The 461,373-nt window shown below is 56.4% G+C and carries 397 protein-coding genes, 4 tRNA genes, 1 pseudogene and 1 riboswitch (1 of these 403 only partly in view); of the genes and pseudogenes, 193 read left to right on the top strand and 209 right to left on the bottom strand.

The features are described 5' to 3' along the window. Window positions 1-208: 208 nt before the first annotated feature. A complete protein-coding gene (mfd, locus tag CHB83_RS09910; protein WP_089332514.1) occupies window positions 209-3,745 on the top strand; it encodes a transcription-repair coupling factor in 3,537 nt (1,178 codons plus the stop codon). Window positions 3,746-3,866: 121 nt separating this feature from the next. Here mfd and CHB83_RS09905 read toward each other — a convergent pair whose 3' ends face one another. Together CHB83_RS09905 and CHB83_RS23525 are read right to left on the bottom strand one after the other, a co-directional pair. Continuing rightward, window positions 3,867-6,992 carry a metallophosphoesterase gene (locus CHB83_RS09905; protein WP_089332513.1) on the bottom strand — a complete coding sequence of 1,042 codons (3,126 nt, stop codon included), beginning with the start codon at window positions 6,990-6,992 and terminating at the stop codon, window positions 3,867-3,869. 189 nt (window positions 6,993-7,181) lie between these two features. Continuing rightward, the gene (locus CHB83_RS23525; protein ID WP_143437095.1) at window positions 7,182-7,331 is read right to left on the bottom strand and encodes a GNAT family N-acetyltransferase; all 150 of its coding nucleotides are present in this window, start codon (window positions 7,329-7,331) and stop codon (window positions 7,182-7,184) included. Window positions 7,332-7,810: 479 nt separating this feature from the next. On the opposite strand from CHB83_RS23525, the gene CHB83_RS09900 reads away from it, so the two are divergent. Further along, window positions 7,811-8,179, top strand: a complete 369-nt coding sequence (locus CHB83_RS09900) for an SPW repeat domain-containing protein (protein WP_143437093.1) — start codon at window positions 7,811-7,813, stop codon at window positions 8,177-8,179. On the opposite strand, the gene CHB83_RS09895 is transcribed toward CHB83_RS09900, so the two are convergent. After that, window positions 8,176-8,532 carry a DUF4352 domain-containing protein gene (locus tag CHB83_RS09895; RefSeq protein ID WP_089332511.1) on the bottom strand — a complete coding sequence of 119 codons (357 nt, stop codon included), beginning with the start codon at window positions 8,530-8,532 and terminating at the stop codon, window positions 8,176-8,178. The two genes, CHB83_RS09900 and CHB83_RS09895, sit on opposite strands and share 4 nt — an antisense overlap. A gap of 49 nt (window positions 8,533-8,581) precedes the next feature. Next, the gene (locus CHB83_RS09890; protein WP_089332510.1) at window positions 8,582-9,091 is read right to left on the bottom strand and encodes a GNAT family N-acetyltransferase; all 510 of its coding nucleotides are present in this window, start codon (window positions 9,089-9,091) and stop codon (window positions 8,582-8,584) included. A gap of 191 nt (window positions 9,092-9,282) precedes the next feature. Here CHB83_RS09890 and CHB83_RS09885 point away from each other — a divergent pair, with 191 nt between their 5' ends. After that, window positions 9,283-10,827, top strand: coding sequence for a DUF4394 domain-containing protein (locus tag CHB83_RS09885; RefSeq protein WP_089332509.1), 1,545 nt, complete (start codon window positions 9,283-9,285; stop codon window positions 10,825-10,827). Between the two features lie 200 nt (window positions 10,828-11,027). Here CHB83_RS09885 and CHB83_RS09880 read toward each other — a convergent pair whose 3' ends face one another. After that, entirely contained in the window at window positions 11,028-11,507 is a 480-nt protein-coding gene (locus CHB83_RS09880; RefSeq protein WP_179225504.1) for an META domain-containing protein, read from the bottom strand. 266 nt (window positions 11,508-11,773) lie between these two features. Then, window positions 11,774-12,196, bottom strand: a complete 423-nt coding sequence (locus CHB83_RS23520) for a hypothetical protein (RefSeq protein WP_143437091.1) — start codon at window positions 12,194-12,196, stop codon at window positions 11,774-11,776. Between the two features lie 438 nt (window positions 12,197-12,634). On the opposite strand from CHB83_RS23520, the gene CHB83_RS09870 reads away from it, so the two are divergent. Beyond that, window positions 12,635-13,696 (top strand): serine hydrolase domain-containing protein, encoded by a 1,062-nt coding sequence (locus CHB83_RS09870; RefSeq protein ID WP_089332506.1) that lies wholly within the window; start codon window positions 12,635-12,637, stop codon window positions 13,694-13,696. A 189-nt stretch (window positions 13,697-13,885) separates the two neighbouring features. On the opposite strand, the gene CHB83_RS09865 is transcribed toward CHB83_RS09870, so the two are convergent. After that, on the bottom strand, window positions 13,886-15,289 hold the full coding sequence (locus CHB83_RS09865; RefSeq protein ID WP_089332552.1) for a S8 family peptidase: 1,404 nt from the start codon (window positions 15,287-15,289) through the stop codon (window positions 13,886-13,888). Window positions 15,290-15,614: 325 nt separating this feature from the next. On the opposite strand from CHB83_RS09865, the gene CHB83_RS09860 reads away from it, so the two are divergent. Continuing rightward, window positions 15,615-16,043 carry a hypothetical protein gene (locus tag CHB83_RS09860; RefSeq protein WP_089332505.1) on the top strand — a complete coding sequence of 143 codons (429 nt, stop codon included), beginning with the start codon at window positions 15,615-15,617 and terminating at the stop codon, window positions 16,041-16,043. Between the two features lie 212 nt (window positions 16,044-16,255). On the opposite strand, the gene CHB83_RS09855 is transcribed toward CHB83_RS09860, so the two are convergent. The 4 genes from CHB83_RS09855 to CHB83_RS09840 all read right to left on the bottom strand — a co-directional run bounded on the left by CHB83_RS09855 (window position 16,256) and on the right by CHB83_RS09840 (window position 20,202). Further along, window positions 16,256-16,633: a hypothetical protein gene (locus CHB83_RS09855; protein ID WP_089332504.1), complete on the bottom strand. Its 378-nt coding sequence runs from the start codon at window positions 16,631-16,633 to the stop codon at window positions 16,256-16,258. Window positions 16,634-16,676: 43 nt separating this feature from the next. Then, the gene (locus tag CHB83_RS09850) at window positions 16,677-17,807 is read right to left on the bottom strand and encodes an SDR family NAD(P)-dependent oxidoreductase (protein ID WP_089332503.1); all 1,131 of its coding nucleotides are present in this window, start codon (window positions 17,805-17,807) and stop codon (window positions 16,677-16,679) included. A gap of 325 nt (window positions 17,808-18,132) precedes the next feature. Next, the gene (locus tag CHB83_RS09845) at window positions 18,133-19,023 is read right to left on the bottom strand and encodes an energy transducer TonB (protein WP_179225503.1); all 891 of its coding nucleotides are present in this window, start codon (window positions 19,021-19,023) and stop codon (window positions 18,133-18,135) included. 195 nt (window positions 19,024-19,218) lie between these two features. Continuing rightward, window positions 19,219-20,202 (bottom strand): ABC transporter ATP-binding protein, encoded by a 984-nt coding sequence (locus CHB83_RS09840; RefSeq protein ID WP_089332501.1) that lies wholly within the window; start codon window positions 20,200-20,202, stop codon window positions 19,219-19,221. 281 nt (window positions 20,203-20,483) lie between these two features. Here CHB83_RS09840 and CHB83_RS09835 point away from each other — a divergent pair, with 281 nt between their 5' ends. The 3 genes from CHB83_RS09835 to CHB83_RS09825 all read left to right on the top strand — a co-directional run bounded on the left by CHB83_RS09835 (window position 20,484) and on the right by CHB83_RS09825 (window position 22,694). After that, window positions 20,484-21,506, top strand: coding sequence for a N(4)-(beta-N-acetylglucosaminyl)-L-asparaginase (locus CHB83_RS09835; protein WP_089332500.1), 1,023 nt, complete (start codon window positions 20,484-20,486; stop codon window positions 21,504-21,506). Next, window positions 21,503-22,222: a copper homeostasis protein CutC gene (locus CHB83_RS09830; RefSeq protein ID WP_089332499.1), complete on the top strand. Its 720-nt coding sequence runs from the start codon at window positions 21,503-21,505 to the stop codon at window positions 22,220-22,222. The genes CHB83_RS09835 and CHB83_RS09830 overlap by 4 nt, the downstream gene beginning before the upstream one ends. A 157-nt stretch (window positions 22,223-22,379) precedes the next feature. Beyond that, window positions 22,380-22,694: a hypothetical protein gene (locus tag CHB83_RS09825; RefSeq protein ID WP_045687037.1), complete on the top strand. Its 315-nt coding sequence runs from the start codon at window positions 22,380-22,382 to the stop codon at window positions 22,692-22,694. A gap of 113 nt (window positions 22,695-22,807) precedes the next feature. Here the strand turns inward: CHB83_RS09825 and CHB83_RS09820 are convergent, their stop codons facing one another. The 3 genes from CHB83_RS09820 to CHB83_RS09810 all read right to left on the bottom strand — a co-directional run bounded on the left by CHB83_RS09820 (window position 22,808) and on the right by CHB83_RS09810 (window position 26,784). Continuing rightward, window positions 22,808-23,272: a hypothetical protein gene (locus CHB83_RS09820; protein ID WP_143437089.1), complete on the bottom strand. Its 465-nt coding sequence runs from the start codon at window positions 23,270-23,272 to the stop codon at window positions 22,808-22,810. A 158-nt stretch (window positions 23,273-23,430) separates the two neighbouring features. Further along, window positions 23,431-24,036, bottom strand: coding sequence for a DUF4136 domain-containing protein (locus CHB83_RS09815; protein ID WP_045687035.1), 606 nt, complete (start codon window positions 24,034-24,036; stop codon window positions 23,431-23,433). A gap of 252 nt (window positions 24,037-24,288) precedes the next feature. Next, window positions 24,289-26,784, bottom strand: a complete 2,496-nt coding sequence (locus tag CHB83_RS09810) for a TonB-dependent receptor plug domain-containing protein (RefSeq protein WP_179225502.1) — start codon at window positions 26,782-26,784, stop codon at window positions 24,289-24,291. Window positions 26,785-27,091: 307 nt separating this feature from the next. On the opposite strand from CHB83_RS09810, the gene CHB83_RS09805 reads away from it, so the two are divergent. After that, window positions 27,092-28,087: an aldo/keto reductase gene (locus tag CHB83_RS09805; RefSeq protein ID WP_089332496.1), complete on the top strand. Its 996-nt coding sequence runs from the start codon at window positions 27,092-27,094 to the stop codon at window positions 28,085-28,087. Between the two features lie 142 nt (window positions 28,088-28,229). Further along, window positions 28,230-28,661, top strand: a complete 432-nt coding sequence (locus tag CHB83_RS09800) for an META domain-containing protein (protein WP_082455496.1) — start codon at window positions 28,230-28,232, stop codon at window positions 28,659-28,661. Between the two features lie 81 nt (window positions 28,662-28,742). On the opposite strand, the gene CHB83_RS09795 is transcribed toward CHB83_RS09800, so the two are convergent. After that, window positions 28,743-29,441, bottom strand: coding sequence for a DsbA family oxidoreductase (locus CHB83_RS09795; RefSeq protein WP_089332495.1), 699 nt, complete (start codon window positions 29,439-29,441; stop codon window positions 28,743-28,745). 335 nt (window positions 29,442-29,776) lie between these two features. On the opposite strand from CHB83_RS09795, the gene CHB83_RS09790 reads away from it, so the two are divergent. Both CHB83_RS09790 and CHB83_RS09785 read left to right on the top strand, forming a co-directional pair. Next, on the top strand, window positions 29,777-30,031 hold the full coding sequence (locus tag CHB83_RS09790; protein ID WP_143437087.1) for a hypothetical protein: 255 nt from the start codon (window positions 29,777-29,779) through the stop codon (window positions 30,029-30,031). Between the two features lie 14 nt (window positions 30,032-30,045). Continuing rightward, a complete protein-coding gene (locus CHB83_RS09785) occupies window positions 30,046-30,534 on the top strand; it encodes a YdeI/OmpD-associated family protein (RefSeq protein ID WP_089332494.1) in 489 nt (162 codons plus the stop codon). Between the two features lie 4 nt (window positions 30,535-30,538). Here CHB83_RS09785 and CHB83_RS09780 read toward each other — a convergent pair whose 3' ends face one another. Continuing rightward, entirely contained in the window at window positions 30,539-31,000 is a 462-nt protein-coding gene (locus CHB83_RS09780; protein ID WP_089332493.1) for a DUF2141 domain-containing protein, read from the bottom strand. A 179-nt stretch (window positions 31,001-31,179) separates the two neighbouring features. Beyond that, complete coding sequence (locus CHB83_RS09775; RefSeq protein WP_089332492.1) at window positions 31,180-33,714, bottom strand: TonB-dependent receptor plug domain-containing protein; 2,535 nt, start codon at window positions 33,712-33,714, stop codon at window positions 31,180-31,182. A 170-nt stretch (window positions 33,715-33,884) separates the two neighbouring features. Here CHB83_RS09775 and CHB83_RS09770 point away from each other — a divergent pair, with 170 nt between their 5' ends. Beyond that, the gene (locus CHB83_RS09770) at window positions 33,885-34,316 is read left to right on the top strand and encodes an META domain-containing protein (protein WP_089332491.1); all 432 of its coding nucleotides are present in this window, start codon (window positions 33,885-33,887) and stop codon (window positions 34,314-34,316) included. Between the two features lie 93 nt (window positions 34,317-34,409). Here the strand turns inward: CHB83_RS09770 and CHB83_RS09765 are convergent, their stop codons facing one another. Then, a complete protein-coding gene (locus CHB83_RS09765) occupies window positions 34,410-37,316 on the bottom strand; it encodes a hypothetical protein (protein WP_245855315.1) in 2,907 nt (968 codons plus the stop codon). 194 nt (window positions 37,317-37,510) lie between these two features. On the opposite strand from CHB83_RS09765, the gene msrA reads away from it, so the two are divergent. The 4 genes from msrA to CHB83_RS09745 all read left to right on the top strand — a co-directional run bounded on the left by msrA (window position 37,511) and on the right by CHB83_RS09745 (window position 43,831). Beyond that, on the top strand, window positions 37,511-38,179 hold the full coding sequence (gene msrA / locus CHB83_RS09760; protein WP_089332489.1) for a peptide-methionine (S)-S-oxide reductase MsrA: 669 nt from the start codon (window positions 37,511-37,513) through the stop codon (window positions 38,177-38,179). Window positions 38,180-38,434: 255 nt separating this feature from the next. Further along, complete coding sequence (locus tag CHB83_RS09755; protein WP_089332488.1) at window positions 38,435-41,482, top strand: PAS domain-containing protein; 3,048 nt, start codon at window positions 38,435-38,437, stop codon at window positions 41,480-41,482. Between the two features lie 170 nt (window positions 41,483-41,652). Continuing rightward, the gene (locus CHB83_RS09750) at window positions 41,653-42,819 is read left to right on the top strand and encodes a methionine aminotransferase (RefSeq protein ID WP_089332487.1); all 1,167 of its coding nucleotides are present in this window, start codon (window positions 41,653-41,655) and stop codon (window positions 42,817-42,819) included. Window positions 42,820-43,033: 214 nt separating this feature from the next. Next, window positions 43,034-43,831, top strand: coding sequence for an amidohydrolase (locus CHB83_RS09745; RefSeq protein WP_045689980.1), 798 nt, complete (start codon window positions 43,034-43,036; stop codon window positions 43,829-43,831). Window positions 43,832-43,926: 95 nt separating this feature from the next. On the opposite strand, the gene CHB83_RS09740 is transcribed toward CHB83_RS09745, so the two are convergent. Further along, window positions 43,927-46,209 carry an FG-GAP-like repeat-containing protein gene (locus CHB83_RS09740; RefSeq protein ID WP_179225501.1) on the bottom strand — a complete coding sequence of 761 codons (2,283 nt, stop codon included), beginning with the start codon at window positions 46,207-46,209 and terminating at the stop codon, window positions 43,927-43,929. A 58-nt stretch (window positions 46,210-46,267) separates the two neighbouring features. Between CHB83_RS09740 and CHB83_RS09735 the strand changes: the two genes are divergently transcribed. After that, a complete protein-coding gene (locus tag CHB83_RS09735; protein WP_089332485.1) occupies window positions 46,268-47,566 on the top strand; it encodes a UDP-N-acetylmuramoyl-tripeptide--D-alanyl-D-alanine ligase in 1,299 nt (432 codons plus the stop codon). Window positions 47,567-47,695: 129 nt separating this feature from the next. Here CHB83_RS09735 and rfbC read toward each other — a convergent pair whose 3' ends face one another. Together rfbC and CHB83_RS09725 are read right to left on the bottom strand one after the other, a co-directional pair. Continuing rightward, window positions 47,696-48,238, bottom strand: a complete 543-nt coding sequence (gene rfbC / locus CHB83_RS09730) for a dTDP-4-dehydrorhamnose 3,5-epimerase (RefSeq protein ID WP_045689978.1) — start codon at window positions 48,236-48,238, stop codon at window positions 47,696-47,698. Window positions 48,239-48,279: 41 nt separating this feature from the next. After that, window positions 48,280-49,419, bottom strand: coding sequence for a glycosyltransferase family 4 protein (locus CHB83_RS09725; RefSeq protein WP_089332484.1), 1,140 nt, complete (start codon window positions 49,417-49,419; stop codon window positions 48,280-48,282). A gap of 144 nt (window positions 49,420-49,563) precedes the next feature. Here CHB83_RS09725 and CHB83_RS09720 point away from each other — a divergent pair, with 144 nt between their 5' ends. From CHB83_RS09720 to ppk1, 5 genes are all read left to right on the top strand, one after another. Next, window positions 49,564-50,361: a c-type cytochrome gene (locus CHB83_RS09720; protein ID WP_089332483.1), complete on the top strand. Its 798-nt coding sequence runs from the start codon at window positions 49,564-49,566 to the stop codon at window positions 50,359-50,361. A 71-nt stretch (window positions 50,362-50,432) separates the two neighbouring features. Further along, complete coding sequence (hflX, locus tag CHB83_RS09715) at window positions 50,433-51,782, top strand: GTPase HflX (RefSeq protein ID WP_089332482.1); 1,350 nt, start codon at window positions 50,433-50,435, stop codon at window positions 51,780-51,782. 280 nt (window positions 51,783-52,062) lie between these two features. Next, window positions 52,063-53,352, top strand: coding sequence for a M43 family zinc metalloprotease (locus CHB83_RS09710; protein WP_089332481.1), 1,290 nt, complete (start codon window positions 52,063-52,065; stop codon window positions 53,350-53,352). Between the two features lie 702 nt (window positions 53,353-54,054). Next, the gene (locus CHB83_RS09705) at window positions 54,055-54,549 is read left to right on the top strand and encodes a SixA phosphatase family protein (RefSeq protein ID WP_089332480.1); all 495 of its coding nucleotides are present in this window, start codon (window positions 54,055-54,057) and stop codon (window positions 54,547-54,549) included. Between the two features lie 72 nt (window positions 54,550-54,621). Next, window positions 54,622-56,712, top strand: a complete 2,091-nt coding sequence (ppk1, locus tag CHB83_RS09700; RefSeq protein ID WP_089332551.1) for a polyphosphate kinase 1 — start codon at window positions 54,622-54,624, stop codon at window positions 56,710-56,712. Window positions 56,713-56,796: 84 nt separating this feature from the next. Here the strand turns inward: ppk1 and CHB83_RS09695 are convergent, their stop codons facing one another. Further along, window positions 56,797-57,927, bottom strand: a complete 1,131-nt coding sequence (locus CHB83_RS09695) for a DUF6268 family outer membrane beta-barrel protein (protein WP_089332479.1) — start codon at window positions 57,925-57,927, stop codon at window positions 56,797-56,799. A 142-nt stretch (window positions 57,928-58,069) separates the two neighbouring features. Continuing rightward, on the bottom strand, window positions 58,070-61,975 hold the full coding sequence (locus CHB83_RS09690) for a BamA/TamA family outer membrane protein (RefSeq protein ID WP_245855314.1): 3,906 nt from the start codon (window positions 61,973-61,975) through the stop codon (window positions 58,070-58,072). A gap of 247 nt (window positions 61,976-62,222) precedes the next feature. Between CHB83_RS09690 and CHB83_RS09685 the strand changes: the two genes are divergently transcribed. Then, a complete protein-coding gene (locus CHB83_RS09685; RefSeq protein ID WP_045690155.1) occupies window positions 62,223-63,470 on the top strand; it encodes a Pycsar system effector family protein in 1,248 nt (415 codons plus the stop codon). A 79-nt stretch (window positions 63,471-63,549) separates the two neighbouring features. Here the strand turns inward: CHB83_RS09685 and CHB83_RS09680 are convergent, their stop codons facing one another. Continuing rightward, a complete protein-coding gene (locus tag CHB83_RS09680) occupies window positions 63,550-64,713 on the bottom strand; it encodes a DUF2652 domain-containing protein (RefSeq protein ID WP_089332477.1) in 1,164 nt (387 codons plus the stop codon). A gap of 135 nt (window positions 64,714-64,848) precedes the next feature. Here CHB83_RS09680 and CHB83_RS09675 point away from each other — a divergent pair. Beyond that, window positions 64,849-64,920, top strand: a tRNA-Arg gene (locus tag CHB83_RS09675). 104 nt (window positions 64,921-65,024) lie between these two features. On the opposite strand, the gene CHB83_RS09670 is transcribed toward CHB83_RS09675, so the two are convergent. Continuing rightward, window positions 65,025-65,678, bottom strand: coding sequence for a response regulator (locus CHB83_RS09670; protein WP_045690156.1), 654 nt, complete (start codon window positions 65,676-65,678; stop codon window positions 65,025-65,027). Between the two features lie 430 nt (window positions 65,679-66,108). On the opposite strand from CHB83_RS09670, the gene CHB83_RS09665 reads away from it, so the two are divergent. Then, entirely contained in the window at window positions 66,109-66,483 is a 375-nt protein-coding gene (locus CHB83_RS09665; protein ID WP_089332476.1) for an STAS domain-containing protein, read from the top strand. Window positions 66,484-66,494: 11 nt separating this feature from the next. Here the strand turns inward: CHB83_RS09665 and CHB83_RS09660 are convergent, their stop codons facing one another. After that, a complete protein-coding gene (locus CHB83_RS09660; protein WP_245855313.1) occupies window positions 66,495-67,184 on the bottom strand; it encodes a DUF1345 domain-containing protein in 690 nt (229 codons plus the stop codon). A 341-nt stretch (window positions 67,185-67,525) separates the two neighbouring features. On the opposite strand from CHB83_RS09660, the gene CHB83_RS09655 reads away from it, so the two are divergent. Then, window positions 67,526-69,013, top strand: a complete 1,488-nt coding sequence (locus CHB83_RS09655; protein WP_089332474.1) for a nicotinate phosphoribosyltransferase — start codon at window positions 67,526-67,528, stop codon at window positions 69,011-69,013. A gap of 54 nt (window positions 69,014-69,067) precedes the next feature. Here the strand turns inward: CHB83_RS09655 and CHB83_RS09650 are convergent, their stop codons facing one another. Further along, entirely contained in the window at window positions 69,068-69,739 is a 672-nt protein-coding gene (locus CHB83_RS09650) for a hypothetical protein (protein ID WP_143437085.1), read from the bottom strand. 7 nt (window positions 69,740-69,746) lie between these two features. Next, complete coding sequence (locus CHB83_RS09645; RefSeq protein WP_089332472.1) at window positions 69,747-70,280, bottom strand: DUF4240 domain-containing protein; 534 nt, start codon at window positions 70,278-70,280, stop codon at window positions 69,747-69,749. 176 nt (window positions 70,281-70,456) lie between these two features. On the opposite strand from CHB83_RS09645, the gene CHB83_RS09640 reads away from it, so the two are divergent. Further along, entirely contained in the window at window positions 70,457-70,666 is a 210-nt protein-coding gene (locus CHB83_RS09640) for a heavy-metal-associated domain-containing protein (protein WP_045690407.1), read from the top strand. 59 nt (window positions 70,667-70,725) lie between these two features. Here CHB83_RS09640 and CHB83_RS09635 read toward each other — a convergent pair whose 3' ends face one another. The 12 genes from CHB83_RS09635 to CHB83_RS09580 all read right to left on the bottom strand — a co-directional run bounded on the left by CHB83_RS09635 (window position 70,726) and on the right by CHB83_RS09580 (window position 84,065). After that, window positions 70,726-71,037 (bottom strand): hypothetical protein, encoded by a 312-nt coding sequence (locus tag CHB83_RS09635; RefSeq protein ID WP_089332471.1) that lies wholly within the window; start codon window positions 71,035-71,037, stop codon window positions 70,726-70,728. 16 nt (window positions 71,038-71,053) lie between these two features. Continuing rightward, window positions 71,054-72,160 (bottom strand): AIR synthase-related protein, encoded by a 1,107-nt coding sequence (locus tag CHB83_RS09630; protein ID WP_089332470.1) that lies wholly within the window; start codon window positions 72,158-72,160, stop codon window positions 71,054-71,056. A 202-nt stretch (window positions 72,161-72,362) separates the two neighbouring features. Beyond that, complete coding sequence (gene purF, locus CHB83_RS09625; protein WP_045688882.1) at window positions 72,363-73,871, bottom strand: amidophosphoribosyltransferase; 1,509 nt, start codon at window positions 73,869-73,871, stop codon at window positions 72,363-72,365. Window positions 73,872-73,977: 106 nt separating this feature from the next. After that, the gene (purN, locus tag CHB83_RS09620; RefSeq protein ID WP_089332469.1) at window positions 73,978-74,739 is read right to left on the bottom strand and encodes a phosphoribosylglycinamide formyltransferase; all 762 of its coding nucleotides are present in this window, start codon (window positions 74,737-74,739) and stop codon (window positions 73,978-73,980) included. After that, window positions 74,678-75,961, bottom strand: a complete 1,284-nt coding sequence (gene purD / locus CHB83_RS09615; protein ID WP_218823167.1) for a phosphoribosylamine--glycine ligase — start codon at window positions 75,959-75,961, stop codon at window positions 74,678-74,680. Before purD ends, purN begins: the two co-directional genes overlap by 62 nt. 29 nt (window positions 75,962-75,990) lie before the next feature. Then, window positions 75,991-76,374, bottom strand: a complete 384-nt coding sequence (locus CHB83_RS09610) for a nuclear transport factor 2 family protein (RefSeq protein WP_089332467.1) — start codon at window positions 76,372-76,374, stop codon at window positions 75,991-75,993. 90 nt (window positions 76,375-76,464) lie between these two features. Further along, window positions 76,465-77,397: a phosphoribosylaminoimidazolesuccinocarboxamide synthase gene (locus CHB83_RS09605; protein ID WP_089332466.1), complete on the bottom strand. Its 933-nt coding sequence runs from the start codon at window positions 77,395-77,397 to the stop codon at window positions 76,465-76,467. Window positions 77,398-77,443: 46 nt separating this feature from the next. Continuing rightward, entirely contained in the window at window positions 77,444-78,481 is a 1,038-nt protein-coding gene (locus CHB83_RS09600) for a phosphoribosylformylglycinamidine synthase subunit PurQ (protein WP_089332465.1), read from the bottom strand. A 2-nt stretch (window positions 78,482-78,483) separates the two neighbouring features. Continuing rightward, on the bottom strand, window positions 78,484-81,513 hold the full coding sequence (locus CHB83_RS09595) for a phosphoribosylformylglycinamidine synthase subunit PurL (protein ID WP_089332464.1): 3,030 nt from the start codon (window positions 81,511-81,513) through the stop codon (window positions 78,484-78,486). A gap of 125 nt (window positions 81,514-81,638) precedes the next feature. Then, on the bottom strand, window positions 81,639-82,262 hold the full coding sequence (gene pyrE / locus CHB83_RS09590; RefSeq protein WP_394340142.1) for an orotate phosphoribosyltransferase: 624 nt from the start codon (window positions 82,260-82,262) through the stop codon (window positions 81,639-81,641). Between the two features lie 190 nt (window positions 82,263-82,452). Next, window positions 82,453-83,214, bottom strand: coding sequence for an orotidine-5'-phosphate decarboxylase (pyrF, locus tag CHB83_RS09585; protein ID WP_045688887.1), 762 nt, complete (start codon window positions 83,212-83,214; stop codon window positions 82,453-82,455). Beyond that, on the bottom strand, window positions 83,202-84,065 hold the full coding sequence (locus CHB83_RS09580) for a dihydroorotate dehydrogenase (protein WP_179225500.1): 864 nt from the start codon (window positions 84,063-84,065) through the stop codon (window positions 83,202-83,204). Before CHB83_RS09580 ends, pyrF begins: the two co-directional genes overlap by 13 nt. Before the next feature lie 1,056 nt (window positions 84,066-85,121). On the opposite strand from CHB83_RS09580, the gene CHB83_RS09575 reads away from it, so the two are divergent. Beyond that, window positions 85,122-85,685 (top strand): DUF4468 domain-containing protein, encoded by a 564-nt coding sequence (locus tag CHB83_RS09575; RefSeq protein ID WP_045688889.1) that lies wholly within the window; start codon window positions 85,122-85,124, stop codon window positions 85,683-85,685. An 86-nt stretch (window positions 85,686-85,771) separates the two neighbouring features. Here the strand turns inward: CHB83_RS09575 and CHB83_RS09570 are convergent, their stop codons facing one another. The 4 genes and pseudogenes from CHB83_RS09570 to CHB83_RS09560 all read right to left on the bottom strand — a co-directional run bounded on the left by CHB83_RS09570 (window position 85,772) and on the right by CHB83_RS09560 (window position 91,470). Beyond that, window positions 85,772-87,484 carry a lysophospholipid acyltransferase family protein gene (locus tag CHB83_RS09570; protein WP_089332461.1) on the bottom strand — a complete coding sequence of 571 codons (1,713 nt, stop codon included), beginning with the start codon at window positions 87,482-87,484 and terminating at the stop codon, window positions 85,772-85,774. A 381-nt stretch (window positions 87,485-87,865) separates the two neighbouring features. Next, window positions 87,866-88,510, bottom strand: a pseudogene (locus CHB83_RS09565) (DNA/RNA non-specific endonuclease); the annotation flags it as partial. Window positions 88,511-88,522: 12 nt separating this feature from the next. Further along, a complete protein-coding gene (locus CHB83_RS24100; RefSeq protein ID WP_245855311.1) occupies window positions 88,523-88,753 on the bottom strand; it encodes a hypothetical protein in 231 nt (76 codons plus the stop codon). A gap of 506 nt (window positions 88,754-89,259) precedes the next feature. Next, window positions 89,260-91,470 carry a hypothetical protein gene (locus CHB83_RS09560; RefSeq protein ID WP_143437082.1) on the bottom strand — a complete coding sequence of 737 codons (2,211 nt, stop codon included), beginning with the start codon at window positions 91,468-91,470 and terminating at the stop codon, window positions 89,260-89,262. A 360-nt stretch (window positions 91,471-91,830) separates the two neighbouring features. On the opposite strand from CHB83_RS09560, the gene CHB83_RS09555 reads away from it, so the two are divergent. Genes CHB83_RS09555 through CHB83_RS09545 form a run of 3 tightly spaced genes read left to right on the top strand, consistent with a single transcriptional unit; the run spans window position 91,831 to window position 97,920 of the window. Next, complete coding sequence (locus CHB83_RS09555) at window positions 91,831-93,201, top strand: sigma-54-dependent transcriptional regulator (RefSeq protein ID WP_089332459.1); 1,371 nt, start codon at window positions 91,831-91,833, stop codon at window positions 93,199-93,201. A 23-nt stretch (window positions 93,202-93,224) separates the two neighbouring features. After that, a complete protein-coding gene (locus tag CHB83_RS09550; RefSeq protein ID WP_089332458.1) occupies window positions 93,225-96,833 on the top strand; it encodes a PAS domain-containing hybrid sensor histidine kinase/response regulator in 3,609 nt (1,202 codons plus the stop codon). Window positions 96,834-96,849: 16 nt separating this feature from the next. Beyond that, window positions 96,850-97,920, top strand: coding sequence for a flavin-containing monooxygenase (locus tag CHB83_RS09545; RefSeq protein ID WP_089332457.1), 1,071 nt, complete (start codon window positions 96,850-96,852; stop codon window positions 97,918-97,920). A gap of 408 nt (window positions 97,921-98,328) precedes the next feature. On the opposite strand, the gene CHB83_RS09540 is transcribed toward CHB83_RS09545, so the two are convergent. Further along, the gene (locus tag CHB83_RS09540) at window positions 98,329-98,700 is read right to left on the bottom strand and encodes a T9SS type A sorting domain-containing protein (RefSeq protein WP_045688894.1); all 372 of its coding nucleotides are present in this window, start codon (window positions 98,698-98,700) and stop codon (window positions 98,329-98,331) included. 179 nt (window positions 98,701-98,879) lie between these two features. Between CHB83_RS09540 and CHB83_RS09535 the strand changes: the two genes are divergently transcribed. The 3 genes from CHB83_RS09535 to CHB83_RS09525 all read left to right on the top strand — a co-directional run bounded on the left by CHB83_RS09535 (window position 98,880) and on the right by CHB83_RS09525 (window position 102,142). Then, window positions 98,880-99,995 carry an NAD(P)/FAD-dependent oxidoreductase gene (locus CHB83_RS09535; RefSeq protein ID WP_089332456.1) on the top strand — a complete coding sequence of 372 codons (1,116 nt, stop codon included), beginning with the start codon at window positions 98,880-98,882 and terminating at the stop codon, window positions 99,993-99,995. 194 nt (window positions 99,996-100,189) lie between these two features. Continuing rightward, on the top strand, window positions 100,190-101,362 hold the full coding sequence (locus tag CHB83_RS09530; RefSeq protein WP_089332455.1) for a type III polyketide synthase: 1,173 nt from the start codon (window positions 100,190-100,192) through the stop codon (window positions 101,360-101,362). A gap of 57 nt (window positions 101,363-101,419) precedes the next feature. Beyond that, a complete protein-coding gene (locus tag CHB83_RS09525; protein WP_089332454.1) occupies window positions 101,420-102,142 on the top strand; it encodes a methyltransferase domain-containing protein in 723 nt (240 codons plus the stop codon). 40 nt (window positions 102,143-102,182) lie between these two features. Here CHB83_RS09525 and CHB83_RS09520 read toward each other — a convergent pair whose 3' ends face one another. Then, on the bottom strand, window positions 102,183-103,091 hold the full coding sequence (locus CHB83_RS09520) for a histone deacetylase family protein (RefSeq protein WP_089332453.1): 909 nt from the start codon (window positions 103,089-103,091) through the stop codon (window positions 102,183-102,185). Window positions 103,092-103,202: 111 nt separating this feature from the next. Then, a tRNA-Val gene (locus CHB83_RS09515) sits at window positions 103,203-103,277 on the bottom strand. A gap of 204 nt (window positions 103,278-103,481) precedes the next feature. On the opposite strand from CHB83_RS09515, the gene CHB83_RS09510 reads away from it, so the two are divergent. Both CHB83_RS09510 and CHB83_RS09505 read left to right on the top strand, forming a co-directional pair. Beyond that, a complete protein-coding gene (locus tag CHB83_RS09510; protein WP_052695266.1) occupies window positions 103,482-104,183 on the top strand; it encodes a porin family protein in 702 nt (233 codons plus the stop codon). A gap of 104 nt (window positions 104,184-104,287) precedes the next feature. Beyond that, window positions 104,288-104,791 carry a DUF6992 family protein gene (locus CHB83_RS09505; RefSeq protein WP_052695267.1) on the top strand — a complete coding sequence of 168 codons (504 nt, stop codon included), beginning with the start codon at window positions 104,288-104,290 and terminating at the stop codon, window positions 104,789-104,791. A gap of 58 nt (window positions 104,792-104,849) precedes the next feature. Here CHB83_RS09505 and CHB83_RS09500 read toward each other — a convergent pair whose 3' ends face one another. From CHB83_RS09500 to CHB83_RS09445, 12 genes are all read right to left on the bottom strand, one after another. Further along, window positions 104,850-105,416, bottom strand: a complete 567-nt coding sequence (locus CHB83_RS09500) for a type 1 glutamine amidotransferase domain-containing protein (protein WP_045688897.1) — start codon at window positions 105,414-105,416, stop codon at window positions 104,850-104,852. A gap of 145 nt (window positions 105,417-105,561) precedes the next feature. Then, window positions 105,562-106,086, bottom strand: coding sequence for an acyl-CoA thioesterase (locus CHB83_RS09495; RefSeq protein ID WP_089332452.1), 525 nt, complete (start codon window positions 106,084-106,086; stop codon window positions 105,562-105,564). A gap of 59 nt (window positions 106,087-106,145) precedes the next feature. Continuing rightward, window positions 106,146-107,276: a DUF3616 domain-containing protein gene (locus CHB83_RS09490; protein WP_089332451.1), complete on the bottom strand. Its 1,131-nt coding sequence runs from the start codon at window positions 107,274-107,276 to the stop codon at window positions 106,146-106,148. A 67-nt stretch (window positions 107,277-107,343) separates the two neighbouring features. Beyond that, window positions 107,344-107,841 (bottom strand): hypothetical protein, encoded by a 498-nt coding sequence (locus tag CHB83_RS09485; protein ID WP_089332450.1) that lies wholly within the window; start codon window positions 107,839-107,841, stop codon window positions 107,344-107,346. Between the two features lie 137 nt (window positions 107,842-107,978). After that, window positions 107,979-108,392 (bottom strand): hypothetical protein, encoded by a 414-nt coding sequence (locus CHB83_RS09480; RefSeq protein ID WP_045688901.1) that lies wholly within the window; start codon window positions 108,390-108,392, stop codon window positions 107,979-107,981. A 97-nt stretch (window positions 108,393-108,489) separates the two neighbouring features. Then, the gene (locus CHB83_RS09475; RefSeq protein WP_179225499.1) at window positions 108,490-110,523 is read right to left on the bottom strand and encodes an FAD-dependent oxidoreductase; all 2,034 of its coding nucleotides are present in this window, start codon (window positions 110,521-110,523) and stop codon (window positions 108,490-108,492) included. A gap of 278 nt (window positions 110,524-110,801) precedes the next feature. Further along, window positions 110,802-111,251 (bottom strand): hypothetical protein, encoded by a 450-nt coding sequence (locus CHB83_RS09470; RefSeq protein ID WP_236705010.1) that lies wholly within the window; start codon window positions 111,249-111,251, stop codon window positions 110,802-110,804. 36 nt (window positions 111,252-111,287) lie between these two features. Further along, a complete protein-coding gene (locus CHB83_RS09465) occupies window positions 111,288-111,968 on the bottom strand; it encodes a carboxypeptidase-like regulatory domain-containing protein (RefSeq protein WP_045688902.1) in 681 nt (226 codons plus the stop codon). Window positions 111,969-112,044: 76 nt separating this feature from the next. After that, window positions 112,045-112,488 carry a hypothetical protein gene (locus CHB83_RS09460; protein WP_089332448.1) on the bottom strand — a complete coding sequence of 148 codons (444 nt, stop codon included), beginning with the start codon at window positions 112,486-112,488 and terminating at the stop codon, window positions 112,045-112,047. Window positions 112,489-112,645: 157 nt separating this feature from the next. After that, entirely contained in the window at window positions 112,646-113,029 is a 384-nt protein-coding gene (locus tag CHB83_RS09455) for a roadblock/LC7 domain-containing protein (protein WP_045688903.1), read from the bottom strand. 461 nt (window positions 113,030-113,490) lie between these two features. Then, window positions 113,491-114,177, bottom strand: a complete 687-nt coding sequence (locus CHB83_RS09450) for a Crp/Fnr family transcriptional regulator (protein ID WP_179225498.1) — start codon at window positions 114,175-114,177, stop codon at window positions 113,491-113,493. Window positions 114,178-114,735: 558 nt separating this feature from the next. Continuing rightward, window positions 114,736-116,532: a M1 family metallopeptidase gene (locus tag CHB83_RS09445; RefSeq protein ID WP_245855310.1), complete on the bottom strand. Its 1,797-nt coding sequence runs from the start codon at window positions 116,530-116,532 to the stop codon at window positions 114,736-114,738. 50 nt (window positions 116,533-116,582) lie between these two features. Between CHB83_RS09445 and yedA the strand changes: the two genes are divergently transcribed. The 3 genes from yedA (at window position 116,583) to CHB83_RS09430 (ending at window position 118,555) form a co-directional block, all read left to right on the top strand. After that, window positions 116,583-117,518, top strand: a complete 936-nt coding sequence (gene yedA, locus CHB83_RS09440; protein ID WP_089332446.1) for a drug/metabolite exporter YedA — start codon at window positions 116,583-116,585, stop codon at window positions 117,516-117,518. A 128-nt stretch (window positions 117,519-117,646) separates the two neighbouring features. Next, window positions 117,647-118,039 (top strand): group III truncated hemoglobin, encoded by a 393-nt coding sequence (locus CHB83_RS09435; RefSeq protein ID WP_089332445.1) that lies wholly within the window; start codon window positions 117,647-117,649, stop codon window positions 118,037-118,039. A 126-nt stretch (window positions 118,040-118,165) separates the two neighbouring features. Then, window positions 118,166-118,555: a group III truncated hemoglobin gene (locus CHB83_RS09430; RefSeq protein ID WP_052695653.1), complete on the top strand. Its 390-nt coding sequence runs from the start codon at window positions 118,166-118,168 to the stop codon at window positions 118,553-118,555. 233 nt (window positions 118,556-118,788) lie between these two features. Here the strand turns inward: CHB83_RS09430 and odhB are convergent, their stop codons facing one another. From odhB to CHB83_RS09415, 3 genes are all read right to left on the bottom strand, one after another. Further along, window positions 118,789-120,441, bottom strand: coding sequence for a 2-oxoglutarate dehydrogenase complex dihydrolipoyllysine-residue succinyltransferase (odhB, locus tag CHB83_RS09425; RefSeq protein ID WP_089332444.1), 1,653 nt, complete (start codon window positions 120,439-120,441; stop codon window positions 118,789-118,791). Between the two features lie 135 nt (window positions 120,442-120,576). Further along, complete coding sequence (locus CHB83_RS09420) at window positions 120,577-123,423, bottom strand: 2-oxoglutarate dehydrogenase E1 component (protein ID WP_089332443.1); 2,847 nt, start codon at window positions 123,421-123,423, stop codon at window positions 120,577-120,579. Window positions 123,424-123,627: 204 nt separating this feature from the next. Beyond that, on the bottom strand, window positions 123,628-124,830 hold the full coding sequence (locus CHB83_RS09415; protein ID WP_089332442.1) for an SMP-30/gluconolactonase/LRE family protein: 1,203 nt from the start codon (window positions 124,828-124,830) through the stop codon (window positions 123,628-123,630). 473 nt (window positions 124,831-125,303) lie between these two features. On the opposite strand from CHB83_RS09415, the gene CHB83_RS23515 reads away from it, so the two are divergent. Continuing rightward, complete coding sequence (locus CHB83_RS23515; RefSeq protein ID WP_143437080.1) at window positions 125,304-125,843, top strand: RlpA-like double-psi beta-barrel domain-containing protein; 540 nt, start codon at window positions 125,304-125,306, stop codon at window positions 125,841-125,843. 22 nt (window positions 125,844-125,865) lie between these two features. Here the strand turns inward: CHB83_RS23515 and CHB83_RS09405 are convergent, their stop codons facing one another. Together CHB83_RS09405 and CHB83_RS09400 are read right to left on the bottom strand one after the other, a co-directional pair. After that, a complete protein-coding gene (locus CHB83_RS09405; protein ID WP_089332440.1) occupies window positions 125,866-126,882 on the bottom strand; it encodes a hypothetical protein in 1,017 nt (338 codons plus the stop codon). A gap of 180 nt (window positions 126,883-127,062) precedes the next feature. Further along, complete coding sequence (locus CHB83_RS09400) at window positions 127,063-127,464, bottom strand: hypothetical protein (protein WP_045689319.1); 402 nt, start codon at window positions 127,462-127,464, stop codon at window positions 127,063-127,065. Between the two features lie 147 nt (window positions 127,465-127,611). Here CHB83_RS09400 and CHB83_RS09395 point away from each other — a divergent pair, with 147 nt between their 5' ends. Further along, the gene (locus CHB83_RS09395) at window positions 127,612-129,609 is read left to right on the top strand and encodes a WG repeat-containing protein (protein ID WP_089332439.1); all 1,998 of its coding nucleotides are present in this window, start codon (window positions 127,612-127,614) and stop codon (window positions 129,607-129,609) included. A 24-nt stretch (window positions 129,610-129,633) separates the two neighbouring features. Here the strand turns inward: CHB83_RS09395 and CHB83_RS09390 are convergent, their stop codons facing one another. Continuing rightward, the gene (locus CHB83_RS09390; protein WP_143437078.1) at window positions 129,634-130,101 is read right to left on the bottom strand and encodes a DUF6799 domain-containing protein; all 468 of its coding nucleotides are present in this window, start codon (window positions 130,099-130,101) and stop codon (window positions 129,634-129,636) included. Window positions 130,102-130,324: 223 nt separating this feature from the next. Between CHB83_RS09390 and CHB83_RS09385 the strand changes: the two genes are divergently transcribed. Further along, complete coding sequence (locus CHB83_RS09385; RefSeq protein ID WP_089332549.1) at window positions 130,325-130,651, top strand: hypothetical protein; 327 nt, start codon at window positions 130,325-130,327, stop codon at window positions 130,649-130,651. 162 nt (window positions 130,652-130,813) lie between these two features. On the opposite strand, the gene CHB83_RS09380 is transcribed toward CHB83_RS09385, so the two are convergent. Then, a complete protein-coding gene (locus CHB83_RS09380) occupies window positions 130,814-132,355 on the bottom strand; it encodes a tetratricopeptide repeat protein (RefSeq protein ID WP_089332437.1) in 1,542 nt (513 codons plus the stop codon). Between the two features lie 789 nt (window positions 132,356-133,144). On the opposite strand from CHB83_RS09380, the gene CHB83_RS09370 reads away from it, so the two are divergent. The 3 genes from CHB83_RS09370 (at window position 133,145) to CHB83_RS09360 (ending at window position 135,147) form a co-directional block, all read left to right on the top strand. Further along, window positions 133,145-133,363, top strand: coding sequence for a CsbD family protein (locus tag CHB83_RS09370; RefSeq protein ID WP_045689324.1), 219 nt, complete (start codon window positions 133,145-133,147; stop codon window positions 133,361-133,363). A 135-nt stretch (window positions 133,364-133,498) separates the two neighbouring features. Continuing rightward, window positions 133,499-134,107, top strand: a complete 609-nt coding sequence (locus tag CHB83_RS09365) for a hypothetical protein (RefSeq protein WP_089332435.1) — start codon at window positions 133,499-133,501, stop codon at window positions 134,105-134,107. Between the two features lie 212 nt (window positions 134,108-134,319). Then, a complete protein-coding gene (locus CHB83_RS09360) occupies window positions 134,320-135,147 on the top strand; it encodes a DUF1206 domain-containing protein (RefSeq protein ID WP_072144838.1) in 828 nt (275 codons plus the stop codon). 86 nt (window positions 135,148-135,233) lie between these two features. Here the strand turns inward: CHB83_RS09360 and CHB83_RS09355 are convergent, their stop codons facing one another. Continuing rightward, entirely contained in the window at window positions 135,234-136,451 is a 1,218-nt protein-coding gene (locus tag CHB83_RS09355; protein WP_089332434.1) for an NAD(P)-dependent oxidoreductase, read from the bottom strand. Window positions 136,452-136,777: 326 nt separating this feature from the next. Here CHB83_RS09355 and gcvP point away from each other — a divergent pair, with 326 nt between their 5' ends. Next, entirely contained in the window at window positions 136,778-139,693 is a 2,916-nt protein-coding gene (gene gcvP / locus CHB83_RS09350) for an aminomethyl-transferring glycine dehydrogenase (protein WP_045689331.1), read from the top strand. A 122-nt stretch (window positions 139,694-139,815) separates the two neighbouring features. Here gcvP and CHB83_RS23800 read toward each other — a convergent pair whose 3' ends face one another. Next, on the bottom strand, window positions 139,816-140,106 hold the full coding sequence (locus tag CHB83_RS23800) for an SH3 domain-containing protein (protein WP_045690634.1): 291 nt from the start codon (window positions 140,104-140,106) through the stop codon (window positions 139,816-139,818). A gap of 211 nt (window positions 140,107-140,317) precedes the next feature. Here CHB83_RS23800 and CHB83_RS23795 point away from each other — a divergent pair, with 211 nt between their 5' ends. Together CHB83_RS23795 and CHB83_RS09340 are read left to right on the top strand one after the other, a co-directional pair. Further along, window positions 140,318-140,920, top strand: a complete 603-nt coding sequence (locus tag CHB83_RS23795; RefSeq protein ID WP_045690635.1) for a DUF4136 domain-containing protein — start codon at window positions 140,318-140,320, stop codon at window positions 140,918-140,920. Between the two features lie 106 nt (window positions 140,921-141,026). Further along, entirely contained in the window at window positions 141,027-141,653 is a 627-nt protein-coding gene (locus tag CHB83_RS09340) for a hypothetical protein (protein ID WP_143437076.1), read from the top strand. A gap of 97 nt (window positions 141,654-141,750) precedes the next feature. Here CHB83_RS09340 and lipA read toward each other — a convergent pair whose 3' ends face one another. Next, window positions 141,751-142,644: a lipoyl synthase gene (lipA, locus tag CHB83_RS09335; protein ID WP_045687306.1), complete on the bottom strand. Its 894-nt coding sequence runs from the start codon at window positions 142,642-142,644 to the stop codon at window positions 141,751-141,753. Window positions 142,645-142,833: 189 nt separating this feature from the next. Further along, window positions 142,834-143,640 (bottom strand): hypothetical protein, encoded by an 807-nt coding sequence (locus CHB83_RS09330; RefSeq protein WP_143437074.1) that lies wholly within the window; start codon window positions 143,638-143,640, stop codon window positions 142,834-142,836. A gap of 114 nt (window positions 143,641-143,754) precedes the next feature. Here CHB83_RS09330 and CHB83_RS09325 point away from each other — a divergent pair, with 114 nt between their 5' ends. Then, window positions 143,755-144,159 carry an OsmC family protein gene (locus CHB83_RS09325; RefSeq protein WP_045687304.1) on the top strand — a complete coding sequence of 135 codons (405 nt, stop codon included), beginning with the start codon at window positions 143,755-143,757 and terminating at the stop codon, window positions 144,157-144,159. A gap of 96 nt (window positions 144,160-144,255) precedes the next feature. On the opposite strand, the gene ytxJ is transcribed toward CHB83_RS09325, so the two are convergent. The 4 genes from ytxJ to CHB83_RS09305 all read right to left on the bottom strand — a co-directional run bounded on the left by ytxJ (window position 144,256) and on the right by CHB83_RS09305 (window position 147,474). After that, a complete protein-coding gene (gene ytxJ / locus CHB83_RS09320) occupies window positions 144,256-144,597 on the bottom strand; it encodes a bacillithiol system redox-active protein YtxJ (RefSeq protein ID WP_045687303.1) in 342 nt (113 codons plus the stop codon). A gap of 16 nt (window positions 144,598-144,613) precedes the next feature. Then, complete coding sequence (locus tag CHB83_RS09315; RefSeq protein ID WP_089332432.1) at window positions 144,614-144,946, bottom strand: hypothetical protein; 333 nt, start codon at window positions 144,944-144,946, stop codon at window positions 144,614-144,616. 67 nt (window positions 144,947-145,013) lie between these two features. Beyond that, a complete protein-coding gene (locus tag CHB83_RS09310; protein WP_089332431.1) occupies window positions 145,014-145,331 on the bottom strand; it encodes a hypothetical protein in 318 nt (105 codons plus the stop codon). Between the two features lie 163 nt (window positions 145,332-145,494). Beyond that, complete coding sequence (locus CHB83_RS09305; RefSeq protein ID WP_089332430.1) at window positions 145,495-147,474, bottom strand: alpha-ketoacid dehydrogenase subunit alpha/beta; 1,980 nt, start codon at window positions 147,472-147,474, stop codon at window positions 145,495-145,497. Between the two features lie 523 nt (window positions 147,475-147,997). Here CHB83_RS09305 and CHB83_RS09300 point away from each other — a divergent pair. Then, window positions 147,998-149,281: a M16 family metallopeptidase gene (locus CHB83_RS09300; RefSeq protein WP_089332429.1), complete on the top strand. Its 1,284-nt coding sequence runs from the start codon at window positions 147,998-148,000 to the stop codon at window positions 149,279-149,281. Window positions 149,282-149,393: 112 nt separating this feature from the next. Here the strand turns inward: CHB83_RS09300 and CHB83_RS09295 are convergent, their stop codons facing one another. The 3 genes from CHB83_RS09295 to CHB83_RS09285 form a co-directional block, all read right to left on the bottom strand. Beyond that, window positions 149,394-150,032 (bottom strand): hypothetical protein, encoded by a 639-nt coding sequence (locus tag CHB83_RS09295; RefSeq protein WP_089332428.1) that lies wholly within the window; start codon window positions 150,030-150,032, stop codon window positions 149,394-149,396. Between the two features lie 313 nt (window positions 150,033-150,345). After that, window positions 150,346-150,666: a hypothetical protein gene (locus CHB83_RS09290; RefSeq protein ID WP_045688800.1), complete on the bottom strand. Its 321-nt coding sequence runs from the start codon at window positions 150,664-150,666 to the stop codon at window positions 150,346-150,348. 117 nt (window positions 150,667-150,783) lie between these two features. Then, window positions 150,784-151,329 (bottom strand): hypothetical protein, encoded by a 546-nt coding sequence (locus CHB83_RS09285; RefSeq protein WP_089332426.1) that lies wholly within the window; start codon window positions 151,327-151,329, stop codon window positions 150,784-150,786. Between the two features lie 219 nt (window positions 151,330-151,548). On the opposite strand from CHB83_RS09285, the gene pheS reads away from it, so the two are divergent. The 4 genes from pheS to CHB83_RS09265 all read left to right on the top strand — a co-directional run bounded on the left by pheS (window position 151,549) and on the right by CHB83_RS09265 (window position 154,882). Beyond that, complete coding sequence (gene pheS / locus CHB83_RS09280; RefSeq protein WP_045688802.1) at window positions 151,549-152,646, top strand: phenylalanine--tRNA ligase subunit alpha; 1,098 nt, start codon at window positions 151,549-151,551, stop codon at window positions 152,644-152,646. A gap of 135 nt (window positions 152,647-152,781) precedes the next feature. Continuing rightward, window positions 152,782-153,222, top strand: a complete 441-nt coding sequence (locus tag CHB83_RS09275; RefSeq protein WP_143437072.1) for a Rieske (2Fe-2S) protein — start codon at window positions 152,782-152,784, stop codon at window positions 153,220-153,222. Window positions 153,223-153,319: 97 nt separating this feature from the next. Then, window positions 153,320-153,396 (top strand) — tRNA-Asn (locus tag CHB83_RS09270). Window positions 153,397-153,553: 157 nt separating this feature from the next. Continuing rightward, a complete protein-coding gene (locus CHB83_RS09265; protein ID WP_089332424.1) occupies window positions 153,554-154,882 on the top strand; it encodes a phage integrase SAM-like domain-containing protein in 1,329 nt (442 codons plus the stop codon). Between the two features lie 7 nt (window positions 154,883-154,889). Here CHB83_RS09265 and CHB83_RS09260 read toward each other — a convergent pair whose 3' ends face one another. After that, window positions 154,890-155,597: a restriction endonuclease gene (locus CHB83_RS09260; RefSeq protein ID WP_089332423.1), complete on the bottom strand. Its 708-nt coding sequence runs from the start codon at window positions 155,595-155,597 to the stop codon at window positions 154,890-154,892. 51 nt (window positions 155,598-155,648) lie between these two features. On the opposite strand from CHB83_RS09260, the gene CHB83_RS24095 reads away from it, so the two are divergent. The 5 genes from CHB83_RS24095 (at window position 155,649) to CHB83_RS09230 (ending at window position 160,113) form a co-directional block, all read left to right on the top strand. Beyond that, complete coding sequence (locus tag CHB83_RS24095) at window positions 155,649-156,527, top strand: thermonuclease family protein (RefSeq protein ID WP_245855309.1); 879 nt, start codon at window positions 155,649-155,651, stop codon at window positions 156,525-156,527. A 69-nt stretch (window positions 156,528-156,596) separates the two neighbouring features. After that, window positions 156,597-157,340 carry a hypothetical protein gene (locus tag CHB83_RS09245; RefSeq protein WP_089332420.1) on the top strand — a complete coding sequence of 248 codons (744 nt, stop codon included), beginning with the start codon at window positions 156,597-156,599 and terminating at the stop codon, window positions 157,338-157,340. Between the two features lie 87 nt (window positions 157,341-157,427). Further along, complete coding sequence (locus tag CHB83_RS09240; RefSeq protein WP_089332419.1) at window positions 157,428-157,889, top strand: hypothetical protein; 462 nt, start codon at window positions 157,428-157,430, stop codon at window positions 157,887-157,889. Window positions 157,890-157,918: 29 nt separating this feature from the next. Next, on the top strand, window positions 157,919-159,625 hold the full coding sequence (locus tag CHB83_RS09235; RefSeq protein WP_089332418.1) for a DUF262 domain-containing protein: 1,707 nt from the start codon (window positions 157,919-157,921) through the stop codon (window positions 159,623-159,625). Continuing rightward, complete coding sequence (locus CHB83_RS09230) at window positions 159,622-160,113, top strand: HEPN domain-containing protein (protein WP_089332417.1); 492 nt, start codon at window positions 159,622-159,624, stop codon at window positions 160,111-160,113. Before CHB83_RS09235 ends, CHB83_RS09230 begins: the two co-directional genes overlap by 4 nt. A 5-nt stretch (window positions 160,114-160,118) precedes the next feature. Here the strand turns inward: CHB83_RS09230 and CHB83_RS09225 are convergent, their stop codons facing one another. The 12 genes from CHB83_RS09225 to CHB83_RS23510 form a co-directional block, all read right to left on the bottom strand. Then, entirely contained in the window at window positions 160,119-160,991 is an 873-nt protein-coding gene (locus CHB83_RS09225; RefSeq protein ID WP_089332416.1) for an HNH endonuclease, read from the bottom strand. 10 nt (window positions 160,992-161,001) lie between these two features. Further along, window positions 161,002-163,026, bottom strand: coding sequence for a Z1 domain-containing protein (locus tag CHB83_RS09220; protein ID WP_179225497.1), 2,025 nt, complete (start codon window positions 163,024-163,026; stop codon window positions 161,002-161,004). Between the two features lie 259 nt (window positions 163,027-163,285). After that, window positions 163,286-164,941 (bottom strand): ATP-binding protein, encoded by a 1,656-nt coding sequence (locus tag CHB83_RS09215; protein WP_089332414.1) that lies wholly within the window; start codon window positions 164,939-164,941, stop codon window positions 163,286-163,288. Beyond that, the gene (locus CHB83_RS09210) at window positions 164,938-166,299 is read right to left on the bottom strand and encodes a DNA cytosine methyltransferase (protein WP_089332413.1); all 1,362 of its coding nucleotides are present in this window, start codon (window positions 166,297-166,299) and stop codon (window positions 164,938-164,940) included. Before CHB83_RS09210 ends, CHB83_RS09215 begins: the two co-directional genes overlap by 4 nt. 9 nt (window positions 166,300-166,308) lie before the next feature. Continuing rightward, window positions 166,309-166,689: a very short patch repair endonuclease gene (locus CHB83_RS24370; protein ID WP_394340143.1), complete on the bottom strand. Its 381-nt coding sequence runs from the start codon at window positions 166,687-166,689 to the stop codon at window positions 166,309-166,311. 522 nt (window positions 166,690-167,211) lie between these two features. Next, a complete protein-coding gene (locus tag CHB83_RS09200) occupies window positions 167,212-168,069 on the bottom strand; it encodes a PD-(D/E)XK nuclease-like domain-containing protein (RefSeq protein ID WP_245855308.1) in 858 nt (285 codons plus the stop codon). A 48-nt stretch (window positions 168,070-168,117) separates the two neighbouring features. After that, window positions 168,118-168,381: a hypothetical protein gene (locus tag CHB83_RS09195; RefSeq protein WP_089332548.1), complete on the bottom strand. Its 264-nt coding sequence runs from the start codon at window positions 168,379-168,381 to the stop codon at window positions 168,118-168,120. 59 nt (window positions 168,382-168,440) lie between these two features. Beyond that, the gene (locus CHB83_RS09190) at window positions 168,441-169,136 is read right to left on the bottom strand and encodes a hypothetical protein (RefSeq protein WP_089332411.1); all 696 of its coding nucleotides are present in this window, start codon (window positions 169,134-169,136) and stop codon (window positions 168,441-168,443) included. A gap of 66 nt (window positions 169,137-169,202) precedes the next feature. Further along, window positions 169,203-169,517, bottom strand: coding sequence for a DUF3846 domain-containing protein (locus CHB83_RS09185; RefSeq protein ID WP_089332410.1), 315 nt, complete (start codon window positions 169,515-169,517; stop codon window positions 169,203-169,205). Then, the gene (locus CHB83_RS09180; RefSeq protein WP_089332409.1) at window positions 169,510-169,824 is read right to left on the bottom strand and encodes a hypothetical protein; all 315 of its coding nucleotides are present in this window, start codon (window positions 169,822-169,824) and stop codon (window positions 169,510-169,512) included. The genes CHB83_RS09185 and CHB83_RS09180 overlap by 8 nt, the downstream gene beginning before the upstream one ends. Then, the gene (locus CHB83_RS09175) at window positions 169,811-170,104 is read right to left on the bottom strand and encodes a hypothetical protein (protein ID WP_089332408.1); all 294 of its coding nucleotides are present in this window, start codon (window positions 170,102-170,104) and stop codon (window positions 169,811-169,813) included. Before CHB83_RS09175 ends, CHB83_RS09180 begins: the two co-directional genes overlap by 14 nt. Further along, a complete protein-coding gene (locus CHB83_RS23510; protein WP_143437070.1) occupies window positions 170,097-170,471 on the bottom strand; it encodes a hypothetical protein in 375 nt (124 codons plus the stop codon). The genes CHB83_RS09175 and CHB83_RS23510 overlap by 8 nt, the downstream gene beginning before the upstream one ends. A 180-nt stretch (window positions 170,472-170,651) precedes the next feature. Between CHB83_RS23510 and CHB83_RS09165 the strand changes: the two genes are divergently transcribed. After that, complete coding sequence (locus CHB83_RS09165) at window positions 170,652-171,008, top strand: SLOG family protein (protein WP_089332406.1); 357 nt, start codon at window positions 170,652-170,654, stop codon at window positions 171,006-171,008. Between the two features lie 426 nt (window positions 171,009-171,434). Here CHB83_RS09165 and CHB83_RS23505 read toward each other — a convergent pair whose 3' ends face one another. After that, complete coding sequence (locus tag CHB83_RS23505; protein WP_143437068.1) at window positions 171,435-171,659, bottom strand: hypothetical protein; 225 nt, start codon at window positions 171,657-171,659, stop codon at window positions 171,435-171,437. Window positions 171,660-171,758: 99 nt separating this feature from the next. Between CHB83_RS23505 and CHB83_RS09160 the strand changes: the two genes are divergently transcribed. After that, a complete protein-coding gene (locus CHB83_RS09160) occupies window positions 171,759-172,031 on the top strand; it encodes a hypothetical protein (RefSeq protein ID WP_089332405.1) in 273 nt (90 codons plus the stop codon). Further along, window positions 172,006-172,437 carry a M15 family metallopeptidase gene (locus CHB83_RS09155; RefSeq protein WP_089332404.1) on the top strand — a complete coding sequence of 144 codons (432 nt, stop codon included), beginning with the start codon at window positions 172,006-172,008 and terminating at the stop codon, window positions 172,435-172,437. Before CHB83_RS09160 ends, CHB83_RS09155 begins: the two co-directional genes overlap by 26 nt. Window positions 172,438-172,591: 154 nt before the next feature. Here CHB83_RS09155 and CHB83_RS09150 read toward each other — a convergent pair whose 3' ends face one another. The 3 genes from CHB83_RS09150 to CHB83_RS09140 form a co-directional block, all read right to left on the bottom strand. Continuing rightward, window positions 172,592-173,104: a PD-(D/E)XK motif protein gene (locus tag CHB83_RS09150; protein WP_089332403.1), complete on the bottom strand. Its 513-nt coding sequence runs from the start codon at window positions 173,102-173,104 to the stop codon at window positions 172,592-172,594. Window positions 173,105-173,178: 74 nt separating this feature from the next. Continuing rightward, entirely contained in the window at window positions 173,179-175,083 is a 1,905-nt protein-coding gene (locus CHB83_RS09145) for a DEAD/DEAH box helicase (protein ID WP_089332402.1), read from the bottom strand. A 20-nt stretch (window positions 175,084-175,103) separates the two neighbouring features. Continuing rightward, window positions 175,104-176,702 (bottom strand): PDDEXK family nuclease, encoded by a 1,599-nt coding sequence (locus tag CHB83_RS09140; protein WP_143437066.1) that lies wholly within the window; start codon window positions 176,700-176,702, stop codon window positions 175,104-175,106. A 454-nt stretch (window positions 176,703-177,156) separates the two neighbouring features. On the opposite strand from CHB83_RS09140, the gene CHB83_RS23790 reads away from it, so the two are divergent. The 3 genes from CHB83_RS23790 to CHB83_RS09135 are packed head-to-tail and all read left to right on the top strand — an operon-like array spanning window position 177,157 to window position 178,253. Beyond that, window positions 177,157-177,324 carry a hypothetical protein gene (locus tag CHB83_RS23790; RefSeq protein WP_179225495.1) on the top strand — a complete coding sequence of 56 codons (168 nt, stop codon included), beginning with the start codon at window positions 177,157-177,159 and terminating at the stop codon, window positions 177,322-177,324. A 12-nt stretch (window positions 177,325-177,336) separates the two neighbouring features. Continuing rightward, a complete protein-coding gene (locus CHB83_RS24210) occupies window positions 177,337-177,465 on the top strand; it encodes a hypothetical protein (protein ID WP_262490729.1) in 129 nt (42 codons plus the stop codon). A 38-nt stretch (window positions 177,466-177,503) separates the two neighbouring features. Beyond that, window positions 177,504-178,253: a hypothetical protein gene (locus CHB83_RS09135; RefSeq protein ID WP_089332400.1), complete on the top strand. Its 750-nt coding sequence runs from the start codon at window positions 177,504-177,506 to the stop codon at window positions 178,251-178,253. Window positions 178,254-178,304: 51 nt separating this feature from the next. Here CHB83_RS09135 and CHB83_RS09130 read toward each other — a convergent pair whose 3' ends face one another. The 4 genes from CHB83_RS09130 to CHB83_RS09115 form a co-directional block, all read right to left on the bottom strand. Beyond that, window positions 178,305-179,570: a PDDEXK-like family protein gene (locus CHB83_RS09130; protein ID WP_089332399.1), complete on the bottom strand. Its 1,266-nt coding sequence runs from the start codon at window positions 179,568-179,570 to the stop codon at window positions 178,305-178,307. A 101-nt stretch (window positions 179,571-179,671) separates the two neighbouring features. Next, on the bottom strand, window positions 179,672-180,091 hold the full coding sequence (locus CHB83_RS09125; protein WP_089332398.1) for a hypothetical protein: 420 nt from the start codon (window positions 180,089-180,091) through the stop codon (window positions 179,672-179,674). Window positions 180,092-180,148: 57 nt separating this feature from the next. After that, window positions 180,149-180,916: a hypothetical protein gene (locus CHB83_RS09120; protein WP_089332397.1), complete on the bottom strand. Its 768-nt coding sequence runs from the start codon at window positions 180,914-180,916 to the stop codon at window positions 180,149-180,151. Continuing rightward, window positions 180,885-181,784, bottom strand: coding sequence for a hypothetical protein (locus CHB83_RS09115; protein WP_089332396.1), 900 nt, complete (start codon window positions 181,782-181,784; stop codon window positions 180,885-180,887). The genes CHB83_RS09120 and CHB83_RS09115 overlap by 32 nt, the downstream gene beginning before the upstream one ends. Before the next feature lie 98 nt (window positions 181,785-181,882). Here CHB83_RS09115 and CHB83_RS09110 point away from each other — a divergent pair, with 98 nt between their 5' ends. Then, entirely contained in the window at window positions 181,883-182,677 is a 795-nt protein-coding gene (locus CHB83_RS09110) for a LexA family transcriptional regulator (RefSeq protein ID WP_089332395.1), read from the top strand. On the opposite strand, the gene CHB83_RS09105 is transcribed toward CHB83_RS09110, so the two are convergent. The 3 genes from CHB83_RS09105 to CHB83_RS09095 are packed head-to-tail and all read right to left on the bottom strand — an operon-like array spanning window position 182,643 to window position 183,634. Beyond that, entirely contained in the window at window positions 182,643-183,029 is a 387-nt protein-coding gene (locus CHB83_RS09105) for a MerR family transcriptional regulator (protein WP_089332394.1), read from the bottom strand. The genes CHB83_RS09110 and CHB83_RS09105 overlap by 35 nt on opposite strands. Window positions 183,030-183,041: 12 nt before the next feature. Continuing rightward, entirely contained in the window at window positions 183,042-183,386 is a 345-nt protein-coding gene (locus tag CHB83_RS09100) for a hypothetical protein (protein ID WP_089332393.1), read from the bottom strand. Beyond that, window positions 183,383-183,634, bottom strand: a complete 252-nt coding sequence (locus tag CHB83_RS09095) for a hypothetical protein (RefSeq protein ID WP_143437064.1) — start codon at window positions 183,632-183,634, stop codon at window positions 183,383-183,385. The genes CHB83_RS09100 and CHB83_RS09095 overlap by 4 nt, the downstream gene beginning before the upstream one ends. Window positions 183,635-183,718: 84 nt before the next feature. Between CHB83_RS09095 and CHB83_RS09090 the strand changes: the two genes are divergently transcribed. The 5 genes from CHB83_RS09090 (at window position 183,719) to CHB83_RS23785 (ending at window position 191,336) form a co-directional block, all read left to right on the top strand. After that, window positions 183,719-184,471, top strand: a complete 753-nt coding sequence (locus CHB83_RS09090; RefSeq protein ID WP_089332391.1) for an XRE family transcriptional regulator — start codon at window positions 183,719-183,721, stop codon at window positions 184,469-184,471. 53 nt (window positions 184,472-184,524) lie between these two features. Further along, window positions 184,525-188,871, top strand: a complete 4,347-nt coding sequence (locus CHB83_RS09085) for an NACHT domain-containing protein (RefSeq protein WP_143437062.1) — start codon at window positions 184,525-184,527, stop codon at window positions 188,869-188,871. Between the two features lie 22 nt (window positions 188,872-188,893). Further along, window positions 188,894-189,652: a hypothetical protein gene (locus CHB83_RS09080; protein WP_089332389.1), complete on the top strand. Its 759-nt coding sequence runs from the start codon at window positions 188,894-188,896 to the stop codon at window positions 189,650-189,652. Between the two features lie 45 nt (window positions 189,653-189,697). Further along, complete coding sequence (locus CHB83_RS09075) at window positions 189,698-190,381, top strand: hypothetical protein (RefSeq protein WP_089332388.1); 684 nt, start codon at window positions 189,698-189,700, stop codon at window positions 190,379-190,381. Between the two features lie 778 nt (window positions 190,382-191,159). Further along, window positions 191,160-191,336 (top strand): hypothetical protein, encoded by a 177-nt coding sequence (locus CHB83_RS23785; RefSeq protein WP_173664797.1) that lies wholly within the window; start codon window positions 191,160-191,162, stop codon window positions 191,334-191,336. A gap of 146 nt (window positions 191,337-191,482) precedes the next feature. Here CHB83_RS23785 and CHB83_RS09070 read toward each other — a convergent pair whose 3' ends face one another. The 5 genes from CHB83_RS09070 to CHB83_RS09050 all read right to left on the bottom strand — a co-directional run bounded on the left by CHB83_RS09070 (window position 191,483) and on the right by CHB83_RS09050 (window position 195,880). After that, entirely contained in the window at window positions 191,483-192,163 is a 681-nt protein-coding gene (locus CHB83_RS09070; RefSeq protein WP_082455592.1) for a sterol desaturase family protein, read from the bottom strand. Window positions 192,164-192,235: 72 nt separating this feature from the next. Further along, window positions 192,236-192,757 carry a shikimate kinase gene (locus tag CHB83_RS09065; protein WP_089332387.1) on the bottom strand — a complete coding sequence of 174 codons (522 nt, stop codon included), beginning with the start codon at window positions 192,755-192,757 and terminating at the stop codon, window positions 192,236-192,238. Window positions 192,758-192,885: 128 nt separating this feature from the next. After that, window positions 192,886-193,941 carry an ABC transporter permease gene (locus tag CHB83_RS09060; protein ID WP_089332386.1) on the bottom strand — a complete coding sequence of 352 codons (1,056 nt, stop codon included), beginning with the start codon at window positions 193,939-193,941 and terminating at the stop codon, window positions 192,886-192,888. 92 nt (window positions 193,942-194,033) lie between these two features. Continuing rightward, the gene (locus tag CHB83_RS09055) at window positions 194,034-195,140 is read right to left on the bottom strand and encodes a BT_3928 family protein (RefSeq protein WP_089332385.1); all 1,107 of its coding nucleotides are present in this window, start codon (window positions 195,138-195,140) and stop codon (window positions 194,034-194,036) included. A gap of 185 nt (window positions 195,141-195,325) precedes the next feature. Further along, window positions 195,326-195,880, bottom strand: coding sequence for a DUF1599 domain-containing protein (locus tag CHB83_RS09050; RefSeq protein ID WP_089332384.1), 555 nt, complete (start codon window positions 195,878-195,880; stop codon window positions 195,326-195,328). A gap of 156 nt (window positions 195,881-196,036) precedes the next feature. Between CHB83_RS09050 and folP the strand changes: the two genes are divergently transcribed. Beyond that, window positions 196,037-196,918: a dihydropteroate synthase gene (gene folP, locus CHB83_RS09045; protein ID WP_089332383.1), complete on the top strand. Its 882-nt coding sequence runs from the start codon at window positions 196,037-196,039 to the stop codon at window positions 196,916-196,918. Beyond that, on the top strand, window positions 196,912-197,751 hold the full coding sequence (gene cdaA / locus CHB83_RS09040) for a diadenylate cyclase CdaA (RefSeq protein ID WP_045688808.1): 840 nt from the start codon (window positions 196,912-196,914) through the stop codon (window positions 197,749-197,751). Before folP ends, cdaA begins: the two co-directional genes overlap by 7 nt. Before the next feature lie 86 nt (window positions 197,752-197,837). On the opposite strand, the gene kbl is transcribed toward cdaA, so the two are convergent. The 3 genes from kbl to CHB83_RS09025 all read right to left on the bottom strand — a co-directional run bounded on the left by kbl (window position 197,838) and on the right by CHB83_RS09025 (window position 201,555). Further along, the gene (gene kbl, locus CHB83_RS09035) at window positions 197,838-199,085 is read right to left on the bottom strand and encodes a glycine C-acetyltransferase (protein WP_089332382.1); all 1,248 of its coding nucleotides are present in this window, start codon (window positions 199,083-199,085) and stop codon (window positions 197,838-197,840) included. A 126-nt stretch (window positions 199,086-199,211) separates the two neighbouring features. Next, a complete protein-coding gene (locus CHB83_RS09030; RefSeq protein ID WP_089332381.1) occupies window positions 199,212-200,429 on the bottom strand; it encodes an alpha/beta hydrolase family protein in 1,218 nt (405 codons plus the stop codon). 148 nt (window positions 200,430-200,577) lie between these two features. After that, window positions 200,578-201,555, bottom strand: coding sequence for a fasciclin domain-containing protein (locus CHB83_RS09025; RefSeq protein WP_089332380.1), 978 nt, complete (start codon window positions 201,553-201,555; stop codon window positions 200,578-200,580). A gap of 220 nt (window positions 201,556-201,775) precedes the next feature. On the opposite strand from CHB83_RS09025, the gene CHB83_RS09020 reads away from it, so the two are divergent. Next, window positions 201,776-202,666, top strand: coding sequence for a hypothetical protein (locus CHB83_RS09020; protein WP_089332379.1), 891 nt, complete (start codon window positions 201,776-201,778; stop codon window positions 202,664-202,666). Window positions 202,667-202,710: 44 nt separating this feature from the next. On the opposite strand, the gene CHB83_RS09015 is transcribed toward CHB83_RS09020, so the two are convergent. Continuing rightward, on the bottom strand, window positions 202,711-203,724 hold the full coding sequence (locus CHB83_RS09015; RefSeq protein ID WP_179225494.1) for a patatin-like phospholipase family protein: 1,014 nt from the start codon (window positions 203,722-203,724) through the stop codon (window positions 202,711-202,713). A gap of 198 nt (window positions 203,725-203,922) precedes the next feature. On the opposite strand from CHB83_RS09015, the gene CHB83_RS09010 reads away from it, so the two are divergent. Continuing rightward, on the top strand, window positions 203,923-204,912 hold the full coding sequence (locus CHB83_RS09010; protein WP_045689001.1) for an NAD-dependent epimerase/dehydratase family protein: 990 nt from the start codon (window positions 203,923-203,925) through the stop codon (window positions 204,910-204,912). Between the two features lie 623 nt (window positions 204,913-205,535). After that, window positions 205,536-206,267: a DUF3891 family protein gene (locus CHB83_RS09005; RefSeq protein WP_089332377.1), complete on the top strand. Its 732-nt coding sequence runs from the start codon at window positions 205,536-205,538 to the stop codon at window positions 206,265-206,267. Window positions 206,268-206,377: 110 nt separating this feature from the next. Here the strand turns inward: CHB83_RS09005 and CHB83_RS09000 are convergent, their stop codons facing one another. After that, window positions 206,378-207,220, bottom strand: a complete 843-nt coding sequence (locus tag CHB83_RS09000) for a hypothetical protein (RefSeq protein WP_089332376.1) — start codon at window positions 207,218-207,220, stop codon at window positions 206,378-206,380. A gap of 146 nt (window positions 207,221-207,366) precedes the next feature. Here CHB83_RS09000 and CHB83_RS08995 point away from each other — a divergent pair, with 146 nt between their 5' ends. The 3 genes from CHB83_RS08995 (at window position 207,367) to CHB83_RS08985 (ending at window position 210,468) form a co-directional block, all read left to right on the top strand. After that, window positions 207,367-208,335 carry a YihY/virulence factor BrkB family protein gene (locus tag CHB83_RS08995; protein WP_045689003.1) on the top strand — a complete coding sequence of 323 codons (969 nt, stop codon included), beginning with the start codon at window positions 207,367-207,369 and terminating at the stop codon, window positions 208,333-208,335. A 192-nt stretch (window positions 208,336-208,527) separates the two neighbouring features. Then, the gene (locus CHB83_RS08990; protein WP_089332375.1) at window positions 208,528-209,739 is read left to right on the top strand and encodes a hypothetical protein; all 1,212 of its coding nucleotides are present in this window, start codon (window positions 208,528-208,530) and stop codon (window positions 209,737-209,739) included. A 24-nt stretch (window positions 209,740-209,763) separates the two neighbouring features. Next, complete coding sequence (locus CHB83_RS08985; RefSeq protein WP_089332374.1) at window positions 209,764-210,468, top strand: hypothetical protein; 705 nt, start codon at window positions 209,764-209,766, stop codon at window positions 210,466-210,468. A gap of 76 nt (window positions 210,469-210,544) precedes the next feature. Here the strand turns inward: CHB83_RS08985 and rlmN are convergent, their stop codons facing one another. Both rlmN and CHB83_RS08975 read right to left on the bottom strand, forming a co-directional pair. Then, window positions 210,545-211,612 (bottom strand): 23S rRNA (adenine(2503)-C(2))-methyltransferase RlmN, encoded by a 1,068-nt coding sequence (gene rlmN / locus CHB83_RS08980; protein WP_045689598.1) that lies wholly within the window; start codon window positions 211,610-211,612, stop codon window positions 210,545-210,547. Window positions 211,613-211,689: 77 nt separating this feature from the next. After that, entirely contained in the window at window positions 211,690-212,118 is a 429-nt protein-coding gene (locus CHB83_RS08975) for a thioesterase family protein (RefSeq protein WP_089332547.1), read from the bottom strand. 138 nt (window positions 212,119-212,256) lie between these two features. Here CHB83_RS08975 and mnmD point away from each other — a divergent pair, with 138 nt between their 5' ends. The 3 genes from mnmD (at window position 212,257) to CHB83_RS08960 (ending at window position 215,194) form a co-directional block, all read left to right on the top strand. Beyond that, window positions 212,257-212,961 carry a tRNA (5-methylaminomethyl-2-thiouridine)(34)-methyltransferase MnmD gene (gene mnmD, locus CHB83_RS08970; RefSeq protein WP_089332372.1) on the top strand — a complete coding sequence of 235 codons (705 nt, stop codon included), beginning with the start codon at window positions 212,257-212,259 and terminating at the stop codon, window positions 212,959-212,961. Window positions 212,962-213,365: 404 nt separating this feature from the next. Continuing rightward, window positions 213,366-214,586: a DUF2157 domain-containing protein gene (locus CHB83_RS08965; RefSeq protein ID WP_089332371.1), complete on the top strand. Its 1,221-nt coding sequence runs from the start codon at window positions 213,366-213,368 to the stop codon at window positions 214,584-214,586. After that, the gene (locus CHB83_RS08960) at window positions 214,583-215,194 is read left to right on the top strand and encodes a GDYXXLXY domain-containing protein (protein WP_089332370.1); all 612 of its coding nucleotides are present in this window, start codon (window positions 214,583-214,585) and stop codon (window positions 215,192-215,194) included. The genes CHB83_RS08965 and CHB83_RS08960 overlap by 4 nt, the downstream gene beginning before the upstream one ends. Window positions 215,195-215,771: 577 nt before the next feature. On the opposite strand, the gene CHB83_RS08955 is transcribed toward CHB83_RS08960, so the two are convergent. Both CHB83_RS08955 and bshC read right to left on the bottom strand, forming a co-directional pair. Further along, window positions 215,772-216,347 (bottom strand): 5-formyltetrahydrofolate cyclo-ligase, encoded by a 576-nt coding sequence (locus CHB83_RS08955; protein ID WP_089332369.1) that lies wholly within the window; start codon window positions 216,345-216,347, stop codon window positions 215,772-215,774. 125 nt (window positions 216,348-216,472) lie between these two features. Further along, the gene (gene bshC, locus CHB83_RS08950) at window positions 216,473-218,065 is read right to left on the bottom strand and encodes a bacillithiol biosynthesis cysteine-adding enzyme BshC (RefSeq protein WP_089332368.1); all 1,593 of its coding nucleotides are present in this window, start codon (window positions 218,063-218,065) and stop codon (window positions 216,473-216,475) included. A 567-nt stretch (window positions 218,066-218,632) separates the two neighbouring features. On the opposite strand from bshC, the gene CHB83_RS08945 reads away from it, so the two are divergent. The 5 genes from CHB83_RS08945 to CHB83_RS08925 all read left to right on the top strand — a co-directional run bounded on the left by CHB83_RS08945 (window position 218,633) and on the right by CHB83_RS08925 (window position 224,434). Then, the gene (locus CHB83_RS08945) at window positions 218,633-219,463 is read left to right on the top strand and encodes a prephenate dehydratase (protein ID WP_045689647.1); all 831 of its coding nucleotides are present in this window, start codon (window positions 218,633-218,635) and stop codon (window positions 219,461-219,463) included. Window positions 219,464-219,561: 98 nt separating this feature from the next. Next, window positions 219,562-220,743, top strand: a complete 1,182-nt coding sequence (locus CHB83_RS08940; RefSeq protein ID WP_045689646.1) for a pyridoxal phosphate-dependent aminotransferase — start codon at window positions 219,562-219,564, stop codon at window positions 220,741-220,743. Window positions 220,744-220,858: 115 nt separating this feature from the next. After that, window positions 220,859-221,704, top strand: coding sequence for a prephenate dehydrogenase (locus CHB83_RS08935; RefSeq protein ID WP_045689645.1), 846 nt, complete (start codon window positions 220,859-220,861; stop codon window positions 221,702-221,704). A 190-nt stretch (window positions 221,705-221,894) separates the two neighbouring features. Continuing rightward, on the top strand, window positions 221,895-222,998 hold the full coding sequence (locus tag CHB83_RS08930; protein WP_045689644.1) for a chorismate mutase: 1,104 nt from the start codon (window positions 221,895-221,897) through the stop codon (window positions 222,996-222,998). Between the two features lie 362 nt (window positions 222,999-223,360). Beyond that, complete coding sequence (locus CHB83_RS08925) at window positions 223,361-224,434, top strand: proline iminopeptidase-family hydrolase (protein ID WP_089332367.1); 1,074 nt, start codon at window positions 223,361-223,363, stop codon at window positions 224,432-224,434. A gap of 25 nt (window positions 224,435-224,459) precedes the next feature. On the opposite strand, the gene CHB83_RS08920 is transcribed toward CHB83_RS08925, so the two are convergent. Both CHB83_RS08920 and CHB83_RS08915 read right to left on the bottom strand, forming a co-directional pair. Next, complete coding sequence (locus CHB83_RS08920) at window positions 224,460-225,284, bottom strand: tetratricopeptide repeat protein (RefSeq protein ID WP_143437060.1); 825 nt, start codon at window positions 225,282-225,284, stop codon at window positions 224,460-224,462. 72 nt (window positions 225,285-225,356) lie between these two features. Next, window positions 225,357-226,772, bottom strand: a complete 1,416-nt coding sequence (locus tag CHB83_RS08915) for an APC family permease (protein ID WP_045689641.1) — start codon at window positions 226,770-226,772, stop codon at window positions 225,357-225,359. 176 nt (window positions 226,773-226,948) lie between these two features. Here CHB83_RS08915 and CHB83_RS08910 point away from each other — a divergent pair, with 176 nt between their 5' ends. From CHB83_RS08910 to CHB83_RS08900, 3 genes are all read left to right on the top strand, one after another. Then, window positions 226,949-227,911 (top strand): cation diffusion facilitator family transporter, encoded by a 963-nt coding sequence (locus CHB83_RS08910; protein ID WP_045689640.1) that lies wholly within the window; start codon window positions 226,949-226,951, stop codon window positions 227,909-227,911. Window positions 227,912-228,132: 221 nt separating this feature from the next. Continuing rightward, entirely contained in the window at window positions 228,133-229,335 is a 1,203-nt protein-coding gene (locus CHB83_RS08905; protein WP_089332365.1) for a glycoside hydrolase family 1 protein, read from the top strand. Window positions 229,336-229,340: 5 nt separating this feature from the next. Then, window positions 229,341-230,078 carry a phospholipase D-like domain-containing protein gene (locus CHB83_RS08900; RefSeq protein WP_089332364.1) on the top strand — a complete coding sequence of 246 codons (738 nt, stop codon included), beginning with the start codon at window positions 229,341-229,343 and terminating at the stop codon, window positions 230,076-230,078. Window positions 230,079-230,164: 86 nt separating this feature from the next. On the opposite strand, the gene CHB83_RS08895 is transcribed toward CHB83_RS08900, so the two are convergent. Further along, a complete protein-coding gene (locus tag CHB83_RS08895; RefSeq protein WP_143437058.1) occupies window positions 230,165-231,745 on the bottom strand; it encodes an RICIN domain-containing protein in 1,581 nt (526 codons plus the stop codon). A 261-nt stretch (window positions 231,746-232,006) separates the two neighbouring features. Here CHB83_RS08895 and CHB83_RS08890 point away from each other — a divergent pair, with 261 nt between their 5' ends. Next, on the top strand, window positions 232,007-232,501 hold the full coding sequence (locus tag CHB83_RS08890; protein WP_089332362.1) for a methylated-DNA--[protein]-cysteine S-methyltransferase: 495 nt from the start codon (window positions 232,007-232,009) through the stop codon (window positions 232,499-232,501). A gap of 96 nt (window positions 232,502-232,597) precedes the next feature. Here the strand turns inward: CHB83_RS08890 and CHB83_RS08885 are convergent, their stop codons facing one another. After that, window positions 232,598-233,476, bottom strand: coding sequence for an alpha/beta hydrolase (locus tag CHB83_RS08885; protein ID WP_089332361.1), 879 nt, complete (start codon window positions 233,474-233,476; stop codon window positions 232,598-232,600). 176 nt (window positions 233,477-233,652) lie between these two features. Between CHB83_RS08885 and CHB83_RS08880 the strand changes: the two genes are divergently transcribed. Together CHB83_RS08880 and CHB83_RS08875 are read left to right on the top strand one after the other, a co-directional pair. Next, window positions 233,653-234,384, top strand: coding sequence for a tetratricopeptide repeat protein (locus CHB83_RS08880; protein ID WP_089332360.1), 732 nt, complete (start codon window positions 233,653-233,655; stop codon window positions 234,382-234,384). An 86-nt stretch (window positions 234,385-234,470) separates the two neighbouring features. After that, the gene (locus CHB83_RS08875) at window positions 234,471-235,214 is read left to right on the top strand and encodes a hypothetical protein (RefSeq protein ID WP_045689625.1); all 744 of its coding nucleotides are present in this window, start codon (window positions 234,471-234,473) and stop codon (window positions 235,212-235,214) included. A gap of 155 nt (window positions 235,215-235,369) precedes the next feature. Here CHB83_RS08875 and CHB83_RS08870 read toward each other — a convergent pair whose 3' ends face one another. Next, on the bottom strand, window positions 235,370-237,853 hold the full coding sequence (locus CHB83_RS08870) for a M4 family metallopeptidase (protein ID WP_089332359.1): 2,484 nt from the start codon (window positions 237,851-237,853) through the stop codon (window positions 235,370-235,372). 300 nt (window positions 237,854-238,153) lie between these two features. Between CHB83_RS08870 and CHB83_RS08865 the strand changes: the two genes are divergently transcribed. Continuing rightward, window positions 238,154-238,942 (top strand): SDR family oxidoreductase, encoded by a 789-nt coding sequence (locus CHB83_RS08865; RefSeq protein ID WP_089332358.1) that lies wholly within the window; start codon window positions 238,154-238,156, stop codon window positions 238,940-238,942. 124 nt (window positions 238,943-239,066) lie between these two features. On the opposite strand, the gene CHB83_RS08860 is transcribed toward CHB83_RS08865, so the two are convergent. Continuing rightward, window positions 239,067-239,939: an ATP-grasp domain-containing protein gene (locus CHB83_RS08860; protein ID WP_089332357.1), complete on the bottom strand. Its 873-nt coding sequence runs from the start codon at window positions 239,937-239,939 to the stop codon at window positions 239,067-239,069. Window positions 239,940-240,126: 187 nt separating this feature from the next. Then, window positions 240,127-241,431: an amidohydrolase gene (locus CHB83_RS08855; protein WP_089332356.1), complete on the bottom strand. Its 1,305-nt coding sequence runs from the start codon at window positions 241,429-241,431 to the stop codon at window positions 240,127-240,129. 99 nt (window positions 241,432-241,530) lie between these two features. On the opposite strand from CHB83_RS08855, the gene CHB83_RS08850 reads away from it, so the two are divergent. Beyond that, complete coding sequence (locus tag CHB83_RS08850) at window positions 241,531-242,196, top strand: phosphatase PAP2-related protein (RefSeq protein ID WP_089332355.1); 666 nt, start codon at window positions 241,531-241,533, stop codon at window positions 242,194-242,196. Window positions 242,197-242,209: 13 nt separating this feature from the next. On the opposite strand, the gene CHB83_RS08845 is transcribed toward CHB83_RS08850, so the two are convergent. Next, a complete protein-coding gene (locus CHB83_RS08845; RefSeq protein WP_089332354.1) occupies window positions 242,210-242,995 on the bottom strand; it encodes an SDR family NAD(P)-dependent oxidoreductase in 786 nt (261 codons plus the stop codon). Window positions 242,996-243,100: 105 nt separating this feature from the next. Continuing rightward, window positions 243,101-243,919: a phytanoyl-CoA dioxygenase family protein gene (locus tag CHB83_RS08840; protein ID WP_045689621.1), complete on the bottom strand. Its 819-nt coding sequence runs from the start codon at window positions 243,917-243,919 to the stop codon at window positions 243,101-243,103. Window positions 243,920-244,168: 249 nt separating this feature from the next. Here CHB83_RS08840 and CHB83_RS08835 point away from each other — a divergent pair, with 249 nt between their 5' ends. From CHB83_RS08835 to CHB83_RS08820, 4 genes are all read left to right on the top strand, one after another. Next, the gene (locus CHB83_RS08835; protein WP_089332353.1) at window positions 244,169-244,951 is read left to right on the top strand and encodes a WG repeat-containing protein; all 783 of its coding nucleotides are present in this window, start codon (window positions 244,169-244,171) and stop codon (window positions 244,949-244,951) included. A 71-nt stretch (window positions 244,952-245,022) separates the two neighbouring features. Then, window positions 245,023-245,712: an energy transducer TonB gene (locus tag CHB83_RS08830; protein ID WP_089332352.1), complete on the top strand. Its 690-nt coding sequence runs from the start codon at window positions 245,023-245,025 to the stop codon at window positions 245,710-245,712. A gap of 180 nt (window positions 245,713-245,892) precedes the next feature. Then, entirely contained in the window at window positions 245,893-247,449 is a 1,557-nt protein-coding gene (locus tag CHB83_RS08825) for a hydroxymethylglutaryl-CoA reductase (RefSeq protein ID WP_089332351.1), read from the top strand. Between the two features lie 41 nt (window positions 247,450-247,490). Further along, on the top strand, window positions 247,491-247,952 hold the full coding sequence (locus CHB83_RS08820; RefSeq protein WP_089332350.1) for an energy transducer TonB: 462 nt from the start codon (window positions 247,491-247,493) through the stop codon (window positions 247,950-247,952). A 190-nt stretch (window positions 247,953-248,142) separates the two neighbouring features. Here the strand turns inward: CHB83_RS08820 and argH are convergent, their stop codons facing one another. The 3 genes from argH to argB form a co-directional block, all read right to left on the bottom strand. After that, a complete protein-coding gene (argH, locus tag CHB83_RS08815) occupies window positions 248,143-249,450 on the bottom strand; it encodes an argininosuccinate lyase (protein ID WP_089332349.1) in 1,308 nt (435 codons plus the stop codon). A 183-nt stretch (window positions 249,451-249,633) separates the two neighbouring features. Next, the gene (locus CHB83_RS08810; protein WP_089332348.1) at window positions 249,634-250,704 is read right to left on the bottom strand and encodes a M20 family metallo-hydrolase; all 1,071 of its coding nucleotides are present in this window, start codon (window positions 250,702-250,704) and stop codon (window positions 249,634-249,636) included. After that, window positions 250,692-251,474: an acetylglutamate kinase gene (argB, locus tag CHB83_RS08805; protein ID WP_089332347.1), complete on the bottom strand. Its 783-nt coding sequence runs from the start codon at window positions 251,472-251,474 to the stop codon at window positions 250,692-250,694. The genes CHB83_RS08810 and argB overlap by 13 nt, the downstream gene beginning before the upstream one ends. A gap of 610 nt (window positions 251,475-252,084) precedes the next feature. Here argB and CHB83_RS08800 point away from each other — a divergent pair. From CHB83_RS08800 to CHB83_RS08750, 11 genes are all read left to right on the top strand, one after another. Continuing rightward, window positions 252,085-252,666: a GNAT family N-acetyltransferase gene (locus CHB83_RS08800; RefSeq protein ID WP_089332346.1), complete on the top strand. Its 582-nt coding sequence runs from the start codon at window positions 252,085-252,087 to the stop codon at window positions 252,664-252,666. After that, entirely contained in the window at window positions 252,663-253,853 is a 1,191-nt protein-coding gene (gene argG, locus CHB83_RS08795; protein ID WP_218823169.1) for an argininosuccinate synthase, read from the top strand. The genes CHB83_RS08800 and argG overlap by 4 nt, the downstream gene beginning before the upstream one ends. Further along, window positions 253,843-254,823 carry an N-acetyl-gamma-glutamyl-phosphate reductase gene (argC, locus tag CHB83_RS08790; RefSeq protein ID WP_089332344.1) on the top strand — a complete coding sequence of 327 codons (981 nt, stop codon included), beginning with the start codon at window positions 253,843-253,845 and terminating at the stop codon, window positions 254,821-254,823. The genes argG and argC overlap by 11 nt, the downstream gene beginning before the upstream one ends. Then, window positions 254,823-255,962, top strand: a complete 1,140-nt coding sequence (locus tag CHB83_RS08785) for an aspartate aminotransferase family protein (RefSeq protein WP_089332343.1) — start codon at window positions 254,823-254,825, stop codon at window positions 255,960-255,962. Before argC ends, CHB83_RS08785 begins: the two co-directional genes overlap by 1 nt. 522 nt (window positions 255,963-256,484) lie before the next feature. After that, a complete protein-coding gene (gene carA / locus CHB83_RS08780; protein WP_089332342.1) occupies window positions 256,485-257,570 on the top strand; it encodes a glutamine-hydrolyzing carbamoyl-phosphate synthase small subunit in 1,086 nt (361 codons plus the stop codon). Between the two features lie 38 nt (window positions 257,571-257,608). Further along, window positions 257,609-257,950, top strand: coding sequence for a hypothetical protein (locus tag CHB83_RS08775; RefSeq protein ID WP_089332341.1), 342 nt, complete (start codon window positions 257,609-257,611; stop codon window positions 257,948-257,950). 160 nt (window positions 257,951-258,110) lie between these two features. Next, entirely contained in the window at window positions 258,111-258,485 is a 375-nt protein-coding gene (locus tag CHB83_RS08770) for a hypothetical protein (RefSeq protein WP_179225493.1), read from the top strand. A gap of 14 nt (window positions 258,486-258,499) precedes the next feature. Beyond that, on the top strand, window positions 258,500-258,868 hold the full coding sequence (locus CHB83_RS08765) for a hypothetical protein (RefSeq protein WP_089332339.1): 369 nt from the start codon (window positions 258,500-258,502) through the stop codon (window positions 258,866-258,868). 97 nt (window positions 258,869-258,965) lie between these two features. Beyond that, complete coding sequence (gene carB, locus CHB83_RS08760; RefSeq protein WP_089332338.1) at window positions 258,966-262,196, top strand: carbamoyl-phosphate synthase (glutamine-hydrolyzing) large subunit; 3,231 nt, start codon at window positions 258,966-258,968, stop codon at window positions 262,194-262,196. Window positions 262,197-262,351: 155 nt separating this feature from the next. Next, window positions 262,352-262,642: a GIY-YIG nuclease family protein gene (locus CHB83_RS08755; protein ID WP_089332337.1), complete on the top strand. Its 291-nt coding sequence runs from the start codon at window positions 262,352-262,354 to the stop codon at window positions 262,640-262,642. A 76-nt stretch (window positions 262,643-262,718) separates the two neighbouring features. After that, on the top strand, window positions 262,719-263,663 hold the full coding sequence (locus tag CHB83_RS08750; protein ID WP_089332336.1) for an N-acetylornithine carbamoyltransferase: 945 nt from the start codon (window positions 262,719-262,721) through the stop codon (window positions 263,661-263,663). A 71-nt stretch (window positions 263,664-263,734) separates the two neighbouring features. On the opposite strand, the gene CHB83_RS08745 is transcribed toward CHB83_RS08750, so the two are convergent. From CHB83_RS08745 to CHB83_RS08735, 3 genes are all read right to left on the bottom strand, one after another. Beyond that, window positions 263,735-264,265, bottom strand: coding sequence for a hypothetical protein (locus tag CHB83_RS08745; protein ID WP_045689964.1), 531 nt, complete (start codon window positions 264,263-264,265; stop codon window positions 263,735-263,737). Window positions 264,266-264,398: 133 nt separating this feature from the next. Then, on the bottom strand, window positions 264,399-264,923 hold the full coding sequence (locus tag CHB83_RS08740) for a hypothetical protein (RefSeq protein ID WP_143437057.1): 525 nt from the start codon (window positions 264,921-264,923) through the stop codon (window positions 264,399-264,401). Window positions 264,924-265,021: 98 nt separating this feature from the next. After that, window positions 265,022-266,230, bottom strand: coding sequence for a homogentisate 1,2-dioxygenase (locus CHB83_RS08735; protein ID WP_089332335.1), 1,209 nt, complete (start codon window positions 266,228-266,230; stop codon window positions 265,022-265,024). Between the two features lie 198 nt (window positions 266,231-266,428). On the opposite strand from CHB83_RS08735, the gene CHB83_RS08730 reads away from it, so the two are divergent. Next, window positions 266,429-267,442: a transglutaminase-like domain-containing protein gene (locus CHB83_RS08730; RefSeq protein ID WP_236705140.1), complete on the top strand. Its 1,014-nt coding sequence runs from the start codon at window positions 266,429-266,431 to the stop codon at window positions 267,440-267,442. Window positions 267,443-267,527: 85 nt separating this feature from the next. Here the strand turns inward: CHB83_RS08730 and CHB83_RS08725 are convergent, their stop codons facing one another. After that, entirely contained in the window at window positions 267,528-269,210 is a 1,683-nt protein-coding gene (locus CHB83_RS08725; protein ID WP_089332334.1) for a S41 family peptidase, read from the bottom strand. 424 nt (window positions 269,211-269,634) lie between these two features. Here CHB83_RS08725 and ruvX point away from each other — a divergent pair, with 424 nt between their 5' ends. Both ruvX and def read left to right on the top strand, forming a co-directional pair. After that, window positions 269,635-270,045 (top strand): Holliday junction resolvase RuvX, encoded by a 411-nt coding sequence (gene ruvX / locus CHB83_RS08720; protein WP_045689960.1) that lies wholly within the window; start codon window positions 269,635-269,637, stop codon window positions 270,043-270,045. Then, window positions 270,042-270,641 (top strand): peptide deformylase, encoded by a 600-nt coding sequence (gene def, locus CHB83_RS08715; RefSeq protein ID WP_089332333.1) that lies wholly within the window; start codon window positions 270,042-270,044, stop codon window positions 270,639-270,641. The genes ruvX and def overlap by 4 nt, the downstream gene beginning before the upstream one ends. Window positions 270,642-270,729: 88 nt before the next feature. On the opposite strand, the gene CHB83_RS08710 is transcribed toward def, so the two are convergent. Further along, window positions 270,730-271,827, bottom strand: coding sequence for a DUF5700 domain-containing putative Zn-dependent protease (locus CHB83_RS08710; RefSeq protein ID WP_089332332.1), 1,098 nt, complete (start codon window positions 271,825-271,827; stop codon window positions 270,730-270,732). A gap of 217 nt (window positions 271,828-272,044) precedes the next feature. On the opposite strand from CHB83_RS08710, the gene CHB83_RS08705 reads away from it, so the two are divergent. The 5 genes from CHB83_RS08705 (at window position 272,045) to CHB83_RS08685 (ending at window position 278,096) form a co-directional block, all read left to right on the top strand. Beyond that, entirely contained in the window at window positions 272,045-273,067 is a 1,023-nt protein-coding gene (locus tag CHB83_RS08705; protein WP_089332331.1) for a sensor histidine kinase, read from the top strand. An 86-nt stretch (window positions 273,068-273,153) separates the two neighbouring features. Continuing rightward, entirely contained in the window at window positions 273,154-273,885 is a 732-nt protein-coding gene (locus CHB83_RS08700) for a LytR/AlgR family response regulator transcription factor (RefSeq protein ID WP_089332545.1), read from the top strand. Between the two features lie 223 nt (window positions 273,886-274,108). Further along, entirely contained in the window at window positions 274,109-275,086 is a 978-nt protein-coding gene (locus CHB83_RS08695; RefSeq protein ID WP_089332330.1) for a zinc dependent phospholipase C family protein, read from the top strand. A gap of 119 nt (window positions 275,087-275,205) precedes the next feature. Continuing rightward, complete coding sequence (locus CHB83_RS08690) at window positions 275,206-275,577, top strand: DMT family protein (protein WP_089332329.1); 372 nt, start codon at window positions 275,206-275,208, stop codon at window positions 275,575-275,577. A gap of 182 nt (window positions 275,578-275,759) precedes the next feature. Next, window positions 275,760-278,096 (top strand): patatin-like phospholipase family protein, encoded by a 2,337-nt coding sequence (locus CHB83_RS08685; RefSeq protein ID WP_089332328.1) that lies wholly within the window; start codon window positions 275,760-275,762, stop codon window positions 278,094-278,096. Window positions 278,097-278,194: 98 nt separating this feature from the next. Here the strand turns inward: CHB83_RS08685 and CHB83_RS08680 are convergent, their stop codons facing one another. The 5 genes from CHB83_RS08680 to CHB83_RS08660 all read right to left on the bottom strand — a co-directional run bounded on the left by CHB83_RS08680 (window position 278,195) and on the right by CHB83_RS08660 (window position 283,593). Further along, on the bottom strand, window positions 278,195-279,025 hold the full coding sequence (locus CHB83_RS08680) for an MIP/aquaporin family protein (RefSeq protein WP_089332327.1): 831 nt from the start codon (window positions 279,023-279,025) through the stop codon (window positions 278,195-278,197). 74 nt (window positions 279,026-279,099) lie between these two features. After that, a complete protein-coding gene (gene pulA / locus CHB83_RS08675) occupies window positions 279,100-281,109 on the bottom strand; it encodes a type I pullulanase (protein WP_089332326.1) in 2,010 nt (669 codons plus the stop codon). 61 nt (window positions 281,110-281,170) lie between these two features. Beyond that, window positions 281,171-281,911: an alpha/beta fold hydrolase gene (locus CHB83_RS08670; protein ID WP_179225492.1), complete on the bottom strand. Its 741-nt coding sequence runs from the start codon at window positions 281,909-281,911 to the stop codon at window positions 281,171-281,173. Between the two features lie 76 nt (window positions 281,912-281,987). Continuing rightward, complete coding sequence (locus CHB83_RS08665; protein WP_089332324.1) at window positions 281,988-282,602, bottom strand: TlpA family protein disulfide reductase; 615 nt, start codon at window positions 282,600-282,602, stop codon at window positions 281,988-281,990. Between the two features lie 61 nt (window positions 282,603-282,663). Next, entirely contained in the window at window positions 282,664-283,593 is a 930-nt protein-coding gene (locus CHB83_RS08660; protein WP_089332323.1) for a LysR substrate-binding domain-containing protein, read from the bottom strand. Window positions 283,594-283,751: 158 nt separating this feature from the next. Between CHB83_RS08660 and CHB83_RS08655 the strand changes: the two genes are divergently transcribed. From CHB83_RS08655 to CHB83_RS08635, 5 genes are all read left to right on the top strand, one after another. After that, window positions 283,752-284,429: a response regulator gene (locus tag CHB83_RS08655; RefSeq protein WP_089332322.1), complete on the top strand. Its 678-nt coding sequence runs from the start codon at window positions 283,752-283,754 to the stop codon at window positions 284,427-284,429. Then, on the top strand, window positions 284,429-285,805 hold the full coding sequence (locus CHB83_RS08650) for a HAMP domain-containing sensor histidine kinase (protein WP_045688768.1): 1,377 nt from the start codon (window positions 284,429-284,431) through the stop codon (window positions 285,803-285,805). Before CHB83_RS08655 ends, CHB83_RS08650 begins: the two co-directional genes overlap by 1 nt. Before the next feature lie 95 nt (window positions 285,806-285,900). Beyond that, a complete protein-coding gene (locus tag CHB83_RS08645) occupies window positions 285,901-286,194 on the top strand; it encodes a hypothetical protein (protein WP_089332321.1) in 294 nt (97 codons plus the stop codon). 64 nt (window positions 286,195-286,258) lie between these two features. Then, the gene (locus CHB83_RS08640; RefSeq protein WP_045688770.1) at window positions 286,259-287,203 is read left to right on the top strand and encodes an SdiA-regulated domain-containing protein; all 945 of its coding nucleotides are present in this window, start codon (window positions 286,259-286,261) and stop codon (window positions 287,201-287,203) included. 272 nt (window positions 287,204-287,475) lie between these two features. Next, window positions 287,476-288,993, top strand: coding sequence for a catalase (locus CHB83_RS08635; RefSeq protein ID WP_089332320.1), 1,518 nt, complete (start codon window positions 287,476-287,478; stop codon window positions 288,991-288,993). Between the two features lie 146 nt (window positions 288,994-289,139). Here CHB83_RS08635 and CHB83_RS08630 read toward each other — a convergent pair whose 3' ends face one another. The 8 genes from CHB83_RS08630 to CHB83_RS08595 all read right to left on the bottom strand — a co-directional run bounded on the left by CHB83_RS08630 (window position 289,140) and on the right by CHB83_RS08595 (window position 301,770). Next, on the bottom strand, window positions 289,140-290,477 hold the full coding sequence (locus CHB83_RS08630; RefSeq protein WP_045688772.1) for a family 1 glycosylhydrolase: 1,338 nt from the start codon (window positions 290,475-290,477) through the stop codon (window positions 289,140-289,142). A 132-nt stretch (window positions 290,478-290,609) separates the two neighbouring features. Then, a complete protein-coding gene (locus tag CHB83_RS08625) occupies window positions 290,610-292,301 on the bottom strand; it encodes a GMC family oxidoreductase (protein WP_089332319.1) in 1,692 nt (563 codons plus the stop codon). Window positions 292,302-292,375: 74 nt separating this feature from the next. Continuing rightward, window positions 292,376-292,972, bottom strand: a complete 597-nt coding sequence (locus CHB83_RS08620) for a gluconate 2-dehydrogenase subunit 3 family protein (protein WP_089332318.1) — start codon at window positions 292,970-292,972, stop codon at window positions 292,376-292,378. Between the two features lie 219 nt (window positions 292,973-293,191). After that, entirely contained in the window at window positions 293,192-294,679 is a 1,488-nt protein-coding gene (locus CHB83_RS08615) for a RagB/SusD family nutrient uptake outer membrane protein (protein ID WP_089332317.1), read from the bottom strand. 23 nt (window positions 294,680-294,702) lie between these two features. Then, a complete protein-coding gene (locus tag CHB83_RS08610) occupies window positions 294,703-297,870 on the bottom strand; it encodes a SusC/RagA family TonB-linked outer membrane protein (protein ID WP_236705100.1) in 3,168 nt (1,055 codons plus the stop codon). 328 nt (window positions 297,871-298,198) lie between these two features. Beyond that, entirely contained in the window at window positions 298,199-299,182 is a 984-nt protein-coding gene (locus CHB83_RS08605) for an SDR family oxidoreductase (protein WP_089332316.1), read from the bottom strand. A gap of 171 nt (window positions 299,183-299,353) precedes the next feature. Beyond that, window positions 299,354-300,490, bottom strand: coding sequence for an alkene reductase (locus CHB83_RS08600; RefSeq protein WP_089332315.1), 1,137 nt, complete (start codon window positions 300,488-300,490; stop codon window positions 299,354-299,356). A 146-nt stretch (window positions 300,491-300,636) separates the two neighbouring features. Beyond that, window positions 300,637-301,770 (bottom strand): OmpA family protein, encoded by a 1,134-nt coding sequence (locus tag CHB83_RS08595; protein WP_089332314.1) that lies wholly within the window; start codon window positions 301,768-301,770, stop codon window positions 300,637-300,639. A 345-nt stretch (window positions 301,771-302,115) separates the two neighbouring features. Beyond that, a riboswitch (SAM riboswitch) is annotated at window positions 302,116-302,219 on the top strand. Between the two features lie 70 nt (window positions 302,220-302,289). Between CHB83_RS08595 and metH the strand changes: the two genes are divergently transcribed. From metH to CHB83_RS08555, 9 genes are all read left to right on the top strand, one after another. After that, window positions 302,290-306,000 carry a methionine synthase gene (metH, locus tag CHB83_RS08590; RefSeq protein WP_089332313.1) on the top strand — a complete coding sequence of 1,237 codons (3,711 nt, stop codon included), beginning with the start codon at window positions 302,290-302,292 and terminating at the stop codon, window positions 305,998-306,000. 88 nt (window positions 306,001-306,088) lie between these two features. Next, window positions 306,089-307,045, top strand: a complete 957-nt coding sequence (gene metF / locus CHB83_RS08585) for a methylenetetrahydrofolate reductase [NAD(P)H] (RefSeq protein ID WP_045688795.1) — start codon at window positions 306,089-306,091, stop codon at window positions 307,043-307,045. Window positions 307,046-307,151: 106 nt separating this feature from the next. After that, on the top strand, window positions 307,152-307,634 hold the full coding sequence (locus CHB83_RS08580; RefSeq protein ID WP_089332312.1) for a tetratricopeptide repeat protein: 483 nt from the start codon (window positions 307,152-307,154) through the stop codon (window positions 307,632-307,634). Window positions 307,635-307,897: 263 nt separating this feature from the next. Continuing rightward, window positions 307,898-308,470, top strand: a complete 573-nt coding sequence (locus tag CHB83_RS08575; protein WP_089332311.1) for an energy transducer TonB — start codon at window positions 307,898-307,900, stop codon at window positions 308,468-308,470. Window positions 308,471-308,544: 74 nt separating this feature from the next. Beyond that, window positions 308,545-309,078 carry a hypothetical protein gene (locus tag CHB83_RS08570; RefSeq protein WP_052695246.1) on the top strand — a complete coding sequence of 178 codons (534 nt, stop codon included), beginning with the start codon at window positions 308,545-308,547 and terminating at the stop codon, window positions 309,076-309,078. A gap of 62 nt (window positions 309,079-309,140) precedes the next feature. Then, window positions 309,141-310,682 carry an N-acetylmuramoyl-L-alanine amidase gene (locus CHB83_RS08565; RefSeq protein WP_089332310.1) on the top strand — a complete coding sequence of 514 codons (1,542 nt, stop codon included), beginning with the start codon at window positions 309,141-309,143 and terminating at the stop codon, window positions 310,680-310,682. A gap of 257 nt (window positions 310,683-310,939) precedes the next feature. Then, a complete protein-coding gene (locus CHB83_RS08560) occupies window positions 310,940-312,343 on the top strand; it encodes an L-lactate MFS transporter (RefSeq protein ID WP_179225491.1) in 1,404 nt (467 codons plus the stop codon). 33 nt (window positions 312,344-312,376) lie between these two features. Next, on the top strand, window positions 312,377-312,523 hold the full coding sequence (locus tag CHB83_RS23780; protein WP_179225490.1) for an MFS transporter small subunit: 147 nt from the start codon (window positions 312,377-312,379) through the stop codon (window positions 312,521-312,523). A gap of 91 nt (window positions 312,524-312,614) precedes the next feature. Then, window positions 312,615-313,040 (top strand): putative signal transducing protein, encoded by a 426-nt coding sequence (locus CHB83_RS08555; RefSeq protein ID WP_089332309.1) that lies wholly within the window; start codon window positions 312,615-312,617, stop codon window positions 313,038-313,040. 16 nt (window positions 313,041-313,056) lie between these two features. Here the strand turns inward: CHB83_RS08555 and CHB83_RS08550 are convergent, their stop codons facing one another. Further along, a complete protein-coding gene (locus tag CHB83_RS08550) occupies window positions 313,057-314,301 on the bottom strand; it encodes a molybdopterin molybdotransferase MoeA (protein WP_089332544.1) in 1,245 nt (414 codons plus the stop codon). A 214-nt stretch (window positions 314,302-314,515) separates the two neighbouring features. Between CHB83_RS08550 and moaC the strand changes: the two genes are divergently transcribed. Both moaC and CHB83_RS08540 read left to right on the top strand, forming a co-directional pair. Continuing rightward, on the top strand, window positions 314,516-315,004 hold the full coding sequence (gene moaC, locus CHB83_RS08545) for a cyclic pyranopterin monophosphate synthase MoaC (RefSeq protein ID WP_045688779.1): 489 nt from the start codon (window positions 314,516-314,518) through the stop codon (window positions 315,002-315,004). After that, window positions 314,994-316,181, top strand: coding sequence for an NTP transferase domain-containing protein (locus tag CHB83_RS08540; protein WP_089332308.1), 1,188 nt, complete (start codon window positions 314,994-314,996; stop codon window positions 316,179-316,181). Before moaC ends, CHB83_RS08540 begins: the two co-directional genes overlap by 11 nt. A 62-nt stretch (window positions 316,182-316,243) precedes the next feature. On the opposite strand, the gene CHB83_RS08535 is transcribed toward CHB83_RS08540, so the two are convergent. Then, window positions 316,244-316,663, bottom strand: coding sequence for a molybdenum cofactor biosynthesis protein MoaE (locus tag CHB83_RS08535; protein ID WP_089332307.1), 420 nt, complete (start codon window positions 316,661-316,663; stop codon window positions 316,244-316,246). Between the two features lie 182 nt (window positions 316,664-316,845). Continuing rightward, complete coding sequence (locus CHB83_RS08530; RefSeq protein WP_045688783.1) at window positions 316,846-317,088, bottom strand: MoaD/ThiS family protein; 243 nt, start codon at window positions 317,086-317,088, stop codon at window positions 316,846-316,848. Window positions 317,089-317,252: 164 nt separating this feature from the next. Between CHB83_RS08530 and moaA the strand changes: the two genes are divergently transcribed. The 7 genes from moaA (at window position 317,253) to CHB83_RS08495 (ending at window position 323,950) form a co-directional block, all read left to right on the top strand. Continuing rightward, window positions 317,253-318,260: a GTP 3',8-cyclase MoaA gene (moaA, locus tag CHB83_RS08525; RefSeq protein WP_089332306.1), complete on the top strand. Its 1,008-nt coding sequence runs from the start codon at window positions 317,253-317,255 to the stop codon at window positions 318,258-318,260. A 27-nt stretch (window positions 318,261-318,287) separates the two neighbouring features. Beyond that, entirely contained in the window at window positions 318,288-319,091 is an 804-nt protein-coding gene (locus CHB83_RS08520) for an alpha/beta hydrolase (protein ID WP_089332305.1), read from the top strand. 179 nt (window positions 319,092-319,270) lie between these two features. Continuing rightward, window positions 319,271-319,570 (top strand): hypothetical protein, encoded by a 300-nt coding sequence (locus CHB83_RS08515; protein WP_089332304.1) that lies wholly within the window; start codon window positions 319,271-319,273, stop codon window positions 319,568-319,570. Window positions 319,571-319,693: 123 nt separating this feature from the next. Next, on the top strand, window positions 319,694-321,073 hold the full coding sequence (locus CHB83_RS08510; protein ID WP_089332303.1) for an ATP-binding protein: 1,380 nt from the start codon (window positions 319,694-319,696) through the stop codon (window positions 321,071-321,073). Window positions 321,074-321,112: 39 nt separating this feature from the next. Then, window positions 321,113-321,511: a response regulator gene (locus CHB83_RS08505; protein ID WP_045688788.1), complete on the top strand. Its 399-nt coding sequence runs from the start codon at window positions 321,113-321,115 to the stop codon at window positions 321,509-321,511. Then, window positions 321,501-322,547, top strand: coding sequence for an adenylate/guanylate cyclase domain-containing protein (locus tag CHB83_RS08500; protein ID WP_045688789.1), 1,047 nt, complete (start codon window positions 321,501-321,503; stop codon window positions 322,545-322,547). The genes CHB83_RS08505 and CHB83_RS08500 overlap by 11 nt, the downstream gene beginning before the upstream one ends. A 158-nt stretch (window positions 322,548-322,705) precedes the next feature. Continuing rightward, the gene (locus CHB83_RS08495) at window positions 322,706-323,950 is read left to right on the top strand and encodes a transglutaminase-like domain-containing protein (protein WP_089332302.1); all 1,245 of its coding nucleotides are present in this window, start codon (window positions 322,706-322,708) and stop codon (window positions 323,948-323,950) included. A gap of 76 nt (window positions 323,951-324,026) precedes the next feature. Here CHB83_RS08495 and CHB83_RS08490 read toward each other — a convergent pair whose 3' ends face one another. Then, complete coding sequence (locus tag CHB83_RS08490; protein WP_089332301.1) at window positions 324,027-326,750, bottom strand: cyclic nucleotide-binding domain-containing protein; 2,724 nt, start codon at window positions 326,748-326,750, stop codon at window positions 324,027-324,029. A 118-nt stretch (window positions 326,751-326,868) separates the two neighbouring features. On the opposite strand from CHB83_RS08490, the gene CHB83_RS08485 reads away from it, so the two are divergent. Further along, entirely contained in the window at window positions 326,869-327,462 is a 594-nt protein-coding gene (locus tag CHB83_RS08485; protein WP_045689132.1) for an HD domain-containing protein, read from the top strand. A gap of 48 nt (window positions 327,463-327,510) precedes the next feature. Here the strand turns inward: CHB83_RS08485 and uvrA are convergent, their stop codons facing one another. Continuing rightward, window positions 327,511-330,048, bottom strand: a complete 2,538-nt coding sequence (uvrA, locus tag CHB83_RS08480; RefSeq protein WP_089332300.1) for an excinuclease ABC subunit UvrA — start codon at window positions 330,046-330,048, stop codon at window positions 327,511-327,513. A gap of 79 nt (window positions 330,049-330,127) precedes the next feature. Beyond that, window positions 330,128-330,718, bottom strand: a complete 591-nt coding sequence (locus CHB83_RS08475) for a GNAT family N-acetyltransferase (RefSeq protein ID WP_089332299.1) — start codon at window positions 330,716-330,718, stop codon at window positions 330,128-330,130. A 132-nt stretch (window positions 330,719-330,850) separates the two neighbouring features. On the opposite strand from CHB83_RS08475, the gene CHB83_RS08470 reads away from it, so the two are divergent. From CHB83_RS08470 to CHB83_RS08460, 4 genes are all read left to right on the top strand, one after another. Beyond that, on the top strand, window positions 330,851-331,279 hold the full coding sequence (locus CHB83_RS08470; protein WP_045689131.1) for a DUF983 domain-containing protein: 429 nt from the start codon (window positions 330,851-330,853) through the stop codon (window positions 331,277-331,279). Between the two features lie 59 nt (window positions 331,280-331,338). Beyond that, the gene (locus tag CHB83_RS08465; protein WP_055562686.1) at window positions 331,339-332,208 is read left to right on the top strand and encodes an AraC family transcriptional regulator; all 870 of its coding nucleotides are present in this window, start codon (window positions 331,339-331,341) and stop codon (window positions 332,206-332,208) included. A gap of 191 nt (window positions 332,209-332,399) precedes the next feature. Next, window positions 332,400-332,537 carry a hypothetical protein gene (locus CHB83_RS23775; RefSeq protein ID WP_179225489.1) on the top strand — a complete coding sequence of 46 codons (138 nt, stop codon included), beginning with the start codon at window positions 332,400-332,402 and terminating at the stop codon, window positions 332,535-332,537. A 1-nt stretch (window position 332,538) separates the two neighbouring features. Further along, window positions 332,539-333,903, top strand: coding sequence for a M28 family metallopeptidase (locus tag CHB83_RS08460; protein ID WP_089332298.1), 1,365 nt, complete (start codon window positions 332,539-332,541; stop codon window positions 333,901-333,903). A gap of 78 nt (window positions 333,904-333,981) precedes the next feature. Here the strand turns inward: CHB83_RS08460 and CHB83_RS08455 are convergent, their stop codons facing one another. The 5 genes from CHB83_RS08455 to CHB83_RS08435 all read right to left on the bottom strand — a co-directional run bounded on the left by CHB83_RS08455 (window position 333,982) and on the right by CHB83_RS08435 (window position 349,782). After that, window positions 333,982-334,257, bottom strand: coding sequence for a hypothetical protein (locus tag CHB83_RS08455; protein ID WP_045689127.1), 276 nt, complete (start codon window positions 334,255-334,257; stop codon window positions 333,982-333,984). A gap of 82 nt (window positions 334,258-334,339) precedes the next feature. After that, a complete protein-coding gene (locus CHB83_RS08450; RefSeq protein WP_089332297.1) occupies window positions 334,340-336,853 on the bottom strand; it encodes a DUF5686 and carboxypeptidase-like regulatory domain-containing protein in 2,514 nt (837 codons plus the stop codon). A gap of 170 nt (window positions 336,854-337,023) precedes the next feature. After that, window positions 337,024-337,986, bottom strand: coding sequence for an NAD(P)/FAD-dependent oxidoreductase (locus CHB83_RS08445; RefSeq protein ID WP_089332296.1), 963 nt, complete (start codon window positions 337,984-337,986; stop codon window positions 337,024-337,026). A gap of 192 nt (window positions 337,987-338,178) precedes the next feature. Continuing rightward, window positions 338,179-346,737, bottom strand: a complete 8,559-nt coding sequence (locus CHB83_RS08440) for an Ig-like domain-containing protein (protein WP_089332295.1) — start codon at window positions 346,735-346,737, stop codon at window positions 338,179-338,181. A gap of 297 nt (window positions 346,738-347,034) precedes the next feature. Then, window positions 347,035-349,782 (bottom strand): 4-alpha-glucanotransferase, encoded by a 2,748-nt coding sequence (locus CHB83_RS08435; RefSeq protein WP_089332294.1) that lies wholly within the window; start codon window positions 349,780-349,782, stop codon window positions 347,035-347,037. 315 nt (window positions 349,783-350,097) lie between these two features. Between CHB83_RS08435 and CHB83_RS08430 the strand changes: the two genes are divergently transcribed. Beyond that, window positions 350,098-355,485, top strand: a complete 5,388-nt coding sequence (locus CHB83_RS08430; RefSeq protein ID WP_179225488.1) for a translocation/assembly module TamB domain-containing protein — start codon at window positions 350,098-350,100, stop codon at window positions 355,483-355,485. Between the two features lie 43 nt (window positions 355,486-355,528). Continuing rightward, window positions 355,529-357,955 carry a translocation and assembly module lipoprotein TamL gene (tamL, locus tag CHB83_RS08425; RefSeq protein ID WP_143437053.1) on the top strand — a complete coding sequence of 809 codons (2,427 nt, stop codon included), beginning with the start codon at window positions 355,529-355,531 and terminating at the stop codon, window positions 357,953-357,955. 91 nt (window positions 357,956-358,046) lie between these two features. On the opposite strand, the gene CHB83_RS08420 is transcribed toward tamL, so the two are convergent. From CHB83_RS08420 to CHB83_RS08410, 3 genes are all read right to left on the bottom strand, one after another. Continuing rightward, on the bottom strand, window positions 358,047-360,596 hold the full coding sequence (locus CHB83_RS08420) for an FdhF/YdeP family oxidoreductase (protein ID WP_089332291.1): 2,550 nt from the start codon (window positions 360,594-360,596) through the stop codon (window positions 358,047-358,049). Between the two features lie 459 nt (window positions 360,597-361,055). Continuing rightward, window positions 361,056-363,614, bottom strand: a complete 2,559-nt coding sequence (locus CHB83_RS08415) for an FdhF/YdeP family oxidoreductase (RefSeq protein ID WP_089332290.1) — start codon at window positions 363,612-363,614, stop codon at window positions 361,056-361,058. A gap of 42 nt (window positions 363,615-363,656) precedes the next feature. Next, window positions 363,657-363,980, bottom strand: a complete 324-nt coding sequence (locus CHB83_RS08410) for a DUF7009 family protein (protein WP_045687461.1) — start codon at window positions 363,978-363,980, stop codon at window positions 363,657-363,659. Window positions 363,981-364,301: 321 nt separating this feature from the next. On the opposite strand from CHB83_RS08410, the gene CHB83_RS08405 reads away from it, so the two are divergent. Beyond that, window positions 364,302-364,511, top strand: a complete 210-nt coding sequence (locus CHB83_RS08405; RefSeq protein WP_089332289.1) for a hypothetical protein — start codon at window positions 364,302-364,304, stop codon at window positions 364,509-364,511. 81 nt (window positions 364,512-364,592) lie between these two features. Here CHB83_RS08405 and fdhD read toward each other — a convergent pair whose 3' ends face one another. Further along, the gene (gene fdhD, locus CHB83_RS08400) at window positions 364,593-365,477 is read right to left on the bottom strand and encodes a formate dehydrogenase accessory sulfurtransferase FdhD (protein ID WP_089332288.1); all 885 of its coding nucleotides are present in this window, start codon (window positions 365,475-365,477) and stop codon (window positions 364,593-364,595) included. 270 nt (window positions 365,478-365,747) lie between these two features. Between fdhD and moeB the strand changes: the two genes are divergently transcribed. Both moeB and CHB83_RS08390 read left to right on the top strand, forming a co-directional pair. Next, on the top strand, window positions 365,748-366,866 hold the full coding sequence (moeB, locus tag CHB83_RS08395; protein ID WP_045687463.1) for a molybdopterin-synthase adenylyltransferase MoeB: 1,119 nt from the start codon (window positions 365,748-365,750) through the stop codon (window positions 366,864-366,866). A gap of 47 nt (window positions 366,867-366,913) precedes the next feature. Further along, window positions 366,914-368,080, top strand: a complete 1,167-nt coding sequence (locus CHB83_RS08390) for a putative sulfate/molybdate transporter (RefSeq protein WP_089332287.1) — start codon at window positions 366,914-366,916, stop codon at window positions 368,078-368,080. Between the two features lie 37 nt (window positions 368,081-368,117). On the opposite strand, the gene CHB83_RS08385 is transcribed toward CHB83_RS08390, so the two are convergent. Together CHB83_RS08385 and CHB83_RS08380 are read right to left on the bottom strand one after the other, a co-directional pair. Next, window positions 368,118-368,936: a DUF2490 domain-containing protein gene (locus tag CHB83_RS08385; RefSeq protein ID WP_089332286.1), complete on the bottom strand. Its 819-nt coding sequence runs from the start codon at window positions 368,934-368,936 to the stop codon at window positions 368,118-368,120. A gap of 144 nt (window positions 368,937-369,080) precedes the next feature. Further along, window positions 369,081-369,153 (bottom strand) — tRNA-Met (locus tag CHB83_RS08380). A gap of 219 nt (window positions 369,154-369,372) precedes the next feature. Here CHB83_RS08380 and CHB83_RS08375 point away from each other — a divergent pair. Then, entirely contained in the window at window positions 369,373-370,530 is a 1,158-nt protein-coding gene (locus CHB83_RS08375) for an alpha/beta hydrolase (RefSeq protein WP_089332285.1), read from the top strand. A gap of 156 nt (window positions 370,531-370,686) precedes the next feature. Here the strand turns inward: CHB83_RS08375 and CHB83_RS08370 are convergent, their stop codons facing one another. After that, complete coding sequence (locus tag CHB83_RS08370) at window positions 370,687-372,525, bottom strand: BamA/TamA family outer membrane protein (protein WP_179225487.1); 1,839 nt, start codon at window positions 372,523-372,525, stop codon at window positions 370,687-370,689. Between the two features lie 341 nt (window positions 372,526-372,866). Between CHB83_RS08370 and hemW the strand changes: the two genes are divergently transcribed. The 4 genes from hemW to CHB83_RS08350 all read left to right on the top strand — a co-directional run bounded on the left by hemW (window position 372,867) and on the right by CHB83_RS08350 (window position 376,188). Then, window positions 372,867-374,042, top strand: a complete 1,176-nt coding sequence (gene hemW / locus CHB83_RS08365; RefSeq protein WP_089332543.1) for a radical SAM family heme chaperone HemW — start codon at window positions 372,867-372,869, stop codon at window positions 374,040-374,042. 81 nt (window positions 374,043-374,123) lie between these two features. After that, window positions 374,124-374,615 carry a hypothetical protein gene (locus tag CHB83_RS08360; protein WP_143437051.1) on the top strand — a complete coding sequence of 164 codons (492 nt, stop codon included), beginning with the start codon at window positions 374,124-374,126 and terminating at the stop codon, window positions 374,613-374,615. 71 nt (window positions 374,616-374,686) lie between these two features. Continuing rightward, window positions 374,687-375,370, top strand: coding sequence for an alpha/beta fold hydrolase (locus tag CHB83_RS08355; RefSeq protein ID WP_089332283.1), 684 nt, complete (start codon window positions 374,687-374,689; stop codon window positions 375,368-375,370). A gap of 47 nt (window positions 375,371-375,417) precedes the next feature. Next, window positions 375,418-376,188 carry a cyclase family protein gene (locus tag CHB83_RS08350; RefSeq protein WP_045687468.1) on the top strand — a complete coding sequence of 257 codons (771 nt, stop codon included), beginning with the start codon at window positions 375,418-375,420 and terminating at the stop codon, window positions 376,186-376,188. A gap of 139 nt (window positions 376,189-376,327) precedes the next feature. Here CHB83_RS08350 and rpmA read toward each other — a convergent pair whose 3' ends face one another. Then, window positions 376,328-376,621, bottom strand: a complete 294-nt coding sequence (gene rpmA / locus CHB83_RS08345) for a 50S ribosomal protein L27 (protein ID WP_045687469.1) — start codon at window positions 376,619-376,621, stop codon at window positions 376,328-376,330. A gap of 99 nt (window positions 376,622-376,720) precedes the next feature. Beyond that, window positions 376,721-377,026, bottom strand: coding sequence for a 50S ribosomal protein L21 (gene rplU / locus CHB83_RS08340; RefSeq protein WP_045687470.1), 306 nt, complete (start codon window positions 377,024-377,026; stop codon window positions 376,721-376,723). A gap of 478 nt (window positions 377,027-377,504) precedes the next feature. Here rplU and CHB83_RS08335 point away from each other — a divergent pair, with 478 nt between their 5' ends. The 7 genes from CHB83_RS08335 to CHB83_RS08305 all read left to right on the top strand — a co-directional run bounded on the left by CHB83_RS08335 (window position 377,505) and on the right by CHB83_RS08305 (window position 388,853). Beyond that, on the top strand, window positions 377,505-378,467 hold the full coding sequence (locus tag CHB83_RS08335; protein WP_072144860.1) for a ribonucleoside-diphosphate reductase small subunit: 963 nt from the start codon (window positions 377,505-377,507) through the stop codon (window positions 378,465-378,467). Window positions 378,468-378,686: 219 nt separating this feature from the next. Further along, window positions 378,687-379,616 (top strand): DUF6624 domain-containing protein, encoded by a 930-nt coding sequence (locus CHB83_RS08330; RefSeq protein ID WP_245855307.1) that lies wholly within the window; start codon window positions 378,687-378,689, stop codon window positions 379,614-379,616. A 332-nt stretch (window positions 379,617-379,948) separates the two neighbouring features. Then, window positions 379,949-381,415, top strand: coding sequence for a Gfo/Idh/MocA family protein (locus CHB83_RS08325; RefSeq protein WP_045687471.1), 1,467 nt, complete (start codon window positions 379,949-379,951; stop codon window positions 381,413-381,415). A gap of 388 nt (window positions 381,416-381,803) precedes the next feature. Beyond that, a complete protein-coding gene (locus tag CHB83_RS08320; RefSeq protein WP_089332282.1) occupies window positions 381,804-384,185 on the top strand; it encodes a ribonucleoside-diphosphate reductase subunit alpha in 2,382 nt (793 codons plus the stop codon). Between the two features lie 1,189 nt (window positions 384,186-385,374). Next, entirely contained in the window at window positions 385,375-385,953 is a 579-nt protein-coding gene (locus CHB83_RS08315) for a glycosyl-4,4'-diaponeurosporenoate acyltransferase CrtO family protein (RefSeq protein ID WP_089332281.1), read from the top strand. A gap of 102 nt (window positions 385,954-386,055) precedes the next feature. Then, window positions 386,056-387,993: an acyl-CoA synthetase gene (locus CHB83_RS08310; RefSeq protein WP_089332280.1), complete on the top strand. Its 1,938-nt coding sequence runs from the start codon at window positions 386,056-386,058 to the stop codon at window positions 387,991-387,993. A 260-nt stretch (window positions 387,994-388,253) separates the two neighbouring features. After that, window positions 388,254-388,853 (top strand): hypothetical protein, encoded by a 600-nt coding sequence (locus tag CHB83_RS08305; RefSeq protein ID WP_089332279.1) that lies wholly within the window; start codon window positions 388,254-388,256, stop codon window positions 388,851-388,853. Window positions 388,854-389,240: 387 nt separating this feature from the next. On the opposite strand, the gene CHB83_RS08295 is transcribed toward CHB83_RS08305, so the two are convergent. Together CHB83_RS08295 and CHB83_RS08290 are read right to left on the bottom strand one after the other, a co-directional pair. Continuing rightward, a complete protein-coding gene (locus CHB83_RS08295; protein WP_089332277.1) occupies window positions 389,241-389,582 on the bottom strand; it encodes a hypothetical protein in 342 nt (113 codons plus the stop codon). 247 nt (window positions 389,583-389,829) lie between these two features. Beyond that, on the bottom strand, window positions 389,830-390,231 hold the full coding sequence (locus tag CHB83_RS08290) for a nuclear transport factor 2 family protein (protein ID WP_045688235.1): 402 nt from the start codon (window positions 390,229-390,231) through the stop codon (window positions 389,830-389,832). 183 nt (window positions 390,232-390,414) lie between these two features. On the opposite strand from CHB83_RS08290, the gene CHB83_RS08285 reads away from it, so the two are divergent. The 3 genes from CHB83_RS08285 (at window position 390,415) to CHB83_RS08275 (ending at window position 393,334) form a co-directional block, all read left to right on the top strand. Next, entirely contained in the window at window positions 390,415-391,116 is a 702-nt protein-coding gene (locus CHB83_RS08285; protein ID WP_045688234.1) for a haloacid dehalogenase type II, read from the top strand. Window positions 391,117-391,228: 112 nt separating this feature from the next. Next, on the top strand, window positions 391,229-391,840 hold the full coding sequence (locus tag CHB83_RS08280; protein ID WP_089332276.1) for an Hsp20/alpha crystallin family protein: 612 nt from the start codon (window positions 391,229-391,231) through the stop codon (window positions 391,838-391,840). 159 nt (window positions 391,841-391,999) lie between these two features. Then, window positions 392,000-393,334 (top strand): TPM domain-containing protein, encoded by a 1,335-nt coding sequence (locus CHB83_RS08275; RefSeq protein ID WP_089332275.1) that lies wholly within the window; start codon window positions 392,000-392,002, stop codon window positions 393,332-393,334. 99 nt (window positions 393,335-393,433) lie between these two features. Here the strand turns inward: CHB83_RS08275 and CHB83_RS08270 are convergent, their stop codons facing one another. Together CHB83_RS08270 and CHB83_RS08265 are read right to left on the bottom strand one after the other, a co-directional pair. Next, on the bottom strand, window positions 393,434-395,098 hold the full coding sequence (locus CHB83_RS08270) for an MFS transporter (protein WP_089332274.1): 1,665 nt from the start codon (window positions 395,096-395,098) through the stop codon (window positions 393,434-393,436). Between the two features lie 290 nt (window positions 395,099-395,388). Beyond that, window positions 395,389-395,667: a hypothetical protein gene (locus tag CHB83_RS08265; RefSeq protein WP_045688232.1), complete on the bottom strand. Its 279-nt coding sequence runs from the start codon at window positions 395,665-395,667 to the stop codon at window positions 395,389-395,391. Window positions 395,668-395,967: 300 nt separating this feature from the next. Between CHB83_RS08265 and CHB83_RS08260 the strand changes: the two genes are divergently transcribed. Further along, a complete protein-coding gene (locus tag CHB83_RS08260) occupies window positions 395,968-396,603 on the top strand; it encodes an HAD family hydrolase (protein ID WP_089332273.1) in 636 nt (211 codons plus the stop codon). Here CHB83_RS08260 and CHB83_RS08255 read toward each other — a convergent pair whose 3' ends face one another. Continuing rightward, window positions 396,604-397,044: a hypothetical protein gene (locus CHB83_RS08255; protein WP_089332272.1), complete on the bottom strand. Its 441-nt coding sequence runs from the start codon at window positions 397,042-397,044 to the stop codon at window positions 396,604-396,606. It lies immediately after the preceding gene. Window positions 397,045-397,318: 274 nt separating this feature from the next. On the opposite strand from CHB83_RS08255, the gene CHB83_RS08250 reads away from it, so the two are divergent. Beyond that, a complete protein-coding gene (locus tag CHB83_RS08250) occupies window positions 397,319-397,678 on the top strand; it encodes a DUF3140 domain-containing protein (RefSeq protein WP_045688229.1) in 360 nt (119 codons plus the stop codon). Between the two features lie 116 nt (window positions 397,679-397,794). On the opposite strand, the gene CHB83_RS08245 is transcribed toward CHB83_RS08250, so the two are convergent. The 4 genes from CHB83_RS08245 to CHB83_RS08230 all read right to left on the bottom strand — a co-directional run bounded on the left by CHB83_RS08245 (window position 397,795) and on the right by CHB83_RS08230 (window position 400,960). Beyond that, window positions 397,795-399,201: a M56 family metallopeptidase gene (locus CHB83_RS08245; protein ID WP_089332271.1), complete on the bottom strand. Its 1,407-nt coding sequence runs from the start codon at window positions 399,199-399,201 to the stop codon at window positions 397,795-397,797. Then, window positions 399,198-399,563: a BlaI/MecI/CopY family transcriptional regulator gene (locus tag CHB83_RS08240; RefSeq protein ID WP_089332270.1), complete on the bottom strand. Its 366-nt coding sequence runs from the start codon at window positions 399,561-399,563 to the stop codon at window positions 399,198-399,200. The genes CHB83_RS08245 and CHB83_RS08240 overlap by 4 nt, the downstream gene beginning before the upstream one ends. 146 nt (window positions 399,564-399,709) lie before the next feature. Further along, on the bottom strand, window positions 399,710-400,135 hold the full coding sequence (locus CHB83_RS08235; protein WP_045688226.1) for a hypothetical protein: 426 nt from the start codon (window positions 400,133-400,135) through the stop codon (window positions 399,710-399,712). 168 nt (window positions 400,136-400,303) lie between these two features. Further along, the gene (locus CHB83_RS08230) at window positions 400,304-400,960 is read right to left on the bottom strand and encodes an NAD(P)-dependent oxidoreductase (protein ID WP_089332269.1); all 657 of its coding nucleotides are present in this window, start codon (window positions 400,958-400,960) and stop codon (window positions 400,304-400,306) included. Between the two features lie 187 nt (window positions 400,961-401,147). Between CHB83_RS08230 and CHB83_RS08225 the strand changes: the two genes are divergently transcribed. Then, complete coding sequence (locus tag CHB83_RS08225; protein WP_089332268.1) at window positions 401,148-401,531, top strand: winged helix-turn-helix transcriptional regulator; 384 nt, start codon at window positions 401,148-401,150, stop codon at window positions 401,529-401,531. A gap of 261 nt (window positions 401,532-401,792) precedes the next feature. Here the strand turns inward: CHB83_RS08225 and CHB83_RS08220 are convergent, their stop codons facing one another. From CHB83_RS08220 to CHB83_RS23500, 5 genes are all read right to left on the bottom strand, one after another. Continuing rightward, on the bottom strand, window positions 401,793-403,907 hold the full coding sequence (locus CHB83_RS08220) for a M13 family metallopeptidase (protein ID WP_089332267.1): 2,115 nt from the start codon (window positions 403,905-403,907) through the stop codon (window positions 401,793-401,795). A 148-nt stretch (window positions 403,908-404,055) separates the two neighbouring features. Next, on the bottom strand, window positions 404,056-406,203 hold the full coding sequence (locus tag CHB83_RS08215) for a M13 family metallopeptidase (protein ID WP_245855306.1): 2,148 nt from the start codon (window positions 406,201-406,203) through the stop codon (window positions 404,056-404,058). 105 nt (window positions 406,204-406,308) lie between these two features. Further along, complete coding sequence (locus tag CHB83_RS08210; RefSeq protein ID WP_089332266.1) at window positions 406,309-408,420, bottom strand: M13 family metallopeptidase; 2,112 nt, start codon at window positions 408,418-408,420, stop codon at window positions 406,309-406,311. A 177-nt stretch (window positions 408,421-408,597) separates the two neighbouring features. Next, window positions 408,598-409,674, bottom strand: a complete 1,077-nt coding sequence (namA, locus tag CHB83_RS08205; RefSeq protein WP_089332265.1) for an NADPH dehydrogenase NamA — start codon at window positions 409,672-409,674, stop codon at window positions 408,598-408,600. Window positions 409,675-409,743: 69 nt separating this feature from the next. Further along, on the bottom strand, window positions 409,744-410,016 hold the full coding sequence (locus CHB83_RS23500; RefSeq protein ID WP_143437049.1) for a hypothetical protein: 273 nt from the start codon (window positions 410,014-410,016) through the stop codon (window positions 409,744-409,746). A 151-nt stretch (window positions 410,017-410,167) separates the two neighbouring features. Here CHB83_RS23500 and CHB83_RS08200 point away from each other — a divergent pair, with 151 nt between their 5' ends. The 4 genes from CHB83_RS08200 to CHB83_RS08185 all read left to right on the top strand — a co-directional run bounded on the left by CHB83_RS08200 (window position 410,168) and on the right by CHB83_RS08185 (window position 412,629). Then, entirely contained in the window at window positions 410,168-411,022 is an 855-nt protein-coding gene (locus CHB83_RS08200) for a pirin family protein (protein WP_045689971.1), read from the top strand. Between the two features lie 137 nt (window positions 411,023-411,159). After that, on the top strand, window positions 411,160-411,609 hold the full coding sequence (locus CHB83_RS08195; protein ID WP_045689972.1) for an RrF2 family transcriptional regulator: 450 nt from the start codon (window positions 411,160-411,162) through the stop codon (window positions 411,607-411,609). Window positions 411,610-411,753: 144 nt separating this feature from the next. Further along, a complete protein-coding gene (locus CHB83_RS08190) occupies window positions 411,754-412,326 on the top strand; it encodes an efflux RND transporter periplasmic adaptor subunit (protein WP_089332264.1) in 573 nt (190 codons plus the stop codon). Window positions 412,327-412,377: 51 nt separating this feature from the next. Next, entirely contained in the window at window positions 412,378-412,629 is a 252-nt protein-coding gene (locus CHB83_RS08185) for an acyl carrier protein (RefSeq protein WP_052695482.1), read from the top strand. Window positions 412,630-412,734: 105 nt separating this feature from the next. Here the strand turns inward: CHB83_RS08185 and CHB83_RS08180 are convergent, their stop codons facing one another. The 3 genes from CHB83_RS08180 to CHB83_RS08170 form a co-directional block, all read right to left on the bottom strand. Then, a complete protein-coding gene (locus CHB83_RS08180) occupies window positions 412,735-414,630 on the bottom strand; it encodes a chloride channel protein (RefSeq protein WP_089332263.1) in 1,896 nt (631 codons plus the stop codon). 180 nt (window positions 414,631-414,810) lie between these two features. Continuing rightward, window positions 414,811-415,224 carry a hypothetical protein gene (locus CHB83_RS08175; RefSeq protein ID WP_045687675.1) on the bottom strand — a complete coding sequence of 138 codons (414 nt, stop codon included), beginning with the start codon at window positions 415,222-415,224 and terminating at the stop codon, window positions 414,811-414,813. A 121-nt stretch (window positions 415,225-415,345) separates the two neighbouring features. Beyond that, a complete protein-coding gene (locus CHB83_RS08170; RefSeq protein WP_045687676.1) occupies window positions 415,346-415,852 on the bottom strand; it encodes a cupin domain-containing protein in 507 nt (168 codons plus the stop codon). A gap of 220 nt (window positions 415,853-416,072) precedes the next feature. On the opposite strand from CHB83_RS08170, the gene CHB83_RS08160 reads away from it, so the two are divergent. Beyond that, window positions 416,073-416,624, top strand: coding sequence for a GNAT family N-acetyltransferase (locus CHB83_RS08160; RefSeq protein WP_089332261.1), 552 nt, complete (start codon window positions 416,073-416,075; stop codon window positions 416,622-416,624). Between the two features lie 3 nt (window positions 416,625-416,627). Here the strand turns inward: CHB83_RS08160 and CHB83_RS08155 are convergent, their stop codons facing one another. After that, window positions 416,628-417,395, bottom strand: coding sequence for a PPK2 family polyphosphate kinase (locus tag CHB83_RS08155; RefSeq protein WP_089332260.1), 768 nt, complete (start codon window positions 417,393-417,395; stop codon window positions 416,628-416,630). Window positions 417,396-417,530: 135 nt separating this feature from the next. Then, a complete protein-coding gene (locus CHB83_RS08150; protein WP_143437047.1) occupies window positions 417,531-418,229 on the bottom strand; it encodes a hypothetical protein in 699 nt (232 codons plus the stop codon). 219 nt (window positions 418,230-418,448) lie between these two features. Here CHB83_RS08150 and CHB83_RS08145 point away from each other — a divergent pair, with 219 nt between their 5' ends. Further along, window positions 418,449-418,832, top strand: coding sequence for an Hsp20/alpha crystallin family protein (locus tag CHB83_RS08145; protein ID WP_089332258.1), 384 nt, complete (start codon window positions 418,449-418,451; stop codon window positions 418,830-418,832). 105 nt (window positions 418,833-418,937) lie between these two features. On the opposite strand, the gene CHB83_RS08140 is transcribed toward CHB83_RS08145, so the two are convergent. Next, window positions 418,938-419,261, bottom strand: a complete 324-nt coding sequence (locus CHB83_RS08140; RefSeq protein ID WP_045687680.1) for a hypothetical protein — start codon at window positions 419,259-419,261, stop codon at window positions 418,938-418,940. A gap of 48 nt (window positions 419,262-419,309) precedes the next feature. After that, complete coding sequence (locus CHB83_RS08135) at window positions 419,310-419,582, bottom strand: VF530 family protein (RefSeq protein WP_045687681.1); 273 nt, start codon at window positions 419,580-419,582, stop codon at window positions 419,310-419,312. Window positions 419,583-419,702: 120 nt separating this feature from the next. Here CHB83_RS08135 and CHB83_RS08130 point away from each other — a divergent pair, with 120 nt between their 5' ends. From CHB83_RS08130 to CHB83_RS08120, 3 genes are read left to right on the top strand one after another with little or no spacing between them, the layout of a single operon-like run. Next, on the top strand, window positions 419,703-420,530 hold the full coding sequence (locus CHB83_RS08130) for a glycoside hydrolase family 25 protein (RefSeq protein ID WP_179225486.1): 828 nt from the start codon (window positions 419,703-419,705) through the stop codon (window positions 420,528-420,530). 12 nt (window positions 420,531-420,542) lie between these two features. Next, entirely contained in the window at window positions 420,543-420,938 is a 396-nt protein-coding gene (locus tag CHB83_RS08125) for a septal ring lytic transglycosylase RlpA family protein (protein WP_045687682.1), read from the top strand. 44 nt (window positions 420,939-420,982) lie between these two features. After that, the gene (locus CHB83_RS08120; RefSeq protein WP_045687683.1) at window positions 420,983-421,183 is read left to right on the top strand and encodes a hypothetical protein; all 201 of its coding nucleotides are present in this window, start codon (window positions 420,983-420,985) and stop codon (window positions 421,181-421,183) included. A gap of 93 nt (window positions 421,184-421,276) precedes the next feature. Here the strand turns inward: CHB83_RS08120 and CHB83_RS08115 are convergent, their stop codons facing one another. Beyond that, complete coding sequence (locus CHB83_RS08115; protein WP_089332256.1) at window positions 421,277-421,693, bottom strand: DUF6799 domain-containing protein; 417 nt, start codon at window positions 421,691-421,693, stop codon at window positions 421,277-421,279. A gap of 238 nt (window positions 421,694-421,931) precedes the next feature. On the opposite strand from CHB83_RS08115, the gene CHB83_RS08110 reads away from it, so the two are divergent. The 4 genes from CHB83_RS08110 (at window position 421,932) to CHB83_RS08095 (ending at window position 426,647) form a co-directional block, all read left to right on the top strand. Then, window positions 421,932-422,867: a DnaJ C-terminal domain-containing protein gene (locus tag CHB83_RS08110; RefSeq protein WP_089332255.1), complete on the top strand. Its 936-nt coding sequence runs from the start codon at window positions 421,932-421,934 to the stop codon at window positions 422,865-422,867. 80 nt (window positions 422,868-422,947) lie between these two features. Beyond that, window positions 422,948-423,280 (top strand): chaperone modulator CbpM, encoded by a 333-nt coding sequence (locus CHB83_RS08105; protein ID WP_045687686.1) that lies wholly within the window; start codon window positions 422,948-422,950, stop codon window positions 423,278-423,280. Window positions 423,281-423,464: 184 nt separating this feature from the next. Next, a complete protein-coding gene (locus CHB83_RS24295; RefSeq protein WP_089332254.1) occupies window positions 423,465-425,045 on the top strand; it encodes an OmpA family protein in 1,581 nt (526 codons plus the stop codon). 138 nt (window positions 425,046-425,183) lie between these two features. After that, on the top strand, window positions 425,184-426,647 hold the full coding sequence (locus CHB83_RS08095) for a hypothetical protein (RefSeq protein WP_089332253.1): 1,464 nt from the start codon (window positions 425,184-425,186) through the stop codon (window positions 426,645-426,647). Window positions 426,648-426,666: 19 nt separating this feature from the next. On the opposite strand, the gene CHB83_RS08090 is transcribed toward CHB83_RS08095, so the two are convergent. The 6 genes from CHB83_RS08090 to CHB83_RS08065 all read right to left on the bottom strand — a co-directional run bounded on the left by CHB83_RS08090 (window position 426,667) and on the right by CHB83_RS08065 (window position 430,511). Next, window positions 426,667-427,398 (bottom strand): ZIP family metal transporter, encoded by a 732-nt coding sequence (locus CHB83_RS08090; RefSeq protein ID WP_045687688.1) that lies wholly within the window; start codon window positions 427,396-427,398, stop codon window positions 426,667-426,669. A gap of 197 nt (window positions 427,399-427,595) precedes the next feature. Beyond that, window positions 427,596-427,862: a heavy metal-binding domain-containing protein gene (locus tag CHB83_RS08085; protein WP_089332252.1), complete on the bottom strand. Its 267-nt coding sequence runs from the start codon at window positions 427,860-427,862 to the stop codon at window positions 427,596-427,598. Window positions 427,863-427,865: 3 nt separating this feature from the next. Then, window positions 427,866-428,225 (bottom strand): hypothetical protein, encoded by a 360-nt coding sequence (locus CHB83_RS08080; protein WP_045687690.1) that lies wholly within the window; start codon window positions 428,223-428,225, stop codon window positions 427,866-427,868. A gap of 62 nt (window positions 428,226-428,287) precedes the next feature. Then, window positions 428,288-428,914 carry a hypothetical protein gene (locus CHB83_RS08075; RefSeq protein ID WP_089332251.1) on the bottom strand — a complete coding sequence of 209 codons (627 nt, stop codon included), beginning with the start codon at window positions 428,912-428,914 and terminating at the stop codon, window positions 428,288-428,290. Window positions 428,915-429,029: 115 nt separating this feature from the next. Then, window positions 429,030-429,890 (bottom strand): carboxylating nicotinate-nucleotide diphosphorylase, encoded by an 861-nt coding sequence (nadC, locus tag CHB83_RS08070; protein ID WP_089332250.1) that lies wholly within the window; start codon window positions 429,888-429,890, stop codon window positions 429,030-429,032. Between the two features lie 222 nt (window positions 429,891-430,112). Next, the gene (locus CHB83_RS08065; protein ID WP_045687692.1) at window positions 430,113-430,511 is read right to left on the bottom strand and encodes a DUF4783 domain-containing protein; all 399 of its coding nucleotides are present in this window, start codon (window positions 430,509-430,511) and stop codon (window positions 430,113-430,115) included. A 144-nt stretch (window positions 430,512-430,655) separates the two neighbouring features. Here CHB83_RS08065 and gpmI point away from each other — a divergent pair, with 144 nt between their 5' ends. Both gpmI and CHB83_RS08055 read left to right on the top strand, forming a co-directional pair. Continuing rightward, window positions 430,656-432,203: a 2,3-bisphosphoglycerate-independent phosphoglycerate mutase gene (gene gpmI / locus CHB83_RS08060; protein WP_089332249.1), complete on the top strand. Its 1,548-nt coding sequence runs from the start codon at window positions 430,656-430,658 to the stop codon at window positions 432,201-432,203. Then, window positions 432,196-432,774 (top strand): hypothetical protein, encoded by a 579-nt coding sequence (locus tag CHB83_RS08055; RefSeq protein WP_089332248.1) that lies wholly within the window; start codon window positions 432,196-432,198, stop codon window positions 432,772-432,774. Before gpmI ends, CHB83_RS08055 begins: the two co-directional genes overlap by 8 nt. Window positions 432,775-432,862: 88 nt before the next feature. Here CHB83_RS08055 and CHB83_RS08050 read toward each other — a convergent pair whose 3' ends face one another. The 4 genes from CHB83_RS08050 to prfA all read right to left on the bottom strand — a co-directional run bounded on the left by CHB83_RS08050 (window position 432,863) and on the right by prfA (window position 436,726). Beyond that, window positions 432,863-433,450, bottom strand: a complete 588-nt coding sequence (locus CHB83_RS08050) for a hypothetical protein (RefSeq protein WP_089332247.1) — start codon at window positions 433,448-433,450, stop codon at window positions 432,863-432,865. A gap of 107 nt (window positions 433,451-433,557) precedes the next feature. Beyond that, complete coding sequence (locus tag CHB83_RS08045; protein WP_045687696.1) at window positions 433,558-433,980, bottom strand: secondary thiamine-phosphate synthase enzyme YjbQ; 423 nt, start codon at window positions 433,978-433,980, stop codon at window positions 433,558-433,560. Between the two features lie 4 nt (window positions 433,981-433,984). Beyond that, window positions 433,985-435,496 (bottom strand): hypothetical protein, encoded by a 1,512-nt coding sequence (locus tag CHB83_RS08040; protein WP_089332246.1) that lies wholly within the window; start codon window positions 435,494-435,496, stop codon window positions 433,985-433,987. Between the two features lie 159 nt (window positions 435,497-435,655). Continuing rightward, window positions 435,656-436,726: a peptide chain release factor 1 gene (gene prfA, locus CHB83_RS08035; protein WP_045687698.1), complete on the bottom strand. Its 1,071-nt coding sequence runs from the start codon at window positions 436,724-436,726 to the stop codon at window positions 435,656-435,658. Window positions 436,727-437,210: 484 nt separating this feature from the next. Here prfA and thrA point away from each other — a divergent pair, with 484 nt between their 5' ends. The 5 genes from thrA to CHB83_RS08010 all read left to right on the top strand — a co-directional run bounded on the left by thrA (window position 437,211) and on the right by CHB83_RS08010 (window position 444,155). Next, the gene (gene thrA, locus CHB83_RS08030; protein WP_089332245.1) at window positions 437,211-439,655 is read left to right on the top strand and encodes a bifunctional aspartate kinase/homoserine dehydrogenase I; all 2,445 of its coding nucleotides are present in this window, start codon (window positions 437,211-437,213) and stop codon (window positions 439,653-439,655) included. Between the two features lie 19 nt (window positions 439,656-439,674). Beyond that, on the top strand, window positions 439,675-440,619 hold the full coding sequence (locus CHB83_RS08025; protein ID WP_089332540.1) for a homoserine kinase: 945 nt from the start codon (window positions 439,675-439,677) through the stop codon (window positions 440,617-440,619). A 72-nt stretch (window positions 440,620-440,691) separates the two neighbouring features. Further along, a complete protein-coding gene (gene thrC, locus CHB83_RS08020) occupies window positions 440,692-441,993 on the top strand; it encodes a threonine synthase (protein ID WP_089332244.1) in 1,302 nt (433 codons plus the stop codon). A 162-nt stretch (window positions 441,994-442,155) separates the two neighbouring features. Then, a complete protein-coding gene (locus CHB83_RS08015; RefSeq protein ID WP_089332243.1) occupies window positions 442,156-442,833 on the top strand; it encodes a c-type heme family protein in 678 nt (225 codons plus the stop codon). A gap of 44 nt (window positions 442,834-442,877) precedes the next feature. Further along, window positions 442,878-444,155: a protoporphyrinogen/coproporphyrinogen oxidase gene (locus tag CHB83_RS08010; RefSeq protein WP_143437045.1), complete on the top strand. Its 1,278-nt coding sequence runs from the start codon at window positions 442,878-442,880 to the stop codon at window positions 444,153-444,155. 75 nt (window positions 444,156-444,230) lie between these two features. Here CHB83_RS08010 and CHB83_RS08005 read toward each other — a convergent pair whose 3' ends face one another. From CHB83_RS08005 to CHB83_RS07995, 3 genes are read right to left on the bottom strand one after another with little or no spacing between them, the layout of a single operon-like run. After that, window positions 444,231-445,001: an exodeoxyribonuclease III gene (locus tag CHB83_RS08005; RefSeq protein ID WP_045689249.1), complete on the bottom strand. Its 771-nt coding sequence runs from the start codon at window positions 444,999-445,001 to the stop codon at window positions 444,231-444,233. 51 nt (window positions 445,002-445,052) lie between these two features. Next, a complete protein-coding gene (locus CHB83_RS08000) occupies window positions 445,053-445,415 on the bottom strand; it encodes a hypothetical protein (RefSeq protein ID WP_089332242.1) in 363 nt (120 codons plus the stop codon). A 3-nt stretch (window positions 445,416-445,418) separates the two neighbouring features. Then, entirely contained in the window at window positions 445,419-445,799 is a 381-nt protein-coding gene (locus CHB83_RS07995) for a carboxymuconolactone decarboxylase family protein (RefSeq protein ID WP_045689247.1), read from the bottom strand. A gap of 236 nt (window positions 445,800-446,035) precedes the next feature. Here CHB83_RS07995 and CHB83_RS07990 point away from each other — a divergent pair, with 236 nt between their 5' ends. Next, complete coding sequence (locus CHB83_RS07990) at window positions 446,036-446,743, top strand: ComF family protein (protein WP_089332241.1); 708 nt, start codon at window positions 446,036-446,038, stop codon at window positions 446,741-446,743. Between the two features lie 116 nt (window positions 446,744-446,859). On the opposite strand, the gene CHB83_RS07985 is transcribed toward CHB83_RS07990, so the two are convergent. Then, window positions 446,860-448,110: an SUMF1/EgtB/PvdO family nonheme iron enzyme gene (locus CHB83_RS07985; RefSeq protein WP_045689245.1), complete on the bottom strand. Its 1,251-nt coding sequence runs from the start codon at window positions 448,108-448,110 to the stop codon at window positions 446,860-446,862. A 68-nt stretch (window positions 448,111-448,178) separates the two neighbouring features. After that, a complete protein-coding gene (locus CHB83_RS07980; protein WP_089332240.1) occupies window positions 448,179-449,234 on the bottom strand; it encodes a PorP/SprF family type IX secretion system membrane protein in 1,056 nt (351 codons plus the stop codon). Window positions 449,235-449,549: 315 nt separating this feature from the next. Between CHB83_RS07980 and CHB83_RS07975 the strand changes: the two genes are divergently transcribed. Both CHB83_RS07975 and CHB83_RS07970 read left to right on the top strand, forming a co-directional pair. Next, a complete protein-coding gene (locus CHB83_RS07975) occupies window positions 449,550-452,639 on the top strand; it encodes an AsmA family protein (protein WP_089332239.1) in 3,090 nt (1,029 codons plus the stop codon). 212 nt (window positions 452,640-452,851) lie between these two features. Then, window positions 452,852-453,688: a DUF4382 domain-containing protein gene (locus CHB83_RS07970; RefSeq protein WP_089332238.1), complete on the top strand. Its 837-nt coding sequence runs from the start codon at window positions 452,852-452,854 to the stop codon at window positions 453,686-453,688. 104 nt (window positions 453,689-453,792) lie between these two features. On the opposite strand, the gene CHB83_RS07965 is transcribed toward CHB83_RS07970, so the two are convergent. The 7 genes from CHB83_RS07965 to CHB83_RS07935 form a co-directional block, all read right to left on the bottom strand. After that, window positions 453,793-456,756 carry an Ig-like domain-containing protein gene (locus tag CHB83_RS07965; protein ID WP_179225484.1) on the bottom strand — a complete coding sequence of 988 codons (2,964 nt, stop codon included), beginning with the start codon at window positions 456,754-456,756 and terminating at the stop codon, window positions 453,793-453,795. Window positions 456,757-457,655: 899 nt separating this feature from the next. Beyond that, window positions 457,656-458,276, bottom strand: coding sequence for a thioredoxin family protein (locus CHB83_RS07960; protein WP_089332236.1), 621 nt, complete (start codon window positions 458,274-458,276; stop codon window positions 457,656-457,658). A gap of 103 nt (window positions 458,277-458,379) precedes the next feature. Continuing rightward, window positions 458,380-458,883 (bottom strand): DinB family protein, encoded by a 504-nt coding sequence (locus CHB83_RS07955; RefSeq protein ID WP_089332235.1) that lies wholly within the window; start codon window positions 458,881-458,883, stop codon window positions 458,380-458,382. Window positions 458,884-458,958: 75 nt separating this feature from the next. After that, window positions 458,959-459,435, bottom strand: a complete 477-nt coding sequence (locus tag CHB83_RS24075) for a DUF6970 domain-containing protein (RefSeq protein WP_245855305.1) — start codon at window positions 459,433-459,435, stop codon at window positions 458,959-458,961. A 123-nt stretch (window positions 459,436-459,558) separates the two neighbouring features. Then, the gene (locus CHB83_RS07945) at window positions 459,559-459,960 is read right to left on the bottom strand and encodes a diacylglycerol kinase family protein (RefSeq protein ID WP_245855304.1); all 402 of its coding nucleotides are present in this window, start codon (window positions 459,958-459,960) and stop codon (window positions 459,559-459,561) included. Beyond that, window positions 459,953-460,552 (bottom strand): GNAT family N-acetyltransferase, encoded by a 600-nt coding sequence (locus CHB83_RS07940; protein ID WP_179225483.1) that lies wholly within the window; start codon window positions 460,550-460,552, stop codon window positions 459,953-459,955. Before CHB83_RS07940 ends, CHB83_RS07945 begins: the two co-directional genes overlap by 8 nt. A gap of 70 nt (window positions 460,553-460,622) precedes the next feature. Further along, window positions 460,623-461,373, bottom strand: the 3' portion of a protein-coding gene (locus CHB83_RS07935) for a DHH family phosphoesterase (RefSeq protein ID WP_089332232.1). It continues 332 nt past the right edge of the window; 751 of the gene's 1,083 nt are visible here — the last part of the coding sequence; its start codon lies off the right edge, out of view — the gene reads right to left on this strand; it ends in the stop codon at window positions 460,623-460,625.

Raw genomic sequence — 461,373 nt, 5'->3', positions numbered from 1 at the left:
GTGGTTCAAACGGCCAGAACAGCGGTAGTACCTCCCCCGCGAGCAGGTACGTCCCCTCTGTTATCTGCTTTCCCACGGGGCAGTGGCCGCTATTGTACCTTTGAGAACTACGCTTGTGCGCCGGTGGCGTACGTTGCTTACTGCGTGCCCGACCGGAGTTGCCTTCGGCCGGGCTTCTACCTTTGCCTCCCCCTAGCCGATACTTGTTTTGAAGGTTTCCGATTTTCTCAAGCTCTACTCCCTGGACCCTACCGCCCTGGCTGTGGGCGCCCGCCTGAATCCGGCCACGGCAAATACCCTGCGCGGCACGGCCGACAAGGCCGATGCCAGCGCCGTACGCCTGCATCTGCGCGGGTTAGTAGGTAGCCAGGATGCGGTGCTGGCCGCGGCCCTGCACCAGGAGTTCCCGGATCAGCATCACTTGTTTATTTTGCACGACCGGGATGAGGCAGCCTACTTCCTGGCCGACCTGCAGCACTTGGTGCCCGAGGAAGAGCCGCTGCTGTTTCCTACCTCCTACAAGCGGCCCTACAGCTTCGATGAGACGGAAAATGCCAATGTGCTCATGCGGGCCGAGGTGCTGAACAAGCTCAACTCCCACCGCGGCCCCAAGACTACTGCCGAGCAGGCGGCCGACGATGCCGAAGAAGTAACGGCGCCGGAAAACCAGCCCAAGGGCAAGAAGCGTGTGAAAGCCACGGCCAAGGAAACCGCCGGGGCCCTCATCGTAACCTACCCCGAGGCCCTGTTCGAGAAGGTAATCAACAAGAAAAGTTTGGTAGCCAACACCTTCCTGGTGAAGGTAGGCGATAAGCTGGATGTGAACTTCGTGAGTGATATGCTGGCGGAGTACGACTTCGAGCGGAGCGACTTTGTGTATGAGGCGGGCCAATTTGCGGTGCGCGGGGGCATTGTAGACATTTTCAGCTACGCCAACGAGCTGCCCTACCGCATTGAATTGTTCGGGGACGAGGTAGAGACGATTCGCACGTTTGACCCCGAAAGTCAACTGTCGGTGGAGAAGCGCCAGCAGGTAAGCATCATCCCGAACGTACAAACCAAGCTGCTCCAGGAAACACGGGAAGCCTTCCTAGACTTCATCCCGAAGAATACCGTGCTCTGGGCCAAGGACGTACGCCAGACCTTGGACGTGGTAGACGAATACTTCGATAAGGCCGAGCACGGTTTTAAGGAGTTGCTGGCCGCTTCAGGTGGCACGCAGGTAGTAAGCAAGCCCGACGACCTGTTTGAGTCCGGGAAGTCGTTGAAGAAACTGCTGGATGGGTTTGCGGTGGTGGAGTTCGGCAAGCGGTTTCACTTCAAAGCCGGGGCCGAGGAGTTCCAGTTCAGCAGCAAGCCCCAGCCCAGCTTTGGCAAGGACTTCAACCGCATTGTAAAGAACCTGCACGACAACCAGAAGAAGGGCTACACCAACATCATTGCGGCCGAGCAGGTACGCCAGGCCGACCGCCTACGCACCATCTTCGACGAGCTGGACAACAACGTGCAATTTCAGCACTTGCTGCTGGGCTTGCGCGAGGGCTTCATTGATGAAACCCTCAAGCTCATCGTTTACACCGACCACCAGCTTTTTGAGCGGTATTACCGGGCTCAGGAAACCCGCAAGTTTAGCAAGAAGAAGGCGCTGACTTTGAAAGAGCTGCGCACCCTGGTACCCGGCGACTACGTGGTGCACCAGGACTACGGTATTGCGCGCTTTGCGGGCCTCACGCAGGTAGAAATTAACGACCGGGTGCAGGAGGCCATCCGGCTGGTGTACCGCGACGACGATGTGCTGACCGTGAGCATTCACGCCCTGCACAAGATTGCCAAGTACAGCGGGGCCGAGGGCACGCCGCCCACCATGAGCAAGCTGGGCTCGCCGGAGTGGGAAAACAAGAAGAAGTCCGTCAAGAAGAAGGTGAAGGACATTGCGGCTGAGCTGATTCGGCTGTACGCCAAGCGCAAAACCGCGCCCGGCCACGCCTTCGCCCACGATTCCTTTATGCAGGCCGAGCTGGAATCAAGCTTCATCTATGAGGATACCCCCGACCAGGCCAAAGCCACCGAGGACGTGAAGCGCGACATGGAGGTACCCCACCCCATGGACCGCCTGGTGTGCGGCGACGTGGGTTTCGGCAAGACGGAAGTAGCCATTCGGGCGGCGTTCAAGGCCGTGGCCGACGGGAAGCAGGTAGCCATTCTGGTGCCAACCACCATCCTGGCTATGCAGCACTACAAAACCTTCCGGGAGCGGCTCGCCGACCTGCCCGTGACGGTGGAGTACGTCAACCGCTTCAAGACGACCAAGCAGATCAAGGACACGCTGGGCCGGGTGGCAGAGGGCAAAACCGACATTCTCATTGGTACCCACCGCCTCACCAACAAGGACGTGCAGTTCAAAGACCTGGGCTTGCTGGTGATTGACGAAGAGCAGAAGTTCGGGGTGAAAACCAAGGACAAGCTAAAGGAGCTGAAGGTGAACGTGGACACGCTCACGCTCTCGGCCACGCCCATTCCGCGCACCCTGCACTTTTCCCTTATGGGCGCCCGCGACCTGAGCGTGATTGCCACGCCCCCACCCAACCGCCAGCCGGTGCAAACTGAGCTGCACGTGTTTGATGAGCTCTTGATTCGGGATGCTATTTCGCGGGAGCTGAAGCGGGGCGGGCAGGTGTTTTTCGTGCACAACCGCATTAAGGATATTGAGGAGCAGGCCAGCATGATTCTGCGCCTCGTGCCCGACGCCCGCGTAACCTACGTGCACGGGCAGATGGACGGCGACCTGCTGGAAAAGCGCATGATGAAGTTCGTGGATGGCGACTTCGATGTACTGGTGAGTACTACCCTCATCGAGTCGGGTTTGGACATTGCCAACGCCAACACCATCATCATCAACCGCGCCCACATGCACGGCCTCTCCGACCTGCACCAGATGCGCGGGCGGGTAGGCCGCTCCAACAAGAAGGCCTACTGCTATCTGCTCACGCCTCCGGTAGCCGGCCTACCTTCCGATGCCCGCAAGCGCCTGAGCACCCTGGAGGAATTCTCAGACCTGGGCGCGGGCTTCAACGTAGCCATGCGCGACCTCGACATTCGGGGGGCGGGCAACCTGCTGGGCGGCGAGCAGTCGGGCTTTATCAACGACTTGGGTTTCGAGACCTACCACCAGATTCTGGATGAGGCCGTGCAGGAGCTGAAGGAAACCGAGTTCCGCGACCTGTTCCTCGGCGACCCTACCCAGCGCCTGCAAGAAGCCGCCGGCACCGGCCGCCCCAAGGAGTGCAACATCGAAACCGACCTGCAAATCCTTATCCCCGATGCCTACGTGAGCAGCGTGTCGGAACGCTTACAGCTCTACAGCAAGCTAGACCGCGCCAAAGGCCCCGAGGAGCTGCGCAAGGTGCTCACCGGCATGGTGGACCGCTTCGGGCCGCTGCCCGCCGAGGTAGAGCAGCTAGCCGACATTGTGCGCCTGCGCTGGCAGGCCTGCCACGCCGGCTTCGAGAAGCTGACGCTGAAGAAGAACCTGCTGAAAGGCTTCATCCCGGCCACCAACAACGAGCCCTACTTCCAGGGCCCCACCTTCGGCAACATTCTCAGCTACGTGCAAACCCACCCCCGCTCGGCCTCCATGAAGGAGCGCAAGGAGCAGCTTATCATCAGCATCGAGGACGTGAAAAACGTGCAAGCCGCCCAACGAATTTTGAGTGAGTTGGGAAGTGAGGAGAAGGTGGGGGTGTAGCTGCTAATAAAACAGTTGTATTAAACAGGCAAGTAAGTATTCTTATGCTTAAAAAATTACGCCACCTCTACGAGACTTTAAGAGTCTTGTAGAGGTGGCGTAATTTTTTAAGCATATTTAACTATTTAAGAAGCTTCTGTCTCTTATCAGCCCCTATAATTGCGTTGTATCTTATACCAAGTTGTTCACATGCCTGTTGTTTTATTTTATACGGTATATTAAACAAGTAAAATTGATTTAAAGTCAAACTTTTTAGCACTTCTAGCGCCAATACATTGCCCTTTAAAATTTCACTTGACTGCACCATATTTTTTATTGGGAATGCAGCACTATGATCAAAAAGCAAAGATGTATATATAAGCCTCACTGCTGGGGATGTATCGGTTTCTATCATTTTATCATAAACTTGATTAAGTGCTGGTGAACCGATTGCATTGGAAATAGATCTTATAATAGCATAAGTATTAAAATGCAAAGTCCCAAAAATTGATTGAATGGCTCTGCTATGAGCGTCACTATCTGCAATACCCGGATTATCGTTTTTAATAATTTCAGTCATACCTTCAACAAAATCTTTTTTATTTTCCTCTAATAAAGTAAACATATACCCTAGTGTTCGCAACCCAATACCAACACATTCTTTAACTAACGTATTCTTAGATTGAGCTTCCATTGTACCTACATAATTTTTCAATAACTGCCCTAATATTTGCATTGTTTTTAACGCTGTACTCACAGTCCTTACACTCTGCTCATATTCTTCTGGTATAGCTTCTACTTCTTCTTGAATATCCAATTCTTCATTCTCTTCAACGGCCTCATATTCTTCTATTTCATCTGTTTGCCCTTTATCAGCTACCACATCATCAATCTGTTTATTACGAGCATCCCTTGATTCTTTAACGTCCTTTTCCTCAAATACAGTAATCGGATTAAAATTTACATCTGCTAATATGTTGCTATCCTTAACAATTTTAGCTGGAGCCACTTGAGGAAAAACTGTACTAGCAGCATTCACCATTTTTTCCACTATAAATCTATTCTTTGTTAAATGAGTTAAAAACAATAGTATATTTGCACTTTTTTCTTCATATAACGAAGTAGTAAGCTCTTCAATTTTATTCCTAGTTTCTAAATCAGAGACATTGTCTCTTAAGCTTGTCGCAGCAAAATAATAGAAGATATAGGGGTATTTAAATTTAAATGAGTCATCATTTATTTCCAATATATGTGTTTCTGAAAGGGACGCAACAATACCAGAATAACTAACTTTAATTCCATAAGTATCTTCATAGTATCCATGAAACTCTCTACTCATTCTATCATTTAACTCCTCAATGTCATGATCTAGCATATATTTAGCTAGAAATGTTAGATAGCCAGTTTTAATATCAGCATTTACTTGACCCCAGTTCTTTTCAACTAACGAGCGCTTTATCAATAATTCATAGAAATACCCATAAGTACTTGCACTAGTATTCACCCGCTCTGAATGGTGTTGCTCCTGCAAAATTGGAAGTAACACAACTGGATATGGCGGAATGTAATTGTTACCAATTACCGTATCCAAGAGTTTTTTAACCTGATCTACTTTTCTATAAAAGTCAGATTCGTTATCCGCCACTTTATCATCTAAAGAAAACCATCTGTTTATTAATTTCTCCCTTCTATAATGACCAAAGGGCAAAATTCTATATTCACGGAAATAATCATCACCTTCCGTAAGAAATACTAAACTATCACTAATAAGTTCTGATGCTTGAAGAGCTATATCGTTCGAAAATAGAATAACACATCCAGAAAATTCAAGCAATCTATCAACAATTTCCTTAGCAGATCTTTTGCCTTTTTTGAATTTAATCTTGTCAAAATTATCAATAATTACAAGATGTTTATCTTTACTCAACTGTTTATACTTATTTAAATCAATTCCAGTGTATAGTTTTTCACACTCAGCACCAAGTGTATCAATCAAAGATTCATCTGATGATATTGCTCTACCACTGCCACCATCTAAGTATACAGGCACAAAACCGACATCCCAAGCATCTTGAAAACACTGTTTTGCTAACGCCGTTTTACCAGAATCATCTGTTCCACTAATTATAATCCTATTAAATTCCTTTAATTTATTAATCAAATCCTCTCCTTTTACATTTTTAGAAACCCCTTTACTTCTGTTATTTATGTCTAACAAATCAGGATAAACATAAATATCATTTCTAATCAACAAACCCCTACTAGGATGATTAACTTGTAATCCTAGCTCATGGAGCCAATTACTCCCTGTTTCGCTGAGCGCGAATTCATTTTTACTCCTTAACTTATTAGGCACATATTGCTGCCAAACTGGGGATGAAGGTGTTGGAGCATAACGATCTGTAAACCACTTAAAATTATATAATTTATACTTATTTTCGGTTGAATCAATTAAAATACCATTAAACTCACTTGTGGATGAATCATAGGAATCTTGTAAAGCACCGCCTTCTATATAGGAGTTATTCTGGCCATCATTTGACTTAACTATTCTATGAGTAACATCATGCTCATGACCAGTTAATATAAAATCAGAAACCTGCTCAATACGCTTTCTAAAGGAACGTCCATTATCAGGAGTTAACCAGTTGTAGGGGTGATGAAATATAGACACCACAACATCTGAATGTTGCTCCTGTTCAGGTATATAATCAACAGGATAATACATTTGGCCTGGCTTTTCTTTTAACTCTGATAGCCATGCAGTATTGCAACATCTAAATAGAATAGTCTCTCCATCGATATTGAAAAAGTACTCCCAATATAAATTATTATGAATATTTATATTTTCCTGAAAATAACCCTTTAAAAGAACGTTGAATTTCTCCTGGACTTGCACACATGCATTGATCATAAAATCATCTAATCCAACTCCACCTCTTATTACAGGGATAATATTATCGCGCAACAAATTGACTGGACCAAAATCACAATCATGATTACCAGGAATTGCAATCATAAATACAGGAATATTATTATTAAACTCCTGTTTAAGACCTATTTTGATTGTTTCGAAAATATCTAACGAATCAGCATACTCCTCCTCCTTTCCGGCATAAGCAATGTCACCTGTTACGACAACGAAGCATGCTTGATAATCTCGTGGGATAACACGGGTTGCTTCAACTATAAGATCTTTACGAGCAAAAATTTTGTCTTTAGAACCTTTTACATGTATGTCACTGATTTGCAATAACAATGCTTTCATTTTGAAAAGTTTAGTGTTAATAAATGCTTTACAAGTTAGTGTATTAACCTACTTGAAAAGCTATTTTTTTTCATGCTACTACCCTCTTCTAACAAATACATATTAGCTTCAAAATAACTTGGCCTACTGAGTAAACCCTAGTGCAGCATGGCCCCACCTAGGCGGCGGGGGTGGCCTAGAGCCGGGCGCCTACCACTCGGCTTTCAGTACCGACATGATGAGTTTATCATGGAACTGGCCGTTGCGCAGGCAGGCCTCGCGTAGGCGGCCTTCCAGCTTGAAGCCGCCCTTGGCGTAGGCTTTTACCCCGCCTACGTTTGGCTCCGAGACGGTGAGCATAATGCAGTGCAGGAAGTGGGGAGCTGCAACAGCGCGACGATGCTTGGCTGATGGCCGTAGATGCACAGTGGTTCTGGGCGTTGCGTATCTCCTGCCGGGTTTTGGCTTTGCCGTGAATCGAGAGGTGCTTATCGGACGATGTCGAAGACTACACGGCCTTCTCGGCCATGTCTAGGGCGGAACCCTTAGAGCGTGTTTGGGAAATGAAGAGGGCGTAAAAGAAGCGAGTCAGTGAGTTGCGGCGGGAGTTGCTAGGCTTCCGTTCGCATGATGGTTGACGGCTATCAACCCCTTACTGACGCGCAGTGGCAAGTTATGGCGATAGAAGAATACACCTGACCACGTTCAACTGGGTCGCCTTGCTTCTATAGCCGCCGCCGGCAGTTGTGCTGAACGCCAAGCGCAACCATATCCTTTGGCTGACGGCTGCCGTTAATCCTGCATCCATCTTCCTCTTTATCTACTCGTTAATCGCCCTTATGAGCAAGCCCATTTCCCGCCGTATGCACGGCGCCCTCGACTATTCCGCCGCCCCCCTCGTCGCCGCCGCCCCGGCGCTCATCGGCTTTCGCGAAGACAAGACCCCCGCTACCTTAGGCTACGTGTTGGGCAGCAGCATCTTGGCCCTCACCGCCTTCACGCGCGCCGAGTGGGGCCTGGTAAAATCGGTTCCCTACAAAACCCACCTGGCCATCGATGTGGTGACGGCCCTCACCAGTTTAGGTGCGCCGTGGCTCCTAGGTTTTTCCAACAACAAAAAAGCACGCAACACCTTCTTGGCCATCGGCGCCACGCTGCTGACCACCGGCTTGCTCTCCGAGCGAGAGGAGATGCCGAAATACCGCTAATCGTCCGTTACTTGTTTTGGGAAAAGCCTTTCTGCGCAAACAGAAAGGCTTTTTTTACGCGAAGAGGCTGTTTGGTTTTGGTAAAAGGCCCCTGGCACGCTATGCTTCGATAAGTTCAGCATGACCAATTTTAATAGCCCAAACACGCTCTTACTGTTGCGGAATACCCATTTCAGGCCTTTGGCCTTGGCTGGCACTTCATAGAAGATGGGACCGGAGCCGGATTTGCCGGCGGCGCGGCTACGGTCCAGCTGCATGGTGCCTTCAGAGCTGGCAGCAGGTTTCGCTGGAGGGTTTGCGGTAGCCAGGTTCCTAGGGTACCGAGATAATGAATAGTTGACCTGCTCCAGCATTCGACTACGGGCGAGGCAATCTGATCAGCGAAACGCAAGCTACTGGCAGCTACCACTCGGCTTTCAGCACCGACATGATGAGCTTATCATGGAACTGCCCATGGCGCAGGCAGGCTTCGCGCAGGCGGCCTTCCAGTTTAAACCCGGCCTTCTGGTAGGCCCGCACCCCGCCCACATTTGGCTCCGAGACGGTGAGCATGATGCGGTTGAGGAGGAGCTCGGTAAAGCCCAGAGCCAGCACTTGCTTCGTGACTTCGGTGCCCACGCCCCGGCCCCAGTAGGCTTTCTCCCCGATGAAGATGAAATACTCGCCCGAGTGGTTGAGCCGAGAAATGCCGGAGATGCCCGCATAGCCGAGTAGCTCCTGGGTATCGGTGGTGAAGATGCCCCGGTTGAGGCTGCTGTCGTCGTGGAGGGTGCGGGCAAACCAGGCGTCAATCTGGGCCTCCGTGGTCATGGTCTGGAACGCCGACAGGGAATACTCGATGACTTCCGGGTCTCTGATCCACTTATAGAAGTGGCCTACGTGTTCGGGTTGCAGGGGAGCTAGCGTAATCATGGGGCCGTTTTGGGCGAAGGTAAGGTGATGCGCCTCTCCGCTAGTGGTCTTAGAACCTACGAGTAGTCTCGGAACTCCTTCCTCAGGATTCAACTACCTAAATTTCAGCTTTTTCTTCTACCCGCAATCCGCTCCTATATCCACTGCGTAGCTTTTCTCATCACGGATTTATCTCACCTAAACTCCTACAAATGAAAACCAAGTTCTACTTCGGCCAGCTATTGGCTACTGCTGGGCTTTTCTGCGCGTTGGTTGGTTGCGAAAAGGCCACGGATGATGCGGTGGCCCCGGCGGGCAGCACGGGCATCAGCGACGTAAAACGGGCAGATCTGCCTTTTCGCTTCTACGCTCTGGCGGGTGGCCTACAGCTGGATGCATTTGAAGGCTCAAACCCTGACCGGGTAGTTAACTCAGTTTCTATTACGGGTTTGCAGAGTGGTGAGAGAGTTCTGGCTATTGATTTCCGGCCGGCTACGGGGCAGCTCTACGGGCTGGGCAGCAGCAGCCGGCTCTACGTGATTAACCCACAAACTGGTGCCGCCCGCGCCATCGGCACCCAGGCCTTCACCCCGGCGCTTACCGGCTCAGTAGCGGGCTTCGACTTCAACCCCACTGTAGACCGTATTCGGGTAGTGACGGACGCCGGGCAGAACCTACGCCTGAACCCCGAAACCGGTACGGTAGCTGCCGTAGATGGCACTATTAACGGAGTGAGCGGAGCTATGCTGGCCGGAGCCGCGTATACCAACAACGTAGCCGGGGCCGCCTCCACTACCCTGTATGATATTGATATAGCCACCCAGAAGCTCTACAAACAAACGCCCCCCAACGATGGTACGCTGGTGGAAGTAGGCGACCTGAAGATTAAGGTCACCGGCAATGGCGGCTTCGACATTGTACCCGGCACCGATCTGGCTCTGGGCCTGTTTGAGGTTAACAAGAAACCTACGCTCTTCCAGGTAGACCTGACCACGGGGGCGGCGCGCATTTTGGCCAAGTACGACAAGGACGAGCAGTATACCGGCCTTGCCATTCCAACCCAGCCCGTGGCCTACGCCGTGAGTGCCAGTAGCCAGCTTCTTATCTTCAACCCCACCACTCCTGGCACATCCGTTGCCAAGCCCATCATTGGCCTAAGCAGCGGGGAGACGATAGTTGGACTTGATTTCCGACCCGTGAATGGGCAGTTCTATGCCGTGAGCAGTGCCAGCCGTTTGTTTACACTGAATGCTTCTTCGGGCGCGGCCACGCTGGTAGCTACGCTCAGCGTGCCCCTTCAGGGCACTTCTTTCGGGGTTGACTTTAACCCCGTGGTAGACCGCATTCGGGTGGTGAGCAACACGGGCCAGAATCTACGCATTAACCCCGCCGATGGGGCGACTATTAAGGATGGCAACCTGAATCCCGGTACGCCCGTCGTTACGGGTGCCGCCTATGCCAACAACGTAGCAGGTACCACTACTACTACCCTCTTCGATATAGATGTAGCCAGCGACAAGCTGTTCCGGCAGATGCCGCCCAACGATGGTACCCTGGTAGAAGTAGGCGCACTCGGCGTGAATGCTGAAGCCTCTACCGGCTTTGACATTGGGGGCACCAGCAACGTGGCGTATGCTCTGCTGGAAGTATCGGGCCGCACGGGTCTCTACCGCCTCAGTACCACTACGGGTAGCGCCCAACGCCTCGGCGACTTCTCCGACCGCGTTTCCGGGTTCACTATTGGCCTGGGCTTTTAGCGGTTAGCTTACCACATTTTCAACCGCTCCTGGTGCCAGCCTGTGCGCCAGGAGCGGTTCTGTTTTAGTAGCAACGATAAGCGAAGCAACATACCGGATTCCGCAGCAGGGTACGAGCACGGCCTAGGGGTTAGGCAATGAGCACGCCGTAGGCTGCCTGTACCCAGAAGAACGTCATTCCGCGCGTAAGAGTGATTGAGTTACTGCGCGGCGCGCGTGAGTACGGCTACCGGCGTAGCACCAGAAAGCAGGGTCAACTGGTTATCGGCACTGATTTGATAGGTAAGGCTTGGGGTATTGAGCACGGCTAGCAGTTGCTGCTCCACGTTCGGGCCCAGGCAAGCCATGCGGGTAGAACCTACTTGCCCAAAGCTGAGCGTATTGCTGGTGGCGGTATAGCTTCCCATGAGGCGGTTGCAGCTAGTAAAGCCCGAGAGGCGGCCCGTGGCCGAATCGAAAATCAGGTGGGCCGCCCGCGTAGAGTCGGTGGCGGGCACGGGGGTACCGTTGAGGGTGCTTACCTGCCAGCGGCCGTTGAGGAGAGCGGGGTTTGGGGCTACGGCAGACATAGCAACGCTGGAGGGAATGGTGCCGGTAGCTTCGGTGGCTTTCTGGCTACAGCTACTCAGGGCCAGGCCAAGGAAGAGCAGGCAAGATGGTAGACTAGGCAAATGGTTCATAGGACTGGCGGCGGACAGAGCGTGGTGGAGTGTACGGCCCTCACAAGGAGACGCAAGCATAAGAAGTCAAGTTTCGGGCCATTGTAGCAGCCAGGATATTCCTCAGCCCACCTTCAACGGCTGCTAGCTCGACGCTACACCTAGTATAATCATTCATGGTCTGCGGGTTCCGGGGCCGTCCCTTGGCTCTACTACCCAGCCTCTTGATGAAACAACAACGGGTCAGGATTTCAGGGAGTAACTGAGGAACTCAGCGGCTACTCAACTCAGTACTTAGAAAAGGTGATGAGGGCGGCCAACCCCAGGCCGAAAAGAATAACTCCGCCAATGATGGCTCCTACCCCCACGCTACTAGCCGTGGCTCCGGCCACGAGCAAGCCCAGACCCAGCAACAGCACCACCACCGACAGAAAACAAGCTATTGCCGCAAATGCCTTGGCACCTCCTTCCCTGGGTGCGCGGTGCTGCTGGGCTACGTGCTGCGTCGTATGTGGGCGGGGCACTAGCTGCCGAGCGGCCACCACAGGCATCTTGCTTAGCTGAACGGGTAGAGCGTGCCTGGCAAATACAGCCGCTTTGTGCTCCTGCGGGCCAGCAGTATGGTCGGCTGCTGGCGTATCCCTACTGGGTAGCGCTGCCCCTACCTGCCCCGCCGTCGGGGAGCCGGGTGCAGTTGGGGCCGCAGCCACCGGCGGCCGGGAAGAGAAGGAAAACACCGCCTTTTCACTTTGGCAACTCCCGAGCAATACCGCACTTGTCAACCACCAACACGCACGAGCATACTTCATTAGAAATTTATAGGAATAAGGAAAAGATAGAAAGCAGCAAAGATAAAGGAAGGTGTAGCGGGCTGGTACTACCCGTGCGGGGCGCTTTATGTACCAGTAATTGCCAACCTAGCAACCGGCCGTAGGTAGGGTTATAAAGTCCGCTTATCTTGGGCGTCTGCCTTGCCGCATCCTTGAGGAAGTAGGCAGAAGAAATGCACGTTCTGCGAGCTGCCACCCACACCTATTCTCTTTCGGCCAGCCCTCTGGGGCGTATAAGCCCCGCACAGCGCAGGTTACGTGAGTTGATACAAGCCGATTTTATCTACTGTTCCTACCTCTTACTTAGTACTATATTCCATGAGCCGATTACTGCTGATTTTCTTACTGTGCGCGTTGGCTGGCGGGGCACTTGCCCAAAGCACGGTTGAGGGGGTGCTGGAGGCTGCCTACCAAGCAGGACACTTCAACGGGTCGGCGCTGGTAGTGCAGGAGGGCAAGGTAGTAGGCCGCGTCAGCAAGGGCTATGCAAATCTGCAGTTCGCGGTGCCCATTACGGCCAGCACGCGCTTCCCTATTGCCTCCATGACCAAAACCTTCACAACCATTCTGGTTTTACAGCTCATGGAGAAGTCCTTGCTCCAACTCGATGACAAAGCCGCGCAGTACGTCCCCGACCTGCCGGCCAGTTGCCAGAACATTACCATTCGGGAGCTGCTGACCCACCACTCCGGCCTACAAAACGAGCCTCTGCTGGCGTACAAGGCCCGCTACTCCACTGCGGAGTACGTCAAGAAGTTTGTGAACAGGCCCGAGCAGACGAAGGCGCCGGGCTTCAACTACAATAATGTAGACTACGTGCTGCTTACCCGCGTTCTGGAGGTAATCACGCACAAGTCGTACGCCGCGCTGCTGCAGGAGCGCATTTTCACACCCCTCGAGTTGCACGATTCGGGCGTTGTTCGGGAGGCTACCATCACGCCTAACTTGGCTTATGGCTACCACAACTATACGTTTGGGGCGGGCCACAAGACCGACACGCTTTTCAACGATTCGCCCGTCTACCTCTCCAATTACGCGGGAGCCGGCGCCATGTACTCTACCCCAGAGGATGTGTACAAGCTGGTGCAGGGGCTGAAATCACATCGACTGCTCTCCCGCAAAACTACCGCAGCCTACCTGGTCAAGCCGCAGGACCCTACTTACATAGACGGCATCCGGGGCTACCCTACCCTGGGGTTTTACTTCAACGACCGGACCTTTCCCAATACGCCCCTCTTGGAGCGTCGAGGTAGCATTAACGGGTTCAACTCCGCCCTGCTGATGGACTCCAGCTTCCGCAAAGTCGTGATCCTACTGACCAACACCGACACGGGCGACATGGAAGTGCTCGGCGACCAGCTCTACCGGCAGCTACAATAAACAGGCCGCCTCGCTGAATCAAGGAGAGTTCTCCTCTCTGGATTGGAGTAAGCTAGCCAGATGGCTGGGCAAGTCCGCCAGCTAGCGCTGCACCTGCCCCAATGTGGGGCTTCCTAGCTACCAACAAAAAGCCCTGCCAGCATGGCAGGGCTTTTATGTTGGTAGAAGGGCCTGGGCCGCTAGCGCTAGTTAGAAGGTGCTCACGTTCAGGCGGCCACCCGTTACGCACTTACCCGACAACGAGGCGGTAGGCGTGGCGCTGCTCAGGATGGCTTGCTTGATGGCAGCAGCCGTGGAGCCGGGGTGCAAAGAAGCGTACAGAGCCACCGCGCCCGTTACGTGTGGCGTAGCCATGGATGTACCGTTGTACGACTCGTAGATGTTGTAGGCTGTGCTCGACCAGATGCCCGAGCCTGGGGCGCCAATGTCAACGGTGGTAGCGCCATAATTAGAGAAGCTAGACTTGGCCCCGGCCGAGGTAATGGCAGCTACGGCAATTACGTTGGGCAAATCCATGTTGGAAGGGTAGCTGGCTACGGCATCGTTGTTGTCGCCTACGCCGTCGCTGCCGCCATTGCCGGCTGCGGCCACAAACAGAATGTTTTGGGTGTTGGCCCGGTTTACGGCATCGTAGAGCGCCTGCGAGAAGCCGCCACCTCCCCAGGAGTTGTTGCTAGCCACGATGTTCATGCCGTGTCGGGTTTTCAGGTCGTTGAGGTAGTCTACGGCTTTCACGGCGTTGGCCGTGGTGCCGCCCCGGCGCCCCAGAAACTTCGTGGAGATGATGGTAATATTCCAGTTCATGCCGGCCACGCCCTGGCCGTTGTTGGCCTTAGCCCCAATGGTGCCCGCTACGTGAGTGCCGTGGTCGTCGGAGCTACCGCGGGTAGTACCGTCGTATACGCTGTTGTTGTTGCCGTCGAAGTCCCAACCGTGAATGTCATCAATGTAGCCGTTACCGTCATTGTCCACGCCATCGGCGGGGTCGTAGGGGTTCGTCCAGATCTGGCCGGCCAAGTCGGGGTGGTCAAATTGTAATCCTTCATCAATAATGCCTACTACTACGCTGGAAGAACCGGTTTTGCCCGCCGCCCAAGCTGTGGAAGCCTGGCTGCCGTACTGGTTGGCGGCGTCCATGCCCCAGAGTGAGCCATTGGCCACGTACGTATCGTTGGTGGCGGCGCTGTGGGTATAGATGTAGTTGGGCTCGGCAAATTCTACCTCTAGGCCACCCTTCATCTTGGTAATGGCCTCAATGGCTGCTAGCGGCGTGTGCACTACTAGCAGGCCCTCCTTGTCGCCTTTGCGCTCCATGGCTTTGGTGAGAATTTTCTCCGACACCTTGCCGCCGATGCGGGCCAGCGCCGTAGTCTTGGCCGTTTCCGACAAGCCAGCCTTGAACTTGACCAGCAGTTCGTTGGCAACGTAGTCTTTCCCCGATTCGCCATAGGCGTTGGCCGTCTGGCTTTGCGATAAGCTACCGGCTGTATCAGGGGCGTCGAAGTTCTTTTCGCAGCTACCGAGACTTAGGGCCGATACTAGGCCAACGGCCAACCAGGACTTGCGCGAAAAGGAGGAGGGATTGGACTTCATGAGCGTGTGTAGAATGTGGTTGTGGGGAAAGGAGGCGTATTGCAGCAAGACCCGAGTAGCATGCTTTTGTGACGTTTATACCAAGCACAGCAGCCCGTTTCTATACTAGCAGGAAGTGTAAGTTTAGCGGGTTATCGGCGGGAAGTACAGGAAACAATCTTACTATTTGTGACATATACCTTTGCTTATAATTGCACGGCTCCCGGCCGCTATATTACCTCGGCACCATCCTCTACTACCAGGCCTCTAGTAAGCCCCTCGCGCCAATTGTAGGGGGTAGCAGATTCCTCAAAAAGCCTATCTTACTCCCATAACGCGTGCTACTATGAACTTCCTGACGGTAAAAGCGCTAATTGCCTTTGCGGGTGTTGCCCTCACCCTGGGCGGCTGGTATTTCGATGCCATTAAAAAGCCCTATACCCACCTGTTCAGCCCCGATTGGCTGCCTCACGCCCGCTACCACAGCGCCCTCTGGCTATTTGCCATCACCGTTGCCTGCCTAGGCTCGTTGGGCTTATTGTGGGGCCACTACCCGGGGCAAGACAGCCAACTGGCAATTTGGGTTGCAGCTTTCCTGCCTGGCTTGTTCTACCTGTCCTTTTTCCCGTCCCTGCTGTTCCGCCACGCCTCCTCCTGGGACGACGGAGAAGCTCCTTTTATGCCCATAGCCCCTCAGGTGCTGGTAGCTACCGTGATGCTGCTGGTGCTAGTAGGCGCCCTCTGGCTCGATACCCAACTGCGTCTGCCGGCCTAGAGCACGCACATGCCCTGCCCACCACCTCGGTTGCAGGGCATTTTAGAGGTTACATTGTGACTTTTACACCAGGTGAACGTGGCAACCGAGGAAAAGTAAAACACCTGCCAGCAACGGTAGAAGCAAGCTGCCCGGTGCCGAAGCGTATCCATACGCTTCGGCACCGGGCATTCACTATATATAAAAGCAGGCTGGGACAGTTGTGCTGCTTGCTACTTTTTCTGGCCGTTTGGTCTTTCGTTGGCCTTGTAGTCGGTGAGCAGGTAGTTGGCCAGCGCTACGACAAAGAAGGACACAAAGTAGCGGCGGGCCTTGCGCTGGCGCAGAGCGCCCGTAGCCCAGGGCAGCAGCAGCAGGCTAGGCACAAAGGGCGTTTCTAGCTGTCCGTGCACTCGAAACGACACCAAACGTTTCAGGGCGAAAGGCTGGTCGGTGAAGGCGTTGAGAAGACCTTGCGCGCCAGCGAAGGCATAGCATAGGGTTTTGGCGCTGCCTTTCAGGCCAAACAAGTGCGGCGCTAGCGCCTGCAGCGTTACAAAGCCGTAGTCGATGGCACCGTGAGCTTTTGGCCCGATGGGTTGCGTGTCCATAGTAGGTAGCTAGTACTATTGAATAGGATGACAAGCCAGGGCGCTACTGAGCCAACCCAGTGGTAGCAGCTTTCTTTTGCTTGCGCTGCCGCTTTTCCTCTTTCATGCGCTGGCGCACGCCATCGTCCACGCCGCGGCCGGTGGGCATAGCTTGGTGCACGGAGCCCGGAGTAGCCGGGGCCGGCGGGGCCGTCTTGATTTGGTACCGGTGAGCAATATTGGCCGACACCCGCTCGGTGAAGTGGGGCATGAGGCCATGTGAGAAGAAGGCGCCGCGGGCTTTCCAACCTACGGGCAGCTCCTGCCGGGGCCGCACCGAAGAGCGCACCATGGCATTTACTACTTTGGAAGGGGGGGCCATGGCGGCCATGCGCGGCGTGCCCCCGCTGTAGTTGGCGGCGTGGCCCCAGAAGGGGGTATCCACGGCCCAGGGCTCAATGGTCACCACTTTGATAGCAGAGTAGCCGTTTAGGCGAAGCTCGTTGTTGAGGGCTTGATCGAGGTTGCGGATAGCGCCCTTCGTGGAGGCGTACACGGCATGGTAGGCCAAGGGCACCTCGCTTTCTACCGAGCCCAGGTTCATGAGCACGCCCTTGCCTTGTTTCTGAAATAGCTTAATGGCCACCTGGCTCCCGTAGACGATGCCTTTCAGGTTTACATCTATCAGGCGGGAGTAGTCAGTGAGCGGAATTTCCCAAAATCGACCAATGCCGCCCACTCCCACGTCATTTACCCACACGTCTACCCGGCCGTATTGCTGCACGGCGGCATCGGCCAGGCGCTGCACTTGGTCGGGTTGACTGATGTCGGTAGGTACTACCAAGGCCGTACCGCCCGCCGCCCTGATTTTGGTAGCTACTTCTTCCAGCAACTCAGTACGGCGGGCTGCTAGCACCACGTTGGCCTTAAACGAGCCCAGCTGTTCGGCCATGCCCCGCCCAAAGCCGCTAGAGGCCCCAATGATGACGTACGTTTTGCCTTGTACTTTCTGCTGACCACTAGCGCCCAGCTTGGTAGTGGTGCAGCTGCTAGTCCCCAGCAGTAGTACACCGAGTAGGAGCAAAAGCCAGGTAGCGCCGGCTCTTCTTTTGTGGCTACTAGTTGGTGCCGGCGGGTGGCTCAGGCCGGCTTTAAATAAGGATTGAAGGAACGATTGAGGTAGCGCAGGTTTCATAGACTGAAAGCAGGTTAGAAGCAGATTACTTCTTGACCTACGGCAAGCCCCGCAGCCTGGATATAGCCCAGCTTACTCAAAAACAAGCTTTTAGCCACCGCCTATACCCTCTTCCCTTGCTCCTGCTACCTGGCTTATCATCTGGTCAATAAGCTAGTGCTGCCGATGAATTCAACTTAGCAGACTATTGTTCCTATGCCCCCACAACGCAAATCCGCGTCAGGAAAGGTGGCCGGCGGCTCCTGCTTTCCTGGCGCGGATAAGGCTTGCTAGCTGCCTGGGCCACCGGCACCAGGCCGGTGGCCGGTGGGCAAACCGCCCTTCTCTACCGTTTGCGAGTGTTACTCCCGTACTTCCGGCGAGTAGCCTTTTGGGGGGCCTTCTTAGGTGCAGCTGGCGCGGGAGGCAGGGTAAACGTGATGGGGATTTCGCACACCACTGCCACGGGAAGGCCATCTAAGCGGCCGGGTGTCCAGGTAGCAGGAATCAGCTTTACGGCTCGTAGTGCTTCGGCATCGAGGCCGCCGCCCAACTTGCGCAAGATCTTGTAATCCGCCGTCTTACCTTCTGGGTCGATGGTAAACCCTACCCAGGTAGTGCCGCTAATACGGCTTTTCAGGGCCTGCGGCGGGAAGCGCAGGTTTTGTTGTAAGCTCCTGTTCATGGCCTCTGCTCCCCCAATGTAGGCGGGCTTTTTTTCCAGTTGCAGCGTGTCGCGGCAGCTCTCCGGGTCATCGTTCCAGAGCTTGAATATGCGCTTATCGTTGGGCGCGGGCTTGCTGAACAGCACTTGCTGGTACGTGTGGTCGTAGTTTTGCTCTAGGGTGCCTTGGGCAGTGTAGTACTCCCACATTCCCACCTTTTGGCCCTGGTAGTAAGTACCTCGCTCCCGCATGGTTTCGCCGTCGTCGTAGTACTCAATCCAAGTGCTATCCTTCTGGCCGCGTGTGTAGTAGCCCGTAGTTTGCAGCAGGTTGTTTTTACCCACGTACTTCTGGTAGGCACCCTGCTTCATTTGCCTGTCGGCGGCCAGAGCAAAATACTCTTCCTTATACCACGGGTTCTGGTGCGTTATCACCACTTTCTTCACTTCCTGCCCCAGCCCATCGAAGGACGAGACGAGTAGTAGAAAACCTAGAAATCCTCGAAAAGTACTCCAAAACATATCCCGCATACCAAATTGCGCCAACTGCTTTTCATAACTCATAATCAACATGTCGGCAGTGTCAGAAACACGTAGTGAGCGTATGAACAAATTTTTATAAATATAAAATATCAAAGGCATTCTCTCCAAGCAACCAAGCATTTTACCTGCTTTTTTGGAACGCAGAGAGCCTAACCAAGCCGTCAACTGCTCAGTGGGTACTCGGCAACCGGTCGCCGCCTTACTACCCGTCAGCCGATAAGCGGCTTACATAAACCAAGCGCCTCCGGGGCCGAGCGTAACGGCTACTTGCGTGCCCGGCAGATAGTCAGAAGTGCTGGTTTTGGCTTTGAGGCTGGCGCCGGCTACCTCCACTGTAACCTCATAGTAGCTCCCGAAAAATTGGGTTGCGCGCACTGTGCCAGGCAAGCCGCTATCGGCGAGTGGGGCTAAGCGCACTTGCTCCGGCCGAACCAGCAGAGACTGGTTTTTCTTGCGGAGCCCGGCCAGCTTAGCTACGGCGGTAGCCGCAGTACCCGTCAGCAGATTGTAGTCGCCGAAAAGGCCGGCTGTATACTCGTCTGCGGGCTGGGCGTACACTTGCTGGGGCGGCCCCTGCTGAATAAGCTGCCCAGCTTTCAGTACGAGCAGCTCATCGGCCCAGGAAAGCGTGTCGGTAGGGTCGTGAGATATCAGGATGCAGGTGATACCGAGGCGGCTACCAATATCCTCAATCACACTTTTAAGAATCTGCTTGTGGCCGCGGTCGAGATTGGAGAAAGGCTCATCGAGTAGCAGCAGGCGCGGCGACGACAACAGCAGGCGAGCCAGCGCAATACGCTGCCGCTCTCCCCCAGAAAGCTGGTCGGTGCGCCGTTCTAACAAGTGACTGATGCGGCATACCTCGTAGAGGGTAGTGGCCTCGGCAGCCGACCGCTTATTGGCATAGCGCAGGGCCTGTTCTACCCGCAGGAACCGGGGCAAATCGGAGTGCTGGGAGAGGTAGGCCACACCAGGGTGGCCGGGCACTAGCACTTCCTGGGGGCCGTACACCCGGCGGTCGGCGAACCGCACGGTACCAGCCGTGGGCTGCACTAAGCCCGCAATAACTTGCAGAAGCGTGCTTTTTCCGGCCCCCGTTTCGCCAGCAATAGCCAGCTTTTGCCGTTCCTGCTGAGTGAAACTCACATCTCGTAGCGCGTAGCTATCCTTTTCCTGCAGGGTAATTCCGGAAACTTCTAATAAACTCATGCGATGGGGCAAACGCGAAAGAAAGTGCAGCAGGCCGCTACTCAGCCCCGATACCTTCGGGGTGGCTTGGTGCAGTAAAGCTAACGGCCCGGGAGTAATGGGCCTGTATGGTCGTGTACGCAGTCTACCGCACTCGCGCTGTTTACCCTGCCAACTGGCTCGTGCCGACCTTAAACTGGGTATGCATCTGGTGGCTAATGTCTCACCGAGCAAGCCAAATGCTTGTATCCCCCAGAACTTCGGCTTTCTTTGGACTTCCACGCTTTAGCCCATGTGCTCTTATGCCTACTCGTCGGAAGTTTATTACCTCATCGGCCGCCGGTTTGGCGGTACTAGCAGCTGGCCGGGCCGCGGCCATTGCGCCCCTACCCACCGCTGCTCCTGCCGGTAAAGCGCTGGTTATTTCTACCTGGGATGCGGGCCTGGCGGCCAACTTGGGCGCATGGAAAGTGCTGAGTAAAGGCGGCCGGGCTCTGGATGCCGTTGAAGCGGGCGTGATGGTTACTGAATCTTCGCAGAACTGCTGCGTGGGGCTGGGCGGCAACCCTGACCGCGACGGTATTGTGACCCTCGACGCCTGCATCATGGATGACAAATTTAATTGTGGCAGCGTGGCGGCCCTGGAACGCATCAAGCACCCTATTAGTGTGGCTCGCCGCGTGATGGAGCGCACGCCCCACGTTATGCTGGTAGGCGAAGGAGCGCAGCAATTTGCCGTAGCCCAGGGCTTTCCCTTGGAGCCCCAGAAGCTCAGTCCTGATGCCGAAAAGGCCTACCGTGAGTGGCTGAAAACCAGCCAGTACAAGCCCGTTGTCAACATTGAGAATACTGGCAACAAGAAAGTAGGCCCTGTAGGCGGCGCCAACAATCACGATACCATTGCCATGCTGGCTCAGGACGCCCAGGGCAACCTCAGCGGCAGTTGCACCACCAGCGGCATGGGCTTCAAAATGCGCGGCCGCCTCGGCGACTCGCCCCTCATTGGCTCGGGCCTATTTGTAGACAATGCCGTGGGCGCAGCGGCAGCAACCGGTCAGGGGGAAGATGTCATTCGCATTGCCGGGGCGCACACGGTGGTAGAGCTCATGCGCCAAGGGCTTTCGCCTACGGCAGCTTGCAAAGCCGCCGTAGAGCGCGTGGCCAAAATCAAAGGCGACAAGGCCCGCGAGATACAGGTGTGCTTTATTGCGGTGAACAACCAAGGCCAGCACGGCGCCTTCGCTCTGCAAAAAGGCTTCAGCTACGCCGTGTGCGATGCTAGCAACCAGCAGCAGCTCATCAACAGCGGATACCTGCTGGCGTGAATCGGGTACTAGAGATTTGCGCCAATTCTGTGCAGTCGGCCGTGGCGGCCCAGGCTGGCGGGGCGCACCGCATTGAGTTGTGCCAGAATTTAGAGCAGGGAGGCATTACGCCTTCCTACGGCCTTATCCGGCAAGTGCGGGCGCTACTCACCATTCCAGTTTTCGTACTGATTCGGCCTCGCCCCGGCAACTTTGTGTACGACGCGGCCGAGCTAGCCATCATGCAGGCCGACATTCAGCTTTGCCAGGAGTTGGGCTGCGCGGGCGTTGTGTTGGGCGTGTTAGATGCCGAAGACTACGTAGATGTGGCCTGCTGCCGCGAGTTGGTAGCGCTGGCTCACCCCCTACAGGTTACTTTCCACCGCGCCTTTGATAGCTGTGCCAATCAACAGCAAGCACTGGAAGCCATCATCGGAATGGGCTGCCAGCGCCTGCTGACTTCGGGCGGGCAACCCAGCGCTACGGCGGGCATAACCCAACTGGCCGCGCTAGTAGAGCAGGCAGCGGGGCGCATCAGCATCATGCCGGGGGCAGGTATCACGCCTGAAACACTCCCAGCCCTGGTACGAGGTACCAGCGCATTGGAGTTCCATAGCAGTGCGAAGCGGCTACTCCCGACCGTGCCAGGAGCTTTACCAGAGTTGAACACGCCTCTGTTGGAAACCGACGACGCGTTGGTAGCACGCATGGTAAAGGTGCTAGAAGAAAGCAGTTAAACGGGTGGTGGCGCCAAGTCTTAAGTACTAAGGTTGGGCAGATGCATGTCAGAATCTTATAGCCTATCACCAGCCGGAAATCGAACAACCGACCAGCCGATGCCGTATGCTACCCCAGATCAGTCAGCTGATCGTTCACTTACTAAGACCTGACGTTATGAAAATCGTATTTGCCTTTGTCGCTGCTCTTGCTCTCGGAGTTTCAGCCGCCTCTGCCCAGACTACTCCTACTCAAAGCACACCTACGGTCAACGGCTCCATGAGTCCGCAGTCGTCTCCACCGGCGCAACCTGCCAACTCTGTAGGCACGCTACCTGCTAGCAATACTCAGCCTGCCAGTGACATGCGCTCTGCACAGGGTGTAGAAGCTGCCCAGCGCCGTGCCGACCGCAAGATGAAGAAGGACATGGAAAAGCCCCGCACCAAAAAGTCGAAGATGAAGTCTTCAACTACGACCACCAGCCCTCAGTAGACGGTTAGGTCACTCTTTCCACCTAGAAAACGCTGCTTCCACCCGGGCAGCGTTTTTTTGTTGCTGGCTGGTGCCGGAAGCCGCCTATTGCCATAACTAATAAGTAGCCCCGGCTACTCTCGCAGCCTATGCCAGAACCTTCTCTTGGCTAGCTGTTGCGTATCGGCAGTGAGAACCAGCGGGCAATGTTGCTGCTGTTGCAACCACTCTACGGCTTGGGCTACGTCATCGAAAGCGGCAGCAATGGGACGGCACACATCGGGCTGCGACCGATCAAACAACAGACGACTGATGAGATGGGTAGAGTATACCCACGCAATATGACGCAACCCAGCCTGCACCATGACGGGTAGCCACACGCGGGCACCCCATACAATTCCCTCGGGCCAGGGCTGCTCAATGTGGCTGTTATCGTTGAGTAGTTTTGTGGTGGTGCCGACCTGTTGATACGCCAAGAGTAAGTCGCACCCCTGACGAACAGCAGTTTGGGTAAGGTCTCCATGCCACTGTGCGTAGAGCCACTGTTGTTGCTCGTCATAATATACCCGCAAAACCGGGGTTTCATCTAGAAGCTGCATACCCCAATACCTACCCATTTGTAATACGCCGTGCGTAGTTATTACCGGCTTGTAAATAGGAAGATACAAATAAGTACTGTTCAGCTTCTACATTCGGGGCGTTTTCTCACAAAAAAGCCCCGCTTGCACTGCAAGCGGGGCTTTGTAACATGGCAGCGTTACTTCTTCTCTTCTACCGGAAACTTGTCCAGAATTTCTTTAGCAGCCTTGGAAAACTCATCCCCAATTCGAGCGGGATTGTTTACGGCGTCAGCTACCGAACCCCGCCATACCAAGTTATTACTACGGGCATCTACGAAGTCCAGAATCATAGTGCCTTCCTGGTAGGTTTCGGTACGGTAGCCCGTGTTGTAGTACGGTGAAGTGTACCAGTACCCGTAGTTAATGGGCAGGAAACGGCCCCGGTACGACATAGCATAGGGGAATGCATAGCCCGTGGCGGGCGGGTTAGCTACCGTACGCTCGGCCTCCTCAATGTAGAGGTGGTAGGTCAGGTAGAAGTCGGGCTTGGCACTGCCTTGGATGGGCCGAATGCCACGCTTAGCCAATTCGCTGCTAATGGCTTGCTGAATTTCCTGGTCGTTGAGGGAGCTTTTGTAGATGGGATTCTGCGAGTCAGCGGATTTTACATCCGTCTTGGCCCAATCGTAGGTACGATATTTCGAGAAATCGACCCCCGGTTTTTGCTGCACAGCTACCGGCGACGAGCAACTAGCTACAAGCGCGATAAGCAAAACAAGTATGGAATTAATGGTAATCTTCATGATGGAGAAGGTAAAGCCTGGTGTGAGATACACTGTCTATACTAGGCTGCTACAGCGTAAGTTGCACCTGCTGGGACTATATAGTCCTACTAAATTGTGTAATACTACCAGCCACGAGCTTCACTAATCACCTAGAGCGGCATAGCAAAACAAGCGCCTCGCTACTGCACAGAGGCCTTCTCACGCTTATGTATAACAATAACTGCTGAGCTTCAGAACGCGCTGAATTCTTCGGTACGCCTCTACTTTTTATTATTTAGCCGCCGTTACTTGTAGGGTAGCAGTGCCCCTCCCAGGGCTACCTGTCCGCGAAAGTCCTTCCAGCACCAGCAAGAAGGTACCGGGGGTATCTCCACAGTAGAACGAAACTGTTGCCTGTCCATTGGCATCGGTGCGCACGTTAGGGCTCCAGTAGAGGGTTGCACCCCGTTGGTCAGTAGCTGGAGTAGGAGTACTACTGCTATAAGCCGGCTGGTAAAAAGTACGCGCCTGGTAGTAGCGTGGAGGAACGTACATAGGTGGTACCACACTGGCCTCGGAGGCGGGGTCATAGTTGGGGTTAGCGTGTTTCGTGAAGAACGCAATAGCTCCTGCCGCCGCTCTTTCCCCATAGATAGCCGCCGAGTTCGTACGCAAGACCTCTATCGTTTCCAAGTCGGCAAGCGGTACTGAGTTAATCATAGTGATGTCAGTAGCCACCCCGTCTAGCAGCAAAAGCGGCGCGTTGGTATTAGGCGACGGACTAGATTCAATAGTTGGGCTGCGCATACGAGAAGTAGGCGTAGTAGAAGGGGCCGAGCTTAGGCGCATTTGCTGCACCGAGGTAGTACCCCGCATGGTTATCTGCACAAACCCTTGGTTGGCCACTACACTTACCCCAGCTACTCGCCCCTGTAGCACCTCTATTACGTTTCGATAGGTTGTGATGCCTGCAATATCCTTTGTTTGAATGACTGCATCAGCACGACTATAGATGCGGCGGTTGTCAGGCTTAACAGCCTTGGTGCCATGCACCGTTACGTTTCCGAGCACAACTCCTTGGCCTCCGGCTACAGCCATACTACCAGCCGACATGGACTTGACACTAGCTAGCCGCGCCGCACGTCCAGCTTCGTTGGGCTGTAATGGGAGCGGAATGGGTGGGACACCAGTTACGAGAGCGGGCTGGTCAGTATCAAATAGCAACTGTGGGTGACGCACCTTCCGCATAGGCAAAGCCTCAATCTTTACTAGGGTAGAATCCCGGCTTGTGAAATCGGCAAATACAAAGTGCCCTTCGGCATCGGAAGTAACCTGCTGCTGCCCAGTTGGATGGAAGCGCGTAAGTACTACGGGCACACCAGGTACTCGCAACTTACGGCTATCTACTACGCTGCCCCGCATGCTCAGCCCCTGCTCGTGCAGATATGGAAAGCTCCCTAGTTGACCGGCTAGTACGGGTTGCCACACGAAACGCCGCCAGCCTTGAGTAAGCAGCAAATCGTCGAGGGCGCGGGCCGTAGCAGCACTAGGAGTCTGAAAGTAATAGCCCGGTTGCTCTACCTGCCCCCGGAGATCCGACGTCAGCAAAAGGCTAGTTCGGATGTTGGGTGCCTCAGTGAGTAAAGGAGCAAGAGCAGCATTCGTCACGGCCAGAGAGAAGCTGCTAGCGGCTGGCCTTCCCTGCGCATCCTGGGCACGCACTCGCAAGGTTACTTGCTCACGCGGAGCATAGCTCTTTTTGCTTGGCTCTAATACCAAGTGTAAGCCAGGAGCAGTATCTGCAAAGGTGAGCCGTTCACACCGAGCTGCTCGTTGGCTATCGAATACGGTGAAATGGACAATGCCCGCCGCACACTTGCTTTTTGAAATACGAATGGCAAGGGGAATATCATCACGCACTTCGCCTTGCTGTAGGTACGCTATCTGTCCGCGCACGTGGGCCACCACGGTTATGGTTTCGGGAGGTGTAGCTGCCGTGCTACGTCGCTGCACCGTTAGCCCATAAGCGTCGCCAAGGTCCTGTACCTGTAAAGCAAGTCCAGTAGGCTGCACCGCCGGCAAGGCATAGCTTAGCTCGGGGCCTCCGGTAGTAGGCCGCACCCGGGCCGTATAGCGGTGGCCAGCCACGGGTTGTATCTCAAACCGGCCCATACCTAAGTGGTAGCTATTGAACTGAGCTGCCACGACACCTTGCTCATCTACCACCTGCCCTTGCACATCCAGCCCGCGACCATTCGTGCCCAGGGCCTTAATGCCTACCATGCTGCGCACCCCGGCCACCAGTTGGCCACCCTCGGGGAAAAACTGCACATCGGGCTGATCAGTTGCAGGTACTGGCATGGTACTCCCGGACTCCGCTTGCTTCTCCGACCACACCGTGAAAGCCCGAGTAAACATAAACTCTGGTGTATTGCGTTGCCAGTTGGTATACGCGCGCACCGAGTAAGTGCCCTGCGCTAGCGCAAGTGGTAACGCAAAATCGCCAGGCGCGCCACCCTCTTTCAATGCCAACGTCTGGTGACCTAGTATGCGCTGGTTGGCATCTAGCAAATCCACGTATACTACTTGGCTCAGGCTATCCGGCCGATGCCGAGCAGCATCTACCACGTACGCCTTAAACCACATGGTTTCTCCAGCCGCGTACGTATCCTTATCAAAGTGGAGATAAACTTTTTCGGGTGCGGTAACCTGGTAAAACCGCGTGAGCTGCTGCTGCACTTGGCTCACGAATGCATCTGGGGAAGATTGGGATGATAGCAGCAGCATACCTGCGGGCACTGCAAGAAGCCAAGCGTATTTCATTGTATACCGCATGAAGCATAGGATAAACTGAAAGTAAGTATAGCGCTATTTCACGCAGGCCTATACTACCTGTATGCTGGACAACACTGCCCGCCGCTAATACCAGATCGACTATTACCGCTGTCAGTAGCGGCCAGCAAACCTGCCACAGCTACGGAGGAAAACATACTCCACTATAACCTTTGCTCGCAGAACTAGGTTCTACCTCAACGACCCAGAGCACATAGCGTATGCTTGGGCTGAAGCATATCTGACACTTTCTTTCTTTTCCATGGAATATATAGAATTAGGTAATTCGGGGGTGCGCGTGTCGCGCATTACGTTTGGCAGCTGGGCTGCGGGCGGCTGGATGTGGGGTGGCACGGAGCAAAACGATGCTGTCGGGGCCATCCGTGCTTCTTTCGACCTGGGTGTTACTAGCATCGACACAGCTCCAATTTATGGGCAAGGACTGAGCGAGGAAATTGTAGGCGAAGCCATCAAAACTCTACCCCGCGACCAAGTGCAAATCCTAACCAAATTTGGTATGCGGTGGGACGAGGCCAAGGGCGACTTCGCCATGAAAACCAAGAACAATGAGGGCCAGGACATCGACGTATATAAGTACGCCGCCCCGGCCAGCATTATCAAAGAGTGCGAAGACAGCCTGCGCCGCCTGGGCACCGACTACATTGACCTCTACCAGATTCACTGGCCCGATAAAACCACGCCCATCCCCGAGACGATGGAGGCCGTGCAACGCCTGATTGAGCAGGGCAAAGTGCGCGCCGCTGGCGTGAGCAACTACTCGGTAGACCAAATGAAGGAAGCCGAAACGGTGCTGAACCTGGCTTCTAATCAGGTACCCTACAGCATGGTGCGCCGCGATATTGAGAAGGACGTGGTACCCTACTGCCTGGAGAATAACAAGGCCATTTTGGCTTACAGCCCCATGCAGCTAGGCCTACTGACTGGTAAGATTAAGCCCGGCCAGCACTTCGAGGAGAGCGACCTACGGGCTACTCACCCGCTGTTTAAGCCAGAGTTTGTGACGCGCGTCAACGCTTTCTTGGATAAGATTCGTCCGATGGCAGAAACCAAAAATGCTACCCTGGGCCAGCTTGTACTGCGCTGGACGTTAGCACAGCCTGGCGTTTCGGTAGCCTTGGTAGGCGCCCGCAACGCCGAGCAGGCCGTGCAAAACGCCCACGCCATTGACGTGCAGCTCTCGCCCCAGGAAGTGGACTTCATCACCAACGAGCTTAACCAATTACAACCGGCCAAGTAGCCCGTGTTTAGTAAAAACAAAAAGCACTGCCTTATCCGGCAGTGCTTTTTGTTTTTACTAAACACGGGCTTGCAACCTTTGGGTGAGGTAGCGTGCTCCTACCAGCATAGTAGTAACCACCCGTTATGCTCTCACCTGTACTATGCGACTACCTGTGCTATTGTGGTGTGTTTTGGGATTCGCGGCGCTATCGGGCTGCCAAGACGACAATGATTCTACGCCTGCGTTGCGAAATACAAAGTGGATGCTGGTGCAAGTAGAAAGTACCCCCATTGCTGTTTCCAGCTACTCCGAGTCATTTCGCTCCTATGTGCAGTTTTCTGAAAACGACGTTATTACCGGTTTAGGCCCTTGCAATAGCTTCGAAGGCAAGTTTTCTACGGGCCGCAGCAACCAGTTATTTATCAGTAAGCTCGCTACTACAAAGGTCAACTGCGCAGCCTTGTCCTTAGAAACGCTCTTTCTGGAAGCCTTACCCCGTACTGCTGGCTATGAGCTTAGCGGTCAAGAGCTTCGGCTATATGATGCTAGCAACGTATTGCGCCCCCTAGTTATACTGCGGGCCCAGCAGTAGCCTGCCCCAATAGCAGATAAACGAAACGGGCAGCCCCAATGGTAGGGCCGCCCGTTTCGTTTATCTGCTGTCAGTAGTTGGCTAACAATTGCCATCTATGTCGCAAGAAGCACCCGCGCCGCCTGCAAGCTGCACTGGTTGCGGGCGCGATTCTTCCCACACTTTTTCCAGCACTTCCTGGAAGAGTTCGGCCGGCTGCGCACCCGACACAGCGTATTTATCATCGAACACGAAGTAAGGCACGCCGCGCACCCCAATTTGCCGGGCCTCATACTCGTCGTAGCGCACTTGCTGCGTAAAGTCATCGGAAGCAAACAAATGCTCAACTTGGGTAGCGGGCAACCCTAGCTCATCGGCTAAACGGCTGAGCGTGGCTTCGTCGTTGATGTCTTGGCCCTCTTCCAAATATGCTTTGAACAGACGCTCTTTTGCTGCGTCCTGGCGGCCGTGCTGGTCGGCAAGGTGTACCAGCCGGTGAGCCCGGAACGTGTTGGCTAGCACCAACCGGTCGAAGTCGAATGCCAACCCCTCCTGGGCTGCCATCTGCTTCATGTTGGCATTCATCTCGTGGGCCCAGGTTTCGGTTTTGCCGTATTTGGAAGCCAAAAGCTGGTAATGGTTGGTACCAGGCTGCGGATTAGCTTCAGGATCCAGTTCAAAGCTACGCCAGTGAATCTTTACATCGCTGCGATGGGGAAACTGCGCCAGTGCTGCTTCCAGGCGGCGCTTACCGATGTAGCAGAAGGGGCACGCGATGTCGGACCAGATTTCTATTTTCATGGGATGTTGCGTTTCAAGTGTAGGCGACTAAAAGCTGGTGGCTAGGCAAAAGGTTTGCGGAGTTTTGCCTAGCTATACACCTGTCTCGTTTTCGAAGGTAGTACAACGCAACTCCTACCCAGAAAGTGCTACTTTTCGGCTGATGAGAGGAATATGAGTAGAGCAGGACGCCCCGGTGCCCATCACCTAGAAAGCAGTATTACCTACTCCCCAAGGAGGATAACGCAGCGCCCATAGGCTTCTACCAATAAAATAGTGGACGATTGTATAGCAATACCATGAACAATTCGACTTAACTTAGACAATATTGCACCTTACTTAGCCCACGGCTGCTCATGTCAACTCTCCTGCCTAGCTCACCTCATAACGACCTGCTTCACGTGATTTCACGCCTAAAATCCTTGTGGTATATGGACTCGCACTTAGAGTACATTGCCGAAGTAGAAGCACTGTTTGGGCAACTAGAGCGAGTACCAGCCGCTATTCAGCGCCGCCTCGATGACCAGGAAGCGCTTATCAGTCAGCTAGAAAAGACCCTACTGGGCACGCTTCTACAGGGTCCAGCACCTACCGACGCACCAGCCGATTAACCCGTATCCGGCGCATGCCCGATTCGCTTGTTTTCTTTGAGGCAGTATTAGAGCCGGGCGGGCCCAGCTTTATGCCTATGCCCATAGCAATAGTACCTCGTTCCGTAGTGGAAGCACTTGGCGGACCGGCCGTACGGCGAGTAGTAGGCCAACTGAATGGCCATCCCATCCGCCTAGGCCTGCAACCCATCCGAACGGGTGAGCGTTATCTCATGCTTAATAAGGAACTGTGCAAAACCGCCGGAGTACAGCTAGGCCAGTGCGTGCGTTTTCATCTCGCTCCCGATCCTACTCCTGAGTATATAGAGCTACCTGCAGAATTAGAGGAAGGATTGGCAGCGTGGCCCGAAGCGCAAGAAAGCTTCGAGAAGCTAACGGGTAGTATGAAACGAGCCGTTGCAAACCACATAACAGAAGCAAAACGCACAGAAACACGCACCGCCCGCATTATGCAGCTTTTAGAACGATTGGTGCGGGGTGGTCATCCGTTTCGCAAGCTATAAGGCCTTACCGGGTGAGGCTAATGGTTACTACTTTGCCGGGGCCGCTCACCACAAACTTACAGTCCTCAAAATCGGGCGGAGAAAGGCGGGGGCGCACGTTGTTGGAGAAGGCAAATGGCTCGGTGGGAATACCCACCATATTTTTGTCGAGCTTATCGTTGTTGTTCGTGTCCTGGGTAATAGCCACGGCCCATTCCCCATTGGGCAGATCTACGGGCAAGCTAATTTGCGACTGCCCGGCGGGCTTTACTACCCGCATGAAGGCATAGCCACCGTGGGTAAGAAACTTCTCGCGCACGTTGTAGAAGTAAAGCTTGACGGCAGAGCTGGTAGATGCCAAGGCCGACACCACTACCGTAACCGAAGTACCTCCGCTAGGCTGCTCACCGGCAGCCCACGCGGGCGTCGAAAGAAGAGTACTTGCGGCACATGCGGCGGTTAGGAAGGAAGTCTTTACTACTTGCATGGCAGAAGGTAAGCAATTCAACGATGTCTGCCCAACACCGCTTCTGAAAAAAAGATTGCCTCGTGAGCTGTCTTTCCTTCTCCCTATAGGAGAAAGGGTATACCAATAGCTGCCATCTGCTACGTAAGAAGGCCTTTCCCTCCTACAGGCACCTAGACAGCATACCCTGGCCCACCTAGCTACTGTTGCATCGACACCAGTAACTGCGTCTCTCCCATAGCAGGTTTCCCACCGGCAGACACGCCCTCCACACTAGCCCGGAAAGCGCCCCCCTGGTCAGCCGTATAGAAGCGAACGGTAGTGCGGCCTGATGCAGGCACCGAAACCTTTGGCTGCCAGTAAAGTGTGGTGGCGCGTGGGTCGGGTTTGCTGCTAGTAGCGGTGGCGTAGCGGGGAGCGTAGAACTCGCGAGTACGGTAGAAAGCAGGCAACCGTCGCACCACCACTCCTAAAGCTGGCAGATAATCAGTATCGCTGCCACGTTTGGTGAATACAGCCACCACGCCATTAGCACCATCTACCCCATAAATAGCAGCATTAGCACCTTTGAGAATTTCTACACGCTCTATCACTGCCGGCGGAATATTAATTAGAGCCTCACTATCTGCAATGCGTATCCCATCTAATAGATATAATGGGTCGCTAGATCCTAATACACTCCCAATACCACGGATAAGCATCCGATAGCCTGCCCCAGAGCGTGACACTTGTACGCCAGCAACCCGACCCTGAATCAACTCAAATATATTGTTATACGAAGCGGCGTTAGGTATCTCACGTAGGCGCAGTACGTTGCTAGCAACACCATGAATAGAGCGTGAATCCTCAACCGGAATATTATGGCCGCGTATTGTCACATTGCGCAATACAATGCCACTGGTTGTATCAGGACGGTACTGGCGTTCTAGTACCTGCTGCTGGCGGCTTCGTTGACCGTAAGCGGCCACCTCAGGAGCCGGATTGGTAGCAGGAGGCAGAAACGGCACGGGCCAGGCCGGCTGAGGAGCCGGCCACAACTCATTCAGCCGAATCAACACGTTGCTGCCACCTTTTTCAGTGCGTGCCTGTACTAGTACCTGCGCGGTATCGCGCCCAGTAAAACCAGTGAACAGAAAATATCCAGCCGCATTGGCATTGCTTTCAGTTACGCTACGCCCTTTTTTTTCAAGCACCGTAAGCGGCCCATTGGGAACAGGCTTGCCATTGGGGCGTACTAATTGGCCGCTTATGGTAAGGGCTTGCTCTTGTGGAAAGTCGTAGGTAGCAATGGGAGAGGTGTCAGTAAATAAGGTGCTCCAGACAAAACGGCTCCACCCCTGGGTAAGCAACAGGTCGTCGAGGGCACGACGAGTAGCAGCTGTGTTGGTTCGGAAATAGTAATCAGGATTTTCCACGTAGCCGCGCAAATCGGAAGTCAGCAGCAAGTGAGACTGAATGGTACTAGTGCTACTACCGAGTTCCGGCAGCCCAGCCACATTAGCTACTGCTAATGACAGCTCCGCAGGGACTGGTTCGCCAGTGACCGTGCGCACCTCCACGGCAAGCTTTACTTCTTGGCGAGGTCCATAGGCTGTTTTGTCTGGCTGGAGCGTAACACGCAGGCCCTGAATTTCTGGCGCGAAGGCTAACCGCTGGGCTTGGGCTGTTCCTTGTGCGTCAAATAAAGTAACGTGCACGATACCTGCTGGCAGCTTCGCCTTCGGAATGGAGGCTGTAAACGTTTCGCCCGAATTGATGTGTCCCTCTCCGATGTATACGGGAACCCCTCGTACGTGAGCCAGCACACGTAGGGCTTCACCGCCCGCCGTTGTTCCAGTTGCCGGGCCTTTATGACGCACATACACTTGGTAGTTAGCCCCTATTTCGCGCACATTTAGTACCCAGCCAGTAGATTGCACCTCGGGAAGCGGGTAGTCGGCCGACGAGCCGTCGGGCAGCACCACGTGAGCCCGGTATCGCCGGCCCGGCTCAGGCGTGAGAGTAAAGGAACTCATGCCCAATGTGGGGGTAGTAAACGTAGTTACTTCCTTATCCCGATCATTTAACACTACGCCTCGCAACGCGAGGCCATGCCCTGTGGCGTCCACAATTTTGACGCCTACCATAGTTTGGAGACCTGCTACATAGTCGCCTCCCTCAGGAAAAAACTGCACGTCAGGTTGAGCACTGGCTTGTAGGGCCTTGGCTATTTTGCGCGCTTGAGCGGCGGTACGCGAGGCATTCGTTTCGCCCGCCGCTGGAGGTACAGCTTGCCATACGGGTACGCGGCGCGAGAAGAACAGCTCTTGCCCAGCGTTGCGCATCCAGCTAGTATAGGCCCGCAGGGTGTACACTCCTTGGGTGAGCGTATCTGGCAGCACAATATCACCTTCGCTCAGCCCTCCGCGTAGCGCGAGGGTACGGCGGAAAACAATCTGCTGCTCAGGCGACACCATGTCCACGTACAGCACTTTGCTTAGCGAATCAGGCCGGTGGGCTTGGGCATCTACTACGTAAGCCTTGAACCAGAGTGTTTCGCCAGCGGCATAGGCAGGTTGGTCGAGGTGGAGGTAGCTGACTTCTGGCCGAGCCTGGACGTAAAACCTCTGCATGAGCGCCACCAGCCGCGTAACGGGTTCCGTGTCGGCCACGCGAAAGGCCGAGCTGGTGAGAGCTAGTAGACCGGTTATAGCTAGAAGGCCTATTGGCTGCACACGCAGGCTAGAATATTTCATCCGTAATAAAGTTATGTGATACTATATAGAGGAGGTAAAATCGTAAACTTTACCTTACGAAGCTAATATTACAATACCCTTACAAAGTATTGATAGACCTGTGCAACTATCTATAGCTTCTTGCTCTCTACTAAGTATCTTATTCGCCGCCGCCCTACTTCTTCCCTGCTATGCTTCGCCCCACTCTTTCCTGTTTCCTGCTTGTATCCACATTGCTGCTAGGCAGCTGCACGAAAGATGACTCGCCGGTGCCAGCACCGTTGTACTTGCTTGATCAGCGCTGGATACTGACGGACGTGAACGGGCAGGCCGCTTCCACTGCTTCCGAAACCGATTTGCTGCTACCTTCTTCCACGGCTAGAAATTCGGGTAGGGCTGCTTGCAACCAGTATGGAGGAGCCTACGAGCTAACAGCTGGCTCCCCGCAGCTACACTTTTCTAACCAAGCATCCACGAAAGCTACGTGCCCGGAGTTGGCGCAAGAAACCACCTACTTGGCGCTGCTACCCCAAGTAGCGCGCTACACCATCTCGGGGCGTACCCTGCAGCTCTATGATGCCACGCACGGCCAACCTGTGCTGACGTTCCGGGCCGCTGAGTAGCCTCGCATCACACCATAACCCAGCCCGCGCCCGCTCATTGGTATAATACCAACTGGGCGGGCGCGGTTCTTTCAGGGGGTTGACGGAGCCTTGTTAGAACCCGACGTTGAGCACCAATCCTTGCACATCCAAAGCCTGGCGCTGCGAATTGTAGAAGGTGCGTACGCCTAATTCTAAGGGCGTGCGCAAGCGCAAGGGATTGAACACGAAGGAGAGGTCGAGGCCGGTGGAGTAGTAGCTGGGGCGGATGGTTTCTAAGGGGCTGGTGGGCGTACGCCGGATCTGGCTGTTCCCCCACACATGGTCGTAGAAAGCGGCACCTTTTACGCGTTGGATGTACAGCCAGCGGCCCAGTTCCCAGTGCACATCGGCCAGGGGCAGGCGGTATTCGGCGCTAGCACTGGTGAGCTGGTCGAGGCTAAGGTAGCTCAGCCCTCGGGGGTAAAAGATGGCAGCCCCAAACTGATACTGGTCTTGATCCTGCTGCTGATAGCCCCCACGCAGCCGGATGCTGTGGTGGCGCCCCACACCCGGCAGGTATACACTCCCTTGGGCGGCCCATTGCTCGGCTTCAAGCCCACTACCGAAAGGCGTTCCGCGCCACACCAAGCTCACGGTTTGGCCCCAGCGCGGCCCCACGTCTCGGCGGCTCTGTTTTAGGGTACGGGAATACGCCACGCTGCCCGTGAGCACGTGCAGGCTATTGAGCCCCACCTCTGACAAATAGCGCACCGGTAGATCGTAGCCGTGGGCTTGCTCCAACTGGTAATAACCCGCTACCGTTAGGGCCTGCTGCATGCGAGACTGCGTGAACACCAACGGCAGACGGGCGCCCGCCGTGAGGCGAGTGTATTGCCACGTATCTTGCTGGTAGCCCACGTTGCTCACGGGTATACTTGTACGGCGCTGCCCATACGCTACGCCTACATCCAGCACCGGCCACAAGCCTTGGTAGCTTGCATCGGCAAAAACGCGGCCTGTTCTTTCGGTGGCATCAAACTCAGCCCCGGCCAGTACTTGCGTGGTGCTGAGCACATCCTGGGCCCGCACGCCTAAGGCCAAGCTATTGCCGCTAGGGCTTTGTACTAACCCCCAACTATAGGCATTGAGAGCATGGGGCAAGCGTCGGTAGCGGGTAGCAGGAAAGGCGGGACTGGCCGTAGAATCAGGGGCAGCTGGCAATACGGGCCCTACGGTAGCCGCTCCAGGCTCTTGCCGGGCCAGCGCAGCGGCATACCGATCGGGGGTGCCCGCCGTAGCGGGAACGGGGCGCCACTGGGCAGGTTGTAGGGGTGTTTCTACTACCCGACTACCCTGGGCCCGGAACTCATGGAAGGCAAGGCGTTGCCCATCGGGCGATATGGCCGCGTGGTAGGCACCCACCGGCCGCGACGTCACTTGGCGCACTTCCCCGGTTGTAATATGCACGGCATATACATTGTCGATGCCGGAGCGCGGGGAATTGAACAGAACGTATGAGCCCCAGGGCTGGGGGTGCGAGAGGTTGTCGTTGGCGGCGGGCAACAGGGTCCGTGCCGTACCCGTTTCCGCATCAAGCAGCACCAAGGATTTACCGGCTGGCTCTAGGCGCACGGCTACAAGGCTACGGCCATCGGCGCCCCAACGAGGATGGAGGTAGTGGTAATTATCAGGATTGGCGAACGTGCGCACAACGGCCCCGGTTGTAGCATCCAGCACTTCTAGGCGGTGGTGGTAGCGCGTATCGGTGGTGGCCGCAAGCAGGTGCCTACCATCTGGCGACAACACGACCGCGGCGTAGCGGGTGCGGCGGCCGGGCCGCGTAAGCCGCCCCGTACGCAGGTCTAGCACTCGTACTTCGGAGTACACGCGCTGCCGCCACCTTGGGTCGTAGCGAAACTCAACCCATGCGGCTTTGCCCCCACCCACCGACAGCATTTCGGGATTGTTCCAGAGACCAAATTGATGCACGCGGCGCTCGGCTCCCCGGCGGCTCAGCGTTACTAGTTGCGGGATGTGGCCAAAGCCACTTTTTACGGCTAGCACCGTGCTATCCGAAAGGTACTGGGGGTACTGGTACTCAGTAAACACCCGCTGGCTGGCCTGCACGGCAAAATCGGTAGCAGGCGTTAGCTCCAGGCGGCTCTGTTCGGCCCGCCACGTGCTGTCCAGTTCCTGCATGGTTTGGCGGTAGAGGTCGTCTACCCGAAGGCTAGTGGTTCGGCGCAGTTTATCGGAAAACGAGAAGGGATAAGCCGGGAAACCATAGTAGCGCCGCAGCACTTCGCTCCAAACGGTGGGGCCAGCCGTGCGCTTCAGGCGGGTAGTTAAAAAATACCCTAGCACATAGTGGTTGGGTACGTTGTCGCGAAAGGAGCCGGCTACTGCCTTACTGTAGGAGAAGTAGCGCCCGGCCAGCAGGTTGGCGCGCAGCCCACTATCGAAGTTGGGAATGCGCCCCCGGCCGCTGCGGGTTAGCGCCGTTTCGGTACCTACGGCATCGCCCTCCGCAAACCAGTCGGGTACGCCCAAAGACAGCAACCCCACGCCTCCGTACCCACCCAGGGCGTACGCCAGCCGCCCACTACCCTGCCGGGCCTTCTCGTACTGCACCACGTGGCGGTACTCGTGCACACTCAGCTGGTCCAGCCAATCAATAGTACCGGTGAGGTAGGGGTCTTGGGGGAAGGATGTGTAAAATTCGGAGTGACGCGGCAGTAGCGTTACAAACCCATTGCCGATGGTATTCTGGCTTTGCAGCACCACCGAAACAGGCCGGGGCGGCAGCTCCAGGGAGGCACTGGCCGGACCGTATACTTGCTCTAGTCGCTGCGCCGTGCGTTGGGCAGTGGGCCCAAACCCCGCCGGATACAGCACCCGAAAATGCGGGGTCTTCACCTCATACCAAGGCAGGGAGGCAGGCGTCTGGCTGAGCGTGGGCAGAATGGTTTGGGCCTGCGCTACCCAAGCAGGCAAACAGGCGAGGGTGGGCAGCAACCAGCGGCGAAGAGTAGAGGACACGGCAGAAGGCAATAGCACGAGGAATCTGAACGAATAAACTGCCCAGCGGGCCCGAAAGCAAGAACTAAACCGTCCGGCCCGATGCAACGCTACGGCGTCGGCAAGTGTTGTGGTTCTAGCTGACTTACCGGCTGGTACCCTACGTCCGTACCGGTCGGGTTGTCGTATATCTCGCACACGCTTTTACACGCATCATGCAACAACTAAAATTTTACTTGGTGGGCTTCTTGTTCACCCTCGTGGCTTGCACCCAAGAACGCCCCGCCGACGCCCAATCAATGAGCCGCTCGACGGCGGGCAAGGCTCCTACTAGTCTCAACGGATTGGCCGTAGCCACTTTTGCCGGGGGGTGCTTCTGGTGCACAGAAGAAATTTTTGAAGAAGTGAAAGGGGTGAAGGAAGTGGTATCGGGCTACAGCGGCGGCAAGGAAGCCAACCCAACCTACGAGCAGGTGGGTAGCGGCCAAACTGGCCACGCCGAATCTATTGAGATTTACTACGACCCCAAGCAAATCAGCTTTGCTACGCTGGTTGACGTGTTCTTGCGCGCCGGCCACGACCCCACAACCCTCAACCGCCAGGGACCCGATGCGGGCACCCAGTACCGCTCCGTAGCATTTTACCGCACCCCTCAGGAAAAGCAGGAGATTGAGGCCGCCATCAAGCGCGTCAATGCTTCCAAGCAGTACGCCAACCCTATCGTAACGCAGGTGGTGGCTTTCACCAGGTTTTGGCCCGCCGAGGGCTACCACCAGGGCTACTACCGCCTGCACCCCTTTGAGCCCTACGTCAGCAGCGTATCGACCCCCAAGGTGGAGAAGTTTCGCCACAAGTTTCCGCAGTTACTCAAGAACCCGCTATAGCCTAGCGCACCCAACAGAGCGGCAAGAAAAAGCCCGGGCAATGCATGTTGTCCGGGCTTTTTCTTGCCGCTTCGCTCGTACTGTCTTGTACAGTATGGATTGGACTTATGTGGCCCTCAAACAGACATGGCGTTGTGCCAAAGCCACAAGTATCGTTTGAAATCTGTATTTTTTCGGACGTCGTTTTTACGCGCATCGTACTCCTGCCCATAGGCAACCTATATTGCTGCTCCCCGCTCTTTTTCCTATCCCATCATGTCTGCTGAGCAAGTCGATTTTCAGCTGCTGTTTGATTCGCTGCCATCTCCCCACCTTGTGCTTCAGCCGGAGGGACTCACCCTGGTAGCTTACAACGACAGCATGCGCGTACTGCTGGGTGGCGTGGGCCCTGAAGTGCTGGGCCAACCTATAACTCAAGTGCTGGACGCTGGCCCCGCCGCCTTCTTACACCATCCGGAGTGGGAGCAAGCCGTGCAGGAGGTAGTAGAACAACGCAAGGTGCGGGTGCTGGAAACTCAGCCGGCTTTACCCGGCACCGACAATGGACTTGCCGGCCGCTTCTGGCAACTGACGCTGCGCCCCGTAGCAGCGCCCGACGGCAGCTTGCGCTACGTGCTGTGCCGCTGCCTCGACGTTACGGAGCAGCGCCGGGCCGAACAGCAGGAGCGCATTAGCCACGAGGGGTTTACACTGCTGGCCCGCGCCACCCACGATGCCATTTGGGACTACGACATGCGCACGGGCCGCATTTGGCGTAATGAGCTGTTCACTACTCTCTTCGGTTACCCCGTCACCCCCGAAAACAGTACCATTGACTTCTGGCGCTCCTGCCTACATCCTGACGACCAACCCGCTCTGGAGAACTACCTCCAGATTTTGCTGACGGGCACCGACACCGCGGCCACTGGGGAATACCGCATGCGCCGGGCCGATGGCTCCTGGGCCGAAGTAGTTGACCGGTTTTATATCATGCGGGACGCCCAGGGCCAACCCTACCGGATGCTGGGGGCTATGCAAGATGTTACGCAAACCCACCGCACCAAGCGCGATCTGCGCCAGAGCTTAGCCCGCTTTCAGGTACTGGCTAACTTCATTCCGCAGTTGGTGTGGGCTGTTAATCAAACGGGACAGGCTACCTACTTCAACCAGCGGTGGCAGGAATACACGGGCATTGACTTTACCACGCCCCCGCCCAACTTCACCTGGACCCACCTGCTACACCCCGACGACCAGGTGGGCGCTACCCAAGGATGGCAGCAGGCCCTAGCCACCGGCAATGACTATGAGGCTGAGTTTCGCATTCGGGACCAGCACGGCCAATACCGCTGGTTTTTGGCCCAAGCCTGCCCCGTGCGTGGCACCGATGGGCACATTGAACAATGGTTTTGTACCTGCACCAACATTGATGACCAGAAGCGTACCCAGTTGGTGCTCGAAGAGAAGGACCGGCAGTTGCAGTACATCATGGGCGAAGTACCCGCCTACATTGCAACCCTGCTCGGGCCCGAGCACGTGATTGGGTTTGCGAACAGCAACTTTCGCAAGCTGCTCGGCAAACAGTTTCAGCTGGGTCAGTCTGCGCGCACGGCTTACTCGGCCTTAGCGCGCCAAGGCCTACTTGAGCTGCTCGACCAAGTGTATGCTACCGGCCAGCGGGTGGCAGGCCATGAGCGCCCAGTGCAGGTACTTACCCCTATCAACGGCAAGCGACGCATTTACTACTTCGACTTTGTATGCCAGCCCCTGTTCAACGAAGCGGGTACCGTCCATGGTATTCTCGTCTTTGCCGTTGACATCACCGACCGGGCCTTGGCAAACCGCCGGGCCGAGGCGATGGATGTGAAGATGCGCCTGATGACGGATTCCTTGCCCCAGATTACGGTAGTGACGGCCCCTAACGGTAGCGTAGAATACCTCAGCCGCCAGTGGTTTGACTACACGGGCCAAACGCTTGCCGACCGTAACCGGTGCTGGCAGCTTGCGCTAACAGCCGAAGACCAGCGGGCCCTCCGTGCCCTGCTTGCCCACGCTGCTACTACTGGCCAAGTGCACACCCAAGAACTCCGCCTCCGCCGCCACGATGGCGAATACCGCTGGCATTTGGGGCGGTTGGTACCCGCCCTCGACGAGACGGGTAGCGTGCAGCGGTGGTACGGCTCCATCACCGACATACACGAGCAGCGCCTTCTCAGCGACGAGTTGCGACGTAGCGAAGAGCAGTTCCGCTTCTTGGCCGAGTCGGTACCGGCCATTGTGTGGACCGCCCGCCCCGATGGCCAGCTCGACTACCTTAACTCCCGATGGTCGTTGGCTACTGGCGTGCCCGTAGAAGATACACTCCGTGAAGGCTGGCTTCACTTGCTGCGCCCCGAGCAGGTGGCCTACACCCAGCAGCTATTTGAGCAGAGCATGAGCACCGGCCAAGTGCTGGATATGGAAAACAGCTTGCGCCACGTACCCACGGGCCTCTACCGCTGGTACTTGCACCGGGCCCAACCCCTACGCGATGCCTCGGGAGCCATTGTGCGCTGGTTTGGCACGACTACCGACATCGACGACTATAAGCGGATACAGCAGCACTTAGAAGAGAAGAACGCCGAGCTGATACGCACGAACCAGGACCTAGACAGCTTTGTGTATACGGCCTCCCACGACCTCAAACAGCCCATCAATAACATGGCGGGCATTTTTGAGGAGCTCACGCGTACAGCCTATTTCCGCGACCCCGACGCGGTGAAGCTGGTAGCCATGTTCGACAAGTGCCTGCACCAGATTTACGCTACTATTCACGATCTGTCTGAGCTGGTGCAGGTGCAGAAGATGCGGCGGGGTCTCACGGCCGAGCTTGTCAACCTCGCCCAGCTTACCCAAGAAGTACTCTTGAGCATTGAGGAACCCCTGAACTCGGCCCGCGCCATCGTCACCACCGACTTTACTGCCGTACCCGTGGTAGAATTTGTGCGGCCCAACCTGCAAAGCGTCCTGTACAACCTCATCAGCAACGCCCTAAAATATGCTGCGCCCAAGCGGCGGCTCCGCATCCACTTGAGCACACGCCTGGAGGAGGGCCACCCCGTGCTGCTGGTTCAGGACAATGGCTTGGGCATTGATTTAGAACGTTTCGGCAGCCAAATGTTCCAGCTATTTCGGCGTTTCCACAGCCACGTAGAGGGCTCGGGGCTGGGGCTCTACCTCGTCAATCGGATTGTGGAAAGCCATGGTGGGCACATAGTGGTGGAAAGCAAGGTGAATGAGGGCACTACATTCCAAGTGCATCTGCTCCCTCTGGGGGCTCATGGCTAGCCGGGCTGATGCAGAGGCGGTGGTGGGTGAACGCGCTCCGCAGCTGGCAACTTGGGTTCTTACCTCGGCAGAGACGCAGGCAAGGCTCCATGGGCAGTCTGGCCCAAACGGGTCACCGATTTAGCGGCTGGTGCGTATTTTGAGTCGCGCCTTTTACCTTGGTTCATACAATGCCTCCCCTGACTCTCCGCTCCAAGCTGCCCGATGTAGGCACTAGTATTTTCTCTGTAATGACCCAACTGGCTCAGGAAAGCGGGGCCATCAACCTGGCCCAGGGGTTTCCTGACTACGACCCACCGCAGGTGTTGCTGGATGCTCTGGCCTGCCACGTTAGTACCTCCGGTCAGCAGCAATATGCGCCCATGCCGGGCTTGCTGCGCCTGCGCGAGGCCATCAGCGCAAAAACGGCCCACCTCTACCACGTACCCGCTCCGGATGCTGCCACCGAAATTACGGTTACAAGTGGTGCTACGGAGGCATTGTATGCCGTGCTGGCGGCAGTAGTACACCCCGGCGACGAGGTATTGGTGCTAGAGCCAGCCTACGACCTTTACGGCCCGGCCATCCGGCTGCAAGGCGGTGTACCCATGTATGTACCCCTCCGCCTACCCGATTTTCACCCCGATTGGGACCAAGTGGCGGCAGCCATTACGCCTCGCACCCGCCTCATTCTGCTCAATACTCCCAACAACCCCACCGGCGCCGTGCTCACCAGCACCGACTTTGATGCGCTGGCCGAGTTGCTACGTAATACAGACGTTCTGGTGCTCAGCGACGAAGTGTATGAGCACATGGTATTTGATGGGGAGCCTCACCGCAGTACCCTGCAACACCCCGAGCTACGGGAGCGCGCCTTCGTACTGTCGTCGTTCGGTAAGACGTACCATGCCACTGGCTGGAAGGTGGGCTACTGTATTGCCCCGCCAGCACTTACAACGGAGCTGCGCCGCGTGCACCAGTTCGTGACGTTCAGCGTAAGCACACCCACCCAGCACGCGCTAGCCGACGTAGTGCCCACTACCGCCCTGTACGACTCGCTTCCTGCTTTTTACCAGCAAAAGCGCGATCTGTTTCGGGAGTTGCTCACGGGTACGGGGTTCGAGTTATTGCCCGTGCCGGGTGGCTACTTTCAACTGGCCAACTTCCGGGCCCTGGCGCAAGCCAACGAGTCGGACGTTGCCTTTGCCCGGCGTCTTACCCAGCAGGCGGGGGTAGCGGTAGTTCCCGTATCGGCCTTCTACCACAATGGGCACGATGATGGCCTTGTACGGTTCTGCTTTGCCAAGCGCGAAGCTACTTTACACGCCGCCGCCGAGCGGCTTCGTACCCTAACCTAAACAGAGCAGACTACCAACTAACGCCAAGTCAGGAGAAGTAAATTGCACTTCTCTACGCAATAAATTCGCTGATTTACGTTAGTACACAGGGAAGCAGTATAAAGCTGTCGGCCTACCGTACGGTAGCTTTGTAGGAGTGGTCCTGCATTGTCAATGCATTTTTTGCTATACTTCATCCAGCAACCTATTCCGCAAGCGAAACCTTACTACGGCCTTGTCTGATCTCACCATTTCCTTTGTGCAGGCATCCCTGCAATGGCACTCTCCCGCTGCAAACCACCAGGAATTAGGGCGATACATTGATGAAATTTCCATCCGTACCGACCTAATTGTGCTGCCGGAAATGTTCACTACTGGCTTCAGCATGGAAGCGGCGGCGCTGGCTGAGCCTATGGAAGGTCCTACCTTGCAGTGGATGCGCGGAGTAGCAGCCCAACGTGACGCCGTAGTGACGGGAAGCTTTATTGTGGAAGAAGATGGCCTCTATTACAACCGCCTGCTGTGGGTGCGCCCCGATGGCTCTTTGAGCTATTACAACAAGCGTCACCTGTTTACCATGGCAGGTGAGCATAACGTGTACGCCGCGGGCACCGAGCGCCTCATTGAAGAATGGCGGGGATGGCGCATTTGCCCGCTCGTGTGCTACGACCTACGCTTTCCGGTTTGGAGCCGTAACCCTATTGACCAGCCCTACGACCTACTGCTGTACGTAGCCAACTGGCCTGCCATTCGCCGCACCGCCTGGATTACGCTGCTACGGGCTCGCGCCATTGAAAACTTGGCGTACACCTTGGGCGTGAATTGCGTGGGCATTGATGGCAATAACCATTCTTACGCCGGCGACTCGGCCTTGCTGGACATGCGCGGCGAGTACTTGGTGGAAGTAGGCAATCAGGAAACCAGCATTACGCGCGCCCTACGCCGCTCTGAGTTGGAAGCCTTCCGGGAGCGTTTTCCCGCCTTGCAGGATGGCGACCCATTTGAGCTGGGCGCGGCAACAGTACGGCAATAACCAAGAATAGAAACAAGCAGCCGGGGCGGTAGTCACTACAATTGCGACTACCGCCCCGGCTGCTTGGTTATAGGCATCAGATTATCACTAATGCCCTATTGCACTTCCAAGCGTTGCATTGCCTGCTCGCCAGTGGCGGTTTGGCAGCGCACCAGGTAGATGCCAGGCGCCAAGCCAGTTAAAGACAGAGTGTGCGTTCGGTTTAATGCATCGTCTTGGCGCACTGTACGTCCCGTTATATCGAGTACGGTAACTCGCACAGGGCGCGGGGCTTCTACCGTAGCCCTGCCCGTGGTAGGGTTAGGGTAAACTTGCAGCGGAAGGGTGGTAGCTGCTGAGTTGGTGCTGAGCACTTGGCGGCGGGTAGCCAGCGCTACAATGCCCCCACCCTCTAACCCCAGAAACAGCTCTGGAACTCCATCACCATCCACGTCGGCAGTGGCGGGGGCGTACCGGAACACGGCGGCCGTACCCAAGCGGTTTTCCTGATACTGACCGAGTAGGGCGTTGTAAAACAGGTCGGTGCGGGCTAGAAAGGAGCTGGGCTGCGACCGGAAGTTGGAGTACATCCGAATTTCGCCCAGGGCATCAGCTGTCAGCAGATCGGGCTGGCCGTCGCCATCAAAATCGGCTACGGTGGGGTGCAGGGCAACCGGCCGCCGGTTGGCATTATTGCGCAGCTGGCCGTAGTCGTTATTTATCAGTACAAATGCTTGGCTGATGTTGTTTGCCCCCGTATTACGGTAGTAACGCAAAGACTGGCCCGGCGTATCCACCGAATTGGTACCCAACAGCAAGTCTACTAGCCCATCCGCATCCACATCGGCGAAACACGGAGCATCGAAGGCGCGGCCCGGCATTCCGGCAAGGGTACCGGCGCTGGCTAGGTTAAATGCTGCTGGCTGGCGAGCAGTGGCCGTGTTCAGCACGTAGGTGATGGGGTTGGCAGTGGCACCTTGCTGGTAGCCGGAGTACACCAAGTCCAGGGCGCCGTCGCGGTTTAGGTCTACCAGAACAGGTTTTAGCGAAACTAGACGCCGGCTGGTAAGACCTAGGTAATCGTTCGTCACCAACGAAAAGATGGGTTTGCGGGCGGTGCCTACGTTGCGGTAGTAGCTCAGCGCAGCCCGGTAGTGCTGCTTGGGGTTGTTGCGGCTCACAGACCCCACTAGCATGTCTACCAACCCGTCGCCGTCTAGGTCGCCAAACGTAGGAGCGGCGCCCTCGCTCAGATCAATCATGCCTGCCTGCAAAAAATTGTTCTGCTGATACGCCAGCACGGGGGCTCCAGTGGCGCTGGTGTTGCGGTATACTACCACCGACTGCCGCGTCTCAACGGTATCTACGTTGTCGTAGAGGTTCGGGCTGACTACTATGTCTGGGCGGCCGTCAAACGTGACGTCCACGGAGTAGGCGGCGGGGAAGTTGGGTACTCGGGCAGCAGTAGTGCCCGTAGGAAAGCTCTGGTTGAGGCCGGCGCTGGTCATGCGTGCCTCCTGGGCGGTACCATCGTTGCGCAGGCTTACCAGTTCAGGGCAGTTGTCGCGCCCACTCAGCAAATCTTGGTCACCGTCCCCATCCAAGTCGAGCGCCGTGAGGTTGTACCCCCCCGTGTGGTTTGGACGCAGGACCGGGCGGCACTGGTCGGGGGCGAAGGTGAAGCTGGTGCAGCCACTTAAGCAGGCCGTAATACCACCCCAAAATTTGCTACCCTCCCTGAACTGCAAGCCCCCGCAGGCTCCCGTGGAGGTGTTGCGGTAGTAGTAGATGCTCGGTGCCGTAGAGGCGAAGTCAAATGTCAAAATGTCGAGACGACCGTCGCCGTCGATATCCTGAATGGCGGGTATGTTGTAGCCGCCCGTTATGATGTTGATGTCGCCACCAATAGTAGGCGACGGATCGAAATAGGTAAGCTGATTGGTGACGAGTTGAAAGGATGGTAAGCCATTGGCCCCGGCCACATTGTGGTAAATGCGGATGTCGCCGCCGGAAGCATAGGTAAACAAGTCGGGGCGGTTGTCGCAGTCGTAGTCACGCAGCAGCACCCACCCTTGCAGGCCCGTCGGAAACAGGCCTTCGTAAATGGGCTCGTGCTGCCAAACGCGGCCATTGTCGGTAGCCACGCTCAAAAAGGTAAACGAGCGGTTCTGGGCCCGGTCGAACACGTAGAGGTCGGGCTGCTGGTCGCCGTTGAGGTCAATGGTAGAAAATTGTGGAGAGTTGAGCCCCCCGGCCCAGGCATTGCGCAACGTGTCGGTGCCTTGCACTACTTTTGCGACGGCCCGAAACTCAAACCCAAAGGCCGATTGCGCCTGCGCGGCGGTAGTGGCGCTGCCTACCAGCACAGCCGTTACTAAAAACAGGAGACGTTGACGCATCAGCAACGGGGAAGAGAATGGTTCAGGTACGCAGCTTCTAAGATACGAACGAATCAGCATGATAGACATTGCGGCGCTCTACGCCCAGTTTCGGTCCGCCACCGCCGTTAGCACCGACTCCCGGCAGCCGCAGGACGGCACCTTATTCTTTGCCCTAAACGGCCCTAGCTTCCGCGGGCGCGACTTTGCTCCTCAGGCCTTGGCCGCCGGCGCCCGCCACGCCGTGGTTGATGACAACGCCCTGGCAACGCAAGACCCGGAGCGCTACACCTACGCCCCCGACCCCTTACTGGCTTTGCAGGAGCTGGCCCAGTATCACCGTCGCCAGCTGCGCATTCCAGTACTGGCCATTACGGGCTCCAACGGCAAAACCACTACCAAAGAGCTGGTATATACCGTGCTATGCCGCCGCTACCGCGTGCAATACACCCGTGGCAATCTTAACAACCACATTGGGGTGCCTCTCACGCTGCTTAGCATCAAGCCCGCAGAGCATGAGCTAGCCATTGTGGAGATGGGGGCCAACCACCAAGGCGAAATAGAGCTGCTTTGCCAATTAGCGGAACCTACCCACGGCCTTATCACCAACATTGGCAAGGCTCACTTGGAAGGCTTTGGGGGGGAGGAAGGAATTGCGCGAGGCAAGAGCGAGCTGTTCCGCTTCTTAGCACAAACGGACGGTACCGCTTTCGTCAATACCCTTGACGCCCGCCTGCCGGAGCTGGCCACCGTTGTCGCGGAGCGCATCACGTACCCAGGCCCCACTGATACCTACCCGGCCGAGCTGCTTAGTGCGGCTCCGCACGTAGTACTGCGCTTGTTTACGGGCGCCCCTGTGGAAGCGCAAATTACGGGCGGCTACAACTTTCCTAACCTGGCTGCCGCGGCCGCCGTGGGGGCTCATTTTGGGGTTTCCAACGACAGCATTGGCGAGGCGTTGGCTTCTTATGCGCCTACCAACAACCGCTCCCAGCTGGTGCGCACCACCCACAACGAGGTAGTGCTGGATGCCTACAATGCCAACCCAAGCAGCATGAGCGCCGCACTGCACAGCTTTGCTACCCGCCCCGGTGCTTCTGCCGCCAAGGTGGTCATCTTGGGTGATATGTTTGAACTAGGAGCCGAGAGTGAGTCTGAGCACCGCGCTCTGGGGCAACTCCTGCAAACGCTACCATTGGGCACCGTGGTTCTCATTGGTAGCCACATGCAACACGCCGCTGTGGCGCCCGGCTTCCACTACTTCCCTACCAAAGCAGAAGCCGCCACCTGGCTACGCGAGCAGCACCTGCAAGGCCAGCTAATCCTGATTAAAGGCTCGCGTGGCATGGGCTTGGAAACGCTGCTTGAGCATTTCTAATGCTGGAAGGCGGGGCACAGGCTGCGCACCCATTTTTTCCTAAACAGACAGCGCCCCTACCCTCTACTAGAAGGTAAGGGCGCTGTCTGTTTAGGAGTAGCACTCCCCTAGGGAGCCAGTGCAGTGTTCTTAGAAGGGGCTTTCGAGCTGAGCCAGGGTTGGCAGCACCTGGTCTTTGGCCGATACCGTGGCATTTTCCACCCCCCATTTGATTCCCAAAGCGGGGTCGTTCCAAAGCAGGCCACCCTCCGACTGCGGCGCGTAATAGTTGGTGCATTTATAGAGGAAGAGCGTGTTGTCTTCCAAAGCAGTGAAGCCGTGCGCAAAGCCTACGGGCACATACAGCATGTTGTAGCGCTGGGCGTCTAGCTCTACCATCACGTGCTGCCCGTACGTGGGGGAGTCCTTGCGAATATCCACGATGACATCCAGGGCCCGGCCCTGAGCAACGCGCACCAGCTTTGCCTGGGCAAACGGAGGCTTTTGGAAGTGCAGGCCGCGTACTACTCCCCGGTCGGAGCGCGACTGGTTATCCTGCACCCAATCTCCCACGATGCCGGCTTCGGTCATCTTCTGGGCGCTGAATGATTCAAAGAAGGCTCCCCGGGCATCACCGAATACGCGTGGCAGAACTTCCACCACTCCTTGAATATCAAAGTACTTGAACTCCATGTAGCAACAATTAATGGTATGAGTGGCTAGCGAGCCGCAAATTAGGCAGTTTTGGCTATGCTGGCACGCTTGGGCTGCACTTCCGCTACTACCTGCAGATATTTATTGAGTACAATTTGCTCGTCGAACTTCTGTTCGGCCAGTTGGCGGCCGGCCCGCCCCATCTGGGCCAAGGCCGGTGCCGGCAGGCGCAGCACTTGCACCATTTTCGCGGCCAAATCGGTGGCGCTACGCACCTCGCAAAGCAGACCGTTCTGACCATCGACCACGGTTTCGCGGCAGCCGGGCACGTCAGTCGTTACAATGGGCTTGCCCATGGCGGCGGCTTCTAGCAGCGTCTTGGGCGTGCCTTCGCGGTAGGAAGGCAGCACCACGCAGTCGGCCTTATGAATGTGCTCAGCTACGTTGTCGGAAGTGCCCAAGTACTCTACATTGCCCGCCCGCAGCCACTCCTCAAACACGGCCCTCTTCACGCCTACCCCGCCCGATTCGTCAATCCCGCCTAGCAATTGCACGCGGGTACCGGGCGCGGCTTCCCGCACCAGACGAGCCGCCTCAAAGTATTCTTCCACGCCCTTTTCATAAAGCACGCGCGCAATCATGAGGAAGGTAAACGGCTCATGCCGAGTGAACTCAATGGCAGGCCGAAACTTCGTGGTGTCGATGCCGGAACCAGGCAGCAAGTCTGTGATGCGGGCGTCTACCAGGCCATTTTGCAGGAACAGCTGCCGGTCGTCGTCGTTTTGAAAGAACACCCGCTTGGGAAAGCGAAAAGCAAAGCGGTAGAGTCCCAGAGCCACCCGGCTCACCAGGTTTTTCACAATAAACACCGTGCCCAGGCCCGACACGTTATTGACACTAGGAATACCAGCCAGCCGAGCCGCTATGGTGCCATAAATGTTGGGCTTGATGGTGTACTGCAAAACGACGTCGGGCCGCTCGCGCCGGTAAATGTCGTAGAAGCGGCGCGTAAGCAGGGCATCCTTTACAGGATTGGTGCCCTTGTTTTCCATTAAGATGGGCACGTAGCGGCAGCCCAGCTCGGTTTCCAGGCGCTGGGAGTAGGCATCGGGGGGAGCAATGGCGAGTACCTCGTGCCCAGCAGCTTGCAGGGCCAATACCAGGCTACGTCGGAAGTTCCAGATATTCCAACTCGTATTAATGACAATAGCGACGCGCATTCTGGGGTGATGAGGTAAGCAACGGAGTAATGAAGTGCACAAAGGTAGCGTTCCTACGTGGGGTGATGGGAGGAGTTTATACCGTTCTAGGTTTTTACGTACCAGCACTTCACTACCAATCTGCCTGGGCTACCTTTGTACCCTATGTTTGCTTCCACCACGCTACTGCGCCTGCACTTGGTTGTTGTGCTGGCTTTCCTACTTTTCTATGCACTCAAGGCTGGCCTACTCCTGCTAGGCCGCAACGAACAATTACGGGCCTTACGGGCCCGCACCCGCATTGTCGATTCGGTGCTGGGCCTACTGATTTTGCTCTCGGGTGGTGTGCTATTGGGGTCTTACCCCAGCACCATACCGGGCTGGCTCTGGCTGAAGCTGGGGCTCGTACTGGTGCTGCTGCCCACCGCCATTGCCGCCATGCGCCGTCAGTTTAAACCAGGAGTAGTGATTACCCTACTCGGGTTTGTGTATGTGTATGGCTTAGCTGAAACGGGTAGCCCCGCGCTACAGTCGCCGACGGCCGCGGCCCGCGTCGCTTACTCCGGTGGCTTGGCCGAAGCCACCGCAACCCCCGAGGCAGCCCCTCCCGTTGACACCACCGCCCAAAGTACAGCCACGCTTTCTGCCGCCGATCAGGCTACCTTAGCGGGTGCCACCGAGCCAGTTCGTACGGACGCGGCGGCCATGGCTACCCCGCCGGCCGAACCTGAAATAGACCTAGTAGCGGGGAAAACCTTATTTGCCCAAAACTGTGCTGTATGCCACGGCCTCGACGGCAAACTGGGTTTAAACGGTGCTCACGACCTCACCCGTAGTAACCTCAATGCCACTGGTCGCGTGTACATGGTGAACAACGGGATGGGCAAGATGCCCAGCTTCCAGAAAAAGCTCACTGAACAGCAGATTCAGGAAGTAGTGGCCTACTCGCTCACCTTAAAATAATTGTCTGGATTTGCGCAGCCGCCCACCTGCTACCTGCCCATTCCAGCTCTCCTGACCTTAAGCTCCCCATTATGGCAAACAAACCCACTTCCAAAGGCCGTAAGCCGGGCAACAGCACCCGCCACCCCGGCGCCACCGACGGCGTGAAAGGCCGTGCCGGCCGCATCTTAGCCAAAGCCAACAATAACGGCACCTACGATACCGCACCCGAGGTAGAAACTGCCGTACTGGTAGCAGTACCCGACAAACGCCAGCCCGACGCTCGCACCCAAGAATACCTTGATGAACTGGCCTTCCTGGCCGAAACGGCCGGCGTAACGGTTACCAAGCGCTTTGTGCAGCGCCTGGAAAAGCCCGATATCCGCACGTTTGTGGGTGAGGGCAAGCTAGCCGAAATCAGTGCCTACGTGCAGCATACTGATGCCAGCATGGTTATCTTCGATGATGACCTCTCGCCTTCGCAGTTGCGCAACCTGGAGGCAGAGCTGAAGGTTAAGATCGTAGACCGCTCCCTGCTCATTATTGACATCTTCGCCAGCCGCGCCAAGTCGGCCACGGCCCGCACGCAGGTAGAGCTTGCGCAGTACCAGTACTTGCTGCCTCGCCTCACAGGCCTCTGGACTCACTTGGACAAACAGCGGGGTGGTGGTGTAGCCCAGCGCGGACCGGGCGAAACGGAAATAGAAACGGACCGCCGCGTAGTGCGCGAGCGGATTGACCTGCTCAAGGAAAAACTCAAGGATTTCGACAAGCAAAGCCACACCCAGCGCAAGTCGCGGGGCGGCGTGGTGCGCGTGGCGCTGGTGGGCTACACCAACGTAGGCAAAAGCACCATTATGAATCTGCTGAGCCGCTCCGACGTGTTTGCCGAGAACAAACTCTTTGCTACCGTCGATTCTACGGTGCGCAAGGTGGTGCTCGACCACGTGCCATTCTTGCTTTCCGACACGGTTGGGTTTATCCGTAAGCTCCCCACTCGCCTCATTGAGAGCTTTAAGAGCACCCTTGATGAAATACGGGAGGCCGACCTGCTAGTGCATGTGGTAGATATCTCCCACCCCTCATTTGAGGAGCACATTGCCGTGGTAAACGACACGCTGAAGGATATTGAAGCGGCCGATAAGCCTATGCTACTAGTTTTCAATAAAATTGACCAGTACAACCCCGGCGCTGAAATTGAGCACCACGGTGGCTTCGAGGGCATGAATCCCGAAGAAGACGAGGAGGCCCCGGCCTCCCGCCCTACCCTGGAGCAGTTTAAGGCAACGTACATGGCACGCATGCACGACCCAGTTATTTTCATTTCGGCCACTCAGCGCGAAAACATTGAGGAACTGCGCGAGCTGCTGGCACGCCACGTGGCATCTATTCATCAGCAGCGCTACCCCAACACCTTGCCCCAAGTAGATTACGAACAATAAGGTAGTCCGGTAGGGCTGTTGCTTACGCGCCTGGTTTGCTGTAGCAAGCCAGGCGTTTTTGCTTTCTCTCCAGGCCAATCCCGCTACTGCAATAGTCAGCGCTCAGGGTTACGCCCTTGTCTGGTGTAATACTCAGCTTGCTAATCCTACCATTCATCAGGTTTTTATTTGAATTATTTATAATAAATAGTAGATTAACACCTCATATTTTCAAAACAACTCGCATTGCTCTGCAATAGGCTTGTTCTGTGTTTCTCACCCTCCACAACCACTTTTTTTGATGAAGAAAACTTTTACTTCTCTCGCATTATTGGCTATCAGCGGCATGGCTGCCACCGTGCAAGCGCAGGATGCGCAACGCGCCAAGGTGAGCAATATCGCCTTCACGCTAGACCAGCAGGTTCGGCGCCGCTGTTCTACCATGGACGTCCTCACCGAGCAGCTGGCCAGCAACCCGGGCATGGCGCGGCGTATGGCTGCCATTGAGGAGCACACCCGCCAGTTTGAAGCCAACCCTACTGCCCGCCGCACTACCGCCGCCCTCACTATTCCGGTAGTGGTGCACGTACTCTACAACACCACAGCACAGAACGTGTCGGATGCGCAGGTGCAGGCCCAAATTGATGTTTTAAACCAAGACTTCGCCAAAACTAACGCCGACGCCAGCCTGATTCCGGCGGCCTTTGCTGCTAGTGCAGCCAGCACCAATATTCAGTTTACCTTAGCGAAGCGCACGCCCACTGGCACCGCTACCACGGGCATCATTCACAAGCAAACCAAGGTAAGCTCCTGGAGCTCCAACGACGCAGTCAAGAACTCCAAGCGCGGGGGCGACGACGCCTGGGACGCCAGCAAGTACCTCAACCTTTGGGTGTGCAACCTAGGCCAAGGCCTACTGGGCTACGCACAGTTTCCCGGCGGCTCACCCGCTACCGATGGTGTAGTAGTACTCTACTCCTCACTGCCAGGTGGCACCGCCAAGCCTTACGATAAAGGCCGAACGGCAACCCACGAAGTAGGCCACTGGCTGAACCTGCGCCACATTTGGGGTGACGCCAGCTGCGGCAATGACTACGTTTCGGATACGCCCACGCAGCAGACCAGCAACTACGGCTGCCCGTCCTTCCCGCACGTAACCTGCTCTAATGGCACCAGCGGCGACATGTTCATGAACTACATGGACTACACGGATGATGCGTGCATGTACATGTTCTCCAATGGCCAGGCTTCGCGCATGAACGCTTTGTTTGCTACCGGCGGAGCGCGGGCGTCTTTGGTGACTAGCACGGGCGGCACCGCACCGCGCATGATTGCCTCCACGAGCAGCACTGACCTGGATGTGCAACTCTATCCCAACCCCACCAGCGGCAAGCTGATTCTGCAATCCAGCTTGGAGGAAGCAGCCGGAAAATGGTCGGTGAAGGTGTATGACCTGCAAGGGTTTGAGATGAAACAGCTGCGGACCGACGACCCTGCTACGCTTGACGTAGGTCGCCTCCCCAACGGCCTCTACCACGCAGTGCTGACCAACGGCACTACCACCGTTCACCGTCGCTTTCAGAAGGAGTAGCCGCATGCTTCAATAGAAAACTTCAAAGCCGGCCTGCTGCAACAGGCCGGCTTTTGTATGCTCAGTGGGCTGTAACCACTGCGGTGGGGCATTATAGCGCTAACAGTACTACCTAACTCCAGCAGCAAAAGTGACGATGTACAAGCTACTCCCGCTGCTGATAAATAGGCCAAGTACATAGACACATGCGCCTAATATCATTCGGTTATATAAATATCTACAATTAAACAGGCTATATATTGATATAATTTCAATAAATTGTCGGCCTTGCTCCCTTTACCACAACCTACACACCCTTTCTTCTCCTTCACACAAAATTGCCACCCTACTAAGTTCTGCCAGGAAAACTTACTTACCTCTGATAAGCACTGGCTCCCTGTCTTGTTGCAAGTGCTTCTTTTCAACGTAGACTGCGGCACCACTGGCGCAATTCGTGGGCACTACTATTCTGGTAAACCTACCGCAGTGCGTTGCGCTGAGCAGAACCCAAGTCGTAGGCAGTTCATCAAAGATTCGCAACCCTAAGCGGTGGCCATACCCCTAGATATGGTTCTGCTTAGTACCTTTGATTATGAAAAGACCCGCTGAAACCAGCGGGTCTTTTTTCTTGCTACTGCCGCTTTCTAGTCAGGGCCTCGCCTGAGCATAACTATTTGGAGGGCGCAACAGTAAAGAGGCCTGCACCCCTTTTTCTTGCTGCCGATGAAAACGCTATATCTGATGCGCCACGCCAAGTCGAGCTGGGATTTCGACGACCTAGACGACCACCAACGGCCCCTCAACGACCGAGGCCGCGACGATGCCCCCCGCATGGGCCAGGCGCTGGCGAAGCGTGATATTCAGCTGAATCTGCTCTTGACGTCTCCCGCCGTGCGGGCCCTGAGCACCGCCGCCTTGGTAGCAAAGGAAATAGACTACCCCCACGAGAAGATTCAGGTGGTAGAAAGCATTTACGAAGCTACCGTGCTGGACTTGTTGCAAGTGGTGCGGCAGTGCCCCGATGAGGCCGATTCGGTACTGCTGGTGGGCCACAATAATACCCTGACTGACTTCGCCAACTTGCTTTCCCCGAGTTCTATTCCAGACATGCCCACGGCATCTATTGTGTGCCTTAAGTTCTCGTGCGCACACTGGGCGGAGGTAGATCAGGCCAACGCTGAGTTTTATTTCTTCGACAAACCCAAAAACAACGACTAGAGCCCTGCTCCAGCCGTGGCAAGTTGGTTTTTGCATACCCAGCGGCTGGCGTAGCTAGTGTATCTCACCCAAATGGAAGACATTAAACCGGCCACCCCCCAACTACTCAACCGCGAACTAAGCTGGCTTGCCTTCAACCGCCGTGTGCTGCAGGAGGCCCAAACCCCAGCCGTACCGCTCTTGGAGCGGCTGAAGTTTCTGGCCATTTTTTCGAGCAACCTCGACGAGTATTTTAAGGTGCGCGTGGCTACGCTGCGGCGCCTGGTAAAGCTCAAGAAGAAAACCCTGGCTAAGCTAGGAGAAGACCCTGCCGAGCAGCTTAGCGCCTTGCTAGCGGAGGTAGGCCGCCAGCAGCAGGAATTTGGCGACACGTTTCGGAACCAGATTCTGCCGGAGCTGCGCGAACAGCACATCCACCTGATATCTGAGCACGACCTGAACGAGGAACAGCGAGCGTGGGTGCAGCAGTACTTCCGCGACAACGTACAAGACTTGCTTTCGCCCGTGATTTTGGACGACAACTTGCACCACTTGTTCCTGCGCGACCAAAGCGTGTACCTCACCGTCTACCTCACCCACCCCGTAGACAAGAAAAAGCACGACGAAGAGCGCGTACTAGCTATTGAGCTCCCCACCAAACGCCACGGTGGTCGTTTTGTGCAACTTCCCGCTCAAGGCGAGGACCGCTACGTGATGTTCCTGGACGACGTGATTCGGTGCTGCGCCCATGAGCTATTCCCGAAGTATAAGAAGGTGCAGGTGCACGCTATTAAGCTCTCGCGCGACGCTGAACTAGACATTCAGGAGGAGGTATCGGGCAATATGCTCGCCAAGATTAAGAGCAGCTTGCAGAAGCGCGAAACTGGCTACCCTGCCCGCCTGCTCTACGACCCCGCCATGCCCAAGGAGGTACTACGGGCCGTGATGCAGAAAACGGGCATTGGCAAAGATGAGCTAGTAGAGGGAAGCCGGTACCACAATTTCCGTGACTTCTTTGGCTTCCCTGATCTGGGCCTTCCGCATCTGAAGTACGAGCCCCAGCCTGAGCTGCCCCATCCTACCCTGCCACGCAGCGGCAAGATGCTACCAGCCATTGCCGAGCGCGACCACCTGCTTCACCTCCCTTACCAGAGCTTCGACTACGTAACGCGCCTGATTACGGAAGCGGCGCAGGACCCTCAGGTTAGCAGCGTCAGCATTACCCTGTACCGCGTAGCGGGCAAGAGCGAGGTAGCCAAAGCCCTGCTGAAAGCAGCCAAAAACGGCAAGCAAGTGACGGTGGTAGTGGAGCTGAAAGCCCGCTTTGATGAAGAGAGCAATATGTTCTGGGCGGAGAAGCTTCAGAAGGCGGGTGCCAACGTCATCTTCGGTATTCCGGATTTGAAAGTGCACAGCAAGCTGCTCCTCATCACGCGTGCCGAGGAAGGCCAAAACAAGCTCTACGCCTATCTCAGCACCGGTAACTTCAATGAGGTAACCAGCGGCATCTACGCCGACCACGGCGTCTTTACGGCCCGCCCGGAACTCACGCGTGAGGTAGCAGAAGTATTTCGCTACTTCCAAGACCGCCAAGACAAAACTGGGCAGTTTGAGCACCTACTGGTAGCTCCTTTCGAGCTTCGCGAGAAGCTCAACGCTCTCATCGACCACGAAATCAAGCTGGCGCAGAAAGGCAAGGACGCGTACATCATTCTCAAGCTAAATGCCCTGCAAGATGAGCGCATGATCTTGAAACTCTACGAGGCTAGCCAAGCCGGGGTGCGCGTGGAGCTACTCATCCGGGGCATTTCTTGCCTGGTGCCAGACCTACCCGGCCAAAGCGAGAACATCAGCCAGCGTGGCATGGTGGACCGTTACCTGGAACACGCACGTGTATACGTGTTCGGCAACGGGGGCGAGGAAAAAGTGTACGTAGCATCGTCCGACTGGATGGCTCGCAACTTGGACCGCCGCGTGGAGGTAGCCTTCCCCATTTTGCAGGATGACTTACGCGCCGAGGTTCGCTACTTGCTAGATCTGCAACGCCAAGACAATGTCAAGTCGCGCGACTTCCACAACCGCTTTATTGGTCAAGAAGACGTGGAGGCCGGTAGGGTTCAGGCCCAGTTGGAAACGTACCAATACCTCAAGAAGATAGCAACTGCCAAGAAGCGCAAGAAGTAAGCGCCAACAATAAAGAAGAAGGCCGCAACTAGGTAGTTGCGGCCTTCTTCTTTATTGTCGGATCACGAAGCCACAGGCTGCCGCCTACTTGTTCACTGTTTTCTTCAAGAACTTACGCGGCGGCACTATAAATACCTCTAGCGAAGCGTAGGGGGCACCCGCCATCTTGCTGTCGATGATTTTCACCCGGTTATCATTGGTGCGGTCAAAGGCGTCGAAGGCGTAGTTGTAGCGGTAGCCGCCTTCCACCCCAAACCATAGGAAGTCGTAGATCTCTCGCTCCCAACGGCCGCGGAACTTCACTTCCGTTTCGCGCAGCTCCAATGTGCGCAGGTCGATGCCCTTTTCGCGACGCAGTGGCTGCCGCAGCTTGATGATGTAGTTCAGGCCGTCAACTGAATACCCCGCAAAGAACAAGGACTTGGGCGAAGCATTGTAGCGCATAGTCACGCGGGCTGGGAAGATGGCCTCTACGCCCCAACGGTCGTTGAAGGTGCGGTTGTAGAGCACGGCTGGGTAAATGCTTTGCCGCCCGAAGGTATACCCTAGCTGCACCCCCACACCCCAGGAAAACGTTGGGCTTCGCTTCCAGCCGTACAGAAATTCAGAAGATACCCGCAAGTAATCCCGTACGCTCAGCTCAGAAGAGGTATAGTCACCGCTCAGTTCTCCTTTCAACCGGAAAATGTACCAGTTGACGGCATTCACCGGCCGGATGATGGCGAGCTGGGCACCGAGTGTTTTCAGCCCTTTGTCTTCAATGTTATCATACAGCTCGTAGCCGGTAGGGTACTGCTTGAACTTAAACTCCTCGCGCTCATAGTTGATACCAAGCAGCATTTTGAGGTGAGGACGGTTCCAGAACGGAATGTAGCCTTTCACCACCAAGCGGGCGTTTTTCTCAGCCTGCGACTTGTAATCATTTAACCCCACGGCTTTACCATCCGACGATATGTTGAAGCGCGGCATGCGCTCATAGTGGAAGATAAGGCCCTTGCTGGGGCCCATGCCAATCACAGAAGGCGTGGCAAATTCCTGAGCGGCGCCCACTTGGTCGGCGGCGGCGGTGTCGGTGGCAACAGGTGCTGGCGGTGGGTAAACTGGGGGCGTGGTAGGCGTTATCTGAGCTTGGGCAACTGCCACAGTACCCATTGCTACTGCAGTAGTTATGAGGGGCTGCCGCAGTCGGCGCAAAAGAGGGAAAAATGGCGTCATACGACAGAAAACAAGACCGGGATAAAAGACGAAAAGACGTCAGGCTAGCCTTAACGTCTTTTCGAAAAAAAGGATGAGGTTGAGCAGCAATCGAAGAATGAAAGGTTCATTACCCTTTTTCTCCTCCGGTCTGCTACGGTGGTTAGAACAGGAAGTCGAAGCCCACGAACACCAGGTTTTCTTCACCTACCGAGTACGTGGCATTGATAACAGCTTGCTTCAGAATGTCGGCCCACACGCCACCACCTACGGCCGTATGGAAGGCCCGAATGCCATTGCGTGTATCGTACTGCGAGTACACCCGGGCGGCATCGGCCAGGCCCATGATACCGAACTTGCCGGGTACAAGGTAAGCGTTGAAGGTGAACAGCTGAATCCGTACCTCCGCATTGGCGTACACCGACGAGCGACCGGCAAAGCGCGTGCGCCGGTAGCCGCGTAGGTTGGTAGTACCGCCCAGCGTGTTAGCCTGGTAGAAGCGGTAGTCGCCTAGGTTACGATTGGCCCCAATGCGGCCTGCCCACGTTAGCTGGAAGGGGAAGTTTGGGGAGAGGTAGAAGCGGGCTTCGGTAGCCAAGCGGCCGTAGCTGAGCTTTTCTCCGTTGAGCTGGTAGTTGTACTCCGCCGAGTTGTAGAGACGCAAGCCAATGCGAGGGTTCTTCGGGGAAGAAGACGCGTCCAGATTCAAATAGGCTTTACCACCGAGGTAGCGGTTCAGGCCAAAATCGGAGCTGCGAATACCTACCGCAGCGTCGCTTACGCCATTGTTGTTCTCATCAAGGCCGCGTTCAATTTCGCTACCAATCTGGCTCCGGTCGATGCGCACTTGGTCGTACTGCGGACCAAAACCAAATTTTAAGAAGCTGAATACATCCTTTTCCAACATAGGCGCCACATACAAGCGCGAGAAACGAATGCGGTACGTGTCGTTGATGTCGCGGGCACGGGTGTCTCTATCATCTGCTAGAATGTTACGCGTGTCGTTGCCCAGGCCAAAGTAGTTGTACAGCAGCTGCGGGCCGTACAGTTGGGCATTTACGCGCAGATCCAGCTTGCCAAATAAGTCTACAAAGTGCCCGAGGTAGCGCACATTGTAGGCGCTCTGCGAAGGCGAGTAGTTAGCGGCCAAGCTTTGCTCAGTGGCGTAGGGTGCCTTGCGGAAACCATACGTACGGTACACTATCCCACCACCGAAGAAGAGGCGGTCATCAACGTTGTACCCAAAGTAGGCCGTAGGGCCAAAGTAGTTAAGCGTGTAGTCCTTGCGGTCAGTGCGAGTGTGCACGTCATAACGGCTCACGTCGATACCGGGCTCTAAGCGTAGGCGTGCGTCCTTACCTGCCGAGATAACGTTGCTGGTGTCGGCATCATAAATCTGCAGCTTATGGCTGATACCCGATACGCTGGAGCGGTTCGTGATGCTGTCCTTGTCGGTACCACCGATGAGGCGCACTTTCGGGCCGCTTTTCACGTCGCCTTTCAGCTCGTAAATGTCCTCGCCAGCAAAGCCGTAAAGACGAATCTCCTTGGTCACTTTGTTGTCGAAGGTGCGGTCAAAGAGGATTTTGGTTAGCTCGCCTTCCTTGTTGATTTTCTGCACCGTTACGTGCGTCTTGTTATCGGGCAGGCGCTCTACTACAAACTTCTCGCGCTTTTTGGAGCCTTTCACTTCCGTTACCTTGCTGAGTACTTCGTAGTAATCGGCGGCTACTTGGGGCAGCAGGTCACGGCGGTTTTTCAGCTTGGCAATAATTTCGGGGCCGTGCAGCTTGTAGATCTGCTCGGGCCACCGCTCCCGGAAAGCTTTCTCGATGATATCATCGGTAAGAGCGGCCTTCATTTCTTCGGCCTGCTTCACCCAATCTTCCTTGGTCACGGAAGAGAGGTACACCCGGTCGTTGCTGAGTGCCGTTAGGTTCAGGCCTCTCCAGTCGGCGTAGTCTTCGCCGAAGTTCTGAAAGTTGCGAATGGCCCACTTGCGCGAAGCCAGGTAGGGGAAAATACCGTCACCCTTGAAGAAGGCAATGTCACGGTCTTCTGGTACAGCCGTAAATTTCCGGTCGCCGTCCTTATCTTTTTTCTCGGCCCAGCGCCACTGGTCTTCGTGCCGGTCCCAGTCGCCAATCCACATGTCGAAGAGGCGGGAGCGAGCAAAGGCTTTTTCGTTGACGCGGTTGTCGTTGTCGTCGGTGATGCGCTCAAACACCTTATCAGTGCCCACTAGGTTCTTGGCGTTGCCCAACGACTCCACGTTGCTTTGGTCGTCCTTGGCATCTTCCTCAATAGCACCCGGCGTGTTGGCGAAGCGCGGCAAGTACTGGCCCAGCAAGGGGTCTTGCGGGATGTAGCGCAACTCAGGGTTGGTGTGCAGAATGCCGGCCGCCGTACCCAATGGGGGCAGCACCAGAGCACCATAAGGATGCTGCGCCGAAATCTGATCCTGCAAAATGTCGGCGGCGGCACCTTCGCGCAGAGCCTCGGGCAGTACCGCCGAAGGATCCTTGTTGAGGCTGCGAATGGTGAAGTTGCGCCCTTCTTCATTGCGCACTTTCAGAGAAGCGGTTTGCTTGCCCCCTCCAATTTTGTAAGGGGTAAGGCCGCCCTTCTCCGTGGCCAAGTCCAGCACCGGGAACTTCACGGGCGTAGCCCACTCTTCGCGGTAGTGCTTACCAAAAAACAGCTTGTGGATGCCGCTACGGTCGAGGTAGTTGGGGTTTACCGCTACCGTAACTGTGCTGTCGCGGAAGTTGGGGCGGTTGCCCACGAATCCGCTGCTGGTACTATCCTTGGCAGTAGCACCACTTTCCTGGGCGTAAAGTGCCGCGCGGAACACCCGGCGGCCTGTTTCGCCTTGGCCTTCCGGAATAAAGTATTCTACCCAAGCCTCGCCGTTATCGTAGTAGTTGACGCGAGCAAACCCCTTCTCTTTGTCGGAGAAAAGGGCGTCGCCCCCATTGCCGGGCTTCACGTGCTGAGTTTTGCAGCCCGAGCCGCTGACGATGTGGTTCAGGTTGCCTTCCTTGAAAAACTGCAGATTATGCTCGTGACCCGCGGCGTACACCACATTGGGGTACTTCTGGAAAATTTCCAGCATGCCCTTCTTATACGCTTGGTAAAGCGGGTGGGCAATATCTTGACTTACGCCACCATACTTCCGTGCAAACGGGTAAATGCTACCAATGACGGGTAGCGGAATAAAGGCGTATTTATAAACGATGGACAGCGGGAAGAAATGGTCACCCAAGGTGAAGTAGCCCCCGTGGATACCATCAGAAAACAGCGGGTGGTGCGCTACCACCATGATGTTCTTGCCTTTGTTGCGGGCAATAATATCCTCTAGCTGCACAAAGAAGTCCGTCTCATTGGCTACTCCGCAGCCACTGTTCGAGCCGTAAGGCCGTTCGCCGTTGGTTTGCAGAAACCACTGCGAGTTCACCCCAATCATTACCACATCATCCTGCAAGCGCACCTCAAACGGGCCGGGGCACGCGTCGCGCGGAATAAAGAAGTCGCCGGTGTACGCAAAGGCCGCCGAGTCCTTTGTCATATAATTTTCTACGAAGCGCTGCTGGCGGTTCACTTGGTCTACGCCGCCTCGTAAACCCTGCTTCCAGTCGTGATTGCCCGGAATCATGTATTTCTCGCCGGCGTAGTTGCGCAGAATATCGAGCTGGTCAGTGATGCGCCGCTCAGATTCTTTGCGGTCGTAGGCACCTTCCTCGGGCATACCATACTCGTAGATGTTGTCGCCGAGATAAATGGTTGTGCTCTTAGCTCCGGCCGCCATAATTTGCTTGCGCAGGTAGTTCAGTGACGGCTCCCCCCCCTGCTCGCTCGCAATGGGCTTACCCACGTCACCAATCAGGAAAATGGTGTAGCGAATGCGCGAACTATCGGGCGGAGTAGTTGATTCCCACTTTTCGCCCCCGCTGCGATAATTGGGGCGCGTTGGATGGGGCGTTTGGACAGGCTTTTGCGCTAAGGCTGGGTGCAATGTGCCACCAGCTAACAGCAACATCAGGCCATAGGATGAAAAACGTCTTCTCATACAGAGAGGCAGAATACGAAAGAGCTTTGTACCGGCGGGGTTCCGCGAGCTATCAGAGAGCAGGTTATGAAAAATACGGTAAACTTACCGAGCGTACACAATGTTGCGGGAGCAAAAGAGGACGTGCCTGCCCTACGCAATTTCATCTGCTTCGGTTCAGTGCCTCCTCTGTAAAACCTGAACTGCTCAGTTGCGTTCTAATTCGAGCTGGACTTTTTGGCCCTGCTATTCTTTTATTTCCCGCCGCATGGAAACTCTCCCGACGTTCCCGCCCGCCAAAACGAAGGCGGAGATTATTAAGCAAGCCAAGGCCCACATCACGGCACTGTTCGAGGAAAAACTTCCTCCCGGATTGGTATACCATTCGCTCAAGCATACGGCTACCGTTGTGAAGGAAGCGCGCGCCCTGGGCGAAGCGGCTGGCCTTTCCGAAGCCGACCAGGAAGCCTTGGTGCTAGCCGCCTGGTTTCACGACGCTGGCTACGTAGACGTATATGACGGGCACGAGTACCGCAGCATGGAGCGGGCCGAGCAGTGGCTAAGCCAGCAGGGCTACCCCGCCGAGCGCATTGCCGTCATCAAAGACACGATTCGGGCCACGCACCGCAATGAGTCGCGCGATACGCCTTTGCAGCAGCTGCTTGTGGATGCCGACATGAGCAACCTGGGCCGCGAAGATTTTTTGGCTAATGCCGAGCTGCTCCGCGCCGAGTGGGAAACAATGCTGGGCAAGACCTACACCAATGTGGAGTGGGCCGAAAGCCAGCTTGATTTCTTAATCGGCTCAAAGTACTACACCGACGCCGCCAAAACCCGCTACGCCGAGCAGTACAAAGCCAACGTGCAGGACCAGCGCGATAAGCTGAAAAAGACCGAGAAAAAGAAAAAGAAGAAGAAAGAGGAGGCCGAAGGTACGTTTGCAGAGCCGAAGCGGGGTATCGAGACCATGTTCCGCACCATGTATAGCAACCACATGAAGCTCTCGGACATGGCCGACAAGAAGGCGAACATGATGATTTCGCTGAACGCGGTACTCATGTCCTTGATTATCACTTATTTCGGCGCCAAGCTAGGTGGTAAGTCGGCGGCACTGAGCAACGTAGGGCTCCTACGAAACCCGGTGGTATCCATTCCTATGAGCATTCTGCTTATCACGGCGCTGGGCTCGGTCGTAACGGCTATTCTGTGCGCCCAACCCGATGTGACCAGCTTCAAGTGGCTGAAGCGCAGCCCTCAGATTGCGACCAACCGCCGCGTGAACCTGCTGTTCTTCGGTAACTTCAGCAAGCTTAGTCTCGACAACTTCCAGGATGGCATGAATGAAATCATGCGCCAAAAAGATGCCCTGTACACCAATATGATTACGGACATCTACTACCTCGGCGACGTACTCACGCGCAAATACCGACTCCTGCGCCTGAGCTACACCATCTTCATGGTAGGCCTGATTTTGACGGCACTGTCCTTTGGTATCGTTCTGCTATACAAGTCGTAAGCTACTCACGGAGTAGTAAGAAAGAGCGGGCTGCCAGGTGTTCTACACCTGGCAGCCCGCTCTTTCTTTAGGAGGTTGTTTACTTCTTCTCGCATACGGCCGCTAGCCCTTGTAAGGAGCGGCCCAAAAAGCGGTGCATGCGCCGAAGCTGCCCGAACCGGACGAGACGGTGGCGGCTGGCAATATGGCCGTAGCGGAACTCCAACGTAACCAGGCAGTGCTCCAGGTCAACGGTTTCGAGGTAACAAAAGAGCAGCGAATTAGGAAAAAGGCGGAAGTGTGAAATCTTCTCCACGTACTCTAAGCGGTCATCATCGTCTTGAAAGCGCTGCACCGCTTGAAAATCAATCTGCCCTTGGAATACATCCACCTTATAGCTTGTTCCGAGGCGACCTACCTTGGTCACATCGTAGTGCACGGCAGAAGCGCCTTCCATCCAGTGCGGCCGCAAGCGGAAGTTAGTTAGCACGCGCAACACGTAGGGGGCTGAGGCCCGGATGGCCCGCCGCACTTTTATGGCGCACCCGCGGCTAGGCAAGGCGGGGTTGGCATCGGGGGAGTTTAGCAACAGGCGCAAGGGCGAAAGGTGGGCGTAGCGGTAGCCGACCTCCCCGAGGTGCTCATAGAAGGTAGAGCCGTGGAGCAGGCGCGTCCAAGAAAAGCTCCGCGCCAAGTCCTCGGCCGACTGGGTTTGCACGTAACCATCCGACAGCAACACATACTCCGAGCCGGTCACGTTGTTTTTGAGTAGGCGGTGCACCACAATCACGTCGCGCCCCATTAGCTTGGTGTACTCCCGAATTTGGGCCACGCTCACGGCTCCGTAGTGTACAATGATTTTGAGCGTGAGCATCTGTTCGGCCAGTACGGCGCCCAGTTCCGAGCCCGTGTCGCGCTCCACCAGGCGCAAGTAGTTCTGGAAGTCGAGGTAGATGCGGCGGCACTGTTGCACCAGTTCGCGCACCGTGGGCGGCGGCCCTAGGCGGTAGAATAGCACGGCGTCGCCCTGAATCTCGTTTACCTGCAAATCCAGAATGTTGGCTTCAATCAGAATTTCCAGCAGGTCGGCTACCAGATAAGGGGCCTGGGGGCTTTCAGATTCCTCAATAAAGCGCGTAAAGCCGCTTATGTCCGGAATGAACAGTAAGGCCGGCACCATGCCCGTATCGTCCGTTTCGGGTAGGCGCGGGCGGTTAGCCCCAGCGGCTCGGCGGGCGGCGCGCATTTCATCCAGCAAGCCCATGTAGCGAGGGGAGAGGGAATGGGAAGAACAATGAAAATCAGGACCGAAAGGTACACTACCCCCACGTACGGGGAAAGCGCCAATTTGGGCAACCGAGGCTTTCCCCGTAGCTTTGCCAAATCTATAGTCCTACTTGGCTGCGTAGTTCAACGGATAGAATAAGGGTTTCCTAAACTTTAGATGTGGGTTCGATTCCCGCCGCGGCTACTACATCACGAAAGAAACCGACAGCGGGAGTTGGATAAGAGGCCTAGCAAGGCCTGTTTATCCAGCTCCCGCTGTCGGTTTCTGAGCAGCAAAGTGCCGGGCGCTTAGTCAATAAGCCCTTGACTCATAGCGTAGCGAATGAGAGCGGCCGTGTTCTTGGCTTGGGTTTTCTCGATGATGTTTTGGCGGTGGGTTTCAATTGTGCGCTTGCTAGTGAACAGCTTATCGGCTATTTCCGCGTTCGTGAGTCCTTCGCCAATCAAGCGTAGCACTTCCATCTCTCGGCCCGACAGCTCCCCTACTTTGCGGCCAATGATTCCCGCTGTTTCGGGCGTGCCGCGCTGCACTACCTTATTGAGCATGTCGAGCCCAATCTCCGACGACAGGAAAGGCCGCCCCGAGGCTACTACCCGGATGCCGTAAATGATTTCGCTGCTGTCTGCATTTTTGAGTACGTAGCCCAGGGCACCGGCTTGCAGCATTTGGTGCACGTAGTTTTCGTGGTTGAGCATGGACAGAGCCAGCACGCGCACCGTAGGAAACTGCTCCCGCAGAATAGCCATGGTAGCAAAGCCGTCTAGCACGGGCATGTTGATGTCCATCAACACCACGTCGGTGGGGGTAGACTCCAGCAACTCTAGCAAGGCCTGCCCATTGCCGGCTTCTCCACTTACTTCAATTCCGGGCTCATCCGAAAGTAATGCTCGAATTCCATTCCGCAGAATGGCATGATCATCAGCCAGAAGTACTCGAATCATAAAGTGAGGTCTAAAACCAGACACATATCTAACTCATACCCCAGGTACAAAAGACCTAAGAGATTCAGGTAGGGTCGTAAGGTAGTACGTAATTATTCGGGACCGGATATATCCATTTTTTCAGATGGAGCCCGTCTTGAGTTGGCATTATGCTCTTACTGACGAGCTTATCACGTCGGCGGCAGTGCTCAAATGCGCGCATAGGTACACAAAATGTCGGTATAGGTTGCGTAACCCCTCCCACTAAGTGGCAGCACCCGTCTGGTGTTTTTTGCTTCTATGCGCGCTGAAACCTTGATTACCAGACCAGTATTTACCCGACATTGGACAGGATTTTTCCTGGCCAAAACCCGTACTTACACTGTTTTTAATCGTACTCAGGACTCATACATTTACAGTTTTCCGACCTGTTCTTCACTCCAGCCCCACCATGGAAGTGTACCGCGAAATCCTACCCCAGAGCTACCTGCTCATCCTAACCGATACCGACCCTACCGATGCTGGGGCCCCTGCCGCCTCTCTGGCTTATGCCCTGCGCCGGGCCAGCCGTAGCGGCAAATCCAGCATTTGGGTTGATTGTAGCCACCTGCGCCGTTTGCCGCTCTCGGCATTGCGCGTACTGCTGCGCTACTACCGCCGTCTACAACAGCGCAACGTGTCCTTGGTACTATGCCACGTGGGTACGGCTACCCATCAGCTGGCGGCTAAGCTCCCCACCGCAGCCTTTCCGGCGGTATTGCCATCCTTGCTTGATGCGGAGCGCTATTGCAACCGCCGGCAGTCGGCCGTACCGCTAGCAGCCTGAACGCAGCTAGCCTACAGTAGCCCCGCCAATCCACTAATGGTGAGGGCCACAACGGCCGTATTGAACCCAAACGATAACAGCCCATGGAGCAGGCACAGCCGCCGAATACGGCGGCCGGAAATGCTCACATCGGCTGTTTGAGCCGTCATGCCTATCACAAACGAGAAGTAGGCGAAGTCAAGGTAGTCGGGTTCCGGCTCGTTACCTGGAAACTCTAGTCCGCCTACCGAGTGGCCGGCCGCTACCCCATAGAACAGATGCGCGTATCGCAACGTGAACAGCGTGTGCACCAACAGCCACGCCGTAGCTACGCCAGCAATACTTGCTAGCACATGCGGCCATAGTAATGGGTCGGCAGTTTGGCGCATGGAGGCCAGCAGCACAACTACTGCAACCAAGCTCGCCCCGGCAGCCACCAGCACGAAGCCAAACGAGGCGACGCGGCCCGGATCTTCGCGGGTAGCGACGCGCCGAATGTCATGCACATCGGCGGTAAGGATGATGGCCCAGGTAAGCAGTAGCGTGCTCAGCGCAAACCCGTCCCACGCTACTAACAAGCGCAGGAGCAGGGGCCAGGAGCTAGGTATTACCGCGTAGAGCAAGGCCGCCGGTAGTACGCCCAACGCTAATCGTTGCCAAGCTGGCAACTCTGCCACTCGGCGCATAAGGAACCCATCAGGAGTAGAGGAAGAAGCCGCCAAGGTGCCGGGAAAATAGGAAAACGAGTGTACGGTTTAGCTTCGTCTACGGATATTGGCTTGCAGATGCGCTTGCGCTACTTGTTGCTCCGCAAAAGCACCAACCTATACCACTTGCAACAAACCAGGCCTCAAGTTGCTTACGGGGCCTACTACTCTCCTGGGCACTGCAAACGCAGCTAATTAGCTCGCCAGCAAGAAAAGACCAGCAGATCATGCACGGGAACGAGTAAGCTACAGCGAGAAGCTTGGGCAAACTACCAGGGTAGAGGCAGGCATACGGGCATGTGTTTCCATATCGCCCCGAAGACCGTACCTTGGAGACCTCACTGCCTTTTATTTGCATGAACCCTGCTCCCCTATCCGGCCTCTACGCTCCCTCCCTTAGCTTACTCACCGACCTCTACCAGGTTACTATGGCCTACGGCTACTGGCAACAGGGGCTGCAAGACCGAGAAGCGGTATTCCATCTGTACTTCCGCAAGGCGCCCTTTGGCGGCGGCTACGCCGTAGCAGCGGGCCTAGCCTACGCCGTTGACTTGCTCGAGAATCTTCGTTTCTCGGACGACGACCTTGCGTATTTAGGGAGCCTGAAGAGTGCCACCGGAGGAGCTATGTTTCCCCAGGCCTTTCTCGACTACCTACGCGACCTGAAGTTCACCTGTGATGTAGATGCAGTAGCGGAAGGCACCGTTGTATTTGGCAACGAACCCCTGCTACGGGTACAAGGCCCCCTGCTACAGGCGCAGTTGGTAGAAACCGCGCTGCTCACGCTCGTTAATTTTCAGACGCTGATAGCCACCAAGGCATCGCGCATTCGCGAAGCCGCAGGCTCCGACACGGTGCTAGAATTTGGACTGCGCCGCGCCCAGGGCGTTGATGGGGGATTGTCGGCGAGCCGGGCCGCTTACTTGGGCGGGGTTGATGCTACCTCGAACGTCTTGGCCGGTCAGCGCTTCAACATTCCTGTGAAAGGCACCCACGCCCACAGTTGGGTAATGGCCTTTGAGGACGAGCCTACCGCGTTTGCTGCCTATGCCAACGCCTTCCCCGACGATTCTGTGTTCTTGGTAGATACCTACGATACTCTGGAAGGCGTGCGCCATGCCATTAGCGTAGCCCGCGAAATGCGCGCTAACGGTCACGAGTTGGGCGGTATTCGCCTCGACTCCGGCGACCTTGCTTACCTCAGCCGGGAAGCTCGGGCCTTGCTCAATGAAGCTGGGTTTGAGAAGGTCCGCATCGTAGCCAGCAACGACTTAGAGGAGAACCTTATCACCAGCCTTAAGCTACAAGGCGCCCGCATCGACACCTGGGGCATTGGTACCCAACTCGTGACGGCCTACGACCAGCCCGCTCTGGGAGGTGTGTATAAGCTGGCGGCCCTACGCAAACCCGATGATTCGGGCTGGGACTTCACCATCAAACTATCTGAGCAGCTAGCCAAAACCAGCATCCCCGGCATCTTGCAGGTACGCCGTTATGAAAGTGAGAAGGGCCAACCCCGCGCCGACATGCTCTATAACGTAGCCGAGCCCCTACCCGAGCGCCTTACCATCATCGACCCCCTCGACGCTACCCGCCGCCGCTCGGTGCGCCCCGAAGCAGCCTACCGGGAATTGCTGGAACCCATTTTCCGCCGCGGCAAGCTAGTACATCAACTGCCTACTCTAGAGGAAAGCCGCGCCCGCGCCCACCGCGAGGTCCTCAGCCTCGACCCCAGCATCCGCCGCTTCTTAAACCCGCACGTGTATCCCGTAGGCTTAGAAGAAAGTCTCAATACCTTCCGCACCAGCCTAATTCTGGAGAAACGCCCGCTACGGCCAGCGTAGGGCATCCGTATTCACGAAGGCCTGACTGTTATAACAGTCAGGCCTTCGCACTTTTCAATAATTCCCTTGCCAGCCCGTTTCCTCTAATTCTATTTTCAACTGGCTGATTCTTGCTTCCAGCAGCCGCTTTTCTTGCAGATACTGTTTCACTTCCAACACTCCGGCATTACGTTGTTCCAGTAGTGCTTCTAATTGGCGACGGAGTCGCCGCAAGCTCGCGGCTTTTTGGCGCAAAGCGAAGTCAGCCGCCTTTATTTCTCGCACTTCTGCTGACTCTACCGAGGAAGGGTCAGGTACTGTACTAAAGCTGGGAAGCCCCCGTTCTTCAGGTAACACCTGCTGCCCAGTTTGCTGGGTTGGAGCGCGCCGAACAATCTGTCGGAAGGCGGGGGCTGTAATCACGATGTTTCCCTGGTGCGTTTGGATATGCCACTTAGTTTCACCAGTTGCTGAGACTCGACGACTTATATCCTCTATTTCTATCTCTTTACTTAGCCTAATGTCTATATCCATAGACACAAATGATGGCTCGGGAAATACGAGTGTAGCTGGAGCCACTACGAATGAGAAGAAATCGTCTTTATCCAACTGAATCCACTCAAATATGTAGTCAATATCGAAGCTGATATCCTTACCAAATTGTACGGCATATATGCGAGCATCATGCCAGCTCATTTGTTCAAAATCATTCTCTGTCCAAACCCACTTTTCCAACGGATAAGACATAGACATACTACGCTGATCCAAACTTCTTCCAAAGCTTAGGCAGCAACTTCGGCAACTGGCTTTCAGTCCAATCTTCGCCCTTAGTGAACGAATCCGAATCATAATCCAGTCCGCGGGAAGCCGCTATTTCCCTAGGGAAGGTTTCGTCTTCCTCTTCTTTGCCAGTGCGCTTTTGAAAAGCCGTAGTTGCAACTGATAGAAGCTCCTCAAAGTCTTGGTATGGGGCATCAAGGACGGCTGCCAGCGTGTCGGGCTTATCCAGTGCGGCTTTGAAAATGCTTTCCCCTTGCCCAACCAGCCAGCACCGAAAATACAAATAGCTGTCGTCGGACACGTAGCCGTCGAGGATCTTTTGAGCAGCCATAATACCAAAGTCATCGGCCTCAATTAGGCACTCGCACAGAAGGCACTCAAAGTCAATTATCTCTTCGGGCGCGTACTTCTCCAGGCTGCTGATTAGCTCTTTCTCCTGCAGTCCCTGGTCGCCACCCGAAGCCTTTTTGGCTGAATCTATCAATTGCCAGAATTCTTTCTTATCCATTGTGCGTGCTACTAGTGTAGAGCTAAATAAGGCAAAACTCTGCACTCCTCCGACTAAAGCCTGTACCTGCTAGGCCTATAGCAGTAGCTACTTTTGCTCCGTATTCGTTGTACTAGCAACTCACCTGCCGCCGGCCGCTCTCCTAGGCCGCCACTGCGGCCCCAACAATTATAAGCATGTCAACCTTGAAGTTTAAGACCAGCATCAACTGTGGCAACTGCGTGCGCGCCGTTACGCCCTTCCTCGACGCCGAAGCCAGCGTAGAAAAGTGGAACGTGGACACAAATAGCCCCGATAAGATTCTCACGGTGGAAGGCGAGAACCCTATTCCCGAGCTGATTATGAAATCTGTGGCTCAGGCAGGATTCGATATTGAGCCAGCGTGACCTGCGCCGGCTCTAGTAAAAGCAGAGGCCTCCCTGAATTCTCAGGGAGGCCTCTGCTTTTACTGGCTTGAATTATCACCTGTCATACGCTCGATCAAGAAATCGTCCCAGGTTTTGTACAGCTGCGTGTAAGGCCAATTGTTCTGCCCTTCGCGTTTGCCATTCCACGTCAGATGCACTAATGCGTACTCGTATTCAGTATCGAATAGCTGAAACAGTACATCGTCGTTTGCGGCGCTTTTGCCTACGGCTAAAGTCCTGACGCCTTCTAGCAGATGACCAGCACCTATCTCCTTGCGCAGTTCTGCTTCGAAGGCTGGGCCGTCAGGTGGTGGCAACTCAAACCAAAGCTCTAGCCACCTTTGTACCATCTGGCTTGGGCTCCTTCTATTCGTAGCTCAACTCGCCCGCCCCTACCTTCAGCCGGATGCCCGGCTCGGCGGTGATGCGGCCAGCTACTTGCGCTTCGTAGCCCTGAGCTTGCAGGTGAGCAGCCACGGCTTCGGCCTGCGCTTCGTCGGTGACGAGAAGCATGCCGTTCCCCATATTCCAGTAGAGGTAAGCATCGGCGGGGGTAATACCGGCCAGCTCCGTGAGCTTCTGCATAGCGGGCAAGGGCTCAAACAGGTTGGTTAGCTCGGCGCCCACGCCGTTTTTAAGCACACGCTTGAAGTTATCAGCAATACCGCCGCCGGTGATGTGAGCGGCGGCATAGAGCGGCAAGCCAGCATCTAGCACCCGCGCCACGCCGGGCGAGTAAATAAGCGAAGGTGCCAGCAGCACTTCACCCCAGGTATGACCAGCGTTGCCATGAGGCGTAGCATCTAGACCATCGTAAGGGGCCGAGTGCCAATTGTCGCCGAATAGGTTTTGCAACGTACGGCGCGCCAGCGAGAAACCGTTGGAGCGGAAGCTAGGCGAGCGGAGTGCTACTACCGCTTGGCCAGCTTGCACGCCTGCCCCACTTAAGGGGCGCTCTAGGCTGGGGTGGAGGCTGCCGATGGCCGTGGAGCACCAGTTGAAGTTCATTTTAGCGCCCGGCCAGCCGCCAATTCGGTTGCCCAGCTCGGCAATTTCTCCGCCCGTAATGGCTACTTCCGCGAAGTTGCAGGCATCGTGCAGGCCGCGCATCATCTCGTCAATCACCTCGTAGTCGAGGGTATTCACGTCGATGATGTTGCTGAGGTTGGTGGGTACGAAACCGCCGACGATGAGGTCGTCGGCCGTCATGGCTACTAGGTCGTAGCCCAGCGTATCAAACTTTCCTACCCGCTCTGCTACCTCAATCTTGGTCCCAATGCCATCCGAGGAAATACCTAGGCGGGCGTTACCGAAGCGAATTTCGTTGGCAAAACCGCCGTCGAGGTCCTGGGCTGCCTCGCCGGGCTTACCGGCGCGGTTGGCAAAGGTCTTCTTCGACCAAGCGTAAGCGTTGCGGGAGCATTCGTTGCCGAGGTCGATGTCGTAGCCGGCGGGTTTCTGAGAAGATGACATATGAAACGCTAGGGTTAGGCAAGCTAAAAGCTAGTTCCCCCTCTCAGCAGAAGAGGAGCTAGGGGTGGTTAATGTGTTCTAGAACAAAGACTAGAACTAGTCTTTAAAGGATGTTCAACGATTAGTCAACCACCCCTAGTCCCTCCTCCGCTGGGGAAGGCAACTAGCCTTCTAACTTAGTTCTAGACCGTTCTGCATCGGGTTAATGTTCCGTTGGCTCGGGAGCCTTAGCACTCACGGACGGTACCGTGTTGGCGTCGCCTTTTTTGTCGCCACGGTGGCTCTGGCGTTCCTCTTGAATGTGGCGCAGATACTTGGTTACGTCGCCGGTAGGGTACTTGCCCGTGAAGCAAGCAAAGCAGCTGCCGCCGTGGCCCCGATCTTCAGAGAACAGCTCTTGCAAATCCTCTATTGATTGATAGATCACCTTGTCGGCCTCAATGTAGCGGCAGATTTCCTCCTCTGTGTAATTGGCGGCAATCAGCTCGGTGCTCATGGCCATATCAATGCCGTAGATGCACGGCGAAATGATGGGTGGCGCGCTGCTGATGAAGTACACCTCCGCTGCTCCCGCCTCGCGCAGAATACGCACAATGCGGCGGGATGTAGTGCCCCGCACGATGCTGTCATCCACCACGGCAATCTTCTTGCCCGCTACAAACTCCCGGATGGGGTTCAGCTTCTTCTTCACGATGTCCTCGCGGCCGGCCTGGCTGCTCACAATAAAGGAACGGCCCATGTGGTTGTTCTTCACCATGGCCCGGCGGTAGGGCACCCCAATGGCTTCGGCTAGGCCAGAAGCCGAGAAGTATCCCGAAGACGGCACGTCAATCACCATATCGGGCTGAATACCCGAGGCAATGACTTTCTTCGCCAGCATCTTACCCAAGCGCACCCGCTCCCGGGCTACTAGGCGGCCGTGGATGGTAGAGTCTTCGCGGGCAAAGTAAATGTGCTCAAACACGCAAAACGCCTTGGGCTGCGCGTAGGGGTTCTTGTAGTGAACCTTGAAGTCTTTGTCGATGAAGATGGCCTGACCGGGGCCTACGTTCTTAATGAACTCAAACCCGAGGTAGTCGAAGCAGGTGCTTTCGGAGGCGAAAGCGTAGATGGGCCCGTTTTCGGTTTCGCGGCGGCCCAGCACCAGCGGCCGAATGCCCAGCGGGTCGTTGAACGCCAGCAGACCATGCCCGGCAATAACGGTGATGGTAGCATAGGCCCCTTTCACCAGCTCCTGAGTCGTCTCTACAGCGTCGAAGATGTCGATAACCGAGAGGTTGTCGAGGTTCTTTAGGCGAAGCTCCGAAGCAAACGTATACATGATCAGCTCCAAGTCGTTGCTGGTCTTGGGCAGCACGTGGTACTTCTCGTGCAGACGCTTGGCGGCCGAGCGGAAGTTGATAACGTTGCCGTTGTGCACCATGGCCAGCCCAAAGGGGTAGCTGGTGGTAAACGGCTGCGCCAGCTCCGCATCGTTGGAGCCCTGGGTGGTGTAGCGGGCGTGGCCGATACCAATGTTGCCCTTCAGCTTCTTGAGCCGTTTAGGACGGAACACGTCGGAAATCAGACCATTGCCTTTGCAAAGGTGAAAGTTATCGTCGAAGGTGGCTATGCCGGCCGCGTCCTGGCCGCGGTGTTGCAACGCGGTAAGACCGAATACGATGTCGTGGGCAACGTCATCGGGGCCGTAAAAACCTACAATTCCGCACATGGGAAGTATCGAGAAGGGGTAACGAGCAGTGAAAACCCGCTACCGGGATGGTAAGTGTAACACCAACGGGACGTTGGTGCATCGGGAGGTGAGGTGGACAATAGACCTAGCCCCCGGTTGCTTCCCCTTGCGGAGAAGAACTAGCAGAGAAAGGCAGCAGAGGTTCGGGGGTGGTAGGTGAAACAGCTGCCGTAGCGGCCATTTCGGAGGTCGTGGCGGGTAGCTCCCCTCGAATAAGGCGGGCTAACGTATCGGCGTACAAAAAGTGCTCCACGGCTAAACCGCGGCGCTCTACTTCGCTTAGGGTGTCAGCGCCCTGTAGGCCAACGGGGTGCTGCGCAAGAATAGGTCCAGTGTCTAGGCCCTCATCAACCAAATGCACGGTGATTTTGGTTTCCGACAACTGATTTTCGAAAGCCCACTCGTAGGCGTGTAGGCCCTGGTGCTGATGCGTATCGGCGGGATGAATGTTGAGGATGCGCCCGGCAAACGCCCGAATGAACGTGGGCGACAGGATGCGCATGTAGCCGGCCAGCACCACGTAGTCGGGCTGATAGTGGCCCAGCACCTCTACCACCTCGGCGTCGAACTCCACTCGCTTGCGGCCCTGGCTGCTGAGGCTGGCAGTAGGGCAGCCCATGGCCGCTGCGGTTTCTAGACCAGGGGCATCAGGCTTGTTGCTGAACACCACGGCTACTTCGGCCAGGTTCTGCAGTACGCCGTGTTGCACAGCCTGCACCAGGGCTACCATGTTGGAGCCCCGGCCCGACAGCAAAATGGCCAGGCGCTGTTTGCGGATGCTATAATTACCAGTTTCCTGCAAGGGTCGGTTCCGGCCGCTGGCCGATATCGGTACGGATGTACACATCCTTAAATTTAACTCTTTCTGCTTCCCGATACACGTGATTCACAGCATCTTCCAGCTCATTACCGTGGCCTACAAGCACCATTACCCGCCCACCGCTGGTAAGAATTTCACCGTCCTGCTGCCGGGTAGCGCCGTGGAAGGCCAAAATGCTCGGATGCAGTTGGTCTAGGCCAGTAATTGGAAAGCCCGTCGGGAACTGGGCAGCGGGGTAGCCACCCGAAGCCAGTACCACGCCCACATAGTACCCACGGCGCTGGTGCACCACTGTTTGCTGAAGTGTACCATCCAGAGTGGCCTCAATGAGTTCCAGCAGGCTGCTCTCCAGGGCGGGCAGAAGCACTTCTGCTTCTGGGTCGCCGAGGCGCACGTTGTATTCCAGCAGCTTCGGGCCCTGGGGTGTGAGCATGATGCCGAAGTACAGGAAGCCCTTGAAATCGAACTGCTCGTTCTGCAGGCCTAGCAACGTGGGGTCCACAATGCTGGTGCGAATGGCGGCCAGTACATTGTCATCGCAGAATGGCACGGGGCAGTAGGCGCCCATACCGCCGGTGTTGGGTCCTTGGTCGCCGGCTAGCAGTTGCTTGTGGTCCTGCGACGGGGCCAGCAGCCGCACGCGGTTGCCATCCGTGATGCCAATGATGCTCACCTCGGGGCCACTCAACTTTTCTTCCAGCAGGAAGCTAAACCAGCCGGTGTGTTGCTGCTGCAAATCGTCTAAGGCGGCTTGAGCCTCCTCAATGGAAGAGCACACGTACACGCCTTTGCCGGCCGCTAGGCCATCATACTTCACTACTACTTGTCCATCCAGCTCCGTGGCCTTAGCGCGGGCCTCCTCCAGCTTGTCGCTGCGGTACTGCCACGACATGGCCGTTGCTACTCCATGCCGCCGCATGAAGTCTTTGCTCCACACTTTGGAGCTTTCCAACGTCGCGCCGGCCCGGCTGGGGCCAAACACGCGAATATCAGAACCGGCGAAATAGTCCGTCACGCCTGCCGCTAGCGGGGCCTCTGGCCCTACCACAATGAGCTTCACCCCATTGGCTTCGCAGAAGCTCTGGATGGCTGGGAAATCAGTGGCACTGATTTCGGGGTGACTGTTCGGGATGCCGCCGTTGCCGGGCAGTACGTGCACCGTGGCACCGTCGCGGGTCAGCTTCCACGCCATGGCGTGTTCACGGGCTCCGCCGCCGAGAAGTACTATGGTTTTATTGCTGTTGCTCAAAGGAATAGGTAGTTAGGCGTGCGATGCGTCTAGCTGATGTCGTCGATGGAAATAATCAGCCCATCAGCGAACTGAAAAACGGACTTGCCTTGCAGCTGCAGGGTATCACCGGCTTTCAGGCTATTGGGAAAGTCAATGGCGGCAACAGCGGTATAGTCTAGCGACACTTCCACGTGGTTGTCAGCTACTTGCCAATTCGTGACGCGCTGCTCACGCTGGGAGAAGTATTGCAACGCTTGTTGGGCCTGCTGGCGAAAGGCTTCCTTACCAGTCAAGGTTAGGTTTACTTCGCCGTTGGAGACATTGCGGAACACCACATCCTCGTGCAGATAGCGCAGCATGCCGTTCACATCAAAGCGGTTGTACGCTTCGATGTAGTCCTGCACTAGTTGCTTCTGTTTCGCGACGTCCATTGGCTTTTTCTTACAGTGCCCGCAGCTTAGCGTTATCGGGGGTGTATTACCGTGAGGTTGGTGTTGCCGAGGGCATGATCATCGACGAGTTTAGGCATCTTTCATGATACCAGCCTGCACCAGGTTGCCTATGAGGCGGGCCTGTACGTCGCCGCCGGTGGTGGTTTCGGTGGCGGCGGGGAGCGGGGCACCCGTGATACGCTCGTAAATATCGAGGTAGCGGCGGGTGGCTTCGGCGGAAACTTCGGGGGTGAGGGCGCGGGGGTACTGGCCGTCCTGCTTGTTGGCAATCAGCCACTGGCGCACGTACTCCTTATCTATCTGCTCCACGGCCTCGGGGTTCTTGGCGTAGTCCTCCGCGCTCCAAAACCGTGACGAATCGGGCGTGTGGATTTCGTCAATCAGGATCAGCTCCCCATCGAGCAGGCCAAACTCATACTTGGTGTCCACCAAGATGATGCCGCGCTCCGCCATCCACTGGGAGGCAAAGTTGAACAGCTCCAGGGCCTTCACCCGCATCTGCTCGTACAGCTCCGCCGTCACCCAGCCTTCCGACACCAAGTTCTCGGGCGTGATTTCGCGGTCCGACTCCTCCTTGGTGGTCGGCGTTACGATGGGCTCGGGGAACTTCTGGTGCTTGGTCAGGCCATCTGGCACCGTCACGCCCGAGAAGGTACGCTGGCCATTCTGGTAGCCGCGCAGCATAGAGCCCGTGAGGTAGTTGCGCACCACCATCTCCACCCGAATCGGCTCGGCTTCCTTGGCCAGCGTTACGTTCGGGTCGAGCAACGAAATCACGTGGTTCGGGATGATGTGCTGGGTTTTGTCGAACCAGAAAGCAGCCAGCCCATTCAGCACTGCCCCTTTGTGGGCCACCGGCGTTTCCAGCACCGAGTCGAAGGCCGACAGCCGGTCGGTTACCACGATGAGACGCTCACCGGAAGGGGCACGGTATGAGTCGCGGACTTTGCCGCGGTGCAGGAGTTCGAGTTGGGGGGTATCGAAGTGGTTGAGGGTGTTCATACGACGAGTTAGCAGCCGGCACTAGGTCAGCGCAATACGGAGGTGTCTAGGATGAAAACTGGCTGGCTTCCTGAGGAACGGCGGCAGCTTGGCTCTGCACATGCTCCACAATGTTGCGGAACAGGCGTAGGCCATCCCCTTCCTCGCTCAGACCGGGGTTCTGGCGCTTGCGTCGGGCCCAGTCGGGGTGGTTATAGAGGGACAGGAAGGCCTCGGGGTGCGGCATCAGCCCGAATACCTGGCCGGTGGTGTCGGTCAGGCCGGCGCAGTTCAGGTCGGCGCCGTTGGGGTTGTGCGGGTACACGTCCGTCGGCGAGCCGTCGTAATCAGTGTAGGCCAGGCAGTTCAGGGCGCGGGCTTCGATTTCAGCCAAGGTCTCTTCGCCCTTGATAATCAAGCGGCCTTCGCCGTGGCGCACGGGCACTTCCATGCTGTCGATGCCTTTCAGGAAGGGCGAGCTCGACTTAGGGTTGACTTTCAGGCGCACCCACCGGTCCTCGTAACGGCCCGAGGCGTTATGCGTCAGGGTTACTTCGGGCGTTACGTTACCGCTTAGGTTGGGGAGCAGGCCTAGCTTCACCAATACCTGGAAGCCGTTGCAGATGCCCATCACGAACTTGCCGTTGGCAATGAACTGCTTGATATCGTCGAGCAAGGTGCGGCCCTCGGTGTTCTTGCGGTAGCGCAGCTTGTTGGCCAGTACCACACCCGAGCCCAGGTCGTCGCCGAAGCTAAAGCCCCCCGGGAAGTTCAGGATGTCGTAGTCGTGGATGCTGACGTGGCCGTGCAGCACCTGGTTCAGGTGCACGATGGTCGGTTCGGCACCAGCCTGCTTGTAGGCGGCGGCAAACTCCTCTTCGCAGTTGATACCGAAGCCCGTCAGGATGAGGGCACGCACCGGCTGCCGGGCAGCAGTTCCTTGCGTAGAATGGCCTAGGGGCTCAGTGCTTTCGTGGCCGCCATCAATGCTCTTATAACCAAGCACCGTCACCGTTCCATCGGCGTTGGTTTGCGCTGGCCCTGTTTCGTCACGCTGCGGTTTGGGCGGCGAATTCAAATCAGGAAACAATGGTTTCTCATTCATACTTACTGTGCGGTTTCGTGCTGGCCGAAGCCGATGATGCGGTTTACCGGACCGTTGGTCCACTCGTGGCGCAGAGCCGCCGTGCTGGCCGAAAGTACCGTCTGGCCACCGTGGCGTACTGTAAGTTGGCCGTCCTGCGTTACCACGCCAAGGCGGGTAGCACGGGCTCCGAAGTGCTGCTCGAAAGCCACCACATCTTCCGGCGCTACCGTGGCTACGAAGCGGGAGTGCGACTCCGAGAACAGCTGCGCCGACAGGGCTAGGCCAGTAGCGGGCAGCTCTACATCAGCACCAAAGCCATGACCAAACGTGGCTTCGGCCAAGCCAACGGCTAGGCCACCATCCGACAGGTCGTGGCAAGATTGGATGAGGCCTTTTTCGTTGGCCTCGCCCATCAGGGTGTAGAGGGCTTTGGCTTCTTCGAACCGAACCTTAGGCACATTGGCGCCTAGCTCGCCGAAGAGCTGGTAGAACTCCGAGCCGCCCAGTTCGTCATAGGTTTCGCCCAGTAGGTACACCACGTCATCGGCTTGCTTGAAGTCGGAGGTGATGGTGCGACGGACGTCCTCGATTTTGGCGGTCATGGAGTACAGGACCGTGGGCGGAACGGAAATCTTCACGCCGTCAGCCTTGAAGTCGTTCTTCATCGAGTCCTTGCCCGAGGTGAGCGGGATGCAGTAGGCCGCCGTAGCATCGCGCAGGGCCTGGCACATGCGCACCAGCTTGGCTAGCTTGAGCTTGCCATCGGGGTTGGTGGCGGGGTCGTACACCGAGTCGGGTACGCAGAAGTTGTCGTTGACGGACCAGAAGTTACCGTCGCCGTAGCTCAGGTTGGGCAGCTTCCCTCCTACCGCTACAATCTGGCGCACAGCCTCGTCAAACGCCCCGGCCGACATATGGTAGGCGTCCAGGTCGCCAAAGCGTGGCAGAATGCCGTTGCTCACAGCCACGCCTTCCCAGCTCTCGAAGTTGAAGCGCACCACGGCGGCATCCTGTGGAGCTTGGCCGGTAGCGCCCATGAGCGGCTTGATAATCGTGCGGCCCTTCACCTCATGGTCATACTGCCGAATCACCGACTCGCGGGAGCAGATGTTGAGCGAGCCCAATAGGCGGCTCAGCACGTCGGTATAGTCAAGGTCGGCGGGTAGTGCAGGCTCCTGGGCGGTAGGCTGGCTCCACTCGGCTTCCAGTACTTTGCGCGGTACGCCTTCGTGCAAGAAGTGCATGTCGATGCGCGCTACCGACTCGCCATCAAAGCGCACGTCGAGGCGTCCATCCGAGGTGAAGTAGCCAATGTCAGTCAGCTCCACTTCCATCTCCTGGCCTAGGGCCATTAGCTCAGCCATCTTCGCGGGCTCCACAGCCAGCGAGAAACGCTCCTGCGACTCCGACACAAAGATTTCCCAGGGGCGTAGGCCAGGGTACTTCAGCGGTACTTTTTCCAACTCCACCACGGCACCGCCGCTGATGGTAGCTAGCTCACCAATGCTAGAAGACAAGCCACCCGCGCCGTTGTCAGTGCTGCACTTAATGAGGCCGCGGCGGGTAGCCAGGATCAGGAAGTCCATAGCCAGCTTCTGCGTAATCGGAGAGCCAATCTGCACGGCCGTGGCGGGCGAGGTTTCGTCTAGCTCGATAGAGGAGAACGTGGCGCCGTGGATACCGTCTTTGCCCACCCGACCACCGGCCATGATGATGCGGTCCTGGGCGTCAATGTTCTTCTCCCACGAATCGAGGCCGGCCAGTTGCATGGGCATCACGGCGCCGGTGCCGCAGTACACCAGCGGCTTGCCAGCATATCGGTCATCGAACACAATGGCCCCATTCACCGTCGGTACGCCCGACTTGTTGCCACCGTCTTCAATACCCTTGCGCACGCCTTCAAAAATGCGGCGCGGGTGCAGCTGGTTGCTCAGCAAAGTGCCCGAAAACTCGGGGTTGCCAAAGCAGAGCACGTTGGTGTTGAACAGCAGCCGCGCCCCCCCAATGCCGGTAGCCAGCGGGTCTCGGTTGTTGCCCAGGATGCCGGTAATAGCTCCGCCGTAGGGGTCAATGGCAGAGGGCGAATTGTGGGTTTCCACCTTCCACACGAACAACGACTCGGGGTTGATGCGCACGGCACCGGCGTTGTCGCTGAACACTTTAATCAGCCAATCGTTGCCGTTGGCGCGGAGTTGGCGGTCTACCTCAGAGGTAGCGTTTTTGATATAGGTCTTAAACAAGGAATCCACTTCAAACTCCTCGCCGGTGTCCGCATCCTTGTACTTGATAACGGCCGAAAACTCCTTGTGCTTGCAGTGCTCCGACCACGTCTGGGCTATGATTTCCAGCTCGCAATCCGTGGGATCCTGGGGCAGACCAGCAGCCTGGCGCTCCTCGGCAATACTGGTGTAATGGTCGCGCACGGCGCGCATTTCCTCCAGGTTCAGGGCGTAGAGATTGTCTTTCGACAGCTTCAACAGTTCCTCGTCGGAAAGGCCAACCAGCGGCACCGTGTTCGTAATAGATTCGGCCCCACCGCCCGGCCGCGGCGTATAGTCGCGAATCTGGGCTATGGGGCCGACCTCGAAGCGGTTAATCATTTTGTTGCCGAGCAAGTCTTCCGCCAGGCGGCGCAGACTACTCTCCGGCAGCTCGTGCTCCAGGAAGTAGAGCCGTTTGCTGAAGATATGCTGGGTATGGATGTCCAGCGGCTGGTTCAGGAAGTCGCCAAGGGCGTTCTGCGCCGATATACCTTCGTCGTCAGTCACGCCGGGCAGCTTGGCCACCAGGATGTAGCTTTTGTATTCGGAGCCGTGGCGGAACTCGTCGAGGGCCACGTCGTTCAACACTGGGTCCTGGAGGCAGTGGGTGGCGAAGTCGCGCAGTTGCTCGTCGCTCACGGGGTAGCGCACCGTGTAGAGGGCGGTGCTTTGCACCCGGCCGGTAGAGAGGCCTAGGTGACGTTGGGCAGCTTCGGCTACACGTTGGCCCTCGCCATCATGTTGGCCGGGCTTGAGCAGAAGCTGTATGGTTCTTTGGGTAGAGTCCAAAAGGAGAATGGTTATCTATTTTTCGGGTTTCCCACGCTTAGGCGAAGGTGCCCGCGTGAGGAAGCATACCCGCGCAGGGTACGCCGAAAATGCCTTGCTCCGCCACCGGTTGCAGCGAAGTAGGTTTAAGAAAACGCTTTTTCCGGCCGACTGCCGGGTTTCACCACCGGAATACCTGCCCGGCAAAGCGGGCAATCATCGGGTGCGTAGGTGGCCGCCGTTACCGGCAGCAGGGCAAAGTTCGGAAAAGTTAGCTCAGCTTTCCCACCTGTGCGGTCAATTAAACTTGCCACGGCCAAAACTTTTGCGCCCAGCCCCTCCAGCACCTTGGCTACTTCATTGGTGCTCTTGCCAGTAGTCACCACGTCTTCAGCAATGACAATTTTCTGGCCGGGCTCAATGGTAAAGCCGCGCCGCAGGGTCATCTGGCCCGTATCGTCGCGCTCGGTGAAGATGCCGGGTACGCCTAGTTGCCGGGCTAGCTCATACCCAATCACCACGCCGCCCATAGCCGGGCCTACCACCACATCGGGCTGCAACCCAGCCTCCTGAATTTGCCGGGCCAACTCCGCCGCGGCTGGGGCCGCCAGGTCAGGCCGGCGCAGAAACCGGGCGCATTGCACGTAGGTATCAGAATGCAGGCCGGAAGAAAGGCGGAAGTGCCCGCGCAGCAGTGCGTCTTCCTGCAGCAATTGCTGCTCTAAGTTTTCGGAGGTGAAGGAAGCTTGGGGAGAGGGCAAAGGGGACACTAGATACAAGGTTGAAAAAGCGTTGATACTAAAATACCATGCTGAGCATGTGGCGCCTCAAGCTAGTGATGAAGAAGTTCTACCGCTACCTCAGCTGACATAGGCCTCTGCAACGAAGCAGTAGAGATGCTTGCTTACAGCGACCTTCGGGTTCGACAAGTGGCTCTCAGCTCAAGCATGACGGTTGATGCTACACCGCTACCGGCCGGAACTGGTTGATCTGTTCCATCAGCTCCCGCGCAGCGGCGCCGGCATCAGCCGCTTGCCAAATGGCACGCGACGTATTAATAAGGAGACCGGAGCCGTCGGGGCGCAGGCCAGCACGCATGGTTGCTTCCAAGTCGCCGCCTTGGGCACCGACACCGGGCACTAAGAACCATTGTTGCGGAGTGAGACTACGCGTGCGGGCTACCGCTTCCGCATTGGTAGCACCTACTACTAGGCCAATACCACCATGTGCCTCGTCTAGCTGACGGGTAATACTGGCAGCGGCATCTGACAAGGCACCACCGCTAAGCAGGGCCATATCCTGCAGAGAGTGGGCAGGCTTATTGCTGGTTTTGGCCAGCACGAATACCAGCTTACCGGGACGGGCAAAGGGCACAATGGCATCGTCCCCCATATAAGGATTCACCGTCACGCTATCAGCCCCTACCACGTCGTAGGCGAAGCGGGCGTAGTGGTCGGCTGTGTTGGCAATGTCACCGAATTTACCGTCCAAAATTACCGGGATACTTTCGGGAATGCGCTGTACCGTCTCGCGCAGCAGCTTCACGCCGTCTTCTCGGCTCAGGAAAAAGGCCAGGTTTGGTTTAAAAGCGGCGGCATACTCACTGGTTTGGTCAATGACTTTCGCCAAACGGTGGGCTACCTGCGCGTCGTCGCCTACGGGGTCAAGCCCGACGCAGAGCAGTGAATTGGCGTACTGAACGCGTTGGGTTAGCTTTTCCATTCGGAAGAGATAGTTTCAGATTGAAGATGCGTGCACTCCGCTGCTAATCGGGCCGATAAGCCCGGTTCCAGCCATTCGCCGCTGGCCACTTGCACGGCCGAAGCGCCACAGCGCAGGTAGTCGGTGACATGGTTAGCGGTAAATACCCCGCCTGTTCCGATCAAGGGAAGGGTTATGTTTTCATCGTGGGCTAGCTCCCATACACAACGCAACGCCACCGGTCGTAGCGCCTCCCCCGATAAGCCACCGGCTACGGGAGTAGCCGTAACATCGTCGGGTAAGTGCAGTGCCTTCAACAAATTCGTAGCGGCCAGGGCCGTAGCACCGCCTTGCTGCGCACCTAGGGCCAAGCCCCGAATATGCTCTGGCCACGGTGGCAGCTTCACAATGACGGCTGCTTCCGGGCCAAGCTCGTTGCGCACGGCTTGGGTAGCTTCGCGCACAAACTTGGCGCTCAGTTCCTCTCCATTACCTGTGTCGGGCTGGGCGATGTATACTTCCACGCCCGCAATCAGGTCGCTAGCTTCGCGTGCCAGAAAGCGGGCAATCTTGCGAAAGCCCGGAATTCCAGGCGCGGTAATGCTCACAAACACCGGTACGCCGTAGCGCCGCAGCTTTGGTAAGTACTCCTGCACCAAAATCTCGGCGCTTTCGGTGCGCATATTGGTGGCATTAAGCAAAGTCTGATCGGCGACTTGCCAAATACCTTCTTCGTAGAGCCCGGGCTTGGGCTCCATGGTTACGGTGCGAGTGAAAATTGCGCCTAGCCGCTCGTAATCCGCTCCATCTAGCTGCCAGGATGCAGCCGCGAGGCACACAGGGTTCTGAAGGGTGAGTTTGCCGAGTTGCATTGGGTTAAAAGCTATGATTTCGCTGGCGGCCCTTGCCATAGCAGTGGAAAATCAGCAAAATTAGATGAGTGCGCTACTTTCGAGCTAGGCCTGGGGCAGCTAGCGTATTATCTATGAAGCACCTACAAAACAGGGTGGCCAGTTCGCGGACCGACTTGCGTCAGAATCCCCCTGATATATCACCCCGCTCCCTATGCCACCCCGTGCCTTTGGGTGGGCAACGGTAAACTGTTGGTGGCTGAATTCTTATTGGTACTAGGCTCCCTTGTGCGTAATAAAAGGCCTGTCTCGAGTGATCTGCTGGGCAAGGGTGGTACTATCGGTCATGGTGGGGAGCAGTATGGGCTGAGAGGAAGTTAAAAAAGTGCGGGTGGGCACCACTAGATTTTGCCGAGTCAACCGAACTAGCTGAACATAAAAAAACCGCTTCGAAAACCGGAGCGGTGAACGGGCAAAAACCGTAAAAAACAAACGAACCAACGGAGAAAAGGGCCTTCTGGTCATCTCGAAGGACGCTTTCGTGGAAGGTCCCGCCCTCCATCAAGTGTTGGTGGTTGAGGTGAAGCACGACGCAAAAGTACTACTTCCTCCCCAGTGGGCAAGTAAACCAGGGTTAATTTCATGTTACCAAAATGTTACCAACCACTCGAATCCTCCTTTAGTCTGGCTCATGCGTAAGTATAACTAGATCAGTGATTATCAATGCACTTTACATTTTTTCAGCCTACTTGCATGTAGCTTCGGTTCCTAGTTATATTTGTTTTTTCAAGACCACTGCACATTCACGTAATCTGTAATTAACAAGGCTTCATCTATAAATAGTACAACTATTTTCTTTGCTTAGTATTTTATGCACTATTAATGAGTGGTAAGAGAAATAGCGACGTGGAAAAAATCAGCAATGCTCTACGCCTAGTTTCTACTGCCCAGTTGGGACTTAACATAGAAATTGATTGGATTACTACCCGATTAACATATTCATGACTCACTTGCTTTTGTACAAATCATACCTTTGCTCAGGGTTTTCCAATTTTGCTTTTGACCATTCCTGTTACCATGAATAAAGTGCTATTAAGTGTGTTGTTAGGGGGTATGTTGGCCTTGGCTCCGGCAGCGCAAGCACAATCAGAGCCAGTTGCCCCCATCGAATACAGCGAGCGAGTGCCCTCGGAAGGGTCCGGCCGCACCTTGCTGTACCGTCGTGCTTACGATTGGATGGAAAATCACTTTGCTTATGGCCCCAAAAGCGTAATCAAAGCTGACCCCGCCGCCGGAAGTCTGCGCGTTACGGGCACTAGCAAGATTAAGCCCGTTGATACCAAGGGGAAAGAGCAGGAGGTAGCCGTACGGTTTGATTTTACATTTCGGGCTACTGATAATGGCTACGAATACAGCGTCAATACCTTCCAGGCTATTCCAGATAGCAAACAGCCGAGCCAGGCGCTGGCTCTCGATGAATACATCACCCGCTTTAAAAACGACAAAGCAGACGAACGCACGCACAATGCGCGCCGTCTAACGGCACAAGCTTCGTCCGTGGCAAGTGAAATTGCGATGTCGTTCCGTTCCTACATGAACAGCCAGCCTGCGGAAGGCACCGTTGGCGTGTCAGAGCGTTAGAACACTATCTATCTTTAGCGGTAGCAAAGCCCAGCAGATGCTTTCTGGTGGGCTTTGCTATGCACGGCAGTTACCAGGAGTAGAGCTTACGCATCTAGCAGCCGATGAGCACGCGCGGGCAGTTTTCGAGCGTCTAGCACCAGAAAACCATCTAGGGAATTGCTGCATGCGGGGTTGAGGTTGACCCCAAGTAGACGAGTGTTTTGCCATATGTACTGCCGCAATGCAACTGGTATCTCACTTGTCGTCAGCCCACCATCTTTCCCAAAGGACGAAGAATCAGTCAGTTGCTGTAGCTCGCTTGTGTCCGGCAGGGCATGTGGCTCGTCGGTAAAAGCGTGGTAGCGAACCTGCTTGCGGGCGCGCACGAGTGACGCCAGGGCAGGATCAGTATGATGCTGGTGTAGGTAGCGCATCAGGGCCGCCTTGGGCACCGCCGGGAACTGACGGCTCACGTTTAAAGAACCGATGAGGTAGCGGTACTCGGGGTAACGAATAAAATATTCGGCCAGTGCCTTCCACAATAATACGGCGGGTAAGGGCTGCTGCGCATACTGCTCGCAGACACAAATGCTACTCACCTCCACCGATTCGTGTAGCAATGGTAGCAGCGCCTTTTTCAGCCGGAATAGTGAGTGCAGGTAGAATCCCTTCTTGCCATGCTGCTGCAGTAGGTTTCGGCCCCGCCCTAAGCGGCAGGCAGCAGCTAAGCGGTGGTTGATACGGTCATAGAGAAACACATGCCAGTGATGAGCATCGTACTCTGGTAGGTTGCGCAGGGCATCTTCCGTCAGCGGGCGGGGGGAAGCTAGCCGCAACCGCTTAATTTCCCCTAGCACCGTCGGAATTTCCGCCATTTTGGCCATGTACACTTCCCACTGATGATGGCGTAGTAGGCTACGAGACGGCCGTAATGCCTGAATTTCGGCTTCCAGAGCATACGTAGTAGCCAGAGCCGCCAGCGGTTGCGTAAGCTGCTTCGACGCCTCAGAAATAGCTCCTCGACCAGTTAACTGTGCCTGCACGCAGGCCGACCGCTCGGCAGCCGATACACTATTCAAGTGTTTGGTGGTACATGGACGGCCAAGACGCACGTGTACAATTTTACCTTGCATGCCCACTAAGTCGGCCGGTATGGTAGCGCCGAGTAAAAAGGGTCGCACCACTCGGTACACGCCCCAGGAGTTACTGGGCTCGAAGGATACTGACACCGGCAACACGGGGGTTTGCACAGCCGCAATCAGTTGGTGTAGTGACGGCTGCCAAGCGGATGTACTAGCATCTGCCAGCACGGGGAAACGCGGCCCTCTCCCACCCTGCGAAAATACAAGTAGGGGTGTATCGTTGTGCAGGTAGCGGAGTACGTGGGGCACCAACTCTGCTGCACCAGGGCCTACGTTAGTTGCTGTTGGCGAGGGAGCTGTTATGAGGTTGGCTATGTTGGGCTGTAGCGGGGCTAAAATCTCGTCGGCTATTATCCGCAGGTCGGGTCGGGCATCTCCTAGCACGTACAGCAGCACCAAGCTTTCAAGTAGGCCGCCAGGTTGGTTTGCAATGGCCAGAAAAGAGCCGTCCGATGGTATTTGCCGTAGCTCAACCGGGTTGTAGCGCACCTTGATATTCAAGTCACGCAGCAAGTGCCCAATAAATGCTCGCCCCGTTAAGTGCTGATGCCGGGCATAAAGCTGACGCAGCATACGCAACTGAGCCCACGGCTGCCACAAAGGACGCAGCAGCTCTTGGTAGCGCCGACCCAAAGAGCCGGACGATGACACGTTTGATTTAGAAGTTAGCTGCATGAGCGGCAGGCGATGCGAAGGCCCGGAAAATCCTATAACAGATAGTTATCAAACTTCGCAAAGAGAAATTAGCCCGCCATTATCTGGTCATTATCAAACCATTACCAAACAGGCTATATAGGCAGAAAAGCCGCGTTGCAGCGCGGCTTTTCCAATCTTTCCACCTCACAATTGCCTCTTCACTTCACTCGATACAAAGGTATAGGAACCGGGATGGGCCTGCGGAAGAGTTTCGACTAATAACAATAATTTAAAGATCAAATCAAGCCATTGCCCGACCAACATTTCTTGGCCACAATTAGCCTAAACAACTGGCTGTCAAATAAGAATGCCGACCATTTAGCTCATGGCCGGCATTCTGTATGTACTATACTGCTGGTATCAGCTGGTAGGGCCCGCATCTACGCGCGATTCAACCGCGCTTTGCACTGTGGCTGACACTGCCGACAGTAAATCATAGCCCGTAGCCGCCTCAATGGCATCGACGGTGGTGCGATAGGAGCCCCAGGTAGTCTGAATTGTATTGTCATTGGGGGTGTCGATGGCAATAACGCGGGTGCTGGTAGTCACGCGGGAGGCATCACTAGAGCCGTTGGGCAATACCACAATTACCTTCCAGCAGCGCGCCGGTACTGTTACACGGCCTGCATCAAGAGTAGTAGCATACCCATTGGCTCCGGTACCACCTCTGCCGTAACTACCGCAGATAATGTACAGCTCGTTGCCGGCATTGGTGAGGGTGCGGCAGTAGTTCTCCAGGTTAGCCCACGTTTGCTGGTTGTTGCGCGGCGCCTGAGGCATCATATTGGTCATCAAGAAGGTAGCCGAGTTGTCGGCGACGGAACCGGTGCGGTCAGCAGAAGGGCAGTTGTGGCCCCGGTCGAAGCCTGATCCGCTGTAGCTGGTGCTTCCTACCCGATACCATCCACTGGGCAGTGTAGCATCGGCGGCGAAATTGTCTTGGCGGGGCGTGCTACCCAGCCACGCGCTGCTCAAGTGCCAGCTTACCCAGTTCGGGATACCCCGGTCGCGGTGATATTACATACTAAACTGCGACTTTGTGAGCAGGTAGTTGGTATAGTTGGTGGTGCTGGTGGTAGCTCCGCTCGGGTTGCCCATAGCCAAGTTACTTTCTCGAGTAGCCGTGGCATCGGCGCTCTGCGATACAGCCGCAGGGTTAGCAGCGGGTATTACACTGTCTTTGGAACACGAAACGGCCAAGCTGGTCAGTAGGGCTAGACCAGTAATGCGGTAGATCACACTCTTCATGTGGATGAGATGGTTGTGAAAATGAAAAGGAGGAAAAGGACAGGTGCGTAAATGCCCAGCAAAATTGGGCAGTTTACGGCAGGGCCATATTACCTCATCATTATCATTTTACTCATACACAATTACAGACTAGACATAATTATGATCATTTAATATTAATACTATTATATGTATCATTAGAGCATATTTATTTATCAATAATTTGTTATACAATTAGTTACTACACAAATCACTCACATACCAGCCTCTTTATTCACTATTCCACTGTCAGAAAAAATAGAGCGATACAGTTTCATTACAACAGGATATTGAATGTACTCACTACCAACCAGCAAGTAGCAACAATTTGCAGTATCAGGTCCCTTTTATATGCACCACCTGCCGAACGCAAAAAGCCCCGCTGACCTGCAACAGCGGGGCTTTTGGTCGCATAATGATAGGTAGGGTGGATAAGAATAGAACTAGTAAATAAAGTCTTGGTGAGTAGCTGGTAGCTAACGGAACCGTTAGCGGCCAGCTACTACGAGGCGTTGTGTAGCCACGCGCTGCCCGGCGTTGTTCAGGAGCACGAGTTGATATATGCCCGTGCGTAACAGGGCTGACGGAAGCACTACCTCGCGTCCGGATACGGCTAGACGGCTTATTAGCTCAGCCCGGGCTCCATACACAGCAAGGGAATTGCCTTCGGTTGCTGTTCCGGCTAATTGCACCCGGATGTTTTCAGCGCCAACAGCCGGATTGGGATACACAATGAGGGCCAATGCTGGAGTGCTCCACTTCACAGGCACCACCTGCGAGTAATGCTCTTTGCCATCCATATCTACTTGCCGCAAGCGATAGTACAGTATAGCAGCCTCTTGCTCACCTGCTTCGGCATCGCGCAAGAGATACTCTTGGCGGCTAGTGGTAGTACCTGCTGCTGCTACCCGACCGATAGGGGCAAATCCTTCTGCCGATGTAGCCGAACGCTCTACTACGAAATGGCTGCTGTTGGCCTCCGAGGCTGTCTGCCACTTTATGTCTACTCCGCCGCCGGCTGCTTTTGCTTGGAAGCTAACCAACTGTACGGGTAGCGGCCCACTGGGACCAATCAGGTTGGTTGGGAAGCCTAGGCGCTGCTCCTCGGCGAAGGCGTAATACACCTGGGTTTCCGTGGCTAAGCTGATGGCAGCAGCGGCAGGCAGATCAAGCTCAACCCATCCAAAATCACGAGTAGTCAAGAATGACAGCGCCGTTTTGTTGCCACTAAGCACACTTGCATTTAGTAAGCTACCATCACTAAATGTTTCGCGGAGTGTAACCCCATCAGCGGCGTAGGTGCGCAGGGTGGTGTTTTCCAATAGTTTCAGGTTCAGCAGCCCCGTGCTTGCCCCAAGCACTACACCGGCTCGGTTGCCAGCAAACCCGTTGCCTTCTAGTTTCATACGCACCCGCACCCGCTCGCCGCCAGCTACCAGAGGCTGCGTGATGGTTGTGAAGTTCGTAGTGTCTGGGTCAACGGAGCTTAGGGGGTTGGTAATGCCACTACAGCCGCTGGTGCTAGAGCCGATGCTAATGTCGGCACAGGCCACGCTACCCCGGAATGTCTTGACGTTGGTGGTTGCCACGGGGAGCGTAGAACGTACGGGCTCAGGGTCCCGGAAAGCTTTGCTCTCAATCCCAAAACCATAGAACACGTTCAGGTTATAAGTAGCTGATACCAAGCTATTCTGGCGCAGTTCAACGCGGTCAAATGGTTTGGTAGTAGAGAAGCTAATCTGCGACTTGTCGTCGGGTAGTACATTGACTTGCAGCGCATTTATGCCCGTGGCTACTTCCTGCTGCTTGTCGCCAAGGTAGGTCACCACGCTAAAGCCGTTGAGGACGTTCAAGTCGACCAACCCAGCGCTTCCTACTACAAAGCCGGCGCGGTAGTCAGTTGGCCCCACTGAGCGCGTAAGCTTCACGTTCAGAAAGGACGGGCAGTTCACTTGCGCCAAGCTACCGAACGTCGCAAAGGTATTCACGTCATTATCGGCAGCGCCGGCCGGGTTGGTGACGCCAGAGTTTACGCAGCCCTGCACCACCCCGCCCGGTATGGTTCCGGAAGTAACGTTATTAGTTGTGATGGAAGTAGCGCCTAAGTACTGCGTGTTCGTATTGTTGCTTTTGAAGCTGTAGGCGTAATACAGCCGAAACTTGGTTGCTACGCTTGTAACAGCCGCATATTCTACCCGCAAGGACGTGAATGGCTTCTTCGCAATAAACTCTAACCGGGTGGGGGCTTGGGCCACTAGTTCAGCGTTCAGCAACGACCCGCCGTTATACGTCTGGCTTCCTTCGGCACCCCAGGTAATAATGCTTAGGTTATTCAGTACGTTGGCCCCGGCCGTGGTCAGCAGGTCGCCATGCCTACTTAGCACAATGCCCGCCCGCGAGCCTGAAGGCACTGCATTTGCCATCTCGGTAGTTACTCCTACGGGAGAAGAATTTAAAACCGACAGAGTACGAGGATGTAGGATAGCATAATCTTCTAAGTTGTCCTTGGTCCCGAACCTATCAGGGAACTCTATCCCAACACAGTCGTTGAGAACTCCGCAGTTTAGGGAGGTATGGCTTGACACCGTACCAGAGTAGATAACGTCTGTATTCTGGGTTTGGGCTACAGCTAGGTGAGAGCAGTAGGTAAATAGCAGAGCTACTGCACCTGCTATACGGCTAGGTAGAGCGAATTTCATAACGAACTAACTGAGAATGAGAGTACAGGCCGGGACATTAGCAATAGGTTGTCCGCGGTGCAGCTCTTTCAATTCCACAGCCAGTTTTTAAAAACTCTTGCTTTTATCTGATTATCAGTATATTATATTAATATAGCAAGTATTATATTCTCCCATTTCAAGAACTCAAGCACTAGAATGGGAAAGTTTGGTAAGCCCACAAATCCAAGGTATACTCGCAGTATACCGAGCTTTTTTCCCACTTTGAGCTACCGAAAGCCCCCTTGTTGTAATTGAATATTTTTAATGCGTAATCTGGCTACCACCTCCTGATTACTATCGTCATTTCTATCGCAACAAGGTTTACCACCCTCTAAACCTATGAGCACGTCGTTACCCATCTCCATCTTTATTGTCGAAGACAATGCCTGGTATGGCGAATTGTTAGAATATAAGCTGGCCCAGAACCCCGACTACAGCATCCGGCGGTTTACTACTGCGCAGTCCTGTCTTGACAACCTTTCCACCAAACCAGATATCATTACACTGGATTATTCCCTGCCCGATGGTAAAGGCGACCAAGTATTGCGTCAGATTCGGGAAAAGCTACCGGATGTATTCGTAATCGCCATTTCGGGACAGGAGGATGTACGCACAGCAATCGGCTTACTTCGGGAAGGGGCGTACGACTACCTCGTTAAGGATGAGGAAACTGCCGACCGGCTTTGGAACGCAGTAGGCAATATTCGCAAGCAGCTAGAGCTACGACGAGAGAATACTCGCCTGCGCGAGCAAATTGGGGAGAAGTACGAGCCGGAGCGTGCCATTTTGGGAGAAAGCCCCCAAATCAACCAGCTTTTTGCTCTTATTGAAAAGGCAGCTCGCACCAACATCACGGTATCGTTGAGTGGGGAAACCGGCACGGGCAAAGAATTAGTAGCGAAGGCCATTCACTTCCGCTCTGAGCGTAGCACGGGAGCGTTTGTGGCCGTGAACGTGGCAGCCATTCCGCGTGAGCTATTGGAGAGTGAGCTATTCGGCCATGAGAAAGGTGCTTTTACTGGTGCCATCGTCCGCCGCATTGGCCGCTTTGAGGAGGCACACAAGGGCACCTTGTTTTTAGATGAAATTGCCGAGCTCGATCTGAGCCTGCAAGCTAAGCTGCTGCGGGTTATTCAGGAGCGGGAAGTTACCCGGGTAGGAGGTAACCAGCGCATTCCCTTCGACGCTCGCCTGATGGTAGCTACTCACCGCGACTTGGCTCAGGAAGTGAAAGAGGGCCGTTTCCGGGAAGATCTGTACTACCGGCTTTTGGGCCTACCCATTCAGCTGCCTCCCTTACGGGAACGGGGCCGCGACGTACTTCTGCTGGCCGGCGCCTTCCTCCAGGATTTCTGCGGGCAAAACAAAATGGCGGCCTGCTCCTTCTCGCCCGCTGCCCAGCAAAAGCTACTGAGCTATCCGTTTCCGGGAAACGTGCGCGAGCTCAAAGCAGTGGTTGAATTGGCCGCAGTATTGGCCGAGAGCGACGTAATTCAGCCCCAGGATTTGTCGTTGCGCGGCAGCACCGTTTCCACCCCCGAGCCCACTGAAACGCCTGGTGGTGAGTCGTTGCGCATTCAGATGGCTAACATTGTGCAGCACTATCTGGACACCCACAACGGGAATATTTTGCAGGTTGCGGCCAAATTACAAATCGGAAAATCCACTATTTACCGTATGGTACAGAATAACGAGGTCCGCTTGCGCTGACCTTTGGTTTTATTCTTCGTGCCATGAGTTCTATTAGCTACCGTCAGCTAGCGCGCCGATTGCGCTATGTGCAAAATGCTTACACTACCGCCCGTCAAGAGTGTCAAGCGGCCGAACAGCAATTAATTGAGCTATACACCCGCTCACAAGCTGCCGCCGCCCAAGCGGCGGCTCTCTCCCATACTGTAAATACCGCCCTACTTGCCGAAGATGAGCAGGGTATCATTACGCTGCTGAATACGCGGTGCTGTGAGCTGCTACTACTACCTCAGCCCAGTACCACGTATATCGGCCAACCGAGTTCAGTGCTGTTACAAGACTTGGCCGCTGTTTTCCGAGAACCAGAGCGTTTTCGGGAGGACCGGGCACTTATTACCCGTAGCCGAGAGCGGGTAAGCGGCCAGCTATATACCCTGCAAAATGGCACCGTTTTGCAGCAAGACTACCTACCAGTAGTGCAGAATGGCCGCACGGTGCTGCACATTTGGAGCTACGAGGATGTAACGCTGCACCAGCAGGCCCAAGAACGCGTGCAAGAGCTTTCGCAACTCGCGGAGCAGAGCCCTCAGCCTATTATTCGCTACGATGCTATGGGGGAAGCGCGCTACGCGAATCCTGCCGCCGCCCGCGCCCTACATGCTTTGGAGCAACCCTCGGAGGCTGATGTGCGCCAGGTATTGCGTCAGGAAATAGCGCGGGCCCTGCAAGCGGGGCAGCCCCACACCTTTGAGCAGCGGCTGGATGGTAGCTTCTATATGTGGACGGTAGCGCCCCTAGGTACTACCGATGGTGTGAACGTGTACCTGACTGATATTACTCTTCGCCGACAGGCTGAAGCCGAATTAGTTCGTAGTCAACTGTTTACTTCTCGCCTCAATGACACGGTACCCAATATCGTGTTCTTGTACGACATGAGTACGGCTAGCGTAGTCTACTGTAACCGGCAGGGTGAGCTGTTGCTGGGCTACACTGAGGCCGATATTGTGGGCATGGGGTCAACTATAGCCGAAAGAATTCTGCACCCTCATGACTTGGAAACAATGCGCCGCCGATACGGGCTGTTTCAGGTGCTGGAGGATGGGCAAGTATTAAGCATCGAATACCGGATGCGCCACAAAAACGGTAGTTGGCGTTGGATGAGCTTGAAGACGACCTCCTTCATGCGTCATCCAGACGGGCAAGCCTGGCAAATCATTGGCTCTGCTTCTGATGTAACCGAACGCCGACATGCCGAGGAGCAACTGCGACAGAGCCGGATGCTGATGGAGCGCGTCACCAACACGACGCCTAACCTTATCTACATCTTCGATATCGATAAGCAAGCCAACGTGTACTACAACCGCTACGTGGAGACCATGCTGGGCTACACCGAGGCGGAAGCCCTGGAACTAGGCGACAGGTTTATTACCCGCATGATTCCGCCGGGCGAGGTACGCCGTTTGCGGCGGCACCTTGCCGAAGTGGCCAGCGCCGCCGATGGCGAAGTGCTGACCATGGAATTTTTCCTGCACCACCGCAATGGCTCCGTGCGCTGGCTGCGCGTAAACAACACCCCCTTCGAACGGGACACGCAAGGCAGGGTACGCCAGATTGTGGGCTCGGCCGAGGACATAACGCGGTGGAAGGTAGCCGATGAGCAACGGCGCTCCGCCAACCGCCGGCTAGCCGAGCAAAACCGCTTGTTCCGCCAGGTAATTGACACCGTTCCGAACCTGATTTACCTGAAGGACCAGCATAGCAACTACGTACTGGCCAATCAGGCAACGGCGCAGCTGTACAGCATGAGCACCGACGAGCTGGTGCATACCCCCATCGAGGAACTGCAAAAGGTCTTCCCCGATTTGGAGCGCTACCGCCGGCACGATGAACAAGTGCTTCGTACTCAACAAGAAATGGCGCAGGAGGAAACCTTCTCGCCTGACGACGACAATGTACGCTGGTTTTACAGCACCAAGCGCCCCTTCCTACTGGCCGATGGTACCGTGCAGGTATTAGGGGTTGATAATGACATTACGGCCCTGAAATGCTCGGAACAAGCCTTGCAGAGAGCCAAGGAGGTAGCCGAAGAAAATGCGCAGGCCCGTCAGACGTTCCTGACCAATATGAGCCACGAAATCCGCACGCCCATGAATGGTATTCTAGGCCTAGCAGAGTTGCTCACGAAAACTACCTTAAACGAGCAGCAGCAGCAGTACCTAACACATATTCAGAACTCGGCTGAACATCTGCTAGTCATCATCAACGATATTCTCGATATGGCTCAGCTAGGAGCTGGCCGTATCCGTTTGGAGTCCCTGCCCTTCGACCTCAACGAAGTATTGCGCAGTAGTTGCCAGTCGCTGATGCACAAGGCCACTGAAAAGGGCATTACGTTGCGCTTACAGCTCCCCCCTGCCGATGTGTCTACGTGGGTGCTGGGTGACCCTCACCGCTTACGGCAGGTGCTGTTAAACTTGCTGAATAATGCCGTGAAATTCACGGAAAAAGGCCATGTGCTACTCACGTGCCAGCGGGTGAGTGCCCCGGGCGCCGAGCCCCAGTTCCAATTTACGGTACTAGATACTGGTATTGGTATTTCGTCGGCTCAGTTGCAGCAAATGTTTGAGCCCTTTGCGCAGGCGTCGGCCAGCACAGCCCGTGAGTACGGCGGCTCTGGACTTGGATTAAGCATTTCGCAGGGGCTGGTGGAGCTTCTGGGCGGTGAGCTTTCGGCTGAGAGTCGCTTGCACCACGGTAGCACCTTCCGCTTTACGCTGCCTTTTGGCGTGCCTACCACTGGGCCAGGCCAACAGGTAGAAGAACCGCAGCCCGAGTATGGGGCCCTGCCGAACTGCCGCGTATTGCTAGCCGAAGACAACGCCGTCAACCAACTGCTAGTGCAGGCTATGCTGGAGCGCTGGGGTGTGCATGTAGACACGGCCTCCTCGGGCCCCGAAGCCCTTAAGCTATTCCGCCTCCACCGCTACGATGTCATTCTGATGGATATTCAGATGCCGGGATTAGATGGGGTGGCCACCACGCGTCTGCTACGGGAACACCCAGATTCGGCGCGGGCTGCTACCCCAGTAGTGGCGCTTACAGCCCACGCCATGCAAGGGGAAGAAGAGCGCTACCTACAAGCGGGCCTCGATGCCTACCTGTCGAAACCCTTCCGTCAGCAAGACTTATTCCGGTTGATTAAAAACCTACTGAGCGGTCGGCCGACGGCCACGGTACCTCAACCTGCTGCGGCTTCTGCTCCACTCACTCCACCGTCGCTCCTACCTACTCCCGCTGCTTCAACGGACGCTCCACTCTATGATTTGAGCAATCTGTTACGGAGTACCGACGCGGCCTTTGTGCGTCGAATGGCCCACTTGTTCATCACCACTACCCCGCCCATCGTAGCGGATCTGGAAATGCACCTTGCCGCCGAGAACCGGGAGCGGATAGCAGCTACGGCTCACCACCTCAAAAGCTCTACGGATAGCTTGCGCATTCAGTCCCTGCACGGCCCACTCCGGCGGCTAGAAACGGCACATGCCGAAACAGAAGCACCTACTTGGGATGAAATCAAGCAACTAGTAGGCCTAGTGCGCCAGAAGCTTGACGCGGTGATAGTAGGTCTGCTGGAGGAATTCCCAATGTCGTAACCAACAGCATAAATAGATGGAAACGGCCGCGAATCCTCGCCTGACGGGTACTATCGTGATTGGGGCGGGGCAAAGTGGGTTAGCAGCAGCTTACTACCTGCAGCAGCACAACCAACCTTTTTTGGTGCTTGATGAGCGTGCTGCTACCGGCGACGTATGGGCTGCCCGCTTCAAGGCGCTGCGCTTGTTTTCCCCTACCTGGGCCAGTGCCTTGCCGGGGTTACCCTGGCCCAAAGCTGCCCACTACTACCCAACGAAGGACGAAGCAGCGGCGTACTTACAGCAGTACGCCGCCCACTTTCAGTTTCCCATTATACACAATCAGCGGGTGGTGCACGTGCAGCTTATGCCCTCTAGTAGCTACCAGGTGCATACAGCTACGGGAACCTGCTACCAAGCACAGCGCGTCATTGTGTGTACGGGCCCTTACTCTGCACCGGCGCGTCCTTCCTTTGCCGATGACCTTCCTCCTACCGTGCAGCAGCTGCATAGTAGCGGGTATCACCAACCGGCCGATTTGAGAGGGCACGGACCGGTGGCTGTTGTAGGAAGTGGTAACTCAGCCTTGCAAATTGCCGCCGACGTAGCCGCAACCGGCCGGCCGGTGTACGTGGCCTTTGATGAGCACACGCCCGCCATGCCCAACAATACAGCAATGTGGGTTTTTCTTACTGCTACGGGCTTTATGCGTGTGCCTGGGCACACAGTATTGGGCCGCCACCTGCGCAATAGCCCCGAGCCTGTGGTGAGCCAAGACTTGCACCGCTTACAGCAGTTTCCACACGCGCACTTTATTGGGCGAGGGCAGTCGGCCACAGCTGCTGGGGAATTATTAGGCGTCCATCATTCTACGCCTCCCTTAGATGCGGTGGTATGGGCTACTGGATTTCGGCCGGCGTTCAATTGGCTGCAAATTCCGGGGAGCATAAATGAGCGGGGCGAGCCATACCACTTCCGGGGTTTGTCTCCCGTGAAAGGACTAGCCTTCTTGGGGTTACCCTGGCTTCACAACCGCCGCTCGGCCCTTATGGGCGGCGCGGGCCCCGATGCGCGCCATGTAGTGAAAGAATTGCTGAAAAGCACATAATTATACTGAAACTACCCTGAGCTAATCGAAGTTATAGAAACAAGCAACGCCCGGTATACCAACGTTTAGTATCCGCACGTTGATTCTTCTCTGTTTCTAATCCCTTTTGTATGACTCTGTTGATCTTCTTCGGCATTCTGCTGGCTACTGCCCTGCTTGCTTTCGATACAATAAACAACGTAAAGGAGATGCTCACGCCAGCTCCTGTTCGTGCTAACAATGGCCGCTAGGCTTTTGCAACGCTCTTTTTTGAAGCCCTTCTGCTCCGCGGAAGGGCTTTTTTGTGCTCAGCATCCTACCTATACCTAGTGTCGGCGCAGAAAGCAGACATACGATCATGTAAGGCACGTATGCGCACAAAAAAAGCAGCCTTGCGGCTGCTTCTTGCAGTATCTCTCAGGGTTGAAATCAACGAATAACAAGCTTACGCATTTCGCTAGAGCTATCGGACTCAAGCTTCACGTAATATAGTCCGCTTGTGAATTTGCTTAAATCTAGGCTTTTGGTGTACCGGTCGCTTAGTTCGGTAAGCGTTTCGCGGTACATCACGGAGCCAATTACGTTCAGGATTCGTAACTCAAGCTTACGCCCCTCAAATCCATTGATAGCAATGTGCACAATGCCCGTGCTTGGGTTAGGATAGACTAGCAAAGCCTTATCCTCACTCGAAGGACGAGATTTGGTACCGCTCAGTTGAGCCTTAGCCTCCGAGACCGGACCGTGCAATGGCCCGAAAGCCAGCAATGCAAGCAAAAGAAAGAAGCGTAGGAGTTTCATCATAAGACCTCGTAAAGCAATAAGATAGGGTCAGTACCTGGAACAATACCAAATAACGTTATGCAACGATTTAGGTTGACAAAGGTAGCAAGGTATTTTAATTGCGACATTGGAATATAACGCATCTTCGATAAACAAAAGCCTTTTCAACTCTTTTTCACCCATTTACCCGACGAAACAAGTTGGACGTTGTCATTATTGGAGGTGGCTTGGCAGGGCTTTGTGCTGCTCTCGATTTGCGCCAGCGCGGCCATGCCGTAACGCTGTTGGAGCGGCGTAGCTACCCCTTTCATCGGGTGTGTGGCGAGTATATTTCCAATGAGGTGCTACCCTACCTACGACGGCTAGGGGTAGCGGTAGCCGCTTTGCAACCGGCGGCGCTGTCGCGCTTTCAGTTGAGCTCCCCGGCGGGTCGTACGTTGGGCGTTCCGTTGGCACTTGGGGGCTTTGGCGTAAGCCGCTACCAGCTCGACCACTACCTCTACAAGCTAGCAGAAGCCCGCGGTGTCGATGTGCGCCAGGGCACCACGGCTACCGACGTTGCCTTCGATGCATCCCAGGACCGACACCATGTAACGCTAGCCGACGGCAGCCACCTACTAGCCCGGGTGGTACTGGGGGCCTATGGCAAACGCAGCACGCTAGACCGACAGCTCCAACGCTCGTTTTTTCAGCAACGCTCGCCTTACCTAGGTGTGAAGTACCACCTGCGCTACGATCAAGCAAAGAACCTCATTGCCCTGCACAACTTCGCCGATGGCTACGCCGGAATTTCAGCAATTGAGGATGACAAGTACTGTTTCTGCTACCTCACCACGCGCAACAACCTGAAAGCGTACGGCACTATTCCGCAGCTAGAGCAGCAGGTACTGGCCCGCAACCCCTTTTTGGCTCGCATCTTTCAGGAAGCCGAGTTTTTGTATGCGCAGCCTGAGGTAATCAACGAAATTTCTTTTGCTCCCAAGCAAGCCGTGGAGCAGCACGTGCTTATGTGTGGCGATGCCGCTGGCTTAATTACGCCGCTGTGCGGCAACGGCATGGCAATGGCTATTCATGGCGCTAGCCTAGCTGCCGACTATGCCCATGCCTTTCTGGCCGGCCAATACACGCGTGTTGCGCTAGAAGCAGCTTACCAGCGTACGTGGCAACGGCACTTTGGGCCGCGCCTACAGGTAGGGCGCACCGTACAGAACTTGTTTGGGCGGCCTGTTCTAAGTGAAGTAGTAGTTGGTAGCCTGCGCTACTGGCCCGCGGCAGTGCGTGCGTTGGTGCGCGGTACTCACGGCACAGCCTGGTAATACTGCCGCGGGGCGGCTAGCAACTTATATAGCTGTAAAAAGTTGATTTACAGCTACTACACACGCCTAACCCACAAACAAACGCACGTGCATGTCGGCGTAGTTAACCGGTAACCAAACTACTTTCTTAACATGATTTTGCCCTTTCATAAACAGGACAGCGCTCCGGACGGATTTTGCGTAAACTGCAAATAATGACCAGCTACCTCTGCGCCATTGGCACGGCCAATCCGCCCCACCGTATTCCGCAACCCCAGATTGCCACTTTTATGGCGGGCGCTCTGCAACTCGACGAAGCTGCTACCCGCAAACTGCACGCCCTGTACCGAGTTTCGGGTATCGGGCACCGATATACTGTATTGCCCGACTATGGCCGCGCAAACGGCGACTACGAGTTTTTCCCGAATACTCCCGGGTTAGAGCCATTTCCCAGCGTAGGACAGCGCATGGCGCAATACCGCCAGCATGCCTTACCCCTTTCCGTACAGGCAGCGCAGGCCTGCTTAAGGCAGTTGCCTGAGGTCCGCACCGACACAATCACGCATTTGGTTACCGTGAGCTGTACTGGCATGTATGCGCCAGGGCTTGATATAGAGCTTGTAGCGGCCCTTGGGTTGAACCCAAACGTGCAGCGTACCTGCGTAAACTTTATGGGCTGCTACGCGGCCGTAAATGCGCTTAAGCTAGCAGATGCTTTTTGCCGGGCCGATGCTAACGCTCGTGTGCTACTGGTGTGTACGGAGTTGTGCACACTCCATTTTCAGAAAAGCCAAGAAGACGACCATTTGGTTTCCAACGCGTTATTCGGTGATGGCTCGGCAGCGGCACTAGTGCAAGGACGGCCGGCTCAGCAGGGCAACAGCTTGGCACTGGAAGCTTTTCACTGCGGACTAGAGCCCGATGGCCAGCAGGATATGGCGTGGCACATCAACAATTTTGGCTTCGAGATGACGCTGTCCTCCTATGTGCCGCGGCTCATTCAGCGGGGTATTCGGCGGCTTACCGAGCAGCTGCTAGCCAACTTGCCCGTGCATCTAGCCGACGTAAAGGCCTTTGCCATTCATCCGGGCGGGCGCAAGATTCTGGAAACCATTGAGGAAGCATTAGAACTAAGTACGCACGACAACCGCTACGCCTACCAAGTGCTGCGCGACTACGGCAATATGTCGTCGGCCACGGTGTTATTTGTGCTGCAGGAACTGCTCCGTAATCTTACTCCCGCCGATACCGGTGCGCCCGTCCTTAGCTTTGCTTTTGGCCCGGGACTCACCCTCGAAGCCATGCTCTTAAAAGTAGTATCGGCTATGCCAGCCAGCCAATACGCTGCTGAAAACCAGCAAGTAGCAGAAGAAGCTCTTTCAGTGTAGATTATACTCTGGGCCCGGCTGCGTGCTTTCCTTTTTACCCTGTTTGACGCTTACCTAATGCCCGACTTGCGCCACCGTGCCACGGAAGAAGAGCTGATGGACGACCTCACGCTGGCCTCCGACGCATTGCGCCGTAACCTCGATGAGCTCGAAACTATTAACACATGGTTGGGAGGGTACGCGCCCGTACTGGATGCCTTAGAGCAGTTGCGGCCACAGTTCCCCTCGGGTCGGCCGTTACGCCTAGCCGATTTGGGTAGTGGCGGCGGCGATACGCTTCGTCAAATAGCCCGCTGGGCACGGCGGCGAGGATTAGCTGTAGAGCTGGTTGGCATTGATGCTAACGCATTTATGCTGGATTACGCAGCTAGCAAAAGCCCCGACTACCCCGAAATCAGTTACCAGCAGGCCGACATTTTTGCGCCACCGTTTCAGCAGCAACAGTTTGACGTAGTGACAGCCAGCCTGTTTTGCCATCATTTCTCCGATGTAGCCCTTACGCAGCTGCTACGCCAATGGCCCCAGCAGGCTGCTCTAGCTGTTATCATCAACGATTTACACCGTCACTACCTGGCTTATCATAGCATCCGGTGGCTTACCAAGCTATTAGGTGGCTCTTACTTGGTTCAGAACGACGCACCGCTGTCGGTAGCCCGGGCTTTCTCACGCGCAGAATGGCAACAGTTGCTGGCCGCCGCTGGGGTGGCGCAGTACTCATTGCGCTGGCGTTGGGCCTTCCGCTGGCAGCTAGTACTGCCGGGTACCTCAAGGCAGCCGTGACCAAGGCACTAGTGCCAGCGGTTCTTTGCGTTTCACTAACTTACGTCCACAGGTCGGCGGCAATGCGGAAGGTATTGACGTGAGCATCTACAATATCGGCAATGCGAGGAGAGTAGCCCCCACCCATGCACACGACCACTGGCAGCCCCGCTTGGTGGCAGGCAGCCAGCACTAGCAAGTCGCGCTGACGGCAGCCTTCTCGGGTGAGAGCCAGATGTCCGAGCTTGTCGGTAGCTAGCACATCTACTCCGCTGAGGTAAAAGACAAAGTCGGGCTGATGCTCGGCCAGCAGGCGCGGCAACGTTTGCCCCAGTAACGACAAATAAGTTGCGTCATCGGTGTTGTCGGGCAGGGGCAAATCCAACGAGGAGTGCTCCTTGCGGTGCGGGTAGTTGCGGGCACCATGCATACTGAACGTGAACACGCGCGGCTCGTGCTCGAAAATAGCCGCAGTACCGTTGCCCTGGTGCACATCCAAATCCACGATGAGAATGCGCCGTACGCCTAGCTCGGCGTGAGCAAGCAAGTAGTTGGCAGCGGCAGCTTGGTCGTTGAGCAAGCAAAACCCCTCACCCCGGTCGCGGAAAGCATGATGGGTACCCCCCGCAATATTGAGGGCTACCCCGTGCTGCAAGGCCCGCCGGGCACACTCCAGCGTACCACCCAGAATAGTTACCTCGCGCTCAATCAGCTGTGGGCTCCACGGAAAGCCCGTGGCTCGCTCTTCGTGGTGGGTAAGCTCGCCGTGGCACAGGCGTCGGTAGTAATCGGGGTCGTGCGTGAGCAGGATGCTTGCATCAGGCGGAGGCTGGGGCGTGAAGAAAGCACTGGCAGGTACAATGCCTTCGCGTAGCAACTGCTCAGGCAGCAGTTCGTACTTCAGCATCGGAAAGCGGTGGTTGGCCGGCAGCGGGTGGGCATACAAGGGCGCCCAGGCAATAGAAAGCATACGCCCCGAACCTACGCAAGTCAGCCAAGAAAGTAGAATACCCTTGCTGCTGAACACAAAAATAACCGCCTGGATGGGCGGTTACTTCCGGATTCGGGGGTGGCTTTGTAGTGGGGCGTACTGGGCTCGAACCAGTGACCCCTACCTTGTCGAGGTAGTGCTCTGAACCAACTGAGCTAACGCCCCTCGTAAAGCCATGCTGGCGGCGGCCGTAAAGAGCCAAAGATATACTTATGGCAGACAAATATACAGGGTATCGTTGTGCAAAATTTAGGCTTTAAGCCGGCTTATCCTGTAACCTTCTGACAGAACGCTAGTATAGCGCCTTACCGATGCTTCCCTCCCGTTCTGGCAAGCTATTCCCTTCATCTGCCTCATCGTTTCCGCTCCATGAAAAAAGCAGCACTTCTACTCTCTTTCTGCGCTCTGAGCGCCGCCGCCACTGCCCAAACTGAAGGCTCGCGCGTAAGTGGCATCCGTTCCTCTACGGACTATGCGCCGGGCTCCGGCAGCAGCGATTCGCGCAATAATGGCTTTGGTATCAAAGGCGGTCTGAACTGGTCACAAATCCACGGCGACGACAAGGACAACTACGACAACCTGGGCAGCTACCGCAACTTCCACGCGGGGGTATATGCCCAGTTTGGCTTCAACGACAAATTCTCCATTCAGCCGGAAGTACTGTACTCGCGCCAAGGCTTCGAGGGGAGCTCTGCATCCCGTTCCAACACGAACACTTACTTCACTCGCCTCGACTACATTCAGGTGCCCGTGCTGCTGGTGTACAACATTGTTGATAACGTAAGCGTGCACGTAGGCCCTCAGGTGTCGCTGCTGACAAAAGTGCGCGAAGCTGGGCAGGAGCGCAAGATTGCCAACGAAGACAACCTGTACGACTACAGCTACAACAGCCTCGACTACGGCCTTTCTGCTGGTTTAGAAGGGCGTATCGGTCCGGCCCGTGTGGGTGGCCGCTACACGGCTGGCTTTGCCGATGTTATTAAGGATCCAAAAAATACGGCGGCCCAGTCGCTGGCAAATATCAAAAACGGCGCCTTCCAGGTGTATGTAGGTATTGGCATCTCCAACTAACCCTACCGCCCACTAGTTTGTATCAAAAGGAAGCCCTAGTGGCTTCCTTTTGTGCTTTAGCTCCCTGCCACGCCTAGCGCACTCCTCGTTACTACCCGCTACCTATGATTGATCTTGCCGACCTGCCGCTTATTAATCACGCTCGCGAGCTGCTGGTCGAGCGAGGTATGGGGGTGTTGGGCACGTGGGCCCTGCTGAACTTGGTGGTAAGCGGCTACTATGTGAAACGCACCGATGCCCGTACGGAAGCGCACCACTTCCACCTCATGAACGTGGCGTGGAATGTGGTGAACACGCTGCTTGCTACCTGGGGCATTCTGCAAGCCCACCCCAACCAAGTCACTACCCTCACTCTAGCAGAAAGCCTGGCGGCGCAATTTACCTTCGAGAAGATTTTAGTGCTTAACGTGGGCCTCGATGCCGCCTACTTGTGCGTAGGTAGCTGGCTGCGGGCCCAGGCGAGTTCCGCAGCCCAACGCCCCGAGCGTCTACTGGGGTTTGGGAGGTCTCTGTGGGTGCAGGGCGGGTTCCTGCTCTTGTTTGATGCTGGTTCATACCTAGTGTACCACCAATACGCGGCGGACTTGCTAGCCCTGCTACCCCAATAAAAAACGCCCCGCTGACAACTGAAGCCAGCGGGGCGTTTTTGCCCGGTATTGGTAGGACTTAAGCGTGCGTAGGCTCCTTCACCAGCGCCTCTTTAATTTTGTCGTTGAAGGCCGGAAGATCTTGGGGGTTGCGGCTGGTGATAATATTTCCATCTACTACCACTGTTTCGTCTACCCAGTTACCACCGGCATTCTTGATGTCGGTTTTGAGGCTGGGCCAGCTGGTAAGCTGCTTACCGCGCACCACGTTGGCTTCAATCAGCGTCCAGGGGCCGTGGCAGATGGCTGCTACGGGTTTGCCAGAGCGCACAAACTCGCCAATAAAGCTTACTACCTCTGGCTTGGTGCGCAGCACATCAGGATTGATTTGACCACCTGGCAGCACTAGGGCATCGTAGTCGGCTACCTTCACGTCGCCAATTACTTTATCCACATCTACGCTGTCGCCCCAGTCTTTTTCGTCCCATCCTTTGATGGAACCGCTTTTAAGCGAAATCACATGGGTTTCGGCACCTTCGCCTTCCAGAAATTTCTTGGGTTTCTCGAGTTCCGATTGCTCAAACCCGTCGGTGGCTACAATGGCTATTTTTTTGCCCTTGAGGGCGTCGCTGCTGAAGAGACTCATGTTAGGTTGTCGTTATAAAACGTACTACAAGTGAAAAGCCGATGCCACTCGTAGGGGCATCGGCTTTTCTTTAACGAGAGGAAAAACGAGGTGTTCGGCCAATACGTCTCTTCTGGCTTATAAAATTTCGGGTTTAGCTGTTGAGCTAGTCTTCGTGCTCGGCCCGCTCGCGCTTGAGCTGCTTGCGGAGCCGGTGTACTCGCTCGTCGAAGCCATCGGGGTCATAGCTTACCTCTTCCACATCCAGTTTCTCCAGCATATCCATCAGCGCATCGGAGTGCTCAGTACGAGTACCTTGGGGCACGCGCACAAAGGCCATTTCTGACCACAGCACCGACTTAAGACGTAGGCCATCTTCGCTCAGCATTTGCATCTCTACTACCAGGTTAGAGTTGTCGAAGTGAATCAGCTGGGTCCGGATGCGCACTAGCTCGGCGTGGTTGGCTGGCCGCAGGTAGGCAATGTGGTGCTTGGTAATTACCCAGCCCGCTCCCGACTCGCGCGCCAGCTCGCCCAGGTTGAGGGCGTAGTGCTGAATGGTGTGCTCCTCCCGCGCATTCAAAAAATAGTCGAGGTAGCGGGCATTGTTGAGGTGCCCAAGCATGTCACAATCTTGAAACAGAATGCGGTGGATGGTTTCGGGGGTGCGCACCAAAGACGGAGAAGCCATGGAAGGGGAAATTGAGTGGGAAACAAAGGTGCACCTCAAAGCTGAAAACTGCGGGCTAACTACTTGGCGGCCGTAGCTTGCGCTGGCAGGGCAGGTAGCAGGTAGCTGTCGGCTATTACTTGGTGCGGGGCTGGTTTGCGGGCATCGGTAGGCGTATCGAACACGACCAGAACGTGCTCATCATCCAGCACTGCCATGCCCTCGGCTTTATCTTGTCCTGCCGTGGGCCCGGACCCGTGCGGTACATCAAACAAGCGAATAAGCTTTTTGTCGTCAATGAGGCTGTCTTGGGGGCAGCGTAGCGCATCAGGCCAGCAGTACACCGCAATAGTGCCATCTAAGTCCATGGTGGGGCCGGCTAGGAGTAGCAAGTCGGCGCCCCGCTGGCGTAGCTCGCGCAGGCCCATGCCACCCAGGCTTAGAAAGTGCTTTTTATAATACTTGTGCGTGGCGCCCGTAAGTGGCTGCAAGCGTAGCCGGCCATGCTTGTCTTCTCCCAGCAGCACTTCTAACACAATAGCCCACCCGCGCAGCACAGGCCCGCGCAAGCCGATAAACAACCGCCCATCTGGCGCAGCCGCCAAGCCTTCAATATCGAAGCCGTTGTCTTTGCCAGGAATTGTCAGAAAAGGATTAAGGTGGGGATCTTCGGCCAGCACATCCAACAGTTCGTTGGAGGTGCTGGTGCGGTGGAGCTGGGCCGCCCGCAGAACGCGTGTAGGGTCGGTGGGATGGGGCGCCTCCCGGTGCAGCTCATAGTCGCCGGTTTGCGCGTTCAGCAGTAGCGGCACCCGGGCCAGGAGGTAGCGGTTGGCTTCCTGCTTTACTTCGGCTAACCGGGCAATCTGCGCGGCTTCATCTTTTTCCTCCGGCTTTGGCTTTTTACGCTTGCGGCTGTGTGAGCCCACAATCCAGAGGTAGTGGTCGGCTTCCGCGAGGCCCTCAATGTCAATTTCTTCTTCCGCGCCAGAAGGCAGGTCCAGCAGGGTGGTCAGTGCGTAGGAGCAATGCTGCCCGTATTCGTGCGGGCCAGTGCGGCGTAGTCGCTCAATGCTGGTACGCTCGTCACAGCTCACCCATAGGTTGTCGCCCGTACGCAGAATGGTAGACAGGCCATCACGTACGTGTTTGCCAGCTGCGTTGAGGCTGAGCTTGGAGGTAAAGTGCAAGTGAACAGGAGCGCGGCGCATGAGTAGGGGCGTAAAATGGCAGGCCCCTACCAACGACCATCAGCAGCAGAAGGTTATAGCTCGGCGTTCAGTTACATGCCTGCCGTTGTGTTTCTAAACGCCGTACTATGTTCTTTACCACCTGCTCATCCGTCGTGTACAGGGGTAGTGATATGGTAGCGCTGCGGCTATTCTGATGGCGCTCAAACACTATTTCGTAATGCCGCGGCTCATCCTCTTCCTGCCCAGCAATCCGATAAGACAGCTTGGTTATTTGGGGCCACTCAAAGCCCATCTTCAGTTCAAACAAGCTCTCATCTATCTTTACCGCCCATTCCGACGTGCCTTTGCTTACGCTCACGGCCACCGGGCGGGACAGTCCAGTATCGGTCTGCTGGTCTCGAATGATTTGCTGAACGTGGCAGCCGTTCATCGTCATGAGCACTTGCTGCTGGGGTTTGGCCGGGTTGCGCATCAGCTCGTTGAGCTGCCGGGACAAGGTTACTTGGCTGGGAGTTGGGGAAGTTTGGGCAGCAGCTTCCTTAGCGAAGGCCAAGCCACTAAGCAGTAGTAGAATCCGTTTCATAGCAAATACACGTAGAGAATGACGGGCGCCATGCCCGTTTGCTGGTGTAGATGGCTATGAATCTCAGAGGGTTGCCTGGAACTAGAAAATCAAATTCTATTTAGAGCATCACTTATAGCACGGGCCTACCAAGTGCCTTATTTACCCCCCTTACGCGACTGCATTTGCGCTTGTACCTGGCGCTGCTTGGCCTTAAGCTGCTGGTACTGGGCAGGGGTGAGCACCTGCTGTAGTTCCTTATCAGAAGCAGCATTAATGCGCTTCAACTCTGTCATCATAGCTGGCCGGTTGGCGGCGTACTGACGCTGGGCGGCATTGGCTTGCTCTGCTGTCGAAGTAAAAATGGCCCGCACCTTCGTACGCTGGTCGTTGGTCAGTTTAAGTTCTTCCGTGAGCACGTCGGTCAAGTCGCGCGCGGCGCGCGACTCCACCACGGGCGCAGGCGTTGCCACCGACTTGGCCTCGGGAATAGAGGCGTTGTGACGGCGGGCACAGCCGGCAGCCAGAGAAGTTATACAAGCTAAAATGAGCAATGGGCGGGCAGCAGACATAGGGCAAAGGAGATATAGGTACGCCCCGCATACGCGAAAACCACACCACACGGTTATCCACAGCTTGTGTGCTGCTTCCTGCCAGCCTGCATGGGCATCAACTTGCTACTAGCACTTTCCGGGCTATAGGTTTGCTGTTTTTCAGGTGCTGGGCGGTATGATGTGCCAGCGCCATAATGGTAAGCATGGGGTTTACGCCACTACAAGCCGGAAAGGCCGAAGCGTCGGCAATGAACAGATTGCCAACTTCGTATAGCTCACCGGTGGGGCTGGTAGGGTGGGTACCCGCATTGCCCCCCATGCGGCAGGTGCTCATCTGGTGGGCGCTATACAAGCTGTACTGGTTGGGCTTCCAACTTAGTTGTGGTAGCTGATCAAGCACCTCAGGGTTGTGCAGGGTGCCGTTTGTGGCGTGCAGGATAGGCAGGGTGCCGTGGGGCAGCAACACGGTATGCGCACCAGCCGCCACGTGGATAGCAGCAGCAGCCCGCACACCTTGCAACATATGGTTGCGGTCAAAGTCGCTGAGTACGTAATCGATTAGGGGCGTTCCGTACCTATCTACCGTCACGCGCCCACCATCTCGGTCGCGGGTGAGCACAATGAAAGAGCCCAGATGGGCAGCCTGCCGCATAAGCTCCTTGTGTTGAGCACCCGAACGCCAGGGCAGCACCATGGCCATCAGTCCCGCGTGGGCTGGCGGGGTTTCTAGCTTCACCCCAAAGTTGGTACCCTCCATCATAGTGAAGCAGTCGTTTACGACCGACATCATGGGGCCGTGCCAAGCATCGATACGCTTGGGGTACAGTCCTGATACAACTACCGTAGGATGCAGGTGCAAATGCTGCCCAATGTGGGGATGCGCAAGGCCACTACGCAGTAGCAACGCCGGCGTCTGGATGGAGCCTGCTGCCACCACCACACGACGGGCGCGCACCGTAACCCGTACCCGCTGGCCTGTTGCCATAGTGTGCACTGCTATTGCCCCGGTAGCACGGCCTTCGGCGATGGTAACGCGCTCCACCTGGGTATCGGCTAGTAGGCGCGCCCCGTGGTCATAGGCTTGTTGTAGATACGTGGTGAGAGTACCTTGCTTCACGCTGTGCCGGTCGCCGAAGCAACTATAGCCCAGCCCCTGAAAATGGTCTTCGGAGTCAGTAAGACCGGTTTCGTTGCGCGGAATCAGCTTGGCTTCCTGACCCAAACGGGTAGACCCCTCCCATAAGGCTTGGTTCTGCCCATTATGGCGCGTGTAGGCGCTGTTTACACTGAGGGCGCGGCTTACGGCATCGAGGCTACGCTGAAAATCCGGCGAGGTAAAATGCGGAACCTGATGCTCCCGGGCCCACTCTTGTAATACGTAGTCGGGGGTGCGAAAGGCGCCAGCCCAGTTGACGGTGGTACCGCCGCCTAGGCATGAGCCCGCAAGCAGGGCAATACCCCCATCCTGCGTAGTCAGCGTGCCGCGGGCATCATATAGGCGACCCAGCATGTCGGCTTCGCGTTGGGTAAAGTCGGCACCGTGGAAGTATGGTCCTTTTTCCAGCACTAGCACATCCTGCCCCGCCGCGGCTAGCTCGCCTGCTACTACGCCCCCACCAGCTCCACTGCCTATCACCAGCACCTCGCACTCATACGTCACGTCCTGCAAAGGCTGCAGGGTCTTGATAGGCTTTTCGGTGGCTACTACCTCTCCCAACTGCGGACCAGGGTAGCCAATATGCTCCCACACGAAATTGCCTTGTTCGGGCGTAGAGCTACCGTAAAACAAGAACATGAACAGCTTGCGTAGCGCCTGAAAACCTTTGCGCAACTGGGGCACAGGGCTGCTGGCCCAGCTTTGCAGTAGTTGTTCGCGCTGCTTAGGATTCAGCTTGCCAAACGTCCGCCACGACTTACACCACGTCAGGCCCACTGCTGGCGTATCTAGTAAGGCCAACAATTGCAGAAATTCCTGCCGGGCTCCGGCCGGTTGGGCATCTAGTATTAACCCAATCTGCGCAATGTCAACGCCCTCCGAACCTTTACGGGCCCAAAAGGCCGCATCCTGGGCTTCATGGTCCACTACGGCGGGAATAAAAGTGTCGGCAAGCGCTTGCAGGGTAGCACGCTGAGCATCGGTGAACTGCATATGGGTGGGGCAGAAGTAGGAGCTGATGTTGTCGGAAGCCAAGTACTCGGCAGTACCTAGAAAAGGTCGGCATTTTTCCTGGAAACTACTCGGCTTGCATACCAATAAATCTAAACAGTGAGTATCTGCTACTATCAGCCTGCTAGCCGCAGCCGCATGCCTGCATACTTCCCACCACTCCATCCTAGCCCAATCTATAGACCGGGCAATACCACGCAAAAACGCTCCTTCCTCGTTAGCGAGAAAGGAGCGTCATTCTCCTCGTAGCGTGTAAGAACTTATCTAACAGATTGCTCCAACTGCCCCACCTGAGCCCGTAGTACTGCCCTCGCAATACCCAGGTTCGTATTCTGCGTACTCACCACCAGATAAATTAATCGACTACCGTTGGTAGTAAGCTGAAGCAGATGCAACTGATTTGAGAGCGTGATAAGGATATCCTCAATCTGCTCGCCTACTAGCTGCAAGGCCGTCATGGCTTTTTGCTTCAGCTTAACCACCTCCGCATTGTGGGCCGCTGCCATGGTAGGATCGATGCCGGGCATGTTGGAGTGGGCCGCTAAGCTAGCTCCCGATTCCACATCCACCACCGCTACTGCCATTAGCCGCGGCAGCTCCGCCAATACGTTGTGCACTACCTGAGCAGCAGCCGGATCTGGCTTGGCAACTGCGGCACTGGGTTCACTTCGTCGACGGGAGGCTTTCCTGCGGTATGATTTAGGCTTCACTCATTCAAATACTAGATACAGCGGCGCGGTGGACGCCTAAAAGAAGAACCACCGTTTTTTCTGCTGCTGCTCGCGGGGCAGCAGGGTTACATTGGCCGTGTGCGAGCCTTTCACGGCTACTACTTCGTCTTGGTAGCCACCGTAGCCATATTTAAGAGCCGCAGTACCAGCGGGAACCGTCAGCACGTACTCGCCCTGGGCGTTAGTGGATACACCGCGCAAGCTGCCAGGCTGCATTACTGTGGCTCCTACTAGCGGCGCACCGTTTTCATTTAGAATCTGGCCGCGCACGGTAATCATACGCATGGCCGATGCCTCGGCGGAAGCAGCACTAGCTGCCGCCTCAACTGCTACTTCCGCAGGCAGTGCGGCGGTCGGCAAGTTTTCGGTGGGTGTGCGAGTACCCGCAAATACAAACGTACCCACCAGCACTGCCGACGCCACCAGCGTGGTAGCACGCCGACGGAAGCGCACGGGCTCGGCCCGAATGTACTGTACTTGGCGCTGCACCCAGCTCGGAGCTACGGAGGCCTCCTCAGCGGCCTGCAGTTCCTGCCAACGGGTGAGAGTAGTGTGCGCCTGGTTGTCGTCGCGGTGCAGATATGCTTCCACGGCGCGGGCCGAAGCCTTGGTTAGGTCGCCACGCAGATAGGCATCCCGGTACACGGGCAGAAGATCACCGGTCTGCGGATCGAAGGGAGAAGCCGTCAATTTCATAGGCGGGGGGGAGGGTTTAGATGAGGATTCGAGAAGAGTAATTAATACTTGTTCCCACGATGCGGCCGGTTGACGGCTACTCTTCGCAGGCACGCATTACTTCGCGGGCAATGCCCAGGTTGGTGTCGCGGCAGTCCACGGCTACATAGAGAAACCGCTGCCCATCCGGCAGTAAGCGCAGGAGGTGTAATTGGGATTGAAGCGTAATCAGAATTTCTTCCAACTGGTTGTCGGCATCGGGTTGCAGAGCCGCAAGAGCGAGACGTTGCTGCCGTACCACTTCGGCATTGTAGCCCATTGTTTTGCCGAGGTTGAACTCGCGGGAGGTAGTATAGCTTGCCAAGGCTTGGCCCGACTCTACTAATACGACAGCGGCTCCCAGCAACTCGGGCAAACCTGTAAGCACTTGCTGAATAACTCGCTCTGCAGAAGCTTTTTCCGATCCATTTACCGTTGAGACAATCTTGTTGACAGTCGGTCCGGCGAGTCCTTGCAAGCGCTGAAAAAAAGGAATTTGCATAGGCCTATAAAAAAGGCTGAGGCCAAAGCGCCGGGTTTGGCGCGAGGCACCAGCTACGGGCCTCCCCTTGCCGCGCGGGCGGCCACATCACATTACTATCCCAAGCAGCGTAGGGGAGCCTGGTGGTCGGCTCCCACCAGCCTACTACTATTGCCTCTTAGTTATTAAGCTCAGCCACGTGGGCACGCAGTACTTCGCGAGCAATAGCCAAGTTGGTATCGCGCGAGCTTACTACTAGGTAGATAAACTTATTGCCTGACTCCGTGAGCTTCAGCAAGTGGATCTGGTTGGAGAGCGTAATGAGGATGTCCTCGATGGATTCGCCCTGCAACTTCAGCGCCGTCATGGCCTTCTGCTTTTGCTTTACTACTTCCGTGTTGTAGGCAGCAGCCGTGTCGGGGTTGATGCCAGGGGCATTCGAGTGCGAGGCCAAGCTCATGCCGGAGGTGGCATCTACTACGGCCACGGCCATCAGGCCCGGCAGGTCGTTGAGAATCTCTTGTACTACTTTACCTGCGGGGTTGTTGACTGAATAAGCCATGATACTGAGTTAGAAAATAAGAGGAGGAAGTGAAAAATCAGTCTGCACAAGCCGTCTATTCCTCAGTCGCTTTACTCAGAACCCACGCGTTGGTCTGCTGTCTGCGACGTACAAGAAGCTTTTTAAAACTTGTGTGTAAATACTCTGTCCTGTTTGGTGCTGCTATAAACAGGACGACTTGGTTTACAAAGCTCCTTAGATTACCCTCCAGAAAAAATGACCTTCGTCAACTCTAAAAATGATTCTTGTCAAACTTTTCTCTCTGTTTCCGACGCGGGAGACCATTATGGGATACAAATAATACTATTTACTCTAACTTACTACCTATTCCTATTAAAAACAAAACTCCCCCGATGATTTGTATCACCGGGGGAGGTACGGGCCCTTCTATTTTTCGGTTTTAGTGTGCTACAGAAAGCTTACACCTTACCAAACCATAGCACTTATTTTCAGTTACTTACCTAATCATACATAGACGATATATGGGCTAACCGGGCGGTATCTACTACGGTGATACGGCTGCCTTGCGTTAGCACCAGTCCGTCCTCGCGAAACTCAGAAAGGAGTCGGCTAGTGGTTTCCTTCGCAGTACCCGCCAGGGCCGCCAAATCTTCCCGTGAAATAGGAATACTGAATGGGGTATTAGCGGGGGGCTGAAATAGCTCATGCAGGAGCAGAAGGGCTTCGGCTAGCCGCTCACGCACCGGTTTATACGCCGTGTGTAGCACCTTCTCTTCAGCTTCTCCCAATGACTTGGCAAGAAGGCGCATCAAGGAATGTGAGAACTGACTGTTCTGCTCAATGAGGCTAAAAAAATCGGCGCGTGGCACGAGACACACTACGCAATCGGTGAGGGCGGTAGCAACGGTAGTGGCATTGCTACCAGTCATCAGGGCATGATAGCCTAGCACATCGCCTTCCTTAGCCAAGCGCACAATCTGTTCTTTTCCATCGGTACTTACTTTGGAAATCTTCACCTTGCCTTGGCGCACGCAGTACAACCCACCTAAGCGGTTACCCTGTTGGAAAATAATTTGCCCTTTCAAGTACGATTGGTGCAGCTTGCTTCCCGAAATCATGGATAGCTCATTGTGCTGGCACGCACCCAACAACGACTGCCCCAAATGCGGGCAGTTCTGGCAATTCATAGGAACTGTTGGTGCTATCATACCTCGGCTGCGTAAAGATTACTGCGATACAACTATGTAGGCTCGACTAGTTCGTTCTCTGTTCTACTCCGGTCAGAAAGCGGTTAGGCAAGTATGCTACTACTTAGCGAAACATCTTTCTTATTGGCAAACATTGAAAAGTCTTATTTCAAATTCTGACCCAATTATGGTAGGCCAGCTTGTTTATTATGACTGCACAAGCCTGTTTAACCGAATAAGGCTCGTGCAAAACATCTATTATCTAGTAAAATTAACTGTTTTTTAATCCTTCCTACTCTTTTTCATTCCTACCACTATGCCAATATTCTATTGAATATGATTCAAATCGGGAATCATATTTCCATGAATAGGAATATATTTTAGCACACTGTAATTAGCTACAGCAACTAGGAGCGTTACAGCTATCTAGCGTGTATTTGACAGGCTCTGTGAAGGGCACTTTCAGATTCGTACTTGTCCTATTTAGAGAACATTCAGCAAAAGAAAAGCTCCACTGTTGCAACAGTGGAGCTTTTCTTTTGCTGGGAGCGAGGATAGTTATTCTACCAGCACCCCGATATAGTAATTCTCAACATCTACTTCCAGATTTTCCTTAGTTAGTCCCGGAAGGTTAACGGGCTGAAAAGAGGTAGTCATTGGGAGGGTGCGGTACTCCCCGCCTTTGGTACGCAGGCGAGCCGGCAGGTTAAAATCCGATTCATCGGCAATCCAACGGGCCTGGGGCTGCCCATCACCAGAGAAACGCACTTCCAAGGTAGGTATGCCGGGGTGACGCAGAAACTGATTGAAGACGGGTGTGAGGTCCTGGCCCGTTTGCTGGTTGAAGTAGCTTACTATTTGCTCAGTAGTTACCGTTTGGTGGTAAAAGGTGCGCGAAAGACCTCGCAGCAACTCTCGCCACTTGGCATCATCGGGTACTACGGCGGTACGAATCATATTGAGCATGTTGCTACCCTTATCATACATGTCACCGGAGCCTTCCTTGTTTACTTCATAAGGGCCAATAATGGGTCCATCGTTTTGAATGTTGCGCCGCTGCCCGTGGATGTATTGCTGGCCGGCTTTCTTCCCAAACTGACTTTCGACAAATAGCCCCTCTGAGTAGCAGGTGAAGCCCTCATGCACCCACATATCCGCAATGTCTTTGCTGGTAATGTTGTTGCCAAACCACTCATGCCCACTCTCGTGAATGATGATGAAGTCCCACTTCAGCCCCCACCCCGTTTCTGAACGGTCGCGGCCGAGGTAGCCATTCTGGTACTTATTGCCATAGGCTACCGCGCTTTGGTGTTCCATGCCCAAGTGAGGCGTTTCTACGAGTTTGAATCCATCCTCATAAAAGGGGTAGGGCCCAAACCAGTACTCCATTGATTTGAGCATAGGTTTCACGTTGGCTGTAAACTGCGTTTTCGCTTTAGCCAGGTTTTCGGGTAACACCCAATAGTCGAGGGTTAGGGGGCCTTTCTCACCGGCGTAGGTATCGGCAAAATGGGTATAGTTGCCCACGTTCAGCGCCACATCGTAGTTATTGATGGGATTGTCGACAAACCAGTCGAAGCGAGTAGCACCGCCCTTTACGGTAGTGGTGCGGCGCAAGCGGCCGTTTGATACGTCGGTGAGGCCCTTGGGAACCGTCACGCTGATGAGCATACTATCCACTTCATCGGCCTGGTGGTCTTTGGTAGGCCACCAGATGCTGGCCCCTACGCCCTGGCAGGCGGTAGCTACCCAAGGCTTGCCTTTTGCGTCTTGCGTGAACACGAAGCCACCGTCCCAGGGAGCATGCTTAGCAACGGTAGGCTGGCCCGAATAATACACCGTGAAGGCCGCACGGCTACCTTTCCGAATGGCCTCCGGGAAGGTAACAAACACGGCATTAGCCTCGCGGGTATAGGGTACCGCTTTACCCTGGTATTCTACCTTATCTACCTTCAGGTTGGCAAATAGGTCAAACTGCAGCTTAGTAAAATCCTGAGTGGCAGTGAACTGAAACACGTTGGAGCCACTGATCGACTTCTTGTCGACATCCAGCTTCACATCAAGATGGTAGTAATTGATGTCGTAGCAGGTACGCAAAGGCGTGAGGTGGCCCCGAAGCGAATCGGCACGGGTAAAGGTTGTTTTGGGCTGCATCAGTTGAGCCGACGACAAATGGGCGAGGCTTAGCAAGCCAGCCAGAAACGGGAGCAGGTAGGAGCGCACAGGCAACACAGTAGGAGTATGCCGTAAAGAACGGAATTCGTCGCGAAGTGCTGCTTCTCCACCGTACATCAGCGCCACCAACCTAGTAGTTTGCAGATGCCTTTTCTTGCGCAACGAAGCGCTGCCTTCCATTCATGGTGGGTAAAACGCCGTAGGTTTGGGCCGTCCTTACTTCTGGCCTTATGTCGAACCAGCCTACTTCCTCACGCACGGCGCTCCTATTGGCCTTTGCAGCAGTATACCTTATCTGGGGCTCTACCTACCTAGGCATTCGCTTCGCCATTGAATCTATGCCGCCCTTGTTGATGGCGGGGAGCCGCTATACTCTGGCAGGAGCTGTGCTTTACGGGGTTATGCGCCTGCGCGGCGAGCCTGCTCCTACATGGCGAGGCTGGGGCGTGGCCCTACTCATTGGCATCTGCCTGCTGGCCTTCGGCAACGGTGGGGTAACGCTTGGCGAGCAATATATTCCCTCGGGGCTGGCGGCGCTGCTGGTAGCTACGGTACCTATGTTCCTAGCCCTCTTGGGCTGGTGGAGCGGAGTAGCCCAGCGCCCCACGCCCGCCGTGGCGCTGGGGCTCTTGTGTGGCCTGCTTGGGGTATACTTATTGGCCCGCACCCCAAGCACCAGCCACGTGGCCCTACCTGGGCACGAAAGCATAGGCATCTTGCTAGTGCTTACGGCCGGACTCGTGTGGGCTGTTGGCTCTTTGTATTCCAAGCGGCGCCAACCAAGCCCCTCCCCTTTCCTATCTGGAGGTATGCAGATGCTATGTGGTGGGGTAGTTATGCTGATAGTAGGCGTGCTGCGCGGCGAGGCTACCGGCTTCGCCCTGGCGCAGGTCACGGCGAAGTCGTGGGGGGCATACGCCTACTTGGTTACGTTTGGGTCTATTGTTGCCTTTACCGCTTACATCTGGCTGCTTCGGGTAGTTGAGCCAGCACTTGCGGGCACCTACGCTTTTGTAAATCCAGTGGTAGCCGTGCTGTTGGGCTGGGCCTTTGCGGGCGAATCCTTAAACGGGGGCATGCTTGGCGGAGCAGTACTCATTGTGCTAGCAGTTGCGCTAGTGATACTCGGTGGCAAGCAGCAACCAGCCGACCCATCGAAGACATAAGAACTACCCAAGTACTAGCCCTGTTCTAGGTGTGCTGCTCACACACAGAAACTACTGTACGCTATGGGCATTTGGTTTATCCTCTCCTGCTGATTTCCTGTCAGCAACCTCTTTTTTGTTCTCCATTCATGTCTGAAACCTTGCCTGATATTCAAACTGAGGCGGATATCCGCCAGTTGGTCGACGCTTTTTATAGCCGTGTGCAAACAGATGAACTCATCGGCCCCATATTCCAAGCAGTGGTACAAGACAACTGGCCTCGCCACCTTGCTACTATGTACGACTTCTGGAGCAGCCTACTGTTCGGGACTAGTCGTTATCGGGGCCGCCCGTTTCCTAAGCACTTGGCGCTACCTGTAGAAGGACAGCATTTCCGGCACTGGCTCACACTGTTTGTTGAAACCGTAGATGCCCATTTTAGCGGCGCCAAAGCCGATGAAGCTATTTATAAGGCTGGTAATCTGGCTACTATTTTCGAGTACCGAGTGGGGCAGGCTCGCAATCCATTGTCGCTACTATAACTGGTGCTGGATTGATGAAACCTATGCAACAATTTATAAAAAAAGTTTTATATTTATATAGCGAAGTCCATGCAACCTGCGTAAATTCGCTACGTATCAGGTAGCCCACAATCTTACTAATCCCCTATGAAAACGTCTCTTACTCTACCCGACATTCGCACCGAAGGCGACATTAAGACTTTGGTAGATACGCTATGCTCTAAGGCTACCAAGGACACCCTGCTGGGTGCCAGCTTTGGAGCGGCGGCACGTATTCATTGGCCCCATTACCTGACTACTCAATACCGCTATTGGAGCACCACCCTCCTGGGTCAAGGCTCTACCGAAGGCGATGCCCTGCCTGAGCAGCTGGCCCTTCCCCGTAGCGGCCCGCATGTTCAGCACTGGCTCGACCTGTTTTCTTCAACGGTAGAAGAGCACTTTGCCGGCTCCAAGGCCGAGCAAGCTAAACAACTGGCTAAGCAGCTCGTTACCCGTCTAAGCATCACTCGTTCCCGCGAACTACCCGTAGACTAATATCATCCCTCCCTTCCCTATTCCCGCTCTCTCCCATCCGCCCTACTCCTAAAGAGGCCCTTGGCATACTGCCAAGGGCCTCTTTATTTTATCTACCCTTCAGTCTTCAAGCGGCTTTAAGCGGCTCACCGTTATCTAGGCGTACCAGGCCACAAGCACAATTTGCCGCTCCTCACTTGCGCGTAGCAAGCAGAAGAGCGGCAAATTGTGCTTGTGGGTGTACTACCCAATAATTATACGCCGAGCAACAGACGAGTTGGATCTTCGAGTAACTCTTTCACGCGCACCAAGAACGATACCGACTCGCGGCCGTCGATGATGCGGTGGTCGTAGCTCAGGGCCAAGTACATCATGGGGCGAATCACTACCTGCCCGTTTTCAGCAATGGGGCGCTGCACAATGTTGTGCATGCCCAGAATAGCCGATTGTGGGGCGTTGATGATGGGAGTGCTCATCATGGAGCCGAATACGCCACCGTTGGTAATAGTAAACGTACCACCGGTCATCTGCTCAATCGTGAGCTTGTTGTCGCGGGCAAGACCAGCTAAGCGCTGAATCTCCTTCTCGATACCATCGAACGACAACTCCTCCGCGTTGCGAATTACCGGCACTACCAGTCCTTTCGGAGCCGATACGGCAATGCTGATGTCGCAGAAGTCATTGTACACGATGTCGGTGCCATCAATTTGAGCATTCACGGCCGGCCACTCTTTCAGGGCTACGCATACAGCCTTGGTGAAGAACGACATGAAGCCGAGGCCTACGCTGTGCTTCTCCTTAAACTTGTCTTTGAACTTGTTGCGCAGGTCCATGATGGGCTGCATGTTCACCTCGTTGAAGGTAGTGAGCATGGCCGTCTCATTTTTCACTGCCACCAAGCGGCGTGATACCGTCTTGCGCAGGTTGCTCATCCGCTCGCGACGCACATTGCGGTTGCCGCTGGCAGCGGGAGCAGCTGCTGGGGCGGCCGGAGCCTTAGCGGGAGCGGCGGCCGGAGCTGGAGCAGCCGGACGAGCCTGGGCATTCTGAGCGTCTTCTTTGGTAATGCGGCCATCCCGACCCGAACCTTGCACATCGGCAGGGTTGATGCCTTTTTCGCCCAGAATTTTACCAGCGGCGGGCGAGGGAGTACCGGTAACGTAGCTGGTAGCACTACCTACTGCCGAAGCGGCAGGAGCCGGAGCAGTTGGAGTTGTGGCCGGAGCAGCAGGGGCCACGGGAGCCGCAGCACCACTACCCCCTTCAATACGAGCAATGGTAGCTCCGATGCCAATAGTTTCGCCTTCTGCCGCGGCATGACGGAGCGTGCCAGTACCTTCGGCAGGCAACTCAAACGTAGCCTTATCGGACTCCAACTCAGCAATGATTTCGTCGCGCTGCACTTGAGCGCCGTCTTCTTTCAACCACTTAGCTACCGTCACTTCTGTGATAGACTCGCCTACAGCTGGAATTTTCATTTCTACTGTGGCGCCACCGCCCGCACTAGCAGAAGCAGCCGCAGTTGGGGTATCAGCCGAGCCAGCTTGCGAGCCACCATACCCGCTCTGGTTGCTGGCTTGGGGATTTTGCTCGCCCTGCGATACAGGGTCGGCGCTCGGGGTAGCGGGGGCGCTAGCGGCCGGTGCGGCTGGTACAGCAGCAGCGGGAGCACCAGCACCATCGATTTCGGCAATAGCAGTACCGATACCAATGGTTTCGCCTTCGGCAACGCGAATTTTTAGCACACCGTCAGCTTCAGCTGGTAGCTCAAAGGTTGCTTTATCAGATTCTAACTCGGCAATTACTTCGTCGCGCTTCACGGTGTCACCGTCGGCTTTAAGCCATTTGGCAATGGTAACTTCGGTGATAGACTCGCCGACGGCGGGGATTTTGATTTCCAGACCCATGGTGGGAGTGTTGAAGGGTTTCGGTGGGTGGTAGCGCAAGCTAGGCAGCTCACACTCCTGAACGACTATTGATACATAAACTCAGCGGTATCCCCTACTACGCAGGTTTTGGCCACATAGTAGGGGATATACTGGTTAGTCAGCTTTTTGCGCTGTGGCGGCCGTCTCCTTAATGGTTTCGTCGGCAACGGCTTCGCGAGGCTTGTCAAAGGCGCGAGCAACTAGCTCTTTCTGCTCCTTCACGTGCACCTTATTATAGCCAGTTGCGGGCGAGGCCGATGGCTTACGCGAAATCACATCTTCCAACTCGCGACGCATGAAGCGCAACAGGTAGTTCCAGTAGCCCATGTTCTCGGGCTCCTCTTGTACCCAGTACACTTTGGCCTTCGGATACTTCGCTAACTCGGCGTCCAGTTGCTTCTTGGGGAAAGGGTGCAACTGCTCTAGGCGAACAATGGCAACGTCCTTGCGCTCCGACTTCTGCTGTTCTTCCAACAGGTCGAAGTACACTTTGCCCGAGCACAGCAACACTCGTTTTACTTGCTTGTCCTCCACGTACACGTCGCCCAGCACTTCCCGGAAGTTGCCCGACGTGAACTCCTCTACCGGCGACACGCATAGCGGGTGACGCAGCATCGACTTGGGCGACATTACAACCAGAGGCTTACGGAACTCCCAAGTCAGCTGACGGCGCAGGGCGTGGAAGAAGTTAGCCGGCGTGGTCATGTTTGCCACGATGATGTTGTTTTCAGCCGCTAGCTGTAGGAAACGCTCGGGGCGGGCGTTGGAGTGCTCCGGACCTTGGCCTTCATAGCCGTGAGGTAGTAGCATCACCAGGCCGTTCATGCGCTGCCACTTGCTCTCCGACGACACGATGAACTGGTCAATCATGGTCTGGGCACCGTTAGCGAAGTCACCAAACTGGGCTTCCCAGATGACAAGAGCTGTGGGGTTTGCCATGGCGTACCCGAACTCGAAGCCCAGCACACCATACTCACTCAGCAGCGAGTTATAGATGCACAACTGCTCATGCTCGCCTTCCATGAAGTTCAGCGAGTTGTAGGGAGCCGACGTTTCGGCATCATGCAGTACGGCGTGGCGGTGCGAGAATGTACCGCGCTGCACATCCTGCCCACTCAGGCGTACGATGTGGTTCTCGGCCAGCAACGAACCATAGGCCAGCAGCTCGCCGGCGGCCCAGTTTAGGGTGCGCGTCTCGAAGAACATCTTCTTGCGCTCCTTCAACAGATTATCAATCTGCTTGATTGGCTTGAAGCCTTCGGGCAAAGTGGTCAGGGCTTGCCCTACTTTATGCACTATCTCCTCGCTGATGCCAGTGACGGGCGACTGGTCGAAATCCTCGGGCTTGCTGCGGCGCAGGCTGCGCCACTCGTTTTCTAGCGCTTGGTAGTTGTAGGGAAGTGGCTTCTGCTTCACCATATCCAAGCGGGCTTGCAGCAGGTCGCGGAATTCGCGGTCCATCTGATTAGCCAGCTCTTTATCTACGTCACCACGCTCTACCAGCATTGCGTTGTACACCTCCCGGGGGTTTTGGTGCTTGCTGATGATGTTATAGAGAGTAGGCTGGGTGAACTTCGGCTCGTCCGATTCATTATGACCGTGACGGCGGTAGCACACCATATCAATAAAGATGTCGGCGTGGAACTGCTGGCGGTACTCGGTAGCCAGTTGCACGGCAAACACCACGGCTTCGGGGTCGTCACCGTTTACGTGTACTACCGGTGCATCAATAATCTTGGCCAGGTCGGTGCTGTAGATAGAAGAACGGGCGTCTTCGAAGTCAGTGGTAAAGCCTACCTGGTTGTTAATCACGAAGTGCACGGTGCCGCCAGTCTTGTAGCCTTCCAGCTGCGACATCTGCGTTACCTCGTAGCCGATGCCCTGGCCTGCCACGGCAGCATCGCCGTGAATCAGAATGGGAAGCACCTTATTATAGTCGTTGCCGTAGCCATGATCTAGCTTGGCGCGCACAAAACCTTCTACTACTGGGTTCACCGCTTCTAAGTGGGAAGGGTTGGGAGCCAGCTTTAAGTTTACGCTCCGCCCGCTGGCATCCACTTGGCTGCTGTAGCCCATGTGGTACTTCACGTCGCCGTCGCCCATGGTCAGGTCTGGCACGGCAGTACCCTCGAATTCCGAGAAGATCTGCTCGTACGTCTTGCCCATGATGTTGGCTAGCACGTTTAGACGGCCGCGGTGAGCCATTCCAATCATTACTTCCTCTACCCCCAGCTCAGCACCCTTATTGATGATAGCATCAAGCGCGGGAATAGTGGTTTCGCCGCCTTCCAGTGAGAAGCGCTTCTGGCCGAGGAATTTGGTGTGCAGGAAGTTTTCGAACACAACGGCCTCGTTGAGCTTACCGAGAATCCGCTTCTTGTATTCTACACCGGGATTGAAGCTCAACGAGTCCTTCTCTACTTTCTCGCGGAACCAGTCGAGCACCTGCGGGTCGCGGATGTACATGTACTCGAACCCGATGGTGCGCGTGTAGATCTTTTGCAGGGCCGCAACAATGTCGCGCAAAGTGGCATCGGTGCCAAGACCAATTACTTCACCATTCTTGAAACGAGTATCGAGGTCTGCATCGCTCAAGCCAAAATCAGCCAGGTTCAGCCGAGCCTTGCGGTCTTTGCGCTCACGTACGGGGTTGGTGCGCGCCACTAGGTGGCCGCGGCTCCGGTAGGCGTGAATCAGGTTGCGAACCTGCGTTTCCTTGTCAGCCGATACCGTATCTACGGCGCGTACCTGGGGAGCACCGTTCGTGCTGGCGGGCGTAGTCAATACGCCAGCGCCATCGGCCTGAGGGATACCCCCTTCGGGATACTGCTGCGCGAAGTCGAAGCCTTCGAAGAACTTCTGCCAGCTTACATCTACCGACTGCGGATCAGTCTTGTAGGATTGGTAGAGCTGGTCAATGTATTCGCCGTGTGCGTTGGCGATGTAAGAGTAAGCGTCCATGCGGTGGGAGCTGGTGGTGTCAGGGCAAATGTAAATAGGCTGATTAGAAAGCAAAAACTGATATTCGCATGTTCAAATAAACTTAAGTATCAGTTCTATAATTACATCTAGCTTGAAACCATACTTAAGGGTGGACAATCTATTAAATAAAAAGAAAAGCCGCCCCTCATAAGAGGAACGGCTTTTTATAAGATTTGGGCCTTTCTATTTGGCTAAGGCCATTTTAAAAATGTGGTAGGGTTGATCCTGCTTACCGATTCCTTTATTCCAGGTTGGCGTTTTATGGATGGCAGAGTTGGTTACGTACAAGGTGCCTCCATCAGATGAGAAGGCAAACGTATCTGGCCACTCCAAGCGGGAGTCCTGCACTACTGTCTCTATTTTGCCATCAGGAGTCCGGCGCTTAATCGAATGATCCTCAAAGGTGGTCATGTACAGATTGTTGGCCGCATCTATCTCCATGCCGTCACAGGCGGGGACCTTGCCCAAATCCTCAATCTGCTGAGCCAACTGGGCGTCCGATAGAGCCGGGTTACGTAGTGCCTCCGTCTTTATGCGGTACAGTTTGTAACTAGTTAGTGGCTTCCAATACAAGTATTGCATGTCTTGGCTTAGGGCAATACCATCGGCGTTGAACTTAGCTTTGTTGCCACTGGGGTCAATTAGCTCGTGACCATCGGCTTTAACATTCAGCGTAGTATCAGCAAGCATGGAAGTATGCATATTCAACAGCTTGCGCGCCTTGCCCGACTTCAAATCAACCACAACTAGGCTGCCTACTCCGGATTCAGTGATGTACGCGTAATTATTTTGTGTGTCAATACGAACATCATTCAAGTAAGACTTCCGGGGGGCCACGCTTTCAGGGAAGCCGATGTTCTGCACTACCTTATTGGTCTTGGGGTCAATCTTTACCAATTTGGGCCCACCAGGCACTGTGGCTTTTAGGCCCGGTGAAGCCGGATCAAGTACCCATAGCATCCCCGTTTTATCGGCATATACGCTTTGTGGGCAGATCCAATGTTTCTGGGGCTCGTTGCGAACCGTCTCGTTCCAGATGCACCAGTTGGCATCAGGATATCCTTTCACCGAGCCATCAGGCTTGATTTCGGCCACGGGATTGACGGGATTATTATCCCAGCGTGGAAAATCCCCGAATACGCGCCCGTCGGGTAACACTGCTACCCCAACAATTTGCGGCTCTCGAAACTGAGCAACTACCTGCAACGGCGAGTTGGCTGGGGCAGTAGGAGCAGCAGCACCAGTAGAATCGGAGGTAGTACTGCCATTAGACGCAGTTGAATCAGCAGGCTTATCGGGAGCAGAGCAAGCGCCTAAAAAAGCACTTACCACTACCGTAGCACCCCAAGAGGTACGGGATACAAAGGAGGAAAAAACGGAGGCCATATGGTGGCGAGGGGTTAGTAAAAGAACAAAAACAAGTCAAAAAGGCAGACTATTATGGTCCGCACTTTTTTCTCTACGGCCGGGTTGAAAGCACGGTTGGGGATGCTAATACCCTGTAACCTATCCGTGACGACCTACGTACTTGCGGCTCTTTAACCTGCTTAATATCCACGTTTACCCTTATAGCGGCCTGGTACAGCCCTCTTGGATGGCTGCCGACTCAATAAAAAAATTAGTCTTACCTTTGAGCCCTTCAAAAGCACATCATTTTATAAGTACAATCTATTATTCTAATTATCTATTTTACCACGCTATTTAGCACTTAACCTGACTGTTTTCGGCTGAATTGCCGCTTACCATAGATACCGAAGCCTGTTTCTGCTTATCTGGCAGACATGCTTTTCCCAGCAGCCGAGTCGGGCCGGCCGTCCAAGCTCTCCGGGCGAAAGTGAGAGTCCACGAACCCAAGCGTCATGTCCATTGCGTTATTCCTACTGACATTCTTCTTCCCTCCCCGTGCTGTCTCTATCCCCGTGGCTACGCCACCGCTCCTGACAGTTAGTCTGCCCCCTCGTCCGGTTCCCGTAGCGGTGCCGGTGCAGCCTGTTCTAAAGGCTCCCTCGTCCTTGTCGTACACCGTTACGGCTACGACCTACTGGCCCGAAGTTGGCCAGACAGATGCAGATCCAATGGAAACCGCCGACGGTTCCCGGATTCCTAAGCGGCACTCCAGCAAAACCCGTTGGCTTGCCGTCTCCCGCGACTTGCTCAGCAAGTGGGGCGGCCCATTTCACTACGGTGAGAAGGTGCAAGTACGCGGTATTTCCGACGCCCTAGATGGCGTATACATCATTCATGATACCATGAACCGCCGCCACCGCCACTGCGTGGACGTACTCGTGAGCGAGCGGGAATGCAAAAAGAAAAGTGGCTTTGAAGGCCGCTGGTCAGGTATCAAGCTTACCAAATACCCTTCCGAAACTACCCCTGAGCTTTCTTGGCAAGCTAGCTAGGCCGGTAATTCCTTTCTTTTCCTCAGGAATTTTCTGGGTAGTTGTGCAGTACACGGGGCTGCCCGTCGGCATCATACAGAAACGTAAGTGGCTCAGCTGGATTACGTAAGATTTCTTCCAGCGGAATTTGCCACCGTTTCCACATTTCCAGCAACGACTGTCCGTAGGTGTTGTTTTCCCATGGATTGAAAATGTCGCCGGTAACATCATCAATTAGTGCATCCATCACCAGTTCCTGGTCGCCGGGTTTTACCAGGCGGGGGAAATAGTTGGGCACCACATTCAGCAAGTACGCGGCGTAGTACACCCGCGCCTTAAACTCCGCAATCTGCACTGGGTGCAGGGGGCGGTAAGCATCCTGATACACTCTGCGCATAGCCTGCCGAACAATACCATTGTCGGCTAAGCAGGCTATTATCACAGTGTTATCTAGCTTGATGCTAAACGTAAGCGTACCTAAATCATCGTCATACTCAAACGGAATGGTATCCTCCTGGGCCTCAGCCTCAAGGATGAACAACGACCCAGGTACGAAGTCCTCGTATTCCATGGGCACGCGCAGCGCCTGAAACGGTTGGAAGAAAGCCTGAAAGCGCCGGAACAATTGCGCGTTTTCAGCCAGAGGGTATTGCGGCCGGGCCAATGGGTCGAGTTCGGTCAGTAGCTCCGTAACCAAAATGCCATAGAACATCTTCCCCAACCACAAGAACATAGTTTGGTCGTCTAACCCACGCAGGCCAGTGATGCCACGGTCGGCAGCGGCGGCTACGTGTGCTTCTAGGGGTTCTACATGATGCGTGCGGCAGTGCTCACAGCAGGCAATGCGCAGGTCTTGATACTGCACAATGCTCATATCCAACAGCTTCACTTGCCGCTCGTGCAAGTGATAGCGTGTCATTAGCCAGTCGGCAAACACCGGCACGGTATCTTGGGGCGGCCTGGTTGGCATACCACACAGAAAACAGTGTTGGTAGCTAAAGCGCATGCCATCAAAAGGATCGTAGAGGGTGAGGGCGGGCAAAGGCTGGAACTCAGACATAGCAACTAAAAAAAGAGGGGCAAAGGTAGGAAATGCTGGCCGCGGGTGGGTAGGTCAACTACGCCCACCGAACAGCAACACATTACCTATGGCCGGCCAATATGTTTTCTACGCACTGCCAGAACACACAAAACCCCGCCTGGTACCAGGCGGGGTTTTAGAGGGTATGCTACCACATGTTTAGCGTGATAAGGTAGACCCCAGTTTGATGAGCAGCTTTCCGAGCTGGGCCAGTGGGCCGCTATAGCCATCGGAAGTTTCATCCGCTACTTTAGACGTCTCAGCGCCCAGTGTAGCAAGGGTTTCGGCAATGTCATGCACTTGCGTATCAGAAGCCGTCAGTTGCTCCCGCAGGCTAGTCAACTCCTGGATTATCTTGGCCAGCCCTGGGCGTTCTGACGCACGGAGTACTTCCGTCCAACGGTCTATTTCAACCAGGCCTTGGTCGTTGGCTTTATCGGGGGCTCCAGCGTTCAGCAAGTTCAGCGTGTCTTCGAGCAGCGCAGAGTTTTGCTGATCCGTTACATCTAGCGGTATGGTAGGCGTGGCTGGGGTCTGGGGGGTGGAGGCAGTAGAATCCATATAGTAGAAAAGCAAAAACAAATGGTTGAAAGAGCGTAAAGGGCTATACTTACCCGGCTCCGGAAAAGTTGGGCTTGTTGCGCTGGGTGTTTCTGCATCCTGCTTACGCATCACTGGCCGAAAACTTGCGGGGCCGTTGCCACTCCTATGCTGCACACCTACCAAGCCGATCCTTTTGCTGACCCTATCCGCCAACACCAGTTTGACGCGGTAGCAGCCGCCTTAGCGGTTGATTCTAGCGCGTCCGACACCCTGCTACTAGGAAACTTTCCTCTTTCTCCTGGCACCACTGCCGATGCCGTAGTCGTACGGCCGCGTAGCATTACCCTGCTACTGTTTGTACCTCACGGAGGGCTACTACACATTCCTGACTTGCGCTACGGTAGCTGGCAGCTTGATGACGTCCCGCTGGCTGGCAATGCAGAAGCCGACAACCCTTTTCAGCAATTTCGGGAGCAGCGCGAAGCAGTAGCGGCGTGGCTTGCTCCGCGCTTGCCAGCCGATGCAGCTAACCTGCAATTCATTAGCGGGCTGGTGCTGTTTGCCGAGCCTGTACGCTTTGGGCCGGAGGTAGAGGAGCGCATGAGTTCCGTGCCTACGGCCTCGCTTTTTCACTTGCTGCCCAACCCCGCCCGTTTTACGCGCCGCCTGGCCCAGTTGGCCTCCCCAGAAATTGACCTAACAGCGGCCGATGTACGGCACTTAGCCGCCGAGGTAGGGCTACCGGTTGACGACCAGCCGCTCGCCCCGGCCGTGGCGCCAGCTACCGTCTATGCTCCCAGTGCAACCGACTTGCTACGCAGCAAAGCCGGGCGACTCTGGCGGTGGCTGGGTGCCGAAGATGTAGATGAACTGGACCGGGCCGACTCCGGGTACGAGGTAGATGTGGTGGCTCGCAGCCAAGAAAAAGCGCGGCTGGAAGAACTGCGCGCTACCCTGCAGGCCGACCTAAGCCAACAGCTACGTGCCATGGAGGCCCGGGAAGAAGAACGAGAGCAGCGCATTAGTCAGTTGCAGCACCAGCTAGCGGCAGCTCCCATATCGCCCAACACGTCCTCTACGCTGCAAGAGCAACTAGCCCAGGAGAAGCAGGAGAAGGCTGCGCTAGAATCCTCTATTCAGGCGTATCGGGCGGAGCTGGAAAACCGCAATCAGGAGCTCGGCACCAAAATTCAGCAGCTTGAAAATTTGCTACAACGGTTTGCCGCGGCTCCCCTTATAGGGCCTGTGCCCAGCCCTGCACCAGTACACGGGACCTCGCCGGCGCAGCCCCCCACCTCCTTAGGTAGCCCTGCGCCGGCCCCCGCTGGCCCTTCACCATCAGCTACTACTTCTTACCCATCTTCGGCTGGTTGGTCGCAAGAGGCGCGCAAGCAGGTGCTGGCTGGCGTCAGTAAGGGCCGCACCGTTCTTCAACGATTTGCTACTTGGGCCACACCGCACGTCACCCAGCTCCGCCACCAGCCCCGCAATCTTGCCTATGCAGCAGCCGGCGCTGCTCTGCTGCTAGCAGTAGCGGTAGTGCGCTGTAGCGACACCCCTGCTCCCGTTCCCTTCCGTCAAGGCGGCCTTCAGGGCCTACTTACCGCCAGCGGCGACACTCTGGTACCAGCTCGCTACGCCAGCATTGGGGAGTTTCAGGGCGGCCGTGCTGTAGTAGAACAAAACAAGGTTTTTGGCTTCATTGATGATGAAGGCCAGGAGGTGGTAGCACCCGCTTACGACGCGCTGTTTCCTTACTCTGATGGCTACGCGCGGGCCCGCATTGGCAAGTTCTACACCTTTCTGAATATGGATGGTGAGGAATTTGGGGCGTATTTCTACAGCGCCCGCGACTTTGCCAACAAGCATGCTGCTGTACTCGATTACCGGGGGTGGTTTTACATCACGGGCCCCGATGCACCGACCACACCACCGCCCACCTTTCAGGAAGCTTATTCCTTTGACAAGGGCCTAGCGCGAGTGAAAACCAAGGGCGCCTTTACTTTCGTTTCTGAAGAGTACTTAGCCGATACTACTGCAGGCACCGCTCCCTTTGGCCGCTATTCGCAAGCCACCGACTTCGATCCGCAGGAGCGGGCCTGGGTACGGCAGAATGGGCGCGGCTTCTACATTAACCGGGAAGGCGAAGAACTGAAAAATTAATTCGCTTCTACGGTTATGTAGCGGCTAGTCTTCGTCATCATCACCGTGCTTATTCTTTTTGTGCTTACCGGCTTTTTTGCCTTTACCGTGGCCGCGCTCTTTCCCATTCCTCCAGCGTTGCGCTTGCAGGAGGGCTGGCTCCGCAGGCACCGCTACTGGAGCCGATGCCATAGGGGCGGCCAAGCTCAGGCGGCCATTAGAACGCGTAACTACGGCCACCGGCTGTCCCAGCAAGGTACAGCCTCGGCCCTCCGCTAGTTCCGTACGCCGGCCATCGCGCTCCACCACAAAGCCGTCGCGCGTGACGGTGCGTCCATTGGGCAAATGCACATCGCGCAGCATAGGCCGCGCTTGTCCGTTGCGCAATACGTACATCGAGCCGTCGCGGCGTTGGAATCCATCGTTTGCCTGCGCGTGTGCTCGTAAGCTGCTCAACACCACGCATGCAACTACCAAAGTGCCCTGTACTCGGCTGGAAAAAGAACGCTGCACTGAATACCTCACGTTTGAATTTGCATTGTGGCCGGGGCCTAGTAGCCGGCCCGCTTCTAAGCCCGAGCTACGGCTGAACTACCCTCCCCGTTGTGAAGAACAGCTCAGCAGAAAATCTTTTGCAAAGATGGGTTACTTTCTAATCACCGCATTATTAATCACCGTGCGACAGGTAGTGTCGCGCTTACGCTACTATTCCCTCACCCATCTTAGTATTTTTCCCATGAAATCCATTTTCAAGTCCCTGCTTGTTGCTGCTGCCGTTACGTTCTCTGTTGCTTCTTGCACGCAAGAGGGCAAAGAAAATGCAGATGCTGCTGCTACCAACGCCGAAGCTGCTGCTGAGCACACCGGCGACGCTGCTGAAGCTGAAGTGAACAACGCTGGCGAGGCCATTGAAAACTCGGCTGAGAAAGCAGCCGATAAAACCGAAGCTGCCGCTGACGAAGCTGCTGCTGAGACCAAAGCCGCTGCCTCTAACGCTGCTGCTGCTACCGAAGAAGCTGCTGGCGACGCTAAGGCCGAAATCAACGCTGCAGAGAAAAACTAACACCACGCCGACGCCGGACGGCACCGTGGTATAGTCGCAATGCCCGCCCTGGTTTCAGTGGCGGGCATTGTTGTTTTTTGCCCTGTGCCTCCTCACTCATAGCTGGCCTTGGCTGGCATAAGGGGGTACTAACCCCATAGTTTCTAACCAGAGCGTGGGGCTTCACAAGCTGAGTTCGGGCACTATTTCGGTGGCACCGGCTAGCTGCACCAGCACCTCGTAGTAGGGGCGTCCTTCAATGCGCGCGTGCAGCCAGCCATAGAAACTGAGTGCCTGTAAGTCTTCCTGTTCCAAAGAGACGAAGGAAGGCAAGCTGGTAGCGCGCTGCACAAAGTCGGCGTTCTGCACCACGGTTGGGTCATCCAGAATTTCCTTTACCAGGCCTAAATAGCACAGCACCGTAGCATACCCGCCACCATCGGCCCCGAACCGCTCGCGCATCAGCCGCTCAATTGCCCGCAAGCGGTTTAGAGCCAGATCAGGGTTGCCCAACTCCAGTTGAATCAGCATCTCGCCCATGTTGCGGTTTACAACCCATTCTACGCCCATTTCCTGCTCGCACCAGTGGTCGGAGCGGCCAATGGCAATAACGGCCTGGTTAGCTTTCTGAAACTGGCCTTCGGCGAAATAGTGAAAGCCCAACCCTAGGCGGGCCGTGAGCTGGTCGCGGGGGGAAAGAGGTGTGCGCAATACTTCCTCCAGCAACCGAATACTCTCGGCGTTCCGGCGCAGGAAGGCGTAATTTGCCGCCAGCAAAAAGGTGTAGCGGGGCCGCATGGCAGCTGCCAAAGTGCGCGGGCCATCTTCCAGGAGTATTCGCAACCGCTCCACATACTCCACCGATTCGCGGAAGCGACGGGTGCGGTACAGGGCGTGCGCTATCATATACAGGAGCCCAGTTTGTGCTTCGCGATGAGCAGGCAGAAAACCATGGCGCTTTTCCATTAGATGATAGCACCGCATCACAAAGGGAGCAAACGATAAGAAGTCGCGGCGCACTAGCATAGCCGAGCGGGCAATGGACATGAGCCGGTAGAGCAGAGCCGGCCGTCGGGCAAAGGCTTCCTGCAAATCATACTCGCGCAGAACTTCCTGCAATATGCCGTCAAACGACTCGCCTGCTCGCCCTTTCACGCGCGCCGCCCGTAGGCGCTGACGAATTAGGCTATCGGCGATGTTGGCACGTTCTTCCTCATCGGCTGCTTTCTTATTGAGATGACGGCGCCGAATAATATCGTTCAGGTCGTCGGCGTATTTGCTGCCAGCCTGGGTTATTTGCAGGTTATATACCGTATTCAGTAGCTCGTACTGCTCGTTCTGGCAAGCTAGCTTTTCGGCCTTGCGTAAGGTAGACCACGCCAAGCGAGGGATACCTGCCTCGAATAGGTATTGGGCTAAGGTGAGAAGTCCTCGCACCGAAGAAGCCGCCGTAGGATCTTGCTGCCGCTGGCGGAGTAGTAGGTAATCCGTTAGATGACGCATGAGGCGCTTGCGCAAGGCGTAGTACGCCACGGCATTGGGCTCCTCGGGGTATAGACGCGCCAGTAGCTCCTCCGTTGTATATTCTTTCTGATGCAGCAATAGCTCGAAGAGGTGGGAGTCCATCCGCCCTTTTTGCTTACGCCGCTGCCGCTGAATAAACCGACCAAATTCCTTTCGGTCGTCGGGGGTGAAGGTGCTTAGAGTAGTACGTAAATCATCCATTGCGATAAAGTGAACAGGCACTCAATAATAGAGAATAAACTACATATTCGCTTATACTCCTTAAGCCTAATGCAAAGCCTCATTAAAGTCTAACAAACAGCTAGTTATGCATATTTACATAGGATTTAAAAAGTCTGAATTATTCAAGTTTTCTTTCTGATGCTTGTATAGCTAGTAGTAACATTGTTTATCCTTCCTTTCCTACTCTATGATGCTATACCGTCTTTCATGCAGTCTACTAGTACTCCTTAGTATGCACCTGACCGGCTTTGCCCAAAAGCCGCGGCATGAGCAATGGAACGAATACACGGCGGCCAGCGGAAGCCCTAGCTTCTACACTCCTTCAGCACCGGTCGCACCCGACAGCAGTTGCATCTGGGCCGATGACGAAACGCTTCGCAGCTTGCTAGATGATTCGCTGGTACTGACGGAAGCTACTGCAGCGCTTTTTCCATTGGCCATCTACTCACCTGGGCTTCGCGTTGGGAGCCTGGTTACAGCTGCATCAGCAAACGCTTCACTCCCTCTTACTGCCCAACAGGCTACTAGCGCTATACTAACCGAGGGCGCCATGCCTACCCTCCTATTTACCTCAAAAGTAATTCCTTATATAACCAGCAGAAAGAAAATTCTGGCTTTGTCTCGGGCATAAGTACTCGTAGTAACGGGGGTTCGTGCTGGTGAGCAATGTCCACAGCTTGGCGCTGTTTATCTTATTTACTCATCATTAACCTTACCCTTAGCTCAACCGTATACTCTGGCGTCCTCCCACCTAAACACCCTACTAGTATGGATGCCAACAACAATAACATCAACGACTCTACCGAACTGCGTGCCCGCGGCAACTGGAACGAAGTGAAAGGCCAAGCCAAGCAGAAATGGGGCAACCTAACCGACGATGACCTGACCTACGAAGAAGGTCAGCAGGATGAGTGGTTCGGCCGTCTTCAGCACAAGACCGGCGAAACTATTGACGACATCAAAGCCTGGTTCCACCGCACTTTCTAAGAGAACCTAAGTAGAGAGGCCTCGCACTTATTCTGTGCGGGGCCTTTTTTTGCCTTCCAGACGCATTTTAGGAGCTACGCGGAACCTGTTTTTGTTGGTTCATGCTACCTAAAATAGAATCCTTGCCCGCTTACTATGCCTATCTCAGTTGATGAGCTACGGACCCTTGGGAACCAGGCAGTACTAGAGTTACCCAAAACAGCCTTTTTTTGCTCGCGCGAGTACCCCGCTGCTATTGAGCGCGCCACATACTTATGGGCCATGGAACAGCGCATGAATAAGCACTGCGTGCTTTCCGGGTTTCACTCGAAGCTAGAGCAAACCGTGCTGCGCTACTTACGCCAAGATGGCAACCATCCTATTGCGTACGCGCTAGGCAGAGGTATTCAATCGGGCTTGGCGTTTGAGTATGAGCGGGAGCTTACTACCGGCCAGCTACTCTTTCTGTCTCCCTTCGAAACCAACGTAGCCATTGTAACTAAGGAAACGGTGGCTATTCGGAATCTGCTGCTCGCCGATCTGGCCGACGATTTCTTTGTTCCCTACGTGACACCCAACGGCAACTTGGAGCAACTGCTGGCCAATCCTCTTGCGCAGAACAAGCCTATCCTAACGCTGGACTTACCGGCCAACCGGTACCTCCTTGACCTGGGCGCAGAGGTGTACCAACCAAACCTACTCCTGAGCTCCCACGACAGTTGGTTGTTGGGGGGGCCTACGTTGCCTAACGGACCAGCTAATTAGACTCAGCGGCTATAAAGCAAGTAGCGGCATAAGGATCTAAACGAGGTAGTGTTACGTGGTGTGCGGTTAGTTGCGTTGCTGTTGTGCAGCGAGAGTATGTGCAAGCGGGCAGTGCCGGAGTGGAGTAGCATGCTTTCCAGCCGAGGCAGAACAACTATTAGAGCTTGGTTTTGCGTATGGGGTAAAAAATGTCTCCCTAACCATCCTGCTCTATGTCTGCCTCCGATACATTACTCTCCGCCGTCCCGTCTTCACCCTCCTCGGGTATCAGAACACTGGCTCGCTTTGGCTTTGCTGCCAAGGGCGTGGTATACCTGCTTATTGGGCTATTGGCTCTCCTAGCGGCCACCGGCCAGCGCGGCGGCCAAACCGCCGACAAGAAACAAGCCGTACAAACGCTGCAAGATTTGCCTGGCGGGCCTGTGCTCTTGGGCCTCATTGCTTTTGGCTTGCTGGGCTACATTGTGTGGCGCTTCACGCAAGCCACGCTCGACACCGAGAATAAAGGCTCCGATGCCAAAGGCCTGGGCCGGCGCATTGGCTACGCTGCTAGTGGCTTGCTATACGCCAGCCTTGCTTGGTACGCCGCTCAGCTTGCCTGGAAAGGCTCAGCCGATTCTAGCTCGAACGGCCAGCAAACGCTTACCGCCACCATTTTAAGCTGGCCCGCTGGCGAATGGATTATCATGGCTGTGGGCCTTGCCATCATCGGAACGGGCCTCTACCAGATTTACCGGGCGTACTCCGGCAAGTTTCATAAGCATGTGAATGCCAGTGGCCTGCCTGCTAACCAGCAAAACATCGTGTACCGCACTGGTCAGGTAGGCTACACGGCCCGGGGCATTGTAATGGGTATCATTGGTTACTTCTTCGTGCAGGCAGGTCGCCAGTCGAGCGCTCAAGCCGTTGGCACTACCGACGAAGCATTTGACCTGCTGGCTACTATGGGTCCCGGCGTGTTGGCCGTAGTAGCCCTCGGACTTATGGCCTACGGCGTATACATGCTGGTGCAAGCCCGTTATCCTGTGCTACGCATCTGAGTCTAGTGAACTCACGAATAAACATCAACTAAAAGGCCCTTGCTATCTAGCAAGGGCCTTTTAGTTGATAGGGCAAGCGTCATCCGCTAGGCTACATAATCAGCCAGATACTGGTAGCGTGCCGTGAGTGCTCCATTGCGGGCAATGGTAGCGCGCTCTATCACATCATCAGGGCCGGCTTCAAGCATTATATGCGGTAGCACATTATCTATAAGCTGCCGGCCAAAGTCGCGGCTAGCATTTCGCGGCAACTCACAGGGCAGGTTGTCAACGGCCATAATGGTAATGTTGGACGGGCGCGAATAGGGCGGCTCTAGTTCCCCAGTCTGGCAGTTGTAGTCGAAGGCAGGCTCAGGAATGCTGCTCGCCCGCTTGGTGGTTGGGATGGACCCGTTCACGTCGCAGGTCACGTCGGCAATGGTGTTGATGCGGAAGTCGGGGCGCTGGGTGTCTGCTTCCTCAAATAAACGGGGAGCCGCCGGGTGCCAGTAGGCACAGGCAATGAGCAGGTCCGTAACCGGCAGGAAGTTCTGAAACGTCGATTCGTACTCGTGAGGATTGCGGTGGAAATCAGGCGTGTCCCATACCCGGCCGTCGCGCCGGCGGTTGTAATCGGAGGAGCGCAACTGGGTATACACGGGTACTCCAAAGTCGTGGTACAGGTAGTCGTACACGCTCACCCGCCGAATACCCATCCGGTCTAGCACCTCCACGGCTCCCTGCGCTACCCTTCCCGAGCCGGTAACCACCATTTTAATGGGCGGCATGCGCTTCACCTTGAAGAACTCTTCCTGCATATCCTCCATATCTACGCACTGGTGCGCCGGCTTCAGGTCGTAGAGCGCATGCTTGCGGCCGTAGGTCAGTAGGGCGTTGTACGCCCCCACAATGCCGGCCCACCGGCCAAAAGCAACTATCCGCTCCCCTCCTTCACCAGTAGTCAGCAGTTCGTAGTCGATGAGGGTAATATTTTTCTGCAACACCTGCCGCAGCAATTCCCGGTTGGCAGGCTGCTTCTTGACCGTATGCGAAAAAAACAGGTAAGTTTTGTTGGGTATGAGCTGGGCAGGCGGCACCTCCTTCACGCCCAGCAAAAGGTCGCACTCCGCTACCGTAGGCTGCACGGCAATGCCCAGGTCGCGGTACTCCTGGTCGGCGAAGCAGCGCACCGCGCTTTCCTGCACTATAATCTTGAGGCCGGGAAAGCGGGCTTCTGCCTCAGCGCATTTTTTTGGAGTCAGCGGAACGCGTTTATCGGGTGGAGTTTTGCCTTCTCGAATTAGGCCAAGGGTTATAGAACGCATAGAGGGGTAATAGTGGGTGGAATCGGGGTTGAATCTGCGGAAAATTGTTGAGTTAGTATATGTCCTCTCCTTCGCTAGTCGTAGCTCAGCCGCCATTACCCAGAAAATGCGTAGCCTTTTGCAAGCTCAACGGTTGAAAAGCAAGCGCCATCCAGCACCGTGGGGTTGGCGCTAGTTGGAGGCGGGTAGCTGCGGGAAGATGAAGCTGCTGGAACAAGCCCAAACTTTTGCTGGTTTTAGCACGGAAGCGTGAAGGCTTTTCGCGCTACCTTTGTATGGGCTCCTGCCTAGGGCCTTGCTTTATTGCCATCCTCACCCCTGCTTTTATGTTGCTTCAACCCAAGCCCGCCGACCTGTTTGTGGACCGCCATAATGGCCCAGACGAGGCAGCGGTTGCTGAAATGCTACGCACTATTGGTGTGGAGTCGATTGACCAACTCATCGACGAAACCGTGCCGACCGCCATCCGCCTGAAGAAGCCGCTGAACCTGCCCGCTGCCCTCACGGAGCGGGCTTTTTTGGCGAAATTCAAAAAGATTGCCGGCCAGAATAAGCTGTTCAAAAACTACATCGGACTGGGCTACCACGATACCCAGCTGCCGCCCGTTATTCAGCGCAACATTCTCGAAAACCCCGGCTGGTACACGGCCTACACGCCCTACCAAGCCGAAATTGCTCAGGGCCGCCTAGAGGCACTCATCAACTACCAGACGATGGTGATTGACTTGACGGGCCTTGAAATTGCCAATGCCAGCCTACTCGACGAAGGCACCGCCGCCGCCGAAACGCTGCACATGTTCCACTCGCTGTCGAAGAAGAAACAAGCCACCCGCTACTTCGTGTCGGAGCAGGTGCTACCCCAAACTATCGACGTACTGCGCACCCGCGCTACCCCTCTTGGCATTGAACTGGTAGTAGGCGACCACCGCACGGTGGACCTCACGGATGCCTCCCTGTTCGGAGCCATCCTGCAATACCCAGCCGCCGACGGCGCCGTGTACGACTACACCGAGTTCATCACGAAAGCTCACGACAACGGCCTGTTCGTAACGGTGGCTGCCGACCTTCTGGCCCTGACGCTGCTTACGCCTCCCGGCGAAATGGGTGCCGATGCCGTGGTAGGTAACTCCCAGCGTTTTGGTGTGCCCATGGGCTATGGTGGCCCTCACGCTGGCTTCCTGGCTACCAAGGACGCGTTCAAGCGCGTAATTCCCGGCCGTATTATTGGTCAGAGCATTGATGCCGCCGGCAACAAGGCCTACCGCATGGCCCTGCAAACCCGCGAGCAGCACATCCGCCGCGAGAAGGCTACCTCCAATATTTGCACGGCGCAGGTACTGCTGTCGGTGCTGGCGGGTATGTACGCCGTGTACCACGGCCCGCAGCGCCTCCGTCAGTTTGCTTCCAACGTGCACGCTCTAGCCCAAACCCTGGCTGGTGCGCTCACGGGATTAGGCTTGGAGCAAACCAACGCGTTCTACTTCGACACGCTGGACATTCAGTTGGAAAGCACCGAGTTGCAGCAAGCCGTTCGTCAGGAAGCCGAGGCGGCAAGCATCAATTTCCGCTATTTCGGGGAAACCCAAGTAGGCATTTCGCTGAACCAGAACACGGAGCTGAAAGACGTGCAGGACATCGTGGCGGTGTTTGCCAAGGTACTTGGTAAGGACGCCCCACAACTTGCCTTCCCCGCCGAGGTAGCAGTAAACTGGGATGAGCGCCTGATTCGCACAAGCGAGTACCTGACTCACCCCATCTTCAACACGCACCACTCAGAAACGGAGATGCTGCGCTACATGAAGCAGCTGGAGAACAAAGACCTGAGCTTGGCTCACTCGATGATTCCGCTGGGTTCGTGTACCATGAAGCTAAACGCTACCGCCGAAATGATTCCGGTGACGTGGCCGGAAATTGGCGGCTTACACCCCTTCGCACCCCGGGAGCAAGCCCAAGGCTACACCGAAATCTTCCGCGACCTGGAAGCGTGGCTGTGTGAAGTAACGGGCTTTGCGGCCGTTAGTCTGCAACCCAACTCGGGCGCTCAGGGCGAGTACGCTGGCCTGCTAGCCATCAAAGGCTACCACGATGCCCGCGGCGACCAGCACCGCAATGTGGCTCTCATCCCGGCATCAGCCCACGGCACTAACCCGGCGTCGGCAGTTATGGCGGGTATGCAGGTAGTAGTGGTCAAGAGCACGGAAGAAGGTAACATTGACGTGGAGGACCTGAAGGCTAAAGCCGCTCAGTACGCCGACAAGCTCAGCTGCCTGATGGTGACCTACCCCAGCACCCACGGTGTGTATGAAGAAACCATCATCGACATCTGCCAAACCATTCACCAGCATGGGGGCCGCGTGTACATGGACGGCGCCAACATGAACGCCCAAGTGGGCCTCACCTCGCCCGCTACCATCGGGGCCGACGTATGCCACCTGAACCTGCATAAGACCTTCTGCATTCCGCACGGCGGTGGTGGTCCTGGTGTAGGCCCCATTGGGGTAGTAGCCGATTTGGCTCCTTACCTGCCTGGACACGTACTCATTGACGCCGATGGCCGCACTTACGGGGCCGTTACGTCTGCGCCTTGGGGTTCGGCCAGCATTCTGCCCATCAGCTACGCCTACATTTCGATGATGGGTGGAGAAGGCCTTACGCAGGCTACCCGCACGGCCATCCTGAATGCCAACTACATTAAGGCGTGCCTGGAAGAGCACTACCCAGTGCTGTACACCGGCGCCAATGGCCGTTGCGCCCACGAAATGATTCTGGACTGCCGCCAGTTCAAGAAAGCAGGCATTGAGGTAGAGGACATTGCCAAGCGGCTGATGGACTACGGTTTCCACGCGCCCACAGTGTCATTCCCAGTAGCAGGCACCCTAATGGTAGAGCCCACCGAGTCGGAAAGCAAGGAAGAGCTGGACCGCTTTATTGAGGCCATGGTGTGCATCCGCAAGGAAATTGCCGCCGTGGAGGAAGGCCGCGCCGATGCCAAGGAAAACGTGCTCAAGCATGCCCCTCACACAGCAGCTACCGTGCTTGTAGGCGAGTGGACGCGCCCATACACCCGCGAAGAGGCCGTATTCCCCACGGAGTACGTGCGCGCCGCCAAGTTCTGGCCGGCCGTATCGCGTATCGACTCCGCCTACGGTGACCGTAACCTAGTGTGCTCTTGCACGCCTATTGAACAGTACACCGATGCGGAAGAGAAACTAGTAGAAACCGACAAGGGTCCTTCTTACTAGCAAGAGCTGAAGCTACTCTAGTAGCTTTTACAAAAAAGGCCCGTGCGCATTGCACGGGCCTTTTTTGTAAAAGCTAAGTATGTACGAAGGGTAGCAATGCGTGTTGGAAGGCGGGCAGCTTACTACTGGGCGAAGCACGTACGGTACATGTAGCCACTTTCCGTTTTGCCGTTCACCGTAGCCCGTACTTTCACAAAGTAAGCATCAACGGTATCCATCACCTGCACTTCGTTGCCGGAGGAAATAGTGCCGAAGTTTTTGGAGTCCTTCGTCATGCCATCATACAGCATGCATTCGACCACCGTGTTATGTGCAACAATGCCCTTGGCTGGGCGCGAGCCACGGGCGTCGCTGGTAGCAGTGCAGGAAGCTAATAGAGCGAGGCCGCCCAAACCGAGTACTAGTTTAATCATGTTAGCAGGAAATAATGAGAGACTAATGTTAGCGGGGAAGATAGAGATATTTCAAGATTATGACCCTAATGCAGCCTGTAAACTAGCACTTAAATTTGTTCGTAAGGTACTTATATCCGGGAACGACGACCATATCCGTTGTGTTTCTATCTCAGAAGCCTGTAGCCTCGTGGCCAGCTTCTATTCTCCTCAATCGTCTTTTTCGCTTCATATGAACCGCATCACCCGTTTCCTGACTCGCCCGGCAGCTATGCTCGCCATGAGTTTTGGCCTTCTTTTGGGTCTGAGTGGTTGCGCCGGCACTTCGCGCGTAGGCGTTACCAATGACTTCGACCATTCTGTTAACTTCCGGGCGTACAAAACCTGGTCGTGGTATCCTCAACAGCCAACCGACACCGAAGGCGGCCCCGCCCAAGGCTACCAATCGTTTCTGGACAAGCGAATCCGCACGGCCGTAGAGCGTGAGATGGCCTCCAAGGGCCTCACATTCTCGGAAAAAGCACCCGACCTGTACGTGGCGTATTCCGCCAAAGTAGAGGACAAGCAGCAAGCCAACTACGGTGGCTATGGCCCTTTTGGCTACCCGTACTACGGCTATGGCTACGGTGGCCTTTACAATCGTAACTACATCACGAACTACAAAGCTGGCACCGTTATCATCGATTTCGTTGATGCTCGCCGTAAGGAGCTAGCGTGGCGTGGTCTTGGTCAGGCGCAGGTAGATCAGCAAACCATCTCCGAGCCGGAAGTGTACCGCATTGTAAACAGCATCTTGGGTACCTATCCTCCTCAAGACACTAATGCCCGGCGCTAGAACAATAAGCCAAGCAGACAACCTTTTGTATGTGAGAAGCCTCTTTCTTTGGAAGAGGCTTTTTTATGGGTGACGGACGATGGCAGCAAACTATCTTTTGGAGTACATGCGCCCTACCTTCCTTCTGTTGCTGAGCAGCCTAAGTATGGTTGGTTGTGCTACAGTTGGCGAAGGACTGTACGGAATGCGCCAAACCCAGACCATTGATTTCCCTCAAGTGAGGCAGTACGCCCAGGCGTATGGCGTAGGCACTGCCCCCGGCAAAAGCTTTGCACTGGATACTAGCTACCTCACCTTTCTTAAGAAACAGCCCCCAGCACGCCAGCGTGAGGCTACTCACCATGGCCAGCCCCTACAGTTGCTGTACTACAACCGAGCCGGCCAACTCGTGTCTTATTACGTGAGCTGCAATGCCAATGGATTCCCGAACCTGGAGTGGAATCACCGCAAATCGCTCGATGTCTTCCCTCCGGTTTCACAAACGCTACCCGACAGCCTCCTGTCCTTTGCGCAGTTGGCTCCTTTCCTGCGCACGGTAGGTGGTAGTCGGGTTAGCGCCATGGAGTCTTCCGCCGACTACACCGTTGTAGTGTTCTGGAGCCACCGCATGGGCCGGCAAAGCCAACGGCTGTTAGCGGCGGCGCACTACAACCTACAACGGGCCGCGGGCACCCAGAAAACCTACATCATGTACGTGAACAACGATGCCTACCTGAAACGGATTGGACTGTAAAGGCGCCGCCATCACTAGCGTACCAGCTTATACCACAAAAGGCCCAGCAACCGGAGCGGTGCTGGGCCTTTTGTGGTATAAGCTGGATAAAGCCTCCTTAGATTGGGACGTTCACGTGACGCTCGGCGTGGTAGCTACTACGTACCAGCGGGCCGCTTTCCACGTATTTCAGGCCCCGGGCCAAACCTTCCTCACGGTAGTGGGCAAATAGGTCGGGGTGAATAAACTCGGCTACTTCCAAGTGCCGCTTCGTTGGTTGCAGGTACTGGCCCAGCGTGAGAATATCGAGGCCATTAGCCACTAGGTCGTCCATGGCCCGGTACATTTCCTCTTTGGTTTCGCCCAGGCCCAGCATGATACCCGATTTCGTGCGCTTACCAGCTTCTTTGGTTCGCCGAATTTGCTCCAGACTACGGTCGTACTTGGCTTGAGGGCGCACAAGGCGGTAAAGGCTACCTACCGTTTCCACGTTGTGCGATACTACCTCTTGGCCACCCGCAATCATGGTATCCAACGCGGCCCAGTTGGCCTTCACGTCTGGAATTAGGGTTTCAATGGTAGTAGTAGGACTGAGCAGTTTGGTTTGCACCACCGTTTCATACCAGATGCTTGCGCCACGGTCTTTTAGTTCGTCGCGGTTTACGGAGGTAATAACTGCGTGCTTCACGCCCATGAGTTGAATAGCTTCCGCTACCCGGCGAGGCTCGTCGGTATCGTACTCGGTGGGACGGCCAGTAGCCACGGCACAGAAAGAGCAGGAACGGGTGCACACGTTGCCCAGAATCATGAACGTAGCGGTGCCAGCGCCCCAGCATTCGCCCATATTCGGGCAGTTGCCACTCTCGCAGATCGTGTTCAGCTTATGCTCATCCACCAAGCGGCGGACGTTGGCATAGGCTGGACCCACGGGCAGCTTCACCCGCAGCCAATCGGGCTTGCGCGGCTTGGCCGGAGCCGCCGCTTCCGGCTGAATAATAGGCAGAGTCAGCAACAAGTCATCCATAATACAAAGGTAGCTGGTAATTGGGGATTGACTACCGGTTAATGAGACACCGTAGCGCCGAAAATGTTCCCATCGGGTGGTAAGTCCGCCGGAAAGCACCGCGCCCGCTTTCTGACAACTAACAGAAAGCGGGCGCAAAATGAGTGATGCGAGGATATCTCTCCCAATGACCTCAACCTAGCTCCGGTGTCCTAAATAAAGAGTTAGGTACACGGAAGGGTAGAATGAGCGATTCAGTTTGTTATCGTCTACCTGGTTGGCGCGCAAAATGGGCAAGCGCTTCGTGTATGCTTCAAAGAGGAAGCCCGTTTCTACCCCAGCCACAGCATCTCGGTAGCGCCCGTACTCAAAGCCCAGCGCCCCCCGTACGTGTACGCCAACATGTGGCTTGGTTTCCCCAACACCAGTAAAGAGCGGGGCACGGTCGAGGATGCGCTGTGTAGAATGTATCTGCGGGTCGAACTGCTCGTTGCGAACATCGGTGATAGAGCCAACGGGCTGCCCCTGCGAATTGCGCTCCGTGTAGTCGTAGGCAATATAGTAAGGCATGAGCAGGGCAATGGATGGCCCACCTCCTATCAGCGCGTTTACTTGCACGCCCGTATCGGGAGCTTTCCGGAAGATAACTCGCTGCACACCCACGCTAGGGCGCAGCGCATACATGTAATTGGTTTTTCCGAGCACATACTGCCCCCCTACGCTATTGGAGACTTTCTGCTCCTTGGGATGCTTTACCTCCACTCCTTCAATGCTCCAAAAGCGGGCCCAGTCTTGGTTAAGCATGCGGGTAGAGCGAACCGAAATACCCCCGATTAGCCCCCCGCGGGTGTTGAAGTTAATGCCGTAGGTAAACTCTTTGCGGTAGGAGGCGTCTTCATTGCTCGGCGCCGCAGCTGCACTGCTCATTTGTTGAGCCTGCACGGCCGGGCTGGCTCCCAAGAGGGCCAGCAGCGCGCTGCCGCCCAAGACTAACTGTATACGCACAGGTCGCAAGGAAAAGAAACGGTGGAACGGTAGCCGCTCCCAGCCTTGGGAACCGCCAACACTGTCGAAAGTACGTAAATTTACCAGCATCGTATTGCCTAATTTTTCTATCTGATGAGCACTGCCACCGCCCGCTACGCCGGCCACCTCCGCACCGAAGCCACCCACGTGGCCTCCGGCAACACCATCCTTACCGACGCCCCCGTGGACAACCACGGCCGAGGGGAAGCTTTCTCACCCACTGACCTTGTTAGCGCGGCCCTGGGTGCGTGCATGATGACGATTATGGGGATTGTAGCTGACCGACATGAGCTAGACCTCACTGGCGTTCAGTACGATGTAACGAAGCATATGGCTGCCGAACCACGCCGTATTCGGCAAATTGACGTGCGCTTCCAGATGCCAGCCTCTCTTTCCGAAAAAGAACGCACCATCTTGGAAAATGCCGCCCGTACCTGCCCAGTAGCTCTTAGCTTGAACCCTGAAATTCAGCAGGAGGTTCAGTTCGACTACGTGTAGCCGGACACTAGTAAACAGGAAAAAGGAACGTGCCGGGCAGCTACATAAAAGCTACGCTCGGCACGTTCCTTTTTTAGAAAGACGTTGGTCTTACGCTTAACTAACGAGGCTTTTCACGTCGCTGAGGCGGATGCCCATGTGCGATGCATCATAGCGGCACTCTCCATCTTGAATGAGAAGCAGTTGAGGCGACTCGTGCCGGACGCCAAACTTTTCCGCTATTTCCTGAGAAATGGGTCGGAAGCGCAGCAAATCGAGGTAGTACACTTTAGTGCCTTCTAGGCCAGCACCGTCCCATTGCCGCTCTACCTTGGCCTTAGCGGCCGCACTGATGGAGCAGGTAGTGCTGTGCTTGAAGATGATTACTGGCTGCTCGTGCGACTCCCGAACGATTTCGGTGAGTTGCTCAGCTTGGGTAAGTGGTTGCCAGGGAGTCATATTGGAAAGGGTTAAGTTACGGGGTGGGTTGTTTTTCCTTTCTGCGAAGACGAAGATTTGCACGGGATGGTTCGCTAGCACGGGGCTCACCAGTCCGGTCGAACTGGTAATCGGCGCGGCCGTCGGCGGGTTTTACTACGGCTTGTCGGCCTCCATTTCCGTCTTTTAGCTCCGCTTTCGTTACGGCCAAGTGCGATTCTTTGTACTCAGCAGGGTAGCGGTTGGCATCGCGCAAGGCACGGCGGTTTTCGCGCCGCTGCTTACCCGATGTCTTGCCTTCTAGTTGGGCGTGGGCATCATGTGAACATAGCCCCCACAGCAGGGCTACTGACAGTAATATGTAGCGCATATCAGGTTACTAACACAATGAAAGAGAAGGGATAACAGGAGCCTTAGGACTTCTGCGTAGGTATACGTTAGAATGGTAACGTGATGCCTAAGAATTTGCGCTGGCCTACTTTCCGCTTCAACCGCCGCCGCTCGTATTTGGGCTTTTTCAAGAGGCCATTTTTGTCGTAGCTGTTCTTTTGGGTTTTCACCTCGCCTTTATCCACCGACATATCACGCCCGTCGGCCGATTGGTTGTCAGAGGTTGACGCCGCTTTTTTCACTTTCGGCTGGGGCGGCCCCTTAGGACTAGGCAACCGGTAGCGGTGACAGGCCGGCGCACTGAGTAGCAGCAACGCCGCCAGCAATAGCAGGCTCAGGCGGCGAAATGCTCCGGATGCATTCATAAAAATCAAGGTGAGCTTCTGATCAACAGAAGAATAAAATGGGCAAAGTACACAATTGGCAACGGTTCAGTACGCCCGCTTTTCCTTGTGCTATTGATGATACATAAAGCGCATTTGCTTTTCCACTACGGGGTCAGGAAGCCGCTCGGAAACACAGGTAGCGCTAATAGTTGCGAAGCTTCTCCACAGTTTCGCGGAGGCGCTGCTGGGGGAGGAATACCTTTTCCAGCGGAGGAGCGAAGGGTACGGCTGTATCCAGCGAGGCTACCCGTTGCACGGGGGCATCGAGGTGCTGAAAGCAATGCTCGGCAACCCAGGCCGCAATTTCACCACCCAGGCCTCCTACCAGCGTGTCTTCGTGCAGAATAATGAGGCGCCCCGTTTTAGTTACGGTGCGGCGCACAGCGTCTTCATCCCAGGGCAAGAGAGTGCGCAGGTCCAAAATATCGGCCGAGAGGTTGAGTTCATCGGCGAGGTGAGAAGCCCAGTGCACTCCAGCCCCGTAGGTAACAATGCTCATCTCATCGCCTTCCCGCATGAGGGCCGCCTTCCCAATGGGCGTGGTATAGTAGGCATCAGGCACGGGGGCGGTGATGCTGCGGTACAGGAGCTTATGCTCAAAGAAGATAACCGGATTAGGGTCCTCAAAGGCGGCACAAAGCAAGCCCTTCGCATCTACTGGGTTACTTGGGAATACGACTTTCAACCCTGGGGTGTGCGTAAACCAGGCCTCGTTGCTCTGGGAATGAAACGGGCCAGCCGCGGTGCCAGCGCCCGTAGGCATGCGTACTACTACGTCGGCGTTCTGCCCCCAACGGTAGTGGCTCTTGGCCAAGTTGTTGACAATCTGATTAAAGCCACAGGTCACGAAATCAGCAAACTGCATTTCCACCATGGCTTTTTTGCCCTTTATGCTAAGCCCCAGCCCAGCCCCCACAATGGCCGACTCGCACAAAGGCGTGTTGCGCACCCGACCCTTCCCAAACTGAGATACAAAGCCTTCCGTCACTTTAAATACCCCGCCGTATTCGGCAATATCCTGGCCCATGAGCACCAGCTCAGGGTACTTTTCCATGCTCTGACGTAGGCCATCGGAAATGGCATCAACGTACCGCTTTTCAGTAGTAGCAGCGTCGGCAGCGGGTGCTTGGCTGGGTGCCTCAAAGGGTTGATACATATCGGCTAGCTCCTGGGCGGCGCTGGCCGTCGGCATGGGTACGGCATCGGCTATGCGCAGGGCCTCATCGATTTCACGCTTGATGGTTTCGCGGAAGCGCTGACGAGCTGGCTCGTCGAGGGCTCCTTCCTGCAAAAGCCACCGCTCGTAGGTTTCCACTGGGTCCTTTTGTGCCCACTGGTCAAACAGTTCCTGGGGTACGTACTTGGTTCCGCTGGCTTCCTCGTGGCCGCGCATCCGAAAGGTCAGGGCCTCCAGCAGCACGGGGCGGGGGTTCTGGCGTAAATCCTCGGCTAGACGGCGCACCGTATCGTACACTTCCAGCACATTGTTGCCGTCTACTTGCACGGCTTCTATGCCGTAGGCGGGACCTTTGTCAATGAATTGCTTGAAGCGAAACTGCTCGTTGGAAGGAGTACTCAGGCCGTAGCCATTGTTCTCAATAATAAAGATGACGGGTAGCTGCCACACCCCTGCTACGTTTAGCGCCTCGTGAAAGTCACCTTCGGAGGCGCCGCCATCCCCGCTGTAGGTTACGGTTACTTTAGGCCGCTCGTCCAGCTTGTCGGCTAGGGCAATGCCATCGGCTACGGCTAGCTGGGGTCCGAGGTGGCTAATCATGCCCACAATGTGGTGCTCGTTGGTGCCAAAGTGGAAAGACCGGTCGCGGCCCTTGGTGAAGCCCGTGGTTTTGCCCTGCCACTGCGCAAAGAGGCGGTCTAGCGGAATGTTGCGTCCAGTGAACACGCCCAGGTTGCGGTGCAGCGGCAAGATGTACTCGTCGGGCTCCAGGGCCAGCGTGCTCCCCACCGAAATAGCCTCCTGCCCAATACCCGAAAACCATTTGCTTACCTTTCCTTGCCGCAGCAGAATCAGCATTTTCTCCTCAATCAGACGCGGTTTCAGTAGGTGCTGATAGAGGAAAAGGAGAGTTTCATTGGAGTAATCTTTCCGGTCGAAGCGCATGGGCGGCAGGCGGTAGAGTTGGAGGGTAGGGCCAAAAGTACGGCTTTACAAGGGAAGGAAAATTACTCTGTGTATTTTGCACTATACGCAGGTACATTACCCGTCCTGCATTCTACTCCCTTAGTCCTCTACTCCCTGCCTCTGGTAGTATGCCGCTCCTAAACCCGGCGGAGTAGATGGCACTGGCTACTCAAGGCGGCAACTACTTACGCTCTTACAAGGAGGTGAGGGCACTAAGTACCTGCATAAAACAGGCATCAAAGCTTCGTAAGCCTACCTAACTGCCTCGTTCTGCGGCCGCACTTTAGGTACTACTGCCTTCGGGGGTAATTAGCTGGCGTTGCTATCCGTTCCTGCTTCCTGCCTACCCCTCTCTAATGAATACAGGGGCTAGGCTGCTCCTTGTGGCTTGGTCGCCGTCGCGCTTCTTCCGTACTTGCCCTAGCAGCTCCACCCGAAACTTCTACTTGCGGCTGCGAGTTTGATAGTATCCCACTGGCTCTGGTAGATTTTCCCTGCCCCTATGATTCATTTCGAAGAATTCACCCTTGCTAACGGCCTACGCTGCATAGTGCACGAAGACCACACCACGCCCATGGCGGTGCTCAACGTGCTTTATAACGTGGGCTCGCGCGATGAAGACCCGCAGCACACGGGCTTTGCCCATTTGTTTGAGCACCTGATGTTTTCCGGCTCCGTTAACATTCCCAGTTACGACGAGCCGTTGCAGATGGTAGGCGGCGAGAACAATGCCTTCACCTCCCCCGACATTACCAACTACTACCTCACTCTACCCGCTGCCAACCTGGAAACCGGTTTCTGGCTGGAATCTGATCGGATGCTAAGCTTGGCTTTCTCAGAAAACGGCCTGGAGGTGCAGCGCAAAGTGGTGGTAGAAGAGTTCAAGCAGAACTACCTCAACCAGCCCTACGGCGACGTGTGGCTGAAACTTCGCCCCTTGGCTTATCAGCAGCACCCTTACAGCTGGGCTACTATTGGCAAGGAAGTAAGCCATATTGAGGATGCTACCATGCAGCAAGTGCGCAACTTCTTTGGCAAGCATTACTCTCCGGCCAATGCAATTATGGTAGTGGCTGGTGCCGTAACGAAGGCCGAGGCCCAACGTTTGGCCGAAAAGTGGTTTGGCCCCATTCCCGGTGGTACTCGCTATGAGCGTAACTTACCCCAGGAGCCTCGCCAAACGGAAGCCCGCTTCCTAGAAGTAACAGCCAACGTTCCGTTGTCGGCGCTTTATAAAGTATACCACATGCCTGGCCGTGAAAGCGCGGCTTACTATCCTGTAGACCTGCTCAGCGACGTACTGGGTCGGGGCAAATCTAGCCGTATCTATCAGCAGCTGGTGAAAGAGCGGCCGCTCTTCAACTCTATCTCAGCCTCCGTAATGGGGTCGTTGGAGCCCGGCTTGGTGGTAGTGAGTGGCAAGCTGAATGCTGGCGTAACGCTGGAAGAAGCAGATGCCGCCGTGGAAGAAGTAATTGCAGGGCTTCGCAACGAACTAGTTTCCGTAGAGGAGCTAGAAAAAGTGAAAAATCAAGCCGAGGCGAGCATTGTGTTTAGCGAAATAGAATTGCTAAACCGCGCCATGAATTTGGCTTACAGCAAACTTATGGGCGACGCCAACCTTGTCAATCAGGAAAGCGAGAAGGTGCAGGCTGTAACGCCCGCCCAGGTGCAAGCTGCCGCCCAGGAGCTCCTACGCCCCGACAACTGCAGCACCCTATACTACCGAGCCCAAGCAGCAAACGAGGAAGTATCAACTCCTGAACTGGTAGAAGCAGAAGTCTAACCTAGGCCGAGTAGCCTGCTCACTGCTCCGTCCCCGGCTCTACTAACACAAACGCCCGAACGACAGCTTGTCGTTCGGGCGTTTGTGTTAGTAGAGCCGGGGATGCTGGTTATTACCAGCCACCACCCCAACCGTCGTCTGCCTTCTTCTTGGCAGGAGCAGCCGCTTTCTTAACGGGAGCAGCCGTTTTCTTGGTAGCGGCAGCACCAGCATTCTTGGCACCAGCTGTAGCTGAAGCAGCTTTAGGAGCAGCCGGGGTGGTGGCTACTGGTGCTGGTTCTGGCTCAGGAGCAGGTACGGCAATGGGAGCCGGAGCAGGTGCTGGCGGAACTGGATCAGCCGCGCGCACCGAGCGACGCACGTAGGGAGCCAGCGGCCGACCACGGTAGTCAGTGGTTACGCGGCGTGAAGGAGCAGCCGTGAAGCCGGGAGCCAAGCTAGCTCCGATGGGCTGCATTTCGGCGGCAGGAGCCGCTGAAGCAGCACCGGAGGCGCCTCCCCATCCACCAGCAGCGGCCGCGTCAGTAGCAGCGGCAGGAGCAGGAGCTAGCTCAGTTTCTTCTACCACTGCGGCCTTTGGAGCAGCTTTAGTAGTGGTTTTCTTGGCGGGTGCAGCTTTCTTGGCCGGAGCAGGCGTGCCCCAACCATCAGAAGAGCCCCAGCCGTCGTTGGACTTTTTGGATTGTGCCTGGGACGGTGCGGCCAGCAACACCCCACCTACTAAGAGCACAGGAAAGAAAAAACGAGTCATCGGAATAGCAGTTTGAAGTAAAGAAGCCGCAAGGTACGCCACCCCACGCAGGCCCAAAAGTGCATCTCTTGGAATTTCCCCTAACGCGCCCATTTCTTAGAAGTTCCTAACCGAGCAAGAAGGCCAGCAAAGATTCCATTCTGATCGGTTAAACAAGGGTGCTACTAGATAAACGTATGAGGGTTACGTAAATTTTACTCACGCCAAAAGCTTTCCTTTTCCGCGCTAAAAAGTATCTGTTCTTTTTGTCCAAAACCTCAACCAACCGACCGCGAAGGGGCGGCTACTTCTACATCTAGAAGAAGGAGTAGCGCTACCGACGCTTTTTCCTAACGGCTGGTGCTGGTTTAGCGGGTGCAGTACCCGCCGACAGGGTAGTAGTGGCAGAGGCCGGTTTAGGAGTTTTCTTTTTAAGGGGCCGGCCCATGTAGTCGGTGGTAGGAGGGCTGGGCATGTTTAGCCGCAAGCCTGGCGCCAGCTTTAGGTTCTCCTCATCCCGGCGGTTGCTACGGTCGTAGCGTGCGTACGCCCCGGAGCGGGCCTTGCGGGTTGTTTTTCTGGTTTGTTGCGCTTGCGCGCTGATTTCCATTAGGCTCAACCACACCATTAATAGCGGAAGTACAGTCAGTTTCATACGCGGCAGAAAGAAAGAACAAGAGTAGAACCTTACCTATCAGCGGCATACGACAACGGCCCGGTTGTGGCTATGCCAACCGGGCCGTGCAAGCAAATTAGCTTGATGTAAGCTAGGTTACCACTGAGTTGCGGCCACCTCAGCACTACCCGACGCGGCCACTGTAGCAACCGAAGAGTTGCTGGCTGGGGCTTTGCGTAGCGGGCGGCCGTTATAGTCGGTGCTCACGCCGCGGTAGGGGGCCGTGTTCATCCCGGGTGCCAGCATCACCCCCGACGAGTGCATCATAGGGTCGTCTGACTCTACAGCCACGGAGCGGGGGCGCTTTGACTTCACCTTAGCCACTGGGCGCCCATGGTAGTCGGTGCTAGTACCCCGGTAGGGCGAAGAGCTGGTGCCCGGCGCCACCTGCACTCCCGAGGAGTGCATCATGGGGTCGTCGGAATCAGCTTCGGCTACTGGGGTAGCGGCCGTTTCCCAACTACTTTCCGTAACGGGGGCGCTCCACTCATCAGCGGCCGGCCACGCGGCCTCAGGGGGCCGCGAACTGGGAGCTACACTGGAGTTGGCAGCTTTTGCGGGCAGCTTTTTGGTTTGGGCTTGCACTTGGGCAGAGCTGAAAAAGGCCACTACTACAGCAGCCGAAAGCAGAAAACGTTTCATTGGAAGGAAGGTTGAAGCAGAAGAACATCCCGCCCGGCGGGCCCCACACCGGCCGGCTAACGGGTGGCGCCCCACGTTTAGCCTTGGCTGCTGGTTGTATGGTAGCTAGGCAGCAACCGTACCAAAATTCACTTCAGCACACTCTGCTTCAGTCTACTTATCTATGAACTGCTTGCTATCTGCGACCAACTACCGCTAACCCCCTACCTTTGCAGTATTATGCAGGACACCATCGCACGGCTGCGGGCCGAAATCGAAGCGTACGACGTTACTACTCCGGAACAACTCGACCAGTTCCGCATCGCCTTTACCGGCCGCAAAGGCCAGTTGGCCGATCTGTTCGATCAGCTCAAAACCGTACCCCAGGACCAGCGCCGGGCCGTCGGTCAGGAACTCAACCAGCTTAAGCAATCGGCCTTAACCAAGTTTGAGGCCCGGCAGCAGGAGGTAGAAGCCGCTGCTGCTAATGCACCAGCTAATCCTACCTTCGACTATACCCTACCGGCCGTGCCCAACGCGCTGGGCACGCGCCACCCCCTGAGCTTGGTACGGGAAGAAATGGTGCGCATTTTCTCGCGCATTGGCTTCAACGTAGCTGAGGGTCCCGAAATTGAGGATGACTGGCACAACTTCACCGCCCTCAACTTTCCCGAGAATCATCCGGCGCGCGATATGCAGGATACCTTCTTTGTGAAAAGTGCGCCACAGGCTGGGAGCCAGCAGCCCACCTCCGAGTTGGACCCAGTTACTGCGGTACCCGTTTCCTCGGCCCCCAACCACTTGCTGCGCACGCATACCAGTACGGTGCAAGTACGCGTAATGGAAAGCCAGCCCCTACCCATCCGCAGCATCATGCCCGGCCGTGTGTACCGCAACGAGGCCATTTCAGCGCGGGCCCACATGATGTTTCACCAAGTGGAAGGTATCTACATTGACGAAAACGTGAGCTTCGCCGATTTGAAGCAAACGGTGTACTACTTTGTACAGGAGATGTTCGGCGAGGACATTCAGATTCGGTTCCGTCCTTCCTTCTTCCCCTTCACCGAGCCCAGCGCCGAAATTGATATTACCTGTCTGATCTGCAAAGGCAAGGGGTGTAATATCTGCAAAGGCAGCGGGTGGGTTGAAATTGGTGGTTGCGGCATGGTAGACCCCGCCGTGCTCCAGCAATCTGGTATTGATGCCGAACGGTATTCGGGCTACGCCTGGGGTATGGGTATTGAGCGCATCACCATGCTCAAGTATCAAATCAAGGACCTGCGCCTGTTCACGGAAAACGATACGCGTTTCCTACGGCAGTTTGAGGGAGTACAATAGCCTTTCTGGGTTCAACGAAACGGCCTTCGCTACAGGTTGAACCTAGCCTACCTCCTTTCTGGTTAGCTTACTACAGCGTAAAAGCCCTGGCCTCCACAAGCTAGGGCTTTTACTTGCACCCTTCATCACTTACGTATGCCAACGCTACCATCTCTCGTCGTTCATGTGCTAGGGGTTGCAATGGCTGGCCTGGGGCTAGCCGCCTGCGACTCTACTAACAACGCTGCCGAGCCGCAGATACCGCTGACGGCTTTTAACACGGTACTCGACCTCTCCAACCAGCAGAATAGCAACTTGCGCTTCGACAATGGCGCTATTTATTATCCGGGCGGGGTGCGTGGGCTGATTGTTGTGCGGCAAAGCGCCGGCAACTACCTCGCCTTCGAGCGAAATTGCCCGTACCAGCCCCTCGACACGTGCGCCCGCGTAAAAATTGAGCCCCAAGTATATCTCTACGACCCGTGCTGCAAGTCTCAGTTTACCCTGCAGGGTCAGTTAATAAGTGGTCCAGCCATTCGTCCACTACGTCAGTATAGAACGTCGCTGTCCGGCAACTTACTGACAATCACTAACTAATTATTTTTCCTCATTTTTTTCAAAAGACATGTTTGGACGTTCGAATACTTTGCTCTAATATTGCACCAGCAACGGCAAAATAGACGCCGCCATAACCGCTTCCTTAGCTCAGCCGGTTAGAGCATCTGACTGTTAATCAGAGGGTCCCTGGTTCGAGCCCAGGAGGGAGCGCCACTACCTAGAATGCCCGCCCTACCCGGCGGGCATTCTTCGTTTTCAGCCTATGTTAAGCTGTTTTTGATTTTACGCTGCTCGTCTTTCCGACTGTTTTCGGTTATCTTTCACTATAAACCGGGACCCAAAGCGGGACCTATACCGGGACACAGGCAAGATGGCAAAGCAGATTACCTATCGGAAGCAGATCAGCGTGCGGATGAGTCTGCGGCTGGTGAAGCGCAATAAGCGGGGCTTTTGCCCGGTGCGCATGACGGCCCGCTGGCATGGTGAGGAGCTACAGGTAGATACCGGCGAGTTGGTAATGCCTGAAGGCAAGAACCGGCGCGGTAAGGAGGAATCTTTCTGGGACCCGGAAACGGGGCAGGTGGTTGGCGACCATCCAGATAAGGCGTACCTGAATTCCCGGCTGGCGGAATGGGTCAAGGATGTTACCCAGGCCTTCGAGGATATTTTTGACCGGGCCCCATTCGAGAAGGTGAGCAAGGAGCAGTTGCGGGCCGAGTTGTTTCCGCCCGAGGTAGAAGAAGCCCCTGCGCCGGAATTAGCAGAAGTGGTAGCCAGCCGCACGTTTCGGCAGGTGCTGGAAGAGTGGAAAGAGGAAAACCGCAACCTGGGCAAAGACTCGCTGCGCAAGTACGACCAGCTGGCTACGATGATGGAAAACTGGCGCACAGACCTGCGGCCCGAGCAGGTGACGCAGAAGATAGCCAAGGAGTATTTGCAGCACCTGCTGGACCTGCAGAAGTCCGACGCCACCATCAAGGTGCATTTTACCGGGCTGCGCAAGTGCTTCGAGCAACTGGGCTTGCCGGCTGACATGGCGTGGCTGCAGTATTCGGCCAAGAACGCCCCGCAACTGGACCTGGAAGTCGAGGAGGTGCGCCGGCTGATTCAGTGGCGGCCGACCTCGGACGCGCTGGCCGAGGAGCGGGACCGGTGGCTGTTCCAGCTGTTCAGCGGGCGGCGCTACGAGGATTTGGAGAAGTTCGACCCGCGGGAGCGGATTACGCTGACGCTGGAAGACGGCACGAAAGTGCCGGCGCTGCTGCACGCGCAGGGCAAGACCGGCAACGATGCAGCTGTGCCCTTGCCCCCTATTGCGGTACACATCGGGGAGCGATGGGGCTGGCACTTTCCGGCCCGCACCTGGCAGCACCGGGGCGACGTGATTAAGGAGGTGGCGCAAGCGGCGGGCCTCACGCGGGAGTGGGACGACCGGCTGATTACGGGCGGGAAGGTGGTGCATAATTGGCGGCCCATCTGGCAGGTCATCAGCACGCACACGGCCCGGCACACGGCGGCCACGCTGCTCAAGCAGGTCAGTAACGGCAACAAGGCCCTGGCGAAGCTGGTACTGGGGCACGCCGAGGAAGACGTGACGGACCGCTACGCCAAAGACAAGGCCCGGCTGCTGGCCCCGGCCGTGCTGGATGCCTGGCAGAAGATTCTGGGCGACTGGTACGAGGGCCTGCCGGTGCAGTGAACTACAATTATAAAGGCCGTCTGTCAATTACATCATAGCTCGTATCACTGTGAACCAAAAGTAGGAATAGGCTATCATTAGCTAGGCCTGAAACATCTACTTCGCGCTGCTTCGAAGAGGTCCAGATCCAAGAAGGTTCACAGGTACAATGCCAATGGTCCTCACCGCTTAAGTGCTGTCTTTCCCCACAGTCCCAGCACCAGACATGGAAACAGCCGCATTCGTCACATTTCCCTAAACCATACATGCTAATGAGACCATTGCATATAACTGCTTTATAAGTATCCCACAGCACTAATCCTTCCTTACAGGCCGAAGAACGACATAACTCCCAACGGCTAAAATCCAGCGCGTCTATCTCTTCTTCAGTGACCAATCTTATCCCAATATGCTCTTGAGCTCTTCTTAATGCCGATTTCGTGTAACCGTTCGAGCAGAATAAAATCCCTCTTTTAGCATTCACATCACGCATTAACCCCTCGAATGCTTCAACTTCTTTGATGTCAATAGGACGCTTTCTATCCTTTGCATCAACTACTAGTCTTCGGGATAAATCGGCACTGTAGCGGTAATCCACAAGTACATCGATTTGTCTCTTCCTGCCACTTATATACCCTTTGAGCCTAGCATTGGGTATGACCGTAGTAATAGAGTCGTCATGCTCGTCAGATGTAGTGAGTGCAACAAGTCTTTCAAAGGCACGCCAAGCTTTCATGCTTTGAAGGTAGAAAATAATACGCCCGACATGCTGTAGGGTGCCTTGAGGGTGGCTTTTACCTGCCTTCAGCTACGGGCGAAGGGCGGCGCACACCTCGGCCTCGGGCAGGCCGGTGTAGCGGCAGAACTCAGCAATGGAAACGTAGGAGCGGGCGGGCTTGGCCAGGTGGCGGCGGATGCGCTGGAGGAGGCGCTTGCCGGCGTCGTAGCTGGTGCCCGTAAGCTGCGCGGCCTCCTTGGGGTAGATGCAAACCTGGGGCATAATGGGGAGAGTGGGGGCGTTCGGGACAGGCAAAGATACAACCAGAGGGGTGCAGGCCATAGGTTTATCATCATGATAAACAATACGTTACGATTGGTTGCGGTTGGTTTCCTGGCCTTAGGCAGGATGCTGACGGGATGCCCTACGGCAGCCGGACACCTGGGGCCCGGTACGGGCGGTACGCCGGCCGGCAAGCCGGCGACAGAACTTGGGCGGGTGGTGCGCGTCATCGACGGCGACACCTACGATGTGCTGAGTTGCGGCCGGGTGCTGCGGGTGCGGCTGACCGGGGCAGATGCGCCGGAGTTGGGCCAGCCTTTCGGCCGGCAGGTGGCCGACTCGGTAGCCCGATACCTGACGCCGCGGCGGCTGGTGAGGCTGACGCTGCATGGGCGTGACCTGTACGGCCGGACCCTGGCCACGGTAGCCCTAGTGCCGGCTACCAGTGAAGCGCCGGTCGTGGCGCTGGATTCGCTGCTGGTGGCGCGGGGCTGGGCGTGGGCGTGGGCACCCCGCCACAAGGTGCCGCGCCTGGCGGCCGTGCAGCAGTCGGCCCAGCGCCAGGGGCGCGGGCTGTGGCGCTGCTCGCCGGCAGTACCGCCTTCCATCTGGCGCAATCTGAGCGCGGCCGGCAAGCGGCGCTACGCTTCGGGCTGCCCGCGCTAAGTGCCCCCTACCCTCCTCTTTTCCTCACTTTTCTTTCCCTTCTTTTCTCACTCCTTATTCCTTTCACTCATGGCACAACAAACGGGTATTCTCGGCATTCAGGGCACCGTAGGCGGGCTTGTGTTTGCCAAAGACGGCAGCATCCGGCAGAAGCCAGCCTCCAACAAGGCCTCCTTCAATGGCTCGGCCAGCATGGCCCGCACGCGGGAAAACGCCTCGGAATTCGGCGAGGCGGCTTCGGCCGGCAAGCTGGTGCGCGACGCGCTGCGGCAGGCCATCCAGTCGGCCAGCGACCGGCAGCTGGTGGCCCGGCTTACGCAGAAGATGCGCGAAATCATCAGCCTCGACGAGGACAACGACCGGGGCGGCCGGCAGGTGCTCAGGGAAAATACGGCCGGCCTGCTGGGCTTCAACTTCAACTCCGGCGCCGGCCTGAGCCAGACGCTGTTCTTCGGCTATGGCGTGGCGCTGGCCGGCCGGGACGTAACGCTGAGCGTGGCGGGCATCAACCCGCAAACCGACGTGGCCGCCCCGCAGGGTGCCACCCACTACGAGGTCGTGTACGCCGCGGCTGCGCTCACCTTTGAAACCAAAACCTTTGCCGTGGCACCGGTGGCCGCGCCGCTGGGCCCGCAGCCGCTGAGCGGCAACCTGGGCGCGCAGAGCGTGGTGGCCACGCTGCCCGCTGAACCGGCCGCTACGGACGTGGTGCTGGGTGTGCTCGGCATCAACTTCTACCAGGAGCTGAACGGCAAGATGTACCCGCTCAACAACAACGGCAGCAACCCGCTGGCGGTGGTGTACGTGGGGTAGCCGCCTGGCACCAACGGTCACGCGGCCGGCTTCCCGGAGCCGGCCGCTTTCTTTTTCACTTTCAACGCCGTAAGGCACCCTTTTATAATGGCAACTCTTACCGCCTATCAGAAACAGTTCCGCCAGCGCATGAAGCGCGCCATGAGCCTGCGGGCCAAAGCTGACCGCAAAGCCCGCTCCTACGCTACGCGCCTGGCCACGGCCCTGCTGGACGCCCAGACGGCCGCCGCCATGATGAATGCGCTGAATCAGACCTATAACGTGGACGTAAGCACGCAGACGCTGCTGGTGCATGACCTGCTCGACGTGGTGACGCCGCAGCGACTGACCGATACGCTGGCCGCCAGCACGCCGGGCGAGGAACTGGTACTGTTCAATCAGGTGCCGGATGGCAACGGCGGCCAGCCGCTGCCGGCTAATCCGCTGTTTGGAGAAACTGCGGTGGGTACGCCGGTTGTGGTTGTGCCGCAACCGGATACGCTAAGTCTCATAGCAACGCCTATTGAAAAGGTAGACTATGAAGGACTTACATCAGGAGATGTTTCGTAAGTGCGAGCCACACAAACACCCGTCACTTTGTGATTAACTTAAAAAGCCTGCTGGCAGCTTGCCAGCAGGCTTTTTTGTTACTTTTGCTCATTATTATCAGCAAACCTCTTAAAGCGACTAGCTTAGCAGGAACTGCTGGCATTGCAACTTACCGCACAGAAAACTCTATAATGGCGAAACTCACTAAATCAAAGCTTGTTGAAGTATTCGTCAATACCATTCAAAGTGAAGGGGCAGTAGTTGAGTACAGGACGCCGCGGGGTGAGCATCCAGCGGTCCTTTACATCAGAGCACAAGGACTAGAAAGCACTTATAGAGTATATATCTGGAATCTATCGCGCGGTGGGGCCCGCCGACCAGCAGACGAGTACCGCATACAGACATCAGGTGTAAGCAGCTTTGAGTGCAAACCGGGTGAAATCACCTTGATTCTAGGCTATTGGGCTGAGCTAGAGCTATTCGTCGCATTTGACTACTCAAAGCACACAGGGGCACTTGGCAACTCTGTTTCGCTGCAAATCAGAGAGAAGCCTCTGCATGATGCAGTCATAGACGGTATATCCATCTACCATAAAGAAAGCAGCGAGCTTGTTATCGTTTTTGGCAAAGAGCGTGCTTTGACCTACCTCAAGCACTATGAGGCCATTCATAGCGGCGAGTATCGCTACGAAGCAACTGACCAGAGGAACTATATTGACCTTCTGGAAGATGAGACAAGCCCGCGTAGATATTCTCTAACAAGCTATGGTGCTGACTATTCTGTCAAATCAATAGTGCAGCAGATTAGCGCTAAGCTTATCTACGTACCAGATTTTCAGCGGCAGTTTGTGTGGAGCCGGGAGGAAGCCTCACGCTTTGTCGAGTCCTTGCTGCTTGGCTTTCCAGTGCCCGGCATCTTTTTAGCGCATGACACCAATGGCAAGCTGCTGATAGTGGATGGCCAGCAGCGCTTATTGAGTCTCTACTATTTTATCATAGGCGTGCTGCGTGGCGAGAAGTTTGGCCTACAGGGCGTAGCTTCAGACTTAGAGGGCAAAACCTACGATACACTATCATACGATGATAAATCAAGACTTGACAACCAGATAATTCATGCTACGATAGTCAAGTCAGATGACCCGACCGATGAGCGAGAGAGTATCTACCTGATTTTCGAGCGACTTAATACAGGTGGCACCAAGCTGACCAGCCAGGAGATTCGCACCAGCATGTATTATGGAAAGTTTAATGACTATCTGAATGCCGCTGTTACGCATGAAGCCTGGTCGAATATCTTCGGCTTCGCTAATGACCGAGCTAAAAGTCAGGAGCTAATCTTGAGGTTTCTCGCCTTTTACTACAACCGTAGTAGCTATGAGCCTCCAATGATGAGGTTTCTTAACGAGTTCATGTCTAGTAACCGAAATCTAGAGCAGCACTCAAAAGAGGAAATGGATGCCTTACTGCTGCCGGCGCTGTCTATCATTGGCGCTGCTTTGGAAAGGCGCGCATTCAGGCTTGGAGGAGGCATCAACGCCGCAGTTTTTGACTCGGTGATGGTAGCGCTGGCAACTCGACTGCAGACTGACCATATTAATCCAGGGCAAGCTCGTGAGGCTTATAATCGGCTGTTGCTGGATGAAAGCTACTTAATAGCTGTACGAACTAGTACCGCTCACAAAGCAGCTGTTGAGACTAGAATTCAGACAGCTATTGACTATTTCGGACAAGATATATACTCCCCCACGCTGCTATGAGCCAAAATATTGAGCGACTGGAAAAGAAGCTTGATGATATGTTTGCAATGGTAGATGCAGTGCAAGACGCAGAGGCAAAGGCGCGACTTGCTGAGTATCTATGCATCAGGACTTCTGGCCTGCTTGAGACAGTAGTTAAGCAGCTTGTCAGCGAATTTATGGACGGCAATTCTCAGCAGGAAGTCGATAGATACGTCAAGACTAAAATGAAGAGCGTCACTAACCTTAAACACGCTAAGCTAGAAAAGCTGTTGGAGTCCTTCAGTTCGGATTGGCAGAGCGAATATGTCTCCGGTATATCGGATGCAGAAAAAGCATCCCTTAATTCTATTATTGACCTAAGAAACTCAATGGCACATGGCGGAAATCAATCCGCAAGCTATATTATTGTCAAAGAGCATTATAACAATGTAAAAAGTATAATAGGGCGACTTAAAGCAATTATTCGCAAGCGAGGCCGACAAGCCAGGGCACGCAGGGCAGCTTAACTTTGTTAAAATGGGCAACGAATGCGGTGGGCACGTAACGCATCACGACTAGGGTGATGAATGGCCTGTGCGGGTAGCCTTATGGAACGACCTGCTAGTTCGCCATATTCGGAGCCAATTAAGGAAGGTGCTAGCAGCACAGTTAGCGTTTCAGGGTCTATGGCAAGCAACTGCAAGTCAAACAGTGTATGAATGTCAGTGCGCAGCGGTAGCCCATTCTGAATGTGATTGGTTGTTGTTCCTAAATAGGGTATGATGTGCGCGGCTTCAAGCAGCGCTTCTACTTTGCACCCTGTAACAGGGCAAGTACTGCTGTAGGCAGCGATTAAGCTGGCTCGAAAAGCAGCCTGCCCACGGCGGCGGACGATAGTGGCTAGCACCCACTCGCGGCCGTCACGGACAGAAGCAGGATTGAAGCCGCCTTGCTCATCTTGCTGGACCTGTATCTGCTCGATGCTTGGCACACTGCCGCTGCGCGCCAGAGTCAAAGAGGCTAGGCTAGTGCCCGTATGGCCTTGGTACTCGAAGCGCCCGATATAGCGGAAGCCTGCATCAACGTACTGCGTTAAGCTCTCACGATAGAATACCAGCAACTCCAGCCCACGCGACTCATGAGTAAGCACAAGCTGCGTATGCCGGCCAAGCTGGCTTGACCAAAGAAGGGTATTCGTATCGACAAGCCGACTTTGGTACTGTGGGTCGGAAGATGCCTCCTGAGTAATAAACAGCCAAACGGAATCGTAGCCACTCGGCCGAAATACACTGGTCTCAATAGTAGTATCAGCCGTATCGAATAGCTGCCGCAACTCGGCGCGGGTGTACGACTGCTCTTCAACAAGCTGCCCAGAAGCTAGTCGTGGGCTTTGCGGATTCAGCATAGATATTTAGCTACTCATTTGCGAGCTTAACCATCTCGTCGGCTGCGTCGGAAGGCACCCATACAGCCAGCACGAAAGACTCGTAGCCAGGTACCTTACCAGCCTTTATCTCAAGCCGGTGAATTTGGAGCGAGAACCGGCCCTTATCTTTTATTTCTGTGTCGCCTGGATAAATGGCTTTGCCTTCTTCTTTCGACGGGTTGCGCCCTTGGAATAACGGTCCTTGCTTGAGCTTACCGTTTGAGGCAGTACGCAGCCTTGGCTTTTGCGGAGGAGGAGACATTTGATAGACTACCCCAGTTGCCCCAGGATGCGCTTTGCTATAAGCCTCTAAGTTATCTGCTAGCATATCAAATGCATCGGCATCATCGGTGGATAGGTAAACGTAGCCGAGGCTGCTAGTGTCCTGGGTGCCAAGGTAGGTATAGCTGCGCAGCAGCTTGATTATGTCCGTCAGCATTACTTCACTGGTTAAGTGAATCTGTGCTGGAGTACGCTCACTGCTACCTCTATCTGGCTGCCATGAGAAGCTAGGGTTGCTGATAAAGCTGTCGATGGCTGCTCGGTTGGCATCAATCTCAGCCGGGCTACCCTGTACCGTTTCGGTAGTTATCCATGCCCCACCAAAGCTATAGCGCTCAACATCTTCGCTTAAAACCGAGTTGCGCGTTAGGTGCTTCAAAGATGACGGCAGCTTTACCCGACGCTGAAAAGCGTTTAATGTGTGGTCGGCATCAAACGCCTTTAAGCGCGCATGCAAGTCCGATTCGTGCTTCACGTAGCCTTGAAATGCCTTGATTGCATCTTTCGCTAGATAGATGCGGCAGAGGTGGATGTACTTCTTCTTGTAGCCAAAGAAGCGAGCCCACTGCTGCATAGTATCGGCAGTACCAACACCTATACCGCGCGGCATGTATGTAACGGTTAGTCCTTCGACGGTGAAGCCGCGGGACATGGCCTGCCCACCTACCAGAATGAAAAACTCGTGATTAGCCCAATCTATCTGCGATACTGAGCCGGGCTTGCCGTTGAACTCATTAACCTGGGTAGCAGAAATGGCATCTACCAGCGTATCTAAGTGCTCCTCGAAAGGAGCCATATCTGAGTTGATGGAAAAAAGCTCATTGTAAGTGGCTTTAAACTGCCCTACTAACTCTTGACGCTCTGGCTCGTCTTCATCCTTCTTCAAGATGCGTACCCAGCGGCCTTTCACTGTGGTCACCCACTTGAAATACTGCCCATGAATGTCTTGGTACTGCGATGGATGCACCATCATGGAGCGGTTACGCTCGGCCGAGTCGGTTATGAGATGCTCAGTCACTCCAAGAAAAAACACGCGCATTGCCTCTTGCAGCGAGTTTGGAGCGGTAACTAAATGATGATTAGGAGAGTGAATCTCTATATCAGGAATCTCCTTTACCAGCTTCTTAAATAGTGGCTTAGAGAAAAAAGCTTGTCCACCGGTATAGCCAGCCCCAGGGGTCAGGAGCTTGATGAAATTAGGGGACATATCATCCTTCCGCCTGATAAACAGAAGCGCTTGAGGGGTAGCAGTATACTGCACATAAGTGTGGTGCGGCAGCGCACTCTTCAGGCGTAATAGCTGAGCATATACCGGGCTTAGCTTTTCGGGCAGCCCAGCAGCTAAGCGCTTCCGATTTGCTTTGGCCTCGGTGTTCATTCCAGCCTGGTCCGCCTCGTCATCGACAATCAGGGTAGGCACTCCTTTAAACTCTTCGCTCAGCTTTTCTATCACCTCAATAAGGTTGCCGAGCCGAGTCTTGTTTTTCATGACAGCGACAATAGCTGTGCGCTTGCGCAGCTTTGATTTACTGCTGCTTTTATACTCGTTTAGCGTTGCCTTGATGAGCTCTTCGCCATGTGAGCCTTTGGGGTCAGACATAATTCGCCAGTCGAGCGAGTTAGCGCCAACAATCTGCAAGTCTTTGGTAAGGCGCTCAACTGACTGTCGAATCAAAGCTCTCTGAGTTCCAGCTAGCACGATAATAACCTGATAGCCATTATCTCGCGCCATAGCTATTAGAGAGGTAAAAGACATGGTCTTTCCACTCTGCACGTACCCAAGGGCAAGTCCAGTCTCAGAGTTTACAGAAACGTTAGGCGAGCCACATAAGCTTAATATATCGGCTGTTTCTTCTATCAGCAGATTAGTAGCAGGAGACGGCAGCCCCAATTGAGCTTTTAGACGCTCTATCTGTTTTCCGCTGGTTTTTACGGGCCACTTAGCCGAGGTATATATTGTATTCATAATTGAAGCAACTGAAAAAGACTTTTTACAGCTTTAATAATAACTCATTCACATAGTCCATCAGCACACTGGAGTGAGCGGAGCCGCCTTCTTGAGCAAGCGTCTTTGCTAAGGCAAATGCTGCCCCAAGGCGTAAAATCGGCGCTAGCTGCAATGGCTCAATACCACAATACTTTATAGTAAATGGGTGATTCAGCGATACCCGAACGCCTAACAGCCGCTCATTCGCATTTGTCGGAGACCCTTCAGGAATACATGACTTGCTGATTGTCATCCAATCTGTATGGGCAGGGTTATGGCTTAGCTCAAGATACACGCGCCAGCTAATTCCATCTATGGTGGCAGAAAGGGTGTGAACCTCGGTAATCTTAGGCTGGCTGCCTTTAGCGCTAACATCGGCTTTGCCCGTCGGCTTGCTATTGTCGCCATTGCTACTGTCTGGTGGCTGAGGCGCAGCACCCTCTTTTTTCTCCTCGCTCCCAGAAGGCGCTGGGTTGGGCTGATGGCCGGTGGTCTTACCCCCATTGGCCGTATCATCTTCGCCGCCAGGCTGGCCACCCTTCCCGCTTTTTTCGTCTTGGCCTCCATCTTTGCCACCGGCCAACTCTTTAACCCGCATGCCGTTTGCCTGCTTGAGCAAGTCAATACCTGGGGCTTTGAGCGCAGCTTTTAGGCAGTTCAAGAAGTCATCCTCTCCGTCCTCCCACTGCACACCGTCTTTGGTGAAGCTGGCGGTAAAGTCATCAATATGTAGCTCCCCATAGATGCGCTGGCTATAAAAGCTGCCAGGGGCTCCGAATATCTTAGCTGGGCGGTAGGGCTCATCGTAGCTCCCCTCCACTACACGGCCGCGCCGAAGCAGAGCAAAGCCCGCCTCTTTAGTTTTAGCGGTAGAATATATGGCTGCAAATCCAGTGACGCGCTGACCGCCAGCGCATGTAAAGTCCAATTCTTTTCGCCACTTGATAGGCTCAGCCGTTTTGTCATTGTGAGGTGGCGCGACTAAAGCAGAGGGAGCTTTGTATTTAAGACGCTTACCATTAACGGTAATGACTATAGCATCAAAAAATTTGTCTTCACGGAGGAAGTCACGATAGATACTTGTTAGATGCTCCCGAATTTTAGCCACAGCGTGTGGGCTCGGCATGCTGTAGACATCACCTAAGTACAGGTTCGTAAAATGATGGCCCATAACCGAGGGCGAAGGGTTTGTGCTCAGCGCGCTAGTATCCTCTTCGACAATACGCTGCACGTCAAAGACGATTTTTCTCTTGACGTCATCACCTAAAGCCTGCGTCTCGACTGACCACTTAGGAGAAAACCAGCAGCTAGCAGCTTTCATACCCATACCGAACTCTGAAAGTCCGCTACGGTCGGGTGGGCGAACAGCCATCCGAAGCGCACGCTCCAAATCCTTGCCACTGATGCCAGCAGCATTGTCAGAGATTCTAATGTAGTTCTCCTCTACATTAAGCTCAATATCAATCATTAGCTGATACCCCCAATAGGTATCATCCAGTGCCTGCTTATTTTTTAAGTAGCTGTCAACCGCATTATCCACATACTCAGCAAGGGCAAACCAAGGCTTGTATTTGATGTAGCGAAAAATAGAAAGAATGCCTACTCCAGGACTGATGCCGACGGTTTCGACCGTAGGAATATTACTAAGCTGCTCACTCATGCAGTGACTAGGTTGATAGGATTAGATGTAAAAGCTATGCGCTGCTGCACAAGCTGAGGCTTTTGGGTGGGGTCGGATACTAATACTAAACGAGTGGCAATGCGCTTTACTACCTCTGCGTTGACAGCGTTGCCAAGAGCCTTAAAAGCTGCGGTATTATTAGCTGGCAGCGCTATATCGCCTAATGACTGCAGCGCAATACCTTCTTTAGGAGTGATGTAACGCTTGAGCCAGCCAATAGCAGGAACTTGAGTGCGCGTAGATGCTACTAGGGCAGGGAAAAAGTTTGCGCGCTTGACACGGATGCCGGAGGGGCGAAACTGTAATATCAGGCGGTCAAGCTTACGGGTCTCGCCTTTGCAATTCCACTCAAACTTCTGCCAACTGAAAGGCAACTCTTTAATCTCCTCCATAACGTCCTTCAACTCATCCTTGTATCTCTGAAAGAAGGCGCGGTTATCCCTAATAAACTGCTGCTTCCACTTTGGGAAAAGCAATTCGCCCCTAGCGTAAGTAGGAATGTACTGCTTCTGCTCTAAGGTGCTGAGACCATCAAGGCTTTGGCCGAATATGCCTTTATGCGCGCCTAACTCCTTAGCAGAAAGCTGTTCAGGCACTTGCTTCTCAAAAGGATAAGTTGCTTCGTATTCCGTGGCCCAAATTGGAAAAGAAGGTATGGGGGCGTTAGGGGGCAGGCAGTCGAGGAACTTTTGCCAAATAGCTATGGCCTCTACCTCCCTCTCTGTGAGCGGTCTAATGTCGCTAACGTCAGGATTTTCCTCAATGATAGTTCGTATCGACATATTCGGGTAGCTCTCTGGCTCTGGCCAGGCGAATTGGCTAAGGCCGCCTATATCTCTCCGAGCGGCAACAATAAACATTCGCTGCCGAAGCTGAGGCACTCCGAATTGATGAGGAGAGAGTATTTTGTGGTCCACCTCATACTCAGCATCCTCTAATGTCTTTTTAATTACAGCCCAAGTGTTGTGGTTGTCGTGTCTGAGAAGATTAGCAACATTCTCTAGTAGCACATAGCTTGGCTTGTGGTGGTTGATAATGCGCATAATCTGGTAGAAGAGGTTGCCGCGTACCTCATCGCTCAATCCTTCCTGTGCACCAGCTTTTGAGAAGGGCTGACAAGGAAAGCCCGCACAAAGCAGTGAATGAGCAGGTATATCCTTTTCATCCACATCCCTAATGTCTCCTCGAATCATATCCTCCGCTAGGCCGTGATTGATATGGTAGAGGTCACGTAATTCTTTGTTCAGCTCAGATGCGAAGACGCACTCCATGCCAAGCTGCTCTAGCCCAACATGAAATCCACCCAATCCCGCAAATAAGTCAATGAATTTCACCATTTTACAAAGCTAGACTTCAGCCGCTAGCAAGTTTTTTATTCGTTGAACAGCCTCGTCAAGCGAGGATTTTACTTGGCACTCCCACACAGTATGTACCTTCCAGCCAAGCTCACTAAGACGCTCAGCATGCTGAGCGTCTCGCCGACTATTACCAGCAAGCTTCTCATTCCAGTAAGAGGCGTTATGTCGGGGACGTGCAATGGCGCAGATAGGACAGCTATGCCAATAGCAGCCATGCACAAACACTATTAGCTTCTTAGCTGGAAACACTAAATCTGGTTTTCCGGGAAGCTCCTTTGAATGAAGCCGATAGCCTCTAACTCCTTCTTTCCATAATGCTTTCCGCAGTAAAAGCTCAGGCTTGGAGTCCTTCGCTTTATTGCCCTGCATGGTCTTCGTCACGGCTTGTGACTTGGGCATGGGGTAGCCGCTCTCCGGGTCTCTAAACTTCATTGCCATACTTAGGGCGCTATTGGTTACCCTTGCTTCCCTCCTACTTAATGCCATTCTTTTTAGCAAAAAGGGTGCATACAAATCTAACTCGGTTCATGCTGTATTAAAAGCGCTCATATCTAAAATCCTATCTGAAGCCAGATAAATACCTCGCTGGTTTCTGATATTGCCGTCTCATAAGCTTAGCATGTTGCTCTTTTCTGCATTTGAGGCATGTATCTCCGACACAGCGAAATCTATAAGACCCGCGACGCCCAGTGTTACGTTAGCTGAAACTTGCTCCGAACTGTGAGCCATTCATTTACCACAGGCCTTTTGGAACCGTCGAACTGGCTTCGCACTGCCTGCAGAATGCTCACGCCGTCAGAGAGGAATTCTATCTAGATGGAAGCGGGCAGCGGTCCGTACCAAAATAGCTTCAGCCAATTGATACGGACGCCTGACAAGGTAGCATAAGTATTACGCGCAGGCCGCCAGCGGTACGGAGCGGTGGCCGGACTCATCGAGGTAGAAGGCGGAGCCGACGTGATGATGACGTCCCAGCCAGGCAAGGGCGCTTGCGGCTGTCGGAAACGGACCGGAACTGTTGAAGCACTCACTGCCAGCGGCAGTTTCCAGCCTCACATAATACTGTTTGTCGCGGGCCAGATAGACGTCGCAGTGTTTAGAAAGCGGAGCTACAGCCGTTGCCAGCACAGCGGCGTGCCGGCGCAGTAAGGCGGCATACTTCTTCCGACCCTGGGCAATCATGGAGGCGTTGGCCTCGAATACCCAAACCTGGTGCGGGGCCTTCTTCTGCACGCCAATAATCAGGAACCGATCAGCTTGCAGGGTATCGAGGTAGAGGGCGGCTTGACGGTCGTAATCGTACTGCTCGACGGTGGCCAGGAACTGCTCCCGGTCGCGGCAACTGGTGGTCTTGAAGTCGATGAGGGTGCGGCGGCGGCCGGCGGGGCTGACTACCAATAGGTCAGGACGCACCTTTACCCCTACCCCGGTTTCGGTGTGTATGGCGGTATAGGTCAGCTCGGCCTGGCCCCGATACAGCAGGTCGCGGCAGTAGCGGTGGCGGCGCACATGGCGGGCCAGTTGCTCCAACTCCTGCCAGGGGCATTTGTCGGCGGTGCGGGCGTAGGTGCGGGGCTCCAGGGTGGCGGCGTGGAAAGCGGCGCCGTAGGCCAGGGCCTGGGGGTTGGGGGCACGCAGTTGGCCCAGCACCTGGGCTTTCAACTCTGAGAGGTCGGTATTGGAAACCTGGGGCAGGGCACGGTGCTGCTCGTGGGTGAGGCCGGGGTAGCTCTGAAGGCTGTGAAACATGGCGTTTAGGGTCTTGGGACTTAGGGAATTGACTTGTAGTGCTGGTGGCTATCGGTCTTCCAGAATGATAGCCAGGCGGCTGGGGTCGTCGGTGCGGTGCAGCCAGATGTGGGCACCGCCGCATCCTACCTGGTAGGCCGGGGTCGGGAAAAGCTCCCGAATGGCTGGCGCTAGGCTGCGCACGTCGGGCAGCGGCGCGGCTTCTTCGATGAGCTGGCCGAGCCGGGCTAGGCGGTCGGCTTCCGCTGCGTCAAGCGGCGTCTGCTCAACCGCAAGCCGGGGCAGCGTGGTAACAGGTAGAATCTGAGGCATAGGAGTGACGTAGTGGCCGGCAACGGCCCCCGCCCTGGTGGGAGCGGGGGCCGGCTGCATCAGGCGGCCTGCTGGGCTTCTTCTACTTCTTCCGGCGCGGCTTCCGGCTCGGCGGGTGCGGTGTAGCCGTGGGTGATGCGCACGTCGGCGGCGCTGGTGTGAGTTTCCTTGCGCCAGATGGGAAAGTCGCGGGCGAAGTCGCGGCGGGCGGCTACCTCCTGCGGATCGGCGGCCTCGTAGCTGAACTGCGCAATGAAATAGGTGGCCTTCTTGCCGTCCTTGGTCGTCTCTTTCTTCTCGGCCTGCACTTTCACTACCACGTCGGCCAGGGTGAGGTCGTCGTAGAAAAGCGGCTCGATGAGGCGGTACAGGTTTTCGACGCTGTAGCCGTGAAAGAGCACGGCGCAGATAGCGCCTTTGTCGTCGGCATAAAACAGTTCAGCCCACAGCTTGCGGCCCATGTTCAGAATGTTGTCGTGGAACACGCGCCAGGCCAGCGGAATAAAGCTGATGGCGGAGCCCAGCGGCGTAATGCCGCCGATGTTGAACTGGCCGGCCTTGGCATCAAAGCGAATCTGGCGCGGGTGGCCGGGCAGGTAGCGGAAGCGGGGCACCTGCACGACTTCGCCGGTGGCCTCGTCCGCCTTTTCCAGCAGGTAGGCGGGGCCGGCTACGGCTAGCACGGGGGCAGCGGATGGAGAAATGGCCGGCAGTGTGGCGGCCTGGGCTTTGGGGGTTTTGGTGGCGGTTGCCATAACAGGGAAGGGTAAGAAGATGAAAAAGCGGGGCCCGTTAGCGGCCGGCCCCGTCGCCGGCCGGGCTTACCGGAATTGGGAATCGTGGCAGAGGATGGCGCGGCCTACGATGTGGTCCACGCCACGGGCCTCCGGCACATGCTTATGCCAGAGGTAGGTAGCCAGCAGATTCAGGTAGCAGGGCTGCTTAAACTTGCCTTCGTCGTCGATAATCAGAATCAGCTCATCTGTGAGCCTTACCACGTCCACCAGCTCACAGTTGAGCAGCCGGTACAACTCGGCCAGCTTGAAGCTGCGGCCGTTGCCGGGGCTGACGGGGCACGGGTCGGGGGTGTTGGGGTCGAGCAGTTGGGGCTGGAAGGTGGTAGCGGTTTTAGGCATGACGTAGTGGGGTTAGCGGTTCTTGGAGTTCCCAGGGGTGCGGGTGGTAGTCATCGGCCGGGGCGGGGAGCATCCCGTTGCGGTCGGCCGGGCGCAGGCGCGGCGGCGCGTTGAGCTGGTTGGCGGCGGCCTGCGCCTGCTCGTGGGTGGGGTAAGAGCCGGGGGCGGCCTGCTGCTGGTAGTGGCCGGGGCCGCCGGCGGTAGTGCCGGGCAGGGCCATGTCGCGCACTACTGCCCAGCCGTGGCCGGTGGCATACAGGCAGGCCGCGTACCAGCGACCTGCCTGCGGCGCATTACCAGCGGGCATACTGCTGGCGGAAGCGTTGCAGCTGCTCGCCCTCGGGGCTTGCGTGGAAGGCCTCGGCTGCTGCCTTGTAGGCGGCGCGGGCCTCCCGCAGTCGCAGAATAGCCGCGCGGATGCGGGCGAAGCGGGCCGGCCGGCGCGGGTACTCGTCGCGCAGGGCCAGAAAGTCCTGGCGGGCATCGAAGAGGGTGTTCTGGGTGCGGGCCAACTGCTGACGCACGCCCAGGGCCGGGGCCGCCTCCCCCTGGGAAGCGGCCGGCGCGGATAGCAGGGCATTAACCATGAAGCAGACGGGCGCAGCGGTGACGACGGGCCCGGCAGGCGAAGCCGTGGCGGGTGAACTGCAGCCCGGCCCACTGCGCGGCGGCGGCGGTAATGACGCGCTGGGCGTGGCGACGCTCATAGCAGGCCCCGCCGGGGCAGGAGGCGGCCCAGGCCGCTACGGCGGCGGCAATGGCGGCAAAGGGGCAGGCAAGGCCGCAGGCCTGATACAGCACCCAGCTGTGCGGGGCTGTGGTGCTGACAACGAAGTAGCAGACCTGATAAGATGGAGCGCCTGCGGGGCCACTGATGGCAACGTGAACGGCGCTAAGCGCAGGGCCGGCCCATGCCTCCGTGGCAAGCTGGGCAAACTGGAAATGGGGTAGCATGGCTGTAGGTGTTAGCCGTGTGGTGCCCCGCGCCGTAGGCCTCCGGGCAAGGCGGGCAGCCGGGCCTTTCCCGACTTACTACCTAAATATACAATATTATTTGCAATATATTACAAGTATTATCTGCATTTATTTGCAATAATTTCCAGTAAATACAAGCTTATTTTCGTATCTTATATCATGGTAAAAGACAAAATAATAGTAGCGGTGGCAGGCAGCCGGAGCGTGCGGCAGTGCGCCGCCCTGCTTGCCCGGCTGCGGGAACTGGCCCCGGCCGGGGTGGTGAGCGGTGGCGCGGCCGGGGTGGACCAGCTGGCGACTGCCTGGGCCCGCGCCCACCGGGTGCCGCTGACTGAGCTGCGGCCCGACTACGCCACCCACGGCCCCGCTGCCCCCCATGTGCGCAATGCGGAAATAGTGCGCCGCGCCGACCTGGTGCTGGTGGTGTGGGACGGCCGCAGCAAGGGCACGTTGAGCGCCCTGCGGGCCGCCCGCCGCCTGGGCCGCCCCGTGGAGCTGCTGCCCCTGGACGCCTGAGCCGGGCCGCTGGCAGGGGCCAGGGCTGCCGGGTGCCGGACCCCTACCCTTGAAAGCTTAGGGGGTGTGGGGGGCTTCCCCCACAGAAGCTGCGTGCAACGCACCTATGGGTGGCTGCTTAGGGGCGGGCCGACGGGGAGGCGGAGAGTAGCGGAGCCGGACCGGCGGCTGGCCCCGCGTGGGGGCTAAGATGACTGGCGGCCCGTTTTCCAGGGCCGGTGGGCATGGTGGGCGGCAAGAGGCACTGGCCGGTCGGAATGCAGCGGAGCGGAATGGAGCCGGCGGGTGCCGGCGCGGTGGCGAGGGGTCTGGGGAGGCCCCCAGACAAACAAACCGGTGCGCAGCACACCGCTGATTTTCTTTGGCCTGCGTGGCCTGAACGCGCATTAGCTGGCTGCCGGCCCCGTTTCAGGGCGGGCTGCGGCCTTATCGGGCGGGAGCGGACGGGTGGCCCTGGGGGTGGGTGGTGCGGATGGGCAGGGCGGCCCGGCCGCGGGTGCGGTGGTCGGAGCGCCTGGGCAGCTTCGGCAGGTGGCGGGGAGAATCGGGAGGATGCAGCAGGGATGGGAGCCAAGCCGACGCAGGAGGCTGCCCGCAGGGCCGCAGCGAAGCGGAGTGGCGTACAGCCCGGCCCGAAGGGGCTGACCCCAAAAGCACAATCGGCAACCAACCGCAACCTGTTGTATATGACGGCTGTAGCGAAACGTACATTTGTTGCAAAGTATTACAAACGTCTAACTTTCCAACATCATGTTCAGCAGCACGAAAGCCGGCCATATGGCGCACATTATGGCAACCTCGTTTCTGGGCCAGGTGGCCAGCCATGAGCTGGTTCCGCCGGACCCTGATAAAATCGAGCAGTACGGACACCTGATTATTCAGGCGCTGGTGGCCATCGTGACCATCTGGGCCACGGTGCGCAAGGCCCTGCAAAAGCCGGAAACGGTGGTGAAGATTCCGGCCGAGGCGCTGCCGGGGGACGTGGTACCTGCCGATAATGCCCGTCGTGGTGACGCTGACTAAGGCGCAGCAGGAGCGGCAGAACCTGCGGCTGCGCGGCGTGCGTACCGATCTGCGGGCGGCCTTCGTGCTGGCCCTGGGTGCCTGGCAGGCACGGCCGGAGCTGGCGCGGCTGGGGCGGCCCATCGTGACGGAAGGCTACCGGAGTGCGGCCGACCAGGAGCGGCTGTATGCACAGGGCCGCACGACGCCGGGCCCTGTCGTGACCTACAAGCGTGGGGGCGAGTCGAAGCACAACCTGGTACCGTCGAGGGCGCTGGACGTGGCTTTTCTGCTGGCCAGCGGGCAGGTAAGCTGGTCGGCGGAACTGCTGCGGCGGTTCGCGCAACTGATGAAGGCAGCGGGGCCGGCGGTGCGGTGGGGCGGCGACTGGCCGGGGTGGAAGGACCGGCCGCATTTTGAGGTTTAAGGCGAATTGTGCAAGAGGCAATTGCACAAAAGGGGCCACTCCGGTGTCGGAGCGGCCCCTTTTTTATCGGTTGGGCCGGCGTAGAGTGGCAGGGAACATGCTGCAAAGAAGCTCCGCTTTTCCAGGATTAGTGGCGTTTCAGAGTGGCCTGTTATCATGCTGCGTAGCAGGCTAGCTCGGCAAATTGGGGCTGCCAGCGTTTCAGTATCTGAAACAGCTGCCGGGCGGCCGGAATGGTGGGCTGGCGGCTGAGCGATTCCAGCAGGTCGTGGGCAAGGTCGGTAAATGCGGGGGTAACCGCTGGGTCAGCGAGCACCACGGTAAGCAGCGAGTAGTCGGCGTACTCAATCGTCTTCACCCACAGCGTATTGGAAAACCTGTCGGTGGGCTGGCGGTGCGGGCGGCCCGGCGTTTTCAGCCAGAAAGCCCGCTCGCCGGTAGCGGCTACCAGCCCCAGGTACAGGTTGGCTGCCCCGCATTGTTGCACATGCTGCTCCAAGAGCAGGCCGACATCAGGGCTGGCGGGCTGGTTTTCCAGTGTCTGCCAAGCGGTTTCCAGGTTAAGGGGTGGGGCGGGGCGGTTCAGTATCATGCCGTTGGGGGTTTGGGTGCCAACAGCTTTCTGGTGTTTGTCGGTTCCTGGCTCGGAAGTGCCGGCGGCTGACATTACTTCTGTTTGGTGGTGATGCACTGTAGCACGTAATCATAGAGCTGCGTTGCGAAGGCCCCTGCGTGCTCTTATCATTCAGTAGCTTTGTTGTTGGAAGCAGTGGCAGGACGATTCTTTTTTAACGGTTCCAAGCGGGTTATGTGGTGGCAGGAATTGAGGAAGTCGCGGAAACAGTCGACCCATTGCTGTAGCTCGGGTACGTCGAAGCGGGCGCTGGTGAGGTGGGAGCTACCGACAACGATACGCTTGACGCGGGCGCGGGTAATGGCCACGTTGAGGCGGTTAGGCATGAAATAGAAGCTAGCTCGCTGCAAAGCGGAGTCAAAGCGACCGGACGTGAGCGACAGTATTATCACGTCACGTTCTTGGCCCTGCATTCGCTCCACGGTATCAATGGTGACTTGAGCTAACTCTTCGGGCGGGCGGTTAGCGCAACGTTTGTCGAGGCGGCGGCGGATGGCACGGCCCTGGGCGCGGTAGGGAGCAACAACAGCAATTTCGTGGGGAGGAACACCGCTGGCGAGCAGTTCAGCTACCAGTTCGGCAACATAGTGGGCTTCGCTACGCTCATAGGTTTTAGAGTTGCTGTGGCGCAGGTCTACGAAAACGCTAGGCTGGGCGGGGTCGAGAATGTCAGCGTACTGCGTAGGTGTCGAGGGTAGGTGAAGGGTGCGGGTAGCAGCGGACTCGTGGGGAGTAAAGTCGTTTTCGTAGAAGTGGGACGACGCAAATCCAGCTAGGCTTGTATTGAGTCGGTAAGTGACGTTCAGGCGAGTGCCGGGGGCGTGGATAAACAAGTGCTCGAATACGGAGCGGTGCAGGGCTGGGTCGGAATGGGACGCCGCAATAATGGGCGGCATTTGCTGGTGGTCACCAATGAAAATGTATCTGCGACCGGCAAGCATAGCGGCAGCGGCTTGCAGCAGCGTTAACTGGCTGGCCTCGTCGGCTATCACCACGTCAAATTTTACTCCTCCTAAGCGCCTAGTATAGAGAGCAAAACAGGTAGCACCGACGATGAAACCGTTTCCGTCCACAGCTTCAAGCGCGGGCCCATTTTCATGGTTAGCAACTTCGCCTAAGCCGTCGGCGTCGGCCTGCTTACCGACTTTGAGTAGGTGCGGGTAGCTGGTTACTTCGTGAATTTTGCGCAGGGCATTGTTTATGCCACGATGGTTAGAGGACGTAATAAGCACGCGCAAACCCTGCTGGGCGAAGGCAGTGGCGAGATGTGCCAAGACCCACGTTTTACCTGTGCCGGGCGGCCCCTGAATCAGGTAATGGCTGCAAGCGGCGTAAGCGTTGATAAACGCCTCGCGCTGCCGGGCGTTGAAACCTAATGGAGCAGCCAAGGCTTCGGCTTGGGTGAGGCGGTCAGGGTCGAAGGCAGGTAGCTGCTGGTTAATGAGCACGTCACTAATAGCATCAGGCTGGCTCGCCAAGAGTTGGTCGAGAGCTTTATGCAATATCCACCGTAAGTCCGGCTGATGAGCATCCAAGACCCAGCCGTCGGAGAGGCCGCGGGCGCGGGGGTTTTTACCAAACTCGGCTTCCAGCGTTAGCCGTTGGCCGGCGTCTTGCATGACCACTAATGGGTAAGATTCACGCTCATTGAATGGGTCGCCACGGTGCAAGATGACATAGGAGCCAGCCCTGAAATTTGACCTATTGACGGGTGTTTCTATAGTGACAGTAGGCGAGAGCGACGCATAGGAACGAAAGTTGTTGAGAATCTTTTCCTCGCTCGGCTCAATGCCTGCGTTAGTAAGCCGCTGGCGAATGCTCTTGCGTGTTTCCTCACTCGGTACGGTGCCGGGAATACACACATTGGCAATGGCGCTGCCTTTGCGCACCCGCGCTGCCAGCGGCAGCGCCCAGGTCTTGCGTATTTCACGCTGCTGGGCCTCGTACTCGGCATCATGGAACCGGCGGAGCTGTTCAACCAAGTCTATAAGCTGGGGATTGGAGGCTGGCATAGCGAAGCAGGGTTACAGCTTTATCGTTTGGCTCGCACAACATCAAGCATACGGGCAACATGGGCAGGGCGCTCGGGCACGGGTATGAGGTGGTAGCGGTCATAATCGGGATGTAGCACTACCAAGTGCATATCACGGACGCGGCAACCGTAATTTGTTTCAAGCAGCCACTTATACATATTCTGTTGCATGGTATAGTGGCTGAACGAGCAGTCGGGCAGGTCCCCAAGCGGCCCTTCGGCAGTCTGGTAGCGGTTTAGCTGCACCTGGCCGGCAGCATCTACTACTTTATGGCTGCGCTTCCAGTCGTAGATAGAAAGGGTTCCGTCGGTATTGCGGGCCACAAAATCGAGGGTGCCTGCCAGCATCAACTCCTCACTGTACACCTGCCACTCAGTACGGTGAGGCACAAGGTGAGAAAAAGCCCGGTGAAAGCTGAGAAAATGAGCAAACTCGGGGCCGGTAGCGGGGGTGCCCTGATTGTAAAAATCTTCAATCTGCTGATGTAGGGCCGTGCCAGCACGCGATGAGGCTGCAGCTTTGTCAGCCCATTCCTGAGCTACATCTTCGGGTGCGCAGCCGCGTTGAGCTGCTTTGTAGGCTGACCAATATTCAGTATCAAACTTTGGAAAAAAGCGGCTTACTAAAGTACTGACAGCTAATGCGGGCTGTCCGTTGATATAATACTGGTGGGCGTCAGCGTCGAAGCTCAGGGCACTACGGCGCGGGTCAGGATTAGCTTTCTGCAGCGTACCAGGCTTGGGCGGCGGAGGTAGGGGGGCTGCTTGAGCTACCAGTTTTTCAATCTCCGCCTCAATGGGTAGCGATTCGGCGGCAGGGCCGACGCCACTACTTTCATATCTACCGAAGTCGGTGATTCCCAAGTACTGCTCACGGTAGCGGGCTTTAGCCCACTTCTGCGCCTGCACCACGTCCCAGACCACAACACCTGCAGGCGTGCCGACGGATAACAGGATTTCGGGAATCTGGTACGTAGGGTCGAGCCGGGCGATGAGGTGGGCAATAACGGCACAACAGGCTTCCGGCTGCTGATGAACCTGAATTTCAGCAAAGCGCAGCACGACCCACCCACGGCTGGTAAAAAAGTTGTCGCGGCTGTCGTCGTCACCCTGGCAGTGGGTGGGCAGGCGGTTGGCCCCGTCATAAGGCTCGTCAATCTCGACGTTGAGGAAGAGATTAAGGCCGTTGCGCTCGTGCAGCAAAGCTACATCCGGCTCGTAGGGACGGGAAGCGTTGGCAGTGGGTAGATGGTGGTTGTCAAGTACCCGAACCGGGCCGGACTTAGGAAAAAAGCGGCGCAAATGCTCAACAAAAGCTGCTTCGCAGTAGCCGCGGTTGGCCGAGCGACCAGCGCGGGGAAACTTGACAGGTACGCGATTGCCAGCGGCTGGCCAGCGTAGATAAGGATAGCGGCTATTGCTGCGAGCGGGTAGTGGCTCGTAGCCAATGTATTTGATTTCGCCAGGCACCGGCACCTGCTCAGCAGCAGGGCGCTGAGGCGCAGGCCGGGGTGTAGCCGGTGGCGGAGTGGGCCGGGCAGGCTCTGCCCGGCGAGCGGAGCGCTCAGCAGCAGGAGCCGGTGCCGGAGTGGCAGACACTGGTTCAGGACGGGCAGGCGGCGGTGGGGTAGTGGCCGTTGGCTGACTCTTAGCGGCCGGAGTCGGTTTTGGCGTGAGCGTTGGCGAAGCAACCTTCGGAGCTAAAGGCGCAGATTGTGGCCTATTCTGTATAGGTGGGGTAGTTGGGGGAGGCGGTACGGGAATTGGCGTAGCCGGCAGCGTATGGTGCTGGGTCGGCTTGGGCCGGAAAATCCAGTAAGCAAGCAACCCGAGCACAAAGACGATTAGAACGGTTAAAACTATCGGGAAGCCTGAAGTAGATTGCGCTGGAGCAGAGGCGCTAAGGGTATCTATTTGTGCGAAAAGCAAAGCGGCAGGGTGTGAAGGCGGAATATATGGGCAATTTACACGGATGCCATTACCCTTTAGTCCTTGGGCAGCTTAGTTACGAGCTATTGCCGAACTTCGCCCACCTTATGCACACCGTTTTGCTATGAAAGCTACGCTCTATCTGCCGCACCAGAATCCGCAGCCCGTTTCCGTTGAAGGGCTGAGCCTGCCCGAACCGACTACCGGGTTTGCGGCGGTGTCTGAGCAGGTACCGGTGCTTATGGGCTGCGCCCGCGACTTGGTGGATGTGTTGGTCAGCGGGCCGGGGTAAGTGGCCTACTCGGTGTTCGACTGCGAGGAGCCAGCGAACGAGGCCGCAATGGTAGCGGTGGCCGAGGTATTGGGAGTAGAGTTTGACCTAGGCGACGAGGACGCGGTTTTGTGCGGGCCAGTGCTGGTGATTCATAGTTAATACAAAAGCATTTGTTTTGCTTCTAACCACTGAACAAGATGATTACAAAGGCACTACACCGATTTGTAAGCCGAGTTGCCCACTACAATGCCGACTTAGAATTAATTGATGTCTTCGCTCAGTCTGTTTATAAAAATGAACTGACTCCCCGGGATGGAAAACTCATTTTAAGACACGTTAACCCAGAAAAACATAAAACACTCGCAAATAGAACATCATCTCACGGTGGTCGTAGCGTTGCAGTTTCCCACTTAAAAAAGAATGTTTATGGCTCATACATTAAGGACCTTTTTGAAGAGGTTGAATTATATCTTATAGACATATTAGCAGCAGTTACTGCTTCAGACATTACACCTGACAGGCTTGTTGGACAACACAAGATTTCATTTGATATCAATGATATTTTAAAGTGTGGGAACTGGGACGGCGTTATTCGGCTGCTTAGCAAAGAGTTGTTCAGAAAAATTCAAAACACTCAAAAAAGCACTTTATACTTATTGGAATCAATTGATACAAAGCTGGACTTAGGTGCTGATAAAACGGTTATTCGGGAGGCAATGCCCTACTTGGAGCTACGACATCTACTTGTTCACTCCGATGGTAAGGCGGACAAAAATTTCTGTACTTCCTACCCTGAGTTTGGTGCTATTGAAGGAGAGGGCATAAAATTGACTTTTGAAGTGGTTTCAGCGGCCCGTACCAAGGTAGTAGCGTTGGTAGAAAATTATGATGGATGTGTCATTAGAAATCTGCGACTTCCTGACAAGTTCATTCATCTAAAAAAATGATAGTATTACAAGGATTAATGAGAACGGGCAGGTCAATCGACCTGCCCGTTCTCATTGACTAGCATCGGCAGAGCCGACTTGACAATGCCTGTCGAGTGCTTTGATCAACTCCTCAACTCTTGGCGCCAGTTCGCTCACTAGTTTTCCGTTGGCAATCAGTGGGTATAACGAGTGGTCATTTTCCGGCCCTACCCAATCCCACCATGGCCACCAAGACCAGGGTCTGGCTTCCTTGCTGAGCAGTTGGGCTATGGCGTTGGGCGTCTCTTCCGGCCAATCCTGCTCCGTTGTATCAGTGGGACTTAGATTCGCTCTGTCAAACCGGATTCCGTAGAAAAGCCGGCCGTTATCGAATTCCACCCCTATAGAGTAGCGGCCCCAAGGCAGCTTATCCGGTACTTCGCTGGTGGTGGGGCGACGGATGATAATTGGCTTCCTGTTGATTGCTTGAAGGAATCCGGTATCCTTCCAATGCTCTCCAACCGCGAATTCAGGAAAGCATTCTGCTAACTTCTTAGCTAAAGTAGTAAGCAGCTGAGTTTTCAACTCTGCCAGAGAATCAATTATATCGAAGGCGGTTTGAACCTGAGAAGCGGAAATGATGGTGGATGCTACTTCCTTAGCCTGCATGAGTTGCGCTGGTTTGGTGCTTTCGAATTGAAGCCAGCTTTCGACGTGGTGGCGGAACTGGCGGATAAATGTTCTCAGGCTCTCCGGGTGCACTGCTTGGTACCAGTCGTCAAGGAGCCCTAGCAGAAATTCCCGAAATGTGAGGTTGAGGTATTGTCCCTTTCCTGTCAGTGCTTCGCGGTCTTCAGCGGTCAGGCTTATTGGGTCAGGCGGCCGGGCGTCCCGGCTCAGGTATATCAATAAGTAGTTTTCGCCATGCCGCTGCATGAGCAACTGCCGGTACCGGGTCAACTGCCCGGGCTGGTCTTTGGTGCCGTCTCGGGGCTTGTTCTCGATACAGATGCCAAAGCTACCGTCAGTGGCCGTCAGCAACAGATCCAGCTGCCCGTATTCTCCGTGGCGTCGTTCGGCTTTAACCGTCCAAGTGGCTACCGGTAGTCGGTTGCTTACCAAGTGCTCCTGCCTCAGCCTCTTAATGAACAATTCCTGGAACAAGTGCTCCTGACCATGGTCTTCGTGCGCGTTCAGAAAGAAAGCCAGCAGGTGAGTTGTGGGCACCTCACCCTGTGGCATGAACCTGAACGGGGTAAAGTCGCGGGCTGTGTATCTATTTACAAGGCGGTTTTCGTGCTCAATCCGCACGATTGTTTTTTCTACGGCTTGGAGGCAGGCAATAATTTCGCTCATATCTGTAACAGAATAATCAGATTACACCCCTGGGCCTGTTTAGGTCCAGGGGCTAATACTAAGGATTTCCGGTGGCTCCGCCATCAGATCCGGCAGTACAATCAGAATCGTTCGTTCAGGTGCTCTTCGCCGTTGATATAGTAGCGTACCAAGTGGCCGGCAAAGCGAAGCGAGCAAGCAAACTCAGCCCGCTCGTGCGCGTCCTGCAGGGACGCGGCCACCACCTCAAACGACTCCTCCAGGAAGGGCAGCGGCCGCATGGAATCGGGCAGGTGGGGTCCGTCTTCTCCGGTTATCCGGACCCGGTACACCTGCAAGCCATCAGGGAGCTGGGACAGAGCGTGCTCCTGAACGCGGCCACACCGGCGGCATCGTACCACTACGAGCACCCCGGCGGCGGTGCGGGCCATTACCCGCCCGCCTGTGTGCGGGGTGGCGGTCTGCTCCGCCTCGCAGAACAGCGTCAGCAGGTTTTTGGGCGAGTAGCCGGTGCCGGTAGAAATAACTGCGTTACGGGCCATGCTGACAGGTTATTGTCTTAATGAACGTCTAATATAACAGTTAACGGCCGCAGGACTTCAGGCACTGTTGCGCAGCCGCTGCTGCTCATTCTCCGCGCGTAGCTGCCGCACATATTTTCCGGTTTCGCCCAAGGGCGCATCGGGGCGGGCCTGCCAGTCGGTGCGGGCGTTGCGGAAGGCGGCGGCGTGCTGCTGGCGGCGAAACTCCTCAGGGTCGGGGGAAGGCAGGCCGCGGCGCTGGCGCTGCTTCTGCAGGCTGAGGCGGGCGCGCAGCACGTCGTGGTTGGGGTGGTCGTCGGGGATGCGGTCGGCCAGCTGCTCCACGAGCTTCGGGGCCAAGTTATCCAGCAGGGCCACGGCTTGGGACTGGGCGGAAGCGCCCTGCGCCTTCTGGTCCTGGTGACGGCTTTCGAGGAAGGCGGCCTTCTTGTCGAAGTACTCGTTGAGCACGGCGAAAATCTTGCCCTGATCGATTTCCTGGAAGAAGTTGCGGCCACTGGTACGGGCCTCTTTCAGGGCCAGAATGATGTCTTTAAGGCTGTCGTGGCTGTACTTGCGCATGACGGTTTCGGCCAGCTCGATGAGGTCGGCGGCGTCGGGCTTGTGGGGCACGCGCACCGAATCGACGAAGGCCTTGAAGATGACGGCCAGCAGCTTCAGTGTCTCCCCTTCCCCGATGCTGCGCTGCACCTGAAAGATTTTGCGGGCCTGAGCAGCCTGGGCGTAGTCGAGGCCGACGGACATGCGGGCCAGCAGCAGGCGGGGGCGCTCATCGGACACGGTGACCAGCTGCTCAAGCGTAGCGGCTGTCGAAATAGTCAGCAATTGCGCTTCGGGCCCCGGCCCCGTAGGCGGGGGCACCGTAGCCGGTGACTGGCTGTGCGGGGGCGAGTACGAGGGCGTTCCGTTCGATATCATTGAGCATGAAGTTTTTGGCGGTGGCCTTCCAGTCGCGGCGGCGGGGTGGCAGGCCGTCTTTGCGCCAGTTGGCGACTTTCTGGTGGTAGAAGCGGAGGTTGGCCAGCTCGAAGTCGGTGCCGGCAAAAGCGGCGATGAAGGCCTCGGGGTCGGCCAGCTCGGACTCGGCAAACAGGACCTCCGGGCGGCCCACTCCCCTACCCGAAACCTTTCTTTTTGGCGCAACTTTTTCTTGGGAAGCCGGCCCTGCACGGTCCTCCGCAGCCAACTGCTCCTCTGAAAGCGAATCATCCAGCATGGCGTAGCCCGCCTCTTTTTTCGCTCCCGCCGCAGATGCGTTTGAAAAGTTTGTGGGGTTGTCTCCGTCTGGTACCGTTACCGGTGTTTTCAGGATAGGGGGCACGGCTTTACCGGCAGTTGGGCCACGGCTTGCGTCACTTTCGGTTGAAGCACTTTTGGGCGTAGCGGTGGGTAGAGCGGCCTCCGATCCAAGCTCGTGCATGAGGGCTTGGCTGGGCTGGTGCTGACTCTGGCTGGGCTGGTAGGTGATGAGGCCCCAGGCGGTCAGGTCGCGCAGGCAGGCGCGGTAGGTGCCGGCGCTGCCAATGTGGGCGGCCCGCATCAGCTCGTCGCGGAACAGCAGCACCGAGGGCGGGAAGTGGGCGGCATTCCAGAGCTGGAACAATGCTACGTACAGGCTGATGTGGTGCGGGGTGGCCGTGAGCTCGGCGGCCAGGAAGGCAAAGGCGGCGCGGGTGTGGGTGATGTAGTTCATGCGGGCCGTAACAGGTAGTGAAGGGTAAAAGCCGGATGCGTACTTTGCATAGAAATACAGGCATTGGGCCGGGTTGGCCTGATATCAGCTATGACACTATGAGTCAGGAAATGCAGGTAGGCGACCGTATAAAGGCATTTATGGAGGCGCAAGGCCTCAATGCCTACCAAGCTTCGCAGAAGCTGGGGCACGAAAAGCCTTCAAAAGTTTACAAGCTGGTGAACAACGATGCCAAGCCGGGCTATGACACCATCGTGGAGCTGCTAACGGCGTGGCCGGACCTCTCGCCGGAGTGGCTGATACTGGGCACCGGGCCTATGCTGCGGGGTGGCGCAGCCTCCACCAGCGACCTGCCCCTATTCTCAGCCAAGACACCGGCGCTGCCGGAGCGGGGCATCAACGGGGGCCGGGTGTTGGCCGTAACGGTGGACCACACCGGGCACGAAAACATTGTGATGGTGCCCCTGCGCGACCAGGCAGCCTACACCAAGCGGCACGACGAGCCGGCTTTCCTGGACAAGCTCACCACGTTCCGGCTGCCGCTGTTTGCCTCGGGCACCTTCCGCGCCTTCGAGGTGGACGGCGACGAGCTGCATCCCGGCATCCGGCGGCACGACGTAGCGGTGTGCTCGTTCGTGGAGCGGTGGGACCTGCTGGCGCCAGGCTCGGCCTGCGTGGTGGTGGTACCCGGCGGGGTGCTGGCCCGACGGCTGCCGGCCCCTATCACTGAGCGGAAGCAGGTAGTGGAACTGCTGGCCGATAATGCGCGGATAGCGCCCATGCACGTACCGGCGGCCGACATCATCGAGCTGTGGCAGGTGCGCGGGTATCTGACCACGCGGGTACCGGCCCCACCAGTCAGGTCGGGCGGGCTGCCCGCCGACGGCGAGTAGCAGCGGCGGGCTCGATAGGCGCGGCGTCGGTGCGGTTGCGGCGCTGCCAGTCGTGCAGCTGCGACAGTAGCACCCGGTCGCCGCGGCTGGACTCGCCGGGCACGTAGTGCAGGCGGCGCGGGTGGTTGTCAGGCAGCCGCATGTAGTCGCGCACGGTTTCAGGGTGCAGTCCCAGCAGCTCGGCGGCGCGGGGCACGGCATAGGCCGGGTCGGGGGCCGGGGTGCTTTCCATCTGGCGGCGGGCCTCGGCGGCACAGGCCTTCTCCAGCGACTCGCGCACCCAGGGGTGGGCGTCGGGCATCCGCACGGTAATGTGCAGGCCGTCGGCGGTAGTGGTAGTTAGCTCAGTCATCGGAATACGGATTTACAGGTAGCGTTTGCCGGGGCGGCCCAGACGCGGGTCGTAAGGCAGGCCAGCCGGCGTGTGGGCGCGGCGGTGCTCGGTAATGCTGGTAAGCAGGCGGTTTACCTTGTCGGCCCAGGTGGCAGAGAAATAAACGCGCATGAACAGCACCCACATGTATTCCTCGTGCGTGAGCAAGTGGCTTTGCAGCAGCTGGCTTAGCTCTTCCCGCTGCTGACAGGTGGCAAACACGGTGCGGTCGGGGCCCAGATGGACGGGGCGCGGACATGTGCGGAGCATCACCTCCAGCTCGGCGGTCAGGTGCTGCGGCTCCTCCGTGAGGTAGGCGGTTGTTACCTCGCTCATGCGGCTGCGGGTGTTTGCGGGGCTCTGGCCGCCAGTTCTCCCAACTCCTGCTGCACCTCCTGGCTACCGGCCTGCCGGATGAGCCGCACTGCTTCGGCCACAGCCGGGTGGTTGGGCTTTCCTTTCTGTAACGCCTTCGTAACGGCTGCTCTCGATATGTCGAGCCGGTGCGCGATATAGGTAATAGAACCGTGCGGTAACAACTCGCGCAGGTTGACAGATGATTTTTTTGATTCGATTGGTTGCATTTGGTTTCTATTTGTTACATTTGTTATGATTGTTACAAATTCACCCACAAAAGGCGTGACCAAATGTAACATAGTCTACACCATATGACACAATCCGCTACAAATAAAAAATCTCCGGTCGAGGAAATGACCGAAGAGAGCCTGCGCACTACCATAGGGGAACGGCTGCGGATAGTGCGCCAGGTGCGCGGCCTCACACAGCAGCAGATGGCGGACCTGCTGGGCGTGAAGCGGCCCACGGTTACGCAACTGGAAGCCAGCCGCCACCAGCCCAGCCAGGATGTGCTGGAAGCTATTGTGCGGGAGCTGGACATCAGCCGTAACTGGCTGTGGTTCGGCATCGGGCCGATGGAGGAGGCAACGCCGGGCCTGAACGGCAATGCCCGCCTGGCACACCCGCTGGATGAGGAAGATTATGAGGACTGGATACATATCACCGTGCCGGCCCGCGCCGGCTTCGGAGACCTGTTTGACACAGGGGGCGTCGCACAGTTCGATACCATCCGCATCTACAGCCCCAGCCCGGAGCTGCGGGGCCGGAAGACGTGGGTAATTGATGTGGACGGGGATTCAATGGAGCCGCAGCTTCGCTCGGGTATGCAGGTAGCCGCCATATTGCTACCGCTGGAGGATTGCAAGTACGCCGTGAGTGGGGTGTATGCGGTGGTGTTCGGCAGTCAGTTTGCCATCAAGCGGATTAAGGATAATGACCTGCTGACGAAAGGCTATCTGGTACTGCACTCCGACAACGAAAACGCCGGCAGCCTGACGGTGGCCGGAGAGGATATTCGGTATATGTGGCGGGTGCTGGAGATTATCAGGGGAAAGGTGCTGTAGGCAAAAGGTGCAATTGTTATTTATCCTTACATTTTTCAATTAAGTATATGCCTATGCCTACTAATTATTCATGGCAGCGTCGTTGGCTTCCTCTCACAGCAGAGCAGGCTAATGAGAATTACCCTTACGAGTTTGAAAGTAGTGGCTATGCCGTTGCCACAAAGCTGGGCCCCGGCCTCACCAGCGTTCCTGTAGGCACTCCACTTGATGAACTGAGGGACGGCCCTCAGTGTGTCATTCTCCTTGGAGAGCCTGGCATAGGGAAGTCGAATGAATGGCAAAAGCAACAGGATGCTATTGGACGAGAGTGCAACCATTTATTTCTGAACCTCGGTTCATTTACCTCGGAGGAAACCTTATACCGAGAAATCATTGATTCTCCAGAAGTTTCCGCATGGAAAACCGCTAACTATGAATACACTCTTACTATATGGTTTGATAGCTTAGACGAAGGGCTTTTGCACATCAGCAGGCTCCAAGAGGGTATTATCCGGATTTTGAGAAGGTTACCGACGGAGCGCTTACGCTTACGGATTACCTGCCGGAATGCAATTTGGCCGTCAGCGTTTTCTGAATCACTGCACAGGCTTTGGGGGATGCCCGCTCACCCAACGCGCGAGCAGTTTAGCATTATGCTTCTTGGGCCTCTGACACAGCAGCAAATAATGCTTGCTGCGGAACAGGAAGGATTTGACAGTGAGCTGTTTTTGCGAGCCATTGCACAAGTGGAAGCCCAGCCACTAGCCAGTAGTCCCGTCACGCTACAGCTACTGATCAAACTTTTTCGTGTTCATCAACCCGGATTCGGAATATCTGATACAGATGGCAGGGCAGGTTTATACGAGTTAGGTTGCCGGGAACTGTGCGAAGGCCCGGACCGAGGAAGGGAAGAGAAGCATCGACATGACAGCCGTGAAAGACTGTTACTTGCCGGGTATTTAGCATTTCTAGCAGTCTTTTCTAACCGTCGCCAGATTCATATTGATCCTGTTAGTGGCGTATTGGGCAGCAACGAACTGGACCCCCACGCTGCCGGAGCAGGCCAAACGACCGAATGGAAAGGGATTCAGGCCACTATTTCGCCTGCACGCATCCGTGATCTACTCGCTAATACCGCCCTGTTTACTGACTTGGGTAATGGCTGCATGGTATGGACCCATCAATCCTACGCGGAGTTTCTGGCAGCTTGGTATCTGAACCTTACGGGCATAACTACAGGTAATCTAAGGGCCCTGTTTCGTTCATCAGCTGATCCGCAAGGTGGTATAGTACCCGCATTAAGAGAGACGGCTGCTTGGCTGGCAGAGATTCAGCCAGTATTCTGGCAGGAATTGCTGGAATTGGACCCAGGCGCACTCATTCAGTCCGACATGCGTCGACTCAGTGTTGAGCAGCGCGCTGCGGTCGTTACCCGGCTGATTCGTTGGCTTGATAAGCTGGCCTTTCCCCCGTACCGGGACAATTATGAGCGGAGTTTTATGCATCAACTGCGTCACCCGGGACTTGCTAAGCAACTCACTGCAGTACTAGCCAATCCTGAGGCCAACGGCGCCACACTCAGGTTTGCCATCGATGTGGCCATTACGTGCAAAGTAGATGAACTTGCCCCTCTGCTTATTCAGAATGCCCTAGACGTTGCGCTACCATTTCAAACGCGTAGCAGAGCACTAAGTATTCTAAGAGCTATTGCAGATGATGACATCAGCCAAGCACTCAGACCTCTCCGCTTGGATATACCTACAGGAGATTATCAGGATGACTTCCGAGGCTATCTGCTACAGATTCTTTGGCCTCACCACTTAAGTGCAGATGAATTATTACCTCTCCTTACTCAAGAGAAGGACGACCACTATGGAGGTTCGTATCGCATGTTTCTGTATGGATTGGAAAAAGAGGACATATCGTTTTCCTCTGATTCTGTGCTCAAAAGCCTGCAATGGCTGATTGAGAATACTCCTTTACTTGATTACCAGCATGCGCGGGAAGCTTTTTGGAATAAAATCAGCCGTCTTGTATGGCAGCGTGCATGGCAGCTAATCGGTGAGCCTGGCATCCTAGACGCTCTGGCCGAACTATTCATTGTTGCAGATAAACACCACCAGCCTTTCAGTATAGAAGGTGCATCCTACGCTGATCGTATTTCGCTGTTGCTAAAGATTGCTGGCCTTAAAAACAGACCCAATCCTACTTGTGTAATCTTCAACTTCCATCATCAAGCCAATCTATTATCACAAGATGAATGGGAAGGTGTACACGCACTACTGTCCGGCCCTTTGAGCGCAGCTGCCCGGAAGTGGCTTACCAGAGTATTAATGTACCTGATGGGACAGCCGGCACCCCATGGCCCGGATCCAGTATATAGTCGGCGGTATAATTTGCTTCATGAGGCTGCTAGAAAATTCAAATCGAGCAGACAGGCTTTTGAGCCTTGGTGTGAACCAGTTGATTCAGAAACCGAGGATTCTAAAAAGCAAAAAGGATATGCACTGGATGCCCGTAAGCGGGACAGAAAGAAACTTCGCAAAAAGCTAATCAGACGTAAACAAGTATTACGATCTATTAGAAGGCGGCGACAATATGTATTCAAAACAACTGTAAAAGGCAGCGATGCGACCTTTTCTGAATGGCACAACCTGCTGCATTATATAAGTTCTGAGAAAACTATTTCCGGCTTCATTGCGCACAATGATATTAGCCATGCGAAGCACTGGAAGAAGTTGACTGATGAGCAACGAATCAGTCTGGTTGATATGGCATGTGCTATTGTGTTACGGTATCCCATTCCACCTACCCAGAGCTACAGCCTTGGTCGAGGGGTTAACAACTTTGCTATTTCACTATACCGTGCCCTGCTACTGGCCGAGAGTCAACGTCCCGCCTTCGTCGAATCATTACCCTTACAATTCTGGGAAGAATGGGCCACGTTTATAGTAAAGCTTGAAGAATTCTCTGGTGATGATAAAAAATATGCACTAGCTAGAAAGGCATGGGAAAAATATCCGTCAGCTATTGAACTAGCACTCTTCCTTAAAGCGGATGCATATGATGATAGCATAGATAAAAGCGGTTTTTATGAGTTCAAGGACTGGTATAATGCGTTACCAGATTCTCGTTTCTCTGCATTGCTTCTCACAGCTATAGAAAATGGGATATGGCGGGAAGACTTATCCGCTTCTATACTGGTAGATATGCTGAGTGTCAGCTATCAGCCTGCCTGGGAAGTGGCGCAACAGCTACTACCAGACCCGGCAGAGGCCTATTCGGTTACGGTGGCGAGGCCACGTCTGGCAGAGGTGGTATATAGCTGGCTGTTGTTCAATAATAGAGCCCCCCGGCAAAATACTTGGCTGCATTGGGAGAAGTTAAGCGCTCAATTGTCCATTGCTGCAACAGTTATCAACCGTTCCGTAAATCACCCATCGCCGAGTGAGTTTCAGCATCTGGTCGCGCTGGAAGAGGAGCAATTGTGCACTATCATCCTTTGGCTTACCTACGCTTTTGAGCTTGCTCCTGCGGATATAGACGACTGGAAAGACAACAGTCCGAAGGGCAAATATGCAAGTCTACGCACAGCAGCCGCCGCTGAATTGGCTTCACGTGGCACACAGTCAGCATGGAATACGCTTCAGCAACTAGCTGAGCAGATGCACGCGCCTTACTGGCTCCGAATAAGGTTGGATCAGGTTAGAGAAAATCTACGACGTAATGCATGGCAGCCAGCTCTTCCCGATGAGCTAATTGAACTAGGCAGAGATGCTGGGCGACGCTGGCTTGGTACAGCTACAGACCTGCAACAGCTGGTTCTTGAGTCGCTGAGCCGTTTTCAGACTGACTTACACGGAGAGCTTGTGGCTGCTGAGCAGCTTTGGACGCCAGATAAAAAAGCGGCTACAGCAACTCATGTAGTCAGAGACGAAAACTTCCTCTCAAATACGATTCGGAGGTACCTAGTTCAGGACCTGCAGCGGTCTGATATCCTTATCAAGCGAGAAGTAGAAATTAGGCCGTCCGTTGGGCCAGCTACCGGACAACGCACAGACATTTTCGTTGAGGCCTTTTCCATAGACGATAAAGGCAATAGAGTAGATGTACTGACTGTAGTTGTTGAAGTCAAACTCAGCAAGAATGATGAAGTGCCAACTGCTCTCCCTGATCAGCTAATCCCATATCTGGCTGATCAGAAGTACAAGCATGGTATTTATCTGGTGGGCTGGCATTACGGACAATACAGCAAAAGGCCTCCGAGGCATAAGCCATTAGCTGAACTCCATTCACTGCTTCAAAAACAAACTACCGCTGCGAACTCTCAATATACCCTCCGTAGCCTGATACTCGATATCAGGCTTCCCAGTGACTCAGGGCGTCTGCCAAGTGAATCAGAGTTTTTCAGGCCGATATAACCTTGTTATATCCACTAAAACTATGCCCCATTCCGACCGACACCGTGCTGCTGTTGACACCCGCTACGATATAGCCCTGCAGGAAACAGCTGGCCAACTGTACTGGCGCCCTTGGGTGGGCACCAACTACGCCGGGTTGCCGCGCGAGCAGCGGCTGCTGATTCTGGGGGAAAGCCACTACCACTGGAAGCACAAGTCAGAAACGGCAGAGCAGGTAAGCCGTTACCTGGCCGGCCGGGAGTTTACCCGGTATTTCGTGTTTGACCATGGATACATTTCTCCTGTCAAACCAACGAGGTTCACAACGGCGCTTACCAGGGCGCTTTATGGCAGGCAGCACACCCGGGAGCAGAAACAACGTCTTTGGTCATCAGTGGCCTATTTCAACCGGGTGCAGCGGCCTATGGCAAGTGCGCATACCCGCCCCACCGAACAGGATTACAAGGTTGCCTGGGACACATTTTTCGCGGTACTGAATGTATTACAGCCAGGATACTGCTTGTTTGCAGGCGTTGAAATCTGCGGCTACATGGAGGAGATGCAGGCTGCAGCACGCCGACATGGCTACACCATAGACGGGTCGGAACGGCGGCCGGCAATCGGTAAGACAACGCCCCGGCTTGCCACTGTGACAAATGCGGCCGGAGAGTCAACCCGGCTGCTCTTTATCAGGCATCCCAGCAGCTTCTTTTCTTGGCAGAAGTGGGGAAATTTTGTGGATGAGCACCTACCCGGCTACCGTCAGCGGCTGCTCAGCATAGATGGTGCAGTATCGGCTTGATGTGCCGGCTACAGGTTTTCTCGCTCAGCCTGCGCATCTTGTTATATGCGCTACACTGAACGCCCCAAGCCGCCCATCGGCACGAAAGACATGCTGTATAGCCTCCTGCAGGTGCGCCCGGCCATGGAGAAGCTGTACGGCCAGAACAAAGAATATGCGCCGCTGATAGCCGCTTTGATGGATCTACCGTCGGATGCGAAGCTGCCCACGGCCAAGTCGCTGCAACAGCAACTGGGTATCAGTGCGGCCGTGTTCCGGCGGTGGGCGGAAAACTGGCACGACGACTTTCTGGGATTGATCCAGGAAGATGCCGACGTGCTGCAGTTCCGGCAGGTCGAGTACCTGTTTTGCGTGCCGGGGCCACGGGACTACATCATTTTTTTATGCCGGCTGGCGGTGCCGCCGCAGGTAGGTGAGGGAGTAGAACTGGGCTTTATATCTGGCGTCACCGGCTCTGCCATCTACCACGTCGATAGTGTCGCGCACGAGTACCTGCACGACAAAATACAGGTGGTGGTTCGCCTGCGGGAAGGCTACTACGACCCCTACGTGCACCACCTGCGCCACCGGGCCCGCTTCGAGAAAACGCTGACCTGGGAGGAGGAAAGCCAACTTTCCGGCTATGCGGCTGAAAAACGGCTGTATGAAATCTATGGCCGGCCTGCCCCAGCCACACCGGCTTACCAGCCACCGGTGGCAGTTGGCCGGCGCCGGCGCTTCGGGTACTGAGCCATCGGCAGTCTCAGCCGGTCTGCAGGCTGGGTTCGTCGGCCGGTGCTTTCCCCTGTATTCAATTTACAAAGCAAATGAAGGGGTACCAACTGCAGAGTACATGGAACCACGAAACGCCACTTTTCTCAAAAAGTGGCGTTTCATAGTGGCACGACCGACCATCTTACTAGTGATGTACCAACTGCCGCTGAGCATGAGTACGCTAAACAGCCTAAACCGGGACACAAATCAGGACCCAAAACCTAATAACAGCCTGCATTAAATATTTTGGCTGGTTATACGCACCCAGGAGGGAGCGCCAACAGTAAAGCCCGGTGATAGACTTACTCAGTCTGCTACCGGGCTTTCTTTTTAAGTTATTGTGACTTGCTTGAACCAAGAAAGTTCTTAAACCGCATTTAGCACACCTTGCTTAAGCCAAACAGAAACCGCAGCCTCATAAAGCTGCGGTTTCTGTTTGTTACTATAGCGTAGTAAGCTCAAAGGCGGCCACGGTCGTTCTAGTGCGCTGCTTACCACCAAGCGCGCTCTTGTGCAAGCCACATGCCGAGGCTAATGGCCAAACAGGCTTATGAAGGCTCCTATGCTATGGTCTCGACTTTTAGTCGGCTTACGCATCAGAGGAAGCAATTTTGCTTATGCACAGTGCTGGGGCAAGACAAGATTTCTGGCGTTTCCAGGAGAATCGACACTAACCTTTTTAAGAATAGGCTAGTATGCATTAGAAGTTGCTTCCACTACTGCGAGGCACTTTTCTCACTCTCCTCTCCTCGTTATGAATACCCTGCGTTTTCCCTTTATTGCAGCCTTCATGGTGCTGCTTACGTTCTCTCTTAGCAGCTGCGACGCTATCGGAACCATCTTCAAAGCTGGTGCTTGGACCGGGCTTATTGGTGTATTTCTGATTGTGCTGCTGCTGTGGTTTATCGTGAACCGTCTCCGCCGCCGCTAAGTCTACATGGGTTACCCATTCGAAGGCCGCTTCCTGTCCTGTGCAGGAAGCGGCCTTTAAGTTTCTTGTTGTGGTCGGTAATCAGCCAAACAAAAACGGCTTCCTCTCCTTGAGGAAGCCGTTTTTGTTATCAGAGAATATACCGCTTAGTTTCTTGGTTGCTTGGTAGGCATAGTGCCAATTATGTGGTCCCACAGGGTGCTGGATACACCGAAAGCAATTTCATCTTGACGGTAATGGTGCTGGGCGTGGTGCGTCCACCACACTTTTAGGAAGTTCTTCGGGGGAGCGTACACGTGAATGGCGTAGTGCACAAATAAGTACAGCGCATAGCCAAACACGAAGCCCGCTAGAATGCCAAAGGCGTAGCTACCGAAGGTGAAGCGGAAGATGAAGAACAGCAACGACGCTACGAACACCGTGATGATGGGCGGCATCGCCAAGCGAGTTTCGTCTTTAGGATACTCGTGGTGCACGCCGTGCATGGTGTATTGAAACTTAGCCCGCCCAGGGGTAGTAGCAGGAATGTGGTACACGTACCGGTGCACTAGATACTCCGCAAAGGTGAACATAAACCACCCCAACAGGAACAAGCCAAAGGCCGAGATGCCAGAAATAAAGCCTCGCGTGAGCCCATAGTACAGGCTGATAACTGCCGTAATCAGGAAAATAGATACGGGCAGCGCAATGTGCGTATGCGAAAGACGCTCCAACAATGGATTTTCGAACAGCTGGGCCGACCCTTTGTGCTTAGGGCGGATAGCATCCGGGGTTTTCACTGGAGTGGTCTTTACTTCGGGCGCTGAAGCTTCGGAAGTTGATTTCATGCCGATACAGGAATGATGAAGTCGCAAAAATAAGCAGCACTGACCAAACGACGAGCCAATAGCTCGTCTGTACTAGACAGCAGTAGTGTAACGCTCGACTAACTGCCGCACTGCCTCTACCGAACAAACGGGAGCAGCACAGCGCAAGGGTGCGCGGTCGTAGAACTGTTGGCGTGCCCGTAAGGTTTCGTGCAAACGGCTTTCTAGCGCTTGTGCAGTAGGCAAAGCCGACAACAAAGGACGACTAGCTGCCGCGGCTAACACCCGCTGTACTAGCACAGACACCGGCACGGCCAGGTAGAGCGTCAGGCCCGTTTCAAGCAGCACCTCCAGATTGTGGTGATAGCACGGAGTACCCCCACCGGTAGCCAGTACCATCTCGGGCATTGTTTCTACAAGGTCGCGTAGTACGTCGCCCTCACGCTGACGGAAGTAGTCTTCCCCATCTTGGGCAAAAATCTCCGACACACTGCGCTGCTCCCGTTGCACTATCTCCTCGTCTAGGTCCCGAAAAGGCACCCCGTAGGCTGTAGCCAGGGCCCGGCCCAGTGTGGTTTTGCCTGCTGCGGGCATGCCAATGAGATAAAGACGCATAGCAAATAAGGAAAGGAGGTGTGGTGTGCAAGCAATGGGACTAGACCAAGCACGGGCCTAACATGCCCGGTTGGTAGAACAGAAACCAAGTAGTCTTCAACGGGGATGAACCACCTAGTAAGTGCGGATTAACCCAGCTTCACGCGGGGGTCAAGCAGGGCGTAGAGTACATCTACCACAATATTGACGAGCACAAAGATGGCCGCTATGAAAATAGTAGCACCCATTACTACTGGGAAATCAAGGTTTTCGACGGCCCGCAGCGTGACGGTTCCCAACCCCTTCCAGTTGAAAATGTACTCGATAAAGAACGCGCCGGCCATGAGCGAAGCCAGCCAGCCCGACACCGCAGTAATTACCGGATTCAGCGCATTCTTCAAGGCATGCCCTATAATTACGCGGTAGCTGGAAAGCCCCTTGGCGCGGGCCGTACGGATGTAGTCCTGGCTAAGCACATCGAGCATAGACGAACGCGTGAGCTGCACGATAACCGCCAAGGGCCGAATTCCGAGGGCAAACGCAGGTAGCACCAAGTTGCGCAGCACTAGGTGCCGTCCCGTAAAGGGGTCGGTTTCGTAGAGTTGGCCCGTGAGGTTGAGCCCAGTCCAGTGGCTCCAGTAGAAGCCAAAGGATATGGCAATGAGAATGGCCGCTACAAAAGAGGGCACCGAAATTCCTAGCACGGAGGTAGACACTAGCAGCCGGTCTAGCCACGAATGCGGCTTAAGAGCCGCCACCACACCCAAGCTGATGCCCACAACTGCGGCCAGCATCATAGCCGCTACGGCTAGCCATAGCGTACCTGTGAAGTGGTCCAGCAATGTGCTAAGCACGTCCTTGTTGGTTTGGAAGGAGCGGCGTAGGTAAGGCACTTTCAGTACTAAGGCCCGCTGACCAAACGGCACCAACGCTACGCCCCCGTACTTGGCAACGCCCGCCGAGTCGCGGGCATGTAGCCCCAGGGGCGATACGTCGTTCAGGTAGCCTACCAGTTGCAGGGGTAGCGGCTGGTCCAGGCCGAGGTCGGCGGCAATGGCGGCCCGCGTTTCGGCATCGGAGCGCTGGCCCGCTAGTAGGGCTACTGGGTCGCCGGGCAGCACATTAAACAGGAAAAATACCGTAAGGGCCACGCCCGCCAGTACCAACACCCCTTGCCCCAAACGGCTCAGAATAAATCCAATCATGCTACGAATTGCCAGTTACGAGTTGCTGAGTGCGCACCTGCAAATTATCAGTACTACTTGGCAACTCACAAGTCTATCATCGACGCAACTGCTTACAGCTTTGCTTCCAAGTCGCCTATTGCGGGGATGTCGTGGTAGTGGTACTTCCCTTTCACTACTCCGTTTTGCAGCAGAATAAGGCCTGGGTTAGAGCGAATCATCGACTTAAGCACGGTAGCGTCGGCGAAATAGAAGGGAGCCCCCAGGTTCACATCGTGGCGGTAAGCGTCGAAAGCCCCGGGGCTGCTGCTTGTAATCACGAGGGATTCAATACGCTTGCGCGACTTGCTGGCCGCTTCCAAAAGGCTGTTGATGTCCTTGTACCGGTCCCGGTCGGCGCTTTGCACGTCCTGCACTACTAGCACCAGCTTATTGCCCTTTAGTACCTCTCCTGTGTAGTCTTTGCCATCCGCATCAAACACTGAAAAGTCGGTAATCAGAGGCTTCGACTTTTCTGGGTTAAGCACATTCATGCTTTTGTATTTCCAGGTCGAGTCGGTGGGATATTCCGTAAAGGTTTTGCTTTCGCCGTTGCGCTCCATTACATACTCGTAGCGGGCGGCTTCTTGGGGCTTCATCAACTGGCCAATGTCATTGCCTTCCTTATAAGGCAAGAAATCGAAGTAGGGCAAGTGGCCCAAGGCCCGCACCCCAATACCAATGGCCACGGCCGAGGCAATGGTGATGTACATGACGCCCAGGGTACCCTTAGCAAATACGCGGCGCAGGTAGCGCAAGTTGAAAAACACTACTGCCCACAGCAGTAGCAAGAACATATCCTTGGCGAAGGACGTCCAGGGGGTTAGCTTAATAAAGTCGCCGAAGCAGCCGCAGTCCGTTACCTTGTTGAAAGCGGCGGAGTAGAATGTAAGGAACCCAAAGAACACCAGCAGTGCCAGCAGCACCCACAAAGTTTGGCGCAGCATCCAGCGTAATAACACCGCTACCCCCAGTACTACTTCCAGGGAGCTGAGGAAGATGCTGAGCGTGCGGGCGTGGGGGATAAATACCTGAAAGAACGAGCCAAAATCTTTGCTGAATACCTCAAAATACTCTTCCAGCTTGAGGGCCGTGCCAATGGGGTCGTTTAGCTTTACGAGGCCCGAGAAGATGAACACAATGCCCAGCAGTAGCCAGCAAATACGGGTGATTTGTTTCATGTTGCAATCGTAGAATCTTGGAGTCTGGGCCCAGGGCTGGCAGAAGTTCTAAAGGTAATGATCAGCCGGAGCGTACGAAGGCTCTAACCACACGAGGCATCTATTGGTGCACAACGCTCTTATTACGTAGAAAAGCCGGCCACCGTGCGCTAGTTACCACGCATTTTCTAGTCTACGCGTATCGGCTAGGCGGCCGGAGTAGCATACTTCATTTTGATGAGCACAAACACAGCATAGTTGAGCATGTCGCGGTAGTTGGCCTCCACGCCTTCTGATACCTGCGTGAGGCCACCAAGGTCCTCAATTTGCTTGGTACGGTGCAGCTTCATCAGAATAATATCGGTAATGCTCTCAATGCGCATCTGGCGCCACGCCTCGCCATAGTCATGGTTTTTGGCGAACAGCAGGCGGCGGTTTTCATCTACCTGGTCATCGTAGGCAGTAGCCACCGCGGCGGGTTCCAGGTCGAGGGGGGCATCGGCGGGTAGGCGCAGTTGCATGAGGGCAATAACGCAGTAGTTGATAATGGCGACAAACTCCTCCTCTACCCCATCGGCCACTAGCTGCGTGCCTTTTTCCTGGATGCTGCGAATGCGCTGCGCCTTGATGTAAATCTGATCCGTTACGGATGGTAGACGCAGGATTCGCCACGCGGTGCCGTAGTCATGCGTTTTGGCCAGAAACAGCTGGCGACATTGCCCAATTACTTGGTCGTATTCGTGCTGGGTTTGATTCTCCAAGTTTTTCAGCCTATTTTGTTGTACTTCACTCCACCCATTCTGCGAACCGCAGCCGAGGCGAAATCATCAGCCAGTGGTGGCAACCGCCATGCGTTACCCTCGTCGGCGAACTGCTACAGCGGCGCTTTGTAGGCTAACTCCTAACTGCCCAGAACCATGCTCCAGGCCCCGCAAGATACGTGTTTTTCGCCGCGGCAGACCCTGCGTTGCCCCGGTGGGCGCGTGCTAGATCTGCGCCGGCCGCAGGTGATGGGCATTCTGAATCTCACGCCTGATTCGTTCTTTGCCGACAGCCGCGTGAAGGCTGAAGATGACCTGCTGCGCCGGGCCGAGCAGATGTTGCAAGCCGGCGCAGCTGTACTCGACCTGGGGGGCTACTCATCCCGCCCGGGAGCCGAGGACATTTCCCCCGCCGAGGAAATGCGGCGCCTACTACCTGCCGTGGCCGCCGTGCACAAGGCCTTTCCCGAAGCATTTATTTCCGTGGACACCTTCCGGGCTGAGGTAGCCGCCGAAGCCGTAGCAACGGGGGCCGACATCCTCAACGATATCAGCGGGGGGCAGCTCGACGAGGCCATGCTAGCTACTGCTGGCCGCCTGCAAGTGCCCTACATTCTGATGCACATGCGCGGCACGCCCCAAACCATGACCCAGCACACCCACTACGAGGAAGACCTAGTACTGGAGCTGGTGCGCTACTTCCGCGACAAGCTGGCCGAGCTACGCCGCCACGGCGTAACCGACGTGGTGCTTGATCCTGGTTTTGGATTTGCCAAAACGCCACGCCAGGGCCACGAGCTGCTGCGCCGGATGCGGGAACTGCAAGTACTGGGTTTGCCAATACTAGCTGGCCTTTCGCGCAAGAGTATGGTGTACAAGCCGCTGGGCTTGGGACCGGAAGCAGCCCTAGCCGGTACCATTAGTGTCAATACGATAGCCCTGCTCAACGACGCCCGGTTGCTACGCGTACACGATGTAGCTGAGGCCATGCAAACCATTCAACTCGTATCTAACACCTTTCCCTCTGCTCTGTGCTAGGTTCCTTCGCCATCGGCTTTCTGCGCATCGGCTGGGTAGACGTCGTGGACGTGCTTCTGGTCACGGTGCTGTTCTATCAGCTCTATAAGCTGCTGACGGGAAGCGTAGCGCTGAAGATTTTCCTGGGCTTCATGTCCATCTACCTGCTGTATCTGGTAGTGAAAGCCACCGGAATGGAGCTACTGACCAATATTTTGGGCCAGTTTATGAGCGTAGGTGTACTGGCTGGCATCATTCTATTTCAGCAGGAAATCAGGCGGTTTCTGCTCACCATTGGGAAGGCCACGGCCCTCGACCGGGTACGGGTGTTTCCTTGGCGACGCGAGACGGGTAGTGAGCGAATGAACATAACGCCCTTCGTAGAAGCTGCCAAGAGCCTCTCTGGTAAAAACACGGGTGCCCTTATTGCCTTCAGTCTGGCTTCCGATCTAAAGTTCTTCGCCGATTCCGGCGACCTGATTGATGCCACCGTCAGCAAACGCCTGCTGATGAGCATCTTTAACAAAACCAGCCCCTTGCACGACGGCGCCGTCATCATTACGCAGGGGCGCATTCAAGCGGCGCGCTGCATTCTGCCCGTGAGTGAAAACCCCGATGTGCCCGCCTCCATGGGTTTGCGTCACCGCGCCGCCATTGGCCTCACCGAGGTGACGGATGCCGTGGTGCTGGTAGTGAGTGAAGAAACCGGGCAGGTGTCGTTGGTGCGTGGCGGCGAAGTATTCCGCAACCTAGCTTCGGCTGACCTACGTGCCCGCCTCAACGAGTTCCTGTTTGACGTGGCGCCTAAGCAACCAATAGCTTCCACAGGCTCGGCGGCAGAGGTGGCGGCGTAATAAGTACTCAAACCTCAAAAGCTAAGCAGGCCTTTCTTACTAGTAAGAAAGGCCTGCTTAGCTTTTACGCGGCACGCCTCGTCTGATTAGGGTGTGTTCGTTACTACTTGGCCTGCTTCCGGCTGCTGGGCCGAAGGTTCCTTAATGGTGCCCAGTTCACGGCCTACTTCAATGAAAGCACCGATGGCTTTATCCAGATGCTCGCGGGTGTGAGCGGCCGAGAGCTGCACCCGAATACGGGCCTGGCCCTTAGGCACTACGGGGAAGTAGAAACCAACCACGTAAATGCCTTTCTCTAGCATCTTGGCGGCAAAGTCTTGGCTGAGCTTGGCGTCGTACAGCATCACCGGCACAATAGGATGCTCGCCCGGCTTAATGTCGAAGCCAGCCGCCGTCATCTTTTCCCGGAAATACTTGGTATTTTCTTCCAGCTTGTCGCGCAACTCAGTGCTTTCCGTGAGCAGTTCTAGCACACGCAAGCTAGCGCCCACAATGGCTGGCGCCAGGGTGTTGGAGAACAAATAGGGGCGGCTACGCTGGCGCAGCATATCAATAATTTCCTTGCGACCCGAGGTAAAGCCACCCATGGCGCCGCCGAGGGCTTTGCCCAAGGTACCCGTGATGATGTCTACGCGGCCTAGTACGTCGCGGTACTCGTGGGTGCCACGGCCCGTTTTGCCCAGGAAGCCCATCGAGTGACACTCATCAATCATCACGAGGGCTTGATACTTGTCGGCTAAGTCGCAGATTTTGTCGAGCTGCGCGATGGTGCCGTCCATGGAAAAAGAGCCATCGGTAACGATAATGCGGTGGCGCGTGCCTTTAGCCTGGGCGTCCTGGAGCTGCTTTTCCAGATCTTCCATGTCGTTGTGGGCGTAGCGGTAGCGCTGGGCTTTGCACAGGCGCACGCCATCAATGATAGAAGCGTGGTTGAGCGAGTCCGAAATAATGGCGTCTTGCTCCGAGAACAAGGGCTCGAATACCCCCCCGTTGGCATCAAAGGCGGCGGCGTAGAGAATCGTGTCTTCAGTACCGAGAAATTCGGCCAGCTTCTGCTCTAACTGCTTGTGAATGTCCTGAGTACCGCAAATAAAGCGCACCGACGACATTCCGTAGCCGTGGGTATCAATGGCTTCTTTGGCCGCCTTCACTACCTCGGGGTGCGACGACAAGCCTAAGTAGTTATTAGCGCAGAAGTTCAGCACTTCCCCGGCTTCGGTCGTTTCAATTTCGGCGCCCTGAGGCGAGGTAATGATGCGCTCCTTCTTATAGAGGCCAGCATCTTTGATTTCCTGCAGTTGCTGTTCGAGGTCGGGCTGGAGGGTGGCGTACATTGGCAGAGGGAATGTAAATACACTAGTAAACGGATGGGAAGGTAAAAGTACGGTATCCAATAACAAGAGAGGGCCTTACCCAACGGATAAAGCCCTGCGCTTACACTGCTGCTTGCCTTTCAGATTCTACAGTTGCCGAATCCAGTCGCGGATGGTGGCAAGGGCCACCGGCGAGAAGACAGGCTGAGGTAGGCTGTTGAACACTGGCCACGTTGCTTCTGGTGCTTGGAAGCCGTGGTTTACTTCTTCCAGGCGCTGCATTGTTACGTGGCGGTTTGCTTTCAGGCCCTTCTCTAGCTGGGCCATGTTACTGAGCGCTACCTCCACATCGTCGGTGCCGTGGAGCAGTAGCACGGGGCAGGTTACTTTAGCAAGGCCCTGCTGAGGATCGAAGTTGAGGTAGCTCCGATACCAGGGGGTCGTCATCCGAATGGCCGCAGTTCGTGCTTGGCCGGGGTCCAGGGTAGAATCATCCTGGCGCAGCATGTTAGTGACAATGGCCTGAGCCTGTCCATCGTCGGCCGTCTGACGAATGATTTCCAGCATAGCTTGCTGGCGCTTAAGAGCCTTGCTGAGTAGTTTTTGTGCCTCTATTTTCTCGCGGAGTTGCTGCTGGGCCAGCGCAGTTTCAATCTGGGCAGAGTTGGCGCCTTCGGCCCGCATCTTTTCTACCTGCTTCTTGGTTTCTTGCGCAGCTAGGAGGCGTCGCTTACCCAAGGTTTGGCTTGTGTCGGTGGCGGCGGCTAGGTGCTGGGTGGCTTGCTGGGTAGCCAACATTTCGCGTCCCAGCTGCCCGGTAGCGGCCAGCGTAATTACAAACGAGGGTGCTTCAGCTTGGCTAGCGGCCACTAAGCCTACGTTGCCGCCTTCGCCATGACCAATCAACCCAATGCGAGTAGGCACCATATCGGGGCGGGCGCGCAGAAAGGCTACTGCCGCCTGGGCATCCTTGACGCGCTCGGCCGTAGTAGTAGCCGCATTATCACCTTCTGATTTTCCTACTCCCCTATCATCAAAGCGTAGCACGGCAATGCCCTGCTGGCTGAGGTAGTCGGCCAGCATAAGTAGGGGCCGGTAGCTGCGAGCGGTACCGTCCCGGTCTTGGGCGCCCATGTCGGAGAGCAGCACCACCGCCGGGAAGGGCCCGGGGCCCAGCGGGATGGTAAGCGTGCCGGCCAGCGTAACGTGAGCCGCAGAATTGGTGAAAGCCACTTCTTCCGAGCGGTATTTACTGCTTTGCACCACCCCCGAAGGTGGCACCGAGCGCACTTGGGCACTAGGAGTAACTGCCTGCACGGCAGTTGATAGGAAGAGAATACTACTTAGGACAGCTAAGCGAAGCATATAACGTAAGGGAAAGCAACAGTACCTGATTGCAGCAGAACAAGCGGAAGGCCACAGGTACTGCGTATTGCCTACCTGCTCATAGCTACTACCAAAGCAGCGGACTAGAAGGATCCACCGCGCTTGCTACCGCGCCGATGCGCCCAGGCTAGGGCAGTAGTACCCGGTCGATAACGTGGACAACCCCATTGGTGCACTGCACGTCGGGAATAACCAGGGTGGCGGGCTGGTCGTTGCCTTTACCCCGAACTGGTATCACGCCAGCCGCAAACGTGCCCATTGTGAGTGTACCACCGCCCAGGGTTGGTAAGGAGCCATTATCGGCAAACTCGGGTGTGAACTTGCCTCCGTTGTTGACTACGTGGTTCAGCAGCACAGCCGTGACGGTAGCTTTGGGCAGCTTTCGGATATCGGCGGGTTGCGCGAGTGATACCCCTAGTTGCTGGCCTAGTTGCTTGAAAGCAGCATCGGTAGGCGCAAACACGGTGAACGAGGGACTACCGGGCGACGCCGTAAGAGCCCCGGTTAGCTCACAGTAGACCAAAGCTTCCACCAGAAACGTCAGTTCGGGCTGCACGAATACTTGGCCGTTTTTCAAGGCTAGCGCCGATTGCACAATGTCGGCCCCGGTAGCAAGCAATACCTTATCAATAGGATGCACGAGCCCGTTGGCCGCCTGCACATCTCGGGCAAGGAGTTGAGAGCCATTTACATACAGGGCGCCGTTGCGGCCAATGATGCGCCGCGCTGGTCCGGCAACAGAAGCCGTAGTACTTCCGGGTTGCAAGCTGCTGCCTGGTAGCAGGCCCGCCGCCGTGTGGTATAGCAAGGTGGTAGTGAGAAAAGGCTTTCGTAGCGCCAGCAGATCTTCCGCGCTCCGCAGCCCCAAACGCGCAAAGGCGGCATTGGTGGGTGCAAACACCGTGTAGTCGCCGCCGTTGGCGGCTTTGTTGGTAAGCACTACGGCTACTCCGCCCCGGATGGCAGCGTCTTCCAGCACGCTAAAATCATCGTTGGCTACGGCACTATTCGCAATAGATGGTTCCACGCTGTCTTTATGGCAACTGGTCAGTAACGTGGTGCTCAGAACCAACCCCAGGCACAGAGTCGAGAAAAAATGTTTCATGAAATAATACAATACAAAGCGGTGTGTAAATCAGTAGAGGCGAGGGTGTTCCAAAGAGACACGCAATTAACGAAGGCCTTCCCAAAATGGATTTATCGTTCACCAATCCAACGGTAGTGTTGAGCGCGTAAATGGCGCACTTCGCAGAGTAGGCCTTCCGAGCCCATCCGCAAAGCCTCACTTTTGACCCGCTACAAACCTTTTTTGCGCCCTCTACTGTATGCAACACATCTTCCCAATCCTTGGCCTCGCGGGTATTCTTGCGCTGGCCGCTACCCCCACCGCTTCGGCTCAAAGCTTGGTAAGTGGTTTCATGGCGGGAAAGGGTCACGGTTCGGTGGCCGTATCGGTCACCTCCGAAAATTACCAACAGGCCTACCTCGTCCCCGAAAAAGTAACTACCGTGCCCATCTACCGGGAGGTGTACGTTACGTCCGTGAATCTTTATGGTACCTACGGCATCACAAGTAAGATTGACGCCATTGTAAGCCTACCCTACATCAGGTCGGCGGGCCGGGCCAACGGCCGTGTGCTAGACGACCTGGGCTTTCAGAACTCCCGCCAAAATTTCCAGGATGTCACCGGTGCCCTCAAGTTCAAGTCGTACTCCGGCACGCTTGGCAATAGCCTGGTAGACTTGCTGGGCGTAGTGGCCGTAAGCACCCCCGTTAGTAACTACCAGTCTAATACAGGCCTCGATTATATCATTGCTATTGGCAACCGCGCAACCAAGGTTACTACGCTGGGTGTGATGCACGTAAAAACGGCCTCCGGGGTATTTGCTACCGGCCAAGCAGGCTACAGCGTACGCAGCGGCCGAGTGCCCAATGCCTTCGTGGGCGAAACGAAAGTAGGCTACGCCGGCCGCAAGCTGTACGCCGAAGCCCTAGCCTCGGTGCAGCGCTCTGACGAGAGCGGCACTGATGTGTTGCAGCCCGGCTTCGATGGCAACTTTACGGCTACCCGAGTGGACTTCGTGCGTCTGGGCGTCAATGTATTTCGACCGCTCACCAAGGGCTTTGGGGCTACCGTGGGCGTGAGCACCTATGTAGCCGGCCGCAACGTAGGCCAGTCTACGGGTTTGTCGGGCGGGGTTTCCTACAACTTCTAGCCGGGTCTAGATGGGGAGCGGACAGTGCACTTGCATTGTTGGCGCTACCGCCTGAAAAACGCTTGGGCACCTTGTTGGCCGCTGTCTACCAACTCTTGCTTTTGCGCGGCCGACATCCGCTTGATTTTTGGATTAAAGCCCCGGGTACTGATGCTAATGGTGCGCGGCCAGTCGGAAGGCTGCGCTGGGTTTAGATTTTCAATGGCGACGTTGTAAAGGGCGCCTACGTACGAGCCTATATCGTGAATAGCGTAGGGTGCCAAGCGTTGCCGACCATCGGGCAACGTATCGAGGGCAATCTGCTCGGCCCGATCGAGGCGCAACCCCAGTGTTTCGGGGTTCACGCTGCTTGGGGCGGTAGGCGCCCCTGAGCTTGGCAAGTAGCGCGGGTGGTCGAAGAGCGTGATGGGAAAGTTAGCTAGCAAGCCCCCATCTACCAGTACCTCCACAGGCTGCCCTTTCACTGGCCGCTGCACTACCTGTCCCTGCTGGTTGAGTAGCACCGCCCGGAAGTACAGGGGAATGCTCATGCTGATGCGCACGGCATCGGCTACGCGCATGTCGGGGTTGGTTTCATAGCTGAACACTTGCACGCGTTGGGTGGTCAGGTTGGTGCCCGTGGTATATAGGTCGCGGTAGCGGGTTGGGTGTTGCTGGGCCAGGTTGTGTAGCTGGCCCAAGGTCAGGTTGGGCTGTTGCGTTTTGCGCGCCACCAATCGGCTCAGGTAGCGCGTAAACTCGTCGCCCCGATACCAGCCATACTGCTTTAGCAGGCGCGTGCTTCCACCAAAAAACATGAGTCGCCCATCGTTGAGCTGCTGCACGGGCGTTTGGTTGATGACGGCAATAATTTCCTGAGGCGAATATCCCACCGCTAGTAGGGCCGCCTGAATGGCTCCTGCCGACGTACCTCCTACCCGCCGCAAACCTACCAACACGCCCCGGGCCTCCAGTTCCTGCAAGGCGCCTCCGTAGGCAATGCCTCGAATGCCCCCACCTTCCATAACTAGGTTGCGGTAAACGGGCCGCCCAAGTGGTGGCGTAGGCTGAGCAGCCATTGGCAGCGCTAGGCTCATGCATAAGGTGCTCAGAAGGAATAGAAAAAATTGCATAACTACTAGTGTGCTGATACGAGGTAGATACCAAAAGTGGCGCGGTGGTTGTACGCCCGGTTGCCACGCTGGAGTAGCAATGCTGAACCGTGCCATCCGCGTATCTTTGTCTTCCTCCATCCACCCCCTTCCTCAACTTCCTGCATGCAGACCACTCTCAGCAGCTCCGCCACCCCCGGCGACACCATTCTTGTTATTGGCGCTGGCGGCCAATTGGGCTTAGAGCTTACGCACGAGTTGCGCCAGCTATACGGTGCCTCTTCTGTAATAGCCGCCGATGTGCGCGCGCCCCAGAACCCAGAGTTGCAGGAAGCCGGCCCCTTTGAGTTGCTTGATGTGCTGGACAAGTCCCGCTTGGAAGAAGTGATGCGCCAGTACAAGCCCAAGCAGGTATACCACTTGGCCGCCCTACTTTCAGCCACAGCGGAGAAGAACCCCAAGTTTGGGTGGCAGCTAAATATGGACGGCTTGTTTCACGTGTTAGACGCGGCCGTAGACCTAGGCGTGCAGCAAGTATATTGGCCTAGCTCCATTGCCGTGTTTGGCCCCGATACCCCCCGCCACAACACACCCCAACTCACGGTGATGAACCCCAACACAGTGTACGGCATCAGTAAGCTGGCCGGGGAGCAGTGGTGTGAATGGTACTTTAAGAAGCACGGCCTCGATGTGCGCAGCTTGCGCTACCCCGGCCTCATTGGCTACAAGAGCCTACCCGGTGGCGGCACCACCGACTACGCCGTGGACATCTACCACAAAGCTGTAGCCGGAGAATCGTACAACTGCTTTTTGGCCGAGGAAACCTACCTGCCTATGATGTACATGCCCGACGCATTGAAAGCCACCTTGGATTTAATGCACGCTCCCGCCGACACTATTCAGGTACGTTCTAGCTACAACCTGAGCGCCATGAGCTTCAGCCCCCGAGAAGTTGCGGCCAGCATTCAGCGCCACTACCCCGACTTTCAGGTATCCTACCAGCCTGATTCGCGCCAGCAGATTGCCGACTCCTGGCCTGCCAGCATCGACGATTCGCGCGCCCGCCAAGATTGGGGCTGGCAGCCGCAGTACTCCCTAGACACCATGACGGATGACATGCTCTTTCACCTGAAAGAAGCCTTGGTACTGAAGTAACGGCTATGTTGCTGAGTTTGGGAAGCGCTTTGCTACCTAGGCCGCGTAGTAGTGCAGCTTGGCATGTTGTACCTAATCTTTCTAGGCCTGCGGATTATTATAAAGCGAGACGGTGGCCTATTCCTCTGCAGGCAGGGTGGAAACAGTTGCGTGCGCAGTATGAAAGTGTACACAACGTGCGTCAGACGGAAGTAATATCAGCCAGAATAGGAAGCTGGCACTATGGCAACATCTTGCAGATAAGGCTCTGATAAATAAGATATAATCATCCAAAACAACTTGAGGCTTTCTTCTCTCGTGCGCATTCCTTACTCGCATATTGAGGTACTATAAGCACCTACGCAGATTCGAGTTACCCGCTTCAGCGACCCGGAATATACGCCCGGTCTATTTCAGGTTGGCGGCGTGGAAATAGAGCTGCACCCTTACTGGGCGAACCAGTTACTTCAGCGACTACCTACCACCATCGCACACGTATCTCCTGCTACTTAATAGGCAAACAGTAGGTAGTATGCTGCCGGACGCCCTACTTCCCCAAGTAGGGCGTTCCTTTTTTGATAGAAGCTTGACAAACCTCGGCGCTTCTGCTGCGTTTCTCAGCAGCACCCCGTACCTAGCTTCGTATGATTGTAAACCATGTTCCCGCCGGCTGGCAAATTATCTACCAGCAAGCCCACGCCTTATTAGCGGCCCAGGTGCTGCACCAGTGGCCCGCGTTTTTGCCCAACGACCAGTGGGTGGGACTTCTGGCAGCCGCAGCTCAGCACGACGACGAGCAGGCAGATTGGGATGGGCACTACGGCCTGACTCCAGCGGGAGCACCCGCCAATTTCACCATGAAGTCGTTTTCATTGGAGCAAGCCACCAAGCTCATGAAGGCAGCCCGGTTTCAGGGACGGTGGCGAAGCTTGCTCACCAGCCTGCACCTGAGCACCCTGTACGAAGGCCTCCGCGGGCAGCAAGCCGAGCTAGATACTTTCTTAGACGAGCAAGCGACGCAACAGAAACACTGGCTGCGCGACTTGCGCCTGAAAAAGAGTGAGGCGCAACGCGCTTACGCCCTGCTTCACTGGTGCGACCGGCTCAGCCTGATCTTGTGCCGCCAGGAAATACCCGAAATGGGTCGCAACCTGGAAATCTACACCGGCCCCGACGGACAGCGCCACGAAGTACAACGGCCCCAGGCAGAAGGCCCCATAACGGTGCATCCCTGGCCCTTCCAGGAAACCCAGTTTACCGTAAGCGTTGAGGCTACGGTGCTACACCAACTGCATTTCCAAGACGATGCTGAACTAGCCGGGGCTCTGCGCGAAGCTCCCATTGAAACCCTACGCTGGGAGCTAGCAAAAATCTAGCTTCCGCCAAGCGCTATGCTAAACCCAAACTGGCCTCCCAGAGCTACCTACGCAGTATACCTGTAGGTAGCCTTAGGAGGCCAGTCTGGGTAAGAAGGCTATTAACAAACCTAGAGGCGGGCCATAGGCTTGGGGTTTTGCATGATACCAGCAGGGACGTCGGTACGCGCAATTACGTGGTCAAGGCCGCGGCCATCCTTCCCATCGGTGCGGTCTGTAGCCAGCATAATGGGGCCATACTGGCGGTAGTTGGCCCAGCGCCGACGAAACGCCGGTTGGGCGTCCGTTGCTTTGGGGAAAAAGGCCCACTCTTCTACCAAGCTAGTTTTAGGGTTCACCAGCACCTCGTACTTGTTGTCGGGCGTGACGCCTACGTTCTTAAACGTCATGTTCAACACCTCGGCGGGAGTACCATCCATTAGCTGGCCAGGGCCTTTGTACGTGAGCGTAACACCGGAATCCTTGAGCTTGAAGGGCATGAGCAACCACCACGAGTTGTTCACCCAGATGGGATACATCTGGCCCAGCAGCTTTTGCCCCTCGGGCGTGCTCGAAATGTCTTGCCCGCTACGGTACGCGTGCCCCTGTTTGGTGTTGAGGTTGTACACGGCCACTAGGCTATCCTTCTGCCAACGGAAGTCGCCGGTCTGCTTGTCCCAGAGCTGATAGGAGCCGTCCAGAAAGTCCCAGCCTAGCAGGCGGGTGCTTTGCCATGCTGAGTAGCCGCCCATTTTTCGCATTACACTGTCTGCCAGCGCTGTAGCCTTTGCATCCGAGCCAGCTTGGTCGAAGCCTTCGGCGGCGGGGTAGCTGGCCGCAGCCTCGGTGGAGGCGGGGGCAGAGTTATTGGCAGCAGCTTGCCCGGCGGGCGTTTGCTGTTGGCAGGCCAGCAGGCCAGAAAGAAGGAACAGGCCGCTACCGGCCAGCCAAGAAGTAGTAGAGAAAACCCGCATAAGTAAAAAGGAAAAGTGTATCCGTTAGCTGCTCAGCTACGGCTGTGCTTGTACGCAAGATCACCAATTTACGAACGTCTCGGCCAACGTTGCGCCAATCCTGCCCGTAGTACGTGCGGCATTCTGTCTGATTTTACTCCTTCCCGATGGCCTCACATTACCGCGTCTCCGACGTACTTAACATTCTCAAGACCACGGCCAGCGAGTTTATGGTGAACAACTCGTTTCGCCACGCCGCCGCCCTGTCGTACTATACCATCTTCTCGCTGCCTCCGCTGCTGCTCATAGTGATTACCACGGCCAGCGCCATCTACGGGGCAGAAGCCGTGACTGGCCAGATCTACGGTCAGATGCGCGGCTTCCTGGGAGCCGATTCAGCGAAGTTTCTGCAAGATTCCATTGCGGAGTTTACCAAGCAGCAGAAAAGTGGAGTGGCTTCCATTATCGGAATTGGTACCCTGGTTTTTGCGGCTACTACCTTCTTCGTGACGTTGCAGGAGAGCATTAACGATATCTGGAATCTAAAGGTGAAGCCCCGCAACGGCGTGTGGCAGTTCATTCGAGACCGGCTGCTTTCCTTCGGACTGATTTTGAGCGTAGCCTTGCTACTTCTTATTTCTTTTGTTATCAGCGCTTTACTTAGCGTTTTTACCGATCAGCTGCAACGCTGGTTTCCCGAGGTGGCTGTCATCTTCATTCATCTCGTTGACTTCGCCCTTTCCCTCTTCATCACGTCGCTACTGTTCGGCATGATTTACCGCTTCCTACCCGACGCCATCATTCGGTGGCGCGACGTGGGCATTGGTTCCGTCATCACGGCACTGCTGTTCCTGGTTGGGAAGTACCTCATTGCCTTCTACATCGCCAAGTCAGATCCTGGCTCGGCCTTCGGGGCGGCAGGCTCGGCCATTGTGCTGCTGTTGTGGGTAAACTACTCGTCCCTCATTATCTTTTTCGGGGCAGAGTTTACCCAAGAATTCGCCGATGCTTTCGGCCAGAAAGTGCAGCCCAAAGCCCACGCCGTGCGCATTGAAACCCGAGAGGTGCCCGAAGGCGAAACCAAAGAAGAAATCAGCACCGGTCGTCCCCGCTCCGAGGGCCGCTGGAAAAGTTAAAAAGTCAGAATTTCCGAAGGTCTTTCGGAGCTAAAAAACAGCGTATTGGCGGATGTGTCCTTCTATTTTGAAGGGTTCATCCGCCTTTTTCGTGGTGTATAAAGTCTAATCTTAAGGTAGAATAGCGCTCGGGCTATAGTGGAGTATTGCAGCAGAATGATAGGTTTGATCCGTGGTCATTTTCACTACTATATGCTCCCAATTCGTACCCCCTTTCATGTACTTTTTCTCGTCCTGGCTGCGCTCATCAGCTCCAAAGTGCATGCTCAACAGCCAGCTACCAAGCCGCTGATAGTGAGCCCAATCGTGGGCGCAGTAATTGATGCGGACGAGAAAGTTGCCTATGGGTTATTTCCTGCGTTTTCGGCCAATGACTTTCAGGAAGCGCGATTTATTCAGCGCCTCACTGCCGATAGTAGTGTAACTCTGCAAGTGCAACTTCGCGACGGCCGCACGGTGTTGCGGCCCTACTCCCCCGCCGAGCTAGCTGCCGTGCGCCAAACCATTGAGGACCGGCAGCAGTTAGCTACCCATCCTTCCGCGGCCACTTCCGCGAGTTCTGTTACGCCCGCCGATTCAGTAGGCCGTCGTTTCCGCGTGACGCTGCGCACAGGCACCGCTTTCGATGGGAAGCTAACTGCGCACCAACCCCAGCAGCTAGAGTTCTTAACCGTGGACTTAGGTACGGTATCGGTGGAGCGAAGCAATATTTTGCGCCTGCAGGAGCTAACCACAGAGCTGGTCCAGCGCCCAGCCAACTGGATGGATATTGGCAACGGCAACCGCCTGTTTTTCGCGCCCACGGCCCGTAACCTCCGCCGCGGCGAGGGCACCTTGCAAGACATCACCTTGTATTTCGTTGGCGCTAACTACGGCATCACCGATAATTTTTCGATGGGCGCCATTGTATCAGTGCTGCCGGGCGTGCCGCTACGCTACCAGTTTCTGGCCCTGACGCCTAAGTTCTCAGCCCGCATATCGGAGAACTGGCACGCTGGCGCTGGCGTGCTCTACCTACGTATTCCTGATTTCGACCAAGACAACAAGGCTTCGGGAGTAGGGCTAGCCTATGGGGTAGCCACCTACGGCTCGGCCGACAATAATTTTACCGTCGGCCTAGGCTATGGCTTTGCGGGCGGCGAGATTGGGAGCACTCCCGTGCTACAAGTAGGCGGGCAACGGCGGATGAGCCGTCGGGTATCACTCATCACCGAAAACTACATTATCGCCAATAGCAACTCGGGCCTTGGCGGTTTGTATGGAGCCAAAATCAACTGGCAACGCACAAGCTTGGGGCTAGGCGCGGTGTATTTCCTTCCCTTCGATGGCTCATACGCCTTCAGCACGTACGTGATACCGGCTTACATCGACTTCACGTTTCGGTTTGGAAACTCTAAGCGCTAAGGAATTAAACGTAGTTTTGGCAACATGAAAATACTTATTCTCCGTGTTGTATTGCTGCTTGCTTTATGCACTACTGCCCTTCTGAGCCAAGCGCAAACCGCCCCTGCCGACAGCGTAGCCGAGCAGAAACTAGTTCAAGCTGTAAGCGCAGACATGTGTCGGCAGCTAGAGTTGGAAAGCAAGAAAAGGTCTTTGGATAACTTATCACAAGAGGAAGCCCAGCAGCTCTTCGTACGCCTCTTCACCAAGACGGCTACGGATAATAAAGAGCTCATGCGTAAGATAATAGCTATGGGTCCCGCGGCGCAGACGTACGGCCAGCAACTAGGTCGCCGCGTGGGGATAGTGATGATGCAGGAATGCCCCGTGAGCCAGCCGCTGTTTATGCGCCTAGGTAGCGCGCAAGTCAGCAAACAACAGGAAGTAAAGCCCGAAGAAGTGGCCATACTGAAGCCTATTGCTACTGCCATGTGCCAGGATTTGCAGCCCCGCACAGCCGAGCTAAAAAAGATGACGCTTGAGCAACGGACGCAAGAGCTCATCCAAGCCTTTCAAAGGAACCTCAAGCCCTACGCTAAGGAAATCAGCCAACTCTACGGCGCCGATATCTTTCTAGATCAAAAGCGCATGGAAACTATAGGCACCAAGATTTCGCTCCAGATGGCTTCGCAGTGCCCTGAAGTAATTCTGCTATTTGCCGACCTAAACAAAGCGAAAGCAAGCAAGTAGGTTTACTCCCTAATGCAACGGGCCCGCTCTCCTGAGGAGAGCGGGCCCGTTGCATTTAGCCGGAATAACAGCCACCTTAAGCAGCTACCGTCTTTTCCTTTACGGCCAACTGACCGCAGGCAGCATCAATGTCTTTGCCGCGGGAGCGACGCACGTTGGTCTGTACACCACGGTCGGCGAGGTACTTGTGAAAAGCCATTAGCTTATCATCAGCGGTATTCACGTAGTCAGCGTTTTCGATGGGGTTATACTCGATGAGGTTCACCTTGCAGGGAATCCACTTTGAAATCTGGTACAGCTCCTCAGCATCTTGCAGCGTGTCGTTGAAGCTCTCGAATACAATGTACTCGTAGGTCACCTTGCGGCCGGTTACCTGATGGTAGTGCTTCAGGGCATCCTTCAGCGAGGCCAGGGAATTGGCTTCGTTGATGGGCATGATTTCGTTGCGCTTGGTATCGTTGGGAGCGTGCAGAGAAAGAGCTAGGTTTGCCTTCACGCCGTCATCGGCCAACTTCTTAATCATCTTGGCAATACCGGCGGTGCTAACGGTAATGCGACGCGGAGCCATATTCAAGCCGTCGGGGGCGGTAATGCGCTCAATGCTTTTCACCACGTTGGCGTAGTTGAGTAGGGGTTCGCCCATGCCCATATACACAATGTTGGTGAGCGGCGTGCCGTATTGAGCTTCGCACTGCTCCCGGATGCGCACCACCTGGTCGTAGATTTCGGCCGCGTCCAGGTTACGCTTACGCTCCATGTAGCCGGTAGCGCAGAACTTGCACGTGAGCGAACATCCTACCTGCGAGCTGATGCAGGCCGTCATGCGCGTATCGTGCGGGATGAGCACCCCTTCTACAATATTGCCATCATGCAGGCGGAACGCCGATTTGATGGTACCGTCATTGGAAAGCTGGGAGTTCTGCACCTGCACTCCATTGATCACGAAGTGACGAGCCAGCAACTCACGCGTATTCAAGGAGATGTTGTTCATCTCCTCAAAGGAAGCAGCCGTGTTCTTCCACAGCCACTCTAGTACCTGCTTAGCACGGAAAGGCTTCTCGCCGTGCTCCACCATAAAGGCTTTGAGCTCGTCGGGGGTAAGTTTGCGGATATCGCGCTTGGAAACTACGGGCAAGTCAATCATCATAGCCGCAAAGATACAACGTCAGAGGCAGTTGGGTTCCCAGTTTTTACGGTTCCTGCTACTGCCGAGCAGAATCTCTATTCTCCCCGGAGCTTACGCAGGTCTTCCTCTGCCAAGGGTAGTAACTTACGGGTAGTGTAATCGAAAGCTAGCATGCCGGTTTTGGCGCGGGCTACCTCCCGCCCGGCTTGGTTTTGCACGCGATACACAATGTCGAACCCATACTTCGCCACGTCATCCACTGCCATATCAATGTGCAGAGTGTCGCCGTGGAAGGCTTCGCCTTTGTACTCAATTCCCACATCGGCCATGATGTGGCCCCGGCCAGTAGTGCGGTCTACCTCGGGGCGGCCCAAGTGCAGCAGAAACTGCACGCGTGCCTCGTGAAGGATGCTAAGAAGTGCATCGTTGCCAAGATGGGCGCCATAATTCAAGTCGGTAATGCGGACAGGGATGGCAACGGAAAACCGGAAAGTTTCCGGTAGATTTACTCTGATGCGAGGCATGTAGCGGGCGAAGGTCAATAACAGTACGGAAAGGCTACGTAATACGAGCGCAGCAGCAAAGCGGCCGCAAGTCAGTAGCTGGCGCCGTAGTCCTCACCGCTGGCTTGCTGCATCAGTTCCGTTCTTTACTCCGCCCCTATGTCCTTACCACAACCACACGTAGAAGTTCGTACCACCGCCGATGGCTCCAGCACCCTGTATGTGCCGGCGCTAGACGAGCATTACCATTCCACGCACGGGGCCGTGCAAGAAGCCCGGCACGTGTACCTGGCCGCTGGCCTTGCTCCCATTCTGGATACCACGGCTGGCCCAGTATGGGTACTTGAAATTGGATTTGGCACCGGACTGAACGCCCTACTCACCCTAGAGCGCAGCCACGACAGTGCCCACCCTATTTTTTACGACACCATTGAGAAGTTTCCCCTGCCCTGGTCAGTAGTGGAGCAAATGAACACAGAGGCGTACATCACTAACCCAGAGCTTCTGGACTACCATCAGCAACTGCACGCTGCCACCTGGAACCGCCCCGTGGCCCTCACGCCCCGGTTTGAGCTATACAAACGCTCGGGAGAGCTGCAAACTACTGCCCTACCTACTAATACCTACCAGGTTGTTTACTTCGATGCCTTTGCGCCGGAGAAACAGCCCGATATGTGGACTGACGAGGTATTTGCCCAACTATATGAGGCGACGGCCCCCGATGGCGTACTGGTGAGCTACTGCGCCAAGGGCAGTTTCCGCCGTAGCCTAAAGGCAGCTGGCTGGCTCGTGGAGAAAATTCCTGGTCCTCCTGGCAAGCGCGAAATGACCCGGGCCCGCAAAGCAGCCCCTGCCCTAGAATAAGGCACCCTTAGAACGTACACTACACGCCGCCGCTCATGGCTAACGGAAAGCCCGCTACCCACATTGCTTGTCCTAAGTGCAACTGGCAACCCGCCGGCAACGAACAGTGGCAGTGCACCTGCGGGTACATCTGGCACACCTTCGCCACCGGTGGGCAGTGCCCTGGCTGCTCGCATCAGTGGGAAACGACGCAGTGCCTGGCCTGTTTCTGCACGTCTGAGCACTCAGCATGGTACACCAGAAGCTATTGGCCCTATACCGTCAGCCCTAACTAGGTCCTCACTAGCGGTATGCTACTACTAGGGAGGCCCGCGGCTACTAGAGCACAGCCGCAGTAGCGCTACTCAGGATTCTGCCAGGACCAGCTATCAGGCTAGCTGCTTCCTGCGTATGTTGCCGATGTTATGAGTCGTACACTATTAGAAACCGACGGGGCGCAGTGGGTGCAGAAAGGCATCATCACGGAAGAGCAGCGCCGTCAGCTCCTAGCTCTTTATGCCACCGATGAGCGCGCCATCGGCTTGCTGCCGCTCTTGGGCAGCTTGCTGGTGGGCCTTAGCGCCCTGAGTTTGATTGCGGCTAATTGGCAAGCCCTGCCCGAGCTGCTCCGGCTGGGTCTACTCCTGGGCTCCATGATAGGGGCATACGGGGCGGGCGAGTACTTCCGGCGCCGGGGCAATGGCAATGTGGGCATGGGCTTGGTAGCCCTGGGGCTGATCTTGTTTGGGGCAGGCATAGTGCTTACCAGCCAACTGTACCAGCTAATCGGCTACGACCTAACGGGCCTGTTGGCCTGGGCAGTAGCTGGTATGGGCCTGACGTGGCTGTACCGCAGTCGGTTTCTGTTCCTGCTCACCGTGGTCATTGGTGGAGTAGTACAGGGCTATAACACCGGGCAGCTAGGCGCCTTTAGCTACCTCACGGCGGCCTTCACGGCAATAGGCTTGGGCTGGTACTGGTGGCGCCGTCCTGATTCTCTGGCGGGTGGAGTGCTGGCAGGGGGCTTGCTGTGGCAAGCGGCCCTACTTGTGAACCACCTGCACATCAAAATCACGTGGTTCTTCATTCCTGCCATGCTGATCTATGCTTTCGGCGACTGGCAGCCGAATCGTCCGGCGGGCCGAGCTATTCAGGGGCCACCCCTGGTAGCTGCATTCCTGTTTACGCTGGGTTTAGGCCTGTTTGGCGAGTCGGACTACTATGCGGGGGAGCTGCGCCCCCCGCTAGCGGCCTATTTGGCAGCCCTAGCTGGAGTAGTAGCCATTTCGCTTTGGGGCAAGCAGCGCCGGGGCCGCCTCAGCAGCTCCACCGACTGGCTGCTGCTTTTGCCTGGGTTCTACTTTACTGGCGGCCTTCCCCTGGCCATTGCCACGCTGGTAGTACTCTACGCCTACTCAGGCTCCGTACTGCTGCGGGCCCACCAAGAGCAGAACCAAGACCGCGTAACCCTGGGCACCGTGCTCTTTATTCTGACTACCGCCGTGGCTTACTTTAAGCTGACGTGGGGCTTCATGGATAAGTCGTTGTTTTTCCTGCTGGGTGGAATCCTGCTGCTAGGGTTGAGCTGGTACCTACGGCGGCGCGCGGCTCATACATTCGCCGATAAGACGATTCTGAAACCATGAAGACGCCACTTGCTGATTCTTCCGCTACCATCGCGGAGCGCCCCTCAACACTGAGTGAGCCGCGCCGCCGTCAGTGGCTGCTGTGGCTAGTGGTTGCGCAGGCAGTCTTTGTACTGGGTGTGGCCGCCGCCGGATATGCCACCAGTGCTTTGGGGCGCACTATCTGGCTGCGCACCGCTCCCGTTGACCCGCGCGACCTGCTCTACGGCGACTACCTCGTGCTCAACTACAATGTAAGCCAGCTACCCGGCAGCCTTTGGCATGGGGCCCAGCTACCCCGCCGCAAGCAGGCGGCCTACGTGGTACTAGAGCCCCGGGGCAGTGCATACGAAGCAGTAGGCGTATATGATAGCAAGCCCACCGTAAACGCCGCGCAGGTTATCCTACGCGGTTCGGTACAAGACGTATGGCACAGCGGCTCGCGCTTGCGCCACACCCAGCGGTACGGCGTACGTATGCGCTACGGTTTAGAGCGTTACTATGTCCCGCAGGACATGGGCCGTCAGCTAACGAGGCGCCAACAGCTCCGCGTGCAGGTAAGCATTGCGCCTTGGGGACAGGCGCGCATTACCAAAGTAGAGCACGAAACCCCGCCCCCTACCAAGTAGCATGTTGATTATCTAATTAGAACGCGGAGTACTTGCCAAGCAAGTGCTTTACCTAATTATTAAACTATTGCCGTATTTATTTATCTTGCCGCAACCTGCTCTATTCCTACTCTACCTATTGCCGATTGCTATTTTCCACTTTATACCCCCTAGCATGAAGGCTAATTTGTCTAAGCTGGCCCAAGTACTGGCCGCCCAACGCGTATCCCCTGTTACTACAACTCCGCAGAAAGATTCTTCCTCCCAAAATAGCCGCCGTAGGGCACAGCGAGAAGCTAGCTCGACTACGATGAAGTAATCTCACAAGGCAGTACTAGCGCAAATCAAAGAGCCCGTGCTACTAGTAGCACGGGCTCTTTGATTTGCGCTAGTACTGCCTTGTCAAGCTTGCGCCATTATAATCGGCCTGTACATATTCCCTGTTCTCCGCGGGTGGCACTAGTTGCAGAGCCGACCAGTAGGTGCACTGTAGTAAACCCAGTACGGCCCCCTTGCTGAAGTAGGGGCTAGCAATTGGGCAGATCATGAAAAAGCTCCTTTAGTGGTCTTTATATCTTGCCAGACTTCGCCTCGAAAACTAGGTAAACTGCCATACCCGCTCTGGCGTGACGCAGGCGTGCAGGCGCACATCACTCGGCCAAGCGTCGTCGATGCGGGACACGGGTGGCTCTAGGCTAAGGCCAATACGCAAGGCTTCGGGGCGGCACTCCGCCAGAAAGTGGTCGTAGAAACCTTTCCCGTAGCCTACGCGCTGGCCTGTTTCATCAAACGCCAGCAGCGGAACTAGCACGGCGTCTAGCTTTTCAGAAGCTACCTGCGGAGCATCTACAGGCTCAGGAATACCCCAGCGGTTGTGCACTAGCTTCGTGTTAGAGGTGAGATGGTAGTGGCGGAGCGTTCGGCCATTGGGCTGCACTACAGGCACTGCCACTTGCACCGCCGGCCAGGTGGCCCACACGTGCCGGATGATGCGCCACGTATCAGGCTCGTGCTGCTGCGGAATGGGCAGAAACACGTGCAGCCAGTGCCACTTGGCTACTGGGAAAGCTACCACCAACGCCTCACTGATGGCTTGGCTCAGTTGCGCTACTTCCGCACTGGTGAGGCTACGCCGACGCGCCAAAAAATCCCGCCGTAAATCGGCTTTCAACATACAGGAAGGCTCTTAATTACCAACGCGGCGCTACCCAAGCCCTGCGCCTGCAAACTTAGCAGGGAGCATATAGGAGCTTATGCAGCGCCGTGATTAACGTAAAACGCTCGCACGTGGCGGCCCACTTATTCCTCTTCCAGCACGGTGAATTCCAGAGCTAGCGGGTCGAAGGCCGCTACGAGTTGCTGAATAAACTGCGGGTTATTGATCATAATGCTGAGCACGTTATCGAGGCGCTCTTGCAGTTGACCTTCGGGGAACAGCTTATCCTTGAGGGCCGTGAGCTGGTTGTACGCCGTTTCGTGCTTGGCTTCGGCAGCTTTACTCAGGCGCTTCTCAAGACCGGCCAAAGAGCCAGCCGTTTTTTGCTGCTCGGCGGCTACTGTTTTTACTAGAGTAGGATCGAGGCGCTGGGCTAGGTCGGCTACTTCTTTGAATACGACAGCCAGGGCTTGCTGCTGTTCTTTCAAGCTAATCTCTTCCTGACCCAGGGTAGCACCTACCTGCTTTTTCAGCTCGGGCAGGGGCCGGAAAATATCCTGGGCCGTGAGCCCCAGCTTGCGCAGCTTGCCTGCGTTGGCTTTGCCAATGTAAAGGCCCGAGTTGCGCAGGAGCAAGATCGGGAAAGGCACCTGGTTGTCGGTAAACACTTGCTTGAGCTGGAACCAGTAGGCTACTTCCGCTCCGCCCCCAATGTAGCACAGGTTGGGCAGCAACAACTCCTGGTACAACGGCCGCAGCACCACATTAGGGCTAAACTGCTCCGGATGCTGGCGTGCCAACTCAAGGAGTTCGTCTTGGCTATGACACTGCGCTGTATTGCGCACCGTAATCTGAGCGCAATCTTGGGTAGCATCGTACTCTAGCCGCTCCCGCTTGCCCGCATCCGTGAGGAAGAACAGATTGAGCGGGCGGGAGTACACTTGCGGTTTGTAACCTGCCGCTTCTAGCTGCGCGTTGGTGGCCTGTACCGCCCGGTTGGAGGCCTGTTCTTGAATCTCGCGCTCCAGCACCGGCACCAGTGCTTGCTTAAGCGTGGCGTCGTCGCCGTCCAGGGCTACCAACCCAAGCTCCCCGAAGAGGCTGTGCGTGAGCTTGCGAGTAGCTTCGGCCAGGGAAGTGGAACTGGTGTAAGCCTCGCGGAAAGCCGTGGGCACTTCGGCGGGCAGTTGGCTCAGCAGCTCCTCTTCCAGGCCGTCCAGAGGTAGTCGCCCAACGGGGCCACCAGTGGTAGTAGCGTTCCACTCGTACTTTTTCCCAAACAGGTGCAAGTGGTTGATTTCTGCGAAGTCGTGGTCCTCAGTGGCCATCCAGTACACCGGCACAAAGTCGTACTGCGGGTAGTGCTCCTTCAGCTGGCGGCTCAGCTTTACCGCCGTAATAATTTTGTACACGAAGTACAGGGGACCCGTGAGTAGGTTGAGCTGGTGGCCGGTAGTGATGGTGAAGGTCGTTTCCTGGGCCAGTAGGTCGAGGTTGGCTTGCACAGCCGGGTGCACGGCCGGCTGTGCGGCGTACTGAGCGCGCAAAGCACTTACCAGGCGCTGCCGAGCTTCCGGCGAGTAAGCCGCCTTCTTTTCGGCGAGCTGAGCGGCAAATTCTTCCAGCTTAGGAAAGCGGTGATAATAGGGCTGGAGCTCCGGGCGCTGGCCGAGGTAGTCGGTGAGGAGAGCGGAGAAAGCGCCAGTATCGGCGTAGCGGAGAGTCGTAACGGACATGATCAGGAAGTAATTCGGCTATAACCGGCCAGCCGCCACAAAGTAACTGGCAATTTGCGGGACCAGCCTTCTAGCCAGCTACCAGCAAAAGCAAATAGCCCAGTATTATCTTATTATCAGGCAGTTGCCAGGCGCAGTAATAATTACTCCAAACGCCCCGCCTTGGCCGTGGGTTAGGTAGTTCTTGAAAAAAATAATTTGGAATTACCGCGGGGCTTCCCCACCTTGCCCACCGTAAAGCACCTGATTCTCATGACTCAGCCCATCGGCCGCTTCTTTTTTATCTACTACTTCTACTACGTCACCACGTAGTCGAGCGGCCCCCCTGTAGCTTTCCAAACCGAAACACACAGCGCCTCTCGACAACCTCGGGAGGCGCTTTTTTTACGCTCACACGCTGCTACTCATGTTCCCTTCGGCATTCTTTTATTACGGCTATTACTACTTCTTTTTTACAAAGAAGCCGGGCCTGATTTGCCGGAGCTGACCCCAAGCAGCCACCACCGCAAACCCAAGGCCCCGCACTCCGGAGGCCTTTTTTAATGCTGTTTTTTTAGTACCCGCACCATGCTCCCAACCGTCGCCATTCAAGGCTTTGAAGGTAGTTTCCATCAGATAGCTGCCCGCCACTACTTCGGACCCACCACCCAAACCGCGCCTTGCGCTACGTTTGGCGACGTGATCCGCCAGGTAGCCGAAGGGCAAACCGATGCGGCGGTAATGGCCATTGAGAACTCCATTGCGGGTAGCATTCTGCCGAACTACACGCTGTTGCGCAAATCGGGTCTGCGGGTGATGGGGGAAGTGTACCTACGGATTCAGCAGCACCTACTGGCCCTCCCCGGCCAGCAGCTCACCGACATCCGGGAGGTGCATTCCCATCCCATGGCCCTGCTGCAGTGCACCGATTTTTTGGTGAAGCAGCCCACGTGGCGCCTGGTAGAAACTGAAGACACGGCCCTCAGCGCCCGCCGCATTCGAGAAGGCCACCAAACGGGCATTGCCGCCATTGCTGGGCAACTAGCCGCCGAGCTGTTCGATTTGGACATCATTGCGCCCAGCATTCAGACCGAGAAAAAGAACTACACGCGCTTTCTGGTAATTGCCAAACCCGAAAACGCCCTGGCCGTGGAGCAGCCCAACAAAGCGTCGTTGTACTTCCACACCTCTCACGCCCAGGGCAGCCTGGCACGGGTGCTGGTGCGGATTGCCGACCTGGGCATCAACCTTTCCAAGCTACAGTCTTTTCCCAAGCCCGGCAGCACCTGGAACTATTACTTCCACGCCGATTTGGAGTTCGACCACCCCGATCAGTTTGAGGCGGCCCTCCGCGAAATGCAGCCCGTCACGGAAAGCGTGCAGGTGCTGGGCGTCTATCATAAGGGTACTACGCACTAACCTCTACCCTAGCAACCACTAGCAGGTGAGTACACTCTAACGCCAGCCGCTCCCTCCACCTCACGGGCAACCTCTTGCCCCCAACCATACTTCCTCCGATGCAAGTATCCGTAGCCAGCCGCCTTCAGCACACTCAAGAGTACTACTTCTCGCAGAAGCTGCGCGAAATTGAAGGTCTTAATAAAGCCGGTGCCCAGATCATTAACCTTGGAATTGGCAGCCCCGACATGCCGCCCCACCCCAATGTGGTAGCAGCCCTTACCCGCGCCGCCGAGCAGCCTACTACCCACGCCTACCAGAGCTACAAAGGGGTAGCAGCCCTGCGCCAAGCCATGACGGCTTGGTACCAGCGTCAGTACGGGGTCGTGTTAGACCCGGAGTCGGAGGTGTTGCCCTTACTAGGATCCAAGGAAGGTATCATCCACGTGAGCATGACGTTTTTGGAGGCTGGCGACGAGGTATTGATTCCGAATCCGGGCTACCCGGCCTACCGCGCGGCCGCCCACCTCAGCGGCGCCACCCCCATCGACTACGACCTGACGGCTGAAAACCATTGGCTCCCCAACCTGACAGACCTGGCCCAGCGCGACCTGAGCCGCGTGAAGCTGATGTGGGTAAACTACCCCCATATGCCTACTGGCACGGCCGCCGATGCTACTTTCTTCACCAAGTTGGTGGCCTTCGCCCGGGAGCACCACATCTTGCTGGTACACGACAATCCCTACAGCTTCATCCTGAACACGGAGGCACCCCAAAGCTTGCTGGCCGTGGAAGGAGCCCGGGAGGTAGTGCTGGAGTTGAACTCCCTGAGCAAGTCGCACAACATGGCGGGCTGGCGGGTAGGGATGCTGGCGGGCCGCGCCGATTTACTTCAGGAAGTACTGCGCTTCAAGAGCAACCTCGACTCGGGTATGTTTCTGCCGGTGCAACTGGCGGCGGTAGAAGCCCTCAACCTAGATGCTACCTGGTATGATGAGTTGAACGCGCACTACCGGGCCCGCCGCGAATTGGTATTTGAACTTCTGGACACCATCGGCTGCACGTATGAGCGCAACCAAGTGGGCTTGTTCGTGTGGGCCGCTATTCCGGCTGGCTACGCTGATGGGTACGCTCTCAGCGACGAGCTACTGCACGCAGCACGAGTATTCATCACCCCTGGCGGCATCTTCGGCAGCAATGGCAACCACTTCATTCGGGTAAGCCTGTGCCAAACCACCGCCGTTTTGGGCGCCGCCCTCAGCCGCATCAAGGCGGCCCGCACTACTAGCCAACCGGCCTAGGCCGAGCGAAGGGCCCGCATCCGCTGCAACGGACTTCTCCTGGGCCTCGCATCCCATTCTTCGCGGGTCCTTCGCTCCACCTAGCCACTGAACAGCATTTCACTACTTCATTCTCATGGTAGTCACAATAATAGGAATTGGGCTGATTGGCGGCTCTCTGGCGCTGAGCCTCAAGGAAGCAGGCTTGGCTCACCACATCATTGGGGTAGACCGCAGCCCCGAAAACCAACGGCAGGCCGTGGCGCTGGGCTTGGTAGATGAAGTGGAAGCCGACCTTGCCGCCGCTGTAACGCGCGCCGACTTAGTAGTGGTGGCCGTGCCCATGGATGCCATGCTAGGCGTGCTGCCTCAGGTGCTCGACGTAGCAACCGAACGCCAGACGGTTATTGATGTCGGCTCGACGAAAGCTACGCTGCTCAGCCACGTAGACAGCCACCCGCAGCGTGCTCGTTTTGTGGCGGTGCATCCCATGGCCGGTACGGAGTACTCGGGGCCGTCGGCCGCCGTACCGGGCCTGTTCCGCGAAAAGACGCTGGTGATTTGCGATGCCGCACGTAGCGCCAACGATGCCGTAGCCCGCGTGGAAGCCGTGTTTGGGCGGCTAACGATGCGCCTGGTGTACATGGACGCCGCCGCCCACGATTTGCACACGGCCTACATCTCTCACATCTCCCATATCACGTCATTTGCCTTGGCACTCACCGTATTGGAGAAAGAGAAGGAAGAACAACAGATCTTTGCCCTAGCCAGCGGCGGTTTTGAATCGACGGTGCGCCTAGCCAAAAGCTCCCCCGATATGTGGGTGCCTATCTTCCGCCAGAACCGCGTGAACGTGCTGGATGTGCTGGATGAGCACATTCACCAGCTACAGCACCTGCGCGAACTGCTGGCTCAGGAGGATTACTCGGCCGTGTACCAGCAAATTCAGCAAGCCAACCTGATCAAAAAGATTCTGAAATAACACGTGGCTAGAACCCAATGAAAGTCCGTAATGTCGAGCTTACCGATTCGCCTTGCCTGCTCTTGTTGCCAAACTCCTTCGACGATGCAAGCGAACTGCTTCCTCCTGCTTGACAAGGCACTCAGATAATAGCTTCCTGCTGCCTGGGCGCTCTGGGCCGCTTCAACCGAAAAAACAACCTAATCATACCATGGAACAACTCCTCACCTCCCCCGCCGACGCAACCGACCACAAAAGCTTCCTGGCCAAAAAGCCCCTCATCATTTCGGGCCCCTGCTCGGCCGAAACTGAAGAGCAGCTTATTGCTACCTGCACCCGGCTGGCCGCTACAGGCAAAGTAGACATGCTGCGCGCCGGCATTTGGAAGCCCCGCACCAAGCCCGGCCTATTCGAAGGAATTGGCACAAAGGGCCTGCCCTGGCTGCAAAAAGCGAAGCAACTAACGGGCCTGCCTACTACCGTAGAAGTAGCAACGCCTAAGCACGTGGAAGATGCGCTGGCTTTCGACGTGGATGTGCTCTGGATTGGAGCCCGTACCACGGTAAACCCCTTCTCAGTGCAGGCCGTGGCCGATGCCCTGCGCGGCACCGACGTACCCGTGTTCATCAAGAACCCCGTGCACCCCGACCTAGAACTGTGGATGGGCGCCGTGGAGCGGTTGGCAAAAGCTGGCGTGAAGCGCATTGGCTTGATTCACCGGGGCTTTGCCAGCTACGGCAACACAGAATTCCGCAATGCCCCCATGTGGCACTTGCCCATTGAGATGAAGCGCCGCCTGCCCGAGCTGCCCATCATCTGCGACCCTAGCCACATTTGCGGCAACCGTACGGGCCTAGCTGGTGTGGCTCAAAAGTCTATTGACCTTGACTTCGACGGGCTGATGCTGGAGTCGCACATCGACCCTGACAACGCTTGGAGCGACGCCAAGCAGCAAGTAACGCCCGAGCGCCTCGCCGAACTACTCGACGGTTTGACCTGGCGCCACGAAACGACCGACCAGCAGGAGTTCCTGACGGTGCTCAGCACCCTGCGCGAGCAAATTAACCAGCTCGACGACGAGATTCTGCACTTGCTGGGCCGCCGCATGCAGGTGGCGGAAAGCATTGGTCAATACAAGAAAGACAATGACATTACCATTCTGCAAACCAGCCGCTGGAATGAGATTCTGGAGCGCGGCGTGCAGAAGGGCAACCAGCTAGGCCTCACCCGCGACTTCATCATGAAGTATTTCGATGCGGTACACCTGGAGTCTATCAACCGCCAGAACCGCGTAATGAACCGCGAAAACCTGTAGCAGTTAGGCTATTAGCGTATACTTCACGCAACTACCCCTACCTAAAAAACCTGTCCTACCAAACTTGCTGAGCCAGCTTGCGTGTTACCGTTGTAACGTAACTCAACGATACAAGCGAACTGGCCCAGCAAGCTTGATAGGACGGGCTGGTTTTAGCAGCTTTTGCACCGTGTAGCCCGGCATCCTGAGCAGCGCGAAGATCTTGTCACGTCGAGCATGGGCCATTCTAGGCCGGTTGTTCATTACGTGGTCAGATTCTTCAGACTGCTTAGGATGCCGTGCTTTTTATTGGTTCGCGGCACTGGCTTAGCCGGCTTTACCTCAGTTCTTTCTACTATTGAAGAACGAACCGAACTCCATCTATGACCCTACCTCTCCTCACCCGCTTCCCTAGCGTAGCCCTGGCTGCCGCCCTCACACTTACTGCTTGCCAGCAGAAGCCCGGTTCTACTCCGGAATCTTCCAATAAGTCGTCTAGCCTGGGCACAACGGGCTATTTGCAGCCGTTTGAAACAGGCATCCGCACGGGTGGGGTACAGGTGATTCCGATTAAGACACCAAAGGGCACCTTCAATGTGTGGACGAAGCGGTTCGGGACGGGCAAGATTAAGGTGCTCCTCCTACATGGCGGCCCGGCCATGACCCACGAGTACATGGAATGCTTCGAGAGCTTCTTCCCGCAGGAAGGAATTGAGTTCTACGAGTACGACCAGCTAGGCTCCTACTACAGCGATCAGCCCCAGGATGACGACTTATGGCGCACCGAGCGGTTTGTGGACGAAGTGGAGCAAGTGCGCCAAGCGCTGGGCATCGACAAATTTTACGTGCTGGGGCACTCCTGGGGCGGTATTCTGGCGCTGGAATATGCTCTCAAGCACCAAGACCATTTGGCTGGCCTCGTCATTTCCAACATGGTAGCCAGCATTCCGCGCTACGATGCCTACAACAAAACCTTACGGACAAAACTACGCCCTACCCTCCTCGACTCGCTAGAGAAATTTGAGGCGCGCAAAGACTACCATAACCCTACCTACGAGGGGTTGGTGTTCAAGAATTATTACTCCCGCCACCTTCTGCGCTTACCCGCTATGCCCGACCCGGTGGCGCGCTCTTTTAAGCACGTAAACCAGCATGTGTACGAGTTGATGCAGGGTCCCAACGAGTTCAAAACAGCCGGCCGCCTCCTCACCTGGGACCGGTGGAACGACTTGGGCAAGGTGACGGTACCAACGCTGATGATTGGTGGGCAGTTTGACACCATGAACCCCAAGGAAATGGAGGAAATGAGCCACCGCGTGCAGCAAGGCAACTACTTACTCTGCCCCCAAGGTAGCCACATGAGCATGTGGGACGACCAGCAAATCTACTTCCGCGGCCTCACCAAGTTCCTCAAGTCCGTCGACGATGGTTCTTTCAGAGCAGGCACTACTTTGTAACTACCCAGCAGCGCGGCCCGACAGGCTATGGTGCTTTCGGTAAGCCTGGGCTGCTGGCGGCCGTTTTTATGCGCTCTTCAATTTGGCTGAGCAAGTAGCCCGCATCCTCTTTGTGAGCAGCGTCGGGGAAGAGCCGTTGGGCCCGGCGGGCATGGTCGCGGGCCTTCTCAAAATCCTTGAGCTCCAAATACACAAAGGCCAAATTGAGGTGAGAAGTGGGGTAGTTTTTGCGCAGCTGAATTGACCGCTCAAAGGGTGCTAAGCTTTCCGTGAACTGGCCCAACCGCTGGTACGAATAGCCCAAGGCAAAGTATGAAAGGTAGTCGCCCTGGCCGTGGTCGTGGGCTTGCTGGTAATGCTTGATAGTGCGCCGAAACACCTCATCCTCGCCCAGAGTCTGCTCGGCGCAGTCGCACTGCTGCACGGTAAAGTAGTAGTCGCCCAGCGCCCGATCCAGCTTGTAGTTGTCGGGGTTCTGCTGCTGGAGCTTCTCTAGCACTTGGCGCACCGGGAAGGAGTAGCGGGCAGTATCTTGTCCTAGCTGGCGCAAGCTGTCGGGCGAGAGGTCTAGCAACTTCAAGTCGCGGAAGGCGAAGCGCTTCAGTTCATCCGTATCCGTGTAGTACTTCAGGGCCAGTTCGGTTTTCTGTAGCACCACGGCTGGCTCTACGTTCAAGGGGTCCAGTACTTTCAGCAGCTTCCACGCCGATTCGTAGTGGCGTTCCAGCACAAGCTGGTTGGCCCTACGAAGCGCCGTTGCCTGCGCCGCCGCTTCGGAAGCGGCTTTGGTTTGGGCCATTCCTAGCCAGGGTAGCAACAGCAATGACAACAGCAGTACGAAACGACGCATGGGCTTGACCGAGGGGAGTAGGTTTCGTCAAAAATAGCCGTTCCGGCGCTAATGCTAGGCGAGGCCGGTTTTTCAGTTCTCAAAGGGCCACCGCCGCTGACTTCGGCTCCAGAGCAGGAATACCACTACGCCCAGGGCCATCATGAGCAGCGCCGCCACCTGAAACGGCAAAAACAGGCTGGCACCAGCTTGCCCTTCCACCTTTACTCCATCCTGAATGCTCATAAACACCCACAGCCATACCACTACGGCTACTACCACTGGCAGCGGGTACAGTGGCATCTTGAAGGGCAGGGCTGCCGTGCCACGGCGGCGCCGCAGCAGCACCAGCCCAATGGCCTGGCCTACAAACTGCACGAGAATGCGCATGGCCAGAATGGCGCTAATCACTTCACCCAACCGGAACAGCAGACTGAATACGAAGCCAACGCCGCCCAGCAGCAGCAACGACACGTGCGGGAAGTGCTTGGTGGGGTGAGTTTTGGCGAAGATGGGCAGGAATTCGCCGTCGGCGGCGGCGGCGTATGGGATGCGCGAGTAGCCTAGTAGCACGGCAAATAGTGAGGCAAAGGCTACCCACAGTACCAAAGCCGTAGCCGCTTTGGCTGCCGTAGCCCCGTACACACGCTCTACAAAAGTGCTCACAATGAACTTCGACTGTCCCGCTTCTTGCCACGGAATAACTGAGCCTACGCTCCAGTTCAGAAGCAGGTACAGGGCCATGATGCCCAGGATGCTCAGAAAGATACTGCGTGGAATAACCCGTTGAGGGTCTTTAATTTCTCCACCCAGATGGCATACATTGTAGTAGCCCAGGTAGGAGTAAATGGTCTTGACGGTGGCCTGCCCCATGGCAGCCGAGAGCAACACGCCCGGCAGCGCCGCCAGCCCACCTTCCGGCAACCACGCTACCGGCTGGGTAGCATGCGTGACGCCACCCAAAATCAGCCAGCCCATGAGGCCCAGTACGCCTACCCAGAGCAGCACACCCAGCTTGCCAATGTCCTCAATGCGGCGGTACAGCAGGGCAATGAGCAACAGCACTACAACCCCTGATACTAGCTTGGGCTGCCACCATTCGTCTAGGGGAACCAGGTAGGCGAAGTACTGGGCAAAGCCAATGGCCCCCGATGCTACCACGAGTGGCGCTTGCACCAGCGTTTGCCACACGTAGAGGAAAGACATCAGGCGGCCCCACTTCTGCTCCCCGTAGGCTAGCTTCAGAAAGCGGTAGGAGCCCCCTGCCTCGGGGTAGGCGGCCCCCAGCTCGCTCCAAATAAAGCCATCCACCAACGACAAAGCCGCACCTACTACCCAGGCCAGCAAAAAGTTGGGCCCCATGAACCCCATCACCAAGGGAAGGGTTACGAACGGCCCAATGCCCACCATGTCAATCATGTTGAGAGCAGTAGCCTGCACCAAGCCAAGGCGGCGGCGTAGGGGCGCGGTAGTTTCTAGTGTATCGGTAGAGGTGTCGATCTGAGCCATAGGCGAAAGAGTAGAGCTGTAAAAGTCGTAGAAACGCCGAATGTTCAAGCGGCCCGCAGGTGCATTGGTTTTTGGCTGGCCGGCAAGCGCTGGGTGGCAACTGGCGGGCGCTAGGCAAACAACCGCCCAACCTCCATTGGGAGTGGCGCGTACCATCGACACACTGTTTCTACGTTATGGCCGGTACTTCCTCCTCAAAAATTGCCATCTACGGCGCCATCGGGGCCAACGTGGCCATTGCTATTTCCAAATTTGTAGCTGCTTTTTTTACTGGTAGCTCGGCTATGCTGTCGGAGGGCATTCACTCCCTCGTAGACAGCGGCAACGGTTTGCTGATCCTGTACGGCGTGAAGCAGTCGGAGAAGCCTGCCGATGCCCGGCACCCCTTCGGCCGTAGCAAGGAGCTGTATTTCTGGTCGTTGATTGTCGCCATCCTGGTGTTTTCCGTGGGCGGCGGCATGTCGTTCTACGAGGGGGTAGAGCACCTCAAGCACCCGGCCCCCATCACTGATCCTACTTGGAACTATGTGGTACTGGGTCTATCCTTGATGTTTGAAGGCATCTCCTGCTTTCTCGCTTTCCGCGAATTCAACAAGAGCCGCGGCGACGCTACCTTCTGGGCTACCCTGGGCCGCAGCAAAGACCCTTCGGTATTTGCCATTCTCATGGAAGACATGGCTGCATTAGTGGGCCTTGTCATTGCGCTGACGGGCGTATACTTCGGCCACGCGTTCAATAATCCTTACTTCGACGGCGGTGCTTCTATTTGCATTGGGGTTCTGCTGGTGTCGGTAGCCGTTTTCCTGATCTATAAAACCAAAGGCCTCCTCGTTGGGGAAGGCGTGGACGACGAAACCCTCGATAGCCTGGAGGCCCTGGCCCGCCAGCAGAAAAGCGTGGAGCAGGTGCGCCGCCCCCTCACCATGTACATGGGCCCCCAAGACGTAGTACTGGCCCTCGATGTAGAGTTTCACGACCACCTGTCGGCGGTGGAAATCGAACAGGCCGTTGATCAGTTGCAGGACAGCATCCGGGCCAAGCACCCTGAGTTCAAGCGCATCTTCATCGAGTCGAAGGGACTCACGGGCAAGCAGCGTGCTCCGCACGTGAAAGACACACCTGTGTCACCTCAGATTTAATTTTTCCCGGAAAAATTAGGCCTATATTTTGGCGGTCATGCTGGCAAGCTCAGCATGACCGCCTTTTTTTGACTAGTTTCGGAGGCGCCTCTTAAGCTGTAGTTGGGTTGCTGGGTCGTTCAGGAGCAAACCCTGGATGGAATTCTATCGTCTGATAGGCAACCTCAGCTATACTCTACTACTTAGCCTTAGCCGCTGGTTCTGTACTCAACCTTTCCACTATGCCAAACGACTTCTTTGCTGATTCGCCTTTCCAAACCTTCTGGATGGGTGGCTTTGAATGCACCGACCAACTTAATGCCTTCGGCAACCGCGTTGATTTTCTCACCCAAACTGGCCATTTGCAGTTGCTGGATGAGGACTACGCCCGCCTCGGCGACTTTCAGGTGGGTACTGTGCGTGAAGGCATCCGCTGGAGCCAAGTAGAAAAAACCGCTTATACCTACGACTGGAGCACCGTCCAAGTCCTGCTGGATGCAGGGCAGCGCCACGGTATTCAGCAAGTTTGGGACCTGTGTCACTTCGGCTACCCCGACGATCTGACGCCTCTCCACCCCATGTTTGCGCGGCGCTTTGCCGCCCTGTGCCGGGCTTTCATTGACTTCTACCGTAGCCAACGGCCCGACGATGTGCTCATCGTGACGCCCATCAACGAGGTGAGCTTTATGAGCTGGCTGGGCGGCGACGTGCGGGGCACTTCCCCCTACTGCGTAGGTCAGGGCTGGGAAGTAAAGCTGGGTCTGATGCGGGCGTACATTGAGGGCGTGGCCGCATTGCGCGAAGCCGACCCCACTATCCGCATTCTTACCACTGAGCCCCTCATTCATATTGTACCCCGCCCGAATGCCGGACCGGCCGAGGTACGCCGAGCTAAAGATTTTCATATCAACCAGTTTCAGAGCGTAGACATGCTTTGCGGACGTCTCTGTCCTGAACTGGGCGGCCGGCCGGAATACCTGGACATGCTGGGCTTCAACTACTACTACGACAACCAGTGGCAGCTTGACCCGCATCATATTCTGCCTTGGGCCAACGACTTCAACGACCCCCGCTTCCGGCCGCTGAGCCACTTGCTTAAGCGGGCCTACCAGCGCTACGGTCGCCCGGTGGTGCTTACCGAAACCAGCCACCCCGGCATTGACCGGCCTTTGTGGCTCGACATGATTGCGGAAGAAGCTACCACAGCCATCCGGGCCGGGGTACCGTTGCTGGGCGTTTGCCTCTACCCCATTATCGACCGACCCGATTGGGACCACCTCACGCCCTGGCACAACGCAGGCTTGTGGGATGCTGATATCAGCTCACCGGTACCAGGCCTTACCCGCCAGTTGCACGAGCCATCAGCCGAAGCACTGCGAGAGGCCCAAGCCCGCGTAGCCCAGGCCATCAAGAGAAAGTCACGGGCGCTGCTGCCTATATCATAAGTTTCATGAGCTACCAGCACGCCGATACGGAAGCGGCCGAACTACTCCGCCAGTTTCGGCAAGCCTTTACGGATGTAAACTTATCGCCGGAGGAAGCCCAGCAACTGCGCCATAGGCTGGCCGATTACGGGCAGGCGGGCGGTGCTCTCAGCGAATTGCGGCATCAGCTTTTTAACCTAGCTCGGGAACGGTTTAACACCTTCAAGGACAAGGCCGTTATCGAGTGGTTGGAGGAGGCTAGCGCTTTACTACCGGAGGCTGCTACTGCTACGGCAACGCCCACGGCGCACTACTCGGAAGTGCACTTCAGCCCCGTAGAGAAGTGCGTGGCAGCCATTCGCGACTTTCTAAACCAAGCCCAGCATACCCTAGACCTGTGCGTGTTCACCATTGCCGATGACCGCCTCACCGAGGCGGTGCTAGCTGCTCATCAGCGCGGGGTGCGGGTACGCCTGCTCACCGACAATGATAAGCTGTACGACCGGGGCTCCGATGTGCGGCAGTTGCACCAAGCTGGCGTTACTACGCGCATCGATCAAACGGCCTATCACATGCACCACAAGTTTGCCGTAACCGACAACCGCACTGCCCTGACTGGCAGCTACAACTGGACCCGTTCGGCGGCGGAATACAACATGGAGAACCTACTCATCACGCAAGACCCCGTGATTGTACGCCGCTACGAGCAAGAGTTCAACCGGCTCTGGGAGGTAATGACGCCCTTTGCGGAGGCCAGCGGGTAGCCGGTACCCAGCGCGACGCTCTACTTCAAGAAAAAGCCCCCACTGGTATACCAGTGGGGGCTTTTTCTTGAAGTAGAGCACAACACTTACTGGGCTGTAGCTTGGCCACTACCCTCTGCTTTGGGCCGACGGATACTTAGCGGCTGCTTGGTAGTGTTGGTTCCTACCGTGAGGTGAAGGTTGTAGTCGCCAGCGGGTAAGCCCGTGAAGTCCAGTGTTTGGTTGTGTGGGCCCGAAGCCTGACGGCGGTAGTCAGACACGCGCACTACAATACCGCGCTGGTCGTAGAGCACCCAGCCCAGGGGCATTTCCTCGCCCAACTGGTAGTTCATCTGCACTACTCCGTTGGATGGGTTGGGGTACACACTCATGTGGTTTGCGCCAATGGCAGGAATGCTGCTCTTCGCCGTGGTAGTAGCGGCTACTTCCACCGTGGCGGGGTCAAGCCGCCACTGCTGATTTTCCTTACCCGTATAGCGCCACTGCTGAATACCGCCATCAACTGAATCTTTGGCAGTCAGAGCCTTATGACTGTGCTTGGCAATGAGCTTATAGTAGCCGTCGCCGGCATCCTCAATTTTCCAGAGCTGATTGTTGCCGCTGTAGTAGTTCCACAAGTCCATGGCTGCGCCGTTGGAGGTAGAACTGCCCAGTACTTCCATCACTTTACTGCTGCCCTGCACCAGCAGGCGGTAGTAACCCCCGTCGCCCACGCTTTCAATCCGCCAGTGTGGCGCCGACATTCGCACTTGTGAACTCTTGAAGGGTCGGCTATCATCGGCTACCTCCAGGGCTGTTCCGTTGGCCCGGTCGCGCAGCGTGTACACATTGCCCGACACCACCTTTGTAGGGTTGCTAATGGGAGCCCCACCGGGCTTGGCAGTTGATTTCGTTGTAGTTATTAAGGCAGTTGCCGCAGGAGTGGTAGCAACGGGAGCGGCCACCGGAGCAGCTTTAGCCACAGCCGCAGCTTTCTTCGATGACTTATCTGCTGGCTGGTCTGCTGCTGGTGTAATTTTGGTAGGTGCGGCCGCTGCTCTGGCCGGCGCCACGGTAGCGGCTACTGCTGGCTTAGCAGGCCCGGCCAAGTCGGGCGTGGTAGGCGACCCCACAGGGTACAGATTGGTTGACGGGATGGGTTGCGTAGCCTGGCCTGGCGGCATCCACTGGAGTTGCACGCGGGCTTCGCCATCCTCATTGTAGTACTCCAGCTTGATGGTTGTTTTCTCGCCGGCTGCTAGGCTTATTGTGGCGCCATCAATTTTCATAGAGCCGCGGCCGTTCCAGGTATCTAGCACCTTGCGGCCGTTTACCCACAGACGCACTCCGTCGGGGCTGTTTACGGCAAACTTATAATTGCCCGTAGAGGGTGCTGATACCAACCCTTCCCAGCGCACGGAGAAGTTATCAGCAGGGAGTTCTTCGGCGGGAGAGCCCATACCCCACCGAAAGTCGACGGCGGCATCAAGGCGCTTGAGCACGGGGGCCCCGGCCAAGCTGCCGTTGCTGAAATACACCGCCGTGAGGCCGGTGCCCTGCACGAAAGCCAGGGGCGATTCTACAGGAGCTGAAATAGGACCGCTAATGTCTGCCGCTACAGTGGCGTTGATTGGCGCGGCGCCAAGTAAACTCAACCCCAGAATAGAACTGAACAGTACGTTTCTCACAACAAGAAAAGAGTTGGGTGAACAGGCCAGAGGCAAGTAGGATGCTAAACCGCCTTTCGCACAGAGCGCACAACACAGTTTGCAGTTTATAACTTCTCGGAGCCAACACAATATAAATCAATAACTCCCGCATTTACCCTATTTACTTTCCATAATGCCATTAATCAGTTTTTTAATCCACCACAAAGCGCCACAGTATCTTTTTTGGCTTAGCAGATTATAAATTGAGGGTGCATTTTTACGCAACGTTACCGCTCGGCCATGACCATTGCTACTTCCTACTTGACCACGCCAATTGGACTATTGGAACTGCGCGGATCTGATGCCGGGCTTGAGGCCGTGCGCTTCCTAGACGACTCCGCCGGGCTAAACGAAACAAGGACCAGTGCCGTACCAAACTGCCTACAAGAAGCACAGCGTCAGCTACGTGCGTACTTCGACCGGGAGCTACGCGACTTCTCGCTTACGTACGCCGTGGGGCAAGGCACATCGTTTCAGCGACGCGTTTGGGAACTGCTTCCTACAGTTGGGTTTGGGCGCACCGCTTCCTACCTCGACCTTGCGCGGCAACTAGATAATGTGGGGGCTGTGCGGGCAGTAGGTGCTGCCAATGGTCAGAACCCGCTGGCTATTGTATGGCCGTGCCACCGCATTATTGGCGCAAGCGGACAGCTAACGGGCTACGCCGGTGGGCTACCACGCAAGAAGTGGCTTTTAGAGTTTGAGCGCCCCGCCTTCCAACAGTCTTTGTTCTAGCAACCGCCAAGCGTCTTGGTGGCATCACCAGGTAAAGGGGCCCTACCTGCTAGTAGGCGCATACTAAGCGCGGCCAGCAGCTCAGTAGGCTCTATTTTATGCTCCAATAAACTTGCGTAGCTCTTTATAAAGCACGTTGTGCTGCCAGTAGAGTTGCAAGACCATTGCCGCGTGCTTTTTGCCGGGCAAGACAGTAAGCGTAGGCTGCTGCCCCAGCTGCGTCAGGCGGGCCTGAAACTTCTCGGCACTGCTACGAATGGAAGGGTAGGTTTGCCCACCAATAAACAGGCGCATGGGGGGCGTATGGGCGGATGCGTGATACAGGGCCGATACATCGCGCCATTGCGCTGGATCTTTGCCAAATGGCACTAGGTATTGCTCGTCGCCGGGGTACTGCATCTTTTGCAGGTAATCGAACATATCGAGGCCAGCGGGGTCATCGAGAAAAACCCCACGGATAGCATGTTGGGCTACCCCGTGCCGGGCCAGTAGCCGGTCGTCAGTAGCTAGGAGGGCAGCCAGCCCACCACCGGCCGAATGCCCCATCAAGTACACGCGTTGCGGGTTGCCGCCGTAGTCGGCAATGTGGGCTACCGTCCATGCCACGGCGCGGGCGCAGTCGTCGGCCATAGCGGGCACTTCCACTTTGGGCGCCAACCGGTAGTTGACGACGACTGCCACGATGCCCTGCTTGGCTAGCCGACGACCAATAAAAGAGTAGAAGTTTTTACTGCCACTGTTCCAGCTTCCACCATGAATAAATAGCACCACCGGGCGCGGGGCGGCGGCATGGTCTTTGGGCGTGTACACATCAAGCCGGTGGCGCTCTGGGTCGAACGTAGGGTCAGTGGTGGGTACGTAGGCCACGTCTTGCGTGCGACGGCTGGGCCGTGCTGTGGCGTATTCGTGAGCAGCTACTACTAGCAGAATAGCAGCCACCGTGGCGGGCAGAACCCGGAAGAAGAACAAGCGCATTCGGAATACAGGAAACGAAAAAGGTCCGGCAGCAAGCCGATTGATACCCTACGTACTACGCAGCAGGCACCTCGGATTTACGAGGCCCGGGGGTGGCAACGCGGGAAGTGAGCCAGGGTTGCCGCTACCGGGTTATATTTGAAGGCCGACTAGTTTTTCACCGGCTTATCTGCTCTATGTTTTTTCGCACTTCCGCCTTTTCTCTGGCCGCTGCTCTCCTGTTGCTAGCGGCCCCCACCCACGCCCAGCGCAAAACTAAAACCAAGGTCAAAACCGAATCGGGGGCTACCATCAGCGCGGCTACCCGTCTGCAACCTCTTTTCGGAAACCTCACGGCGACCCAAGCCGAGGCCGCGCTAGGGTCGGCCTTCATCACGAGCACCGTGCAGAGCTTTGCCTCCCGGGCCGAAGCCAGCCGCTTCTTTTCTTCCAAAGGCTACGAATACCTGAACGAGAACCAGGCTGATACGGCGGCCTACCGCTTCAACTTAGCCTGGGTGCTTGACCCCAAAAACCCCGATGCCTACCGTGGCCTAGGCGTTATTGCCAGCCGCAACCCAACCCCCGACGAAGCCATCAGCCTGCTTAACCAAAGCCTGGCCCTTGATGCCAAGAACGTTAACACCCTCAGCGACCTAGGCGCCAGCTACCTCATTCGCTACCAGCAAAGCAAAAAGAAGAAAGACCTCACTACCGCCCTGGGCTACCTGCAACAAGCTGTGGCAATGGAAGGTGGCAATGGCGTAGCTTGGCAGCACCTAGGGCGAGCGTACTACTTTCAGGAAGACTACACCAAAGCGTGGGAGGCTATTCACAAGGGCCAGCAAATCAGCCTAATGAGCTTAGACTTCGACCTGATTGCGGACTTGAAGGAGAAAATGCCCGATCCGGCCGGCCAGTTTAAATAAGCCAATAAAACGTCTTTGGCTGGCGTTAAGAAACCGCCGCTGCCTGAGCGGCGTATCTCGAGGCCCATCACCTTTGCATCTGTTGCGTGAATATTCGTCCTCTGCTGCCCGCCTTCCTATTGCTCTCCTTCGCTGCCACGCAGCGCGCCGATGCGCAAGACTTCCAGCGCCGCCATCGCCACTACGATGGCAATGCGCGGCCATACTACCGTGGCCCCGTTCGGTTTACTCTGGGGCTGGGAGCCACCTATTACAACGGCGACTTGACCAGCCGCCTAGGCGACCAGTTTATTGGCCCGAGTGCCAGCTTGGGTGTGCTCTATAAGGTGCGCCCGCACTGGTTGGTGGGAGGTGAAGCCACCTACTTCCAAGTGGGGGCCAAAGACTACCTGCCCGAGCGGGGCTTGGCGTTTCGGGGCCGTAATGGCGCGGGTACAGCTTTCCTGCGCTGGGAGCCGCTGCACGATGAAGGTGCCTACGCCGACCCACGCCGCCCGGCGGCCCTCGTGAAGCCGTACCTAAAAGCGGGCTTTGGCTTCTTGCTCTACAGTCCGGAGTCCTACCGCGGCACCATGCGCCCCGACGATAACACGCCGTTTCTGACGCCGGAGCGCAACGATTATCCGGCCCTGAACATCACGGTGCCAGTAGGCATTGGGGTTACGTTGCGGCTCACACCCAAGCTGAATGCGTCTCTTGAGGGCAGTTACAATTTCACCTCCACCGATCAGCTCGATGACATCAGCCCCGCGAGCGGACGGTCTACCTCGGCCCTCAACGACAATTATGGCCTGCTAGAGCTAAAGCTGGAATACGCGCCGTGGCGCTAGGCCAACGGGCCGCTCTCCGCGCGTAGAGCATAGGAGAGCACAAAGAAAGAATGGCTGTACGAGTCACCCTTCCTTTACTTTGCCTACGCCGTAAATAAGAAAGGCCCGCCATGTGGCGGGCCTTTCTTATTTGCTAGCCAATAAGCAGCAGAAGATTACTGCTTTACAAAGCGTTGATGAAACACTTTCTGTCCGTCGCTGACTGCAATGGTGTACATGCCTTGAGCCAAAGACGCCACGTTTAGCTGGCCATTCTCCAAGCGCGCACCTGTTACTGCCGCGCCGCGCAGGTCCGTTACGACTACTGACTTCACCGTGGCCCCATTGGGTAGCGCAATGCTTAGGGTAGTAGTAGCGGGGTTCGGATATACTTCCAGTTGCTTGGCCACTTCGTTGCCGATGAGCGTACCGCCGGTGAGGCCGGCTACGCCACCTTCTGCCAGCGCTGCGCCTCCTGTAATATTGACGGTGTAATCTTCCGTTTCGCCATAGCTGTAGGCATTGCAGCTCGTTGTAGCCGAAGCATCGCTCATAACTAGGCGCAGCCGCGTGGCGCCGCTCTTCGCCGTAGTGGGCACCGTGAACGTGGCCGACAAGGTGCCACTGCTCGACGACGACCCCGACACTACCAGCTCACCAGAGTCTACGAAGTCGCCATCTTGATTGTAGTCGATGTATACTTTCCAGTACTCGGTGTAGGCCGAGGATGCATACCCAGCCGAGAAGTTGATAGTTTGCGACGAGCCCGCAGCAATGGAAGTTGATGTGGCCGTACCGTTGTAGTAACCGGCATCAGCACCCGAAGTGCGCGCAATGGTGCCCAGCTTCACGTAGTCAATCCACTCGTATGCTACGTTGTTGCCCTTGGAAGTGCAGTAAGCCACCGTGGTTGGCGGCGGAGTGGTAGTACCGCCACCGGAGGCAGCTCCTACGCCTACTGCGTGCCACGCATTGGTAACGGCCGTTACTTGGGCCGAGCCAGCGCCGTACAGGTCGGTAGCCGCCGAAATGGCGGCCGTGCGGGCATTGGCGAAGGTAGAGGAAGCCGTGAGGTACACGCTTTCTGTGCGATATGCAATCTTGGCGGCGGCCTCAATACCTACGCCGGTTACGGAAAATGCGCTGCCGATGTCGTTGGTGCCCGTGCCGCCCTGGCTTAGCAGGTAGAACCAGTAATTGAGTACCCCTGAGTTGGTGTGCACGCCACCGTAGTCGTTGGCGGAAGTGGGCGAGGTAGTAGTCGCTTTCCAGTAAGAGCCCTTGTAGGTGTCGGGCTGGCTGTAGGCGTTGGGGTTGCTCATGGAGCGCAGGGCACCCCCGGCTCGCATAATCTCTTCCCCAATCAGCCAGGTGCTCTTGCCAGCCAGGCCGTAGGTAGCGGCAGCACGGGCTTCTACGCAGGCACCCCAGATATCGGAGAAGCCTTCGTTCATGGCACCCGACTCGTTCTGGTACGTCAGGTTGGCGGTTTTCTCGCACACGGCGTGCCCAATTTCATGGGCGCACACATCCATAGACGTAAGCGGCTTGAAGGTAGTAGCACCGTCGCCGTAGGTCATCACTGAGCCGTTCCAGTAGGCGTTTTCATAGCCAGCACCGCCCGGTACATCATCATAGTGCACGTAGCTCTTTATTTTGGCGCCGGCGTTATCATAAGAATTACGTCCGTGCACGGCACTCCAGTAATCGTAGGTTGCCTGGGCCCCAAAATGAGCGTCGCCGGCCACGTTGTCGTAATTGGCGTTGTTGTACTCGGCAGCCGTCCAGTTATTGTCGGCATCTACGAAGTCAACGGCAGCGGTGTAGCTGTTGCTCCTTTTGCAGTTGAACGTTTCAATGCCTAAGCCTCGGGTGTACTCACGCAGGCGGTAGCCACCAGTAGTTGTTTCCGTAGCAAAGGAGCGGGTGCCGCTGTAAGCCGTTGCAAACGAGGCAGTAGCACCAGCGTGCTTTATGATATTGTCCTGTAGCACAACATCACCAGTTCGTGCGTCCACGTAAATAAAGGCGCGGCTCAGGGGCTGCTGAGCGTATACATTGAACTTCCACGCCAATACGGGCTTACCAGCCTGGGCGGGGTCTTGGCTCCGCTCGTTGCGCACAATTACTAGCTCACCCTGGGGCTTATAGGTAGCGCGCGGGTTGTTTTCCATCTGCTTCAGACCAGCCTCTTCGCGGGCATCCTGCCACATGTACTTGCTGGCTCCTACAAAGCTCAGGGCCCGGTTGAGAGCGGCGGCGGCGCCCAAGGTGGGCGTGGTATTCAGGGCACCGATTCGCTCAAACTGCCCGCTAATGCTGGTAATGCTGCCTTGCTTGGCGTGCACTGAGTACGTAGCATGCTCTACCTTAATGCCTTTGTAGTACTGGGCGTACTTCTCGTGCACAAAGCCCAAGGGGTCTACCTCAGTTGTCGTGCGCAGCATTTTATCGTCGGACACAAGCTGCAACTGCTCTTTCAGCGCCTGTTCTGCTTGGCCCAGGCTGTACGGTTGGCCTACTGCCCGAAACTGCACCATGTAGGGAGTGCCGTTGTCATTCAGTGTTTTTTCCTTGACGCGGGAGTAATCTTGCGCCTGTGCGCTAGACACAGCTAGTCCGCCAAGCAGCAAAAGTGCTGTAGGGTACTTGTTGATCATAAAGTTGGGGTTGGTTGTGGAAAAGAATTGAGCGGCTGTTTAGATAGTGTCCTAGGTTAGGAAGCACAACTAAACGAAAGCAATTTAATAATTTTTTAACCTAATTATAACTTTATTAACAATAGTATTTCATCTATGTCGTTTGATACAAATTTTATCATTTTCTAACACAAATAGCCACAAACGTCGTAATCACCCGATTTGGGCCCTGTATGAATGGGTGTAGGTAATTTGCTGTAGCTACCTTCACGCACGTCTTTTCAGCACCCGCCCTTTTTTATACAATCTCAGGAAGAATATATGCCATTTAATGAATCAGATTTTTCGGCCCGCTGGAGCCTTAAAGGTCAAGTAGCACTCGTGACAGGCGCCTCCAAAGGCATTGGCGCGGCCGTAGCCGCCGAGTTATTAGCCTTGGGTGCTACTGTAGTAGCCGTTGCCCGCCAACTTCCAGCGCTAGAGGAGCAAGTTGCCGCTTGGCGGGAGCAAGGCTACGATGCCCATGCCCTAGCCGCCGACGTTAGCCAGCCCAACGACCGGCAGGTTCTGTTGGCAGAAGTTGCTCAGCGCTGGCCCCACCTGCACATTTTGGTCAACAACGCGGGCACCAACATTCGCAAGCCTACTACTGCGTACTCCGAGGAAGAGTATCGACACATTATGGCTACCAACCTAGATTCGGTGTGGGAGATGTGCCGGGGCGCCTACCCACTGCTGCAAGCGGCTGGCGGTGGTAGCATCGTGCAGGTATCGTCGGTGGCTGGCCTTACCCACGTGCGCACAGGTGCTATTTATGGCATGACCAAAGCGGCCTTGGTGCAGCTTACCCGCAACCTGGCGGCGGAGTGGGCTCCAACAAATATCCGGGTCAACTGCGTGGCACCCTGGTATATTCACACCCCCCTGGCGGCTGGCGTGCTGCAAAACGAAGACTACCGCCAGCAGGTAGTGGCGCGCACTCCGTTGGGCCGCATCGGCGAGCCGGAAGAAGTAGCAGCGGCCGTAGCTTTCCTGTGCTTACCAGCCGCGGCCTACATCACCGGCCAAACCTTAAGCGTAGATGGTGGCTTCACAACCAACGGTTTCTAATGGCACATCATCTTCAGGGAGCCTGCTAGGCAACCACCTCACCGCAAGCGCGAAAGCCGGCTCTGCTCCGTTTTAAGAAACGAGCAGGGCCGGCTTTCACTTTCTAGCTATTCGGTGGTGCGAGCTAGCAGAGTTGCTTCAGGGCTGCTTCGTAGCGGGCCAACGTTCCTTCGGCAGAAGCCAGGTACAGGAAGGGTTCGATAAGCTCCAGCTCCATCAGCAGCAGTTGTCCGGCGGCATCCACTCCGTCTACACGGGCGTACAGGCAGCCGGGGGCAAACCGCTTGATGATATCATCGGCGGCGCGGCGCAGGTGGGCGGGCGCTTCCCGGGGTTCGATGCCGCCACCTAGGTAGTGCTGTACCCGGAAGTCGCCTGACTTAGGAGTTTTGAGTACGCAGTGGCTATACTCGCCCCCAAAGTAAATCAGCGACCATTCGCCTTCCGCCTGAATTTCCGGCTGGAAGGGCTGCACCAGAAAGTCTTCGTGGCGCAGCAGCTCACGCAGTTCTGGCTGACGAATAGCTGACTCCTGGCGGGTGAGAGCAAAGGTATTCTTGGCTCCGCCGCTCACCGCTGGTTTCACTACTAGCTGTTCGCTCCCGAGCTGCTCAAACAGGTCTTCTACCACCAACTCACTACCGCGGGTCAGCCACTGCGTGGGTACAATGCGCACGCCTTCGCGCTCCATGTCTAGGAGGTACTTTTTGTTGGCATTCCAGCGCACTACGGCAGCAGGGTTGAGCATGCGCACACCCAGCTGCTGCATGTGGGCCAGCCACTGGTAAAACTCATCTACCCGGTCGAAGTAGTCCCAGGGTGATTTTACAACGACGACATCGTACCGCAGCCAATCCACGGCCGGGTTGGTCCACACGCGCGGTTCCACGCTGTGGCCCTGCTGGCGCAGGTAGTTGGTAAGTAGGCTATCCTCATCCTCCACATTGGGGGCAGCGTACTGGGCGAGGCTTTCACAGGTTACAAGGGCAATGTTCATTAGGGAGTATGCTGGTTTTTCACTGTTGCCGCGTGGCTTCTACCGATATGGCTACCGGGCATCGGTGTGTTCTACGAACAAGCTAGAAGACGGCTTATCAGACGAAAAGGTGTTTGGCGCGGTTGCGCTGAGGCTCGCAAACTTGCTAGAGTGGGCCGCCGTTACGTAACGCCGGCCGGTGAGCGCCTTACTTTTTAGCGGCCGTGAGGTAATCGGTAGCGAGGGTAGCCAGCGTTTTTACGCCGAGGGTCAGACCACTTTCATCAATGAAGAAGCCCGGTGTGTGGTGGGGTGCCGTTTCGTCGGGGTTCTTGCCCTTGGGCATGCCCCCCACGAACACGAAGAGGCCTGGTACCTTCTCCTGAAAATACGCGAAGTCCTCGGCCCCCATCACGGCCTTTTGCAGCTCCACGTTGCTTGGGCCGGCGGCGCGTTGCAGGCTAGGCAGCATTTGTTCAGTCAGGCGCGGGTCGTTGAAGGTAATAGGCGCGTAGTTTACAATATCAACCTCCGCCGTAGCGCCGGCGCTTTCGGCAATATTGGTGGCCGTGCGACGGATGGCTTCCCAAATTTTCTGCTGCATCTCTTTATTGAGACTCCGAATGGTGCCCGTCAGCTCCACCTGTTCCGGGATGATGTTGTTGCGCACGCCACCGTGCACCATACCCACCGTCAGCACGGCGGCGTCTTCGGTTAGTTGCACCTGCCGGCTCACAATGGTTTGCAGGCCTAGAATAATCTGAGCGGCCGTTACCACGGGGTCTACGGACAGCCAGGGGTAGGCACCGTGCGCCGACTTGCCTTTCACCTTGATATTAAACACGTCGGACGAAGCCATTTCGCCGCCGGGGCGGTAGCGCAAGGTGCCTACCTCCGTTTGTGCATTGATGTGGACGCCGAAGATGGCATCAACCTTGGGGTTTTCCAGGGCACCTTCTTTCACCATGAGGCGGGCGCCTCCCTCCTGGCCCGGCAAAGAGCCTTCTTCAGCCGGCTGGAAGATGAATTTTACGGTACCTGGCAGGTCTTTCTTCATCTGGCTCAGCACCTGAGCGGCACCCAGCAGCATGGCCACGTGCGTGTCGTGGCCGCAGGCGTGCATTACGCCCACTTCCTGACCATTGTAGGTTGTGCGGGCTTTAGAGGCAAAAGGCAGGCTGTTGCTTTCCGTAACCGGCAGGGCGTCCATATCGGCGCGCAGGGCTACCACGCGGCCGGGCTTACCTCCGCGCAGGATGCCAACTACGCCAGTGCGGGCTACGTTGGTTTGCACTTCCAAACCCAGCTTTTTCAGCTCGGCGGCAATAATGCCAGCCGTACGCGTTTCCTGGTTGCCAAGCTCGGGGTGCTCGTGAAAGTCGCGGCGCCAAGCCACCACTTTGGCTTCTTGCTGACCAGAAAGCTTAGCGATTTGGGTAGTAAGGGCGGCATTTTGGGCAAAAGCCGACGACGAGGCCAAGGCGAAGGCCGCAGCAGCGTAAAGAGACTTCATAGAAAGCAGGTTTTCGGATACAGTGCGGAAAAGGTACAACGCGCTCGGCAGTTGGGCACCACTTCTTACGCGTGGTACTTTTGCCCAAATTCTCTACGCATGCCTTCTTCCCCTTCCACCAGCCCTCACTCGTCTTCGCTAGCTTGGCCCCAAGCGTGGCGCTACCACACCTTTCGGTGGCGGCTGGCCGTGGTGCTGGGGCTGCTACTCACACTGGCGGCCCTAATCCCCCGGTTTTTTGCCTGGGTGCAGGCCCGCCCCGGCCAGCGCCTCCCCGACCCCGTGCTGGACTGGCTACCTGCCCATGATGTGTCGGGGGCAGCCTTTGCCGTTATTTATCTGGGTATCGGGCTAGGAGTGGTGCGCTTGTTACCTCGGCCATTGCGGCTCCTGCGTGCTTTGTGGGGCTACTTACTACTGCACGGCTTCCGGTGCCTTTGTCTGTGGTTGCTACCGCTTGAGCCACCCCGGGGCCTCGTCCTACTCCACGACCCCTTGGTAGACCGGCTGTTCTACGCCGCGCCCTCCCCCATTACCAAAGACCTGTTCTTCTCGGGTCATACGGCTACGCTGCTGCTGCTGACTTTGGCCGTACCAGCCGGCTGGCCGCGGCGCGTCCTGATTGTCGCCACGGCTCTTATTGGGTTGCTGGTGCTAGTGCAGCACGCTCACTATACGTATGATGTGCTGGCAGCCGTGCCCTTTGCAGCCCTAAGCTTTTGGCTGGCAGGTAAGGTTGCGGCCTTTCGTCAGCGGCATGCGTAGGGAACTGAGCTTTCTACTTCAGATGCTTCTCGTAGATGCCAGCGGCTATTTTTTCGGTTAGGCTCTTGGGCACGAAGCTGGTCAGCGCCGCCGACACGCGGTTGAGGGCACCAGGAATAACTTCCGCTGCGCCCGTAAACATTGCCTGAATACCGATACGGGCAACTTGTAGCGGCGTCATCGACACTTTGTTGGCCGTTTCCTGCAGGGCGGCATTCATGCCAGCCCGGTCGGCAAAGTTGGTGGTAGTAGAGCCGGGGCTGAGGCAAGTAACCGAGACGTTAGTTTCGCGCAGCTCGTAGCGCAAGCCTCGGGAAAAACTCAGTAAGAAGGCTTTGCTGGCGGCGTAGAGCGTGAGGGTGGGCACGGCCTGGTAGGCAGCCGTACTAGCCACGTTCAGGATATATGCCTTCGCTTGCTGGCGAAGCAAGGGCAGCAAGGCGTGCGCTAGCTCCGTGGGTAGCAGCATGTTGAGTTGCAACATGTTTTGCTGCTCCGCCAACGATAAGTCCTCAAACTTGCCCCACAGGCCGTAACCTGCATTATTTATCAGCACCGACAGTTCTTGGGTTTGCGCCGCCGCCCAAGCAGCTAAAGCCGCTGCCGCGCCGGGGGCCGCCAAGTCTTGCGCATACACGCGCACCTCTACCCCGTACTGCTGGCGCAACTCCGCCGCTACGGCCTGCAACTGTTGCTCCGAACGGGCCGCTAACAGCAAATGGTAGCCGCAGCGGGCTAGCTCCGCGGCCATAGCTTGGCCTATTCCGCGGGAGGCACCCGTAACAAGAGCGTAAGGCATTGGTGTACTGTGCTTATGAGAGCGTAAGGTGTAAACAAGTGAAGCCACCAAGCAAGCGCGCCGAAAGCAGCGCCTACCTGTGTTGAGCAAGAAAAGGCCGGCGCTCTACTTCACCAAGTGCAGGAAACGCAGGTAAAACGGCGTGGGGCTGTTCTCGTGCTTGGGCTCATACTTGCCCGCAATAATGGGCACGTACATCACCCGGCGGCGCGACACCTCCCCTACCAGCGGCGACTGAGCTACGCGGTGCCACATGCGCCCGTCGTGCACGGTCAGGTCGCCCGGCTCGGTTTCTACGGCTACTTCGCTGGGGTCGGCGCTTACGTCCTTATAGTACTTCTTGCGGAAGAGAATGTCGCGCAGGCTTTGGCGGTGAGTGCCCGGAATTACACGCAAGCCACCATTCGTGGCGGGCGTGCCATCCAGGTGAACACCAACGTTGAGCATGGGGCCAATTTTCTTCCCGTAGAATACGTCACGCAGTGAGTCTGTGTGCCACCCCATTTGCGAAAACTCGCTGCCCGTCACGTTTACATAATGGTTGATAACGAGGCCATCTTTCTCGTTTTCGCCCACGCGCCCGCCCGGTGCCTCTAGTAGCGGGAATAACGCTTTAAAGCGCGGGTCTTGCAGAAACTCGTGCAGCACTGGGCTGTGGTGAGAGGAGAAAGCAAACCGCTGCACAATGGCCGAGCCGTCTACGTCCTTGCCATACTTAATTGGAACACCATTTACTTTCTGTACTCCCTCTGCCAACCAGGTGCGCTGCACCTCTTCTGAGGCACGAAGGAGGCTCTGAACGGTTTCGGGCGAAATGAAAGCACGGAAGTGCAAGAACCCGTATGTGCGAAAAAAATCCAGCTGCTCAATAGTAAGGCTCTCGCCCAGAGTAAAGCGTGGATAGTTCGGTAGTGGAGCAGACATAGGATAACGGCGGCTTGAAAAACGCCTGAAAAACGGAGGCAAAGATACAACGCAGGCTGTGGCCCTGCAGGAAAATTGCCGGTTGAAATGGGTAATTTCCTCGGACCTGAAGGGTAAGCTGCTTCGGAGCCCGTGAAGAATGAGTGAATCAACCCGCGCACGTGCGGAAGGTTTGCGGACAAAGATTCTTCTTGCGCGGGGCCATGTATCTTCGCTACCTTCCCGGTTTCTGCCCGCTCCTATTTCACCATGAATCGTCTTGCGCTGCCCTTCTGCTTTTTGCTGCTCCTGACGACGATGTACCAAAGCCCTGGGGCTTCAGCCCAAATGGTGCCGTCCCGCCTCATCCCTTTTCGCCACGGCACCCGCTGGGGATACGCCGATCAGAACCGCCGCTTGGTGCTCCCTCTACGCTACGACGAGGCTGGTCCCTTCATTGGTGAGGTGGCTTGGGTGCGGGAAGGCACGCTCTACGGCTATATTGATGGGGCCGGCAACCCCGTAACGCCCGTGCAGTACACCCGCGCCAGCAACTTCTACCGGGGCCGGGCCACCGTGGAGCAGGGCGGCGAAACCTTCGACATCAACCTGAGCGGACAGCGCCTAACTGAGCCGGCCCCACCAGAGTTGGAAGAAGAGCCGCTGGAACACGGCGACGTTGTGCGCAAGGATGGCAAAGTTGGTTTTCGCTTCACAGTAGGCACCGCTACTGTAGCACCCACCTACGACGAAGTACGGGAGAACTACAACGGCTTACTATTCGTGCGGCAGGGCACAAAGTGGGGAGTCATTAACAGCAAGGGCAAGCTGGTGCAGCCGGTTGCCTTTGATGCTATTCAACTGAAAGGCAACCTGGTACTACCCCAGGTGCAGCGCGGCGGCTTGTGGGGCTACCTCGACGAAGAAGGTAGTACGCTCACGGAAGTACGCTACCAGCAGGCCAGCCCGTTTCTGGGCGACATAGCCCGCGTAGTGCTACCCAATGGACAAACCGGCTATATCAACGCCAACGGACAGGAGTTTTTCGAATAGGCAAACTCGCAGCAGCTCCTTACGTCATTTAGCAGATACCCCTTTATTGCCCTTCACTATCTGCTACCGTCATGCTCCTGCTACCTATCCTCAATGTCCGCCTGAACCGTTGCCACGAAGACTGGCAGCAGATGACGCCTGTAGCTCAGGGCCACCACTGCGCCCAGTGCGACCGAGTGGTCATTGACTTCACTACCTCTACCCAAACCGATTTAACCGCCGCCTTTCAAAGCTCTCCTGATGGGCGCGTCTGCGGCCGGTTCCGGTCGGAGCAGGTAACCGCACATCCCCTGCTACGCCTGAAGCTGCGTCGGTTTTTGGTAGCGTTGGTGCTGGTGTGCGGCCTAGGCCTATCGGGGCAGGAGGCACTGGCACAGGTGCGGAAGACCTTGCCACCAGCGGCATTGCAGCCCAAAACAATTGTGCATGGGTCAGTTGCAGAGAAAATGCCCGTTTATAAAGATGGAGGTCAAGAGGGAATAATGCTCGTCATCAGCAAGAATTTACAATATCCGATAGGCTTGACACGTGGTGGTCGGGTAGTGGTCGGGTTCACTGTTGATACCAAAGGAAAGGTTTGTAATCCACATATTGTAAAAGGGTTAGGACACGTAGCTGACGAGGCAGCTCTTCACGCGGTGAAGACCTTGGGAGATTTTACCCCCGGGTTACAAAATGGTCAACCAGTAGAGATTCCGTACACCATCCCGATTACCTTCCAAGCAACAGATGCATCGGCTCCATTTCGTAAGCGCAAGTGAGATGAACAAGGTGTCTTTGCCTTAGACAGTAGGCTGCTTGCCTTCCTCGACCAACCTGCCACTAAAAAGGATGATGCGCTGCTACCATTCTATTTTTTTGGACCATAATCATAGCGCCTCGTATTTCCGTAGCAAGCCAATCTTTCTACTCTTTCCGCACCCTTAACCTCTCCCCGCCCTATGCTCTTCACGCCAAGCCCCATGATGCTCAAGCTGCTTTACACCCGCGGCAGCCTGCACAACACGCCCGAGGGCGTGGCCTTCAGCATCAAAAACCGCTTGGACACGGTTCGGGTCATGCGCATCGACCATGTGCAGATTGATGGGGTGCATGTTGCCGCCGAGCAGATTGCGCTGGATATGGGCGATGGTAACGTGCGCCCGGCATCGGCGCTGAACGCTGAAGGCAACGGCGTAAACTTGCCGGTAGGCCAGTCGGCCACCTTCCATTTGGCTACGGCCCATTTGCAGGAGGGCATGCACAAGGTGCGGGTGCAGTTTGTGGCCGACCCATTTGGGGAGTTGCAGGTGGAGGTGGAGGATGCCATTACCCAGCAACCTAAAAACCGGGCGCGCATTCCGCGTTCAGAGGAAGATGACTATTCTGAGGCCGCCATTCAGGCCCGGCAGCGCTTTGCTGAGGAATACGCCGAGCAGGAGTTTCACCACCTCAAGCAGTACTCCTTCGACCCCCATACCCTCCAGGGTAACTGCGAGCATTTCACAGGGGTAGCTCAAGTTCCGGTGGGCTTGGCGGGGCCTCTGCACGTAAACGGGGAGCACGCCCAGGGCGATTTTCTCATCCCTCTGGCTACAACTGAGGGTACGCTGGTAGCGAGCTACAACCGGGGCATTCAGGTGCTCAACCTCTGCGGCGGCGTGAAGTGCACCGTCATTGGCGACGCCATGCAGCGGGCGCCGGTGTTTGTGTTCGATGATGCCCGCGGCGCCCGCGACTTTGGGCAGTGGATAGCCGATGAGATTGAGCGAATTCGGCCGGAAGCGGAAAGCACCTCCAGCGTGGCTAAGCTCCAGTACATCGACACATACTTGGCGGGCAAGTTTGCCTACCTGCGCTTCAACTACAGCACCGGCGACGCAGCGGGCCAGAACATGGTAGGCCGCGCCACTTTCGCGGCCTGCTCCTGGATTTTAGAGCACTACAAAGCGGCTCCCATTCGGCACTTCTACCTCGAATCGAACTTCGCTACCGACAAGAAAGCGTCCCAGGTAAATGTGATGCGCACTCGAGGCAAGCGCGTAGTGGCCGAGGCTACCATCAAGCGCGATATTTTGCAGCAGCGCATGCGCGTGACGCCCGAGCAACTGGCCTACCATGGGCAGGTCAGTAATGTGGGGGCATTTCTTTCCGGCGCAAACAACAACGGCGCCCACTCCGCCAACGGCATCACGGCCCTGTTCATTGCCACCGGCCAAGATGTGGCCAACGTCTCGGAATCCTCAGCGGGGGTGCTGTACTCCGAAGTCACGAAGGAAGGCGACCTATACCTCAGCATCACTATTCCCTCCCTCATTGTGGCTACCCACGGCGGCGGCACGGGCCTAGCTACCCAAAACGAGTGCCTACGTATGCTGGGCTGCGTAGGGCGCGGCACCGTGAACAAGTTTGCGGAAATTGTGGCGGGCGTAGTACTAGCTGGCGAGCTTAGCCTGGGCTCCGCCATTAGCAGCAGTGATTGGGTAAGCTCTCACGAGCAGTACGGCCGCAACCGATAACAAGCTCTCACAACTAGTATACCACTCTTTATCACACTTTTATGCCCTTTTTACTAGCAAAGCCCTTATCATTGAGCCTAGGCCTATTTTTTACCAGCTTAGCCGCTACTGCCCAAAGCAGCCCCACGCCGGTACCCATGCCTAATGCTGTTTCCGTTAATCAAAACGGCCCAAACAAGCTAGATGGGCGCACCTTCTACACCTATGTGGAGAAGATGCCCGTGTATTCTAATGGAGGCAGAGAAGGATTGCAGGCCTTTATCAGCAGCCACGTGCGCGGCGCAGCTGGCGGCAGTGATGCCTACATCAGCTTCATCATCGACCAAGACGGTAACGTTCGTCGCCCAGCTTTAGGGCCCAACCCAGCAGAAACAGAAGCAGCAGTAGATCCAGCCCTAGCTACCGCTTTTGCTTCTATAGAGAGCTTCACACCAGGCTACCAAAACGGAAAGCCAGTAGACGTAAAACTAACTTTGCCTATAGCGAAGCCGGTTAAGAAATAGCGAATAGGCCTAGCGTTACTACAAGCTTTCTTCAACCAAAGCTGTATAGCCTAAAAGCACGTCATCCTGAGCAGAGCGAAGTCTTATCAGGTAAGAACGACTGGCCTAGCGCCTCGTGCTACCGTGGTAAGATCCTTCGCTCTGCTCAGGATGACGTGCTTTATGTGACTTATAGTATTCTACGCAAACACTATTGCTTTTTCACCAAACCGCTCTTTTCCTGCAAGCGCTGCACCTTCGCCTGAATCACTTTTAAGCCTAGGTTATGGACGCTACCCAAATGGGTAGTTTGGAACTCCTTGTGCGGCATGTAGCTGCCATCCTCCACAGCCAGGCCTACCTGCTTGTAGGCGGTGCGGAACGGGGTGCCGCTTTGAATGAGCTGGTTGATATTCTCGACGGTGAACACGGCGTCGTACTTCTCCTGGTTCAGCAGGTTGGGCTTGATGCGCAGCTGGGGCAGGGCGAAGAGCACGATGTCGAGAATGTCGAGGAACTGGGTCATGGGCTCAAAGAGCAGCTCCTTCAGAATCTGGAAGTCGCGGTGGTAGCCGCTGGGCAGGTTGCTGGTCGCCAGCATGAGCGTGTTGGGCAGGGCCTGCAGAGCATTGCAACGCGCCCGAATCAACTCAAATACATCGGGGTTTTTCTTGTGGGGCATGATGCTGGAGCCGGTGGTAAACTCCTTGGGTAGCTCCACAAAGGCCAGATCCTGCGAGTTGTACAACACCAAGTCGTAGGCCATTTTTGCGAGGGTGGCGGCCATGCCAGCCAGGGCAAAGGCTACCGTCTTCTCAGTTTTGCCGCGCAGCATTTGAGCGCCCACGCTGCTCACGGCCAGGTTGCCGAACGCCATTTCCTGGGTGGTCATCAGTCGGTCGATGGGGAAGCTACTGCCAAAGCCGGCGCCGGAGCCTAGCGGATTTTGATCGGCTACGGTGTGGGCAGCTTCAAACAGGGCCAGATCTAGCAGCAGGTGCTCAGCGTAAGCGGAAAACCACAGCCCGAAGGAGCTGGGCATGGCGGCCTGGAAATGGGTGTAACCGGGCATCAGGTCTTCCTTATGCGCCTCGGCTTTCTGCAAGAGCACCTGCACTAATTCCAGCGTTTTGGCGGCGGCACGCTCGGTGTAGTCCTTCAGGAACAACTGGATAGCCGTCAGCACCTGGTCGTTGCGGGAGCGTGCGGTGTGGATTTTCTTACCTGCGTCGCCGAACTTCTCAGTCAGATAGTACTCAATCTTGGAGTGCACGTCCTCGAACTCCGCCTCAATGGTAAAGGTGCCGTCCTCGATTTGCGTAGCTAGCTCCATAAGGCCCTGCTGGAGCTGCTGATTCTCCTCATCGGAAAGCAGCCCGGCCTTCGCCAGCATGTTGGCCTGAGCCTTGGAGGCCTGCACGTCAAACTGCGCTAAATACATATCCAGCTCCCGGTCGCGGCCCACGGTGAACTGCTCTATCTTCTTATCAACGGCAATGCCCTTATCCCAGATTTTCATGCGTGGTTGGTTAAAGCTAAACCTAGTTCCCCACTTTGGAAAGGAGGGGCTAGGGGTGGTTGATGTGGCCTAGAACGATGACTAAAGCTAGTTTTAGATGTTCAACAACAGTCAATCACCTGAAACCCCTCCTTGGCTGAGGAGGACAATTAGGTTCTGGTATTCTAGAACTTAACTAGCCTATTACAGTTGTAGCCCGTCCAGCAAAGCTACGTAGCCCCGTACCCCCGCCCTGATTTCGCTGAGCAGAATGTACTCATCGGGTGTGTGGGAGCGGGCAGAGTCACCAGGGCCAATTTTTACCGTAGTAAACGGCATCATCGATTGGTCGGACAACGTGACGGAACCGAACGTGCGGCGGCCTAGGCCTATGCCCCGCTGCACCAGGGGGTGGCCTAGCTCAATGCGCGAGGAATTAAGGTGCGTGGAGCGCGGCGTAACGTCGGAAGTAACGTGCTGACGCACCAGCTCTACCACTTCAACATTGGAGTAGCACTCGTTGGTGCGCACATCCACTACGAAGGTGCAGCGGTCGGGTACAACGTTGTGCTGGGAGCCGGCCTGAATCTGCGTCACGGTCATCTTCACGGGGCCTAGTAGCTCCGATACTTCTGGAAAGCGAAATTGCTCAAACCACTGAATGTCAGCCACGGCTTTGTAAAGGGCGTTTTCACCTTCTTCGCGGGCGGCGTGCCCCGTCCGGCCGTGAGCCACGCAGTCGAGCACCACGAGGCCTTTTTCCGCCACAGCGAGGTCCATCTGCGTAGGTTCACCCACAATGCCCAGGTCGATGTGGCCTAGCTGGGGCAGTACGCTCCGGATGCCGTTTATCCCCGATACCTCCTCCTCAGCCGTAATGGCGCAGATGAGGTTGTAAGCTAGGTCGGTGCGCTCGTGGAAGTACAGGAAGGTAGCCAGCAGACTCACTGCCGAAGCCCCGGCGTCGTTGCTACCCAGGCCTACCAGCTTGTCGCCTTCCACCACGGCGCCCAGCGGGTCGTAGGTCCAGGTGTTGCCGGCCTTCACGGTGTCGTGATGGGAGTTGAGTAGGATAGTAGGCTTGGCGGCATCAAAGTGCTTCGACACAGCCCATACGTTGTTTTTATCCCGCCGCGGGTGGGCGCCGTGGAAGGTCAGAAACCGGAAGATCAGCTCCGCCGTCTGGTCCTCTTCCCGCGAGAGGGAGGGCGTCTGAATTAGCTCCTGCAGCAGCTCAATAGCATCCTCCGTCAGCCGCCCAATTAGCTCCGACATAGCACAGTTTTCACGGGTTCATTGATTTTAAGCGCGTTTTCAATCACTACCCGCTCCACCCCGGCTTCCAGGGCGGCAAAGGCGTTATCGAGCTTGGGTACCATACCGGCGGCAATTACTCCCTCAGCTTTCAGTTGCTGATACTGGCTTGGTACGATCTGCGGAATCACCGACTGCTCATCGTTGATGTCAGAGAGAACACCATCTTTCTCGAAGCAGAAGTGCAACTCTACCTCATACTGCGCAGCCAGGGCGCGGGCCAAGGTACTGGCAATGGTGTCGGCATTAGTGTTAAGGAGCTGACCGCGCCCGTCGTGGGTGATGGCGCAAAACACGGGCGTGATGCCGGCCTGCAGCAACTGGTGGAGCAGTTCGGTATTGACGCTGCCTTCGGGCAGGTCGCCTACGAAGCCGTAGTCAATATCCTTTACTGGGCGCTTCACGGCCCGAATAGCATTGCCATCGGCCCCGGATAGACCCAGCGCATTGACACCCGCCGCTTGCAGCAGCGACACCACTTGCTTATTGGTTTTACCGGCGTAAAACATCGTCACGATATCAAGGGTAGCGGCATCGGTGATGCGCCGCCCCTCTACCATCTTCGGCGCAATGCCTAAGCTAGCAAGCATCTGGCTGGCACCTTTCCCGCCGCCGTGCACCAGCAATTTCCGGCCAGCAACCTTGGCAAGCTCGGCCAAGAAGTGCTGTAGTTGTGCTTCGTCATCAATGATGCCACCGCCAATCTTAAAAATTTTCAGGCCTTCGCGCATACAAAAGGAAGGGATAAAAATGGGCCACAAGCGGCCACAAGCTGCCAAAGGGTATACTTCACTGGCTAACCGCTAACGGAAAACCGCCTTGGGTAGGACTATTTTTTGAAGTCACCTGGGCAAAGTTTCCAAAAAAAAACATCTAGTTTTGCAACGATTTAGCGGTCCTATTCATTTAAACCGCAGAAACACTCCACGCCGCCCTGCGGCAACTGTCAATGATTCGTCTCTCTTCTATTGCGCTTTTGCGACGACCAGCTTTGGTTGTGCGAACAATGCCAGCTTAGCCGCTGGCATGCAATATTTCGTCTGCGTTTTAGCAGTACCAAAACCGGCGAAAGGGGCCTAACGGAAAGCGCCCCACAGAAGAAAGTTTCTTACGAATAACGAATTGACACGAGTGTAGGCCGAAGTGTACCCCTCCCCGACCACGTAACCAACTGCTCTTTCAGGGCTTACGCTGCGGGCACCTGTTTTTTAGGCTTTTCTTGCCGCCGATCATAGGTTCGGTTGTTGCACGGCCTCGTCTGCTAGCTACGTTTCTAGCTCCTCCCTTATCGTCTTTCCGAGTCTGTTGCCGTATACGAAGGCAACCAACCGAGCTTTGACCATGATTTTACGCGTAGCCAATGCTGCCGACGCGCAGTATGTGGAAACCCTCTGTCAGTGGTACGCCGAATCCGCGAAAGCGCGTGGTGTCGGCATCGCCAAGCGCGACCCTAACTATCTGGTAAAGAAGATGGTGAAAGGCGATGCTATCATTGCCTTCATTGATGAGCAGCTAGCTGGCTTTTGTTACATCGAGACCTTCGAAGACAACAAGTTCGTTGTCAACTCGGGCCTCATCGTAAACACGGAGTTGCGCAAGGAGGGCTTGGGCCGCGCTATCAAACACCGGGTGTTTGAGCTGTCGCGCACGAAATACCCAGCGGCCAAAATATTCGGTATCACGACCAGCGCAGCCGTGATGAAGATCAACAATGAACTGGGCTACCGCCCCGTTACCTTTCCCGAGCTAACCCAGAGCGACGATTTCTGGAAAGGCTGCTCTAGTTGCAAAAACTACGGCATCCTGATGGAAAACGAGCGCAAAATGTGCCTGTGCACGGGCATGGTCTACGACAAGCTCGACGACCAGTTTAGCCAGCGCGTACAGGAGACGATTGAAATTCTTACACCCCAAGGCCAATAATGAAAAAGGTAGTTTTAGCCTACAGCGGCGGCTTGGATACGTCCTACTGCGTTGTATATCTGACCCGCGAGCTGGGTCTGGAAGTTCACACCGTTATCGTCAACTCGGGCGGCTTTTCTGAGGAAGAGCTGGCTGCCATCGAGAAGCGAGCCTATGAACTGGGCTCCTCGAAGCACGAGGTGATTGACGTGACCCAGCGATTCTACCAGGACTGCCTGCGCTACCTCATTTTTGGCAACATCCTCAAGAACGACACCTACCCGCTGAGTGTCAGCGCGGAGCGCATGTTCCAATCGTTGGCCCTAGCGGAGTACGCCCGCGAGCACAAGGCCGATTACATTGCTCACGGCAGCACTGGTGCTGGCAACGACCAAGTGCGTTTCGACGTGGCTTTCTCGGTTATCGCGCCCAACACGGAAATCATCACGCCCATTCGCGACCTGAAACTGTCGCGCCAGGCAGAGATTGACTTCCTGAACCAGCACGGCTTCGAGATGAGCTGGGAAAAGGCCAAGTACTCCATCAACAAGGGTATTTGGGGCACCAGCGTGGGCGGCGTAGAAACCCTTACCTCGCACCAGGCACTGCCTGAGTCAGCGTACCCTACCCAACTCACCGCCAATGAGCCCGCCACTGTCGAAATCACCTTTGCGAAAGGAGAGCCCGTAGCGCTGAATGGCAAGTCGATGAACCCAGTAGAGCTCATCCAGCAGCTCAACGACCTGGGCGGACGCTACGCCATTGGCCGCGACACCCACGTGGGCGACACCATTCTGGGTATTAAAGGTCGCGTGGGCTTCGAGGCTCCCGCACCCCTGATTCTATTGAAGGCGCACCACTTGCTGGAAAAGCACACCTCCAGCCGTTGGCAGCTGCTGCACAAGGACTACATCGCCAACTGGTACGGCACGCTGCTGCACGAAGCCCAGTACCTCGATCCGGTAATGCGCGACATGGAGGCCTTCCTCACATCGTCGCAGGAGCGGGTGTCGGGCAAGGTGTTCGTAACGCTGAAGCCTTACCAGTTCGAGTTGCAGGGCATTGAGTCGAAGTACGACATGATGCGCTCTAAAGTGGCCACCTACGGCGAAGAAAACGATGCCTGGGACGGCCGCGACGCCAAGGGCTTTATCAAGATCTTCAGCAACCAGCTGCGGATTCACAGCTCGTTCAACGATGAAAATTAAGGTTGGCATCGTAGGCGGCGCTGGCTACACGGCTGGTGAGCTTGTCCGTATTTTGCTGCACCACGAGTATGCAGAGCTGGGTGCCATCGTCAGTTCCTCCAACGCCGGCAACCCCATCTATCAGGTTCACGACGACCTGGTAGGCGAGACGGATCTGGTGTTTGCCTCGGAGTTGGCGGGTGATGAAGACGTAGTGTTTCTGTGCCTAGGCCACGGCAACTCCAAGGCGTGGCTAACTCAGCACGAGCTACCCGAAACCACCCACATCATCGACCTGAGCAACGACTTCCGCCTAGAAGCCGACGCCGAGTTTGAAGGCCGGGAGTTTGTGTACGGATTGCCGGAGCTGAACCGGAGCCAAATCCAGCAGGCTCAGAGCATTGCTAACCCTGGCTGTTTTGCCACGGCCATTCAGCTGGCCTTGCTGCCGCTGGCCCAGGCCGGTAAGCTGACGGACGATGTGCACGTATCGGCCATTACGGGCAGTACGGGCGCAGGGCAGAGCTTGTCGGAGACGGTGCACTTCTCTTGGCGCACTAATAACGTGTCCATCTACAAGCCCTTCACTCACCAGCACCTAGGCGAAATTGGGGAGAGTTTGGCGCAGCTGCAGCCGCAGTTGGACAGCACCATGCACTTCATTCCGTACCGCGGCAACTTCACCCGGGGCATCTTCGCCAGCGTCTACACGCCGTCAGACTTGACCCAGGAAGAAGCACGGGAGCTGTACGAGAAATTCTACGCCGATGCGCCGTTCACCACGGTGTCGGACAAGGAGATTCACTTAAAGCAGGTAGTTAACACCAACAAGTGCCTGCTGCACGTGCAGAAATTCGGCAAGCAGCTGCTCATCACCTCGGTTATCGACAACCTAGTGAAAGGCGCTTCGGGCCAAGCTATCCAGAACATGAACCTGCTCTTCGGCCTGCCCGAAACGACAGGACTTCACCTCAAATCGGTGCTTTTCTAATGGAGCTTTTCAACGTATATCCGCTCGTCAACATCACGCCGGTAAAGGCGCTGGGAGCGAAACTTTGGGACGATAAAGGCCAGGAGTACCTGGATTTCTACGGCGGACATGCCGTTATTTCCATCGGCCACAGCCACCCGCACTACGTGCAGCGCCTTACCGAGCAACTGCAGAACATCGGCTTCTACTCCAACTCGGTGCAGATTCCAATTCAGGCGCAGCTGGCTCAAAAGCTAGGCCAGGTGTCGGGGTACGAGGACTTCTCACTGTTCTTGTGCAATTCTGGCGCCGAGGCCAACGAGAATGCGCTGAAGCTGGCGTCTTTCCATACTGGTAAAAAGCGCGTACTCGCCTTTAAAGGTGCCTTCCACGGCCGTACATCCGGGGCGGTAGCCGCCACCGATAACCCGAAAATTGTAGCGCCCTTCAACGCCGACCACGCCATTTCCTTTGTGGAGTATGACTTGGCTGCGGTAGAGCAGGTGCTGCAAGGCGGCGACGTCTGCGCGGCCATCATCGAGCCGATTCAGGGCGTGGGCGGCATCATTATGCCCTCCGACGAGTTCCTGACTGGCCTAGCCGCGCTGTGCAAGCAATACGGCGCCCTGCTGATTGCCGACGAGGTCCAGAGTGGCTACGGCCGCAGCGGTAAGTTCTTCGCCCACCAGCACACCGGCATCCGCCCCGATGTTATTTCGGTAGCAAAAGGTATGGGCAACGGCTTCCCCATCGGAGGCATCCTGATTGCGCCGGAATTGAAGGCATCCTATGGTCTGTTGGGCACTACCTTCGGGGGCAACCACCTGGCCTGTGCCGCTGCGTTGGCTGTGCTGGAAGTTATTGAGCAGGAAGACTTGCTGAACCACGCCGCCGAGCTAGGCCACTACCTCCGCTCCGAGCTGGAAGCTAATGCTGGCGCCGAAGAAATCCGCGGCCGCGGTCTGATGGTAGGCATCAAGTACGATTTCCCCATCAAGGACGTGCGCGACAAGCTGCTTTCGGACTTCCACATCTTCGTGGGTAATGCCTCCGACCCTACCGTACTCCGCCTGCTCCCGCCTCTGAACATCACGCGAGAGGAAGTCGACCGGTTTTTGCAGGCATTGTATGCAATTATTCCTGTTGAGGTAAAAAAGTAAGCGACTTGTGGTCTAACTTGCAGCCCCAATGAGTAGCACGATGAGGTTCCCGAGCCAAGCTCCCCTTCTGATAAGCTGCACGCTGCCATTGGTGACTATTGCGCAGCAACCGGCTGGTTCTTTCCATGAAAGAACGGCCTCCCACATTTCCTTTCAGCAATCGTGCCCGCCCGACTTCCCGATGCCTGACATCTGGGAGCGGCAGGGTGCGGGACCGATTGACATACCTTCTTTCGCTCCCGTTTGGCTTAAGTCCTCGTTCGGCTGGAATAGACCTCTGATTTTGGTTCTGTTCCAGCCGAAATTATATCCGGCCGGTTTCGAAAGCGGGCTGAAGCCACGTAGCGCATCCGCTAAGCGCCCGGCATTAGGGAGGCCGAACCATTGCATTCCCCCTCCTCAAGTCGGTTTCCGAGTAGCGTTGATGGGAACCTCTACTGCCCCAACTCACGCTATGGAAAACCACGGACCTGATTACCGCAGAAATTCAATAACAGAGTAAACCTTTTTTCGCATAACAGAGTGGAAAACGCTAAATCGGTAAAACTCGTCCTGGAAGACGGCACTGAAATTCAAGGCCAATCTTTCGGCGCCTTCACCTCCGCCGCGGGCGAGGTGGTGTTCAGCACGGCCATGACCGGCTACCCCGAAAACCTGACGGACCCCTCCTTCGCCGGCCAGATCCTGGTGCTGACCTACCCCATGGTAGGCAACTATGGCGTACCCGGCGAGGAATTGTACGAGTCGATTTCGAAGATTTTCGAGTCGGACAAGATTCACATTGCCGGCTTGGTGGTGAACTACTACTCTGAGGAGCATAGCCACTGGAACGCAGCCAAGAGCCTCGGCGACTGGCTCAAGGAGTACAACATCCCCGGCATCTTTGGCGTGGACACGCGCATGCTCACCAAAATCCTGCGGGAAAAGGGTGCCATGCTAGGTAAGATTGTAGCCGAGGAAGACGTAGAGCTGCACGACCCCAACCAAGACAACTTAGTAGCCCAGGTGAGCCCCACCGAGGTAAAGCACTACGGCAACGGCCAGCACAAAATCGTGCTCGTTGACTGCGGCACCAAAACCAACATCATCCGCTGCTTCCTGCAGCGTGACGTGGAGCTGATTCGGGTGCCCTGGGACTATGACTTCACCAAGCTCGACTACGACGGCCTGTTCCTCAGCAACGGCCCCGGCGACCCTAAGATGTGCACGCCTACCATCGAGCACCTGCAAACCGCGCTAGGCCAGGACAAGCCCATCTTCGGCATCTGCTTGGGCTCCCAGCTCATGGGCTTGGCCGCGGGCGGCGACACCTTTAAACTGAAGTACGGCCACCGCAGCCACAACCAGCCGGTACTACTCTCAGGCACCAAGCGCAGCTACATCACCAGCCAGAACCACGGCTTCGCGGTAGACACCAACACGCTGCCCGCCGAGTGGGAAATGTTGTTCGAGAACCTGAACGACGGCACCTGCGAAGGCATCAAGCACAAGATCAAGCCGTTCTTCTCTACCCAGTTCCACCCCGAAGCCGCCGGCGGCCCCGAGGATACAGAATACCTGTTCGATGACTTCCTGAAAGCTGTAGCGGAACACAAAGCCGCTAAATAACCATGAGTTCCCGTATGTTTCGCTTCTTACTATCATTCATGCTGCTCTTTTCTCTTTGGAGCATAGTTAATGGGTGTAGTAAGCAGGAAACGAAATTTGACAGGCATCAGTGGTCCGCTACAGGTGACATAGGGAGTTTCCCGTACCGTGAGCAAATGGTCGATGATTTAGTGAAGCATCATCAACTAAAGGGCCTCACCTACACGCAGCTTCTTGATTCGCTCGGTGAGCCATCAAACTATGGTGAGCCCGACGGCACTCTGCGCTACCTAATCGTTGAAGATTTCGAATCAGATATCGACCCAGTACATGGCAAAACACTTGACCTGACGTTGGGACCAGATTCAGTAGTAACCTCCTACAAGATATCGAAATGGTAAAAGCACTTATCTGCCGTGCTGAGCTCGTCGAAAGACCCTTTACGACTTCGTTAGGATGTCCTAGTCCACTTCGTTAACTAAAGATGCTTCCCTACGGCGACCTTCGGTTCAATAAGCCCAGCATCACGTTCCTTATCTTCAACCCGGTCATTTTTAATGCATGAGCCCTATGCAAGAAAAGAGCGGAAGCACGCGGAACTGGGTGTACGTAGCGCTGGGAATTGTGGCGTTTGCGGTGTTCTACCTCATCAAAAGCGTCAAGATGAAAGACGTCGTCAAACTTGCCGTGGGCAAGCAGGACATCTTTCTTTCGATGCTGGATAAGGGCAATGTCTCACCTCGCATTCTAAGCCGTACCGGGAAGATTGTTTCGAGGAAGTTTGACGCCGGAAAGCCCGGTCCGAAGCAGGATTCTCTCTCCTTCCGGCTCGTGCTGAAAGGCGAGAAAGCCACCGCCACAATCCGGACCAAAGTCATGAAACAGCCTGATGGCAAATGGCAGATGGTTAAGAGCGACACCACTTTCTCTGAGTAAACCGCCCAGCTCCCATGCCATCTAAAAGTAAAGGCTTTCCGAACTGGGGGTATGTGCTGCTGGGCGCGCTGGCTTTCGCGGGGTTTTACTTCGTCAGGAACCTAGGCCAGCGGACGCTCATGAAAGCAGTACTGGGAGAACCGGCCGATCTGATTGCTCAGGCTATGAGTTCGGCTAGAGTTTCTTCTAGAATAACCAACAGAATAGGAAGAATACACTCTAAGAACTTCAAGGTGGAAAACCTGAGTGCTAAAAAAGACTCGCTTGTCTTCCGCTTTTTATTGGATGGTGAGCGGGCCAATGCCACCATTAAACTCTGGATGACCAAACGGGCATCCGGCAACTGGGAAATCGTGAAGAGCGACACCCTCTTTTCTAAGTAACACCTTCTCTGCCCACATAAACTACCGGCGGTAGCCGGCCTAGCACGACTGCCTTTTAACATGACCGCACCAGCGGCCTGTTACCCTAACCCTCAGAATGGAAAAACCACAGAAAGTTCTCATCCTCGGTTCCGGCGCGCTGAAAATCGGTGAAGCCGGTGAGTTCGACTACTCCGGCTCCCAGGCCCTTAAGGCGCTGAAAGAGGAAGGCATCCGCACCATCCTCATCAATCCCAACATCGCCACCGTGCAAACGTCGGATAACATTGCCGACGACGTGTACTTCCTGCCCGTGACGCCCTACTTCGTGGAGGAGGTCATCAAGAAGGAGCAGCCCGATGGCATTCTGGTGGCCTTTGGCGGCCAAACGGCCCTGAACTGCGCCGTGGCTTTGTTCCGCGCCGGGGTGTTTGAGAAGTACAACGTGAAGGTGCTGGGCACGCCCGTGCAAAGCATCATCGACACTGAGGACCGGGACATTTTCAAGGAGAAGCTCGACCAGATTGGCGTACTCTCGGCCCGCAGCGTGGCCGTGACGACTATGGAAGACGCGGTGGCCGCGGCCGAGAAAATCGGGTTCCCCATCATTGTGCGGGCGGCGTTTGCGCTGGGTGGCCTAGGCAGCGGTTTCGCCAATAACATGGACGAGCTGCGGGCCCTAGTCCAAAAGTCCTTCACTACTTCGGACCAGATTCTGGTAGAAGAGTCGTTGAAAGGCTGGAAAGAAGTGGAGTACGAAGTAGTGCGCGACCAATATGACAACTGCATCACGGTCTGCAACATGGAGAACTTCGACCCCATCGGTATTCATACCGGGGAGAGCATCGTGGTGGCGCCTTCGCAGACCCTGAGCAACCGCGAGTACCACAAGCTGCGCAGCATCGGCATCAAGACCATTCGCCACCTCGGCATTGTGGGCGAGTGCAACATTCAGTACGCCCTCGACCCTGTTTCGGAGGATTACCGCGTGATTGAGGTGAATGCCCGTCTGTCGCGCTCCTCGGCGCTGGCTTCTAAGGCTACGGGCTATCCGCTGGCCTTTGTGGCCGCCAAGCTGAGCCTGGGCTACTCGCTGTCGGAGCTGAAGAACAGCGTGACGCAGACGACTTCCGCCTTCTTCGAGCCGGCGCTTGACTACGTGGTGGTGAAGCTGCCGCGCTGGGACCTGGGCAAGTTTGAGGGCGTGAACCGGCAGATTGGCTCGGCCATGAAGAGCGTGGGCGAGGTAATGGCCATCGGCAAATCCTTCGAGGAAGCCATTCAGAAGGGCCTGCGCATGCTGGACACCGGCAAGCGCGGCTTCGTGGCCAACAAGCCTGAGCAGGTGGACAACGCCACCATCGACAAGCTGCTGAGTGAGCCAAACGAGGAGCGCATCTTCGCCATCAACTTGGCGTTTGAGGCCGGCTACACCCTGGAGCAGGTCCACGATCTGACCAAGATTGACCACTGGTTCCTGCAGCGCCTGTACACCATCTTTGAGCTGAGCAACCAGCTAGCTGCCCAGCGCGGCAGTGGCCTAGACGCCCTGGAGACTGGCCTACTGCGCGAGGTGAAGAAAGCCGGTTTCTCGGACCAGCAAATTGCGGTGAAGCTGCTAGGCCAAGGCGACGTGAAAGCCGATGAGCTGCTGGTGCGGGCCCGCCGCAAGGCCCTGGGCGTGCTGCCGGTTATCAAGCAGATTGACACGCTGGCGGCCGAGTTCCCAGCCAAAACCAACTACCTCTACAGCACCTACCACGGCACTGAAAACGACCTGCAGCCGGAAACCAGCAAGTCTATTGCAGTGCTGGGCTCGGGCGTGTACCGCATTGGCTCTTCCGTAGAATTCGACTGGTGCGGCGTAAATGCCGTGCAGACGGCCGCCGAAGAGGGTTACAAAACCATCATCATCAACTACAACCCCGAAACTGTTTCTACCGACTACGACGTTTCGGACCGGCTGTACTTCGAGGAGTTGAGCTTCGAGCGGGTGATGGACATTCTGGAGTTCGAGCAGCCAGAGGGCGTGATCCTCTCCACCGGTGGCCAGATTCCGAACAACTTAGCAACCCGTTTGGCCGATGCTAATGCACCCATCCTGGGCACTGCTCCGGCTCGCATCGACGAGGCTGAAAACCGCCACAAGTTCTCGAGCATCATGGACGAGCTGGGCATTGCCCAGCCCCGCTGGAAGGAGCTGACTTCCCTGGACGCCATGTTTGAATTCGTAGGCGAGGTAGGCTACCCCGTGCTGATCCGGCCTAGTTACGTGCTCTCGGGGGCTTCTATGAACGTGGTGTCCAACGCCTTCGAGATGGAGGCCTTCCTGAAAGCCGCTGCTGAAGTAAGCGCTGAGTACCCGGTAGTAGTATCGGAGTTTATGCAGGATGCCAAGGAAATTGAGCTGGATGCGGTGGCCGACAAGGGCGAAATTGTGAGCTATGCCATTTCCGAGCACGTGGAGTTTGCCGGCGTCCACTCTGGCGACGCCACCATGTACTACCCGCCTCAGAAGGTGTACGTGCGCACGATCCGAAAGCTCAAAACCATTGCCGAGAAGATTGCCAAGCGCTACGAAATCAGCGGGCCGTTCAACATCCAGTTCCTGGATAAAAACGGCGAAATCCGGGTGATTGAGTGCAACATCCGCGCCTCGCGCAGCTACCCCTTCGTGTCGAAAGTATCGGGTAACAACCTGATCAAGAAGGCCACGCAGGTGCTGCTAGGCAAGAAGGTGGCACGCGATGAAAGCGAGCGGGTGTACGACCTGCCCTTCGTGGGCGTGAAGGCCCCGCAGTTCTCGTTCACCCGCCTACCCGGCGCCGACCCAGTGCTGCGCGTGGACATGGTAAGCACCGGCGAGGTAGGCTGCCTGGGCGACACGGCCGAGGAAGCGCTGCTGAAGTCAATGTTGAGCGTGGGCTATAAGATTCCGCAGAAGTCAGTGCTGATTTCCGGCGGGCCCATCAAGTCGAAGGTGGCCTTGCTGGCGGCCACGGAACTGCTCGTGAAAAAGGGTTACCAGATTTACGCCACCCAGGGCACGCACCGCTTCTTCGCCGAAAACGGCATCCCGAGCAGCCTGCTCTTCTGGCCCGATGACTACCAGGAGCCCAACGTGCTGACCTACCTGAAGGAGAAGAAAATCGACTTGGTCATCAACATCCCCAAGAACCTGTCGAAGGGTGAGCTGGACAACGACTACAAGATCCGTCGCACGGCCATCGACTTCGGCATCCCGCTGCTCACCAACGCCCGCCTAGCCAAAGCCTTCATTCAAGCCTTCTGTAAGCTTGAAATGAAGGACCTGAAGATCAAGAGCTGGAACGAGTATAAGGCGATGTAACGTCGAAACTAGGCCTACATTACTGAAAAGAACGTCATGCTGAGCGAAGTCGAAGCATCTCTACCTCTGGCTAACTCCTGACATGAGGGAGAAGCGGTAGAGATGCTTCGACTTCGCTCAGCATGACGTTCTGATTTTCTTTGTAACGTCGCCAGATGTACGTCTACATACTGACCAATCCGACTAAAACGGTCCTATACATTGGCACTACCAACGACCTCGCTCGCCGCCTCAACGAGCACAGCAATGGTCGGGGTGATGCAGGCAAGTTTACTGGGCGGTATCAGGCGGATTTGCTGATGTACTTTGAGCTTTGTCCAGATGCCGCTCAAGCCATTGCTCGAGAAAAGCAGTTGAAAGGCTGGACACGCCAGAAGAAGGACGCATTAATTACAGCCTTCAACCCCAGTTGGGAAACCATAGATTTGGAAACATGGACCGGCTGACCAACCTACGAAGCGGGAGAGATGCTTCGGCAAGCTCAGCATGACGTTCTTTTAGGCCTAGGCCACTCAATACCACATGAAAAACTTCACCTCTTTCGCCGATGCGGGCGACTATAAAGCCCTGCTGCAGCAAGCCCTGGAAATCAAGGCGAATCCGTACGGCTACCAGCACATCGGCAAGAACAAAACGGTTGGGCTGATCTTCTTCAATCCCAGCCTCCGTACCCGGCTTAGCTCAGTAAAGGCGGCCTACAACCTGGGTGCGCAAGCCTGGGTGCTCAACGCCGGCGCTGATTCCTGGACGCTGGAAATGGCCGATGGCGCAGTGATGAACGGCGGCACCCAGGAGCACATCAAGGAGGCTATTGCCGTTATGAGCCAGTACTGCGACGTGCTGGGCGTGCGCACCTTCCCTACGCTCAAAGACCGCGAGGCCGACTACAGTGAGGAAGTTTTCAACAAGATTCTGAAGTACGCCACCGTGCCGGTTATCAGCCTGGAAAGCGCCACGCTGCACCCGCTGCAGTCGTTTGCCGACCTGATTACGGTAGCCGAGACCAAGCAGAAGGAACGCGTGAAGGTGGTGCTGACCTGGGCCCCACATGTGCGCGCCCTGCCCCAGTGCGTGCCCAACTCCTTCTGTGACTGGTTCTCGGAAGTAGACTGGGTGGACTTCGTTATTACGCACCCCGAAGGCTACGAGCTGGACCCCAAATTCACGAAAGGGGCCCGCATCGAGTACGACCAGAAGAAGGCCCTGGAAGGCACCGACTTCGTGCAGGCTAAGAACTGGAGCAGCTACCAAGACTACGGCCAGGTTATCAGCAACGACCCTTCGTGGATGCTGACGCCTGAGCACATGGATGGCACTAACGACGCCAAGTTCCTGCACTGCCTGCCCGTACGCCGCAACGTGGAAGTCTCCGATGCCATCCTGGACTCGCCAAATTCCCTAGTGATTCAGGAGGCGGGCAACCGGGTATTTTCCATGCAAACCGTACTGCACGAGCTGCTGAAGTAATGCCTGCATACAAAACAAGAAAGCCCCCTGGCCTAGGCCAGGGGGCTTTCTTGTTTTGTGTTGTAAGTGGCCTAGAGCGGGTCGGCCGTAACCTTGAAGCGCGAGTCGGCGCGGATAGTAATGTCCTTGCTGATGGCTTTGCGGATGCGGGCTTCAGTGGAGAGCGTGTAGCTGCTGGCCTTGATGTACTTGTCGAGCTTCTCGGTGGTTGGGGTCAGTTGGATGGTGTTGACGCCCATGGGTATGTTATCCTTGGAAGCCAGCAGAATCCGGTCGTTGCCGTCGGTGCTGATGTACAGGCTGATGCTGCTCAGGAAGTCGAAGTTCTCGGAGCTGGGGTCGGTGACGGTGAGCGTGAGGCGGTCGAGCTTCACATCCTTCACCAGATTAGCGCTGGTGTTTTCGTTCTTGAACTTCTCGTCGGAGCGGGTAGGAACGGTGATAGGCGAAACCGGCGTAATCACGTTTACCGGGAAGCCCGTTGCGATTTTAACCGACTGCGAGTCCTCAATAGTAAAGGTCAGCAGCTTGTCGAGTTTGTCGCAGCCAGACAGGAAAACCAGTAAGGCCAGAAGGGGAGCTAGAAAGAGGACTTTTTTCATGGGAGTTGCAATTTGAGCGGAAGTTACGAAATCAACTCCAACCCGGATTTGTCCTCCCTTCCACTCATCCCACGCGTTCGTCTAGCGATAACATAGCATCTTACTAATGCTCATTACATTAATAGATTTAGTGTTACAACTGCTGTGCCCGAACATCATACTGTAATTGCAACTCAGCCAAATTTTGGCTGGGTTGGTTGACCTCTAGATAAGGTATAATATAATACCTACCGGGCTGCAGATAGGCTGTCAAGTCCTCTTTAGTTGGCACTAGTTTCAGAGTAGTCGCCCCACGCGGAACGACATCGGTGGCAGCCAACACAATCCGCTTATTACCCTCCGCTGTAACGGCATACAGCGTGAGCCGATCCAAAAAATCGAAGTTTTGCCCGTTGGGGTATTTCAGGTTTACTTCAGCCGTACGAAGTACTACACTCTTTACATGTTCAATAGAAGCCTTATTTATTTCACAGGCCTGCGCACATTTTGACCATACACTTATGGTTGAGGTATGTCCTGAGGAATAGCGGGATACGTCCAGCACTGCAGAGTCTAGAACATCGAATGTAACATCCGACTTCTCCGCATCCTCTTTTTTACAACCACTAAATAACCAAACCAAGGCTATTAGTACACAGAGAGAACAAGCGTGTTTCATGCATTTAACTTAACATATATAAGCTTAAACACCCCGTGTCCTTTGTATATCCATGGGGTGTTCTTGTAAAGTGTAAAGAATATTGATTACACCACTCCTTAATCCATCATATCGGCGGAGCGGGGCGGGTCGGGCACGAAGCCAGGTTGCCAGCTCATGGGGTAGCGGCCGTCCACGTAGGGCAGGGCCGCCTCGGTGAGGTAGAGCGGGCGGAAGGTGTCCACCATCACCGCTAGCTCGTGGGTTTCCTTTTTGCCGATGCTGGCCTCCACGGTGCCGGGGTGTGGGCCGTGGGGAATGCCGCTGGGGTGCCAGGTGAAGGACGCCAAGTCTACGCCCTTACGCGACATGAAATTGCCGGCCACGTAGTACAGCACCTCATCTGAGTCGACGTTGGAGTGGTTGTAGGGCGCCGGAACACTCAGCGGGTGATAGTCGAAGAGGCGCGGCACGAAGGAGCAGATGACGAAGTTGTGCCCTTCGAAGTGCTGATGCACAGGTGGCGGCTGGTGGAGGCGGCCCGTAATCGGCTCGAAATCATGAATGCTGGTGGCGTAGGGATAGAAGTAGCCGTCCCAGCCCACTACATCGAAGGGCGAGTGGCCATAGGTTAGAGTGTGCAGCAGGCCGTCTTTCTTGATCTTGACCACGTACTCGCCCGATTCCCGCTCATCATCGGTCACCAGCTCATGCGGGGGCCGGATGTCCCGCTCACAGTAGGGCGAGTGCTCCAGCAGCTGCCCGAAGTGGTTGCGGTAGCGGCGGCACGTTTCCACGGGGCTAAACGACTCGATGATGAGCAGGCGCACGGGGCCTGCTTCGAAATGAAGCTGGTGAATGATGGTGCGCGGAATAATGACGTAGTCGCCGGGCTCGAACTGCACCTTGCCTAACTGGCTCCACAGTTCGCCCCGACCTTCGTGCACGAAGATGACCTCATCGGCCAGAGCATTCTTGTAGTAGTAATCCATGCGCCGCTCGGTGGGGTTGCAGATGCTGAGCGTCACGTCGGCGTTGCCGAGCATGGTTTGCCGGGCCTGCAGGTAGTCGCCGCCGGTGGTGGTTTGGGCCAGAGTGCGCAGGTGCGCTGGTTCCAGGGGCCGGTCTTTCAGCAGCTTAGGTGCAAACGGCTCGGGCTGGCCCACGGTCCTGATTTCTGTGGGTGGGTGCTTGTGGTAGAGCAGCGACGAAACGCCGTGGAAGCCCAGCGTGCCCACTAGCTGCTCCAAGTACAGGGAGCCATCGGGCTGGCGAAACTGGGTGTGGCGCTTGCGCGGAATCTGGCCGAGGCGGTGGTAGAAAGCCATGGTACAGAAATGAGTTGGGTGGGAAATACGGGTAGAAAGGTCAGTAGCGTGAAGGTAAGAAGGTTTGGTATGGATAGCAGCCTGGGATATTCGAGTCACGTTCCCGGCAACCAATATGTCTGTATGATGGTTGAAGCCATAACCCTGGCGTATCTTGCACTTTATTTCAGCCGTTACCTCTTGTTACCTCTTACTACCGTGTCTTCCGTATCTGCCCGTCTGCTGCCGCTCTTCCTAACCGGTTTAGGTTTGCTGGCTTCTGCCAATACACCCAAAGCAGTGGAACCGCGCACCCGTACGTTCAACTTCAACTACACGACTACCGTACCCGCGCAAGCCGCCGGCGTGCGCGAGGTAGACTTGTGGCTACCCGTGCCTCACGACGACAAGAGCCAGGACATTCGCGACCTGAAAATTGAAGCACCCGTACCCTACGAGGTGAAAACAAGTGCCTACGGCAACCGCGTGCTGCATGTGCACGCTACGGGGGCGGCGTTGCAGGGATTTACCGTGAGCATGAAATTGCAGGCTACTCGGCGCGAGCACCTCAACCCTACGCTAGCCGGCCAACCCGTTACGCGCAAAATGCTGGAGCCTGCTGACCCCAACATGAGTCGGTGGCTGGCGGCAGATAGCCTCGTGCCCCTAGACCCAAAGATCCGGCTGTGGGCACAGGAGGTAGTAACGCGCGCAAAAGCCACTACCAACTTGGAGAAAGCAAAGGCTATCTACGAGCACGTGGTTAGCACGGTGACCTACGATAAAACTGGCCAGGGTTGGGGCCGCGGCGACATTTACTATGCCTGCGACGCCCGCCGTGGCAACTGCACCGATTTTCACGCCGTGTTCATTGGCTACTGCCGAGCCGTTGGCATTCCTGCGCGCTTTAGCATTGGGTTCCCACTACCTCCAGAACGCGGTAGCGCCGAAGTAAAAGGCTACCACTGCTGGGCGGAGTTCTATACAAAGGAAACGGGCTGGGTACCCGTAGATGCCTCTGAGGCAGCTAAGAACCCTGCTAAGCGCGCCTACTTCTTCGGGGCTCACGACGAGAACCGCTTGGAATTTACGCGCGGCCGGGACCTGGTTTTGGCCCCGCGCCAGCACGGTGGTACCCTCAACTACTTCATCTATCCATACGCCGAAGCAGATGGCCAACCGCTGGCGGGCCTGCAACAGCAGTTCCGAGTGCAGGATATACCAGCTAAGTAGCCACTATAGGCTTCTCTAAACACTAAGCGGCCCGTAGTTCTTTTGGAGCTACGGACCGCTTAGTTTCTTCGGGCTGATAATTCTGCTACTTCAAGGTCAGCCCGTTCATTAGGGTAGAGCCACTATCAGTGACTACGCGGAGGGCCTGCTGAATTTCAACGTCTTCTTGGTTGAGGACTTGGAAGTAAGCGGCTTTACCATAGGCGCTACGGGCAATTAGGGCTTTCAGCTGGCTGCGCAGGAGCGGTGCGCACCGGCGCAGGCCAGCGGCATCGTTGGCTACGCCATCTTGCGCGGCCCGAGCGGCCAATTGTTGCAACTGGGCGTCGCTGATGCGGAAGCTTTGGCTGAACTGCTCAAAGCGCAAACCCTCCAACTCAGTCTTATGCTCTTGAAAGAAGCGGACGGCAAACTCACGAACTAGGTTGTGGCTCTGTAGGCGGGTATAGTAGGCTGAATAAGCAGTAGTATCGCGGGGCACAAACACATCGGGCATAATGCCTCCGCCACCATACACCGTGCGGCCGTGTGCCGTACGGTAGCGCAGGGAATCTGCAAAGTGAATACTATCAGCGTGGAAGTACTCGCCGTGGCGCTGACGATTCACAAGGTCCTTTTCGTACTCGGCCAGCCCGCCGCTGTAAGACTTTTGAATGCTACGGCCCGAAGGGGTGTAGTAGCGGGCAATGGTTAGGCGCAACTCCGAGCCGTCGTTAAGCGCAATGGGCTGCTGTACCAAGCCCTTCCCGAAGGTACGACGACCCACCACAAGGGCGCGGTCCTGGTCTTGTAGGGCACCGGCTACCACTTCGGCTGCGGAGGCACTGCCTTCATCTACCACTACTACCAGCGGGCCTTCCTCAAACTCGCCTGCTACGCGGGAAAAGGTCTGGGTATCGTACTGGTCACCTTTGCCATCGGTGTATACAATCTTTTTCGTGCCCCCAATCAGCTCATCGGCCAGCTTAGTGGCACGGTCGAGGTAGCCACCGGGGTTGCCACGCAAATCAAGCACCAAGCGGGTGAGCCCCTGACGACGTAGGTCGCCGAGGGCAGCCTTGAACTCGTCGTAGGTACCGCTAGCAAAACGACTAACCTTGATGTACCCCGTCTGATTATCAATCATGTATGCCACATCTACCGAGGAATTGGAGATGCGGTTGCGGGTCATTTGCACGTTCAAGGGCTGAGTCAGACCACGGCGCAGCAGGCGTACCAGCACGGCACTTCCCCGGGGGCCTCGCAGCTTGTTGAATACTTGCTCAGTGGTGTTGTGCATTCCCGATACTCTCTCCCCATTCACGGCCAGAATACGGTCGCCGGGTTGCAGCCCTGCTTGGTCGGCGGGGCCACCACTCAAGGGTGATACAACCGTTACGGTATCATGAAATAAGTTGAACTCCACACCTACCCCATCAAAATCGCTCTGGAGGAAGGCTGAAGCCTGCTGCTGCTGCCGCGCCGGAATAAATACTGAGTGCGGATCTAGGCGCTCTAGCATCCGACCAATGGCGTAGTCCGATAGTTCTTCTGCATTCACGGAGTCCACGTAATCCCGGTCCACATAGCTCAGGATTTCTTTGAACTTTAGATAGCCCCGAGCCGTGGCATCCGGGTTTTGATCGGAGGGGCGAAAGGGATTGGCACCTAAGAGGATTCCGCAAGCTAGAGCTAGTGCCAACAGGAGCGGTTGCCGAATCTGCCGCCGGGTATTCCGTAGGGCCGGCTCCTTCACAGGGCGCAACGAGTCGTGGGGCTCGGTAGTCATAAGGCGCTGAGTGAGTAGAAGTTTAGGCGATACGCAAGGGCTGGCAATACGGACAGGTATCCAAAACTATTGAAACTTTTCCAAGATATATGCACTGCACATAGGTGGATATTTATTTTCCAATAACAATGCAAATTTTTATGGATTTAGAGCAACATACTTCAACCCAAACGCAGATAATCCTATTTCAAAAGTCTCTGAATGCGAGTGTTGTACGAAAGTAGTTTTATCATTTTATGAAGAATACCTTCGCTCGTTCAATAACGCTGTTTGCCGGCTCAATCTACGATTGCACCCTGCCACCGGATTGCGGGCGCTAAGTTTCGGCTACCACCTTTCGCAAGCAGCATCGTATCTTTGTACGGAGGCCGTGCTAACAACTTGACGGACCGCATTTTCGCTTTCTTTCGTTTACTCCACTGTGATGGGCCGAATTCTTGCCATCGACTACGGCCACAAGCGGGTGGGGCTGGCCGTTACGGACCCGCTTCAACTGATTGCCTCCCCACTTGAAACCATTCACAGCCAAGATTTGGTGACGTACCTCAAGGCTTACCACCAGCGGGAACCCTTAGAAGCGTTAGTGATTGGCATGCCCAAGACCCTGAGCAACGAACCCACCGACTCTACCAGCGCCGTAGTTGGGGTAGTTCGGCGCCTACGTAAGGAATTTCCTGAACTGCCCCTGCATGAGATAGACGAGCGGTTTACCTCGCGCATGGCTCACGCGGCTATGTTGGCCGGAGGGCTTAGCAAGAAGGACCGTCGCGACAAAGCCACCGTAGACCGTGTGTCGGCTACTCTGATTCTGCAATCTTTCCTCGAATCCCGATGATCTATCCTATTGTTGCCTTTGGTGACCCGGTGCTGAAGGCCCCGGCCAAACCTCTTGCCCCCGACTACTCCCCCACCGAGCTTAAGCAGCTGGTGCAGGACATGTTTGATACCATGTACTATGCGCACGGCGTGGGTCTGGCTGCCCCGCAGGTAGGCAAAAGCATCCGCTTGTTTGTGGTCGACTCGGAGCCCATGCTTGATGAAGACGAGGATGGTAAGCCTATCATCCCCGAGCCCACGGCGGCCCCTGTAAAGCGAGCCTTCATCAACCCTCAAATGGTAGAAGAAACCGGTCAGGAGTGGGCTTTTGAAGAGGGCTGCCTTAGCATTCCGGGCGTGCGGGAAACGGTTTACCGCAAACCTGTTATTACGTTGCGCTACGAAGACGAAAACCGCCAGCAACACCAGGAAACCTTCTCCGGCATGACAGCCCGCGTAATTCAGCACGAGTATGACCACTTGGAAGGCGTACTGTTTACCGATTACGTATCGGGGCTGAAAAAGCAATTGCTGAAAGGCAAACTCAGCCGTATTAGCAAAGGCGACGTGAAAGCCGACTACCGGATGAAATTCGCCGGTCAGGGCCGCCGCTAGGCTGCTAGCTTACCTGCCTACAAGCCAACGCCCCCAGCAGATGCATCTGTTGGGGGCGTTGGCTTGTAGATCCGTTTTGCTTGCGTACTCAGTGCGCAACGTGAGCTTTCCGAGTTGGTGCAACGTAGCTTCTTTCCAGCTTTTTGAGGTACGCCATAGATGTTTTAGCGAACAATGGGGGGCGCTTTTTGTCCTTGCGGGCAGCCTTTTGGTAGAGGGCAAAAAACGCCATGGGATTATCAATGGTCGCTAGCATTTGCGGGGTGTACCCTTGGTTATTAATGATATGCGCCATGTAAAACCCGGGCAGGTGACCAGCAGTGCCATTGTATAACCGCTGATAGAACTTGCGCATTGGCAGTGCTCCGCTGCCCATTTTTGCACCTACCTGCAACACGGAGTCTAGGCGGTGGATAACAGTAGGAGCGGAAGCTAGCAACCAGTTTTGAATGTCGGCTGAGTCGGGCGACTGTAGCAAGGGTTTCTTGTCGATCAGGTCGGCAACGCCTTCGTTTTGCACGGCATCAAGGGCCCACAGCAACGGTTTATCCGGCTCTAAAGCACCGCTGAAATTGGGCCTAGGCCGAAGCTGATGATGCATTTCGTGCGCTTCCAAGATGCCCGCCTTAGGCTTGTTCCACTCTATTGCCGAGTTCAAACTGAATACAATGCCTTCCTCTCGCGAAGTAGCGTCGTTGCCCAAAGCCGTGTAGTACAGATGCAAATCTGGCACTTTGGTGTGAGCTCGCTCAGGTAAGTATTCGTAGGCATACGTGTACATCACCTCAAGATAGGATGGCTTTTGTGCCATTTCTTGGGCGTATTGCCTGAACATTGGCTCGCGCTGCTTATAGTCGTTCACCAGCACGTAGTACCACGACTTGGCCCGTAGTTTGGCTTGCCGCAACGAATCGTGCCGGGGCATATACACCACCTCAATGGCTTTCCGGTAGCGTTGCAACGCCTCCTGCGGGAACACTCCGGGTACGTACAGCTTGTTGGCTGGTAAGGCCAGTAACTCCTGCCAGGCAGCGTCAGTGAGCGGCTTATCCTGGCGGAGCGCATCGGTAAGCTCCCAGTAACGCGTAGCTGCCTCAATGTTGACGGTTTGGGCCGTGCCCAAATGGTGGAAGCAGCACAGCACTAGGACAAGCAAGCTGGCACACGAAAAACGAAAGTGCTTCATATAGGACCGAGGAACAGCAGGGTGAACGAATAGCCCGAAGGTGGGCGGGCAGGCCTGGCAGCTCAAGTTTATTATTGCAACCCACCCAAACCCGATGTGAACCCGCCGGGTAGAGCTTTAGGCCGGTTATCCGGCTAGTTGGCGTGTTCATCACGGCTGGTGAAGCGTTGCTATAAAATACAGGGCGGTGCAGCGGCTTTGCACTAGCTTCGAGTGTATGAACCGTCAAACCACGCGCTACCACTTGCTGGGCTGGGGCTTATTGATAGCCTATGATTTTGTAGGAATTGTTGGGGAGCGACCAACCAACTTGGGCGTCTTGCTTCTTCTGCAGTTTACCTTTCGCCTGAGCATGATGAGCGTGTTTTACTACTGCTTTCTACTGGTGTTTCCAAGGTACTTGCGCTTGAGTCGGATGCCGCAGTTGCTGCTAGGCTTGGGGCTGGCCCCGGTAGTATTTACCGGCACGCGCTACATGCTGGAGCAAGTACTGTTGCCGCTGCTCTTTGGGTTTAGCAACTATTATGGCGAGGTAAACCTATGGGCCTACCTGCTCGACAACGCAGAGCGTGGCCTACCCATGATGATGGTAGCGGCGGCGGCCTGGGGTGTGCAGGATGCCTTTTTGCAGGAAACTCGACGCGAAAATGAGCAACTGATGCAGGAGAAAACGCAGGCCGAACTAGCCTTTCTTAAAACTCAAATCAACCCGCACTTCCTCTACAACACGCTCAACTACATCTACTCCGAGGCCTATCTGGTGTCGGAGCCGTTGGCGGAGACTGTGCTGCGCCTCTCCGACCTCATGCGCTACATGCTTCACGAAAGCCCCGATGGCAAAGTGGAATTGCGGAAGGAAATAGACTACCTAGAAAACTACCTGATGCTGCACCGGCTCCGCTTCGAGAACAAATTTTTCGTGGACTTTGAGCAGGTAGGCCATGTAGAACGGCAGCGGGTGGCTTCACTGGTACTGGTTCCGTTTGTAGAAAATGCCCTCAAGCACGGGGTAGTCAACCGACCCGACCAACCCATCAGCATCACGCTCACTCTGCCCGCCCCCACGCACCTGCGCTTCGATGTACGCAACCACATCAATCATTACCAGAAAGACCATACCACGGGTATTGGGTTGGCAAACCTACGGCGGCGGCTAGCTCTGCTGTATCCCAATCGGCATCAGCTCCACATTCAGCAAGATGCCACTACCTACTGTACTACCTTAGAGCTTGAGTTATGAAAACGCAGTAGCCAAGGCGCTTGCACATGCAGCCCGTTACCAAGTTTGCCGAACCGCACCATGTCTTCCCATTACGTTCCATGCATATGTTGCGCTGCCTTGTAGTAGATGATGAGGCATACGCCGGACGCCTACTTGCTAGCTACATTGGGAAGATTCCATTCCTAACCGTAGCCGGCCTCACTACTAATCCCATTGAAGCGCTGCTGTGGGTACAGGAAGGCCGCGCCGACCTTGTATTTCTCGACATTCAAATGCCGGAGCTGACGGGCTTGCAGTTTCTGAAGCTGTGTGGAAGTCGCTGCAAAGTCATCCTCACTACCGCCTACCCCGATTACGCCCTGGATGGGTACGAATACGACGTAATAGACTACTTACTTAAGCCCATTGCTTTCGACCGTTTCTTGCGGGCGGCCCAAAAAGCGCAAACTGCCTTGCTTGCTTTAGCGCCCACGGCTGCGCCGGTGCCAGTAACGCCGTCGGCACTGGCGCCGGTCAGCAACTACTTGTTTGTAAAGGGGGAGAGCAAAAACAAGTTTCTGCGCGTCAACCATGCCGACATTCTCTACGCCGAAGCGCTGGGCAACTACTTGGCCCTGGTGCTGCCCAACCAGCGGCTCGTTACCTACCAAACGCTCAAGGAGCTAGCCGAGCAGCTACCCCAGCCTCCCTTCCTGCGGGTGCACAAGTCCTTCATCATTTCACTGGATCAAATCAGCATGATTGACGGCAACACCGTGTACGTGGGAGAGAAAGCCATTCCCGTTGGCGAAACGTACCGGGAGGCACTCTACAAGTTGGTGCGCGACCCAGGATAGCGACCTTGCTAGCTGATCTACAGTCTTTGCACTGGCTAGCTACTCCTGCCTGATGGGCTTTATGGCTACTACCGGCTCCGGCAACGGCTCTTTCCGCAGGCCAGAGACTGGTTATGCTACTACCGCTGCTGGCCTAGGAGCGCGAAATAGGCTGCGGCTAAGGCTAAGGCTTATGACTCCCTATCGTATTGCCTGGCCGTAACTCTTCAGTATCTTATGGCTTATGAGCTATCTAGTACGCTATAGTATCGTTATCTTATTGACGCTGAGCACGGCCGTATCGGCTCAGGCGTGGGGCTTCTTTAGCCATCGTCTGATCAACCGGCTGGCTGTGTTTACGCTACCGCCCGAAATGATTGGCTTTTACAAGGCCAACATCGACTACCTCACCGATAATGCTACCCGCCCCGATTCGCGGCGGACCGTAGTACCCGGTGAGGCCCCGCGCCACTTTCTCGATGTAGACGTGTACGGCGATTCGGCTGCGTACAAGCTGCCACGCTCCTATGCTGATGCGGTGGCCCTGCTGGGCGAGGATTCACTCCTACGCCACGGTATCGTGCCCTGGCAGGTGGCGCGCATGAAGGGCCAGCTTACGGAGGCCTTCCGCCAACACGATTCGGACCGCATTTTGCGCCTCTCCGCCGACATGGGCCATTACGTAGCCGACGCCTGCGTGCCTTTGCACGCTACCCACAACTACAACGGACAACTCACGGGCCAGCGCGGCATTCACGCTCTGTGGGAAAGCCGCCTGCCGGAACTGCTCAGCGCCAATTACGACTTTTTCACAGGACCTGCCCCCTACCTGGAACGCCCCACCGAAACCATCTGGGCCGCCGTAGGCCGTTCCCACGCCGCCGTCGATTCGGTGTTGCGGGTGGAGCGGGAGCTGACGCAGAAGTTCCCCGAAGACCGCAAGTATGGCTTTGAGCAGCGCAACAACCTCACGGTACGCACTTACTCCCGTGAGTTTGCCCGCGAGTATCATCAGCGCCTCAGCGGCCAAGTAGAGCGCCAGATGCGGCTGGCCCTGCGCTTAGTGGGCGCCTATTGGTATACGGCCTGGGTAGATGCCGGTCAACCCGACCTCGACAAGCTACCCCGCACGGCCTCCGAAGCCGAAAAGCAGCGCCTAGCCCGCGAAGCCGCCGAGGCCGTACCCGCGCCGCAAGCTGCCATACCAGGCCACGACGAGTAGCCCCCCGTATGCAGCGCAGAGGGGCAGTAAGGATTGGGCATTGAGGAGGCGGAGAAACGTTTCTGGGCTACCAGTAGTAGAGGTAGGCTGAATGTTTCTTTAGCCGCTTTGCCCGACCTATGAAAAGTGTGTACACCATCCTCCTGCTCACAATCTCCAACCTGTTCATGACGTTTGCGTGGTATGGGCACTTGCAGTTCAAGAAGATTTATTGGCTGCACGGCCTGGGGCTGGTGGGCGTTGTGCTGATTAGCTGGGGGCTGGCTTTCTTTGAGTACGTTTTTCAGGTGCCCGCCAACCGCATTGGGTTTCAGGAAAACGGGGGGCCGTTCAGCTTATTTCAGCTCAAGGTTATTCAAGAAGTAATATCGCTCACGGTATTTACGCTATGCGCCGTGTACGTCTTCAAAACCGATAAGCTGGGGTGGAATCATGTGGTAGGTTTTGCGCTTTTGGTGGCCGCGGTGTACGTGATTTTTCGCAAATGGTAGGCGCTTGTTTTCTGAGCTTTGGCAGGTTCTGTCAGCACGTTGCTACTCCCTCGCACCTGAACAGTATGCCGTTGGCCGGGGCGCAGCTCATTTTCGTCTAAAATTGGACAACTCCGTTATGCCTACTGCGTAGGTAACGCGCCTCTCTACTGAGGCTTTCTTCGTTTTTCTTCTTAAGTCATATGCCGAAACTATACCGGACACTGGTGCTGCTGCTTGCAGGGCTGCTGAGCATTTCCACTGCGCAGGCGCAACGCGTGGGCCTCGTGCTCAGCGGGGGCGGGGCCAAAGGGCTGGCCCACGTGGGGGTTCTGAAAGTGCTAGAAAAGAACCGTATCCCCATCGACTACATTGTGGGCACCAGCATGGGTGCCATTGTGGGGGGCATGTACGCCGCTGGCTACTCACCCCGCGAGATTGAGGAGATTGTGCTCAAGCCAGAGTTTCAGGATTGGGTAGCCAACCGCCCGCTGGAAGGCAAGGTGTACAACTTCTACGACGCCGACCCCTCGCCCGCAGCCCTGCACCTGGGCTTGGCCATCGACTCCGCATTTCGCACCCGCGTGACGCCCCGCCTCATCAATGACGCTACGCTGAACTACATGCTGGCAACCATGCTGGCCCCGGCGGGCGCCATTGCTAACTACAACTTCGACAACCTGTTTGTGCCCTACCGCGCCGTAGCGTCAGAAGTGTTTACGCGCCAGAAGGTAGTGCAGCGCTCCGGCTCTCTTTCTGATGCCGTACGCAATTCTATGGCTTTCCCGCTCGCGTTTCGTCCCATCCGCCAAGAGGACGGGCGCTACCTGTTCGACGGAGCCGTAGTAGACAACTTTCCTACCGGCGTTATTCGGGAAGAATTTAAGCCCGATGTAATTATTGGTGTAAACGTGGGCGACGTAGCTTACAGCAAATACCCCAAGGAGAAGGATGACGAGCTGCTTACGAGCACCCTAGTGTTCCTGGGTTCAAATGCCGCCGATACGTTGTCGGTAGGGGCCAATGGGGTCTTCATTCAGCCCGACCTAACGGATTATACGGCCGCCGACTTTGGACGGGTAAAGCGCCTGATTAGCCTGGGTGAGCATGCCGCGGAAGAGAAGTTGGCCCTCACCTTACGGCGCATTCAGCGGCGGGAAGATACCGTGGCCCTACAGCAGCGGCGGCGCCTGTTTCAGGAGCGGGCACCCCGGCCCACATTCACGGGCGTCACCGTGCAGGGCCTGCCCCGGCAGCAGCAGGAGTTTGTGCGTCGGTTCTTCCAGCGTTCCGGCTCTACGTACTCGCCCAGCGACATTGAGGAAGGCTATTTCCGTTTAGTCAGCAATGACTTCTTTACCAACGTGTACCCCCGCATCCGGTACTCGCAGGAGCAGAAAGGCTACGGACTCAGCATCGACGCGCGCCAGGCCAATAACCTCACGGCCGACTTAGGGGTGCTACTGTCGTCGCGCTCCATGAGCAATATTTACCTGGGCGGGGCCTACCGCTACCTCAACCGCTACCTCTATACCGTGCGGGGCAACGCCACCATTGGGCGTTTTTATAACGCAGTGCAGGGGTCGTTCAGGGTTAGCGTACCGGGGCAAATTCCGGTCTACTTCGAGCCCAATATCACCTTCAACAACCTGAACTACCAGGACACGGGAGACCTACTAGGGCAGAATGCGGCCACAAGCCAACTGGTGCAAAGGGACCTGAAAACGTCTTTGCAAATCGGCATCAGCCCGAACTACCGCAGCCGCTACATCTTTGATATTGGCGCCTTCACCAACCGCGACCGGTTTGCCAATACCAGCGAGGTGAACAGCGACGATGAACTGGACCTAAACCGCTTCCAGGGCATCACGTCCGGCATCCGCTTCGAGCGTAACTCCTTGGACCGCCGGCAGTATGCTACCAAGGGCCGCCGGGCCGAGTTTGCGTTCCGCGCAGTTACGGGCCAGGAAAAGTACGAGGCCGGCACTACTGCCAACGGGGTGATGGACCGCAGCAAAAACCAACGCTGGGTGAGGGGCTCCTTGTTTGTGGAGCAATATTTCTCGCTGAACAAGAGCGACTCTGTGGGTGCCAAAACCAACGCGTGGGGCTACACGGTAGATGCCGTGGCTAGTACCCAAGGAGCCTTTGCCACCTACCGGTCTTCCCTGACCACCTCGGCGGCGTTTCTGCCCCTACCCGACTCCCGCACTCTTTTCCTCGATAACTACCGCGGCACGGCCTACGCGGCAGTAGGAGTGCGCTATGTAAAGGGAGTACTGCGGGGGGTAGAATGGCGAACCGAAGCCTTCACGCACGTGCTGGTGCGCCCCTGGAAACAGGCGTTCGACAACCCCGTTCTGGTACGCCGCTCCCAGAGCATAACGCGGCCCTACCTCACCCTAATGACCGGCTTTGTGTACCAGACCCCAGTAGGCCCCCTCTCGGTACAGGCTATTCATTATGATGATGACACCCACCGCTTCGGGGTTTTCGCCCACATCGGCTACGTGCTGTTCCGCGAAAGGTCGTTGGACTAAGTAACAGAACCGCTTCTACCAAAAACAGACTACCCCGTTAGCGTAAGAGGCGCTAGCGGGGTAGTCTGTTTTTGGTAGAAGCGGTTGGGGGTGTGCGGCTATTCATCGGGGTAGTGCGGGGGCTCCTCGCCAGCTGTGAAAGGTGATGACGTGCCTGGGCCACACCCCGCTAGAATAGCACAGTCTAAGTCCTCGCCGTGATAGAACCGCCGGAATAGCACCGTAGCCAACCACATAGCCAGCGGGGGAGCCGCAAAATACACCCACAGCCCGTTGTAGCTATCCGCGGCCAGGGCCGTAGCCAGGCTACGAGCCGGGTTTAAACTCATGCCCGACAATGGGCTTTCGAAAGTGATGTATACCGCCAGCAAGCCGCCCAGAAACCAGCCTGTCAACTTCTTGAAGCGCTCTGAGTGCAAGGTCATTAGCAGCACCAACATCAGCAGAAAGGAAATTCCGAATTCGGCCAGGAACGCTAGCTCCGGGCCCATTGCCGTGGTTTTGGGCTGCGTTACCGTGAAGTCTACGGCTGGGTGAGCATACCACTCACCTAGCACGGTGCGCAACAGCAGGGCTGCCCCAATGCCGCCCGTCATCTGCGCCAGCACGTACCACACCGCATCGGGGGTGCTCACTTTGCCCAATTGCCAAAACGCCAGCGTTACGGCGGGGTTGATGTGGGCACCCGAACGCTTGCCCCAAGGGCTATACACAATGCTCACAATGACCAGCACCATGGCTCCTCCCAGCATTGCCCGGCGCAACAGAGGCGCGGTAGGAACGTAGGAGGCCAGCGGAGAATTGGGGTGCTCAACCAGCACGGTAAGCAGGCCTGCACAGGTCACGAAGAAGGCTAGGCCCGCTGCTTCCGCGAGGTAGTGCGCCCAATGGCGGGGCAACGCGGCAAAGAAACGACCGGCAAACGACATAGGCACCTGGGGTATGAAACTACAGGTAGTGAAACGTAGCCTACCCCCGGCGGTTACGGCAGGTGCTCCCGGCGCTAAGGCTGCACCAGCACGAGGGCCGAGGAGGCAGGCACTTCTATACCGCCACCACCATCCTCTGCCTCTACTGTGCGCAAGCCCTGCGAATTGATCTGACTACCGGCAACGACCACCGAGTAGCGCCCGTTGGGTATGGGCAGGTGCACGGCTTGCTTGTTGCCGTTCAGCAGTACCACAATGGTTTTCCAGGAGTCGCCGCCGGCGTGATCTTTCAATTGGTACCCAACGGTGGAAGCGGGCAGATTAGGCAAGAACTCCAGGTGTTGCTGAATCAGCTCCTGCGTTGGAAGCCGGAAAGCGGGGTGAGCCTTGCGAAGGGCAATGAGCTGACGGTAGAAAGTACTGACCGACTGGTACCGGGCCTTGCGGGCCCAGTCTACCTGGTTGACGCTATCGGGCTGGTTATAGGAGTTGTGCGAGCCACCTTTGGTACGCAGGAAGTCGTCGCCGACTGGTAGAAACGGCACGCCCTGGGAGGTAAAGACGATGGTATTGCTCAGGATGTCCAGCTTGATAAGTTCTTCCTCCGTAGCGTCGGGGTTGCCCACGCGCAGTTCATCCCACAGCAGCCGGTCGTCGTGGCAGGCTACGTAGTTGATGGCTTGTGCTGGTGCCGTGGCCCAGGGCGCCTTGGAGTAATTAACCTTACTATAGTCGATTTGTGGGTGCTGTGTAGCGGCTACAATGCCGAACTTCACGCTTTCCTCTAGGCCTGCCTGTCCACCTACAAAGCCAGGGTCAGTGGGGCGCGACACGCCTCCTTTCACGCCGTCGCGTAACTCGTCGCCGAAGGCTGCTATGCGGTCTAGCTTGCCTACGTTTGCTTTGAGGGCCCGCTCAGCTTCGGGTAGTGGGCTAGGCCTGGCCGTCCAGCCTTCGCCGTACATGAAAATGGAATGGTCAATCTGGTCGAGGGCGACCCGCGCGGCGCGCATGGTGCGTAGGTCCAGGATGCCCATCAAGTCAAACCGAAACCCGTCCACGTGGTACTCCCGGGCCCAGTAGGCCACCGACTCTACAATGAGCTTGCGCACCATGGGCCGCTCGGAGGCAACTTCGTTGCCGCAGGCAGCCGCGTCGGAAAAGGAGCCATCGGGGTTGTGGCGGTAGTAGTAGCCCGGCACTAGCTGCTCGAAAGAGCTGGCGGCGGCCGCCGCCGTGTGGTTGTACACTACATCGAGCACCAGGCGCAAGCCCCGCCGATGCAAGGTTTGTACTAACTGCTTCAGCTCCTGAATGCGAACGGCGGGGTTAGTGGGGTCGGTAGCGTAGGAGCCTTCGGGCACCGAGTAGTGCAGCGGGTCGTAGCCCCAGTTGTAGCGGTTCTCGGCCAGCTTGCTTTCATCAATAGAAGCAAAATCGTTGGTCGGCAGCAGGTGCACGTGGGTAATACCCAGCTCAGTAAGGTGGTCGAGCCCCGTCCTGACGCCACTGGGGCCGCGGGTACCGGCTTCCACCAAGCCCAGGTATTTGCCCTTGTGCTGAATCCCCGACTGCGGGTGCATGGACACGTCGCGCAGATGCAGTTCCCCCACCACAATGTCGGTAGCCTGCGCCAGCTTGGGCCGCACATCATCTTCCCAACTAGAGGGACGTACGGTGGCTGGGTCGAGGAGTGCGCCCCGCAACCCGTTTACCCCTACTGCGTGCACGTAAGGGTCGGGCACCTCGGCCATCTGCCGGCCTTTGATGGTGGCCTGCACCACGTAAAACTGTCCGGCCGGCTGCGCAGGCAGCGTGTATACCCAGGTGCCGCCCGTAGATTTTTGCATGGGGTACTCGGCGGCGGGCTCTCCCCCACTACCTGCCGTGTACAGCTTCAGCTGAAGCTTTTCGGCCGTGGGGGCCCATACCCGCAGGTGCGCTTGTCCCCGCACGAAAGTCAGTCCCAGGTCGGGCCCATCGTAGGTCGGGTAAGCAGTATAGCCTTCCGCTACCTGAGCGGTACGACAAGTAGTTAAAGTGCCCAGGGCAAGCGCAAGGGGAAGAAACGGCCAGAACTTCATGCAAGGAAAAGTAGGCTGTGAAGTTCGGCGTTTTCCGCTGGAACCGGAAGAACCGAGCGTTTTATAAAGTGCTGGCAAAGGTGCGTAGCAGCTCCGCTACTTCCTCTGGCGCCTCGTAAGGTAGCAGGTGGCCAGCACCGCCCACAATTTCCAGGGGCGTACCAGTGGGCAGCAAGGGCAGGGTTTCCAGCCCGTGCACCGAGGGCGACATCACGTCATCCTGGTCGCCGGCAATGATAGTGCACGGCACCGCCACCGTGCACATTCGGGCGCTAATATCTTCCCGGCTGCCATGCAGTAGCCACGCGTCCCACGCTAGGCGGGTACTACGCAGGTTGTCTTGCAGAATTTGTTGGCGCACAGGTTCCGGCAGGGGCCGAGCCGTAATTTTCCGGAAGGTTTTTTCGGCTTCACTGAGCTTACCGTAGGCCCGCATACTAGCAAGGCGCTCCTCATCCGTCATGGGCTCGGGCAAGGGAGGCGAGGGGCTCAAAAGCACTACCCCAGCCAAACCCGCGGGCTGCCGAGCGGCCAGGGCCAGCGCCACCTTGCCGCCCATACTATGCCCTGCTAGTACGTAGCGCGTAATCTGATTATCAGCCAAATACTGCCCCACCTGTGCTACATATGCATCTACGGTGTACTTGCTCCCAACGGGAGCTGGCGCTTCCCCAAAGCCCAACAAATCGGGGGCGAGGAAGGAATAGTCGGGGGCGAGGAGGTCGGCTACGGCTTGAAAGGCATGGCCGGCCCCCGCCCAGTAATGCAGGCCAACAAACGTGAGCGGTGCTACAGCGGGCATAGAACAAGGGGATGAGGCCCGAAGCAGTACGCCAGGGCCGCGTGAGCAAGTAGGGCTACTACGTAGGTGGGAAGCCCTATAGCTGAGCTGGACCCGCCAACTTTTCCAGGGCCTGCTTAAACTCCGGCGTATCGTAGTCGGCCATGCCTTCATGCCGGGCGGCTATTTGCCCATCAGGCCCAAGCACAATTGTGGTGGGAATAGCCTCAGACTCAAAAGCGGCGGGCAGACCGGCAACTGGGAAGTATACCGGAAAGGTGTAGCCTTTGCGGGCCACCAGCCGGCGCGCCTTCTCCGGGTTCTGGTCCAGGGAAAGCATCACGAAGGCGACCTTACGCTTATCTACCTGGTTGTAGAGCTTCTGGAGGCTCGGCATTTCGGCCACGCAGGGTGGGCACCAGCTGGCCCACAGGTTTAGCAGCACCACTTTGCCTTGCAAGTCGCGCAGGTTGGTGGTCTTACCATCCAGGCTAAGCAACGGCACATTATGGGGGTAGGTGCCCGCTGCCGGTTGTAGAGGTAGCGGTGCCGAGGTACTGGGCAGCTCTGGGCGCCACAGCCCGGTAGCAAGCAGGCCGCGCTGCACGCCGCCTAGTACGGGTGTGCGCAAATCCGTAGTCAGCACCAGCAGAAAAGCGGCCACGCCAAGCCACTGGGCCGTGGTGCTCCACGAAGGTTTCGAGAAATGCATAGTTGGTTTCTGAAAGGATGCTGTAACGCCTAATGAAAGGAAGCACGAGACGATGACGCCGCTACTTCCACCGAATTTTCTGCCCGACCTTGCCCGCTTGCAAACGCTCCGGCACTTTGCTCAGGATGATGTCGCGCAGGGTTGCCAGTAGGGGCAGCCGCACAAACCCGTGATGCACTACCAAGCTAATTTCGCGCACGGGCTGGGGCGCTTCAAACCGCTTTACCATGGGGCTGTGCAGCTCCTGCAGCACCGATAGCTCCGGTACGAGGGTATAGCCGTGGTTGTGGCGCACTAGCTCCTTCAGGGTTTCAATGGAGCCGCTTTCGTAAGTGAAGGGCCGGGCCGTGGCGGCGGGCGAAGGGGCGCAAATATTGAGCACTTGGTGGCGGAAGCAGTGACCTTGTTGCAAAAGCCACAAGCCTGGGGCACCCATATCCTGGGGGATGATGGTGGCCTGCGCATACAGCTCGTGGTTTTCGGAGATGTAGCCCAGGAAGGGTTCTTCCAGCACCGGAACTTCACGCAATTGCCGGTCGTCGAGAGGGGTTACCAGCAGGCCAATATCCAACTGGTTATCCTTCAACTGCTGAATAATTTGCGCCGACTGCAGCTCTTCCACTTGCACCCGAAGCTGGGGGTAGCGCTCCACTAGTTCCACCAGGAATAGGGGCACCAGGTAAGGCGCCAGCGTGGGAATGATGCCCAAGCGGAGCTCCCCAATTAGCTCTCCTTTTTCTAGCTGCACTACCTCCCGCAGTTGTTGCACCTCGCGCACCACCTGCCGGGCCTGCTGCACCACTTTGGCTCCCACGGCGGTAGGCTGCACGCCCTTGGTTGTGCGGTCGAACAGCAACACGCCTAGCTCCTCCTCCAGCTTCTGAAGCTGCATGCTAAGCGTGGGCTGGGTAACGTGGCACTTCTCGGCGGCCAGTACAAACTGTCGATAGGTATCCAGGGCGACTAGGTACTCTAGCTGCTGCAAATTCATGCAGCAAATATAGCCAATGGATATAGGTAGGCCGATTGGCATTGCTACTGGCTATAGCTAGTTGTGCCGCGTGCCGCCGAAAACTGCTGCTTTTCTCGCTCCCGACAACCCTACCCGCCGTTTGCAGTTCTTACTATCTAGTTCATTGTTCTGTTCGCATGAAATTACTGTTGGTGGAAGACGAGCCGAAACTGGCTTCCTTTATTCAGAAGGGCTTTCAAAATGAAGGCTACGACTTGGATGTGGCCTTTGATGGTCAGCTTGGCTTATCGTTGTTTCGCCAGCACACCTACGACCTCATTATCCTCGACGTCAACCTGCCCTACCTCAATGGCTTTGCACTCTGCGAGAAAATCCGGGCCGACAACCCCCACGTACCCGTGCTGTTCCTGACGGCCTTCGACAGTATAGAGGACAAAGTAGTAGGCTTTGAGGCCGGCGCCGACGACTACCTGGTAAAGCCTTTCAAGTTTCAGGAGCTGCTGCTGCGGGCCCGTGCCCTCACCAAGCGCAGCGCCGACCAGTCGGCCGTGAAACGCCTGCTCCGCATGGCCGACCTTGAGCTGAACCTGGAAAGCAAGACCGTCACTCGCGGAGGGCAGCGCATCGACCTTACGGCCAAAGAGTACTCGTTGCTGGAATATCTACTGCTGAACCGCGGCAAAATTATTTCGCGGGTTGACATCACGGAGAAAGTATGGGAGCTGGACTTCGACACCAATACCAACGTTATAGATGTATATATTAGCCACTTGCGCCGCAAGCTAGACAAGGGCTTTGAGCCCAAGCTGATTCATACGGTAGTGGGCATGGGCTACGTGATGCGGGAAGGCTGATGCTGATTCGGAACAAGCTGATTCTGCGGTTTATGGCGCTGGTCATCACCATCCAGCTTTGCCTGACTGCGTTCATCTATTACTACAGTGCCCAGGCGCGGGAGCTGCGCTTCTACCACCGCCTGGAAGCCAAAGCCGAACAAACCGCCCACTTGCTCATTCATCGCCTCAACTTGGAGCCGGAGGTGCTGCAAAGCTTCCGTAAAAAGGATTTGCTGACGATGCACAACGAGCGCATCAGTATTTATGACCCCCAGCGGCGCTTGGTCTTTCACCTTGCCCAAGTGCCGCAGGATGCTGGCATACCTACCCAGGACACGGCGTACTTCAATCAGATTACCCGAAAAAAGCCCGCCCGTTTTCAGCGCGGCAAAGTAGAAACCCTTGGTATGCTTTACCGCCACCAGGGGAAACCCTACCTCATCTTCGTAGCCGGGCGCGACCAGTTTGGCGGGCGCGAGTTTGACACCCTGCGCTCCATTTTACTTGGGGGCAACTTGGGGGCGTTGGTGCTCATCATTGGGGCAGCTTGGTACTTTGCCGACCGCTCGTTGCGGCCCCTCTCGCGCATGGTGACCGAGGTGAAAGGCATTACAGCCTCCAACCTGCGAAAACGGGTAGACGAGGGCAACCGGCGCGATGAAATTGCCCATTTAGCCATGACCTTCAACGAGATGCTCAGCGGGTTGGAGCAGTCGTTTGAGGCGCAGAAAAGCTTTCTATCGCACGCTTCTCACGAATTGCGCACGCCCCTAGCCAACGTTCTCGGCACCTTAGAAACTGCTTCGGCCTACGACACCGAGCTGCCGGCCGCCAAGCGGAGCATCGACTCGGCCGTGGAGGAAATTCAGCGAATCATCGACCTGACCAACGGCCTATTGGCCCTCGCCAAAGCCGACGACACGTCGTTCCGCCGTACGCCCGTGCAACTAGATGATGTAGTACTACAAGCCGTGGATAGTTGCTCGGCGCGCTACCCCGGCCGGACCGTGCAAGTTGAGTTTGGCACCTGGCCCGAGACGGTAGAGGCCGTGTTTAGCGTGCCCGGCAACGCCCAGCTCCTGCAAACAGCTGTGCTCAACCTGCTCGATAATGCCTGCAAATACTCGACGCAGACCGTGACGGTAGCCCTGGGCTACGAAACACCCCGGCAAATTCTACTCACTATTACGGATACGGGTTCGGGCCTGGCTGCCGACGAGCTTATGCGCGTAGTGGAGCCCCTGTACCGCGGAGCCAACGGCCGCGACAAGCCCGGCTACGGTTTGGGCCTAGCCATAACCCAAAAGATTGTGCAGGTGCACGCCGGGCAGTTGCAGATTGCGTCGGAGGTAGGAAAGGGAACGAGGGTGTTGGTTCGGCTGCCAGCCCTATAAGCTGGCCGGGGCGCATTCAGGTTATTTTAATGTGACAGTCAGACGGCGTTAATGTTGCGGAGAGTCCTTTGCAGTAAACGTATCTGCTTTGCTTCATGCCTACTCCTGCTCCTTCCTCTACTTCGCTGTTGCCATGGTTGCTGGCGCTGGCTTTGTTGCTATCCGTGAGCATCAACTTGTATTGCCTCACGCCTAGCTACCGGTCGGCCCGCGGCGCTGCTACGGCTTCTGCCGATGCCGTGCGCCTGAAGGAGTTAGAGGACGATGACGACGAGGATGAAGACAATGACACTTCCTGGGCTTCGCTGACCGAGGAGCTGCGCCAAATGCGCCAGCAACTCGCCGCCTGCCAGGGCCAGCCGCTACCTGACTCCCTGGCTTCCCGGTGAGTAGTAGCGTACCCATAAGTCTGTGCTTCGAGTATCCCTAATCCTGCTTACCCCCTTCATAAGTATGAAAACGTTCTTTTTGCCTTTGTTGCTGCTCACCAACTGGTGCAGCACGCCAGTTGCGCGCGTTGCGTCTTCGGCTCCCGTACCCGTTGTACCCGTTCGGTCGGTCAACCAGCCCGGCCCGGGTAGCGCGGCCCCTGCCGGGCGCATGACCTACGACTTCAGCCGCCCAGCGGCTTCCTACGCTATGCCTTCGGAGTTGGCTGAGCTATCGGGCATTGCCTTGCACGGCGCGGGCCACATTGTGGGCGTGGAAGACGAAACGGGCACCTTGTACGAGTACAACCTGCAGAGCCAGAAGGTAGACCACACCGTGTCGTTTGGCGAAGATGGCGACTATGAAGACCTCGCCCGCGTGGGCAACGACTGGTTTATTTTGCGTAGCGACGGTACGTTGCTGCGCTACAACGGCACGACTACCCAAGCCTACGAAACCGGCCTTACCTTCGCCAACGAGCCCGAGGGCCTCACCTATGATGCTACTACGAAAACGCTTTTGGTAGCCTGCAAAGGTGAGCCCGGCGCCGACCTGCCCGACACCAAACGAGCCGTGTACCGCCTGCAAGCGGGCTCCTACAAAGCCGAAGCTACCCCGGCCTACGTGCTAGATGTGGAGTCTATTGGGGCAAGTGTGCCCAGTCAGGAAGCAGTAGAAAAGAAATCGGGCAAGAAAGGCAAGAAGAAGGGCGGCTTGAAGGGCTTCTCCCCTTCCGCCGTGGCAGTACACCCACTCACACACCACATCTTTGTGCTGTCGGCCCGGCAGAATGGCATTGTGGAGCTCGACGAAGCTGGGGCCTTGGTTGCGGCTCAGCCTTTATCGTCTGAGCTGTTTCCTCAGCCCGAGGGGCTAGCCTTCACCGCCAACGGTGAGTTGTATATCTCGACGGAAGCGGGCAAGAAATCGGGCCACGCCACCATTCAATTATTCCGCCCCCAGCACTAACGGCGCGTTTTCACGCTCTTGTGGCTGCTATTTCTAAGAGCACCGCTTCTGCTATTGTAGCCGGGGCGGTGCTTTTTAGTTTTTCCTATCGAGTTCGAAACATCTGTAAACTAACCGTTGAGCTTACAGCGAATCTATCTATAAGCAAAAGCTATACTTGTATAAAAACAATCGATTTTACTTATAACAAAGTAAGCTCAACCTTTGTCGCGCATCCGGAGCCGTTGCGGCCTGGACTTCTGCATCGACATCTCCTTTTTTCTTTAGATAGCATGGAAGAATCAACCCAACCCAAGAAGCTGACCACAGCTGCTGGCCGCCCGATTTTTGACAATCAAAACTCTGTTTCGGCGGGTCCGCGCGGGCCGCTGTTGCTCCAAGATTACTTCCTGCAGGAGAAGCTGGCGCACTTCAACCGGGAGCGGATTCCAGAGCGCGTAGTGCACGCCAAAGGGTCGGGCGCCTACGGTACGTTCACCGTCACCCACGACATTACGAACCTGAGTCGGGCGCAGATTTTCAGCCAGGTGGGCAATCAGTGCCGCACCTTCTTGCGCTTCAGCACGGTAGGTGGTGAGAAGGGCTCGGCTGATACCGAGCGCGACCCCCGCGGCTTTGCCCTGAAATTTTACACCGAAGGCGGTAACTGGGACCTGGTGGGCAACAACACGCCCGTATTCTTTGTGAAAGACCCGGTGAAGTTTCCCGACTTCATTCATACCCAGAAGCGGGAAGCCCGTTCCAACCGCAAGTCGCCCACAATGATGTGGGACTTCTGGAGCTTAAACCCCGAGAGCCTGCACCAAGTAACCATCCTAATGTCGGACCGGGGCACGCCCTACGGCTACCGCCACATGCACGGCTACGGCTCACACACGTTCTCTCTCATCAACGCCCAGAATGAGCGCGTGTGGGTGAAATTTCACTTCCGCACCGAGCAGGGTGTGAAGAATTTCAGCAACGAGGAAGCAACCCAGATGAAGGCGCACGACGCGGACTTCGCCCAGCACGACCTTGTAGACGCCATTGATAACGGCAATTTCCCCCGCTGGAAGATGTTTATTCAAACCATGACCCAGGAGCAGGCCAAGCAGTTCCGTTGGAACCCCTTCGACCTAACCAAGGTGTGGCCCCAGGGTGAGTTCCCGCTGCAGGAAGTGGGCGTGCTAGAGCTGAACGAAGTGCCAGTAAACTACCATGCCCACGTGGAGCAAGCTGCCTTCGCCCCTGCTCACGTGGTAGATGGTATTGGTTACTCGCCCGATAAAATGCTACAGGGCCGCATCCTGAGCTACCCCGATGCCCAGCGCTACCGACTGGGGGCCAACTACGAGCACCTGCCCGTGAATGCCTGCCCCTACGGCTTCAGCAACTACCAGCGCGACGGGCAGATGGCCCTGGGTGACAACGGCGGCCCCGGCCCCAACTACTTCCCCAACTCCTTCGACGGCCCCGTGGAAGACAAAACTGTGGGTGAACCCGACCAGGAGCTAGACGGCCTGTTCGCCGACCGTTTTGACCGCAACGTGGGCCCTGGCGACGACGACCACTACACTCAGCCCGGTAACTTGTTCCGTCTGCTGGACGCTCAGGCCCAGCGCAACCTCATCGACAACATTGTGGGTTCGATGAGCGGTATTGAAGGTCCTAAGAAGGACCTCATCATGCAGCGTCAGCTTTGCCACTGGTTCCGCGCTGATATTCGCCTGGGTATGGCCATTGCCAAGGGCTTGGGTGTAGATGTGGAAATGCCAACCCAACATCCGCAGCCTGCCGAGGCTGCGGTATAGATTACAATCTGTACTACCGTGGGAATTGAAAAGCCGCTCCAGAATCTGGAGCGGCTTTTTGCTTTAAGGCCAGAGCTACAGCCAGTAGCGAGCCTCCGTTGTTGAGCGTCTTCACGCCTGGCACCAGCTCACCCCAACGACCTTGCCTACTTCTCTACTTTTAGGGTAGCGGGGCGGCTGGTAAATTCGAATATCTCCCCGTGCGGCATCACCGTGATTTGACCAAACTCTTGGAGCAGCATCTTGTAGCTTTCTCCCACCGGCCTGATTTTACGGTCTAGGTCATAGAGGCCGCAGGCATTCACCGACATGCGCTTTTCCGCCAGGCTGATGTCCCAATCGAGCTGGTCGAGGAGGCTATACCAGGTGAAGCCCACCACTGGCACTCCATCCTGACGAATACGCTGCACGTTTACCCACTGCTTCCAGAGCCAGCACTCGGCGTCCTTGGCATCGAAGGTATTGGTTTCCGTGTGCATGACGGGCTTGCGGTACCGCTCGTAGTACTGGCGCGTCATGGTGTACCAGCCCAGCACGTCTTCAGCCGAGCACCAGTTCCCGTCGGGCTTTATAATTCGCTCGTTGCGCCCGTAGTAATCGTTGCCCATGATCTGGTATCCGGGAGGTTCACCGGCCATAAACCACTTCAACTCTTCACGGGTCATGCCGTTATCAAGGCAGTAGAGCAGCACCTCCGCGTCGATGGTGTGCGCATACAGCAGATCTAGGGAAAGAAAGCGCAGCTTGTTGGTGAGGCGGACCTCGTCGCTTTCCACGGCGCGCATTTCGTGGATGTACTCGGCCGATTCGCTCTGCACAATCACGCAATCGGGGCGGTACCGGGCAATTTGCTGGTTGCCCATAATGCTGGCCGCCGCACAGTGCTTCATGGCCGTGATGAAGGCCCGGTCGTCTTTGAGCTGCTCGTTCCAAATTCCATCCTTGGCCGACGCCCGGGCCGTCACGTAAATCTCGTTGACGGGCGTATAGAAGCGCACCCAGGGGTAGCGCTGGGCCACTGCCCCGCAGTATTCAGCAAAGTGCACCGGCAGCTCCGGGTTCTGGAAGTTGCCTAGCCAATCGGGCACGCCGAAGTGCATCAGGTCCAAGATAGGCGTGATGCCGAGGCGCTTGATTTCGGCCATGGCCTTGTCGGCAAATTCCCAATCAAATTTACCCGGAGCCTTATGAATAAGGTAGTAAGGCAGGTTGTAGCGCAGTACTTTCAGCCCCATTTCTTTCACTAGCCCCAGGTCTTCCTTGTAGCGGCTGTAGTGGTCGGTTTCGGCTAGTAAGTCCCGCCGAATGGTGCCGTTGGCAATAGTGGGGTACGAGCACTCAATACCGGTAGCAAACATGAAGTTGCCAGGATTGCCCGTGGGCACTCCGCTACCATCGTGGCCCGCTGCGCCGCCAAACTCGTCGCCTTCGTAATTGCCGTCGCCGAAGTGTCTTTTAATGTGGGTGAGGAAGCTGCTAGCCATGAGGAAAGAGAGGGTAATTGAAGCACTACCTTCCTTAGATGATGTTGTGCATCAAGCAAACAAGTAGGGTTGGGGAGAGTGAAGCGACTAGCCCGACCAAATTAGACCGCTATATCAAACTGGTTGGGTACATCACCTATCCAGCCGCTGCTGAGCGGCCAGGAATTTATCGGCCGTGCGCAAGCTCAGCGCCATGATGGTAAGGGCCGGGTTGACACTGAGGGCACTAGGAAACACGGAGTTATCGCAGATGTAGAGGTTGGGAACATCGAACGCGCGGCCGTCGGCATTTACAACTGCATCGTCGCCGGAAAGCCCCATGCGGGCTGTACCAATAGTATGGGCATAGCGCTCAAATGCCCAGATATCCTGTGCTCCAGCGGCTTGCCAAATCTGTCGCATAAGTTTCTCGGCGTGCGTATTCATCCGCTGCTCATTTTCCTGAGCCGAAAAATGAACGCGTGGTTTGGGCAGGCCACGGGCATCCTTCTCCTCGGCCAGTTCCAGAAAGTTGCTTTGGTGCGGTAGGCAGTCACCCAGAATATTGATGCCCGCTACGTGGTTGTAGTTGCGCATGTAGTCGCGCAGAGGCTGCCCCCACAGCTTGCGTTGACGCACCATCTGAGAGGCAAAGGTTACGGGCATCACGCCAATGCTCTGCAATAGGTAGCCACCCACAAAATCAGCATCGGCGGGGCGGTGCGTATCCTCGGAGATAAGCCCCCCAGGTATTCCCTTGTACGGTCGAATATCGTTGGCAAACGTGCCCCACACTTGCATGCCCGGGTGAGCCATGAAGTTCTTGCCTACCTGTCCACTGGTCAGGGCCAGTTCATTGAGCAGCAGCAAACGGGGGGTTTCTACGGCTCCTGCGCACAGAAACAGATGGCGGCACCGCTGCCGCTTTTGCTCTCCGTATTGCTCATACACCACGGCTGTAATGCGGCCTTGAGCATCGCGCTCAATTTCCGTTACGAATGCGTCGGACCTTATTTCGGCCCCGTATGATTCGGCCAGGGGCAAAAAGGTTACGTCCATACTGGCCTTGGCACCACGGTTGCACCCGGCCTGGCAGAAGCCGCGGTTTGTGCACGCCTCGCGCCAGCCAATCCCCTCCTGGTAGTAGCGCGCCGACAGCGCAGCATTGGCAGCTGGTGAAGTCCGAATACCAAGATCAGCACAGGCTTTTTGCATGAGCAAGGCCGCCCCATTTAATGGCAATGGAGCCAACGGGTAGCTTTTGCGTCTGTTGGGGTCCCACGGGTAGGAAGCAGGGCCACTTACCCCCAGAAAATGCTCTAGCTCCTCGTAATACGGCTCCAGCTCCTCAATACCAAACGGCCAATCTACGCCTTTTCCAAAATCGGTAAACAGGCTAAGGTCGCCCCGATGAGCCCGCGGAGTGTAGGCCGTGTAGTGCAACGTTGAGCCGCCCACACCGGTACCAGAGTTATTGTTGCCGAATGCTACCGGCGTTTTTCCAGCCGACAACCGCTCATCGTTCCAAAACAGGAAGTGTTGGGCTTTCTCGTCAGTAGCATACTCTTTGGTTGGGTCGCGGCGGGGGCCTGCTTCTAGGGCTACCACCTTCAGGCCTGCCATGGCCAAGCGCGCCAGTAGGGGCGCGCCACCCGCTCCCGTCCCAATCACAACACAGTCTACTTCATCTACTGGGTCGGGAAGCGGAGCGGACTGTTCAAGTTCAACGGGGCTGGCAGCAGCAAACTCTTCGTCTTCCGCCAAAATGCTTTTCAGCAGGGGGTCTTGAATCTCCGGCTTGATCGGGTTCAGAACGCCTTCTTCCAGTACTTCTTCGTCGGGCATGAAACAACGCCAACATCTTGTTGGCTACTATGAGGTGAGGGAATGAGCCGGGTCTAGAGTTCGGTTAGATACCCTTACAGAGCTTCAGGCTCGCGCGGCTCCAGTTGGTTGGGCTCCAAATGCGACCAGCCCGGAACGTCGGCCATACCCACATACCCGATTTCCTCCTGGGCCAGTGGATGCGAGTAGTATGCTTCAGTCAGTTCGGCCAACAGTTCCTCAAAAAACCGATCAATAGGTAACCGCTGCCAATTAGTACCTGCCGCAGTACCCGCCGCTACTGCCTCCATCACCAGATTTTGCTGGTCTCGAGCTAAGACCACGAACGGTTGTTGATACATGGCTTCAGCTGCTTGGTTGATGCCGCCAAGGCCCACGCGGTACGCTTCCCTATCGGGCGGCATAACGTCGTAGCGCCAGCCGTCTGAGTCGCCTTCTGCTAGCCGTTTGTCTATTACCGGCGCCAGCTCAATGGGGTATTCCCGCTCGGGCTGCGGATAAATGCAGGCAGCTACCGCACGGAGCAGTTCATACGTCGAGGCATCGAAGAGTTGCGGCGTGTAGGGCGTGGTCTGCAAGCGAGGCAGCAGGGCCGCCTTGGTTGCTTCCGTTACCAAGTCGGTTTGGAGCAGGGCACGTACAGTGCCCTCAGGATAATGAGGGGAAGACATATAGACCTACGACCTAAACAGAGGAGCTTTCTTTCCCATACTGACGAGCTAGGCACGATGAAGGTTTTGCCGAAAACTTAAAACCCCTTATTTACTCTAAAATGAAGGCTTTCTTTTTCTCCCCTCTGTTCTTGCATTCCACCTGCCTTACCCTAATTGCCATAAAAAAGGCCCCTCCAACAATGGAGGGGCCTAGTCACGTAACAGGATGCGACTGACTTAGTTGCGCGTCATCAAGTTGTTGGTTTGCAATTCACTGGATGGAATCGGCCACACGTAAAGCGGATTGGTTGGCTCTACAGCACTAACTGTTCCCTTGCCAGGAATAGTGGCATTCAAACGCATGATATCGATGTTACGGATACCTTCTGCCAAGAACTCGATGCGACGCTCTAACAATACTGCTTCAACTGCTGCCGCAGTATTTGCGAAGGCAGCATAGGCGCCAGTTGGGTTCGAACGAGTACGTACGGCATTCAACAAGGCCAAGGCCTGAACATCGGCCGGACCGGCAGTACGGAAACGTGCTTCTGCCAAGCTCAGCAGCACTTCTGCATAGCGGATTACCGGTGCCTTATCAGTGTAGGGAGAACCAGTGGAATACTTCTGCATGAACGATTCCGTGCCCACTACTTTTACGAAGTTGGTACGACGAGCATCCGTAGCGGCCCACGCAGGATTTGCTAGAATGCCGGTTGGGTTCAAGCCATACTCACCGTTGCCGATAGGGCCAGGCGAGAAATAATAGGCCAACTGGTTTTGAGTACCCGGCGTATTTTGGGCAGTGAACGGGAAGCTCAGAATGCTTTCCGTTGTTACCTGAGGAGAGGCAAATACCGCTGCAATGGAAGGGTTCAGAGCGTGTGCTACTCCACTGGCAGCTACGAACGGCGCCGTCTTCGGCACAATTTTGTCGGCCTCCTTAATCACATCCTCGTAGCGGCCCATCGACAGGTATACACGCGTTTTCAAAGCAATGGCAGTATTGCGATGAGCGCGAGTTACATTCGATTCTGCTGATGAATAATTCAGCGGCAGAATTTTCTCGGCAGCGTCTAGGTCTGCCAGAATTTGGGTGTAGACCTCCGCCACGGTGCTGCGCGCCAAGTTGTTGTTTTCAGCATTGGTTTCAGCCTGCAGGCGCAGAGGTAGTCCTGGCTTGCTGCCGTTACCATCAACATATGGCCGGGCATACAGCTGCAACATGGCATAGTAGCACAGAGCGCGCAAGGTCCGGGCCTCTCCAACGTAGTTAGGAACGTTCTTCGTTGTGTAGTCGGCAGCGAAAACCGGCGTCACGTACTTCGCAGTATTGGCCTCGAGTCCCCGCAAGAATACGTTGATCTGGTTGATAGCAGCGTAACCAGCACCCCACACACTTAACACATCGTTGGCAGATGTTTCCGTGAGGGTATGGTTCCACACGCTTAGTGCAGTTACGGCGTTGGAAGTACGATTGATGAAATCATTGGCTCGCACATCACTGTACACCTGATAGCGCCCGCCCAGAAAACTACCGGTTTTCACGTAGGCGTACATGTTATTAACCTGCAGATCTACCCGGGCAGGAGTATCAAATACTACCTGATCTGAGAAGGCTGTTTCTGGTATGGGGTCAAGCAAATCTTTGTTGCACGAAAATGTACCTAAGGCCAGTAGCGAGGTGCACAGTGCGATGGTTACTTGCTTTTTTATAGTCGTCTGCATTAGAATGCTCCTTTGTTAAAACGCTAGAAACTGATGTTGAAGCCAGCCGTGTAGGTACGGGCCTGTCCTACTGAGTTGCGGTCGACGCCGGCACCGGTATTGCTGGAACCGTTGGTAGAGATTTCGGGGTCAATACCAGAGTACTTAGTCAGCAAGGCTGCGTTCTGCACCTGCACGTAGAAGCGTGCACTTGACATTTTGAGGCGGTTAACCAAGCTAGGCGCAAACGTATAGCCCAACGACACATTCCGTAGACGGGCAAAGTCGCCCTTCTCTACGTTCGACGACATCACCAGTGCAGAGCCGTTCGATACGTTGTCGCCATACACCACACGTGGGTATTCAGCGTTTGTATTCTCTGCCGTCCAACGATTCAGGATATCTACATCGTTGTTCCAGAAACGCTGGTCGTGCAAGCCCGCTTTGGTGCCGTTGTAGATGTAGTTACCGCCCGAGAACTGAATGAATACACCCAGGTCAAAATTCTTGAAGCGGAAATTGTTGTCAAAGCCTCCGTACCAGGTAGGTAACACGGGACCGAAGTATTCACCATCGCCCAACTGCGTAGGAGCAGTAGTAGCTCGGCCATCTAGCGTTGTCCAGCCACCACCAAGGTGGTTGTACTGCTTGATTACTTCAGTCTCGTTGCCATTGGCATCCTTAATCACCGTCCGAATCATCCGCTGACCGTTCGCAGGATTTACACCCAAAGAACGGACGGCAAGAATCTCGCCCACTGACTGACCAACCCGTGTGAAGTTTACTGTCTCCAGACCTGACGTGGCAGTACCGATACGTTGACCTTCGCTAGCTAGTGCAGTTACACGGTTTTTCAGTGTCGAGAAGTTAGCGCTGGTTGTCCAGTTAAAGTTTGTGCTTTGTATAGCGTTAAACTTTAGATTCAGCTCAATACCAGTGTTGCGCATAGAGCCCACGTTAGCACTGATGCTGTTGTCTGGAATACCCTTGGAGGGAGCTTGCGGCACGGGCAGAATCAATCCGTCTACCTCATTACGGTAGTACGTTACGTCGCCAGTAATACGATCTTCTAACAGACCATACGATAGCGCAATATCCGTCTTCTTACTCGTTTCCCAAGTCAGATTTGGGTTTCCAGCGAGGCTATACCCCAAAGTAGCAGCCGATCCGTACAAACCAGACGAGTACAGTTGCAGAGAGGCAAAATCATTCACTCCCAAGGCGTTGCCCACTTGCCCATAGCTGCCCGTAATTTTTAGGAAGTTGAGTGGAGTCAGGAAAGAAGCATCCTTCCAGAAAGACTCTTCCGAGAGGATATATCCGATAGACCCCCCGTAAAAGTTACCCCACTTATCACCCCAAGCAGAGTATCCATCACGGCGAGCATTAAAGGAAATCAGGTACTTCTTATTGAAGTCGTATGCTACCCGACCAAAGTAAGACAGCAAGTAATTCTCTCCTTGATAATTACCTGAAACGGCAATGTTGGTAAAGTTACCTTCGAAGGTATTAAACAGGTTATCAGCTACACCTGTACGGTTTGCTCCCCAGCGCAAGATATCGGTGTGTTGCTGCTCATTACCTACCAGAACAGAGAAGTTGTGGTTGCCACCTACCGTACGGTCGTATTGCAAGGTATTCTGCCAGTTCCACCGCTTATTGGTGCGGTAGTAATTTAAGGCCTGCCCACCAACAGAGTAGCCGTCGCCAGCAATAGCGGTATAGAAAGCCCGGTCTTCGAAGGCTATGTTGTTGATACCATAAGTAGTGCGGGCATTAAGACCTGGTAGCACTTCCCAGTTAGCATACACACTACCTTCTATCTGGTTGCCTTCTGAACGGAAGTAGTTGTTCTCTAAATCTACTACTGGATTGTAATAACCAGGGTAGAGCGGAGCCCCCGTAGTCAGAGTTGGGTTTAGGTTGGCTCCTGGGCCAATACCTGCCTGATAAGTATTGTAGCTACCATCTGGATTAAAGGCGGGGATATTGGGTGGCAGTACCAAAGGCAGACGGCCTAGGCCAGCAGTTCCGAATGCCCCATCGGCCACAGAACCAGAGTTTGGGGAAGCGTTTTTCGTGTTAGAGTAGCCAACACGGGCACCAACCGTAAAGGTCTTGTATACCTTATGGTCGATATTCAATCGGGCTGAAGCACGCTTGAATTCGTTTTTCTCCAGCATACCCTTCTGGTCGGAATAGCCAACGGACGTGTAGTACGTTGTTTTTTCGGTACCACCAGAGAAGTTGACGGTATTAGAAGTAGTGAAGCCCGTACGATAAATGTAATCGTACCAGTTAGTATCTACAGGGTTGCCGTTGCCATCTAACGTGGGCCGGAAGCCTTCTACGTTAGTAGCAGGCTGACCCAATGCTGCTCGGTTAGCATTCAGGTTTCGGACAGCTTCGTTTTTAATGTTGATGTACTGCTCGGCATTCAGCACGTCGTACAAACGCACAGCTTGTGATACACCGGCCCATGAATCCAGCGATATGCGGCTTTGGCCACGCTTGCCACGTTTGGTAGTAATAAGGATAACCCCACCAGCAGCTCGGGAGCCGTAGATAGCCGTGGAGGCGGCATCTTTCAATACCTCCATGCTTTCTATATCGTTGGGATTCAGATTACTAAGCGGGTTATTCGCTACGCTACCCACTGCGGAGCTATTGCCGCTATAAGTAGGTACGCCATCGATTACAACCAGTGGCTCTGAGCTTAGAGAAATTGAGTTAACGCCGCGGATACGGATAACGGGGGGGTTATTAAGTACCCCGTTAGGAGTTGTAATATTTACCCCTGAAGCTCGGCCCTGCAAAGCTTGGTCGAAGCTTTGTACTGGGGTAGTCGCAATTTCAGCACCCTTGATGGTGGCAATGGAGCCCGTCAGTTCACGCCGAGATTGGGTGATGCCGTAGCCTAGCACAACAACTTCATCCAAACCGGTGGCATTCACTGCCAGGGTTACATTAATGCTGCTTTGCGTTCCAATTGCTACTTCCTTGCTGTCGTATCCGATAAAGGAAAAAACCAGCGTATTAGAACCCGCAGGAACGGCTAGTGAATACCGGCCATCGGAATCAGTGGAAGTGCCTGCGGAGCCTCCTTTAGCAATTACTGTGACACCGGGTATTGCGGCCCCATCGGGACCCACTACTTGGCCAGTAACTGTACGTGCCTGAGCCAGCAGATCGTGGCCAGAAAGTGTGAGCACCGAAAGAGGGGCTAACAGTAGTAGTTTCCTCATGTGTTCGTATTTAATGAAAAGTAGAAAGCTCAGCGGATAGGCCAATAACAACCCTGATTACAACAAAAGCAACTTTTCTATGTAAATCACGCTTATTTCTGGCCGTATGGTTGCTTTTTTATCAGTAATAGACAACCAACATTGCAAGCCCACACTTTCACTATATTCCTACTTCGCCGTCTGAGCAGCCTGGTTTTTGTGTGATCCGGCCAAAAAATCAAAGCCCTCATGGTACCTGTACCGGCACCATGAGGGCTTACTCTTGATTAGTGTTCTTACGTGCTAGGTGCGTTTGTTACTGGTCACTACTCATTTTGCCGCCCGTTACGTGCACCAACGAACCGGTCATAAAGGATCCGTCTTGGGAGGCTAGCAGGACGTAGGCCGGGGCTAGTTCTTCAGGTTGGCCGGGGCGAGCCAACGCTACCTCGTAGCCAAACTTCTCTATCTCTTCGCGCGGCATGGTGCCGGGAATGTTGGGCGTCCAGACGGGACCTGGCACGACACAGTTTACCCGAATGCCTTTTTCCCCCAGATAGGTGGCTAAGCTCTTGGTTAAAGCATGAATAGCCGACTTGGTGCATGAATAATCAATCAGCAACGGAATGCCTGTAAGGCCTACAATACTGCCTGTGTTAATAATGCAATCATTCTTGTGCAGGTGAGGAATTGCCGCCTGAGCCATCCAGATGTACCCCAGGATGTTTGTGTCGAACGTACGGCGAATTTGCTCTTCAGAAATCTCCTCAAACTTTTCCTGAGCCATTTGATAGGCGGCGTTATTGACGAGAATGTTCAGGTTTCCTAGTTCTTTACGAGTAAGGCGCACGGCTTGCTTGCATTGCTCCGGGTCGCGCACATCTAGCTGCAGCAAGAGGCAGCGCCGGTCTTGCGCTTCTACCAGGCGCTTTGTTTCCTCGGCATCCGCGGTATTCTCATTGTAGAGCACGGCTACGTGTGCACCTTCCATGGCAAATGCCACGGCAACGGCCCGCCCAATCCCGGAGTCTGCTCCTGTTATCAAGGCCACCTTATCCTGCAGCTTTCCAGCGGCACGGTAGGTAGAGAAATTCATGGCTGGCTGAAGGTTCATGTCTGCCTGCTTGGCCGGATAGGGCAGCTTCTGGGCGTGCTGTTTCATATCCTTGGCAGTGGGCCGATCTACCGGCTCGGGTGCCTGGCTGGCCGCGGCGGCTTTCTTGGCCGCAGGCGTTGGGGCCGACTTCTTAGTTGCAGATTTGGTAGTAGCAGGCGCGGCAGGAGTTTTTTTAGTAGCCATTAGGAGTAGCGGGTTATGGTTGTAGCTCGCTTACGCAGATTGCAACCTCAACAGCTATGAATTTTGCCGGGCAATTGTCCGCTACACCGGCGCTTTACTACCACTCAAACAAGAAGAACCCGCCCCGGCCGTAGCCAGAGCGGGTTCTTCTTGTTCACAACAAAAGACGACCTAGTTGTTCTGATAGTCAACGGGCTGTTTGGTGTCTACTCCCTTATCTTGAAGGGAAGGGTAGTCGATATAGCCTTTGTCGCCGGGTACGTAGAAGGTACTGGGGTCGGGGTTGTTGAGGGCCGCCCCAATGCGGAAACGCTCTACCAAGTCGGGGTTGGCAATGAACGGCACACCGAACGCAATGATTTCGGCTTCGTTGTTAGCCAGGGCCTTATCGGCTGTTTCCTGGGTGTAGCCACCGTTGAGGATGAACGTGCCATTGAAGATGTTGCGCAAATGGGCTGCTACTGCGGGCACACCGGCACGAGCGGCCATAGGATGGCCTGGTAGAGCTTCAATCACGTGTAGGTAAGCCAGGTTGAACTGGTTTAGCTGTTCGGTGAGGTAGCTAAACGTCTTAACCGGATCGGAGTCCTGAATGCTGGCGCTACCTTGGGGCGAGAGGCGGATACCTACGCGGTCGGCACCCAACTCGTCTACTACGGCCCGTACTACTTCCAGCACGAAGCGCGAACGGTTCTCAACGCTGCCGCCGTACTCGTCGGTGCGCTGGTTGGAGCCATCTTGCACAAACTGGTCGAGCAGGTAGCCGTTGGCACCGTGAATCTCAGCGCCATCAAAGCCGGCTAGCTTGGCGTTACGAGCTGCCTGGCGGAACTGGTCTACTACGCCCGGAATTTCGCTTAGCTCTAGAGCGCGCGGCGTTGGCACATCCTCAAATCCTTGCCCGGTGAATGCCTTGGCGCCTTCTGGCTTGATGGCCGAGGGTCCTACGGGCAGTTCGCCATTGTGGAAGAATGGGTGCGACACGCGGCCTACGTGCCACAACTGAATAAAAATGCGGCCGCCCGCGGCGTGTACGGCGTCGGTTACTTTCTTCCAACCCGCTACCTGCTCCTCAGAGTAGATGCCTGGTGTGCTGATATAACCCACACCCTGAGGCGACACTTGCGAGCCTTCCGTGATAATCAGGCCAGCGGATGCGCGCTGCACATAGTAGGTTATCACCGATTCGGTGGGTACGTTGCCATCGTTGTTAGCCCGGCTGCGCGTCATGGGCGCCATAGCGAAACGGTTGGGCAGGGAAAGAGCGCCCATCTGTACGGGCGTGAAAAGATTTGGAGTCTGGCTCATGGGTTGGCGTGGGTTACCAATCAACTTATTGCTGATTCGGACCATACCAACTAGTGTTGCTACATATATGTTTTGGCCAGCGTATTATTTAATTGCTACCTAAGTGGCTAGCCCTGACAAGAACCTATAGCATACTAGATAGAGCGCTACTGCACAATCACTTCCACGCGCCGGTTGCGGGGTCGTTGCTGCACATCTTGGTTGTCGGCTACGGGCTTGGCACTACCGTAGCCACGGGCCGTAAGTCGCACCGAATCAATACCTTGCTGCACTAAATACTGCCGTACTACGCGGGCCCGCTGCTCCGAGAGGCGCAGATTCAGCGCTGCTTCGCCCACATTATCTGTGTGGCCGGCTATTTCCAGTTTCAGGGCCGGTTGGGCGCGCAAGGTACGCGCCAGGGCGTTGAGCACCGGGCGAGAAGCGGGTAGCAATGTGGCGGTACTTTGGATGAAGTAGAGATTGGGCAGTGTGATAGCAGCACCTTTGTTGAGAGCCGACAGGTCGGGCAGCGGGGTAGCTGTAGTATCTGCGGCCACTACCGGCGGTGCCGAATCCGACGGACGCGTTGGTCTAGTTTCTGCTCTGCGCCGGCGCGCCGTAGCTGGGGTAGTGCTACTAGGTTTTGGGGTAGGCGTACTGGGCTTTGTAGGTAAAGGCGCCGTCGGTACTGCGCCCGCAACGGGCGCACGGGCTACGGTGGGCTTGGGAGGGGCAGCCTCTACCAGCAGCAGCACATTATCGGGCAGATTCTGGTACAAACTAGTAGATGGAATTGGCTGGGGTCCGGTAGTTGTGTTGGGAAGCTGCCACGCTACCAGCGCCCTTGAGTCTCTACCCGCCTGGTAGTACTCTACCCGCAAGGCGTAGTATCCGCCGGCATCCATCTGCAACTGAGCCGAAGAAGTAGTAACGGACTGATTGTTCCAAGAGTCTAGTATCTTCTTACCTCCTACCCAAACGCGCATACCATCATCGGTGGCAATTTGGAAGGTGTAGGTACCCGTTGTGGGCGCGTAGATATGGCCTATCCACCGCACCGAAAATGACTCGCCCGGCACGCCCGGACCGGGCGAGACGAAATGGCTTCCATTGGGACCAACGGTCCAGTTGAAGTCAATGGTTGTATCAGACCGGGTTAGCACTAGCTTTTCAAACTTCATCCCCTGGTAGTACTGCCCCCGCAAACCCGTGCCAGCTTGGTGCTGGGCCAAAGCTAGGTTGCTCAGTAGCAGCCCAGTCACCGCCAGACTTGCTCGATAGAAAGACAGGGTAACCATAGCCAGCAATTGATAATGGGTGGAGCCCAAGTTGCACACTGTATCGTGTTCCGCAAAGTGTATCCGACGAGCACAGAGCTTCAGCTCAACGAACTAAGCTAGTCCATATATATAGGGATTCCGACTCTTTTTATCAAATGAGCCATCACGCTAATACTGTGGCATGTCAGGCCGAGCTTATCGGGGCAACTTACGTGCTGAGGGTGCAACACTACTTCTAGGATTCGAGCGAGATGTCTTGATAAGCTCGACCTGACAGTACATTGGAGTATTGCCTACCCTCTCAACTACTCCCAGGGCCTCCCAAATTGAAATTTGAAGATTCCGGTTGTATCTTCGCTGTGTTACTTATCCAGAAAGACCGAGGGATTGGGCCCGACGACGTCTTGGCAACCTGAAATAAAACAAGGTGCCAACTCCCATTTCGCCCCGGCGGAAGAAGATAAGTACAGGACTCGCCTCTCGGCGGCTCTTTCTGGATAGGCACTTTTTCGCTGCCGATTTACTTGAAGAGCTGCTATGCCGACCGTCACTGACTCCCCTCTCCACGATATTCTTGCCAAACGCGTCCTGATTCTGGATGGCGCTATGGGCACCATGATTCAGCGCCATACGCTGGATGAGGCTGATTTTCGCGGCTCCCGTTTCGCGGACCATTCCAAGCCCTTACGCGGCAACAACGACCTGCTCAGCATCACGCGGCCCGACATCATCAAGGGCATCCACGCCGATTACTTCGCGGCCGGCGCTGATATGGTGGAAACCAACACGTTCAGTGGCACCACCATCGCTCAGGCCGACTACGCCCTGGAGGATATTGTGTACGAGCTCAACTATGAGTCGGCGCGCATTGCCAAGGAAGTAGCCGACGAGTTTACGGCCCAAAACCCCGACAAGCCCCGCTTCGTGGCCGGTGCCATCGGGCCCACCAACCGCACCGCTTCCCTCTCCCCCGATGTGAACCGCCCCGGCTTTCGGGCCGTGACGTTTGATGAGTTGGCCACCGCCTACCACGAGCAGGTGCGCGGCCTCATTGATGGCGGCTCCGACGCCCTGCTCATCGAAACCATCTTCGACACGCTGAACGCCAAAGCGGCGCTGTTTGCGGTGCAGAAGTTCTTCGACGAAGGCGGCCGCGTGGTGCCCCTCATGATTTCCGGCACCATTACCGATGCCTCCGGCCGCACCCTCTCGGGGCAGACGGTAGAGGCGTTCTGGAACTCTATTCGCCACCTGCCCCTACTAAGCGTAGGCCTGAACTGCGCCCTCGGTGCTGATCAGCTACAGGTGTATATCAAGGAGCTGAGCCGCATTGCCGACGTGCACATTTCGGCCTACCCCAACGCGGGCCTACCCAACGCTTTTGGGGGCTACGATGAGTCGGCGGAGGAATTTGCGGGCGTGGTAGAAAACTACCTGAAGGAAGGCCTGGTAACGGTAGTGGGCGGGTGCTGTGGCACCACGCCCCAGCACATCGGCGAGCTGGCCCGCCTGGCCGACAAGTACGAGCCGCGCAAGCTGCCGGAGCTACCCACCGCCACCCGCCTGAGTGGTCTAGAGCCCTTCGGTATCACCGCAGAAAGCCTGTTTGTGAACGTGGGCGAGCGGTGCAACGTAACCGGCAGTCGCGCCTTTGCCCGCCTCATCCGAACCGGCAACTACGAAGCCGCCCTGCAAGTAGCCCGCGACCAAGTGGAAGGCGGCGCCCAGGTCATCGACGTGAACATGGACGAAGGTATGCTCGACTCGGAGCAGGCCATGACCACCTTCCTGAACCTGATTGCCTCGGAGCCCGACATTTCGCGGGTGCCGATTATGATTGACTCCTCGAAGTGGAGCGTGCTGGAAGCCGGCCTCAAGTGCGTGCAAGGTAAGAGCATCGTCAACTCTATTTCCTTGAAAGAAGGCGAGGAAACCTTCAAGGAGCGCGCCCGCACCGTACGCCAGTATGGAGCCGCCGTGGTGGTCATGGCCTTCGATGAAAACGGCCAGGCTGACAACTACGAGAAGCGCATCGAAATTTGCCAGCGCAGCTACGATATTCTGGTGAATGAAGTGGGCTTTCCCGCCGAGGACATCATCTTCGACCCCAACATCCTGACGGTAGGCACCGGCATGGAAGAACACCGCAACTACGCGCTGGACTTCATTGAGGCCGTCCGCTGGATCAAGCAGAACCTGCCCGGTGCCCTTACCAGCGGCGGCGTCAGCAACATCAGCTTCAGCTACCGTGGCAACGACGTGGTGCGTGAAGCCATGCACTCGGCCTTTCTGTACCACGCCATCCGGGCTGGCCTGGATATGGGCATTGTGAACCCTAGCCAGCTGGCCGTGTACGACGACGTGCCCCAGGACCTACTGGAACTTTGCGAGGATGTGCTGCTCAACCGTCGCCCCGACGCCACCGAGCGCCTCGTAGAATTTGCCGATACGGTAAAGCAGAAGGACAAAACCGAGGTAGTAGCTGATGCTTGGCGCAGCCTGCCGGTGCAGGAGCGCCTGCAACACGCCTTGGTAAAAGGCATCACGGAGTTTATTGACGAGGATACCGAAGAAGTGCGCCAGCAGGTAGCGCGGCCACTGGAAGTAATTGAAGGCCCCCTGATGTCGGGCATGAACGTAGTAGGCGACCTGTTTGGCGCCGGCAAGATGTTTCTGCCTCAGGTGGTGAAGTCGGCCCGCGTGATGAAAAAGGCTGTGGCCTACCTGGAGCCCTACCTGCTAGCCGACAAGCGCGGGCAAGAGCGCCAAACCGCCGGTAAAATCTTGCTGGCCACGGTGAAAGGCGACGTACACGACATCGGTAAGAACATTGTGGGCGTGGTGCTGGCCTGCAACAACTTCGACATTGTGGACCTGGGCGTGATGGTACCGCTGGAGAAGATTCTAGACGAAGCTCAAAAGCAGCAAGTAGACGTGATTGGCCTCAGCGGCCTCATCACGCCTTCCTTGGATGAGATGGTGTACGTGGCCCAGGAAATGGAAAAGCGCGGCCTCAATACCCCGCTGCTGATTGGTGGCGCTACTACTTCCCGCTTGCACGCAGCCGTGAAAATTGCGCCTACCTACTCCGGCCCGGTAGTACACGTCAACGACGCCTCCCGCTCGGTAGGCGTGGCTGCCGCTTTGCTCGGTTCGGCAGATGCGGAGTACGCCCGCACCGTGCGCGAAGAGTATCGCCAGCTTCGTGAGGACTATGCCGGCCGCCAGCGCGAGAAGAACTACCTGTCCATTGAAGCCGCCCGCGAAAACGGCTTCAAGGCCGACTGGGAAACCAGCCGCATTGTGAAGCCGAGCTTCCTGGGTACCAAGGTGCTGGAAGACTACCCCCTGGCGGAGCTAGCCGAATACATCGACTGGACGCCCTTCTTCCAGACCTGGGAACTGAAGGGCCGCTACCCCCGCATCCTCACCGACGAGAACGTAGGCGAAGCGGCTACCCAGCTCTTCAATGACGCCCAAAAGTTGCTCAAGCAGATCATCGATGAGAAGCTGCTCACGGCCCGCGCCGTGGTAGGCTTCTGGCCCGCCAACACCGTAGGCCACGACACCATCCAGATTTTCAAGGACGACACCCGCCAGGAAATCCAGACGGAGTTCTTCACCCTGCGCCAGCAGAGCGAGAAAGCCCCCGGCGTACCTAACTTGGCCTTCTCCGACTTTGTGGCCCCGCGCGAAACTGGCCGCGAGGATTATATCGGCGGGTTTGCCGTGACGGCTGGCCTAGGCATTGAGAAGCTGCTGGAGAAGTACGAGCAGGAGCACGACGACTATTCCAGCATCATGGTGAAAGCCTTGGCCGACCGCCTAGCCGAAGCCTTTGCCGAGCGCCTGCACCAGCGGGTGCGCGAGGAGTTTTGGGGGTACGACCCGGCCGAGAACCTTTCCAATGAGGATCTGATTCAGGAGAAGTACAAAGGTGTACGCCCAGCCCCCGGCTACCCCGGCTGCCCCGACCACACCGAGAAAGTTACCCTGTTTGAACTCCTCGACGCGGAAAGCAAGACCGGTATCCACCTCACCGAAAACTTAGCTATGTACCCCGCCTCCTCCGTCAGCGGCCTTTATTACGCTCACCCTGATTCCCGCTACTTCGGCCTCGGCCGCATTGGCAAGGACCAAGTAGCGAACATTGCCGAACGCAAAAATATGCCCCTGCCCGAGCTGGAGCGTTGGCTAGCTCCCAATCTGAACTACGACCATACCAGTGTGCCCGTAACGGCACTATAGGCCATTAAACAATAGTCTCCTTCCTCAGATGAGGAGGGAGGCTTGCTTACTACTCCTACGACTCACTGGCTACGAGCTAGTGCTCTATATGAAAGTAACCGAACACCTCACCCGCGCCAACGGCAAAACGCTCTTTTCCTTTGAGGTGCTACCTCCTAAGAAGGGGGAGAACATTAAGAACTTGTTCTCGAATATTGAGCCCCTGATGGAGTTCAACCCGCCCTTTATCGACGTGACCTACCACCGGGAAGAGTATGTGTACCGCCAGCACCCCAACGGGTTTTTGGAAAAGAAAACCGTGCGCAAGCGTCCCGGCACCGTGGGTATTTGCGCCGCCATCAAGAACCGCTTCGATGTAGACACGGTGCCCCACTTGATCTGCGGAGGCTTCTCGAAGGAAGAAACCGAAAACGCCCTCATCGACCTACACTTTCTCGGCATCGACAATGTACTGGCCCTACGCGGTGACCCCATTAAGTCTGAGGGCCACTTTAAGCCCGACCCGGATGGGCACGCCTACGCCGCCGACCTTATTGGGCAGGTAGCCAACCTAAACAAGGGCGAATACCTGGACGAGGAGCAGGACGAAACTTGGGCTACGAACTTCTGCATTGGCACGGCCGGCTACCCCGAGAAACACTTCGAGTCGCCGAACTACGGGGCCGATTTGCGCTACCTCAAGCACAAGGTAGACCGGGGCGCCGAGTACATCGTGACGCAGATGTTTTTCGATAACGAGCAGTTTTTCAACTTCGAGAAGCGCTGCCGCGAGGCGGGTATCACCGTGCCCATCATTCCGGGCCTTAAGCCGCTGACGACGAAAAGCCAGCTGACTATGCTGCCCCGGTCTTTCTACCTCAACATTCCAGAAGAACTGGCTGATGCTGTACACCTAGCGCCCGACAACCCTGCGGCCCGCGAAATCGGCATTGAGTGGTGCATCAACCAAAGCAAGGAGCTGATGGCCCACGGGGTACCTTGCTTACACTACTATAGCATGGGCAAGTCGGAAAGCATCCGGCGGGTGGCGGCAGCTCTGTTTTAGGCCCTGCCAAGGTGGCTGTGCCGCCAGCAGAAGCAGTGCGCTACGCCGGTAGTTTCGTTTCTTACGTACCACGTAGCGCACTACTTCACTTTTACTAGTACACCCTTTGGATACCCTCGACGACCTGTTTGCCCGTTTGCGCGTGGCTACGGCGCCAGCCGAAATTGAGGCCTTGCAGGAAGGCATCTGGCAGATTTGGCTTACTACCGGGCACCCCCTGCTCGACAAGCATTTGGAGGCGGGCATGCGCTACCTCTCTGCCGAAGATTATACCCTTGCCATCCGAGAATTTACTGAACTCATAGAAACCAGCCCCGACTACGCCGAGAGCTGGAACAAGCGCGCTACTGCTTACTACCTCCGCGGGGAATACCGAGCCTCCCTCCTCGATATTCAGCAGACCCTACGCCGGGAGCCTCGTCACTTCGGTGCCTTGTCGGGGTGGGCTACCATTGTACGCATGCTAGGCGATGATGCGGGCACCCTGCGGGTATGGCAACGCCTTGAACGCCTGTGTCCCAACTGGCCAGGGCTACAAGCCCAAATGCGCGACTTGCGCGACCGTCTCGACGAGGCCAACGGAATTTAATGCCAGCCTATAGTTGCTAGGCTCCTGATATAGTAGTAAATTTCCCGGAAACTGCCTGTAGTAGCAGAGCAGTTTTTGGCGCCCTTATGATTCGTTTATCCCTGATTTTTACTCCCTACTCTATTCTATACCTCGCCCCTGCACCCGTTGCGCTTACAACACTAATATAACGAAAGATAGTTTTTCTTTCCCTCCGCCCCGACTACCCGATGAGCTCCCCTGCCTTCGGTTTCACTTGCCCGTTCGCTTAATTCCCACATAATATGAAACAACTATTACTACTAGCAGTACTTATTTTCCTGTGTTCCCTAACTACCCACGCGCAAAAAATGCGCAAGACTGAGTGGGAAAGCGGCATGCTTGACAAGGGTGAGAAAATCGGCGTTTGGGAATACTACGCCTACACCCGCGACGGGCGCCAAGTCATCACCCAGAAGTACGACCACAGTGCCAAGAAACTGCTTTTCTTCCGTGACTTCGATGACGTACCCTACGCCGTGCAGAGCCCAGCTGGGGAATGGACCCGGCTGCACCTAACGCAGCCACCGCTGTTTTTGGGCGGCGACCCAGCCTTGGCTCAGTACATGAGCAAGCTCAACTACCCTCCTGCCGCCGAAAGTAGGAACATTCAGGGTAAAGTAGTCGTGTCGTTTGTGGTAGACACCCTGGGCAGAGCTTCCGATTACAAGGTGCTACTGGGCATTGGCGGTGGTTGCGATGAAGAGGCATTGCGCATCTGCCGTACTATTCCCAACCAGTGGCTTCCGGCCCGCATTGGAAGTCATGCCGTTGTAGTGAAGCACGAGCTACCCTTCACATTCCGGCTGGCCCGGTAGCTCAACCATATGCAACGGCTTCTGATTTTTGCAGCAGGGCAGCCTTTCCCACGCCGGTCGCGTACATTACCGGCATGAAACGCGCTACTCTCTACTTACTATCTGTGGCAGGCCTTTTTGGGGGCCTGACTGCTTGCGACAGCACTCCGCGCGAGCGGCAGGAGGCCGTGCGCCAGGAAGCTCGCCGGCTCGATACTATTGCCGAACAAGCAGCCAGTAAGCTGCGCACAGCGGGCCGACGCGCCGCCCGCTTTGACTCCGCCTCCCGCGTGCGCACCCGGCAACCGCTCGACAGGGCTGCTGAAACGGCTATGACCAATGAGTTGCTTGGGACTTACACGGAAGTAGAAAAGCTGACGCCCAGCACCATAGAGCCCGCTTTTGTGCAGTTTATGCAGCAAGTACGGGCTCGACGCAAGGAGTGGACCCAGCGCGACTGGGACTATGCCACGGGCATCAGCCGACGCCTCAATGCCCAGTTTCGCGCCCTGCGCCTCGACATCCGGGCGCGCGATGAGGTGCATATCCGGGCGCTGCAAACGGAGTTTACTGCCTTGGAAACAGGACGGGACGTGAAAGACCTGGGGCAGGCAGTAAAACAGCCTTAGAAACGTGTTCTTCTTTCTTTTACCAAAGCCCCGCCCTGCGCGGGGCTTTTGCGTGCCTACCCATGCAGTATTCTCCTAGTATTACCCGTTGCTTATTGCTAGCTACGCTGGCGCTTACAATGGCTTTGCTTGGCAAGGCACAAACTAGAGCCCGAGTAGTTCCGCCCTTCATTACCTCCGTGGAAACCGTACCCGCCGCCGACCAGTGGCTCCAGCCCGGCGACCGGCTTCAGGTGCGACTAGTAGGTCAGGCCGGGGCCCAGGCTACGTTTCTAAACGGAAAGCCACTCACGGAACTACCTGCTTCCCAAGCTAAAGGCTTGCGCGGGGTGTACCAAGGCACCTACGTAGTGCAGCCCGGCGACACCTTGCACAACCGCCGCTTGCTGTTTACGCTCACCACGCGGGATAGTAGTTCTGTCATGGCGCTCAGCAAAAACACCGTGCGGTTCCTAGACCCCAGCCAACCCCAACTGGCCGCCACGAAGGGACAACTAGCCTACTTGAATTACGGGCTGGGAGAAGACCGTCTCGGGGGTGCCAAGTTGGGCTACCTCGACTCGGCGGTGGTCTTGCACCTCACGGGCCGAGTAGGCAATCAGTACCGGGTCAGGCTCAGTGAAACCCAGGCTGCATGGGTGCCGCGGGAGGTGGTGCGCCTGCTGCCGGCTGGCGGCTTTGTGCCTTCCTCTCTCACCGGCTCCTGGAGCGTGCAGGGCGACTCCCTTTTCGACTATGTGCGGGTACCCCTAACCCAGCGCCTACCCTACCGCTCCCAACTGCTCACTGAGCCGAGCCGGCTGGTTGTGGATATCTTCGGGGCTACTTCCAACACGAACTGGATAACTCAGCGCGACGGCCTGCGGGAATTGGGCAATGTAACCTACGAGCAGATCCAGCCCGATGTGTTTCGGCTAGTTCTACACCTGCGCCACAAGCAAAGCTGGGGCTACCACGTCGGCTACCGCGGCAATACATTAGAAATAAGGATAAAGCGCCCTCCCGAAAAGATGCGCCTACGTGGCCTGACTGTGGCGGTTGATGCTGGACACGGTGGCACCAACGTAGGCGCCACGGGTAGCAGCGGTGCTAAGGAAAAGGACCTTACCCTGGCCATTGCCCAAAAGCTACGCCGGGAGCTAGAGCAGGCCGGAGCCCGCGTGCTTATGACCCGCGAAACTGACGTTACGGTAGAAAATACGGACCGTATTCTGCTGCTACGACAGCGTAATCCTGATTTGCTCATCAGCATTCACGTCAATTCCTCAGGCAGTGCCACGGTGCAAGGAACGAGCACATATTACCGCTATGTAGCATTTCGGCCCCTCTCCGTGGCCCTGTACGAACAAATGCGAGCTACGGGCCTGAAAGGATTTGGCAACGTAGGAAGTTTCAACTTTGGGTTAAGTGGCCCTACGGAGTACCTGAATGCCTTGGTAGAAACCGCCTTTGTATCAAACCTCGACGATGAGAAGCGACTCACGACCCCCGCGTTTCAGCAACGCATGGCGGAAGCTATGCGGTTGGGACTAGAGCAATTCCTGAAGCGCACTCGCGCTAGTGGTGTGCGGGGGTGGCTCCGCAAACAGCCGGCTTTAGAGTAAATATGGCGTTTCTCGTGTACCTACACTCATTCTTCATCTTAGGGCGCTTACTTCAGGCCGGGTAAGGTGCACCCGGCTGCTGAACTGAAACACTTAGCTATAGCAACTTAGCAAAAAATAGTTGAGTTGAACTCTTAAAAGCCTGAGCAAGCCCTCTACCTTATTAGCTGTCAACTCGTACAGCGGAACATTGTCTTCAACTGGCAAGTTGGCAGGCTCGATCTTTTATCTACTTTCAAAAACACCCTCGTTCACGCATGGCAAACGACTCCTTACTTGACCGCAGCCGCACGGTTGCTGGTCCGGGCTACAACCGCTGGCTGGTACCACCCGCGGCGCTAGCCATCCACTTGGCTATTGGGCAGGCTTACGCATTCAGTGTGTTCAATAAGCCGTTGGGCTCACTTATCAGCGGCGACCAAGACCACCCCGCTCCCGGCGACTGGACGCTGTCGCAAATCGGTATTACTTTTTCCATTGCTATTGTACTGCTCGGCTTGTCGGCCGCCCTATTCGGGAAGTGGTTGGAGCGCGTAGGGCCTCGCAAGGCCATGCTGGCATCGTCGCTGTGCTTCGGGGGCGGCTTCCTGATTGCCTCTTTAGGCGTGAGCATGCACAACATTTGGCTGGTGTACTTCGGCTACGGTTTCGTGGGTGGCATTGGCCTGGGCATCGGCTACATCTCGCCGGTAAGTACCCTAATCAAGTGGTTTCCCGACCGTAAGGGGGTAGCCACGGGCATGGCTATTATGGGTTTTGGCGGCGGAGCCATGATTGGCTCTCCACTGGCCAGCAACCTCATGGCCCACTTTAAAGACTCAGCTCCTCAAGGAGTTGCGCCCACGTTTATTGTGATGGGAATTATCTACCTGCTGTTCATGCAGTTTGGGGTATGGACCATTCGAGTGCCTGCCGACGATTGGAAACCAGAAGGCTACGTGCCCAACGAAGAGCACAGCGCCCTCGTCACCACGGGCAACGTATCGGCCGACAATGCTATTAAGACGCCGCAGTTTTGGCTGTTGTGGGTGGTACTGCTCACCAACGTGACGGCTGGTATTGGGGTACTCGAAACGGCCTCTCCACTTATTCAGGACACCTTTTCAGATAAATACATGGGCGCGGGCCGGGGCGTAACGGCCGCCGCTGCCGCGGGCTTTGTGGGCTTGCTCAGCTTGTTCAACCTGCTGGGCCGCTTCTTCTGGTCGTCGGCCTCCGACAAAATTGGTCGTAAGCCTACCTACTTGCTATACTTCGGCTTGGGTGCTGTGCTCTACGCACTTATTCCCACGCTGGGCCACAACCTGCAGCTCACGCTGTATGTAATAGTAGCCTGCCTCATTATCAGCATGTATGGGGGTGGCTTTGCAACGGCTCCAGCTTACCTATCCGACTTGTTTGGCAAGTACCAAGTAGGCGCTATCCACGGTCGCCTCCTAACGGCTTGGAGCACCGCGGCTATTTTGGGTCACCTCATCGTAAGTACGTTGTCGGAGCACTCCAAGGCGCAAGGTCTTACCGGGGCCGCTGCTTACCAGAGCGTGTTTTACACCATGGCTGGCGTGCTGGTAGTTGGCTTCCTGGCCGACCTGGCTGTGACAGCCGTGAACGAGAAGTACTACGAAAAAGGCCCAGTAACTATTGAAGCAGGAGGGCACTAAGCTTCTGCTGTTCACCCACGTATCTGTAAGCACATGAGCACTCCCACCTCTTCTTCTACCGCCGCAACGCCCACGCCTTCTAGTGGCGGCTCGGCAGTTTTGGCCTGGCTATTCGTTGGCATTCCCCTACTGTGGGGCGTGTCGCAAACGTTCATCAAAGCCCTGGCCTTGTTTCAGTAACTTGTTCGTTTCTTTTCTACCTGCAGAAGCACCCAATTGGGTGCTTCTGTTGTTTTAGGTTTGTAGGGTCGTTTAGGCCCACAACTCTTGTATGTCTCCGGACTCCACCGCCCTTACCATCGTCCAGCTGGCTTCCTTCTCGGACACCTTTGCTGCTCATTTAGCGAAATCCCAACTAGATGCGGAAGGCATTCCGTGCTTTCTGGGCAACGAAAACCGCCCTTATGGTCCGGCTTTGGGAGTGGTACGTCTGTTTGTGCGCGCCTCCGATGTGGCCCTTGCACAGGAGGTGCTACAGGGCCAGCAGGCCCCCATGCACGCCATGCCGCCCGATGCGCCCGAGGAAGCCACCGCTACTATGCTCCGCTGCCCGCGGTGCCACCACACAGATGTGGTATGCCGCCACCTTCCCCAGCCAACCGACAACCTGTTTGTTAAGCTCCGGCTCTGGTTGCTAGCACCAGCTAAGCCCCAATGTCATTGCTTCACTTGCGGGCTAGAGTTTGAGGGCGAATAACGAGTGCTTGCGGGCACTATCGAAAGCGCCAGGTCCGCAACACACTACCCACGGGGAAGTGCTCCTGGTCGGCGGGCAGTTCTAGAAAGCCCGCCGACGTGAGCAAGCTAGCCATGTCGCCGGAACCACCGGCCCGCTCGGGGGTAGCCAGCAGACGGCCATCGGGGCCGGGCTCCAAGCTCACAAGCAGGAAGTGTGTGAGCCGGGGCCGAAACTGAATTTCTTGGGTGAGAACTGCGGCAACTGGCGCCGTAAACTCACCTGGTAAAGCACCTTCCTCCCGTGCCTTTTCGGGCTGCTGCACGCTGATTAGCCAGGGCTGGGCGTAGCGGTAGAAGTTCACGAACGTAGAAACCGGATTGCCAGGCAAAGCGAAGACTACAGCCCCGCCTGGGAGCTGCCCAAACCAAAAGGGCTTGCCGGGGCGCTGCTGCACCTCATGAAAAACCTGAGTTACTCCCAGCTCCCGTAGGGTCTCCGGTAGAAAATCGGCTTTCCCTTTTGACACTCCTCCGCTGAGAATAACCGCATCGTACCCTTCCAACAATGCCGGGAGCCCCTGGCGTAACGCGGCCGGATCGTCGTTGAAGTGAAAAGCTTCGGCCTCGGCGCCCGCCTGCCAGGCAGCAGCTTGCAGCATCAGGGCATTGGAGCGTCGAATCTGGTGGGCCGCTGGTGTTGCGCTAATGAGCACTAGCTCATCTCCGGTGCTTACCACGGCCACCCGCGGCCGGCGCGTAACCCCCACGGTAATAGCGCCCACGGTAGCGGCCACGGCTACCTCCGCCGGTTCCAGCCGGGTGCCGGCAGGTACTAGCAGGTCGCCCTGCCGGCGGTCGGCGGCTTGGGTGTGCACGTTGTGGCCACGCCGCGGAGCAGGCACCTGCACGCAAGCCAAGCGGTGGCCAGCCTCATCGGTACGGAAGGTGATATCCTCATAGCGAATCACGGTATCGAGGTTGCCGGGCAGGGCCGCCCCGGTCATAATTTCTACCGCCGCACTAGGGTCTTGGATGGGCGCAGGCGCTTGGCCGGCAAACTGTGTACCCTCAATGCGGAACTCCATTTGCCCAGCTTCCAACGCCGCATACTGCAGGGCTATTCCATCCATAGCCACCCGGTTGAAAGGCGGAAAGTCGCGGTCGGCGCGCAATTCCTCGCGTAGGATGCGGCCGGCGGCCAGGGGCAACGACAGGTACTCAATGGGCAGGGGGCGCACGGTGGCAGCTACGAGGCGGGTGGCTTCTTCGACGGAAAGCATACGGGAAAGCGGAACGAAAAAGGCCACTGGCTTGCGGCCGTACTGCAAAAAAGAAGTATTTCGGGCGGAGCAACGAAGGTAGTGCCGCATCCGGTGCGGATTCCAAGATCTTCGCGCTCATTCTTGCTGACAAAAGACCACGCGTGGTGGTTTGTTCACTAGCGGCAACGAGGCGACGCAAAGATGCGTCTCTACAACTTCGCAATCCTACAGTATGTCTGATTCTCCCAAACTCACCCACCTCAACGCCGCCGGCCAGCCCGCCATGGTAGACGTGGGCCAGAAAGTTCCTACCCGCCGCGTAGCTCGGGCCCGTAGCCGCGTGGTGCTCGGCCCCGAAATAATGGCCCTGGTAAAAGAAGGCGACTTACCCACCCGCAAAGGCCCTGTATTTCAAACTGCTATCCTGGCTGGCATTATGGGGGCTAAGCGCACCTCCGAACTGATTCCGCTCTGCCACCCCCTCGGGCTTGATGACTGCCAAGTACGCATTGAGGTTGACGGCGCCGATGCCGTACTGATTGAGTGTACGGCTACCGTAACGGGCAAGACCGGGGTAGAAATGGAGGCTCTCACGGGTGCCTCTGTAGCCGCCCTCACCATCTACGACATGTGCAAGGCACTCTCGCACAACATTGTAATCCAAGAAACTCGCCTACTGGAGAAGACTGGCGGCAAACAAGATTTTCATCATGCCGGATAAGCTCCCCGCCGCTAACTCGGCACCGCGCACCAAGCACGCCCAGCTAACCCGCCCTAACCTGGGTGAATTTAATCGCCATGAGCTTGCCATCTTGGGGGCTCCGTGCGGTAAGATCAAGGAGCTGACGGCCCGGCTACTCCCCCTGCTTGCGCCTACCCTGCGCGTGGCCTACGTGGATGCTGACCACGCCGCCGGCGACGACGCAGCCCAGGGTGGCAGTGGCGGCCAGGATGCCATTCTGCAAGCCGGTGCTACCGCCGAGCTGACCGACAAAATCACATTCACACGCTTGGATGTGAAGCGTGGCATAGACAAGTTCAGCCAGCAGGAATGGTTGCAACACCAAAGTATAGTGCTGGTGAATGGCAACCACTTCCGGGCCTGCCAGCAGCTCGTGATTCTGGACCCCGCCAAACCTGTTGAGAAAAAGCTCGACCGCCTCACCGACGTACGCGCGCTGCTGTTGCCTGAAGGGGTAACGGAAGTGCCCGCCTACCTACAGGCTCACCTGGGCACCGCCAACGTACCTGTGCTACCCCTCCACGACACCGAAGCCGTGGCCGACCTTATCCGGCGCGAGTGGCAGGCGGCTGCGCCGCCCCTGCGGGGCCTTGTGCTAGCCGGTGGCCGGAGCCAGCGCATGGGCGAAGACAAGGGCAAACTGGCGTACCACGCCGGCCAGGAGCAGCGCGCATACGCCGCCGAGCTGCTGGCGCGTTTTTGCCAAGACGTGCACGTTTCCTGCCGCCCCGACCAAGTAAATGAGTTGGAGTACGCCGGCCTACGCCCCTTGCCCGATACCTTCACCGACCTTGGCCCCTTAAGTGGGTTGCTTTCGGCCTTCCGCCTCGACCCCAATGCGGCCTGGCTAGTCGTTGCCTGTGACTTGCCTTTCCTTTCGGAAACCACACTGGGCCACTTAGTAGCACATCGGCAGGCCGCTCGGATGGCTACCGCCTACCAAAGCCCGGAAAACGAATGGCCGGAGCCACTTATTACTATTTGGGAGCCACAGAGCTACGGTACTTTGCTGCGCTTTCTAAGCCTTGGCTACAGCTGCCCACGCAAGTCCCTCATCAACTCGGATATTGAACTGCTGCCCCCACCGGCACCCGAAGAGCTACGCAATGTGAACACGCCAGACGAAGCCGCAAAGGCCCGCCAAGAGCTAGGCTAATGCACCGAGTGGCGGGCCCAGACGGCAGCCTTAAATTGCTGCTTCTAGCCCGCCGCTACTGGCTACGGATGCGCAGCTACCCACACGTCACCATCTTGATAAAACTCCTTTTTCCAGATAGTTACTACCTGCTTCAGGGTATCAATGATGTACTGACAGGCAGCAAAACTCTCGGCGCGGTGAGGAGTAGACACGGCCACTACCACGGCCACGTCGCCAATGTACAGGGTGCCTTTGCGGTGAATGACTGTGACTTGCTGCAGCATAGGCCACTGCTGTACGGCTTGCTCAGCTACCTTGCGGAGTTGGTGCAGGGCCATGCTGTCGTAGGCTTCGTACTCCAGGCGCACCACGGGGCGGCCGGTGCTTTGGTTGCGCACCGTACCGATAAACGTGTTGATGGCCCCGGCCCCATCGGACTCCACCGTCTGCAGGGCGGCGGCTACGTCGATGGGCTGGTCAGTGAGGTCGATTTGAATCAAGGGTAAGCAAAATAAGGATGAGGACTTGGTACCGAATCTGGCAGGGGCTACCAGTGTTACCAAAAGAAATTGCGGCATAGCCGAAGCCAACTAGGGGCTACTTCATTCGTACCTGAAGCGCAGGAGCTGCCCGCCGGCTTCTGCCTGTGCAGCGAAGTTTAGTTGCTTTCGGAATGAAAATGCTACCCCCCGCTTACGGGCGGAATAAGGGCAATTTCATCTCGCTCCGAGAGGGCGACATCGTCGGGGGCATATTCGTTGTTTACGGCCACAGCCAGGCTAGAAAGGCGGCCCAGAGCTGGATACTGCTCCCGCAGGCCTTCCAGCAGCCCTTGCACCGACTGTCCTTCGGGTGCCGAAACCTCTAGCGAAGACTGTCCTACGATTTCGCGGGCAATGCCGAACAAAGCAATTTTCAAGTTCATTGGTTATCTAGGTATTCGTACCGGGGCGAAGCGGCGCCAGAGGGTCAAACCAGGGGGTCCACCCTACCTGTGTTGCCCACTGTGCCACTCACCCGAACGGAAAAGTCTGATTTACGTTGTTTGTTTCACCGCCCATCCATGAGCGGGGTGTTTTTCTGCCGAGTATGTCTGCTGTTGTACCATCTGTTTTGTTTGATAACCACGGCCGCCCGCTGGAGTACCTGCGCCTAGCTGTTACGGACCGGTGCAACCTGCGCTGCTTTTACTGTATGCCTGAGGAAGGCATTAAGTACCTGCCCAAGCAAGAGCTGCTGACCTACGAGGAAATGGAGCGCCTGGTCGCCGTAATGGCTACTCTGGGCGTGCGCAAAGTGCGCCTCACGGGTGGGGAGCCCTTCGTGCGCCGCGACCTGGTTCCCTTCATGAGCCGCCTCAGCGAAATTCCCGGTATTGAGGAGCTCACCATGACTACGAACGGGGTGCTCACGGCGCCTCACGTGCCGGAGCTAGCCCGCATGGGCGTGAAGGCGGTAAACCTCAGCCTCGACACCCTCGACCGCAGCCGCTTTGCCAGCATCACCCGCCGCGACGAATTGCCGCGCGTCCTCGACACGTTCTACGCCTTGCTGGCCGCTGGTATTCGAGTGAAAATCAATGCGGTGGTAATGGATGGACAAAATACCCAAGACATTCTCCCTTTGGCCGAACTGACCCGCGACCTTCCGGTAGATGTACGCTTCATCGAGGAAATGCCCTTCAACGGTGGTAGCCACGCCGCTACTCTCCCCTGGAATCACAACCGCATCCGGGAGCATCTGGAGTTAAACTTGGGCACTCTAGCACCAGTGGCCACTCGCTCCGGCGACACGGCTTCGCACTACACCGTGGCGGGCCACCAGGGGCGGTTGGGCATCATTGCGGCTTACTCCCGCACGTTCTGCGGCACCTGCAACCGTATTCGTCTTACGGCTGAAGGCGGCCTCAAGACCTGCCTCTACGACCAAGGCGTGCTCGATATTCGGGCCCTACTGCGTGGCGGCGCCTCTGATGCCGATATTGTAACGGCGCTTACCTCTGCCTTCCGCAACCGTGCCGCCAATGGCTTTGAAGCGGAAAGTCAGCGGCCCTTGCATCAGCTCAGCTTTGAGTCGATGAGCACAATTGGGGGGTAGCACCACCGAGTAGGCCATGAGGTTGCTATGAAAATTTTCCTGTGGCTCCTGGGCTTTGGCTCGGTACTGTACGTGGGCGTTTGCGTGTTGCTGTACTTCCAGCAGGAGCGGCTGCTTTTCTTTCCTGACAAGCTAGCGGCTAACTATCAATTCCGCTTTCCGCAACGGTTTACTGAGCGCTGGGTTACTGCCCCCGATGGCACCCGTCTGCATGGCCTGCTCTTTCCTACCAACTCTGCTGCGAGGAAAGGCCTCGTTTTCTACCTCCACGGTAACGGCGGCGCCCTCGACAGCTGGGGCCACGTAGCACCTACCTACACCCGCCTAGGCTACGACGTGTTCCTGCTCGACTACCGTGGCTACGGCAAAAGCCAGGGTCGTATCGGCAGTCAAGCACAGCTCCTCTCCGATGCCGAGGCGGCCTACCAGCAGCTCCTGCCCCATTATCCGGAAGAGCGCACCATAGTGCTGGGCTACTCTTTGGGTACGGGCATCGCCACGTGGCTAGCGGCCCGGCACCATCCCAAGCAGCTCATTTTGCAGGCGCCTTACACTAGCATGCGTGCCATGGCCCGCCGCCATTATCCGTGGGTACCTGCCTTTATTGTACGCTACCCCCTGGCCACCGACGATATACTGCCGCGCGTGTCAGCCCCCGTCGTCATCTTCCACGGCGACCAAGACGAAATCATTGAGTACCAGGGCACGCTTGCCTTGCAAGCTGCTCTCAAGCCGCAGGATCAGTTTATTACACTGGCCGACGCCGGGCACAACGGCCTCACCGATAACCCAAGCTACCAGCGCCACCTTCGGCGCATCCTAGCTGAGTAGTTACCGGAACCCTGGCAGATACGAAAGGAGAGAAGCACCGCCGTTTATTTTCTGCGGCCCGGCTTGCTACCATTGCACTAGCCGCTGCCACATGATACCTTGCTGAGGCTAGCCATTATGGGCAGCGCCAGTGGCCCTTCGCCGTCTGGTAGGTGCCCAGGTATACCTATCCTTTTCTAATGTCCCGTTGTAAGTCCCTTATCCTGCTATCAGCGTTTTGGCTACTAGCTCTGACGGGGCATGCACAAACGGCTCCTACCACCAAAACGCCGCCAACGCGGCAGCGCCGCCAGCTCATCATCTCATTCACGCTACCTTCTGCGGTGGGTGTTGTCACAAAGTACGCTTCTGCTCTACTCTCCAAAAGTAACGATACCGACAAGGAACAACGCAAGAAGCAAGCCCTGCGCACCAGCAATCCGGTAGTAGAAATTACCTTACCCCTCCCTAAAGGCTGGCTCGACGGCAGACCCGATTAGCGCTGCTGAACACCGCTGCGCTGGCAATAGCAAGCAAAACGCTAGTTTGCAGTGCGGCGCTAAAGTTGAGGCCCCGCGCCTACCTGTTCCGTTACTGAACATCCCTCCGACTGGCTTATTGCTATGAACTTCAACACCTCGGTCCTGATCAGTATTGTGCCGGCCCTGTTGATTGTGCGCGGCCTCCGACGGTTTCTGGATCTGCCGGTCCGTATGCCGCGCTTCAATGCCCTGCTAAACCACATCTGGGTGCCGGGCGTGGTGCTGATGGGTTTGGCCTATCTGTTTGAGTGGAAGTCGGATCAGTTAGATGAGTTTTACATATTCATCGTGCTCAGCATTGTGGTGCTGGTGCTCATACGGTTAAGCTTCTACCGCCCGGCTCGCACCCTACTACTAGCCGTGGCGCCGTATACCTTATACGCGGCCATTGAGCTGCTCATTGCCGTAACCGGCCGCGACCTGCTCAAGGAGTATGATGATGTGTTTGAAACCTCCCAAGGGTTTGCGTTCATCTGGCTGTTTACGTTCCTGTTCATTGCCCGCAGCCAGAAGAAATCCTTGGAAGCGGAGCGGCTACAGCGGGAGGAGGAAGAAAAGGCCAAGCGCCTCATTGAGGCCCAAAACGCGGAACTAGAGCGCCTGGTAGCCGAACGCACCTCTACCCTTACCCAACAAACCGAGGAACTGCGAGAAGCCCTCACGGAGCTACGTACTACCCAGGCCCAGCTTATCCAGGCCGAAAAGATGGCCAGCCTCGGGGAGCTAACCGCCGGTATTGCTCACGAAATTCAGAACCCTCTCAACTTCGTCACCAACTTCTCCGATGTAAGCGCCGAACTGATTACGGAGTTGGACGAGGAGCGCCAGAAATCGGAACGCGACCCGGAGTTAGAGGCAGAGTTGCTGGAAGACCTGCGGCAAAACCTCACCAAAATCACCTTCCACGGACAGCGCGCCGCCAGCATTGTGCGGGGCATGCTAGAGCACAGCCGCGCCAGTTCCGGCGAACGGCAGCCCACCGACCTCAACGTTCTCGCCGATGAATACCTGCGCTTAGCCTACCACGGGCTGCGGGCTAAAAACAAGGCCTTCAACGCCACCATGAACACAGATTTTGACCCGAACCTAGGCCAGATCGAGGCCGTGTCGCAGGACTTAGGACGGGTGCTCCTGAATCTGTTTACCAACGCCTTCTATGCCGTGCACAAAAAGCAGGAAGCACACCCGCAGGATGGCTACGTGCCTACTGTGAGTGTGCGCACGCATCGCACGGCGGAAAATACCGTGGAAGTGCACGTGCGTGATAACGGGGCCGGCATTCCCGAAGGCATGCAACAAAAAATATTCCAGCCCTTCTTTACCACCAAGCCCACTGGGGAGGGTACGGGTTTGGGCCTTTCCCTGAGCTACGACATTGTGACGAAGGGCCACGGCGGCACCCTAACGGTAGAAAGTGAGGAAGGCACTGGCACAGAGTTTATCATCACACTGCCAGCATAGTAGTAGAACTCTTGGGGGATTATTTTAGCTTTGTTTGCGATGAAAATACTGGTAGTAGACGATGAGAAAGATGTGCGCGCCTTATTTGAGCAGCGTTTTCGTCGCGAAATTCGCAGCGGGCAGTTTGCCTTTACCTTCGCCTACTCCGGTGAAGAGGCACTCGACTTTTTGCACGCGCACCCCTCGGAGGTGGTGCTGATCCTCTCCGACATCAACATGCCCGGCATGAGTGGCTTGGAGCTTCTGAAGCGTATTCGCCAGGAATATGCTGCCCCGCCGCCCCCTCTACCCCCCCAGGTGATGATGATAACCGCCTACGGCGACGAGGAAAGCCACCAGCAGGCACTACAGCTGGGAGCCAACGATTTTCTTACCAAGCCAGTGGACTTTACCGCTTTGAAGGCGAAGCTCACCTCAATGGCCAGCCATGAAAACTAAAGTACTTGTGGTCGATGATGAGGCCGACTTGGAACTGTTGATCAAGCAAAAGTTTCGGCGCAAGATTCGGGAAGGTGTGTACGAATTTGTGTTTGCTGGTAACGGCCAGGAAGCCCTGGACCAGCTACAGCAACACCCTGACCTCGACATCATCTTGTCCGACATCAACATGCCCGTGATGGATGGCCTGACCCTGCTCAGCCGTCTTCCCGATGCCAGCGCCGTCATAAAGGCGGTCATGGTATCGGCCTACGGCGATATGCAGAACATCCGCACGGCCATGAACCGTGGGGCCTTCGACTTCGTGACCAAGCCCGTAGACTTTCAGGATTTGGAGCTGACCATGGAGAAAACGGCCGCGCACGTGCAGCAACTGCGCCAAACCCTCCGAGCGGTGCAGGAAAACAACATTCTGCGCATGTACGTCGATGAAACGGTGCTCAATTTTATGGGGCGCCCTGGCTTCGAGAACACCCTGATGGCCAGCGAAACGGTGGAGGCCACGGTACTGTTCGTAGACATCTGCGGCTTCACGTCGCTCTCCGAAGTACTCCCCCCCGCCGATGTGGTGAAGATGCTCAATACCTACTTCGACCAAATGGTGAAGGAGATTATTGCGCAGGGAGGCTACGTGGATAAGTTCATGGGCGACGCCGTCATGGCCGTGTTCCGGGGCGAATATCACCTCGACCGGGCCATGGACGCGGCCTTGGCTGTACGCACGGCCCTGCAAGCCAACGAGAGCATCCTGCCCAACGGCACCGCCTACCACCCTGAAATATCCATTGGCATCAACACCGGCGAAATGGTGTCGGGCAACATTGGGTCGGCATCTCTTAAGCGCCTGGACTACACCGTTATCGGCGACACGGTGAATGTGAGCCAGCGCCTGCAATCGGTGGCTCAGCCCGGCCAAATCATCATCACCGAAGCTACCTATCAGCGCGTAAAGGAGTCGTTTCAGTGCAAGCCTTTGCGCGAGGTTACGCTGAAGAATAAGGCCAAACCCGTGATGATTTACGAGGTAGTAGCCTAGCAGCGAGGTTGCCGACTTATTTCCCTCGTTCTGGACTAGCCCGGAACGAGGGGCGGAGCTTATGCTATTATTTCCCAGGCTGCTCAGGCAACTGCTTATGCAGCATAGGCATCTGATCTAGCTGACTACTTTATTGTTCCTCTACTTTATCTATCCCAATGAGACATGTTGTATTGCTGAGCGCCGGGCTTTTGCTGGGCGCGGCCTCGGTTCATGCGCAGCAGGTGAAAACCAAGGCTGAGTTTGACGCCTACTCGACAAGTAAGAGTAAGGAAATACGCCAGCTGATAACCGCCAAACAATACCGGCCGGCGCTGGCGCTCTACGCCCAGTGGCACCAAGCCTACAACACCCTGGACGAAGCCACCAAGCAGAACTTCCGGGGGCTAGAGGCAAATCTTTACTACAACGAGGCCTGCTACTACTCCCTGCTGAAAGACCGCCCAAATGCCCTGGCAAACTTCCGCCAAGCCATTGGGAGCGGCTACCAGGACTACCTGCACGCTACATCAGATACGGACCTCGACTTTATTCGGGGTGACAAGGCCTTCCAGCAGCAGATGGCGTCCATTCGCGACAAGGGTGACTACCGCTATATCCTCCAGAAAGACAAAGGGTACACGACCGAGTCAGCCAGTAGGCTACCTTCTTTCCGCTACCAAGCCGCCGACGCGCCTCAGTTGGCCATGCTGCGTAAGACCTACAAGCTGGATTCCATTGCCGGTGCTGGTACCGATGTTTCGCAGATGATTAACCTCATGCACTGGGTGCACGAGCGGGTACCGCACAATGGCACCATTGAGAACCCCAAGCTGCGCAATGCCCACGACCTACTGACGGTATGCCAGCAGGAGAAGCGGGGCCTGAACTGCCGGGGGCTAGCTACCGTGCTCAATGAGGTGTACCTGGCCATGGGTTTCCAGTCGCGGTTTGTGGGGTGCCTGCCCAAAGACACTGCTGACTTCGACAGCCACGTCATCAACTCCGTGTACTCTACAAGCCAGAAAAAGTGGCTTTATATGGACCCCACGCAGGATGCTTACGTGATGAACGAGCAGGGCAACTTGCTGAGCATTGAAGAAGTGCGCGAGCGGCTCATCAACGGCCAGCCGCTTTTGCTCAACCCAACCGCCAATTGGAACCACAAGCAATCGGCCACCAAGGAAGAGTATCTGTATCGCTACATGGCCAAGAACCTGTACCAACTGGAAACCCCAGTCAGCAGCGAGTACAACCTAGAAACCCGCGCCACTGGCAAGACCATTCAGTACGTCCGGCTCCTAACGCAGCCTGCCGCTGCCAAAGCGCCGCCGATAAGCACTGATAAGGTAGGCACCACTACCCTCATTAGCTACACCACTAGCAATGCGGCGGCTTTCTGGCAGCCGCCCCAGGGAAAGTAGCGGCTTGCTAGGGTAGTAGGCACTGCCGGCCGGGATGCGGGGCTAGTCTTCGCCCCGCATCCCGGCCGGCAGTGCCTTACTTTGTTTCCGGTAGGTGGGTTTTCTCATTCTGGCGGCGAAGGCGCTGGCAGAGTACCCGCAGAATGTTTCGGAGCACCTCACCGCGCTCCTCCATCACATCATAGAAATCTTCTTGGTCTAGGCGAAATGCCACAACGGGGCCACGGGCCAGGGCTGTGGCCGAGCGGGGCTCGGCGTCGAGCAAAGCCAACTCCCCAAAGAAGTCGCCTTTTTGGAACGTAGTGAGCAATTGGGCACCGTTGTATATTCCTACTTCGCCTTCCTGCACAATGAACAGGGACGTGCCCAGGTCGCCCTTCGCAAAAATTTCTTCGCCTTCGTCGAAGCTTACTTCCTTCATAATGGGCACAATGCTGCTGAGCACATTAGCCGGTGTGGCCGCAAACAGGGCCGTGTGCTGAAGCAGCGTCACGCGTTCCGTAGCCGAAATGCGGGAGGAAGAAGCAGAGTGGCTCATGAGGGAAGATTGGTCAGCAGAAAGTTGAGTAAGCAACTGCTGGTGAGCAGCAGGCTGGTTTTTGGAAAGTTGCCGAAGGGCATAGCGGGCGCCCTCCTGCACGAGTAAGTTGGGGCTGCGCAAGTGAGGCAGTAGCGCGGGTGCTGTGGCCGGCTGGGGGTGCCAAGCGCGTAGGGCCAAACTCAAGGTCCAGTCGGTGAAGCCAGCCTCGCCCTCCGTTACAATAGTATCTAGCAGGGAAGCGGGGGCGGTAGGGGACGGCACGAGACGGCTAAAGACGCGAGATTTTTCGGCGGGAGTACCTTCTTCTAATAGCGTTTGCAGGCCCTGGTAAATGGGCCGGGGAATAAGATTGTCGAGGATTTCGAGGGCGTTGGCGCGCCGTTCGCGGGCGGCATGCAAGGCCCCGCGCTGGGCATCAGCAATAGCCTGGGGCGGGTAGAGTTGGAGCAGCAACCCAAACAGGCGCTGCTCCACGCGGGTGAGCTCATAGGTCAAGCTGCGGCTCAGGGGCTCGTCGTCGGGTAAGGTAGCGCGGCCTTGCAGGAGCCGGGAGGCCCGTTGCATCTCGTCTTGCACAAGGGCCTGAAAGATGGGCGCGTCATCTTCGTTGGGGTCAAAATAGCGTAAGGCACGCAAAGCTGTTTCGCGCTTAAACAGCTCGGGCTGCTGAGCCAGCGTTACCAGGGCATGGCGGCTGGCCGGTAGGCGCAGGCGGGCACATATCTGGGCCAAGCGCCGTACCAGCCCTTCATCGGCCGACGCCTGCAAGGCTTGTGCTACCGCCGGCAAGCCGGCCGGCCCGAGCTGCACCAGGCTGTCGGCGGCAGCGGCACGGGTGGTGCGGTCTTGCAAGTCTTCCAAGAGGCGGGCTGTATTCTCGGGCGCCGTAGAAACCGCCGACACGGGTGCTTTCACTGCCCACGCCGCGCCTTCTCCTAGTGTTTCGGTAGGGCTACCAAAGCGGGGGCTCAGGGCGTGGCGCAGTTCGGCCAAGTAGCGGCCGTGAGTAAGGTGCAGGAAGTACAGGGCCCCGGCCATGCACAGCGTCATCCACAAGAAGGGCGTCCACTCCCCAGCGCCGGGCAAGTAGGGCACTGCTACCAGCAGCAGGCCCGCCAAGCCCATACCCAGGGGTTCGTAAAGGCCTTTTGCCAGGGTATGAGCCTGCAGGCGCTCATCGGGGGGCAAGGGCTGAAAAAGCACCAGAAACAGGGGGTCGAAGACGGCCCGGCGCAGCACTTCCAACACCAGAAAGAGGCCGCAGAAATAGAGCAGTTGAACTCCGGTGCCGGCATCGCCAAACCATAAGCCTCCACCCAGGAGCAGCCCCCCCAGGATTACCGCGGGCAAAGACAGTAGCATCCAGCGCACCCCTACCTGGTCGAGCGTCACGCGGGAGAGCAGCAGCTTAAATAGCAGAGCCACTAGATAAGTGACAACCAGCACACTACCTACGTAGCGCATTACCAAGGCTTGGTCGTGAAACTTGTGTTTCACGTGCACGAAAAAGGAGTACTCAATGCCCGTGGTTACGGCAGCTACCAGCAGCAGCCCCAGGCACATAGATACTACCAAACGACTGTTGCCAAACCACCGCTGCAAATGGGGCGCTACGCCTTCGAGGCGGGCCGCCCGCGGAATGGCACGAGCCTCCACCACGTGCAGGCGGCGGGTAGCCCGCACGACCAGCAGCGCCCCAATATAGGCGGCAAAGGCCGTGAGCAGCAGCCACGGCAGTTCGGCGTGGTGATGAATAAGAATGGCCAGCACAGCCCCCAGGGCCTTGGCGGGCATGTCGCCGGAACTGATGATACTGAACAGCCGCCGCCCCTGGCGCACATCAAACACTACCGCCGAAATGCCCCAAAACTCCAGGTTTGTAAGCAGATAGATAACCCGGTAGCCTGCCATAATCGTTACGGCTGCCGCCACCGAGTGGCCTACCATCACCAGCACTCCTACAATGCCCGTGAAGGCTACCACGGCCAGCAGCACCCGGCTGGCTACCCGCTCTAGGCCCAGGTGGTGTTCGTAGTGAGCGTACACCTTGCCGGCCACAATCATGGCCACGGCTGCTAGCCCATACGCCAGGGGTAGGCTACGCTCGGGGTTATTTTCGAGAAGGATAACGTTGGCCGACACGTATACCAGAATGGTACCGATGCCCAGCAGGAAGTTGTGCAAGAAGAACAACCCCACCGTGCGGCCTTCGTCGGGCCGAATTCCTAGCAACCGCTGCCAGCGTTCAAGTAGCGTCATTCAGAGAGGAGGAATATAATAAGCTTGCCTGCAGATGATAGTGCAAGGTAACGTTCGAGCGCATGAGTTTGCCCGCTTTTGCTGTTATTACACCCTGTATATTCCTCTCGCCCCTACCATGGACTGCCAACGTGCTGAAGCTTACGTGCTGGACCAGCTGCACCAGCATCTTTCCCCTACCCTCTACTACCACGGGCTTCACCACACCCGCGACGTAGTAGCGCAGGCGGAATCCTTGGCCCAGGCCGTGGGCATTACTGATCCAGAACAGCTAACCCTGCTTCGCACCGCCGCATTTTACCACGATGCGGGCTTCCTGACCGTGTATCAGGGGCACGAAGCGGCCGGCTGTGAACTAGCTCGCATTGTGCTGCCGGAGTTTGACTACACCCCCGCCCAGGTGGACACCATCTGCGAACTGATAATGGCTACGAAAGTGCCCCAGAGCCCCGGCGACTCCCCATTGGCCCAGGTTCTTTGCGACGCCGACCTGGACTACTTAGGCCGTCCCGACTTCTGGCCCATCAGCAACTCCCTGCGCGACGAGCTGCTGGCTCGCAACCTAGTAGCCGACGAGGCCAGCTGGCAGCGTCTCCAACTCAGCTTTCTTACCCAGCACCAGTACTGGACTCCGGCCGCCGTAGCCCGGCGCGAATCGGAGAAGCAAGCCCGCGTGGCAGAGGTACAGGCACTGGTGACAGGCTTCGAGTAAAGGCGCGTACTTAGCCTGTGGCAGTGCAGCCAGCGTTTACTTGTTTAATTAGTTGCCTTTCAGGAAGCGTGCTAGGTAGGGAGCGGTGCGACTACCGTTGGCGCGGGCTACTTCGTGCGGAGGGCCGGCCGCTACTACTTGGCCGCCCTCGTCGCCTGCACCCGGACCAATATCCAGTACCCAGTCGCTGCTGGCAACCACGCGCATGTCGTGCTCCACCACAATCACCGTATTGCCAGCCTCTACCAAGCCATGCAACTGGGCGAGCAGCTTTTCCACATCCGAGGGGTGAAGGCCGGTAGTAGGCTCGTCGAGGACGTACAGGGAGTTGCCCCGCTGCGCCCGTTGCAGCTCAGTGGCGAGCTTGATGCGCTGGGCCTCCCCACCCGAAAGCTCGGTAGCGGGCTGCCCCAGGCGCAAGTAACCCAAGCCAACCTCCCGCAGCACGGTGAGGGCCCGCTGGATGGTAGGCTCCTCGGCGAAGAACTCCCAGGCATCGTCTACGGTTAGGCTCAGCACCTCCGCAATGTTCTTATGGCGGTAGGTGACTTCCAGGGTTTTGGCGTTGTAGCGGGCCCCATGGCACACTGGGCAGGGTGCGTACACGCTAGGCAGAAACAATAGCTCCACCATCACAAACCCTTCACCCTGACAGTTTTCGCAACGGCCCTTGGCTACGTTGAAGGAAAAACGGCCAGCATCGTAGCGGCGCTGCCGCGCTACGGGGGTGGCGGCGAAGAGCTTACGCACGTGGTCAAACAGGCCCGTGTAGGTAGCCATGTTGGAGCGGGGCGTACGGCCAATCGGCTTCTGGTCTACCCGCACCAGCCGCTTGATGTGCTCCATACCCTCAACCAATTGGCCACCGGTTTGCGGCGGGGCTGCCTGCTCTAACGGGTCGGTTTCTTCCTCCTCGGGGGCTAGCTCCTGGCCCAGGTGGCCCGCCACCAGCTCCACCAATACCTGGCTTACCAAACTCGACTTGCCGGAACCCGATACGCCCGTTACGGTGGTGAACACGCCCAGCGGGAAGGCTACATCCAGGCCACTAAGGTTGTTGCGGCGCACGCCTTGCAGGCGCAGCCAGGCGTGTGGCTGGCGCGGTACCCGTGGGTCGTCATCCACCTCATTACCAAACAAGTAGCGGCGGGTTTGGGAGGCCGCCACTTCCGCCAGTCCGGCCGGCGGACCACTGTACAGCACATCACCGCCTTGCTCGCCCGCCGCGGGCCCCACATCGACCAGCCAGTCGGCCTGCCGGATGACGTTGAGGTTGTGCTCGACGACAAACAGCGAATTGCCGGCCTGCTTCAGGCTAGCCAGCGCGGTCAGTAGCGCTTCGGTATCGGAGGGGTGAAGGCCGGCGGAGGGCTCATCGAGCACGTAGACTACGCCAAACAAGTTGGAGTACAGCTGCGTAGCTAGCCGCAGCCGCTGCAATTCTCCGGGCGACAGCGTAGGCGTGCTGCGTTCCAAAGACAGGTAGCCCAGCCCCAAATCGAGCAGCACAGCCAGCCGGGCTACCAGGTCGGCGGCAATGCGCTGCGCCACAATGGCCTGCTCGGGGTGGTCGGCGTCCCGCTGTTGGCGGCCCGCGGCGCTGCCACTGGCGTAGGGCTTAAGCAGGGCCGCTACCCGCTTCAGAGGCAGTTCCGACAGCTCAGCAATATCTAACCCGGCAAAGGTGACAGCCAAAGACTCGGGGCGCAGGCGCTTACCGTGGCAAGTGGGGCACTCGGTGCTGAGCATGTACTGCAAAGCCCGCTTTTTCATGAGGGGGCTTTGGGTGGTAGCAAAGGTGTGTAGCACATGGCGCCGCACGCTTGTGAAAGTGCCCATGTAGTTGGGCGGCTCCCGGCGCTTGAGGGCCCGCTGCGTTTCCTCAGGCGAGTAGCCGGGGTATACGGGCACCACGGGCTGCTCCTCCGTAAACAGAATCCAGTCGCGCTGTTCTTGAGGAAGCTCACGCCAGGGGCGGTCCACATCGTAGCCCAACGTCACAAGAATATCGCGCTGATTTTGGCCGCCCCAGGCTTGGGGCCACGCCGCAATGGCCCGCTCCCGAATGGTGAGGGAAGGGTCGGGCACCATGCTTTGCTCGGTTACCTCGTAGATGCGGCCTAAGCCATGGCAAGTAGGACAGGCGCCCTCGGGCGTATTGGGCGAGAAGCCTTCGGCGTACACAATACCCTGGCCAGCGGGGTAGTCGCCGGCCCGGGAGTAGAGCATGCGCACCAAGTTGGATAGCGTGGTGACGCTCCCCACCGAGGAGCGCGTAGTGGGCGTACCACGCTGCTGCTGCAAGGCCACAGCCGGCGGCAAACCCTCAATGGCATCTACCTCGGGCACGGCCATCTGGTGAAATAAGCGGCGCGCGTACGGCGACACCGACTCTAGGTAGCGGCGCTGCGCCTCGGCGTAGAGCGTGCCGAATGCCAACGACGACTTACCCGAGCCGGACACGCCCGTAAACACAACCAGCGCATCTCGAGGAATGTCTACGTCGATGTTTTTAAGGTTGTGCTCTCGGGCACCACGCACGCGCACAAAGCCCGCGAAGTCAGGGGAGGAAGGTAGGGTAGCCATGAATAATGCAGGGCTAAGGGAGCCGGCTGCTCCCTGCTATACTCTGGGGTAGCGCCTCGGGTTAGGGCGGTGGGCCGGTTCAGGTACTCACGGCCCCGGCAGCGGTGCTAGTTGGGGAGGGGCGCTCTAACAGCACAATGAGTTTCTCTTGGTAGGTAGTGCGGGCGTATTCGTGGTAGCCAAACTTTGCCGCCACCCGCAGAGATGCGGTATTGTCGGGGTCGATGATGCAGACGGTCCGATCTTGCGTGAAGTGGGCGTCGCCCCAGGCCAGCACCGCTTGCACCGCTTGGCTGGCGTAGCCCAGGCCATGTACCCGCGGAGCCAGCACCCACCCTACTTCGGGCGCGTCGCCCAGGGAAGGCATCATGTCGCGGTGGTAGTTGGCAAACCCCACGGCCCCAATAAAGCGGCCGGTTGCCTTCTCTTCCACGGCCCAATAGCCGTAGCCCATAATAGCCCAGTGCCCCTGCTGCCCCAGAATGCGGCGCCACACTTCTTCCTCAGACTGGGGCTTGCCGCCCAGAAAGCGGTAAAAAGCCGGTTCTACTCCAATGGCTGCGTAGTCGGCAAGGTCGGTAGGCCGGTGGTCGCGCAGGAGCAGGTCGGTGGTTTCGAGGGCGGGGACTAGCGCGAGGGGGTAGGGGCCGGGAGTGGGAAGCTGTGGCATAGGCAGGCAAGATATAGAAAAGCGCTAATGGTAGTCTACAATCGTTGATTTGTGCGGTATAAGCACTCTTTTGTGCCTTACTTGGGGGTAGCCACAGCCGTAGCTTTGCAGAAGCAACTAGCTTTTACCGAGATGAACCCGATTGATTCTGCCACGCTGGCGCTCCTGGATTTGCGCTGCCCACGCTGCCACGAAGGCCACTTGTTTTCCTACCCAGCCTACCGCCTCACCAAGTACGCCATCATGCCCGAGCGGTGCCCCGTATGCCAGGTAGCCTACGAGCCCGAACCCGGTTTTTACTGGGGAGCCATGTTTGTGAGCTACGCCTTCTCGGTGGCCTGCTTTGCCGTGGGCGGGGTAGCGGCCTACTACCTTTTCCACGACCCAGCCGTGTGGGTATACGTGCTGACGGTAACGGCCTTTGTGCTGCTCACGGCCCCCGCCACCTTGCGCTACTCGCGCGCCCTGATGCTCTACTTGTTCGGAGGAATTTCCTATAACCCGCAGTACGCCCGCCGGGCGGCCGCCCCTACCACCTCAGAACCACTAAGCCGGCGGTAGGGGCTTGATTTGCGTAGCTTGCGGAGGAAGGGCCTGTAATCATCGGGCCTTCCCGCTGCATGAAGACGCCCGCTTTGCCCGTTCTGGCCCTCAATGCCTTCCCCCGGCAGCACGCCAGCCACCGCTACTACATTGAGCAACTGGAAGTGCACGTTGCGCAGTTTCCCATTGTGAGCGAGCCGCACGCCCACGACTTTTACCTGCTGCTCTACATCACCCAAGGCCAGGGCACGCACACCATCGACCTGATAACTTACGACTTGCAACCGGGCAGCCTGTTTTTTCTGGTGCCCGGGCAGGCTCACTCCTGGTCCTTATCGGCCGATACGCGGGGGCTGATCTTGTTTTTTACGGCTGACTTTTACTTAGAGCAATACTCGGCGTTGCAGCTGGCCGAGTATCCGTTCTTTACTCCTACTCACCCGCCCGTACGCTACCTGCCGCCCCATGAGGAGGAGATTTTGCCGTTGCTGTGGCGCATCTACCAGGCAGAAGCTACCCACCCCCTCCCACCCAATCACGACGCCGTGGTACGCGCCTACCTCTACCTGTGCCTGGAGTTGGCGGCGCGCGCCTACCCGGTGGGCCCGGCGGCGGGGCCAGCCCATGGGCTGCTGCAAGTGCGCGAGTTTGGCTTGCTACTCAACCAACACTTCCGCACCGAAAAAACAGTACGTTATTACGCCGAGCAGCTTCACCTTACGGCCAACCACCTGAACGCCATCTGTCGGCGCATTCTCAATAAAACGGCCAGCGACCTGATTCATGAGCGGGTGGTAGCGGAAGCGCGGCGCCTGCTTACGCACACGGGCCAGTCGGTGGCGCAGGTGGCCGATGCCGTGGGGTTTGAGGATGCGTCCTATTTCGCCCGCTATTTCAAAAAATACGTGGGCCAAACGCCGGAAGCCTTCCGTCACCCGCCAGCCTAACCGGCCACGGCTATTCCTACCGGCGCTGGTGGAAGCAGTGTTCTGTTAGCCTACGCCGGCCAACGTTTTTTGCGACGGATTACCGTGGGGCCTGTATCTTCCGGTGGCACCACCCACTAGAGCAGGCTACTACCCGGCAGGCTACTAGCTGAGGCAGCAGTGTCAAGAATTCTGTAATTCACTTCCTGCGTATGCGTTTGCTTACTCTATTGGCTGGCCTTGGGCTAGCCGCTTCGTTGCTGCCAGCCTGCACCCGCAGCACTCCTACCACTTCCGGCGCAGCCCCTGGCCTCTCCCCACCGGCACTATCGGCTATTCGGGAAGAATGAAGTGAAGCGCGACCTATTTGCGTTGGCCGACGACAACTTTCGGGGCCGCCGGGCGGGCACTGCCGACGAGCTGCGGGCCGCTATTTGGGTGGCCGAGCGCGCCCGCGAGGCGGGCCTGGAACCGGCCGGCGACGATGGCACCTACTTCCAGTTCTACCCCTTACATCGGCTCACGGTAGCGGCCTCATCACGCCTCACCCTGAATGGAAAGCCCTTGGCGTTGTGGCAAGATGCCTGGGTAACCAACCCTATTAACGCTCGCCTTGATGGGCCGGTGGTGTGGCTGAACTCCCTGGCCGACACGACCCGCCGCAACCTGCAGGGTAAGATTGTGGCCATGCCCCTGCTGCCTCCTACCCCGCTGCCGGCGGCCAACATCAGCCTACGGGCCATGCGCTACACCCTGGCTGGCATTGGCCAACAGAGTGCTGCGCTGCAGCAGCGTGGGGTGGCTGGCATCATTCTGGCCGCCGACGCCATGGCCGAGCCCAGCCTAGCTTTTGTGGGACACCGCTATCAAGATGGTGTGTACGTGCTGCCCTCCATGCCCGTACCTAGCTCGCCCGTGCCGATATTATTGGTGCGCCAAGCCCTTACTACCCCGTTGCGGGCGGCGGGAGCCCGCTTTCAGGCAGAGCTGAATGCCAACGACTTTGAGTATCCCTCCATGAACGTAGTGGCCCGCGTGCCTGGCACCGACCCTACCCTACAAGCTGAACACGTGCTGTTCAGCGGCCACCACGACCACGACGGCATTGGCACATCCGTAGACGGCGACTCTATTTGGAATGGTGCCGACGACAACGCGACGGTAAGTGTGGCCCTGCTCGCCATTGGGCGGGCCTGGAAGCAGCGGCCGGGAGCCCGCTCGGCCCTTTTCGTGTGGCACGGCGCCGAGGAGCGCGGCCTGTTAGGTTCGCGCTGGTACGCTGAGCATCCTACGGTGGCAAAGTCGTCTATTGTAGCCGTGCTCAATGGCGATATGATGGGCCGCAATGCCCCCGACTCGGCAGCACTGCTGGGCTCTACCGCTCCGCACCGCAACTCCCGAGCTTTGGTAGATATGGCCCTGAAAGCCAACCAGGATGACACCAAATTTCTGCTCGACACAAAGTGGGACGACGCCAAGCACCCGGAGGGCTGGTACTTCCGCTCCGACCACCTGCCCTACGCCCGCGCCGGCATTCCGGCTCTGTTCTTTACAACGCTGCTCCACCCCGACTACCACACGCCCCGCGACGAGGCCTCGCGCATTGATGTAGCCAAGCTCACCCGCATGACCCGCTGGATGTACGCTACCGGCTGGCTGGTATCGGCCACGCCCCGGCGCGTAACCGTAGACTCCGATTTCAAGCTGGAGCGCTAAGCGGCCACTAGTTCGGAAGCAAAAAGCCCGACCTTCTCACGCAGAGAAGGTCGGGCTTTTTGCAGAAATTTGGCTGGGTTAGTTAAGCCAAACGGTGAGTAGCATTTCAAACCGGTGGGGGCCGTAGGCATTGTAGTAGGGCGCCTCGCCTTCAAAACCGAGAACGTGCACAAGGGGCATTCCTTCGGTGTGCGAATCGACGACGCGCACGGGATACAATTGGCCTTCTTCGGGCCAGTCGCCTACGTGGTTGTAGGGGCGCTGGCTAGCATCTACGCAGCGGGCGTAGTCAACGAAGGGGGCATGGCGGGTGGCTTCCGCCAGAGTCAGGTTGGCAACTTCGTACTTGGGCATATCAGGTTTATCTACAAGAAAACCGCCTTTTTGATTCAATTCCGGCACCGAAAATCCATTCGATGATCTGGCAGTCTGCGGGTTAGAGCTTAAACTGGAAACTCACTTTCACGCCAAAGGTACGGGCACCCGGCGAGTTGCGGTAGGTGAGGCGATGCAGAAAATCTACGCGCGCCACCCGTAGGATGTTCTCTATACCGTAGCCCACCTCCGCGTACGGCAACGACCCCAATGACTGGAAGGACGGCAATGGCCCCCCGGTGATGGGGTCTTGCGCAGGGTTGATGCGGCGGTTGGCTTCGCTCACGCCTCCCCACAGCACATTGCCGGTAGCTACCAGGCGCCAGTTGAGCTGCTTGATGGCGGGGATAGAGTTTAACAGGAAACCATCGAACTGGTTTTCAAACTGAAATGAAACGTACCGGTCGCTCACAAACTCGAAGTAGCGCATCAGATTGAAAGCCCCCCCGTTGTAAAACGGCGACTCGTTGCCGAGGTGGGTTTTGAGCACCGGGTAAGGCACCGTGCTGGGAATGTAGCCCGCGTCGATTCGGTAATCGGTACGCCCCACCTGCCCCAGGCGAATGCTCTGGTCGATGAGCAGGTTGAGCTTCTGGTAGCGGAAGTCGCTGCCCAGCACATTGTCGAGGCCCATGGTGTAGCGCACCGTTACGGCCGGCCACTTCTTCAGGCCAATGGCAGTGCGGCGGTTCTGATTGTTCGGAATCAGCACTTCGTCGCGAGCGTAGCGCGATTCCACTACCACCTCCGAGAGGTCGAAGTTATCGGCCGTAGGCGAGCCGGGTGCTCGCTCCTGGGTGTAATAGGCGAAGGGGTACAGGGGCTGAAAGCTCTGACGCCGGAAAATTACGCGCTGGGTAAACCCCCGAAATAAGTCGGTTTGTAAGGCCAGGGTGGTGAGGGTGCGGCGCAGAGGACGGCTAGAGCTGATATTACCCAGGCGGGCGGACGCCTCAAACAGCGGATTTTCCAGCGCATAATCGTTGTCGAGCAGAGCTACTTGGTCTAAGTCGTGGCGGTGCTCAAAGTTGACCACCGTCCAGTGCTGACGCTCTACAATGCGCTGCACCCGCAAGCCATACTTAAAGCGCCCGTCGCGGGTGCCGTAGGCCAAGTAAGGCCGTAGCAGCCAGTCGCGACTAAACTCTGGCGTAGTGCGGAACCCCACCCGGAAGCGGCTCCCCTCAATGTTGTTGAAGCTGTAGGCCGTCAAAATTGGACCCCACTCAATTTTGCCCGCTCGGTAGTACCCATTCACTGCAATGTCGGCCACTTCCAGCAAGCTGCGCATGGCTGGCAGTTGCCGCACCGAGTCGAGCACTTGCAAAGTAACCTGCTCCTCCTGGGTTAGAGAATCAGGCCGGTAAGTAGCAAAAAAGTCTTTGGGAACGTCAAACGCATCGGCCGCCGTTTCCAAAGGACGATCGTAGAAAGGAAGCGGCTTGGGGTGGTTGACGTCGAAGTTGGAGTTGACGATGGTGAGACGGGCCAGAATACCGGTGCTGCCCTTGGTAGGCTTAATGCCGATAACCACGGCCGTGCGTTGCGGTAGCCCCTGCCCCGCCGCCGACGGCACCAAGTCCTGCTTCACCGCTACTTGCTCGATGAAGTTGAGGTTGGCATCGGGGCTTACCACTAAGTCTACCCGCCGCAGTGCGTAAGTACTGGTGTTGATCCAGATGGTGCCTACGAAGGCTAGGTCCTGCGGGCGGCGCGGTGTCACGCCTATCTTGTAGCAGAAGTCCTTCCCCACGTACACCGAGTCTTGTAGCTCATACTCGTAAGTGAACTTCCACCCATCGGCAATAGGTGAAATGAAGTCCTTGCCCAGCAACTGCTGCCAGTTGGGGTAGAAGTCCCAGTCCTGAAAGGAGGAGCCCAGAATCTGCGACGTGACGGAGCCTTCGCGTGGGGCGGCCCCGTGCAGTTGGGTACGTTTGATTTCCTCCCGCTTACGCAGGGGCTGGTTGTGCTGGTAGTAATGCGAGAGTACTTCCGAGGCGAAAAAGGGCACCATAGGTTTACCCTGCGCATCACGGGCCAATCCAAGGCTGTCGGCTACCTGGGTCATCTGGCGTAGGAGCTTGCGCCGACTTACTTGCGAAGGCAAATTGTTGAGGGCCACCTGCACTCGGCTGTAGCTATCAAACTCAAAAGCCTGCAAGGTGCGCTTGTTGTTCTGGGCTTTGTGCTGCTGGACCCGGCGCAAGATCACGTAGGCGGGGTTTTCTCGGGGCCGCACCACCACTTCGCCCAAGGAAACCGAGCCGGCTCCTAAGGTAAAGTTTACCGTTTGCCTGTCCTCCGCAGAAACGCGCTTTTTCAGGGTAGCAAACCCAATGGCCGAGGCCGCCAACGAATCAACGGGCCCATTCACGATAAGCTGGTAGCGGCCTTCTACGTCGGCAGTGGCCCCCTGTGCCGTGCCGGGTACGAACACGGAGGTAAAGGGCACCACTTTGGCAGTCCCCGATTCCGTTATCTGGCCACTAAACACAATGCGTTGGGCCTGGGCGCCCTCAATACCTACCAGCAGCAGGAGCAACAGCAGAAGCAGCGGGTAAGCAACTCTCATAAACCAAAAGCAACTGGGACGGATATGGGCAATGTACAGTGGGTAAGATACACAGGTTCTGAGCGAAGGCAACTGCCAGCAGAGAAGTTCCCAGCGTCCAACCCACCCGTGCTTATTGCTGTCACTACGTTTTCAGCCGCCCTTCATTTGCGAAGTTCTTGGGGCGGAGGTTAGCGGGGACACTCTTCGCGCGTCAGGGTTTCGTTGATGCAAATAGCTGCCTGACTACCCTTGGCCGCGGCTAGCAGCGCCTGCTGCGTACCGGGCGTGATGTCACCGGCGGCGTACACTCCCGGCACGGAAGATTGCTGGTCTTTGTCGATGACGATAGCGCCCTTTTCAGTAAAGCGGCAGCCTAGCTGCTCGGCCAGTGGGCTGCGCTGGTGCTGGTGCGCGTGAATGAATACTGCCTGGCGCGCCAGTTTCTCCCCCGACTTGAAAACTAGGTGTTGCAAGTCGCCCTCTTGCGTGCCCTCCAAGCACATCATTTCATCTTCCTTAAGCGCAATACCCTGCCGGCGCAACCGCCGCCGGGCATTGGGTGAGAGGCCGCCCCAACCATCGGTACACACAATCACGTCGCTGCTCCAGCGGCTCACAAGTAGTGCCAGACCCGTTACGCTTTTGTGGCGGCCATACACGGCCAGAGGCTTGTTGCGCACCTCCCAACCGTGGCAGTAGGGGCAGTGCAGCACGCCGCGCCCCCACAAGTCGCGCATACCGTCCAAGGGTGGTAGTTCATCATCGACGCCGGTAGCTAGCAGTACCTTGCGGGTGGTGTAGGTAGTGGTGTGGCCGGTAGAGCCTTCCAAAGTCAGGCGGAAGTACCGCTTGAAAACTTCGATGTTGGTGACCCGAGCCTCGCGCACCTCCACTGACTTGTAGGGGGCCAGTTGCTCCCGCCCCAGCCGAATGAGTTCCTCGGGATGAGTGCCGTCGCGCGTGAGAAAGCCCTGGACTGCTGGCGAAGGGCGGTTGCGCGGGGCTCCACCGTCGCAAACCAACACTGGCCGCAGGCAGCGGCCGAGCACAAGGGCAGCACTCAGGCCCGCGCTACCAGCGCCAACAATCATGACATCATAATCGGTAGCAGGCTGGGCAGGAACACGGTGACGGGTCGTAGCGGCTGGCATAGTAAGACAGGTTTGTAATTGGTAGCTATACCGCTAAATGCAAACCTGGGTTGACTTGCCCGGCCCTCCGGAAAACAAAAAAGCTCCCCGCAACGGGGAGCTTTTTTGTGTGGTCAGCCAGTACGCTGGCGCTACTGTATTTAGTAGTGTCTGTGCTGGCCCCTACCGGTGCAGGTAAGAACCAGCGAAAGACTACTCTTTCAGCAGACGCAGCGCTTTGCTGAAACCGGTACCGCTTACCTGTACCAAGTAAGTGCCAGCAGGCAATTGCTCTACAATCAGAGTAGGCGTGGTGCCTGCCTCATATTGAGCTTGCTTCACCAAACGGCCAGCAGCATCTACAATGCGCACCTGGTAGCTACCCTGGGGCAGGCTGCTCAGGTCGAGCGTGGTTGTAGTAGCAGCAGGGTTCGGGTAGAGGCTGATAGCTGGTGCGATGTCGGCAAAGCGCACGGCTTGTACTTGGCTGTGAACGGTGGTGCCATCCGTGTCTACTTGGCGCAGACGGTAGTACGCCGTCCGGCCTTTTGCCGCAGCCGCCGCGCCCGTATCCGTGAGGCGGTAGTCGGTTGCCTGGGTGGTCGTACCCTTGCCTTTGACCTGCCCAACAGCCGAGAAGCTTGTTCCATCGAAGCTGCGCTCTACCACGAAGTAGTCGTTGTTCAGCTCCTGCGCAGTGCGCCACGTGAGAAGAGCCGTAGCACCTTGCGCTTGAGCAGCGAAGCTCACCAATTGCACGGGCAGCGGCGCCCCACCAATTGGGATAGTTACGTTTTGCGTGGTAACGCCGCCGTTGGCATCCGTAGTGGTAACGCTAACCGTGTAGGAACCACCTTTGAGCAACAGACGGTTCGACACGAAGAACTGACCAGTGGTCGGGTTCAGGTCGATACCTACTGCGTTGAGTGCCGTTTTATCGGCCGACGAAATCACGGCGTTGGTACCGGTAGTTGCCAACCCGTTGCTGGCGCCGGTGGCCAGAAGGCCCGTGTTAGAATCATATACAACGCCGTTGCTCGTGTAGCGGGCAGCGTTGATATCTGTCACGTATGCCAGCACGTAGTTGTTCTGGTAAGCAGTGTTACCTCCTTTGGTAGGAGTGTACGCGTACAGGGAGTTGTTGTCCTGGCCCACCGGAATGGTGTAGATGGCCGTGTTGGAAACAGCACCACGGATGTCGGTAGCGTAGTAGTTCAGGAAAGCATTGCCGACAAAGCCCACTGCGGGGTCGAAACGTAACGTGTTGATCTGGTTCGGATCCAGTCGCACGGTGCTGCCGGGCGTAACGGCGGTAGTGCCCACAAACAGGGTACCGATTTTGTTATCAGCAGGAGCTGTAACAAAGTAGTACTGAATGTTATTATCTACATCCGTGGCAACGAGAGGCGAGATGAGTAGTGCGCTAGCCGTGTTGCCTTCGGGCGTTTGCAGGGCATTGACCACGTTGTAGGCTACCGGAGCTGTATTGGCATTGGTGGTGATGGTAGCCGAGTTTGAGGTAGCTGCCGTGTTGATGTCAATCTGCGACTCAACGTTAGCCGTAACCTGTACGGCCGTAGCCGTAGCAGGCGTCGTGAACGACACATAGTTTGTTACCGCACCAGCAGCACCAGGAGCGACAGACGCAATGGTGGGGAAGGTAATCACTGTGTTGCCATTGACAACAGCCGTAGTGCTACCAGCAGGGAAGGTGAGGTTGGCGGGGGTTCCCGGCACCGTCACTTTCTGTACTACATTGGTGGCCGGCGATACTGCTGTGGTGTTGTTTGAGGTTACTATTTCGTAGATCACCTTAGAGCCTGGCTGCGCAGTAGCTGGGCCAGCAATGCTGATTTGGGCATCGGCTTGGGGCGATACAGTCACCGTCGCCAGAGCCGTGTTGTTCGCAAGAGCACCGTCAGTAGTAGCCGAGTAGATGCTGGCTACAGCCAATACCGGACCCGTAGCAGGCGCATTGAACGATACGGAATAGGTGCCAGTCAGGGAAGCATCACTAGCCAAGGAGCCCACAGTCTGGAAGGTAACTACCCCCGTGGTAGCGTTGTAGTTGGCATTGCGCACAACACCCGCATCGGTTACAGTTACGTTCGTCAGACCAGGCATCAAAGCAATCTGCGGCACCACCGTGGTAGCCGTGCCCGTACCCTGGTTACTAAACGTAGCAGTCAGCGTAACATTGGCGCCGGCATTTACCGTGGTAGTAGCTGGCGTGATGCCTGCGGCCAAATTGGCGGTAGTAGCCGTAGCAGCGGCCGCCGTAGTTGCTACGCTAGCGTAGTTATTGGCCGGGTTCGTATCCGTGCTGGTACTGGTTACCTGGGCTACAGCCGAAAGCTGGGCCACGTCGGGCATGGTTACCACCACTTCATTGGCGATGCTAGCCCCACTAGCCAGCGCCGATACGATTGCGAAGGTCACTACGCCCGTTGTGGAGTTGTAGGAACCCGTAGAGGCACCGGCGGGGAACGTTACGGTAAGACCAGCAGGCAGTTGCAGGGTGGGTGCTACCCCGGTAGCTACCGCAGCCCCGTTGTTCGTGGTCGACACTACATACAGTGCAGGGTTGCCAACAGTAGCCGTAGCTGGCCCAGTTACGCTAACGGCTACATCAGCGGTGGGCGTGATTACCGTGGCTACTGCCGCCGTATTGTTAGCAATGTTGGTTTCGCTTGTTCCCGTGGTAACTGCAGCCGTAATGTTCAAGCTAGCTGCACTAGCCGGGGCCACAAAGGAAATAGTGTTGGTTTGGTTAAAACCAGCTGGTAATGCATCAGCAAAGGAGATGGTTAGCACGCCCGTTGTAGCATCGTATCGTGTACCGGCGCTGAGCGAGTTGAACTGTACGTTTGTCAAGCCAGCTGGCAGCTGCACCGTTTGCACCACGTTGGTAGCGGCAGCCGGACCGTTACTAGCCGTCATGACGGTGTACGTCAGCGTCTGACCGGGCAAACCTACTGCCGGACCAGCCAGCGTGGTAGCAACGTCTACTCGGGGCGTTACCTCAATCTTGGTTTGGGCCAAGTTATCAGCAGACACAGCATCGGAGGTAGTCGTGGTCACGGTAGCCGTTGCCAACACAAACCCTTGTTGCGGAGCGGCAAACGTAACGGTGTAGGTCTGAGTGCCAGCCGAGGCCAATGGGCTCGTTAGGGCAGGGAAGGTGAGCACCCCGGTAGTGGCGTTGTAGTTGCCACCGCCCTGGTTGCTGAAGGACAGTCCCGTGGGTAGCGTTACCGTTTGCTGCACGCCCGCTGCTGCCACCGGACCAGCATTATTGGCTGTGATGGTCAGCGTAATGTTATTACCCGGATCCACGTTGGCAGCCGACGAAGAGATGGTCGTGTACACGTTGGTTTCGGTACCCGTGCGCGCAGTCGACGCAACGGTGGGACGCGTACCAGCACCATTCAGCTGGGCCGTGTTGTTGTTTGTACCTACCGTTGGAGAGTTGAGGTCGCCAGCATTCGTGTTAGTCAGACCCGATGTTACGATGGCTACTGGGGCAGCGAAGCTGGAACTAGGAGCCGTGAAGCTGATCGTGTTCACCTGCGACTGACCAGCGGCTAGTACCCCAATGGCAGGGAACGAAATTACCGTGATGTCTTGGGTGCTGTTGTAAGCTATAGTGCCGCCATTGGAGGCGAAGATGCCCGCGCCCATCAAGTTACCCGGCAAGGATACTGTCTGCACTACGTTTACGGCCGGCGACACCGAGTTGGCGTTGGCGGGAGTGGTAGTGCCGCTCAGGTTGCTAGTTACTACGGTGTACGTTACCTCGTTGCCAGCCGTAACGGTAGTTGGGCCACTGATGGCCGTCGTCACATCAAAGCGTGGCGCAATATCTACCGTCGAAACTGCCGTGTTGTTGGTCGTAACGGTTTCTGCACCGCCAGCGCCGCTAATGGTCGCCGTTACGGTAAGGGGGCTAGTTACAGGAGCCGGGAAGGCCAAGGCCGTAGAAACCGAACCGCCATTGGCCGCTAGGTTACCAATTGGCAGGCTTAGTAGGCCCGAGTTTTGGTTGTAGGTAGCACCGCCCGTGAAGGTGATAACGCCATTGCTGAGCGTACCCGTGTTACCTCCTACCGTGAAACCAGTAGTAGCGAGGTTAGCAGGCAACTGTACCGTTTCTACTACGTTCGTAGCAGCTACGGTTCCTGGGTTCCTGGAAACCACCGTGTAGTTAACGGTAGCACCAGCGTTGGTTGTAGCGGTGGGCGCAGCAGAGAAGCTGGTAGCCAGATCGAAGGTGGTGCCAGTTACCGTTACTGAGAAGTATGCCGTGTTGGAGGCAATATCCGACGTATTGTTTACCGTGTAGGGCACCGTGGCTACGCCCGTGAAGCCCGCAGCTGGCACGAAGGTCACCTGGCCGTCGTTGGAGAATGTGAACGTGCCGCCAGTTACAGTTACCGGGGTGGTGCTACCGGCCGCTAATCCATTGAGAGCTACCGTAGCCGGGTTGATGTTGTTCTGGTCGTTGGTAGTAACTCTGAAGGTAACGGCGGTGCCAGGCGTAGTCGTAGCAAAGTCGTTGTTGGCAATTGGGGCCGAGTATACGGGAGCGTTACCCGAGAATTCGGAGGTACCCTGGTTGCCATTTGCTGCTGCAATCTGTGTAGCCGTAGCCGTCAGCAGCGGCGTGCCAGTGGTAAGGGCATTCCGCTGGGCAGCGGTCAGTGATGCGAGCGGAACAGCATAGGAGAAGCGGTTCTGACCCGACTCGGTGCCTTGGTAGAAACCGTTTACGGTAGCGTTGTTCAGGCCATAAGAGCCCGTAGTGGCGTCTGCGTCATTCAGCGTAGTGCTCGTGTTACCCGTGGCTCCCTCCGTACGCGAGAACAAGTAAGTACCTCCCTGACCAAAGTTGGTGTTGCCCGTGCCAGCAGATGTTCCTACGCTAGCAATAAAGAATTCCAGCGTAGCGCCAGGGCGCGCGAAGCCGTTGACATACAACACCCCGTTGCGAACGGTAGATGACGTAATTACCGGCATGTTGGTCAACCCGTTAGCACCCGTATCCGCGTCACCGTTATCGTTTAGTGTCACGTTTGAAGTAGTACCTAGCAAGCCGTTGTAAGTGTTAGGCTCAGAGTTCGTGTCAGCAGTGCTGAGCAGGTCTATACCCAGACGCGTGTTTCCGGAGGTCGAGTTTTCCTTGATTACCACGTTCGACGCGGTGCCTATCACCAGTACCCCCGAGCCGTTGTTGTTCGTCAGTACGTTGTTGGCGATGGTTGTGAGGTTAGTAGCCCCGTATACACGCAAGCCCGAACCCTCTGCGCCTGTATTGTTGACAACGGCCTGACCGTTGTTGCTGATGGTATTCCCAGTAATGGTGTTACCGCCAATGGCATTGCCAAAGGAGTCGATACCGTGCCCTAGCGTTTCGGTAATCAAGTTGTTTGAAACCGTGTTGCCCGTGCTATTGCCCTGTAGCTCCAACCCATCGAAAACGTACCCTTCTGCGGTAGTACCGCTGACGAACGCTCCGCGAATGATCGTTTCCCGGGCATTGCCCCGAATTTCGTTGCCAGTGATAAGGTTATTATTAGCGCCGTTTGTGCCATTGGCCAGCACCCAAATGCCCATACCACCGTTGTAGCCGATGAGGTTGTTCTGAACAGTGCCATTATCGGAGCCGTTTAGATCAATGCCTTCATTCACCGTGCGGATATTGGCACCTGGGTCGGTGAAGCTAGTAGCTGACGTACCGAGCACGTTTTGCTCAATCACAAAGCCAGTGATGTCAGTATTTACCTGAATGTTATCATCGAAACCGTACGCACTGATACGCCGAATGGTCGTATTGTTGGCGCCCACTGTAAGACCATCGAAGGTGCGGTTGCCAACCAACTGCACTTCCGGGCCATTGAGTTGACCTAGCATAGTTGCGGCCGTACCCACAGTACCACCGGTGCCCAGCGTTGTATTGTTGGTGTTGCCAATGTTCGTCGTCTGCGTCGAGCCGTCGATAACCGTGTTGGCGTCCGCAATCGTCGGCAGCGCTGTTGCCAGGGTAATAGACGCTACCCCATTCGTCAGGCCAGAAGTCAAGCCAGTACGAATGCCTGGATCTGCACCACCATCCGGAATCATAAAGATGGATACTTCCTTACCAGCCGTTTGGCCTACCTGAGCTAAGCCAGCATTTGTCAGGGCATTGCTATTCAGAACAAACTGACGCAACGAGCCTTGCCCAGCATCATTGGTATTCGTAACAACGTCGAAATTGAAACCAAAATCAACGCCGGTAGATCCTGCGGCCGGTACCGTGAAGCGGCTGATAGATTGTGGCGTGAGGGTACCTGTCGTCAGGGCACTCAAGGTCTGACTGGTGGTGTTAGCACCAGCATCTTGCTTTTCAGGGGCTTCTCCTCCTACGCGGTCTGTAGCTCCGTTAGCAAAGGTCTGAACTGGCAATAGGCCAGCCACACTACCTGGCCGTACGGACGTGACGGTTGAGTTCACCACACGAACTGTATATGCCGCAGTAGAAGCAACGCTGAATGAATAGGCACCGTTGGCATCCGTGGTAGTAGCCAAATAGAAGTTGCCATTGGCATCATATAGCTCTACCCGCGCACCCGCCCGGCGAATTGCTCCGCTAGTAAAGCCTGTGGCAGACGTATTAGCAGTTGAGTATGCACGGCCCGCACCACCACCATAGTTCACATCCTCAAACACAACACCGCTGAGGGTCGTTGGCGTAGCAACCGGAATTACATAGGTCGCGTTGGTTTGTGCCGTGCGGCCTACGTTGTCAGTTACTGTGTAAGTGAAGGACGCATTTCCAACGAAACCCGCAGTTGGGGTGTACGTCAGCAAATTCAACTGATTGGCGGGAATGGCTTGCCCAGCTACTACTGCTGTACCGTTGAATGATAGGGTTCCCGAGTTCGGCAGCGTAACGATGTTGTAGTAAGCAAGTGTGCCGTTACCATCAGCGTCAGTACCCAAAAGGTTGGACGAAAGCACAGTTGCGGCTGCCGTATTTGGCAGCGTTACGTTGGTAACATTGCTGACAGTAGGCGCATTGTCTGCTGAAGCAGGACCTGCGCACAAAGCTGCTGTAGGTACTACCTGCCGCACCAAACCGGCAGCAGCGCTTGCGTATTCCCATTTCAGTGTATTGCCACCACCGTTTTCGGCGTACAGAATTAAGATATCGTGCAGGCCAGCGCTGAGAGTTACCGTTCCTGAAACCTCCACCAAGCTATGGTCGTTGCCGTTGTTGATGAGGGTATTGTCAGCGTTTGGCGCCGGAGCTATGGCGTTACCGTCTATCCACATATATGAGCCGTCGTCCGAGCTCAAGTAGAACGTGTAGCTACCAGCTACAGCAATGTTGAGACTCCCTCGGTAGCGGGCACTGAACGTGTTTGGGTCGGCCGTGGTGTTGGAGGCTGGCGGAACAATGTTGCCGAATCCGCTACCGCTGAAATCCAGCAGGGGGTCGATGCGACGTACAGAGGGAGTGCGCTGGAAAAAAGTAATAGCCGTGGCTACGTAGTTATTCCCTGGGTTGTAAAACACACCAGGGTAATATTCAGCAGTCAGACCGTTGGAAGTCGTTGTGTTGGTAAGGTACGACGGTTGGCAGCTCGGTACGCTCTGCACAGTCGTAACGTTGGCATTAGCCGCCGAACCGTTGTTGTTAGTGGGCGTTGCATCAAATGTGATGGACGTGCTAGCTGCTTTACCAGTTACACTACCCGAGTTAGGCATCGTGAAAGTAACAGCATTAGTCGCATTAGCACCAGATGCCAAAGTGGTAGCAGCAAACGTAACTACCCCCGAGGTAGCGTCGTAAGTTGCGCCAGCAGGTAGGGTTACGTTGGCAGCCGCTAGGCCCGGGTTGAGTTGCAGCGTAGGCCGGATGTCTGTGGCAACATCTACCCCCGTATTCGTGGTAGTGGCCGTGTATATCACTCGATTGCCGGCTGCTGCGGCTGTCGGGCCGCTAACGGTTGTTGTTACATCAGCTTGAGCGCACCAGCTAAAGCCCGTGAAAATAATTACCTGAGAGCCGGGGTCAGCTTGGGTTGTTTGTCCGTTTTTATACGTTACAACGACCTTGGTTACTGCTTCTGGAAACGTGATGGTGGTTGTGCCATCAATGGATTGGTTATTGCCAGTACCAGTAATAATATTATTCCCACTGTATGTGTTTGTACTGTTGGCATTTAAGGTAATATCAGCAGCACTCAGGGTGATGATAGAGTTATCCGCTCGGTAGCCGTCCACTTGAACTACGTCAGTCCAGCCGCTATTGCTTGCAGTGCCTGCGACCCGGTCAATGTCGTTGATACTAAAGGAAAACCCAGTAACAGCGCGGTTTAAGCTGAATGTAGTAGTTACATAGTTTGGTGTGGTGGCAACTGGAGTAGTACCATTGGCACTATAGTTCACAGTCCAAGCTAACGACCTAGTCCCTAAATCATCCGTTGTAGCCAGAGTTGACTGTGCCTGATCTACGTTCGACAGGTAGCTAGAGGTAATAGTCGTACCCTCAGTGGTAAGCGTACGGCTGACTTTCCAGTCCTCCCCTAAAGTACGTCCTGTAAAATCGGCCGTGTTTATGTCTTGACACGTTCTGGCAGCTACGCGGTTGGCTGTTTGCCGAACAGTTTGCCGGTCAGCCGATGAACCGACAAGATCCCGTGTTGGCGTGTTCTGGGCTTTAGCACCAGTTATTCCCAACGGCACCAGACCCGCCAGCCACACTGTGAGTCGTAAGAGTGTTTTCATATGGTGAATGAGGTATGTGACGTATTGACTGTAAACGGAAGGGGGTTTTTACACCTCAAAGCTATTTCCACCTTATAAATGCGGGGTTCGTTTTCGGTAAACCGAGCTCTAGCCTCGCTAAAGGCTCGTATTTCCGGGTGTAAAGGACTTGTGTTATTCTTCTATTCCCAGGATAATCCCGCGATTCAACGAACTACGAAATGTACCAACCCTCTGGATTTGATACAGTACAAAAGCACAGAAAGCCCCGCTATAAGCGGGGCTTTCTGTGCTTTTGTACTAGGTAAGCTACTTGCTTTAATATGTCTTGGCGCGCCCACTCGTAGCCACCAACTGGCCTACTTCCTCGTTAAAGCCTTGCGCACTGCACAGGTCTTCCAGATTGAGGTGCAGGCGATACTTCCAGAAGTGGGTGGGGTTGGCAGGCACGTTGATTTGCTCAGCAAACGGATCCTGCCGGCGCAGTTGTCCGTCCATTGCCAGCAGGTCTTGCAGGGGGAAGATGGCCCACATAGCGGGAGAATACAGGTGCTGCACCGTAATCTCACGCGCTACCCACGGCTCGCAGTACTGCGGAGCTTGCTCGCCGTAATGGCCCAAGGTATTCTCGAAGAAGCGTTGGGTTTGCTCCCGGTCTTCCTCCCACCAACCGCGCACGGTGCTCATATCGTGGGAGCCAGGGCTTACTACGGAGAGGTAGGGCGCCGTACCGGGGTGGCCAAACTCGGTGGCGGGGTCGGAAGGCATGCGCTGAATGTTGAGGCCTAGAATACCAAGCGCCTTCATAACTCCGGGTACTGAGGCGGGCACCATACCTAAGTCTTCCCCGCAGATTAGCATGTCGGTGGCGTAGCGTACGGGCGGCAGCTTCACCAGGCCCTGCTGGCGCCAGAACTCCTCATGCCGACGGTAGAAAAAGTCCACGTACAGATCCTGCAGACGGCCGCGAGTGTGCTCGTCCAACTCCTGGAACGACTGGCTTAACGGCAGCGTGATACGGGGGTGATAGAAGTCGGGCTGCTGATCATCGGGCACGAACAGCACTTCGTTTACTAGCTTATACAGGCCGGTACGCAACCAACGGTAGTGGTCGACATTGCTGGGGTCCTGCGCAATTTTTTCCTCGAAGACGCGCTCAATCTGGCGCTGGGTGCGCACAAAGTCCTTGAGGCGAATAGCGCCGTGCCAGTCTGCATCCTCCATGAACTCGTCGAACACCGGCTGCGCTTGGCCGTGGAAAATGCGTTGCAGCATGTGCCAGCGGATGTAAGGCTCTACTAAGCGGCCATAATCAAACCAGCCAATACGCTGCTCAATTTCATGCTGGTGCAGAGGTAGAGCAGGCGAGAAGTGCCCGAGCAATCCTTCCACGGAATGGCCTGGAATTTCCCAGATGCGGAAGAAGCCTAAGATGTGGTCGATGCGCAGGGCATCGAAGTAGCGCGCTAGGGTGCCCATGCGCTGCTTCCACCACGCGTAGCCATCTTCGGCCATACGCTCCCAGTTATAGGTAGGGAAGCGCCAGTTCTGGCCCGTTACTGAGAAGTCGTCGGGGGGGGCACCGGCTTGCTGGTGCATGTGGTACAGCTCGGGCTGGGTCCAGGCATCTACGGAGTGACGGTAGATACCAATGGGTAAGTCGCCTTTCACTACTACGCCGTGCTGACGGGCGTAGTTTACTGCTTCACGCAGCTGCTTATCGAGGTGGAACTGGGTGAAGAAGTGCACGCCAAACTCATCGAAGCCTGGGCCGTCTTCACGCGTAAGCTCGGCTACCTGCGCTGGCGTGCGGAACTCCTCGGGCCACTGGCTGAAGTCGGCCGTGCCAAACCGGTCGCGCAGGGCCGAGAAGGCGGCATACGGAGCCAGCCAAGAGGCCTGCTCCGCCCGGAACGCTTGAAACTCGGGGTCGGCCAGGAACTTCGCTTTCTCCTGCTGGTACAGCAGCTTCACGAACTTCCACTTCGCATTCATCACCGGCTCATAGTCTACGAAGTCCTTGGCGTTGAACTCTTCGCGGAGCTGCTCTATTTCCTGACGCGCAGCCGAATCTTGCAATGGCGCAATGGCATCGAGACTCAGGTACTGCGGGTGCAGGGCAAACACCGAAATAGCTGCGTAGGGGTAGCTGTCTACCCACGTGTGCGTGGCTACTGTGTCATTGATAGGCAGCACTTGCACCAGCTTCAGGCCGGTGGCTACCGCCCAGTCTACTAGCAGCTTGAGGTCAGGAAACTCGCCCACGCCCAAGCCATTGCGGCTGCGCAGAGCAAACACGGGCAGGGCTACCCCCGCACCACGCCAAGGGCCGGTAGGATAGGCAAACCGGTCATCGGCCTTCACGCGTAGCAGGGGCTGCTGGCCACCCAGCGGGTAGATGAATCGGTCGTCGCCGGCTTCCAGGTACAGAATCTTCTGCTCCCGCGGCTCCCATATACCATATTTATATTGAGCTGTTTGCTCTGGGTGAGCCAGGGCTACCTCCGCTACCCAGGTAGGGTAGTCAGCGTCAGACAGCACCAAGGCCTTCGTGGCATCCCAGGCGCCCAGGGCCGGATCGGAGCCGAGCACGCAAATCTGGTGGTCGGAGTCTACGCGCGGGGCCGAGAGCTGAAAGCGCACCACAGAACTACCCACGGGAGCGGCCGATGGGGTAGCAGGCGCAGGGGCCGCCGCGGGCCGCCGCATCAGGGCGCGGGTAAACGCGGCCGTGTGCAGCTCGTTTTCGGGTTCGGCGGGGGCACGCCAGAAATCTTCCAGCACAATGCGCTCATACTGGCCGGGCGCGTAAGCCACGCTCCGGTTGGGGCCCCACTCCCAGTGCTTACCGCCGTCCTGGTCGTCTAGCAGAATGTACTTATAGTCTACTGTGCCAGCTTGGTCTTCGGGGAGGTCAATCTCCTGGCTCCAGATGCCATACTCAGGTTGATAATGGAGGCTGAGCGCTTGATCGAGATTCCACTGGCCCAGGCTGGGGAGAGAACCACACACAACAAGGCGCTGGCCCCAGGCAGTGCGAAAGGGCAGAGTAAAACGAAGGGTCATTGGGGGGTTACTTCGGGGATTGGGGCGGAAAGATACTAGGATAGGTTGGCAGGGTAGATACCGGGCAATAAAATCCTTCCGTAGGCGTACAATCTCTTATCCGCGAAGTGCAACCCATCGGCCTTTTGTCGTGCTTGGTGGATAAGGCTGCCCAGTTGGTAGATCTTTTAGCCCTTTTCATCTGCCCCACTACGCACACTGAGCCAACCTACAGGCCAGTTTTCCCGTTGGTTGAGGCAGAAATCTTCCCTTTGTTGCGCTATCAGTACTTTGACACCTGCCGTCCGCCGTATTCTCTATGCCCTACTTGGGCTATTGTTGTTAATCGTCCTGCTTGTGGGTGGGGTGGTGCTGTTTCTGCAGTTTCCGGCAGGCCAGGATTTCGTAGCCCGCAAAGCCGAAAGTTATCTACGGGATAAGCTTAAGACTGATGTACGAATCGCCAAATTTCGTACAGACTTTAAGCACGGCATCAGCCTAGATGGCGTCTACATTGAAGACCAGCAAGGTGATACCCTACTGTCTGTGGGGCACTTGGGCGTAGACCTCGACATTTGGGCCCTTACCAAGTCGCAGATCAACTTACAGAGCTTGGAGCTCAATGATGGCCGCCTCGCCATTTCGCGCACCGAGCCCGACAGCATATCGAATTACGACTTCATTGTACATGCTTTTGATACTGGCGACACAACCACTGTAGCCACTACCCCTGCCGACACAACAGGCTCGGGCTTTACGTACAACATCGGCGACCTGCGCCTGACTAACATCCTGCTTACATATAACGACCAAGTGGACGGCATGAACGTGCGCACGCGGGTAGGCGAGCTGGCTGTCAACATGGACGAGGTAGACGTGGATGGCTCTACGTACCGGGTAGATCAGGCGGCGTTGCGCAACACGGGCATCAACATTGTGCAAACCAAGGTACCGCCAGATACTCCCGAGGACACGGCGGCTCTGAAGCTGGAGTTTGGCTTGAACCGGGCCTTACTCAACAACGTCAGCCTCACGTACAAAAACGACCCATCGGCCCAGTTTATCAGCACTCGTATTGGGGAAGCCGACGTAACGGCCGATAACATTGACTTGGTTAACAGCCGGGTGGCCCTGAACACCTTGAAACTGCGCAATACCAGCATTGCCTACGCTCAAAACGAGGAAGTGCCGGTAGAGCAACGCGTAGTAAACCCCGCCGAGGCGGTGCGCGACCTAAACGCCTCCGTGGAAAATGCCACCGGCCAGGAAGCCAGTTGGGTAGTGACGTTGAAGCAGTCGGACATCAACGGTGTAGACGTAGCCTTCGACAACTTCAACGAGCCCCGGCAGAAAACCAAAATCCGGGGCATGGACTATAACCACCTGAAGTTCAACAACCTGATTTTAAACACTGAGAATCTGCGCTATTCGGCCGACAGCACAACTGGCCGAATTACTCAGCTAGCAGGTCAGGAACAGAGTGGGTTTGCCATTACGCGCGCCGCAGCTAGCCTGCACTACGATGACCACCGCATTCAGCTCAACGACCTAGACCTAGTGACGCCGCACAGCCACCTGAAGCGGCGCATTGGCATTGGCTACAAAGACCTGGCGGGCATTGCCGACGACCTGCCCAATCTAAAGCTGAACGGCGACTTGCGCGAAGCCCGCCTGGGCTTCCGCGACGTGCTGTACATCACCCCTACTCTTATTGATACACCGCCTTTCAGCAGTGGCCCCAACCAGTCCTTCCTGATTACAGGCTTGGTAACCGGACGCTTGGGCGACTTGCGCGTGCAGAACCTCGACTTTGTAGGCTTCCGCAATACCATTGTGCGCGGTGGGGGCCGCATTCAGGGCCTACCCAACACCGACGACCGACTGGTGCTCGACTTGAACTTGGGCTACGTACGCACCACGGAGGCGGACATGCGCAGCCTGTTGCCCGCCGGTACCTTACCAGAGCTAGCCATCAACCCCAACGCCCCCATGACCATGAGCGGGCAAGTGAAGGGGCGCATCAGCAACCTAGCCCTGCAAAATATCAACTTCCAGGGCCTCACAGGTACCCGCATTCGTACTAGTGGCCGCCTCCAAGGATTGCCGAACACGGACCGCCGCCTCTACGCCGACTTCAACATTCAGGAGTTCACGTCTACTGCTGCCGATATCAAGGGTGTGCTACCGGCCGGCACCCTCCCGGCTGGCTACAGCCTCCCCCCTCGCCTGTCCGTGACGGGTACCTTCCGGGGCCGCCCCACCGCGCTGGTCTTCGATACCGACTTGCGCGCTACCACCACCTACGGCAACCTAGCCGCCAAAGTGAATGTAGGCGAAGGGCCTGCTGGGCAGGAGCCCGTACGTGCTACGTTCAGCACCCAAGCCCTTGACGTGGGCAAATTTATGGGCGACCCGACTATTGGAAAAGTGACGGCTAATGGCACGCTGACCGGCCGGGGTGGCCTTGACCCCAACTTGCTCCGCGGCACCCTCACGGCCAACGTACAGCAGGCTACTTATAACAACTACACCTACCGCGGTATCAAAGCCAATGTGGACATCGACCGGAACCGCTACGTAGTGAATGCCAGCAGCAAAGACGACCCCAACCTTAACCTAGATTTGCTGGCTACCATTGACTTGCGCAACGCCGCCAACCCGAGCTACACCGTGGACCGTCTTAACCTGCGCGGGGCCAACCTAACGGCCCTGGGCTTCTATACCGGCGGCGACTTACGCGTGCAAGGCGACCTCACGGCTAACCTTAGCGGCTCCGACCTGAACTCCTTGAACGGCACGTTTGGCGGCAGCCGCATTGTTATCGTCAATAATAACCAGCCCTTCGCCCTCGACTCGGTGAGTGGGCGTATTGTGCAGCGCACGGGCCGCACGGAGGTAGACTTCGCTTCCAGCGTGGCCGACCTAACCTTGCGCGGTAATACTCGGCTCGGTGATATTGCGACGGAGCTGCAGCGCCACATTGATCGGTACTTCGATTTGCCTGGCGTGCAATACCGGCCTAGCAACGAGTACCGGCAGTTCAACTTCGTGGCCAACCTAAAACAGCCGCGCCTGCTGCAACAACTGGTACCCGACCTGAAGCAGCTTACTCCCTTCAAGCTGACGGGCTCTTACGACAGCCGCGCTGCCGACCTGCGCCTGAACACTCGCGTGGGACGCATTGTATACATGGGCTACGCCCTGGACTCCTTGAAGCTGGCTGTGCAGTCTGACCCACAGAAGCTGGACTACGCGTTAGGGCTACGTCAGATCAGCCAAGACACCACGTTGCGCCTGCCTAACCCTACCCTCTCGGGTAGCATTGCCAACAACCAGGTAGGCACCCACCTGCGCATTGCCGAAAACGACAGCACCACCATGCTCGACTTGGCCGGTGCGCTGCAAGTAATCAACCAAGGAGCGGCTTACGCCTTCAGCTTCGACCCCAAGCTGGTGCTCAACGACCAACAGTGGAGCGTGCAGCCCAACAACCGGCTACAGTACACCATGAATACTGGGGCCATCCGGGCTGAAAACGTGCGTCTGAGCCAGGGCAATCAGCTTATTGAGCTGCAAACCCTAGCCGGCGCCGACTACCCCCTGCAAGCCCGTCTTTCCAACCTCGACCTGAACACCTTGGCCAAGGCCGGCGGCCTCCAAGATTCGCTAGTGGGAGGCACACTCAACGGGCTGGCCGTGGTAAGAGCTATTGGACAGCCGCGCATGGCCTTCACCGCCGACGCTACCCTAGGCAGCTTTGCCTACAATAAGTCGGTAATCGGCGACCTGCGCCTGCAGGCTACCAACCCGAGCACCGATCGGTACAATGTGAATGCCACCCTCACCGGGGGGCCAAATAATAACAACGTACAAGTAACCGGCAACTACTTTACTAGTGGCGCCTTGGATATGCAAGCCAACATTCAGCGCTTCAACCTGAATACGGCCGAGCCATTCTCCGCAGGGCAACTGCAGCAAACCAGCGGCTACCTCACGGGTCAGCTTGCCATACGGGGTACTACCAGCGCACCGCAAATTCGGGGCACCGTGACTACCAACGAGGCGGGCTTTACGCTCACGCAACTGGGTGCGCCATTTACCTTGCCGAATGAGAGCTTGGTGTTTGATGAGCGGGGCATCAAGTTCGATGACTTCACCATCCTGGACTCCCTGCGCAACGAAGCGGTCGTAAACGGCTACGTGCTCACCCGAGACTACGTGACGGACTACCGCTTCCAGCTGCGGGCCGTAACGGAGAACTTTATTGCGGTGCAGAGCACCCAGCGCGAAAACCCCTTGTTCTGGGGTAAGCTCATCGTAGACTCCGACACCCGCATTAGTGGCGACCTAAACTTGCCCCGCGTGCGCACAACGGCTAGCGTTGATGATGGCTCTAACTTGTTTCTGGCCGTGCCCAATGACGAAGCCGACAAGGTGAGCAGCGACGGTATTGTTGAGTTCGTGGACAAGAGCGCCCCGCTCGATACGATGCTGACCCGCCAGCTGGCCATTGATTCGGCGCGTACGGCCGCGGGCTTCGATATTGCCGCTACCATTACCGTCACCGATGAAACACCCTTCACCATCATCATTGATGAAGCTTCCGGCGACAACCTAAAGGTGCGGGCCAACGGTACGCTCAGCACGGCCATCGACCCGGTGGGTAGCATCACGCTCAGTGGCCGCCTCGACGTGACCAGCGGCAGCTACCACATGTCGCTCTACGACCTCACGGAGCGCGACTTTACCATTGCCAAGGGCAGCAACATCGTATGGTCGGGCGACCCATACAACGCCCAGGCCAACGTATCGGCTATCTACAGTGTGCGAGCGGCTCCTTCCGAGTTGTTGTCGGGCCAGGGCCTGAGCGACGAGACGCTGAAATCAACGGCTCGCAACCAGCTACCCTTCAATGTATTCCTGAACGTGACGGGTGAATTGCTAAAGCCAGTCATCAGCTTTGATATTCGTCTGCCTGAGGATTCGCGCACAGAATTGCGCACCCAAATTGAAAACCGCCTCGCCCAACTGCGCCAGCCCAGCCAGACTGATGCGCTCAACAAGCAGGTGTTCTCCCTGCTGGTGCTCAACCGCTTCTTGGCCGATAACCCCTTCGATAGCAGCAGTGGTAGCATTGTGGCCGACCAACTGCGCGGTAGTGCCAGTCAGGTACTCACTCAGCAGCTCAACAACCTCACGGGCAGCTACCTCTCCAACCTAGGGGTAGAGCTAGGCGTGAACTCTCAGGCCGACTACTCATCTGGCTCGGAGAAAACCCGTACCGACCTGAACGTGGCCGTGCGCCGCCAGCTGTTCAACGACCGGGTGACGGTGCGCCTGGGTACCGACGTGCCCCTGGCCGGCGGCAACCAAGCCTCGAATGGTCAGCAGAGCGTGAGTAGCTTTGCCGGCGACGTGAGCGTGGAATACGATGTGCTCGCCAACGGCCGCCTACGCCTGCGCGCTTACCGCAATAACGCCTACGGCGACATCGACGGGCAGTATGTGCGCAACGGGGCATCCCTGATTTTCCAGCGCGACTACCAGAACCTGGCCGACCTGTTTAAGGGTATCGACAAGGACGTAAAGCAAGCCAATAAGGAAACCCGTAAGCGCCAAAAGCAGGAAGACAAGGCCGCTAAAGACTCGGTGCAAACCGTAGCCACCGACCCTCGCCGTGATTCGTCGCGGGTGGCGCCCCGCCGCACGACCACCAGCCGCTAACCGCTTTCCTAAGCCCTCGATATTTACCTGATACTTGCCACCTGTGCTTTCATTCCGAACTGCTTTTTCCTCGCTCTCCACTACTCCGTTCCGCTCCCACCGAGTGGCCGGCGCCCTACTGCTTGGGCTGCTAGCTAGCTGTAGTGGCACTAAGTTTATCCCGGAGGGCTCCAAGCTCTACACGGGCAGCACCGTAAAGCTAGTGTCGAACACCAAGGAGAAGCTGCCCAACGAAGCAACGGTACAGGCAGACCTGGAAGCCGTAATTACGCCCAAACCCAACAGCTCCATCCTGGGGTTGCGGCCCAAGCTCTATTTCTGGCACATGGGCGAAGGCAAGACCAAGGGCTTGGGGCACTGGCTAGCCGACAAGTACGGCGAAGAGCCTGTGCTCTTGAGCGCGGTAGACACTAGCCGGGTGCAGGGCCTGATGGTGAACCGCCTCAACAACGACGGCTACTTTCAGCCGGTAGTGCACAGCAAAGTAGTGGTGAAGGACCGCACAGCTTCCGTAGATTACACGGCCCGCGTAAACCGGCCCTACACCATCAAGGAAATTCACTTCCCAGAACGCGATACCCTACTAGACCGCGACATTCGCTCAACCCAGGCGGGCACCCTGCTCAAAGAAGGCGACATCTACAATCTGCAAACCTTCGTGAATGAGCGCACGCGCATTGATGCGGCCCTTAAAAACAAAGGCTACTACTACTTCGCACCCGATTACCTGCTATTTCAAGTAGATAGCACCCTCAATAATCAGGTGAACGTGTACCTGAAAGTGAAGGCTAGTATTCCGAAGCGGGCTGCCCAGCCCTACGTGCTTAACCGGGTGACGCTGAATACGGACTACACCCTCAACGACACGACCCTGAACAAGACGCCTGTGATGTTCCGGGGCTACCGCTACTACCCAGACGAATCGATGTTTAAGGCCAAGGCCATAACCAATGCCGTGTTCCTGTACCCCGACAGCCTCTACCGACGCCGCCGCAGCGACCAAACCCTGAGCCGCCTCATGAGCCTGGGCACGTTCCGGTACGTAGACATGCAGTTCCGCCCCGCTCGCAACGTCCCCGACTCGGCAGAATATGGGCACCTGAACGCCATTGTGCGCATGACGCAGGTACCCAAGAAGTCTATTCGGGCGGAGCTGCAAATGAACACCTCCAACATCTTCACCGGCCCGGCCTTTGTGGTACAATACCGCAACCGGTCGGCGCTGCGCGGAGCCGAGCAGTTGCTTGTTAATGCCAACGCTTCCTTTGAAACGGGTAAGGGTGCCCTGTCCGGCGTTACATCTACCCAGTATGGCCTCGATGCCCAACTGCTGGTGCCGCGCCTGATTACGCCCCCTTTCAACATCCGGCTGGTCAACTCCGACTTCCAGCCCCGCACCTTCTTTGAGGCGGGCTATAAGCTGGTTTCGCGCACACAGTATTTCCGGGAGGACATTTTCAACCTGGGCTATGGCTACACCTGGAAAACCAAGATTACCAACGAGCAACGCTTCCAGCCTATCGACTTGCAGTACCTGCGCCTCAGCAACACGCAGGATGTTTTCGAGCAACTTCTGCAAGAGCGCCCCTTCCTGCGTCAGAGCTTCCGCCAGCAGTTTATTCTGGGTAGCGGCTATACTTACACCTACAACCAGCAGGTACTAGAGCAGCGCCGCAACCAAATCTATTTCAGCGGCGGCTTACAGCTTTCCGGCAACCTGGCCTACCTACTGCAAAACTTAAGCGGGGTCAGCAAAACCACCAACGATGACGGCACCCGGGCATACAGCCTCTTCGGGCAGCAGTACTCGCAGTACACGCAAGTAAACCTGGAATTCCGTAATTACTACCGGACTTCCTCCAACCCTACCAGCGGCAACAAGATTGCTACCCGCCTGCTGATTGGGGCGGGCGTACCCTACCTGAATTCCAGCACCATGCCCTACCTGAAGCAGTACGGCATTGGCGGCCCCAACAGCGTACGGGCCTTCAACGCCCGCGGCATTGGGCCAGGCACCTACCGCCCTACCGATGCGCAGAATGAGTCGAACAGTGGCTTTTACGACCAGGTTGGTGACATTCGGATAGAAGCCAACGCAGAATACCGCCAAGACTTGTTCCCGTATGTGAAAGGCGCCCTATTTGTGGATGCTGGCAACGTGTGGCTAGTGAATGGCGACCCAAGCCGCCCCACGTACGACGAAAACGGCAACCCCGATGGGGAGAACGGTCAGTTCAAGTTCAATACCTTTCTGAAGCAGTTGGCCATCGGGGCGGGGGCGGGTATCCGCATCGACGTGCAGTTCTTCGTGATTCGTCTGGATGCGGCCTATCCGCTGGTGTACCCCTACAAGAACAGCACCTTTACGGTACCCAGCACCACTGTTCCGGGACAACTCGACAACATCCGTGCAAACGAAACCGGCTACAAAGCCATCAAGCTGAATATCGGTATTGGCTACCCCTTCTAAGGCCGATGTAGCTATACGGTAGCACCACAAAGAAAAAGCCCGACCGGAAATGGTCGGGCTTTTTCTTTGTATGAGTAGTTCGGCTACTGTACTAGGCTTCAGCACCCACGCGAAGCTCAACGGGGGCTCCTACGGTTTTGCGGGTGGCCTCCACCGTTACTACCACGTACTTTGAGGTGGGCGTATTGCTGGTTTTCGCAACGCTACCTACCGGCACAAGGGGGTTCGCCTCGGGGAAGTAGGCGGCCACGTTGCCCTTCGGAATATCGTAGGGAATAGCAATAAATTTCTCTACCGTGCGCTTCTCGCCTTTGTAGTGGCTGGTGATGTCGATAAGGTCCTTGGCGTTCAGCCCCCGCTCGGCAATGTCTTGCGGGTTCATGAACAACACACGACGCTCATTGTGCACGCCCCGGTACCGGTCGTTGTAGTCGTAAATGGTTGTGTTGAACTGGTCGTGGCTGCGCACTGTCATCAGAATCAACTGGTCGGGCTCGTTCACGTACTTTTCCAGCTCGGTAGTAGTGAAGTTGGCCATCCCATTTTTGGTAGTGAACTTCCGTTCGCGCGGGCCATTGGGCAGGTAGAATCCACCGGGGCGGCGTAGCTTCTCGTTGAAGTTCTCGAAGCCCGGAATTACCCGGCTGATATGGTCGCGGATGACGTCGTAGTTCTCCGTCATGGCTACCCAGTCAGCAATGTTGATCTTGTTGCCCAGGGTAGCAATGGCTACTCCGGCCAAAATGGCTACCTCGCTCATCATCTGCCCAGCCAAGGGAACCAGCACGCCTTTATTCTGGCTTACTACCCCCATGGAGTTCTCGCAGGAAGTCATCTGCTGCCCCGATTTCTGCATGTCGATATCGGCGTGGGTAAAGCAGGGTAGCAGCAGGCTGGTTTCGCCCGTGGTCAGGTGGCCGCGGTTGAGCTTGGTGCCTACGAATACCGTGAGCTTCTGCTTGCGCATGCCTTCAGCAATAACTTCGGTGTCGGGGCCGGCCGCCAGCAGGTTGCCTCCCAAGCTAAAGAATACCTTGGTCTTGCCCTTGTACATGGCCTTGATAGCCTCCACCGTGTCGTAACCGTGCTCATATGGTGGCTTGAAGTTGAACTCCTTTGCCAAGGAGTCCTGAAACTCTTTGGTAGGTTGTTCCCAAACCCCCATGGTCCGGTCGCCTTGCACGTTAGAGTGGCCGCGCACCGGGCAAGTTCCCGCACCCGGCTTGCCAATGGCGCCCTTCATGAGTTGTAGGTTTACAATCTCCTGTATGGTTTGCACCCCCTGGCGCTGCTGAGTTACGCCCATAGCCCAGCAGGTTATAATTTTCTGCTTAGTGGCCAGCATATTGGCTGCTTCCAGCAGCTGGGCCCGCGTAATACCGCTCAGCTCCTCAATATCTTCCCAGGAAGTATTGCGGATATTCTGCTCGAACGACTCGAAGCCCGTGGTATACTTCTCGATGAAGGGCCGGTCTACCACCTGACCGGGATTCATGTCTTCAGCCTCAAACAAGTGCTTCATGATGCCGCGCAGCAGCGCCATATCCCCATCTACCCGCACTTGCAGGAATAGGTCGGTAATCTGCGTGCCGTCGCCCAGCAGAGCGCCCAGCGCCCGGAAGGGGTTCATGAAGTCCTGGGGATTTTTGAAGTGCAGCAGGCCGGCTTCTGGCAACGGGTTCACCGCAATAATCTTGGCTCCGTTGCGCTTGGCCTTTTGCAGGGCCGTGAGCATGCGTGGGTGGTTGGTGCCGGGGTTCTGCCCAATAATGAGGATTACTTCAGCTTCGTGAATGTCATTGAGCGTTACGGAGCCTTTGCCTAGGCCCAGGGTAGGGCTAAGGGCGGCGCCGCTGCTTTCGTGACACATGTTAGAGCAATCGGGCAGGTTGTTGGTACCCAACATCTTGGCAAAGAGCTGGAACAAAAACGCCGGCTCATTTGGCACTTTGCCCGAGGTGTAGAACAGAGCCTCATCCGGCGAGGCCAGGGAGTTCAGGTTATCAGCAACAATCTGAAACGCCTCCGACCACTCAATGGGTGAATAATGATTGTCGCCGGGGCGTTTCACCATGGGATGAGTTAGGCGGCCCGCATTATTCTGGTCGCGGTCCGTCATGCGTGACAGTTGGGCCAAGCTGTGCTTAGCAAAGAATTCCGGGCCGGCGGCTTTGTCGTCGGCATCGGAGGCAGTAGCCTTAGCGCCGTTCTCGCAGAACTCAGCCACGGAGCGGTGGTCGTCGGGGTCGGGCCAGGCGCAAGACGAGCAGTCGAACCCGTCCTTCTGGTTCATTTTCAACAGGCCCTTGGTGCCGCGGGTAAGGCCCGCTTCGCCCCAGTTGAACTCCATTGACTTGATAACGGCCGTTACGCCGGCGGCTACTTTCGCGCGCTCCTCCAGCTTCAGGCCAGTAAATCCCTCTGGTGGCTGAGCCAAAATTGAGTGGTGGTACTTAGCGTTGGCCACGTCGGGAGCGGGTATTACAGTTTGGTCCCGGTCGTGCTGCGGGTCGGGGCGGTAGTGGTCATTGGTTGGGGCAGTACCTTGGTCAGGCCGTTCGCCACTCTTGGGCGCATTCTCGGCCTTTTGCTCTTCAGTTTTGCCAGCCTTGCTGGGGTCGTTGATCGGGGAATCTTCCATGACAAACAGAACAGGTGGGAAAGGAAAAAGATAAGGAAACTCCGCTGTTTTTTGGCAACGGACCTACCTTCTTCCCGGTGAAAATTTCTAAAACCAACTCACGTAAGCGAGCAAACCAACCGCCAACAGAAGCAGCATTTGATGATAGCCAGGTGACGAGCCAGTTTGCCAGCACTCCAAGGCAACACCGCTTTACCTTGTGTTGGTTGCGTACTGCGGCATTCCACCTCAGCCAACGCCACCTGTGCACCGCTCGCCACCAGTGTGTATACCCCACAATACGTAATATGTCAGACGCAGAAGTAACTGTGGAGGTTACGGAATTGGTCGTTATATCGTGACGTTGCCCAACGCTCAAGCACCTTGGCAGCAAGCCTACTAGCCCAAAGTAACAAGACAACAAAAAGCCCGACTGTTTGCACAATCGGGCTTCTCTATTCGGGATTATTTTGGGTAAGCCTAAGCTGGCACTGCTACACGGTCGGAAGTCGGAATTTGGGTACCAACGGGCAGCTCCACCGGAGCCACCGTCACAATCACAAACTTTGAGGTAGGCGTATTGCTCTTGTAGGCAACCGAGCCAATGGGCACCAGCACGTTGCCTTCGGGGAAGTACATGGCACAGTTGCCCTTCGGAATGTCGTAGGGAATGGCGATGAACTTCTCGGCGTGGCGCTCTTGGCCCGCAAAGTGGCTGGTAATATTTACCAAGCCTTTCTCTTTGATACCGCGCTCGGCCATGTCTTTCGGGTTTAAGAAGATAACGCGCCGCTCGTTATGCACACCCCGGTACCGGTCGTTGTAGTCGTATACTGTGGTGTTAAACTGATCATGCGAGCGAATGGTCATCATCACCAACTGGCCGGGCTCAAACACGTGCTTTTCCAACGGAGTGCTGGTGAAGTTAGCCTTGGCATTTTCGGTGGTGAAGTTCCGTTCGCGGGGGCCGTTGGGAAGGTAGAAGCCGCCGGGGTGCCGCACTTTGGTGTTGAACTCCTCGAAACCCGGAATAGTACGGGCCACATAGTCGCGGATGAGGTCGTAGTTCTCGGTGCAACCCACCCAGTCTACGGTGCTGCGCTCACCCAGCGTAGCAATGGCAATGCCGCTCACAATGGCTACTTCGCTCAGCATTTGGTCAGAAATAGGCTCTAACACGCCTTTGCTCATGCTTACTACTCCCATGGAGTTCTCGCAGGTCATAAACTGCTGCCCCGATTTCTGCATATCAATATCGATGCGGGTTTTGCAGGGCAGAATTAGAGCCATTTCGCCGTTTACCAAGTGGCCGCGGTTGAGCTTGGGCGTCACATGCACCGAGAGGCGCAGCTTACGCATGCCTTCGGCCACAAACTCCGTGTCGGAACAGGCCGAGAGCAAGTTGCCCCCCAGGCCCATAAATACCTTCACGTGGCCATCATACAAAGCCTTCACCGCTTCTACTACATCGTAGCCGTACTCGCGCGGAGAGGTAAAGTTGAACTCCTTATCAAGCGAAGCCAGGAAAGTTTCGGTGGGCCGCTCCCAGATGCCCATGGTCCGGTCGCCCTGCACGTTGGAGTGGCCACGCACCGGGCACAAGCCGGCGCCGGGGATACCAATAGCACCTTTCATGAAGTGCATGTTCACTACCTCCTGAATGGTGTACACGCCATTCTTCTGCTGAGTAAGACCCATTGCCCAGCAGGTAATGATTTTCTTGTGCTGTGCCACTAAGTTGGCGGCCTCCTGAATCTGGGCTTTCGTAACGCCGCTGGCTTCCTCAATATCGGCCCAGCTAGTATTGTTCAGAGTCTCTACCAGTTCGGGGTAGCCCGTAGTGTACTCCTGAATAAAGCCTTGGTCAAGGACCTGGCCGGGGTTCAGTGCTTCCGCCTCCAGCAAGCACTTCATCAACCCACGCATCACTAGTTGGTCGCTGTTGATGCGTACCTGCAAGTACACGTCCGTAATGGGGGTACCATCGCCCAGCAATACCCCTAGGGCCTTGATGGGGTTCATAAAGTCCTGGGGGTTCTTGAAGTGCAGCAGGCCCGCCTCATGCAGGGGGTTGATGCTGATGATCTTGGCTCCGTTGCGCTTGGCCTTTTGCAGGGCCGTGAGCATGCGCGGGTGGTTGGTGCCGGGGTTCTGCCCAATGATAAGGATTACCTCGGCCTCGTACATGTCGTTCAGGGTCACGGAGCCCTTGCCCAGGCCCGTTGTATTGCTCAGGGCGGCGCCGCTGCTCTCGTGGCACAGGTTGGAGCAGTCGGGCAGGTTGTTGGTGCCAAACTGCCGGACAAACAACTGGTAGAGGTAGGCGGGCTCATTCGGCACCTTGCCCGACGTATAGAAGATGGCTTCGTTAGGCGACTTCAGCGCGTTCAACTCATCGGCTACCAGCTGAAAAGCTTCAGGCCATTCAATGGGTGTGTAGTGAGTAGCCCCCGGCCGTAGCACCATGGGGTGGGTAATGCGGCCCGCATTATTCAGGTCGCGGTCCGTCATGCGCGACAAATCCGCGAGGCTGTGCTTGGCAAAGAAATCAGGCCCCACGGGGTCCGACTGAGCGTCGGAGGCAGTAGCCTTGGCGCCGTTCTCGCAGAACTCAGCCACGGAGCGGTGGTCGTCGGGGTCGGGCCAGGCGCAAGACGAGCAGTCGAATCCGTCCTTCTGGTTTAGCTTAAGCAGGGCATGAGTACCACGTACGGGGCCATCTTCGCTAAACGCAAAGGCTCCCGACTTCAGTACTGCCGTTACGCCAGCCGCTACTTTTGCAGGCTTGCTCAGCTTAAGTCCCGTAAACTCTTCGGGGGGCTGGGCCAGAATGGGGTGCTTGTGCTTGGCACCTAGCGTATCAGGCGCCTCCATGGGCCGCTCGTCCATTGATTCCCGCTCGGGTGAGGTACTCCAGTTGTCGCTGGTAGGGGCGGCACCCTGATCGGGGCGCTCACCACTCTTCGGAACGTTGTTGCCAGCAGTTTGCTGATCTATTTTACCGGCCTGATTGGGGTCGTAAGCAGGAGATTTGTCCATAGCGCGGAGGGGAAGTAGCAGTGTGGGTGGTAGCCCAGCCCGTCAATGCAGACAGTCCAGGTCTTTTTCGATTAAGATTTTCAGGGGTTGATTCTCGGCTACCATGAGGGTAGCCGAAAGGCCATTTTGGTCAGTACTCGTCCAATGGTTGGCCAGCGTAGCAGGCACTTTCACAGTGAGGGCCCCGGCTCCGTAAGTGACGCGAAACTCCTCGGTTTCGGCGCGCTCTAAGGCGTAAGTCAGGCTGTCGGCGGCGGCAGGCCCAAGGGGTACCAGGGCGGCTACCCGCCCCACAGTAGCAAACTGCTCCACCTCTTCCGCCGACAGGCGGAGGCGCAACGAGTTGTCTTCAATGCGAAGTTTCATGAGAAGAAATGGTATGAGATTCAGACGCAGGTAACACGTCAGATGTTGCGGTGGCGCTTAGCCGAAATGACCGGAAAATCAGTAAAATGCCCGCCCATGCTGCTGAAATAGACGAACCGATTTTACGGTTTTATTTGGAAGCAGAACTGTACTGTTGGCTCCATCCAACGGGTTAGCTAGCAGTACACCTCCTCTTGCCCCGTATTCCCGTGTGATTTGTGGTAACGCTACACTCCTATTGGCTGCTATTCACCCTGAATAGCGAAGTCATTGCACCACTGTTGGCTAGTAGTAGGCTTGCGTGTTGCTGACACCCAGTGGATGGCAGTACTAGTCACTACCGTTTATTGGGGTGGAACCCTGGTAGCGGCGGCTTGCCTGATGAACGTGGCGTTGCTTTTTACAAGCGGCTTGCTGTTTGCGAAGCAGGTAGGGCGGCGGTTGCTGCTGCGGGCAGCACTTCCACTGGGCGGGCGGCTAGTGGCTGGCTACTTGGCAGCAGCCCTGGTTTGGGGTGTACTATGGTGGTAGGTGGCCGGAACAGAGCTGCCCCACTGGTGGTAACCGGCGTGTAACGAGACACTGGCTGCGCACTATCAGTAACGGAGTCTCCTACTCCACTTCTTGCCCGGCAGACTGAAGCCGCCATTCGTGGCAGTAAACATTGTAGCGCCCCTGGCGGACGAAGCCGCAAAGGGTCATCCCGAAATCGTTGGCGGCCTGTACTGCCAGGGAGCTGGGAGCTCCTACGGCAGCTAGCACCGGAATGCCCGCCACCGCTGCTTTCTGCACCAGCTCAAAAGAGGCGCGCCCGCTTACCAGCAGTACAGCATCGTGCAGGGGTAGCATTTCCTGGAAAAGGGCCGCGCCAATCACTTTGTCTAGGGCGTTATGACGGCCAACATCTTCGCGTAGCAACAGCAGCTCGCCGGCCGGTGAGAAAAGCGCGGCCGCGTGCAAGCCGCCCGTTTGCTCAAACAAGGCCTGGGCCGCCCGCTGCCGCTCCGGTAGCTGATGGATTACGGCAGGGTCGATGTAGGGGCCGGCCGTGGGTAGCACCGGGCAAGCGGCCGCGTGCACCGCGTCGATGCTGGTTTTGCCGCAGACGCCACAACTGCTGCTGGTGTAAAAGTGGCGCTCCAGGCGGGGCAGGTCGGGCGTGGCTGTGGGGGCTAGCTCGGCGCGCACCACATTTTCGCGCTCATCTTCCTTCTCTACATCAGGGCAGTAAATGACGCCGTGCAAATCCTGGCGGCCATGGATGATGCCTTCGGTAAGCAAAAAGCCCGCCGCCAACTCAAAGTCGTGGCCGGGGGTGCGCATGGTAATGGAAAGGGTGCGGTGCTCCCGCTCCCCAGTTGGCCCGTAGCCCACCCTGATTTCCAGAGGTTCTTCGGCGGCCAGCACGTCGGAGGCGGTAGTCATGGTAGTGCCCTGCACTTTATGCACAGTCACGTAATCGTAGCTGGTGGGCGGGAGAAAGACAGGAGCAGACATGGTGATACGTAACGGGGTGGGTCCTCCCCCTGCAACGAGCACGGGGTAGGAAGTTGGCTGAAGTTGTATTGGAACCGCGCAGATCCTTACTCAAGTGGGGGTAGGCAGAACGCAGTGGTATATTCCTTTTAACCTTATGGGCGGGAAGTAAGTTTGAGCTAAGCAACCAGGGCCCACACGTGCCAAAGTAACGAGAGAAGCCTGCCGCTGAGTTACTATTTATCCGTACTCTGCCCCGGTTGTCAGCCCGGCACCTGTTATCTTGTGTACATGCTAACCTCCGAAGAACGTCAGATTTACCGCCGCCACTTGCAGCTACCTGAGATTGGCGAAGCTGGCCAACTCCGCCTAAAAAACGCCCGCGTACTAGTGGTGGGTGCGGGCGGACTAGGCTGCCCCATTTTACAATACCTAGCCGCGGCTGGCGTGGGCACCCTGGGCATTGCGGACGCAGATACGGTCGACCGTAGCAACCTGCAACGCCAGATTCTGTACGGCCCCGCCGACTTGGGCCAGCCCAAAGCCGAGGCAGCGGCCCGCGCCGTGAAGCGCATCAACCCTCTGGTGCACACGGAGGTTTTCCGCTGCCGAGCCACCCTGGGCAACGTGCGCGAGCTAGTCAGCAAGTACGATGTGGTAGTGGACGGCTCCGACAATTTCCCGACTCGCTACCTTCTCAACGACGCCTGCGTGAGCTTCAACCGCCCCCTGATTTCAGGCGCCATCTACAAGTTCGAGGGGCAGGTTTCAGTGTTCAACTACCAAGGTGGTCCTACCTACCGCTGCCTGTTTCCGCAGCCACCCTCGTCGGCGGAAGCGCCCAACTGTGACGCCACGGGCGTGCTGGGTGTGCTGCCCGGCCTAGTGGGTATGGCCCAGGCTACGGAAGCCCTCAAAGTAGTGCTAGGCATTGGCGAGGTATTATCAGGTAGGCTGTGGCTGTTTGATGCCCTCACTTTTCAAACCCGCACGCTCAAGTTTGCCCGCCAGCCTGAGCAAGCCGCCATCAACCTCACCAATGCCAACCCCCAAGACTACGCCGACTTGTGCGCGGTAGGCGTCACGAGCATTTCGGTGGCAGAGCTACAGCAGCAACTGGAGTCCGACTTTCCTCCGTTTCTACTGGATGTGCGCGAGGCCCACGAGTATGCCGCAGGCCACTTGCCGGGCGCTACCCTGCTTCCCCTGAGCAACCTCGACAAGGGCGTGGCCGCAGTTCCTAAGCAACACCCCGTAGTAGTGTACTGCCGCTCAGGTAGCCGCAGCGCCCAAGCCGTAGAGCGGCTCCAAACTCAGTACGGCTTTGCCAATCTGCTTAACCTAGATGGAGGCTTTCTGGCTTGGCAAGAAGCTCTCAACGTGGCCAATGCCCCGCATTCGCCGGCTTAATTAGCTGCCCCTCTTTTTCGTTCTTTTGATTATTTTCCATTGCCCCAATGCCGCTTACCGCCACACCGCCTTCTCGTCCGCGTATCCGTTTTGACCGAAATGAGCTGGCTGGGGCCTTTGGCGATTTAGGCACCGACTTGCCACTGCTCATTGGCATCATTGCCGCCTCGGGCGTAGACAGTGCGGGCGTGCTGGTGATGTTTGGGGTGATGCAAATTTTCTCCGGGCTGTGGTACGGTATGCCCATGCCGGTGCAGCCGCTCAAGGCCTTTGCTGCCCTCGTCATTGCCCAAAAGATTCCTGGCAAGGTCATTTTTGGGGGTGGGCTGGCCATTGGGGTCAGCATGTTGGTGCTCTCAGTATCGGGGCTGATTGATAAGCTGGCTCAGCTAGTGCCCAAGCCCGTTATTCGGGGTATTCAGTTTGGACTGGCTTTACAGCTGGCTACGCTGGCCCTCAAGGAGTATGTGCCAGCCGATGGCCTGCCGGGCTACTGGCTGGCGGCCGCCGCCTTTCTAGTAACGGCGGTGCTGCTCGGCAACCGGCGCTGGCCGGCCGCGCTGGTAGTATTGGCCCTAGGCGTTGCCTATGGCCTAACGTTCAAGCTGGATTTGGCTACCGCGCATCGCGCCGTGGGCCTGCACCTACCCGGCTGGCAGGCCCCTACCTGGGACAATATCAAGTACGGCGCTTTGCTGCTGGCTTTGCCCCAAATTCCGTTGTCGCTCGGCAATTCCGTGCTGGCTACAAAGCAGGTAGTAGAAGACTATTTTCCTGATCGGCGGCTGTCGGTGCGGCAAATCAGCTTCACCTACGGCCTCATGAATCTTGTAAATCCCTTCCTGGGTGGCTTTCCGGTGTGCCACGGCTCGGGCGGCATGGTAGGCCACTACACATTCGGCGGGCGCACGGGCGGTTCGGTAGTGCTCTACGGGGGGCTGTTTCTAATACTAGGGCTATTTTTTAGCCAAGGCTTTCAACAAGTGGTGCAAATTTTCCCGCTGCCCCTGCTGGGAGTGCTGCTGCTGTTTGAGGCCCTCACCCTAGCCACCCTACTCCGCGACATCAGCACCTCTCGTCCCGATCTGCTGCTGGCTCTGCTAGTGGGGCTACTATGTAGCGGATTGCCGCCCTACGGCTACCTTATTGGCTTGGTAGTGGGCACGGCGCTTTACTACGCCATGCAGCGCGGCTGGGTAGGGCTGGGCAAGTAGTGCTGCCATTTCTGCGTTATTATTGCCCCAGACTTGGTTAGTCCGGCTGCGAAGGCACGTACTCGCGGGCAGGCACTTCGCCATTGCGGCGGTTGATGCGGTACATCACCGACAGCACTAGGTTGTTTTTGGTGGCCGTTGTTTGGGGAGTAAACACATGTTGCCGGTAGCTGGCGGGCGTAAAGTTGGCTTGGTTTACCCACCCAGCCTGCACCGTCCAGTGCGGGTCGAACTGGTAGCCTGCCCCCCCGTACACCCGGTTGCGCTCGAAAAAGGGGCCGCGCGTGTTGAAAAACACCTCGTCGTAAACGGATAGAAAAACTGTCTTGTTCGTGACGGTTGGGTGATTCAAGGGCAGGAAGCCGTTGAGGCGGTAGCGAATACGGTTCCGGTAGCGGTAAGAGCCTTCCGGCGTGATATCGTCGCGGAAAGAAAACCAGCGCTGCTCCACCCGGTAGCGGTGCTCTATTTTCAGGCGGGCGCTGTAGTGAGTAAACGTTACTTGCTCCCACAGGCGCTTTTCCACGTTCAGCGGGCCATCGCTCAAGTCCCGGTAGTCAGATGTGGCGTAGCGGCCACCCGCTACCATAAAGGTGAAGTTCTTGGCCAAGTCGTAGCTGACTCCGCCCTTTAGCTCAGTGTAGAAATACTGCCGAAAGAGGCCATTGGCACGAGCCTGCACTTCGGCGTAGCCGCCCCAATGCTTCGGTCCACCCGGCAATATCACCGTTCCAATGTGCCAAGAGCCCCACTGCGGGTCGGGTACGGCGTTGGTTTGGGCCTCTGCCAACTGGGTACCTGCCGCGCACAGCACAGCAGTCAGATAGGGCGCGACTCGGTTGGGGGAGGAGAACATAGGCCAGTAGCATGGTAAGCTTTAACCTAGTGCTAGCTTATAGAGGCTGGCCTACCTAGGCATTTGGAAGGCCAGAATTTGGCGTGCAATGCGTGCTACGAACAAAAGAAAAGGGCGTTTCCAGATTGGAAACGCCCTTTTAGGTAGCGGGGACTGGACTCGAACCAGTGACCTTTGGGTTATGAGCCCAACGAGCTACCAACTGCTCCACCCCGCACTGTTTGGTGATGCAAATGTAGATAGTTTTTCGTTAAATCCGCATTTGTAGCTACAAATACTACCACCTGATCGGTTTCTACCTGATTATCAGGCAGAATAATTTTCCATCTAAATACACGCACTATACAAGTGTGCAAGATTTTGGCAGCTAGCGCTCAGTTTGATTTACCGGACCGTACACGGGAGCACCTGCACTACTAACAACAACCACACTTGTATGAACCTCTTCCCTCACACGCTGCGCTGGGCCTTCCCAACGCTTGCCCTTGGTCTTTCGCTGGCTGCCTGCAACTCCGCGCAGAACAACGAAGCCGGTGCCACTGCTACTACCACCCCAACCGATAGCGGGGCTACTACCCCCGCCGATAGCGCCACGGCCGGTCCGCAAGCGGTGAAGCCTGCTGGCCCGCCACCAGCCTGGGCACCCAATATTGGTCCGGAAATGCTCACGGTAATTGAAAAGCTGCAAAAGCTGCAAGGTCCTACTCCGCCAGAGAAGCTGCCCGTAGCTGAAGTGCGCAAGGCTCCTTCCGCTACCGATGCTACTATGGCCGTGATGCAAGATTTCCATGTACCCTCGCCACCTTCTCCCCTCGACACGATGAGCAAGGAAGTAGCTCCGGGCGTAAAAGCTCGCATCTACATGCCCAAAGGTGCTACCGGGCCGCTACCCGTGGTGGTGTACTACCATGGTGGAGGCTGGGTTATTGCCAACCTCGACACCTACGACCCGTCTGTGCGGGCCCTGACGGAAAAGACGGGCGCCATTTTCGTATCGGTAGCGTATCGTCAAGCGCCCGAACACAAGTTTCCCACGGCTCACAACGATGCTTTTGCAGCTTACCAGTGGGTGCTGAAGAATGCCACTTCCATCAAGGGTGACCCCAAGCGCGTAGCTGTGGCAGGGGAAAGCGCCGGCGGTAACCTAGCCGCCGCTGTGTGCATGATGGCCCGCGATAAGGGCGCTATGCAGCCTAAGCACCAACTGCTGGTGTACCCCATTGCTGGCTACGACATGAATACGCCTTCTTACCAGAAGAACGCCAACGCTAAGCCCCTGAGTAAGCCTTTCATGGGCTGGTTCTTTGATAAGTACCTGCGCACTCCCGCCGACGGGAAGAGCCCCATGATTTCCTTGGTGACGGCACCTAACCTGAAAGGCCTGGCACCCGCTACCGTTATCGGCGCCGGCATCGACCCGCTGATGAGCGAGGGCAAAACCTACGCTGACAAACTACAGGCTGCTGGTATTCCCGTAACCTACAAGCTATACGAAAACGTGACCCATGAATTCTTTGGCATGGGCGCCGTTGTACCCGAGGCTATGCAGGCCGAAGACCTAGCTGCTGGCGAGTTGAAAAAAGCCCTACAGTAAGCCAAGGCTTACGCACGCACTAAAAGCTCCGGCTCTTCCGAGCCGGGGCTTTTTGCTTTTTGACAAATCTGGCCGCTACTGTATATGCTGCGCTGCTTCTTGGCGCCAGCAAGATGAGCCATGCACAGATCTTGATTCTAACAAGCCCGTGCTGCCTCAGAACCGGTTGGTGATACCGAAGTGGATTTTAGAGGAGCCCAGGGCTATCTTCTGGTTAAGTTCTTCCGAGCGGCCCACGGAGTACACGAACTGAAATATGCCCGCGCCGGTGCGGAAGCTCAGTCCCGCGCCCAAGCCAGTAGGAGTATCGAGGGCAGTTTCCGTGGCTATACGCTGGCGCAGCCACGCTTGATCAACGAACACGAACACGTAGGAATCGGCCCCGGTGAACTGGCGGAGTTCGGCAGTGCCCACGGCGTACTGACTGGCATAGAACGCCAACTCGCTAAAGCCGCGGAGGGTAGCTAATCCACCTAACCGAAACAGGTCATTTAAGAACAGCCGTTCATTCACCAGTCCTTCGCCCCGGAGGCGGGTAAGGAGCACGCCATTGCCCCCAATGCGCACATACCGCTCGGCCCGCACGCCCACGCTCACCTGCGTCGAGCGCAGGGCTACCCCTTCGTAGAGGGTAGGATCTAGCTCAGAGTTTTTGCTGATGCTTTTGGTACCAATAGCCCCCTGCCCCGTAATGGCCGTGCCACGCCGTGGGAAGTACAAATCGTCTAGGTTACTCCAAGCGTAGTCTAGGCCGTAGGAGTTAAACTTGGAATCGATGTTTTCGGGTAGGACCGTGAGCGTTTTAAACGAGGGGTTGGACAGCAGGCGGGAACTCCGGCGCTCAGTGAAAAACGCAACCCGCCCGGCGCGGGCCGTGGGGTAGGTGACCTGTAGGCGGGGCCGCACCGTCAGGAACTGGTTGCTTTGCTTGAGCAGGTTGAAGGTGCCTCCAAGCTCCAAGGGCGTTCCGAAAAAGCTGGGATGCACATATTGGGCATCAAGCAGTTGCGACAGCGCGTCGAGCTTGCGCCATTGAATACCAATACCCTTGCCCCCACCCCGGATATTGCGCAGGTTGATGGTTACGTCGCCGGTAATCTGCACGCGCTTCTCCCCTACTCCGGGGTTTGTGTTGGGTAGTACCCCCACGATGGCATCAAACTGACTAGCGGCCCGATCCTCCAAGAGAAAGTACACCCGCGCCCGCCCCCGGGCAAAACGCACCTCCGGATCGGCCTTGAGCTGCACGTAGGGTAGCTGACGAAGGCGGCGGGTGGCTTCGTCTAAGCGCTGCTGGCTGAACGGCTGCCCCGGGAAAATCTGCAGGTAGCGGGTTAAAAATTGCTTGCGCGTTTTGGTGGTACCCAGAACCTGTAAGGAGTCGAATAGTACGGGAGCGCCCCGCTGCAGCACCACGCGTCCCGCTATGTCGGCACCGTTCAGCTCCAGGGAATCTAGGCGCACAGTAGCAAAAGGGTAGCCTTGGTTTTCGGCCGCGTGCAAGATGCGCTCCTGAAGTCTGGCCCACTCCACAGGGTTGAACGGCTGTCCCCGAAACAGCTTTTCGCGGTAGCCGGCCTGCGTAAGCAGCCCGTCGCCGAGGTTGCCGTTGCGCAGACGCGCCCAGCGGAATTTCTCACCAACGTAAAGCCGAACCCGCAGGGAGTCGCGCCCCCAGTGCAAATCATCGGCTGAGGCCGTCAGATACGAATCGGCTTGCAGGGCCAGCACAAGGCTGCGCACATCGCGGAGGGCCGTCACCGAATCGGCAGCACTGGCTTTGTACCGGTAGCGGCGTAGCACAGGGCGGTCGGCCTCCTCCACAGCCACAACTACAGCAATAGGCCGTCGCACGGGTATCGGCCGACGGCTTGCCGTATCGGGGCGGGCGGTAGCAGGGGGTAGCGGGGGCGTTTGTAGCGGTGTTTGGCCTGGCGTGCCGGGGCTTACCTGCGCCCACGCCGACGGCCCAGTGCTCAGCACTAGGCAACTCAACCAAGCAAGAAAGAGGGCGCGGACGTACATTTGTGCTCTGAAACGCAAAAACGCGCTTTTAATTTCCCGAAAGTACACCGGAGTGCGGCTTGCTTGCGCCGGGGCCTACCATAACGTTCCTGCCCTTCACTGCTCAGCCTTCCACTGCCGCTGATGAGGCCTTGCTGTAGGCAGTAGCTCAGCAAAAGCAACTTCCGCTGGTGTTTCAGGTGTTATGTGTAAACCCTGTTCGCCACCTTTACCAACGGACGGGGCTTGCTATTACTGGCGAAACTGCCACTCACTACCGTATGCGCTGGCCGCCACCTATCCAGGGCCGGCTTCTGTTTTTTGCTTTCCTCATGTCCGGCCTTTACCTCCATATTCCCTTTTGCAAGCAGGCATGCCACTACTGCGACTTCCACTTTAGTACCTCCTTGGGGCTGAAGGGCAGCGTAGTGGAGGCCGTGGTGCGGGAGCTAGCATTGCGCCATGCCTACTTAGGACCACATGCGGTGCTCAACACCATTTACTTTGGTGGAGGCACTCCCTCACTGCTTTCGGCTGCCGAGCTGGATGCTCTGTTTGCGGCTATTCATAAGCACTTTGCGGTAGCCCCCGATGCCGAGATTACCCTGGAGGCCAACCCCGACGATCTGACACCACCCAAGCTGCGGGAGTTGGCGGCTTCCCCCATCAACCGCCTCAGCATTGGGCTGCAAAGCTTCCACGAGCCTCACTTGCGGCTTATGAATCGGGCCCACTCCGCTCAAGAGTCGACGGTAGCGGTGCAGCAAGCCCAGGCCGCGGGCTTCGAGAATATCTCGGTGGACTTAATTTATGGAGTGCCAGCCCCCGATCACCGCATCTGGGCGCAGGATATGGCGGCCGCCTTCGCCCTGGAGGTGCCTCACCTGTCTTGCTACGCCCTCACCATTGAGCCCGGTACCGTGTTTGGTCGGCAGGCAAAGAAAGGCCGCTTCTTGCCCCCACCCGATGAGTTTGTAGCTCAGCAGTTTGAAATGCTTCTGGAGCAAATGCAGCGCCACAGCTACCAGCAGTACGAAATCAGTAACTTCTGCCAGCCCGGCCGCGAGTCGCGCCACAACTCGGCGTACTGGCAGGGCGTGCCCTACCTGGGTTTGGGTCCTAGTGCCCATTCCTTTGATGGTCACAACCGGCAGTACACCGTCGCCAACAACCACCAGTATGTGCAGGCCGTGCTGGAGCAGGGCCACGTGCCAGCTACTATAGAACACCTGACTACCTTAGATCGGGCCAACGAGTACCTGATGACCAGCCTCCGTACGGCTCAGGGGTGCAACCTCACCTACCTGCGCGACACCCTCGGGGTAGACTTACACCAACAGCACTCCGTGTATTTGCGGGAGCTGCACCGTACCGGGTTAGCAGAGCTCACCCCTAGCATCCTACGCCTCACCAACCGGGGCAAGCTACTAGCAGATCATATCACCCTAGAATTATTTCAGAGCTCAGATTCGGCAACGACAGGCAGTAGTACGCCCGTAAACTCCTAATTTCCCCTCCGGGAGGCACCTTTCTTCTATTCACACCTGCACTTTTCGCCCCCGGCCTGCTACCTAATCTGCTGCTAGTATATGAGAAGATTGATTGACGCCTTGGCTGATGATACTGATTTCTTTGTGGAACAGGTGCAGCTTACGGCCATTGTCTTCGACAACTCGGACGACGTAACTATCTGGGCTACTACCCTTTTCGATCAGGAGCTGCACTTCTTCCACCTGGGCTTGCCGTTTCAGCAGCTCGACCTACTCCTGCGCTTAGCCGGAGCCCGCGCCGAGTCGGTGCAGGAAGACGTAGCCGATGCCCTGGCTACCGTCACGGAGTGGCCCTGCCTACTCGAATACAACACAGAGGCGAACCCGCCCGTGGCCTTGCCCAACGTGGCCCTAAAACTTTCCTGTACCTATCCGGCCGACGGTCCCTTCGGCGACGAGGATGAGGAAGACGACGAGGAATCATTCGGCATTAGCCTCGACGCCGATAGCGAAGAGGCTGAAGAATACGAATCTGGCCAACCGCATAACATCTTCTACTTGGAAGACGTGTTTTTGCGCATTGAGCCCTGAGCCATTCGTACAGTTCGCCTTTGCCGCTACTGCGCACCTATTTTTAGCTGTTACTACTAGCCAGACCTGCCGTGTTCTACCTCATTCCGGGCCTAGGCGCCGACGAGCGGGTGTTTCAGAACCTGCTACCCCTGCTGCGGGGCAAAACGCAGGTACTGCTCTGGCTTACCCCCGAGCCCAACGAAACCCTACCTCACTATGCTGCCCGCATGGCAGCTATCATTCCACCGGAGCAGAAAGGCATCATCGTGGGTGTGTCGTTCGGGGGCGTGGTGGCTTTAGAAATCACCCGAACGCACCCTGGCCTACGCACCGTACTTATCAGCAGTATTCCCGATGCAAGTTGTTTGCCTCCCTTGCTGCGCCTTATCCGAGCTACCGGGGTATACCGCTTGTTTCCTCCCCAGTGGCTTAAGCTATTTCCCAGGGCTGGACAGTGGTACTTTGGCGTAAAGCAGCGCGAGTACTCCTTGTTCAAGGAAATCCTGCGCGACATGGAGCCCGTGTATACCCGGTGGGCCATTCACCGCCTGCTGCACTGGGACAGCACAGGCGTGGGACGTAGCATCCAGATTCTAGGCACCGAAGACCGAGTATTTCCGCCCGGTCCCACACCCGTTGAGCATCTAATCCGCGGCGGGGGCCACTTCATGGTGATTAGCCACGCCCTCGAAATCAGCCAGATTCTAAACCAACTGCTAGAAGAAGACCAAGCTTTGCTGGCAGAGGCCCCTGCCCAGCCCCCTGCTACCTAGTACTGCTTTTAACCGGCTTCTACTAGTTGATTTCACACGCCCGCTCCATGCTTGCTACCTATCCCTACCAAGGCCACACCTACTCCTTCGACCCCAGTACCCCGCTCGACATCTCCCTGCCCCTAGCGCCCGGCGAGCAGCAAGTAAATTGCTTCTGGGCCGAGCCGGTGCAGTTTGATGTAATTCGGGTGGGAAGCTTTGTGGGTAGCGTGGCCGAGGGTGGTAGCACCAATTACAAGCGCGTGCACCTGACCCCACACGGCAATGGCACCCATACCGAGTGCTACGGACATATCTCGCCCGCACCTGAGGCTACTTTGGACCGCTGCCTGCGGCGGTTTCTGTTCGTAGCTCGGCTAGTAAGCGTGCAGCCCCGCGTGCTGGCCAATGGCGACGCGGTAGTACTACTGGAAGACGTACGCCAAGAGTTGGCCAAGAACCAAACAGAGACCTTCTGTCCTGAAGCGCTTATCCTGCGCACCTTACCCAACGACGATGCTAAGCGCAGCCGGCAGTACTCTGGCACCAACCCTACCTATCTGGAGCCTGCTGTAGCACACTACCTCGTGGCGCAAGGTATTGAGCACCTGCTACTCGACTTGCCCAGCGTAGACCGGGAAGAAGACGGGGGCGAGCTATTAGCACATCATGCCTTCTGGCAGTACCCTTACGCTACCCGTCATGCGGCTACCATCACTGAGCTCATCTTCGTGCCCGATACGGTAGCGGATGGCCTGTATCTGCTGAATCTGCAAGTCACTAGCTTAGTCCTGGACGCCAGTCCTAGCAAGCCGGTACTATACGCCTTACAGCCCTAGTTGGCTTTTATATAAGCTAAGATACTACAGCCCTACAAGCCTGCTGAAACAGATTCCCACGTAATGCGAAAAGGGGACCGCCCTAATGGGCGGTCCCCTTTGCTCAAAATTCCGGTTAATCCCGGAAGTTCTATTGGTGCTACTCGGCCGAAACAGCTACTGCTTCTACCTCTTCCACACCAGCCGGAACTACCGATACGAACGAACGGTCTTTGCGGCCTTTGCGGAACTGCACCGTGCCGTCGATCATAGCGAACAGCGTGTGGTCCTTGCCGATACCCACGTTCTGGCCGGGGTGGTGCTTGGTACCGCGCTGACGCACGATGATGTTGCCGGCGATGATGTCTTGACCACCGAAAATTTTCACGCCGAGACGCTTGCTATGCGATTCACGACCGTTGTTGGAGCTACCTACGCCTTTCTTGTGTGCCATGGTATTGTTGAGTTGAGAGTTATTAGTTGCCTGTCGCCAGTTCAGTGTTGCCGAATCTTACGCAGACTAGCAACTGGCAACATAAAACAGGCAGCTCAATTACCCGATGCTGTTGATCAGTACTTTAGTGAACTGCTGACGGTGACCGTTCAGCTTCTTGTAGCCCTTACGGCGCTTCTTCTTAAATACCAACACCTTGTCGCCCTTTACGTGAGCAAGGATGGTACCGGTTACGGTTACGTCCAGCTCAGGAGCTCCAATGGTGAGGGTTCCGTTATCATCGGTCAGCAGGGCTTTGCCCAGCTCTACGGTGTCGCCGACGTTGCCAGCCAAACGGTGGGCGTATACAAATTTATTGGCTTCGACCTTGGTCTGCTTCCCGGCTATGTTGACAATTGCGTACATCGGCGTCTTCGCGGTTTCTGAAAAATGGAAGGCAAAAGTAGAAGTATGATTTTACAAATCCAAACCCTAACTCATTAAACCTCATTGCTCCCGCTTCTGCATCTGTGCCACAAGCTTTCACAAACACCTAAGCAGGAACGCGCCAGCGGGTACGCGAATAGAATTTTTGTGGATAACCACAATTGTCCACAGGCAAAATGTGGATAACTTTTATTCATATGCCCTACTTTTATCTTTTCCACACTGATTTATCGGGGTTGGCTAATGCTCACCTGCTTAGCGGCATAGCCAAAAATTAACACACAAAAAATGGTGGGGCGGGGTCCTGCTTCCCCGAAGCGGGGCCTATCTTTGGCTTCCTGTCCGAAGTACCGTCGGGCTACACGGTCGCAAACAAACCCGGCGGACCGGGGTTAGAACTGCCGCCCCCATTGGGGCCTCCCTATCCTTCTCTCGTATCAACTTTTACCCTGTTGCCATGGAACCTCTGCTCACCGAGAACCCCAACCGCTTCGTCCTCTTCCCAATCCAGCACAATGATGTGTGGCAGATGTACAAGAAGGCCGAGGCCTCTTTCTGGACGGCCGAGGAAATTGACCTCTCTCAGGACCAAAAGGACTGGGAAAACCTCAATGAAGGCGAACGTCACTTCATCAGCCACGTGCTGGCCTTCTTCGCGGCCTCCGATGGTATCGTAAACGAAAACTTGGCCGTGAATTTCATGCAGGAAGTGCAGATGGCTGAGGCTCGCTGCTTCTACGGCTTCCAGGTGATGATGGAAAACATCCACTCGGAAACGTACTCTCTGCTGATTGATACCTACATCAAAGACCCCAAGCAGAAAGACTACCTCTTCAATGCCCTGGAAACGGTACCAGCCGTTGCGAAGAAGGGTGAGTGGGCCATCAAGTGGATTAACTCGGAGAACTTCACCGAGCGCCTGATTGCCTTTGCCGCCGTGGAAGGTATTTTTTTCTCGGGCTCGTTCTGCTCAATCTTCTGGCTGAAAAAGCGGGGCTTGATGCCCGGCCTGACCTTCTCCAATGAGCTCATCAGCCGCGACGAAGGGCTGCACTGCGACTTTGCCTGCTTGCTCTACAAAGACCACTTGCAGAACAAGTTGCCCGAAAGCCGCGTGCACGAAATCATCCGCGACGCAGTCACTATTGAGCAGGAATTCGTGACCGACGCGCTGCCCGTAAACTTGATTGGCATGAACGCCCAACTCATGTCGCAGTACATTGAGTTTGTGGCCGACCGCCTGCTGGATGCCCTGGGCTACAGCAAAATTTACGGGGCGTCTAACCCCTTCGACTTCATGGAAATGATTTCGTTGCAGGGCAAAACCAACTTCTTCGAGAAGCGCGTGGGCGAGTACCAGAAAGCTGGGGTTATGAGTGAGCGGACTTCTAATGCCTTCTCCCTCGACGAGGATTTTTAATTGGCTAGCTGTGGGGCAAGTCTGAGGAGTAGCTCGTAGTACACGCAGTGCATTAGACAGCTGGATGCCACCAATGTAAGGGGGCGCTAATCATATGATTGGCGCCCCCTTTCGCGTTCATAGTAAAATCGTATTATTACCGCGGCAGCACGTAGTAGCTGCCCATTAATATTTTGACAGTCTGCCCTTTATTTCCACAATTTATACGCTCTGTACCCTATGAAAAAGGTCACTATTCTTCTGGCCACCTTCCTGCTGAGTAGCAGCCTCGCCTTTGCCCAAAGCGAGTTCAGAAAGCTAAACCAGCAAGCCGCTGATGCCTACGAGGCGAAGAATTATAAGAGTTCGGGTATGCTCTACGACCAAGCTTTCAAGCAAGCCAAGGCCCAACCGAGCAGCGCGGACCTGTACAACGCCGCGTGCAGCTGGTCCCAGGCCGGCGACGCTACCAAAGCCTTTCAGTACCTTGATAAAGCTACCGCGGCCGGCTGGGAAAACGTGGCCCACGTGAAGCAGGACACCGATCTAACGGCCCTGCACACCGACAAGCGCTGGCAGCCCATGCTCACGAAGCTACAGGCCAGCGTAGCCAAGATAGAGGCCAACTACAACAAGCCCCTTAAGCAGCAGCTCGACTCCATTCACGCCCTGGACCAGGGCGGGCGGATGAAATATGATGCCATTGAAAAACAGTACGGCATGAAGTCCCCGGAGATGACGGCGCTCTGGAAGGAAATAGAAGCTACTGATGCGCATAACCTGCAACGCATCACAAAGCTGCTGGATACGCACGGATGGCCGACCAAAGCTGAGGTAGGGAACACCGGTACTACAACCGTATTCCTTGTGATTCAGCACTCTAACTTACCCGTTATGGAGAAGTATTTCCCCATGGCTAAACAGGCGGCCGAGCGGGGCGACTTGTCGAAATCGGCTCTGGCGCTGTTACAGGATCGTATTCTAATCGGACAGGGCAAGCCGCAGATCTATGGCAGCCAACTCCACACCGATTCTGCCACGGGCAAAACTGTATTCTCCCCCATTGAAGATGAAGCCCACGTAGATGAGCGCCGCGCCGCCATCGGAATGGAACCCTTAGCCAGCTACGCCAAGCGCTTTGGACTAGTATACACGCCGCCTGCGCAATAAAGCACCAACCTAACCAGCCCTAACGGTTGCTACACGGAAATGCTATTCACCAACTGCTCGTGCGCCACCTACCGGCGCGGCACCACCGCGGAGCTCTAGTGGCTAGGGCTACCGATGTGGTCGTTGGCTAGCAGTGGTGTTTGAGGCGCGGAAGGTAATACGGCCTGTTAGTGAGGGGCTTGCTACTCTACTACTTGAAACCAAGGGCCTGGGCAAACTCGCTGAAATTTGTACCTTCTGGCCTCTGATATGACAGGCGCATTCTACTTACTCGGAATGATACGCCAACGTGCTTACCTGCTCCAACTTACTTCCCTCTAATACGTCCCACCATGTCTGAAAACAAGCTTGAAAATCCACCCCCTGTTGTTTCACGCCGAGAGTTCATCACCAAAAGCGCAGTAGCGGCGGCTGGCATTATGATTGTACCCCGCTTTGTGCTGGGCGGTAAGGGCTACACGGCCCCTAGCGACCAGCTAGTAATTGCAGGTGTGGGCGTGGGCGGCAAAGGTGAAAGTGACCTGGCCAGCTTCTTTAAAAGCGGCAAAGCCCGCATTGGCTACCTCTGCGATGTGGACGACCGTCGCGCGGCTAAATCCGTCCAGTCTTTTCCTCAGGCCAAATACTACAAAGACTGGCGTCAGCTCTTCGACAAGGAAGCCAAGAACTTTGATGCCGTTTCCGTATCGACGCCCGACCACAACCACGCCAACGTAACCCTAGCCGCCATGCAGCTGGGCAAGCACGTGTACGTACAAAAACCCCTTACCCACGACATTTACGAGGCCCGGGTACTGACGGAGGCCGCCCGCAAGTACAAGGTAGTGACGCAGATGGGAAACCAGGGTGCCTCCAACGATGGCGTGCGACAGCTGCGGGAGTGGTACGATGCCAAGCTTATCGGGGATGTGGATACGGTGTATTGCTGGACCGACCGCCCCGTATGGCCACAGGGCATTCCGTGGTCTTCCACGCCGGGTAAGGTGCCCGCCGAACTAGATTGGGACTTGTGGCTAGGGTCGGCACCGCACACTGCTTATATTGATAAGCTGGTGCCCTTCAACTGGCGCGGGTGGTGGGAGTACGGCACCGGGGCCCTCGGCGACATGGGCTGCCACCTGCTGGAGGCTCCCTTCCGAGTTTTGGATTTGCAGTACCCCACGGCCGTGCAGGCTAGCGTGGGCAGCGTGTATGTCGATGAGTTCAAGCGCGGCTACTTCCCCGAGAGCTGTCCGCCTTCTAGCCACGTCATACTCACCTTCCCCAAAACCTCGAAAACCAAGCACGACGTGACGGTACATTGGATGGATGGAGGCATTCAGCCTGAACGGCCCGCCGAACTAGGCTCCAACGAGTTGTTTGGCGATGGAGGCAACGGCATTCTGTTCGTGGGCAAGAAAGGCAAGATGATGGCTAGCACCTATTCTGCCAACCCGCAGCTGCTACCCCTTTCCCGTACCAGCAAAGTGAAGGTGAAGCCCACACTGGCCCGCGTGCCGGGTGGGGCTGATGGTCACTATGCGCAATGGGTGGAGGCGTGCTTGGCCGGTTATGGCAATAAAGAGGTAAGCTCCCCCTTCGAGCTGGCCGGGCCGCTTACGGAGGCGCTACTGGTAGCTAACCTGGCTATCCGGGGCTACGATGTCCGTCACGCCAATGCGGCAGGCAACGGCTTCACGTACCCAGGCCGCAACCTGAAACTGGACTGGGACGCCCGCCAAATGAAGGTAACCAACTGGGACGAGGCCAACCGCTTCGTGAAGCGGGAATACCGCCAAGGCTGGACCCTGGGAGTATAATCACGCAATCCAGCCGCGGGGCAAAACCCGCTCTATCCATCGGCGCCCAGTTCAACAAGGTTGTTGAGCTGGGCGCCGATGTGCTTGTGTACGCTTGACCGCCTCCTACCGACAATACCACTTCTGGCGGAATTCAGCAACCTTATTTCTAACCATTTTAGTTAGCTATATAGCAGCCCTCGAATTACAAAAACGCGTTGATTGTCAGCATGTTAAGCTTATGTGGAAAACTTCTAGAGAGAAGGTTTGTCCTGAGATTCCAGGACGGATATATTCGGAACCGTTGACCCTGCCACCTGGCGCGGTAACGCCCCGTATTTCGCCCGACAGCTTCGACCGGCTTCACCCGGTCTTTCCATATCCCAACACCCTTCTACCTGCTACGCCTATGTTGGTAATCAAACGCGACGGCCGCCGCGAGTCCGTGAAATTCGATAAAGTCACGGCTCGCATTGAGAAGCTCTGCTACGGGCTCAATATGATGTACGTGTCGCCCATTGAGGTGGCCAAGAAGGTTATCGACGGCATTTACGACGGCGTAACCACAATAGAGCTCGACAACCTGGCGGCCGAAACTGCGGCTTCGCTCACGACCAAGCACCCCGATTATGCTATTCTGGCGGCGCGCATTGCCGTGAGCAATCTGCACAAGGTGACCAGCAAGTCGTTCAGCAGCACTATGAAGCGGCTGCATACCTATGAGGACCCCAAGACCGGCGAAAACGCTTCCCTCATTGCTCAGGATGTGTGGGAAATCGTGCACGCCCACGCCGCCACCCTCGACTCGGCCATCATCTACGACCGGGACTATAACTACGACTACTTTGGCTTCAAGACCCTGGAGCGCTCCTACCTGCTGCGCCTCGATGGCAAGGTGGTAGAGCGGCCCCAGCACATGCTGATGCGCGTGGCCGTGGGTATTCACAAGCACGACATCAACGCCGCCATCGAAACCTATAACTTGATGAGCGAGCGGTGGTTTACCCACGCCACGCCTACCCTCTTCAACGCCGGTACGCCCAAGCCCCAGCTCAGCTCGTGCTTCCTGCTCACGATGAAGGACGACTCCATTGAGGGCATTTACGACACGCTGAAGAACTGCGCCCTGATTTCGCAGAGCGCAGGCGGTATTGGCCTGGCCGTACACAACGTGCGCGCCACGGGCTCCTACATCAAAGGCACCAATGGTACTTCCAACGGCCTTGTGCCCATGCTGAAGGTGTTCAACGACACGGCCCGCTACGTGGACCAGGGCGGCGGGAAGCGCAAGGGCGCTTTCGCTATGTATCTGGAACCCTGGCACGCCGATATTTTTGACTTCCTGGACTTGAAGAAGAACCACGGTAAGGAGGAAATGCGCGCCCGTGACTTGTTCTATGCCCTCTGGACGCCCGACCTGTTCATGAAGCGCGTGGAAGCCAACGGCGACTGGACGCTGATGTGCCCCAACGAGTGCCCCGGCCTCGATGAGTGCTACGGCGAGGAGTTTGAGCGCCTCTACCAGAAGTATGAGCGCGAAGGCCGTGGCCGCAAAACCATCAAGGCCCAGGACCTGTGGTTTGCCATCTTGGAAAGCCAGACCGAGACCGGCACGCCCTACATGCTGTTCAAGGACGCTGCCAACAACAAGAGCAACCAGAAGAACCTCGGTACCATCAAGAGCTCCAACCTCTGCACCGAGATTATGGAGTATACCGACAAGGACGAGGTAGCCGTGTGCAACCTGGCTTCCTTGGCCCTGCCCCGCTACGTGCGCCCCGACGAAGCTGGCAACCTGATCTTCGACCACCAGAAGCTGTACGAGGTAACCTACCACGCCACGATGAACCTCAACAAGGTCATCGACATCAACTACTACCCCGTGGTAGAGGCTGAGCGTAGCAACCGCCGCCACCGCCCCATCGGGCTGGGCGTGCAGGGCCTGGCCGATACGTTCATTGCCCTGCGCATGCCCTTCGAGAGCGACGAAGCCAGCGGCCTGAACAAGGACATCTTCGAGACCATCTACTTCGCGGCCATGACGGCCTCTAAGGACCTCGCCATCAAGGACGGCCACTACGAGACCTTCCCCGGCTCCCCCCTAAGCAAGGGCCAGTTCCAGTTTGATCTGTGGGGCGTAACGCCCGACTCCGGCCGCTGGGATTGGGAAACGCTGCGCGCCCAAGTAGTAGAACACGGTGTACGCAACTCTCTGCTGGTAGCCCCCATGCCTACAGCCTCTACGGCCCAGATCCTAGGGAATAACGAGTCGTTTGAGCCGTACACCTCCAACATTTATGTACGCCGCGTGCTAAGCGGAGAGTTCATGGTGGTAAACAAGCATCTGCTCAAAGACCTGGTGAAGCTGGGCCTGTGGAACGAGCAGATGAAAAATGCCATCATTGCCGCTAACGGCTCGGTGCAGGACATCCCGAACATTCCCCAGAACATCAAGGACCTGTACAAGACGGTGTGGGAGATTTCGCAGCGCCGCATTATTGATATGTCGGCCGACCGGGGCGCGTACATCTGCCAGAGCCAGAGCCTGAACCTGCACGTGCTGAACGTGAACTTCGGCAAGCTCACCAGCATGCACTTCCACTCCTGGAAGAAGGGTCTGAAAACCGGCATGTACTACCTGCGCACCAAAGCAGCCGTGGATGCCATCAAGTTCACGGTGCAAAAGCAAGCCGCCGAGACCCTGGAGCCGCTGAACGTATCGGCCCAGAACGCCTCCGACATGGCCTGCTCCCTGGATAACCCAGACGCCTGCGAGGCCTGCGGTTCGTAGTTTTGAAACGATGGGCAGGGAGCTTTCCCTGCCCATTTTTCTATCCACTCTAATTGTGACTAGATGAGAGCATAGCATTCGAGAGTCATAGCTCCAGCGGCGTCCTATGACTGAGATGCGACTAAACAAAAAAGAGGCACCGCGCCAACGGTAACCTCTTCTTTTGGGAGGAGCAAGACGCCCCTATTTCCAAACCTCCATCTGTACTTTATGCGCCCTGGAAAGCCAAGTAACAGTCCGAAGTTTGGTAAGAAAATTTCCTTTCGTGACTTATGCTCCAATCTTCTTCTCGGATTAGGAGTTATAAGAGAACTGGAAAAAGCATTTGATGATTGGGGTTACCTTTTGAAACCCTACACTCACTTGCTTCTTACCACACTAAACAGCTGGTTTCTGTAGATAGTTATCTTACCAGCTTGAAGGAGCCAGAGCCTATGTGTTCTGGCTCCTTCTTTTTTAAAGTAACTCTGAAACCTGGATTCAGAGCAAATTTTTACGATTGTAAATTTTGAGAAAGCCCTTAACGCTGTTGTAATGCAGATACGCTAACGCTGATTGAGAGATGATGGAATGTTGAAATCGTGTTTTTTATTTCGTCTCTGTTGCTAATGCATTGTCAGGATGTACCCCCACATTACCCCGGGCTTCCCAGAAGCTACTGAAGAACGGGCATAGTTGCATTTTGCTCTCTAGTCCCTCCTTCCTACATAACTTTTGCACAAGCAAGCGCAACATCTACTACCAGTTCACGACCTATCCTACTTGACACGGTTTTATATATAGTGTTTTTACACTTCTCTATTCCTTATGAAATACAAGCTACCCCCTCGCTATTGCTGGGTCTGACGCTGGTCCTTACCGCTGGCTGTGATAAAGATGATCGGGAGCAGACGCCCGAGCCTGCCGTTGCCTATAGCTGATCTATTGTATACCAAGACCACGGCCCGCACCGGGATACCACGTTTCAGGTCCCGCAATCGGAGGGGTTTGTCACTGAAACACCCCAAACTCATCCGTGGGCATGGAGCCTACTAGCGGTACCGGGGTGTACTACCTGCCGCGCTTTCCAAATAACATTTTAGATTACGGAAAGGAAGAGTTTGAAGGCCGTTTAGCGACCGGTTTACAGCCGGTTGAGCAAGTTCGAGGACGATTGAGGCTTGGCTAGCAGCCATTATATTAGGCTATTATGCTGCCTACCCCAAAGGAATCTGCTGTGCCATCGTTGGCGGTGCTGGCGTTCTACAACGCTGTGCCGTCGGTGGTATGGTCGGGGTTGAGTTTGGGGCCGCTGGTAGTGTTTTGCTACCAGCACATGGCGCGGCCGTGGCTGGTAGGCCTGCTGGGGCTGAGTTTGCTGGCGTATGCAGTGCCTCGGAGTTGGTTTCGATACTGGCAGTTGAGTAGGGTGCCAGCCATGTATCGGCGGTTGGGGGTGCCGGTTGTCAACTGGCTGGCGCAGGACGGGGCACTGGTGCATGCGCTGGTCCGACGGCGCTATCCGCGCTACCGCCGGCTGAAAACCCGCCGGTCGGTAGCGGCGTTAGTGGCCAACAGCTACCATATGGAGCGGTTTCACATAGCTGCGCTGCTGTTCTTTTGGTTTGTCAGCGGGTATGCCGCAGTGCAGAACCAGTGGGCTTGGGCGGGGGTACTAACAGTACTCAACATTGGGTATAACCTGTACCCCGTCTGGCTGCAACAGTACCTGCGGCTGCGGTTGGCTCCCGTTGCGGCGCGGTCTATGAAACCAACCCCACCCAGCTAGAGGTGTAGCTGCGTAACTATATCTGCGTTGTTGCTAGCTACCTACCTTTAGAGGACCTTTACTGTCTCCTGAAGCCATCCGTGGCTTTCTCTCCCCTCTCCTATGCCCGGTTACCGCAACCTTGCCGATATTCTCACGCTGGAACAAAAGCCCCTGTCTGCCCAGCCAGTGCCCGCCCACACCCTGGAATTGCTAGAACGCGGGGCGGCCCGCAATCCGAAGGCGCTGGCCTTGCGCTTTGTGTTCAGCGGAGAGCGGCCTACCGAATCAGTTGATTTCACCTACGTCCAGCTCGTGCAGCGCTGCTACCAAACAGCCAACCTGCTTCATGAACTAGGCGTAGGGCCCACCGATGTAGTATCCTACCTGCTGCCCAACCTGCCAGAAACTCACTTTACTCTTTGGGGCGGGCAGGCTGCGGGTATCGTGAACCCCATCAACCCGCTGCTGGAGCCAGCCCAGATTGCCGATATTCTCAACGCGGCCGGCACGAAAGTGTTGGTCACGCTCCGGGCCTTTCCTAAAACCGACATCTGGCAAAAAGCGGAAGCCGTGGCGGCTCTGGTGCCCACCCTGCGCACAATCGTAACGGTGGATATGTTGCCCTACCTGCCACTGGCACAACGCCTGGCGGTGGGGGCGCTACGCCTGACGCAGTCTCGCCCAGCACTGCCCGGCATTCAGGTAGTAGACTTTGCCCAGGCCAGCCGCCGCCAGCCTACCAACCGGCTGGTGTCGGGCCGCCGCGTTGCCTCCACCGATACGGCCTGCTACTTCCACACGGGCGGCACTACGGGCACGCCCAAAATTGCCCCCCTTACCCACCACAACCTTACCAGCGTCAGCTTCGCCTCGGCCCAATTGCTGGGTGGAGAAGCCGAGCCCGAGCGCCTGGTTTTCTTCTGTGGGCTGCCGCTGTTTCACGTAAACGGGGTGGTAGTAACGGGCAGCGTGCCGTGGCTGCTGGGCCACACGGTAGTGCTGGGCAGCCCGGCCGGCTACCGCGGGCCAGGTATCTTGGATAACTTCTGGCAACTGGTGGCGCATTACCGCATTTCCCTGTTTAGCGGGGTGCCTACCATCTTCAGCCGCCTACTCGACTTACCCGTTGCGAGCCAGGATTTAAGCTCCCTGCGCTACGCCATTTGCGGCGCGGCGCCGCTGCCAGTGGAGCTGCTACGTGCCTTTGAGCAACGAACTAAGCTGCGTCTCGTGGAAGGCTATGGTTTCACCGAAGGTAGCTGCATCAGTATTGTGGGGCCGCTGGCGGGCGAGCCTATGCCGGGTAGCATTGGCCTGCGCGTACCCTACCAGGAGGTGCGGGTGGTAGTGCTGGATGAGCAAACCGGCCAGTACCTGCGCGACGCCGAAACCGAGGAAAGCGGGGTGCTGGTGGTGCGGGGCAGCAACATCTTTGGGGGGTATCTCCAGCCCGAGCACAACAAAGGCATTTGGGTGGATACCGGCGACGGCCAGGGTCCCTTCTATAACACCGGCGACCTGGGCCGGCAGGATGCCCAAGGCGGCTTCTACATCACCGGCCGCAAAAAGGAGCTCATCATCCGGGGTGGGCACAACATCGACCCCAAGCTGATCGAGGATGCACTGTCGGCCCACCCGGCTGTGGCCCTGGCAGCGGCCATTGGCAGCCCCGATGCCCACGCCGGCGAGCTGCCAGTGGCCTACGTGACCCTGGTGCCTGGGCAGCAGGTATCGGAAGCCGAGCTGCGGGCGTTTGCGGAAGCGCGCATTCCGGAGCGGGCGGCCTGGCCCAAGCAGGTATATACTGCCGCCGAGCTACCCCTCACCGCCATTGGCAAAATCCTGAAGCCCAGCCTAGTGAAGCAGGAAATCACGCGCGTATACTCTCGTCAGCTAGCCACCGTCGATAACCTAACCCTCCACGACCTAACCGTTCGCGACGACCGGCAGCGGGGCCTGGTGGCCGAGCTTACCGTGGCGGGCACGGCCTCCGATGCCCATATTGCCGAGGCGCTGCTTGGCCTGGCCGTGCCTTACGACATACGCCGACAAGGATAAACTAGAAGCCGCGAAATGGAGCTGAACTAGAAAGCAGCATTAGGTAGCCGCTCGCCTACCACAGCAACCTAGCTCACCGTTCTCCGCCCACAACAGGTTGCCACAGCCTATGGAAGCCTGTTGTGGGCGGAGACGCTAGCCTCTGCCATGAAGAAACTCACTGGCAGGCGGGCGCCTCAGCAGCTAGTTTTAAGGATTATTGCTGCTCGCGCAGCTTGGCACAATTTTCTATATAGTGATTTTACTCTTTTCCATCTGCTATGAAACACACCCTTACTCTTTTGCTACTAGGTTTTACGCTGGCCTTTACGGCGGGCTGTGATAAGGATGATCGGGAAGAAACACCCGAGCCTACGCCTGAACCCGCCATGACCTATAGCCGATCCATCGTGTACCACGACAACGGGCAGCACCGGGACACTACGTTTCAAGCTCAACAGTTGGAAGCATACGCCAACCAAGATGCCCAGCAGCTAGCCATTGGGGTACACCCCGCTACTACTACCGAGGGGGTTGGCTTTGTCCTAGACCGCGCCAAACTACCTACTTCCCTGACCGGAACCTACACGCTCAAAACGCTACGGGACCGGACCCGCGACGCGGACGTAACCTATTACTACGACCTACCCGAAAGCCTAGGTGGCGGCACTATTCTGTATTTCAGCAATATGCAGCACCTCACAGGCAACCTCACCATCACTAGCTATGATGCCAAGCGCCACCTCCTGAGCGGCACTTATACAACTACCCTGGAAGGCTCCAACGACCCAGTGGTGCAATACAGCACCTTTCCCAAACGGAAGTGCGACATCACTATCACCGGTACCTTCACCAACATTCCGCTAAAGTCCGTCGAGTAGGGTGGCCAAGCGGGCCATTGCTGCCTTGCTCAGTACGGTAGAAGGCGAGTCTACTACCTGCTTGCTGCGCACCTACCTGAAGCTAGTACTTGATTTTGCGGATGGTGCCAGCGCCGGAGTTGAGCACGTAGTAGAAGTTGGGGTTGACGCGCTCAATGTCGGTGAGCCGATCTTGGTTACCTAGCACCGTCGCCCCGGATTCCGTAGCTACCCGGCTCGTGGCAGGCAGCTAGCCCACGAATGTGGACAGCGTGAACCGAAACGAGACGTACTTCGTCACTAGCAGGCCACACGCCCACACGCTACTGCCCCGGTTGAGTCAGCGGATAAGCAGCTGATTCAACCGGGGCAGTGGCGTGTGGGCGTGCAATTGGTAGCGCCCGTATGCTAGGGGCGAGTAGTACGGGTGCGCGCACGCGTGCGGGTAGGAGTAGCAGGGCGACTATTCGAGGGCTGCTGCACCTGCACCGAGTCAATGGGGCCGGCCGTGACATTGCCGCTGGGTATGGAAGGCAAGGGTAGCGTGCCGTTGGGCTGCACCTGGGTAGGAACGGCCACGGGCTCGGCGTTGCGTTGGCTCACGCCGGCAGGCAGCGTTACGCCGGGCATGGGGCTGATGCGCTCCGTAGGGTTGCGGCGGGTGGGCTGCACAGGCTGGCGGTTCTGAGCCTGGGCGGCGCCGGCTACCAGGCCAATTAATAGTACACTTAGGGAGCAGAGGCGGTACATAGGGCGGGCGGCAGCGCCGCGGTAAGAAGGAAAAGTAGATGCTACGCTGTGCCCCTCAAGAGGCAAACAAACCGCCCAACCAGGCCGCACAGCGCACAGAGTATGGTACGACAACCGCCCGGCCCGAGTTCAACCGCAATGCCCTGTTTCTTTTACGCAAAACGCCCCCGCGCTGAGCTACTTCTGCAAAAGTAGCCTCAAGCGTGGGGGCGTTCTGCGGAGGTAGTGCTACTACTCCTGAGCTAGCTTATACTAGCTCGAAGCATGGGTAGCGACGCTGCCGGTAAATCTTGCCGTCCTTGAACTCGAAAATAAGGCAGAGATGAGCTGATAACCGCTGCCCACGCAGCAGGGGGCCAATGTCGCTGATGACGGTCGCCTGCCACAGGCCCTCTACCGTTACGCTACCATCGGCACCCAGAGCGGTACGCTCCACTGCAAAGTTCGGGTCGCGCAGTAGCTCGCGGCCCACGCGTATGTTATCGAGAATGTCGTTAAAGTTGCGCCGCTGAACGGTCTTGTAAATCAAGTTGGGGTACTCTACCTGCTCCACCTCGGGGTGCAGTACCGCAGCGTAGGCCTCCGGGTTGAGATTGAACGACTGAATCAAGTCGAAATACGCAGAAAGAATAGGTAGTGGGTCGTTCATACGAAATGAAAAAATGCGGCTACAAGATACAGTTACCCAGCGGATAATGCTTGACACAACCCAGAAAACTCTTCCTCCCACTAGTTTATTCTGCAAGCGCAGGCGTGCGGGTTGAGCCTGAGGCGTCACTAGATGGGCAGCCTTGCGTATGCCAATACTAGTTTTCCTCCTGACTTACTCCATATGCCGCTTTCTTCTCTACCCTCTTCCCGCCCCCAAGTCATTCTATTTGATGTCAACGAGACGCTGCTCGACATGAGCAAGTTAAAGCTGGCCGTCAATAAAGCATTCGGCAACAAGTTCGCCTTTAAGCAGTGGTTCGGCCTCCTGCTTCAGTACTCCCTGGTGGATACCGTAACGGACTCCTACCATCCCTTCGGCACCATTGGCGACGCTGCTCTGGATATGGCCGCGGCCATGCTGGAAGAGAAACCTCTGAAGCCTACCAAGAAAAGTGAGATTCTAGACCTGATGACCCAACTGGCACCCCATAAGGATGTGCCCCACGGGTTGGAAATGCTAGTGGACGCGGGCTTCCGGCTGGTGGCCTTCACCAACTCGCCCAAGCCCGTGCTTGACCAGCAGCTACGCCACGCCCGCATCATCCGCTACTTCCAGCAAGGGCTAAGCATTGAAACCGTGAGCAAGTACAAGCCACACCCAGAAACCTACCAGGCTGCTCTCCAAACCATTGGCCTTCCGGCCGCCGCTGCCTTGCTGGTGGCAGCCCACGGCTGGGACGTGGCAGGTGCCGCCCACGCGGGCTTGCAAACTGGTTTTATTGCGCGCCCAGGCCAAACCCTCTACCCCCTGGCCGCACCGCCCACCTACACCGGCAAAACCCTGCCCGACCTAGTGAAACAGCTACTGCGCCAGACTGAGTAAGCCGACCCGGCAAAACCAACAGAAAGCCCCATTATTACACGCAACCCAGCTTTTTTGGTGGGCGTATGAAGAGCATCTGTGTTTGTTTGTGCCACCCCAACCGTTCACAACCATGGCTATTCAAAAGTACCAGGACGCGTTTTCCGACTCTGCTTCTGCCAGCTTTAGCAGCATGCTCGACCGGTTTTTCTCCGACTCGATGGCGGCGCGTGGGCGCGTGAATAGTTTCTCGCCCCAGGTAGATGCCTACGAAACAGAGAAAAGCTACGAGATTGAAGCAGCCCTACCAGGCATGAAGCGCGAAGACATCAAAGTAGACTTCCACCAAGGCCGCCTCACCATTGCCGGCGAGCGGCACTTCCGCAACGAGCAGAACGAGCGGCGCTACCACGTAGTAGAAAGCACCTTCGGCTCGTTTCACCGGTCCTTTCAGCTTCCCGACACTGTGGATGCTACCCGCATTGAGGCAGCTTTTGAGGATGGCATTCTGCACGTGAGCGTACCCAAAGACGAAAAGAAAACCATGCGCCACCAGATTGAGGTGCGCGGCGGGCAGCAGTCGGGTGGTGCGGGGCAGCTAGCAGGCCGCGCAGGACAGCAGGCAACGGACGTAGCCGTGCAATCCGCTGGGAGCCAAGGCGAGTCGGACTCAGACCACAATAGCGCGAATGACCCGATGGAGGAAATGAAGAACCGTCCGCAAAGCTCGGGTGTGGGTTCTTAGCAATTCCCTGACTCCTTGACCTTGGCGCCGCCTTTCCCGCAACGGGGAGGCGGCGCTTCTGTTTGTTAGCCGCCCAAAGCTCTACTACAGCCTCCCCAGGCCAATACGCGTAGAAGGCAAAAACCTGCTTTCATCTCTCATCTCACTTCCTTCCACGCCATGAATCGTTTCTTAATCTTTCTGTTGCTCTTGGTAGCAACTGGGCTGGGCGGCCTCCCGCGGTCTGCGGCCCAAAGTACCGAGGGCTTACCCGCCCGCCCTTCCCCCTTCCGCTTCGTCACTGATGAGGGCAAACTCTTGAACGAGGCCGATGCGAAAACGCTGGAAAGTGGCCTTCGCCGCTATGCCGACAATACCGGTACCCAAATTGTGCTGGTGACGGTGCCAAGCCTAGGGGGCCGCGACGTAGCCGACTACGGCCGGGCCCTGGGCGAAAGCTGGGGCATTGGGCAGCGCGACAAAAACAACGGGGTAGTAGTGCTGATAGGAGCCCAGGAGCGCAAAGTGACTATTCAGGCTGGCTCGGGGCTGCGCAACCAGATTACACCCGAGCTAACGAGCCGGGTAATCAACCAACAAATGACGCCGAGCTTCAAGCAAGGCCGCTACTTTGCCGGCGTGCGCTCGGGGCTGAATGCGCTGATGCTGGCGGCTCACCCAGAATCGAACCCGAATAAAGACAAGGCCGCAGCCGCTACCAACGGAGCTACTGCTGGCACCGACGGAGCTGCAACTTCTTCTGGCATAGGTGCCGGTGCGCCCAGCAGCGGGTTGTCGGATGAGTTGCCGCCGCGCGTAGATACGCCCGAGCCCGTAGCTACTCCTACTCCGGTTACCGAGCCGGCATCTTCGGGGTTTGGTATTGGTACGCTGGTGCTGGGGGCCCTCGTGATTGGGGGCGGCATATGGCTGGTTTCTAAGCTATTTCGCCGGCGCACGCAGACTCCGGGACCCACTGGTACTACTCCCGATTTTCTACCCAACCGCCCAAACCAACCTACCCCACCTTACCAGCCCAATCAGCCTAATCGCCCAACGGGGAATTATGGTAACCAGGGCGGCTACGGCGGCCAACCAGCCCCCGACTTCCTTCCCAATCGCTCGGGCGGTACGGGTAGCGGAATGGGCGGCATGCTGATGACCGGGGCCGCCGCTGCTGCGGGCGCCTACCTGGGCAACCGTATGGCCAATGGGCACAGTGACAACAACGAAAACTACAGCCACCTCAACCCCCAATCAGACCCGAACCAGAACCAAAACCTGGATGCGGGAACCGCCGCTGCGGGTGGGGCTGCCGCCGGAGGGTTTCCGTTCTTGGGTGATTCTGGTGCCGCCTCTACCAATGCCGGCCCCGACTACTTCTCGGAGGATGTAAACGACTCTTCGCCCGACTACTTCTCGTCGGACGACAGCGGTTCCTACGACGACACCTCCTCCGACGACACGGGCGGGGGTGGCTTCGACGACGACAACAGCAACAGCGGCTCCTGGTAGGTAGCCCACAGTCACGGGAAAGCCCCTCTTCTGCCACTGGCAGGGAGGGGCTTTTTTGTGGTGCGTTCGTTGGAAACGTGAGTAAGGTAGCGGCGCGTATTAACGAGGCCCTTCCAGGCTTTCCACTGGGGTAGGCAGCTCCACGTTAGTTGTTTTGGGGAAGGATAGAAAATGTCGGACTTGGGGCGGCTCGGGGCCAGTATGAAACCGCTGCACCTCTGCTTCCACCAAGAGGTCTTCGCGAGTGAAGCGGTGGTGCTGGCGTTCATGCTCTCCCCAGGTAGCTACGTAGAAGAATTCCGTGATGGAAGTTGGGCTGGCTAAATCGGCAAAAACGCCCGCGTTCAGGGCCCCATCGCGCAACCGCAAACGGCTAAGACGGGCTATGGCCTGCCGGAATGCTGGCTGATCAGCTAAGGGAACCTGATATTCTATGGTGACCATTACGGGTCCGTGGTCGGGGTCTACGTCGCCCTCAATGGTAGGAGCTGGCCAGTTTTCGGCGGGGGTCAAGTCGAGACCTTCGGCGGAGCGCATGGGGAAGGGAATGGCTAGCGCCAGGCTGACAGCCATCCAGCTGGCGGCACCTAGTAGGGCCTGTTGCAAGCCCAGACGGTCGGCCAATTCACCCCATACAATACTGCCAATGGAAAGCCCCGCCTGAAACACAAGCATGTAGATGCTGACCACGCGGGCCTGTACCCACTTGGGTACGTGCAGCTGCACGGTGGTACTGAAGCTCGTCATCGTCATCAGCCAAGCAATACCCGACAGAAACATCACCGGAAAGAGCCAGTATTCGTTGGGGGCCAGAGCTAAACCCACATTGGTACCCACAAACACACAGGACCCGAGCAGCACCCGCTGGTTGAAATTGAGCCGGTGCCCTGCCCGTCCCATCAAGAAAGCTCCCGTAATGGCGCCCGCGCCCAGCCACGACAGCAGCACCCCGTAGGAGCCTGACTGCAAGTGCAAGCGCCGCGCCGTAACTACCGACAGCAATGCCCACATGGCACTGGCCCCAAACGCAAAGCCGAACGTGCGAAACAGCACCGCATAAATAGCTGGCGAGTACTGTACGTACCGAATTCCGGTGCGCAGGGCTCCCATGAAGTTCTCGGTAGGGCCACTACTTGTTTCCGCGTTGCGCTTCCATCGGTATACTACCAGCAAGGTACCCACGAAGGAGATGCCATTTAGCAGAAACACGTAGCCCGGCGAGTAGTGCGCAATGATGATGCCCCCAATGGCCGGCCCCAGGGCCCGGGCAATGTTGTTGCTGACTCCATTAAGGGTGATGGCAAAGCCCAGCACCGGGCGCGGAACCAGCTCAGTAGTTACGGTTTGCCAGATGGGCGCATTCAGGGCCGCGCCAATGCCCAGTAAAAATGTGAAGCCCAGCACGCCCAGCGCCGATACCTGACCCAGCAGCGTGAGAATACCCAGCACAAACGCTACCACCCCCATAAAGCCCTGGGTGCACAGCAGCAACTTACGCCGGTCCACAAGGTCGCCCATGGCACCAGCGGGCAAGCTGAGCATGAAGGCGGGCAGACTGGTAGCCGTTTGCATGAGGGCCACCAGCAAGGCCGACGTGGTGAGGGTCGTCACCAACCATACGCCCGCTACATTCTGCATCCAGGTGCCGATGTTGGATACCACGGAGGCAATCCAGATGGCCCGAAATACGGAATAGGTTAGCGGTGTCCAGAGGGTAGCTGGGGATGGCGGAGTAGGTGCAGACGCGGACACAGAAGAGGGCATGAAACGAGCAGGAGCAGATGCAGTCCTGGCTATGAGACCAGGCTACGCAGCACACAACCGCTACGTACGGTATTTGGTAGCTTCCTGGTCGCCGCTCCGATGCGATGCTTTCTGGTAAGTTGCGCAAGGTAGCGTATCTCAGTTCGTGCCACTGAGGCTTGGGCTACTAGCGCAAACGCTTCAGCCAATGCATTAGGCCAGGCACGGCGCCAGCTCTACCCATTACGCACAACCGCCGTCCTTCCCTGGCGGAAAAGACGGCGGTGCGTAGCACATGCGTATTTAGTGACCTATTTGGTCCGCACTGGGGTACCTACCTTAATGGAGGGGGTAGTGCGGTTTCTGCGCTTGCTAGCCGCTTTGCGCCGCAGGCGCCAGCGCTTCAGGGGGCCTAGCTTGTGAGGCTTATGGCGGCTGTTGCCGCGGTACTTCTTAAAGTTAGGACGAGGAACGCGGAAATTCAGGGCGGTTTCGGCCGGAGCGGACGTGCTGCCTGATTCGGCCACGGCGGTGGGCACCTCTGCTAAGAATAGCAAGAAGCAGAACAGGATGAGTAGTGTTTTGGACATAAGAAAGATTGATAATAGTGAAACGATCTTTCGTGTAGATAATAGCATGAACATTTCATCCTACCCATCCACCCTTACTCGCTAATTTATAGGTTATAATGTGCAAATAGTACACTTCTAAAAAATAAATTACAGAGAAGCAATAGGCGAATAATTTTTATAACTAATCCAATAAAAACAACCTTGCATTTCATAAAATGGCGTGACTAGTTGCGCGCCGAAAAATCAATTCCAGCCAACATTGCCAAGAAAGGCAGGTTATCAAGGGAATTGTTGTACCGCTAACCTAGTACCAACCCTATGCCGCTTCATTTTGACAGCATCATCTTTGACTTAGATGGCACCCTTTGGAATGCTACTGAATCTGTAACTAAGGCTTTTCAGAAAGCTAAAAACAGCGTCGATTATATTCACAACGACATTACCCTGGCCGATGTGCAGGCCGTGACGGGGCAGCCTTTTCAGGCCGTGTACCACCGGCTTTTCCCCACGCTGCCCGCCGAACAGCGCGAGGAGTTCAGTGCCCTGTGTGCCCGCGAGGAGCTAGCTCACGCCCAGCAGTACGGTGGTACCCTCTACCCCGAAGTAGAAGCCACCCTGCGCTACCTACAAAGCCGCTACCGCCTCTTTATCGTCAGCAATTGTCAGGTAGGCTACGTGGAGGCCTTTTTTGAGCACAGCGGCTTGGGGCACTACTTTGAGGGGCACCAGTGCTTTGGCACCAAAATGCTGCCCAAGGCCGACAACATCCGCGAAATTGTGGCCCAATATCAGTTGCAGGCGCCCGCCTACGTAGGCGACACCCGCGGCGACCTAGAAGCCAGCCAGAAAAGTGGCGTACCGTTCATTTTTGCGGCCTACGGCTTTGGCACCCTAGCACCGGCAGAAGCGGAACTACGGCTCCAGCAGTTTTCCGACCTGCAGCAGCTCCTGTAACTAGTGGCGTGCCGTGAGACTCAATCCGGTACTCTCCTGCAGCCACTGCATAGCGGCTGCCTCATCAGTAAAAAACTGAACGTCAAAGGCCTCGGTGGAGTAGCTGCTATCAGAAGGATAGGAGGAGCCTTGAATAGTTTGCAGCAAGGATGGATTAGCTAGGTATGCTACCATTAGGCGGCCACCCAAGTGGGTAGCTATGCTAGGAAAGTATGACTCCAACATCCACTGTACTACCTCCGGCTCATTGAGCGTGCGCCGCCGAATATCTTGCAGCCAGAACCGGCAGTCGTGCGCGAGGGCATCCTGAGTAAGAAACTCGTATGCCGGCGGAAGTTGGCTAGCATCGGGCTGGTAGTTCCAGCGGCTAACGAGAACGTGAAGATCGGGGCGGTAGGTGGTATGGAGCGGAGTAGTATCGGAGAGGAAGTTTGGTAGCATAGCGGCAAGAATTCTGCTGCAACATACGGCCACTAGTTCCGCACTACCGGCACCCTCCGGGCGTAAGCTCCCTATTTGTCGTTAAACCGATATGTATTACCGCTAAACTCCCCTAATTGCCCAGTTAGCGGTAGTAGAGCAAATTGGGTTGAATGCGCAACCGATTGGCTGTAACTTACTTTGATTGGTATAATCCGAAGTCACAACCCGGAGCCCGACAGTCGCGTTTGCCGTAGTAGAGTGGCACCGGTGCCACTTGCTATTCTCTGCTAGTATGTCTGCTACCACCAATGCCCCCAATAACGACCTGTACATTCAGTTCAAGGAGGAAGTCAACATGACGGCTGCCGAGCTAGAAAAGTGGCTGGATACGGAAGAATCAAAATCTGTGGGCCAGAAAGACGAGGGCGCCAAGGAGTCTATTGGTCACCAATCGGGCAAGCACATCATCAAGATTCTGCGCACCAAACAAGCCGACCTTACCCCTGACGACGAGGCGCATATGCACAAAGTGCATTCCTATATCAGCCGCCACAAAGCCCAGGGACCGCACAAGGAAGATGCCGTAGAGCATTCCCGGTGGCGGTACTCTCTTATGAACTGGGGCCACGACCCATTGAAGGATAAAGAGTAAGCCCGTAACATGCCGCAGCGCTTAACACAAAGAGCCGGTTCCAGGTCAGGAACCGGCTCTTTTTTATTTGCTTCACTACCTGCCGCCGTCTGCCTTAAGACAAGCGCCGGATAGCCTTATTTAGTGGTGATGAGAATGGCGCCTTTCTTACCCTTATCCCCGTATTTTGCGGTGGCTTTTTCCGCATCCAGCACATACACGCTCTTGATAGAGCCTCCTTTTAGCGTAGTGGCTTGGCCATCAGCTTCCTGCCCGTTGACGAATACCAGCCGGCCTTTAAAGTCTGACAAGGAGATGTCCTTTTCACCTTCGGTGCTTTCTTTGATGCGCATCGTAATGGCCTGATCTTCGGGCGACGCGGCTTTGTAGACGATGTTGTACTTCTCGTTGAACGCTTTCAACGCTTCCGAATCCTGCCCAGCTTTAGTAATAATCAGCATAACTCCTTTTCCCTCAATAGAGCCAAAATCTTGCTTAAAGGCCTCCTCATTGAAGCCAGGCATGAACTTGCGCCCCTTAATCACATTTACGCTGGCTATAGCACTTGGCTCTAGCTGATGCATGGCTTGCTCAGAGCTCGGCACTCCATCCACGAAATACAGTGCATTTTCAGTCGAAGTGGCTGCTTGCTTCTGAACGGAGGTAGCCGGCTCCGGGAGGTAGGCTTTCTTCTCGCAGCTCCAAAGGGTGAGGCTGGCGGCCAGGGGCAACAGAAGCAGGTACCGGGCAGCTTGGGTGCGGGCCGTGCGGGGCTTATTCATCATGGCAATACGGGTTTTGAGAAGATGGAAATTGAAATGACTGACGATAGAATTGGCCTGCCCCTGCACGCTTTGGTGCAATAGCTGGTACTGATAAGTTTTGTTGTCGAGCAGGCCCGATTGCAGCACCCGGTAATCGGTGTTGAACTCCAGGTTTTCGTGCAGAGCTTGGCGCAAAAGCCACACGCCGGGGTTGAACCAGTAGAAGAGCAGGCTGAGCTGGGCCAGCAGGACATCCACGGTGTGCCACTCCCGCACGTGCACTTGCTCGTGGCACAGAATGGCGGGCAGCTCTTGGGGCGGGTGCTGGGCGGGATTAAGGTATACCGTCTGCCAAAAGGCGAAAGGTGCTATCGGCTCCGGCACCGCCCGAAACCGCTGCCCCTCAAACTCCGCAGGTTGGGAAATGCGGTGCAGCCTATACAGCGAGAGCAGCTGCAACACTAGCCGTACCCCTAGGCCACCTACCCCGACCCAGTAGGTCACTACCAGCCAATTGATGGTAGCCGGAACGGCCGTGGGCAAGGCTTGCCAATTGGGAGCCAGCAACAGCAGTTGGGCCGGCAGCGGGTTCTGTCGGGCAAACCAACTGCTCAGGTCAATGAATGGGTAAGCTGGCGCAAACACCAGCGCAAAGAGCAGAAATGCCCGGTTCAGGCCGAAGAAGGTAAGGCGGCGCAGGCCCAGATAGTACACCGCACAAAACAGCAGTAGGGCCCCATTTACCTTCAGCAGGTAGGGCAGCAGATCGGGCATAGTCATTCTTCCTGCCCTTTCTCAATCATGCGCACAATGTCCTTCAGTTCTTCGGCACTGATCTTCTGGTCTTTCGCGAAGAATGAAACAAGCTCTTTGTAGGAGTTGCGGAAGTAGTCGCCCACGAAGGTGCTCATGAAGCGCTTGCGGTACTCCTCGGCGGCAATGAGGGGCGTGAACCGAAAGGTGTTGCCCAGCTTCTCGCCCTGCAGATAGCCTTTGCGCTCCAGGTTCCGGACGGTGGAAGCCAGCGTGGTGTAGGGCGGCCGAGGCTCGGGCAGCAGCTCCAGCACCTCCTTGATAAAGCCACCCTTCAGCTGCCAAAAGGCGCGCATGGCTTCTTCTTCGGGTTGAGTAAGTCGTTCCATGTCAGTTATTACGATTATTTCGTAATACTACGAACATTTCGTAATCATGATACCGAAGCGTCAACTTTATTTTTCTACAAAGCAAAAAAGGTAGCCTACGGGGGAGGTAGGCCACCTTTTTATGGCAGTAGTGAAAGCAGGGTAGCCTATACTGGCAGGTGCAAGTGCTTGGTAAGCCACTGCACCGCATCACCCTCATCGGTAAATTGGTTGATGGAGCAATAGTCGCCGTGGGTGTAGGGCAGGGCAGGCAGGGTTTCGTCGTCAGTGGTGTCTTCCAGCTGGGCCGGCGAGATGAGGTAAGCTAGGTACACATGCTGGCCTAGCCGAGTCCGAAGCATGGGATAGAAGTCCCGCACCAGCCAGTGTACGTCACTATTCTCCAAGTGCTCCCGGCGGCGCGAATCAATCAGCCACAGGCAGGTGGTACAGCCCGAGGCAAATTCCAGCAGCCGGTGGTAGCCCGTGCGCAGCTCCGGCGACGAGGTAGTCCGCAGCCACCGGGCCGTCAGAATACTCAGGTCGGGCCGGTGCAGCAGGTGCAAGAAGTCATTTACAATATTCTCTGACATAGAACGAAGATAAGTCAGGTGTCATTAGGCAACTCCCTAGTATAGGGAAAAACAACATTAGGCCTGTTACGCCGACCAAACGGCAGCGTTACAGGCCTAGTATTTCTGGTACTGATACGATGATCCGGAAACGGAGAAATTAGACTGTCGTCTACCCCCTTCTCTCGCTTACTTCTCCGCCAGCAAAGGCGCCTTGTGCAGGAAGTCGTCGCCTTGTAAACATTCTACCATAAACCTGGCTAGTTGCTGCCGGCTGATAGCGAAGGGTGACGGGGTTTGTTGGTAACGCACAATAAGCTGCCCGATCTGCTCTCGGTTGTTCAGGGCCACCGGGCGAGCAATAACCCACTCCAAGCCAGACTGCCGCAGCAAGGTTTCCTGTCGGTCGTGGTCAGCAAACACAAGCGTAAAATTGGTTAGTCTAATCATCAGGCGCATATACCACGGGGCATACGGCCACGAATCGCCCACCCCAATGGAAGACAGCGTTACGATACGCTGGAGTCCTAACTCCCGCATAGCCTGTATTGTATAGCCCATCGACGTTTCCAGCGTGTGGGGCGGTGTGATCTTTTTCAACGAAAACGACTCGGCTTCACTTAGCGCACTAAGCGTACTGATGACGAAGTCGCAGCCCTGCATGGCCCGGCGTATATCGGCCAAGTTGGTGGGCTGCCCGCGCACAACCGTTAGGTGTGGGGAGGCAAGCGAAATCTTAGCAGGGTTGCGCACGAGGGCCGTGACTGCATAGCCTTGTTGTAAGGCATAGGCCACGACCAGGCCACCCGTACGGCCAGTAGCGCCGTAGACGAGAATGCGTTTCATGGGGAGCGTATAGTACTGTATAAAGAAATCCCGGTAGCTGAGGTGAACTACACTACTCAGCTAACTGCCAGCATCGGCCGCTGCTTGGGTAGGCCTCGGGGTAAATGCGAGGGCAAACTTATCGGGCAGTTGGGGTAGCTTTGGTATGTATTACCAACAGGATACCGGTTACTAAAAGGATACCACCATGCTCGTTTGCCCTGGTCCCGCTGGCAAAAGCCAACACCAAGCCGTCCGCGATACTCTCGACGTGATCAGCGGCAAATGGAAACTTGTTATCCTGGCCGTGTTGCTTGAGCGTAAGTACCGGTTCAAGGAGCTGAGCCGCGAAATTGGCATTTCACCGCGTGTTCTCTCCAAGGAATTGCAGGAAATGGAGCAGCACCAGCTCGTGAAGCGCACCGTCTGCAATACTCGCCCGGTGACAGTGGAATATGAAAGCACGCCGCACAGCCAAACCCTGCTGAGTGTGGTGCGCGCCATGAGCGAGTGGGGTTACTTGCACCACGAAATAATAGTAGGCCAAAAGAGAGGCCACGACCCCACGGCCGATGAACAGCCACATGATTAACACTGGCCTAATTTCTTAACGGAGCCAAGTTTCGTCTTGCTAACCCAGCACAGATAGCACACTCTCTGCTTGTTACAATAGAGTCTCCAGTAGCTAGCGTCAGGGATAGTAGGCCCTTAAACAAGGCTTGCCCACTAACAGCGGCCTGCCACAGGCAGAGCACACCATTAGTGAGCAAGACAAGCTGGAGTTAGGCCTCTTAAGTCAAGAACTCCTGTTTAGAACCATCCATCAAGGATTCTGCGGTCAGCACAGTTCAGCTTACCACACGCGGGCACGCACGTTCTGAGCGCGCACCATCCTGGCATCTTCCTTACAGCCGAAGGCCTCATAGAACTCGGGCATGTTCATCAGCGGACCGTTGGTCCGGAACTGAGCCGGAGAGTGCGGATCGGTCATGACTTGCTGACGCAGGTACTCGGGGCGGGCATTGGTACGCCAGATTTGGGCCCAGGCCAGGAAGAAGCGCTGCTCGGGCGTGTAGCCATCGTACTTGGGGCGTGGGCCGCTGCCGTACTTCTGCTGGAGCTGCTTCTGCAGGGCACTGTAGGCCACACTCAGGCCACCAAAGTCAGCGAGGTTCTCGCCCATGGTCAGCTTGCCATTCACGTACACGGAGTCAACTGGTGAGAAGGCGGAGTACTGTTTACCCACCATATCAGCACGCTGGGTAAATTTATCGGCATCCTCCTTGGTCCACCAGTCGCGCAGGTTGCCCTCCGCATCCGACTGGCGTCCCTGGTCGTCGAAGCCGTGGGTGATTTCATGACCGATTACCGCGCCCATGCCGCCGTAGTTCACGGCATCATCAGCGTTCGGGTCGAAGAACGGGGGCTGCATAATGCCAGCCGGGAAGGTAATGTCATTCATCGACGGGTTGTACGACGCGTTTACCGTGGGCGGGGTGAAGCGCCACTCGTTGCGGTCAATGGGCTTACCGAACTTGCTTACGTTATCGTTGTAGCTCCACTGACGGGCGGCCAGCACATTCTTCAGGTAGGACTCGCGCGAGATATTGAGCGCGGAGTAGTCCTTCCACTTATCCGGGTAGCCAATCTTCACCTTAAAGGCGGCCAGCTTCTTCAGGGCTTCCTGCTTGGTAGCGTCACTCATCCAGTCGAGTTGCTGAATGTGCTCGGCCATGCTGGCTTTGATGTTATTGACCATTTCCATGGCCTTTTGCTTGGTCTCGGGCGTGAAGGTCTTGTCCACGTAGAGCTGCCCGAAGGCCTGACCCATAGCTGCATCCGTAGCGCCGAGCATGCGCTTCCAGCGGGGTTGCTGCTGCTTGGCCCCCGTGAGCACCTGCGTAAAGCGGAAGGCTTCGTCGGAGTACGCCTTGGGCAGAGCCGAGGCTACGGAGCTAACCAGCTGCCAATCGAGGTAGGTTTTGACGTTAGCCAAGGGTTCCTGCTTCATTAGGGTGTTTACCTCCTTGAAGAAAGCCGGCTGGCCTACAATCACCTCTTTAGCCGCGCCCAGCTTATTCTGCGCCAGTAGCGTAGGCAGCCCCAGGTTGGGGAACTGCTTGTTGGCCTCGGCCACCGACATCTTGTTGTAGTTGGCGTACGGGTCGCGCAGCTCCACGCGGCTCTTGCTGGCCTGGGCCAACCGGGTTTCAATGCTCAGCACGGCGGCAGCCTTCTTCACTGCCGTGGCCTCCGAGTCGCCCATGAGCTTAAACGTGTTGGTCATGTAGGCCACGTAAGCGTTGCGGATGCTCTTGGAGCGCGCATCGTCCTTGAGGTAGTAGTCGCGGTCGGGCATGCCTAGGCCACCCTGGCTCATGTTCACGGCATACATGGTGCTCTGTTTCCGGTCCGGGCCTACGTAGGCCCGGAAGAAAGCCCCGGTGCCCAGCGTCTGCTGGCGGGCCACCACCGCTTGTAGACCTTTCAAATCCTTCACCGCCGCAATGCGCGCCAGTTCCGGTTTCAGGGGCGTGATGCCGGCCTTCTCAATGGCCACTGAGTCCATGGCGGAGGCGTAGTAGTCGCCCACCTTCTGCATGTTGCTGCCCTTGGGCGCCGAGGTGTTGGCCGCGGCTTCCTCCAAAATCTGACGGCTTACGGCGTTGTTGCGGTCGGCGAGTTGCTGGAAGCTGCCCCACCGCACCTCACTGGCCGGAATAGGCGTGTTTTTAAGCCACGTACCGCTGGCGAAGTGGAAAAAGTCGTCGCAGGGCGAAACGGCCGGGTCGATGTTGGCGACATCCAGGCCTACTCCTTTCACCACGGGTGCTTCAGCAGTTGGGGCCGCCACAGTAGCATCAGGGGCAGTAGCAGTGGTAGCTACGGGCTTCGAGGAGCTGCAGCCCGCTATGGCCAGGCCAGCTACCGACAAGGCAGTCAGGGTGAGTCTGTTTCTGTTTTTCATACTGGAAAGGAATGGAAGAACGGAGCTGAGTTAAGAAGCCAGGGAAGCCCGTCATGTCGAGCTTTTAGCTTTGGATACTTCAAGAGCAAAAGAAGAAAAGCGAGCTGCCAGAGGCAACTCGCTTTTCCATTTCTTACTTATCTAAGGCTTACCACACGCGGGCGCGTACGTTCTGGGCGCGCACCATCTTGGCATCTTCCTTACAACCGAAGGCCTCGTAGAACTCGGGCATGTTCATCAGTGGGCCGTTGGTGCGGTACTGCGCGGGTGAGTGCGGGTCGGTGAGCACCTGCTGGCGCAGAGCCTCGGGGCGCATGCTGGTGCGCCATACCTGAGCCCAGGCCAGGAAGAAGCGCTGCTCGGGCGTCAGGCCGTCGTACTGCGGACGGGGGCTGCTGCCATACTGTTTCTGAAGCTGCTTCTGCAGGGCGCTGTAGGCCAGGGCCGTACCACCGAAGTCAGCGAGGTTTTCGCCCATGGTCAGCTTGCCGTTCACGTACACTGAATCCAGCGGCGAGAAAGCTGAGTACTGCTTGCCTACCAAGTCGGTACGCTTCGAGAATTCAGCGGCATCTTCCTTGGTCCACCAGTCGCGCAGGTTGCCCTCCGCATCCGACTGCCGGCCCTGGTCATCAAAGCCGTGCGTGATTTCATGACCAATTACCGCGCCCATGCCGCCATAGTTCACGGCGTCATCGGCCTTGGGGTCGAAGAACGGAGGCTGCATGATGCCGGCCGGAAACACGATTTCATTCATCGTGGAGTTGTAGTAGGCATTCACCGTGGGCGGGGTCATACCCCACTCGGTGCGGTCAATCGGCTTGCCAAACTTGCTCACGTTGTCCTTGAACTCCCATTCACGGGCGGCCAGCACGTTTTTCAAGTACGACTCACGTGAGATGGTCAGGGCCGAGTAGTCCTTCCACTTGTCGGGGTAACCGATTTTTACGGTGAAGCCGTTGAGCTTCTTCATGGCCTCCTGCTTGGTGGCGGGGCTCATCCACTCCAGAGCCTGAATGTGCTCACCCATTGCTTCCTTGATGTTGGCCACCATCTCCAGAGCCTTCTTCTTGGTTTCGGGGGTGAAGGCTTTTTCTACGTAGATCTGACCGAAGGCCTCGCCCAGGGTAGCATCCGTAGAGCGCAGCATGCGCTTCCAGCGGGGCTGCTGCTGCTTGGCACCGCTCATCACCTGGTTGAAGCGGAACGACTCATCTACGTAGGCCTTGGGCAGAGCCGAGGCTACGGAGTTTACTAAGTGAAAGCGCATGTAGGTTTTCCAGTCGCCGATGGGCTCCTGCTTGAGGGCCGCGCTGGCTTCCTTCATAAACTCAGGCTGGCCTACAATTACTTCCTTCACCGAGCCTAGGCCTACCTGGGGCAGCATAGCCGTCAGGCCGATGTTCGGGAACTGGGCATTCGCCTCGGCCACCGTCATCTTGTTGTAGTTGGCGTACCGGTCGCGCAGGGCTACGCGGTCTTTGCTGGCTTTGGCGAGCCGGGTTTCTAGGCGCAGCACAGTGGCGGCGTTCTTAGAAGCGGTAGCCTCGTTATCGCCCAACATCTTGAACATGTTGGTGAGGTAGGTGGTGTACGCCGTCCGGATGGTCTTGGAGCGGGCGTCATCCTTGAGGTAGTAGTCGCGGTCGGGTAGCGTTAGGCCACCCTGGCCCATGTATACGGCATACTCGGTGCTTTTCTTGGAATCCTGGCGCACGCCCAGGCCGAATACCGAGCGGGTCTGTAGCATCTGCTGGCGCACCAGCTGAGTCTGCAGGCCTTTCAGATCTTTCACGCCATTGATGCGCGCCAACTCCGGCTGCAGGTACTTCAAGCCGGCCTTCTCAATGGCTACGGTGTCCATAGCCGAGGCGTAGAAATCACCTACTTTCTGAGCATTCGAGCCTTTCGCGGCCGACTTGTTAGCGGCCGACGACTCCAGAATCTGGCGCAGCACGGCGTTGTTCTGGTCGATAAGGGTATTCCAGGAGCCCCACGACGATTCGGCGGCCGGAATGGGGGTATTCTTCACCCAAGTGCCGCTGGCGTACTGGAAGAAGTCTTCGCAAGGCGACACCGACATATCCCTCGCCGACAGGTCCAGGCCAACGCCGGGCAGCACGGGGCCTTTTGCGGCCGTTTCGGTGGTAGCAGATGCGGTAGCAGTAGCGGGGGTGGTTGAGGTGGCCGTGGCGGCCGGGGTGCTAGAAGCGCAGCCTGTTAGGGCTAGGCCGGCAGCAGTACCCAGCGTCAGCAATAAGTAGCTCTTTGCGAACATGTGGAAAGTAAAGGGCATGAAAAAAGTGAAGTAATATACAGGAATATCACCGCACACTTACAAAAAACGAAGCGGTGCAGGGTGGGTAAACTGATATACTTTCAATTTACCCACCCTGCACCGCTACCAAATAACGGCGCGCTCCGCATCAGGCCGCACCATCTTCTGGCCCGGCTGGCAACCGAAAGCCTGGTAGAATTGGGGCATGTTCATGAGCGGTCCAATGGTACGGTACTGACCGGGCGAGTGCGGGTCGGTGAGAATCTGCTGGCGCAAGGCCTCAGGCCGAATGTTGGTGCGGCGCAGCTGCGCCCAACTCAGGAAGAAGCGCTGTTCTGGCGTAAATCCATCAATGACGGGGCGCGGACCATTACCGTATTGCTTCTGCAGTTGTTTTTCCAGGGCACCATATACTATGGTAAGGCCCGCAAAGTCGGCCAGGTTTTCGCCCATAGTCAGCTTGCCGTTCACGTGCACCGAGTCGAGGGGCGAGAAGGCGTCGTATTGGCGGCCTACCACGGCGGCGCGCTGGGTAAACTGCTCTCCGTCTTCCTTGGTCCACCAGTCGCGTAGGTTGCCCTGGGAATCGTACTGCCGGCCTTGGTCGTCGAAGCCGTGGGTCATTTCGTGGCCCATGACGCCGCCAATGGCGCCGTAGTTTACCGCGTCGTCGGCCTCGGGGTCGAAGAAAGGGGGTTGCAGGTATCCGGCCGGAAACACGATTTCGTTCATCGGCGGGTTGTAATAGGCATTGATGGTAGGCGGCGTCATGCCCCACTCATTACGGTCAATGGGCCCACCAAACTTCTTCACGTTCTGCTGGTAACTCCACTGACGGGCAGCCAGCACATTCTTCAGGTACGACTCGCGGGTAATGTTCAGAGCCGAGTAGTCCTTCCATTTATCGGGGTAGCCGATTTTCACCCGCAGGGCATTCAGCTTTTTCAGGGCCTCCTGCTTGGTAGCGTCGCTCATCCAAGTATTGGTTTGGATGTGGTCGGCCATGCTGGCCTTGATGTTGGCTACCATATCGAGGGCCTTTTGCTTGGCCGCAGGTGAGAAAGCCTTGTCTACGTACAACTGCCCAAAGGCCTCGCCCAAAGTAGCATCCGTAGCCGACTGCATGCGCTTCCAACGGACCGCCTGCTGCTTGGCCCCGCTCTGCACCTGCGCAAACCGGAAAGCCTCGTCGCTATACGCCTTGGGCAGGGCCGAGGGCACGGAGCTGACGAGCTGCCAAGCCATATAGGTTTTGACATCGGCCAAGGGCTCCTGCTTGAGCATGGTGCTCACCTCCTTGAAGAAGGTAGGCTGCCCAATGATGACTTCCTTGGCTGCCCCCAACTTGTTTTGAGCGAGGAAAGCCGGCAGGTTGATGTTCGGGAACTGGGCATTCGCCTCGGCCACCGTCATCTTGTTGTAGCTGGCATAGGGGTCGCGCAGTTCCACGCGGCTCTTGCTGGCCTGGGCCAACCGGGTTTCGAGGCGCACAATGGTGGCCGCTTTCTTCGCGGCTGTGGCCTCCGAGTCGCCCATGAGCTTGAACGTGTTGGTCATGTAGGCTACATAGGCCGTGCGCACGGCTTTTGAGCGGGCATCGTCCTTGAGGTAGTAGTCGCGGTCGGGCATGCCCAGGCCACCCTGGCTGAAATTGACGGCGTACACCGTGCTCTGCTTGCGGTCGGGGCCCACGCCGGCACGGAAGAAAGCTCCCGTGCCGAGGGTCTGCTGACGAGCCAGCTCGGTTTGCAAGGTTTTCAGGTCTTTGATGGCGGCAATGCGCGCCAGCTCGGGCTGCAGGTACTTCAGGCCCGCCTTTTCGAGGCCTACCGAGTCCATACCCGAGGCGTAGAAGTCGCCTACTTTCTGGGTGTTAGAACCCTTAGGCGCCGAAGTAGTAGCTGCGGCTTCTTCTAGTATCTTTTTCAGCGTGGCCTGGGTCCGGTCGCCGAGCAGGTTGCGCGGGCCCCAGCTAGAGGCATAAGCCGGCACCGGGTTGTTTTTCAACCAGTTGCCACCCGAGAACTGAAAGAAGTCCTCGCAGGGCGACACGGAACGGTCAACATCCTGCGGATTGATGCTGCGCCCGCCGGTAGAGGACGCTACGGCTGACGTTGCCGGGGTAGCCGCTGGCGCAGATGCCGCAGGAACGGTTGGTTTGGTGGTGGCGCAGCCAGCCAGCGCCAGTAGTAGGGAAGCCGCGGCAGCCGGGCGCGATGCAGAAAAGTGATTCATGCAGGAAAATACAGTCTGAAATCCAGATGCAAGGTCGCGCACGCGCGCGCAAGGGTTGCGCCAACGGCATCAGCAGGAACAGGTTTCGCACAAAAAAGCCGCTCCCCAATTAGGGAAGCGGCTTGGGTATGTAGTAGGCCAAGTTAAGGTACAAGACCTTGGTTTTGGTCCTTCCTGTTAATGATGTTTGCGGGGCTTAGCGCGCTCATACTGGTCGGGCCAGGCTACGTCGGCGCCCAGCTTGTGCGCAGCGCGCAGCGGGAAATAGGGGTTACGGAGCGACTCGCGGGCCAGCAGCACCAAATCGGCTTGGCCAGAAGCCACAATTTCCTCGGCCTGCTCGGGACTAGTGATGAGGCCTACGGCGCCGGTGGGGAGGCCCGTTTCACGCTTCACTTGCTCAGCAAACGGCACTTGGTAGCTGGGGCCTACCGGAATTTGGGCGGCTGGCACGTTGCCACCAGTAGAGCAGTCAATCAGGTCAACACCCTTGTCTTTGAGAATAGTAGCTAGGGCTACCGATTCCTCCGCCGTCCAGCCGCCCTCAGTCCAGTCGGTGGCCGAAATGCGCACGAACAAGGGAAGGTGCTCTGGCCACACAGTGCGGGTAGCCTCCACTACTTCCACCAGCAGCCGAATGCGGTTTTCAAAGGAGCCTCCATACTGGTCTTGGCGCTTGTTGCTGAGTGGCGACAGGAACTCGTGCAGGAGGTAGCCGTGGGCACCGTGCAGCTCTATCACCTCAAAGCCAGCGTCCAAGGTTCGTTGTGCCGCCGTGCGGAAGTCGTCAACGACCTGCTGCACGCCCGCCAACGACAGTTCTTGGGGAGCGGGCTCGGCCTCGGTGAAGGGTACTGCACTGGGCGCTACGGTTTCCCAACCGCCCTCGGTTGCAGGCACTACCTCGCCACCTTTCCAAGGGCTAGCATGGCTGGCTTTGCGGCCAGCGTGAGCCAGCTGAATACCGGGCACGCAGGCGTGCTCTTTCAGGAAATCGGCAATGCGACGCAGGCCCGGCACGTGCTCCTCCTTCCAGATGCCAATGTCGTCGGGAGTGATGCGCCCCTCCGGAGATACGGCAGTGGCTTCCAGAATGATGAGACTAGCGCCCCCTACGGCCCGGGAGCCCAGGTGCACGAAATGCCAGTCGTTGGTGAAGCCATCCTCGGCGCTGTATTGGCACATCGGCGACACAACCAGGCGATTTTTAAACGTGATGCCGCGCAGGGTGAACGGCGTAAAAAGCTGAGCCATAACTAAAGAAGATTATTCGATGCAGAAGTGAATAACCTAGTTTAGTAGGCCAGGGTTTTCGGCCGCCCGCTACTGCCGAGATACAGCTCGGGGCTTGGGAACCGGCCGCGTGGGCGCCGGAATAGGCCTCCTGGGGTCAATCCGAAGCTTTACCTCGTTGGTATCCAGCGTGGTGGGCTTGGGGTATTTGGGCCGTTCGCGGGGCCTGCTCGGCAGCTCACTGGTTGGGGCGGTAGTAGGCCGTGCGGTAGTGGCCGCGGGCAGTGGGGTAGCACCCTGCGCCAGCACAGTACCGGCGGCCCTACCCAATAAGGCCAGAACGAGAAGGAGCGTGCGTATCATAACTCACACAGATTACAGTGGCGCGATATACGCATAAGAGTCACGCGCACAGCGAAGTAGTTGCGCGAGCCGTACAAAACCTGCCGGCTGCCCAAACATGTCGTGCGGTTTCAGGTACTAGTCAGCTACTTTCTCTTATCCCCTCTCCTATATGCGCACCATCAAGCAGCAGCACCGCGCCCTGAGCGCCCCCATTGCCGACCTGGTTACGTACCGTGCCTTGCCCACGCAGTCAGTCGAGCACCTCGACCCGTTTTTGTTTCTTAACCACCACGGTCCCCAGGTATACCCGCCGCACAACAATGGCCTTCCCTTCGGTCCGCACCCGCACCGGGGCTTCGAAACCGTCACGTTTATTCTGGATGGTGATATTATGCACCAAGATACCGGCGGCCACCAAAGCATTATTGGGCCGGGTGGCATTCAGTGGATGACAGCTGGCCGGGGCCTGATTCACGCCGAAATTTCGTCGCCTGATTTTAAGCGCACGGGTGGCCCCTTGGAAATCTTACAACTGTGGGTAAATCTGCCAGCCAAAGACAAAATGGTGGAGCCGCGCTATACCGGCCTTCAGGAGCCCGAGATTCCCGTGGTAACCCAAGACGAAGGCCGCGTTACCATCCACGCCGTGTCGGGCAACTGGGCGGGTACGGCTGGGGCCGTACAGCCCCTAGCTGATATTCAGCTGGCTACCATTGACTTTCTGGCCGGCGGCAAGCTTGCGCTTTCCATTCCCAAGGAGCACACCATTTTTTTCTACACCATTCGAGGCCGCGTGCTGGTAAATGGGGTGGAAACCGAAGCCCGCCATTTGGTGGAGTTTAACTACGACGGCAACGACCTGCACATTGAAGCTCCCAGCGACGCCGTGGTGCTGCTGGGCCATGCTCTACCCTTCCAGGAGCCCATTGTGGCGTATGGCCCCTTCGTGATGAACACCGAGCAGGAAATTCGCCAGGCGTACCAAGACTACCAAGCAGGCACTTTCGGTAGCTGGGAAGCATAGCAACAGCTACTGGACACACCCTACTAAGCCCCTTACTTAGCCTAGGGACGTGTGGCTATCGTCAAAAGAAAAACAGGTTGTGTACAATCTGTTTTTCTTTTGCGTACATTTGTAACCAATTCTGTTACCTATCCCGCATGAACACTCGTTTTGCCGTTGCCACCCACATTCTAGCTTACCTAGGGCATTCCCAGGGGCAGCCAGTATCGTCGGAGGTATTGGCGAGCAGTGCCGGCACTCACCCCGTGGTAGTACGCCGCCTGATGAGCACCCTGCGCGAAGCGGGCCTGGTACAGAGCCAGCGCGGGGCAGGAGGCGGCACATTGCTAGCCCGGCCTGCTACCGAGATTTCCCTACTCGATGTATTTCGGGCAGTGCAAGAATCGGAGCCCGACTTGTTTCTGGTGGGTAGCACCAACCCCAGCTCGCATTGTGACCTGGGCCGCGTGATGCAACAAACGTTGGAAGGCCTATTCGGGCCCGCCATTGAAGCCATGCGCACGGCCCTGGCAGCCGTGTCGGTGCATCAAGTAATGGAAGAGTTGGCCCAGCGCGTACCTCAGCAGTGCCCACACGCCAGCGGCTAAGCCGCTTTTTATTTCCCAATAAATGTAACCAAATTGGTTACTATCTGATTCTCTGGCCGTTTCGCCTTATTTAATTCCTCCGCTGTGCCCCTGGCCGCGTCGGCCTCGCCTGACCTCCAACGGAGAACTTCTGCTGTGCTTGTGATGAAAAAATTACTTGGAATGGTGCTAGTACTACTGGTAGCGGTAGGCAGTTGTGCCCTACCATGCTGGCTGGCACCGGCCACCCCTACCCTTTCGGCCGCCACCCTTCCCGATTCGCTTACCCCGCCCGGCCCGCGGGTGGTACTACCCGGCCGCCCCGTGGAGGCAGCTCAGGCTGGGCGCGTGTGGGAAGTGTACGTAACTCCCGGGCAGCGCGTACGCAAAGGCGATATGCTGGCTAAGCTGGCACAGCCTCTCCACACCCTGGAACAACAGCGCCTACAGGGCCTGCTGGCTCAACAGCAGCGCGCCCACGCGGCTCTACTAGCTCAGCAGCCGGCAGCTTCCGCGGCGGCCGTGGCGGCGGCCCACCAGAAAATTCAGGCGCTTCGTCTTCAATTGGCTCAGGCTCCTCAGGCGCTTACTTTCGTGTTCGTGACGGCTCCCGAAGACGGCCTCATCACGACGCGCCCAGTAGCCCCCGGCGACTACCTACAGGCCCACGCCGCAGTGCTTACCTACCAGCCTGGTACGGCGGCAGATACCACGCTGCTCCTCACTAGCGTTGAGTAGGCCCGTTTCTCTTTTTTGTTTTTCTCACTCTCCCGCTGCCCTACAGTTCATATGGAACAGCTAGTCCGTCATCAAGTGGAGCGCATGCTACGCCGCAAGCGCCACGCCAACCTGATTTTTACGCCCAAAACTCGCTTGCAGGAAGATATTGGCCTCGATTCCATTGACTTGGTAGAGCTGGCTATCAACTTGGAATACCGCTTCCACATTGAAATTCCTGACCCCGAGCTAGAGCGCCTACGCACGGTGCAGGATGTGCTCAACTGCGTAGACGCCCACCTTACGGCCGATTACTCGGTGTAATCTAAGCACCCAACACACCTCTTCCACTGACGCTGAAAGCTCCCCTACACAAGAAAGCCCGGCTATTACGCAATAGCCGGGCTTTCTTGTGTAGGGGCCCTAGGGTTACTGGCGACTGCGCGCTTTTTGCACGTGCAGTAGCTGCTGCCCACGTAGCAGAATGCGAATACTCCGGTGGCGGAGAGAAATGCTAGCCCGGCGTTCTTCGTCGTCGTTGAGGTGGGAGCGGTAAGCCCGCAGCACTTCGTGGTAGGATAGCACGCCCGTTACTACAAGCGGGTTGTGAGTTTCTACCACGGGCAGTACATCTACATTGGCGCGGGCCATGCAGCTTACCGCCTTTCGCAAGGAGTCTGTGGCCAGTACGGGCGCCGGATGCTGCCGAATGAGCGTATGCACTGGCACCGTCACGTCGGGGTGGTGGGCGTACAGTTCCATAAAGCTCAACAACCCTTGGAACTGCCCTTCGGCATCTACCACAATAAAGTGCGTGGGCACCTCCTTGGCAGCCTGCTGGGCCAGCCACTCGCGCACTTCGGCCAGGGTGTTTTCGGCGCTGAGGGTGAGCCCACCCGGACGAAGCACTTGCGCTACCGTTAGCTTTTCCAGCGCGTCGGGCTCGTAGGAGTAGGGCGTGTGCACCCCACGACGGGCCATATTTTCGGTCATGATGGTGTGGTTCATGAGGAAGTATGATACCACGTAGGCTGCTGTGCAGGCACCCAGCAAGGCCACTAGGGCATATGGCTGCCCCGTCAGCTCAATACCAAAAATGACCGAGGTGAGTAGTGCCCGGGAGGCCCCGGCGAACAGGGCCGACATTCCCACCAGGGCTGCCAGCGGCAGGGCAATGCCAGCTTCGGGCACTACCTGCACCAGCAAGCCCCCCAGCAGTGCGCCGGCAGCGGCCCCAACGGTCAGCAGGGGTGCTAGCGTACCACCTGAGGTACCACTTCCCAGCGACAACGACCACGCCACGAGCTTTAAGGTGCCCAGCAGGAGCACTGCCAGCAGCGGCCAGGAGCCCGACAGCAACCAAGTGATGTTCTCATAGCCTACGCCCAGCACACGCGGAGCGAAGTAGCCGCATATCCCAACTGCCAAACCACCCAGGGCAGGGTGAAATACCCAGGGTAGCGGCAGGCGGGCAAACGCTTCCTCCAGCCAGTGCAGGCTTTTCGTAATGCCCACTGCCAACAGACCTACTACCAGGCCAATGGCGCTATACGCCGCCAGGGCCGTATTACTAGGGGACGCCACGGCGGGCATGGCAAACTCAGGACCGGCTTCAAACAGCAAATGGTGGCCCGCCGAACCTGTGAGACAAGCTAGTGCCACTGGAATAAGAGAACGGGGCGAAAACTCAAAGAGCAGCAGCTCAATAGCCAAGAAGATACCAGCCAAGGGCGTACCGAATACGGCCGTCATACCCGCAGTAGCGCCGGCAGCCAGCAGAATCTTGCGTTCCGTATGCGTAATGCGCAGCAGCTGCCCCACGTTGGAAGCGAAGGCCCCGCCCGTAGCAATAATAGGTCCCTCAGTACCAAAGGGGCCACCCGTACCAATTGAAATGGCAGCCGACAGCGGCTTGAGCACGGTAATGATGGGTCGGATGCGGCTTTGGTTGGTGAGTACTTGTTCCATAGCCTCCGGAATGCCGTGCCCCCGGATGCCGCGGGCCCCGTACAAGGCCATCAGCCCAATAATCAGTCCACCCACTACCGGAACTAAAATAACCCACAGCCCCAAGGTATTATCGGCGGGGCTCCGGTTTTCTAGCGACACTTGCCCGAAGAAGGCGAGGTTCGTGACGAAGTGAATCAGCATTACCAAAAGCTTGGCTACGTCGCTGATTACAATGCCCACCAGTACTGCCAAGGTGCTGAGGTAGAGCAGCCGCTTTTTATCGGGGCTGGTGCTGGGCCGCATGTCGGCGGCTTCTAGGGTAGGAGTGAGGGAAGGGGCCACCGGAATGCCAGTAGCAGCAGAAGTAGGAATCATAGGGCGGCACAATGGGCCCCGCGGCCCGCTCACCGGCACTATGTCGGAAGTAGTTAATCGGGCAACCAGCTGCAACTCATATGGGCAGGCAGGGCAGTATACAGTATACTATACGCCACAAAGGTAGGCCAGAGTTCATGAGCTTTCTGTGAATATTGCTTCCGCTGGTTACTAGTGAGCCTAAGCGCGGCCCTGCTGCAGCCATTCCAAAGCGGCTCGCTCATCGGTAAACTGAGCACCGGCAAATGGCTTGTCGTCGAAGTAACTAGCGGGAGGAAAGGCCGCATCGGCCTCCGCATCGCGCATCAGCACGGGGGCTAGCACGTAGGCCAACCGCGTACGGCCGCCCAGCCGCGGGTATAGAGTAGGCAAGAACTCGGTCAGCATCCAGTGGGCTCCTTCGCGGTGAGTGTTGTAGCGGCGGCGCGCATCAATAAGCCACTGCCGGCAGCGGCAGGTGGTAGCAGCTTCGCGCAGGAGCAAGTAGCCCTCACACATTTCTTCCAGCGAAACAGGGCGCATCCAGCGGGCTACCAGCACATCCTCCTCCGGGCGGTACGAAAGCGTAAAATAGTCGGGAGTAACCGGCAACATAGCAGCATGACAAAAGCTCACGTAAGTAGTAGCCCAGCCAAGAGGCCGGGCTACTACCCGTTTTGTGGTACTAGCCCTACCCTCGCTCCCCTAGCGGAGTGTTGGGCAGGAGCCAAGGGCCCTACCGGCCGAAATCGTCCTGCACGCGCACGATATCGTTTTCGTCGGATGGCTGGGTAGCGTCGGTGTGCTGCCAGATTTCGGCTACTACTCCCCAGCCGTCAAGGCCTACCAGGCGGTGCCGCTCACCCTGTTGCAACGTGATAAGCTGACCAGGAGCGTATGATAGCACTTCGCCCTGCTCGTCGGTGGGGCTGGTAGCCACGCCCACGGGCCCCTGCACCACGCGCCAAATTTCGGCGCGGCGGTGGTGGTACTGCCACGATAGGCGCGCTTGCGGAGCCACTAGCAGCATTTTGGGGCTCAGCTTACCGGAAATTTTAAGCTGCTCAATGGAGATGCCGTCGAAATATGTGTCGGCAAACTGCTGAGCCTGATCTTCTTGGATAACGAAAAACCCGCCCCAGGGGCGCGTGGCATCTACCGTGGCTACTGTGAAGCCCTGCTGCTGCAAGGTGGCGGCTACTTCCTGAAAAAGAGCGTCTTTGGAGGCGTTATCGGTTTTCATGGGAAAGGTGGGAAGGAGAAGGCAGCAGGGCTGCCAGGTGCAGGAACACAACAAACATCTGCGCAACCAGCGGCCCTGGTTGCGGGCTCAAATTATGGATAAGCGCCGTACGCTACACTATGCCACCCGAATAAACCCCGCGGCAATGCTCCAGTTTGCAACCTTCACCCTAGGTTTCTTCTTTGCGTATGCACCTAGGTTTTCTTTTTCTTGCTGAGCTATGATTCCTTTAATTGCCTATACACCCCGTATGACGCTGCTGGCGGCTAGCCGGGCACTTCTTACCGCTGAGCTTACTAAGCCTCGCTACTTCCCCATTTTGCTGGGCGCAACCATGCCGGCCCACTGGCCCCCGGGCGACTATGACGAGAAAGCCATGCGCTACTTCTTGGAGCAGCTGACGGCAGGCGGGCGCGATGCTGCGGGCTGGTACGGCTGGTATGCTATTCTAAAGGCGGGCGCGGAGGCTGCTCAGAACACTCTGGTAGCTACCGGCGGCTTCCACGGCCCCCCCGATGCAAACGGCAGCGCCGAAATTGGCTTCTCCGTAGCCGACGATTGGCGCGGGCGGGGCATAGGCACCGAGCTAACCGCTGGCCTTGTAGCTCATGCCGCCCAAACGGGTATGGTGCGCCGCCTCACCGCGCGTACCACTTCTGATAACGCAGCGGCCCAGCGCGTACTTACCCACAATGGCTTTACTCTGTTGCCTACCCCCGATGCGGAGTACATCCACTATGAGCGCGACATTACGCCAGCGCTACCGGCGTAGCAGCTACTTGGGGCGCTCAGTCTTATTGCTAGGGTATTGGGGGTTCATTGCCACAAGGGCGTCGCGTAGCAGGCGAGCTACCTCGTAGGCTTTATACCAGTTCTGGTCGGCGGGCACAATATGCCAGGGGCAGCTAGCGGGGCTACAGTGCTCAAATACGTCTTCGTACACGGTGCGGTACGCGGGCCACTGCCGGGCTTTTTCTTCGTCGCCAGCTTCGTATTTCCACTGTTTGGCCGCATCGGTTACGCGTTCTTCCAGGCGCTTGCGCTGCTCCTCCTCCGATACGTGCAGGTAGCATTTGAGCACCGTAGTGCCGGCTTGTTGCAGCAGCTTCTCGAAGGCATTAATGGCTGTAAACCGCCGATGTGCTTCTTCCGCTGGGATGAGTCCCGCTACCCGGGTAATCAGCACGTCTTCGTAATGTGAGCGGTTGAAGACGTGGAGCATTCCACGGGGTGGCACCTGCTGGTGCACGCGCCACAAAAAGTCGTGGGCTAGCTCCAGTTTAGTGGGTTCCTTAAAAGAATGAACGCGCACACCCTGCGGATTTATGCCGCTGAACACCCGTCGGATAAGTCCGTCTTTACCACTAGCATCCATGCCCTGAAGCACCACGAGCACGCTACGTCGGTTTTCGGCATAGAGCCGGTCTTGCAACTCAATCAGTTCCTGCTTAATGCGCTTAAGCTCCCGTAGGGTGGCTTCTTTGTGCAAGTTGCCCGGGGCCCGGGTGGCAAGTTTGATGAGGTCGGGAGTAGAGCGCGGCATAGCAGAGATAGGTAAGGTTCAGTTGCTCTGTACGCGCCTACGCTTGCCATGGCTACTCAGAGCTGGTTTCCTGCTACTTCTGCTTTCCCTCTTTTACATGGCGCGCTAAGTAAGAAACCGCCCGTACTGGATGCCCTAGCTTTCTTGCGGGGTAGTGGGTGGCGGAGTGCCTTCATCCGTAGCGGGAATTTCGGCGCTGGCGCCCAGTGCAGCTAGCCGCAGCCCGTCACCTGATACGTAGCGCAGTTGGGCTGAATGTCCAGCTTCCTGGAAGTCGTGCACCAGCCCTTCGCCGCTCACTTCGGGCGTGAAAATGTCGGTGGTGGTAGTCAGAACTACTACGGGCTGAATAGGTAATGCCTCCAAGGTGGCCCGACGGTCTATTTCGGGTGGAAATACGGAAGCGTACAGTAAGAGCTTGTCGTAGTGGGTGTTGCCGGCGGCCAGCCACCGGCAAGCGGCGGCGGCACCTTGGCCGTAGCCTAATACCGTTACCGGGGTGCCGGCTGGGCAAGCGGGAAGAACCTGAGCGGCCAACGAATCTAGATAGGCCGTTAGATCATCCATATCTATCTCCAGCGTTTCTGGCGAAAACCATGCAGCGGCGGTTGTTTCGGTGGGGGCACTGTCGGCGGGTAAGCCAAACCGAGACAAGCCTTCCGGCAAAATAAGTAGGCGCTCCGGCGTGTCTAGGTTGACTAGCTGGGCGGCGAAGTCGCTGAGCAACTGACCCTCCCCATGCAGGCAAAACCAAATGTGTTGCACGGCAGGGCCCGGTTCACCTAGGCTGATATAACGAGCAGTACGAGCGGTTGTAAAGTGTTGGGGCAGCATAAGGTTGGCGTTGGTACAGCCCTTGGTATACGCAGCATTCGCCAAAGAGTCGGCCCGGAGGACAACTACCGCAGCCCGCATTCGGCCATAATGTCTTAAAAAAAAACATAACGGCAGGTATAAACGACATTTTGACCGAAATATCGTCTTGAAAGCGCATAGGGCAGGGTGGTACGTGGTTTGCAATACCCCATTCACCACATAGAGAGGAACCAACTCATGAATCTTATCAGCAAGGACTTCATTCACAACATCGCTCCGCAACTCAATCTGCTCAATACTTTGGGCGGCGGGATTGCTCAGCCAGTGATGCGGGTAGACGAGCGCGAGAAGGGCGTGATTGTGCGGATAGCCGTTCCATCGGTAAACCCCAAGAATTTTCACGTAGTGCTCAACAACAACCACCTGACGGTGTATGCCGACTACCGCCATACTCCTGAAGATAAGCTAGTAGCTCCCCTGTTTACGCGCACCCTGGCACTACCCGCCAACCTGGACCAGAACCGCATCGACGCAGTGTTTGAGAATAACGAGCTGCATGTGCGCATTCCCTTCCGCAACACGGAGGCCCAGCAGCGCGAAATTGACATCAAGCAGCGCTAAGCAATCTGTTCAGCTGCTCATAACGCCGGGACCGACCGGCACCATGTCTCACCAGCCACTACCCAGGTAGTGGCTTTTTTATGTCCTTACGTTTCTGAATGTGGCCTAATCGAACAGGGGCCACAGTAGCACGAAGCCCGCCAGCAAAGACAGGTAGAACCACCCCATTAGCTGCCCGCGGTAGCGGCGGGGCATTCGATTACTGAGCACCAACACGGCTACTACTACCAGCGTGAGGTGCAGCAGCAGAAATACCACCGTTTTTACCCAATTGCTTACTATGGTGTTTTCGGGCTGAAATTGGTTGGTCATACCTAAGCCAGAGGTGGCAAACCGCAGCAAGTAGTAGGCTCCAGTTTCAAACAGCACAAATAGTCCAAACCCCAGCAGCAGCGCCCCACCCCCAGATTTTTGCGAAACATCGGCCATGAGATGGGGAGCTAGAGAGGCAAAGACAATGAAATGTGAATGGCAGCCTTACTTTTTGGCAAGTACCTCGGCGGTGCGCGTACGAATGTAGAGTTCCTCTACTTTCTCGCGGGCCCAGGGCGTGCGCCGCAGAAACGTTAGGCTAGACTTGATGCTCGGATTCACGGCAAAGCAGTTGATGCGGATGCGACGATCTAGCTCGGGCCAGCCGTAGTGGGCCACCAGATACTCCAGAATTTGCGCGAGGGTGATGCCGTGTAGCTCACGAATAAGGTGACCAGATTCGTCGCGAGCATCAGGTAGGTTGGCGTAGTCAGGCATGGCAAAGCAGGAGCTAAAAACAGTACAAAGGTCGGAAAAAGGCTGGTTTTTACCGATTGATGCGCTTCCATGGGCACCAGAAGAATACATTGGGGCGTTACCTTTGGCATGCCTACGCTCATGAACACACCTCCTCGCTCCACCGTTCGTTGCGGCGCTATCCGGCGCCAGGCCCTACTGCTTGTTGGGTTGCTGCTGGTGCTAGGCCTGCTCATATTCTACGGCCACTACCGTCGGCAAATCAACCGCTACGCCCGGCGGGCCTACGCGGGCTGGCGCGCTAACCACCTCACGGGCCGCGAAAAAACGCCCCTGCTGGAAGGCTACTCGGTGCACGGTATTGACGTATCGGCCTACCAGGGGCGCATCGACTGGCGCGAAGTAGCCGAGCACCGTGTGCGCTTCGCTTTCATCAAGGCCTCGGAGGGTGTTACGCTGCGCGACTCGCGCTTCCAGCGCAACTGGGAGGGAGCCCGCGCAGCCGGCATTTACCGGGGCGCCTACCATTACTTTCAGCCAAACTCCAACCCCACGCGTCAGGCAAACCTGTTTACGGATATCGTTCCCCTGCGCCCCGGTGATTTGCCGCCGGTGCTGGATGTAGAGCACGCCAAGTTTCACGATGTAGCGCAAATGCGGCGGGGAGTAGCTACCTGGCTCCGCCTGGTTGAGCGGCACTACGGCGTGCGGCCCATTCTCTACTCCAACTACAGCTTCTACCGCCGCTACCTCGCCGGCCACTTCGATAAGTACCCGCTGTGGCTGGCGCACTATGAGGTAGACCAGCCCCGCCTTCCGCGCGAGAAGTGGATTATTTGGCAGCACTCAGACGAAGCCTACGTGCCCGGCATCCGGGGCACGGTAGATTTCAACGTGTTTCAGGGCAACTTTGAGCGGCTGCTGGCACTCCGCATTCCGGCCCCCGCTCAGCCTCCGACCTCCAACTAAGCCTCTTGGCCTATGCAACTTCCTTCCGTATTCTGCCACCTACGCCGCGCTGCGTTGTGCCTACCCGCCGTTGTGCTAGTAGCCTGCGCGGGGTCGGGTAGTGGGGCCTTTACCCAATCGGGCAAAGCATCGTACTACGCCGACAAGTTCAAGGGTCGGAAAACAGCCAGTGGCTCGGTGTATCGCCCTAGCAAGCGCACGGCGGCCCACAATACGCTGCCTTTTGGTACGGTAGTGCGCGTAACGAATCCGCGCAACCACCGCTCCGTAAAAGTCACGGTTACTGATCGGGGACCCCACGCCAAGGGCCGGGTGATTGACCTTTCTAAGCGTGCCGCCCGTAAAATTGGCATCCTCGACGCGGGAGTGGCTCCCGTGCAACTCAAAGTGGTGCGCAAGCCTCACTAAGCCCCACGTGTAGTCTCGTTTCCTTTTCTACTCCCGACATACCTATGCGTATCCGCAAAAAACTTCAGTGGACACCGCCTCCCACCACCGCCGACCGGTTTGTGCGCCTGGGCGCTTTCGTGAAAGCAGCCGAAGCCCAGGGCTGGACGGACGCGGAAGTCCAGTTTGTAATTGACGAGTTGGTAGAAGCGCGCGACGACGCTGAAGTCACGCTTATTCTCGACGACTACACGCAGCGGCGGTAGCGCTTCGCGTTTCCCCGCGCGCAATTCTTCCCTACACAAAAGGCCCGGCTGTAGCCGGGCCTTTTGTGTATAACTCGGGTGCAAGTGAGGGTGCTACTTGCCTTTCTTCTTAATCTTTGTCTTGCCTTTGCCACCGTCCTTGGCCACTTGCATCAGGCTGTCTTGCTGTGCTTTATAAGCAGCGGTAGTCATGCGCCCAGTTAAGGATACGTAGTCACCGTTTTGTAGGGTAGCACTGGTGCCATCCGTCATGGTAACGGTGCCAGTGGGGCTGATTTTGGTGCCGTTCACCAGCGTAGTTTCGGTGGTTAAGGTTTCGGTGTGCGCGTCGCGCGTCATCATCACCTTGCCATCTTGCATCAGGAAGCCATCCTTCATGGTAGCGCCCTTCACTACTACTTTTTGCTTGGGCTGAACAGGCTTGCGAGCAGGTAATTTGGTTTGCGCCTGAGAGTTGAGCGTGCCAAGGCATAGCAGCGCCGCCACGGCCAGGATAGGGGATTGTTTCATACGTACAAGTACTAAGGAATGTGAGAGAGGTATAGCTGGACAGCTAGTGGTCTAAAGTACAAACAGCCGGCCAAACTTATGCCGACGGTATGCGGCAGCAACCTCAATCAGGTGTGGTTCGTTTCAAAAGCAGATGGCACTCTAGCGTTGCCTCTGGCCGGAACTGGGTCGCCCCACCCAGGCGCGCAGGCTGGCTAGGGCAATAGTGCCTGTATTGTTCTGCTTTTTGCTTAACAGCGTGGACTACAAAGACTACTACAAAATCCTGGAGCTCGACAAATCGGCTACGAAGGACCAGATCCGCAAGCAGTTTCGGAAGCTGGCTCGTCAATATCACCCCGACGTAAACCCCAACGACCCCGAGGCGGAGCGCAAGTTCAAGGAAGTAAACGAAGCGCACGAAGTACTGAGCGACGACGAGAAGCGCCAGAAGTACGACCAGTTGGGTGCCGATTGGCAACGCTACCAGCAAGCTGGCGGCGCTAGCCGCGGTGGCACTGGCGGCGGCTTCGACTGGTCGCAATATGCTCAGGGAGGCGGCCAGGGCTACGGCGGGTTTGGCGGCAGCACCGGCGACGACCCATTTGGAGGCGCCGATTTTTCGGACTTTTTCAGCTCCATGTTTGGGGGCATGGGCGGTGGCCAAGGCGGCGCCCGCCCCCGGCCCGGCCAAGACTACCAGGCGGAATTAGAACTTACCTTGGAGGACGCCTACCAGGGTGGCCCGCGCACCCTCACCATCAACGATAAAAAGCTCCGTGTAACCATTCATCCGGGGGTAGAGGATGGGCAAACCATTCGGCTGCGCGACCAAGGCGGGCCGGGCCGCAATGGCGGACCGGCCGGCTCCCTCTACATCACTCTGCGCATTACCCCCGACGCCCGCTACACGCGCACTGGGCAAGACCTCACACTGGATGTGCCCATTAGCATCTATAAGGCCCTGCTGGGCGGCGAGCAGGTAGTGGAAACCTTATCCGGGCCGGTAAAAATTAACATCAAGCCGGAAACGCAGAACGGCACTCGGCTGCGCTTGCGTGGTAAGGGATTTCCCGTGTACCGCAAGGAGGGCCAGTTTGGCGACCTATACCTGCGGCTGGCCCTGACACTGCCCCAGCAACTCACCAACCAGGAAAAGGAATTGTTCCGCCAGCTTGCCGCCCTGCGTGAGTAGACGCTTACAGCGCCTCCAATGACCTGCCTGGTTTCATCGGCCCAAGCAACCCCATCTGCTACGAAAACCGACTAGCTTCTATGGAAATGCATAGTATCACCATCACTTTTCGGGAGTGTGCTACCACTTACGGTCTCAGCGAAACCGACGTACGGGAGTTCGTGGATATGGGCCTGCTGCAAGCTTCTACCGACACGCCTAATGCCCTGCAGGAAGAGCCCGACCATTTGGTTCGCTTGGCCCGTCTCCACCACGAATTGGCCCTGAGTAAGGACAGCCTAGGCGTGGTACTGGACATGCGTCGGCGCTTGGTGCAGTTGCAGCAGGAGCTGCGCCAGCAGCACGCCCGCGTGCGTCAACTAGAGCTTTTTTTACGCGGCTCCGCCCCCTTGCTTGATGCCGACCTGCAATAACAAACAGGGCGTTACCAGAGCAAATTACTACTGTTAAGCTTGCGCAACAATGCTGGCTACTCCAGACTAGCTCCTGTCTGAAAGTCAAGTTGACTTTGCTTGGTACAACTTTTCCCCTCAGAGCAGGTATAACCTCCCATACCAGCCTCCGGGCCTTCTATCTGCCACCTTTTTTCCATCATATATGCTTCCACGCATTCCCCTATCAAAAGCGTTAGCGCTGGGGGTGTCGGCTTGGGCGTTAGCCCCACTCGCCTCTCACGCCCAGACCGCTGACCGCAAAACAGCTATTGGTATCAACGTTAGTGCCATGCAGTACAAGGGCAACTTTGGCTCTGACTACTGGAACTGGAGCGAAAACAAGTACGCCCCTGGCATTACCATCAGCCAGTACCTTTCCAAAGGGCTCGACTTGCAGTTGAGTGGTAATTATGTGGAGTTCAAGAAGACGGCCCCGGCTGGCAACCCCTACTACGGCAGCAACTTTGCTACCAACGTAGTGAACGTAAACCTGGGCTTGAAATTCAAGCTGCTGAAAGAAGAGTCGTTCATTCGCCCCTACTTGCTGGCCGCTCCCGGCTGGACCTATACGAGCCGTGAAGGAACCATTTTCCGGAACAACCAGACCAACAACACCGACCAGGACAAGAGCTACTTCGATCTGTTTGGGGCCGCTGGCTTAAGCTTCCGCCTCGGCGACGCCGTAAGCTTGTTCGTGCAAACTGGCCAGCACATTCCGCTGAACGCCAACATTGATGGAGTGCAAACCCGCGACGACAACAAGTGGGACGATAAGTTCTTGCAGCACACCGTGGGCCTGAACGTGGCTCTTGGCAAAGTAAAGGATGAGGATAACGATGGTGTACCCGACCGCAAGGACAAGTGCCCCGGCACGCCAGCTGGCGTAGCCGTGGACGCCAATGGCTGCCCCCTTGATGGCGATGGCGACGGTGTTCCAGATTATCAAGATAAGTGCCCCACCGAGAAAGGTCTGGCCAACCTAGAAGGTTGCCCCGATCGTGATGGTGACGGCATCCGCGACAGCGAGGACAAGTGCCCCGACACGCCCGGCAAAGCCGAGCTGCAAGGCTGCCCCGATGCCGACAACGATGGTGTAATTGACCAGAACGATAAGTGCCCCAACACACCTGGCGGCGTGAAGGTAGATGCCAGCGGCTGCCCCGTAGATACCGACGGTGATGGCGTACCTGACTACCAAGACCGTTGCCCGAACCGTCCGGGCCCGGCTTCTAACAAAGGCTGCCCCGAGATGAAGATTGAGGAGAAGAAGCGCCTCCAGGAAGCTACCAAGTACATTCAGTTCGAGTTCAACAAGGCTACGCTGAAGCCTATTTCGTTCCCGACCCTCGATGGCCTGGTACAAATCCTGAACGATTACCCAGACTACTTCCTGGGTATCTCGGCCCACGCTGATAATGTTGGCAACGATGATTACAACCTGCGCCTGTCGGATGAGCGTGCTGCTTCGGCCCGTGCCTACATGCTGCGCAAGGGTATCCCAGCCGACCGCATTGTATCACATGGCTACGGTGAGAGCAAGCCCATTGCACCAAACACCACGGAGGCTGGTCGTGCCCTCAACCGCCGCGTAGAGTTTGACGTGTACCTGCCCGGTGACCCCAACCCCGCAGAAACCAAGTACGGTCCGGCCCCGGAAATTCCGGCGGCTCCTGCTGCGGCCCCAGCCAAGGCGGCGCCCGCTAAGAAAGCTCCGGTTCGGAAGGCTGCTCCCCGTCGGAGGTAATCCGGCTCTAAGCTAAGCCCCTACTGCAAAGCGCCCCGCTCATGTGAGCGGGGCGCTTTTTTGTTGTGCCATTTCGCCAATAGTGGGAGTATGCTACCTCATTCGGATGTGTGGAGGGAGGCTATGTATCTTGCCGGGATGCTGAAAACCGTTACGTATTGGCTGCTGGTAGCAGTAGTGCTACTCGACCTAGGGTATTCCTACCTTCAGTACTACCAGATGCCCCTCGATGGCGACCTTGCCGTTATAGCCCTGCCCAGCGAACTGTGTCGCCAAGTACTCCAGGACCCATTTGGGTGGGCGGCCTTCTCCCGGCACGAAGTTTACATTGCACCTAACCGCTTCTTCGCCCATTTAGCCATGCACTTGTACTTCCGGCACGTGCCGTTGTGGCTACAACAGGTCACCGACCCCATTAGCAGCGTGTACGCGGCCTGCGCTTTGTTTAAAACAGCGGTGCAGGCACTCTTATTTTACTTGCTAGGAGTTTACATTGGAGGCACGTACCGGCTAAGCAGCTACCGCCTGTGGTTGGGCGCGGCCTTGGTAGCGCCCCTGTTTCAAGCCAGCGGGTACCAAATGCAAATGGGCATCATCGACCACTCGGTATCCTACGTTTTCTTCTACGCTTTTCCGCTGGCGTTGCTGCTGCTGTTCTTCTTGCCATTCTACCAGGCCGCTTATTTCGGTCAGCCACTGCGCTTATCCTGGCTTGCGATGCTAGCCTTTATGGGGCTAGCCGTGGTGCTGGCCTTCAATGGGCCCATAGTGGTAGCGGCGGCATCGGTGCTATTCCTCGGCATTGGGGTGCATTGGGTAGGGCAGCAGTGGCGTGCTACCAGGCAGCCCTGGTTGGCTAGCTACTGGGTAAGCAGGCTGCGTACCGTGCCAGCAAAGCCTGTTCTTTTGCTCGGATTTTTCGCGGTGCTGTGCCTCTACTCGCTATACTTAGGGCGCTATGAGGCCGAAAGCTATACGCACACCTTGCCTCTCTTCGAGCGGTACCGCCTGTTGCCCAAAGGAGTATACAAACAGCTTACCGTGAAGCTGGGCCTGCCATTGCTCATAGCCTTGCTTCTGCTCAACCGCTACGTATTGCGCCGCCTATTGCCGTTCACGCCCACCACGGAGCGAATTACGCGCGGCATACAATGGCTGGGGCTGTTCGCGCTAGTCTATGTGCTGCTGCTGCCTTTGGGAGGGTACCGCAACTACCGCCCGCTCATTCTACGCCGCGACTCCATACTGCCCATTATACTAGGCATGGTGTACTGCTACGGCAGTTCCAGTTGGTATGTGGTACATCACCTTGCCGGCAAGACCCTGCGCTGGTATCTGGCGGCCCTAGGTGTATGCGCTGCTATCTACATGGCGGTTGACCAGCCCCGCATTGCTTCCACCGATAACAACGACTGCGAGCGACTGGCCCTGCAGCAGCTCGCTCAATCATCGGAACCAGTTGTTAGGCTTGGCACCTCCTGCACCGTCATGGCCTTTGAGCAGCTCACCGAGCCCTCCCAATCAGAAAGCAACGCCCAGCTACTAGCCCACTGGCGCATTACGAAGGGTAAGAAGCTTTACTACCAGGCACCAGGCTGGTAGGTAGCAGCCTGATCATTGCTTACATCCAGTCTACGGCCAAAGCCAGCACCATGCCCGCCACAGTAGCCGCTACTTTGCGCACGTTCAGGCTATGATCGGGACTGGTTTCGAACAAGATGGTAGTAGATACATGCAGGAAATTGCCGGCTACTAAGCCCAGCAAAGCTGCGTACAGCCCGTGCTGCAATAAGTCTTCCAGCACTACGTAGTTGCTGATGATGATACCGGCCGGGCCCGCGGCCGCGAATACTAACAGGTAGGGCATGGCCCGGCTGAACGTACCTAGGCGTAGTAGCAAAGCGGCCATCAGGGCAAACGCCGCCGGAATGTGATGCAGGGCTACTCCGGCCAGAATAGCGTAGAAGTTCTGGCTTACATCGCCTGCAGCCGGCGTTTTCACCAGTATACTACCCTCCAAGAAAGAGTGTAGCACTAGTGAAAACAAGAGCAGAAATGGCACTCGCCCAGCATGTTCCGTATGGTGATGCACGTGCCCATGCTCCACGCCCTGCGAAAATACCTCCAGCAACAGCTGCCCAAAGAAACCAGCCAGCACAAAGTACCCAACCCGATGCCCCGGCAGCATTTGCAAGGCCTCGGGTAGCAGATGCGTGATGGTGAGGGTAAACAGATAAGCGCCACTAAAAGCCAGTAGTGGCTTCATCCACGTGGTGCGAGCCGTCGGCACAAAGCGGGTTAGCCAACCGGCGCCCAGCACGGTACCAAACAAAGCAAAAACGGCAAACCACATAGGTTGGAGAAACAATAATTGAGTAGCCAGCCTAGTTGGCGACTAGTACTAACCCAGCCGCATTTCCTAAGCGCTACTCATACAGCACCCTGAAATAGTAAAAAGGGCGTTTGCACGCCCTTTCGCAGTAGTATGGCCACAAAACAGGCGCCTACTTTTGCAACAATGCTGCAAAAGTAGGCGCCTTTCTACTCAAATCAAAGTGAATCTGAAGGAGCAGCTTTGGCGGCGGGGTTGGCTTCCAGCTCCATTCCGCATACCGGGCACTTGCCAGGCTTGCTGCTGGCGCTGCCTTCGCAACCCATAGGGCAGCTGTACGCGGCAGCCAGCACCGGAGTTTCGGTAGTACCAGCGGGAGCGGTAGTAGCTGCTTGGCCGGCGGGTTTCTGCTCGCAGCCCGTTAGCGTGCTAGCTATGGCCAGGCCCACCACTACCGCAGCGGTTTTCCACAATGCTAGGGCCATATACTACTCCTGATCCTCGCCTTTGGTACCAGCGTTTTGCACGGTCTGAGGAGCCGCTGGGTGATTGGTGCGCGATGCTTCTTCGGAGTTAGCCGTGCGAGCCGCATCAGCCGAAATTTTCTCTTTCGCATTAGGCTCATCCAAAGTCACTTCCGAGCTGATGGGACGCTCAATAGCGCCACCTTTTGCTTGGTCGGCTTCATGCTCCGTGTGCTGGTCAAAGTTGTCGGATGAGCGGGAGCCGGGAGCTACCATATCTACCGATACTTTTTTGTCAGGGCGCCAGTCAGAAGGTTCGGTGCTGCACGCGTTCAGGGCGAGCGTGGCCAGAGCTAGGGCAGAAAGCACGAGTTGCTTAGTCATGAGAAAAGAAGAATGAGCTACGTAGTTAGTTGAATGACGAAAAGCGCAGACCGAAAGTTGGCTTACGCGGCGGGTTGGGTAGGCAAAGCAGGCAGCAAGTTCTTGCGGCGCAGCATGGCCTCGAACAGTTTTTGGTCGTTGCCGCCTTTAAAAATCCGGTCGGGCACTTGCACAAAGATGGGCGTTTCGAACGTCTTGGCAGCCCAGCGGCGCCAGCCTTTGATGTCTTCGGGCAGTTCGTCGGGGCCTTTCAGGTTGAGGAGGTAGCTCCCGTCTTCACGCTGCACGCTACCAATCATATCCCAGGTTAGGCGCATGCCTTCCCGCTCGTTGCGGCGCAGCACAATTTGCTTATTGTCGAACTCATAGTTGAGCTTTTCAAACAACGGCTTGCTTTGCTCCATCTGGGTGGCTCCAGTAATCTGAGCTGAACGTAGCAGCACGTACAGCAGCGTCAGAATAAACGCCGAGGCCAGCCACCACCATGAGGGCCAAATAAGTACTGGCAGCAAGCCCAGCACGAACGGAATAACTGCGTACCACCACTCCTTGCGCCACACCCGGCCCATGGCAATGCGCGTGTACGTGTCGGTATCGAGCTGGTGCTTTTTGGTGACAATAGCCAGCGGCGAGGGTCCCTGCGGCTGCGCTTGTTGTCGGTAGTTGCCGCGTTGGTTGGGAAGTTGCATGGGTGATATGGAAAACACGTGGAACGAGCCGATTATGACAGCGGTAGGCCAGCTACCCGCACGTAGTTACACCACGTGTGCTACCTCTTCGGCTACATTCAATTCACTAGAAAAGTTAGTATGCTTTTAAACTCATGTCGAGGCTCTTGGTAGAGTGCGTAAGCGCCCCCACCGAAATGAAGTCTACCCCGGTTGCCGCAACGTCTGCAATGGTTTCTTCCGTAATACCCCCGCTCGCCTCAAGCGGCAGGCGACCGGCTACCAAAGCTACTGCTTCACGCAGCATGGGCGGGGCCATATTATCGAGCATGATTCGGCTGATGCCGCCCACTTCTAGCGCCTCCTGTACTTCAGCCAGGGTGCGGGTTTCTACTTCAATGGGCAACTGACGGCCGGTGCTGGCCAAGTAGGCCTGCGTGGCTTTTACCGCCTGCCGAATGCCGCCAGCGTAGTCGACGTGGTTATCCTTCAGAATAATCATGTCGAACAACCCGTAGCGGTGATTTACACCTCCACCAATCAGCACGGCCCACTTCTCGCAGAGCCGGAAGTTAGGCGTGGTTTTGCGCGTATCCAGCAGCCGGGCCTTGGTACCGCTCAGCAAAGTAGTGAGGTGGGCTGTGTGCGTAGCAATACCACTCATGCGCTGCATACAGTTGAGCACAAGGCGCTCGGCGGTCAGAATGCTGCGAGAGCGTCCTTCTACCGTGAAGGCAATGTCGCCGTACTGAACGCGGGCTCCATCAGCCAGAAGCTGCTCTACTTGAAGTTCCGGGTCTACCTCTCGGAAGATGAGGTGAGCTAGTTCTACGCCGGCCAACACGCCTGCATCTTTCACCAGCAGGTGGGCTCGGTTGCGGGCTTCAGCGGGTATAGCGGCCTGGGCTGAATGGTCGCCATCACCCACGTCCTCGGCTAGAGCCGTGCGGATGAAAGTAGAAAGAGCTTCCGGCGTAAGGTAAGATGGGGTTTGCACGGCGCAAAAATAGCAAAAACAGCCCGATTCCCGGCCCTACCCTCTTACCTCATTCTACTCACCGGAAGTTACACACTGCCAGCCCACTACTAGGTCTTTGTGAATGCCTACCCTCCTTAAGGCAAGTAAAACCCCTCGTGTGGGATGCAGGCTAGGATATAGACATAAAAAACGCGCCGCAGAAAGATCTGCGGCGCGTCGGGAGAGAGAAGAGTAGGGAATTTATTCCTTCGAGAAATCGATTGTGCCAATCTTAAGAGCACCACTAACTGATTTCATCTTGACAAACATGCGGTAAGTACCATTTTTGCCAGCGTACTTACCTACTGCATACGGGGTACCCTCATTGCTTCCCCCGTAATGGATAAAATCAAAGGAAGCGGGGCTATTCTTAGCGAAGAAGTCTTTCATGACAAACTCGGCCTGCGTAGAGCTATAGCTTTGCTTGTCTCCGTCGAAGCTGAGCTCTACCGTAGGAGCGAAGTACTCAGCTAGTTCGTGTGAGGAGCTACCCCTGATGGCATTGCGAATAGGGGCGAAGGCTTCCCCCTGGGCCTGGACACCTACTGACAACAGGAGACTCCAGAACAGGACGAATACCAGGAAAAAAGTGCGTTTCATGCTAGAGTAGAGAATTCGTCATGCAGTTTGCGAAAACTATGCCAATCATATAGTAGTACAAGTATTTTCCCGCCAAGTCCACTACTCCAGGGCTAAGTTAGGGAAAATGCGCGCGTTTAGGCGGCACCCGTATATCTTTGCACCATGAACAAACAGGTATTGTTGGTAATTCTGGACGGCTGGGGACTGGCGCAGAACAAAGAAGTATCGGCCATTGACCAAGCGCGTACGCCTTATGTCGACTCGTTGTTTCAGCGTTTTGCGCATAGCAAGTTGCAAGCCTCCGGCGAGGCCGTAGGATTGCCCGATGGGCAAATGGGTAATTCTGAGGTGGGCCACATGAATATTGGGGCTGGCCGCGTGGTATACCAAGACCTTGTCCGCATCAACAAATCTATCCGGGAGCGTAAGCTGGCAGCTATGCCCGCCCTACAGAAAGCGCTGGAATATGCACGCGCTAACCAGAAGCCGGTGCACCTGATGGGTCTACTCTCCGACGGTGGCGTGCACTCTCATATTGAGCACCTGAAAGCTCTGTGCACCATTGCCCACGACCAGGAGGTGCACAAGGTATTTATTCACGCCTTCACCGACGGCCGCGACACCGACCCCAAAGGCGGCGTGAACTACGTAAACGACCTGGAGCAACACTTGCAGCGCGGGGCTAGCGGCAAAATTGCTACGCTAGTTGGCCGTTACTACGCTATGGACCGCGACAACCGCTGGGAGCGGGTGAAGCTGGCGTACGACCTGCTGGTGAACGGTAAGGGTACGCCTTCCCAGAACCTGATCCAAAGCATGCTCGACTCCTATAAGGAGGGAGTTACCGACGAGTTCTTGAAGCCTATCATTAAGGTAGGAGCCGACGGGCAGCCCCTGGCTACTATTCAGGAGGGTGACGTGGTTATTTGCTTCAACTTCCGCACCGACCGCGGCCGGGAGATAACACAGGCGCTGACCCAGCAGGACTTTCATGCCTATGAAATGCACCGGCTCAATCTGCACTACCTGACTATGACCAACTACGACGCCACGTTTACGGGCGTCACGCCAATCTTCGAGAAAGACAACCTGGAGAATACTTTAGGTGCCGTGCTGGAAGCAAATGGCAAAACCCAAATTCGGATTGCCGAAACGGAAAAGTATCCGCACGTTACCTTCTTCTTCTCAGGAGGCCGCGAGGCGGAGTTCGACGGTGAGAAGCGCATCATGCGCAACTCGCCAAAGGTGGCCACCTACGACTTACAGCCGGAGATGAGTGCCTATGAGCTACGCGACGCATTAGTACCGGAACTACAAGCCAAGTCGGCAGACTTTGTGGTGCTTAACTTTGCCAACACCGACATGGTAGGTCATACTGGCGTGTTCGAGGCGGCGGTGAAAGCAGCCGAGGCGGTAGATGCATGCGCTAAGGATGTAGTAGAAACGGCCCTGGCTAGCAACTACTCGTGCATCATCATTGCCGACCATGGCAATGCGGACATGATGGTCAACCCTGACGGCTCGCCCAACACGGCCCATACTACCAACTTGGTGCCCTGCATCTTGGCTGACAACGACTACCGTGGCACCTTGGCCGATGGTAAGCTCGGGGACATTGCGCCTACCGTTCTTCAGTTGATGGGCTTACCCCAACCAGAGGTGATGGGTGGTCAGAGCCTGCTGCGTCTCGAAAGCACACCGAATGCGTAGCTCTTGGCTACTAGTTAGCTTGCTGCTACTCGGGGCTTGTGGGCCGGGCGAGGATACCACCGTGCGCCTGAACCCAGCAAACCGCAAACCCGGCTACTTCGATGTCAAGGGCTTCCTAAACCAGCAAGTAGCATTGCTTAATCAGCGCAAGCCGGCAGTAGATAAACAAGTGGAGTTGCGCAACGGGCAGCTAGAAACCACGCGCGTTGCCCAAACTGATTGGAGCAAGGAACTACAGATCTTTTACCAGGCCGACATCAACAAGCCGGCCCTACGCAATGCATACACAATAACACCCTCAGCTTATTCCGCTGGGGGTGTGCAGCGCTACGCGCGCAAACCTGGCGTGGAGGGTACCGTAGAGTCGCTGACGATTAATGCAGCCAACGGCACGAACCAGGTGCAAGAGCTTACGGCCATTATAAAGCAGGATAATGCCCTGTTTTACTCGGAGAAAAAGCTCCGTTTGTCCTGCACCCAAGGCCAAATAACGAGCTATGAAGTGACCGGTGTGCAGAAGCTTGTTCTATTTGACTCCGTGCGCTATTCCGTACGGACGCGGGTGCTGTAAGTCGAGAACCTCAGGTTTCCCTGGGTAGCAGCATAGCTCAGTGATTACGCTCAACCAATTTCTTAGTGGTTGAGCTCAGCGCCTTATCTTAATCCAAGTACGGTTCTACGTGTACGGCGCTTAGCCGGCCGCCCTGGTACAGAACCGACACGTAATTGGTGCGCTCGGTATCCCCGATGCGTAATTGCTCAGAAACACCCATAGCCGGACGGTGCGCGGCTTCCATGCGCGTACGTAGGCGGCGAGCGTATGAAGGCTGAAAGTTTGTAATGGCAGCGTCACGCAACAGGTCTTTTTCCGCCGCACGGTAAAACTCAAAAGTATTGCCTTGATGGCGCAACAAAAGCACTGTATCTACCTGCCCAGCCTCGTGCAAATTGCGGCAGGGCCGACGGGCTACTACTTTGCCTCCATCCAGCAGTAGCTCTGCTACCGTTGGCTCGGCTCCAAAGGGTTGCCCAGCCAAAGAATCATTGGTGAGACGAACCAACCGGGCCGTTGTTACCCCAGACCGACTTGGTGCACCGGCCGTGTGCGCCGTAGCGGTTGGGTTTATTTCGGCCTGCTGCCTGCTAGAATTTCGGGGGCCTTGCTGATCAGGACCCAGCAACGCCGCCGCGTACAGTAGCGCAGCTGATAAGGACGTGGCAGAAGTAAGCAACAAGGCAGTAAGCATGACAATAGGCGAATGAGCTTCGCTCGTTTATACGCAACTACTTCGCCAATGGCTTGCCTTTGTGGTAGTTCGTCGCCCAGCAGGGGCCCTGGGGCGTCCAACTGGTGCTACTGCCCCATGAGTGTGGCAAGCACCCAGCGCCGGCCACCATGGTTCCGGTGCTCGCCCAAGTAAATTCCCTGCCAGGTGCCCAAAGCCAACTCTCCGTTGCTGATTGGAATGCTCACAGCATGCCCCAGCAGGCTGGCTTTGATGTGGGCTGGCATGTCGTCGGGGCCTTCCATCGTGTGGCGAAAATAGGGCGCGTTTTCAGGTACAGTACGGTTGAAGAACTGCTCAAAATCGTGGCGCACGGTGGGGTCCGCGTTTTCGTTGATGCTCAAGCTAGCCGATGTATGCTGAATGAAAAAGTGGGCGGTACCCATCCGTAGATTCTCTAGCTCTGGCAGCTCAGCCACCAGCAAATCGGTAACCAAGTGAAAACCCCGACCGACAGCCGGCAACCGCAGGCGCTTCTGAATAAACTGCATAAGGTTATGGATTTACCCGCTCGTACGCACCTACGTCGGGGTTGTTCGCGTTGCGGCGGCGGTTTAGCAGGTCGATGGTAGTAGGCAACGGTACGCCCTGGTTAGAAGCGGGCGAGAGAGTATCCAGCTGATAATCGTAGCCCTTGCCGCGGAAGCGAAACGGAGTGCTTCGGAAGATACTGCGGCTCGACTCACTCGGGTTCAGTATGTTACCATTTTTACTTTGGTCTAGTGCTCCCCCTTTTGCGTAGTCCTTGGTGCGCAAGAGGCTATGGCTGATGTTGATGTTGCTAGGGTACTGCTCTCCATCAATAAAGGCTAGTTCATCCTCAATAGAACCCCACACAATGGAGTTGCGCATGATAAAGCTGGGGGCTACGGCTGGCTGCGTCACCCCGTTGATTTTGATAGTTGAGGCCAGTAACACCGAGGACGACTCCCGCCGAAACTGCGGGGTATAGTTTGCAATGGTGCAGTAGTCAAACCGGTAGGTGCCACCCTGCACGGCCCACACGGCATATTCGCCGCAGTTTGTGAGCAAGGTATTGTGCACCGTAAAATCGGCGGAGATACCCAGAATACCAGCACCTTCCAAGGAAAGCCCTCCGTTGGCAAAAGCTAGTTTGGCGCTGGATATATTTTTCAGCACCGTATTCTCCACCAATATGTTGGGACGCGGCTGGGTGTTGTTTGGGTTATAGGCCAGCAGGCCAAATGCGCTGTTCTTAATTTCAGTGTAGCGAACTACGTTGTTGCGGCTACCTTGGTCAAACTCGATACCCCCCCACTGGCTCGGCACCTCGTTGTACACCTCCTCTAGCCGGTCGCCCTGAAAGCGCACAATGTTCTTATCATCGGGTTTCAACTCGCCGGTAGGCGCATAGGTGGGGTTGATGAGCAAGCGTCCTTGCACCACCAGAAAGGCGCCCGAATGGCTGTATATACGAGTACCTGGCTCAATCGTCAGGGTACAGTTGGGGCCCACCCGCGCGTAGTCGTAGATGACATGGGGCTTGTCGGCTGTCCAGACGGCATTGCAGGGCAACGTTTCAGCGGCGTGGAAGTAGGCATTTTGCCCGTAGCTCAGCACTTTCACCTGCTGGTTGTTGCCGTTGGTGCGGAAGCGTAAGTCGTCCTCCACAATAAAAGGCCTCGCGTCGCCGGCCGTAGGGTCTACGGTAGCACTCACCAGCACCAACAAGCTGTCTTTGCCCCTAATTTCTACGTTGTTAGCCGTACTGCCAGCATCGCCATTAATAAGGAGGTTGTACGTTACCCCTGGACGACCAGTCAGGCTGATTTCCTCCACCCGCACGGCACGCGGGTTGCGGTTGTACACCCACAGGCGCTTGGTTACCGTGCCCACCGTCACAAATACGGTGTCGAACTTCACCGTATCGGCGGAGAATTCGAGCTTGGCACTGCTATCCGTCGTGATGATGTCTTCCTTGGGTTCGCACCCTGGTAGCAAGGCCAAAGCGGAAAAGAAAAGCAGCAACGGGAGTAGAAAGCGCATAGAATGGCAAGCTAAAAAAGAACGTCATGCCGCGGGACGGTGCATCTCAGGTGCTGACGTTGTAATACTATTGATTACTACCGTAGCGAATAGATGCGTCGTTCCTGGGCATGACGTTCTGGTGCGTCTGGGAAGACAAACGTGCGGCCAGCCAAGTTATTACGCTACGCCTTCCTTAAGACGTTCAGCGCTTTCAGCTAGGCGAAGCTGCTCCACAAAATCATCAATGTTACCGTCCATTACGCTGCTCAGGTTATACACCGTGAAGCCTATGCGGTGGTCCGTTACTCGGCCCTGGGGGTAGTTGTAGGTGCGAATTTTGTCTGACCGGTCGCCGCCGCCAATCATGCTCTTACGGGCCGCACCTTCGGCTTCGTTTTTCTTGGCCAACTCAATCTCGTAGAGGCGCGAGCGAAGTACCTGCAAGGCCTTATCGAAGTTCTTGAGCTGTGATTTTTGGTCCTGGCATTGAGCCACCAGACCAGTAGGAATGTGGGTGAGGCGCACGGCCGAGTAAGTTGTGTTTACTGACTGACCACCGGGACCCGACGACATAAACAGGTCCTTACGTACGTCGTTCATGTCGATTTCCACGTCCAGTTCCTCGGCTTCGGGCATTACCACAATAGAAGCTACGGAGGTGTGAATGCGGCCCTGAGTTTCGGTGGCGGGTACGCGCTGCACGCGGTGCACCCCCGATTCAAACTTGAGCTTGCCGTACACGTCTTCGCCCTTCACGGCGAGGATAATTTCTTTGTAGCCACCAGAAGTACCTTCCGTAGCATCAATCAAATCCATGCGCAATCCGTGCTTTTCGGCGTAGCGCATGTACATACGCTGCAAGTCGCCGGCAAAGATGGCAGCCTCGTCGCCGCCCGCTCCGGCCCGGATTTCCATGATAATATCCTTGGAATCGTTCGGGTCCTTAGGAATCAGCAAGTCTTTGATAACGGCTTCCAAGCGTTCCTGCTCGGGGTAGAGCGCTTCTAGCTCATCCTTAGCCATTTGGCGGAAGTCTTCGTCCTTCTCGGTGGAAATAACTTCCTTGGCGCCGTCGATGTTAGCCAGCACATTCAGGTAGGCCTTGTACTCGACGACAATCTTATTCAGGTCCTTATATTCTTTATTGAGCGTCTTGAAGCGCTTCATGTCGCTCATGACGTCTGGATGCGTGAGTTGTTCGCTCACGTCGTTGAAGCGCTGTTGGATGGCCTCTAGTTTATCTAGCATCGTGCCTGCAGAAAAGGGATTGGGAGTGCAAAGGTACGCAAATGGAAGGCGCCCCGAAAGGCCGCGGAACTACTTGTGGCAGAGGGCCAGACCGCTACCTTACCACGAGGCTAGCCCAACGGCCCCAAAAAGCACCTGACAGCGCGTTAATCTTTCCGCCTCACCCCCACAGGAAGACAGAGTAGAGCCGGGGAAGGAGGTAGAAAATGTAAATTCACGATATCGTAAACGTTGGTCTTTCAGAAAAATTCCTACTTTACGGCCGCAATCCTCGCACGTATGGCCTCATTCCGAGCCCTTTCTGTAGTACCCCGCATCTTGGTGGCCCCAGTGGCTGTCATTATTACAGGGATTACCGTGACAACAACCCGCTGACGCGGGCTGCGGATTTCTCTTTCTCTTTTTTGATTGTTCGCCGCCCGCCTCGCCGGAACCTCCCTCAGGAGCTACCGGGTCGAAGCGGGTTTTTTCTTGTCCTTTTCCTATGCAGGTTCTCAAATTCGGAGGTTCATCCGTGGCTACGGCCGACAACATTAAACGCGTATTGGCCTTGGCCCACGCTGCCGCCCAACGAACTCCCACCGTGGTAGTCGTTTCGGCGCTGAGTGGGGTTACCGATGCGCTGATTGATGCCGGACGCCGGGCGGCGGCGGCCGATGCCTCCTACCGAGAACACCTGCAAGTGCTGGAGCAGCGTCACCTCGATGTGGTGCGCAGCCTACTACCCATCACGGGTCAAAGTGCGGTGCTCAGCTTAGTGAAAACGTACTGCAATGAACTGGAAAGTATCTGCGACGGCGTATTTGCCCTGGGCGAGCTGTCGGCCCGCACCCTCGACCGGCTGGTAAGTTACGGGGAGTTGCTGTCGTCGCGGGTGGTAGCGGCGGCACTAGCGGCCCAAGACACGCCTCACCAGTGGCTCGACAGCCGCCAGCTGATTCGCACGGACGCCCATTACGGCCACGCCGCCGTTGACTTCACAACCACCAACCCGCAGATACAGGCAGCCGTGAGCGGAGCCGACGCGGCCCTGTACGTAGCACCCGGCTTCGTAGCGGCCACCCATGATGGTAGCACGACCACCCTGGGCCGCGGCGGCTCCGATTACACCGCCGCTATTTTTGCTGGTGCCCTAGGCGCCGAGCAACTGGAAATCTGGACCGATGTGAGCGGCATGATGACGGCCGACCCGCGCCTCGTGCGCCACGCCCGGCCCATTCCGCGCATTTCCTACCAGGAGGCCATGGAACTGTCACACTTCGGGGCCAAGGTACTCTACCCACCTACTATTCAACCCGTAATGCGCCAGGGCATTCCACTCTGGATCAAGAACACTTTTGCTCCAGAAGATGAAGGCACCCTAGTAGAAGTAGCGCCGCCCGCCCACCAGGCTACGGTGCGTGGCTTATCCAGCATTGGGGCCGTTACGCTGCTGCGCCTGGAAGGCGGCGGCATGGTCGGCATTCCGGGCTTTTCGCGCCGGCTGTTTGCCGCCCTGGCCCGCGAGCAGGTCAACGTCATTCTAATAACCCAAAGCTCCTCGGAGCATTCTATCTCGGTGGCTGTGAACAAGGCCGATGCCGCCCGTGCCCAGCAAGCCGCCGACGAAGAATTCGGGCCCGAAATCAGCGCGGGCCGCCTTGATCCGCTGTACCGGGAAGATGACCTAGCTATTGTGGCCCTGGTAGGTGAGCAGATGAAGGACCACCCCGGTATCAGCGGGCGTATGTTTGGAGCACTCGGGACCAATGGCATCAACATCCGGGCTATTGCGCAGGGCTCCTCTGAGAAGAATATCTCCACTGTAATCCGGCAGCAGGATGTGCGCAAGGCCATCAACGTCTTGCACGAAACCTTCTTTGAAGCCACCACCCGCCAAGTAAATATGGTGCTAGTGGGCGTAGGCAACGTGGGCCGCAAGCTCCTCGACCAACTAGCCCGCCAACAGACCTGGCTACGTGAGAAGCTACGCCTCAACCTACGAGTAGTAGGGCTAGCCAACAGTTCCCGCTTTGTGCTGGATGAGGAAGGACTGGACCTACACAACTGGAAGCCCGCACTAGAAGCCGGCCAACCCATGAACTTGACCGAGCTGACCGCAGAGCTGCTGGCGCTGAACCTGCGCAACACGGTGTTCGTGGACGTAACGGCCAGCGCCGACGTAGCCGCCGGCTATGCGCCCCTACTAGCCCGTAGCGTGGCAGTAGTGGCTTGTAATAAGGTAGCGGCTTCATCTGCCTACGCTGAGTACGCTCGCCTGAAGGCCTTGGCGCACGACTTCAACACCCAATTCTTGTTTGAAACCAACGTAGGCGCGGGCCTCCCGGTAATTGGCACCCTCAACGACTTGCTGCGCAGTGGCGACGAGGTACACCACATTGAAGCCGTCCTGTCGGGCACGCTCAACTTCGTGTTCAATAACTACGACGGCACGCGCTCCTTTGCCGAGGTAGTGCGCCAGGCCCAGGACGAAGGCTACACCGAGCCAGATCCGCGCCTCGACCTTACGGGGGTAGACGTGGCGCGCAAGATTCTGATTCTAGCTCGGGAATCGGGGCGCACTCTGGAAATGAGTGACATCCACAACGACTCCTTTCTGCCGGCTTCCTGCTTAGAAGGCGATGTAGCTGCTTTCTACGAGCAACTAGCCGTGCACGAGCCCCATTTCCGCGGACTCTACGACGCGGCCGCGGCCAACGGGCAAAAGCTGCGTTTTGTGGCCAGCTACGCCGACGATAAGGCCCGGGTAGGCTTGCAGTCCTTGGCACCCGGCCACGATTTGTATTCTTTGCAGGGCAAGGACAATGCGGTGCTGTTCTACACCAACCGCTACGTAGAGCAACCCCTCGTAATCAAAGGCGCCGGCGCCGGTGCCGACGTAACGGCCTCGGGCGTGTTTGCCGATATTCTTCGTGCCGTGCAGTCGTAATCGGCTTATGCCTTCTCCTATGAATCTTTCTTCTTCCGTTACCGTGCTGGCGCCGGCCACCGTTGCCAATGTAGTGTGCGGGTTTGATGTGCTGGGCTTTGCCCTCAACGAGCCCAATGATACCATGCACTTGCGCCTCACCGAGCAGCCCGGCGTCACCATTATCAATGAAGACGACTATAACCTACCCACGGAACCTGCTCGCAACGTGGCCGGAGCGGCTCTCCTGGCTTTCCTGCGGGCCGTGCCAGAGCCGGTGGGCATAGAGGTGCGCATCAGCAAGGCCATCAAGCCTGGCAGTGGTATAGGCAGTAGTGCCGCCAGCGCCGCGGGGGCCGTAGTAGGGGCTAACCAACTATTAGGCAACCGGTTCAGCAAGCCGGAGTTGGTAGAGTTTGCCATGTACGGCGAGGAAGTATCGTCTGGCGTCCGCCATGCCGATAATATTGCGCCTGGCATTTACGGCGGCGTCACGCTAATTCGGGCCACCACGCCTCGGCCCGACATTGTGCCCTTGTCGGCGCCGCCCCTGTTCGTGACGGTAGTACACCCCCAAATTGAGGTAAAGACCTCCGATGCCCGCCAGATTCTGAAGCAGCAGGTGCCGCTGAAGTTGGCTATCCAGCAATGGGGCAATGTGGGCGCCCTGGTAGCCGGACTACTCCAGCACGACTACGACCTCATTGGGCGCGCCCTTGAAGACGTCATCATCGAGCCGGTGCGCAGCATTCTTATTCCGGGCTTCCAGGAGGTGAAGCAGGGCAGTCAAGCCGCGGGGGCCCTGGGCGGTGGCATTTCTGGCTCGGGCCCTTCCCTGTTCATGCTCAGCAAAGATGAGGCGACTGCCCGCGCCGTAGAAGCGGTAATGCACGACGTGTATGAGCGCCTAGGCCTCGACCACCACACCTACCTAACCACAATTAACCAGCAAGGCGTGACACTAGTAGCCCCTCCGTCCGCGTAGCGCGGGTCGTTTCTCTGGGCTGCCTTCCTCTGGCTACTCTGCTGGTTTACCTCTCCTTTTGCTTGCTTACTCATGCTCTATTATAGTCTCAACCGCCAGTCGGCCCCGGCCGATTTTCGCACGGCTGCCGTGGCCGGGCAAGCGCCCGATGGGGGCCTATACTTTCCCGAATCTATTCCGCGCTTTCCGGCCGGCTTCGTCGAAAGCCTTGCCTCTTTGTCGCCGGCCGACATCGCCTATACCACGCTGCAACCCTATGTGGGCCATACTATGCCGGAGGCCGTGCTACGCGAGATTTGCGCCGCAGCCGTCGATTTCCCCTTTCCGCTGGTGCCCGTAACAGAGCAAATTAGCGCCCTGGAACTGTTTCATGGCCCCACACTGGCTTTCAAGGACGTAGGAGCCCGCTTCATGAGCCGCTGCCTGGGGTACTTCTCCCGCCACGAAACGCGCCCAGTAACAGTACTGGTGGCTACCTCCGGCGATACCGGCGGGGCCGTAGCAAGCGGCTTTCTGGGAGTACCGGGAGTAGAAGTCGTTATCCTCTACCCTTCGGGCAAGGTAAGCCCGGTGCAAGAACAGCAACTCACGGCCTTGGGCCAGAACGTAATCGCCCTGGAGGTGCGCGGCAATTTCGATGACTGTCAGCGCCTCGTGAAGCAAGCCTTCCGCGACGAAGCTGTTACGAGCCGCCGGCGTCTTACCTCGGCCAACTCCATCAACGTAGCTCGGTGGCTGCCCCAGCAGGTGTACTACTGCTACGCCGTGGCCCAACAGCAGGCAGGATCTGCGGCGCCCGTGGTGGCCGTGCCTAGCGGAAACTTCGGCAACTTGTGTGCGGGGCTGCTGGCGTATACTTCCGGGCTGCCGGTAGGACATTTTGTGGCGGCCTGCAATGCCAACGACGCCGTGCCTGCTTACTTAAAGTCGGGCAGTTACTCAGCCCAGGTGGCCGTGGCTACCCTTTCCAATGCCATGGACGTAGGCGACCCGAGCAACTTCAGTCGTATTCTGGAGCTGTTTAGCCATGAGCACCCCGTTATTCAGCAGCTGCTCAGTGGCTATTCCGTGACAGACGCGGACACTACCGCCACCATCCGGCGCGTACACGATCAAACCGGCTACCTCCTCGATCCGCACGGCGCCGTGGCTTATTTCGCTCTAGAGGACTACTTGCGTCAGCAGCCTGGGCAGCCCGGCATTTTCTTGGAAACTGCCCACCCCGTAAAATTCCCGGACGCCGTGGAGCAGGCTACGGGCCATACGGTACCCATACCAGCGGCCCTGGACGAGCTGCTGAGCCGGCAGAAACACAGCATTTTGCTTGAGCCCACTTACGAAGCCTTGCGGGCCTACTTGCTAGAAACCACATAATACCCTGCCCTACCGGCCAGCCGGAACCGAGTTTAGGCGCTCGTTGCTACTGTGGGTTCTGGCTGGCTGGTAGTGGAGGTGCATGCCCCAAATCATCTGCGGCCTTGTTTGGTTGAATGATGCGGAGTTTGTCCCTTTGCACTATCCCTTCTGCTACCTGCCATGCGTCTTCTTCTTCCCGCCACCTTACTATTGCTAGCCACAACTGCCTGCCGCCCCGATCAGGTTGAGCACTTAAGTAATACCAAGGAACTGGCCGTGGAGGCTGAAAACCAGCAGGTAAAGCGCATTATGCCCGCCGACCTGCTCCGGGCAACTCGCTGGGCGGGCGACTCGCTTACCCGTACCGCCGACCGGGAATTGCGGCAGGTACTGGCGCAGAAACTTGCGGCGGGTGGCGTAGCAGCCGCCCTCCCCTACTGCAACCCCGATTCCCTCCCAACTACCGATTCTCTGGCCCAGGTGCTGCAAGCAAAGCTAACTTGGTACAGTGCGCGCCCGCGCAACCCGGCGCACCGGGCAGCACTAGCGGCCGCCGAGGTAAACTCCGCCGATACCACCCGACGCGTAGCCCGCCCCAGCTCGGAGGTTTTTACCTACCAGCGGGTGGTAGTGCTGCAAGATGCGCTGTGCCTGCGCTGCCACGGGGCACCAGGCCAAGATATTACTCCGGCAGACCTAGCGCTTATCAAACAACGGTATCCGCAGGATCAGGCAACGGGTTACCAACTGGGACAGGGCATGGGCGTGTGGCGCGCCACCCTGCAACGGCCTGGCGTAGCCGAATTTTGGACGATGAAGACCCGCAAGATTATGAAGAAGCGGAAGCCACTGTTTTAAGGCTACCCCTAACCTTCGCGGCGGTTTTGCAGTTTGGGCAGCATATGACGACTACTGCTGAAAAACCCATCGTTATTATTGGCGCCGGCATGGCTGGCTTGGCCTGCGCCTGCTACCTCCACCGGGCTGGCCACCACGTGCTGGTGCTGGAAGCTGCCGACGCGGTAGGCGGCCGGGTGCGCACCGACGTGACGCCTGATGGCTTCCGCCTCGACCGGGGGTTCCAGATTCTGCTAACCAAGTACCCGGAGGTGCAGCACCTCATCGACTACGGGGCGCTGCAATTAAAGGCTTTTGCCTCGGGAGCCGTCATTCGTTTGCCCGATGGCCGCCAGACGACGTTGCAAAATCCCTTACAGAAGCCAACGGCAGCTTTTTCGGCGCTTACCTCGCCCATTGGCACCTTGGAGGATAAACTGCGCATTTTGAGCTTGGTGCGACACGTCAGCAAGTATGCCAGCGGCCAGCTCATCAGCCGCAACTCCACCAATAGCCAGACTACCCTTGAGTTCCTGCGTAGTTATGGCTGGAGCGAGCAGATCATTGATTTGTTTTTCCGGCCCTTCTTCGGAGGAGTGTACCTCGACCGGGAACTCAGCACGGCCGCTAACTTCTTTGAGTTTGTTTTTCAGCAATTTGTGCAGGGCGAGGCGGCCGTTCCAGCCCTGGGAATGCAACAGATTCCCGAGCAGCTAGCCCAGCGCTTACCCGCCGGCTCGGTGCGCCTGAATACGCCCGTAGACTCCGTGCAGGGCACCACCGTTCGGCTCTGGACCGATGAAACCATTGAGGCAACAGCTGTAGTAGTGGCCGTTGATGGAGCCGCCGCGGCCCGGCTGCTACCCGCCTCCGTTTCCGAAGCCAGCGCCCCCGCTTGGCGACATACCACGTGCACCTACTTTGCCGCCGCCCATTCTCCCGGCCGAGCCGACAAGGTGTTACGCCTGAATGCGGCCCACAATGTTTTGGCGCACAACGTCAGCTTCCCCTCCGATGTAGCGCCAGACTACGCGCCTACTGGTCAAACACTCGTTTCAGTGAGTACACAGGGCGAGCATATGCTTAGCGAAGAAGAGCTTACGGCCCGCTTGCGCCAAGAACTTACGGTTTGGTTTGGTCCCGAGGCAGCTACCTGGCGTCATTTGCGCACCTATCCTATCTCACACGCCCTACCCGTATATTCCGCCGGACAGCCAGCTCGCCAAGCACTCAAAGTGGAAGAACACCTATACCGGTGTGGTGACTACACCGCCTATCCTTCCCTGAACGCTGCCATAGCCACGGGGCGTGAGGTAGCCGAAATGATTGGCAGTGCAACGTAACCCAGCAGATAGGCACGCAACAGGCCCACCGCTACGAGTAGCAGTGGGCCTGTTGCGTGCCCGATATCGGTTCAATCAAGAGTTAAATACCAACAGAGCGGGGCAGTGGTCAGAGTGCACAATATCGGGTAGCAAGTGAGCTTCCTGAACGCGGGGCACCAGCTCCGTATCCACTAGTAAATGGTCAAGGCGCCATCCTACGTTGCGGGCGCGGGCACCCGCCCGATAGGTCCACCAGGAATAGTGGCCCGTGGCGTCGCCGTGGTGGTGCCGAAAGCTATCCGTAAAGCCGTCCTGAAGCAAATCGGCAAACCACTTCCGTTCCTCCGGGGTAAAGCCGGTGCTATTTTGGTTGGCCTTAGGGTTATGCAAGTCAATTTCCCGCTGGCAGCAGTTAAAGTCACCCCCAATAACCAAAGGCGGGGCACCGGCAGCTTGCAACTCGCGCACGTAGCGCCGGAAGAAATGCAGCCACGCTACCTTAAAAGCCTGGCGCTCCGGTCCGCTCGTGCCCGAGGGCATGTAGACATTCAGCACCGCGCAATCAGCAAAATCGAGGCGCAGTACACGGCCTTCCGTGTCGTATATACTTTGTCCACAGCCTTCTACCACGGCCAAGGGTTGTTGCTTCGAGAAGGTGGCTACTCCACTATACCCCGGTTTTTGAGCCGGATGCAAGTAGGCATGGTAGCCCAGAGCTGCAAACCCTGACACGTCCAGCGGTTCGCGCCCGGCCTTTATTTCTTGCAGGCAGAGCACATCGGGATCCGCTTCGCGCACCCACTCTAGCAAGCCTTTGCTGAGGGCTGAACGCAGCCCGTTCACGTTGTAAGAAATTATTTTCACTTGCTTTCTTGTGTTGAACTACCTGCTTAAGCCAAAGTGTATTTGAAGCCTTTACCCTTCAGCATCTTCTAAGTCAAAGTATTCCAGCATGTGCCATTTGAGCATGCGTTCCTGCTCTTTCAGGTTGGCGAAGGGCACGGGGCGCACCAGGCGGTAGTGAGGCCACCCATCAGCATCCACCGTTTCCAGCTCGTAATAGCCACTAAGGCTGAACAGCTTGCAGGTAGCAATGTGCATTAAGTCCTGCTTCTGCTCTTTGGTAAACGGACCAGCACCTTGCCCGAGTTCCTGCACGCCAATAAGCAAAAGCAAGGCATTTAGATCGGGCTTTTTGCCGAAACGCTCCCGCATCTGGTTCATTAGCTCCCACCAGCGCTGTTCAAACTGCGCCTCGGTTTCTTCTGGGTTCAACATCCCTTAGGAGCTGTGTTCCGCGTGGGGTGGTGCTGGCAAAGCCGCCTCTTCCTTCAGCGCTTCCCAGTACTCTACGGCCCGGCGGAAATGCGGAATTACAATGCTACCTCCGATGAGGTTGGCAATGGCAAATACCTCATACACTTCCTCGTCGGTCAGCTTTTCCTCGAAGCACTTACCCAAATGGTATTTAATGCAGTCGTCGCAGCGCAGCACCATGGAACAGGCCAAGCCCACAATTTCCTTGGTTTTCACGTTCAGGGCGCCTTCCTGGTACGTGTTGGTGTCGAGGTTGAAGAAACGCTTGATGACCTTATTATCAGCCGCCAAGATTTTTTCGTTCATGCGCTGACGGTAGTCGTTGAATTCGGTTACGAGTGACATGGAGAGGTAAACTGGTTGGAAAAGAAACAATTGACACCCTGAGTGTCAATTATTCCGCCGGCAACTTTCCCTAGTGTATAGGTAGCAGATAGCCTTGGCGGATTCAGGTTAAAACCTTAAAATTAAGGAGAAGTTCTACCCAACCCACTGCGAGGACCTATTTCCGTCAGAAGCATATCCGTAGCGTTATCTATTTCTTTACCTCGTGGGTGCCTACCCACTGTAGTTGTCCCGTTATGCTACCCCTACCAGCAGTCCTAACCGACTTCTTCTCTTTGATCTTCCCGCGGGTGTGTTTGGGTTGCGAAGCGTCGCTGGGGCGGGGAGAGGAACATATCTGCACCGACTGCCGCGCGCAACTACCCTACACCGATTATCACAAGCTGCCCATTGCGGAGAACCCGCTGGCGCAGCGGTTCTGGGGTAAGCTTCCTGTCCGCCATTCGCTTAGCTACTTGCGGTTTCTACGACACGGCCGTGTGCAGCATTTACTACACCAGTTGAAATACCAGGGCCAGCAGGACGTGGGCCGCGTGCTAGGCCGCTGGTACGGCCACGAGCTTCTCGAAGCTGGGTTTGCCTCCGCGTTCGACCTGATTGTGCCGGTGCCCTTGCACCCGCGGAAGCTAGCCAAGCGCGGCTACAACCAGTCAGATAGCTTTGCCGAAGGGTTAGCCACTAGCTTAGGTTGCGCGTGGCACGCAGCTGCACTCCGTCGCACTAGTTATACGGACTCTCAGACGCGCAAAAACCGACTTCAGCGCTGGCAAAACGTAGCGGCTGTTTTTGAAGTGGCCGATACAAGCGGCGTCCTCGGCAAACGCGTTCTAGTAGTAGATGATGTCTTGACTACCGGCGCTACCCTGGAAGCCTGCGCCGCCGCCTTGCTAGCAGCTGGGGCCTTTGAGGTCAGCATAGCCACCATTGCCTCTGCCGATAGATAACCAGACGTTTCACTACAAGGTCTGCCATCCATCAAGGCTTGGCTAGGACCGCCGCCAAAACAAAGAGGCCGCTCTCTCAAGGAGAACGGCCTCTTTGTTTTTCTACACGAACTAGACTATCGGTTCGAGCCAGCGTTGATCATTGCGCAACGGAAACCAATGGTAGCCGTGGCTGAGTCTTCCGCCATGAAGCGGCGCGTACCGGGCGAGAGCCAGTAAGCTACGTCGCGCCAAGAGCCTCCTTTATACACGCGCACGTGGTCGTCGATGAGGGACTGGTAGCCTTTCTTGTCGTAGCGCTCGGAGGGGTCCAAGAAGCCGTTACGACGGAAGGGGTTCAGGTCTTCTACATCTTCAAACGACAGCGGACGGTAGATGTCCTGTACCCATTCATTTACGTTGCCAGCCATGTTGTACAGGCCGTAGTCGTTTGGTGGGTAGGAGTAAATGTACTCCGTAATCATAGCACCGTCGTTCAGTGAGCCAGCAATACCGGCGTAGTCACCGCGGCCGCGCTTGAAGTTAGCGAGGAACTGGCCCATCTTGCCACCGTAGGGGTTACGCACCTGACGACCATCCCAAGGGTAAATGCGCTTGTTTTCCTGGTTCTCGTTGCCAGTTTCCTGGGTACCAACGAGTGCCTGAGCAGCGTATTCCCATTCTGCCTCCGTGGGCAGGCGGTAGTTCGGCAGGGTGTTGCCGTTCTCAATAGCAATTTTGGTTGCACCGCCATCTTCGGAAGTTCCTTCGGCAGCAGCACCTTTATTTTTCTTGCGGCCGAACAGACCACCGCCACCGCTGCTACCACTATCATCGGCGTCACCGGCTAGGCGCTCGTTTACTTTGGCCGTACGCCAGGTGCAATAGTCGTTTGCTTGCAACCAGCTCACGCCTACAACGGGGAAGTAGCGGAAGCCGGGGTAGCGCAGGTAGTAGTCTACGTAGGGGTCGTTGAATGACAACTCGCGGGCCCACACTGTAGTGTCGGGCAGGGCCGACTGATAGAACTCCTCAGCAGAGTCTTTACGCACAAAGTGCAAATACTCGAGCCAGTGAATGTTGGCTACCTCCGCTTCGTCCATGTAGAACGAGGCCAGGGTTACCGTCCGCTCAATGTTGTCGTGGCTCATGGTTACGTCCTCTTCCTGAGAGCCCAGCACTGTGCGGCCACCCTCAATGAAGACCAGACCAGGACCCTCCGGGATGCCTTGGTAGTCAGCTACCTTCATCCCTTCCTCAGTGTTGTACTCAATGCCCGTCGTCGAGCTGTACTTACCGGGTTTCGTGGCTGTGGGCGGGCCGCCTTTGCAGGCTGCTAGCGCGCAGGCGCCTACTACAGCAAAGCGCAGGTACTTGGAAAAATTCATGATGAAGTAGAAACTACCTGTGAGAAAACGTTTTAGACAAGGCAAGTCGGGTGCAATAATACAAATTTTCAAAAGGCGGGGCAAGGAACCAACGGGTAATTTCGGCGCTTTAACCGGCGCCACGCGGCCTCCAGTGCATCAAACTCCCGGAGGCTCAAAGAAATTTCATGCGCCCCTCCTACAGCGGCGCTAAACTGGCTGAGACTCATGTCGTAGCTATAACCGAGCCGAAAACTTCCTACGCTAACACCGGCAATAGCCGTAAGTACTTGTTGGGGGTGGCTAGATCCCGGCAACGGGATGCCCCGGTACACTGCTCCCACTGTGATAGGCGTCGTCGTGAAGTACAACCCAGCCTCCGCCCGCTGCGACCCTCCTTGGTAGGTATAGGAAGCCGTGGGCGCAACACTTACTTCGCGCGACTCTCCCTTAACGCTAGACTTAAGAAAGTAGTATTTATACCCCCCCTGCAAATTCAGACGCATAGGTAAGATGGACTGGGTTATAAAGCCCAGATCGGGCTGGTTGATGTGGTGTACGGAAGCCCCCAGCCAGAAACGCTCAGCATATAGTACCCCCCCAACGCCCGCAGTAAAGTAGTGCACAGGTTGATAGTCGCGCACCTCCAGGCTCTGCGAGCCAACTACGCCGTCGTCGGTGAGCTGGTCGCCGAAGATGAGGTTGCCATAGCTCACGCGTTGCAGGCCATAGCTTACCGATGCACCGCCGCTCAAGGCTAGCTGTTCGGTCAGGCGGGCATGGTAGGCGTAGACCCCGCCCGCTTGCAACCGGGTATAGCCAATGCCGCCCGTGCGGTCATAGTTTATCAGAACACCAACGGCACTCCTAGGATCGCGCAGGCGGTAGTCGGCGGCTAGTTGGCTGGTCTGAAACGTGCCGGCTAGGGTCGGAAACTGGTTGCGGTAACTGAGTGTGATGCTATAATCGTCGAGTAGGCCAGCGTAGGCCGGATTCTGATACATCCGGTTGGCATAAGGCTGCGCAAAGTATAAGTCCTGTGCCTGGGCAGCACTATGCACCCCAAGGCTAGCAAGGGCTCCTAGCGCGAGCCAGCTGCTTGGGCGCGCAAAACGGAATGATGAGTGGGGTAGGCGTAAGCACATAAGCAGGTTTCTTAACGCCCAATGCCGGGACTTTGGTGCAAGGTGGCAGTAGCAGACGGAACTAAAAGCAGCAAATTTTTCCTCCTACATCTGAACAGTTTGTTTTCCATAAGCGCCGCTCCTACCATTGTTGGGAGTATTTGCCCAGCAAGGTAGGTTTCCGTTCTACTTTTGCGAGCATCCTGGCAACGTGTTTGCCCTGCCAAGTAGCTGCTTTACACGAGTATCCTAGCCGCTACCTGCGCCCGGCACCGGGGCAGCACCCTGGCACGAGCCGCCGACTCATCACGCTCCTTTTCTTTTCTCCTCACAATTATGCGTAAGATTCTCATTGGGCTACTGATTTTCGTGGTCGTGGTGGTAGTGGCTCTGGCCGCGGCGCCCTTCCTATTTAAGGATAAAATCAGGCAGGAGTTTGATAAGCAACTGGCCCAGCGCGTGCGGGCCAAGGTGGAGTACGACCCCGGCAACGTGGACGTGACACTGCTTAGCACCTTCCCTAACTTGTCGCTTCGCCTGGATCAGCTGCGCATCATCGGCCAAGATTCCTTTTCCCGCGACACCTTGGCCTACCTTCCCCGGCTTGATGTGGGCCTGGACTTGATGAGCGTAATCAGCGGCGACCAAATCAAGATTAAGAACGTCACCCTTGAGCAGCCCGACTTAAGCCTGCGGGTACTGAAAAGCGGACGCGCCAACTGGGACGTGTTCGTGTCTGATTCGGCGGCAGCAGCCCAGGGGCAGGATACCACGGCGGTGAGCTTGGCTATCAAAGGCTGGCAGATAAACCAGGGACGCCTGCGCTACGAGGACCTCACCATTCCCTTTGCCATGCAGATGCGCGGCGTGAACCACACGGGCTCCGGCGATTTTGAGCAGAACGTGTTTGACATGGTAAGCCAAACCACCGCCGAGCAGCTTTCCATGCAGTACGCCGGCACGGAGTACATCACAAAGAAGAAGCTGGACGCCGACGTAACCCTTGCCATGGACCTGGGCAAGATGCTGTTTACGTTCAAAGACAACAAGGTGAGGCTGAACGATTTTCCAGCCACCTTTCAAGGCACCATTGGTCTGCCCAACGCTACCGACATTACGTACGACCTGACCTTCAAAGCACTAGAAACCGATTTCAAGAACATTCTGAGCTTGGTGCCTGGCGCCTACACCGAGCAGTTCAAGGACATGGAAGCCACGGGTAAAGTAGCCTTTGACGGCTACTTCAAAGGCGTGCAAAACGAGGTGAAGATGCCCGGCTACGGCGTGAACTTGCAAGTGAAAAATGGCATGTTTCACTACCCTCAATTACCACAGGCGGCCCGCAACATCAACGTGGACATGGCCGTGGACAACCCCTCGGGCTTCACCAACAACTTGAAAGTGAACGTGAAGCAATTTCACCTCGACCTGGGCAGCAACCCTATTGATGGCAACGTAGCCATTGATGGCCTGGAGCCCATGAAAGTAGATGGCCGCGTGAAAGCCAACGTGGACTTGGCCGAAATGATGAAAGTGTACCCGGTGCAAGACCTATTGCTCCGCGGCAAGCTGTTTGTGGACGGCACCGCTAAGGGCACCTACTCTAGCACGCAGATGCCCGTGGTGCAAGCCAAAATGAACCTCACCAACGGCTACGTAAAGTCGAAGCAGTTTCCGGCGCCCATTGAAAACCTGACGCTGAATGGTACCGTCACCAACCCCACGGGCCAGCTCAATGATACTCGCGTAGACATCCCCCGGTTTCGGATGCTGCTGGACGGCGAGCCACTGGAGGGCCGCGTGGCTACCCAAGGCGTAGACAAGCTGCGCTTCGACACCGACGTGAAGGGCGTGGTAGACTTAACAAAGCTCACCAAAATCTTCCCGCTGGAAGGTATGACGGTAACGGGCCGCCTCAGCGGTAATGTGGCCGCCAAAGGAAACATGGCCGATATTGAAGCCGGCCGCTACCAGACCGTGGTGGCCTCGGGCACGGTGAAAGCGCAAAATGTCACCTACAAAAGCCCCGATCTGCCTCAGGGCATGAAGGTGGCCCAGGCCACTGCTACCTTCAACAATGATAAGATAGTAGTGCAGAACATGGCCGGTTTTGTGGGCTCCTCCGATATTGCTGCCTCGGGCACCATCAGCAACTACATGGGCTACCTGTTCGTGCCGGGTCAACCTTTGCGGGGCAACCTCACGGTGAACAGCAACCGCTTTAATGTGAACGAGTGGATGGTAGATGAGGTGTCGCAGAAGCCCACGGCCGGTGCCGTAGCGGCTACCAAGGCGCCCACCACCACTACCAAGGCCGACGGAGTGCTACAGATTCCTAAGGAGTTCGACCTGGTGCTGAACACCCACGTCAAGCAGGTAGTGTACGACAACCTCAAGCTCGACAACATGCAGGGCACCGTGACCGTGCGCGACCAAACGGCGTTGCTAAACGACCTCACCTTCAACACCCTGGGCGGCACCTTTGCTACTACTGGCAGCTATAGCAGCAAAGACTTGGCGCACCCCAAGTTCAACTTGGGCCTGAACATCAAGAACCTCAACTTCCAGAACGCCTTTGCGGCCTTTAACTCCGTGAAGACGCTAGTACCACTGGCAAGCAGCCTAGAAGGTATCTTCTCTACTAATTTTAACGTGAGCGGAGAAATGGGTCCTGATATGATGCCCAAGTACAGCACCCTCACTGGCAAGGGCCTGTTTGAGGTAGTGCGGGCGGCTGTGGCCAACTCAGCAGTGCTTACCAAGATTAGCACGCTCACGCAGTTTCAGGAGCTGAAGAAGTTCGCCGTAGATAACAAGGATGTAGCCGCCGAAATCATCAACGGCAACTTCATTGTGAAGCCGTTTGATTTGAATGTGGGCCAGATTAAAATGACGGTGGGTGGCTCTAATAACGTGAGCACCGGCAACCTGGAGTACGTGACGGCCTTGAACGTGCCCACTGGCAAGCTTGGCAACCAGCTTAACAGCCAGTTGACCCGCCTCACGGGTGTTTCCAATCTGCAAGGTACCGACCGCGTAACGCTGGGGCTGAACATCGGTGGCACGGTAGCTAACCCGCAAGTGAAGCTGACTACTGGCAGCGTAAAAGCGCAGGCCAAAGATCTAGTAAGCAACATTGTACAGGCCAAAGTAGACGACGCCAAGCTTAAGTTACAGGCCCAAGCCAAGGTAGCGCAGGATAGCGTGCAGCGGGAGTTGCAGCGTAAGCAGCAAGAGTTCCAAGCTAAAGCCCAGCAGGAGTTGGAGAAAAAGCGCATGGAAGCAGAAGCCCGCCTACGCGAAAAAGCAGCACAAGGACTCAACAGTCTGTTGGGTGGGGGCCGCAAGAAAGCAGTTACTGCTCCCAAGGTAGAAGAAGCGCCCACCGAAACCCCCAAAGCAGATACCACCAAAGCAGGCAACTAACTTAGGCATACTTCAAGATTTGCAACCCAATAAGAGGCCCCTGCTTCACTAGGAAGCAGGGGCCTCTTATTGGGTTGTACTGTATATAACAAAATCAAGTATATTACATTTTACAAATACAAATAACTCAGCAACTGGCCTACTTATTGCGTTATGGCCAATGCTGACGCTTCAGGTATTGCGCTGCATTCCCCTCCCACTCACTCCCTTTTATGAAGTTTTTACGCTACCTCCCCCTAGCTGCCCTAGCCGTCATGACGGCCTCTTGCAGCAAAGACAACGACGCCAACCAGCAAAGCAAGCTGGAAGTACGCCTCATGGACGCCCCCGGCGACTATAGTCGCGTGGTGCTTGATGTGCGCCAGATTGAAGTGCACCTGCAAGATGCTAGCAGCCCCGATGGCTGGCAGTTGCTCCCCTTCCAAGCCCAAACCATCAACGTACTGGAATACGTGAATGGCAAATCGGCCTTGCTGGTGAGCACCGACTTTGAGCCCGGCGACATCAGGGAGATTCGCCTGCTACTGGGTCCTGACAGCTACCTAATCGGGCGCGATGGTCAGCGCTACGACCTGAAAACGCCAAGTGGTCAGTCGTCTGGGGTGAAGCTCAAGCTAGACAACGTGTCGTTGCAGGAGCGCGAGACGTACCAGCTGCTACTCGACTTTGACGTAGCCCGTTCCATTGTAGAGCGCGGCAACTGGAAGCCTGGCAACGACAAAAAGGAGCGGTACCTACTCAAGCCGGTTATCCGGGTAGTAGCGCAGGACTTACGGGGTGGTCTGCGGGGCACGGCTACTCCTGCTGCGGCCATGCCCCAAGTCCTGGCCATCCGCTCATCCATCACCGTTCCTGATACCTTCAGCACGGCGGCCGATGCTTCGGGCAGCTTCCAGCTTAGTAATCTTCCCTCGGGCACGTACCGCGTAGAGCTGTTCCCTACTACCACTGCACCCACTGGGCAGGCAGCCTACCGCAGCGTAGTACAGCCCAACGTTACGGTGACCAATGATAAGGTAACGGAGCTAGGTTCTATTCGCCTACAGTAAAACGCTGGCTTCACCTGGATGCGGCCCGCTTAGTACCTTTTCACCAAAGGAAAAGCCCTTGCCAAAATTGGCAAGGGCTTTTTCTTTGGTAGCGCAACGCGAGCTTAGTGCTTTACTAGGCGCTGCACATACTTCAGCTTGCCTTGGCGAGCTACTACGGTGTAAATGCCGGCAGGCCAGTTGTGCACGGCCAGAGGCTCTACCTCACCGGCCGCGTACGAGGCACTGTGTACTGTGCGGCCAGTAGCATCTACCACCACCACGTGGTATGTACCCGCGGGGAGGGCTCGCAAATCCAGGCCCGCTTTGGTGGTAGCGGGATTAGGCACGATGGCGAAGGAAACGTTTTCCTGCATAGCACTGAAGTGTACAGTTTGCACGCGGCTGTACACGGAGCTACCGTCGGTATCTACTTGCTTGAGGCGGTAGTAGGCAGTCGAATATCCTTGGTAGGCAGCGCGTGCATCCGTAAACTGGTAAGAGCTGCCCGCCGTGGAAGCTTGGCGGCTGCGCACCTTGCCTACACTTGTAAACGCAGTACCGGTAAAGCTCCTCTCTACCTCGAAGTAGTCGTGGTCAATTTCCTGAGCGGTGCGCCACGTCAGGCGCGTATTGCCATCTGCTGCCGCGGCCTCGAAGCTAACCAAATTAACAGGTAAGGGCCCACCCAACGGAATGCTGTAGGTAGCCGGGGCCGAAACGCCACCCAGGTTATCAGTAGCCGTGTACCGGAACGTGAGGGTGCCCGTTGCTGATGGCTCTGGATCGAAGGTTAGCTCATTTACTTGCTCTGGAAGCAGGGTTTGACCAGTGGTAATATCCACGCCATTGAGGCGGAGGACCCCGGCGGCTTTTGCGGGTAAGGACGTCACTGTAAACGACGTAATAGTACCGTCGCTATCCGTAGCTGCTAGGGGCGTGATGGCCGTGGCGCCAGCCGTATTTCGCATGGGCGTAGTGGTCCGGTTTTGCGCTACGGGCATCTCGTTACCAATCTGCACCGTGTAGGTTGCCGTATTCGACGTGTTGCCTTGGTTGTCAGTAGCGTAGTACTGGAAGTTCACGTTACCAGCCATCTTGCCCGATGGATCATACGCAATCGTATTGGCTTGAGTCGCCGGAATGGTTAGAGGCACACCAGTGGTCAAGGCCGTACCGTTCACGTAGAGCGTACCAGCCGTAGCATTAGGCACCGATGTGATGGTGTAGGAAGTAATCTGACCATCGGAGTCGGTAGCCTGCAGGGCGCTGATGGCCGTGGTAGCAGCCGTGTTCGATACGGAAGCAGAGGTTATGTTTTGGGCCAGCGGTGCCGTGTTGCCAACTGGGATGGTGTAAACAGCCGTGTTACTTACTGAACCAGTATTATCAGTGGCGTAGAAGGTAAACGTTGTGTTGCCGTTAACGCTAGTGGGCGCGAAGCTTAACTGGTCGTTTTGCTCGGGAGTCAGTTTTTGTCCTTCTGTGGCCGCTGCACCATTCACAAACAGCGTACCGGTAGAAGAAGAGGGCAGCGTTACAATGGTGAAGGATGCAATCTGGCCGTCGGAGTCGGCAGCATCCATGGCGGCAATAGTCGTGCGGCTAGCATTGCTGGCAATAGCCGTTGTAGCGGTGGGGTTGGCTACTGGTATAGCGTTGCAGGTACCAAAGTACAACTCGTCGATGCCCACGTCGTTGCCGTTGGCATCCAGCGTCAGGTTGCGAATTTCAAACGTTGCCGTCGTGTTGTCGCCTGAGTACCACACGTCCGTAAACTTCACCCAGCTGTCGGGGTTTTCGGGTACGGAAATCGTGCTCGATGTAGATGCCCCATTAATCACGAAGCCTACTACTGGATCTGGAATATTGGAAGTAGTCGGGATTAAGTTGTTGAAGTGAGCCGAGAACGTGTAGTAGCGGTTGGGCTGTACCCGGAAGGTTTGGGAGTAGAGCGTCCGGATGGCCGAGGTGGCATTAATCATCAGGAAATTATCGCCAGCTCCAGTAAGGCCGTTGCCTCGGAAGTTGCCGTGATACTGACTAGCATCACTTCCCACGGCATACGTATTTTCCGGGTTTAGTTCGGTTGTAGAATTCGGGTCGTTGGCCTTATAGGTGTAGTTGGTATTAAACCCAACGTTGCCATCAGTAAAGCTTGGGTTCACTAGCAGGTTGGGACCAGTGGCGGCGATACACTGCACGGCTGGGTCATACACATTCAGGTATACCGTAGCCTCATCACACTGGGCAGTACCGGTAGTAGGTTTATCACAGGCACGGTACACAAAGCTGTCGGTACCAGTGAAGGGAGAATTCGGCACGTACGTGTACGATCCATTAGGATTGAGGGTAAGCTTACCGTTCTTAACATCTGTGACCAGGGTTACATCGAATCCTGTGTTCCGGGGGTCCGCATCGTTGAGAATCACGTTACCCTTCGCCTCAATACCCTTTTCTACTTCATTGCTGTCATCATAGGCCGCCGTGACGCCTACTACCGTGACGCGAATGGTGGCTTGGTCGGAGGTTACTCCCAGGTTGTCGCGCACTGTATAGTTAATGATGCTGGTGCCCACGTAGTTATTCGCCGGCGTAAACGTCACGATACCCTGCGGGGAAACTCTAAAGGTGCCCTGCCCCGCCACCACTCGCTCTGTTTGGATGTCGTCCTGGTCTGGGTTCAGGTCTACCGTACTGGCATTAATGCTACCATCCCTATCAGTATCATTACTCAACACGTTCAGGCTGGCAACGGTATTATACGCAGTAGTAGCCACGTCACTGGTCACCTGCGGCGGTACGTTTGCCACCGGAATCGTGTACGTAGCCGTGTTTGATTCTAGACCGTCGTTGTTGGTAGCAGTGTAAGTAAAGGTGAAGTTGCCTGAAGCAGTCCCAGAAGGGTCAAATTTCAGCTGCCCAGCCTCCTCAGGGGTAAACGTACGCGCCGCCGTAACAGCAGTAGTATTTAAATAGAGCGTACCGCCACCAGGCACGCTTTTCAGCGAGTACTGAGTAATTGTGTTGCCCGTAGCTGCCGTGGCAGTTAAAGCAGTGATACTAGTGGAACCCGCGCTGCTAGGCATGGCAGCCGTCTGAATATCGGTAGCCGTAGGAGGCGTGCTTACCGTAATTACGAAAGTCGCTTCTTCAGTTGAGTATCGAACAGACCCACCACCATTAACATCTCTGGCTCTAATTTTAAATATAACAGTACCTACGCCATTTGGAGAAAAGTCCAGTTGTGGAGCAGGAGAAGCGGCCACAATCATACTGCCAGCATAAGGACTATTTGAACTGCTAGTAATAGTGCCCAGTGCATTAGAGTTACCTCTCAAATATAACTGTCCAATTGCGTTATTAGGGGTATAGGAAGTGATGATATAGCTTGGACTCCTATTGCTAGTTATAGCTGGTAATGTAATTCCAGTCCTACCTGCATTACTATCCACAACTGTGCTACGTCCGTCTGTAGAAAGTGTCGGTTGGGCAAGTAGAATAATGGGACTTAATACCAGCCAAAACAGCATAGGTAGCCCTGAGCGGAAAAGTGTTTTCATATAAATGGTTAGAGTGAAAGAGCAGAGTCATGACCATAGATGACTGATTTATCATCTAGGTATAGGAGTCAAAAATAGCGGGTCGGGTATAATTATTCGTTGTTCTGACTTTACTCCCGATGATTTAATTATTAATCTTTCTCCATACTCTCGATTTGATTAGCATATCATCTAATTATTAGAGCAAATAATACAAGTACGCCCTTTTGTGTTTCAAAATGGGAAATACGTTTGCAACATGCGGTACCGTAAAAGGGCTCAATACGCCTATAGAAGAGGTGGTGCGCCTTCTTTATTTGTATAACTATTCTTATTTTATCTTTTCTTATAAACACACAGCCCCCACACAAGCTAAAGCTGTGTGGAGGCTGAAACTGGGTCTTGCAGGTTAAGCGCTGGGTTGACCTACCTCGCAGGCAGGCAGGCTAAGCCAATCCGTGCAGAATGGTTAGCAGTTCATGCTGCGTAGCAACGGTTTTGTCCTTGGCATACCACCCGTGGAGCTTCTCGGCAAACTCCTCGTGCGTGGCACCAGCGGCTTTCATCTCCAAAAACAAATCTTGCGCTAATGCTGGGCGCGGGCCCCAGTTAGTTACCTCCGTGAGTAGGTCGGCGTTTAGCACTACTAATTTGGGAATGGACCGGCTTCCATTGGTCAGGTAGCGGTCCATCAGGTCCAGGTTTTCGTCGCGCAGGAGGTAGTAGGTGCGTATGCGGCCGTTGCTGGCTTGGGCTATCTTTTCCAGTACGGGCACAATCTGCGCAGCATCGCCGCACCAGCCTTCCGTAAGGATTACCCACTCGTAGGTTTGGGTGATTTTATCGAGTGCGTCCTGAAGCTCCGGTAGTAGTTGCGCTTTCGCATCAAGGCGCTCCATGCGCTGGATGTTCAGGCGGGCATACGCCGTTAGGGCCTCCGTTTGGGTAGTACCGGTAGTCTTACCTTCGGCCATAAGCTCGTCGATCAGCTGGCGGTAGGAGGCGTAGGAATAAGCACCAGCAAGGTGCTCGGGCGTTAGCACGGGGGGTAAAGAAGTGTTGGGCATGAGTGGTAGCTAAATAGGTAGCAGTCGTATAACAACGAAAAACCCTTTTCGGTGGCCAATGACTCAACCGAAAAGGGTTTCTATTTTTCTAGCAGCTCCCTGCCTACAAGCTAGGCACATCGGCCGCCTCTGCCTTTGCCGAAAGCTCGCGGCAATAGGTGATGAAGTCGGTATTGATAGGCTCCAAGCCGTTGAGACGCAAGTCGCGCGCTACCTGGGCCCGGTGGTAATTGCCGTGCACGGGTACGTGGGTCAGAATGTCGGACACTTGGCTGGTGTAGCCCTCCCCGATGGAGTTGGTATACGTAATCAGGCGCAGCATTTCGGCATCGTCGGCATCAATACCATACTGGTGAAACCGATCCGAGGTCTGCTCGTGCCAGTGGTGCAGGGTGGCCAGGTCATGCTCCTGCCACACTTTCACGGGGCTGGGGGTACTGGTCATGCGGCCCAGCCAAATGGCTTGCGCATTGAGTACGTGGCTAAACAGCCGCAGGGCGCTACTTGGAATGGTAGCTCCGCCGGCAACTAAGCTGTCGAGGTGGTTGAGCAGGGTTTCGTTGGCCCACACGGTGTAGGCGCCCAACTTTTCAATGGTGTTGATCATAGGAAAAAAGAATATGAGGAAGGACCGGGTGAACTGCCGAGGCGAGCTACCCTTCCTTCTCGTCAAAGAAACAGGTTAGCGGGGGTCTTGCCACACAAGGCGCTCCTCGGTTCGGGTTTTAGCAAAGTCGGCGCAGTTACCGTCGCCGCGGCCAGTTAGGCCACCGTCGGGGTGGCAGAGCACCTTGCCGCTGGCATCGTAAAGGGTTGTAAACTGGTCGCAACAGGGCGCCGATTCAAAGTACACCGTGTTGCCTTTGTACTGGTAACTCATGATTTGAATAGGCGGGTTTTGCTTTTTCTCCTTGAGATGCTCCTCAATGCGTGCCTGCAACCATTGCGGCCGTTTCTTCTCGTCGAAGTCGGCGGGAGCGGCTTGGGGAGATGGCTCTACCGTGTTGGTACTAGTAGGAAAAGGAGTGGAAACACTGCTGCCGGCCAGTCCCGTTTGGGGTGCGTCGGTGGGCGTAGTTACGGCTACACTGCGCTGGCAAGCAGTGGTGTGCAGCAGCAGGGCTACGGCGGGGGCAGCCAGGAGTAAAGGCAGACGCATGGGTAAGGTGGGTAGAGTTTCCCGTCGCCTGGGGGCATAGGGGCGGCAAATATGCACACAAACCCTGGTTACGCAGTCTACCGAGCGGAGTTGGCTCATCGGTATGCAAGCCAACAGTAGAAGCTAAAAAAGCGCCCACACGCGCGGCCCAAAAATCAGAAGGCCCACTACCAATGCAGCCAAGGCCATCATCAGCACGGCCCCAGCGGCTACATCCTTGGCTCGCCCTGCCAGTGGGTGATATTCCGGCGACACTAAGTTTACCACGGCTTCAATGGCGGTATTTACTAGCTCGGCGCACCACACGGCTCCCACGGCCAAAGCTACTGCGGCCCACTCCCACCGAGCCAGCCCGAAATACAGGCCCAGCCCAATGACCACTACCGTGGCCGCGGCATGAAACCAGAGGTGCACTTCGGTGCGCAAGGCTGCCACTACTCCCTGAAACGCGTAGCCAAAGCTGGCCGCCCGTTGGCGCATGAGGGCCGGAAACCGGCGGGGTGGTGGAGGGGTAGGTTCAGCCACGGGCGTGCTGGTCGAATGCGCCGAATACCCGTTGCCGCAACGCGGGCCACTCAGAACGAATGATGCTAAAAATGACCGTGTCGCGCCGGATGCCGCCCTGTGTGAGCCGGTGGCTGCGCAACGTACCTTCCTCAGTGGCGCCCATCTGCCGCATTGCGTTCTGCGACTTCTGGTTGCGGGCATCCGTTTCCAGTTCTACCCGCTCGCAGCCTAGCTCGTCGAAAGCATACTGCAATAGCAGGTGCTTGGCGGCCCGGTTGAGGCCCGTGCGCTGGAAGTCGCGCCCAATCCAGGTGTAGCCAATACTCAGGCGTCCGTCTTCAGCAACCACATTGTAATAGCTCGTACTGCCAGCCACGCGTCCCGTTTGCTTGTCAATGATGACGAATGGGTAGCGCCGCTTCTGCTCCCGGGCGGCCAGGGCCTCTGCCACGTATACCTCTACCCCCGCGCGGTCATCGGCGCGGCTGAGCATGTAGCGCCAGATTTCCGGGTCGGCGGCTGGGTTTTCTAGCTCATCTACGTCGGCGGCAGTGAGAGGACGCAGGAGTGCCCGGTCGTTTTCAAGCTGGATGTCGACAGTGAAATTCATAGTCTGGTAGCCCGTCATAAGTGCGCGTAAAGATGCCCGAAAAACCGGTAGTTGTGTTTCGGACAGCTACTTAATCACCGTACCCCAGCCCTCGGAGCAGCACGGCGTACTCGGTGGCGGAAAGGTGCCCACCGCTGGCCTGCGGGTGGCCGTGGGCAAAATTGCTGGGCGGCGTGGCACCTACTCTAGCAAAAGCGGCGCGCAACAGGTCCGGAATGTGCAGGCTGCCAGCGGCCCGCCCCGAAATGGCCACCATTCCATTGGGTAGGTAGCCCAGGTTGGCGCACAGTACTACCCGGTCGGAGAGGCGCGAAATCCACTGCTGGGCAATCAGCGGATGAATTTGGCAGGGCGAATTGATGGTGACGATGGCAACGGGGGCGGCAGCAGGGCCCTGGGGCGGAAACTTTGGGGGTAGCTTGCGGGCGGCGGCAAGGGCAGCCGCTACCTCGGCGCGGTAGCCAGCCAGCTTTTCATCCTGAGCTAAGCCGCGCGGATTATCGTCGTGGAGAAGGTAGCGCAGTGGTAGCCCCAAATCAAACTCGCCGGCCCGGCGGGCGGCATTGCACATGGCTACCGCTTCCTTCAGCCACTTGGCGGTGTGCTGCTTTTTCACGGCGGCCAGCGGAGCCCACGCTGCCTGGTCGCCCAGGTCTGACACTACGCCAATGGCCGCCACCCACTGTAAATCGGTGACGTCGGCTTCGGCGGCCAGTAGCTCGTAGGCAAGCCAGGCGGAGCAAGGCACTGGGTTCAGCCCGTACCCCGTAAGCACAGTGCTGCCGGCTGGTGGGTTGCCTTCCGGAATGTGGTGGTCGACG

Source organism: Hymenobacter mucosus (assembly GCF_900188255.1).
Lineage (GTDB): Bacteria > Bacteroidota > Bacteroidia > Cytophagales > Hymenobacteraceae > Hymenobacter > Hymenobacter mucosus.
Note: the sequence above shows the minus strand (reverse complement) of the source record. Positions and strands in the feature narration are given on the sequence as shown.

Excerpts from the sequence above, each read along its gene's own strand:
- CHB83_RS09210 (WP_089332413.1), bottom strand. The coding sequence starts at position 166,299 with ATGGTGAAATTCATTGACTTATTTGCGGGATTGGGTGGATTTCATGTT.
- CHB83_RS09705 (WP_089332480.1), top strand. The coding sequence starts at position 54,055 with ATGAAAACGCTATATCTGATGCGCCACGCCAAGTCGAGCTGGGATTTC.
- CHB83_RS09610 (WP_089332467.1), bottom strand. The coding sequence starts at position 76,374 with ATGGACGTCGCGAAACAGAAGCAACTAGTGCAGGACTACATCGAAGCG.
- CHB83_RS09800 (WP_082455496.1), top strand. The coding sequence starts at position 28,230 with ATGCGACTACCTGTGCTATTGTGGTGTGTTTTGGGATTCGCGGCGCTA.
- CHB83_RS08930 (WP_045689644.1), top strand. The coding sequence starts at position 221,895 with ATGGAACAACTCCTCACCTCCCCCGCCGACGCAACCGACCACAAAAGC.
- CHB83_RS08240 (WP_089332270.1), bottom strand. The coding sequence starts at position 399,563 with ATGGAACGACTTACTCAACCCGAAGAAGAAGCCATGCGCGCCTTTTGG.
- CHB83_RS08680 (WP_089332327.1), bottom strand. The coding sequence starts at position 279,025 with ATGTCGTTTGCCGGTCGTTTCTTTGCCGCGTTGCCCCGCCATTGGGCG.
- CHB83_RS08350 (WP_045687468.1), top strand. The coding sequence starts at position 375,418 with ATGCTTGCTACCTATCCCTACCAAGGCCACACCTACTCCTTCGACCCC.
- CHB83_RS08180 (WP_089332263.1), bottom strand. The coding sequence starts at position 414,630 with ATGATTCCTACTTCTGCTGCTACTGGCATTCCGGTGGCCCCTTCCCTC.
- CHB83_RS08050 (WP_089332247.1), bottom strand. The coding sequence starts at position 433,450 with ATGCTTACTGCCTTGTTGCTTACTTCTGCCACGTCCTTATCAGCTGCG.
- moaA (WP_089332306.1), top strand. The coding sequence starts at position 317,253 with ATGTCTGCTGTTGTACCATCTGTTTTGTTTGATAACCACGGCCGCCCG.
- CHB83_RS08330 (WP_245855307.1), top strand. The coding sequence starts at position 378,687 with ATGAAAAAGGTCACTATTCTTCTGGCCACCTTCCTGCTGAGTAGCAGC.
- CHB83_RS08550 (WP_089332544.1), bottom strand. The coding sequence starts at position 314,301 with ATGCTTTCCGTCGAAGAAGCCACCCGCCTCGTAGCTGCCACCGTGCGC.
- metF (WP_045688795.1), top strand. The coding sequence starts at position 306,089 with ATGAAAGTAACCGAACACCTCACCCGCGCCAACGGCAAAACGCTCTTT.
- CHB83_RS08800 (WP_089332346.1), top strand. The coding sequence starts at position 252,085 with ATGATTTTACGCGTAGCCAATGCTGCCGACGCGCAGTATGTGGAAACC.
- CHB83_RS08520 (WP_089332305.1), top strand. The coding sequence starts at position 318,288 with ATGAAAATTTTCCTGTGGCTCCTGGGCTTTGGCTCGGTACTGTACGTG.
- CHB83_RS08470 (WP_045689131.1), top strand. The coding sequence starts at position 330,851 with ATGAACCCGATTGATTCTGCCACGCTGGCGCTCCTGGATTTGCGCTGC.
- CHB83_RS08220 (WP_089332267.1), bottom strand. The coding sequence starts at position 403,907 with ATGAAAAACAGAAACAGACTCACCCTGACTGCCTTGTCGGTAGCTGGC.
- CHB83_RS08965 (WP_089332371.1), top strand. The coding sequence starts at position 213,366 with ATGAGTCGTACACTATTAGAAACCGACGGGGCGCAGTGGGTGCAGAAA.
- CHB83_RS09400 (WP_045689319.1), bottom strand. The coding sequence starts at position 127,464 with ATGGATTCTACTGCCTCCACCCCCCAGACCCCAGCCACGCCTACCATA.
- prfA (WP_045687698.1), bottom strand. The coding sequence starts at position 436,726 with ATGCTAGATAAACTAGAGGCCATCCAACAGCGCTTCAACGACGTGAGC.
- CHB83_RS08315 (WP_089332281.1), top strand. The coding sequence starts at position 385,375 with ATGCTGCCTACCCCAAAGGAATCTGCTGTGCCATCGTTGGCGGTGCTG.
- CHB83_RS08320 (WP_089332282.1), top strand. The coding sequence starts at position 381,804 with ATGTTGGTAATCAAACGCGACGGCCGCCGCGAGTCCGTGAAATTCGAT.
- CHB83_RS09315 (WP_089332432.1), bottom strand. The coding sequence starts at position 144,946 with ATGCGCTACATATTACTGTCAGTAGCCCTGCTGTGGGGGCTATGTTCA.
- CHB83_RS09775 (WP_089332492.1), bottom strand. The coding sequence starts at position 33,714 with ATGAAATATTCTAGCCTGCGTGTGCAGCCAATAGGCCTTCTAGCTATA.
- CHB83_RS09190 (WP_089332411.1), bottom strand. The coding sequence starts at position 169,136 with ATGGCAACCGCCACCAAAACCCCCAAAGCCCAGGCCGCCACACTGCCG.
- CHB83_RS08115 (WP_089332256.1), bottom strand. The coding sequence starts at position 421,693 with ATGAAACAATCCCCTATCCTGGCCGTGGCGGCGCTGCTATGCCTTGGC.
- CHB83_RS09420 (WP_089332443.1), bottom strand. The coding sequence starts at position 123,423 with ATGGACGCTTACTCTTACATCGCCAACGCACACGGCGAATACATTGAC.
- CHB83_RS23780 (WP_179225490.1), top strand. The coding sequence starts at position 312,377 with ATGAGCACTCCCACCTCTTCTTCTACCGCCGCAACGCCCACGCCTTCT.
- CHB83_RS08850 (WP_089332355.1), top strand. The coding sequence starts at position 241,531 with ATGCCTTCTTCCCCTTCCACCAGCCCTCACTCGTCTTCGCTAGCTTGG.
- CHB83_RS09870 (WP_089332506.1), top strand. The coding sequence starts at position 12,635 with ATGAGCCGATTACTGCTGATTTTCTTACTGTGCGCGTTGGCTGGCGGG.
- CHB83_RS07980 (WP_089332240.1), bottom strand. The coding sequence starts at position 449,234 with ATGTGCTTACGCCTACCCCACTCATCATTCCGTTTTGCGCGCCCAAGC.
- CHB83_RS08725 (WP_089332334.1), bottom strand. The coding sequence starts at position 269,210 with ATGACTACCGAGCCCCACGACTCGTTGCGCCCTGTGAAGGAGCCGGCC.
- CHB83_RS09080 (WP_089332389.1), top strand. The coding sequence starts at position 188,894 with ATGCCCCATTCCGACCGACACCGTGCTGCTGTTGACACCCGCTACGAT.
- CHB83_RS09155 (WP_089332404.1), top strand. The coding sequence starts at position 172,006 with ATGCCCGTCGTGGTGACGCTGACTAAGGCGCAGCAGGAGCGGCAGAAC.
- pulA (WP_089332326.1), bottom strand. The coding sequence starts at position 281,109 with ATGAAGTTCTGGCCGTTTCTTCCCCTTGCGCTTGCCCTGGGCACTTTA.
- CHB83_RS08255 (WP_089332272.1), bottom strand. The coding sequence starts at position 397,044 with ATGCTACCAAACTTCCTCTCCGATACTACTCCGCTCCATACCACCTAC.
- CHB83_RS08290 (WP_045688235.1), bottom strand. The coding sequence starts at position 390,231 with ATGAACGACCCACTACCTATTCTTTCTGCGTATTTCGACTTGATTCAG.
- CHB83_RS08690 (WP_089332329.1), top strand. The coding sequence starts at position 275,206 with ATGAAAAGTGTGTACACCATCCTCCTGCTCACAATCTCCAACCTGTTC.
- CHB83_RS08835 (WP_089332353.1), top strand. The coding sequence starts at position 244,169 with ATGAATCGTCTTGCGCTGCCCTTCTGCTTTTTGCTGCTCCTGACGACG.
- CHB83_RS09690 (WP_245855314.1), bottom strand. The coding sequence starts at position 61,975 with ATGAGAAGACGTTTTTCATCCTATGGCCTGATGTTGCTGTTAGCTGGT.
- CHB83_RS09790 (WP_143437087.1), top strand. The coding sequence starts at position 29,777 with ATGTCAACTCTCCTGCCTAGCTCACCTCATAACGACCTGCTTCACGTG.
- CHB83_RS08975 (WP_089332547.1), bottom strand. The coding sequence starts at position 212,118 with ATGCCTCGCATCAGAGTAAATCTACCGGAAACTTTCCGGTTTTCCGTT.
- hemW (WP_089332543.1), top strand. The coding sequence starts at position 372,867 with ATGTCCGGCCTTTACCTCCATATTCCCTTTTGCAAGCAGGCATGCCAC.
- CHB83_RS09115 (WP_089332396.1), bottom strand. The coding sequence starts at position 181,784 with ATGAACTACATCACCCACACCCGCGCCGCCTTTGCCTTCCTGGCCGCC.
- CHB83_RS09475 (WP_179225499.1), bottom strand. The coding sequence starts at position 110,523 with ATGCAGTTCACCGATGCTCAGCGTGCTACCCTGCAAGCGCTTGCCGAC.
- CHB83_RS08710 (WP_089332332.1), bottom strand. The coding sequence starts at position 271,827 with ATGAAGCACTTTCGTTTTTCGTGTGCCAGCTTGCTTGTCCTAGTGCTG.
- folP (WP_089332383.1), top strand. The coding sequence starts at position 196,037 with ATGCTCCAGGCCCCGCAAGATACGTGTTTTTCGCCGCGGCAGACCCTG.
- CHB83_RS09570 (WP_089332461.1), bottom strand. The coding sequence starts at position 87,484 with ATGCAGCTAACTTCTAAATCAAACGTGTCATCGTCCGGCTCTTTGGGT.
- CHB83_RS09070 (WP_082455592.1), bottom strand. The coding sequence starts at position 192,163 with ATGAAATCAACTTCCGAAGCTTCAGCGCCCGAAGTAAAGACCACTCCA.
- fdhD (WP_089332288.1), bottom strand. The coding sequence starts at position 365,477 with ATGTCTGCTCCTGTCTTTCTCCCGCCCACCAGCTACGATTACGTGACT.
- hflX (WP_089332482.1), top strand. The coding sequence starts at position 50,433 with ATGGCAAACAAACCCACTTCCAAAGGCCGTAAGCCGGGCAACAGCACC.
- CHB83_RS09735 (WP_089332485.1), top strand. The coding sequence starts at position 46,268 with ATGATAGACATTGCGGCGCTCTACGCCCAGTTTCGGTCCGCCACCGCC.
- CHB83_RS08745 (WP_045689964.1), bottom strand. The coding sequence starts at position 264,265 with ATGAAAAAAGTCCTCTTTCTAGCTCCCCTTCTGGCCTTACTGGTTTTC.
- CHB83_RS09025 (WP_089332380.1), bottom strand. The coding sequence starts at position 201,555 with ATGAAACATTTTTTCTCGACTCTGTGCCTGGGGTTGGTTCTGAGCACC.
- CHB83_RS08685 (WP_089332328.1), top strand. The coding sequence starts at position 275,760 with ATGCCGAAACTATACCGGACACTGGTGCTGCTGCTTGCAGGGCTGCTG.
- CHB83_RS08390 (WP_089332287.1), top strand. The coding sequence starts at position 366,914 with ATGCCGCTTACCGCCACACCGCCTTCTCGTCCGCGTATCCGTTTTGAC.
- CHB83_RS08935 (WP_045689645.1), top strand. The coding sequence starts at position 220,859 with ATGGTAGTCACAATAATAGGAATTGGGCTGATTGGCGGCTCTCTGGCG.
- gcvP (WP_045689331.1), top strand. The coding sequence starts at position 136,778 with ATGTTGCTTCAACCCAAGCCCGCCGACCTGTTTGTGGACCGCCATAAT.
- CHB83_RS09845 (WP_179225503.1), bottom strand. The coding sequence starts at position 19,023 with ATGTTGATTATGAGTTATGAAAAGCAGTTGGCGCAATTTGGTATGCGG.
- CHB83_RS08955 (WP_089332369.1), bottom strand. The coding sequence starts at position 216,347 with ATGTTGAAAGCCGATTTACGGCGGGATTTTTTGGCGCGTCGGCGTAGC.
- pyrF (WP_045688887.1), bottom strand. The coding sequence starts at position 83,214 with ATGGAAAAGCTAACCCAACGCGTTCAGTACGCCAATTCACTGCTCTGC.
- CHB83_RS08250 (WP_045688229.1), top strand. The coding sequence starts at position 397,319 with ATGTCTGCTACCACCAATGCCCCCAATAACGACCTGTACATTCAGTTC.
- CHB83_RS08840 (WP_045689621.1), bottom strand. The coding sequence starts at position 243,919 with ATGTCTGCTCCACTACCGAACTATCCACGCTTTACTCTGGGCGAGAGC.
- CHB83_RS08915 (WP_045689641.1), bottom strand. The coding sequence starts at position 226,772 with ATGGCTCAGATCGACACCTCTACCGATACACTAGAAACTACCGCGCCC.
- CHB83_RS08435 (WP_089332294.1), bottom strand. The coding sequence starts at position 349,782 with ATGACCCTTCGTTTTACTCTGCCCTTTCGCACTGCCTGGGGCCAGCGC.
- yedA (WP_089332446.1), top strand. The coding sequence starts at position 116,583 with ATGTCGAACCAGCCTACTTCCTCACGCACGGCGCTCCTATTGGCCTTT.
- CHB83_RS08015 (WP_089332243.1), top strand. The coding sequence starts at position 442,156 with ATGCGTCTTCTTCTTCCCGCCACCTTACTATTGCTAGCCACAACTGCC.
- CHB83_RS07975 (WP_089332239.1), top strand. The coding sequence starts at position 449,550 with ATGCGTAAGATTCTCATTGGGCTACTGATTTTCGTGGTCGTGGTGGTA.
- CHB83_RS08990 (WP_089332375.1), top strand. The coding sequence starts at position 208,528 with ATGCTCCCAATTCGTACCCCCTTTCATGTACTTTTTCTCGTCCTGGCT.
- CHB83_RS08440 (WP_089332295.1), bottom strand. The coding sequence starts at position 346,737 with ATGAAAACACTCTTACGACTCACAGTGTGGCTGGCGGGTCTGGTGCCG.
- CHB83_RS09015 (WP_179225494.1), bottom strand. The coding sequence starts at position 203,724 with ATGGCTGCTCAGCCTACGCCACCACTTGGGCGGCCCGTTTACCGCAAC.
- CHB83_RS09180 (WP_089332409.1), bottom strand. The coding sequence starts at position 169,824 with ATGCCCGCTGGTAATGCGCCGCAGGCAGGTCGCTGGTACGCGGCCTGC.
- CHB83_RS09075 (WP_089332388.1), top strand. The coding sequence starts at position 189,698 with ATGCGCTACACTGAACGCCCCAAGCCGCCCATCGGCACGAAAGACATG.
- CHB83_RS09385 (WP_089332549.1), top strand. The coding sequence starts at position 130,325 with ATGAAATCCATTTTCAAGTCCCTGCTTGTTGCTGCTGCCGTTACGTTC.
- purF (WP_045688882.1), bottom strand. The coding sequence starts at position 73,871 with ATGTGCGGAATTGTAGGTTTTTACGGCCCCGATGACGTTGCCCACGAC.
- CHB83_RS08120 (WP_045687683.1), top strand. The coding sequence starts at position 420,983 with ATGCGTATCCGCAAAAAACTTCAGTGGACACCGCCTCCCACCACCGCC.
- rpmA (WP_045687469.1), bottom strand. The coding sequence starts at position 376,621 with ATGGCACACAAGAAAGGCGTAGGTAGCTCCAACAACGGTCGTGAATCG.
- CHB83_RS09785 (WP_089332494.1), top strand. The coding sequence starts at position 30,046 with ATGCCCGATTCGCTTGTTTTCTTTGAGGCAGTATTAGAGCCGGGCGGG.
- rplU (WP_045687470.1), bottom strand. The coding sequence starts at position 377,026 with ATGTACGCAATTGTCAACATAGCCGGGAAGCAGACCAAGGTCGAAGCC.
- thrA (WP_089332245.1), top strand. The coding sequence starts at position 437,211 with ATGCAGGTTCTCAAATTCGGAGGTTCATCCGTGGCTACGGCCGACAAC.
- CHB83_RS08080 (WP_045687690.1), bottom strand. The coding sequence starts at position 428,225 with ATGACTAAGCAACTCGTGCTTTCTGCCCTAGCTCTGGCCACGCTCGCC.
- CHB83_RS07990 (WP_089332241.1), top strand. The coding sequence starts at position 446,036 with ATGCTACCCCTACCAGCAGTCCTAACCGACTTCTTCTCTTTGATCTTC.
- CHB83_RS08660 (WP_089332323.1), bottom strand. The coding sequence starts at position 283,593 with ATGAATTTGCAGCAGCTAGAGTACCTAGTCGCCCTGGATACCTATCGA.
- CHB83_RS23525 (WP_143437095.1), bottom strand. The coding sequence starts at position 7,331 with ATGCTCACCGTCTCGGAGCCAAACGTAGGCGGGGTAAAAGCCTACGCC.
- CHB83_RS08295 (WP_089332277.1), bottom strand. The coding sequence starts at position 389,582 with ATGTACCGCCTCTGCTCCCTAAGTGTACTATTAATTGGCCTGGTAGCC.
- CHB83_RS08450 (WP_089332297.1), bottom strand. The coding sequence starts at position 336,853 with ATGAGAGTTGCTTACCCGCTGCTTCTGCTGTTGCTCCTGCTGCTGGTA.
- CHB83_RS08185 (WP_052695482.1), top strand. The coding sequence starts at position 412,378 with ATGGAACAGCTAGTCCGTCATCAAGTGGAGCGCATGCTACGCCGCAAG.
- CHB83_RS09125 (WP_089332398.1), bottom strand. The coding sequence starts at position 180,091 with ATGGCCCGTAACGCAGTTATTTCTACCGGCACCGGCTACTCGCCCAAA.
- CHB83_RS09885 (WP_089332509.1), top strand. The coding sequence starts at position 9,283 with ATGAAAACCAAGTTCTACTTCGGCCAGCTATTGGCTACTGCTGGGCTT.
- CHB83_RS09275 (WP_143437072.1), top strand. The coding sequence starts at position 152,782 with ATGCCAACGCTACCATCTCTCGTCGTTCATGTGCTAGGGGTTGCAATG.
- CHB83_RS09740 (WP_179225501.1), bottom strand. The coding sequence starts at position 46,209 with ATGCGTCAACGTCTCCTGTTTTTAGTAACGGCTGTGCTGGTAGGCAGC.
- CHB83_RS23795 (WP_045690635.1), top strand. The coding sequence starts at position 140,318 with ATGAACCGCATCACCCGTTTCCTGACTCGCCCGGCAGCTATGCTCGCC.
- CHB83_RS08200 (WP_045689971.1), top strand. The coding sequence starts at position 410,168 with ATGCGCACCATCAAGCAGCAGCACCGCGCCCTGAGCGCCCCCATTGCC.
- CHB83_RS09890 (WP_089332510.1), bottom strand. The coding sequence starts at position 9,091 with ATGATTACGCTAGCTCCCCTGCAACCCGAACACGTAGGCCACTTCTAT.
- CHB83_RS08640 (WP_045688770.1), top strand. The coding sequence starts at position 286,259 with ATGAAAACGTTCTTTTTGCCTTTGTTGCTGCTCACCAACTGGTGCAGC.
- CHB83_RS08820 (WP_089332350.1), top strand. The coding sequence starts at position 247,491 with ATGCCCTTTTTACTAGCAAAGCCCTTATCATTGAGCCTAGGCCTATTT.
- CHB83_RS08775 (WP_089332341.1), top strand. The coding sequence starts at position 257,609 with ATGCTGCTCTTTTCTCTTTGGAGCATAGTTAATGGGTGTAGTAAGCAG.
- ruvX (WP_045689960.1), top strand. The coding sequence starts at position 269,635 with ATGGGCCGAATTCTTGCCATCGACTACGGCCACAAGCGGGTGGGGCTG.
- CHB83_RS08870 (WP_089332359.1), bottom strand. The coding sequence starts at position 237,853 with ATGATCAACAAGTACCCTACAGCACTTTTGCTGCTTGGCGGACTAGCT.
- CHB83_RS09505 (WP_052695267.1), top strand. The coding sequence starts at position 104,288 with ATGATTGATCTTGCCGACCTGCCGCTTATTAATCACGCTCGCGAGCTG.
- CHB83_RS08125 (WP_045687682.1), top strand. The coding sequence starts at position 420,543 with ATGCAACTTCCTTCCGTATTCTGCCACCTACGCCGCGCTGCGTTGTGC.
- CHB83_RS24100 (WP_245855311.1), bottom strand. The coding sequence starts at position 88,753 with ATGAAGAGTGTGATCTACCGCATTACTGGTCTAGCCCTACTGACCAGC.
- CHB83_RS08740 (WP_143437057.1), bottom strand. The coding sequence starts at position 264,923 with ATGAAACACGCTTGTTCTCTCTGTGTACTAATAGCCTTGGTTTGGTTA.
- CHB83_RS08945 (WP_045689647.1), top strand. The coding sequence starts at position 218,633 with ATGCTCCCAACCGTCGCCATTCAAGGCTTTGAAGGTAGTTTCCATCAG.
- CHB83_RS09265 (WP_089332424.1), top strand. The coding sequence starts at position 153,554 with ATGGCAAAGCAGATTACCTATCGGAAGCAGATCAGCGTGCGGATGAGT.
- CHB83_RS09195 (WP_089332548.1), bottom strand. The coding sequence starts at position 168,381 with ATGCCTCAGATTCTACCTGTTACCACGCTGCCCCGGCTTGCGGTTGAG.
- CHB83_RS09085 (WP_143437062.1), top strand. The coding sequence starts at position 184,525 with ATGCCTACTAATTATTCATGGCAGCGTCGTTGGCTTCCTCTCACAGCA.
- CHB83_RS08560 (WP_179225491.1), top strand. The coding sequence starts at position 310,940 with ATGGCAAACGACTCCTTACTTGACCGCAGCCGCACGGTTGCTGGTCCG.
- CHB83_RS09295 (WP_089332428.1), bottom strand. The coding sequence starts at position 150,032 with ATGACTCGTTTTTTCTTTCCTGTGCTCTTAGTAGGTGGGGTGTTGCTG.
- CHB83_RS08075 (WP_089332251.1), bottom strand. The coding sequence starts at position 428,914 with ATGCAACTTCCCAACCAACGCGGCAACTACCGACAACAAGCGCAGCCG.
- CHB83_RS23515 (WP_143437080.1), top strand. The coding sequence starts at position 125,304 with ATGTCCATTGCGTTATTCCTACTGACATTCTTCTTCCCTCCCCGTGCT.
- CHB83_RS09530 (WP_089332455.1), top strand. The coding sequence starts at position 100,190 with ATGACCAGCTACCTCTGCGCCATTGGCACGGCCAATCCGCCCCACCGT.
- CHB83_RS09835 (WP_089332500.1), top strand. The coding sequence starts at position 20,484 with ATGCCTACTCGTCGGAAGTTTATTACCTCATCGGCCGCCGGTTTGGCG.
- CHB83_RS08925 (WP_089332367.1), top strand. The coding sequence starts at position 223,361 with ATGACCCTACCTCTCCTCACCCGCTTCCCTAGCGTAGCCCTGGCTGCC.
- odhB (WP_089332444.1), bottom strand. The coding sequence starts at position 120,441 with ATGGGTCTGGAAATCAAAATCCCCGCCGTCGGCGAGTCTATCACCGAA.
- CHB83_RS08130 (WP_179225486.1), top strand. The coding sequence starts at position 419,703 with ATGAACACACCTCCTCGCTCCACCGTTCGTTGCGGCGCTATCCGGCGC.
- CHB83_RS08140 (WP_045687680.1), bottom strand. The coding sequence starts at position 419,261 with ATGGCCGATGTTTCGCAAAAATCTGGGGGTGGGGCGCTGCTGCTGGGG.
- CHB83_RS08600 (WP_089332315.1), bottom strand. The coding sequence starts at position 300,490 with ATGAGCCAGACTCCAAATCTTTTCACGCCCGTACAGATGGGCGCTCTT.
- CHB83_RS08825 (WP_089332351.1), top strand. The coding sequence starts at position 245,893 with ATGCTCTTCACGCCAAGCCCCATGATGCTCAAGCTGCTTTACACCCGC.
- CHB83_RS09895 (WP_089332511.1), bottom strand. The coding sequence starts at position 8,532 with ATGCTGGAGCAGGTCAACTATTCATTATCTCGGTACCCTAGGAACCTG.
- CHB83_RS24075 (WP_245855305.1), bottom strand. The coding sequence starts at position 459,435 with ATGCGTCTGCCTTTACTCCTGGCTGCCCCCGCCGTAGCCCTGCTGCTG.
- CHB83_RS09165 (WP_089332406.1), top strand. The coding sequence starts at position 170,652 with ATGGTAAAAGACAAAATAATAGTAGCGGTGGCAGGCAGCCGGAGCGTG.
- ytxJ (WP_045687303.1), bottom strand. The coding sequence starts at position 144,597 with ATGACTCCCTGGCAACCACTTACCCAAGCTGAGCAACTCACCGAAATC.
- CHB83_RS09780 (WP_089332493.1), bottom strand. The coding sequence starts at position 31,000 with ATGCAAGTAGTAAAGACTTCCTTCCTAACCGCCGCATGTGCCGCAAGT.
- CHB83_RS09650 (WP_143437085.1), bottom strand. The coding sequence starts at position 69,739 with ATGTCTTATCCGTTGGAAAAGTGGGTTTGGACAGAGAATGATTTTGAA.
- CHB83_RS09435 (WP_089332445.1), top strand. The coding sequence starts at position 117,647 with ATGTCTGAAACCTTGCCTGATATTCAAACTGAGGCGGATATCCGCCAG.
- CHB83_RS07960 (WP_089332236.1), bottom strand. The coding sequence starts at position 458,276 with ATGCCCAACACTTCTTTACCCCCCGTGCTAACGCCCGAGCACCTTGCT.
- CHB83_RS08770 (WP_179225493.1), top strand. The coding sequence starts at position 258,111 with ATGAGCCCTATGCAAGAAAAGAGCGGAAGCACGCGGAACTGGGTGTAC.
- CHB83_RS08495 (WP_089332302.1), top strand. The coding sequence starts at position 322,706 with ATGAGACATGTTGTATTGCTGAGCGCCGGGCTTTTGCTGGGCGCGGCC.
- CHB83_RS08190 (WP_089332264.1), top strand. The coding sequence starts at position 411,754 with ATGAAAAAATTACTTGGAATGGTGCTAGTACTACTGGTAGCGGTAGGC.
- rlmN (WP_045689598.1), bottom strand. The coding sequence starts at position 211,612 with ATGATTGACTTGCCCGTAGTTTCCAAGCGCGATATCCGCAAACTTACC.
- CHB83_RS08335 (WP_072144860.1), top strand. The coding sequence starts at position 377,505 with ATGGAACCTCTGCTCACCGAGAACCCCAACCGCTTCGTCCTCTTCCCA.
- CHB83_RS08195 (WP_045689972.1), top strand. The coding sequence starts at position 411,160 with ATGAACACTCGTTTTGCCGTTGCCACCCACATTCTAGCTTACCTAGGG.
- CHB83_RS08615 (WP_089332317.1), bottom strand. The coding sequence starts at position 294,679 with ATGCAGACGACTATAAAAAAGCAAGTAACCATCGCACTGTGCACCTCG.
- CHB83_RS09010 (WP_045689001.1), top strand. The coding sequence starts at position 203,923 with ATGCAGACCACTCTCAGCAGCTCCGCCACCCCCGGCGACACCATTCTT.
- CHB83_RS08700 (WP_089332545.1), top strand. The coding sequence starts at position 273,154 with ATGTTGCGCTGCCTTGTAGTAGATGATGAGGCATACGCCGGACGCCTA.
- CHB83_RS08500 (WP_045688789.1), top strand. The coding sequence starts at position 321,501 with ATGAAAACTAAAGTACTTGTGGTCGATGATGAGGCCGACTTGGAACTG.
- CHB83_RS08090 (WP_045687688.1), bottom strand. The coding sequence starts at position 427,398 with ATGTGGTTTGCCGTTTTTGCTTTGTTTGGTACCGTGCTGGGCGCCGGT.
- purN (WP_089332469.1), bottom strand. The coding sequence starts at position 74,739 with ATGTGTACATCCGTACCGATATCGGCCAGCGGCCGGAACCGACCCTTG.
- CHB83_RS09905 (WP_089332513.1), bottom strand. The coding sequence starts at position 6,992 with ATGAAAGCATTGTTATTGCAAATCAGTGACATACATGTAAAAGGTTCT.
- CHB83_RS08540 (WP_089332308.1), top strand. The coding sequence starts at position 314,994 with ATGCCGGATAAGCTCCCCGCCGCTAACTCGGCACCGCGCACCAAGCAC.
- CHB83_RS09355 (WP_089332434.1), bottom strand. The coding sequence starts at position 136,451 with ATGCGTTCTATAACCCTTGGCCTAATTCGAGAAGGCAAAACTCCACCC.
- CHB83_RS09325 (WP_045687304.1), top strand. The coding sequence starts at position 143,755 with ATGAGCACTGCCACCGCCCGCTACGCCGGCCACCTCCGCACCGAAGCC.
- CHB83_RS08065 (WP_045687692.1), bottom strand. The coding sequence starts at position 430,511 with ATGAAACGCACTTTTTTCCTGGTATTCGTCCTGTTCTGGAGTCTCCTG.
- CHB83_RS09305 (WP_089332430.1), bottom strand. The coding sequence starts at position 147,474 with ATGCGCTTCGACCGGAAAGATTACTCCAATGAAACTCTCCTTTTCCTC.
- CHB83_RS08025 (WP_089332540.1), top strand. The coding sequence starts at position 439,675 with ATGAATCTTTCTTCTTCCGTTACCGTGCTGGCGCCGGCCACCGTTGCC.
- CHB83_RS09110 (WP_089332395.1), top strand. The coding sequence starts at position 181,883 with ATGAGTCAGGAAATGCAGGTAGGCGACCGTATAAAGGCATTTATGGAG.
- CHB83_RS07955 (WP_089332235.1), bottom strand. The coding sequence starts at position 458,883 with ATGATCAACACCATTGAAAAGTTGGGCGCCTACACCGTGTGGGCCAAC.
- CHB83_RS08910 (WP_045689640.1), top strand. The coding sequence starts at position 226,949 with ATGGCCGGTACTTCCTCCTCAAAAATTGCCATCTACGGCGCCATCGGG.
- CHB83_RS08515 (WP_089332304.1), top strand. The coding sequence starts at position 319,271 with ATGTCCCGTTGTAAGTCCCTTATCCTGCTATCAGCGTTTTGGCTACTA.
- CHB83_RS08230 (WP_089332269.1), bottom strand. The coding sequence starts at position 400,960 with ATGAAACGCATTCTCGTCTACGGCGCTACTGGCCGTACGGGTGGCCTG.
- CHB83_RS09880 (WP_179225504.1), bottom strand. The coding sequence starts at position 11,507 with ATGAACCATTTGCCTAGTCTACCATCTTGCCTGCTCTTCCTTGGCCTG.
- CHB83_RS09230 (WP_089332417.1), top strand. The coding sequence starts at position 159,622 with ATGAGCCAAAATATTGAGCGACTGGAAAAGAAGCTTGATGATATGTTT.
- CHB83_RS09630 (WP_089332470.1), bottom strand. The coding sequence starts at position 72,160 with ATGTCATCTTCTCAGAAACCCGCCGGCTACGACATCGACCTCGGCAAC.
- CHB83_RS09290 (WP_045688800.1), bottom strand. The coding sequence starts at position 150,666 with ATGAAACTGACTGTACTTCCGCTATTAATGGTGTGGTTGAGCCTAATG.
- CHB83_RS08900 (WP_089332364.1), top strand. The coding sequence starts at position 229,341 with ATGAGCTACCAGCACGCCGATACGGAAGCGGCCGAACTACTCCGCCAG.
- CHB83_RS08750 (WP_089332336.1), top strand. The coding sequence starts at position 262,719 with ATGAAAAACTTCACCTCTTTCGCCGATGCGGGCGACTATAAAGCCCTG.
- CHB83_RS08280 (WP_089332276.1), top strand. The coding sequence starts at position 391,229 with ATGGCTATTCAAAAGTACCAGGACGCGTTTTCCGACTCTGCTTCTGCC.
- CHB83_RS08040 (WP_089332246.1), bottom strand. The coding sequence starts at position 435,496 with ATGCGCTTTCTACTCCCGTTGCTGCTTTTCTTTTCCGCTTTGGCCTTG.
- CHB83_RS08655 (WP_089332322.1), top strand. The coding sequence starts at position 283,752 with ATGAAATTACTGTTGGTGGAAGACGAGCCGAAACTGGCTTCCTTTATT.
- CHB83_RS08215 (WP_245855306.1), bottom strand. The coding sequence starts at position 406,203 with ATGCCCTTTACTTTCCACATGTTCGCAAAGAGCTACTTATTGCTGACG.
- carB (WP_089332338.1), top strand. The coding sequence starts at position 258,966 with ATGGAAAAACCACAGAAAGTTCTCATCCTCGGTTCCGGCGCGCTGAAA.
- CHB83_RS08010 (WP_143437045.1), top strand. The coding sequence starts at position 442,878 with ATGACGACTACTGCTGAAAAACCCATCGTTATTATTGGCGCCGGCATG.
- CHB83_RS08000 (WP_089332242.1), bottom strand. The coding sequence starts at position 445,415 with ATGTTGAACCCAGAAGAAACCGAGGCGCAGTTTGAACAGCGCTGGTGG.
- CHB83_RS09200 (WP_245855308.1), bottom strand. The coding sequence starts at position 168,069 with ATGTTTCACAGCCTTCAGAGCTACCCCGGCCTCACCCACGAGCAGCAC.
- CHB83_RS24370 (WP_394340143.1), bottom strand. The coding sequence starts at position 166,689 with ATGCAGGGCAATAAAGCGAAGGACTCCAAGCCTGAGCTTTTACTGCGG.
- CHB83_RS23775 (WP_179225489.1), top strand. The coding sequence starts at position 332,400 with ATGCGTTTGCTTACTCTATTGGCTGGCCTTGGGCTAGCCGCTTCGTTG.
- CHB83_RS09455 (WP_045688903.1), bottom strand. The coding sequence starts at position 113,029 with ATGGCTTATTCAGTCAACAACCCCGCAGGTAAAGTAGTACAAGAGATT.
- CHB83_RS09755 (WP_089332488.1), top strand. The coding sequence starts at position 38,435 with ATGTCTGCTGAGCAAGTCGATTTTCAGCTGCTGTTTGATTCGCTGCCA.
- CHB83_RS09060 (WP_089332386.1), bottom strand. The coding sequence starts at position 193,941 with ATGATTGGATTTATTCTGAGCCGTTTGGGGCAAGGGGTGTTGGTACTG.
- gpmI (WP_089332249.1), top strand. The coding sequence starts at position 430,656 with ATGAACAAACAGGTATTGTTGGTAATTCTGGACGGCTGGGGACTGGCG.
- CHB83_RS23510 (WP_143437070.1), bottom strand. The coding sequence starts at position 170,471 with ATGCTACCCCATTTCCAGTTTGCCCAGCTTGCCACGGAGGCATGGGCC.
- CHB83_RS09840 (WP_089332501.1), bottom strand. The coding sequence starts at position 20,202 with ATGAGTTTATTAGAAGTTTCCGGAATTACCCTGCAGGAAAAGGATAGC.
- CHB83_RS08135 (WP_045687681.1), bottom strand. The coding sequence starts at position 419,582 with ATGCCTGACTACGCCAACCTACCTGATGCTCGCGACGAATCTGGTCAC.
- CHB83_RS08150 (WP_143437047.1), bottom strand. The coding sequence starts at position 418,229 with ATGCTGCCCCAACACTTTACAACCGCTCGTACTGCTCGTTATATCAGC.
- CHB83_RS09575 (WP_045688889.1), top strand. The coding sequence starts at position 85,122 with ATGAATAAAGTGCTATTAAGTGTGTTGTTAGGGGGTATGTTGGCCTTG.
- CHB83_RS08890 (WP_089332362.1), top strand. The coding sequence starts at position 232,007 with ATGACCATTGCTACTTCCTACTTGACCACGCCAATTGGACTATTGGAA.
- CHB83_RS09640 (WP_045690407.1), top strand. The coding sequence starts at position 70,457 with ATGTCAACCTTGAAGTTTAAGACCAGCATCAACTGTGGCAACTGCGTG.
- CHB83_RS08765 (WP_089332339.1), top strand. The coding sequence starts at position 258,500 with ATGCCATCTAAAAGTAAAGGCTTTCCGAACTGGGGGTATGTGCTGCTG.
- argB (WP_089332347.1), bottom strand. The coding sequence starts at position 251,474 with ATGCGCGAAGGCCTGAAAATTTTTAAGATTGGCGGTGGCATCATTGAT.
- CHB83_RS07985 (WP_045689245.1), bottom strand. The coding sequence starts at position 448,110 with ATGAATTTTTCCAAGTACCTGCGCTTTGCTGTAGTAGGCGCCTGCGCG.
- CHB83_RS08145 (WP_089332258.1), top strand. The coding sequence starts at position 418,449 with ATGAATCTTATCAGCAAGGACTTCATTCACAACATCGCTCCGCAACTC.
- CHB83_RS08625 (WP_089332319.1), bottom strand. The coding sequence starts at position 292,301 with ATGCCCGACGAAGAAGTACTGGAAGAAGGCGTTCTGAACCCGATCAAG.
- CHB83_RS08310 (WP_089332280.1), top strand. The coding sequence starts at position 386,056 with ATGCCCGGTTACCGCAACCTTGCCGATATTCTCACGCTGGAACAAAAG.
- CHB83_RS09605 (WP_089332466.1), bottom strand. The coding sequence starts at position 77,397 with ATGAACACCCTCAACCACTTCGATACCCCCCAACTCGAACTCCTGCAC.
- CHB83_RS23785 (WP_173664797.1), top strand. The coding sequence starts at position 191,160 with ATGAATACCCTGCGTTTTCCCTTTATTGCAGCCTTCATGGTGCTGCTT.
- CHB83_RS08085 (WP_089332252.1), bottom strand. The coding sequence starts at position 427,862 with ATGGCCCTAGCATTGTGGAAAACCGCTGCGGTAGTGGTGGGCCTGGCC.
- CHB83_RS09665 (WP_089332476.1), top strand. The coding sequence starts at position 66,109 with ATGGAAGTGTACCGCGAAATCCTACCCCAGAGCTACCTGCTCATCCTA.
- CHB83_RS08860 (WP_089332357.1), bottom strand. The coding sequence starts at position 239,939 with ATGAACATTGCCCTTGTAACCTGTGAAAGCCTCGCCCAGTACGCTGCC.
- CHB83_RS09465 (WP_045688902.1), bottom strand. The coding sequence starts at position 111,968 with ATGAAATTGACGGCTTCTCCCTTCGATCCGCAGACCGGTGATCTTCTG.
- CHB83_RS09680 (WP_089332477.1), bottom strand. The coding sequence starts at position 64,713 with ATGGGCTTGCTGGATGAAATGCGCGCCGCCCGCCGAGCCGCTGGGGCT.
- CHB83_RS09550 (WP_089332458.1), top strand. The coding sequence starts at position 93,225 with ATGAGTTCTATTAGCTACCGTCAGCTAGCGCGCCGATTGCGCTATGTG.
- CHB83_RS08210 (WP_089332266.1), bottom strand. The coding sequence starts at position 408,420 with ATGAATCACTTTTCTGCATCGCGCCCGGCTGCCGCGGCTTCCCTACTA.
- argC (WP_089332344.1), top strand. The coding sequence starts at position 253,843 with ATGAAAATTAAGGTTGGCATCGTAGGCGGCGCTGGCTACACGGCTGGT.
- CHB83_RS09525 (WP_089332454.1), top strand. The coding sequence starts at position 101,420 with ATGCCCGACTTGCGCCACCGTGCCACGGAAGAAGAGCTGATGGACGAC.
- CHB83_RS09510 (WP_052695266.1), top strand. The coding sequence starts at position 103,482 with ATGAAAAAAGCAGCACTTCTACTCTCTTTCTGCGCTCTGAGCGCCGCC.
- CHB83_RS24295 (WP_089332254.1), top strand. The coding sequence starts at position 423,465 with ATGCTTCCACGCATTCCCCTATCAAAAGCGTTAGCGCTGGGGGTGTCG.
- kbl (WP_089332382.1), bottom strand. The coding sequence starts at position 199,085 with ATGTACGCCACCCTCCAGCCCGACCTCGAACAGCAACTGCAGGAAATC.
- CHB83_RS08670 (WP_179225492.1), bottom strand. The coding sequence starts at position 281,911 with ATGCCCGCTGTAGCACCGCTCACGTTTGTTGGCCTGCATTACTGGGCG.
- CHB83_RS08865 (WP_089332358.1), top strand. The coding sequence starts at position 238,154 with ATGCCATTTAATGAATCAGATTTTTCGGCCCGCTGGAGCCTTAAAGGT.
- CHB83_RS08645 (WP_089332321.1), top strand. The coding sequence starts at position 285,901 with ATGCCTACTCCTGCTCCTTCCTCTACTTCGCTGTTGCCATGGTTGCTG.
- CHB83_RS08555 (WP_089332309.1), top strand. The coding sequence starts at position 312,615 with ATGTCTCCGGACTCCACCGCCCTTACCATCGTCCAGCTGGCTTCCTTC.
- CHB83_RS08650 (WP_045688768.1), top strand. The coding sequence starts at position 284,429 with ATGCTGATTCGGAACAAGCTGATTCTGCGGTTTATGGCGCTGGTCATC.
- CHB83_RS09000 (WP_089332376.1), bottom strand. The coding sequence starts at position 207,220 with ATGCGGGTTTTCTCTACTACTTCTTGGCTGGCCGGTAGCGGCCTGTTC.
- CHB83_RS09685 (WP_045690155.1), top strand. The coding sequence starts at position 62,223 with ATGGAAACTCTCCCGACGTTCCCGCCCGCCAAAACGAAGGCGGAGATT.
- CHB83_RS08375 (WP_089332285.1), top strand. The coding sequence starts at position 369,373 with ATGAACCTCTTCCCTCACACGCTGCGCTGGGCCTTCCCAACGCTTGCC.
- CHB83_RS09580 (WP_179225500.1), bottom strand. The coding sequence starts at position 84,065 with ATGCAACTCGGCAAACTCACCCTTCAGAACCCTGTGTGCCTCGCGGCT.
- CHB83_RS08170 (WP_045687676.1), bottom strand. The coding sequence starts at position 415,852 with ATGAAAACCGATAACGCCTCCAAAGACGCTCTTTTTCAGGAAGTAGCC.
- CHB83_RS07970 (WP_089332238.1), top strand. The coding sequence starts at position 452,852 with ATGAAGTTTTTACGCTACCTCCCCCTAGCTGCCCTAGCCGTCATGACG.
- CHB83_RS09005 (WP_089332377.1), top strand. The coding sequence starts at position 205,536 with ATGATTGTAAACCATGTTCCCGCCGGCTGGCAAATTATCTACCAGCAA.
- CHB83_RS08920 (WP_143437060.1), bottom strand. The coding sequence starts at position 225,284 with ATGCGTCGTTTCGTACTGCTGTTGTCATTGCTGTTGCTACCCTGGCTA.
- CHB83_RS09370 (WP_045689324.1), top strand. The coding sequence starts at position 133,145 with ATGGATGCCAACAACAATAACATCAACGACTCTACCGAACTGCGTGCC.
- CHB83_RS09560 (WP_143437082.1), bottom strand. The coding sequence starts at position 91,470 with ATGAAATTCGCTCTACCTAGCCGTATAGCAGGTGCAGTAGCTCTGCTA.
- CHB83_RS08360 (WP_143437051.1), top strand. The coding sequence starts at position 374,124 with ATGAGAAGATTGATTGACGCCTTGGCTGATGATACTGATTTCTTTGTG.
- CHB83_RS09750 (WP_089332487.1), top strand. The coding sequence starts at position 41,653 with ATGCCTCCCCTGACTCTCCGCTCCAAGCTGCCCGATGTAGGCACTAGT.
- CHB83_RS09185 (WP_089332410.1), bottom strand. The coding sequence starts at position 169,517 with ATGCCTAAAACCGCTACCACCTTCCAGCCCCAACTGCTCGACCCCAAC.
- CHB83_RS08635 (WP_089332320.1), top strand. The coding sequence starts at position 287,476 with ATGGAAGAATCAACCCAACCCAAGAAGCTGACCACAGCTGCTGGCCGC.
- CHB83_RS08830 (WP_089332352.1), top strand. The coding sequence starts at position 245,023 with ATGCTCCTGCTACCTATCCTCAATGTCCGCCTGAACCGTTGCCACGAA.
- CHB83_RS08605 (WP_089332316.1), bottom strand. The coding sequence starts at position 299,182 with ATGGCTACTAAAAAAACTCCTGCCGCGCCTGCTACTACCAAATCTGCA.
- CHB83_RS08905 (WP_089332365.1), top strand. The coding sequence starts at position 228,133 with ATGCCAAACGACTTCTTTGCTGATTCGCCTTTCCAAACCTTCTGGATG.
- CHB83_RS09220 (WP_179225497.1), bottom strand. The coding sequence starts at position 163,026 with ATGGCGCGAGATAATGGCTATCAGGTTATTATCGTGCTAGCTGGAACT.
- CHB83_RS09490 (WP_089332451.1), bottom strand. The coding sequence starts at position 107,276 with ATGCGCCGCGCTCCTGTTCACTTGCACTTTACCTCCAAGCTCAGCCTC.
- CHB83_RS08620 (WP_089332318.1), bottom strand. The coding sequence starts at position 292,972 with ATGTCTTCCCCTCATTATCCTGAGGGCACTGTACGTGCCCTGCTCCAA.
- CHB83_RS09415 (WP_089332442.1), bottom strand. The coding sequence starts at position 124,830 with ATGGCCTCCGTTTTTTCCTCCTTTGTATCCCGTACCTCTTGGGGTGCT.
- CHB83_RS08095 (WP_089332253.1), top strand. The coding sequence starts at position 425,184 with ATGCTGAAAACCGTTACGTATTGGCTGCTGGTAGCAGTAGTGCTACTC.
- CHB83_RS08885 (WP_089332361.1), bottom strand. The coding sequence starts at position 233,476 with ATGCGCTTGTTCTTCTTCCGGGTTCTGCCCGCCACGGTGGCTGCTATT.
- CHB83_RS09725 (WP_089332484.1), bottom strand. The coding sequence starts at position 49,419 with ATGCGCGTCGCTATTGTCATTAATACGAGTTGGAATATCTGGAACTTC.
- CHB83_RS08045 (WP_045687696.1), bottom strand. The coding sequence starts at position 433,980 with ATGCAGTTTATTCAGAAGCGCCTGCGGTTGCCGGCTGTCGGTCGGGGT.
- CHB83_RS09855 (WP_089332504.1), bottom strand. The coding sequence starts at position 16,633 with ATGGACACGCAACCCATCGGGCCAAAAGCTCACGGTGCCATCGACTAC.
- CHB83_RS08985 (WP_089332374.1), top strand. The coding sequence starts at position 209,764 with ATGAAAATACTTATTCTCCGTGTTGTATTGCTGCTTGCTTTATGCACT.
- CHB83_RS08285 (WP_045688234.1), top strand. The coding sequence starts at position 390,415 with ATGCCGCTTTCTTCTCTACCCTCTTCCCGCCCCCAAGTCATTCTATTT.
- CHB83_RS09055 (WP_089332385.1), bottom strand. The coding sequence starts at position 195,140 with ATGAAACAAATCACCCGTATTTGCTGGCTACTGCTGGGCATTGTGTTC.
- mnmD (WP_089332372.1), top strand. The coding sequence starts at position 212,257 with ATGTCCTTACCACAACCACACGTAGAAGTTCGTACCACCGCCGATGGC.
- CHB83_RS09300 (WP_089332429.1), top strand. The coding sequence starts at position 147,998 with ATGATTCATTTCGAAGAATTCACCCTTGCTAACGGCCTACGCTGCATA.
- CHB83_RS09500 (WP_045688897.1), bottom strand. The coding sequence starts at position 105,416 with ATGAGTCTCTTCAGCAGCGACGCCCTCAAGGGCAAAAAAATAGCCATT.
- CHB83_RS09030 (WP_089332381.1), bottom strand. The coding sequence starts at position 200,429 with ATGCTTCGCTTAGCTGTCCTAAGTAGTATTCTCTTCCTATCAACTGCC.
- CHB83_RS08785 (WP_089332343.1), top strand. The coding sequence starts at position 254,823 with ATGGAGCTTTTCAACGTATATCCGCTCGTCAACATCACGCCGGTAAAG.
- CHB83_RS08735 (WP_089332335.1), bottom strand. The coding sequence starts at position 266,230 with ATGGCTTTCTACCACCGCCTCGGCCAGATTCCGCGCAAGCGCCACACC.
- CHB83_RS09105 (WP_089332394.1), bottom strand. The coding sequence starts at position 183,029 with ATGACTGAGCTAACTACCACTACCGCCGACGGCCTGCACATTACCGTG.
- CHB83_RS08595 (WP_089332314.1), bottom strand. The coding sequence starts at position 301,770 with ATGGTTACCCTGTCTTTCTATCGAGCAAGTCTGGCGGTGACTGGGCTG.
- CHB83_RS09360 (WP_072144838.1), top strand. The coding sequence starts at position 134,320 with ATGTCTGCCTCCGATACATTACTCTCCGCCGTCCCGTCTTCACCCTCC.
- CHB83_RS08665 (WP_089332324.1), bottom strand. The coding sequence starts at position 282,602 with ATGCATTTCTCGAAACCTTCGTGGAGCACCACGGCCCAGTGGCTTGGC.
- CHB83_RS09450 (WP_179225498.1), bottom strand. The coding sequence starts at position 114,177 with ATGAATTGCCAGAACTGCCCGCATTTGGGGCAGTCGTTGTTGGGTGCG.
- CHB83_RS09225 (WP_089332416.1), bottom strand. The coding sequence starts at position 160,991 with ATGCTGAATCCGCAAAGCCCACGACTAGCTTCTGGGCAGCTTGTTGAA.
- CHB83_RS08275 (WP_089332275.1), top strand. The coding sequence starts at position 392,000 with ATGAATCGTTTCTTAATCTTTCTGTTGCTCTTGGTAGCAACTGGGCTG.
- uvrA (WP_089332300.1), bottom strand. The coding sequence starts at position 330,048 with ATGGCTACCCTACCTTCCTCCCCTGACTTCGCGGGCTTTGTGCGCGTG.
- ppk1 (WP_089332551.1), top strand. The coding sequence starts at position 54,622 with ATGGAAGACATTAAACCGGCCACCCCCCAACTACTCAACCGCGAACTA.
- CHB83_RS09865 (WP_089332552.1), bottom strand. The coding sequence starts at position 15,289 with ATGAAGTCCAATCCCTCCTCCTTTTCGCGCAAGTCCTGGTTGGCCGTT.
- CHB83_RS09150 (WP_089332403.1), bottom strand. The coding sequence starts at position 173,104 with ATGTCAGCCGCCGGCACTTCCGAGCCAGGAACCGACAAACACCAGAAA.
- CHB83_RS09720 (WP_089332483.1), top strand. The coding sequence starts at position 49,564 with ATGTTTGCTTCCACCACGCTACTGCGCCTGCACTTGGTTGTTGTGCTG.
- CHB83_RS08265 (WP_045688232.1), bottom strand. The coding sequence starts at position 395,667 with ATGTCCAAAACACTACTCATCCTGTTCTGCTTCTTGCTATTCTTAGCA.
- CHB83_RS08465 (WP_055562686.1), top strand. The coding sequence starts at position 331,339 with ATGAAGACGCCCGCTTTGCCCGTTCTGGCCCTCAATGCCTTCCCCCGG.
- moeB (WP_045687463.1), top strand. The coding sequence starts at position 365,748 with ATGCTAACCTCCGAAGAACGTCAGATTTACCGCCGCCACTTGCAGCTA.
- CHB83_RS07965 (WP_179225484.1), bottom strand. The coding sequence starts at position 456,756 with ATGCCTAGCAGCGCGGGTTCCACTAGTATCACTGCTTTAACTGCCACG.
- CHB83_RS08940 (WP_045689646.1), top strand. The coding sequence starts at position 219,562 with ATGCAAGTATCCGTAGCCAGCCGCCTTCAGCACACTCAAGAGTACTAC.
- CHB83_RS08175 (WP_045687675.1), bottom strand. The coding sequence starts at position 415,224 with ATGTTGCCGGTTACTCCCGACTATTTTACGCTTTCGTACCGCCCGGAG.
- CHB83_RS08570 (WP_052695246.1), top strand. The coding sequence starts at position 308,545 with ATGAAACGCGCTACTCTCTACTTACTATCTGTGGCAGGCCTTTTTGGG.
- CHB83_RS09520 (WP_089332453.1), bottom strand. The coding sequence starts at position 103,091 with ATGCTTTCTATTGCCTGGGCGCCCTTGTATGCCCACCCGCTGCCGGCC.
- CHB83_RS09710 (WP_089332481.1), top strand. The coding sequence starts at position 52,063 with ATGAAGAAAACTTTTACTTCTCTCGCATTATTGGCTATCAGCGGCATG.
- CHB83_RS09815 (WP_045687035.1), bottom strand. The coding sequence starts at position 24,036 with ATGAAGATTACCATTAATTCCATACTTGTTTTGCTTATCGCGCTTGTA.
- CHB83_RS09860 (WP_089332505.1), top strand. The coding sequence starts at position 15,615 with ATGAACTTCCTGACGGTAAAAGCGCTAATTGCCTTTGCGGGTGTTGCC.
- CHB83_RS09380 (WP_089332437.1), bottom strand. The coding sequence starts at position 132,355 with ATGGATGATTTACGTACTACTCTAAGCACCTTCACCCCCGACGACCGA.
- CHB83_RS09430 (WP_052695653.1), top strand. The coding sequence starts at position 118,166 with ATGAAAACGTCTCTTACTCTACCCGACATTCGCACCGAAGGCGACATT.
- CHB83_RS09020 (WP_089332379.1), top strand. The coding sequence starts at position 201,776 with ATGCAACACATCTTCCCAATCCTTGGCCTCGCGGGTATTCTTGCGCTG.
- CHB83_RS09365 (WP_089332435.1), top strand. The coding sequence starts at position 133,499 with ATGCCTATCTCAGTTGATGAGCTACGGACCCTTGGGAACCAGGCAGTA.
- CHB83_RS23790 (WP_179225495.1), top strand. The coding sequence starts at position 177,157 with ATGAAAGCTACGCTCTATCTGCCGCACCAGAATCCGCAGCCCGTTTCC.
- CHB83_RS08810 (WP_089332348.1), bottom strand. The coding sequence starts at position 250,704 with ATGTCGGAGCTAATTGGGCGGCTGACGGAGGATGCTATTGAGCTGCTG.
- CHB83_RS08705 (WP_089332331.1), top strand. The coding sequence starts at position 272,045 with ATGAACCGTCAAACCACGCGCTACCACTTGCTGGGCTGGGGCTTATTG.
- CHB83_RS08845 (WP_089332354.1), bottom strand. The coding sequence starts at position 242,995 with ATGCCTTACGCTCTTGTTACGGGTGCCTCCCGCGGAATAGGCCAAGCT.
- CHB83_RS09445 (WP_245855310.1), bottom strand. The coding sequence starts at position 116,532 with ATGGAAGGCAGCGCTTCGTTGCGCAAGAAAAGGCATCTGCAAACTACT.
- CHB83_RS09340 (WP_143437076.1), top strand. The coding sequence starts at position 141,027 with ATGCGCCCTACCTTCCTTCTGTTGCTGAGCAGCCTAAGTATGGTTGGT.
- CHB83_RS09480 (WP_045688901.1), bottom strand. The coding sequence starts at position 108,392 with ATGTCTGCTGCCCGCCCATTGCTCATTTTAGCTTGTATAACTTCTCTG.
- CHB83_RS09285 (WP_089332426.1), bottom strand. The coding sequence starts at position 151,329 with ATGAAACGTTTTCTGCTTTCGGCTGCTGTAGTAGTGGCCTTTTTCAGC.
- CHB83_RS09900 (WP_143437093.1), top strand. The coding sequence starts at position 7,811 with ATGAGCAAGCCCATTTCCCGCCGTATGCACGGCGCCCTCGACTATTCC.
- CHB83_RS08505 (WP_045688788.1), top strand. The coding sequence starts at position 321,113 with ATGAAAATACTGGTAGTAGACGATGAGAAAGATGTGCGCGCCTTATTT.
- CHB83_RS08270 (WP_089332274.1), bottom strand. The coding sequence starts at position 395,098 with ATGCCCTCTTCTGTGTCCGCGTCTGCACCTACTCCGCCATCCCCAGCT.
- CHB83_RS08530 (WP_045688783.1), bottom strand. The coding sequence starts at position 317,088 with ATGAACTTGAAAATTGCTTTGTTCGGCATTGCCCGCGAAATCGTAGGA.
- CHB83_RS09310 (WP_089332431.1), bottom strand. The coding sequence starts at position 145,331 with ATGAATGCATCCGGAGCATTTCGCCGCCTGAGCCTGCTATTGCTGGCG.
- CHB83_RS08055 (WP_089332248.1), top strand. The coding sequence starts at position 432,196 with ATGCGTAGCTCTTGGCTACTAGTTAGCTTGCTGCTACTCGGGGCTTGT.
- CHB83_RS08405 (WP_089332289.1), top strand. The coding sequence starts at position 364,302 with ATGGCAGTACTAGTCACTACCGTTTATTGGGGTGGAACCCTGGTAGCG.
- CHB83_RS09545 (WP_089332457.1), top strand. The coding sequence starts at position 96,850 with ATGGAAACGGCCGCGAATCCTCGCCTGACGGGTACTATCGTGATTGGG.
- CHB83_RS23500 (WP_143437049.1), bottom strand. The coding sequence starts at position 410,016 with ATGATACGCACGCTCCTTCTCGTTCTGGCCTTATTGGGTAGGGCCGCC.
- CHB83_RS09540 (WP_045688894.1), bottom strand. The coding sequence starts at position 98,700 with ATGATGAAACTCCTACGCTTCTTTCTTTTGCTTGCATTGCTGGCTTTC.
- CHB83_RS08475 (WP_089332299.1), bottom strand. The coding sequence starts at position 330,718 with ATGCCACAGCTTCCCACTCCCGGCCCCTACCCCCTCGCGCTAGTCCCC.
- CHB83_RS09770 (WP_089332491.1), top strand. The coding sequence starts at position 33,885 with ATGCTTCGCCCCACTCTTTCCTGTTTCCTGCTTGTATCCACATTGCTG.
- CHB83_RS09805 (WP_089332496.1), top strand. The coding sequence starts at position 27,092 with ATGGAATATATAGAATTAGGTAATTCGGGGGTGCGCGTGTCGCGCATT.
- msrA (WP_089332489.1), top strand. The coding sequence starts at position 37,511 with ATGCAACAACTAAAATTTTACTTGGTGGGCTTCTTGTTCACCCTCGTG.
- CHB83_RS09695 (WP_089332479.1), bottom strand. The coding sequence starts at position 57,927 with ATGACGCCATTTTTCCCTCTTTTGCGCCGACTGCGGCAGCCCCTCATA.
- CHB83_RS09670 (WP_045690156.1), bottom strand. The coding sequence starts at position 65,678 with ATGATTCGAGTACTTCTGGCTGATGATCATGCCATTCTGCGGAATGGA.
- CHB83_RS08695 (WP_089332330.1), top strand. The coding sequence starts at position 274,109 with ATGAGCTATCTAGTACGCTATAGTATCGTTATCTTATTGACGCTGAGC.
- CHB83_RS08160 (WP_089332261.1), top strand. The coding sequence starts at position 416,073 with ATGATTCCTTTAATTGCCTATACACCCCGTATGACGCTGCTGGCGGCT.
- CHB83_RS08755 (WP_089332337.1), top strand. The coding sequence starts at position 262,352 with ATGTACGTCTACATACTGACCAATCCGACTAAAACGGTCCTATACATT.
- CHB83_RS08385 (WP_089332286.1), bottom strand. The coding sequence starts at position 368,936 with ATGTTCTCCTCCCCCAACCGAGTCGCGCCCTATCTGACTGCTGTGCTG.
- metH (WP_089332313.1), top strand. The coding sequence starts at position 302,290 with ATGCCGACCGTCACTGACTCCCCTCTCCACGATATTCTTGCCAAACGC.
- CHB83_RS08630 (WP_045688772.1), bottom strand. The coding sequence starts at position 290,477 with ATGGCTAGCAGCTTCCTCACCCACATTAAAAGACACTTCGGCGACGGC.
- CHB83_RS08565 (WP_089332310.1), top strand. The coding sequence starts at position 309,141 with ATGCAGTATTCTCCTAGTATTACCCGTTGCTTATTGCTAGCTACGCTG.
- pheS (WP_045688802.1), top strand. The coding sequence starts at position 151,549 with ATGCAGGACACCATCGCACGGCTGCGGGCCGAAATCGAAGCGTACGAC.
- CHB83_RS09160 (WP_089332405.1), top strand. The coding sequence starts at position 171,759 with ATGTTCAGCAGCACGAAAGCCGGCCATATGGCGCACATTATGGCAACC.
- CHB83_RS09240 (WP_089332419.1), top strand. The coding sequence starts at position 157,428 with ATGGCAACTCTTACCGCCTATCAGAAACAGTTCCGCCAGCGCATGAAG.
- CHB83_RS09215 (WP_089332414.1), bottom strand. The coding sequence starts at position 164,941 with ATGAGTGAGCAGCTTAGTAATATTCCTACGGTCGAAACCGTCGGCATC.
- CHB83_RS09825 (WP_045687037.1), top strand. The coding sequence starts at position 22,380 with ATGAAAATCGTATTTGCCTTTGTCGCTGCTCTTGCTCTCGGAGTTTCA.
- CHB83_RS08155 (WP_089332260.1), bottom strand. The coding sequence starts at position 417,395 with ATGCCGCGCTCTACTCCCGACCTCATCAAACTTGCCACCCGGGCCCCG.
- thrC (WP_089332244.1), top strand. The coding sequence starts at position 440,692 with ATGCTCTATTATAGTCTCAACCGCCAGTCGGCCCCGGCCGATTTTCGC.
- CHB83_RS08960 (WP_089332370.1), top strand. The coding sequence starts at position 214,583 with ATGAAGACGCCACTTGCTGATTCTTCCGCTACCATCGCGGAGCGCCCC.
- CHB83_RS09495 (WP_089332452.1), bottom strand. The coding sequence starts at position 106,086 with ATGGCTTCTCCGTCTTTGGTGCGCACCCCCGAAACCATCCACCGCATT.
- CHB83_RS09485 (WP_089332450.1), bottom strand. The coding sequence starts at position 107,841 with ATGAAACGGATTCTACTACTGCTTAGTGGCTTGGCCTTCGCTAAGGAA.
- CHB83_RS09600 (WP_089332465.1), bottom strand. The coding sequence starts at position 78,481 with ATGAATGAGAAACCATTGTTTCCTGATTTGAATTCGCCGCCCAAACCG.
- CHB83_RS09175 (WP_089332408.1), bottom strand. The coding sequence starts at position 170,104 with ATGGTTAATGCCCTGCTATCCGCGCCGGCCGCTTCCCAGGGGGAGGCG.
- CHB83_RS09795 (WP_089332495.1), bottom strand. The coding sequence starts at position 29,441 with ATGAAAATAGAAATCTGGTCCGACATCGCGTGCCCCTTCTGCTACATC.
- CHB83_RS08245 (WP_089332271.1), bottom strand. The coding sequence starts at position 399,201 with ATGACTATGCCCGATCTGCTGCCCTACCTGCTGAAGGTAAATGGGGCC.
- CHB83_RS08415 (WP_089332290.1), bottom strand. The coding sequence starts at position 363,614 with ATGGACAAATCTCCTGCTTACGACCCCAATCAGGCCGGTAAAATAGAT.
- CHB83_RS08260 (WP_089332273.1), top strand. The coding sequence starts at position 395,968 with ATGCCGCTTCATTTTGACAGCATCATCTTTGACTTAGATGGCACCCTT.
- CHB83_RS08105 (WP_045687686.1), top strand. The coding sequence starts at position 422,948 with ATGGAAATGCATAGTATCACCATCACTTTTCGGGAGTGTGCTACCACT.
- CHB83_RS08225 (WP_089332268.1), top strand. The coding sequence starts at position 401,148 with ATGCTCGTTTGCCCTGGTCCCGCTGGCAAAAGCCAACACCAAGCCGTC.
- namA (WP_089332265.1), bottom strand. The coding sequence starts at position 409,674 with ATGGCTCAGCTTTTTACGCCGTTCACCCTGCGCGGCATCACGTTTAAA.
- CHB83_RS09820 (WP_143437089.1), bottom strand. The coding sequence starts at position 23,272 with ATGCAGCTTCTAGATGAAACCCCGGTTTTGCGGGTATATTATGACGAG.
- CHB83_RS23800 (WP_045690634.1), bottom strand. The coding sequence starts at position 140,106 with ATGATTAAACTAGTACTCGGTTTGGGCGGCCTCGCTCTATTAGCTTCC.
- def (WP_089332333.1), top strand. The coding sequence starts at position 270,042 with ATGATCTATCCTATTGTTGCCTTTGGTGACCCGGTGCTGAAGGCCCCG.
- CHB83_RS09460 (WP_089332448.1), bottom strand. The coding sequence starts at position 112,488 with ATGCAAATTCCTTTTTTTCAGCGCTTGCAAGGACTCGCCGGACCGACT.
- CHB83_RS08575 (WP_089332311.1), top strand. The coding sequence starts at position 307,898 with ATGAAACAACTATTACTACTAGCAGTACTTATTTTCCTGTGTTCCCTA.
- CHB83_RS08485 (WP_045689132.1), top strand. The coding sequence starts at position 326,869 with ATGGACTGCCAACGTGCTGAAGCTTACGTGCTGGACCAGCTGCACCAG.
- CHB83_RS09090 (WP_089332391.1), top strand. The coding sequence starts at position 183,719 with ATGACACAATCCGCTACAAATAAAAAATCTCCGGTCGAGGAAATGACC.
- CHB83_RS09395 (WP_089332439.1), top strand. The coding sequence starts at position 127,612 with ATGCTGCACACCTACCAAGCCGATCCTTTTGCTGACCCTATCCGCCAA.
- CHB83_RS08410 (WP_045687461.1), bottom strand. The coding sequence starts at position 363,980 with ATGAAACTTCGCATTGAAGACAACTCGTTGCGCCTCCGCCTGTCGGCG.
- CHB83_RS08510 (WP_089332303.1), top strand. The coding sequence starts at position 319,694 with ATGAACTTCAACACCTCGGTCCTGATCAGTATTGTGCCGGCCCTGTTG.
- CHB83_RS09405 (WP_089332440.1), bottom strand. The coding sequence starts at position 126,882 with ATGTCTGAGTTCCAGCCTTTGCCCGCCCTCACCCTCTACGATCCTTTT.
- CHB83_RS09635 (WP_089332471.1), bottom strand. The coding sequence starts at position 71,037 with ATGGTACAAAGGTGGCTAGAGCTTTGGTTTGAGTTGCCACCACCTGAC.
- rfbC (WP_045689978.1), bottom strand. The coding sequence starts at position 48,238 with ATGGAGTTCAAGTACTTTGATATTCAAGGAGTGGTGGAAGTTCTGCCA.
- CHB83_RS08420 (WP_089332291.1), bottom strand. The coding sequence starts at position 360,596 with ATGGAAGATTCCCCGATCAACGACCCCAGCAAGGCTGGCAAAACTGAA.
- CHB83_RS09555 (WP_089332459.1), top strand. The coding sequence starts at position 91,831 with ATGAGCACGTCGTTACCCATCTCCATCTTTATTGTCGAAGACAATGCC.
- CHB83_RS09145 (WP_089332402.1), bottom strand. The coding sequence starts at position 175,083 with ATGCCAGCCTCCAATCCCCAGCTTATAGACTTGGTTGAACAGCTCCGC.
- CHB83_RS08880 (WP_089332360.1), top strand. The coding sequence starts at position 233,653 with ATGTTTTTTCGCACTTCCGCCTTTTCTCTGGCCGCTGCTCTCCTGTTG.
- argH (WP_089332349.1), bottom strand. The coding sequence starts at position 249,450 with ATGAAAATCTGGGATAAGGGCATTGCCGTTGATAAGAAGATAGAGCAG.
- CHB83_RS09130 (WP_089332399.1), bottom strand. The coding sequence starts at position 179,570 with ATGAGCGAAATTATTGCCTGCCTCCAAGCCGTAGAAAAAACAATCGTG.
- moaC (WP_045688779.1), top strand. The coding sequence starts at position 314,516 with ATGTCTGATTCTCCCAAACTCACCCACCTCAACGCCGCCGGCCAGCCC.
- CHB83_RS09260 (WP_089332423.1), bottom strand. The coding sequence starts at position 155,597 with ATGAAAGCTTGGCGTGCCTTTGAAAGACTTGTTGCACTCACTACATCT.
- CHB83_RS08490 (WP_089332301.1), bottom strand. The coding sequence starts at position 326,750 with ATGACGCTACTTGAACGCTGGCAGCGGTTGCTAGGAATTCGGCCCGAC.
- CHB83_RS09135 (WP_089332400.1), top strand. The coding sequence starts at position 177,504 with ATGATTACAAAGGCACTACACCGATTTGTAAGCCGAGTTGCCCACTAC.
- CHB83_RS08445 (WP_089332296.1), bottom strand. The coding sequence starts at position 337,986 with ATGCCAGCCGCTACGACCCGTCACCGTGTTCCTGCCCAGCCTGCTACC.
- CHB83_RS09850 (WP_089332503.1), bottom strand. The coding sequence starts at position 17,807 with ATGAAACCTGCGCTACCTCAATCGTTCCTTCAATCCTTATTTAAAGCC.
- CHB83_RS08305 (WP_089332279.1), top strand. The coding sequence starts at position 388,254 with ATGAAACACACCCTTACTCTTTTGCTACTAGGTTTTACGCTGGCCTTT.
- CHB83_RS09065 (WP_089332387.1), bottom strand. The coding sequence starts at position 192,757 with ATGCGTCTTTATCTCATTGGCATGCCCGCAGCAGGCAAAACCACACTG.
- CHB83_RS07940 (WP_179225483.1), bottom strand. The coding sequence starts at position 460,552 with ATGAATTTCACTGTCGACATCCAGCTTGAAAACGACCGGGCACTCCTG.
- CHB83_RS08235 (WP_045688226.1), bottom strand. The coding sequence starts at position 400,135 with ATGTCAGAGAATATTGTAAATGACTTCTTGCACCTGCTGCACCGGCCC.
- CHB83_RS07995 (WP_045689247.1), bottom strand. The coding sequence starts at position 445,799 with ATGTCACTCGTAACCGAATTCAACGACTACCGTCAGCGCATGAACGAA.
- CHB83_RS08455 (WP_045689127.1), bottom strand. The coding sequence starts at position 334,257 with ATGCCCAAGTACGAAGTTGCCAACCTGACTCTGGCGGAAGCCACCCGC.
- CHB83_RS09645 (WP_089332472.1), bottom strand. The coding sequence starts at position 70,280 with ATGGATAAGAAAGAATTCTGGCAATTGATAGATTCAGCCAAAAAGGCT.
- CHB83_RS09095 (WP_143437064.1), bottom strand. The coding sequence starts at position 183,634 with ATGCAACCAATCGAATCAAAAAAATCATCTGTCAACCTGCGCGAGTTG.
- bshC (WP_089332368.1), bottom strand. The coding sequence starts at position 218,065 with ATGTCCGTTACGACTCTCCGCTACGCCGATACTGGCGCTTTCTCCGCT.
- CHB83_RS08995 (WP_045689003.1), top strand. The coding sequence starts at position 207,367 with ATGGCCTCACATTACCGCGTCTCCGACGTACTTAACATTCTCAAGACC.
- CHB83_RS08325 (WP_045687471.1), top strand. The coding sequence starts at position 379,949 with ATGTCTGAAAACAAGCTTGAAAATCCACCCCCTGTTGTTTCACGCCGA.
- CHB83_RS08855 (WP_089332356.1), bottom strand. The coding sequence starts at position 241,431 with ATGAAGTCTCTTTACGCTGCTGCGGCCTTCGCCTTGGCCTCGTCGTCG.
- CHB83_RS09100 (WP_089332393.1), bottom strand. The coding sequence starts at position 183,386 with ATGAGCGAGGTAACAACCGCCTACCTCACGGAGGAGCCGCAGCACCTG.
- CHB83_RS09810 (WP_179225502.1), bottom strand. The coding sequence starts at position 26,784 with ATGCTGCTGCTATCATCCCAATCTTCCCCAGATGCATTCGTGAGCCAA.
- CHB83_RS09655 (WP_089332474.1), top strand. The coding sequence starts at position 67,526 with ATGAACCCTGCTCCCCTATCCGGCCTCTACGCTCCCTCCCTTAGCTTA.
- CHB83_RS09245 (WP_089332420.1), top strand. The coding sequence starts at position 156,597 with ATGGCACAACAAACGGGTATTCTCGGCATTCAGGGCACCGTAGGCGGG.